Origin of the sequence: Polaribacter sp. Hel1_33_78 (assembly GCF_900106075.1) — a bacterium.
GTDB lineage: Bacteria > Bacteroidota > Bacteroidia > Flavobacteriales > Flavobacteriaceae > Polaribacter.
Genome location: NZ_LT629794.1, coordinates 2665858 through 3127230 on the forward strand (window position 1 = coordinate 2665858; position 461373 = coordinate 3127230).

Annotated in this window: 403 protein-coding genes, 5 tRNA genes, 1 other RNA gene, 2 pseudogenes and 2 riboswitches (2 of these 413 cut by a window edge); of the genes and pseudogenes, 168 read left to right on the forward strand and 243 right to left on the reverse strand. The window is 30.7% G+C overall.

The window, feature by feature from the left end; translation table 11 throughout:
• The 5 genes from BLT88_RS11570 to rlmB all read left to right on the forward strand — a co-directional run.
• Positions 1-400 carry the 3' end of a SusD/RagB family nutrient-binding outer membrane lipoprotein gene (locus tag BLT88_RS11570; RefSeq protein WP_091954881.1) on the forward strand. The gene continues 1409 nt to the left of window position 1, outside the view, so 400 of the gene's 1809 nt are visible here — the last part of the coding sequence; the start codon falls outside the window, past its left edge; it ends in the stop codon at positions 398-400.
• Between the two features lie 26 nt (positions 401-426).
• A complete protein-coding gene (locus BLT88_RS11575; protein WP_091954883.1) occupies positions 427-1323 on the forward strand; it encodes a hypothetical protein in 897 nt (298 codons plus the stop codon).
• A gap of 74 nt (positions 1324-1397) precedes the next feature.
• On the forward strand, positions 1398-4736 hold the full coding sequence (locus tag BLT88_RS11580; protein ID WP_091954884.1) for a VCBS repeat-containing protein: 3339 nt from the start codon (positions 1398-1400) through the stop codon (positions 4734-4736).
• A 2-nt stretch (positions 4737-4738) separates the two neighbouring features.
• Complete coding sequence (locus BLT88_RS11585; RefSeq protein WP_091954886.1) at positions 4739-6370, forward strand: aryl-sulfate sulfotransferase; 1632 nt, start codon at positions 4739-4741, stop codon at positions 6368-6370.
• Between the two features lie 45 nt (positions 6371-6415).
• The gene (gene rlmB / locus BLT88_RS11590; protein WP_036783573.1) at positions 6416-7159 is read left to right on the forward strand and encodes a 23S rRNA (guanosine(2251)-2'-O)-methyltransferase RlmB; all 744 of its coding nucleotides are present in this window, start codon (positions 6416-6418) and stop codon (positions 7157-7159) included.
• Between the two features lie 2 nt (positions 7160-7161).
• Here the strand turns inward: rlmB and BLT88_RS11595 are convergent, their stop codons facing one another.
• A complete protein-coding gene (locus tag BLT88_RS11595) occupies positions 7162-7845 on the reverse strand; it encodes a rhomboid family intramembrane serine protease (protein ID WP_091954887.1) in 684 nt (227 codons plus the stop codon).
• 77 nt (positions 7846-7922) lie between these two features.
• On the opposite strand from BLT88_RS11595, the gene BLT88_RS11600 reads away from it, so the two are divergent.
• A complete protein-coding gene (locus BLT88_RS11600) occupies positions 7923-9194 on the forward strand; it encodes a replication-associated recombination protein A (protein ID WP_091954889.1) in 1272 nt (423 codons plus the stop codon).
• Here BLT88_RS11600 and BLT88_RS11605 read toward each other — a convergent pair.
• From BLT88_RS11605 to BLT88_RS11620, 4 genes are read right to left on the reverse strand one after another with little or no spacing between them, the layout of a single operon-like run.
• A complete protein-coding gene (locus BLT88_RS11605; protein ID WP_091954890.1) occupies positions 9191-9994 on the reverse strand; it encodes a hypothetical protein in 804 nt (267 codons plus the stop codon). The genes BLT88_RS11600 and BLT88_RS11605 overlap by 4 nt on opposite strands.
• A 1-nt stretch (position 9995) precedes the next feature.
• Entirely contained in the window at positions 9996-11366 is a 1371-nt protein-coding gene (locus BLT88_RS11610; RefSeq protein ID WP_091954892.1) for a DUF5723 family protein, read from the reverse strand.
• A gap of 1 nt (position 11367) precedes the next feature.
• Positions 11368-11913 (reverse strand): hypothetical protein, encoded by a 546-nt coding sequence (locus BLT88_RS11615; protein WP_091954893.1) that lies wholly within the window; start codon positions 11911-11913, stop codon positions 11368-11370.
• Positions 11914-11945: 32 nt separating this feature from the next.
• The gene (locus tag BLT88_RS11620; RefSeq protein ID WP_091954895.1) at positions 11946-12629 is read right to left on the reverse strand and encodes a YjjG family noncanonical pyrimidine nucleotidase; all 684 of its coding nucleotides are present in this window, start codon (positions 12627-12629) and stop codon (positions 11946-11948) included.
• A gap of 72 nt (positions 12630-12701) precedes the next feature.
• On the opposite strand from BLT88_RS11620, the gene BLT88_RS11625 reads away from it, so the two are divergent.
• Together BLT88_RS11625 and BLT88_RS11630 are read left to right on the forward strand one after the other, a co-directional pair.
• The gene (locus tag BLT88_RS11625; protein WP_091954896.1) at positions 12702-13835 is read left to right on the forward strand and encodes a glycosyltransferase family 4 protein; all 1134 of its coding nucleotides are present in this window, start codon (positions 12702-12704) and stop codon (positions 13833-13835) included.
• The gene (locus BLT88_RS11630) at positions 13832-15097 is read left to right on the forward strand and encodes a polysaccharide biosynthesis C-terminal domain-containing protein (RefSeq protein ID WP_091954898.1); all 1266 of its coding nucleotides are present in this window, start codon (positions 13832-13834) and stop codon (positions 15095-15097) included. Before BLT88_RS11625 ends, BLT88_RS11630 begins: the two co-directional genes overlap by 4 nt.
• 252 nt (positions 15098-15349) lie before the next feature.
• Here BLT88_RS11630 and BLT88_RS11635 read toward each other — a convergent pair whose 3' ends face one another.
• The 3 genes from BLT88_RS11635 to radC all read right to left on the reverse strand — a co-directional run bounded on the left by BLT88_RS11635 (position 15350) and on the right by radC (position 18356).
• Positions 15350-16258, reverse strand: a complete 909-nt coding sequence (locus BLT88_RS11635) for a hypothetical protein (RefSeq protein WP_091954899.1) — start codon at positions 16256-16258, stop codon at positions 15350-15352.
• A gap of 1 nt (position 16259) precedes the next feature.
• Positions 16260-17564: a polysaccharide deacetylase family protein gene (locus tag BLT88_RS11640; RefSeq protein ID WP_091954901.1), complete on the reverse strand. Its 1305-nt coding sequence runs from the start codon at positions 17562-17564 to the stop codon at positions 16260-16262.
• Between the two features lie 105 nt (positions 17565-17669).
• Positions 17670-18356, reverse strand: a complete 687-nt coding sequence (gene radC / locus BLT88_RS11645; protein WP_036783550.1) for a DNA repair protein RadC — start codon at positions 18354-18356, stop codon at positions 17670-17672.
• Between the two features lie 398 nt (positions 18357-18754).
• Here radC and trkA point away from each other — a divergent pair, with 398 nt between their 5' ends.
• The 6 genes from trkA (at position 18755) to BLT88_RS11670 (ending at position 26369) form a co-directional block, all read left to right on the forward strand.
• Complete coding sequence (trkA, locus tag BLT88_RS11650; RefSeq protein WP_036783548.1) at positions 18755-20101, forward strand: Trk system potassium transporter TrkA; 1347 nt, start codon at positions 18755-18757, stop codon at positions 20099-20101.
• A 1-nt stretch (position 20102) separates the two neighbouring features.
• Positions 20103-21602: a TrkH family potassium uptake protein gene (locus BLT88_RS11655; protein WP_091954902.1), complete on the forward strand. Its 1500-nt coding sequence runs from the start codon at positions 20103-20105 to the stop codon at positions 21600-21602.
• Between the two features lie 909 nt (positions 21603-22511).
• On the forward strand, positions 22512-24641 hold the full coding sequence (locus BLT88_RS11660) for a T9SS type A sorting domain-containing protein (RefSeq protein ID WP_091954904.1): 2130 nt from the start codon (positions 22512-22514) through the stop codon (positions 24639-24641).
• Between the two features lie 18 nt (positions 24642-24659).
• Complete coding sequence (locus BLT88_RS14255) at positions 24660-24830, forward strand: hypothetical protein (protein WP_172824312.1); 171 nt, start codon at positions 24660-24662, stop codon at positions 24828-24830.
• 79 nt (positions 24831-24909) lie between these two features.
• The gene (locus tag BLT88_RS11665; RefSeq protein ID WP_091954906.1) at positions 24910-26046 is read left to right on the forward strand and encodes a hypothetical protein; all 1137 of its coding nucleotides are present in this window, start codon (positions 24910-24912) and stop codon (positions 26044-26046) included.
• Between the two features lie 41 nt (positions 26047-26087).
• Entirely contained in the window at positions 26088-26369 is a 282-nt protein-coding gene (locus BLT88_RS11670; protein ID WP_036783539.1) for a hypothetical protein, read from the forward strand.
• Here the strand turns inward: BLT88_RS11670 and BLT88_RS11675 are convergent.
• A complete protein-coding gene (locus tag BLT88_RS11675) occupies positions 26366-27718 on the reverse strand; it encodes a UDP-N-acetylmuramate--L-alanine ligase (protein ID WP_036783531.1) in 1353 nt (450 codons plus the stop codon). The genes BLT88_RS11670 and BLT88_RS11675 overlap by 4 nt on opposite strands.
• Before the next feature lie 170 nt (positions 27719-27888).
• Here BLT88_RS11675 and BLT88_RS11680 point away from each other — a divergent pair, with 170 nt between their 5' ends.
• On the forward strand, positions 27889-33981 hold the full coding sequence (locus tag BLT88_RS11680; protein ID WP_091955788.1) for an alpha-2-macroglobulin: 6093 nt from the start codon (positions 27889-27891) through the stop codon (positions 33979-33981).
• Between the two features lie 91 nt (positions 33982-34072).
• Positions 34073-34516 carry a hypothetical protein gene (locus tag BLT88_RS11685; protein WP_091954907.1) on the forward strand — a complete coding sequence of 148 codons (444 nt, stop codon included), beginning with the start codon at positions 34073-34075 and terminating at the stop codon, positions 34514-34516.
• A gap of 77 nt (positions 34517-34593) precedes the next feature.
• On the opposite strand, the gene BLT88_RS11690 is transcribed toward BLT88_RS11685, so the two are convergent.
• Positions 34594-35598, reverse strand: a complete 1005-nt coding sequence (locus BLT88_RS11690; RefSeq protein WP_091954909.1) for a M28 family peptidase — start codon at positions 35596-35598, stop codon at positions 34594-34596.
• 167 nt (positions 35599-35765) lie between these two features.
• Here BLT88_RS11690 and kdsA point away from each other — a divergent pair, with 167 nt between their 5' ends.
• Both kdsA and BLT88_RS11700 read left to right on the forward strand, forming a co-directional pair.
• A complete protein-coding gene (gene kdsA, locus BLT88_RS11695; RefSeq protein WP_091955790.1) occupies positions 35766-36584 on the forward strand; it encodes a 3-deoxy-8-phosphooctulonate synthase in 819 nt (272 codons plus the stop codon).
• A gap of 203 nt (positions 36585-36787) precedes the next feature.
• Positions 36788-37342: a hypothetical protein gene (locus BLT88_RS11700; protein WP_091954910.1), complete on the forward strand. Its 555-nt coding sequence runs from the start codon at positions 36788-36790 to the stop codon at positions 37340-37342.
• A 5-nt stretch (positions 37343-37347) separates the two neighbouring features.
• Here BLT88_RS11700 and BLT88_RS11705 read toward each other — a convergent pair whose 3' ends face one another.
• Together BLT88_RS11705 and BLT88_RS11710 are read right to left on the reverse strand one after the other, a co-directional pair.
• The gene (locus BLT88_RS11705; RefSeq protein WP_036783500.1) at positions 37348-37569 is read right to left on the reverse strand and encodes a DUF3820 family protein; all 222 of its coding nucleotides are present in this window, start codon (positions 37567-37569) and stop codon (positions 37348-37350) included.
• The gene (locus BLT88_RS11710) at positions 37569-38774 is read right to left on the reverse strand and encodes an NAD(P)-dependent oxidoreductase (RefSeq protein WP_091954911.1); all 1206 of its coding nucleotides are present in this window, start codon (positions 38772-38774) and stop codon (positions 37569-37571) included. Before BLT88_RS11710 ends, BLT88_RS11705 begins: the two co-directional genes overlap by 1 nt.
• A gap of 116 nt (positions 38775-38890) precedes the next feature.
• Here BLT88_RS11710 and ssrA point away from each other — a divergent pair.
• Positions 38891-39283, forward strand: a transfer-messenger RNA (tmRNA) gene (gene ssrA / locus BLT88_RS11715).
• Positions 39284-39364: 81 nt separating this feature from the next.
• Here ssrA and BLT88_RS11720 read toward each other — a convergent pair.
• Complete coding sequence (locus BLT88_RS11720; RefSeq protein ID WP_091954913.1) at positions 39365-39853, reverse strand: hypothetical protein; 489 nt, start codon at positions 39851-39853, stop codon at positions 39365-39367.
• 698 nt (positions 39854-40551) lie between these two features.
• Here BLT88_RS11720 and BLT88_RS11730 point away from each other — a divergent pair.
• The 7 genes from BLT88_RS11730 to BLT88_RS11760 all read left to right on the forward strand — a co-directional run bounded on the left by BLT88_RS11730 (position 40552) and on the right by BLT88_RS11760 (position 48022).
• Positions 40552-41220, forward strand: coding sequence for a BON domain-containing protein (locus BLT88_RS11730; protein ID WP_091954918.1), 669 nt, complete (start codon positions 40552-40554; stop codon positions 41218-41220).
• 618 nt (positions 41221-41838) lie between these two features.
• A complete protein-coding gene (locus tag BLT88_RS11735) occupies positions 41839-42867 on the forward strand; it encodes a S1C family serine protease (protein WP_091954919.1) in 1029 nt (342 codons plus the stop codon).
• A gap of 350 nt (positions 42868-43217) precedes the next feature.
• On the forward strand, positions 43218-44057 hold the full coding sequence (locus BLT88_RS11740; RefSeq protein ID WP_091954921.1) for an AraC family transcriptional regulator: 840 nt from the start codon (positions 43218-43220) through the stop codon (positions 44055-44057).
• 87 nt (positions 44058-44144) lie between these two features.
• On the forward strand, positions 44145-44702 hold the full coding sequence (locus BLT88_RS11745) for a YbhB/YbcL family Raf kinase inhibitor-like protein (protein ID WP_036783478.1): 558 nt from the start codon (positions 44145-44147) through the stop codon (positions 44700-44702).
• A 180-nt stretch (positions 44703-44882) separates the two neighbouring features.
• Complete coding sequence (locus BLT88_RS11750) at positions 44883-45602, forward strand: 3-ketoacyl-ACP reductase (protein ID WP_091954923.1); 720 nt, start codon at positions 44883-44885, stop codon at positions 45600-45602.
• Positions 45603-45846: 244 nt separating this feature from the next.
• Positions 45847-47355, forward strand: coding sequence for an NAD(P)H-hydrate dehydratase (locus BLT88_RS11755; protein WP_091954926.1), 1509 nt, complete (start codon positions 45847-45849; stop codon positions 47353-47355).
• A 235-nt stretch (positions 47356-47590) separates the two neighbouring features.
• Entirely contained in the window at positions 47591-48022 is a 432-nt protein-coding gene (locus BLT88_RS11760; protein WP_091954928.1) for a hypothetical protein, read from the forward strand.
• 220 nt (positions 48023-48242) lie between these two features.
• Here the strand turns inward: BLT88_RS11760 and BLT88_RS11765 are convergent, their stop codons facing one another.
• Together BLT88_RS11765 and BLT88_RS11770 are read right to left on the reverse strand one after the other, a co-directional pair.
• Complete coding sequence (locus BLT88_RS11765) at positions 48243-48629, reverse strand: nucleoside triphosphate pyrophosphohydrolase family protein (protein ID WP_091954931.1); 387 nt, start codon at positions 48627-48629, stop codon at positions 48243-48245.
• A gap of 133 nt (positions 48630-48762) precedes the next feature.
• Positions 48763-49491 (reverse strand): SDR family NAD(P)-dependent oxidoreductase, encoded by a 729-nt coding sequence (locus BLT88_RS11770; protein ID WP_091954932.1) that lies wholly within the window; start codon positions 49489-49491, stop codon positions 48763-48765.
• A 98-nt stretch (positions 49492-49589) separates the two neighbouring features.
• On the opposite strand from BLT88_RS11770, the gene BLT88_RS11775 reads away from it, so the two are divergent.
• Positions 49590-49796 (forward strand): hypothetical protein, encoded by a 207-nt coding sequence (locus BLT88_RS11775; protein WP_091954934.1) that lies wholly within the window; start codon positions 49590-49592, stop codon positions 49794-49796.
• Here BLT88_RS11775 and BLT88_RS11780 read toward each other — a convergent pair.
• The 5 genes from BLT88_RS11780 to BLT88_RS11800 form a co-directional block, all read right to left on the reverse strand.
• Positions 49793-50716 (reverse strand): ion channel, encoded by a 924-nt coding sequence (locus BLT88_RS11780; RefSeq protein ID WP_091954936.1) that lies wholly within the window; start codon positions 50714-50716, stop codon positions 49793-49795. The two genes, BLT88_RS11775 and BLT88_RS11780, sit on opposite strands and share 4 nt — an antisense overlap.
• Before the next feature lie 63 nt (positions 50717-50779).
• The gene (locus BLT88_RS11785; RefSeq protein ID WP_091954938.1) at positions 50780-52810 is read right to left on the reverse strand and encodes a dihydrofolate reductase; all 2031 of its coding nucleotides are present in this window, start codon (positions 52808-52810) and stop codon (positions 50780-50782) included.
• Between the two features lie 38 nt (positions 52811-52848).
• Positions 52849-53610, reverse strand: coding sequence for a hypothetical protein (locus BLT88_RS11790; protein ID WP_091954940.1), 762 nt, complete (start codon positions 53608-53610; stop codon positions 52849-52851).
• Complete coding sequence (locus BLT88_RS11795) at positions 53610-54167, reverse strand: DNA-3-methyladenine glycosylase I (RefSeq protein WP_091954942.1); 558 nt, start codon at positions 54165-54167, stop codon at positions 53610-53612. Before BLT88_RS11795 ends, BLT88_RS11790 begins: the two co-directional genes overlap by 1 nt.
• Positions 54168-55514, reverse strand: a complete 1347-nt coding sequence (locus tag BLT88_RS11800) for a M24 family metallopeptidase (protein ID WP_091954945.1) — start codon at positions 55512-55514, stop codon at positions 54168-54170.
• 100 nt (positions 55515-55614) lie between these two features.
• Between BLT88_RS11800 and BLT88_RS11805 the strand changes: the two genes are divergently transcribed.
• Entirely contained in the window at positions 55615-56049 is a 435-nt protein-coding gene (locus BLT88_RS11805; RefSeq protein ID WP_091954948.1) for a DUF6146 family protein, read from the forward strand.
• On the opposite strand, the gene BLT88_RS11810 is transcribed toward BLT88_RS11805, so the two are convergent.
• On the reverse strand, positions 56042-56536 hold the full coding sequence (locus BLT88_RS11810; RefSeq protein ID WP_091954949.1) for a dihydrofolate reductase: 495 nt from the start codon (positions 56534-56536) through the stop codon (positions 56042-56044). The genes BLT88_RS11805 and BLT88_RS11810 overlap by 8 nt on opposite strands.
• A 302-nt stretch (positions 56537-56838) precedes the next feature.
• On the opposite strand from BLT88_RS11810, the gene BLT88_RS11815 reads away from it, so the two are divergent.
• Positions 56839-57135, forward strand: a complete 297-nt coding sequence (locus BLT88_RS11815) for an isoamylase early set domain-containing protein (protein ID WP_036783441.1) — start codon at positions 56839-56841, stop codon at positions 57133-57135.
• 56 nt (positions 57136-57191) lie between these two features.
• Here BLT88_RS11815 and BLT88_RS11820 read toward each other — a convergent pair whose 3' ends face one another.
• The 5 genes from BLT88_RS11820 to BLT88_RS11840 all read right to left on the reverse strand — a co-directional run bounded on the left by BLT88_RS11820 (position 57192) and on the right by BLT88_RS11840 (position 62111).
• Complete coding sequence (locus BLT88_RS11820; RefSeq protein WP_091954952.1) at positions 57192-58016, reverse strand: thymidylate synthase; 825 nt, start codon at positions 58014-58016, stop codon at positions 57192-57194.
• 67 nt (positions 58017-58083) lie between these two features.
• Entirely contained in the window at positions 58084-59487 is a 1404-nt protein-coding gene (locus tag BLT88_RS11825) for a NupC/NupG family nucleoside CNT transporter (protein WP_091954953.1), read from the reverse strand.
• Between the two features lie 18 nt (positions 59488-59505).
• The gene (locus tag BLT88_RS11830) at positions 59506-60117 is read right to left on the reverse strand and encodes a bifunctional nuclease family protein (protein WP_036783429.1); all 612 of its coding nucleotides are present in this window, start codon (positions 60115-60117) and stop codon (positions 59506-59508) included.
• A gap of 175 nt (positions 60118-60292) precedes the next feature.
• Entirely contained in the window at positions 60293-61255 is a 963-nt protein-coding gene (locus BLT88_RS11835; protein ID WP_036783427.1) for an electron transfer flavoprotein subunit alpha/FixB family protein, read from the reverse strand.
• A gap of 109 nt (positions 61256-61364) precedes the next feature.
• Positions 61365-62111, reverse strand: a complete 747-nt coding sequence (locus BLT88_RS11840) for an electron transfer flavoprotein subunit beta/FixA family protein (RefSeq protein ID WP_036783424.1) — start codon at positions 62109-62111, stop codon at positions 61365-61367.
• Positions 62112-62326: 215 nt separating this feature from the next.
• On the opposite strand from BLT88_RS11840, the gene BLT88_RS11845 reads away from it, so the two are divergent.
• The 4 genes from BLT88_RS11845 to BLT88_RS11860 all read left to right on the forward strand — a co-directional run bounded on the left by BLT88_RS11845 (position 62327) and on the right by BLT88_RS11860 (position 68420).
• A complete protein-coding gene (locus BLT88_RS11845; protein WP_036783421.1) occupies positions 62327-63304 on the forward strand; it encodes a pyruvate dehydrogenase complex E1 component subunit beta in 978 nt (325 codons plus the stop codon).
• Positions 63305-63479: 175 nt separating this feature from the next.
• Positions 63480-64007, forward strand: coding sequence for an inorganic diphosphatase (locus BLT88_RS11850; protein WP_036783414.1), 528 nt, complete (start codon positions 63480-63482; stop codon positions 64005-64007).
• Between the two features lie 118 nt (positions 64008-64125).
• Entirely contained in the window at positions 64126-66561 is a 2436-nt protein-coding gene (locus BLT88_RS11855) for a sodium-translocating pyrophosphatase (protein ID WP_091954955.1), read from the forward strand.
• Positions 66562-66767: 206 nt separating this feature from the next.
• Positions 66768-68420 carry a metallophosphoesterase gene (locus BLT88_RS11860; protein WP_091954956.1) on the forward strand — a complete coding sequence of 551 codons (1653 nt, stop codon included), beginning with the start codon at positions 66768-66770 and terminating at the stop codon, positions 68418-68420.
• 460 nt (positions 68421-68880) lie between these two features.
• Here the strand turns inward: BLT88_RS11860 and BLT88_RS11865 are convergent, their stop codons facing one another.
• The gene (locus BLT88_RS11865) at positions 68881-69519 is read right to left on the reverse strand and encodes a cysteine hydrolase (protein ID WP_036783392.1); all 639 of its coding nucleotides are present in this window, start codon (positions 69517-69519) and stop codon (positions 68881-68883) included.
• 162 nt (positions 69520-69681) lie between these two features.
• Here BLT88_RS11865 and BLT88_RS11870 point away from each other — a divergent pair, with 162 nt between their 5' ends.
• A complete protein-coding gene (locus BLT88_RS11870) occupies positions 69682-70605 on the forward strand; it encodes a helix-turn-helix domain-containing protein (protein WP_091954958.1) in 924 nt (307 codons plus the stop codon).
• A gap of 3 nt (positions 70606-70608) precedes the next feature.
• Here BLT88_RS11870 and BLT88_RS11875 read toward each other — a convergent pair whose 3' ends face one another.
• The 7 genes from BLT88_RS11875 to BLT88_RS11905 form a co-directional block, all read right to left on the reverse strand.
• Complete coding sequence (locus BLT88_RS11875) at positions 70609-71454, reverse strand: biotin-dependent carboxyltransferase family protein (protein ID WP_091954960.1); 846 nt, start codon at positions 71452-71454, stop codon at positions 70609-70611.
• Positions 71447-72193 (reverse strand): 5-oxoprolinase subunit PxpB, encoded by a 747-nt coding sequence (pxpB, locus tag BLT88_RS11880; RefSeq protein ID WP_231959996.1) that lies wholly within the window; start codon positions 72191-72193, stop codon positions 71447-71449. Before pxpB ends, BLT88_RS11875 begins: the two co-directional genes overlap by 8 nt.
• Positions 72171-72902 carry a 5-oxoprolinase subunit PxpA gene (gene pxpA / locus BLT88_RS11885; RefSeq protein ID WP_091954963.1) on the reverse strand — a complete coding sequence of 244 codons (732 nt, stop codon included), beginning with the start codon at positions 72900-72902 and terminating at the stop codon, positions 72171-72173. Before pxpA ends, pxpB begins: the two co-directional genes overlap by 23 nt.
• 1 nt (position 72903) lies before the next feature.
• Positions 72904-74130: an Nramp family divalent metal transporter gene (locus tag BLT88_RS11890; RefSeq protein ID WP_091954966.1), complete on the reverse strand. Its 1227-nt coding sequence runs from the start codon at positions 74128-74130 to the stop codon at positions 72904-72906.
• Positions 74123-75412 (reverse strand): amidohydrolase, encoded by a 1290-nt coding sequence (locus BLT88_RS11895; RefSeq protein ID WP_091954968.1) that lies wholly within the window; start codon positions 75410-75412, stop codon positions 74123-74125. Before BLT88_RS11895 ends, BLT88_RS11890 begins: the two co-directional genes overlap by 8 nt.
• 275 nt (positions 75413-75687) lie before the next feature.
• Positions 75688-77298, reverse strand: coding sequence for a phosphoenolpyruvate carboxykinase (ATP) (gene pckA / locus BLT88_RS11900; RefSeq protein WP_036783378.1), 1611 nt, complete (start codon positions 77296-77298; stop codon positions 75688-75690).
• An 87-nt stretch (positions 77299-77385) separates the two neighbouring features.
• Complete coding sequence (locus BLT88_RS11905; RefSeq protein ID WP_091954971.1) at positions 77386-77766, reverse strand: DUF423 domain-containing protein; 381 nt, start codon at positions 77764-77766, stop codon at positions 77386-77388.
• A gap of 70 nt (positions 77767-77836) precedes the next feature.
• On the opposite strand from BLT88_RS11905, the gene BLT88_RS11910 reads away from it, so the two are divergent.
• Positions 77837-79204, forward strand: coding sequence for a saccharopine dehydrogenase family protein (locus BLT88_RS11910; protein WP_091954972.1), 1368 nt, complete (start codon positions 77837-77839; stop codon positions 79202-79204).
• Between the two features lie 93 nt (positions 79205-79297).
• On the opposite strand, the gene BLT88_RS11915 is transcribed toward BLT88_RS11910, so the two are convergent.
• Positions 79298-80020, reverse strand: coding sequence for a tRNA1(Val) (adenine(37)-N6)-methyltransferase (locus tag BLT88_RS11915; RefSeq protein ID WP_091954974.1), 723 nt, complete (start codon positions 80018-80020; stop codon positions 79298-79300).
• A 408-nt stretch (positions 80021-80428) separates the two neighbouring features.
• Between BLT88_RS11915 and BLT88_RS11920 the strand changes: the two genes are divergently transcribed.
• The 9 genes from BLT88_RS11920 to BLT88_RS11960 all read left to right on the forward strand — a co-directional run bounded on the left by BLT88_RS11920 (position 80429) and on the right by BLT88_RS11960 (position 89578).
• Positions 80429-80842 (forward strand): hypothetical protein, encoded by a 414-nt coding sequence (locus BLT88_RS11920; RefSeq protein WP_091954976.1) that lies wholly within the window; start codon positions 80429-80431, stop codon positions 80840-80842.
• Positions 80843-81233: 391 nt separating this feature from the next.
• Complete coding sequence (locus BLT88_RS11925; RefSeq protein ID WP_091954978.1) at positions 81234-82484, forward strand: tyrosine-type recombinase/integrase; 1251 nt, start codon at positions 81234-81236, stop codon at positions 82482-82484.
• Between the two features lie 64 nt (positions 82485-82548).
• Positions 82549-83568 (forward strand): hypothetical protein, encoded by a 1020-nt coding sequence (locus BLT88_RS11930; RefSeq protein ID WP_091954980.1) that lies wholly within the window; start codon positions 82549-82551, stop codon positions 83566-83568.
• A gap of 78 nt (positions 83569-83646) precedes the next feature.
• Positions 83647-83928 carry a helix-turn-helix domain-containing protein gene (locus BLT88_RS11935; protein WP_091954982.1) on the forward strand — a complete coding sequence of 94 codons (282 nt, stop codon included), beginning with the start codon at positions 83647-83649 and terminating at the stop codon, positions 83926-83928.
• A gap of 7 nt (positions 83929-83935) precedes the next feature.
• Positions 83936-84241: a hypothetical protein gene (locus BLT88_RS11940; protein ID WP_091954983.1), complete on the forward strand. Its 306-nt coding sequence runs from the start codon at positions 83936-83938 to the stop codon at positions 84239-84241.
• A gap of 3 nt (positions 84242-84244) precedes the next feature.
• Positions 84245-85816, forward strand: a complete 1572-nt coding sequence (locus BLT88_RS11945) for a phage/plasmid primase, P4 family (protein ID WP_091954984.1) — start codon at positions 84245-84247, stop codon at positions 85814-85816.
• Positions 85816-86898, forward strand: coding sequence for a DUF6371 domain-containing protein (locus BLT88_RS11950; RefSeq protein ID WP_091954987.1), 1083 nt, complete (start codon positions 85816-85818; stop codon positions 86896-86898). Before BLT88_RS11945 ends, BLT88_RS11950 begins: the two co-directional genes overlap by 1 nt.
• Positions 86899-86910: 12 nt before the next feature.
• Positions 86911-87567 carry a hypothetical protein gene (locus BLT88_RS11955; protein WP_091954989.1) on the forward strand — a complete coding sequence of 219 codons (657 nt, stop codon included), beginning with the start codon at positions 86911-86913 and terminating at the stop codon, positions 87565-87567.
• Positions 87568-87895: 328 nt separating this feature from the next.
• Positions 87896-89578, forward strand: coding sequence for a sialate O-acetylesterase (locus tag BLT88_RS11960; protein WP_091954992.1), 1683 nt, complete (start codon positions 87896-87898; stop codon positions 89576-89578).
• 293 nt (positions 89579-89871) lie between these two features.
• Here the strand turns inward: BLT88_RS11960 and BLT88_RS11965 are convergent.
• The 3 genes from BLT88_RS11965 to BLT88_RS11975 form a co-directional block, all read right to left on the reverse strand.
• Positions 89872-89956: transfer RNA gene (locus tag BLT88_RS11965), tRNA-Ser, on the reverse strand.
• Between the two features lie 33 nt (positions 89957-89989).
• On the reverse strand, positions 89990-90514 hold the full coding sequence (gene rimM, locus BLT88_RS11970; RefSeq protein ID WP_036783365.1) for a ribosome maturation factor RimM: 525 nt from the start codon (positions 90512-90514) through the stop codon (positions 89990-89992).
• Positions 90515-90533: 19 nt separating this feature from the next.
• Positions 90534-91070, reverse strand: coding sequence for a 30S ribosomal protein S16 (locus tag BLT88_RS11975; protein ID WP_036783362.1), 537 nt, complete (start codon positions 91068-91070; stop codon positions 90534-90536).
• 392 nt (positions 91071-91462) lie between these two features.
• On the opposite strand from BLT88_RS11975, the gene dnaE reads away from it, so the two are divergent.
• From dnaE to BLT88_RS11990, 3 genes are all read left to right on the forward strand, one after another.
• Entirely contained in the window at positions 91463-95800 is a 4338-nt protein-coding gene (gene dnaE / locus BLT88_RS11980) for a DNA polymerase III subunit alpha (protein ID WP_091954995.1), read from the forward strand.
• A gap of 81 nt (positions 95801-95881) precedes the next feature.
• Complete coding sequence (locus BLT88_RS11985; RefSeq protein WP_091954997.1) at positions 95882-97195, forward strand: D-arabinono-1,4-lactone oxidase; 1314 nt, start codon at positions 95882-95884, stop codon at positions 97193-97195.
• Entirely contained in the window at positions 97195-97842 is a 648-nt protein-coding gene (locus BLT88_RS11990) for an HAD family phosphatase (protein WP_091955000.1), read from the forward strand. The genes BLT88_RS11985 and BLT88_RS11990 overlap by 1 nt, the downstream gene beginning before the upstream one ends.
• 60 nt (positions 97843-97902) lie before the next feature.
• Here BLT88_RS11990 and gldA read toward each other — a convergent pair whose 3' ends face one another.
• The 6 genes from gldA to BLT88_RS12020 all read right to left on the reverse strand — a co-directional run bounded on the left by gldA (position 97903) and on the right by BLT88_RS12020 (position 104621).
• Positions 97903-98796 carry a gliding motility-associated ABC transporter ATP-binding subunit GldA gene (gene gldA / locus BLT88_RS11995; RefSeq protein WP_091955002.1) on the reverse strand — a complete coding sequence of 298 codons (894 nt, stop codon included), beginning with the start codon at positions 98794-98796 and terminating at the stop codon, positions 97903-97905.
• Between the two features lie 47 nt (positions 98797-98843).
• On the reverse strand, positions 98844-99614 hold the full coding sequence (locus tag BLT88_RS12000; protein WP_091955794.1) for a hypothetical protein: 771 nt from the start codon (positions 99612-99614) through the stop codon (positions 98844-98846).
• 66 nt (positions 99615-99680) lie between these two features.
• Positions 99681-102440: a carboxypeptidase-like regulatory domain-containing protein gene (locus tag BLT88_RS12005; protein WP_091955003.1), complete on the reverse strand. Its 2760-nt coding sequence runs from the start codon at positions 102438-102440 to the stop codon at positions 99681-99683.
• Positions 102441-102479: 39 nt separating this feature from the next.
• Complete coding sequence (locus BLT88_RS12010; RefSeq protein WP_091955005.1) at positions 102480-103310, reverse strand: GLPGLI family protein; 831 nt, start codon at positions 103308-103310, stop codon at positions 102480-102482.
• A gap of 112 nt (positions 103311-103422) precedes the next feature.
• Positions 103423-104256, reverse strand: coding sequence for a GLPGLI family protein (locus tag BLT88_RS12015; RefSeq protein WP_091955008.1), 834 nt, complete (start codon positions 104254-104256; stop codon positions 103423-103425).
• Between the two features lie 8 nt (positions 104257-104264).
• On the reverse strand, positions 104265-104621 hold the full coding sequence (locus BLT88_RS12020) for a hypothetical protein (RefSeq protein ID WP_091955010.1): 357 nt from the start codon (positions 104619-104621) through the stop codon (positions 104265-104267).
• A gap of 120 nt (positions 104622-104741) precedes the next feature.
• Here BLT88_RS12020 and BLT88_RS12025 point away from each other — a divergent pair, with 120 nt between their 5' ends.
• From BLT88_RS12025 to BLT88_RS14440, 4 genes are all read left to right on the forward strand, one after another.
• Entirely contained in the window at positions 104742-106304 is a 1563-nt protein-coding gene (locus BLT88_RS12025; protein ID WP_091955012.1) for a sensor histidine kinase KdpD, read from the forward strand.
• Positions 106297-106974: a response regulator transcription factor gene (locus tag BLT88_RS12030; RefSeq protein WP_091955014.1), complete on the forward strand. Its 678-nt coding sequence runs from the start codon at positions 106297-106299 to the stop codon at positions 106972-106974. The genes BLT88_RS12025 and BLT88_RS12030 overlap by 8 nt, the downstream gene beginning before the upstream one ends.
• A 64-nt stretch (positions 106975-107038) precedes the next feature.
• Entirely contained in the window at positions 107039-107653 is a 615-nt protein-coding gene (locus tag BLT88_RS12035; RefSeq protein WP_036783334.1) for a deoxynucleoside kinase, read from the forward strand.
• Between the two features lie 68 nt (positions 107654-107721).
• Positions 107722-107844, forward strand: a complete 123-nt coding sequence (locus BLT88_RS14440) for a hypothetical protein (RefSeq protein WP_301071999.1) — start codon at positions 107722-107724, stop codon at positions 107842-107844.
• A gap of 472 nt (positions 107845-108316) precedes the next feature.
• Here the strand turns inward: BLT88_RS14440 and BLT88_RS12040 are convergent.
• A pseudogene (locus BLT88_RS12040) lies at positions 108317-108778 on the reverse strand (RNA polymerase sigma factor); the annotation flags it as partial.
• A gap of 321 nt (positions 108779-109099) precedes the next feature.
• Here BLT88_RS12040 and BLT88_RS12045 point away from each other — a divergent pair.
• The 4 genes from BLT88_RS12045 (at position 109100) to BLT88_RS12060 (ending at position 113373) form a co-directional block, all read left to right on the forward strand.
• Positions 109100-109963, forward strand: coding sequence for an RNA polymerase sigma factor RpoD/SigA (locus BLT88_RS12045; RefSeq protein WP_036783327.1), 864 nt, complete (start codon positions 109100-109102; stop codon positions 109961-109963).
• 103 nt (positions 109964-110066) lie between these two features.
• Positions 110067-110723 carry a ribulose-phosphate 3-epimerase gene (rpe, locus tag BLT88_RS12050; RefSeq protein WP_091955016.1) on the forward strand — a complete coding sequence of 219 codons (657 nt, stop codon included), beginning with the start codon at positions 110067-110069 and terminating at the stop codon, positions 110721-110723.
• Positions 110724-112112, forward strand: coding sequence for an exonuclease domain-containing protein (locus tag BLT88_RS12055; RefSeq protein WP_091955019.1), 1389 nt, complete (start codon positions 110724-110726; stop codon positions 112110-112112).
• The gene (locus BLT88_RS12060) at positions 112093-113373 is read left to right on the forward strand and encodes an FAD-dependent oxidoreductase (RefSeq protein ID WP_091955022.1); all 1281 of its coding nucleotides are present in this window, start codon (positions 112093-112095) and stop codon (positions 113371-113373) included. Before BLT88_RS12055 ends, BLT88_RS12060 begins: the two co-directional genes overlap by 20 nt.
• Before the next feature lie 158 nt (positions 113374-113531).
• Here BLT88_RS12060 and BLT88_RS12065 read toward each other — a convergent pair whose 3' ends face one another.
• From BLT88_RS12065 to BLT88_RS12120, 12 genes are all read right to left on the reverse strand, one after another.
• Positions 113532-113948, reverse strand: a complete 417-nt coding sequence (locus tag BLT88_RS12065) for a CBS domain-containing protein (RefSeq protein WP_091955024.1) — start codon at positions 113946-113948, stop codon at positions 113532-113534.
• A gap of 170 nt (positions 113949-114118) precedes the next feature.
• Positions 114119-114195, reverse strand: a tRNA-Arg gene (locus BLT88_RS12070).
• A gap of 36 nt (positions 114196-114231) precedes the next feature.
• Positions 114232-114681 (reverse strand): GatB/YqeY domain-containing protein, encoded by a 450-nt coding sequence (locus BLT88_RS12075; RefSeq protein ID WP_091955026.1) that lies wholly within the window; start codon positions 114679-114681, stop codon positions 114232-114234.
• A 41-nt stretch (positions 114682-114722) separates the two neighbouring features.
• Positions 114723-115172, reverse strand: a complete 450-nt coding sequence (locus BLT88_RS12080; RefSeq protein WP_091955028.1) for a retropepsin-like aspartic protease — start codon at positions 115170-115172, stop codon at positions 114723-114725.
• Positions 115173-115269: 97 nt separating this feature from the next.
• Complete coding sequence (nqrF, locus tag BLT88_RS12085; protein ID WP_036783310.1) at positions 115270-116580, reverse strand: NADH:ubiquinone reductase (Na(+)-transporting) subunit F; 1311 nt, start codon at positions 116578-116580, stop codon at positions 115270-115272.
• Position 116581: 1 nt separating this feature from the next.
• Entirely contained in the window at positions 116582-117307 is a 726-nt protein-coding gene (gene nqrE, locus BLT88_RS12090; protein ID WP_081958134.1) for an NADH:ubiquinone reductase (Na(+)-transporting) subunit E, read from the reverse strand.
• Between the two features lie 80 nt (positions 117308-117387).
• Positions 117388-118041, reverse strand: coding sequence for an NADH:ubiquinone reductase (Na(+)-transporting) subunit D (locus BLT88_RS12095; protein WP_036783304.1), 654 nt, complete (start codon positions 118039-118041; stop codon positions 117388-117390).
• 3 nt (positions 118042-118044) lie between these two features.
• Positions 118045-118794 carry a Na(+)-translocating NADH-quinone reductase subunit C gene (locus BLT88_RS12100; RefSeq protein WP_036783301.1) on the reverse strand — a complete coding sequence of 250 codons (750 nt, stop codon included), beginning with the start codon at positions 118792-118794 and terminating at the stop codon, positions 118045-118047.
• A 2-nt stretch (positions 118795-118796) separates the two neighbouring features.
• Entirely contained in the window at positions 118797-119996 is a 1200-nt protein-coding gene (locus BLT88_RS12105; RefSeq protein WP_036783298.1) for an NADH:ubiquinone reductase (Na(+)-transporting) subunit B, read from the reverse strand.
• 4 nt (positions 119997-120000) lie between these two features.
• Positions 120001-121350 carry a Na(+)-translocating NADH-quinone reductase subunit A gene (locus tag BLT88_RS12110; RefSeq protein ID WP_091955029.1) on the reverse strand — a complete coding sequence of 450 codons (1350 nt, stop codon included), beginning with the start codon at positions 121348-121350 and terminating at the stop codon, positions 120001-120003.
• Between the two features lie 480 nt (positions 121351-121830).
• On the reverse strand, positions 121831-122469 hold the full coding sequence (locus tag BLT88_RS12115) for a response regulator transcription factor (protein ID WP_091955031.1): 639 nt from the start codon (positions 122467-122469) through the stop codon (positions 121831-121833).
• Positions 122459-124351: a sensor histidine kinase gene (locus BLT88_RS12120; RefSeq protein WP_091955033.1), complete on the reverse strand. Its 1893-nt coding sequence runs from the start codon at positions 124349-124351 to the stop codon at positions 122459-122461. The genes BLT88_RS12115 and BLT88_RS12120 overlap by 11 nt, the downstream gene beginning before the upstream one ends.
• Before the next feature lie 161 nt (positions 124352-124512).
• Between BLT88_RS12120 and BLT88_RS12125 the strand changes: the two genes are divergently transcribed.
• The 3 genes from BLT88_RS12125 to BLT88_RS12135 all read left to right on the forward strand — a co-directional run bounded on the left by BLT88_RS12125 (position 124513) and on the right by BLT88_RS12135 (position 127285).
• Positions 124513-125727 carry a DUF5103 domain-containing protein gene (locus BLT88_RS12125; protein ID WP_091955035.1) on the forward strand — a complete coding sequence of 405 codons (1215 nt, stop codon included), beginning with the start codon at positions 124513-124515 and terminating at the stop codon, positions 125725-125727.
• Positions 125728-125777: 50 nt separating this feature from the next.
• A complete protein-coding gene (gene apaG, locus BLT88_RS12130; RefSeq protein ID WP_091955037.1) occupies positions 125778-126164 on the forward strand; it encodes a Co2+/Mg2+ efflux protein ApaG in 387 nt (128 codons plus the stop codon).
• Positions 126165-126301: 137 nt separating this feature from the next.
• Positions 126302-127285 carry a DUF3667 domain-containing protein gene (locus BLT88_RS12135; protein WP_297799635.1) on the forward strand — a complete coding sequence of 328 codons (984 nt, stop codon included), beginning with the start codon at positions 126302-126304 and terminating at the stop codon, positions 127283-127285.
• On the opposite strand, the gene BLT88_RS12140 is transcribed toward BLT88_RS12135, so the two are convergent.
• Positions 127251-127964, reverse strand: coding sequence for an NRDE family protein (locus tag BLT88_RS12140; protein WP_091955040.1), 714 nt, complete (start codon positions 127962-127964; stop codon positions 127251-127253). The two genes, BLT88_RS12135 and BLT88_RS12140, sit on opposite strands and share 35 nt — an antisense overlap.
• A 153-nt stretch (positions 127965-128117) precedes the next feature.
• Here BLT88_RS12140 and pruA point away from each other — a divergent pair, with 153 nt between their 5' ends.
• The 3 genes from pruA (at position 128118) to BLT88_RS12155 (ending at position 135446) form a co-directional block, all read left to right on the forward strand.
• Positions 128118-129743 carry an L-glutamate gamma-semialdehyde dehydrogenase gene (pruA, locus tag BLT88_RS12145; RefSeq protein ID WP_091955042.1) on the forward strand — a complete coding sequence of 542 codons (1626 nt, stop codon included), beginning with the start codon at positions 128118-128120 and terminating at the stop codon, positions 129741-129743.
• Between the two features lie 143 nt (positions 129744-129886).
• On the forward strand, positions 129887-133129 hold the full coding sequence (locus BLT88_RS12150) for a S41 family peptidase (protein ID WP_091955045.1): 3243 nt from the start codon (positions 129887-129889) through the stop codon (positions 133127-133129).
• Positions 133130-133250: 121 nt separating this feature from the next.
• Complete coding sequence (locus BLT88_RS12155) at positions 133251-135446, forward strand: DUF5916 domain-containing protein (protein WP_091955046.1); 2196 nt, start codon at positions 133251-133253, stop codon at positions 135444-135446.
• Positions 135447-135696: 250 nt separating this feature from the next.
• Here the strand turns inward: BLT88_RS12155 and BLT88_RS12160 are convergent, their stop codons facing one another.
• Both BLT88_RS12160 and BLT88_RS12165 read right to left on the reverse strand, forming a co-directional pair.
• Positions 135697-136374 carry a fibronectin type III domain-containing protein gene (locus BLT88_RS12160; RefSeq protein ID WP_036783269.1) on the reverse strand — a complete coding sequence of 226 codons (678 nt, stop codon included), beginning with the start codon at positions 136372-136374 and terminating at the stop codon, positions 135697-135699.
• Positions 136371-140126 (reverse strand): reprolysin-like metallopeptidase, encoded by a 3756-nt coding sequence (locus tag BLT88_RS12165; protein WP_231959997.1) that lies wholly within the window; start codon positions 140124-140126, stop codon positions 136371-136373. The genes BLT88_RS12160 and BLT88_RS12165 overlap by 4 nt, the downstream gene beginning before the upstream one ends.
• Positions 140127-140193: 67 nt before the next feature.
• Here BLT88_RS12165 and lipB point away from each other — a divergent pair, with 67 nt between their 5' ends.
• On the forward strand, positions 140194-140895 hold the full coding sequence (lipB, locus tag BLT88_RS12170) for a lipoyl(octanoyl) transferase LipB (protein WP_091955049.1): 702 nt from the start codon (positions 140194-140196) through the stop codon (positions 140893-140895).
• Between the two features lie 45 nt (positions 140896-140940).
• Here the strand turns inward: lipB and BLT88_RS12175 are convergent, their stop codons facing one another.
• Positions 140941-141993 (reverse strand): nucleoid-associated protein, encoded by a 1053-nt coding sequence (locus BLT88_RS12175; RefSeq protein ID WP_091955050.1) that lies wholly within the window; start codon positions 141991-141993, stop codon positions 140941-140943.
• Between the two features lie 241 nt (positions 141994-142234).
• Entirely contained in the window at positions 142235-142834 is a 600-nt protein-coding gene (locus BLT88_RS12180; protein ID WP_091955052.1) for a ribonuclease HII, read from the reverse strand.
• A 196-nt stretch (positions 142835-143030) separates the two neighbouring features.
• Here BLT88_RS12180 and BLT88_RS12185 point away from each other — a divergent pair, with 196 nt between their 5' ends.
• Together BLT88_RS12185 and BLT88_RS12190 are read left to right on the forward strand one after the other, a co-directional pair.
• Positions 143031-145001, forward strand: coding sequence for a putative porin (locus BLT88_RS12185; protein WP_091955798.1), 1971 nt, complete (start codon positions 143031-143033; stop codon positions 144999-145001).
• Positions 145002-145045: 44 nt separating this feature from the next.
• Positions 145046-145306, forward strand: a complete 261-nt coding sequence (locus BLT88_RS12190; protein ID WP_036788022.1) for a hypothetical protein — start codon at positions 145046-145048, stop codon at positions 145304-145306.
• Positions 145307-145459: 153 nt separating this feature from the next.
• On the opposite strand, the gene nhaC is transcribed toward BLT88_RS12190, so the two are convergent.
• Positions 145460-146944 carry a Na+/H+ antiporter NhaC gene (gene nhaC / locus BLT88_RS12195; protein ID WP_091955053.1) on the reverse strand — a complete coding sequence of 495 codons (1485 nt, stop codon included), beginning with the start codon at positions 146942-146944 and terminating at the stop codon, positions 145460-145462.
• A gap of 79 nt (positions 146945-147023) precedes the next feature.
• Between nhaC and BLT88_RS12200 the strand changes: the two genes are divergently transcribed.
• Positions 147024-148046 (forward strand): metal-dependent hydrolase, encoded by a 1023-nt coding sequence (locus BLT88_RS12200; RefSeq protein ID WP_036783248.1) that lies wholly within the window; start codon positions 147024-147026, stop codon positions 148044-148046.
• Positions 148047-148051: 5 nt separating this feature from the next.
• Here BLT88_RS12200 and BLT88_RS12205 read toward each other — a convergent pair whose 3' ends face one another.
• Positions 148052-149251, reverse strand: coding sequence for an aminotransferase class I/II-fold pyridoxal phosphate-dependent enzyme (locus BLT88_RS12205; protein ID WP_091955056.1), 1200 nt, complete (start codon positions 149249-149251; stop codon positions 148052-148054).
• A gap of 157 nt (positions 149252-149408) precedes the next feature.
• Between BLT88_RS12205 and BLT88_RS12210 the strand changes: the two genes are divergently transcribed.
• Positions 149409-149867 carry an Lrp/AsnC family transcriptional regulator gene (locus BLT88_RS12210; protein ID WP_091955057.1) on the forward strand — a complete coding sequence of 153 codons (459 nt, stop codon included), beginning with the start codon at positions 149409-149411 and terminating at the stop codon, positions 149865-149867.
• Positions 149868-150081: 214 nt separating this feature from the next.
• On the opposite strand, the gene BLT88_RS12215 is transcribed toward BLT88_RS12210, so the two are convergent.
• From BLT88_RS12215 to BLT88_RS12245, 7 genes are all read right to left on the reverse strand, one after another.
• Positions 150082-150720 (reverse strand): YceI family protein, encoded by a 639-nt coding sequence (locus BLT88_RS12215; RefSeq protein WP_036788021.1) that lies wholly within the window; start codon positions 150718-150720, stop codon positions 150082-150084.
• Positions 150721-150834: 114 nt separating this feature from the next.
• Positions 150835-151287, reverse strand: a complete 453-nt coding sequence (gene dtd, locus BLT88_RS12220) for a D-aminoacyl-tRNA deacylase (RefSeq protein ID WP_091955059.1) — start codon at positions 151285-151287, stop codon at positions 150835-150837.
• A gap of 3 nt (positions 151288-151290) precedes the next feature.
• On the reverse strand, positions 151291-152256 hold the full coding sequence (rsgA, locus tag BLT88_RS12225; protein ID WP_091955061.1) for a ribosome small subunit-dependent GTPase A: 966 nt from the start codon (positions 152254-152256) through the stop codon (positions 151291-151293).
• Positions 152257-152553: 297 nt separating this feature from the next.
• Positions 152554-153636 (reverse strand): bifunctional 3-deoxy-7-phosphoheptulonate synthase/chorismate mutase type II, encoded by a 1083-nt coding sequence (locus tag BLT88_RS12230; RefSeq protein ID WP_036783235.1) that lies wholly within the window; start codon positions 153634-153636, stop codon positions 152554-152556.
• 20 nt (positions 153637-153656) lie between these two features.
• Positions 153657-154508 (reverse strand): prephenate dehydrogenase, encoded by an 852-nt coding sequence (locus tag BLT88_RS12235; RefSeq protein ID WP_091955063.1) that lies wholly within the window; start codon positions 154506-154508, stop codon positions 153657-153659.
• The gene (locus BLT88_RS12240; RefSeq protein WP_091955065.1) at positions 154505-155647 is read right to left on the reverse strand and encodes a pyridoxal phosphate-dependent aminotransferase; all 1143 of its coding nucleotides are present in this window, start codon (positions 155645-155647) and stop codon (positions 154505-154507) included. The genes BLT88_RS12235 and BLT88_RS12240 overlap by 4 nt, the downstream gene beginning before the upstream one ends.
• Complete coding sequence (locus tag BLT88_RS12245) at positions 155644-156471, reverse strand: prephenate dehydratase (protein ID WP_091955067.1); 828 nt, start codon at positions 156469-156471, stop codon at positions 155644-155646. Before BLT88_RS12245 ends, BLT88_RS12240 begins: the two co-directional genes overlap by 4 nt.
• A 484-nt stretch (positions 156472-156955) precedes the next feature.
• Between BLT88_RS12245 and BLT88_RS12250 the strand changes: the two genes are divergently transcribed.
• A complete protein-coding gene (locus tag BLT88_RS12250; RefSeq protein ID WP_036783223.1) occupies positions 156956-157321 on the forward strand; it encodes a DUF2237 family protein in 366 nt (121 codons plus the stop codon).
• A 6-nt stretch (positions 157322-157327) separates the two neighbouring features.
• Positions 157328-157756, forward strand: a complete 429-nt coding sequence (locus BLT88_RS12255) for a hypothetical protein (protein ID WP_036788020.1) — start codon at positions 157328-157330, stop codon at positions 157754-157756.
• 63 nt (positions 157757-157819) lie between these two features.
• Here the strand turns inward: BLT88_RS12255 and BLT88_RS12260 are convergent, their stop codons facing one another.
• Positions 157820-158920 carry a serine hydrolase gene (locus tag BLT88_RS12260; RefSeq protein WP_231959999.1) on the reverse strand — a complete coding sequence of 367 codons (1101 nt, stop codon included), beginning with the start codon at positions 158918-158920 and terminating at the stop codon, positions 157820-157822.
• A 369-nt stretch (positions 158921-159289) separates the two neighbouring features.
• Between BLT88_RS12260 and BLT88_RS14550 the strand changes: the two genes are divergently transcribed.
• The 3 genes from BLT88_RS14550 to BLT88_RS12275 all read left to right on the forward strand — a co-directional run bounded on the left by BLT88_RS14550 (position 159290) and on the right by BLT88_RS12275 (position 161088).
• Complete coding sequence (locus tag BLT88_RS14550; RefSeq protein ID WP_368086559.1) at positions 159290-159511, forward strand: T9SS type A sorting domain-containing protein; 222 nt, start codon at positions 159290-159292, stop codon at positions 159509-159511.
• Positions 159512-160277: 766 nt separating this feature from the next.
• On the forward strand, positions 160278-160787 hold the full coding sequence (locus tag BLT88_RS12270; RefSeq protein ID WP_091955072.1) for a lactoylglutathione lyase family protein: 510 nt from the start codon (positions 160278-160280) through the stop codon (positions 160785-160787).
• Between the two features lie 13 nt (positions 160788-160800).
• A complete protein-coding gene (locus tag BLT88_RS12275) occupies positions 160801-161088 on the forward strand; it encodes a hypothetical protein (RefSeq protein ID WP_157691219.1) in 288 nt (95 codons plus the stop codon).
• A 200-nt stretch (positions 161089-161288) separates the two neighbouring features.
• Here BLT88_RS12275 and BLT88_RS14175 read toward each other — a convergent pair whose 3' ends face one another.
• The 5 genes from BLT88_RS14175 to BLT88_RS12295 form a co-directional block, all read right to left on the reverse strand.
• Complete coding sequence (locus tag BLT88_RS14175) at positions 161289-161429, reverse strand: hypothetical protein (protein WP_157691221.1); 141 nt, start codon at positions 161427-161429, stop codon at positions 161289-161291.
• 61 nt (positions 161430-161490) lie between these two features.
• A complete protein-coding gene (locus BLT88_RS12280) occupies positions 161491-161808 on the reverse strand; it encodes a hypothetical protein (RefSeq protein ID WP_091955077.1) in 318 nt (105 codons plus the stop codon).
• Positions 161809-161899: 91 nt separating this feature from the next.
• On the reverse strand, positions 161900-163153 hold the full coding sequence (locus BLT88_RS12285) for an McrC family protein (protein WP_091955078.1): 1254 nt from the start codon (positions 163151-163153) through the stop codon (positions 161900-161902).
• A gap of 3 nt (positions 163154-163156) precedes the next feature.
• Complete coding sequence (locus BLT88_RS14285) at positions 163157-165526, reverse strand: McrB family protein (RefSeq protein ID WP_197675647.1); 2370 nt, start codon at positions 165524-165526, stop codon at positions 163157-163159.
• A gap of 495 nt (positions 165527-166021) precedes the next feature.
• Positions 166022-166732, reverse strand: a complete 711-nt coding sequence (locus BLT88_RS12295) for a hypothetical protein (RefSeq protein ID WP_091955079.1) — start codon at positions 166730-166732, stop codon at positions 166022-166024.
• Between the two features lie 467 nt (positions 166733-167199).
• On the opposite strand from BLT88_RS12295, the gene BLT88_RS12300 reads away from it, so the two are divergent.
• Together BLT88_RS12300 and BLT88_RS12305 are read left to right on the forward strand one after the other, a co-directional pair.
• Positions 167200-167709: a lactoylglutathione lyase family protein gene (locus BLT88_RS12300; protein ID WP_091955072.1), complete on the forward strand. Its 510-nt coding sequence runs from the start codon at positions 167200-167202 to the stop codon at positions 167707-167709.
• 13 nt (positions 167710-167722) lie between these two features.
• Positions 167723-168010: a hypothetical protein gene (locus BLT88_RS12305; protein ID WP_157691223.1), complete on the forward strand. Its 288-nt coding sequence runs from the start codon at positions 167723-167725 to the stop codon at positions 168008-168010.
• Between the two features lie 241 nt (positions 168011-168251).
• Here BLT88_RS12305 and BLT88_RS12310 read toward each other — a convergent pair whose 3' ends face one another.
• Positions 168252-169613 (reverse strand): T9SS type A sorting domain-containing protein, encoded by a 1362-nt coding sequence (locus tag BLT88_RS12310; RefSeq protein WP_091955084.1) that lies wholly within the window; start codon positions 169611-169613, stop codon positions 168252-168254.
• A 250-nt stretch (positions 169614-169863) separates the two neighbouring features.
• Between BLT88_RS12310 and BLT88_RS12315 the strand changes: the two are divergent.
• Together BLT88_RS12315 and BLT88_RS12320 are read left to right on the forward strand one after the other, a co-directional pair.
• A pseudogene (locus BLT88_RS12315) lies at positions 169864-170745 on the forward strand (IS982 family transposase).
• A 566-nt stretch (positions 170746-171311) separates the two neighbouring features.
• Positions 171312-171542, forward strand: a complete 231-nt coding sequence (locus BLT88_RS12320) for a transposase (protein ID WP_197675648.1) — start codon at positions 171312-171314, stop codon at positions 171540-171542.
• 141 nt (positions 171543-171683) lie between these two features.
• Here BLT88_RS12320 and BLT88_RS12325 read toward each other — a convergent pair.
• The 22 genes from BLT88_RS12325 to BLT88_RS12435 all read right to left on the reverse strand — a co-directional run bounded on the left by BLT88_RS12325 (position 171684) and on the right by BLT88_RS12435 (position 195987).
• Positions 171684-171757, reverse strand: a tRNA-Asp gene (locus tag BLT88_RS12325).
• 53 nt (positions 171758-171810) lie between these two features.
• The gene (locus tag BLT88_RS12330) at positions 171811-172734 is read right to left on the reverse strand and encodes a DUF58 domain-containing protein (protein ID WP_036783169.1); all 924 of its coding nucleotides are present in this window, start codon (positions 172732-172734) and stop codon (positions 171811-171813) included.
• 69 nt (positions 172735-172803) lie between these two features.
• On the reverse strand, positions 172804-173121 hold the full coding sequence (gene trxA, locus BLT88_RS12335) for a thioredoxin (protein ID WP_036783166.1): 318 nt from the start codon (positions 173119-173121) through the stop codon (positions 172804-172806).
• 276 nt (positions 173122-173397) lie between these two features.
• On the reverse strand, positions 173398-174351 hold the full coding sequence (gene metF, locus BLT88_RS12340; RefSeq protein ID WP_036783163.1) for a methylenetetrahydrofolate reductase [NAD(P)H]: 954 nt from the start codon (positions 174349-174351) through the stop codon (positions 173398-173400).
• Between the two features lie 119 nt (positions 174352-174470).
• A complete protein-coding gene (gene metH / locus BLT88_RS12345) occupies positions 174471-177146 on the reverse strand; it encodes a methionine synthase (protein WP_091955090.1) in 2676 nt (891 codons plus the stop codon).
• 10 nt (positions 177147-177156) lie between these two features.
• Positions 177157-178173 carry a homocysteine S-methyltransferase family protein gene (locus tag BLT88_RS12350; protein ID WP_091955092.1) on the reverse strand — a complete coding sequence of 339 codons (1017 nt, stop codon included), beginning with the start codon at positions 178171-178173 and terminating at the stop codon, positions 177157-177159.
• 49 nt (positions 178174-178222) lie between these two features.
• Positions 178223-178328: riboswitch (SAM riboswitch) on the reverse strand.
• 78 nt (positions 178329-178406) lie between these two features.
• Positions 178407-179297 (reverse strand): cysteine synthase CysM, encoded by an 891-nt coding sequence (cysM, locus tag BLT88_RS12355; RefSeq protein ID WP_091955093.1) that lies wholly within the window; start codon positions 179295-179297, stop codon positions 178407-178409.
• A 4-nt stretch (positions 179298-179301) separates the two neighbouring features.
• Positions 179302-180057, reverse strand: coding sequence for a serine O-acetyltransferase EpsC (gene epsC / locus BLT88_RS12360; protein WP_091955108.1), 756 nt, complete (start codon positions 180055-180057; stop codon positions 179302-179304).
• A gap of 9 nt (positions 180058-180066) precedes the next feature.
• Positions 180067-180396, reverse strand: a complete 330-nt coding sequence (locus tag BLT88_RS12365) for a 2Fe-2S iron-sulfur cluster-binding protein (protein ID WP_036783150.1) — start codon at positions 180394-180396, stop codon at positions 180067-180069.
• Positions 180397-180453: 57 nt separating this feature from the next.
• A complete protein-coding gene (locus tag BLT88_RS12370) occupies positions 180454-181509 on the reverse strand; it encodes an NAD(P)/FAD-dependent oxidoreductase (protein WP_036783147.1) in 1056 nt (351 codons plus the stop codon).
• Position 181510: 1 nt separating this feature from the next.
• Positions 181511-182095, reverse strand: a complete 585-nt coding sequence (locus tag BLT88_RS12375; protein ID WP_091955802.1) for a bifunctional precorrin-2 dehydrogenase/sirohydrochlorin ferrochelatase — start codon at positions 182093-182095, stop codon at positions 181511-181513.
• Positions 182096-182099: 4 nt separating this feature from the next.
• On the reverse strand, positions 182100-182870 hold the full coding sequence (gene cobA, locus BLT88_RS12380) for a uroporphyrinogen-III C-methyltransferase (protein WP_091955110.1): 771 nt from the start codon (positions 182868-182870) through the stop codon (positions 182100-182102).
• Positions 182871-182875: 5 nt separating this feature from the next.
• Positions 182876-184978 (reverse strand): HEPN domain-containing protein, encoded by a 2103-nt coding sequence (locus BLT88_RS12385; protein ID WP_091955112.1) that lies wholly within the window; start codon positions 184976-184978, stop codon positions 182876-182878.
• Between the two features lie 28 nt (positions 184979-185006).
• Positions 185007-186254, reverse strand: a complete 1248-nt coding sequence (locus BLT88_RS12390; RefSeq protein ID WP_091955114.1) for a sulfate adenylyltransferase subunit 1 — start codon at positions 186252-186254, stop codon at positions 185007-185009.
• An 87-nt stretch (positions 186255-186341) separates the two neighbouring features.
• Positions 186342-187247, reverse strand: a complete 906-nt coding sequence (cysD, locus tag BLT88_RS12395) for a sulfate adenylyltransferase subunit CysD (RefSeq protein WP_036788009.1) — start codon at positions 187245-187247, stop codon at positions 186342-186344.
• An 11-nt stretch (positions 187248-187258) separates the two neighbouring features.
• Positions 187259-187873, reverse strand: a complete 615-nt coding sequence (locus BLT88_RS12400; protein ID WP_172824315.1) for a phosphoadenosine phosphosulfate reductase family protein — start codon at positions 187871-187873, stop codon at positions 187259-187261.
• Entirely contained in the window at positions 187873-188136 is a 264-nt protein-coding gene (locus BLT88_RS12405) for a DUF2061 domain-containing protein (protein ID WP_036783134.1), read from the reverse strand. Before BLT88_RS12405 ends, BLT88_RS12400 begins: the two co-directional genes overlap by 1 nt.
• Positions 188137-188311: 175 nt before the next feature.
• Positions 188312-189532 carry an acyloxyacyl hydrolase gene (locus tag BLT88_RS14410; RefSeq protein WP_231960002.1) on the reverse strand — a complete coding sequence of 407 codons (1221 nt, stop codon included), beginning with the start codon at positions 189530-189532 and terminating at the stop codon, positions 188312-188314.
• Between the two features lie 36 nt (positions 189533-189568).
• Complete coding sequence (locus BLT88_RS12420; RefSeq protein WP_036783131.1) at positions 189569-189988, reverse strand: Rrf2 family transcriptional regulator; 420 nt, start codon at positions 189986-189988, stop codon at positions 189569-189571.
• 18 nt (positions 189989-190006) lie between these two features.
• Positions 190007-191185, reverse strand: coding sequence for an O-succinylhomoserine sulfhydrylase (locus BLT88_RS12425; protein ID WP_036783128.1), 1179 nt, complete (start codon positions 191183-191185; stop codon positions 190007-190009).
• 51 nt (positions 191186-191236) lie between these two features.
• A complete protein-coding gene (gene thrA / locus BLT88_RS12430; RefSeq protein WP_091955115.1) occupies positions 191237-194638 on the reverse strand; it encodes a bifunctional aspartate kinase/homoserine dehydrogenase I in 3402 nt (1133 codons plus the stop codon).
• Positions 194639-194712: 74 nt separating this feature from the next.
• Positions 194713-195987, reverse strand: a complete 1275-nt coding sequence (locus BLT88_RS12435; protein ID WP_091955118.1) for an O-acetylhomoserine aminocarboxypropyltransferase/cysteine synthase family protein — start codon at positions 195985-195987, stop codon at positions 194713-194715.
• 122 nt (positions 195988-196109) lie between these two features.
• Positions 196110-196220, reverse strand: a riboswitch (SAM riboswitch).
• Between the two features lie 430 nt (positions 196221-196650).
• Between BLT88_RS12435 and metK the strand changes: the two genes are divergently transcribed.
• From metK to BLT88_RS12455, 4 genes are all read left to right on the forward strand, one after another.
• Complete coding sequence (gene metK / locus BLT88_RS12440; protein WP_091955120.1) at positions 196651-197907, forward strand: methionine adenosyltransferase; 1257 nt, start codon at positions 196651-196653, stop codon at positions 197905-197907.
• A gap of 214 nt (positions 197908-198121) precedes the next feature.
• Complete coding sequence (locus BLT88_RS12445) at positions 198122-199882, forward strand: LruC domain-containing protein (RefSeq protein WP_091955123.1); 1761 nt, start codon at positions 198122-198124, stop codon at positions 199880-199882.
• A 426-nt stretch (positions 199883-200308) separates the two neighbouring features.
• Positions 200309-202018: an amidohydrolase gene (locus tag BLT88_RS12450; protein ID WP_091955126.1), complete on the forward strand. Its 1710-nt coding sequence runs from the start codon at positions 200309-200311 to the stop codon at positions 202016-202018.
• Positions 202019-202407: 389 nt separating this feature from the next.
• Positions 202408-203361, forward strand: coding sequence for a tRNA-dihydrouridine synthase (locus BLT88_RS12455; RefSeq protein ID WP_091955127.1), 954 nt, complete (start codon positions 202408-202410; stop codon positions 203359-203361).
• A 1-nt stretch (position 203362) separates the two neighbouring features.
• On the opposite strand, the gene BLT88_RS12460 is transcribed toward BLT88_RS12455, so the two are convergent.
• The gene (locus tag BLT88_RS12460) at positions 203363-204340 is read right to left on the reverse strand and encodes an endonuclease/exonuclease/phosphatase family protein (protein ID WP_091955130.1); all 978 of its coding nucleotides are present in this window, start codon (positions 204338-204340) and stop codon (positions 203363-203365) included.
• A gap of 231 nt (positions 204341-204571) precedes the next feature.
• The gene (locus tag BLT88_RS14445; protein WP_297799441.1) at positions 204572-204706 is read right to left on the reverse strand and encodes a hypothetical protein; all 135 of its coding nucleotides are present in this window, start codon (positions 204704-204706) and stop codon (positions 204572-204574) included.
• 119 nt (positions 204707-204825) lie between these two features.
• Between BLT88_RS14445 and BLT88_RS12465 the strand changes: the two genes are divergently transcribed.
• A complete protein-coding gene (locus BLT88_RS12465) occupies positions 204826-205272 on the forward strand; it encodes a hypothetical protein (protein WP_091955133.1) in 447 nt (148 codons plus the stop codon).
• 157 nt (positions 205273-205429) lie between these two features.
• Here the strand turns inward: BLT88_RS12465 and BLT88_RS12470 are convergent, their stop codons facing one another.
• The 4 genes from BLT88_RS12470 to BLT88_RS12485 all read right to left on the reverse strand — a co-directional run bounded on the left by BLT88_RS12470 (position 205430) and on the right by BLT88_RS12485 (position 209872).
• The gene (locus BLT88_RS12470; RefSeq protein ID WP_091955136.1) at positions 205430-205945 is read right to left on the reverse strand and encodes a gamma carbonic anhydrase family protein; all 516 of its coding nucleotides are present in this window, start codon (positions 205943-205945) and stop codon (positions 205430-205432) included.
• A 152-nt stretch (positions 205946-206097) separates the two neighbouring features.
• A complete protein-coding gene (locus BLT88_RS12475) occupies positions 206098-206892 on the reverse strand; it encodes a glucosaminidase domain-containing protein (RefSeq protein WP_366132817.1) in 795 nt (264 codons plus the stop codon).
• A 32-nt stretch (positions 206893-206924) separates the two neighbouring features.
• The gene (locus tag BLT88_RS12480) at positions 206925-207866 is read right to left on the reverse strand and encodes a 1-aminocyclopropane-1-carboxylate deaminase/D-cysteine desulfhydrase (protein ID WP_091955139.1); all 942 of its coding nucleotides are present in this window, start codon (positions 207864-207866) and stop codon (positions 206925-206927) included.
• 89 nt (positions 207867-207955) lie between these two features.
• Positions 207956-209872 carry an ABC-F family ATP-binding cassette domain-containing protein gene (locus BLT88_RS12485; RefSeq protein ID WP_091955141.1) on the reverse strand — a complete coding sequence of 639 codons (1917 nt, stop codon included), beginning with the start codon at positions 209870-209872 and terminating at the stop codon, positions 207956-207958.
• Between the two features lie 54 nt (positions 209873-209926).
• Between BLT88_RS12485 and BLT88_RS12490 the strand changes: the two genes are divergently transcribed.
• A complete protein-coding gene (locus BLT88_RS12490; RefSeq protein ID WP_036783097.1) occupies positions 209927-210295 on the forward strand; it encodes a DUF983 domain-containing protein in 369 nt (122 codons plus the stop codon).
• A gap of 33 nt (positions 210296-210328) precedes the next feature.
• On the opposite strand, the gene BLT88_RS12495 is transcribed toward BLT88_RS12490, so the two are convergent.
• The 7 genes from BLT88_RS12495 to topA all read right to left on the reverse strand — a co-directional run bounded on the left by BLT88_RS12495 (position 210329) and on the right by topA (position 219749).
• Positions 210329-211378 carry an FAD-binding oxidoreductase gene (locus BLT88_RS12495; RefSeq protein ID WP_366132814.1) on the reverse strand — a complete coding sequence of 350 codons (1050 nt, stop codon included), beginning with the start codon at positions 211376-211378 and terminating at the stop codon, positions 210329-210331.
• 73 nt (positions 211379-211451) lie between these two features.
• On the reverse strand, positions 211452-212306 hold the full coding sequence (gene gldN, locus BLT88_RS12500) for a gliding motility protein GldN (RefSeq protein WP_036783092.1): 855 nt from the start codon (positions 212304-212306) through the stop codon (positions 211452-211454).
• 16 nt (positions 212307-212322) lie between these two features.
• The gene (gene gldM / locus BLT88_RS12505; RefSeq protein ID WP_036783089.1) at positions 212323-213858 is read right to left on the reverse strand and encodes a gliding motility protein GldM; all 1536 of its coding nucleotides are present in this window, start codon (positions 213856-213858) and stop codon (positions 212323-212325) included.
• A gap of 43 nt (positions 213859-213901) precedes the next feature.
• Positions 213902-214549, reverse strand: coding sequence for a gliding motility protein GldL (gene gldL / locus BLT88_RS12510; protein WP_036783086.1), 648 nt, complete (start codon positions 214547-214549; stop codon positions 213902-213904).
• 36 nt (positions 214550-214585) lie between these two features.
• On the reverse strand, positions 214586-215947 hold the full coding sequence (gldK, locus tag BLT88_RS12515; RefSeq protein WP_036783082.1) for a gliding motility lipoprotein GldK: 1362 nt from the start codon (positions 215945-215947) through the stop codon (positions 214586-214588).
• Positions 215948-216052: 105 nt separating this feature from the next.
• A complete protein-coding gene (locus tag BLT88_RS12520) occupies positions 216053-217213 on the reverse strand; it encodes a formimidoylglutamase (protein ID WP_091955144.1) in 1161 nt (386 codons plus the stop codon).
• 37 nt (positions 217214-217250) lie between these two features.
• Positions 217251-219749, reverse strand: coding sequence for a type I DNA topoisomerase (gene topA / locus BLT88_RS12525; RefSeq protein WP_091955145.1), 2499 nt, complete (start codon positions 219747-219749; stop codon positions 217251-217253).
• Between the two features lie 201 nt (positions 219750-219950).
• On the opposite strand from topA, the gene miaB reads away from it, so the two are divergent.
• The 7 genes from miaB (at position 219951) to groL (ending at position 226614) form a co-directional block, all read left to right on the forward strand.
• Positions 219951-221405, forward strand: coding sequence for a tRNA (N6-isopentenyl adenosine(37)-C2)-methylthiotransferase MiaB (gene miaB / locus BLT88_RS12530; protein ID WP_091955148.1), 1455 nt, complete (start codon positions 219951-219953; stop codon positions 221403-221405).
• A 102-nt stretch (positions 221406-221507) separates the two neighbouring features.
• On the forward strand, positions 221508-222731 hold the full coding sequence (locus BLT88_RS12535) for a sigma 54-interacting transcriptional regulator (RefSeq protein WP_036783073.1): 1224 nt from the start codon (positions 221508-221510) through the stop codon (positions 222729-222731).
• Between the two features lie 121 nt (positions 222732-222852).
• Positions 222853-223356 carry an LptE family protein gene (locus BLT88_RS12540; RefSeq protein ID WP_091955149.1) on the forward strand — a complete coding sequence of 168 codons (504 nt, stop codon included), beginning with the start codon at positions 222853-222855 and terminating at the stop codon, positions 223354-223356.
• Complete coding sequence (locus BLT88_RS12545; RefSeq protein WP_091955151.1) at positions 223350-224102, forward strand: hypothetical protein; 753 nt, start codon at positions 223350-223352, stop codon at positions 224100-224102. The genes BLT88_RS12540 and BLT88_RS12545 overlap by 7 nt, the downstream gene beginning before the upstream one ends.
• A complete protein-coding gene (gene secG / locus BLT88_RS12550; RefSeq protein ID WP_036783064.1) occupies positions 224099-224431 on the forward strand; it encodes a preprotein translocase subunit SecG in 333 nt (110 codons plus the stop codon). The genes BLT88_RS12545 and secG overlap by 4 nt, the downstream gene beginning before the upstream one ends.
• A 166-nt stretch (positions 224432-224597) precedes the next feature.
• Positions 224598-224873, forward strand: coding sequence for a co-chaperone GroES (gene groES / locus BLT88_RS12555; protein WP_036783061.1), 276 nt, complete (start codon positions 224598-224600; stop codon positions 224871-224873).
• Positions 224874-224979: 106 nt separating this feature from the next.
• The gene (gene groL, locus BLT88_RS12560; protein ID WP_091955152.1) at positions 224980-226614 is read left to right on the forward strand and encodes a chaperonin GroEL; all 1635 of its coding nucleotides are present in this window, start codon (positions 224980-224982) and stop codon (positions 226612-226614) included.
• A gap of 92 nt (positions 226615-226706) precedes the next feature.
• Here groL and BLT88_RS12565 read toward each other — a convergent pair whose 3' ends face one another.
• The 4 genes from BLT88_RS12565 to BLT88_RS12580 form a co-directional block, all read right to left on the reverse strand.
• Positions 226707-227360: a hypothetical protein gene (locus BLT88_RS12565; protein ID WP_157691225.1), complete on the reverse strand. Its 654-nt coding sequence runs from the start codon at positions 227358-227360 to the stop codon at positions 226707-226709.
• A 90-nt stretch (positions 227361-227450) separates the two neighbouring features.
• A complete protein-coding gene (locus BLT88_RS12570; protein WP_036783054.1) occupies positions 227451-227849 on the reverse strand; it encodes a heavy-metal-associated domain-containing protein in 399 nt (132 codons plus the stop codon).
• A gap of 43 nt (positions 227850-227892) precedes the next feature.
• Complete coding sequence (locus tag BLT88_RS12575) at positions 227893-230133, reverse strand: carboxypeptidase-like regulatory domain-containing protein (RefSeq protein ID WP_091955156.1); 2241 nt, start codon at positions 230131-230133, stop codon at positions 227893-227895.
• 71 nt (positions 230134-230204) lie between these two features.
• Complete coding sequence (locus tag BLT88_RS12580) at positions 230205-230609, reverse strand: hypothetical protein (protein WP_036783048.1); 405 nt, start codon at positions 230607-230609, stop codon at positions 230205-230207.
• Between the two features lie 63 nt (positions 230610-230672).
• Here BLT88_RS12580 and BLT88_RS12585 point away from each other — a divergent pair, with 63 nt between their 5' ends.
• The 7 genes from BLT88_RS12585 to rodA all read left to right on the forward strand — a co-directional run bounded on the left by BLT88_RS12585 (position 230673) and on the right by rodA (position 238337).
• Complete coding sequence (locus BLT88_RS12585) at positions 230673-231122, forward strand: GAF domain-containing protein (protein WP_036783045.1); 450 nt, start codon at positions 230673-230675, stop codon at positions 231120-231122.
• Positions 231123-231217: 95 nt separating this feature from the next.
• Positions 231218-232744 carry a bifunctional phosphoribosylaminoimidazolecarboxamide formyltransferase/IMP cyclohydrolase gene (purH, locus tag BLT88_RS12590; protein ID WP_091955159.1) on the forward strand — a complete coding sequence of 509 codons (1527 nt, stop codon included), beginning with the start codon at positions 231218-231220 and terminating at the stop codon, positions 232742-232744.
• A 74-nt stretch (positions 232745-232818) separates the two neighbouring features.
• Entirely contained in the window at positions 232819-233847 is a 1029-nt protein-coding gene (locus tag BLT88_RS12595) for a rod shape-determining protein (RefSeq protein WP_036783039.1), read from the forward strand.
• Positions 233848-233866: 19 nt separating this feature from the next.
• Positions 233867-234691 carry a rod shape-determining protein MreC gene (gene mreC, locus BLT88_RS12600; RefSeq protein ID WP_091955160.1) on the forward strand — a complete coding sequence of 275 codons (825 nt, stop codon included), beginning with the start codon at positions 233867-233869 and terminating at the stop codon, positions 234689-234691.
• A gap of 10 nt (positions 234692-234701) precedes the next feature.
• Positions 234702-235187 (forward strand): rod shape-determining protein MreD, encoded by a 486-nt coding sequence (mreD, locus tag BLT88_RS12605; protein ID WP_231960118.1) that lies wholly within the window; start codon positions 234702-234704, stop codon positions 235185-235187.
• Positions 235187-237076: a penicillin-binding protein 2 gene (gene mrdA, locus BLT88_RS12610; RefSeq protein WP_091955165.1), complete on the forward strand. Its 1890-nt coding sequence runs from the start codon at positions 235187-235189 to the stop codon at positions 237074-237076. Before mreD ends, mrdA begins: the two co-directional genes overlap by 1 nt.
• Positions 237057-238337, forward strand: coding sequence for a rod shape-determining protein RodA (gene rodA, locus BLT88_RS12615; protein WP_036783027.1), 1281 nt, complete (start codon positions 237057-237059; stop codon positions 238335-238337). The genes mrdA and rodA overlap by 20 nt, the downstream gene beginning before the upstream one ends.
• Positions 238338-238471: 134 nt before the next feature.
• Here rodA and rpsT read toward each other — a convergent pair whose 3' ends face one another.
• The 3 genes from rpsT to proS all read right to left on the reverse strand — a co-directional run bounded on the left by rpsT (position 238472) and on the right by proS (position 240409).
• Positions 238472-238723, reverse strand: coding sequence for a 30S ribosomal protein S20 (gene rpsT / locus BLT88_RS12620; protein WP_036783024.1), 252 nt, complete (start codon positions 238721-238723; stop codon positions 238472-238474).
• Positions 238724-238761: 38 nt separating this feature from the next.
• Positions 238762-238833 (reverse strand) — tRNA-Glu (locus BLT88_RS12625).
• A 97-nt stretch (positions 238834-238930) separates the two neighbouring features.
• Complete coding sequence (proS, locus tag BLT88_RS12630) at positions 238931-240409, reverse strand: proline--tRNA ligase (RefSeq protein WP_036783022.1); 1479 nt, start codon at positions 240407-240409, stop codon at positions 238931-238933.
• A gap of 148 nt (positions 240410-240557) precedes the next feature.
• Here proS and BLT88_RS12635 point away from each other — a divergent pair, with 148 nt between their 5' ends.
• The 5 genes from BLT88_RS12635 to BLT88_RS12655 all read left to right on the forward strand — a co-directional run bounded on the left by BLT88_RS12635 (position 240558) and on the right by BLT88_RS12655 (position 245441).
• Entirely contained in the window at positions 240558-241532 is a 975-nt protein-coding gene (locus tag BLT88_RS12635; protein WP_091955168.1) for a hypothetical protein, read from the forward strand.
• Between the two features lie 24 nt (positions 241533-241556).
• Positions 241557-242960 (forward strand): OmpP1/FadL family transporter, encoded by a 1404-nt coding sequence (locus BLT88_RS12640; protein ID WP_091955171.1) that lies wholly within the window; start codon positions 241557-241559, stop codon positions 242958-242960.
• A gap of 105 nt (positions 242961-243065) precedes the next feature.
• The gene (locus tag BLT88_RS12645) at positions 243066-243971 is read left to right on the forward strand and encodes a NifU family protein (protein WP_091955172.1); all 906 of its coding nucleotides are present in this window, start codon (positions 243066-243068) and stop codon (positions 243969-243971) included.
• A 40-nt stretch (positions 243972-244011) separates the two neighbouring features.
• The gene (gene ubiE, locus BLT88_RS12650; protein WP_036783013.1) at positions 244012-244740 is read left to right on the forward strand and encodes a bifunctional demethylmenaquinone methyltransferase/2-methoxy-6-polyprenyl-1,4-benzoquinol methylase UbiE; all 729 of its coding nucleotides are present in this window, start codon (positions 244012-244014) and stop codon (positions 244738-244740) included.
• Positions 244741-244742: 2 nt separating this feature from the next.
• The gene (locus tag BLT88_RS12655; protein WP_036783010.1) at positions 244743-245441 is read left to right on the forward strand and encodes a porin family protein; all 699 of its coding nucleotides are present in this window, start codon (positions 244743-244745) and stop codon (positions 245439-245441) included.
• A gap of 33 nt (positions 245442-245474) precedes the next feature.
• On the opposite strand, the gene BLT88_RS12660 is transcribed toward BLT88_RS12655, so the two are convergent.
• Positions 245475-246209 carry an RNA methyltransferase gene (locus BLT88_RS12660; RefSeq protein ID WP_091955173.1) on the reverse strand — a complete coding sequence of 245 codons (735 nt, stop codon included), beginning with the start codon at positions 246207-246209 and terminating at the stop codon, positions 245475-245477.
• 69 nt (positions 246210-246278) lie between these two features.
• On the opposite strand from BLT88_RS12660, the gene BLT88_RS12665 reads away from it, so the two are divergent.
• The 6 genes from BLT88_RS12665 to folK all read left to right on the forward strand — a co-directional run bounded on the left by BLT88_RS12665 (position 246279) and on the right by folK (position 255101).
• Positions 246279-248792 (forward strand): BamA/TamA family outer membrane protein, encoded by a 2514-nt coding sequence (locus BLT88_RS12665; RefSeq protein WP_091955176.1) that lies wholly within the window; start codon positions 246279-246281, stop codon positions 248790-248792.
• 113 nt (positions 248793-248905) lie between these two features.
• Positions 248906-249973 carry a class II fructose-bisphosphate aldolase gene (gene fbaA / locus BLT88_RS12670; RefSeq protein WP_036783001.1) on the forward strand — a complete coding sequence of 356 codons (1068 nt, stop codon included), beginning with the start codon at positions 248906-248908 and terminating at the stop codon, positions 249971-249973.
• Between the two features lie 172 nt (positions 249974-250145).
• On the forward strand, positions 250146-251003 hold the full coding sequence (gene accD / locus BLT88_RS12675) for an acetyl-CoA carboxylase, carboxyltransferase subunit beta (protein WP_036782998.1): 858 nt from the start codon (positions 250146-250148) through the stop codon (positions 251001-251003).
• Positions 251004-251110: 107 nt separating this feature from the next.
• A complete protein-coding gene (gene rpsO / locus BLT88_RS12680; RefSeq protein ID WP_036782995.1) occupies positions 251111-251380 on the forward strand; it encodes a 30S ribosomal protein S15 in 270 nt (89 codons plus the stop codon).
• Between the two features lie 242 nt (positions 251381-251622).
• Positions 251623-253872: a polyribonucleotide nucleotidyltransferase gene (locus BLT88_RS12685; RefSeq protein ID WP_091955179.1), complete on the forward strand. Its 2250-nt coding sequence runs from the start codon at positions 251623-251625 to the stop codon at positions 253870-253872.
• 104 nt (positions 253873-253976) lie between these two features.
• On the forward strand, positions 253977-255101 hold the full coding sequence (folK, locus tag BLT88_RS12690; protein WP_036782989.1) for a 2-amino-4-hydroxy-6-hydroxymethyldihydropteridine diphosphokinase: 1125 nt from the start codon (positions 253977-253979) through the stop codon (positions 255099-255101).
• A 4-nt stretch (positions 255102-255105) separates the two neighbouring features.
• On the opposite strand, the gene gldC is transcribed toward folK, so the two are convergent.
• Together gldC and gldB are read right to left on the reverse strand one after the other, a co-directional pair.
• The gene (gldC, locus tag BLT88_RS12695; RefSeq protein WP_036782987.1) at positions 255106-255441 is read right to left on the reverse strand and encodes a gliding motility protein GldC; all 336 of its coding nucleotides are present in this window, start codon (positions 255439-255441) and stop codon (positions 255106-255108) included.
• Positions 255441-256400: a gliding motility lipoprotein GldB gene (gene gldB / locus BLT88_RS12700; protein WP_091955181.1), complete on the reverse strand. Its 960-nt coding sequence runs from the start codon at positions 256398-256400 to the stop codon at positions 255441-255443. The genes gldC and gldB overlap by 1 nt, the downstream gene beginning before the upstream one ends.
• A gap of 60 nt (positions 256401-256460) precedes the next feature.
• Between gldB and nadE the strand changes: the two genes are divergently transcribed.
• The gene (nadE, locus tag BLT88_RS12705; protein ID WP_091955184.1) at positions 256461-257249 is read left to right on the forward strand and encodes an NAD(+) synthase; all 789 of its coding nucleotides are present in this window, start codon (positions 256461-256463) and stop codon (positions 257247-257249) included.
• 259 nt (positions 257250-257508) lie between these two features.
• On the opposite strand, the gene BLT88_RS14450 is transcribed toward nadE, so the two are convergent.
• From BLT88_RS14450 to tig, 5 genes are all read right to left on the reverse strand, one after another.
• Positions 257509-257640, reverse strand: a complete 132-nt coding sequence (locus BLT88_RS14450) for a hypothetical protein (RefSeq protein WP_302846593.1) — start codon at positions 257638-257640, stop codon at positions 257509-257511.
• A gap of 432 nt (positions 257641-258072) precedes the next feature.
• On the reverse strand, positions 258073-260085 hold the full coding sequence (dnaG, locus tag BLT88_RS12710; RefSeq protein ID WP_091955186.1) for a DNA primase: 2013 nt from the start codon (positions 260083-260085) through the stop codon (positions 258073-258075).
• 123 nt (positions 260086-260208) lie between these two features.
• Complete coding sequence (clpX, locus tag BLT88_RS12715) at positions 260209-261444, reverse strand: ATP-dependent Clp protease ATP-binding subunit ClpX (RefSeq protein ID WP_036782976.1); 1236 nt, start codon at positions 261442-261444, stop codon at positions 260209-260211.
• 95 nt (positions 261445-261539) lie between these two features.
• Entirely contained in the window at positions 261540-262199 is a 660-nt protein-coding gene (clpP, locus tag BLT88_RS12720; RefSeq protein WP_036782973.1) for an ATP-dependent Clp endopeptidase proteolytic subunit ClpP, read from the reverse strand.
• 148 nt (positions 262200-262347) lie between these two features.
• The gene (tig, locus tag BLT88_RS12725) at positions 262348-263670 is read right to left on the reverse strand and encodes a trigger factor (RefSeq protein ID WP_091955189.1); all 1323 of its coding nucleotides are present in this window, start codon (positions 263668-263670) and stop codon (positions 262348-262350) included.
• Between the two features lie 212 nt (positions 263671-263882).
• Between tig and pyrH the strand changes: the two genes are divergently transcribed.
• The 7 genes from pyrH to BLT88_RS12760 all read left to right on the forward strand — a co-directional run bounded on the left by pyrH (position 263883) and on the right by BLT88_RS12760 (position 272463).
• A complete protein-coding gene (pyrH, locus tag BLT88_RS12730) occupies positions 263883-264590 on the forward strand; it encodes a UMP kinase (RefSeq protein ID WP_091955190.1) in 708 nt (235 codons plus the stop codon).
• A 27-nt stretch (positions 264591-264617) separates the two neighbouring features.
• Positions 264618-265172, forward strand: a complete 555-nt coding sequence (gene frr / locus BLT88_RS12735) for a ribosome recycling factor (protein ID WP_091955192.1) — start codon at positions 264618-264620, stop codon at positions 265170-265172.
• 93 nt (positions 265173-265265) lie between these two features.
• Complete coding sequence (locus BLT88_RS12740) at positions 265266-267641, forward strand: RND family transporter (protein ID WP_036782962.1); 2376 nt, start codon at positions 265266-265268, stop codon at positions 267639-267641.
• Between the two features lie 208 nt (positions 267642-267849).
• Positions 267850-268578 carry a LuxR C-terminal-related transcriptional regulator gene (locus BLT88_RS12745; protein ID WP_091955194.1) on the forward strand — a complete coding sequence of 243 codons (729 nt, stop codon included), beginning with the start codon at positions 267850-267852 and terminating at the stop codon, positions 268576-268578.
• Positions 268579-268972: 394 nt separating this feature from the next.
• The gene (asnS, locus tag BLT88_RS12750; RefSeq protein ID WP_036782957.1) at positions 268973-270406 is read left to right on the forward strand and encodes an asparagine--tRNA ligase; all 1434 of its coding nucleotides are present in this window, start codon (positions 268973-268975) and stop codon (positions 270404-270406) included.
• Positions 270407-271864 carry an RNA polymerase factor sigma-54 gene (gene rpoN, locus BLT88_RS12755; RefSeq protein WP_036782954.1) on the forward strand — a complete coding sequence of 486 codons (1458 nt, stop codon included), beginning with the start codon at positions 270407-270409 and terminating at the stop codon, positions 271862-271864.
• Between the two features lie 245 nt (positions 271865-272109).
• Positions 272110-272463 (forward strand): hypothetical protein, encoded by a 354-nt coding sequence (locus BLT88_RS12760; RefSeq protein WP_231960005.1) that lies wholly within the window; start codon positions 272110-272112, stop codon positions 272461-272463.
• On the opposite strand, the gene BLT88_RS12765 is transcribed toward BLT88_RS12760, so the two are convergent.
• From BLT88_RS12765 to BLT88_RS12790, 6 genes are all read right to left on the reverse strand, one after another.
• Positions 272458-273123, reverse strand: coding sequence for a porin family protein (locus BLT88_RS12765; protein WP_091955196.1), 666 nt, complete (start codon positions 273121-273123; stop codon positions 272458-272460). The genes BLT88_RS12760 and BLT88_RS12765 overlap by 6 nt on opposite strands.
• Before the next feature lie 114 nt (positions 273124-273237).
• Positions 273238-273705: a biopolymer transporter ExbD gene (locus tag BLT88_RS12770; protein WP_091955198.1), complete on the reverse strand. Its 468-nt coding sequence runs from the start codon at positions 273703-273705 to the stop codon at positions 273238-273240.
• Between the two features lie 20 nt (positions 273706-273725).
• On the reverse strand, positions 273726-274349 hold the full coding sequence (locus tag BLT88_RS12775; RefSeq protein ID WP_036782948.1) for a biopolymer transporter ExbD: 624 nt from the start codon (positions 274347-274349) through the stop codon (positions 273726-273728).
• A 3-nt stretch (positions 274350-274352) separates the two neighbouring features.
• The gene (locus tag BLT88_RS12780; RefSeq protein WP_172824317.1) at positions 274353-274817 is read right to left on the reverse strand and encodes a hypothetical protein; all 465 of its coding nucleotides are present in this window, start codon (positions 274815-274817) and stop codon (positions 274353-274355) included.
• A gap of 8 nt (positions 274818-274825) precedes the next feature.
• Positions 274826-275548: a MotA/TolQ/ExbB proton channel family protein gene (locus BLT88_RS12785; protein ID WP_036782942.1), complete on the reverse strand. Its 723-nt coding sequence runs from the start codon at positions 275546-275548 to the stop codon at positions 274826-274828.
• 220 nt (positions 275549-275768) lie between these two features.
• Entirely contained in the window at positions 275769-276800 is a 1032-nt protein-coding gene (locus tag BLT88_RS12790; RefSeq protein WP_091955806.1) for an asparaginase, read from the reverse strand.
• Between the two features lie 95 nt (positions 276801-276895).
• On the opposite strand from BLT88_RS12790, the gene BLT88_RS12795 reads away from it, so the two are divergent.
• Together BLT88_RS12795 and BLT88_RS12800 are read left to right on the forward strand one after the other, a co-directional pair.
• On the forward strand, positions 276896-277594 hold the full coding sequence (locus tag BLT88_RS12795) for a zinc metallopeptidase (RefSeq protein WP_036782938.1): 699 nt from the start codon (positions 276896-276898) through the stop codon (positions 277592-277594).
• A gap of 317 nt (positions 277595-277911) precedes the next feature.
• Positions 277912-278175: a hypothetical protein gene (locus BLT88_RS12800; protein ID WP_091955202.1), complete on the forward strand. Its 264-nt coding sequence runs from the start codon at positions 277912-277914 to the stop codon at positions 278173-278175.
• 586 nt (positions 278176-278761) lie between these two features.
• Here the strand turns inward: BLT88_RS12800 and lepA are convergent.
• From lepA to BLT88_RS12815, 3 genes are all read right to left on the reverse strand, one after another.
• On the reverse strand, positions 278762-280558 hold the full coding sequence (gene lepA, locus BLT88_RS12805) for a translation elongation factor 4 (protein ID WP_036782935.1): 1797 nt from the start codon (positions 280556-280558) through the stop codon (positions 278762-278764).
• 110 nt (positions 280559-280668) lie between these two features.
• A complete protein-coding gene (locus tag BLT88_RS12810; protein WP_036782931.1) occupies positions 280669-280944 on the reverse strand; it encodes an EF-hand domain-containing protein in 276 nt (91 codons plus the stop codon).
• A gap of 280 nt (positions 280945-281224) precedes the next feature.
• On the reverse strand, positions 281225-282322 hold the full coding sequence (locus BLT88_RS12815; protein WP_036782929.1) for a TolB family protein: 1098 nt from the start codon (positions 282320-282322) through the stop codon (positions 281225-281227).
• Between the two features lie 44 nt (positions 282323-282366).
• Between BLT88_RS12815 and BLT88_RS12820 the strand changes: the two genes are divergently transcribed.
• Together BLT88_RS12820 and dusB are read left to right on the forward strand one after the other, a co-directional pair.
• On the forward strand, positions 282367-283590 hold the full coding sequence (locus tag BLT88_RS12820; protein ID WP_091955205.1) for a M28 family peptidase: 1224 nt from the start codon (positions 282367-282369) through the stop codon (positions 283588-283590).
• Positions 283591-283612: 22 nt separating this feature from the next.
• The gene (dusB, locus tag BLT88_RS12825; protein WP_091955207.1) at positions 283613-284614 is read left to right on the forward strand and encodes a tRNA dihydrouridine synthase DusB; all 1002 of its coding nucleotides are present in this window, start codon (positions 283613-283615) and stop codon (positions 284612-284614) included.
• 1 nt (position 284615) lies between these two features.
• Here the strand turns inward: dusB and BLT88_RS12830 are convergent, their stop codons facing one another.
• The 10 genes from BLT88_RS12830 to BLT88_RS12875 form a co-directional block, all read right to left on the reverse strand.
• Positions 284616-285209, reverse strand: a complete 594-nt coding sequence (locus BLT88_RS12830) for a hypothetical protein (RefSeq protein ID WP_091955209.1) — start codon at positions 285207-285209, stop codon at positions 284616-284618.
• A 5-nt stretch (positions 285210-285214) separates the two neighbouring features.
• Positions 285215-286384: an ABC transporter permease gene (locus tag BLT88_RS12835; protein ID WP_368086543.1), complete on the reverse strand. Its 1170-nt coding sequence runs from the start codon at positions 286382-286384 to the stop codon at positions 285215-285217.
• Between the two features lie 48 nt (positions 286385-286432).
• Positions 286433-286828: a 30S ribosome-binding factor RbfA gene (gene rbfA / locus BLT88_RS12840; RefSeq protein ID WP_036782916.1), complete on the reverse strand. Its 396-nt coding sequence runs from the start codon at positions 286826-286828 to the stop codon at positions 286433-286435.
• Positions 286829-287206: 378 nt separating this feature from the next.
• Positions 287207-287500, reverse strand: a complete 294-nt coding sequence (locus BLT88_RS12845; protein WP_036782914.1) for a F0F1 ATP synthase subunit epsilon — start codon at positions 287498-287500, stop codon at positions 287207-287209.
• Between the two features lie 79 nt (positions 287501-287579).
• The gene (gene atpD, locus BLT88_RS12850; protein WP_091955214.1) at positions 287580-289091 is read right to left on the reverse strand and encodes a F0F1 ATP synthase subunit beta; all 1512 of its coding nucleotides are present in this window, start codon (positions 289089-289091) and stop codon (positions 287580-287582) included.
• A 157-nt stretch (positions 289092-289248) separates the two neighbouring features.
• Positions 289249-290607, reverse strand: coding sequence for an OmpA family protein (locus BLT88_RS12855; protein WP_091955216.1), 1359 nt, complete (start codon positions 290605-290607; stop codon positions 289249-289251).
• Positions 290608-290722: 115 nt separating this feature from the next.
• Positions 290723-291916: a glycine C-acetyltransferase gene (gene kbl, locus BLT88_RS12860; protein ID WP_091955217.1), complete on the reverse strand. Its 1194-nt coding sequence runs from the start codon at positions 291914-291916 to the stop codon at positions 290723-290725.
• A gap of 48 nt (positions 291917-291964) precedes the next feature.
• Positions 291965-295093, reverse strand: coding sequence for an exodeoxyribonuclease V subunit beta (locus BLT88_RS12865; RefSeq protein ID WP_091955220.1), 3129 nt, complete (start codon positions 295091-295093; stop codon positions 291965-291967).
• Between the two features lie 76 nt (positions 295094-295169).
• Complete coding sequence (locus tag BLT88_RS12870; RefSeq protein WP_091955222.1) at positions 295170-296006, reverse strand: ZIP family metal transporter; 837 nt, start codon at positions 296004-296006, stop codon at positions 295170-295172.
• Positions 296006-296659, reverse strand: coding sequence for a metal-dependent transcriptional regulator (locus tag BLT88_RS12875; RefSeq protein ID WP_036782897.1), 654 nt, complete (start codon positions 296657-296659; stop codon positions 296006-296008). The genes BLT88_RS12870 and BLT88_RS12875 overlap by 1 nt, the downstream gene beginning before the upstream one ends.
• Before the next feature lie 112 nt (positions 296660-296771).
• Between BLT88_RS12875 and BLT88_RS12880 the strand changes: the two genes are divergently transcribed.
• Positions 296772-299003, forward strand: a complete 2232-nt coding sequence (locus BLT88_RS12880; protein ID WP_172824337.1) for a TonB-dependent receptor — start codon at positions 296772-296774, stop codon at positions 299001-299003.
• A complete protein-coding gene (locus tag BLT88_RS12885; protein ID WP_091955224.1) occupies positions 299004-299492 on the forward strand; it encodes a DUF255 domain-containing protein in 489 nt (162 codons plus the stop codon).
• Here BLT88_RS12885 and BLT88_RS12890 read toward each other — a convergent pair.
• Entirely contained in the window at positions 299489-300079 is a 591-nt protein-coding gene (locus BLT88_RS12890; protein WP_091955226.1) for a hypothetical protein, read from the reverse strand. The two genes, BLT88_RS12885 and BLT88_RS12890, sit on opposite strands and share 4 nt — an antisense overlap.
• A gap of 370 nt (positions 300080-300449) precedes the next feature.
• On the opposite strand from BLT88_RS12890, the gene mfd reads away from it, so the two are divergent.
• Complete coding sequence (gene mfd / locus BLT88_RS12895; protein ID WP_091955228.1) at positions 300450-303782, forward strand: transcription-repair coupling factor; 3333 nt, start codon at positions 300450-300452, stop codon at positions 303780-303782.
• Complete coding sequence (locus tag BLT88_RS12900) at positions 303782-304639, forward strand: DMT family transporter (protein WP_091955230.1); 858 nt, start codon at positions 303782-303784, stop codon at positions 304637-304639. Before mfd ends, BLT88_RS12900 begins: the two co-directional genes overlap by 1 nt.
• Before the next feature lie 14 nt (positions 304640-304653).
• Here the strand turns inward: BLT88_RS12900 and BLT88_RS12905 are convergent, their stop codons facing one another.
• Complete coding sequence (locus BLT88_RS12905; RefSeq protein ID WP_091955232.1) at positions 304654-305712, reverse strand: hypothetical protein; 1059 nt, start codon at positions 305710-305712, stop codon at positions 304654-304656.
• Positions 305713-305747: 35 nt separating this feature from the next.
• A complete protein-coding gene (dprA, locus tag BLT88_RS12910) occupies positions 305748-306848 on the reverse strand; it encodes a DNA-processing protein DprA (RefSeq protein WP_091955233.1) in 1101 nt (366 codons plus the stop codon).
• Between the two features lie 95 nt (positions 306849-306943).
• Between dprA and BLT88_RS12915 the strand changes: the two genes are divergently transcribed.
• The 4 genes from BLT88_RS12915 to BLT88_RS12930 all read left to right on the forward strand — a co-directional run bounded on the left by BLT88_RS12915 (position 306944) and on the right by BLT88_RS12930 (position 310559).
• Complete coding sequence (locus BLT88_RS12915) at positions 306944-307855, forward strand: SPOR domain-containing protein (protein WP_091955236.1); 912 nt, start codon at positions 306944-306946, stop codon at positions 307853-307855.
• Between the two features lie 43 nt (positions 307856-307898).
• Complete coding sequence (locus tag BLT88_RS12920; RefSeq protein WP_091955237.1) at positions 307899-308408, forward strand: acyl-CoA thioesterase; 510 nt, start codon at positions 307899-307901, stop codon at positions 308406-308408.
• Between the two features lie 89 nt (positions 308409-308497).
• On the forward strand, positions 308498-308908 hold the full coding sequence (locus BLT88_RS12925) for a mechanosensitive ion channel domain-containing protein (protein WP_157691227.1): 411 nt from the start codon (positions 308498-308500) through the stop codon (positions 308906-308908).
• 61 nt (positions 308909-308969) lie between these two features.
• Entirely contained in the window at positions 308970-310559 is a 1590-nt protein-coding gene (locus BLT88_RS12930) for an NAD(P)/FAD-dependent oxidoreductase (RefSeq protein WP_091955242.1), read from the forward strand.
• On the opposite strand, the gene BLT88_RS12935 is transcribed toward BLT88_RS12930, so the two are convergent.
• From BLT88_RS12935 to BLT88_RS12950, 4 genes are all read right to left on the reverse strand, one after another.
• Positions 310560-311795, reverse strand: a complete 1236-nt coding sequence (locus BLT88_RS12935; RefSeq protein ID WP_091955244.1) for a murein hydrolase activator EnvC — start codon at positions 311793-311795, stop codon at positions 310560-310562.
• A complete protein-coding gene (locus BLT88_RS12940) occupies positions 311795-312499 on the reverse strand; it encodes a DUF4292 domain-containing protein (protein WP_231960006.1) in 705 nt (234 codons plus the stop codon). The genes BLT88_RS12935 and BLT88_RS12940 overlap by 1 nt, the downstream gene beginning before the upstream one ends.
• Positions 312500-312568: 69 nt before the next feature.
• The gene (locus BLT88_RS12945; protein WP_091955246.1) at positions 312569-313549 is read right to left on the reverse strand and encodes a lipopolysaccharide assembly protein LapB; all 981 of its coding nucleotides are present in this window, start codon (positions 313547-313549) and stop codon (positions 312569-312571) included.
• Positions 313550-314566, reverse strand: a complete 1017-nt coding sequence (locus tag BLT88_RS12950; RefSeq protein ID WP_091955249.1) for a sugar nucleotidyltransferase — start codon at positions 314564-314566, stop codon at positions 313550-313552.
• Positions 314567-314881: 315 nt separating this feature from the next.
• Between BLT88_RS12950 and BLT88_RS12955 the strand changes: the two genes are divergently transcribed.
• Positions 314882-316738, forward strand: coding sequence for an ABC-F family ATP-binding cassette domain-containing protein (locus BLT88_RS12955; protein ID WP_091955810.1), 1857 nt, complete (start codon positions 314882-314884; stop codon positions 316736-316738).
• Here the strand turns inward: BLT88_RS12955 and BLT88_RS12960 are convergent.
• Both BLT88_RS12960 and BLT88_RS12965 read right to left on the reverse strand, forming a co-directional pair.
• Positions 316735-317454: a 3'-5' exonuclease gene (locus BLT88_RS12960; protein ID WP_091955250.1), complete on the reverse strand. Its 720-nt coding sequence runs from the start codon at positions 317452-317454 to the stop codon at positions 316735-316737. The two genes, BLT88_RS12955 and BLT88_RS12960, sit on opposite strands and share 4 nt — an antisense overlap.
• 98 nt (positions 317455-317552) lie before the next feature.
• Positions 317553-318428 carry a T9SS type A sorting domain-containing protein gene (locus tag BLT88_RS12965; protein ID WP_091955252.1) on the reverse strand — a complete coding sequence of 292 codons (876 nt, stop codon included), beginning with the start codon at positions 318426-318428 and terminating at the stop codon, positions 317553-317555.
• A 169-nt stretch (positions 318429-318597) separates the two neighbouring features.
• Between BLT88_RS12965 and BLT88_RS12970 the strand changes: the two genes are divergently transcribed.
• Together BLT88_RS12970 and BLT88_RS12975 are read left to right on the forward strand one after the other, a co-directional pair.
• The gene (locus BLT88_RS12970) at positions 318598-319296 is read left to right on the forward strand and encodes a response regulator (RefSeq protein ID WP_091955254.1); all 699 of its coding nucleotides are present in this window, start codon (positions 318598-318600) and stop codon (positions 319294-319296) included.
• Positions 319297-319340: 44 nt separating this feature from the next.
• Positions 319341-320381, forward strand: a complete 1041-nt coding sequence (locus BLT88_RS12975; protein WP_091955257.1) for a cell wall metabolism sensor histidine kinase WalK — start codon at positions 319341-319343, stop codon at positions 320379-320381.
• 9 nt (positions 320382-320390) lie between these two features.
• Here BLT88_RS12975 and purD read toward each other — a convergent pair whose 3' ends face one another.
• The 5 genes from purD to BLT88_RS13000 form a co-directional block, all read right to left on the reverse strand.
• Complete coding sequence (gene purD, locus BLT88_RS12980; RefSeq protein WP_091955259.1) at positions 320391-321665, reverse strand: phosphoribosylamine--glycine ligase; 1275 nt, start codon at positions 321663-321665, stop codon at positions 320391-320393.
• A gap of 119 nt (positions 321666-321784) precedes the next feature.
• A complete protein-coding gene (locus BLT88_RS12985; RefSeq protein WP_091955262.1) occupies positions 321785-322549 on the reverse strand; it encodes a glycosyltransferase family 2 protein in 765 nt (254 codons plus the stop codon).
• Positions 322550-322554: 5 nt separating this feature from the next.
• Complete coding sequence (locus BLT88_RS12990) at positions 322555-323904, reverse strand: exopolysaccharide biosynthesis polyprenyl glycosylphosphotransferase (RefSeq protein WP_091955264.1); 1350 nt, start codon at positions 323902-323904, stop codon at positions 322555-322557.
• A 31-nt stretch (positions 323905-323935) separates the two neighbouring features.
• Positions 323936-324184 carry a hypothetical protein gene (locus BLT88_RS12995; protein ID WP_091955266.1) on the reverse strand — a complete coding sequence of 83 codons (249 nt, stop codon included), beginning with the start codon at positions 324182-324184 and terminating at the stop codon, positions 323936-323938.
• 138 nt (positions 324185-324322) lie between these two features.
• Positions 324323-325441: a glycosyltransferase gene (locus tag BLT88_RS13000; RefSeq protein WP_091955268.1), complete on the reverse strand. Its 1119-nt coding sequence runs from the start codon at positions 325439-325441 to the stop codon at positions 324323-324325.
• A gap of 226 nt (positions 325442-325667) precedes the next feature.
• On the opposite strand from BLT88_RS13000, the gene BLT88_RS13005 reads away from it, so the two are divergent.
• The gene (locus tag BLT88_RS13005; protein ID WP_157691229.1) at positions 325668-326573 is read left to right on the forward strand and encodes a glycosyltransferase family 1 protein; all 906 of its coding nucleotides are present in this window, start codon (positions 325668-325670) and stop codon (positions 326571-326573) included.
• On the opposite strand, the gene BLT88_RS13010 is transcribed toward BLT88_RS13005, so the two are convergent.
• The 10 genes from BLT88_RS13010 to rnpA all read right to left on the reverse strand — a co-directional run bounded on the left by BLT88_RS13010 (position 326562) and on the right by rnpA (position 338117).
• Positions 326562-327869 (reverse strand): O-antigen ligase, encoded by a 1308-nt coding sequence (locus BLT88_RS13010; protein WP_091955273.1) that lies wholly within the window; start codon positions 327867-327869, stop codon positions 326562-326564. The genes BLT88_RS13005 and BLT88_RS13010 overlap by 12 nt on opposite strands.
• Positions 327870-328778 (reverse strand): hypothetical protein, encoded by a 909-nt coding sequence (locus BLT88_RS13015; protein ID WP_157691231.1) that lies wholly within the window; start codon positions 328776-328778, stop codon positions 327870-327872.
• 243 nt (positions 328779-329021) lie between these two features.
• Positions 329022-330188 carry a glycosyltransferase family 4 protein gene (locus tag BLT88_RS13020; protein ID WP_091955278.1) on the reverse strand — a complete coding sequence of 389 codons (1167 nt, stop codon included), beginning with the start codon at positions 330186-330188 and terminating at the stop codon, positions 329022-329024.
• The gene (locus BLT88_RS13025; RefSeq protein ID WP_091955280.1) at positions 330188-331147 is read right to left on the reverse strand and encodes a glycosyltransferase; all 960 of its coding nucleotides are present in this window, start codon (positions 331145-331147) and stop codon (positions 330188-330190) included. The genes BLT88_RS13020 and BLT88_RS13025 overlap by 1 nt, the downstream gene beginning before the upstream one ends.
• A gap of 31 nt (positions 331148-331178) precedes the next feature.
• Positions 331179-332501: an oligosaccharide flippase family protein gene (locus BLT88_RS13030; RefSeq protein WP_091955281.1), complete on the reverse strand. Its 1323-nt coding sequence runs from the start codon at positions 332499-332501 to the stop codon at positions 331179-331181.
• Between the two features lie 48 nt (positions 332502-332549).
• On the reverse strand, positions 332550-333092 hold the full coding sequence (rfbC, locus tag BLT88_RS13035; RefSeq protein WP_091955284.1) for a dTDP-4-dehydrorhamnose 3,5-epimerase: 543 nt from the start codon (positions 333090-333092) through the stop codon (positions 332550-332552).
• A gap of 231 nt (positions 333093-333323) precedes the next feature.
• On the reverse strand, positions 333324-334361 hold the full coding sequence (locus BLT88_RS13040; RefSeq protein WP_091955287.1) for a hypothetical protein: 1038 nt from the start codon (positions 334359-334361) through the stop codon (positions 333324-333326).
• Between the two features lie 35 nt (positions 334362-334396).
• Positions 334397-336076: a hypothetical protein gene (locus tag BLT88_RS13045; protein WP_091955288.1), complete on the reverse strand. Its 1680-nt coding sequence runs from the start codon at positions 336074-336076 to the stop codon at positions 334397-334399.
• A gap of 27 nt (positions 336077-336103) precedes the next feature.
• The gene (locus BLT88_RS13050; RefSeq protein ID WP_091955291.1) at positions 336104-337738 is read right to left on the reverse strand and encodes a S41 family peptidase; all 1635 of its coding nucleotides are present in this window, start codon (positions 337736-337738) and stop codon (positions 336104-336106) included.
• Entirely contained in the window at positions 337725-338117 is a 393-nt protein-coding gene (gene rnpA, locus BLT88_RS13055; protein WP_091955293.1) for a ribonuclease P protein component, read from the reverse strand. Before rnpA ends, BLT88_RS13050 begins: the two co-directional genes overlap by 14 nt.
• Positions 338118-338320: 203 nt before the next feature.
• Between rnpA and BLT88_RS13060 the strand changes: the two genes are divergently transcribed.
• From BLT88_RS13060 to BLT88_RS13070, 3 genes are all read left to right on the forward strand, one after another.
• Positions 338321-339499 (forward strand): acyl-CoA dehydrogenase family protein, encoded by a 1179-nt coding sequence (locus tag BLT88_RS13060; protein ID WP_091955296.1) that lies wholly within the window; start codon positions 338321-338323, stop codon positions 339497-339499.
• A 20-nt stretch (positions 339500-339519) separates the two neighbouring features.
• The gene (locus BLT88_RS13065; RefSeq protein WP_091955298.1) at positions 339520-340260 is read left to right on the forward strand and encodes an SGNH/GDSL hydrolase family protein; all 741 of its coding nucleotides are present in this window, start codon (positions 339520-339522) and stop codon (positions 340258-340260) included.
• A gap of 136 nt (positions 340261-340396) precedes the next feature.
• Positions 340397-343846, forward strand: a complete 3450-nt coding sequence (locus BLT88_RS13070; RefSeq protein ID WP_091955300.1) for a hypothetical protein — start codon at positions 340397-340399, stop codon at positions 343844-343846.
• A 551-nt stretch (positions 343847-344397) separates the two neighbouring features.
• Here the strand turns inward: BLT88_RS13070 and BLT88_RS13075 are convergent.
• From BLT88_RS13075 to BLT88_RS13150, 16 genes are all read right to left on the reverse strand, one after another.
• Positions 344398-345243, reverse strand: coding sequence for a universal stress protein (locus BLT88_RS13075; protein ID WP_091955301.1), 846 nt, complete (start codon positions 345241-345243; stop codon positions 344398-344400).
• Between the two features lie 168 nt (positions 345244-345411).
• On the reverse strand, positions 345412-345597 hold the full coding sequence (locus BLT88_RS13080) for a DUF2892 domain-containing protein (protein ID WP_091955304.1): 186 nt from the start codon (positions 345595-345597) through the stop codon (positions 345412-345414).
• A gap of 19 nt (positions 345598-345616) precedes the next feature.
• Positions 345617-345922: a hypothetical protein gene (locus BLT88_RS13085; RefSeq protein ID WP_091955306.1), complete on the reverse strand. Its 306-nt coding sequence runs from the start codon at positions 345920-345922 to the stop codon at positions 345617-345619.
• Positions 345922-349116 carry an efflux RND transporter permease subunit gene (locus BLT88_RS13090; protein ID WP_091955309.1) on the reverse strand — a complete coding sequence of 1065 codons (3195 nt, stop codon included), beginning with the start codon at positions 349114-349116 and terminating at the stop codon, positions 345922-345924. Before BLT88_RS13090 ends, BLT88_RS13085 begins: the two co-directional genes overlap by 1 nt.
• Positions 349117-349304: 188 nt before the next feature.
• Positions 349305-350384, reverse strand: coding sequence for an efflux RND transporter periplasmic adaptor subunit (locus BLT88_RS13095; protein WP_091955310.1), 1080 nt, complete (start codon positions 350382-350384; stop codon positions 349305-349307).
• A gap of 8 nt (positions 350385-350392) precedes the next feature.
• On the reverse strand, positions 350393-351697 hold the full coding sequence (locus BLT88_RS13100; protein ID WP_091955312.1) for a TolC family protein: 1305 nt from the start codon (positions 351695-351697) through the stop codon (positions 350393-350395).
• A 385-nt stretch (positions 351698-352082) separates the two neighbouring features.
• On the reverse strand, positions 352083-352973 hold the full coding sequence (locus tag BLT88_RS13105; RefSeq protein WP_091955314.1) for a hypothetical protein: 891 nt from the start codon (positions 352971-352973) through the stop codon (positions 352083-352085).
• Between the two features lie 60 nt (positions 352974-353033).
• The gene (locus BLT88_RS13110) at positions 353034-353714 is read right to left on the reverse strand and encodes a DUF6799 domain-containing protein (RefSeq protein WP_036782786.1); all 681 of its coding nucleotides are present in this window, start codon (positions 353712-353714) and stop codon (positions 353034-353036) included.
• A gap of 542 nt (positions 353715-354256) precedes the next feature.
• A complete protein-coding gene (locus tag BLT88_RS13120) occupies positions 354257-354838 on the reverse strand; it encodes a methyltransferase domain-containing protein (protein ID WP_091955317.1) in 582 nt (193 codons plus the stop codon).
• Positions 354839-355197: 359 nt separating this feature from the next.
• Positions 355198-355494 (reverse strand): thioredoxin, encoded by a 297-nt coding sequence (gene trxA / locus BLT88_RS13125; protein WP_091955319.1) that lies wholly within the window; start codon positions 355492-355494, stop codon positions 355198-355200.
• A 10-nt stretch (positions 355495-355504) separates the two neighbouring features.
• A complete protein-coding gene (locus BLT88_RS13130) occupies positions 355505-355981 on the reverse strand; it encodes a c-type cytochrome (RefSeq protein ID WP_091955321.1) in 477 nt (158 codons plus the stop codon).
• Between the two features lie 53 nt (positions 355982-356034).
• Positions 356035-356676 (reverse strand): Crp/Fnr family transcriptional regulator, encoded by a 642-nt coding sequence (locus BLT88_RS13135; protein ID WP_091955323.1) that lies wholly within the window; start codon positions 356674-356676, stop codon positions 356035-356037.
• A gap of 94 nt (positions 356677-356770) precedes the next feature.
• The gene (locus tag BLT88_RS14455) at positions 356771-356899 is read right to left on the reverse strand and encodes a hypothetical protein (RefSeq protein WP_297799581.1); all 129 of its coding nucleotides are present in this window, start codon (positions 356897-356899) and stop codon (positions 356771-356773) included.
• 65 nt (positions 356900-356964) lie between these two features.
• Complete coding sequence (locus BLT88_RS13140) at positions 356965-358284, reverse strand: TolC family protein (protein ID WP_091955325.1); 1320 nt, start codon at positions 358282-358284, stop codon at positions 356965-356967.
• Positions 358274-361471, reverse strand: a complete 3198-nt coding sequence (locus BLT88_RS13145) for an efflux RND transporter permease subunit (protein WP_091955327.1) — start codon at positions 361469-361471, stop codon at positions 358274-358276. Before BLT88_RS13145 ends, BLT88_RS13140 begins: the two co-directional genes overlap by 11 nt.
• Before the next feature lie 3 nt (positions 361472-361474).
• Positions 361475-362590 (reverse strand): efflux RND transporter periplasmic adaptor subunit, encoded by a 1116-nt coding sequence (locus BLT88_RS13150; protein WP_091955329.1) that lies wholly within the window; start codon positions 362588-362590, stop codon positions 361475-361477.
• A 417-nt stretch (positions 362591-363007) separates the two neighbouring features.
• On the opposite strand from BLT88_RS13150, the gene BLT88_RS13155 reads away from it, so the two are divergent.
• Genes BLT88_RS13155 through BLT88_RS13170 form a run of 4 tightly spaced genes read left to right on the forward strand, consistent with a single transcriptional unit; the run spans position 363008 to position 366213 of the window.
• Positions 363008-364195: a GNAT family N-acetyltransferase gene (locus BLT88_RS13155; RefSeq protein WP_231960007.1), complete on the forward strand. Its 1188-nt coding sequence runs from the start codon at positions 363008-363010 to the stop codon at positions 364193-364195.
• Positions 364185-365051, forward strand: coding sequence for an acyl-CoA thioesterase II (locus tag BLT88_RS13160; protein WP_036782764.1), 867 nt, complete (start codon positions 364185-364187; stop codon positions 365049-365051). The genes BLT88_RS13155 and BLT88_RS13160 overlap by 11 nt, the downstream gene beginning before the upstream one ends.
• Positions 365052-365054: 3 nt before the next feature.
• Entirely contained in the window at positions 365055-365399 is a 345-nt protein-coding gene (locus BLT88_RS13165; protein ID WP_091955332.1) for an SdpI family protein, read from the forward strand.
• A gap of 1 nt (position 365400) precedes the next feature.
• The gene (locus BLT88_RS13170; protein ID WP_036782758.1) at positions 365401-366213 is read left to right on the forward strand and encodes a class I SAM-dependent methyltransferase; all 813 of its coding nucleotides are present in this window, start codon (positions 365401-365403) and stop codon (positions 366211-366213) included.
• Here the strand turns inward: BLT88_RS13170 and BLT88_RS13175 are convergent.
• The 3 genes from BLT88_RS13175 to BLT88_RS13185 are packed head-to-tail and all read right to left on the reverse strand — an operon-like array spanning position 366203 to position 371738.
• On the reverse strand, positions 366203-368686 hold the full coding sequence (locus BLT88_RS13175; protein ID WP_231960008.1) for a TonB-dependent receptor: 2484 nt from the start codon (positions 368684-368686) through the stop codon (positions 366203-366205). The genes BLT88_RS13170 and BLT88_RS13175 overlap by 11 nt on opposite strands.
• The gene (recO, locus tag BLT88_RS13180) at positions 368686-369408 is read right to left on the reverse strand and encodes a DNA repair protein RecO (protein ID WP_091955335.1); all 723 of its coding nucleotides are present in this window, start codon (positions 369406-369408) and stop codon (positions 368686-368688) included. Before recO ends, BLT88_RS13175 begins: the two co-directional genes overlap by 1 nt.
• Positions 369408-371738, reverse strand: coding sequence for a two-component regulator propeller domain-containing protein (locus BLT88_RS13185; protein ID WP_091955336.1), 2331 nt, complete (start codon positions 371736-371738; stop codon positions 369408-369410). Before BLT88_RS13185 ends, recO begins: the two co-directional genes overlap by 1 nt.
• 86 nt (positions 371739-371824) lie before the next feature.
• Here BLT88_RS13185 and BLT88_RS13190 point away from each other — a divergent pair, with 86 nt between their 5' ends.
• Positions 371825-372310 carry a CYTH domain-containing protein gene (locus BLT88_RS13190; RefSeq protein WP_091955339.1) on the forward strand — a complete coding sequence of 162 codons (486 nt, stop codon included), beginning with the start codon at positions 371825-371827 and terminating at the stop codon, positions 372308-372310.
• Here the strand turns inward: BLT88_RS13190 and BLT88_RS13195 are convergent.
• Complete coding sequence (locus BLT88_RS13195) at positions 372301-372939, reverse strand: hemolysin III family protein (RefSeq protein ID WP_091955340.1); 639 nt, start codon at positions 372937-372939, stop codon at positions 372301-372303. The two genes, BLT88_RS13190 and BLT88_RS13195, sit on opposite strands and share 10 nt — an antisense overlap.
• Positions 372936-373700: a 1-acyl-sn-glycerol-3-phosphate acyltransferase gene (locus BLT88_RS13200; RefSeq protein WP_091955343.1), complete on the reverse strand. Its 765-nt coding sequence runs from the start codon at positions 373698-373700 to the stop codon at positions 372936-372938. The genes BLT88_RS13195 and BLT88_RS13200 overlap by 4 nt, the downstream gene beginning before the upstream one ends.
• A gap of 190 nt (positions 373701-373890) precedes the next feature.
• On the opposite strand from BLT88_RS13200, the gene trpS reads away from it, so the two are divergent.
• A complete protein-coding gene (trpS, locus tag BLT88_RS13205) occupies positions 373891-374859 on the forward strand; it encodes a tryptophan--tRNA ligase (protein WP_036782740.1) in 969 nt (322 codons plus the stop codon).
• A 13-nt stretch (positions 374860-374872) separates the two neighbouring features.
• Here trpS and BLT88_RS13210 read toward each other — a convergent pair whose 3' ends face one another.
• From BLT88_RS13210 to BLT88_RS13260, 10 genes are all read right to left on the reverse strand, one after another.
• Positions 374873-375373, reverse strand: a complete 501-nt coding sequence (locus BLT88_RS13210) for a DUF1761 domain-containing protein (protein WP_091955345.1) — start codon at positions 375371-375373, stop codon at positions 374873-374875.
• 118 nt (positions 375374-375491) lie between these two features.
• Positions 375492-376475 carry a DUF4837 family protein gene (locus BLT88_RS13215; RefSeq protein WP_091955347.1) on the reverse strand — a complete coding sequence of 328 codons (984 nt, stop codon included), beginning with the start codon at positions 376473-376475 and terminating at the stop codon, positions 375492-375494.
• Positions 376476-376479: 4 nt separating this feature from the next.
• On the reverse strand, positions 376480-378000 hold the full coding sequence (locus tag BLT88_RS13220) for a lytic transglycosylase domain-containing protein (RefSeq protein WP_091955350.1): 1521 nt from the start codon (positions 377998-378000) through the stop codon (positions 376480-376482).
• A 4-nt stretch (positions 378001-378004) separates the two neighbouring features.
• Positions 378005-378766, reverse strand: a complete 762-nt coding sequence (locus BLT88_RS13225) for an exodeoxyribonuclease III (protein WP_091955352.1) — start codon at positions 378764-378766, stop codon at positions 378005-378007.
• A 271-nt stretch (positions 378767-379037) separates the two neighbouring features.
• Positions 379038-379697, reverse strand: coding sequence for a 3-oxoacid CoA-transferase subunit B (locus tag BLT88_RS13235; RefSeq protein WP_091955356.1), 660 nt, complete (start codon positions 379695-379697; stop codon positions 379038-379040).
• Between the two features lie 2 nt (positions 379698-379699).
• On the reverse strand, positions 379700-380401 hold the full coding sequence (locus tag BLT88_RS13240; protein WP_036782725.1) for a CoA transferase subunit A: 702 nt from the start codon (positions 380399-380401) through the stop codon (positions 379700-379702).
• Positions 380402-380457: 56 nt separating this feature from the next.
• Positions 380458-382728, reverse strand: a complete 2271-nt coding sequence (locus tag BLT88_RS13245; protein ID WP_091955358.1) for a penicillin-binding protein 1A — start codon at positions 382726-382728, stop codon at positions 380458-380460.
• 1 nt (position 382729) lies between these two features.
• Positions 382730-383149: a gliding motility lipoprotein GldH gene (locus tag BLT88_RS13250; protein ID WP_231960009.1), complete on the reverse strand. Its 420-nt coding sequence runs from the start codon at positions 383147-383149 to the stop codon at positions 382730-382732.
• 55 nt (positions 383150-383204) lie between these two features.
• Entirely contained in the window at positions 383205-384578 is a 1374-nt protein-coding gene (locus BLT88_RS13255) for a regulatory iron-sulfur-containing complex subunit RicT (protein WP_091955360.1), read from the reverse strand.
• 246 nt (positions 384579-384824) lie between these two features.
• Positions 384825-385856, reverse strand: coding sequence for a rhodanese-related sulfurtransferase (locus BLT88_RS13260; RefSeq protein ID WP_091955362.1), 1032 nt, complete (start codon positions 385854-385856; stop codon positions 384825-384827).
• A 226-nt stretch (positions 385857-386082) separates the two neighbouring features.
• On the opposite strand from BLT88_RS13260, the gene pflB reads away from it, so the two are divergent.
• From pflB to BLT88_RS13300, 8 genes are all read left to right on the forward strand, one after another.
• Positions 386083-388338, forward strand: coding sequence for a formate C-acetyltransferase (pflB, locus tag BLT88_RS13265; protein ID WP_091955364.1), 2256 nt, complete (start codon positions 386083-386085; stop codon positions 388336-388338).
• A gap of 159 nt (positions 388339-388497) precedes the next feature.
• The gene (gene pflA / locus BLT88_RS13270) at positions 388498-389211 is read left to right on the forward strand and encodes a pyruvate formate-lyase-activating protein (protein ID WP_297799643.1); all 714 of its coding nucleotides are present in this window, start codon (positions 388498-388500) and stop codon (positions 389209-389211) included.
• Positions 389212-389214: 3 nt separating this feature from the next.
• Positions 389215-390474, forward strand: coding sequence for an OFA family MFS transporter (locus tag BLT88_RS13275; RefSeq protein WP_091955365.1), 1260 nt, complete (start codon positions 389215-389217; stop codon positions 390472-390474).
• Between the two features lie 685 nt (positions 390475-391159).
• A complete protein-coding gene (locus BLT88_RS13280) occupies positions 391160-392149 on the forward strand; it encodes an aspartate-semialdehyde dehydrogenase (RefSeq protein ID WP_091955366.1) in 990 nt (329 codons plus the stop codon).
• A 10-nt stretch (positions 392150-392159) separates the two neighbouring features.
• Complete coding sequence (locus tag BLT88_RS13285; RefSeq protein WP_091955368.1) at positions 392160-393206, forward strand: ferredoxin--NADP reductase; 1047 nt, start codon at positions 392160-392162, stop codon at positions 393204-393206.
• Positions 393207-393227: 21 nt separating this feature from the next.
• Positions 393228-393893 carry a LysE family translocator gene (locus BLT88_RS13290; protein ID WP_091955370.1) on the forward strand — a complete coding sequence of 222 codons (666 nt, stop codon included), beginning with the start codon at positions 393228-393230 and terminating at the stop codon, positions 393891-393893.
• Between the two features lie 180 nt (positions 393894-394073).
• The gene (locus BLT88_RS13295) at positions 394074-395933 is read left to right on the forward strand and encodes a hypothetical protein (protein ID WP_091955372.1); all 1860 of its coding nucleotides are present in this window, start codon (positions 394074-394076) and stop codon (positions 395931-395933) included.
• 4 nt (positions 395934-395937) lie between these two features.
• Positions 395938-397761: a T9SS type A sorting domain-containing protein gene (locus tag BLT88_RS13300; protein ID WP_091955373.1), complete on the forward strand. Its 1824-nt coding sequence runs from the start codon at positions 395938-395940 to the stop codon at positions 397759-397761.
• Positions 397762-397824: 63 nt separating this feature from the next.
• Here the strand turns inward: BLT88_RS13300 and BLT88_RS13305 are convergent, their stop codons facing one another.
• The 8 genes from BLT88_RS13305 to BLT88_RS13340 all read right to left on the reverse strand — a co-directional run bounded on the left by BLT88_RS13305 (position 397825) and on the right by BLT88_RS13340 (position 404260).
• Positions 397825-399681, reverse strand: a complete 1857-nt coding sequence (locus BLT88_RS13305; RefSeq protein WP_091955376.1) for a M1 family metallopeptidase — start codon at positions 399679-399681, stop codon at positions 397825-397827.
• A 66-nt stretch (positions 399682-399747) separates the two neighbouring features.
• Positions 399748-401478, reverse strand: coding sequence for a S8 family serine peptidase (locus BLT88_RS13310; RefSeq protein WP_231960011.1), 1731 nt, complete (start codon positions 401476-401478; stop codon positions 399748-399750).
• Positions 401471-402316, reverse strand: a complete 846-nt coding sequence (locus BLT88_RS13315; protein ID WP_091955378.1) for an MBL fold metallo-hydrolase — start codon at positions 402314-402316, stop codon at positions 401471-401473. Before BLT88_RS13315 ends, BLT88_RS13310 begins: the two co-directional genes overlap by 8 nt.
• 245 nt (positions 402317-402561) lie before the next feature.
• Positions 402562-402632 (reverse strand) — tRNA-Cys (locus BLT88_RS13320).
• Between the two features lie 55 nt (positions 402633-402687).
• Positions 402688-403068 carry a VOC family protein gene (locus tag BLT88_RS13325; RefSeq protein ID WP_091955380.1) on the reverse strand — a complete coding sequence of 127 codons (381 nt, stop codon included), beginning with the start codon at positions 403066-403068 and terminating at the stop codon, positions 402688-402690.
• Between the two features lie 11 nt (positions 403069-403079).
• The gene (gene folB, locus BLT88_RS14290) at positions 403080-403436 is read right to left on the reverse strand and encodes a dihydroneopterin aldolase (RefSeq protein ID WP_091955382.1); all 357 of its coding nucleotides are present in this window, start codon (positions 403434-403436) and stop codon (positions 403080-403082) included.
• A complete protein-coding gene (locus BLT88_RS14295) occupies positions 403437-403868 on the reverse strand; it encodes a DUF2452 domain-containing protein (RefSeq protein WP_036782670.1) in 432 nt (143 codons plus the stop codon). It abuts the gene before it with no gap.
• Between the two features lie 176 nt (positions 403869-404044).
• Entirely contained in the window at positions 404045-404260 is a 216-nt protein-coding gene (locus tag BLT88_RS13340; RefSeq protein ID WP_091955385.1) for a zinc ribbon domain-containing protein, read from the reverse strand.
• Between the two features lie 110 nt (positions 404261-404370).
• On the opposite strand from BLT88_RS13340, the gene BLT88_RS13345 reads away from it, so the two are divergent.
• Entirely contained in the window at positions 404371-406056 is a 1686-nt protein-coding gene (locus BLT88_RS13345; RefSeq protein WP_091955387.1) for a glutamine--tRNA ligase/YqeY domain fusion protein, read from the forward strand.
• Between the two features lie 157 nt (positions 406057-406213).
• Entirely contained in the window at positions 406214-406516 is a 303-nt protein-coding gene (locus BLT88_RS13350; protein WP_036787941.1) for a DUF6370 family protein, read from the forward strand.
• Between the two features lie 20 nt (positions 406517-406536).
• Here the strand turns inward: BLT88_RS13350 and BLT88_RS13355 are convergent, their stop codons facing one another.
• On the reverse strand, positions 406537-409161 hold the full coding sequence (locus BLT88_RS13355) for a DUF5916 domain-containing protein (protein ID WP_091955389.1): 2625 nt from the start codon (positions 409159-409161) through the stop codon (positions 406537-406539).
• 215 nt (positions 409162-409376) lie between these two features.
• Here BLT88_RS13355 and rplM point away from each other — a divergent pair, with 215 nt between their 5' ends.
• The 4 genes from rplM (at position 409377) to tsf (ending at position 412196) form a co-directional block, all read left to right on the forward strand.
• Positions 409377-409832, forward strand: a complete 456-nt coding sequence (rplM, locus tag BLT88_RS13360; protein WP_036782661.1) for a 50S ribosomal protein L13 — start codon at positions 409377-409379, stop codon at positions 409830-409832.
• Complete coding sequence (gene rpsI / locus BLT88_RS13365) at positions 409832-410218, forward strand: 30S ribosomal protein S9 (RefSeq protein WP_036782658.1); 387 nt, start codon at positions 409832-409834, stop codon at positions 410216-410218. Before rplM ends, rpsI begins: the two co-directional genes overlap by 1 nt.
• Before the next feature lie 170 nt (positions 410219-410388).
• A complete protein-coding gene (rpsB, locus tag BLT88_RS13370; RefSeq protein ID WP_091955391.1) occupies positions 410389-411198 on the forward strand; it encodes a 30S ribosomal protein S2 in 810 nt (269 codons plus the stop codon).
• A gap of 26 nt (positions 411199-411224) precedes the next feature.
• The gene (gene tsf, locus BLT88_RS13375; RefSeq protein ID WP_036782650.1) at positions 411225-412196 is read left to right on the forward strand and encodes a translation elongation factor Ts; all 972 of its coding nucleotides are present in this window, start codon (positions 411225-411227) and stop codon (positions 412194-412196) included.
• A gap of 153 nt (positions 412197-412349) precedes the next feature.
• Here the strand turns inward: tsf and BLT88_RS13380 are convergent, their stop codons facing one another.
• Together BLT88_RS13380 and BLT88_RS13385 are read right to left on the reverse strand one after the other, a co-directional pair.
• A complete protein-coding gene (locus BLT88_RS13380) occupies positions 412350-413891 on the reverse strand; it encodes a glycine--tRNA ligase (RefSeq protein WP_091955392.1) in 1542 nt (513 codons plus the stop codon).
• Between the two features lie 44 nt (positions 413892-413935).
• Complete coding sequence (locus BLT88_RS13385; RefSeq protein ID WP_091955395.1) at positions 413936-414499, reverse strand: class I SAM-dependent methyltransferase; 564 nt, start codon at positions 414497-414499, stop codon at positions 413936-413938.
• A 50-nt stretch (positions 414500-414549) separates the two neighbouring features.
• Here BLT88_RS13385 and BLT88_RS13390 point away from each other — a divergent pair, with 50 nt between their 5' ends.
• A complete protein-coding gene (locus tag BLT88_RS13390) occupies positions 414550-415236 on the forward strand; it encodes a ComF family protein (protein WP_091955397.1) in 687 nt (228 codons plus the stop codon).
• An 89-nt stretch (positions 415237-415325) separates the two neighbouring features.
• On the forward strand, positions 415326-416909 hold the full coding sequence (locus BLT88_RS13395; RefSeq protein ID WP_231960013.1) for an Ig-like domain-containing protein: 1584 nt from the start codon (positions 415326-415328) through the stop codon (positions 416907-416909).
• A gap of 109 nt (positions 416910-417018) precedes the next feature.
• Here BLT88_RS13395 and BLT88_RS13400 read toward each other — a convergent pair whose 3' ends face one another.
• A complete protein-coding gene (locus BLT88_RS13400; protein WP_091955401.1) occupies positions 417019-418167 on the reverse strand; it encodes a cystathionine gamma-synthase in 1149 nt (382 codons plus the stop codon).
• Positions 418168-418352: 185 nt separating this feature from the next.
• A complete protein-coding gene (locus tag BLT88_RS13405) occupies positions 418353-418808 on the reverse strand; it encodes a DinB family protein (RefSeq protein ID WP_036787939.1) in 456 nt (151 codons plus the stop codon).
• 40 nt (positions 418809-418848) lie between these two features.
• Between BLT88_RS13405 and BLT88_RS13410 the strand changes: the two genes are divergently transcribed.
• Positions 418849-419196, forward strand: a complete 348-nt coding sequence (locus BLT88_RS13410) for an arsenate reductase family protein (protein WP_091955404.1) — start codon at positions 418849-418851, stop codon at positions 419194-419196.
• A 20-nt stretch (positions 419197-419216) separates the two neighbouring features.
• Here BLT88_RS13410 and BLT88_RS13415 read toward each other — a convergent pair whose 3' ends face one another.
• From BLT88_RS13415 to BLT88_RS13430, 4 genes are read right to left on the reverse strand one after another with little or no spacing between them, the layout of a single operon-like run.
• Positions 419217-419693 (reverse strand): DUF4252 domain-containing protein, encoded by a 477-nt coding sequence (locus BLT88_RS13415; protein WP_091955407.1) that lies wholly within the window; start codon positions 419691-419693, stop codon positions 419217-419219.
• Between the two features lie 45 nt (positions 419694-419738).
• Positions 419739-420743, reverse strand: a complete 1005-nt coding sequence (locus BLT88_RS13420) for a DUF3089 domain-containing protein (protein ID WP_091955408.1) — start codon at positions 420741-420743, stop codon at positions 419739-419741.
• Complete coding sequence (locus BLT88_RS13425) at positions 420737-421720, reverse strand: glycosyltransferase family 4 protein (RefSeq protein WP_091955411.1); 984 nt, start codon at positions 421718-421720, stop codon at positions 420737-420739. Before BLT88_RS13425 ends, BLT88_RS13420 begins: the two co-directional genes overlap by 7 nt.
• Positions 421721-421779: 59 nt before the next feature.
• On the reverse strand, positions 421780-422475 hold the full coding sequence (locus tag BLT88_RS13430; protein ID WP_231960015.1) for a hypothetical protein: 696 nt from the start codon (positions 422473-422475) through the stop codon (positions 421780-421782).
• A 155-nt stretch (positions 422476-422630) separates the two neighbouring features.
• Between BLT88_RS13430 and BLT88_RS13435 the strand changes: the two genes are divergently transcribed.
• From BLT88_RS13435 to mscL, 3 genes are read left to right on the forward strand one after another with little or no spacing between them, the layout of a single operon-like run.
• Positions 422631-423254 (forward strand): thymidine kinase, encoded by a 624-nt coding sequence (locus tag BLT88_RS13435; protein ID WP_091955415.1) that lies wholly within the window; start codon positions 422631-422633, stop codon positions 423252-423254.
• Positions 423247-424347, forward strand: a complete 1101-nt coding sequence (alr, locus tag BLT88_RS13440; protein ID WP_091955417.1) for an alanine racemase — start codon at positions 423247-423249, stop codon at positions 424345-424347. Before BLT88_RS13435 ends, alr begins: the two co-directional genes overlap by 8 nt.
• A 52-nt stretch (positions 424348-424399) precedes the next feature.
• Positions 424400-424807 carry a large conductance mechanosensitive channel protein MscL gene (gene mscL, locus BLT88_RS13445; protein ID WP_091955824.1) on the forward strand — a complete coding sequence of 136 codons (408 nt, stop codon included), beginning with the start codon at positions 424400-424402 and terminating at the stop codon, positions 424805-424807.
• A gap of 39 nt (positions 424808-424846) precedes the next feature.
• On the opposite strand, the gene BLT88_RS13450 is transcribed toward mscL, so the two are convergent.
• From BLT88_RS13450 to BLT88_RS13485, 8 genes are all read right to left on the reverse strand, one after another.
• Complete coding sequence (locus tag BLT88_RS13450; protein WP_091955420.1) at positions 424847-425380, reverse strand: hypothetical protein; 534 nt, start codon at positions 425378-425380, stop codon at positions 424847-424849.
• Between the two features lie 34 nt (positions 425381-425414).
• Positions 425415-426107 carry a tRNA pseudouridine(55) synthase TruB gene (gene truB, locus BLT88_RS13455; protein WP_091955422.1) on the reverse strand — a complete coding sequence of 231 codons (693 nt, stop codon included), beginning with the start codon at positions 426105-426107 and terminating at the stop codon, positions 425415-425417.
• Positions 426108-426116: 9 nt separating this feature from the next.
• On the reverse strand, positions 426117-426926 hold the full coding sequence (locus tag BLT88_RS13460) for an undecaprenyl-diphosphate phosphatase (RefSeq protein WP_036782606.1): 810 nt from the start codon (positions 426924-426926) through the stop codon (positions 426117-426119).
• Positions 426927-426928: 2 nt separating this feature from the next.
• Positions 426929-427171 (reverse strand): DUF3098 domain-containing protein, encoded by a 243-nt coding sequence (locus BLT88_RS13465; RefSeq protein WP_091955425.1) that lies wholly within the window; start codon positions 427169-427171, stop codon positions 426929-426931.
• 3 nt (positions 427172-427174) lie between these two features.
• The gene (locus tag BLT88_RS13470; protein ID WP_036782602.1) at positions 427175-428053 is read right to left on the reverse strand and encodes an ABC transporter permease; all 879 of its coding nucleotides are present in this window, start codon (positions 428051-428053) and stop codon (positions 427175-427177) included.
• A 75-nt stretch (positions 428054-428128) separates the two neighbouring features.
• The gene (gene mce, locus BLT88_RS13475; protein WP_036782600.1) at positions 428129-428530 is read right to left on the reverse strand and encodes a methylmalonyl-CoA epimerase; all 402 of its coding nucleotides are present in this window, start codon (positions 428528-428530) and stop codon (positions 428129-428131) included.
• 12 nt (positions 428531-428542) lie between these two features.
• On the reverse strand, positions 428543-429964 hold the full coding sequence (locus BLT88_RS13480; protein WP_091955428.1) for a DUF5689 domain-containing protein: 1422 nt from the start codon (positions 429962-429964) through the stop codon (positions 428543-428545).
• 16 nt (positions 429965-429980) lie between these two features.
• Positions 429981-432731, reverse strand: coding sequence for a carboxypeptidase-like regulatory domain-containing protein (locus BLT88_RS13485; protein ID WP_091955429.1), 2751 nt, complete (start codon positions 432729-432731; stop codon positions 429981-429983).
• Positions 432732-432863: 132 nt separating this feature from the next.
• Here BLT88_RS13485 and BLT88_RS13490 point away from each other — a divergent pair, with 132 nt between their 5' ends.
• Positions 432864-433919 carry an endonuclease/exonuclease/phosphatase family protein gene (locus BLT88_RS13490; RefSeq protein ID WP_091955432.1) on the forward strand — a complete coding sequence of 352 codons (1056 nt, stop codon included), beginning with the start codon at positions 432864-432866 and terminating at the stop codon, positions 433917-433919.
• 88 nt (positions 433920-434007) lie between these two features.
• On the opposite strand, the gene BLT88_RS13495 is transcribed toward BLT88_RS13490, so the two are convergent.
• Both BLT88_RS13495 and BLT88_RS13500 read right to left on the reverse strand, forming a co-directional pair.
• Positions 434008-435537 (reverse strand): ribonuclease E/G, encoded by a 1530-nt coding sequence (locus BLT88_RS13495; RefSeq protein ID WP_091955434.1) that lies wholly within the window; start codon positions 435535-435537, stop codon positions 434008-434010.
• Between the two features lie 309 nt (positions 435538-435846).
• Positions 435847-436137 carry an HU family DNA-binding protein gene (locus BLT88_RS13500; protein ID WP_015481675.1) on the reverse strand — a complete coding sequence of 97 codons (291 nt, stop codon included), beginning with the start codon at positions 436135-436137 and terminating at the stop codon, positions 435847-435849.
• Positions 436138-436278: 141 nt separating this feature from the next.
• Here BLT88_RS13500 and mutY point away from each other — a divergent pair, with 141 nt between their 5' ends.
• Genes mutY through gldD form a run of 4 tightly spaced genes read left to right on the forward strand, consistent with a single transcriptional unit; the run spans position 436279 to position 439686 of the window.
• Entirely contained in the window at positions 436279-437322 is a 1044-nt protein-coding gene (mutY, locus tag BLT88_RS13505; protein ID WP_091955436.1) for an A/G-specific adenine glycosylase, read from the forward strand.
• A 40-nt stretch (positions 437323-437362) separates the two neighbouring features.
• Positions 437363-437794: a single-stranded DNA-binding protein gene (locus BLT88_RS13510; protein ID WP_036782583.1), complete on the forward strand. Its 432-nt coding sequence runs from the start codon at positions 437363-437365 to the stop codon at positions 437792-437794.
• 19 nt (positions 437795-437813) lie between these two features.
• Entirely contained in the window at positions 437814-439142 is a 1329-nt protein-coding gene (gldE, locus tag BLT88_RS13515) for a gliding motility-associated protein GldE (protein ID WP_091955438.1), read from the forward strand.
• Positions 439135-439686 carry a gliding motility lipoprotein GldD gene (gene gldD / locus BLT88_RS13520; RefSeq protein WP_091955441.1) on the forward strand — a complete coding sequence of 184 codons (552 nt, stop codon included), beginning with the start codon at positions 439135-439137 and terminating at the stop codon, positions 439684-439686. Before gldE ends, gldD begins: the two co-directional genes overlap by 8 nt.
• 132 nt (positions 439687-439818) lie before the next feature.
• Here the strand turns inward: gldD and BLT88_RS13525 are convergent, their stop codons facing one another.
• From BLT88_RS13525 to rplU, 11 genes are all read right to left on the reverse strand, one after another.
• Positions 439819-441588: a DNA mismatch repair protein MutS gene (locus BLT88_RS13525; RefSeq protein ID WP_091955444.1), complete on the reverse strand. Its 1770-nt coding sequence runs from the start codon at positions 441586-441588 to the stop codon at positions 439819-439821.
• Positions 441589-441593: 5 nt separating this feature from the next.
• Complete coding sequence (locus BLT88_RS13530; protein WP_231960018.1) at positions 441594-442637, reverse strand: HesA/MoeB/ThiF family protein; 1044 nt, start codon at positions 442635-442637, stop codon at positions 441594-441596.
• A gap of 74 nt (positions 442638-442711) precedes the next feature.
• Positions 442712-443818 carry an NTP transferase domain-containing protein gene (locus BLT88_RS13535; protein WP_091955448.1) on the reverse strand — a complete coding sequence of 369 codons (1107 nt, stop codon included), beginning with the start codon at positions 443816-443818 and terminating at the stop codon, positions 442712-442714.
• Entirely contained in the window at positions 443811-444287 is a 477-nt protein-coding gene (gene moaC, locus BLT88_RS13540) for a cyclic pyranopterin monophosphate synthase MoaC (protein ID WP_091955451.1), read from the reverse strand. The genes BLT88_RS13535 and moaC overlap by 8 nt, the downstream gene beginning before the upstream one ends.
• Entirely contained in the window at positions 444287-445474 is a 1188-nt protein-coding gene (locus tag BLT88_RS13545) for a molybdopterin molybdotransferase MoeA (RefSeq protein ID WP_091955454.1), read from the reverse strand. The genes moaC and BLT88_RS13545 overlap by 1 nt, the downstream gene beginning before the upstream one ends.
• 137 nt (positions 445475-445611) lie before the next feature.
• Positions 445612-446604, reverse strand: a complete 993-nt coding sequence (gene moaA, locus BLT88_RS13550; protein ID WP_091955455.1) for a GTP 3',8-cyclase MoaA — start codon at positions 446602-446604, stop codon at positions 445612-445614.
• Positions 446605-447018: a YeeE/YedE thiosulfate transporter family protein gene (locus BLT88_RS13555; RefSeq protein ID WP_091955458.1), complete on the reverse strand. Its 414-nt coding sequence runs from the start codon at positions 447016-447018 to the stop codon at positions 446605-446607.
• A 3-nt stretch (positions 447019-447021) separates the two neighbouring features.
• Positions 447022-447579: a YeeE/YedE family protein gene (locus BLT88_RS13560; RefSeq protein ID WP_091955460.1), complete on the reverse strand. Its 558-nt coding sequence runs from the start codon at positions 447577-447579 to the stop codon at positions 447022-447024.
• A gap of 2 nt (positions 447580-447581) precedes the next feature.
• A complete protein-coding gene (locus BLT88_RS13565; RefSeq protein ID WP_091955463.1) occupies positions 447582-448814 on the reverse strand; it encodes a 3-deoxy-D-manno-octulosonic acid transferase in 1233 nt (410 codons plus the stop codon).
• 96 nt (positions 448815-448910) lie between these two features.
• A complete protein-coding gene (gene rpmA, locus BLT88_RS13570; protein WP_036782547.1) occupies positions 448911-449171 on the reverse strand; it encodes a 50S ribosomal protein L27 in 261 nt (86 codons plus the stop codon).
• Positions 449172-449198: 27 nt separating this feature from the next.
• Positions 449199-449702, reverse strand: a complete 504-nt coding sequence (gene rplU / locus BLT88_RS13575; RefSeq protein WP_091955466.1) for a 50S ribosomal protein L21 — start codon at positions 449700-449702, stop codon at positions 449199-449201.
• A 265-nt stretch (positions 449703-449967) separates the two neighbouring features.
• On the opposite strand from rplU, the gene BLT88_RS13585 reads away from it, so the two are divergent.
• Positions 449968-451290 (forward strand): pitrilysin family protein, encoded by a 1323-nt coding sequence (locus tag BLT88_RS13585; RefSeq protein ID WP_091955470.1) that lies wholly within the window; start codon positions 449968-449970, stop codon positions 451288-451290.
• 26 nt (positions 451291-451316) lie between these two features.
• On the forward strand, positions 451317-453365 hold the full coding sequence (locus BLT88_RS13590) for a pitrilysin family protein (protein WP_091955472.1): 2049 nt from the start codon (positions 451317-451319) through the stop codon (positions 453363-453365).
• Between the two features lie 113 nt (positions 453366-453478).
• On the opposite strand, the gene BLT88_RS13595 is transcribed toward BLT88_RS13590, so the two are convergent.
• Positions 453479-454354 (reverse strand): DMT family transporter, encoded by an 876-nt coding sequence (locus BLT88_RS13595; protein WP_091955474.1) that lies wholly within the window; start codon positions 454352-454354, stop codon positions 453479-453481.
• A gap of 138 nt (positions 454355-454492) precedes the next feature.
• Here BLT88_RS13595 and BLT88_RS13600 point away from each other — a divergent pair, with 138 nt between their 5' ends.
• The gene (locus BLT88_RS13600) at positions 454493-454909 is read left to right on the forward strand and encodes a cation transporter (RefSeq protein WP_036782534.1); all 417 of its coding nucleotides are present in this window, start codon (positions 454493-454495) and stop codon (positions 454907-454909) included.
• A gap of 67 nt (positions 454910-454976) precedes the next feature.
• Here the strand turns inward: BLT88_RS13600 and BLT88_RS13605 are convergent, their stop codons facing one another.
• Both BLT88_RS13605 and BLT88_RS13610 read right to left on the reverse strand, forming a co-directional pair.
• Positions 454977-456941, reverse strand: a complete 1965-nt coding sequence (locus BLT88_RS13605; RefSeq protein ID WP_091955476.1) for a hypothetical protein — start codon at positions 456939-456941, stop codon at positions 454977-454979.
• Positions 456942-457073: 132 nt separating this feature from the next.
• The gene (locus BLT88_RS13610; RefSeq protein ID WP_091955478.1) at positions 457074-459824 is read right to left on the reverse strand and encodes a TonB-dependent receptor; all 2751 of its coding nucleotides are present in this window, start codon (positions 459822-459824) and stop codon (positions 457074-457076) included.
• 335 nt (positions 459825-460159) lie between these two features.
• On the opposite strand from BLT88_RS13610, the gene BLT88_RS13615 reads away from it, so the two are divergent.
• Positions 460160-461373: the 5' portion of a porin gene (locus tag BLT88_RS13615; RefSeq protein ID WP_091955480.1), read on the forward strand. Its footprint extends 16 nt past the window's final position; the window shows 1214 of its 1230 coding nt (coding positions 1-1214); the start codon lies at positions 460160-460162; the stop codon falls past the right edge of the window.

A 461373-nucleotide genomic window follows, 5' to 3' on the forward strand; every position in this document is an offset into this window, starting at 1 on the left:
ATCTTTTGGTGCATTAGATGGTACTGTTGATAAATCACAAGCTCCAGATGCAACTTATGTAGCTGACTTTATTGCTCTTAAAATGGCTGAATTTAATGCAGCTGCAATGACTACTGCCTTAGATGGAACCGGCTTCCCAACCGCTAAAGACAAAATGGATTTATTGGGAGAGCAGTATTTTGTAGCAATGTATGGTGGTGCAGGAGATGCTTTTAATTTTATTAGAAGAACAGGTTACCCAAGAACATTATCTAGAAGTCTAGATACTAATCCAGGTAGTTTCCCAAGAACTGTTTTATACCCAAGTAGTGAAGTAAGTGCTAACCCAAATATTTTACAAAGACAAGACTTAAGTTCTACTGTTTTTTGGGATAAAGGTGTTGTAAATCCTGCTAACTAACATTAATAATTAAAAATAATAACAACATGAAAAACATATTTAAAATTTTTCTATCAGGTTTATTGGTTTTTTCCTTCAATTCTTGTGAGGACTCAGATACCGTAGTAGATCAGGTAGTAGAAGACACCAAAGCAGGTGCCGTTCTAAGAACAATAGAGGTATTGTCAAATACTCTAAACTCAAGTATTGCGAGTACAACCTTCTCTGTAGAAGTTGAAGAACAAGACAGTGAAGGTGGGGCATTATTAGAAAGTGTAGATGTTTATGTATCTATAAGAGATCTTACGCCAGATAACGGTAATACTGAAGCGGAAGCGTTGGTAAAAACGATCCCTGCATCTGCATTTACAACAGGTCCTGTTGGATTGCCTAGAACAACTGTATCTGCAACTTTTGGTGAAGCTGAAGCTGCAATGGGATTAGATGCATCAAAGCATGCTCCTGGAGATTTATTTGTATTTGAATTACGTCTAAATTTAACCGATGGTAGAACATACGGAGCTAAAGATGCTGCTGGTATCATTACCGGTGGATATTGGTCTTCTCCATATTTATACAACACTTTATTACTATGTTCTCCTAAACCAGGTGATTATTCAATTAGAATGTATGACAACTATGGTGATGGATGGCAAGGTAGTAATGTGACTGTGACTATGGATGGTGTTGATTCAGTATTCGCTATTCCGAGTTACTGGGATGCAGATCCTGCAACTAGAGGAAGCGTTGGAGATACACAATGGATTGATGTAACAGAGACTGTTACTATACCTGCAGGAACTTTAGAGGCAACTTGGGAGTTCGTAGGTGGTTCATACCCTTCAGAAGTAGAATTTGAAATATTTGCACCAGATGGCACATCATTTGGTTATTTTGGACCTACACCTGCACCAGGTTTATTACCAATTACACTTTGTTTATAATAACTAAATATTATTTATAAAAAGAAAAAGAGCTTTATTTATAAAGCTCTTTTTTTTTAACAAAATTTAAAAAAATGAAATCTTATTTAACGCTTTATATATCAATTCTAATTCTATCAAGTTGTTCTAATAAAAGTGAAACTATCTCAGATAGTCAAAACTTGGGAGAAAAAGTAAATATAACGTTATTCAATTTTCAAAAAATAAATAAAAAACAGAGTAATTTAGATTTTCAAAACACTTTAAAGCACGATTTATCCACGAAATCAAATCTTTTTGATTACGATTTTTTTTACAATGGTGCTGGGGTTGGTATTGTAGATGTTAATAATGATGGTTTAAAAGATGTCTTCTTCTGTGGTAACCAAGTAGATAATAAATTATTCTTAAACAAAGGAAACCTCGTCTTTGAAGATATTTCAGAAAAAGCCAACATCAACCAACATAAAAACTGGTCAAATGGAGTAACCTTTGCAGATGTCAATAATGATGGTTGGATGGATATCTATGTTACACAAGGAGGTCCTTACAACTTAGAGGAAAGACAAAACTTACTCTATATAAATCAGAAGGATAATACTTTTACAGAAAAAGCAGTAGAATATGGTTTAGCTGATACCGGTATCAGTACGCAAGCTTCTTTTTTTGATTTTGATAAAGATGGAGACTTAGACTGTATCGTGGCAAATGAAAATGATTATTACGGATTAGACCCGATTACATTTTATAAAATACTTAAAAACAAGAAACGCCTACACCAAAGTTCGAGTCACCTATATAAAAATAATAATGGTAAATTTATAGATATTACAGAAAAATCAGGCTTACTAAAACCTACTTTTGGCCTAGGTTTATGTGTCAGTGATATTAACAATGATGGTTGGCTAGACATCTATATTGCCAACGACTACTACGTGCCAGATGCCTTATACTTAAACAACGGAAACAGCACATTCACAGATCAAATAAAAAAAGCTACCAAACAAGTATCATTTTATGGAATGGGAGTAGATGTTGAAGATATAAATAATGATAATTTAAATGATATTTTTGTTTTAGATATGGCGAGTGCAGACCACATACGTTCTAAAACATTAATGGCTTCTATGAACGTAGAAAAGCATAATCTACTTGTAAAAAAATTAGACCTTCACCATCAATACATGTTTAATTCATTACAACTTAATATTGGCAACAACAAGTTTCATAATGTAGCACAAGTAACCGGCTTATCCAAAACAGATTGGAGTTGGGCAGGTCTTATTTTTGATGGAAATAATGATGAAAATAACGATATTTATGTTACAAATGGCTATCGAAGATATGCCTTAGACAACGATATTCGAATTCAAATTTCAAATATAAAAAAGCAGTATAGAGGTAAAGTACCTCTAAAAATTAAAGAAGAAATTTACAACCAATTGCCTTCAGAAAAACTAACAAACCTATTCTTTTCAAATAATGGAAACTTAAATTTCTTAAATAAAACATCAGATTCTGGTTTAAGTGAACCCTCATTCTCTAACGGAGCAGCTTATGCCGATTTAGATAATGATGGTGACTTAGATATTGTTGTAAACAACATAGATGATGATGCTTTTCTTTTTAAAAACCTATCTACAGAAAATGATGCAGGGAATTATGTAAAAATAGAAACCAAAGGAACAATCTCTGAAGACTTTGCCAAAGTAACCCTTATTTATGATGGTAAAACCAGAACAAAAGAATCGAAAAGAGTTAGAGGCTATTTATCTTCTGTAGACAACACAGTCCATTTTGGTTTGGGTAAACATAAAATTATAGATACGGTAAGAGTCTTATGGGCCTCTGGAAACTTTGAAGAAAAATATAATATAAAAGCAAATTCTAATCTTATTTTTAATGAAAAAGATGCTAAAAACCATAATAAATTAAGACAAAAAACTAACAATACTCTTTTTAAGAAAAATAATACTCTTCTTAATTTTACGCACGTAGAAAATGAATTTAATGACTTTGAAAAAGAAATATTATTACCTCAAAAACAATCTACATTAGGCCCTTATATCGTAAAAGGTGATGTAAATAATGATGGTAAAGAAGATGTGTTTATTAGTGGCGCAAAAAACCAACCAGCAGCCATCTATTTACAAAAAGACAACTTTTTCGAAAAAATCAAAAATAACATTTTCGATAAAGATGCTCATTATGAAGATATGGAGGCTTTATTTATTGATATTGATAATGACAGTGATCTTGATTTATATGTTGTTAGCGGCGGCAATGAGTTTCTTGAAAGATCTGAAAGCTTAAAAGATAGAATATACATCAATGATGGAAAAGGGAATTTCAAAAATAAGGAGACCAACGAGATAAAAGACTATACTATTAGTGGAAAAACAGTAAGTAAAATTGATTTTGACAATGATGGTGATTTTGATATAATTGTAGGGAATAGAATAAAACCTCAAAAATATCCTGTACATGAACCTTCTATTATTTATGAAAATGTAAATGGAATTTTTAAAAATACCACAGCTAAAATTGCACCTACCTTTGAAAATTTCGGCATTATAAATAAGGTAATTACAACCGATTTTAATAATGATGGATGGCAAGATTTTATTGCTGTAGGCGAATGGACTCACGTGGGTGTTTTTTTAAACGATAAAGGCACCTTTAAAGACATCTCTAGTGCTAGCAAGTTAAATACTGAAAAAGGATGGTGGAACAGTATTACGGAAACAGACGTTAACAATGATGGTCTTAAAGATTATGTAATTGGAAACATGGGATTAAATAATAAGCTGAAAGCAAGTAAAGAAAAGCCTTTGCGTATTTATGCCGACGACTTTGATGAAAATGGTACTCACGACATTGTATTAAGTTATCAATACGATGGAAAATATGTTCCATTAAGAGGTAAAGAGTGTTCTACCCAGCAAATGCCCTTTATATCAAAAAGAATTAAATCTTATTACGAATTTGCAAACTCATCATTAGAAGATATTTATGGTCAAAAACTTCAGACATCTTATAACCGAGAGGTCAATGAATTTAAAAGTATTTTACTTTTAAATAAAGGTGAAAACAAATTTAAAAAAATAATATTACCTGCTATGGCTCAAACAATGCCCATTTTGGATGGAGATACTTTTGATTTTAATCAGGATGGTTTTGAAGATCTAATTGTTGTTGGTAATATTTACAACACAGAAGTTGAAACTCCTCGTTTAGATAATCCTTATGGATTGGTATTACTATCAAACAAAAAGGACAATTATACGGTTTTACCTCCAAAAAACACAGGACTGTATCTTAACGGAAACGCAAAATCTGTAGAGTTGATTCATCATAAAAAATTAAATAAAATCTTAGCTATTATTGCCGTTAATAATGGTAAAACTGAATTATTCGAATTAAACGCCAAATAATTATGAAAAAAAAATATAAATTTTTAGTTTTTGTTTATTTTATAACATCACTAACTTTAAGTAGTCAAAATACCATTGGAACAATTATCAATAGCGAAAATTCTTATGATGCCTATACTCTTTTTACCACAGGCAAGGAAACCTTCTTGATTAATAATTGTGGTCAAGTTATAAATCAATGGACAAGTGCTTTCAACTCTGGTAAGTCTGTTTACTTGCTAGAAAACGGAAACTTATTAAGGGCCTCTGCTGGACCAAACCCTGGAAATATAGCTATACCAGGTGTAGGAGGAAGAATTGAGCTTTTTGATTGGGAAGGGAATGTACTCTGGGGATATGTATATTCCGATTTAAATGCAAGTCAACATCATGACATTTATCCAATGCCTAATGGAAATATTTTAGTTTTAGCAGCCTCTATTTTAACAGATACAGAAGCAATTCAATTAGGGAGAAAGCCTTCGAATTTAACATCAAACCAATTATATAATGAACACATACTAGAAATTGAGCCTCAAGGAACAGATGCTGTGAATATTATTTGGAGATGGGATTTTAAAGATCATTTCATTCAAGACTTTGACAACACAAAAGATAATTTTGGAGTTATAAGTGAGAATCATCAATTAATGGACATCAATTTTTTAGGTGAATCTAATGGTAATGCGAATTGGATGCACATTAATTCTGTTCAATATAATGAAGATTTAGATCAAATTATTTTGGGGAGTAAAACCCTTAGTGAGTTTTATATTATAGATCATTCTACAACTACTGAAGAAGCAGCTACTAACTCTGGCGGAAATTACGGTAAAGGGGGCGATCTTTTATATCGATGGGGCAACCCAAGGGCGTATGGTCAAGGAGCACTTGTAGATCAAAAATTATTTGGTCAGCATAACCCGCATTGGATTTCAAATGGATTATTAGGAGAAGGTAAAATAATTTTGTATAATAATGGTATCAATAGAGCTACACTTTATTCAGAAATAAATATTATTACGCCACCTACAAGCGCTCCTGGTGTTTATATAAAAAACTCGAATACTTCTTTTGGCCCTATTAACCCAGACTACATATACCCTTCTGTGGGCAATACCGATTTTTATTCCCCAATATTATCTAGCGCACAAAGATTACCAAATAATAATATCCTAATTTGTGAAGGAACAAGTGGTCGTTTTTTTGAAATAGACAGCAATGATACTATTGTATGGGAATATATAAATCCAATAAGTTCAGGGACAATTTTAACTCAAGGCGATATACCATCAAGCAACAATATATTTAGAGCAAAAAAATATGCCTTAAATTATCCGGCTTTTACAGGAAAAGATTTAACTCCTAATGACCCTATAGAAATAGATTTTAATCTATCAAATTGCAGTGCTTTAAGTACCAATGAAATAGCGTTAAACCAAATAAAGGCATACCCTAATCCTGTAAAAAACGTACTAACGATAGATAGCCCAAATTCAATTCAAAAGATTGAAGTGTACACGATTTTAGGGAAAAAAGTAATTAGCACTTCTAATAAGAATGAAATAGATGTTTCAACTATTGCAAAAGGTCTATATCACGTAAAAATATATCTTACAGATAAAGTTATCACAAAAAAAGTAATGAAATTATAGACCATATTTTTAATTCAAAAAAAATAGATAGCGTACATTTGCATCATGACAGCAGAAACAACAAATATATTTGGTATTAGAGCAATTATTGAAGCGATAGAAAGTGGATCATCAATTAATAAAATATATTTACAAAAAGGATTAAGAGGTGAGTTATTTTATGAGCTTAACAAATTAATTAAAGCTAAAAATCTAACTACCAGTATGGTTCCTGTTGAAAAGTTAGATAGATTATCCAAAAACAGCAATCACCAAGGTGCTGTTGCTCAAATATCACCTGTAGAATTTCATGATTTGGAAGAATTAATTGAAAAAGTGATAGAGAGCGAAAAAACACCTTTGTTTTTACTTCTAGATCAATTATCTGATGTTCGAAATTTCGGTGCAATTATAAGAACTGCAGAATGCACTGGTGTTCACGGAATTATCATACAAAAAAATGGAAGTGCTCCTGTAAATGCTGAAACTATAAAAACTTCTGCTGGTGCCGCTTTTAAAATACCAATTTGTAAAGTTGATCATATTAAAGATGCTTTATTTTTGTTACAAGCTTCCGATATTAAAACAGTTGCCGCAACTGAAAAAACAGAAAGCTCTGTTTATGATATTGATTTAAATCAACCAATGGCTATTGTAATGGGCTCTGAAAATAAAGGTGTAAACCCATCGATCTTAAAAATGGTAGATTATAAAGCAAAGTTGCCGCTTTTAGGCGAAATAGCTTCTTTAAACGTTTCTGTAGCTTGTGGTGCTTTTTTATATGAGACTGTAAGACAACGAATGCTTTAAGTCTACTCTTCTACTCTCTTTTCGTTTTCTTTATTTTCCACTATTTCAGGTGGTGAAAAATTACCGCTATCATCAAATAACAAATCGAATTCTGTTCTTGAAAATTCATGTTCCTTTTTTACAATCCCTTTATTTCTTTTAATAAAAGCAAAAAAGAAACCTGTTACAAAACCGGATAAGTGTCCTTCCCAAGACATACCCTCTTTAATCGGTAAAACATACCAAATCATACTTCCGTATAGAAAAATTATTATTAAAGAAAGTGCCACTAATCTATAATGCTTTTTTATGATTCCACTAAAAAAAACAAAACTAAAAAGTAAATAAACGATTCCGCTAGCGCCAATATGAAAAGATTCTCTAGCAAATAACCAAGTTAAAAAACCGGTCAATAAACCTCCAAAAATTAGAACTTTATAAGCAACATCTTTATAAAAATAAAAAAGACTGCTTAAAAGCACAAATAAAGGAATTGAATTATTAAAAACATGATTAGTATTACTATGGATAAAATGCGTTAGAAAAACACCTCTAAAACCCTCAAGCGTTCTTGGATAAACACCAAACTTATTAAAATTAAACCCATATTGTATTTCAATCCAATAAATGAACCATATTATGACGATATAGAACATTGGAATTAGAAAAATTGACTTTGATATTTTTAGTTGATTCTTATCATTCATGGACAATAAAAATAACAAAAATATAACCAAACACTAATTTTACAAATTCTGTCAGAAATCTTTGCTATTTTTACTAGATGAATGAACCTTTGGCAGAAAGAATTAGACCCAAGATACTTAGTGATTATATTAGCCAGCAACATTTAGTTGGAGAAAATGGTGTTTTAACAAATCTCATTAAAAAAGGAATTATTCCATCTTTAATTTTATGGGGACCTCCAGGAATTGGGAAAACTACTTTAGCAAATATTATTGCGACCGCATCTAACAGACCTTTTTATACCTTGAGTGCAATAAGTTCAGGTGTTAAAGATGTGAGAGAGATTATTGAAAAAGCGAAAAAGAGTGGAGGTTTATTTACTGCAAAAAACCCTATTTTATTTATTGATGAAATTCATAGATTTAGTAAATCTCAGCAAGATTCTTTGTTGGGTGCTGTTGAGAAAGGCTGGGTAACTTTAATTGGTGCAACTACAGAAAATCCAAGTTTTGAGGTGATTCCTGCTTTACTTTCTCGCTGTCAAGTTTATATTTTAAATTCTTTTGATAAAAACGATTTAATTGCGCTTTTGAAAAGAGCTATGGAAAAAGACCCAATTTTATCCACCAAAAAAATTGTACTAAAAGAAACGGATGCCTTATTGCAAGTATCGAGTGGTGATGCAAGAAAACTTTTAAATATTTTTGAATTACTTGTTTCTGCGGATGATGAAATTGAAATTACGAACAAGTTAGTTCTAGAAAAAGTTCAGAAAAATACCGTCAGATACGATAAAACTGGGGAACAACATTATGATATTATTTCTGCTTTTATAAAATCCATAAGAGGTAGTGACCCAAATGGCGCTGTATATTGGTTGGCACGAATGATTGAAGGTGGCGAGGATGTTAAGTTTATTGCACGTAGATTACTAATTTCTGCGTCTGAAGATATTGGAAATGCAAATCCTACAGCTTTAATTTTAGCAAATAATACGTTTCAAGCAGTTTCTGTAATTGGCAATCCTGAATCTCGAATTATTTTAAGTCAATGTGCTGTATATTTAGCGAATTCACCAAAAAGTAACGCTTCTTATTTAGCAATAAACCGCGCATTGGATTTAGTACAAAAAACCGGTGACTTATCTATTCCTTTGCATTTAAGAAATGCACCTACTAAATTAATGAAAGATTTAGATTTTGGAAAGAATTATAAATATTCTCATGATTTTGCTAACAATTTTGTAGAACAAGAGTTTTTACCTGAAGAAATCTCTGGAACAAAATTATATGAACCAGGAAATAATCCACGAGAAAGTCAGTTTAAAGAAGCTTTAAAAAATAGATGGAAAAGTAAGTATAATTATTAGAAGTTTACATGAAACTCTTTTCGTATGAATTGATTATTTTCATAATACTCAGAAACCCAATTCTCCCCTACTTTATAAAAAATTCCATTTCCGTCTTTGATGACAAAAACATCTTTAAGATTCGTTTTTAAAATTACAAAAACGACTTCTGGTTTTGTATTAACTAATTGAAATCCGTTATTTTTCTGCTGAGCGTATAAGACCTCTAAAGAATTAGAAACTAAATTTTCTTCTTTTTCACCTTCTTTATTTATCTCAGAAATTTCAACAACTTGTACTATTTTCTTAGCTTGAACAGCTGCTTCATTAGAACTCGTATTTGAACTAATTACTTCTTGGTTTTCTTTCTTTTTCAACAACAAAGAAGGTTTGTAAGTATATTCAAAATCGGTCATTGAATCAAAAGCTTTTCTAATAGCTTCTCGATACCCCTTTTGGTAAAGTTTTTCTTTACTTTTCCCTATCTTGGAAGTGTATAAAACTTTGTTATAACAATCCTGTATTACTAATTTACTTTTAGTTATAAACATACTTGACTCGTCTTTAACTATTGCACGCAACCCAATACAGCTGTTATTTCGCAAATCTTCTGGTAATTTTTCATTACTTAAAAAAACTTTAAAACCTTTCTTTCTTAATAGAAATTTGGTTAGTGAACTTGTTTGAAATTGATCTGTAGAATTTACAAAATCAAATTTATGTGGTACAATTATATATTGATACTTATCAAATTGAGATTGTTGGCTAAAAAGTGAAGTACTTATCAAAAGCACTAAAAAAAAAATTGTTTCTTTTAACATATTAATTAAATATTACATTAATTCCTAATTGGAAAGATACACTATTTGCAGAAGATAAATTTGTGTACTCTAAAATATTATCCAACATACCATATAAATTAACCTTACCAAATTGTGCCGAAAACCCTGCTCCAATATTTGCGTACGAAAAGTCGTCTATCGTATAAGTTACTTTTGTGTGAATTTTATTTGTTATTGATTTTTGATAAAAAGCAGTTAATGCCAATTGCGGCCTTAAAGGTCTAAATATACTGTATAATTGAATACCTAAAGCATCTGTATAAAAATCTTTGTACCTATCATCATAACAAATTTCAGTTCTTTTTTCGCCAAAACTATACTTTAAAGCAGCATTTAATTTTGTTGGCCTCCACGAAATATAGGACTCTTTATTTTCTTTTACTGGCAATTGTTCTCCCAAATTATTGCCTAATTCGTTCCAAAAATTTTCTGGGTTATCAGGGTCATATTGAAAATTACTTCCTTCAGAAATAAAACTTCCTATTAAAGTTCCATTTTTAATATTTTTTTTATGATGTATAAAACCAAAATCTAAAATACTTCCAGAAAACTCAAATTGGGGTGTTATGTGATACGTTAAGCCAAAATCAACTCCAACTCCAATATTATCTCCAAAAAACGTGTTTTTTAAATATGTAGCTGGGTCATCTATCAACTCATCATCAATATTAAACAACCCAGATGATTTTGTATTAATATTTACATTAGACAAGTAATGTTTATAAATATTATTTGTACCTAAAACTGTAGTAAAAGTTCCGGTGTTCATGGAAGACTCGGTATTTAAAGCTGAAGAGTATATTTTAAATCTTGCCCCTACTGTTAATTTTTCATTTATTTTTTTGCTAATACCTGCATGCAATACACCAATAACATCCGCTTTATATGTTAGTTGAGAAATTCTAAAACTTCTATTTAAGTAAGCAGTATTGCCTTCATTTAAAATAGTTATTAAATCTTTTGGATAATACCCTATTACATCAATTTCTTCGTATAAACCAAAGCTTACATATGAATCATGAATCCTAAACCCTCCATTAAAAATATCAATTTGTAAATTAAGTTTAATAAAATCCCTTGTGGTTAAATTATTCAAAACCTTAGAAATCTTATCATTTATATCTTTATGATCTAACGAAAACACATCTGTTAAAACTACACCTGAAGAAGCAAATTCTGCTGACAAACCGGACAATAAGGGCAGTCCAAAATGAAATTGATAACTGGTTTCTGCTCCTGGGTTTAAAAGTAATGTTTGAGGTAATTCTACAAAATCATATAAAACTTGCTTATTTTGAGCAGTGACTTTATAGAAGAACAAAATTAATAAAAAAAATAAAAATTTTTTCATGCTAAAATCTTGATTCAATATATAAAGTAACTGATGACTTAAACTCAACCTCACTAGTGTCGTTTATGTTCAATGGAATTCCTGTTTCTGCTAATGTTATTGTAATTTTAACTTTACTTGTATCTAAAATATCAGGATTAGATGCAATTTTAATTTCATCTAAAAATATGTAATCTAAAACTTTGGATTCTACGACTAAAGGTGTAAAAGTGTATAAAACATCATTGTTTTTATTAAAAAATTCTACAACAATACTAATCTCTCTATCGAATTCATTTTTTATTTCTGCATTGAAATCGAGCTTTACTACCTCATCTAGAAAATATACATTTTGCAAATCTTTCACATCAAATATATCAGAAATTTCAATTTGCTGATCGCCTGAAGCAGTAAAAAACTGATAAGGAACTAGAGAAAAATAGTTTAATGAAAAAGTGAAAATTGGTTTAGATACAAAATTATCTAATTGATCAAAATCTAACCTTTCGTAACACGAAGTAATTAGGAAAAAGCAAATAATGATACTTGTTGTGGTGGAGGATTTCATAAATAAAATGTTTTAGGGAAACATTTCTCACCTTAAAGATAATCTTTTATATCTAAAAGAGAGGTTATTGAATTAAAATTAACATTATTTACTTTTCCTTTTTCAAAATTTGCATGAATTGCTTTCATTCCAACACTTAAAGCACCTTCTACGTCCGCTTCAATGCTGTCTCCGATCATTATGGAAGCACTATTTATGGCATTGGCTTTTTCAAGAGCAAAATTAAAAACTTTTGGATTTGGCTTTTTAACACCAACAGATTCAGAAGTTACGATTATATCAAAATAATGTAAAATTTTTGAAGTTTCCATTTTTTTTGTTTGAATTTCTTCAAAACCATTTGTGATGATGTGTAATTGGTATTTACCTTTTAAATAATCTAAAATTTCAAAAGTATGTTCAAATAAATGATTAAAATCTGGCAAAAAATTGATGTACTCAATGGCAATAACATCAATTAAATTATCTGAAATACGATAATTTACAGCATCAAAAGTATTCTTTAACCTCTTATATCTTAATTCTTCTTTTGTAACTTTCTCTTCTCTATACAGTTTCCAGTATTGAAGGTTTAAAGGCTTATAAACCTCCAAAAAACTGTTTAAATCTATCGTAATATTTTGTTTATCAAACACTTTTTTAAAAGCTAAGTCGGAATTCTTTTCAAAATCCCACAAAGTATGATCTAAATCAAAAAAGACATGTTGTATTTCCATACGTTAAAAGTATAAATATTAATACTAAAAAAAGCTATTCTTTGTTATATTTGTAAAACTAAACAAATTTTCTTGCGCAATAAACTTAACGTTTTATTTATCTGTGGTTGGTATCCTTCTAGAGTTTTAACAAACAATGGAGACTTTATTCAACGCCATGCAGAGGCTGTTTCTTTAAAACAAAATGTTTCTGTTTTGCATATTATTACAGATAAAAATTGTACAAAAAACATAGAATTCACTTCAAAAAAAACAAATGGAATTCAGACTCATATTGCCTATGTTAAAAAAACAAATAGCAGAGTCGTAAAATTAATTCAATTTTGCAGAGCTTACTTAATTTTACTCAAAAAAGTAAAACCTTTTGATGTTGTTCATCTGCACGAATTATACCCTTTTGGGTTGTTTGCTTTACATTTAAAATGGCTTCAAAAAAAACCTTTTTTAATTTCTGAACATTGGTCTGGATATTTAACGCCAAAATTAAAAAATAGGACTTTTTTTCAAAAAATAATTTTAAATCTAATTACAAAAAATGCTTCCTTTATTTGTCCAGTCACTCAAAACTTAGCAGATTCAATGCAACATTTTGGTTTAAAAGGAAATTACATTCCAGTACCTAACGTTGTTGATACAAAACTTTTTTTGCCAAAAAAAAAGGAAGAAAACGAATTTACCATAATTCATATTTCGAATATGGTCCCTTTAAAAAATGTTCCTCAAATGTTGCAAGTTGCTAAAAAGCTTGAAATTGAAATAGGTGCTTTTACCTGGAAGTTTATTGGTGAAAAAATAGATGGTTTTTCATCACTAATTAAAGACTTGCAATTTAAAACAGCAAACATTCATTTTATAAATCATATTGCTCATAAAGAACTTGTAAAAGAGATACAGAATGCAAATGTTTTAGTGCTTTTTAGTGATTATGAAAGCTTGCCTTGTGTAATTCTTGAGGCTTTTTCTTGCGGAATCCCGGTTATATCCACAGATGTTGGTGGTATTAAAGAGTATTTTCCTCATAACTTTGGTTTCTTAATAGAGACAGGAAATAAGAAAGAATTATTAGAAAAAATAAAACAAACACAACAACAAAAATTAGCTACATCCAAAGAAATGCACGCTTACGCTAAAAGTAATTTTAGTAAAGAAGCCATTGCTACTATTTTTTCTGATCTTTACAACAAAGCACTAAAAATAAAATATTGAATTTATTAATAACATATGTAAAAAATTTTATTAACAGGGCTGGAAGCTATGTTTTTATAGCTACCATATTTGCTAGAATTTTTTCGTTTATAGCCTCTTGGTTAGCCTTAAAATTAATTTCAAATGATGAATTAGGGGTTGTACTTTTTGCTTATAATATTATCGTTTTTTTAATTCCTATTAGTGGTTTTGGATTGAATCAAAGTTTAATAAGATATGGTGCTTTATTAAAAAGTAAAGAAGAGAAAAATAGTTTGTTTTTATATGTTTTAAATAAAGGTGTTTTAGCTTCTTTAGCCATCATAGCACTTATAATTTTCAGTAGTTTTTTTGTGACATTTAAGTTCGAGAACACACAATTCTACATAATAATTTTATCATTTATAATTCTACCCTCTTTTATTTTTGAAATTATAAGAGCTCAATTTAGACTGCAACATAATAACAAAATTTTTGCCTATACTGAGTTTTCGCATAGCATAATACTTTTGTTAAGTGTTTTTATTTTGAGTTATTTCTTTCAAGAAATTGGGTATACAATTGCTCTTATAGCAGCCCCTTTATTAACCTCAATACTATTTATAAATAAGTTAAATATTGATTTTTCATCAAAAATAAAACTAGCAATAACTAATTTTTCATTCTGGAAATATGGTGTTTTTGCCAGCTTGTCTAATGTTCTAACTCAGTTACTTTTTGTTATAGATATTTTATTAATAGGTTATTTGTTAGAGGATACCGAAATGATTACAAATTACAGATATATTTCCTTAATTCCTTTTAGTTTACTCTTTTTACCGAGAGTATTTATTGCAACCGATTTTGTTGCTTTTACAGAAAAGATTTATGATAAAAATTACATTGTTGATTATATGAAAAGTTACATGCTATTTTTTTTAATCATCAGTTGTGTTTTACTTTTATTTAGTTTTCTTTTTGCAGAACAAATTCTAGCTATTTTAGATCGCAACTTTATTCAGTTTGTAGATACTTTTTTAATATTGATGTTTGGAATTGTTGGTATTTATATTTTCAGGGGTCTTTTTGGCAACTTATTATCATCTATTGGAAAAGCCCATATTAACTATTATATAGCGAGTTTTGCATTAATAATTAACATAATAACTAATTACTATCTAATCCCTAAATACGGTATAAAAGGTGCCGCTATCACATCTGCAATTTTAATGTGGTTTACAGGTATCATATCTTTAATTTGGTTCTGGTATCTTTATAGAAAACTTCTTTTAAATAAAAAGTAATTTTTCGCCTGAGTCTCAAAACTGAAAAAAAAGAACCAATACGAATAATACTCCCTACCTTAAAGTATAATATTAGATCATTGTTCTCGTGCTTTTCAATTACCGAATTAATTAAAAAAGAAGCCGCCTATTTATATTTACCTTGACTATAACAAAGGAAAAACAAACAAATAATACTGGTATTTATTTTTATGAAAGAGAAGGAATAGTATTCAGAAAGTTTATCAAAAACGATTGATATTTTTTCAAATACTAACGTTTAAATAACTTCACTAAAAAAGATAAATTATCGTATTTTATTTGCTTGTATGGAATTGTTTTAGCACCGAAACTTAAAAAGTATTTTGCAATAGATTTCATTGAAGAACCTCCAAAATTAAATACACCAAAATTCTTTTCGTATTTATAAATAGCCCTATCAATTAAGAACGTATTTGCACCATTATTTCGATTCTTAAAATCTGTAGATGAAACTAAAATAGTTACTGTATTCTTGTGTTTTAAAAAGAAACCAGATGCAACTAAATTGCTTTCATTATCATAAATAGAAAGAATATCACCGACACTATTTTTAATGCATTCTTTTATCAACCTTAATAAATTCTGATAATCTTTTTCAACTATAAAAGGAGTTCTTTTTCCTACATTATTTTTAAAAAGCGTAATTAAGATTTCTGGATTGTCATTCCATTTTTCCATTAGACCTAACTTGTTTGCTTTTACTAAATCCTTTCTTCTATCTTTTCTATAGTTTTTAAAAACGGAGTCATGATCTTCATTCAAACGTAAAACCTGCATTTCTCTGACTAATGAATTCCCTTTAGGACTATCAAATTTATTATCTGTATTTAATCTTGATTCCACAAATCTAAACTCATCAAATAACCTTTTAAGAAATAGCTGAATATCAAACTTTTCTTCCAATGAGAATATACCTAATTCTAACAACCAGAAAGGTGGATATACATATTTGATTCCATATTTAGACTTCCAAGGAATTGGCATTACAGCTTCATAGTCATCCAAAACCAAAACATCCCAATGATCAGCCACAATATCTAAATACCAAGAAAAACCATAAATTCTACTTTGTACGGAATTCTCTATACAAGAATCATACTTTAAAATATCTAAATCTTTTCTTTTTATATATTGAATCATTCTAAGAAGTGGCAATTTTTAACATCGATTCATACAAACGTTTCCAACCTTTCCATCGCAAATAATTGCTTAAACTTTCATTATGAAACAAAGTAATAAAAGTTCCATTTACAGCTTTTACTTCATTCTTTAAATCTCTAATTCTCCCCAAAGATTGTTTAGGTGTTAATTTCATATAATCGTTTAAAGTAGTATCCATTAAAGCGAAAGGAAATATTTTTAAAGGTGTTTGAATCTCAAAGTCTAAATCATAAAAATAAAAAGGTGTACAAGTACTTGCTCTAAAACCAACATTACTGGCATAACCCATAGAATAATCTTCTTCTACTTCTAAATCTATTAAATGCTGATAGGTTTCTGGCAAAGAAAAACGCAAATAATGCTGTCTAGAACTAGTTACAGGCATATTTGTAATGTTCTCTAGCCGTTCCTTTTCTTTCTTTAAAAGTGCTACATTCTTCATGGTAAAATAAGAAGGATGCAAACCTACTCTTGCGTAGTCTACCATTTCTTTTATCAGAAGTTTATATTTTGTTTTTGACGCAGAAACGTTGGTGTCAAAAGTTGAATAATCACCAATTAAAAAGAAAAAAACAGTTTTTACATTGTACTCCTTTTTAAGCCTTAAAATTTTATCAAAAGTATCAAAAGGATCACTTTTTAATTTCCAAACAACTGCAAATCGATTCCAAGTTTCTAACAATTTAAATTTTAGTAAATCGTTAAAAAAGCCTCCAATAGTTCGCACCAAACTTTTATGCTTGTATGCAAAAGCATTGTCTATATCTATAGTAGAAATGTAATTATATTCTCTGGTTTTGTAACTGTAATCTGGGAATTTTTCCTTTAGAATTCGCAAAAATTTGTACGCCCAAATATCTACTACAGGCTTTTCTAAAAAATTATTTTTAAAGGCCATACTTTCTTCTGCCGTAAAACGTCCATGGATATCTTTTACATGAGGCAAGTATTCCTCATATCTCGAAATTAAATAGAAACTGGCTGCAAAAATATCAAAAGGAATTACTTCTTTCAAGTTGTTTGCAAAAAAACAAGGAACATCTTCCCATTTCTGTATATTGATATCTAAATCGCTTACGCCTTGTTCAAATAATAAATCATTACTTTTTATAAAAAATTCATTTCCTAAAGAGGCTTTTGTATATGATAACTTTGGCCCGTTATGAGCAACAAATTCTTCAATTTTTGAAGTAAAATCAACGGAAATTAATAAAACTCTTGTAAAAATATGCTTAAAAATATAACGTACTCTGGGTGTTATTTTATGTGTGTAAATTAATATCATTTCTTAATTAGAGAGTTTTCATTTGCAATAAAAGTCTCACTTACAGCGCTTAAATTCAATTAACAGAAACTTTTTTTATGGATAATTGTTCCTATATATTGATTACTACAAAAGGCTTTCATCGGTAAAGCTAAAATACGCTTTTTCGGTAATTATTAAATGATCTAAGAGTTTAATATCTAAAGTTGTTCCTGCTTCTTTAATTTTTTGAGTAAGTTGTTTGTCAGCATTGCTTGGCTCTAATTTTCCTGAAGGATGATTATGACAAACAATTATTGCAACCGAGGCTAATTCTAATGCTCTTTTGAACAGCAATCTAACATCAACTATTGTAGCTGTTAAACCACCTTTACTTACTTGTTTTTTTGATAAGACCTTGTTAGAGTTATTCAAAAAAAGTACCCAAAATTCCTCATGTTCTAAATCACCAATAATAGTTTGCATCAAATAAAAAACATCCTTACTACTCGTTATTTTTGGTTTTTCTAAGGCAATTTCTAGTTGGCGTCTTTTTCCTAATTCAAGCGCAGTCATAATAGCAATTGCTTTCGCTTCTCCGATTCCTTTGAAGGTAGTAAGTTTCTCTACGGATAATTTTGCAAGTTCATTTATATTTCCATCTACAGATTGTAGAATTCTTTTTGATAATGCCACAGCACTTTCTTGTCTATTACCGGAGCCTATAAGTATAGCAATCAGTTCTGCATCAGAAAGTGAAGCTTTTCCTTTTGCCAACAACTTTTCTCTAGGCCGGTCGTCTAGCGCCCAAGATTTTATGGTTAACTTTTCCATTTTTCATTTTTTTTATAAAAATACAAAAATCGAAATTAACTACAATTGGTTTAAAGGTGTCCTTAATATTTACTTTAAGTGTATCTTTTTGCACAATCTTAATAACCGATGCATTAAAATTTTTTCTACGTAAACTCTTCTTGATATCCTACAAAAAATATATTTTTAAAATCTACGAGGATCAGCTAATACGCTAAGTTCACACAAAATAATGTTTTCAGAAATTGTGAATATAATTAAAACCACTAGTATCTTAAAAAAGAGAGTATCCGTTTTTTATCCAAAAAAAGGAAATAAAATTATTTTTTTGAATCTTAGCTGAAACTTGAAAACTGCCTTTTATTTTAGTTGGAATCAAAACTAATGATATATTTGTATTTTATTTCTATATTTTAAATATGAAAATCATTATAGCGGGTGCTGGAGATGTAGGGTTTCATTTAGCAAAACTACTATCTTACGAATCTCAAGATACTTATATTATAGATTTTGATGGTGAAAAGTTAAACTACTTAAATAACCATTTAGATGTAATTACAAAAAAAGGAGATGCAACGTCCATAAAACTTTTGAAAGAGATTGGTATTGATTCTGCAGATTTATTAATTGCTGTAACCGATAGTCAAAATACCAATTTTACAATTTCTGTAATTGGTAAATCTTTAGGAGCAAAAAAAACCATTGCAAGAATAGACAATCCAGAGTTTTTAAATGATTGTGAAGTTGACTTCAAAAAATTTGGACTAGATTTTATGATTTCTCCCCAAGAATTAGCTGCTAATGAAATAAAAATGCTCTTGAACCAATCTTCATTTAATGATACTGTTGCGTTCGAGAGAGGTTTGTTTAATGTGATGGGAACTACACTTACCTACAAATCGCCTTTAGTAGATTTAACAGTTAAAGAGGCCGCAGAAAAATTTACGAATGTCGATTTCATAACAATCGCTATCAAAAGAGAAAATGTTTCTCAAACAATTATTCCTAGAGGAGATACTGAATACAAATTAGACGATCAAGTTTATTTTTCTGTGCCCAATTATAGCATGAAAGACTTGTATCCTATAATAGGAAAAAAGCAATTCAATATTAAGAATGTAATGATTCTTGGTGGAAGTAGTATTGGCGAGAAAACAGCAAGAAATCTTTGTGAAGACAATTTTAAAGTAAAGTTAATTGAAAAAAATAGAGAAAAAGCAGAAATGCTTGCTGAAACTTTGACCAATACTTTGGTTATAAATGGTGATGGTAGAGATTTAGAATTATTAGAAGAAGAAAACATTAGAGAAACAGATGCCTTTATTGCCGTTACTGGTAATTCCGAAACCAATATTATGTCTTGCTTGGTGGCAAAATCTAAAGGAGTAAAAAAGACTATTGCTTTGGTAGAAAATATGGATTATATCGATATTTCTCAAACGATAGGAATTCAATCTTTAATAAATAAAAAATTAATTGCAGCCAGTAACATTTTTAAACACATTAGAAAAGGTGAAATTCTAGAATTAGCCAATCTTCATAATATTGATGCTGAAGTTTTTGAATTCGAAGTGCAACGGGATGCAAGAGTTACAAAAAAACCAATCAAAGATTTACGGGTGCCAAAAGAAGCCGTTTTTGGTGGAATTATAAGAGATGGAAAAGCATTAATGACATATGGTGATATGCAAATACAAAATGGAGACAAAGTAATTGTATTCTGTTTACCAGAGGCCATAACAGCCGTAGAGCATTTATTTAATTAAGATGGGAACGCTTAACTTTAAAATAATTTATCGCTTCTTAGGCATTACAGCCATTATTAATGGATTGTTTATGTTTATTGCCTTCCCTTTTAGTTATTTTAATGATGAAAGCCAAGCAAGTGGAATTTTAAATGCAGGGATTATTACGGTATTTATTGGACTAATTCTCTACTTTATAAACAAGCCTACAAGCACAAATATTCAAAAAAAAGAAGGGTATTTAATTGTTACTTTAGGATGGTTAACTCTCTCCTTTACAGGAATGCTACCCTATTTATTATCTGGGGCAATCCCCAATATTTCTGATGCATTTTTCGAAACCATTTCAGGATATTCAACAACTGGGTCCTCTATTTTGACAGATATAGAATCCATGCCAAAAGGAATTCTTTTTTGGAGAAGTGCCACTCATTGGATTGGAGGAATGGGAATTATTGTTCTTACCATAGCCATACTTCCACTTTTGGGAATTGGAGGCATGCAGCTTTTTATGGCGGAAGCTCCTGGACCGTCTGCAGACAAATTACATCCTAGAATTACAGACACCGCAAAACGTTTGTATATAATTTATGTAGTATTAACTTTTGCAGAATTTTTTTTATTAAAAGTAGCAGGCATGACATGGTTTGACGCTATAAACCATGCAATGGCTACGGTTAGTACCGGCGGTTTTTCTACCAAAAACAGTAGTGTTGCTTTTTATAACCATCTGCCATCTGTACAATATATCATTATCTTTTTTATGCTGATTGCAGGGACTAACTTTGTATTAACCTATTTTGCATTAAAAGGAAAAATTCAGAAAGTTTTTCAAAGTGAAGAGTTTAAATATTATTTATTCGGAATTATTACTATTTCGGCGATTGTAACTATTTTAATTTACTTTTTTCAAGATCCAAATTTACAGACCACAATTGCGCATCCAAAAGTTTTTGGGGAAGCAGAAAGTGCTATAAGACATGCATTATTTATGGTAACCTCTGTAGTTACTACCACAGGATTTGTGACGGCAGATTTTACAATGTGGAGCTTTTTTGCTACTAGTATTTTCTTTGCGCTCTTTTTTACGGGAGGCTCCGCAGGATCTACAAGTGGTGGTGTAAAAATAGTAAGACATATTATTATGTTAAAAAACAGTTTTTTAGAGTTTAAAAAAGCGGTACATCCAAATGCCATAATACCTGTAAGATATGATGGTAAACCTATAAATCAGACCATTGTTTTAAACATTATTTCTTTCTTTATCATTTACATGCTTATTTTTATTTTGGCCTCAGTTACACTTACATTATTAGGATTAGATTTTTTATCTGCCCTTGGAGCTGCAGCATCGTCTCTAGGTAATATAGGCCCGGCTATAGGTTCTGTAAGTCCGGTAAATAATTTTGCTCATTTATCCGCTGGTGCCAAATGGTTTTGTTCTTTTTTAATGTTAATCGGACGTTTAGAGTTGTTTACAGTACTCATTTTATTTACACCTTTCTTTTGGCGTAAAAATTAATTGCATCTAGTTCTTTCGGTAACAAAAAAACCAATACATTCTGATAACTCCGAGCATTATTTTGAGTAACCTCTAATAAAATGAACTTCTTTTTTATTTGTTTTCATCCTTTATGTATGAACGGTCATTACTAGTTAAAAAGAGCTTTATAATATGTCACTAATGCCACTCCTCACCTGCTCAGGTATTCGCGAAACTATTATCAAATAGGCACACTGCATAAATTATGTAATCCACAAATCATACTTTACATTTCTCTTAATATTTATTTTTGATATAAATAAATTGCAGATAAAACGAGCTCATATAAACAATACAATTTCTTTTTTGTGTAGCGAGTTATTGATATTCTTAATCTCCCAAACTGACTTATTATTTTTAAAGTTTAACAAGCATAGATATATACTATTTTTGCGGAAATCCGCAGTTTTAAGAGCGGTTTACTGCTAGCTTTTAATTATTTAACAAATTATCTTTGATAAAAAATTTGTTAAGTGAGGTATTCAATTACAGAATACCAAAAATTAGTGAAGGCTAAAAACTTGAAGAATCAGAACTATTTATTGCGTTATAGTAGTCATTAAAAGTTACTTAAAACAATAGCGCAAAGCTGCTCTAGAATTCACTTAAACAAGAATCATACATGACCTAAATCAGGTTTGATATTTATACCAACATATCTGTTTACTTTCAAATTAATTGAAAAAAATACAAACTTTTATGAGCATTGAAAATCACCTATATCCGGAGACATCTGACTATAAATTAGTAGTTGGCTTTATCTGTTATTAGTTAAAGATTATTTTATAAAAATTCAACCTTTCAAAGAGTAGAGGCTAGAAACTACTATAAAAAACGGGGAAAATTCCGAAAATCCAAAGAGTAGGATAATCAAGTATTATAATTATTATGAAAAAAGAAAATTTTTTAAAAATTGCGCTTACCTTAACACTATGTCTACCATTTCACAAAATTTGTGCACAATCTGTTGTTATTACAACCATTGTTGACGGCACATTAGCCGATAGCCCATGCACAAGCGATGATAATGGCTCATTACCAAGATTTATTGAACTGTATGTGAGTGGCACAATTGATTTCCAAGGTTATGATTTAGATGTAGAATTAAATGGGCCTAATTCTAGCTCTGGAGACTGGGTATCAAAAAACATTTCAGATTTAGGTACAATTACAAACCAATTTGTTTATCTGATAAAAAAAACTGACACAACAAGTTTTGAGGCTGTTTTCCCTGATAAAACCAAAATAGGAATTAGCTTAGGCACCATTAATGGCAATGATTCTTTTAGAGTAGAGGACCCTAATGGAAATATTATTGACATATTTGGTAACCCAAGCGAAATTACAGACTCTTCTTTTTTTGGAACTTGGAGTTATAAAGATAGTTATGCAAAAAGAAAAAATGGTAAAATAGCGAATGCAGGTAACTTTAATAAAGACGATTTCTTTTATGCGGGAGAAAATGCCCTGGATGGTGCAGATTGCAATTCTTTAGCAAATGCTGTTAATTTAGGCTCTTATATTGCATGGACTGGAGCAACGAATAATGCATGGACAAACGCTACAAACTGGAATATTGAAACTATTCCAGAAGCGTCTGATGATATTGTTATTCCAAATGGTTTAACTAATTATCCAACAGTATTCAGTGGAACTTCAATAACAGCAAATAGTATTACTATTGAGTCAGGAGGAACTTTAATAGCAGAGGGCACTTCTACAGTTACTGGAGATATTACTTACAATAGAAATTTACCTACTGCAGATTCATGGTATCTTGTTTCGTCTCCTGTTGATGGGGAAACCATTACTGACTTAATATCTAATCATACTTTTATAACTAGTTCTAATAATGTAAGTATAGGAATAGCCCCTTATGACAACTCTCAGACGTCTACGACAAGCGGATGGTCTTATCAAACTAATAATTCTACTGGTAATTTAGAAAATGCTCAAGGATATTCAATACAGTTGGAAGAAGTAGGCAATCTTTCTTTTACAGGTGCGCTGAGAACGGATGATACAAATGCTAGCGTTGCTCTTGTGCAAAATGCCACAAATGGGAATAACTATAATTTGATGGGTAACCCTTATACTTCTTATATAAATAGTTCGACTTTCTTAAATACACAATCTTCAGATTTAGAATCAACTTTTTACATTTGGAACGGAACCTCATATGATACAAAAACGACAGGGACAAGCCCTGATTTTATGATTGCCCCAGGACAAGGCTTTTTTGTTGAAGCTAAAACTAGTAATCCAGTAACTTTTATAGAATCTAATCAAAGTCATAATTCAATAGATACCTTTCAAAAAAGTGATTCAAAACCAGAAATTAAATTAAATCTTACAGATGGTAAAAATAACAGAACTGCAGAAATATATTATATAGCTGAAACGAGTACTGGTTTTGACACCGGTTATGATGGAAAATTATTTGGCGGAGTTTCTAATTCCTTTGCCATTTATTCTCAATTAATTTCAGATAATAATGGTAATAATTACGCAATTCAGTCTTTACCAAATTTTGATTATGAGAACATGATTATCCCTATTGGTGTCAATGCCGCTAAAGGTCTTGAAATTAACTTTACTGCTGAAATTCTTAACTTACCTCCAGACCTAAAAGTATATCTTGAAGATAAAGAAAACAATACATATACAACATTGGGTGGAGATAATAACCACAAAATTTCTTTAACAAAAGATTTAAGCGGAATAGGTAGATTCTATATACATACTTCTAAAAAATCAATTTTAAATGTGCAAGATTTAGCTTTAGAAAATGTAAGTATTTTCCAAGCTAACAGAGCAACTTTAACTATTGTTGGTTTGTATCATGGAAAAATAAATATAAAATTATATAATCTACTTGGTCAGCAAGTTTTAAACAATTCGTTTGAAGGAAATGGTCTGAATAATATTAGATTATCAAATATTAACAGTGGCATTTACCTTGTTCATTTAACAACGCAAACAGGCGCCATTAACAAAAAAATAAGCATCCAATATTAATAAAGACCTGTATGAGACATGAAAAATCAAAAAAACACTAAAAACGAAGAAATTACTCGTAAAGATGCTATTAAAATAATAGGTAATTACAGTAAATATGCAGCTTTAACTGCATTGGGAACATACTTCATCTTAAATCCACAAAAGGCTCAGGCAGCAAGTCTTGGGGATCCAGGAACTGGATTTTAAAAAAATATTTATAAAAATACTTCGAATTTTAAATCATTTTTTTATGCGAATAAGTACAAAATAACTACTTTTATCCTGTATGAAGGAAACGACAGTACTCTATAAATATTTTGACGAAAAAACCATTTCCTGGTTTAAAGATAAAAACGAATATGTAGTTTTAGAAAATACTGCAGCTGCTATTTTAAAGAAAATAAACAGCGGGATACCAGTTAATGAAATTGCTAAAACTCTTTCAAAAGAATTGGAGATTCCTATAGAAAAATCTGTAGATTTTATTTTAGAACTTGAAAAAAAATTCTTTACAGAAAAACAGTCTGAAAACATTGAAATGGCAAATGATTTTAGAAATATTAAAAGACCCAAAAATTTTGAGTTTATAAAGTATTATAAAATCAACAACATTATTTTCAAAATTTCATTTTTAAGCGACAAAGAACTTTCTTTCGTACACCCAAAATTTGCTCATTTAGTGATGGAGGAGGTCACTGAATTTCAAAATGAGTTTGAGGTTTTCATCAATCACAACTATATTTTTCTGTATGTAAATAACACATTTATTGGCTCTTGGAGCCCAGAGAATCTTCATTATTTCCAAGGAAAATTCTCAATGGAATTGATTCAAAAGATTCATCAAAAAGAAGAAAAAGAATGGATGGGGGTTTTTCACGCATCAGCAGTTAGCGATGGTAAGAAGGCAATACTGTTTCTAGGTGATTCTGGTAATGGAAAAAGTACTTCTTTAGCCATCTTGCAAGCAAATGGCTTCACATGCTTAGCAGACGATTTTGTTCCTGTAGATGTAAAAAAACAAAAAGTGTACAGTTTCCCTGCGGCTATTTCCATAAAAAAAAGTAGTTTAGAAACTTTATTACCTATGTATCCTGAATTAGAAAGTTCTGCTGAATATCATTTTAAAAGATTACATAAAATTGTCCGTTATTTGAAACCTAATAATGATGATTTCTTTGCAAACTTACCTTGTAATGATTTGATTTTTATAAAGTACCAAAAAGATGCTACCTTAGTTTGTAATAGAATTTCGAAAATTGATGCATTTCAGCAATTAGTACCCGATTCTTGGCTTTCTCCAATAACAGAAAATGCTCAAATATTTTTAGATTGGTTTGAAAACTTAAATTGCTACCAACTTGTGTATTCTAATAATGCAGAAATGATAGAAACTGTTTCTACAATATTTAAGAATGACCTATAAAGAAGCTTTATTTTTTTATAAGAAAATGTTTAACTATTTCGTTGGAAGCAAAAAATAGAAAAGAAATTGAAAGAGAATTAAAATCAGGAAATATAGATTGGGATGCTGTTGTAAAAGTAAGTACTGCTCAATATGTATTCCCCGCATTATATTGTAATTTAAATAGAGCAGCTTTTCTACATTATTTACCAGAGGAATTAGTAAATTATATGATTCACAAATCTATGTTGAACAGAGAACATAGAAAATGGTTAATTCTAAGAACAACATATAATGACTTGCATAAAGAAAAACTAGTTCAATTAGGTTTTAAAAAAACCTAAACCAAACGCTTAACTTCTTCAAAATCTAGACCTCCATAATTGCCAGAACTCATTAAAACCACAGCAGATTTTTCTAAGTCCTGTTTCAATAAAAACTGTTTGAATTCTTTCGGATTTGTATAAATAATCAAATCATCTCTTTCAAAAGCACTCGCTATTTGTTGTTCCGTAACCTCTTCTAATTGTTTAATTTTTACAGCATCTGGAGAATAAAAAACAACCGCCTTATCCGCAAAATCTAATGCCCCTTTATATTCTGATAAAAATTCAGCATTTAGGCTAGAATAGGTATGTAATTCTAAACAAGCTAAAACTGTTCTTTCAGAATATTGTTCTTTTACCGCCTTTGTCGTTGCTGCTACTTTACTTGGTGAATGTGCAAAATCCTTAAAAATTACAGTTGACTGGCTTTCTACAATCTTTTCCAAACGCTTACTTGCTCCGTTAAAACTTGCAATAGCCTCATAAAAATCATCTTCATCAATTCCCATGTGCTGGCAGACCCATTTCGCACCTGCTAAATTTTGCAAGTTATGTTTACCAAAAATTTCTAGAGGCAAATCTCCTTCTGAAGTTTCTAGATAGGTAATTCCGTTTTCTATAAAATGATCTGGAGTTTTATATGGATATTTTTTAATATGATTTTCTGAAGATTCAACAACCTCTTTTACCTGTTCATCTTCTATATTGTACACCATACTTCCTCCATTGATCATGGAATCTGTAAAGATTCTAAACTGTTCTACATAATTTTCAAACGTAGGAAACACATTGATATGATCCCAAGCAATACCGCTTAACAAAGCAATATTTGGTTTATACAAGTGAAATTTCGGACGCATGTCAATTGGCGAACTCAAGTATTCATCCCCTTCCAAGACAATAAAATCATTTTCTTCTGTTAAATGAACCATGGTTTCAAAACCTTCTAATTGCGCACCAACCATGTAATCAACTTTTTTATCGTGATAATTTAATACATGTAAAATCATTGAAGTAATCGTAGTTTTTCCGTGAGAGCCACCAATTACAACGCGTGTTTTATCTTTCGATTGTTGATATAAAAATTCTGGATATGAATAAATTTTCAATCCTAATGCTTGGGCTTTTAACAATTCTAGATTGTCCTTCTTTGCATGCATGCCTAAAATAATAACATCTAACTCTGATGAAATCTTCTCTGGAAACCATCCAAATTCTTTAGGAAGTAAACCGTATTTCTCTAATCTAGATTTTGATGGATTATGAATTGCGTCATCACTTCCAGAAACTTGGTATCCTTTTTGGTGTAAAGCAATTGCTAAATTGTGCATTGCACTTCCTCCAATAGCAATAAAATGAATGTTCATATAAAAGAATTATAAAAAGTAAAAATACAAAAGCTTTCTGCAATATTAATTATCTTTAGAACGAAACTCGATTAAAAACTAGGTTTAAGAACTCAAAAGATCTATTTACTAAATATAGCCCGTTTTACAAACGGATGAAAGCGCATTTTGGTAATACAAATCTATTAATTATGAAAAAAATTACAGCAACTTTATTAATGATTATCTTCTTTACTTTAATCATGAATGCACAAAATGATTTTAAAGACCTTTGGCTGAAAGTTGAGCAATTTGAGGCAGATGGTTTACCAAAATCCGCATTACAAATTGTGCAAGAAATCTCTATAAAATCAGATAAAGAAAATAATAATCCCCAAATTATAAAATCACTTTTTTATAAAAGTAAATTTTCTTTAAAACTAGAGGAAGATGCTAAGCTAAGAGTTATAAACAACTTTAAAAAACAAATTTCTATAAGTAAATTCCCAACAAAAAATATTTTACAGAATATTTTAGCAAATCTATATTGGCAATACTTTAAAGAGAATTTATACAAATTCTACAATAGAACAAAAGTCGAATACAAGATTGACTCAGCTGATTTTAGAACTTGGGATATAAATACCTTATTTAAAGAAATTCACACTTATTTTGATACTTCTTTGATGCACCCGGAACAACTTCAGCATATTAAAATTGAAGAATTTGCTGATATTTTACAAATCAATAAAGAATCTAGCATTTATAGACCAACACTCTATGATTTTTTAGCGAATAATGCTTTACAATTTTATAAATCTTCAGAAAATTCAATTACAAAACCGTCTTATAAATTTGTGATAAATAATGCTTCATTTTTAAAGGACGCACATACTTATTCTAAATTAAACATAACTTCAAAAGATAGTCTCTCTTTGCAATTAAACGCACTTAAACTATATCAAAACCTTATTGATTTTCACCTCAAAGAAAATAATAAAAATGCACTTTCAGAAATTGATATCCAAAGATTAAACTTTGTATTCAAACATTCAAATTTCAATGAAAAAGAACCCATCCTACTAAATACTTTACAAACTTCTAAGAAAGAAATTACAAACCATAGCGCTAGTGGTTTATATGCTTTTGAAATTGCGAATTTGTTCAAAAAACAAGCGAACTTAAATACATCTGAAACCAAAAAAACTAGATTTAAAAACGAAAAAGCAATTGTTATTTGTAATGAAGTAATCAATAAGTATCCAAGCAGTTTCGGAGCTAAAAAGTGTCGTATTTTAAAATCTCAAATTGAAGAAAAAACGCTTTTTATAAAAGCTGAAGCATATATACCCATCGGAAAAAATTCGAGAGTATTAATTACTTATAAAAATCTTGATACATTATTTTTTTCGAGCTATAAAATCAATCTAAAACAACAATTAACATTTAATAAATTGTACAAATTAGAAGAGAAAAAAGCTTTTCTAAATAAGCTTGAAAAAAGTAAAACTTGGCAACATCAATTAAGAAATGACCACGATTATTTACAACACACAACAGAAGTAATTGTTCCAAAATTTGACAATGGAATTTATTTAATTCTTGCTTCAGATACTCAAGATTTAAAAAAGAATTCTATGTTTGGGGTCTCTTATATTCAAGCAACTAATTTAAGTTTAGTCGAAAATACTTTTGAAGGAAAGTATAATTATCAAATTGTACACAGAAATACAGGAGAACCCATAAAAAATGCAAACATACATCTTAAAAGTGCCTATAAACAAAAAGGTGTATCAATAGATAAAAAATTAATTACAGACAAAAACGGGTTTGCTTATTTTAAAAGTAAAGATTATTACAGAGATGTTTTAATTTCAGTAACAACGAAGGATGATAGTGCCCATTTCGAAAATCATAATTTATACAATCAAAGTAATCAGAAGAAGCATCATACCGAGGAAATTACATTGGTTAAATCTTTTATTTTTACCGATAGAAGCATTTATAGACCTGGGCAAACGATCTATTTTAAAGCAATTGTAATTAAAAAACAAGGTAACAAATCTGAAGTTTTTAAAAATGAATATGTTGAAGTTATTTTAAAAGATGTAAATAATCAAGAAGTCAAAAAAATAGATTTAAAGCTGAACGAATTTGGATCTGTTGCTGGTGAATTTATAATTCCAAATAATGGCTTAACGGGTGAATACTCAATAACCTCAAAACTACAAAATACAAATTCTGAGGAATTAGGCTTTACCTTTGATAAGTATTTCTTTTCTGTCGAAGAATACAAAAGGCCAAAATTTGAAACTAAATTTAATCCTACAGAAAAAAGTTTTAAAATCAACGATATTATTACGATTAAAGGTTTTGCAAAAACTTTTTCAGGTGCTAATATTACAGATGCAAAAGTGGTATATAGGGTTTATAGAAAAGCACAATATCCAAACTGGTATTCTTGGTACAGACCAAATCCTATAAGTGAAACTCAAGAAATTACAAACGGAGAAAGTAGCACAGATACATCAGGAAATTTTGAAATAAAATTTAAAGCCATTCCTGATGAAAATGTTTTAAAAGAAAATCTCCCCGTTTTTAATTACGAAATCACAGCGAATGTTACAGATATTAATGGAGAGACTAGAAGTGCATCAACTATTGTAAAAGTCGGGTATCACACTTTAATCGCAACTATTTATACACAAGATAAGATTGATAAAAACAAAAAAGAGACCGCTTTAAAAATTGATACTAAAAACTTAAATGATGAGTTTGTAACAGCCAAAGGAAGTATCAAAATTTATAAATTAAAATCACCTAAAAACCCTCTTAGAAAAAGACCTTGGCCTACTCCTGATTATCAAGATATTTCAGAAAATACCTTCAGAACTTTATTTCCACATGACGCCTATACAGATAATGAAAGTGATGAAAATAAATGGAAAAAAGTAGAGCTAGTTTTCAGTATAAACTTTGACACATCAATCTCTAAAGAAATTATTCTAAAAAATACTAAAAACTGGATTTCCGGAAAATACATGGTTGTTTTAAATAGCAAAGATAAGTTTGGCCAAGAAGTAAAAGATGAAAAAAGGTTTACCCTCTTCTCATCAAAAGAGAAAAAAATTCCAGATAACAAATTGTTTTTTATCAATACAAATAAAACGTTTTATGAGATTGGAGATGAAGTAGAATTACAAATTGGTTCTGCTTCAAAAAACATGAGTGTTTTTGTTCAAATTGAGAAAGATCATAAAATTGTAGATACACAAATCATCAAACTAAACAATTGTACAACAACAATTAAAGTTTCTGTGCATAAAGAAGATATTGGCGGATTTGCAATTAAATATCACTTTGTAAATTATAATTATTTTGAAAGTGGAAACGTACTAATTAGTGTTCCTGAAAAACAGGAAAGCATCGAAATTGAAACCAACATTTTTAGAGACAAATTACAACCAGGACAAAAAGAAACTTGGAGTTTTACCGTTAAAAACGACAAAAATGATGCACTTACAGCAGAAGTTTTAGCTTCTATGTACGATGCTTCTTTAGATGAATTTAAAGCGCATAATTGGAAATTCAACCCAATAACTCCCAAAACTAATTATTACTCCTACAATGTTTCTAAAGCAAATACTAGTTTTAAAAACACTCGTTTTAATATCCAAAATAATCAAAGAAAGTATTTTGGACTTCCATCAATCGCAAACGAAAACTATAAATGGTTTGGTTTTAGATTTGCACGAAATAGGAATTTTATGATGAAAAGAATGTCTGGTATTTCCGAAAAAGGAAAAACGGATGAAATTGAAATGGCAGATGGACTAGAGGTTGAAGAACTTGAAGAAATAGCTTTCATGAAAATTGAAGATAATACCAAAGAAAAAATTTCTTTAAAAAAGATACAAATACGAAAGAATTTTAAAGAAACTGCTTTCTTTTTCCCTCAATTAAAAACCGATAAAAATGGAAAAGTAAGTTTTTATTTTGTGATGCCAGAGGCGTTAACAAGATGGAAATTACAATTATTAGCGCATACAACTGATTTAAAATCGTCATCAAAAACATTGCAAACAATCACTCAAAAAGAATTAATGGTGGTTCCCAATGTACCAAGATTCTTGCGTGAAAAAGATACAATTACATTGAGTGCTAAAATCACCAATTTAACCAACAATCAATTAAGTGGTATAGCGAAGCTCCTATTAACAGATGCTATTTCTGGGAAAAAAATAGATATGGAATTTCAAAATACAAATTCCACCAAAAGTTTTATTGTTGATAAAGATGGAAACACAAATGTTTCTTGGCAAATCTCAATTCCTGAAACTGTACAAGCAGTTCAATATAAAATTGTTGCAAATTCGGGTGCTTTTTCCGATGGCGAGCAAAATGTATTGCCCATTTTAACAAACAAAATGTTGGTTACAGAAACACTTCCTATTTGGGTTCGCTCAAATCAAACTAAAACATTTACCCTCGATAAGTTGAAAAAAAATACTTCATCAACTTTAAAGAATCATAAGTTGACCTTAGAAATGTCCTCAAATCCTGTTTGGTATGCAGTTCAATCTTTACCCTATTTAATGGAATATCCTTATGCATGCTCAGAACAAATGTTTTCTAAGTATTATGCAAATACGCTAGCGAGTTTTGTAGCAAATTCCAATCCTAAAATTCAAGCAGTTTTTGATGCTTGGAAAACTTCTGACGCTTTACTATCTAACTTAGAAAAAAATGAGGAATTAAAATCAATCATCATTCAAGAAACCCCTTGGGTAAGAGATGCAGCATCAGAAACTGAACAGAAGAAACGAATTGCGATGTTATTCGATCTATCAAAAATGAAAAATGAGCAAGAAAGAACAATTCATAAATTGCAAGATATTCAGATGGATTCTGGCGGGTTTCCTTGGTTTAAAGGCGGACGATATGAAAGTAAGTTTATCACGCAACATATTGTTACAGGTTTTAGCCATTTACAAAAGTTAGGAATTACTGATTTTAACAAAACAACTAAAAACATCATTGAAAAAGCTCTTGAGTATTTAAACAGCGAATTTTTAGCGGTATATACACAACTATTAAAAAGAGCCTCAGAAATTAAAGAAAGTTCAAAAACAAAAAAGAAAGGAGAAATCGCTTACAAAGAGTTTTTATCAAAAAATAATTTAAATTATTTTTTAATTCAATATTTGTACATGCGAAGTTTTTATGCGAATATTTCATTGGATGATAAAACTCAAGCGGCAGTTGATTATTATCAGAATCAAACTACAAAATATTGGAATGAATTTAATTTATACGCCAAAGGTCAAATCGCGTTGTCACTTTTTAGAAATGAACAAAAAGCAGTTGCTCATAAAATTGTAAAATCATTAAAAGAAAATTCTATCACTTCAGATGAATTAGGAATGTACTGGAAAGAAAATACTGCTGGATTTCTCTACTATCAAGCTCCTGTGGAAACGCAAGCTTTGATGATTGAAACTTTTTCTGAAATCGAGAATGATAAAAAAACCATAGATAATCTAAAAATTTGGTTGTTAAAAAATAAGCAAACCAACAACTGGAAAACCACCAAAGCAACTACGGAAGCTATATATGCCATCTTATTGAACGGCAATGATTGGTTTTCCATTACAGAAATGGTAGATATTAAAGTCGGTAATCAGAAAATAAATACTGCAGAAATGCCAGCTGTAAAACTAGAAGCTGGAACAGGTTACTTTAAAACTTCTTGGAATGGAGATCAAATTAAACCCGATATGGCCGAAGTCACCATCAATAAAAAAGGAACCGGAGTTACTTGGGGAGGTTTGTATTGGCAGTACTTTGAAGATTTAGACAAAATTACCTCTGCAAAAACTCCTTTAAAAATCAATAAAAAATTATTCCTAAAAGTAAATTCTGATGCTGGCAAAGAATTAAAAGAAATCGATAAAAATACGAAGTTGAAAGTAGGTGATTTGATTACTGTCCGAATTGAATTAAGAAGTGATAGAAATATGGAATTTATACATATGAAAGATATGAGAGCTTCTGGTGTTGAACCAATACATGTGTTATCAAAATACAAATGGCAAGACAATTTAGGCTATTATCAAAGCACAAAAGATGCTACAACTAATTTCTTTTTTGATCAATTACCAAAAGGTATTTATGTTTTTGAGTATGATGTAAGCGTAAACAATACTGGCGATTTCAGTAACGGAATTACAACTATACAAAGCATGTATGCGCCAGAATTTAGCAGTCATTCTGAAGGTGTTAGAATTAAAGTATTTAATAATTAGAAAAATATTTTAACAAAACTATAAACGTATTGGTTTCTTTTAGAAAAGCTAATTTTTAAATTTGCATTGATTTTAACTTAAAAAATAAATTATGAAAAAAATATTATTAGGATTTGGCTTTATTTTGGCTACAACATTTTCATCAAACGCTCAAGAAATTTTAGACAATGCAATTGGTTTAAGATTTAGTGGCGGAAATGGTTTGGGTGCTGATATTTCTTATCAAAAGAAACTAGATAACTCTAATCGTTTAGAAGTGAACTTAGGTTTAAGAGACGAATTCAGTAGTTTTAAAGGTACAGGTTTGTATCAATGGGTTTGGAATTTAGAAGATAAATTTAACTGGTATGCAGGTTTTGGTGCAGGTTTTGATTCTGGATATTCTTCTTTATTTGGTGCTGGAATAGTTGGAATTGAATATAATTTTGATGCCCCTATTTTAATTTCTTTAGATTATAGACCAGAAGTTGGTATTACAGGAAATTATGATGGTTTAAATTCTTCTTTAGCATTAGCTATTAGATATCAGTTTTAGGAAATTGTATTCTAGAAAAAGAAAGTCCTCAACATTAATTTGTTGAGGACCTTCATTTTTAATATTTGTTTTAAAGCTTATTTTTTCTCGTTTAAAACTACTCTTGTAGGAGTATCTTTTCCGTTAATAATACTTTCCGTTCCTTTTGCAACCGCCTGAATCGTTTGTGTAATCACGGTCATATTTAAAGTTTCTGCTTCATCAGAAGCTTTATGATAATCTTTATCTACATCAATAGGAGTTGTAGAAAAAGTATGAGAAGGCACTCCGAGACGAGCTAAAGAGGCATTGTCTGATCTAAAAAATAAATTAAAATTTTTATAGGGATCAGGAAATAATTGGTAACCTGTTCCTTTTAAATTCCTTTGAATAATCTTACCAAAATCTGAACGTTCAAAACCTGTTAACCACGCCGTATTTGGCCCAAAACTTGGCACTTTCCCAATCATTTCTAAATTAATTCCTGCTACAAATTTGTTAGCATCAATACCTTTCCCGAAATGAGTAGAACCAATTAAACCCATTTCTTCAGCAGTAAAAGCAACAAAAACAATCGTTCTTTCGTTCCCAACTTTCTTAAAATATTCAGCCAATGCTAAAACTCCTGTAACTCCAGAAGCATCATCATTCGCACCATTGTAAATTTTATCTTCTCCTTTTCCTTTCACTCCTAAATGATCATAATGTGCAGAAACAATTACATATTCATCTTTTTTACTTTTGCCTTCTAAAACTCCTATAATATTGGCACTCGTAATTTCTTCTTTACTACTTCTAGGTTTAAAGTTGAAGGTTTGTCTATAGGTTTCTAAACTTTCAAAAGTGGTTAAACCAATTCTCTTAAACTCATTTTCTATATATTTTGCAGCTTTTTCAATACCTGCGGTTCCTGCTTTCCTACCTTCCATATCGTCAGAAGCAAGAGTATATAAATGTTTTTTAACCGTTACTGAATCTATAAAAAATACACTTTCAATTATTTTAGTGTTTACAGAATTTACAATTTGTTCACTGACATTTTTTGAACTGTTACAAGAAATTATAAATGCTAATGCCACTAAAGCGATCGATATTTTTTTCATTTTATTTTCATTTTAAAAATATAAATATAATCAATATAATAGAAAACAATCTTCAAAACACTATTTAGAAAACAACATACCCATCTTCCCGCTCTTAGTTCAGAATCTTAAAACCTATCGCATTATAACACCTAATTTTTATGTATTTTTGTGCAAAATTTTTACAAATGATTTTATCTCAAATTCCAAATATAAAACACACAAACGCTAATAACTTTTTTCTTTTAGCAGGACCCTGCGCAATTGAAGGTGAAGAAATGGCCTTAAGAATTGCTGAAAAAGTAATTACGATTACTGATAAATTAGCCATCCCTTTTATTTTTAAAGGAAGTTTTAAAAAAGCAAACAGAAGCAGAATTGATAGTTTTACAGGAATTGGAGACGAAAAAGCATTAAAAATTTTACGCAAAGTTTCAGAAACTTTTAATGTACCAACGGTAACAGATATTCATGAAGTTTCTGATGCTATTAGAGCAGCGGAATATATAGATGTTTTGCAGATTCCTGCTTTTCTAGTGCGTCAAACGGATTTAGTCGTTGCAGCAGCAAAAACTGGAAAAGTTGTCAATCTAAAGAAAGGACAGTTTATGAGTCCAGGTGCAATGAAACATGCTGTGCAAAAAGTAAAGGATGCGGGTTCTAATAAAGCGTGGATTACAGACAGGGGGACTATGTTTGGCTACCAAGATATGATTGTTGATTTTAGAGGAATTCCTGAAATGCGTGAATTTGCTCCAACAATTTTAGATGTTACACATTCATTGCAACAACCAAATCAAACTGCTGGGGTTACTGGAGGAAGACCAGAAATGATCGAAACGATTGCCAGAGCGGGAATTGTAAATAATGTTGACGGGTTATTTATAGAAACTCATTTCGATCCTGCAAATGCAAAAAGTGATGGTGCAAATATGCTGCATTTAGACAATTTAGAAGGTCTTTTAACTAATTTAGTCGCTATTAGAAAAACGATTAATAATTTATAAATATCGTTTTGTTTATAGAGAAAATAGCATCTATATTTCAGGGTAAAATTAATTTTACCCATCATAATAAAACAACTTCAAAAACATTCCGTTTAGTAAAAATTAATAAAAGCACTAAAATAGATTTAATTTGTTCCGGTTCATTTAGAATGAATTTTTTCGCAGAATTCATTTTTGTATATTAGCCAATAAATACTAGAGATATGCACAATACTTTTCAAATTAATTTCTATTTAAAAGGTTTTACAAGCATTCTTATTGGAGCTTATTTTTTTATTGCAGGATATTTAATAAAAACTATTTTAGTCGGTTTTTTAATTGATGATAATCCCATGGGAACGTTATCTCCAGAAATTATAGAAGCATTAATAATCGCCCTAGTTCTTTTGGTCTTTTTATTTTCGTCCTTAGCCTTGTTTTTTGGCGGAAAAAGAAGTGCTAAAAAATTTCAACACAAGCTTTGGAATAGAGAAACAAAAGTTGCATCTCGAAAATATATCCTCTACATTATAGTTATTTTCACACTATTAATGCTAGTACTGAGTGCTGGTTTAATAGACCACCTCACTCCTATTTTTCTATTTCTTTACGCAGTTTTACTATTTCTATTCAAGAATAAAGAACGAAAAAACCTGTTAATTTTATCTGGTTTAAGTCTGCTTTTAGCAGTTATGTGCATGTTAATACCGGCCTACTGGTATTCCTCTCTTTCTATTCTAGGAATTGCGCATATTGCATATGGTGTTGTTATTAAATAAAAAAATTAAAATTTCCTTCTTATTTCCCTTACAATATCCTCAAGTCCGTTTAATTGGAGCTCATAAACTAAATCCATTTGCTTTCCTAATTTACCCGCAGGAAAACCCTTAGTTTTATACCAAACAATATAATGTTCCGGCAAATCAATCAAAAACCTACCTTTATATTTACCAAAAGGCATTTTCATCTTTGCTAAATCTATGAGAAACTGTTTATCTTGTAACATTATTCTTTTCCATCTACATAATCCTGTAAATATGAAAAACGGTTAGTAAGCTTTCCGTTCTCTGTCATTTTAGCACGTTCTAAAATACCATCTTTGTCATTATTAAAAAAAGCAGGAATTACATTTTCTAAAAATAGTTCGCCAAAACCTTCACTGGCATCTTTGGGTAATTCACAAGGTAAATTATCTACTGCCATTACTACGATAGCGCCTTTATCTTTATAATCTACCTCAGATTCAGTTACGGGGTTGTAACCATAAATAGGTTCTGCAATTGTGGATGCTCTTAATGTTGAAGCCACGGGCCCATCTACATCACAAGAAATATCTGCCACAAATTTTATTTTAAAATCTTTAGATTTTGCATCTTCTCTCGTAAATAGATAGGGTGCTCCATTGCCATAAAAATGACCAGCAATAAAAAAATCAGTTACTTTTGCAAAACCCATAAAATCTGATTCATATTTTTCTGGATGCTTATAAAAATCATAATTATTAATTACTTCCCCGTCCTTGCGTTTGTTATAATCTAAAACATCTACAAGGCAATAAACAGGCTCTTCAAATGAATTATTTAAATAATCATCAACAGAAACTTGTTTAATATGCATTCCATCTAACATTTCTTTAGCACCGTACGCCACTTTTCCGTTTCCTGTTAAAAGAATTTTAATGCTCGGTAAGTTGATTTTATTTAGTGTCGCTATTAGTTCCTTTTGACTGTCTAAAGTTGCTGCTTTTGGCAAATTAAATGTTTCATTTTTTAATCCAAATGCTCTAAAACCATTGTAAGCACCCACGATTCCAGCATAACGTCCAAAACCAATTAAACGCGCACCATTTTCTTTAATGATGGTTTCATGATCAAACAGTTCAATATTTTTCTCTAAAATTGCTGCTAATAACTTTCTATTATAAGGTTGTTTTTTAATCGTATGGCTAAAGAAAAAATATTTTTTATTATCGATTAAAGCCTCAATAGGAACTTCTTTTACCCCAAATAAAACATCACAATCAGAAACATCATTTGTAACTTTCAAGCCCATTTCCTCATAACTTTCATCAGAAAAAACTCGAATATCAGAACTTTCAACATTAATCTCCGAATCTGGAAATTTTTTTTGAAACTCTTTTAACTTTTCTGGAGAAAAAACAACTCTCCTATCTGGTGGATTTTTACGTTCTTTAATAATGCCAAACTTCATAATATATTGTGGTATAATATTTGCTCGAAGATATTAGAATTTAAAGAGATTAGCAACTGATTTTTTTATACTTTTGCAATCTGTATTTTTTTTTATAAGTACATCTTTGACATTTTGGGGACGACTGGTTTTGACAGCAAGGTCAGTGAATTTGTAAGCATATCAAGGAATGAAATTATTCTTGTAAAACTTATTTCAACTTTTTAAACGGCGAAGATAACTACGCTTTAGCTGCTTAATCCGAAATATAGTAGGATTAGCCTCGGCACACAAGGTGTGCAAGCTTTATGTCCATGAAAAGCCTTGGTTTATGGCGCTTCATTTTTGGGCATCGTAAAAATAAACATAGAAAACTTGTAGCTTTGGCAAGTTTTTGAAGCTAAAGAAGATAAGCTAAAAATGGATTGTTCTTAATCAGTTTTTAGACGAAAATTAAATAAGAACTATATATGTAGAAAGCTTTTTGGCTGCTTGTTTGGACCCGAGTTCGATTCTCGGCGTCTCCACCAATAAAAACCCTTAGCTAACTAATTGATATTTAATAAGTTAGTTAAGGGTTTTTAATTTTAATTGAATTTTATTGTGCTCGATTAGTTTTTATCTCTGGACTCCATTAATCCTGGATAAAACTTCTTTAGGAAGGCATTTCGTTCAGCATCCATTCTTTTAATCATTTTCTCCAACTCAGAATGTTGAGTTTGCCATTTTCTGAAGAAATAATCATCTTTAAAAAAATTACTCATAAAAAGGGAATCCTTTTTAGGGAAAAAGGAGAAGTCTTCATTCCATTTAAATGGCACATTTTTATCAAAATACCCTTGAAAAGAATTCATAATACTGTCTAAATTAACTTGAAGAGAGTCGCCCTTAACATTTGAATACGACCAAGAATAAATAGAATCATACTTTATAAGATTTCCAAATTTGTCATATTCTTTATGTACATCCCACTTTTCTTTGGGTGTAACAATCGTTTTATCTTTTTTCTGTTGATTATTGTCCGCTTGCCGTTCTTCTTTTTTTTGGCTACTGCAGCCAATTATAGCTAATACCAATAGCAGGTTTATTATTTTTTTCATTTCGATATGGTTTTCAATTTAACAATTACTTCATTTTCGTTTAAGCTACTTAATTCCTTCTACTTCTTGTATTGCTTTGCGAACTTGATCTTCTTCGATTTGTATTAGTATTTCTGTGATAATTAGAAATATTATCTCCTCTATAATTTTTTATGCGAACAAATCTACTACGATTGAGATTGATAGTTCTATAACGGGAAGGCAATACTTTAACTGATAACCAAACTCCATTATTTAAATAAATATAACTGCGAAGTGATAAATCGTAATAAATCATATGATCAGGGAAATAGACATACCTAACTGCCTCCACCCTATTTGGATAGAACCAAGATGGCGGAGCTGTTTCTAAGCTAGAAGAAAGAACTACAGGTCCACAACTTTCCAATAAAAACATACATGTAAATAACAAAAGTACTAGAAGATATTTTCTCTTTTTCATCTGAATCTATTTGTTATCAAATGGTTAAATGAAATTGTTACATATTCACATAATTGTGACTCTTCATTTTATCATCTAATATATTTATATACAAAGGAAGTATATGAAAAAAGAAAACAAAATGACTTAGGTCATTAAACTAATAAAATTAAAAATGTTAAAAAATACATCAACTGATACAGATCATTTTCAACACCTTACACTAAAGATACATTTGAAAGACATTAATAAATGTTCAATTAAAATTATATAAATCATGAAAACAGATGCAGAGATTAAAGACGATGTACTAGACGAATTAGCGTGGCAACCCAATATCGATGAAACTCAAATTGGAGTTATTGTTGAAGACGGTGTAGTAACCCTAAGTGGTGTGGTTAATAATTACTCCAAAAAACTAGCAGCAGAAGAAGCAGTAAAAAGTGTTGAAGGGGTAAAAGCCGTAGCTGAGGATATCGAAGTTATTTACGGAATTAATTACAAAAAAACAGATAAAGAAATTGCAAAAGCAGTTGTAAGTGCTTTTGAATGGAACTCTTCTGTTCCGGAAGATGATATCGCCATAAAGGTTCAAAATGGCTGGGTTTATTTATCGGGTGAAGTACAATGGATGTTCCAAAAAAATGCTGCAAGAAACGCTATTAAGAACTTATTGGGCGTAAAAGGTGTAAGTAATTCTATTAAATTAGAAAATAATATTGAACCCGTAGAAGTAAAAAATAGAATCAAAAAAGCATTTCATAGAATGGCAACCATTGATTCAAATGCTATTATTCTTGAAACTCATGGTCATACTGTAACATTACGTGGAAAAGTACATTCTATTAAAGAGAAAGAAGAAGCAGAAACAGCTGCATATAATGCCCCAGGAGTTTACAATGTTAAAAACGAACTTCAAATACACTATAGTATAGAATATGCATAGAAGTTATTGTGACTTCTCAAAATTTTATCATAATAACCCTTATTTCATTAATGAAGTTAGGGTTATTGTTTACAATAAAGTTATCCTCAAAAAATATTATAACTAAAACTTAATTTGTTCTTTGAATTTGAATTTGATACTTAAATAAAAAAACACATCAATTGACATCAGTCATTTTATAAACTGAAATGCAATCGTATTTTAGCTGCATAATTAACAACTGAAGCGTTCTTTGAAAAATATAAACATAGATTGTGATAGCGCAAAACCTCTAAAGTATCCTAAGTCTTTTTAGCCATTTTTTTTATGCATACTTCGTAATAAATTTGTAAATAAAAACTATACGTGGCCAAAAAGTGATATCATACTTTTTTTTTAAAAATTGGAACATCCTGGTGCTCTAGCATTGACAATATTGGTTTTAGTTGCTGAAAAGTAAGTAAGATTGTTATGCTGGGATTGACATAAATTTTAGTCAAAATTCATTTGTTTTTTATATTCTAGCAATAGAATTTTTAAAAAATTGAATTAATGATTTAAATTAATCTCAACATAGGAAACAAGAATCTCTGGCTTCCCAATTCTATTTTAAGAAACTTTTCTTAAAAAATAATAAATATGATGAAAGTACTAGTCTCTCTTTTTTATTTTTTTATTACATTTATTGGTATCGCACAAAACTTGGCAGACTGCTATGAAAGCGTTAAATCTTCAGTAGTAGTTATAAATGTATTAAGTGTATCTCCAAAGACAACAAAAAACAAACTAACATTGGTCGCTAAATCTTTACAAGGATCTGGTGTTTTAATTTCTGAAAAAGGAATAATCTGGACCGCATCCCATATCGTACAAGCTGCAGAATTGGTGAAAGTAGAGTTTTTAAATGGAGCTATTTACGAAGCCGAAGTATTAACCAACAATCCTTTAGCTGACATAGCATTAATAAAGATTAAAGGAAATTTTATTTTAAAAGATGTAAAAGTAGCTAAAATTGGAAATTCTGATATGCTTAGAATAGGTGAGGATATTTTTATCCTTGGAGCACCATATGGTCTCAAACAATCTATATCAAAAGGGATATTAAGCGGAAGACATATTCATAAGGGTTTTAGTGATGATTTTTATAACATTGAATTTCTTCAAACCGATGCTGCTATAAACCATGGTAGCTCAGGTGGTCCTATGTTTAATATTAAAGGAGAAGTAGTTGGAATCACTAATAGCATTTACACTTTATCAGGTGGATTTAATGGAATAGGTTTCGCCGTATCATCCAATACAGCGAAAAAATTACTGAAGGAAGAACCTACCATTTGGACAGGTATGGAATCTATAATCATTACTGGAAATATAGCCAAGGTACTCAATGTTCCAAAAGAATCAGGATTATTGATTCTCAACTTATCTTCTAAAGGAATGGCTAATAAAATAGGCCTTCGCGCAGGTACTATAGATGCAACTATTGATGGGTTAGAGATCATAATTGGAGGGGATATTATATTAGATTTTGCAGGAACTGATTTTAGCACATTTGATTTTCGAAGTAAAATAAAGAAAAAGTTAAAAGAGTATGATAAAGGAGATGTGATTCCAATAACCATTTTAAGAAATGGTAAGATTTTAATTATTGAATTTGAGAAGGAATAAACTGTAAAACCAAAATAATATTTTACTTTTAACTTTGTAGCACAAAACAACCTATATTCCATTCAATATACTGAACTTCATAATACTTATAATCTTGCCTTGTATTGATTTAAAAACCTATATAACGTGTCATTCAATAAAAATACACCTAATGATTTAAACTTACTTTGTCTTTCGAAATCACTTTTCTTCTAGAATCCCTATTTATAAATTCCTCTTTTTAAAACTAGAATATATAGTTCTTCGTGTAACCAGAAAATCTTGCGCATTTCTCTCTGGTTCAATTTCTTTTATTAATTTAGTGCTAACCAAAACAGCAATCCAAACACATTAAATATGAACAAAAGGCAATGAAGACAATTACTTTACCCGACGATTTAAATTTGAACTCTACGCTGTCTATTGAGGTTTATGATTATGAAAGTACTCAAGAAATCTCAAAACAAGAAATCGTACTCAATAAAAACACGTTTAGTTTTCTTCAAGAGGGAACAAAGGAAGTGTTTTTTGACAATTCTTCATATGCAATTAATAACTCTCAATTTCTATTGATGAAGTCAGGCCATTGCTTAATGACAGAAAAACTTTCTAATGTTCAAGAATATTATAAAAGTATTCTATTGTTCTTCTCTAATGAAGCCGTATTAAAATTTATACGGAAATTTGAGCTTCGTCCAACAGGCTCAAACGTATTCTATTCTACGTATTCATTCAATTATGACTCATTTATAAAAAGATTTTCAAATAGTCTTTTAGACATCTCTAAACTTTCTAAATCGATTCAAAAACATATTTTAGATGCTAAGTTTGAGGAAATAATGCTCTACCTCATTGAATTTAATGGGGTCGATTTTTTGTATTCCTTAATTAGTGATGGTGATAATCAAAACCAAAAATTTATCCAGACCATTGAGAGTAATCAATTAAATAAACTTACCATAAAAGAACTTTCTTTTTTATCAAATATGAGTGTGTCAACATTCAAAAGAGAGTTTGAAAAACATTTTCACAATTCACCAAGTAAATGGTTTCAAGAGAAAAGACTTGAGCATGCTGCCTTCCTTTTAAAAAATAAATCGAAGCGATCCTCAGATATTTTTGAGGAAATTGGCTATGAAAACTTATCAAATTTCATTCAAGCATTTAAAGTGAAATTTGGAATGACCCCAAAACAATATCAATCAAATTGAACTTTTATCACTACTTTTTGAACTGAATCAAACACAACATCTTCTATGATCCTTCCTATCTTTATCCTATAATTAAAACCAAATATCATGAAGAAATCAAATATTATTTTAGCAGTATTAATTGCCTTTTCAAGTTCAATATTCAGTCAAAGTACATTTACTTTGTCTAGTACTGATTTAGGTGGAGAAGCAACAATCACGGAAGAATTTAACGGCTTTGGCTGTACAGGAAAAAATCAATCTCCACAGTTATCTTGGAAAAATGCTCCAGAAGGAACTAAAAGTTTCGCAGTAACAATGTACGACCCAGATGCTCCTACTGGAAGTGGATGGTGGCATTGGGTAGTATTTGATATTCCGTCAAACACAACCGAATTAGCATCTGGCGCAGGAAATATGGAACTGAACTTAACACCTGAAGGTGTTATTCAAAGTATCACGGATTATGGAATGAATGGATACGGCGGACCTTGTCCTCCTGAAGGCCATGGTTTACACCAATATATCATTACAGTACATGCCTTAAAAACAGATAAACTGGGACTAGACGAAAAAACTAATCCTGCAGTAGTTGGATATTACCTTTGGAATAACACATTAGCAAAAGCAAGTATCGTCTCTTACTATAAAAGAACAAAAAAATAAAAACGGCCTTTAACGACCAATATAAAAATAGCTAATGAAGCGCAAGTAATCAACGCTTGCGCTTTTTTAATATACTTATACTTCAGAAAATAGTACAGCTTCTAAATACTACTTTACTATTTTAAACACGGAACAAATAATTTCATAAATACTGATCCTTAAAAATAATATAAAACGCAAATGAAAGATTTAAAAAGTAGAAAAGCAATAATTACCGGAGGTGGCAGAGGACTTGGAAAGGCGACTGCCATTGCATTTGCAAAAGAAGGAATTGACATCGCTATAACTGGCAGAAATGAAGCCGTTTTGAAAGAAACAGTTTCTGAATTAGAGACGTTTGAAATCCAGGCTATATATACTGTCTTTGATGTAAGTAATTATGAGGAAGTTAAAAGAGGTATTAAAAGTATTTTAGATTCCTTAGGCTCGGTTGATATTTTAGTCAATAACGCAGGAATTGCAGCTTTTGGGACTTTTAACGAAATGGAAGTTAGCGAATGGAGTCAAATTATTCAAACCAACCTTATGGGCATGTATTATGTAACTAAAGAAATTTTACCATACTTAATAAATCAAAATAAAGGTGATATTATTAATGTTTCATCGACAGCAGGATTAAATGGAAATGCAAACACCTCTGCGTATTCAGCATCAAAATTTGCAGTTATTGGAATGTCTGAATCCTTGATGAAAGAGGTTCGTAAAAATAATATTAGAGTTTGTACTTTAACACCAAGCACCATTGTATCGGACATGTCAATTGAACTTGGCATTGCTAATAAAGGTTCTGAAGATAGTGTTTTACAACCTGAAGATTTTGCAGAATTAATAGTTGCTGGTTTAAAACTTCCAAGAAGAGCAATGCTTAAAAGTGCCGCTTTATGGTCTACAAATCCGTAATCCATTCGTAAATCTAAAAAAAGTTTGAAGCCAAACATATAAGAAAGAAAAAGTAAGCACTAAACTAAACATTTAGTACTTTTTTTTATTTTTATTTAAAAATAAAAAATAAAAACCTTTTAATTCTGTTAATAACCTAAGAGTAACTAATTGGTAGTCATAAAATAGTGAGAAAGTATCTGGATAATTATTTTTTATTGACCAGAAAGAAAAACATATTTTCGGAACAAAGCATTTCAAAAAAATGAAAATATTCAGTACAAAACAAATAAAATCTTGGGATACGTTTACGATCGAGCGCGAACGCATTACTTCTTTAGAATTGATGGAACGTGCTTCTAATGTTTTTGTAGGTTGGTTTATCAAACAGTTTCCAAATAAAACGACTCCAATTTATATCTTTTGTGGAAATGGTAATAATGGCGGTGACGGTTTTGTAATCAGTCGACTCCTGCATCAAGAATCATACAAAGTTAATGTCATAGCGCAAGCACTGCCTATTAAAAGATCTAAGGATAATGAAGCAAATCTTAATGCCATCCATAAGATTAGTGATCTTAAAATTTTAACAGTGTCAAATAGTGACGATTTTCCATCCATTGAAAACGATTCTATTGTTGTAGATGCTCTTTTTGGAACTGGTCTCAAAAGCGAACTACGTGGTTTCTTTAAAAATTTAGTCCGTTTTTTAAATAAGTTGAATGTAATCCGAGTAGCCGTTGACATTCCTTCTGGACTCTCTGGAGATGCGTCTTCAACAGGCGTCATCTTCAATGCCAATTACACTTTCTCTTTTGAACAACCCAAATTAGCCTTTATGTTCCCTGAAAATCATAAATATGTTGGGGAATGGTTTGCAAAAACGATTCATCTTTCGGAAGAATACTATTTTAGCGAAAGTTCTGACAGCTATCTTTTAACGCCTCAAGTAGCATTATCGCATTATAAAAAAAGAAAAAAATTTGAGCATAAAGGAAATTTTGGACATGCTCTTTTAATTATGGGCAGTAGAGGGAAGATTGGTGCTGCCGTCCTTTCAACTTTTGCTTGCTTGAAATCAGGATGTGGATTAGCAACCGTTTATACACCATCTTGCGGCTATGAAATTTTACAGACGAGTATTCCCGAAGCCATGGTAATTACAGATAATAACGATTCTTATATTAGCAGTTTTCCTAAAACTGATATATATAACGCTATTGGCATTGGATGTGGACTGGGTTTGGCAACTGAAACTGAAAAGGCCTTTGGTAAATTATTGCAAAATTCAAAGCAACCATTAGTGTTGGATGCAGATGCCTTAAACATTATAGCCATGAATCCAAATATGTTAACTAAAATACCAAAAGACTCAATTTTAACACCTCATCCGAAAGAGTTCGAAAGATTGTTTGGAAAAACTTCTAATGATTTTGAAAGAAATATACTTCAAAAGCAAAAAGCTATGAAGCTAAAATGTTTTATTTTACTGAAAGGCGCACATAGCTGTATCGCTACACCAGAAGGAATATGTTATTACAATTCAACTGGAAATTCTGGAATGGCAACAGCAGGAAGCGGAGATGTGCTTACCGGAATTATTACCGGCTTATTAGCCCAAGGGTACTCATCTAAAGCTGCAGTTTGTTTGGGGGTATATTTACATGGATTGGCTGGTGATTTGGGTGCGCAAGAATTAGGACAAGAATCGCTAATAGCAAGGGATATCATAAAACATTTTCCCAAGGCTTTTATAAAATTAATTCAGCAATAGTTTACACCTTTAAAGCTACTTTAAACTGACCAAAGTCATTATATATTTTAAAGTATCTATTTAAATTTGACTTTCAGTAACTATTGTGTATAATTTGACGCAACCAAATGGAAATTTATGCATCTAATAAGTATTATGATTTTAGTAATAATTGCTTACCGACCTGATGAAAATGATATCCATAATTGGGAAACCATTGAAAGAGGCGAAATAAAAATTTAAAACCTGTATAATAATGTCTATGAAAAATTATTATTTAATTTTAACCAAAAACTTTCTCGGGATTGGATATCTACTATTATTTTTAATTGGATTCTTTATCAATGATTTAAATTTATATCATATTGGAGGTGGTGGAATGTTCATTTTTATGGTTGTGATGACCATCAGTCAATCAAAAAAATTATTTTTATTTCTTTTTATGGCCTCAATTGGATGTATCGTTGCATTTTTTGCTTCAAAGTGGTGGCTTGGACTCTTTTGGGTTAGTTCACTTTATTCAGCTGAACAGTTATTTGGAGTTAGTCCATTATTGAAAAATAAGAAAAAATTAATAGAGGGAATCTCTAAGAAAACAACTATCAGGGATAACATAGAACTCTCCGAAATTCTATTTTTCATAGCACTAATAATTGCACCGTATGTATTCGTAAACCATATACATTAGAAAAGACAAAAACAATAAGAGCATCCATCAAATCGTTTTTTACTGAGTCCTTAGAACCATAGAGAAAAAATATCCGTAAAGGAAATAACTCTCGAATTAAGACTTCAGAAAAACATTAAGCTCTCTTTTAACTATATAACATCGACTAGGATCTGTGAAATATCAACCTAAAAATTAATTTTAAACTGTAACCATATTTTTAGGGCAATATCTCATAGACCTAAGCCTCTAAAATATCCGATATATTTGGTTTAAAGTAATTTGGTCCTTTTAAAACTTTACCATCTTCTCTATAAATTGGTTCACCATCTTCACCCAATTTACTCATATTACTTCTTTGTATTTCATTAAAAACGGCTTCAATTTTTTCTTGCATTCCATGCTCTATTATAGTTCCACATAAAATGTACAACATGTCTCCTAGCGCATCTGCAACTTCAACTAAATCATTGTTATTCGCAGCTTCTAAATATTCTTCATTTTCTTCACGCATTAACTTATAGCGTAATAAGTTTCTATCTTCTCCAATATGGGCAATCGGTGAATTGTTCATATTCAATTTAAAAGCGGTATGAAATTTAGTTACTGCTGTTATTTTGTTTTTCATTTTTAGTTTGTTTTTATATATTTTAGTTATTATTTGGAGAAAAGACAGAATTACTACAACTCAAATTTATTTTATTATTAAATCTCTAAATTTTTCGAAATAATATTTTTACTACAATTTGTTCTCGATAATTTTAGAGTACTTTTTTTAATATCCAAGCGGGCGCTAATTTTAAAATCCAAGCAATTAATTGCCATCGTTTAGATATATAAGCAACTCTTTTTTTGTTTTTAATAGCGACATAAATTTGTTTTACTGCTTTCTCTAAAGGAACCAACCAAAATACACCGTCTTCTAAAGTCACAGCCATATCTGTCGCTACAAATCCTGGTCTAATTTCTGTGATAAAAACCTTCTTCGATTTAATTGACTTCGTTTTGATATACAAACTCTCTAAATATGCTTTTTGATATGCTTTAGATGCAAAATAAACTGGCGCAGAGCGATTTCCTCGAATAGAAGCTATCGATGAAATACCCACTAAGTGTCCAAATTGTTGTTTTTTAAATAGATTATAACTTAAAGTATATACTCTTGTAACTCCTAAAACATTGGTATTTATACTTTGCGCTTCTTTATCCCACTCAAACTTAGGATTTATATGAACAACTCCTGAAGATTGAATAACTAAATCTATTGTTTCGAATTCTTCTACAATCTCATTGAAAATTTTTTCGACCTCTTTTACATTTTGAATGTCATTTTGCTTTACTAAAACTTGATTTGGATATTCATTTTTTAATGCTGTTAACTTCTCTAATCTTCTTCCTGTGATTGCTACGTTATAACCTTCATTTAATAAAATTTTGGCTATAGATTTCCCAATACCAGAAGTTGCTCCAAAAACGATGACGTTCTTCATTTAATTTGTAATTTTGCAACATACAAGATATAGAAACTTTATGAAAAACTGAACCTTCATGAAATCTAATATTTTAAAACTTATAAAGAATTAAAACTATGTTTTTGAGTGCATTTTTTTCTACGGGTAGAATTATTTTTATCATTTTATTTGTGATTGGTTTTGGAGGTGCTATAGCTTGGAGCTATCGAAAAGACATCAAAAATCATGAACGTTATTATAAAAGTGCTGGCAAAAAAGTAGCTATTTATGGGGGATTGATTATTGCTGTTTTTCTTGCGATTAGAATTTTGTTTGGTAATTAAACATCCATTTTCTCTACTTCACTCAATTTATTATGATCTAAAACAGTATAACCTTCATCATCGAAACTAGAGGAAGGAACATATTTTACATCCATCATTAAATCACTAAAATGGTAGTTATAAATTTGATATACTTTTTGCGAAAATGATTCTTCATGATAGTTTATGAGCAAATATAAATGCGCATCTAAGTTTTTAATTTCTTCTTTAGAATATTTAAACAACGGACTTTTATCATCAATTTCATGCACTACCGTCCAAATTGTTGGCAAGTACATAATTTTATTTCGTTCTAAACTTAGTGTATAAAAATTACGTTTAAACTCTCCATTTTTATCTTTTTCAGAAATAGATAAGGTTACCGTAATTTCGGGTTCAATCATTACGGTTTCTCTGCTATTCATTAATCGAAACATTAAAGCTTTATTTTCTTTAAAATCTCTTATAATAAGGTTTTTACTGAATTTTAAAGAAGCTTTAGGTTTTGAAAAACGACCATATAATAACCCCGTAATAAATGAAAAACTTAACAAACCAATCATAGCTTCAAAAGCGGCAATTAAGTTGGCCATAATTCCTTTTGGTGCAATTCCACCATAACCAACAGTCGTTAGTGTTTGTGCACTAAAGAAAAATCCGTTTAAGAAATCTGCAAAAAAAGTACCTCTTGTTTTAGTTATTTCTTCAATACCAATTGCAACATACAGCAATCCAAAAAAGACATTAAAAAGTGTATATGAAAGGATAATTAACAAGAAAAAATGAAACCAAGAAATATCAACAAAGAAGGTATATAAATCGTTTATATTTCTTTTTCTATTCATGTGACTTACATTACTACTGCCGTCATCATTCATAATACTCTGTGCATTCTCCCGAGTGCTGTAACCAATACCTGGGTCTTTTGTTTTTCTTGCCATTCTGTAAAAATACAAAAACCGACTCTTCTCAGAATCGGTTTTTGAAATTGTATGTTTTTTGTTTTAATTCTCCGTTCCTAAAAAATTATAATTTTTAGAGTAGAATAACATCTGCTCCTCAAAAGTCTTTGGTTGCGTTACAACAATATCCAAAATAGATTCGTTTTCATCCAACTTTGTAGCTAAAACAGGATTTACAAAACCACTATATGGTGCCGAAGTAAATTGTTCATTTCTCTTAATTACTTCTTTATGAATCTGCTGATCTACTTTTACTCCGTAACCTTCTACTAATTTTTTAGCGGCTTCAAAATCTCCCTCAGATTTTATACGTTGAGTTTCACGTAATAATTTACCAAAAATTTCTCTTAACTTTTCGTAATTAGTAATATTGAAGTAAGTCTTGTTATTCTCTTTTACGATTTTTTCTATCACATTTTCTTTTTCACCTTGTTCAAACGCCCAAGCAGAGACCCATTGGCGATTCACCATATGATCTTCTTCGATTTCATCACCTAAATTAATTCTTATTAACTGTGTCATTAAACCATTTCTGATGTATCCATCATACGCAGCCATTCCTAGCTCTTTATAATTATCGGTTAAACCTAACTCTTGTAATTTTGGATCCATTAAATAATACAAACCAACTAAATCTGCACGTCCTTCTTCCATGGTAGAAGCATAATTTTGAAGTGTTTCTTTAGGTTGACCGACACCATCATTTATTTGACCAGAGGCATGCCCAACAACCTCATGCAAAGCTGTATGTAGCTTGTCAGAAATTTGACCATATTTTTCTTCTAATCTTATCTCCTCATCATCATGAGCAAATTCTTTTAAACGTCCTGTGCCACCTGCATTGTTGTATGCGCCTATAATGTTACCAAGAGAAACCGATTTAGAACCATGTTGTTGCCTTATCCAATTATTGTTTGGCAAATTCACGCCAATTGGTGTACTTGGAGATGCATCTCCTGCTTCACTTGCAACATTCACAGTTTTATAAGAAACACCTACTACATTTTCTTTTTTATGAGTTGGATCTAATGGGGCATTATCTTCAAACCACTGTGCATTATCCGATAAAACTTTCATTTTACGGGACATATCAAAATCTTTAATTTGAACAACAGTTTCATAAGAACCTCTGTAACCTTTTGGGTCGTTATAGACTTCAATAAAACCGTTAATCCAATCTATATTCCCTTCAATAGATGTTACCCAAGCAATGCAATATTTATCCCAAGTATCTAAACTACCTGTTTTATAATAATCAATTAACAAACTTAGAGCATTTGCTTGTTTATCGTTTTCTGCTACTCCTTTTGCTTTTTCTAACCAAATAATAATATTATCAATCGCAGCTCCATACATTCCTCCAGATTTCCAAACTTTTTCAAGTAACTTTCCGTTCTCTCTCACTAATTTAGAGTTTAAACCTGCTTCAACTGGCATTCCTTTAGGACCTTTGTATGCTGTTTTATAGAAATCAACAACATCTTTATCCGTAATATCTGGTGCATAAAAATTTATTGCTGATGACAAAACGTTGTCATTTCCAGATTTTTTGTTTACTTTTTTCGTATCTGCATCGTTAAATAATACTTCAATAATATCTGCAGATAATTCTGAATTAGAATTTTTCAACAATTCGCTTACAAAATATTCCTTTGTAAATTCTGGCTTAATTTTATCATTAGAATAGTGATGATGAATTCCGTTTGAGAACCAAACTCTTTTTAAATATGTTTTAAAGAATTTAAAATTTTCACTTTCTCTATCTCCTTTATAGTTTTGATTGACACTTTCTAGAGCTTTTCTAATACTTAAATTATAGCGGTAATTTTGATCCCACATAATATCTCTACCTGCTAAACCTGCTTGCGTTAAATAATACACAAGTTTTTTTTCTTTTAAGGTAAGTTCTTCAAAACCGGGTATTTGGTAACGTAATACTTTGATATCTGCAAATTGCTCTACAAAATGATTAAATTCAGTTTCCGCTTTTACAGTTTTCTGGTTATTTTCTGATTTACAAGAAATCAATAAGGCAGCTAGTAAAAACGTGTAAATTATATGTTTTATTTTCATTTTATTAAATTTATAATTGATCCATAAATATACAAAATTTATACGTGATTTCTTTGGATACTTTTTAGCCTTGACCAAGTTATTTTATGTCTTTGGGTGTACATAAAAAAGCATCCAATATCCAATAAAAAGTAAAATAAACTAATACCACTAGGAGGATTATTACTGGGCAAAAAGGTAAAAACATCAAATGCAGTAGAAGGCCATTTCCAACACCCAAATGCAGTTCCTCCAATTTCTAGAGTAGCGACTAAAATATACATTGAAAAGAAGAACAGTTTATCTTTTGGTCTTTTCCAAAGTAGTAAAAACATACAAATAGTCATTACAAAGCCAAAAACATCTGTAAAGAAAATTAAATACACAGTGGCAAAAATTCCAATACAAATTCCAAATAATCTTTCAATTTTTTTATGATACTTTCTTACTATTGGTGCTTTGCTAAACATAAAAATACGTCCGTATAAAGCTGCATGCCCTAAGGGAACGTATAATGGTACATTTTCTAAGCGATAGGTATACATATTTAAACCTCTAGAAAATAAATATTCTCCTCCAAAGCCTAAAATTACAGCATAAATCATTAATTCTTTAGTTCTTGGATTTGCTCTCCAGTACATTACAATAAATCCAAAAATCATTAAAATATTAATAGGTATTTGAGAATCTAAAATGTTTTCTACAAAATAAATACTATCAAAAAAAAGAACGAAAACGAAAATAATAAAGAGTCCGAATCTCCTATTAAAAACATTTATGAATTTCTTTAAATCGTATTTTGGGATTTTTAATACACCCATTACTTTGGATATTTATAACATTCAGTTGTATGATCATTTACCATACCAACTGCTTGCATATATGCATATATTACAGTTGAGCCAACAAATTTAAAACCTCTTTTTTTTAAATCTTTAGAAATTTTATCAGACAATTCTGTAGTAGCAGGAACTTCCTCTCTTTTATGAAATTTATTAATAATAGGTTTGCCTTCTACATAAGACCAAATAAATTTAGAAAATGAGCCAAATTCTTCTTGCACTTGCATAAACAATTGTGCATTTGCAATGACACTTTTTATTTTTAATTTATTTCTGATAATACCTGCATCTTGTAATAAAGACAAGTATTTACTTTCAGTATATTTTGCTATTTTTTCATAATCGAAATTATTAAAAGCTTTTCTAAAATTTTCTCTTTTATTTAAAATGGTAATCCAACTTAAACCTGCTTGAAAAGTTTCTAACACTAAAAATTCGAACAAAGTTTCATCATCATAAACAGGCTGCCCCCATTCATTATCATGATATTCTTGATATAATTTACTATCTGACACCCAAAAACATCGAGACTTCATTTATTTAGTTTCTATTGGTTTAATATTTGTTTGCCTTTCATTAACATATTCAAAAATATCATCACCAAAAAAGCCAGCTTCTTCTAGCATAATTCTAATATCTTTTTGCCATTCTTTTATAGTTACTGAGGTGTTTAGCTCAATTGCATATGCAGTATTTTTTTGCAAAGGATAGTCCCCTTTAAAAGGAACTCCATTTTGAGAATCCCACATACCAATTGTGGTCCCCGCACTATGACCATATTTCCCTAAAGGATGAGTATAAATTGACGGTTTTAATCCTTCTTCTTTTGCTTGAGATAAAGATTCTGATAAAATTTGATTCCCAGTTTTACCAAACTTCATAGAACTTGTTAAAATATCTTGCAGTCTATTTCCTTTCTTAAAAGCATCTTTTAAAAATTGTGGAACCTGCTTTTCATCATCTTTTAAAACATAAGCATGCTGCTGACAATCTGTATTTAACCCAACATAAGTAATCCCAAAATCACAATGTAATAAATCTCCTTTTTGAATAATCTGTTCTTCTTTCCCTTTAGAAAAAGATTCAATATGTGATTTTAAAACTTCTTTATTCCTTTGCGCATCTATTGTTGGATGAAACCAAGTTTCTAAACCTAAACTTGTTACTTTTTGGCGCAAAAACCAAACAACATCATCTGTTGAAGTTACACCAGGAACAATTACTTCCTTAGAAAAAGCTTCATCAATAATATCGTGAGTAATTTTTACTAACTCTCTAAATAATTCTAATTCTTTTTTAGTTCTAGTTTCTATCCAAGCAATCGCTAATTTTTCTGCTGAAACCAATTTTGAACCTAATTCTTCTGGCAAATTCTCCTTTAATTCATCATAATCTGTTTTTACTAAACCATCTGCTAATGGAAAGTGTTTTGAAAAATTAATTCCGATCTTTTTAGGATTTCTCTCTCTTATCATTTCTGCTAAAGCGACCCACTGATTGGGTTCCTTTTCTTTATCCCAGGCAGATTTTATGCTTTTCCCTATATTATATCTTGCTACCGCTAATCTTTCTAAAGTGTTTTTTTCTTTATTTCTATAAAAAACAATAATAGTTCTTCTCCTTGCATTTAACCAAGTTGCGGGTAACATTGTCTTTAAAACTGGATCTTCATTATATTCTCTAGAAATTAATAGCCACATATCAATCTCTGATTTGTCCATTAATTCTGGAAGCAAATTTGTAAATCTATCTTCTAAAAGTTTGTCTTTTAAAGCTGCCCTATCCTTTTCTTCTAAAATTGAATATTGATTCTTTACCAATACTTTTTTCGTGCAAGAAAAGAAAATACAAAAAACAAGAATTACTACTATTTTAAACTTCATTTTTTTTGATTTTAATTTTTAAAATTAATGTTAAAAGAATTAAAAACCAATGGTTTTTAAAGAAAATTTTGCAAATTTACATATCATAAAACTTCTGATTATGAAACTTTTAAAACAAATACTTATCCTATTTACTATTTCGATATTTTTTTCGGCATGCGGTTCGGCTTCCATAAATAGCCAAAAAACAAAAAAAGAAGAACCCGTTATTATTGCTAATGAACGTTTAGAATATGAAATTATAATTATTGATATTGGCTTTACAAGTTTTTTAAATTCTATCGCAAAACCTGAAGGATATTATTCTCAAAATTATTTAGAAGCTAGAAATAGAGTTTGGGTTTTAGAATGGAACAATAGAGCCAGAAACCCTAGCCGATTTAACCCTAATATTTACGAAAACATAGTTGACTATCAACCAACTATAAATTATGGCTATGAGGTAAATTATAAATTATATAATTACTTTTTATTTGCACAGCAAAAATATAAGATGAATTTGGGTGGCGGGTTTAGAGCCAACAGAATTAATTAGTTCTCTTTTGAAATCTTAAAAAACTATAATCGAATTTATTCTTTTCATCGGCTTTAAAATCTTCTCTTGCAACTTCTTTCCAAATTTCGGGGTCTATTTCCGGGAAAAAAACATCTGCTTCAAACTCATGATGCACCAAAGTAATATCTAAAGTATCTCCAATATTATTTTCCATAGCATATTTATACACTTGAGCTCCACCAATAATAAAAATTTGATCGTCTTCTTTTGCTAATTCAACTGCCTCTTCCAGACTGTTTGCAACTAAACACCCATCTTTGAAGTATTTTTCATTTCTAGTAATAATAATAGAAGTTCTATTTGGCAATGGTTTGCCTATAGATTCAAAAGTATTTCTACCCATTAAAATATGATGACCTGTAGTTGTTTTTTTAAAGCGTTTTAAATCTCCTGGCAAATACCATATTAAATCATTATCTTTTCCTAACGCATTATTTTTTGCAATTGCCGCTATAATTATAATCATTTGTGCTCTTTGAATTTATGCGAAATTACAGTAAATGTTTTGAGATTTGATGCTTTTTGCTCATTTTGAACTAAATCTTTAGAAAGCGAATACGTTTTCGATACAAAAATCGCTGATAATCAACTTAAAACAACTGTACATTATTTTAAAAATACAATAATTTAGTTCTACTTTTATTTTGAATTATCAATAATTTGAACACACAATTTATGAAACTGATAATTCTCTAAAATTCTTATAATATTATTTTTGTAGCTATATTCTACTTCAATAAATTTACATTATAATTTAATTTAATAATTATGTCAATTAAAAAACAATTTTTAAAAAGTAAGCCAGTGTGTAAAGTAACTTTTACTGTACCTGCTGAAGAAGCAAATAATGTTGCAGTAGTTGGAAGCTTTAATGAGTGGAATGGAAAAGCAACTCCACTTAAAAAATTAAAAAATGGATCTTTTAAAGGTACTGTTGATTTAGATTGTGGAACTGCGTATGAATTCAGATATCTAGTTGATGGAGAATATATAAATGAACAAGAAGCGGATGGTTCCGTTTGGAGCGATTTTGCTGGAGCTAATAACTGTGTATTAAGTTTATAATACTTATTATGTAGTATAAAAAAAGAACGTTCAAATTAGAATTGAACGCTCTTTTTTTACACTGCCACGATACCTTTTATATGCGGATGCGGATTGTAATCTAACAACTCAAAATCATCAAAAGTAAAATCTTCGATGTTTTTTATAGCTGGATTAATTTTCATTTTTGGCAATGACCTTAAATCCCTAGACAATTGTAATTCTAACTGTTCTAGATGATTGTTATAAATATGTGCATCTCCAAAAGTATGTATAAATTCTCCTGCTTCATAACCACAAACTTGTGCAATCATCATTGTAAATAATGCATAAGAGGCAATGTTAAAAGGAACTCCTAAAAAGATATCTGCACTTCTTTGATATAGCTGACAAGATAATTTTCCGTCAGTAACATAAAATTGAAAAAATGCATGACAAGGAGGCAAAGCTGCTTTTCCATTGGAAACATTTTCTGAAAATGAAATAGAGGTATCTGGCAATACCGAAGGATTCCATGCCGAAACCAACATTCTTCTAGAATTCGGATTCTTTTTTAAAGTTTCAATCACTTCTTTTAATTGATCTACTTCATCGCTATTCCAATTGCGCCATTGATGACCATAAACAGGTCCTAAATCTCCATTTTCATCTGCCCAATCATTCCAAATTCTTACACCCTTTTCTTGCAGATATTTAATATTGGTATCGCCTTTTATAAACCAAAGCAATTCGTAAACAATCGATTTTAAATGCAACTTTTTTGTGGTTACCATTGGAAAACCTTCACTCAAATCAAAACGCATTTGATATCCAAAAACACTTTTTGTTCCTGTGCCTGTTCTATCTCCTTTTTCGTTTCCGTTCTCTAAAACGTGTTTTACTAAATCGTGATATTGACGCATTGTTTAATCATTTAATTATTACACTGTTTAAACGTATACACACACGCTTAAACAATTATACTTTTTTCTAGCCTATAATCATCCCTGCAATCGTTGCAGACATTAAAGAAGCAATTGAACCACCAATTAAAGCTTTCATTCCGAATTCTGATAACGTTTTACGTTGACCAGGAGCTAAAGAACCAATACCACCTATTTGGATCCCAATAGAAGCAAAGTTTGCAAAACCGCACAACATATAGGTTGCCATTATCACAGATTTATTAAAGGTAAGATGTGTTGCATTTGCTACATTTTTTAATTCTGCTAATTGAATATACCCAACAAATTCGCTTGCTGCTAATTTAATTCCTAGTAACTGACCCATCATAGAAATATCTGCACTAGGCACTCCAATTAGCCACATTAATGGCGCAAAAATAGATCCCAAGATAAATTCTAATGATAAGGCTTTATATGCTGAGTTTTCTGCAATAATACTATTCAAAGTTGTTACGTCTCCAACCCAACCTAACATACCATTTAACATGGCAATAACAGCAACAAAAACTAGAAGCATTGCTCCAACATTTACTGCTAAGCGCAAACCTTCAGTAGTCCCATTTGCAATAGCATCTAAAATATTAGATCCTATTTTCTCTTGAGAAACCGTAACATCTGAATTTACCTTTTCAGTTTGGGGATATAATATTTTTGAAACTACAATAGCTCCTGGAGCTGCCATAACTGAAGCTGCTAAAAGGTGTTTCGCAAATACTAACTCCAAAGCTTTGTCTCCACCTCCTAAAAAACCAATGTAAGCTGCCAAAACTGCTCCTGCTACTGTAGCCATGCCGCCAATCATAACCAAAAGCATTTCTGACTTATTCATTTTTTCTAAATAAGCTTTTATTAAAAGTGGTGCTTCTGTTTGCCCTAAAAATATATTACCTGCTACAGAAAGACTTTCCATTCCAGAAATTCCTAAAAACTTAGATAAACCAATTGCTAAAACTTTAACAACTTTTTGAATAATCCCCAAATAAAATAATAATGAAGTTAGCGCTGAAAAGAAAATAATAGTTGGTAATACTTGAAAAGCAAATATGTATCCAAATTTACTCATATCACCCACCATACCTGCAAATAAAAACTCACTACCTGCCTTTGTATACCCTAATATTTCTATAAATACTCCGCCAACCAATTCAAAAATAGATTGAATAAATTCTACCTTTAGAACACCAATTGCAATTATTAATTGAAGAAATAAACCAATAGCTACTTTCTTCCAGTCAATTGCCTTTTTATTAGCGCTAAATAAAAAGGCAATAATAATTAGAGCGAACATTCCTAAAACCCCTCTCCATAAACTACTCAGAGAAAATCCTTGGCTTGGTAAAATTTCAGACACATCAGCGACTGTTTCGGTATTTTGAGAAAAAATTGAAATTGATAATAAACAAAAAATGACTGTAAGTATTTTTTTCATAATCTAGTTGTAATACATTTAAGAACGTTTGCTAATTTCGTCTCTAATTTTTGCAGCTATTTCATAATTTTCATTAACAACTGCATTGTTTAATTGTTTGTGTAATTCTTTTAAAGACAAACGCGAGTAACTATTTTCTTCTTTATCAAGAGCCTCCTCTAATTCAAAAGAGAGTTCAGAAGGTTCTTTTTTCTTTTGAATAGCCATTTCTTCTTCAGCTTTTAAATAAACACCAGCTTTATCTAGGATGTTTTCATAAGTATAAATTGGCGCTTTAAAACGCACTGCGATCGCTATAGCATCAGAAGTTCTGCTGTCGATGACCTCTTGCTTGCCTTCTCTTTCACAAATTAAACTAGAAAAGAAAACTCCGTCTACCAGCTTATGAATAATTACTTCTTTTATGTTAATTTCATACCGATCAGAAAACGTTTTAAATAAATCGTGTGTAAGCGGTCTTGGCGGTCTAATTTCGGTTTCTAGCGCAATAGCAATAGATTGTGCTTCAAATGCTCCAATTATAATAGGTAATGTTCTTGTTCCTTCCATTTCACTCAAAACTAATGCATACGCACCGCTTTGAGTTTGACTGTAAGAAATTCCTTTAATATTTAGTAGTATTAAACTCATATATAATTATATACGATACAAAAGAGTATCTTATATTACATTTTTTCTGAGGGCACAATTTAATAAAAATAATAGATTGAATACTTTTATTTAAAGAGTTTTTATGAAAAGAAAAAACCTACTAGTTATAAAACTAATAGGCCTCCATTTAAACCAACTAATTTAAATATTTGAATTAAGCTTGTTTAAAAGCTTTTAACTTCTCTATTAATTTTGGAACTACCTCAAAAGCATCACCAACAATACCATAATCTGCAGCTTTAAAGAAAGGTGCCTCTGGATCTGTGTTAATAACTACTTTTACTTTGGATGCGTTAATTCCGGCTAAATGCTGGATTGCTCCAGAAATTCCGATAGCTATATATAAATTAGATGCTACAGGTTTTCCTGTTTGCCCAACATGTTCGCCGTGAGGACGCCAACCTAAATCTGAAACTGGTTTAGAACATGCAGTTGCAGCACCTAAAATATCTGCTAACTCCTCAATCATTCCCCAATTTTCTGGCCCTTTTAAACCTCTTCCTGCAGAAACAACTGTATCTGCATCTGCAATGGTTACTTGACCTGTAATTCTTTCTACTTTTTCTGATGTTACTCCTAAATCCGTGTCAGATACTGAAGCTTCAAAATTTTCTACTATTCCAGAAACTAAATTCTCATGAATTCCATAAGAATTTTTAGCGACTCCAATTACTTTTTTCTCCGAAGAAATTACGGTATTTGAAAATGCTTTGTTAGAAAATGCTTTTCTTTTTACTGTAAATGGATGCGTAGCACTTGGCAATGCAACCACATTAGATGCATAACCGGCATCTAACGCCACTGCTATCATTGGTGCAACAAATAATCCATCTATACTAGAATCTAAAATCACTACTGAAGAACCTTGTGCATCTGCCACTTGTTTTATAACCGATGCATATGCTTTGGCATTAAATGTAGCTAAAGAATCGTTAGAAACTGAAACTACTTTTTCTGCTCCATAAGCAAATAACTCTTCATTATTATTGGCATTTATTGCAAGAGCAATTACATTACTTCCTAATTGTTCAGCAACCTTTTTCCCGTAAGAAACTACCTCAAAAGCACTCTTTTTGAATTTTCCTTCTGTTGAATCTGCAAAAACTAAAACTGACATATTTTTATTTTTTTACCCTGAACTTGTTGCAGGATTTAATTATTTTATCTTTCCTCTTTAAACGAGATTCCGAAATAAACTCGGAATGATTTCATCTTTACTAAAAAAGTTAAATCACTTTAGCTTCATTATGCAATAAGTTAATTAACTCATCAATATTATCCGCATCTACTAATTTTACAGCTCCTTTTGGCACTGGCTTTTCAAATGACTCTGCAGAAGTTGCATTTTCTACAGTAATTGGTTCAAGGACATTTAAAGGTTTTTTACGAGCCATCATAATTCCACGCATATTTGGTATACGTAAATCTTTTTCTTCAACAATTCCTTTTTGACCAGCAACAACTAATGGTAAAGATGTACGTAAATGTTCATTTCCACCGTCAATTTCTCTAGATAGAGAAACCGAAGTTCCGTCAACTTCCATTCCAACACAACCATTCACAAAATTGTAATCTATTAAAGAAGCTAACATACCAGGAACCATTCCTCCATTATAATCAATGGATTCTCTACCCGCTAAAACTAAATCATATTCTCCGTTTTTAACAACTTCTGCTAATTGCTTTGCAACAGATAAACCATCAGTAGCCTCCATATTAACACGAACTGCAGCATCTGCTCCAATTGCCAATGCTTTACGTAAAGTTGGCTCAGTAGATGCATTTCCTACGTTCACAACTGTTACACTTGCCCCTTGTTTTTCTTTAAACCACATAGCTCTTGTAAGGCTAAACTCATCATAAGGATTAATTACAAACTGAACTCCATTTGTATCAAACTTAGTGTCGTTTTCTGTAAAATTAATTTTAGAAGTGGTATCAGGAACATGACTAATACATACCAATATTTTCATAAATTTTATTTTTAATCATTTTTTCTGGAGCAAAATTACGTCTTTTTTTTAAAAAATACTATGCACGCATAGTATTTTTTTTATTATTTATTAATTTCCGAAAACGATTGAGTGTTTATTCTCCTATTTCCAATGAGTTTCTATAGTTGAACAAAAAAAATTGACAATTATTTCATTACTTTTGCAACAAGAATAAATAACTATATTAAAAATACATGAAAACAGTTCAATTCAGAGAAGCTATTTGCGAAGCAATGAGTGAAGAAATGCGCCGAGATGAAAGCATTTATTTAATGGGTGAAGAAGTTGCGGAATACAACGGAGCTTACAAAGCTAGTAAAGGAATGTTAGATGAGTTTGGAGCAAAGAGGGTTATAGATACTCCAATTGCTGAACTTGGTTTTGCTGGTATTGCAATTGGTTCTGCTATGAATGGGAATAGACCTATTGTAGAATATATGACGTTTAACTTTTCTTTGGTTGGTATTGATCAAATTATAAACAACGCTGCAAAGATTAGACAGATGTCTGGTGGTCAATTTAACTGTCCAATTGTATTTAGAGGTCCAACAGCATCTGCTGGCCAATTAGGAGCAACACACTCGCAGGCATTTGAAAACTGGTTTGCAAATACACCTGGTTTAAAAGTGATTGTGCCGTCAAATCCTTATGATGCGAAAGGTTTATTAAAAGCAGCTATTAGAGACGATGATCCAGTAATTTTTATGGAATCTGAGCAGATGTATGGTGATAAAATGGAAATTCCAGAAGGAGAATATATAATTCCTATTGGGGTTGCAGATATTAAAAGAGAAGGTACTGATGTAACTTTGGTCTCTTTTGGAAAAATTATCAAGGAAGCTTACAAAGCTGCTGATGAATTAGCGAAAGAAAATATTTCTGTAGAAATTATCGATTTAAGAACTGTGAGACCTATGGATCATGCAGCAATTATTAAATCTGTTAAGAAAACAAATAGATTAGTAGTTTTAGAAGAAGCATGGCCTTTTGGAAGTATTGCAACTGAAATTACCTATAGAATTCAAGACGAAATATTTGACTATTTAGATGCTCCTGTAAAAAGAATTACAACCGCAGATACTCCTGCTCCATATTCTCCCGTTTTATTTGAAAAATGGATCCCAAATTCTAATGATGTAATAAAAGCAGTTAAAGACGTTTTATATATATAGTTTAAACTTTTTTTAAAAGAAATATAGAATCCTTTTTGATGAATTTCAAAAAGGATTTTTTATTGCTTTCTATATTCCTAATCTGTTCGAAAACCATTGCGTAATTTCACTATAAATTTCCTTGAAAAACTTTCTAGATTAATTACTTTTGCCGGAAGTTTAAAAATAAAAATTCATGAGCCTAGAAAATAAGAAAACTTTCGATGTTTTAATCGAGATACCTAAAGGAAGTAGAAATAAATATGAATATGATTTTGATTTGAATAAAATACGTTTCGACAGAATGTTATTCTCTTCTATGATGTATCCTGCAGATTATGGTTTTGTACCAGAAACATTAGCATTAGACGATGATCCATTAGATGTTTTAGTTTTAGGACATGAACCAACTTTTCCTATGTGTGTTATTGAAGTAAAACCTATTGGAGTCTTTCATATGACAGATGAAAAAGGGCCAGATGAAAAAATTATTTGTGTACCTATTTCAGATCCAATTTGGAATAATAAAAATGATATTTCAGACTTAAATCCTCATAGGTTAAAAGAAATAGAACATTTCTTTCAAGTTTATAAAGATTTAGAAAAGAAAAAAGTAGATGTTGGTGGTTGGGGAAATGCTACAGAAGCAATGCAAATCTATAAAGATTGTGTTAGGAGATACGAAAAAAGCGACTACAAAAAGACCGATAATTTCAAGATATAGAAATTATTATATTATAAAATTAAAGACCTCCTAAAATTAAACATTTTAGGAGGTTTTTTAGTTCTGTTGGATTTTATTACTTTTACCACCGTTTTAAACTAATCAAATATAAAAATTTATGGAATCAATGATGATTTGGATGCCAATTGCAATGGCTTTATTAGGCTTAGCATATATGGTAGTAAAGAAATCCTGGGTAATGAAGCAAGATGCAGGTGATGGAAAAATGAAAGAAATTTCGGATCATATTTATGAAGGTGCTTTAGCATTCTTAAAAGCCGAATATCGATTACTAGCAATTTTTGTACTTGGAGCAAGTATTGTTTTAGCTGGTGTTTCTTTTGTGGTTGAATCAACTCACATTCTTATCGTAATCGCCTTTGTTATTGGTGCTATATTTTCTGCTTTTGCAGGAAACATGGGTATGAAAATTGCAACCAAAACAAATGTAAGAACAACGCAAGCTGCAAAAACTAGTTTACCGAATGCATTAAAAGTTTCTTTTGGTGGTGGTACAGTTATGGGCCTTGGAGTTGCCGGTTTAGCGGTATTAGGTTTAACAGCATTCTTTATTATATTCTATCACATGTTTATGGGTGGTGTTTGGACAAACACTAGCGATATGACAATGGTATTAGAAACATTAGCAGGCTTCTCCTTGGGAGCTGAATCTATCGCATTATTTGCTAGAGTTGGTGGAGGTATTTATACTAAAGCTGCCGATGTTGGAGCTGATTTAGCGGGTAAAGTACAAGCAGACATTCCTGAAGATGATCCAAGAAACCCAGCAACTATCGCTGATAATGTTGGAGATAATGTTGGAGATGTTGCAGGTATGGGCGCAGATTTATTTGGTTCTTATGTAGCTACCGTTTTAGCCGCTATGGTTCTAGGAAACTATGTAATTAAGGATATGGGGGGAAGTATTACCGACGCTTTTGGCGGAATTGGACCCATTTTACTACCCATGTCTATTGCCGGTGTAGGAATTATCATTTCTCTTATCGGAACCCTTTTGGTTAAAATTTCATCTAACGATGCAAAAGAAGCGGATGTGCAAAAAGCATTAAATATCGGAAACTGGGCATCAATAATAATGGTAGCCGTGGCCTGTTATGGTTTAGTAACTTGGATGTTACCAGAAACAATGAAAATGGATTTCTTTGGAGAAGGTCCTCAAGATATCTCTTCAATGAGAGTATTCTATGCTTGTTTAGTTGGTTTAGTTGTGGGTGCTGGAATCTCAGCATTTACAGAATACTACACAGGATTGGGTTCAAAACCAATTTTAAAAATTGTACAACAATCTAGCACTGGAGCAGGAACAAATATTATAGCTGGTTTAGCTACGGGTATGATTTCTACATTCTCCTCTGTATTATTATTTGCTGCTGCAATATGGGCATCATATGCTTTGGCTGGATTTTATGGAGTTGCTTTAGCGGCTTCTGCAATGATGGCAACAACGGCTATGCAATTAGCGATTGATGCTTTTGGACCAATTGCCGATAATGCTGGTGGTATTGCTGAAATGAGTGAGCAAGATCCAATTGTTAGAGAAAGAACAGATATTTTAGATGCGGTTGGTAATACAACTGCTGCAACTGGTAAAGGTTTTGCTATTGCATCTGCTGCATTAACATCGTTGGCTTTATTTGCGGCGTATGTAACCTTTACAGGTATAGACGGAATTAATATTTTTAAAGCTCCCGTATTAGCAATGCTATTTGTGGGTGGAATGGTTCCTGTGGTATTCTCTGCTCTAGCAATGAATGCTGTAGGTAAAGCTGCCATGGAAATGGTAAATGAAGTTGTAAGACAGTTTAAAGAAATTCCTGGAATTATGGAAGGAACTGGAAAACCAGAATATGATAAATGTGTAGCTATTTCTACAAAAGCATCTTTAAAGGAAATGATGTTACCAGGCATCTTAACAATTGGTTTCCCAATAGCGGTCGTATTAATAGGTAAATTAGTTTACCAAGAGAACAATATGTTGGTTGCTGAAATGCTAGGTGGTTATATGGCTGGTGTTACTGTTTCTGGTGTACTTTGGGCTATTTTCCAAAATAATGCTGGTGGTGCGTGGGACAATGCTAAAAAATCTTTTGAAGCTGGTGTTGAAATTAATGGAGTAATGACCTATAAAGGTTCTGAAGCGCATAAAGCTGCTGTAACTGGTGATACTGTTGGAGATCCATTTAAAGATACTTCTGGACCATCAATGAATATCTTAATTAAACTTACCTGTTTAATTGGATTGGTAATTGCGCCAATTTTAGGAGGACATGCTGATGCAAAACCTCATGCTGAAGAAATTAAAAAAGAATTAAAAGTTGAAATAAAACAAACTTCTGGAGATTTAGCAATGGCCACAATTACAACGACTAAAACTATCGGTGGTGAAGTAACTGAAGAAATTCAAAAAATTGAAGGAACTGTTGCAGAAATAGAAAAGAAAGCGAATGAAGCTGGAAAAATTACTTCTACTAATATAGAGACTTCAAAGCATAAAATAAAAGAAGTAAAAATGGTTGTAAAATCACAAGAATAACTTCTAATCTTAATTATATAAAAAAGCATCCAGATTTGGATGCTTTTTTTATATTCCAATTTTAAGCTCCGTTAAGAAGTCGTTTACAGTTTATATTAGTGCTCGTTATTATCCTAAAAATATTTTAAAAAAAAATCGGATTGTACTATAATTTGAAACTACATTAAATTAAGCTTATTTTTGTTTTGAATCATTACAATTTATTTATGAATTTATTATTAATTCCCTTGAAAAGAATACCTACATTATTATATTTTCTAGCTTTTCAATGCGCAACTTTTGCCCAAGAAACGATTGTAATTTTTGCTATTAATGATCCACACAGTGAAATAGAAAATTTCGCTAAAATCAAACCACTAATTGATGCTGAAAAAGCAAAAAATCAAAAAGTATATTTTGTAGCAGGCGGCGATCTTTTTTCAGGAAATCCGATTGTAGATTATCATCAAAATAAAGGATATCCAATGATTGACATGCTTAATAAAACTGGACTCGATGTAAGTGTTATTGGTAATCATGAATTTGATTATGGTCAAGCGATACTTAATGATCGTCTTGAGCAAGCAAATTTTCCTTTTATTTGTGATAATGTCTCTGGAGGAACCGGTAAATTAGGCGATATTCAGGGAAGTACAATTATAACAAAAGATGATTTTTCAATTGCATTTGTAGGTGTCGTAGAAACAGGTAGTCCAGGAGGATATCCATTAACGCATCCAAAAAAAATTCAAGGTTTATCTTTCACAGAAGGCTTAGATAGTTTTGAAAATTACAAAGATCTTAAAGTTAGTGATAATGTTGACTTAATCGTTGCTCTTACGCATTACGGAAGCTATAAAGATGAAGAAATTCTTGAAACCTACAATTTTGTAGATTTAGTTATCGGTGGTCATAATAACCAGGAGTATGGTGTTGCACATGCGAACGGTTATAAAGTAATGTCTGGTGTAAATTTAGAAAAAATTTCAAAAACTACTTTAACCGTAACTAATAAACAAATAACAAATTTTGAATTTGAACTCATCAATTTATCAAATTCTAGTTTAGCTTTAGACAATGCTTTAGCAGAAGACATTGATGGGTATTTTAATAACCCGAGCTTTTATACAAATATCGGTTCTTCTGTATCGACATTAACAAAGACCTCAACAGGTTGTTTTTATACAGATGCTCTAAAAGTAATTTCTGATTCAGATATGGTGATACAAAATTTTGGAGGTATTAGAGATAAAATCTATGAGGGTATAATTACACCTTTTTCTATTTACTCGATAGATCCATTTGGTAATGGATTTGACACCTATACAATGAGTGTTACAGCACTTAGAAACTTTTTAAATGAATACCCATCCAGTTTTAGCTATTCATTAGACACAAGTTTTAAAGTTTCAAAGAACCAAAACAATGAATTTATCTTTTTTAAAGATGATATTTTGCTTCAAGACAGTAGTCAAATAACCTTAAGTCTTAATGACTATATATCTAGTGTATATCCAAACTTATTTCCAACAACCCCTAGCTATTCATTTCCCCTAACCACAGCCGATTATTTAATTGAATATTTAACGAATCATACAGACCAGCCAATCGATTACCTAAACTGTAATCAAAAAAATAACACATTAAATATTAATGAAATCGTTCATGAACCTATTATAAAAATATATCCATCATACATTGAAATTAATTCGGAGGAAGATAATTTTAGTGGAGAAATTTATAATATTACAGGTCAGTTAATTTATAGATCTGTAAATTCAAATAAAATTGATATTCAATTTTTAGCAAACGGTATCTATTTATTTAAATTAAACTCGCGAAACGGCACTCAATTTAAAGTTCAAAGATTTCTGAAATGAATTTAAGGCCTTCTCTCCGATCTATAAAACTACAGTTTACAATGCTCCGAAGCGACTTATAAAACATTGGAAACTAAAGATTTTTTTTTGGAAAATTCATTGGCTAAATCTAATGAATGTATAAACTCCCGAAAACGTTACATCTAAAGAGATTAGATCTAGTAATACTCTAACTTGAATAATTGTGCAGAAACCTAAATGTAAAACCTTAATCATTCGAAACAGTTTTAAAAAGTTAAAATGAATTATTAAACATTCGATTTTCAAGTTCAAAAAAATCTTTTTTAGTAATTGTGATAAATTTTAAAAATTGAAAAACTACTTCTATTAACGTTATGAAATCCAAATAAAAAGAGACCATAAATGGTCTCTTTTTATTCCAAAATTTAGAGATAGTAGAAATATTATATAATATTCTATTAATCCTCGTTCATCCGATAATTAATTCAAAAAACAAGTTTTATTCATAGCCTTTTCCCTTTAAAACCAATTCATCTTGACCCTTTACAATTTTCATAAACTCTAAACTTGTCATCGGTTGACTAAACATTGGAAAATCTTTCTCAATAGCATTTTTATGTTCTTCCAAACTTAAACCCGCGCAACAATCTGTAAGTGTAATCACGTTATATCCGTTTTCATAAGCAGTGCGCATTGTAGACTCTACACAACAATTAGTTAAAAATCCTCCAATTGCTATATTTTTTATTCCTTTACTTCTTAAAATAAAACCCAAATTTGTGCTATGGAAACCACACAAACCACGTTTACCTTCTATTATTACTTCATTTTTTTGTGGAGTAAATTTTTCATGAATTTCAATACCCCAAGAGTTTTTTTGAAAAGCATTATTATCTACAATACCTTTTAAAATACCATAAGGATTACTCGTTAATTCACTATAGTTCTCAGTAAATGAAATTGGTATATGAATAACATGTACTCCCTCTTTTCTTGCTTTTTCAACTAGATCAAAAGTATTGGATAACATATTGGTCTCATCCATAACATTTTTTACTGCATCATGAAATATACCACCCTCTGTGGTAAAGTCATTTTGAAATTCAATTAAAATAATTGCTGTTTCGTCTTTCTTCATATTTTTAAAATTTAACTTTTACAAAAAGTATTTTATAATTTTAGATATTCACATTGCTAAACTAAATTTTATATTTAATTAAGAATGTCACAATCATAATGATTAATAGCACAATCTTCCCAATGAGTTTGGATTAATGTTCTTAAATTATTAAATTACACCATGAATAAAATCAAACCGCTTGATCTGACTCCAAATGCCAATGTAAATAAACTCATAGAGCAAAGGCGAGGTTTTAATTTTAACATGTGTGAGTTAAACATTTATGAGACAAGACAAAGAGTTTTAAATTTTCCTTTGAGCTTTAACGGTTTTACCATAACTTCAATGCTAAGAGGATCAAAACGGGTGCGTTTTAATGACCTAATATCTAGAGATTACAACCCGGGTAATACAATTATAGCGCCTGCTCATGAAAAATTAGAAATAGATTTCCCGGAAGCATCTTTTACGAATCCAACACAATGTTCAGCTTTGACGTTAGATGATAATTTCGTCAAGAAACAAATTAATGAATTTAATGAAAGTCTAGACGAAGGTACTTTCATAAAAAACTGGCAATTATTTGATAATGCCTGGTTATGTAATAATAATGAAGACTTTGTAAATATTAAAAAGAAAATAACAAGAATCGCAGCTTCAAAAAATCCTTTAAATAATTTACATCTTAGCATATTATTAAAAGAACTTTTACTTTGTGTGCTCAAAATGCAAAATATAAGTGAACTAAGAAAAGATGCAAAATTCAATACTAACAATAGCCCTTTTTCTGCAGTTATTAATTTTATTCAACAAAATATATATAAAGAAATCAATATAACAGATTTATTGAAAATTTCTACAATGAGTAAATCCTCTTTTTATAGAGCATTTGCTGAGGAGTTAGGTATTTCTCCCTATCAATTGATTATTGATGAAAGACTTAAAATTTCTAAAAAATTACTTCTCGAAGAAAAGTTATCGATAAAAGAAACTGCTTATGCATCTGGCTTCTCAAGCTCCAACTACTTCATTCGATTATTCAAAAAAAACGAGGGATTAACGCCTAAACAATTTTTGACCTCTAAATTAGTCCATCCTAAATAAACTTTAGAGTAATACAAAGTTTATTTTACTTCCGGTAAATTTTTGACTTAGTTTGGACAGAGAACTTTCAGATACTTGTAAAATTCTTGGATAACCACCTGTAACTTGACAATCTCTCATTAAAATAATTAATTTTCCGGAAGGAGTTAACTGCACTGTACCTGGTAAAACTGCTGATGTTAAAATAGATGGTAATTTATTTTCAATAATTTCATATAATTTATACCCCATTCTGTTATTTTCTTTTGAAATACTAAACTGATTTTCTACTATTTTTTTTTGTTGTTGGTCAGATAATAAGTAAAATTCAGGCCCTTTAGAACATTCAATATCGGTAGATTCATAATGACTTTTATTTATTTTAATCATCATATTTGAAGTTTCTGTAGTTATTTTTAGTTTAGAAATGGGTAAGATATCTCCAGACCTCAAAAGAAAAGTATTCGTAATATTTTTAAACGCACTTCTACTCCCCAACTTCCTATCAGATTGGAACCCATTTTTAACAGCCAGATAAGAACGAATGCCAAAATTCACTTTGCCAAAAGATAAAATATCGTTTTCTTGCACAATAATTTTAGAATTTAATAAAATAGGTTTCTTATTAATTTTTGGAGAAAAATTACCTCCAGAAATGCATATAACCGTTTTTGATAAAAACTGAAGTTTACAGCCTCCTAAAGTAATTTCTAAAACAGCACAATCTAAAGAATTGTTTAAAATTCTATTGGCTAAATCTGCTGAATAAGCATCCATTGCCCCTGAAACTGGAACCCCTAAAGAGGCAAAACCCCATCTTCCTCTATCTTGGATAGTTGTGTGGAATCCTGAATTTAAGACTTTAATCATTCAATACTGTTTTAAAAAGTTGAAATGAATTATCGGACACTAGATTTTCAAGTTTGAAAAACTCTTTTTTAGTAATTGAAATAAATTTTATACGATCTCCTGATTTAGCAAAACAAGGTTTTTTTTCTCCCACATCAAAAAAATTAATTGGCGTTTTACCGATAATATTCCAACCACCAGCAGAATTCACAGGATAGACTCCGGTTTGTTCCCCTCCTATTCCAACAGCACCTCGCTCAACATTCAATCGGGGATTTGGTTTTCTGTCAAAAAATAATTTTGAATTTAGGCCTCCTAAATAAAGAAAACCAGGTAAGAATCCAATAAAAAAAACAGTATAAACACTTTCTGAATGCATTTTAATAATTTCGGAAATCTCTAAATTTAAAGATTGTGACATTTCCTTTAAATCAATACCAAATTCCAAATCGTAACAAACGGGAATTTCCCAAAGAAAATTTTGTTTTTGTTCAACCGCTGAATTTACAGCATAAATTGCTTTTAATTTTGCAACTTCTTGCTTAAAGTTTACAAATATATCTCTGAATATGATGGTTAAAGAATTGTAACCAACAATAGAATCTAGATAGGTATCCCCTTTTTGGTCTTTAATTTTATCTTTAAATTCTAATATATCTTGTAAAATTGCTTCATCAATTATAGGTTTCCATTCAATCAGAATTGCTTTAGCTCCAAAAGGTTTATATGTAAGTGTATTATCCAACAATAATTCCTTCATTTTTTATGTTATTCGAAACGTACTCTGCGATTTCAATTGCATTTTTTGCATCTCCATGCAAACAAAAAGTGGTTGCTTTTATTTGCACTTCTTTTCCTGAAATTGTTTTTACTTTATCTTCTTTTATAATTCTCATAACATGTTGAAAAACGTTTTCTTTATCTAGTATCATTGCATTTTCACAAGCTCTAGAAACTAATGTTAAATCATCATTATAGTTTCTATCAGCAAAGGCTTCATACTTGATTTTTATATTATTTTCTAGGGCAACTTTTTCAATAACGGAACTATAAGGCACATACAAATAGGCATCAATAGCATACTTTTTAATGATGTCAATAAATAAAACTGCTACATCTTTATCTATAGCGATGGCATTGTATAAGGCGCCATGTGGCTTTATATGATGCATTTTCACTTTAAAAACAGCAAGCCTATTCAGAAATAAATTCAACTGATTTTGTATACTTTCTTTAAAATCATCGTCGGCCATCTCTATTAATTTTCTGCCAAAATTTTCTTTGTCAGGAAAAGATGGATGTGCACCAATTAAAACCTTGTTTTGAACCGCTAACTCTATCGTTTTGTCTATAGTATTTTTATCACCAAAATGACCACCGCAAGCAATATTACAAGAAGAAATATAGGGCATTAATAAATGCTCATTATCCACTCCTTCACCAACATCACAATTGATATCAATTTTCATTTTATATAAAATTAAAAACTTTTAAAATTCCTTTAGCTCCTAAAAAAATAGAAATTGCTAAAATTATAAAACCTAAAAAATTTTGTGTTTTTGTATTTACAAAAATTCCTAAAACATTTTTCTTGTTCATAATCCACAATAAAACCCCTGCAATAATAGGCAATAACATACCATTTGCAACTTGAGCAAACTTTATAATTTCAATGGGTTTAATTCCTACAGATGAAAATAAAACCCCTAAGAATAGGATAATAATCCAAACCATTCTAAATGATTTTGACTTCATGTTTCCTTTCCAACCTAAACAGCCTTTTGCAACATAAGCAGCAGCCAAAGGAGCTGTAATAGCCGATGTTATGCCAGCAGCAAATAAGCCCAATGCTAAAAAATACTTAGAGAAATCGCCAAATAAAGGTGCTAAACCTTTTGCTAAATCGGCTGCATTTAAAATATCTTTTGATGGAATTGCCGCCGCAGAAATAATAATTGCCAAAGAAACCAATCCTCCAAGAATAATAGAAATTATAGTATCTTTTCTAGCCATAGAGACATCATCTTTATACTTCCATCTTTCCTTAACCAAAGAAGCATGTAAAAACAAATTATAGGGCACTACAGTTGTGCCGATTAAACCAATTACGGTAAGTAAACTTTTCTCTGGAAATTTAGGAATAAACATCCCTTTCATCACCTCTAAAAGATTAGGCCTAGTGATCATTGCCGTTATCACAAAAGACAAACTCATGATTAAAACTAGCGCTATTAATGCTTTTTCTAAAAATTTATAATTACCAATATATAAAAGAATAAATGCAATAATACCAATGACGATACTCATAAAGTTGATGGAGCTCCCATTAAAATTATATCTAAATTCCCCAAAAATAGTTTCTAAACCTAAGATTCCTCCACTTATATTACCTGCTTCATAAGAGGCATTACCAACTACAATTGCAGCTAAAATTAGTATTGTAACTAATTGTTTTAAAAACGGGATTTTAATTTCTTCTCTAATAACCTCAGATAATCCTTTTTGAGAAATAATACCCAACCTAGCTGCCATTTCTTGCAAAATAATGGTCGCAAGTATAGAGAGTACCATTGCCCATAATAAATTGAATCCAAAATTTACACCAGCGAGCGTACAAAGTGTTACGGTTCCTGGGCCAATAAAAGCAGCCGCTATTAATGTACCAGGACCAATATTTTTAAAAATATTTTTAATCATTCAAATAATCGAGTGTTAAAGCAGTCATTGTTTTGACACCTAGTATAAAACCACTTTCATCAATCACAAAATCTGGCGTATGATGTCCAGCGGCATCTTCTGGTTTTACATCTAAGGTCTTTCCGCCTAAAAAGAAAAACATTCCAGGTACTTTTTGTTGATAGAAAGAAAAATCTTCTGCCCCCGTTATAGCACTAATTTTAACCACCTTTTCAGTTCCTGCAATTCGCTGTAACGTAGGCAGCATTTTTTCTGTTAATTTAATATGATTATATGTAATTGGTAGTCCCTTAGAAATTTCTATAGTTGCTTCTGCTCGGTGCACTTTTGCTATAGCAGGCACCATTTCATTCATTCTTTTATTGATAAACTTTTGCATATCATAATCTAAAGTTCTTATTGTACCGATTAATTTTGCGCTTTCCGGAATGATATTAGATCGTATGCCTCCATTCATCACTCCTACAGTAATGACCGCACCTTCTTTCGTCAGTTCTGCTTCTCTACTAATTATGGTCTGCAACCCTTGAATAATACTTGCAGATGTTAATATTGGGTCTACGCTTGTCCATGGTCTTGAACCATGAGCCTGTTTTCCTTTTATATTTATTTCAAAGGTTTGCGCCGCTGCCATAATTCCACCTGTTTTGTATTTTAAAGTTCCTACATCAGTTCCTGAATTGATATGTAATCCAAAAATTGCATCTACATCAGGATTTTTAAGGACATTTTCTTTCACCATTAATTCAGCGCCACCTTCTTCACCCTTTGGTGCGCCTTCTTCTGCTGGTTGAAAAATAAATTTAACAGTTCCTTTAATTTTACTTTTCATTTTAGAGAGCACTTCTGCAGTTCCCATTAAAATAGCAACATGAGAATCGTGACCACACGCATGCATTACCCCTGTTTTTTTTCCATTGTACTCAGAAGTTACAAGAGATTTAAAAGGCAAATCGTTTCTTTCTGTGACTGGTAATGCATCCATATCTGCTCTTAGCGCTACTACTTTTCCTGGCAAATCTCCTTTTAATAAGCCAACCACACCTGTTTTAGCAACACCTTCTTGTACTTCTAATCCTAATTCGTTTAAATGTTTAACAATATATTTTGCCGTATTAAACTCTCTATTCGATAATTCTGGATTTTCATGTAAATGCCTTCTCCACTCAATCACTTTAGACTCTATCTCTTTTGATAATTCGCTTATTTTCAAATCATTTGTCTGTGAAAAAGAACTGAAGGTAACTGCAAATAATAAAAATACTGATACTATAATTTTCATAATTTTATAGGTTTTAGTTTTTGTAAATAAGGCGTACCATTTTACGATTAATATTTTATTTTTTAAATATATGATTTTAAATCTAAAGTAGTATTCACAATTTATAACTGCTTTCGAATTACAATTCAGAATAATCAATATAAATAAACTTAAATACAAGTATTATTTTCAATAAAATGATCAACGATTTAAAGCTCTCTTAGGATGGCGCCTTTCTTAAACAAAAAAACACCTCTTAAAAGAGATGTTTTTTTTAGCCAATAAGTATTAAATAGTTAAAAGTTATATCTCTGCGGACCTCCTCTGCGTATTTCTTCACTTGCATATTCTTCAAATTGCTTAAAATTTACTCTAAAAGCATTCGATAATTGAAAAGCAGTTTTATAATAAGCGTCATCATTATTCCAAGTTGTTCTTGGGCTTAATAATTCTGCCGGAACTCCTGGGCAAGTTCTTGGTTGTGCAACTCCAAATACTGAATGAATGTGGTAATTTTCATAAGTATAATCACTCAAATCACCATTTAAAACAGCAGTAATCATAGCACGTGTATACTTCAAGGGCATTCTTCTGCCAACTCCATATTTACCGCCAGACCAACCTGTATTCACCAACCAAACATTAACTCCGGCATCCTTCATTTTTTTACTTAACATTTCTGCATATCTTGTGGGATGTAATGGCATAAAAGGTGCTCCAAAACAAGCTGAAAAACTTGGCATAGGCTCTGTTACTCCTGCTTCTGTACCCGCAACTTTTGCGGTATAACCAGATATAAAATGATATGCTGCTTGACTTGGCGTTAATTTAGAGATTGGAGGCAAAACACCAAAAGCATCTGCCGTTAAAAAGAAAATATTTTTTGGATTTTCACCTATGGAGGGTTTCTGAATATTATCTATATGATAAATTGGATAACTAACTCTCGTATTCTGAGTTATAGAAGTGTCAGTAAAATCGATCGCTCCTTGGTCATCCATGACTACATTCTCTAAAATTGCTCCTTTTTTAATGGCTGCAAAAATCTCTGGTTCTTGTTCTTTTGATAAATTGATCACTTTTGCATAACAGCCTCCTTCAAAGTTAAATACCTTATTTTCTTCTGTCCAACCATGTTCATCATCACCAATTAAACTTCTATTTGGGTCTGTAGATAAGGTTGTTTTTCCTGTTCCAGAAAGTCCAAAGAAAATAGCCGTATCTCCTTCTTTACCAATATTTGCAGAGCAATGCATTGGTAACGTATTTTTAAAAACAGGAAGTATAAAGTTTAGCGCAGAAAAAATTCCTTTTTTAATTTCACCTGTGTAGCCTGTGCCGCCAATCAATGCAATTTTTTTTGTGAAATTTAAAATGGCAAAATTGTGCTGTCTTGTTCCATCTATTGCTGCATCAGCCATAAAACCTGGTGCATTGATTACGGTCCATTCAGGAGCAAAATTTTCTAATTCTTTTTCTGTTGGTCGTAAAAACATATTGTAGGCAAACATATTACTCCACGGATACTCATTAACAACTCTGATGCTTAGTTTATAATTTTCATCTGCACAAGCAAAACTATCTCTTACAAAAATTTCTTTTTCAGATAAATAATCCACAACTTTGTTGTAAAGCTTGTCAAATTTATCCTCTTCAAAAGGTAAATTAATTTTACTCCACCAAACTTCATCCTTCGTAACGTTGTCTTTTACAATAAAACGATCCATCGGTGAGCGTCCCGTAAATTCTCCTGTATTCACAGCAAGTGCTCCTAAAGAAGAAACAACACCTTGTCCTTTTTTTATTGTTGCATCATGTAAATCATTAGAATTTAGCTGATAACGAATTGTTGCATTTTTGATTCCTAGATTATTTAACGAAATCGATTTCGTATTTGTATCTACCATATCAATATAATTTGTTGTTTTTAGTATCCTACAAAATTAAACAATAATTTAAAACAGGACTCTTTTTGCTCAAAAATTATTAATATTTTATTTGTTAAAGTATTTTTTTATAAATATTACCATCATTGAAACCCAACCTATTATAAAGAAAAAACCTCCTAAAGGTGTTACAAACCAAATAGATTTTGACGTAATTGAGGTAAGCTGAATTAGGTAAATTGATCCAGAAAAGAATAAAACCCCCATGAAGAACATAATACTAATTACATTTTTTTGTTTCGCTGAAAAACCTTCAAAAATATTTACAAATAATAATACAATAGCATGATACATTTGATAACGCACTGCGGTTTCAAAACTCAATAATTGCTCTGCAGTCAGTATTTCTTTTAAGGTATGTGCTCCAAAAGCCCCTAAAATAACTGCTGATAATCCTAAAAAACAAGTAATTATAATATTTTTAAACATTTTTATGTGTTTTTGTTAAATTTTAAACAAATAGAGTATCTTCGTTTTTGTAAAAATACATCTTTCTTTTATGAAAAATATTCTAATTATTGGTGCCGGAAAATCAAGTTCTTATCTCATTAAATATTTATTAGATAAATCTAATGAAGAAGACCTACGGCTCACCATTGCCGATATTTCAACAAAAAACGCACTGAAATTAATCAATCATCATAAAAATGCCAAAGCTATCATTCTAGATGTTTTTAATGCATTTGAGCGCGAAAAAGAAATTAAAAAAACAGACCTAGTTATTTCAATGTTGCCTGCTCGCTTTCATACAGAAGTCGCAAAAGATTGCATCAGATTTCAAAAACATATGGTAACTGCATCTTACATCTCTGAAGAAATGAAAGCTCTTGATGACGCAGCAAAAGAAAAAGGTTTGGTTTTTATGAATGAAATTGGCTTAGATCCTGGTTTAGATCACATGAGTGCCATGCAAATAATTGATAGAATTAGAGAAAATGATGCTAAAATGTTATTGTTTGAATCTTTTTGTGGTGGACTGGTTGCACCTGAAAGTGATAATAACTTATGGAACTATAAGTTTACTTGGAACCCAAGAAACGTAGTTTTAGCAGGGCAAGGAGGCGCTGCCATGTTTATCCAAGAAGGCACCTATAAATACATACCGTATCATAAATTATTTAGGAGAACAGAATTCTTAAAAATAAATAATGCCAATTATGAAGCCTATGCAAATAGAGATTCTCTCGCATACAGAAGTATTTACGGTTTAGATACAATCGCTACAATGTATAGAGGAACCATAAGAAAAGTAGGTTTTTCTAGAGCTTGGAATATTTTTGTGCAATTAGGCATGACAGATGATTCTTATACCATTGAAGATTCAGAAAACATGAGTTACCGAGATTTTGTAAACTTATTTTTAGCCTACTCTCCATCGGACTCTGTAGAACTAAAATTACGATCTTATCTAAAAATTGATCAAGATGATGTAATGTGGGAAAAATTAATAGAACTCGATATTTTTAATCCGAAGAAAAAAATTGGACTTAAAAATGCCACGCCTGCTCAAATATTACAGAAAATTTTATTGGATTCTTGGACCTTGCAAGAAGAAGAAAAAGATATGATTGTAATGCAGCATCTATTTGGTTATGAAATTAATGAAAAAAAATATCAAATTGAAAGCAGTTTAGTTGTTACCGGAGAAAATCAAACCTATACCGCTATGGCCAAAACAGTAGGCTTGCCAGTTGCCATTGCTGCTTTAAAAATTTTAAAAGGAGAAATTACAAGCCCTGGTGTTCAAAGACCAATTACAAAAGAGGTTTATGAACCTATCTTAAAAGAATTAGAGGAACATGGAATAAAATTCACAGAAAAAAAAGTGCCTTATTTAGGATATAATCCTAATCATGTAATGGGATAGAAGCTTGTTTATTCCTGTGATTTTTGAAAAATAAAAATTTGTATCGAGAGTTTTTAACAAAATATCTCGATACAAATTTGATAAAAAATCAAATTACATCTTTACATAAAAATCTTTGGTCAGGTTTATATACGCTTGGGTATATTGATGACGACCAGTTTCTATCACTAAATGCTCTTCTCTAATTTTTGATGGCTGAAAAGAAAACTCAAATAAGCATCTTTTTATTGCTGAAGATGCATTGCCTTGAACTCTACAAACCCTATTTAAAAATAAATTATGTTGCTTGGCTAAATTAACAAAAGAATCTTCTTCTTTAAAAGGGAGAATTACTGAAAACTTACCGTTTTCTGATAAAATTTTAGAAACACCAATAATCAATTCTTCAAAAGATAAAGACGATGTAAAACGCGCTTTATTTCTTGCCTCATCTGCAGATTCAAACGTCTCCGTATAAAATGGTGGATTCGAAACAATTAAATCATAGGTTTCTTCTTCCTCAGTAATTTCAACAGCAAATTCTTGAAAAGTAGTATTGTAGCAATACAAACGATCTCCCCAATCTGAATGCTCAAAATTTTCTACCGTTTGTTCATATGCATTTTCATCAACCTCAACAGCATCTATGGTCATGGCATCAGAACGTTGCGCAAGCATTAAAGCAATAACACCCGTACCTGCACCAATATCTAAAATTGAATCTGAATACTCAGTCAAAGCGCACCAAGCACCTAGTAAAACACCATCAGTACCAACTTTCATAGCTGTTTTAGCTTGGTGAATAGTAAATTCTTTAAATTTAAAAGGTTGACTCATTTAAAAACTAAAAATTATTTCAATGCTTTTTAAAACACACAAAAATTAAATGTGCACTTGTTTTGTATAAGTACAAATTTATAACAAAATCAGCCAATAGCAATCTTGTAGAGAACTAACTATTTTAAAAATGAAACCTCATCATTTAGCAACTTCATTTTTTACTTCATTCGTTCCTAATGCTTCGTAATAATACTTTTTTTCATGAGATTATATCACACAGTGGGTTTGTCCTTACTAGGAGAAACGACGTGGCAATCTGTTTGTTTTTATTTTCAATCATGAGATTACCTAGTTATTCGTACCTCTTTCCTTATCCTGACGATCGGTTAGCATTAAAAAAGACAAACTATTAAAAGTAACTAGAGATTTAATATATTTGACTATTAATTATTTTACTTTTATTTAATGAAGAAGTTTACGGCAATGCTCATCCTTTTGGCCCTACTCGCTTGTGAAAAAAATAATCTATTAACACCTCAGGAATTAGAAGAACTTATTACAAAAGATATTGAAATTATTTTTACAACCAACGAACCCAATTATGATGAAGTGATGATAACTTATTACGATTTTAGTATTGGCACTGATATTGCCAAAGCCTATCCTTTCGAATATGATATTGATGGAAATTCACTTCCTTTAAAAATCATTTTTGAAAATTATAAATATAAAACAATCAGAGGAGAAGGCTTTAGAAACAACTTTAGTGAAGCAGAATTAAAAGTTCAACTTTATATTGATTCAAAATTAGTTAAAGAACGAAAAAGTAATGGCACTAGTACTATTTTTGCTAGAGTTAATTTTAACTACGATATTTAAAATTATTTTTATTTTATTGAACTCAAGATACGTACCCTAAAAAGAAGTATAATTTCGTAAACGTTCAAAGTTGTTTTTTATCCGAGCTATTGGATTTTTCCATGCTGTTCAAGTTCAACTTAATGCACTAGGTAATTCCTAAATTAGCACTAATTAAATGTAACTAGTGGACTACCAGTGTAATTGTAGAGAGGAAGGGACTACAAATAACTAAAATCTACACCTCTACAAAAACCCTAAAAAACTTGAAAAAATATTGATTAATCAAACAAACAAAGGCTTTACAAAGATATTCTTTTTTTGTTTAGTTTGATGTAGTTTGATTTAATTTTAGTTTTATCGTACAAATACCGTACAATATTTTATATTTGTATTATTAAAATATATCTGTATGGCTTCAATTAATTTCTTATACCGTTCAACTAAAGACAAAGCAAACTTAAATTTAAGGCTTTTATACAGGTATAATTCTAAAGACTATGTTTTCGGAGCAAAAACAAAAGTTGAGGTTTCAAAAATTTACTGGAGCAAACAACACAATAAGAAATCTAAAGATATTAAGATTACAAACCTACAAACTGAAATTAACAACGAACTCAATAAAATAGAAAATCACGTTTTAAAGTCTTTCAATTCTGTAAACCCTGAAAGCATAACAAAAGACTGGTTAACCTCGCAAATAGATTATTATTACAACCCACCGACTGAAGACAAAGCAATTCCTAAAGATTTAGTCAATTATATTGATTTTTATATTGAGTACCGTAAACACGAAATCAAAAAAAGAACCAAAAGCAAGTTTACAGTTATCAAACACAAATTGCAAAGACTTGAAAGCTTCAGAAAAAAACAAATACTTATTGCAGATGTAAACGATAGTTTTAAAAATGAGTTTGTTTCTTATTGCAAAGGCGAATCATACGCACAAAACACAATACAAAGAGAATTAGCAATCATAAAAACGTTTTGTAAACACGCTCGATTTGTAGGTATTGAAACGCATCCGCAGTTAGACAGTTTAATGTTAGAAAAAGAAAAAGTATCTAAAATATACCTATCATTTGAAGACTTATCTAAAATTGAAAACATCAGTAAAGAACAGTTAACTGATAGTTTAGAAAATGCAAAAGACTGGTTAATTATTAGCGTTTATACAGGACAAAGAATTTCAGATTTTATGAGATTTACCAAAGAGCAAATAAGAATTGAAAACGGTAAACATTTAATCGAATTTACTCAACAAAAAACTGGTAAAAATATGACAGTACCATTACACCCAAAGGTTTTAGAAATACTCAATAAAAGAAACGGAAATTTCCCTTATAAAATATCAGACCAAAAGTATAATGACTTTATAAAAATAGTTTGTGAACTGGCAGAAATTAACGAACCCACCACAGGCAGTAAAATGATTGAAACCAAAAAAGGTAGTAAGATTTACAGAAAACAATCAGGCATTTATAAAAAATACGAACTGGTTACCTCTCATATTGGTAGACGTAGTTTTGCTACTAATTTTTATGGTAAAATACCAACCACTTATTTAATATACATTACTGGGCATAGTTCAGAGATTATGTTTTTAAACTACATAGGCAAAAGCAATAAAGATTTGGCACTCGAAATAACTAAATACTTTTAATCAAAAAAATAAAGTTGTTTTTTAATGTACATTTGGTACATTTCGTACATAAAAAGAAATTGCAATGAAACCAATAGAAAAGTTTTTAAAAAATTTTGATGAGCAATTTAAAAAGGCAAAATTCAAAAACATTAAAGCTGATAAATCAAATATCAATGAAATATACGAGAATAATATTTCAATTTGGTATTATTTCAATAGTGATAAAGTAGAAAAAAAAGACGGCACAAAAGAAATTAATTCAAAACTGGATACAATTAATCACGTTATTTTAAAAAATCCTGAAAATTTTATTTTTTGTAAAACAAAAGACGGCTTCAGTTTAACAGAATCAGATTTTATAAATTCTGAACTATCTATTATTAATACAATTGAAAACTTTAGTATATCAGAAAAAAAACAATTTGACTTTTACAAAAATTATCTTTTAAATAAATTAGAGCAACATCAAAAAACAGAAAATAAAAACCAACTTTTTATAAAAAAATATCAAAGTGATAATTGGTATAAATATGAAAATGAAAGTATTTTATTTAAAACCTCTACTGAAAAAATAAACTACTGGAGCAATAAGCTTTTAGAATATCAAAAAGATAAAATAAATTTAGATTATTTAGGAACTGCAATGTTAACCTTAGATGTTAACCTTAAAGAACCAAAACATCTAAACGGTTTTCTATTTGATGAATTTTGCCAAAAAAATATTGATTTATTAAAACTTGAAAATCAAATTTATAAACCTCAACAAACAGAAAATAAAAAACCTGATGAGGTTAAAAAGGAATTACATCCTGAAATTTTTAAAGATAATTACTTTGAAGTTTGGCAAAAAATGTATGATGCATTTGAAATAAAAGAAAGTAGTTATAATAAAAATCTTGACTTTATGTATAATGTTATGTTTGATAAAGGGTTTATCAATAAAAACATAGGAAAAAAAGATATGGTTAATTGGATAAATGATATTTATCAAATTACTTTCACAAAAATAAGATACACGAACTATAAAGAAAATTCTAATAAGGCACGATTAATCATATTCAATGAAATATTAGAAAACTCAAAAGGTACAAAACACACCTAAAAAGGTACAAAGCATAGTCTTTTAGGATACAAAGTCAAACCAATATTTGCAGTGTTATTAATCATAAACATTGTAAAAATGGTAAACAGTATTTTATTAGAAAATTTAAACACGCAAACTCTTAAAGAGTTAATCAAAGACGGCGTTAAAAGTCAATTAAATGACTTTAAAGAAACTTTACAAACTCACAATCCTGATGAGTTATTAACAAGGGAGCAAACTTGTAACTTCTTACAAATTGATAGTTCAACCTTATGGGCGTGGACTAACAAAGGCAAAGTTATTGCTTATGGTATTGGAAACCGCAGATACTACAAAAAAGCGGAATTATTAAACAGCTTACAACAACTTAAAAAATAAAGGCTTTATGAGTAACACGAATACACAAAGCCTTAATTTAAAAAGTTTAGAACAAGGCAAAAATAAGCAATTCAGGAATCAATCTAAAATCATATTTAATTATTTATTGAAGCATACCGCTACAAATACAATGATTAGCAAAGCTACTGGCGTACCGCAAAAAAATATTTGCAGAATAAAACGCAATTTAGAAAAACAAGGTTTACTCTATGAGGTTGAAAAAAAGATATGCAAAATAACTGGTTTTAGTGCTTACTATTTAACTACTGATTATGATGTATTTGCAATGTTTAATCAAACTAAAAACGATTAAGCTATGCAGAACAAAGAAAACATAAATAAGCTTGTTAAAAGTAATATTAACGAACTTTCAGACAGTTTGCAATCCGTAGAAAAAACAACTGATGACATTTTACAGGAACTATCAAACAGCATCAGTAAAATAGATTTTCAAATACTGGCGTTTCCTGATATTGATACCGTTAAAAAGCAAATTGAAGACTTACAGCCTTTTATTTATAATGAAGACGGCAGTTTCAATACTAAAAATAAAGCCGAGCAAAAAGAATACAGAAAACTCGTTAAAAAGTTAGACAGTTTTAAGCTTACTAAAAATCATTTTTTAATACTTTGTATTGAGCAACTTCTTAAAATTGCAAAACTTAACAACTGGGGTTTATGTAAAAAGAACGGTTTTATTTATTTGTACAATGGCAGTTACTGGAATGAAATCAACAAAGAAAGCTTTCAATCCTTTTTAGGAAACGTCGCTTTAAAAATGGGCGTTAATAAATTCAAAGGTAAAATTCACACGTTTAAAGATGAGTTATTTAAACAGTTTATGGCAGATGCTTATTTACCAACGCCAAAAGCCAATAAACGAAATGTATTAATCAATCTACAAAACGGAACGTATCAAATAACACCAACAAAAAGAGAGTTAAGAGCGTTTGACAAAAAAGATTTTTTAACGCATCAACTACCTTTTGAATACGAACCTGAAGCAACCGCACCACTATTTAAAAAGTATTTAGATGAGGTTTTACCTGATGCAGACAAACAAAGAATATTTGCAGAATATTGTGGGTATATTTTTATAAAACCAAGTGTTTTAAAACTTGAAAAAATGCTTATTCTTTATGGTACTGGTGCAAATGGTAAAAGCGTATTCTTTGAGATACTCAATGCACTTTTAGGAACTGAAAACTTTAGTAGTTATTCTTTACAAGATTTAACAAACGAAAACGGTTATTACAGGGCAAAAATAGGCAGTAAGTTAGTCAATTACGCATCAGAAATAAATGGCAAATTGGAAACTGATATTTTTAAACAAATGGCATCAGGCGAACCGTTAAGCGTTCGTTTACCTTATGGCGAACCGTTTATTTTAAATGATTACGCAAAGCTAATTTTCAACTGTAATGAATTGCCAAAAGATGTAGAGCATACAAACGCTTTTTTCAGACGTTTTTTAATCATAGGTTTTGATGTTACAATACCTGAAGACAAACAAGATAAGGAACTCGCAAACAAGATAATTAACAACGAATTATCAGGCGTTTTTAACTGGATATTGCAAGGACTTGACAGGGTATTGAAACAAAAGAAATTCAGTAAATGTGAAGCCGTTGAAATGGCTCGTAGTAATTACGAAAAACAAAGCGACAGCGTTAAAATGTTTATTGAAGACTATGAGTATAAAACGGCTACTGATTACACTACAATAAGCGAACTGTATCAAAAATATAAAATGTACTGTATTGAAGACGGTTTTAGACCAGTAAACAAGTCTAATTTTATGAAACGTTTACGACATTTTAAAATTTTAGTGGAGCGTAAAAGTATCGGAAATGTAGCTTTCATAACATCAACAAAACATCATTTTTAATGGCTACTTTTAAATTTTCATTAGATAAAAGTAGTAAGAAATTTATTTGCCCTAACTGTAATAAAAAGACGTTTGTTTATTACGTTGATACAGAAAAGGGCAAATACTTGTCTACTGATTTTGGCAGATGCGACAGGGAGCAAAACTGCCAATACCATAAAGCACCACCAAAAGGCAAAAGAGCCTTTTTAATTGATTTTCACACTATAAAAAAGATAAGTGATAAGGCTTATAAATTAGTAGATTTAAACGGTGTAATTTCAATAGTCCCAAAATCACAAATTCTAGAGCAAACAGAAAATAATTGTTGGCTAACAGAATGGTATTTAAAAACCTCTACTATTCTTTATTTAAACAATGAAAGCAAGTATTTCAATACAGAAAACGAGCCTTTTAAAAATAAATTTTCAAATAGTTTTCTTACACTAAAAAAAGAACCAACTTATCACAGTTTAGAAATATTAGATACTTTGTATAATGATAAACCTACAAAGGATAACTTAACAGAATATTTAAGTACAATTTTTACACCTGATGAGGTTTTTGAAGCTACACAAAAATATTTTTTAACTGGTGCAAATTACTTTTGGAATAATGCAACTTTATTTTGGCAGATTGATACTAAAGAGCAAATACACGCTTGCAAAATAATGTTATACAATAAGCTTACAGGCACAAGAATAAAAGAACCTTACAATCATATCAACTGGTTGCATAACGCTTTAAAAGAGCCCGAATTTAACCTTAATCAATGCTTATTTGGTTTGCATCTTATAAATACAGATTATCAAAAAGAAATTGCAATTGTAGAGAGTGAAAAAACAGCAATTATGATGAGTATATTTTTACCTCAATACATTTGGATTGCCACAGGAAGCAAATCAAATTTTAAAATACAATTATTAGAACCACTAAAAAAAAGAAAATGTATTGCGTTTCCTGATAAAGGCGAATTTGATGCTTGGAATACTAAAGCGAATGAATTAAACCAGCAAGGTTTTAAAATTGCAGTTAGTAATTTATTAGAAAAAACAGCCTTTAAAAATGGTTTTGATTTAGCAGATTATTATTTAATTAATTAAACTTTTATTAAAATGAAACAAAATAAAACTTTACAAAAGTTGACAGATTACGAAAACTTAAATTCAGTTTCTGAACTAAAAAAGTATTTAGAATTAAACCCTAAAAACAAATATGACGTTGATAAAAGTTTAAGAAAAAGAGTTGAACAAGCTTACAATGATACAGAAAGTGATGAGTTTGATTTAATTGAAATGCTTCTTTACATTACTGAAGATGAAGATATAAAAACAGATATTAGAAATACAACCTATGAAACTAATCATTCTATAATTACAAGTTATATTCATAATTTCATATTAGAAAACAGACATTTTCCCTCGTTAGGAAACATAGGCAAAAACACCAATTTATCAAGGCAAACAATATACAATCACTTAAATAATGGTTTTTTAGATACGAACAATAAACTTGTAAAAGGTCAAATTGAAATAATGAGCACAAACGCTTTGCAGAAATTATATTTAATAGGTGTTCAAGACAACAACCCCACAGCATTAAAACATTTTATACAGCTTTCAGGATTGGTTTCTAATAACAAGACAATGCAAGTGAATAATTATATTCAGATTAATAATTTAAAACTATCAAATGAAGACATAAGAAAGTTACCTCAAGAAGATGTTTTACAGATTGAAAAAATTGTTTCAAAAACTTTATTAATAAAATAGTTTGTGACTAATGCATAATTTAAAAATGAGCTTTATGATTTAAGTCATAAAATACTTTCATCATAGTAATTACTTTTGAAGCTTAATTATCAGAAAAAAAATGCTATGAAAAAATTATTTTATTTACTTATTCCATTTATTCCATTATGGATAACCGCTCAATCTATACCTAAAAAAAGTTTTAACCTCATTAGGCGCTAATCTCCCGAACAGCAAAATAAATTTCAAAAAAATGCGGAAATCCACACTTTAAATTGCGGTTTACCGCATATTAAATATTGTAAATCTATTTAATATTGAATATTAAATTTCAAAAAAAAATATTGCTATGAAAAAATTAAGAAACAAAAAGAGTATTACAACAGCCGTGTTAATGTTATTATTTACCCTCTGCTATGGGCAAGTTACATTTAATAAAATCCCATTAGATAAACAATTAGTAGGAAGGGACTTAACCACCAATATTGGTAACATTATTATAGAAGGAGTAGTTAGTAACTCAACAGTTGATTACAGCTCTATTGAGGTAGAGCTTTATAGAAATGATGAGATTCAGAACACCACTACAAAAACATTAGATTACAATTCTGACAGTGCATCATTTGATTTTAGTATCCCTATTTTAGCAGAACTAGCCAACTATTCAATAAAGATTTATAGCTTATCAGAGGGCACTAGAACCCTAGAAAAAGAAGTAATAGATATTGTTGCGGGTGATGTTTACATTATTCAAGGACAATCTAATGCAAGAGCCAATAAATATAACGGAAGTGCTAATGGCAATCGAAACAATTTCATTCGTGTTTTTGCAAGTGGAACGCCTAGTGCGACAAATTTAGAAAATAGTTCTCAGTGGTTTATTGGACAAGGTGATGGAGGGACTGAGGGCAATGGAAATACAGGGCAATGGGGCTTAAAACTTGCGAATAGCATAATTAGTGAGACTAACACACCTATTGCAATATTTAATGGAGCCCATGGTGGAGAGAGGATTGATTTTTTTCAAGCACCTGAAGATTACAAAACATCATTGAGTTCGAATTACGGAAGGCTTTATTATAGACTTCAAAATACGAGACTTAAAAATCATGTAAGAGCTATTTTTTGGTCTCAGGGAGAATCTAATGGAAATAATACAACAATAACTCAATATAAAAATGCATTTGTTAATTTAAAAAAATCGTGGCTGACAGATTACACAAATATTGAGCAAACTTATATTTTTCAATCAAAAAAAGGTTGCGGAGTTGAGTTAATGGAAGTTAAAGAAGCACAACGACAGCTTGCTTATGAAAATTCAGATATACAAATTATGGTTACAGCGGGCATTACCCACCATACAGATGGGTGTCATTTTCCTTTTAAAGATGGCTACGAAAAATTTGCTGATAGAATATTTCCTTTAGTAATGAGAGATTTATACAATGAATCTACTTTATTAGAAATAAACCCCCCGATGATAACAAATGCTTACTTATCAAATGAAACTACCTTAATCGTTGAAACAGATGCTAACGAATTAATAATACCAACAATTGCAGAAGATTTCGAGTTATCAAATGCAGGTTCTGCAACTATAACCAATATCGAGGTTTCTAAAAGTGATATTATTTTTACGCTTTCAGAATACCCTGGAACTAATCCAGAAATTTCATATTTAGCGCAAAATACAGGTACTGGAAACTTTATAGTTAATACAAATAATTTAGAATTAGTTTGTTTTTATAAATACCCTATAAATACAAGTATTCTCTCCATTAATCATTTAAACTTAGATAAGGCATTATTAGTATATCCAAATCCAACAGATAAAGTATTTTTTATTAAGTTGCCCGTTTCTGAAAATAGGGTAACAGTTAAAATAATAGATTTATTAGGTAAAAAAATATTTGACAAAAAGTATTATTCCAATAAATTTAAAATTGAACTGCCAGACGTTAAAAGCGGTATCTATTTGTTGAGGTTTGAAGTAAATAAAAAAATTATACATAAAAAAATTATGATTAACTAATGTCTTGGTAATGCACGAAATGTAAGAAATGAAGCTTTAAAAAGAACTTTATTTTTTTTTAATTAAAAAATTATTATACTAGAATGTTTTTTAGAGATTTTCTTAACTTTCTTTTTCATAGCAATTGCCCACCTCTCAACGATGTGGGTTTTTTATGAATTTTAAAAGTATTTTTAAATACCAATTAAAGGGTTAAAACCAATAAAAAAAGCCTAACAATACAAAAATCGTACAAATAAAGAAACTAAAAAACCTCAAATACTTGAAAATCAAATAGATGAAGTTTTTAAATGCAGAGAGGAAGGGATTCGAACCCTCGATACGTTGCCGTATACACGCTTTCCAAGCGTGCGCCTTCGACCACTCGGCCACCTCTCTTTCTTATACTGAACTAGGTTCAGAATATGTAAACTATAAATAAAGTTCTATTAAACCACCAGGAGTTTCTACCTGAATCGTTTTGTTTTCTCTGTCTACTTTTTTTATGAAATCGTCAATCATTGGAATAAAAATTTCTTTTCCTTCTCTATCAATTTCAAAAAGTGGCTGCGCAGCTTTGTCGTTTATATGAACAATTGTCCCTACTTCTCCAAAATTAGCATCCACAACTGTAAAACCAATTACTTCATGAAAGTAAAATTTATTTCCAGATAATTTTGGCAATAAATCCATAGGTAAATAAATTCCGCATTTTAAAATTGAATCTGCTTCTTCTTCAGAATATACATCTTCAAATTGTACACGTAATTGATTCCCTTTATGTAGTGAACTTTTTTCAATAAAAAATGGAACCAGATTACTGCCAAATTCGACATAAACTGATTCCATTTCCTTATACAACTCAGGCTCGTCTGTATCTAATTTGATAACAACTTCGCCTTTAAAACTATATTTTGTTACGATTTTGCCTAAATAAAAACAATCTTCTTTACGCATTATCGTAATTCTTTATAATTTATTCTGCTGCTTTTGATGCTGCTTCATCAATTGTTTCTGGAGCTGCTTCAACTTCAGCAACTGCCTCTTCAACAACCTCTTCAACAACTGGTTTAGCTGCTTCAATTCTTGCTTCGTTCACAGCTTTTTCTGCTGCCAATGCTGCTGCTTTCGCTTCAGATTGTGCTTTAGATAATCCTGCTTCTTTATCAGAAACTTTAGCTGCTTTTTCTTCTAACCAAACTGCAAATTTTGCATCTGCTTGCTCTTGAGTTAAAGCACCCTTACGAATACCACCAACTAAATGATTTTTTAACATCGCACCTTTATAAGATAAAATGTTTTTTGCAGTATCGGTTGGCTGTGCACCATTTTGTAACCATTCTACAGCTTTATCAACATTTAAATCAATAATTGCAGGGTTAACGTTTGGATTGTAAGTACCTATTTTCTCTAAGTATTTACCATCTCTTTTTGCACGAGCATCAGCGGCAACGATCCAATAGAATGGTTTCCCTTTTTTACCGTGTCTTTGTAATCTAATCTTTACAGACATAATTTGTTAATTTTTTAAGGTTCTCGACCTTGATTATTAAAAATCTTACCATCTCGTAGTAAGTGGGCGCAAAAATACAAAACCTTTTTAAACTAAAATGAGATTTGTTAATATTTTTTTATGGCGTTCGAGCAGGCTTTCACCACTACCTTTTTATGATGCTGAATTTAATTCGGTATCTACCCAATTCAAGAAAAAATTAAATTTTCATAAACGATCCTGAAACGATTTCAGTATAAAAAAAAGAGCTCAAACAGGCTATTCAATCCCTAATGCCCTTGCAGATAAACAATCAACAATAGTTAATAACTTCCAAGTAAAATCTCTTCAAAAAAATGTAAATTTACAGTTACTTTTAAACGAACAAAATCATCCATAAATAAACTTTTTTCATGTATTTAATTTTCGATACCGAAACTACAGGTTTACCAAAAAGTTGGAACGCCCCTATTACAGATACAGATAACTGGCCAAGATGCGTTCAAATTGCCTGGCAATTGCATGATGAAATGGGGATTGTATTAGAACACAACGATTTTCTAATAAAACCAGATAATTTCAACATTCCTTATGACGCAGAGAGAATTCATGGAATTTCTACGGAATTAGCTGAAGAACAAGGAATTTCTTTAGACGAAGGTTTACAATTATTTAACGAAGCTTTAGAAAAAACAACCTTTATTGTTGGTCAGAATTTAAATTTCGATTTGAATATTATGGGATGTGAGTTCCATAGATTAGGTGTTGAAAACAAACTTACATCACTTCCAATTTTGGACACTTGTACAGAAAAAACAGCATTCATGTGTCAGATTCCTGGAGGTCGTGGAGGAAAATTTAAATTACCAACATTAACAGAATTACATACCCATTTATTTGGTGCTGGTTTTGGTGAAGCGCACAATGCAACTGCCGATGTTGAAGCAACAACTCGCTGTTTTTTAGAATTAATTCGTTTAAGAGAATTCACAAAAGAACAATTAGATGTTGATGCATCGTATTTCAAAAATTTCTCTGAAGCCAATCCTAAACCAATTCAGGTTATTGGATTAAAACACATCAACCTTAAAAAAGAAAGCGATAAAATTCGCAAACGTCTTGAAAAATTAAAAAATACAGCAACTACAAAATCTACTTCTGATGGTTTAGCTGCATTAGAAAATGTACAGTTTTCACATTTACACAATCATACGCAATTTTCGGTTTTGCAATCTACCATGCAAATTGGCAATATTGTAAAGGCTGCTGCAAAAGACAATATGCCAGCAGTTGCTATGACAGATACTGCAAACATGATGGCTTCTTTTCATTTTGTAAGCGCTATTTTAAATCATAACAAAACAGCAGAGACTCCAATGAAACCTATTGTTGGTTGCGAGTTTAATGTTTGTGAAGATCATAAAAATAAATCGCAGAAGGACAATGGCTATCAAGTTGTTTTATTAGCAAAAAACAAAAAAGGATATCACAATTTAGCAAAAATGTCTTCTATTGCTTTTGTAGATGGTTTTTACTATGTTCCGAGAATTGATAGAGAAATTATCAAAAAATACAAAGAGGATATTATTGTTTTAACTGGAAATTTATTCGGTGAGGTGCCGAGTAAAATTTTAAATCTTGGAGAAAAACAAGCTGAAGACGCACTACTTTGGTGGAAAGAGGAATTTAAAGACGATTTTTATATTGAGTTGATGCGTCATAACCAACAAGATGAAAAAATTGTAAATGAAACCTTATTAAAGTTTTCTAAAAATCATGATATTAAAATCGTTGCCACAAATAACACCTTTTATTTAGAGCAAAAAGACTCTAATGCACACGATATTTTATTATGTGTAAAAGACGGTGAAAAACAAGCTACACCTAAAGGAAAAGGTCGTGGTTACAGATACGGTTTGCCAAACGATGAGTATTACTTTAAGTCTACAGCAGAGATGAAAACACTCTTTGCAGATCTACCTGAAGCCATTATAAATATTCAAGAAATTGTAGATAAGATTGAAATTTTCACATTGGCCCGTGATGTTTTATTACCTGCCTTTGATATTCCGGACGAATTTAAAGACGCAAAAGATGAAGAAGATGAAGGAAAACGTGGAGAGAATAATTTTTTAAAACACTTAACTTTTGTAGGTGCTAAAAAACGGTATGGTGAAATCACAGATTCTATCAAAGAACGATTAGATTTTGAGCTTTCCGTAATTGAAAAAACAGGATACCCTGGTTATTTTTTAATTGTGGAAGATTTTATACGAGAGGCAAGAAATATGGATGTGGCTGTTGGCCCAGGACGTGGATCAGCTGCAGGTTCTGTAGTTGCTTTTTGTCTGTGGATAACCAATATTGATCCCATTAAATATGACTTACTTTTTGAGCGTTTCTTAAATCCAGAACGTGTTTCCATGCCAGATATTGATATTGATTTTGATGACGAAGGCCGCGGAAGAGTCATGGATTATGTAATTAATAAATATGGTGCCAATCAGGTTGCTCAAATTATTACCTACGGAACCATGGCTGCAAAATCATCTATTAGAGATACCGCCAGAGTTTTAGATTTACCACTTTTTGAAGCCGATAAAATTGCAAAGCTAATTCCGCTTATCAAACTAAAAAATATTTTTGGTGAGGATGCAAAAAGTAAAGGAAAAGTTGCAGGTCTTAGAGCTGAAGAAAAACAACTTGTGGAAGAATTAAAGAACATTTCTTACGGAAGCGATTTAGCGGCAGAAACCATAAATAAAGCTACTATTTTAGAGGGTTCTGTGAGAAATACGGGAATTCATGCCTGTGGTGTTATTATCACGCCTAGTGATATTACCAACTATGTACCGGTTGCTTTGGCAAAGGATTCTGACATGTATGTTACTCAATTTGATAACTCTGTGGTAGAGTCTGCAGGTTTGTTGAAAATGGATTTCTTAGGATTAAAAACATTGACTTTAATTAAGGATACGGTAAAAATTGTAAAAGCAAAGCATAATGTTGATTTAGATCCCGAAAATTTTCCTCTAGATGACGAAAAAACCTATGAACTTTTTCAAAAAGGAGAAACTGTTGGTATTTTTCAATATGAATCTCCCGGAATGCAAAAACACATGCGTTCTTTAAAACCAACAGTTTTTGCAGATTTAATTGCAATGAATGCATTGTACAGACCAGGGCCAATGGAATATATTCCGTCTTTTATCAACAGAAAACACGGAACAGAAGATATCGAATATGACTTACCTGCCATGGAAGAATATCTAGCAGAAACCTACGGAATTACAGTCTATCAGGAGCAAGTAATGTTACTCTCGCAAAAATTAGCAGATTTCACAAAAGGTGAAGCCGATGTTCTGCGTAAAGCAATGGGTAAAAAACAAATTGCGGTTCTAGACAAAATGAAGCCTAAATTTGTAGAACAAGCTGCTGCAAATGGTCATGATGCAGAAAAATTAGAGAAAATCTGGAAAGATTGGGAAGCCTTTGCCAGTTATGCTTTTAACAAATCGCACTCTACTTGTTATGCATGGATTGCCTACCAAACAGCTTATTTAAAAGCACATTACCCTGCTGAATATATGGCTTCTGTACTTTCTAATAATATGAACGATATTAAATCCGTTTCGTTTTTCATGGAAGAATGTAAACGCATGGGCTTAGCTGTTTTAGGTCCAGATTTAAATGAATCATACTTAAAATTTTCTGTAAATAATGAAGGCGCTGTTCGTTTTGGAATGGCAGCGGTAAAAGGAGTTGGTGCATCTGCCGTGAGAGCCATTATCAAAGAAAGAAAAGAAAATGGAAATTATACTTCTATTTTTGATTTGGCAAAACGAGTAGATTTAAGAGCTGCCAATAAAAAATCTTTTGATAGTTTAATAAAAGCAGGTGCTTTTGATTCTTTTTCAGATACACATAGAGCGCAATATTTTGCCGTAGACGAAAAAGGCATGACCTTTTTAGAACGGTCTATGAAATTTGGAAGTAAATACCAAGAAAACGAAAATTCTGCTCAAGTATCTATGTTTGGAGAAGCCTCTAACATTCAATTTCCAGAACCAGACATTCCAGCATGTGAAACCTGGGGAAATATGGAGCTTTTATCTCAAGAAAAAGAAGTAATTGGTATTTATATTTCCGCACATCCTTTAGATGATTTTAAGAATGAAATGATTTTTTGTAATGCAACCTTAAAACATTTTAAAGAAGATCTTAGCAAATATGAAGGCGTAAACTTAACTTTTGCAGCTATCATTACAGATGTTCAACATCGAGTATCTAAGGCAGGTAAAGGTTGGGCTATGTTTACAATGGAAGATTACGGAGATAGTAACGAATTCAGAATTTTTGGTGAAGATTATTTAAGAATGAAACACTTTTTGACCCCGAATTCGTTCTTATTTGTCCGTTGTACAATTCAACCAGGATGGACGAATAAAGAGGGTATTAAAGGAGAACCTCGTTTAAAATTTACAGATTTCAAACTGTTACATGATATTATGGATGAACTCTGTAAAAAAGTAACTATAAGAATTCAACTACAAGAAATTAAGGAAGATACCATCCTAAATCTTGAAACTATTCTAAAAAATAATCCTGGTAAACAATCTTTAAATTTCACAATTTGGGATGCTAAAGAAAAAATTGAAGTCAGTTTACCTAGCCGAAACACCAAAGTTAAAATTTCGAATGAATTGCTAGCAACTCTAAAAAGCCAACAAATTAATTTTAAATTAAATTGATTCTAATTAACAAGGTAAAGTAAAACTAGTTGTTTTTAAGAAAGAGGTTTATTTATTTTTGCATCCAATTTTAGAAATTAAATGAAACAAGAAAAAAGTGGTGTCTGGCAGAGCTGGAACGAAAATATAAGTTACAAATACAAATCTCTTTATAAAATTACCTCTGAAGATGAATTGCAGCAAATCATAAAAAAATCAGAAAAAATTCGTTTTTTTGGAACCAAGCAATCTTCGGCTGATATTGCGTCTGGTACTGAGACTTTAGTGGACATTACTACCTATAATAAAATTTTATCCTATAACGATTCAGAACGCACCATTACTGTGCAGTCTGGACTCATCTTAGGCGATTTACTGGAAGCTATAGAAGCAAAAGGTTGGTGTATTCCATGTTTACCTGACATTAATACAATTACTATTGGTGGCGCTTTGGCAACAGGAACCCATGGTACAAGTGGAAAATTATTGTGTGAATACATGACTGAATGTAGTCTTGTTTTAGCAGATGGTACTGTTAAAAAGATTAATGAGGAAGATGAACTAACAGATGCCGTTAGAGTTTCTCTGGGCGTTTTAGGCGTGATGTCTGAAATTACTTTTAAATGCGAATCTCTTTACACATTGCATATAAAAGAAGGTCCAGAAGACGATAGCGAATGGTTACCTAAAATTAAAGAGCGTTTAAAACAGCATGATTTCTTAAGAATTCTATGGCTTCCTCACACAGATAAAGGCTACGTAATTACGGGTGATAAAATTGATTCCAATACAGAAATTATAGAAGATCTGGGGCCTAAATACCTAAAGCACCGAAGAAAAGCTTCTAAAATATTATATAAATACACACATATTTTTCCTTGGATAACAGCCATTGCCAATAAACTTCTATATAGAGGTTTTTTTAGCGCAACGAAAGAACATAAAGGCTCATTATACCAAGCTACGGTTACTAAATCTAGAGGTTCTACTTTAGAATTAGCAGAATGGACCATTGGTTTGGATACATTTCCAAAAGTGTTTGAAGAATTAAAAACTGAAATTAATAAATGGAGTAATAAATCCTTTATTCATATTCCTATGGATATCCGTTTTGTGTATAAAGACAAATCTTGGTTAAGCTATGCTTATGGAAAAGATACGGTTACAATGGGATGTGTTTCAAGAAATGCAGCTACCGCAGACACGTATGAAGCTTTTAAAAGTATTGAGAACATTTTTCTAAAATATGGCGGAAAACCTCATTGGGGAAAACGTTTTGTAGCCAAAGATGCTGAATTGTCTAAAATTTATTACAAATGGCAAGATTTTAAACTTTTAAGAAAAAAATTAGATCCAACTAATAAATTTTTAAACCCATATTTAACGAAATTATTCAACGAAAAAACAAATAACTAATGAACCCAAAAGGATTTTTATTTGATTTTGATGGTGTAATCGTAGATAGTTTTGAGAGTCATTATTCGGCTTGGACTTCTGCTTTTAAAGAATTATTTGGTAAGGAAATAGCCACATTCCCAAAAAGTTGTGCGGGAAAATCTCCTATGATCATTTCAGAATATTTTTGCAGTGTTATTGGCAAAAAACAACATACTGAAGAATTATTTTTTCTCAAGGATAAACATTTAGATGTGCACTTTACTTTACCAAAATTACTGCCTGGAGTTCATGAATTTACGCAGTTTCTAGCAAAAGAAAACATTCCTTACGGAATTGCGAGTAATGCTACAAAGCAGTTTTTAAAGAATAGTGTTCATCATTTGAAGTTGAACTTTACGACCGTTTTTGGTGTGGAAGATTATGAAAAACCAAAACCTTCTCCAGAAGCATATATTACGTTAGCGAAAGCATTAGGATTTCATACAAATAATTTTAAAGATATCTGGGTTTTTGAAGATAGCTTAACAGGAACAGAAGCTGCAAAATTAGCAGGCATGATTCCTATTGGAATTTTAACACAATATTCGAAAGAAGAACTTACAAAAGCTGGAAGTGTTTTAGTTTTCCCCACGTTGTTAGAAGCGTATGAATATTTAATAAATTAAATATTCACTACAGATTTTTTTTTAGCCCCCAGCTTCTTGCGAAAAAAATTGAAAAAAAACCTATGCAGTAATTTCTCTAAACAAGGTTTCTAAAGTCTTATTTTGTGTATTTAAACCAAGAATTTTAAGTCCGTTTTCTTGCGAAAAATCAAATACTTTTGGACGCATATCTTCTTCACTCTCAAAAGTAATACACCAATTATTGTCGTAGTTATTTTTATAAGAAACTACATTTGGTAATTTATTAATCCACTGTTCTTGAATTTTATTATCAAAGGTAACATCTATGGTTTGTTGCTTATTTTCTTGGAGCTCTGAGAGCTTCTTATCAATCATAATCTTACCTTTTTTAATGATGAGAACTCTATCGCAAACGGATTCTACTTCTTGCATAATATGTGTAGAAAACAAGACCGTTTTATCTTTTCCCAATTCTTTTATTAATGCTCTAATTTCAACTAGTTGATTAGGATCTAAACCTGTTGTTGGTTCATCTAAAATTAATACTTTTGGATTGTGTAAAATAGCAGCAGCCAAACCAACTCTTTGCTGATATCCTTTTGATAATTGATTTATTTTCTTGTGAGCTTCTGAAGTTAAACCGACCCTCTCTATACAGCTTGCAATTTGGCTTTTATCAACTTTAAAAATAGTAGCCAAAAATTGCAAATATTCTCGCACATACATATCTCTATATAAAGGATTGTGTTCTGGTAAATACCCTATTATTTTTTGGGCTTCTAAAGGGTTTTGCAGCACATCAATTTCATCAACAAATACTTCCCCAGCATTTGGTTTTATAAAACCAGTAAGAATTTTCATCATGGTCGATTTCCCTGCTCCATTTGGACCTAAAAAACCAATAACTTCTCCTTTATTCGCCGAAAAGGACACATTATCTAATGCTTTTTGTGTTTTATAAATTTTAGAAACTGAAGTTACTTTAATAGACATTTAATAAGTGTAGTTTAAATTATATTGATAACGAATCTATGCTGCTTTTAGTCTATAGAATTTGAATCATTTAATCTTATTTTTCTAATAATCTTCATTCTAGACCAAGCAATTTTATGACGTTGTTTATATAACCACAAAGTTCCTAAATCTAATAAAAAATAGAAAAAACTAATGCCACTTGGTGGATTATGACTTGGTAAAAAATCAAAAACTCCCCAAGCTGTGGCTGGCCATTCCCAACACAAATAATGAGTACCAATAATTTCTAAATAAGCAACTGAAATATACATGGTTAAATAAAATAAACGCTCTCTTGGTTTTTTTCTTAGAATAAAAAGAGTTGCTATTGTCATTACAAAACCAAACACATCATTTTTAAAAACCAGGAAAACAGTCGCATAGATAAAAATGAAAATTGCCAAAAACCGCTCTATTTTTATTCTATTTTTTATAATTGATTTTGCTTTGGAGAAATATAAAACAGCTACATAGACTAAAGCATGACCTGGAGGTACATAGTGTGGCACATTTTCTAATCTATAGGTGTACATTCCTAAAACTATTGAAAACAAATACTCCCCTATAATTGCGATAATTACAGCAGAAATCATTTGCTCTTTTACCCTTCTATTTACTTTCCAAAAAGTAATTAAAAAGCCAATAAACATACTAATATTAGCATAAATTTGAGCATCCTCAGTAATTTCTAGCATATAGAAACTATCTAAAAATAATCCAAAAAGTATGAACAAATAAAGAGCTCCTAAACTCTTAGAAGTTGCGTAAAAAGAAGATTTTGATGCTAATAAACTCATGCTGCTAAAGTAAATAAAAAATGGCTCAATTTCTTGAGCCATTTTAAAAAACTAAGTTCTATTATGTTATAATTGATATCTCACTCTAAGACTAACATATCTTGGCAAAATAAATCTTTCGTTTACGTTAAACGAAATAATACTTTGATTTACAGAAGCTTGAGAACCTGTTGCTAATAAATTACTTCCAACCAATTCATATTCCCATTTTGCATCTTTATTTTTTCTATAGGCTAGCTTCGCATTCCAAATTTTAAATAAATTAAGCACATTTCCTTCTTGCCTCGTTTCGTTATAAGAAAAATCTGAACGAACTGTTAAAGAATTCCAGATATATGCATCAAAATTTATAGATGGCACATGCGTTATAGATTTTACATCTGCAGATCTAGCACTATTACTTTGGTCTGCAAAATTAACTCTGTATCTAAATGTTACATTTGGAGCTTTTGTAAAATTTGTACCAATACTCGCATTCAAACCTTTTGATATATTTTCGTTCGTATTTTCTCTAGAGTTAATAAATTGATAGCTTTTGTTATAGGAGAAATTACCTCCTAATCTCATTCTAACCTTTTTAATGGTTTTACCAAGACCAAAGAAAGCGGTTAAACTTTCATTATCCAAAGGTGAATTGATACTCGTACTACTTGAAACTACGGAACCTGGTGCAAAAATGGTATTTCTATTTACTTGATCAGCAGTTTTTCTATAATTTATTCTTGCAAAAACATTACTTGCATTAAATAGATTAAAACTCGAATATCTTAATGTCAAATTATGAAAACTAGCATTTATTAAATCAGCGTTTCCAGCAAAGAAAGAGTTGTAACTATTGGCAACAATACCTCTTGCTATTTGGTTTACATCTGTAAAATTAACCTCTTGTTTATAGCTAAAATTTAAACTTTCGCTTCTTTTAAACTGGGCAATAACTTCAAATTCTGGCAAAAATTTAGCAAATTTATCTTGAAAAAATTCTGTCCCATATTGTGTGTTTTTTGAATTATAAGAATGGATTGTAAAACCAGGTGTAATCGTAAAAATACCAGCTTTTAAACGATATCTCAATCCAGCATAGATATCTGTAAAGTTATATTCTGTATCGTTTGTAGATTGTGCATCATTGATTCCAGGAATTGTAGGGTTTGGATCTAACTCAATACCATTATCTAAAATTTGAAAAAATCTAGAATTAAAATTTTGTGTACTCAAAATAGTACCAGCTACAAAGTTTAAATTACTTTTTGTATTTAAAATATAATAATAATCTAATTTTGCATCTAATTGATTTGATTTTACACGTCTATCTTGTTCTAAATTATAAAACATATTAGACCTATCTAAGCCTAAAGTTGAGGCTGCATCATCAAAACCATCTCTATCTTCAGGATTTATGGCATCATTATTATTTGGATCATTTTCTAATGAAGCTACATAAAACGGATCTTCATCTTGCAGTAAATGTTTCACTTCTAAAGCGAAGATACTTTTTTCACTTGCCGTATAAAAATAGCTTAAATTTTGATTTATTTTAAATGGCGTCGCTCTTTCAGTTTCTGTTATGTCACTTAAAACGCGAGAATTTATATCTTCAGTTTTAAATTCATTTGAAAAACGACCGGTAATATCATAATTTAATTGATTGTTAAAGTCTTTTTTATAAATTGAACTAAAACGAAATAAACCCGTATTACTTGTTTGATCTGTTGTATTATCAACTAGATCATCTGGAGTATTGGGATCTATATAATCTATAGAATTAATATTTCTTTGTCCGCTACTATTACCAGACCAAATTAAGAAACCACTTAAATCTAATTTTTTATTGGGAGAATAACTGAAATTTAGTGCAGATAATTTAGTTTCAATTCTATTTGCGTTTCTGGCGCTGGCATTTAAAAAACCAATACCCGCATCTGCAATATTAATGTTTGTTCCATTCGATGGACTTTGACTTTGAAAGCCTCCTCCAAAACTTCTTACATCTCTTCTGCTTAAAACAACATCTCCAATATTATTTACATCTCCAATAACATTGATCGTATATTTAGGAGTGTAGTAGAACAATTTCGGTTGAAAAAGATATAAGCCATCATCGGAAGAATTTCCTGCACCTAAAGTTACATCTCCAAACCAAAAATTCTTTTTACCTTCTTTTAATTTGATATTAATAGCAACCCTATCTTGATTGTTTTGAACACCACTAAGTTGATTTACATTTGAATAATTTCTTAATACCTGAATTTTGTCTACTGCATTAGAAGGAATATTCTTAGAGGCTAATTTAGTATCACCACTAAAAAATTCTTTTCCATCCACCATTATTTTTTCAACAACTTTTCCTTCAACTTCAATTTCACCAGCATCATTTACTTCTACTCCCGGTAATTTTTTTAATACATCTTCCAACTTTCGTTCAGAACCATTTTTAAAGGAATCCGCATTATAAATTATCGTATCTCCTTTAACAGTAACTGGCATTTTAGAAACAATAGTAATACCGTCTAACATTTTATCTTCGACCATGTTAAAACTCTGAGAAATGTTAGTTTCTTTGGTCGTAATAAATGTGCTAACTTCCTTATAACCTATGTAACTAATTTTAATGTTATAAACTGTATTATTTCTCAAATCCAATTTAAAATTTCCCTTGGCACCTGTAAAACCGAAGGAAGCAATTCTTTTCGCAACTGTATCTAGTGCAATTACATTTGCCATTTCTAAAGGACTTCCAATAGAATCTTTCACAACACCCCTTAAATTAATTTGAGCAGTTGAAACCCAAGACACCATAAAAATGGTAATAAGTATAATTTTTTTCATATGATAATGATTAAGTTTAGTCAGATTAATTTAGAGTTACTAGAATCTTCTTCCACCTCTTCCTCTACTTTTAAATTGTTCTCTAATTTCTTCCGATTTCTTTTTTACAATTTTGTTGTATTCTTCTCTGTTAACTTCCTTACCCTTGGTTGGTTTCTTAATCTCTATTGTTTCTGCTGGATTCATTACAATTTCTGTGCACAACATCGTTGTTCTTCCCTCATTTATTTCTAAAATTAAACCTGGTAAACCAAAATAAGTTCCTGGTCCTGAGCTTACAGGAATTTGAGGAGTGTACCATGCCGTTACTGCTAACATTTTTACATCTTCTTTTTTATCAACTGTTTCTGTAGAATCTTTCTTTTTACTGTTTCCTCTTCTACTAAACATTTTTCCCCAATCTACTTTGTTATCTACTTTTACCATCGTTGCTTTATAGCAAGTATATTGGCCAATTTTCTTTGTTTCCATTCCCATTTCCCATTTTGGTTGATCCATCTTCTCAACCACCAAAAATCGTTTACTAAATTGCTCTACATCTTCAATCATTTCGCGATCTTTAAGGTTTTTGTAAATAGACCCTTGACCATTATTATTACCCCATCTACGTCCAGCGGTTCCAGGAGCATCTAATTTCACATCCTCTTTAAAAGAAGATTCTGTTTTATTGAAACTTAATGTATAGTTTTTTTCTAAAAAATTCTTAAAACGAGCCATCATTTGTTTCTTCTGCTGCTCGCTCATTTTTTCGCCAAATCGATTCATGTCCATGGTAGTTTTAGACATATATGTAGCTTTTCCTTGAAAGTCTTTTTGAGCAAATGTTGTAACAGTAACCATTGCTAATAGGAATGTAAATAGTAATTTCATATTCTTTTATTTTATTTTTCTTCAAAAGTAATCTTAAAAACTAACCCTAAGACTTAAAAAAAACTTAAAAGTTTAATGAATTTGCATAAAAATTAAACATTTCACAAAAATATTACCCTCCAATTTTTATTTCGATTCCTTTTCCATCTCTACTTCTATAACGTTCCATCATTTCTTTTGTTTTTTCTTTTTGAATTTCATCATATTTTTTTTGTGAAACAACCTTGCCTTTTTCCGGTTCTTGAAGCTTAATTTTATCTGCAGGGTTCAAAATAATTTCTGTACATACAATTGTTTTCTTACCATCATTTATCTCTAAAATTAAACCGGGTAAGCCTTGGTAATTTCCAGGGCCGTTGCTAATAGGCACTTGTAATGTATACCAAGCAGTTGTAATTATCTTTTCTTTCTTTTTTTCTTCTTTACTTTCACCATTATCAAAAGTCATTCTAACATTTTCTACTTCTTCTGTAAACGTCGCTTTGTAACAAGTATAATTTCCAATATTTTTTGTTTCTGATGACAATTCCCATTCGTACTCCGTAAGTTTGTCTTTCACTAAAAAACGTTTTCCCATAATTTCTGTTTGATTCGAAAAACGTTTCTCCTTAATATTTTTGAAATAGACACTACCATTTCCAGCACCACCAAAAGACATCAACATAACCCCGGCTCCGCCCACTTGAGGTTTTGGAGCATCTAACCTTATGTCTTCTTTGTAGGTTGACGTTTTTTGATCAAAATTTAAAATAAAAGTTTTCTGATTCATTTTTTGTAATCTCGCCTGAATTTGTTTTTTCATGTCATCAGACATCGTTGATTTTTCATCTTCACCAAACGAAAAAGAAGATTTAATGCTTGTTTTATAAATGGCTTTTCCCTCAAAATTTTGAGCATTTGCTGCAAGAGAAATTAAAACGATTAAAACGGATAATTTTACTTTCATAAGATATATTATTTATTGTTTGATACTAATTTAGAAATTGCTTTTGCTCCTTTTTTCATCTTATGAATCAAAGAATCAATATTTTTTGTTTCCCCACTTACTTTCATAGAAGATTTGAATTTATTTTTAGATTCCGGTAAATCAACCTCAAAAACAAACTCAATTAAATCTTCTGGTTTATTTTCTTTAAAAATTTCTTTCATGTCATTCCAATTAATAGCTTTTAACTCTTCCTGAGAACTGACAGCATATTTAATAGTATGTATTGTAAATTTACTTCCCTCTTTATCTGCTTTAAAAGTAGTCTCTTGAGAAGAAATAGAAAAACAAGCTAGTAAAAATGTAATTGTAAAAAATTGTTTCATAACTATAGTGTTTAAATTATACACTGCAAATATCTTACATAAAGAACCTTTTCTTAGTTAACGAACGTTAACGATTGTTAACGCCTTCTATTTATTAAAAAAAGAAATTACCTTTGAAGTATGAATACGCAAAAACATAGATGGATTCTCTATTTAATTGTAATTACAATTATTACTACAATTACAGTACAAGCTTATTGGAATTACAAGAATTACAAAGAAAACAAGCGTTTAGTCACCAATGAAATTCAATTAAGTTTAGATAATGCAATTGAAGAATATTATGCTAAAATTGCTAAAAATAAATTTACCACAATTATAGGTTTACAACCAGAATCAGGCGATAGCTTCCTCACCGACAATATTAATTTGGAGATGTTTTCAAAAGACACCAATTTAGCTAAAATGAAAGACTCTGTAAAATCTCATGAAATTAAACCTAGTTTTACTATAGAAAATATTTCTATTAATTTGGATGAAAATTTCACAAAAGTCCAGAAAGACTCGATGGTAACACACTTTAAAGAACTCTTTAATGACAAACCTAAAATAAAAGCACAAACAGAGGAGAAAGCTTCAAAAATTGCAACCAAAATAAAAAATTTTACAAGTAAAAAAAATGCTGATAGTTTACAATTAATTAAGAAATTAAAACCTATTTTTTTCTCCATAACATCGAATGCAATCATTTATAAAGAATTAGATTCTTTGATTAAAAATCAGCTTTTAGAAAAGAAAATTCCGATAGATTATAAAATTAATCATTTAAAAAATGACACGCTCTTTTATGCCTCTAACGATTCTTTACCTATTAAAAAATTCACAAAAAGTGTCTCCTCAAAATCCACCTATGTAAAGAAAAATGAAGAAATTAAATTACGCTATAACCATATAAAATCAGAGGTTTTAAAAAGAAGTTTTTTTGGTATTACTCTATCACTTTTATTGTCTTTAGCTGTAATTTCTTCTTTGTTTTATTTACTAAAAATTATCAATCAACAAAAAGAATTAGCTACCATTAAAAACGACTTGATAAGCAATATCACGCATGAGTTTAAAACTCCTATTGCTACTATTTCTGCAGCTATTGAAGCAATTAAAAATTTTAATGTTTTAGAAGATAGAGAAAAGACGCATAAATATCTTTCCTTGTCCTCTATTCAGATAAATAAACTACATCAAATGGTTGAAAAATTATTAGAAACAGCCATGTTAGACAGTGAACAATTAGCACTCAAAAAAGAAAGTATTGATCTAATTGATCTGGCAGAAAGATTGGTTTCTAAACATCAAATATTAACCCATAAAAAGGAACTTTCATTTTCTACAAACTTGCAACCTTGTTATGCAAATGTTGATGTTTTTCATTTCGAAAATGTGATTTCTAATTTGATTGATAATGCTGTAAAGTATGGAGGTGATAAAATTGAAATAAATATAAACTCAACTTTAAACTCGATAGAAATTACAGTAGCTGATAACGGAGTTGGCATTGAAAAAAATCAACAAGAAAAAATATTTGATAAATTTTACAGAGTTCCTAAAGGAAACACGCATGATATTAAAGGTTTCGGAATTGGTCTGTATTATTGCAAAAAAATCATTGAAAAACATGAAGGTAGTATTTCTATTTCTTCGGATAAGAAACAAACTATTTTTAAAATAACGATTTCTAATGAATAAAATAAAAGTGCTTTTAGCAGAAGATGAGGCTAGTTTAGGAATGATTGTAAAAGAGAGTTTAGAATCAAGAGACTTTATTGTCTTTCATGGAGAAAATGGCGAAATAGCTTCAGAAATATATCAAAAAGAAAAACCAGATATTTTGGTTTTAGATGTAATGATGCCTTTAAAAGATGGTTTTACATTAGCAAAAGAAATTAGATTAGAAAACAAAAAAATTCCTATTATCTTTTTAACAGCAAAATCGCAAACTTCAGATGTATTGGAAGGTTTTAATCATGGAGGAAATGATTATTTAAAAAAGCCTTTTTCTATGGAAGAATTAATTGTGAGAATCAAATCTTTATTAAATAGAATTGAAATTAAAACGAATGTTGATGCCATTAAAATAGGTAATTATTCCTTTAACCTAACCAAGCAAACACTTCAAAATTCTTTAGAAATTGAGCAACTTACGCATAGAGAAGCACAACTACTTTTTTATCTTTTTGAAAAGAAAAATGAAGTTTTAGATAGAACTTTTATTCTAAACAAACTTTGGGGAAATGATGATTTCTTTAACGCAAGAAGTATGGATGTTTTTATTAGTAAACTTAGAAAAAAGTTAAAGAAAGATACAAATATTCAAATTATAAATATTAGAGGTTTTGGATATAAATTAATTTGTTAGTCTTTCTGCGCACTATATTTTTCACTACCTTTATAGCTCGTTTTAATTTTAGAATATTTAAAATATGCACGTTGCAATTGCAGGAAATATTGGTGCCGGTAAAACCACACTAACTAGACTTTTAGCCAAACATTATAAATGGAATCCACATTTTGAATCTGTAGATGAAAATCCTTATTTAGACGACTTTTATTCAGAAATGGAGCGTTGGTCTTTTAACTTACAAGTTTATTTCTTGAACAGTCGTTTTCGTCAAATATTAGAATTAAGAGAATCTGGCAAAAATATTATACAAGACAGAACCATTTATGAAGATGCTCATATTTTTGCTCCCAATCTGCATGCAATGGGTCTAATGACCAATAGAGATTACAATAATTATAGTTCTTTGTTCGATTTAATGGAAAACTTGGTTTCTCCTCCAGATTTATTAATCTACTTAAGAGCAGATATTTCTACTTTAGTTGGGCAAATTCATAAACGAGGTAGAGATTATGAAAACTCAATTAGTATTGACTATTTAAGCAGATTAAATGAGCGCTATGAAGCTTGGATTTCTACTTACAAAAAAGGAAAGTTACTAGTAATTGATGTTGATAATTTAGATTTTGTTACAAATCAAGAAGATCTAGGTTATATAATCGATAGAATTGATTCGCAAATTCATGGTTTATTTTAATAAATCAATAGTATAAAAAAGTAAAGAGACCGTGTTTAACGGTCTCTTTTTTTGTGATAAAATCACTCATGATAGTTAGTCCCCCAACTTCCTATCAAATTTTGATAGAGTATAAACTTCATACTTCTATTTTAGATCCTGTAAATGCCTTACTAGGAACTATTATTATCTTATTTAGTGATGATGCCTAAAAACCATCACGATTCATTTCATTTTTTACCTGCTGTTGATGTCTAAAACAATAACGTTTTAATACTATTTATTTAACAAAAAGCAAATACTACCGCGCTAAGATTTTGCAAATATAGTAGATTAATTACTATTCATCTAATATAAAGCACCTTTAGACATAACTTATAGGTTGTCCAAAAAATATTTGGTCAATTCTAAAGAAAAAAGCATACTCCAAACTGCCTTCTTTTCATTGTTTTTCTTCATAAAAAATCTATCATCAGAATAACTACTTTATTTTTTAATTTTGACAAAAAATCAATTTAATAATTCAAATACTTCTACTTAAAAGGTAGCTTTGATATTTGGGTTTTTTATAAGAAACAATTCAGCTTGTTATTTAAGGAACTTGATTAAATTAAATACGCCCTGGCTCAATAACTTCTGACACCTCATATTGAGGTATAATCTCTTTAAAATAATTACTCTTATTTAAAATTCTTTATATAAGCAAATAACTTTTTGCTTAGCTCTCTTTACACGCATTTTCACAGCACTTTCACCAATTTCTAACTTTTCAGAAATTTCTTTAATACTCAAATCATCTTGATACTTCATTAACAGAATCATTCGCTCTTTTGCCGCTATTAAAGCCAATACTCTTTCTGATTTTTCTGACTTTAACTGAAACAATTTTGTATCATCTGTATCTTCAGAAGCATCCTCTTCTTTTATTTGACTTGTAACTAGTGTCACTTTTTCTTTCTTCTTATATTCATTTCTTTGCACATAATTTATACAAAAATTATAAGTAAACGAATACAACCAAGTAGAAAACTTTGAATTTCCTTTAAATGTTTTAAGTTTTGTAAATAAACGAATAAAAACATCGTGTGTTAAATCTTCTGCTTCCTCTTTATTTTTAGAAAAACCATAACATCTATTATAAATTGCTTTATAAAACCTACCCTACAATAAGGCGAGTAATTGACAACTATTTGTTTCAACTATTTTAAAAACCAATTCTTCGTCTGTAAAGTTATAAGCACTAATAGATTTCACAATTCGTTCTACTTTATACACAAAAGAAAGAAATAAGCCACGTGCGTATTAAAAAATAAGATAAACTGTAGTTTTGAATCGATGGAAAGGCTATTTGTCACTTTTAAGAAAAAAAATAAAAAAGTTTACAACTTTTGTAACATTTATAAAAGTTCTTACGTATAATGAATTGTAGCAATTACATTAATCCTTTAAAAAGTAATAGAGAATTAGATGAGACAACTTAAAATCACCAAGCAGGTTACCAATAGAGAAACTGCATCATTAGACAAGTATTTACAAGAAATTGGTAAAGTAGATTTAATTACTGCTGATGAAGAAGTAGAATTAGCACAGCTTATTAAAGCTGGTGATCAAAGAGCGTTAGAAAAATTAACGAAAGCCAATTTAAGATTTGTTGTATCTGTTGCTAAACAGTATCAAAATCAAGGATTAACACTACCCGATTTAATAAACGAAGGAAATTTAGGTTTAATTAAAGCAGCAAAACGTTTTGATGAAACGAGAGGTTTTAAATTTATATCCTATGCTGTTTGGTGGATTCGTCAATCTATCTTACAAGCATTAGCAGAACAATCTAGAATTGTACGTTTACCGTTAAATAAAATTGGTTCTATCAATAAAATTAACAAAATGTATGCTTTCTTAGAGCAAGAAAATGAGCGCCCACCAAGTGCTGAAGAAATTGCTAAGAAATTAGACATGACTGTTAATGATGTAAAAGAATCTATGAAGAATTCTGGACGTCACGTATCTATGGATGCACCATTGATTGAAGGAGAAGATTCTAATTTGTATGATGTATTGAATTCTGGAGAATCTCCAAATCCTGATAAAGTTTTATTACATGAATCTTTACGAATTGAGATTAACAGAGCACTAGAAACATTAACGCCGCGTGAAGCAGATGTTGTAAAACTATACTTTGGTTTAGGAGAACACCAACCAATGACATTAGAAGAAATTGGTGAAACGTTTGATTTAACTCGAGAACGTGTCCGTCAAATTAAAGAAAAAGCAATTAGAAGATTAAAACATACGTCTAGAAGTAAAATTTTAATGACGTACCTTGGGTAGTCATTATTGTAAATAAAACTTGTAAAACTCTCGAATTTAATTCGGGAGTTTTTTATTTTATATCCCTATTTTTACAACAACAATAAAACACAACAACAAACTAATGAGTAATTTAATTGCACCTTCAATTTTAGCGGCAGATTTTGCCAATTTACAGAGAGACATCGAAATGATCAATAACAGTGAAGCAGATTGGTTTCATATTGATATTATGGACGGTGTTTTTGTGCCTAATATTTCATTTGGAATGCCTGTTTTAAAAGCAATTACCAAACACGCTAAAAAAACAATTGACGTACATTTAATGATTGTAAATCCTGATCAATACATTCAAACATTTGCAGATTTAGGAGCTACTATTTTAACCGTACATTATGAAGCGTGTACGCATTTACACAGAACGATACAAGCCATAAAAGCTGCAGGAATGAAAGCAGGTGTTGCTTTAAACCCTCACACACCGATTGCAGTTTTAGAAGATGTAATTTCTGAATTAGACTTGGTTTGCATCATGAGTGTAAATCCGGGTTTTGGAGGACAATCTTTTATTGAAAACACGTACAAAAAAGTAAGTCAATTAAGACACTTAATAGATTTTACGAAATCTGATTGTCAAATAGAAATTGACGGCGGAGTTACAGATAAAAACGCAAATGCTTTAATTGAAGCTGGGGCGAATGTTCTGGTTGCTGGAAGTTATGTTTTTGGTGCAGAAAACCCTACTGAAACTATTGCTGACTTAAAAAACTTAATTGCCTAATTGTTATACGCTGTAGTAGATATAGAAACCACCGGAAACGGCTATAAAGGTCAGAAAATAACTGAAATCTCTGCTTTAATTTTCGATGGAAAAAAGATTGTTGATGAATTTACTTCCTTGGTAAATCCTGAACAAAATATTCCAACATTTATTACCAATCTCACAGGCATTACAAATGCCATGGTGAGAAATGCACCCAAGTTTTATGAAGTTGCAAAAAAGATTGAAGAAATTACAAAAGGTACTATTTTTGTTGCCCATAATGTTAACTTTGACTACAATATAATTCAAGCAGAGTTTAAAAGTCTAGGATACGATTTTAAACGAAAAAAGCTTTGCACTGTTCGCTTAACAAGAAAAATAATTCCGGGATTACCTTCCTATAGTTTAGGTAATATTTGCAGTGGTGAGAATATTCCCATAAATGGAAGACACCGGGCAAAAGGAGATGCTGAAGCTACGGTTGAATTGTTTAGAAGATTACTTGAAAGAGATGATAATTTCACCATCAATTCTTTTTTAAATCCAAGATCTAGACAAGCAACCTTACCCCCTCTTTTAGATAAAATAGTAGTTGATAAATTACCTGAAACATTTGGCGTTTATTACTTTAAAAATTTAGCAAAGGAAGTTATTTATGTTGGGAAAGCCAATAATATAAAGCAAAGGGTAATCAGTCATTTTTATGATAAAAAGAAAAAAGAACAAACCATGTGTTTAGAAACCGCTGATGTCTCTTTTACAAAAACAGGTAGCGAATTACTGGCATTATTACTAGAGTCCTCAGAGATAAAACATATATATCCAAAATTTAACAGAGCTCAAAGAAGAGCAGGAGAAGCCGTTGGTCTATTTTCTTATGAAGATCAAAAAGGAATCATTCATTTGGCGTATAATCGATTAAAATTAGCTCCAAATGCAATCATGAAATACTATTCTGTGGCCGAATGTAGAACTCATTTGGAATCTTTGTGTGCTGAGTTTGAATTGTGTCCCAAATACTGTCATTTACAAACCAATGTTTCTAGCTGCTTTCATTATCAATTAAAAGAATGTAAAGGTATTTGCTGTGATAAGGAAACTGTAGAAAATTATAATGTAAGAGTAAGAGAAGCCATAAAATCGGTTGGCATTGGTGCCGAAAATTTAGTCATCAAAGAAAAAGGTAGAATTAAAAATGAAGTTGGTTTTGCTTTAATTTTAGATGGAATTTACAAAGGAATTGGTTATTTAGATGCATCTCAAGATGAAGTCTTAAAAACTCCAGAAGAGTATCAATTTTTTGTAGCACCCAAAAAAGACAATAGAGATGTGCAAAGAATTATCGCTTCTTACCTGAAGAAAAAAGAAAAATTAAAAGCCCTCGAAAATGGAGAAATCAGCATATAAAATACATATCATTGGTGCAGGAATTAGTGGTTTAATAGCAGCACAAGTTTTAGAAAATTATGGTTATCATCCAATAATTATTGAGGCTTCTAGTTCTGTTGGCGGACGTGTAAAATCTGATATTATTGATGGGTACACGTTAGATCATGGTTTTCAAGTATTATTGACTTCTTATCCTGCAGCAAACAAATATTTAGATTTTGATGCGCTAGAAGTACAAAAATTACTGCCAGGTGCTACCATTTTTAAAAATGGAAAGTCACAAACTATTGGAGATCCTTTGCGTTCTTTTTCTTTATTGTTTCCCACACTATTTTCTTCTATTGGATCTTTTTCTGATAAAATAAAAATCCTTAAACTAAATATTCTTTTAAAGAAAAAGAAAATTGATACGATCTTTAAAGAAGATGAAAAAACTACACTTCAATATTTAAAAGATGTTGGCTTTTCAGAAGAACTGATTCAATCCTTTTTTACACCTTTTTTTAGCGGCATATTTTTAGAACCCAATTTAGAAACTTCAAGCAGAATGTTTGAGTTTGTATATAAAATGTTTGGTGAAGGATTCGCTGTTATTCCAAAAAATGGCATGCAAGCCATCTCAAATCAACTAAAAGAAAACTTAAAAAAAACAACCTTTTTATTCAACTCAAAAGTTCAAGAAGTTCAAGATAATCAAATTACTTTAGTTGATACTACAGCAATTAAAAGCCATATTACTATCATTGCCACAGATGCAAGTCATTTTATTTCTAATCTTAAAAATCAAGAAACAGCTTGGAAAAGTTGTGATACTTTATATTTTGAAACTCCCGTAAAATCGATTAAAAAACCTTTAATTGGTTTAATTGCAGATAAAAATGCTTTCATTAACAATATCTTTTACCCAACGAGTATCAACACAGCAACAAAAGGAAACAAAGAATTACTTTCTGTAACCATAGTAAAAAAGCACCACTTAAAAGAAGAGGAATTGATTAAAAAAGTTGAAGAAGAATTATTAAAATACTGTAATATTTTCGAAGCAAAATTTTTAAAAAGATATCAAATAAAAAAAGCATTACCCAATATTAAAAATCTAGAATATGAAATTTCTAGTACTGAAACCAAATTAAAATCTACAATATTTTTAGCTGGAGATCAATTACTAAATGGTTCTTTAAATGCGGCAATGATATCAGGAGAAAGAGCGGCAATGGGTGTTATACAAACTTTAGAAGACGGCCTCATTATAGATGAATTAACCTCTGAATATTCTTAAAATTAAAAGAAATCATTTTTATTTTTTTTGATTCTAGAAGCGTTTCATTTATTTTGTAAATCAAAAAAGACCCTAGATCTTTCTATAATTATTACGAACTAATACAAGAAAAAAAAGATTTTAAAAAAACCTCTCCTCAAGAACTCAATATTTACAAGCTACAATTGCGCTATTAAATAGTTAATTAAATCTGTAGTGGTAACAATACCAACCAACTCGTTATCTTCAACAACTGGTAAGGCATGAAATTCTTTTTTAGATAACAATTCCGCCACTTCTTTAATCGTGGAATTCGGTGCCACCATGAATAAATTTCTAGCCATAACTTGTTGAATAGAAAACATATCATATACAAAAGTATCTATGCTATTTTCATCATCAGAAACGTCGGCAAAACTAATTCTTAATAAATCCGAGTAACTTAACATTCCCAGTATTTCTTTTTCTTTGACTACAGGAATATGTCTTATTTTATGTTTTTTAAATAATTTTTCGGCAGTTTCTAGTCTATCAGCAACATTTAAAGTAACTACCTCTGTTGTCATAATTTCTGATATTGGAGTTGTTCTCTTCATAATATTAGTTTTAATGTTGAACCAAATTTCATAAAAAAGCAGGTATTTAAAGCTGATTTATATCATTTAAGAAAAACTATTTTGGTAGTATCTTACTAAGGATTATTTTTTTCTGCAAATTCTTTAAAACAAAAAAAAGCCTCAAAACATAACGTTTTAAGGCAATTATATGGTGACCCAGAAGGGATTCGAACCCCCAACCATCAGAGCCGAAATCTGACATTCTATCCAGTTGAACTACTGGGCCTAATTTAATTCCTGGAAAAACAGGAATTAATTATATTTAAATCAAATTCTTTTTTACCAATGCAGAAATCGTTTTACCATCTGCTTGACCGGCTAATTGTTTTGAAACCATTCCCATTACTTTACCCATGTCTTTCATTCCTGCTGCACCCATACTTGTAATAGTTTCTAAAACAACTTTTTCAATTGCTTCTTCAGATAATGCTTCTGGTAAAAACTCTTCTAAAATTGCTAATTCAGCCAATTCTGGATCTGCTAAATCTTGTCTATTTTGTTTTATAAAAATAGCTGCACTATCTTTTCTTTGTTTCACTTGTTTCTGGATAATTCTAATTTCCTGCTCATCCGTCAATTCCGCTTGCACACCAGTTTCCGTTTTTGCCAATAGAAAAGCAGATTTTACAGCTCTTAAAGCTTGTAAAGCAATTGTATCTTTTGCTTTCATTGCTTCCTTCATTTTATCCATTACTTGTTTTTGCAAACTCATATTTTCGTTTTTTTAAGATACCAAAGATACACTTCTCCCGTTTATTTTTTTGACTTTTTTAAATACAAAATTTTTTGTTTATAATCTATGAATGCTTTACCACTCTCTAAAATATCAGCGCCTATAATACCGTGAACTTCATTTGCATTATGCTGTGTTAAAGCCTTATTTACGTGTGATAAATTAAACAAAACTAAATGACATTTACTTATTTTCCAATCCCCAATTTTAAGTGAATTGTTTTCTGACTGCAGCGTCTCCATATCCGTAGCACCTGCACCCGCAGCTTTGGTTTCACTTTCTTGAGCATCCAAATTAAAATATTCAATTCTATCTATACCTACGCAAGAATTTGAAGCACCGGTGTCTAAAATAAAGCGTCCTTTTACACCATTTATTTTCGCTTTTAGCTCTAAATGATTAGTAGCAATTCTTTTTAATTTTACTTTAAAATACTTCTTTTTTTTTAATATTTTTTGGATACTTTTCATTCTAAAATTTCAATTACACTCAAAAATACGATATAAAAAATTCACAAAAAAACCGATACAAAATTGCATCGGTTTTAATATTATAACATGAGATTTTCTAACCTCCAAAGTCATCAAAACGAATGTTCTCATCTGCTAAACCAAAATCTTCACCCATTTTTTGAACTGCATTGTTCATTAATGGTGGTCCACAGAAATATAATTCCATATCTTCTGGAGATTCATGATGATTCAAATAGTTTTCGATTACACAATTGTGTATAAACCCAACAAAACCATCTCCTTCAGTGTCATTAATATCTTTCTTCACTTTCCAATTGTCAACATCTAAAGGATCAGACAATGCGATAAAGAATTTAAAATTAGGGAAATCTTTTTCTAAAGCCCTAAAATGCTCGATATAAAACAACTCTGCCTTCGATCTACCTCCGTACCAATAAGTTACTTTTCTTCCTGTTTTCAAAGTTCTGAATAAATGATATAAGTGAGAACGCATTGGTGCCATTCCTGCTCCACCACCTACGTATAACATTTCTGCTTCAGATTCGTTAATGAAAAATTCTCCATAAGGACCAGAGATTACACATTTATCTCCTTTCTTTAAGTTAAAAATATAAGAAGAAGCTACTCCTGGATTTACATCCATCCATCCGCCTTTTGCTCTATCAAAAGGTGGTGTAGCAATACGTACATTTAACATAATTTCTCTTCCTTCTGCTGGATATGAAGCCATAGAGTATGCTCTTTCTACAGTTTCTGCATTTTTCATTACCAATGGTCTCAGTTTAAACTTATCCCATTCTGCTTTAAATTTATCTGGTGTATCGTGCTCTTCTGGATGTGCTGTAATATCCATATCAGCAAACTTTACTTCACAAGGAGGAATTTCAATTTGAATATACCCACCTGCTTTATACCCCATATCTTCTGGGATTTCCACAACAAATTCTTTAATAAATGATGCAACATTATAATTTCTTACTACAGTTGCATCCCATTTCTTAATTCCAAAAATTTCTTCTGGAATAGAAATATCCATATCTTGCTTCACTTTTACTTGACAGGCTAAACGAACTCCTTCTTTTAATTCTTTTCTAGAAAAGTGAGGCGTTTCTGTAGGTAAAGCTTCACCTCCACCAGAGTTTACATGACATTCACATTGAACACAAGAACCTCCACCACCACAAGCTGATGGCAAGAATATTTTTTCTGCACCTAATGTTGTTAAAAGTGTGCTTCCTGAAGCCACTTCAATTTTTCTTTCTCCATTAATAGTCAATGTTACTGGACCTGATGGAGATAATTTTTGTTTTACAAATAATAATAATGTTACTAATAATAACACAATAGCTAAAAACGCTGCTACTGTTGCTATAATAGTTCCTGTAGTACCTGCTGCTAATATCATATTACTGATTGTTTGTATTTGTGTTTTCGGCTATAATTTCTTTAGCGTCTTCTTTTTTTACTTCTTTTACTTTAGCTTCTACTTTTGGCGTTTCTTTCTTTTCTTCATCTCCACCGGTTAACATTCCACCAAAACTCATAAAACCAATGGCCATTAAACCTGTAATGATAAATGTAATTCCTAAACCTCTTAAGGCTGGAGGCACACTTGAATACCGAATTTTTTCACGAATTGCTGCAATTGCTAAAATTGCTAAAAACCATCCAATTCCAGATCCTACACCATACGTTAATGATAAGGCTAATGTTGGTATTTCTCGCGATTGCATAAATAAACTACCACCTAAAATAGCACAGTTCACTGCAATTAATGGTAAAAATATACCTAATGAATTATACAATGATGGTGAAAATTTCTCAACAATAATTTCTACCAATTGAACCATCGTTGCAATGGTTGCAATAAACATAATAAATGATAAGAAACTTAAATCATAAGCTGCATATTCTTCGCCTAACCAAACCAAAGCGCCTTCTTGCAAAATATATTGATCTAATAACCAGTTTAAAGGCACCGTAACTGCCAATACAAAAATTACAGCAGCACCTAAACCAACAGCAGTTGCTACTTTTTTAGACACGGCCAAGTAAGAACACATCCCTAAAAAGGTTGCGAAAACCATGTTATCTATAAATATCGATTTGAAAAATAATTCTATATGTTCCATATTTTTAAGTTTTCAGTTCCAGATTTTATTTTTTATTTAGCTTTTTACCGCCAATTGTTAACACCTACTGGAAACTAATTCTAGTTTTCTTCTATTAATGCTTTATTTCTACTTCGTTGAATCCAAATAATTAGTCCTACCACAATTAAGGCCATTGGTGATAATAACATGAATCCGTTATTTTCATATCCATATGCATATAGTCCTGATAATTCCCCTGGAATAGGATTCCCTAACACAGGATAACCTAATAAAGTTCCTGCTCCTAAAAGTTCTCTAAAGAAACCTACAATAACTAATATAACTCCGTATCCTAGAGCGTTTCCAATTCCGTCTAAGAAAGATTTCCATGGTCCGTTTCCTAGAGCAAAAGCTTCAAAACGCCCCATAATAATACAGTTCGTTATGATTAACCCCACGAATACAGACAATGTTTTACTTAATTCGTATGCGAATGCTTTTAGCACTAAATCAACAATAATTACTAAAGTTGCAACTACAATTAGCTGTACAATAATTCTAATTTTTGATGGAATAATATTTCTCATTAAAGAAATAACAACATTCCCTAAACCTAGCACAAATAATACAGAAATAGACATTACAATAGAAGCTTCTAGCTCTGCCGTAATTGCCAATGCAGAACAAATACCTAATACTTGAATAGTAATTGGGTTGTTATCTGCTAATGGATCTGTAATTAATTTTGCGTCTTTTTTTGATAAAAGTCCCATAAATTATTTTTTTAATGTTTTAAAATATGGCACATACATTGCCAAGTCTTTCTTTATCATTGCAGAAACACCATCACCAGTAATTGTAGCACCAGCAATTGCATCTACTTCGTAATCTGTTTTATCTTCATTCTTTGGATCATTGTTACCTTTGGCAACTCTAATTCCTTTAAAATCTCCAGATGCTGACAACAAGTGCTCACCAATAAAATCGTCCATGAAATAACGTTGTTTTATGTTTGCACCTAAACCAGGGGTTTCTCCTTTATGATCAAAATAGGCGCCTTGTACAATCATATTTTCATCTAAAGCAACATACCCCCAAATGGCATCCCAAAGTCCTTTTCCTCTTATTGGTGCAACATAAAGAACATCTCCATTTTTATTTTTACCAACAAACAAAGGCAATCTTCTTTGTTTTCCTTGTTTGGCTAAAGTTTGCTGTTTTTTAATATCAATTAAGTAAGCATCTGAATTCTCAACTTCTTTACCTCCTTGAACTTCAATTTGCTTTGTAATGTATTCTGAAAATGCTGCTCCTGCAACGTCTGTAGAAATAAAGTTTGCACTTGTCCCTTCATTCTCATTTACGCCCAACGCGTAAAGGATGTTTTGTTGCTTTTCTATTCTTTTATTCTCGTCAATATTTGGTTTTAATGACGAAGCCATAAAAGCCAACAAAGAACCTACGACCAACACCATAATTATGGCGAAAATCATTGTATAACTGTTACTATCTGTTCTCTTACTCATAATTAGGCAGTTTTAACTTTAGTACGTTTTAATCTTTTCTTTACATTTCCTTGAACCACATAATGGTCTATTGTTGGCGCAAATACATTCATTAGTAAAATTGCTAAAAACACACCTTCAGGATATGCAGGATTAAATACACGAATCATAATAGATATAAAACCTATTAAGAAACCATACATCCATTTTCCTTTATTTGTTTGCGAACCTGTTACTGGATCAGTAGCCATAAATACGGCTCCAAAAGCCAAACCACCAATCATTAAATGTTCGTACCAAACAGTATTCATTAATCCGTAAAACTTACTAGATTCTGTAATAATATCAGCAGCTACAATTTGATTAAAAATCATTCCCATTACCGCAGCTCCTATGAATGTTGAAAGAATAATTCTCCAACTTCCAATTTTTGTAAAAACTAAGATCGCAGCTCCTAATAAGATTAACAAGGTTGAAGTTTCTCCAATAGAACCTGGTATAAAACCTGCAAATTTATCCCAATTAGAATAAATTACTTCTTGGTTTTGAGCATAACTTCCTAAAATTGTTTCTCCAGAAATAGCATCTGCTGTTCCCGTTCTGTTTACTGCATCATATACCCATACTTTATCTCCAGACATCCAAGTTGGATACGCAAAGAATAAAAATGCTCTAATTGTTAAAGCAGGATTTAAGATATTCATTCCTGTTCCTCCAAATACTTCTTTACCAATAACAACACCAAATACCACTGCAACTGATAACATCCATAACGGTGTGTCTATAGGTACAATTAATGGCACTAACATTCCCGTTACTAAGTATCCTTCTTCTACTTCGTGTCCTTTTATAACTGCGAAAATAAATTCAACTAAAAGTCCCACTCCATAAGAAACAATCACCAATGGTAGTACTTTTATAATTCCAATCCAGAAATTATCAAACGTAAAAAAATTTGCTAATACATTCGTTCTTAAAGAACCATCTATTGCTGCATAGTGTTGATATCCTGCATTGAACATTCCGAACAACAAACAAGGAACCAAAGCCATAATTACAATATTCATTGTACGCTTTAAATCATCTGCTGCCTTGATATGAGTTCCTCCGTGAGTCACTTCATTTGGTAAATATAAAAAGGTATGGATTGCATTAAATGCAGGCGCCATTTTAGTTCCTTTATATTTCTCTTTTAAAATATGTAAGTTTTGTTTTAAGCTCATAACCTTATCCTAATTCTTCTCTCATTAAATCTAAACCTTCACGAATTATTTGCTGGTGAGGTTGTTTAGATACGCAAATAAATTCTGTTAGTGCAAAATCTTCTGGAGCTATTTCATAGCCTCCCAAAGCTTCCATTTCGTCTAAATCTTTATACATAAATGCTTTTAATAATTGCATTGGATAGATATCTAGAGGAAATACATTTTCGTAGGAACCAGTTACTACAAATGCTCTGTGTTCTCCATTTGTATTGGTATTTAAATCGTACTTTTTATTTGGTGTTAACCAAGAAAAAGTTAATGCTCTTGAAGTAGATATTTTATTGAAAATCGGCTTATTCCATCCAAAAAACTCATAATCATCTCCTTCAGGGATTGCTGTAATTTGATTATCATAATAACCAATAAAACCATCTTCTTTAACTTGCACGCCAGACAAAACGTTTCCGCTAATAATTCTTGTGTTGTCATTCTCTAAATTATCAGCTACTAAATCAGCAATATTTGCTCCTGCAATCGCAGTAACATATTGTGGTTTGCTAAATTTAGAACCAGTTAATGCAACAGTTCTTGAAGCATTAAACTTGCCCGTTAATAACAACTCTCCAATAATTACTAGATCTTGTGGTGCTATAACCCAAACGACTTCACCTTTATTAATAGGATCTAATTGAGAAATTTGAGTTCCAACATTTCCGACAGGATGTGGACCAGAAACCGCATGAATTTCTATTCCTTTTAAATCTGCAAAAGGAGAAACCGATTTATTAACTACAGATACATGTATTTTACCTTCTGTTAACTTTCCTATTGCAGAAAGTGCAGCTTGTAATTCTACTTCTTTACCTTTTAAGGTATAATCTAAATCTGGAGCTAATGGTGCACTTGCATAACCAGAAACAAAAATTGCTTTTGGTGCTTGATTTGGATTTGCAATAACATCATAAGGACGTTGTTTTACAAATGGCCAGCATCCTGAATTAAATAATTGATTTTTTACATCTTCTGCAGACATTGTATCTACATTAGAAATTCCAAAATCTTTATGTTCCTGTGTTTTATTTGCCGCAATTTTTATTGCTAAAACTTTTCTTCTTGCTCCACGTGTTACCTCTATTACCTTACCACTTACTGGACTTGGAAATAAAATACGCTCATCACTTTTTGAATGAAAAAGTGCTTCACCTGCTTTTACTTCTGCTCCTTCTTTGGCAATTAATTTTGGAATAATTCCGTGAAAGTCTTCTGGATTAATAGCATAAACACTACTTATAGGAATATTAGTAGTAATTTGTTCTGCTTCACCAACCAGCTTAATATCTAAGCCTTTTTTGATACGAATATCTTTTGACATGGTCAATTTGAAATTTAGTTATCTAAAAAAATCATGCAAATTTAACCATTTTGAGACTTATTTTTGATATAAATTCTCTTATAAATTAGTAATCAATATTATTTATAATAATTCTAAATAAAATGAAATGCTTTAACTAATTCATAAAAAAAACCCCATACTTGTTTGGTATGAGGTATAGATATAAAGTTGTTGGGGGAATCTTATTACAGAGAAACTAAAGTTTGGTTTTGACAAAGTTTGGTTGTTGCTTATAAAATATAGTTAACAAATTATATTTTAAAACTTTAAACTCTAAAATAAAAAACAACTCATAATTTAAAATCTTTACTATCTAATAAAGACTATTGCACTCTTTTCTTTTCTTTATTTTAATCACAGATTTTCCCTCTTTTAATACGGTAAATATATTTCTAAAACCTGAATTGTAAAATAGGTAGTAATTACAAATAATACGTACCTATACGTATTGTAGGTTTATTAAACGTTTTCTAATAAATCTTTATTATCTTTTACCCACACAGAAAGGGAGTCTGAAGGTAAATCTAATTTTGAAATAATATTAGATCGATGTTTATCTACGGTTCTTGTAGATATTGAAAGAATTTCTGCTATTTCTTTTGTAGAATTCTCACCAGCTATTAATCTTACAATTGTTCTTTCTGAAGGTGATAAAAACTTTATTTTTTGAATTTGAGGAGAGATTTCATTATTAAAAACATCATCAAAAACCTTACTTGCGTAAAATCTTCCATTTGAAACTTCTTTAATACATTTCTTAATCTCTGAAAATGGTTCATCTTTTAATAGATAGCCAGATATTTTCATTTTTTTTGCTTTCAACACAAAACCTTTTTCTTTATAAGAAGTAAGGATAATAAATTTTGTCTTTAATGACTCTAATTGACATTTTTTTATCACCTCAAAACCAGTTAGAAAAGGCATATTAATATCTAAAATAGCTATTGTTGGCTTTTTAGATACTATTAACTCTAATGCTTGAGCACCATTGGTTGCGCCTTCTAGAACATTAAATTCTAAATTTAATAATTCATCTCTTAATCCTTTTAATAATACAGGATGATCATCTGCAACAAGAATACTAGTATTATGATTCATTTTTAATAGGTATAGAAAAGATAAAATTAGTTCCGTTATTTATTTTACTATTAATAGACAGATTTCCGTTCATAATTTTAATTCTTTCAAAAATAGTCTTTAAACCTAAACTATTTTTCTTTTTATTTTTGTCTACATCAAAACCTTTTCCGTTATCAGAAATTAATGTAATAATACTTTTATCTTCTTTTTTAATATTTACAGTTACAGATTTTGCTTTTGCATGCTTAACAATATTGGTTAAACATTCTTGAACAAGTCTGTAAAAATTTAAACTTGTATTTTCTGTAAAATACTCATCAATTAAATCAATATCCATAGAAAAAAACAACTCTGTTTGCTCATCATATTCATTTATTAATTGCTCTATACTTTCTTTTAAACCTAATTGTTTTAGTAAAGCTGGGTATAAATTTCTAGAAATACTTCTTACTTCTTCTAGCGCTTTATTTGTCATTTTGGTTATTTCTTGCTGCTCTATATTTTGCGATTTCCTTTTTATTAATGTTAATTGTTGCCCAACACTATCATGTAATTCTCTTGCAATTCTTGTTCTTTCTTCTTCTTGCGAAATAAGTAAATCTTGTGAAAATTTTTCTTGAAGTAATTTTTCTTTTTTTGCTGTATTTTTTGATTTTTGTAACGTAATAAAAGCAAATATGGATAATAGTCCTAAACCACCAAATAACAACCATTGGTTTTTAATACTGTTTTTAGAATCCAACAGAGCTATGTTACTTTCCTGTGCTTCAATTGTTAAGTTCTTTTTTTCTGTTTCGTATTGAATTTGTAAATCATTAATTTTAGCCATTTTCTGTAATGAAAACAAACTATCATGTATTTGGTGGTATCTTTTTAAATGTCCGTGAGAACTTTTAAAGTTCCCTGTTTTATATTCAATTTTTGACAATAAATAGTAACCAAAACGTTCTTGATGAATGTTAAATCCTTTAGAATATTCGATTGCTTTTAAAGCAAATTCTTTAGCCTTAACTAAATTATTCATCGCCGAATACGTTTCAGAAATGTCGTTACAAGAATGCGCTGCACTTCCGTAATTTTTTAACTTAACCTTAATCTTTAAAGCTCTAAAAAGGAATTCTAAAGACTCATCATATTTATCTAAAGACCTATAAGATGAACCAATATTGCCTAAAAAAATCGATTCATTTCGTTGAAGATTTGCTTTTTTAGCTCTTACAAGACCTTGCTTAAAATAATCGATTGCTTTTATAATTAACTCTTTTTTGTTAGGACCTCCTTGTTTTTGATAACTTGCTCCTAAATTAGTGAAACAACCAACAATACCTTGCTCGTCACCTAATCTTTCATAAATTTTTAAAGCTTTTTTAAAATTAATTTGGGCTTTTCTTAAATCTGGTGTTAACAAATAAACTTCTCCTATTCTTCCAAGATTCTCTGCAATTTCTTTTTCATTGTTAATGCGTTCTGCAATTTCTAATGCTTTAAAATGATTTACTAAAGAAGCATCAAATTCAGAAATTCTATAATAAGATCTTCCTAGTTTAAAATAACAGTTATAAGTTTCTTTTTCATTCTTCAAATAAATAAAAATGGCTAAAGATTTTTTTAAATTCTCAATAGCTATTTGATAATTTTTCTTTTGATAAAAATAACCTCCTAAATGCAAGTAGCCAAAAGCCATTAAATCTTTTTGATTTGTTTTTTTTGAAGCTTCTAAACCTGAAGAAATACTTTTAAAGGCTTCATCGAAATTATTTTTTGAGAGAAAATCTAAACCTTTAAAGTAATAATTTTTAACTAACGAGTTACTTTGCGATTCTAAAGACTTTTTTTCTTCTTGAGCGCAAGAAGTATTTAAGAATAGAAAAAATAATAAATACACTAAAACTTTATTCATTTTTAATTTTAAAATAGATTTTTATTTTTTCTAGTTGATAAATATACAACTTATGCAATAAGAATTCAGATTTTAACATAAACTCAAAAGTGGAATAGTATTTGTAATAAAAACTAAAAGCTTTAATTTTATTACATTTGACCAATATCTTATATAAAAAAATGCATCAAAAAATAATCTGGATTTTATTAATTTTTATTACATCTGTAAATGCACAGCAGATAAAATCAATTCAGTTAAGACCACTTCAAGCAAATAATTTTACCGCAATAGTTCCTTTAGGAACAGTTTTAGAATTGTCTTTTGATGATTTAGATGCAGATAGTAAAGATTACCAATACAAAATAGAACACATGACGCATGACTGGCAAAAAAGCAGATTGCTTTCTAGTCAGTTTATAGATGGTTTTGATCAGAATTCAATTATAAATGTGACCAATTCTTTTAACACCTTTCAGAATTACACACATTATGAGGTGAAAATTCCGAATGTAAATTCTATTATCACCAAAAGCGGAAATTATTTAGTTTCTATTTTAAATGATGACGATGAAGTTGTTTTTTCTAGAAAACTTGTTCTCTATGAAAATGCAGCAACCATTGGAGTTGCAGTTTCTAGGAGCAGAAACACGAAAACAAGAGACACGCAACAAACCGTTGAATTTACAGTAAATCATCCAAACCTTAGAATCAACAACCCTTCTCAAGAAGTGCATGTTGCTCTGCTAAAAAATGAAAATTGGAATGAAAAAATTACCAATTTACAGCCAACTTTTTTTCAACAAAATCAGTTAAAATACACCTACGCAAACAAAACTAATTTTTGGGGAGGAAATGAATATTTAAATTTTGACAGTAAACTCATTAGAAATAAAAGTTTAAATGTGGTTAAAATAGACATGAAGAATGTTTTTCATCATTACTTATACCCTTCTACCTACAAGCCGAATAGAAGTTACACATACAACCCAGATATTAATGGCCAATTTGTGATAAGAACTTTAGATGCAAATGACACAAACACAGAGGCAGATTATGCCATGATGCATTTTACTTTATATGCAGACACACCAATTGCCAATAAAGACGTTTATATCTATGGCGCTTTTAATAATTTTAAAATTGAAGATGAAAATAAACTTTTTTACAATTTTGAAACCTCTAGCTATCAAGGACAAATTTTACTAAAACAAGGTTTTTACAATTATACCTTTGCCACGGTTGACGATAATCAACTGGTAGATACGAACCAAATTAATGGTACTTTTTTTCAAACTGAAAACCAATATACAGTAATCGTATATTACAAACCTTTTGGTGGTTTGTACGATAGAGTGATTGGTATTGGCGCTGGTTTTTACAATCAAAATAGGTAACTAAAAATTTTGATTTGCAGTCTTTAATCTAAAAAGCTATATTTACTGCAATGGTTCAACAAATTACAAAAGGAATTAAAATTTCTGTAAAAACAAAATATAATGGCACAAGCTATAGAAATAATAGGTTGTATTATACTTTTGTTTACTTTATAACCATTGAAAATAAATCATCAGAAACGTTGCAATTAACAGATCGTTTTTGGAAAATTTTTGATTCGTTGAATACTACCGAACTTGTAAAAGGAGAAGGAGTTGTTGGGCAAACTCCTATATTAAAACCCAATGATAATTACACTTACAGTTCTGGGTGTTTTTTAGAATCTACAATGGGCGCCATGAAAGGGTATTATACCATGAAAAACATAGAAACTTTAGAAGAGTTTAAAGTATACATACCAACTTTTCAACTTGCAACACCAGTATTATCAAACTAAAAAAAATAAAAAATAAAGTAGCAAAAATTAAAGATCCTGCATGTTTAAATTGTGGGCATCCATTTTATGGCCAAGAAAAATTCTGCCCAGAGTGCGGCCAAGCAAATAAAGGAAACAACATTACTTTTAAAAGTTTTATTCATGAAGTTTTTAATGGATTTTTCAATTTTGATGCAAAATTCTGGAATACAATAATTCCGCTTTTAATAAAACCTGGTAAAGTTTCTAAAGAGTATGTGGATGGCAAAAGACAGCGCTACTCCAATCCTTTTCAGTTTTATTTAACCGTTTCTATCCTTTTCTTTTTAATCTTAGGACTTTCTAAAAACATTGATAAATTTAAAGAACTTAAAAACGGCACTGAACAAAAGCAATCGAAAATTATTTCTTTTGATACTGATCAAGCAGTAAAGAATGTAGATATAGACTCCTTAAAAAACGCTGTTAATACCGAACTTAAAAACTCTTGGATTCCTATAGATTCTGTAAAAAGAAAAAAAATTATAGACCAAGTAGCAGAAAAAGCAAAAGACTCTACAAAATCGATCAGTACAACCGGAAATAAAATTGACTTTGCAGGGCTTCCAATTGCTGATTATTTAGAATTTCAAAAAAAACACCCTAAAACAAGTATCGATGCTGCTTTAGATAGCCTTCAAAAAGAAAAAACATTTTTCAATAGGTTTTTATACAACAGAGCAAAAGTGATCAATTCTTTGACTACTGAAGGAGAAAGTCAAGAACAATTTAGCAACCAATTGCTATCCTATATTTCCATAGCACTATTTGTATTTTTACCCTTTTTTACCTTATTTTTAAAGTTGTTTTACATTAGAAGAAAATACACGTATGTAGACCATTTAGTCCTGGTATTTCATACGCAAACCGTATTTTTTATGCTTTTATCTATTTACTTTTTATTAGAACTCTTTGGGGCTACACCTCAATTATGGATTTTTGCAGTCCTCTTTTTAATGTATCTTTTGATCGCCATGCGCAAGTTTTACCAACAAGGTTATTTTAAAACTTTTATAAAATTTACACTCCTAAACTTTACCTATATTTTTATTTCTATTTTCGGGGTTGTTATTGTTGGCTTAATTTCTTTTGCACTCTTTTAGTTGTTCTTACATCTAAATAAGTCATTTCTATGTTGGATGCTATTTTTTTTACCGAAGTTATACTCACCGTTTCTACAAAAGCTCTTTTCATTTTAAGCGAAATTTCTGTATTTCCTAAGTTTTCATTTTGATGAAAGTCAACAATTTTTTCTTGCTGAAAGACATCATTTTTTGCTAACCAATCAGAAAACCATTCTTTTCTTAAGACTTTCATTTCTTCGGTATATAAAGAAGATGAAGACCAAATTTTAGGCTCCTCTGCTAGTTTTTTAAAATGTTTTTTAATGCCGTCCCAAACCAATTCATAAGCTTCTAATTGCAAATGATAATCAATCAAAATCAATGTAAACGGTTCTATATCTGTAAAATCAAAATTGTTAATATAAGCAACCCCATTATCTGTAGAAAGGATTTTTTTTACAATAACACCTCTACTTATCTTGTAATAACGATTTCTTGTATGGTTTTTAAATCCGCCATTTAGCAAACAAACCAATCTATTTTTTGTACTTGCACCAATCCAAGTTCCTCCTGCTAAAGCATCTTTCGGGTATGTTAATTCTACACCATTTTCTTTATAGATCTCTAGTGGTATTGTTTTTCTTAGTGGCGTTTCATCACGATTAGAGGTTAAAATAAAATTATTATTGCCTAAAGGAAGATAGGTTACCGTGCACATATATCATTTAATTATTTATTAAAAATAGTGTTTTTTAATATAATTATTGAATTTACTTTAACAAAAGACATCAAAAATCAACTAAATTTATTGAAACAAAAATTGTAACTTTGACACTCAAAATTAGTAGATTAAAACTTAAAAACACATAAAATGGCAAGAGGATTTTTTAATGTTCCAGAAGCAGTTAATGAACCAGTAAAAGGGTATGCTCCAGGTTCTCCTGAAAGAACAGAATTATTAGCTACTTACAAAGAAATGTTTAACAGCAATATTGATGTGCCAATGCATATTAATGGCGAAGAAGTTAGAACAGGAAATACAAAGAATATTACACCTCCTCATGACCATAAACATGTTGTAGGACAATATCATACTGCAGACAAATCTCATGTAGATACTGCAATTGCTACTGCTTTAGCCGCAAGAGAAGCATGGTCTAGCGTAAGTTGGATGGAAAGAGCTTCTATTTTCTTAAAAGCGGCTGAATTATTAGCAGGACCTTACAGAGCGAGAATGAATGCGGCTACAATGATTGCACAATCTAAAAACGTTCATCAAGCAGAAATTGATGCGGCTTGTGAAATGATTGATTTCTTCCGTTTCAATGTACAATATTTAACAGATATATTTAAAGATCAACCAGCATCTGCTCCAGGAATTTGGAACCGAGTTGAGTATAGACCGCTAGAAGGATTTGTATATGCCATTACACCTTTTAACTTTACCTCTATTGCTGCAAATTTAGTTGCTGCCCCAGCTTTAATGGGAAATGTTGTGGTATGGAAACCCTCTGATCATCAAGCATATTCTGCTCAAGTAATTGTAGATTTGTTTAAAGAAGCTGGTTTGCCTGATGGCGTAATAAATGTAGTTTACGGAGATCCTGTGATGATTACCGATACTGTATTTGCTTCTCCAGATTTCTCTGGATTACACTTTACAGGATCTACGCATGTATTTAAAAACTTATGGAAACAAATAGGAAATAATATCCACAACTATAAAACATATCCAAGAATTGTTGGAGAAACTGGTGGTAAAGACTTTATCTGGGCGCATAATTCTGCCAACCCTCTGCAAGTTGCAACAGGAATTACAAGAGGTGCTTTTGAATTTCAAGGTCAAAAATGTTCTGCTGCATCACGTGCATTTATTCCTGCATCCATGTGGGAAGAAGTAAAAGGGCATTTAATTGCACAAGCAAATGAAATAAAAATGGGTTCTCCAGAAGATCCATCAAACTACGTAAATGCAGTTATACACGAAGGTTCTTTTGATAAAATTGCAAGCTTTTTAGACGCTGCTAAAACGGATCCTGATGCAGATATTATCATTGGGGGGGGTCACGATAAATCTGTTGGATACTTCATAGAACCAACCGTTATTGTAGCTAAAGATCCAATGTACAAAACAATGTGTACAGAATTGTTCGGCCCTGTTATGACAATCTATGTATACGAAGATGCTGCATGGGAAGCTTCTTTAAAATTAGTAGATGAATCTACTGAATATGCTTTAACAGGAGCAATCTTTTCTACAGATAGATATATTGTTGAAAAAGCATCTAAAGCATTAGAGAATGCAGCTGGAAATTTCTACATCAACGACAAACCAACAGGAGCAGTTGTTGGTCAGCAACCATTTGGAGGCGCAAGAGCTTCTGGAACAAATGATAAAGCTGGTTCTGCACAAAATTTATTACGCTGGACTTCTGTTCGTTTAATTAAAGAAACTTTTGTAACACCAACAGATTATAAATATCCCTTTTTAGGATAATACTATTGTTCATGCATACAAAAAGCCTCATCTTCATAAGATGAGGCTTTTTTTTTATCCTTAACCCTATCATTTCTCTCGCAAGATTAAATACCAAGATTTTGTATCTTTAACGTAATCCTTTAAAATCAATCACTAATCCTATGAAATCAATTTTCAAAAGTATTCTTGTTATCATGTTGTTCTTATCAACAGCACGTATAGCAGGGCAAGAAACACGGCTATTAAGACAACCAACAATTAATGGAAACCAAATAGCATATACCTATGGATCTGATGTTTGGACAACAAATTTAACTACAAATCTTACAACTAGATTAACAAGCACAGCAGCACTTGAAAGCAATCCACACATTTCTCCAAACGGAAAATGGATTGCGTTTACATCAAACAGGTCTGGCTCTTCAGCAGTTTATATTGTTTCGATTGCTGGTGGAGAAGCCAAAAGATTAACATGGCACACAAGTGCCGATGTTGCTAAAGGTTGGACAAATGATGGTAAACGAGTTTTATTTACCTCAAATAGAGACACAGCACCAAGTAGGTATAATAGATTGTATACTGTTTCTATAGATGGCGGTCCAGTCACTAAATTATTTGAACAATGGGCAACTGCAGGATCGTATTCTCCAAATGGAAAACAATTGGTGATTGATAAAATGAGACGTTGGGATGAAGAATGGAGAGATTATCGTGGTGGACAAAACACTCCGTTAATTATTATCGATTTAAAAACCTTAAACGAAACCTTATTACCAAACAATAAAACTACTGATAAATACCCCGTTTGGAATGGAAGTATAGTATATTTCTTATCCGACAGAACACATACCTCTAACGTTTGGTCATACAACACAAAAACAAAAGCAGTAAAACAAGTCACTCGTTTTAAAGGAACTGCTGTAAAATATTTAAGTGGATCTAAAAGTCACTTAATCTTTGAACAAGATGGTTATTTGCACACGTTAGATATAAAAAACAATAAAACAAAACGTTTAAAAATTTCTATTAAAGGAGATTTTCCTTGGACAGATACTAAATGGGTAAATGTCAATAAAAGAGTAGATTATGCAAATATTTCTCCTAATGGAAAAAGAGTTGTAATGGCTTCACGTGGCGATATTTTTACGGCTCCTGTAGAATTTGGAGATGCAAGAAATATCACGAAAAGTTCTGGAGCTGCTGATAGAGCGCCAATTTGGTCCCCAGAAGGAGATAAAATCGCATGGTTTTCTGATTCAAATGGAAAAGGATATGCTTTGCATGTAAATAATCAAGACGGAACCACTAAAACAACCACTATTTCTATTGGGGTTTCTAAAATGGCTTGGGAACCAACTTGGTCTCCAGACGGAAAGAATATTGCGTTTGTAGATGATGATACACGCATTAGAATTGTTAATTTAAAAGCAGCAACCATCAGAACGATTGACAATGCTGGCAACAACTTAGAACGTGGTAGAATGGGAATCACATGGTCTCCAGACTCTAATTGGTTAGCGTATGCTAAATCTGGCGACAATAGTTTAAAACAAATAAAAGTATGGTCTTTAGCGTCTAATAAGGTTACAGCAATTACAGATCCATTTGCAGATTCATTTTCTCCTACCTGGGATTTAGACCACAAACATTTATACTTTTTAGCAAGTACAGATGTTGCATTGCGCTCTGGTTGGGCAAATACAAGTTCTATGACGGCCAAACCAAATTATGCTGCTTATGTAATTAATTTGGCTAAAAAAGATGCTTCTCCTTTTAAACCGAAAAGCGATGAAGAAGTTGTGGAAAAAGAAAAGTTGAAAGACGATAAAAGCAAGAAAGGTGATGAAAATGAAGATTCTAAGAAAAAATCTGAAGAAAAAAAAGACAAAAAAGTAGTTATTGATTTTAACGGAATTTCTCGTAGAATTTTGGCTTTGCCTCTAAAAGAAAGTTTCAGAAGTATTGCTGCTGGACCTGCCGGATTTGTATTTATTTCTAATGAAAAAGCAATTCAAAAATTTGATTTAAAAAAATTAAAGGCAACAGAATTTGGAAAAAAGCTAAGCATATATGGTATTTCTCCAAACGGAAAACACATGATTGTGAAAGCCGGCAGAGAATGGAAAGTAGCAAAAACTACTGGGACAAATATAAAAGGTGCCAAAACTTTAAAGTTAGATTTTAACATGAAGCTAAACAGAATTAGTGAATGGAATCAAATTTTTGAAGAAGCTTGGCGCTACGAGCGCGATTATTTTTATGATCCAGGAATGCACGGTAGAGACTGGAACAAAGTTTATAAAAGGTATGCACCGCTAGTGCCTTTTGTAAAACACAGAGCAGATTTAAATTATATTTTAGATCAAGTAAATGGAGAATTATCGGTTGGACATAGTTTTGTTCGTGGTGGAGATTTCCCTACTATTGATGCAGCTAAAGGAGGCTTGTTAGGTGCAGATTTTTCAGCCAGACAAGGGAAATGGCAATTCAAAAGAATTTACACTTCAGAGGCTTGGAACCCAGGATTAAATGGCCCTTTAGATCAGCCTGGCATGAAAATTAAAGCAGGACATTATTTAGTTGGCATCAATAATGAAGAAATTACTGACAAAGACAACATCTATAAATATCTCGATGGCACTGCTACTAAACAAACTACGTTACATATCAATACAAAACCATCTTTTGAAGGTGCTTGGAAAGAAATTGTAAAACCAATTAAAAGCGAAAATTCATTGCGCCAAAGAACTTGGGTAGAAGATAACCGAAGAATGGTAGACAAACTTTCTGGAGGAAAGCTAGGTTATATTTGGGTACCAAATACTGGTGGACCAGGATTTGTTTCTTTTAATAGATATTATTTTGCTCAGCAAAATAAAGAAGGGGCTGTCATTGATGAACGTTTTAATGGCGGTGGATTATTAGATGATTATATGGTAGACTTAATGACGCGTAAACCAAGAGCAGCATTAACAAATGAAGTTCCGAATGGAAAAGCGATGCGTTTACCTGCTGGAATTATGGGGCCCAAAGTATTATTGATAAATGAACTTGCAGGATCTGGAGGGGATTTTTTCCCTTGGGTTTTTAGACAACAAAAAGCAGGATTATTAATAGGAGCTACGACTTGGGGTGGATTGGTGAAATCATCTACTCATTATAGAATGATAGATGGTGGTTCTTTAACAGCACCAGACAATGCTGTTTTTGATCCAGCAACAAATGCCTGGATTGCAGAAAACAAAGGAGTTGCACCAGATATAGCTGTAAGGCAAAATGCAAAATCTTTAGAAAAAGGTTCAGATCCTCAGTTGGAAAGAGCCGTTACAGAATTATTATCTCAGTTAAAAGGTAAAAAGAAAATAACCCCTCCTAAATTTCCAAAACCAACAAAAGAGAACTAAATAAATAATTTATAAATATCCTTTTTTAAGGTAATACTATTGTTCATTTTTACAAAAAACTTCATCTTCATCAGATGAGGTTTTTTTGTACTATCTTTGATACATATCAAAATAAATCCTATTGAAAAATATTTTAGTTTTTATTACTTTCCTTTTTGTAATACATAGTTTTTCCCAAACAACTAATAAATCCGTATTTGTTAATTTTATTGAGAATCCAATCGTTTTAGATGCAAATCTTAACGAAAATGAATGGAAAGACAGCAAAGGAGCTTCCGGATTCTGGCAATATTTCCCTTCAGATTCTACGCAAGCAAAACAACAAGCAAGTATTAAGTTTTTATTTGATGATAAAAATTTATACATAGGTGCCAAAGTAAATGCTCCTGATAATAAATTTATTACACCTTCTCTTAGAAGAGACTTTAGAGCCGGCGGTAGCGATAATATTACCTTTTTATTTGATACATTTAATGATGGAACTAATGCATTCATTTTTGGAACCAATCCTTATGGAGTAAAAAGAGAAATGCTTCTATCTGGTGGAGGTTCTGAACTAAGAGGGTTTACGATGGCTTGGGACACCAAATGGCAATGTAAAACGGAAATTAAAGACGATCATTACATTATAGAAATGATCATTCCATTGTCGGCTTTTAAATACAGAGAGGGTGAAACCAAATGGCGCTTTAACAGTTATCATTTTGACACACAATATAATGAAAGAAATACCTGGGTAAATATTCCTCAAAATCAATTTATATTTAACTTGGCTTATATGGGAGAAATGATTTTTGAAAAGCCTCTAGGAAAATCAAAATCTCCAATTTCTATTATACCTTATGTAAATGCAATAACCGCAAAAGACTTTGAAAACAAAACCTCTATTACAGATTTAAAATTTGGTGGAGATGCAAAATTCACTATTGGTAATAGTATGAATTTAGATATTACTTTAAATCCTGATTTTTCTCAAGTAGAAGTAGACCAACAAATCACAAATCTTACTCGCTTTGAAGTTTCATTGCCGGAAAGAAGACTATTCTTTATTGAAAATAGTGATTTGTTTGCAGATTTTGGTAACAATAGAGATTCTAATCCTTTTTTCTCCAGAAGAATAGGTATTGCAAAAGACGCCAATGATAATACTATAGAAAATGATATTATTGCTGGAGTGAGATTAAGTGGCAAAGTAAATAACAACTTAAGGGTTGGTTTGTTAACAATGCAAACTGCAGAAGACATTGAAAATGAAATCCCTACTGTTAATAGTGCTGTTATTACACTTCAACAAAAACTGTTTAGCCGATCAAATATTAGCTTTATGATTATTAATAAAGAAGCTACAAAGGAGTATGATTTTCTTGCAGAGGAAGATACATATAATAGAATTATTGGGATGGATTATCGCTTAGCTTCAGAAGACAATTCTTGGGTTGGGAAATATTTCATTCATAAGTCTTTTTCTCCAGGTATAAAGAACAAAGATTATTCTGCTGGGTTTTCTACGCAATATTTTAATAGAAATTTTAGTGCAAGAATAAATGGGGTTTATGTTGGAGAGAATTATCAGTCAGATTTGGGGTTTCTTAGAAGAACCGATATTTTTAAAATTTCGCCTCAAATAGAACGTACTTTTTGGCCAAATGAAAGTAAAATTCAAAAACATAGCTTCTCGATTACTCCTATTTTTATTTGGAAACCTGAGTTAAACTTTAAAAATTCAGATTATGCAATCATCAGCAGATGGCGAGCAAATTTTATAAACACTGCAGAATTGACTGCAGAAATGAAGAATCGTTTTACTTATCTTTTTAGTGAGTTTGATCCTACAGGAACGGATGGAGCAATTCCTTTACCTGCGAATAAAGGTTATGCATACACCAATTTTAACCTTAGTTATAGATCCGATCAAAGAAAAAATTTTTCTTATCGAATAGAACCTTCAGTAGGTACTTTTTTTAATGGTAAAAAATATTCTTTAACAACTAATTTAGCATGGAGAATTCAACCCTATTTTTCCGGTTCTATGCAAATTAATTATGATAAAGTAATACTCCCTAATCCTTTCCCAAATGCTTCTATTTGGTTAATTGGTCCAAAAATAGACATCACTTTTAATAAAAGCTTATTTTGGTCTACTTTTATTCAATATAGCAGTCAGCAAGAAAATTTTGGAATCAACACAAAATTACAGTGGCGTTTTGCTCCGCTTTCAGATCTTTTTATTGTCTACAACGACAATTATTATTCTAATAATTTTGCACCTAGATTTAAATCTTTAAATTTAAAATTGACGTATTGGTTAAATATTTAGCTTCTTTATTTATTAAATTTCTTGTAACCATTTGTTACTTTTAACAAATAAAATCATGAAGAAGCTTTCTCAAAAAAAGATTCTTTAAGAGAAGTTTGCAGTGGCATTGTAACGTGTGTTTTTTATCAATCAATCTTCCTTTAACTTAAGCTTTATAACAGTAAAAAATTTAAAATAAATACTTCATTTGTTGAGTTTTAAAATAAATTAAACAATTCTAAAACCTCACATGTAAGAGTAAATATGGCTTTTAATTCACTGTAAAAGTCCAAGTTTGACCAATGGATTTTGCTTCATATTGATCTTTTACATTTACTTTCCAAGAATAGGTTTTACCTGATTCTACAGAGACTGTATAAGATTTTTCGGTAAGTGTATCGTCCATTAAATTTAAGTCAGAATTTTCTCCAAAATAAAGTTCATAACTTAAAATATCATCCGTATCAGCATCAGCAGCTTCCCAGGTTAAACTTACAGAAGTTGCATTTACTTGACCATTATTTTCAGGAGAAACTAATTCTGATGCAAATGGAGCATAATTTAAAACTCCTTCTCCTTTGGTATAAAAAGCAAATATTTCTGACTCCGTACCTTGATTGTTCTTTACATCTAAGGCATCAACTTTCCAATAATAAGCAGTTTGTTTTTCTAATATAAATGTTAATTCTGAAGAAGTAGTCGTTTCGTTTTCAATAATATTTGTCATCGCCCTGTCTGTAGCAATGATAATATTATATTCTAATGCATCGTTTTCAGGATCTATAGCTTCACTCCAATTAAAGGTAATTGTATTTTCTATACACAATAAATTCTGGGATGGATAAATTAAATTAACTGCACTTGGTGCTCGATTTTTAGGATCTTTTGAACATTGAATACTCACAAAAGAAGCAAAAACTAAAACAATACTTATTAATATCTTTTTCATTGCTTTATAATTTTAATTGGTTTTGAATTTTCAATGGATAATTTTAAGATATAAATACCTAAAGCATAGTCTTTAAAAGGAATTGATAAGGTATTCTCCTCTCTTTTTATACTCTGGCTGTAAATCATTTTTCCATTCAGATCAAAAATTAGGGCATTGATATTAGGCTCACTAATACCTATCGGCAATAACAAATCAATAGAATCTGAAATAGGGTTTTGCTTTAATAAAATTTCACCAATACTAGTCTTGTAAAATCCTTCACAATCTTTTGCAGTTTTAACCTCTAATTTTCCACTTCCAAAAATTTCTATTTCAAATTCTTTGGTATCAGAAACGCTTAATAACTTCTCGTTCAGATACACCTTATAAGGAGCTGTTCCGCTATCAATATTAAAAGAGTATGTATTCGATTGATTTTTGCTTGCTACTTTTAATGCTATTTGTTCAGATGCCTCTATATTTACCTCAAAACACTGTGTGTAATTTGATTCTACAACAAAGAAACAAACTTCATAATCTCCAGGGGCCAAACCTTGACGCGTATAAGAAGTACCGGGTAAGTTTTCAGTTATATTAATTGAAGGTCCAGAAACTGTGACTTGATAAGTATATTCACTTTGATCCATAACTGCATTGATAACTCCATCATTTTCATCTACACAAGATTCTGAAGTTGTTAACACAGAAAAATTATCAGGATTATTTACCAGTTCAACAACAGTTACTGAGTAATCCTCAGTTTCTCCCCATTCTGTGAAATGATCTACATCACAAGCTCCATCTCCATAACCATTTGTAGGATCAGCGTACTCAATAATGACTCTCATTCTTGTTTCCCCAAACTTTGCACTCACCGGTACTGAAATATTAAAAGTAACGGTGCCGATATCCGCTGTCACAGTTCCTAAATCATACCTTTCTGTCTCCTTATCAAAAGTAAAATCTTGATTCCAATCGATAAAAACAAAACAATGATCCTGAAAACCGGCAGTATCTAGAGTTACACTTATCTGTTTTGTTTGCCCTCTCAGAAGGTTTGTATTTATGGATCTAAAATCTTCATAACCATCAGAGGTATCATTTCCTGAGGTATTGTTAATTCCACTAAAGGTAACATTTGTAATATGCTCTCCACCTCCTGATTCATCTGTAAAAGTTGATGGGCAGTAAAGTGGAATTTCTGTTGTAAAACTAAAAACATCCGAAAAGCTTCCCTCTCCACAATCATTTTTAGGTTTTACCCTCCAAAAATATACTGTTTCTGAAACTAAACCATCAACTTGAAAGGAGTTTTCTAAAACATTTACGCTAGAAACTATGGTCTGAAAACCACTATCTAATGCTATTTCCACATCATAAGATGCTGCATTTTGATCTTCAACCCAACTTAAAACTTCCGTTATGGAAATATTTGTAGCCCCATTTGTTGGCGAGGATAAGCTTAAAACATCAAATATTGAACTTTGTAATTTTAAAACCAAACGTACGCTTTGTGTTACTGTTGCAGATGTTCCTACAATAGTAATTTCATAATTTTTAGCTTCTTTATCTTCTAGATTTGAAACCGTTACAAGCACATTCCCATCTGAATTTATTGTCGTTGGATTAAATGTTACAGAAGAACCTACTGGGTATCCTGTAGCACTTAAAGTGGCTGTTTCTGTAAAACCATTTATAAAATCGAAATTTAAAGTATAACTGATACTTTCATCACCCGTATTACAAACTGATTGCTCACCAGTCTCGTCTATAATCAAAAAGGTTGGTGTTGATGAAACAATGCTCAACTTAGAGGTGTTTACATTATAAAAAATATTGTCAACAGCTTCTACTAGAATTCTTGCATTAGCTGTTGCATTATCTGGCACAATTATATCCTCTGCACCATCATTTGGGGTATTTGTTTTTAAGAAAATAGGAAAAGTAACACCTCCATCAGTAGATAATTTAATATTGACATTTTCACAATCTATTGGAGCGAGATCGGTAGTTCCTTTATTCCAAGCAACTGAGATTGTTTGTCCAGAACTAAAAGTTTCTTCCGCATTTTGCGAAGTTACTATGAAAGCTTCTGCGTCTACAACTTGAACTTTCATATCATCTCGAGCTGAACTTCCTCCTCCAATATGATTGTCTCTTACTAAAAAAGAAAAATTCAATTCTCTCGCTACAGAAGGCACTACCTCCCAAGTTGTAGAAGTACTGCCTAACATCACCGTAGCTATATCTGGCATAAATCGAACAGGTGCTGTTTTGGAAGGCAACGATCTAAACATTGGTCCTGAAGTATTTGTGCTTAACGGCGGCATGGTTGCAATTTCAGTATCTAATTGCTCCCAATTATAGGTTAAACTAGACAAACCGTCTTCATCTGTTGCAATGCCTTCTAATTTAAAAGGTGTAGACTTAGGAATAAAATAATCTAAACCTGCATTTGAGGTTGGCGCAGTATTATTTGTGTTCGTTAAAGCACCACAATCACCAGAACTTTGAATAGTATTCCACATTTGGGCTATGCTAACAGCATGAAAATAGTCATCACTATTTCCGTTAGGATCTCCTGCTTGAACATTTGGTGAACAAATACCAGCATATCCCATAATTGTTGATCCGCTTCCAGGTTCTACTGCTGTAGAATTTGTTCTGTTACCATTACAACTATTATTAAATGTATGGGTTGCGCCAAATTGATGGCCCATTTCATGTGCTACAAAATCTATATCATAGGGATCACCAACTGGTTGAGATCTTCCTGTTACACCTCTGGCTTTTTGACCTGATATACACACAACTCCTAAACCAGCTAAGCCATCACCACCGATGCTAAAAATGTGTCCAATATCATAATTTGAATCTCCTATAGAATTATCACAAATCGTCTGTACTTCATTAATCATCGTAGACGGTGAGCCATCTGAAATACCATCTGTAGCCGCATCTAAAAAAATTATTTTATTATTATCATTTACAATAACGAGCTTTATTGACAAATCTTTTTCAAAGATTCCGTTAATTCTTGTCATGGATGTATTCATTGCAGATAACACAGCTTCTTTTTTAACTTCATCTGTAGCAGTATCTGGAATATTTTGTTGACTTACCCCTAAATGAAATTCGGAATACTCTGCACTACAAACCAATGCCAATCTATAAGTTCTTAATTTTCCATCATTAGCATTTTTACTAAAATCGGAAACAGAAAATTCCTTTTTTGCAGAGGCTTCTACTTGACATTTAAAATCTTCGTCAAGCTTACTTAAACTACTTCTTTTGTAAATAATATAATCTTTATTATCTCTTGAATAAGGATCTATATAAACCGTTTCTTGATTACCAGAAAAAATTACTGCATGAAAACCATCGGTGCCAATGCTAATTTTTGCCAAGGCAGTTGGATCATCTATTCCTTGGGCTGAATAGGATTTAATATTGGGAAATTTAGCTTGTAATTTAGCTTCAAAATTGGAGCTTTCTTTACATCTAAATCTTGACAAACTTCCATCAGCATTCGGCAATTCAATAGTACGCTCTTCTGAGCTAGATTTACTTTTTAGCCTAGTTGTAAAACTCTCAATATCTAAACTTAGTATTTCATAAGTAGACGGAAAATTTTTCTTCTGATAAATATCTTTCTTTCCTAAAAGGGAATTCATTTTTTCTTGTTTACTCCAAATATTTTGAGAGTAAGAAAAATCAACTTTTACAAGCACTACTATTAAAAAAAGAAATAGAGAAAATTTAATTTTCATAAAAGTATATTTTGGATGCAATTTTAGTCTCAAATATAATCAATTATTTACCTTTGTCATTGAACTTATGAACAAAAACATACTTTTAAAGGACCTCCTTGTTAAGGATTATAAAGAAACTTGGGAGTTTCAATCTGAATTATTGCAAGAAATTGTTGATGTTAAAATTAAGAACAGAAGAAATAATCTACAAGAAAGTACGAAAAACCACTTTTTATTTGTGGAACATCCGCATGTCTATACATTGGGTAAAAGTGGAGATCTAAGCAATCTATTGTTAAATGAAAAACAATTAGAAGCAAAAGGTGCTACTTTTTACAAAATTAATAGAGGTGGTGACATTACCTATCACGGACCAGGACAGATTGTGGGTTATCCTATTTTAGACTTAGAAAATTTCTTTACAGATATCCATAAATACTTACGACTACTAGAAGAATCTATCATTTTAACCATTGCAGAATATGACCTAAAGGGCGTTAGAAGTGAGGGAGAAACAGGTGTGTGGCTAGATGTTGGAACACCTTTTGCTCGTAAAATTTGTGCTTTAGGAATTCGTTCTTCTAGATGGGTAACTATGCACGGTTTTGCATTGAATGTAAATACTAATCTAGGTTATTTTGACAATATAATTCCTTGTGGAATTAAAGGAAAAGCAGTGGCTTCTATGGAATCTGAATTGGGTAGAAAAATAGATACAAATGAAGTGAAACAAAAGATTTTAAAACATTTTAAAACATTGTTTGAAGTTGATGAATTTATCCTTTAGAAAACAAGAAATACCTACAAGGTTTTTAAAACCATGCGGCATAAATTATTTTTCTTCGTTAAAATAAACTTTATAAAACTTCATTTTTTTCTCTTCGTCATAACCTCTTTCTAAATACTCTGAAGCTGCCTCTGGGGCATCTACGTCTAATTTTATGCTGATATGGGTATCTAACTTAATCTCTGTTTTTAACTTGTTTTTTTCTTTCTTTAAAACAACTCCAGAAACATCAAAATTATTTCTAATTAAAACGTCATTTAAAGTTTCATAATGCTTTTTATAATCATCAAATAGCTCTTTATGCTTGTCTCCCTCAAAAACCTCATCTTTAAAAGTAGCATAATCCACAGACTCATTTTCTTTAAAGTAATCTACTGTATTTGCTAAAAAGTTGCCTTGCTCTTTCATTCCTAATTCAGGCTTAATAACCTCTTCAGAAAATTCTTTACAAAGCTCTAAATAGTTTTGGGTATGCGAATTGTAATCATCTGCCAATTTTACACTCAAGAAATTTTTAATCCAATATTGAGCATCATAGTTATTATTATCCACAGAAAGAACAACCGTTCCTTCAGTATCTGAAGTATTTAAAATTAAACAACCTTTATCTATTCTTTTGGTCGATATTCCTTTCTGAATAACAACATCAAAACTTTCATTATCGTCTAAATAGGTTTGAAAAAAATCTACTTTATTTTCAATTTTAAAAATACCTACAGCCTCCGTTAAAACATCTTTATACTCGATACCTTCAATAAAAACGATGAGCACATCTCCTGTTTTTATCTGAGCAGAATTAGATTGTTCATATAAATGATTCACGATGTTTTTGGAATATTCTACAAACGAACTCTCTTCTTTAAAAACCTCTGAAGCATAATTATTCAATTCATTTAAACGCACATCTGCATGATGTGAAAAACGATAACTCTGCGTTAAACCACCAAAAGGTTTTAATAAGAAGTTCTTCATTAAATCGTAACTTTCTTGATCGAAGCGAATTAGATCTTCAGAGAATACATTATGCCCGCTATTAAATTTATTTGCTACTTTATGAAGAATGCATTTGGTAATTTCTGCGCGTGTTTTTTTAATCATCTTGTAAAATTGAGAACGTAAAAATAGTTGAAGTTTTTAAATAAACCCTAAATAACTTAATCTGTTTCTGAAATTATAATTCTAAAAATTCGCAGCAGTGTTTTGGATTATTTGAAAAATTTGTTTGTACTATTTAAGGTTTCCTAAAGGAAAATATATTTTTATTGTTCGTTGCTTATCAAGTGAAAGAATGAAAGTCAAAAGAGTAAGAAATAACAGCAGAAAAAATATGAATTGAAGTTTACAAGTCTAACTTTATTTGTTCTGGTAATAACCGAAATGTTTTTCTGTGGTATTGTGTTATCCCAAATTCACGAATTCCATTGCGATGTTCTTTGGTAGGATATCCTTTGTTTTTTTGCCAATTATACATTGGAAATTCTTGGTGAATCTTTTCCATATATTCATCTCTATATGTTTTTGCCAATACTGAAGCTGCTGCAATACTCACATATTTTGCATCTCCCTTTACAATCGTTTCATGAGGTATTTCTTTATAATTCTTGAATTTATTTCCATCTACAATTATAAATTCTGGCAGAATTTCAAGTTCTGTAATCGCTCGATGCATACCAGTAATGGATGCCTGCAAAACATTAATTTCATCAACCTCATCTTGCCAAACAAATGAAACCCCAAATGCAATGGCATTTTCTTCAATAAATGGTCTTAATTCTTCTCTCTTTTTTTTCGATAATTGCTTCGAATCGTTTAAAAAAGGGTGTGTAAAATCCTTACGAAGAATTACGGCTGCAGCAACAACAGGTCCGCATAAACAACCTCTTCCTGCTTCATCCGTGCCAGCTTCCAAAGAAAAACCACTAAAATTTGACTTCAACATATTACAAAGAAAAGAAAACTTTTTCTTTTAGATTCTTATTATCCCCCATTAGTTGGAGACAAATTCTATAGAAATTACAATTTTAAGAAGCTTTAAAGAAACTTAATGAAGAATTTTTAAAGAATCGGATTTCATCATAATTATTACTGATTCATTTCGTTTAATTATTTTACATTTGTCTTTGTTAAAATTTGGAATGAAAAAAACAATTTTTTTAACCTTTTTATTATTTGGCTTTGTACTGAATAGTATTTACTGTCAGACAAAATTAAATTTTGATGGAAAGAGAGGAGACAAATTTGAAGCTTTAAATGGCAGCATTGATTCCCTAACAAATAACGGATCTACCAAGATTATTTTATCCGGAAAAACAAAATATACAGACTATAAAATATTTTCTCACAAAAGAGATACTTCATACATCGACACTACCTTAACTTTAAAAAAGGAATACAAATTCAACTATTTAAGAACAGATAACTTTGAATTACTTCCTTTTCATAACCAGGGTCAAACTTTTAATAATTTAGCATACAGTTTTAACAATTTAAATAATCTGCCAGATATTGGTTTTACTGCAAAACAATTTAGCTATTTAGACATTGATGAAATAAAATATTATGAAGTTCCTACACCAACTACAGAAATTTCATACCGCACAGGCTTGCAACAAGGGCAATTTGTAGATGCTCTTTTTACACTAAATTTTTCGAGACGATTAAATGTTTCTGTTTCCTACAAAGGTCTTCGTTCTTTGGGTGCCTATAGACAATCTTTAGCCAGTAATGGAAATTTTCGCGGAACTTTTCAATACAGAACCAAAGAAAATCAATATCAAATTAGAGGCCATTTAACAAGTCAAGATTTTTTTAATGAAGAAAGTGGTGGTTTAACAACAGCCGCTTTAGAAAGTTTTATTTCTGAAGATCCAGATTTTGACAAAAGGGCAAGATTAGATGTAAATTTAACCGATTCAGAAAATCAATTCGATAGTAATCGCATATATTTAGAACAAAGTTTCAAACTACTATCTAACAAAGACACCATCACTAAAAAAGATTTCAGCAATTTAAAAATTGGTCATATTTTTATAAATGAAAGTAAAAATTATAATTTTACACAAAAATCCGCAACATCAGCAATATTTGGAGAAGTAACTGCAACTGATGCCAATAAAAATGATGCAGAAAGTAAAATTACAAGTAATGAAGTACATTTAGAATTTAATTCAAAATATGTTTTAGGTAAATTTAAAGCGAAAGTGAATTACACAAATTATTCTTATGGCTATGATACTATTTTAAACAGTAAGAATATTGTAAAGAAATTAAAATTAGCAGGAAGTGCAATTTCTATTGGAGCAGATTGGAATGCAAAAATTAAAAATTTTCAACTAAATGCTGATGCTTCTCTCACACCAGGCTCTGGAAGGTTGTCGGGCACTTATTTAAAAGGAGAGGCTATTTATGAAAAAGACAGTCTTTTCGCTGTAAAAGGAAGTTTATTAATAAATTCTAAATCGGCAAATTTCAACACATTATTACATCAAAGCTCATATGATGCTTACAATTGGCAAAACGATTTTAGCAACGTAAATACGAGAGATCTAGGTTTTACCTTTCATTCTAAATGGATCAATGCCGCACTAAATTTTACTAATATTGACAACTATACTTATTTTGATGAAAACAATACACCACGGCAATTTGAAAATCAGATTACCTATTTAAAAGTAAAAGCAAATAGAGAGTTTAAATACTGGAAACTAGCTCTAGAAAATACGGTTATGTATCAAAACGTAACGAGTGGAAGTTCGGTTTTTAGAGTTCCTGAGTTTGTAACGAGAAATACTTTTTACTACACCGATTATTGGTTTAAAGGAAAACCCATGTTGGTAAATATTGGCGTTACTTTTAAATATTTCACCAAGTACAAAGCAAATGCTTATAATCCTTTATTAGCAGAATTTACTTTACAAAATGATGAAGAAATAGGTTTTCCAACTTTTGATGTTTTTATAAATGCTCAAGTCCGTAGAACCCGCTTGTATCTAAAAGTAGATAATGTAACTTCTGGTTTTACTGAAAAGAATTATTTTTCTGCACCGAATTACCCTTACAGAGATTTAACCATTCGTTTTGGATTGGTGTGGAACTGGTTTATTTAGCAAGTTACCCGCAATATATAAAGAAAAAGTTCCTTTCAAAAGTGATGAACATACTGAAACAAAATTGGAAGCTGTTTTTAATAGCAAGTTTAACTTTAGGTTTAGCACCTTTTAATCCGCCACATATTTGGGGTAAATTACAATGGATTTTGGGAGGTAATGCTTTTTCTGCAGAAAACGGAATGGAATCTCAAGATTGGTTTGACGTTTTACTTCATGGAACTCCGTGGATTTTATTACTGATTTCTATTTTTCTAAATCTTTTTGCAGCCAAGTCGAAAGTTACATCATCAAAGAAGACTTAATAATTGAGCATTTCTTGAGTTAACCCAAGAGATAGAGTTACATCTTAAACCCAACTCCGTTAGTATTTCGTTGTAATAACCCTAAAAATTTTGGCTTGTAATGGCATTTTTCCTAGTTTTTAAGCTTCAATAATAATTACATAAACCATCATTTTACTTAGTTGCCAACTGCTTAATTTTTATTTTGAAAGCGGCAAAAATCAATGTCATAAAAGGACTAAGCCAATTAAAAATTGCATAGATGGCGTAATCAAAAACAGAAACTCCTAAAACTCCAGAGTGATACGCTCCACAAGTATTCCATGGGATTAATACAGAGGTTACGGTACCAGAATCTTCTAAAGTTCTACTTAAATTTTCTGGTGCTAACCCCTTATCTGCATATACTTTGGCGTACATTTTACCAGGCACCAAAATGGCCAAATATTGATCTGATGCTGTAAAGTTTAATCCGATACAAGTAAAAACTGTACTTGCAAACAACCCAAAAATAGAATCAAATAGCGTTAACATAAATGCACTAATTCTTGCCAAGGCACCAATTGCATCCATAATACCACCAAAAACCATAGCACATAAAATAAGCCAGATTGTTCCTAGCATTTTAGCCATTCCGCCCGCAGTAAATAAATCTGCTAAAGCTGCATTTTCTGTAGCAACTGATGTTTTAACAGTTATGGCTTGCATAATTCCTTTATACGCAGTCGTAAAAGTTAGTTCTTCAGCACCCGTAATTTGTGCAACAACTTCTGGTTGAAAAATTAAGGCAAAAATACCTCCTAAAATAGTTCCGGCTAATAATGCTGCTAATGGCGGAGTTTTCTTAATGATTAATAAAACGACAATTATTGGCACTAAAAACAACCAAGGTGTAATATTGAACGCCTTATTAATATCTGCTAATAAAACAGCCGTATCTGCCTCTCCAGTGGAATTCTGTGTAAATCCTAAAATGATAAAAATAATTAAAGTAATTACTATGGTTGGCACTGTGGTATATGCCATGTATTTTATGTGCGTAAAAAGATCTGTACCTGCCATCGCTGGGGCTAAATTTGTAGTATCTGACATTGGTGACATTTTATCCCCGAAATAAGCACCCGATAAAACGGCACCTGCAGTCATTCCTAGAGAAATTCCGAGGGCCTCTCCAATACCTATTAATGCAATACCAACTGTTGCTGAAGTTGTCCAAGAACTACCCGTTGCAATAGAAATGATTGCACAAATTATTAAACAAGCTGCTAAAAAGATAGTTGGATTTAAGACCTGTAATCCGTAGTATATCATAGATGGAATAATACCACTTATTAACCAAGTTCCTGCCAAAGCACCTACCATTAAAAGAATTAAGATTGCTCCCGCTGTAGATTTTATATTTTCTGCAACTTCCTCAATCATAAATTTATAAGAAATTTTATTTCTAAAACCTACAAATGCTGCAACTGCGCCACCCAGAAGTAAAACAAACTGATTACTGCCACTCAAAGCATCATCACCAAACACAAAAACGTTGTAAGCCAACATTGCAACTAAAGCTAAAACAGGAAATAGAGCTTCCCAAATATTTAACTCTTTGTTGACAATAATTTTTTCATCTTTAATTGTGGTTTTTGACCCATTTTTATTGTGTTGCATTCTCTATTTTTTTGTTCTGTAATGTTACGATTTTACATAATGTTATGCAAATCAAATTGGTTGGCTTATTTTTGTGATTATGGATTCATTAACTCAGATTGTTTTAGGTGCTGCTTGTGGAGAAGCTATTCTAGGAAAAAAGATTGGAAACAAAGCACTTTTATTCGGCGCAATTGGAGGTACAATTCCAGATTTAGATGTTTTTGTTGGGCGGCTGTTATACAGCAATGAGATTCAAGCAATGGCGTTTCATAGAGGTTTTATGCACTCCATATTGTTTGCAGTTTTAGCTTGTTTTACTTTTGGATGGCTTACTTATAAACTTTATAATTCAAATAAAAGAAAAGGCACAACAACTCAGAAAGATTGGATTTTGCTATTCTTTTGGTCCATTTTTACGCATCCAATCTTAGATTGCTTTACACCATATGGCACGCAATTATTTGCACCATTTTCCAATTATAGAATTGCCTTTAATAATATTTCTGTTGCTGATCCTTTTTATACCATTCCGTTTTTACTGTGCATGATAATATTGATGTTTTTCAATAGAAACAGAGCAAGAAGAACTTGGTGGTTAAAAGCAGGAATTTACATCAGCTCTGCCTATATGATATTTACAATCTTCAATAAGTTTTATATCGATGACGTATTTAAAAAATCTTTTAAAAAAGGAGGAATTGCCTATAATCGATTTTCTGCACAACCTACGATTCTGAATAATATTTTGTGGTATGCAGTGGCTGAAACTGATAAAAATTATCATTTTACTTTTTATTCTCTTTTAGATACGAGCTCAATCTCTGAAAAAATTATAACTATTAAAAAGCAGCATGATTTAATTGATATGGATACTGGTAATCTAAAAACATTAACTTGGTTTAGCAATAATTATTTCAATATCTCTAAAAAGGAAAAAGTTGGCACCTATAAATATGTAGATTTACGGTATCCAATGTTAAATCCTGAAGATGCCAATACTTCCGTTTTTAATTTTACAATTTATAATGAAGGTGTAAATTGGGATATTTTACCCTTTGACGGAGTTAGGCCAAACAAAGAAGATTTTAGCAAATTTATGGATAGGTTAACAGGAATATAATGTTGTTATAAAACACCCACTTCTTTCATACAGGATTTCATCATTTCATACGTTCTTTCAATATCATTATCTAAACCTATTGAAAATCTGATTAATCCATCTGAAAGACCCATTTCTTTTTGTTCTTCTTCTGATATTTCTGAAGATGTAGAGGATCCAGGAGCAGAAAACAATGTTTTATAAAACCCTAAACTTACTGCTAAGTAACCCAAGTTTTTCTGCTGCATTAATTCCATTAATTCATTTGCTTTTTCTAAAGAACCTGCATCAATCGTTAACATGCCACCAAAACCAAATTCAACATTCATCATACTTTTAAAAAGTTGGTGAGAAGGATGAGATGTTAAACCCGGATATACCGTTTTCAATCCATCAGTTTCAAATTTATCCGCTAAAAAAGCAGCATTCAAACTATGTTGTTTCATTCTAATATGCAAAGTTCTCATGTTTTTTAAGACGGATGAAGCTCTTAAACTATCCATTGTAGATCCTAATAACATGCTTGCACCATCATTTACATTTCGCAAATCGTTGATAAATTCTTGTGTTCCACAAACCACTCCTCCAACGGTATCTGAAGAACCATTTATAAACTTTGTTAAACTATGGCAAACTACATCTGCACCTAACTTTGCTGGTGAAATTGACAAAGGAGAAAACGTATTATCCACTACTAATTTTAAATTATATTTTTTAGCTAAGGCAGACAAAGCTTTAATGTCTGCAACTTCTAACAAAGGATTACTCACAGATTCACAATACAAAACTTTCGTTTTCTCAGTAATAGCAGCTTCTACAATATCTAATTTTGTGATGTCTACAAAAGTAGTTTCAATTCCTAGTCTTGGTGTGAAGTTTTTTAAGAATGCATACGTTCCGCCATAAATAGTTCGGCTAGAAACAATATGTTCTCCTGCAGCAACTAACTGCAATAAAACAGGTGTAATTGCGCCCATTCCGGAAGCAGCAACATTTGCCGTTTCTGTACCCTCCATAGCAGCTAAAGCTTCTCCTAAATATAAATTACTGGGAGTAGAATGACGTGAATACAAATAACAACCATCAGTATTTCCTTCAAAAGTATCTACCATTGTTTTTGCCGATAAGAAAGTATAGGTAGATGAATCTGAAATAGATGGATTTACACCACCGAATTCGCCAAAATACTGTAAATCTTGAATGTTATCTGCTGGATTGAATTTCATAATTGATCGTTTTATTTTACAACAAAATAACAACTAAATAGAAATAAAGTCAACTTAAAGAATTATATATAAATTATTTATCTAAATTTGAACTAGTAATTAGTTTTAAAAACTATATATACACAAGTGAATATCTTTTTTTAGAAAATTTTTAATTATGCATTTAGATTTTATAGATAAAAAACTTATCAATTTGCTGCAAAATGATAGTAAGCAAACCACCAAAAAACTCTCTTTACAATTAAACCTATCGGTTACTGCTGTTTATGAACGTATTAAAAAACTTGAAAAAGGAGAAGTCATTCAAAAGTATGTCGCCATTATTAATAAACATAAAATTGATAAATCTTTTTTAGTGTTTTGTCACATTAAACTGATTCAACATTCTAAAGAATTTGTTACTACTTTCGAAAGGGAAATCTTGAAGTTAGAGGAAGTTTCTGAGTGTTTTCATGTGAGTGGTGAGTATGATTATATCTTAAAAGTGTATGTAAAAGATATGGACGAATACCGGGAATTTATGGTTACAAAACTAACTGCTATTAAACATATTGGCAGTACACATAGTACTTTTGCCATTGAAGAAGTAAAAAACACTACACTGATTAATCTATAAAAAAAAACCCAAAACTTTCGTTCTGGGTCTTTAAATCATTCTTCTTCAAATAAACTATCTACTATTTACTTGAATGTGATCCGTCACAATATCCATTTGGGTCTTGAGTGTTTCCACATCCACAAGGTCTGTCTGCTTTATTAAGTTTCATATTTTTAGTAATTTTTAAAGTTAAACTATTTGGGTTGATACTTAGTTCGTATAAATATATTGATTATGCTTTTGTTTTTACTTCAAAAGACATCTCCATTAAATCATTTATAAATTTATCTTTTAATCCTTCTATCCATCTTTTAGAACCATATTTTACATTAAAATCTGCTCTATCTACATTAAAAACATCACTTTTAAAAGTAGTTACTCCACCTTCTGTAGAAATCATTGCAGGAATTGTAATACTCTTTGTAACATCTTTAATTTGTAAGTTACCTGTTACAGCTAACTTTCCTTCAACGTCTTCTACCTTGGTAATTACAAATTTAGAAGTAGGATATACAGCGATATCAAAAAAGTCTGGTGCTTTTAAATGACCTTCTATTTTTCCTGCACCATCACTTCCAGCCATGTCTACATTTGTAATCGTATTCATATCTATTACAAACTCACCTCCTTTTAAAGTCCCTTCTTCAACTAATAAACCTCCGCTCTTTATTGCTACTGTTCCGTTATGAGAACCAGTTGGTTTAGTTCCTATCCAAGTTAAAACAGAAGCTGTAGTATCTACATTATCTAACGCTGCAATACTTACCTCTACTTTTACAGCCTCCTTTACTTCCACTTTTTCTTTTTTCTCACCTTTACATGCCGTTAAAAGTGATGCTACTACTACTAATGATAAAACTATTTTTCTCATTTTTTTATTGATTTTAAATTTATTTTCCATGGCAAATATATGTTATTTATTTTCCTTGGAATATAGTAATGATTTTTTTTTGATAAAATTAACAGTTGGGGTAATTCAGAAAATTTATGCCTTTACTTTAGAATCTATAATAATGGTTACTGGTCCATCATTTAACAACTCAACTTTCATATCTGCACCAAATTCTCCTGTTTGCACTTTCTTATTTAATTCTTTTTCTAAGGATGCCACAAATTGCTGATATAAGGGAATTGCCAATGCTGGTTTTGCCGCTTTCATATAACTTGGTCTGCTTCCTTTTTTGGTAGATGCATGTAATGTAAATTGACTCACTACAATTACATTTCCATCAATATCAATTAGAGATTTATTCATAACATCGTTCTCATCATTAAAAACACGAAGACTCGACACTTTTCTTACCAACCAATTAATATCTGCTTCAGTATCTTCTTCCACAATTCCCAAAAGAATAAGCAATCCTTCTTGTATGTCTGCAACTTTATGTTGGTTAATCGTTACACTCGCTTTTGATACTCTTTGAACAACAATTTTCATACTTTACTCATTATCCTCTTCGTTCCAAATATCTGTTCTAAAATGCTCTTTTTCTTCTTCGCCATCTAAAATTTGAAGATAGCTTTTATAACGAGACCAAGAAATTTTTTCTTCTTCTAAAGCTTGTTTTACAGCACAGTTAGGTTCTTTTGTATGAATACAATTATTAAATTTACAATCTTGTTTTAAGGCAAAGAACTCTGGAAAATAATCTCCTAATTCGTATTTATCAATATCTACAATTCCAAAACCTTTAATTCCTGGTGTATCTATAATTCTTGCATCAAAACTTAAATCGAACATTTCTGCAAAAGTTGTTGTGTGTTTTCCTTGGTTGTGTTGATCTGAAATTTCTTTGGTTTTCAAATTTAAAGAGGGCTCTATTGCATTGACTAAGGTAGATTTACCAACTCCTGAATGACCTACAAACATGGATGTTTTACCTGTCATTATTTCCTTAATTTGATCTATATTTATATTTTGAGTAGAAGAAACTTCTATACATCTGTAACCAATTGCTTCGTATATATCTTTCAGGTATAAAATTTCTGCACGCTCTTCAATTTCATAAGAATCAATTTTATTAAAAACCAAAATAGTATCTATCCTGTATGCTCTTGTTGAGACTAAAAAACGATCTATAAATGCCGCAAATGTTGGCGGATTGTTAATCGTTATCAGCAAAAAAACTTGATCAATATTTGCTGCAATAATATGTATTTGTTTAGAAAGGTTTACAGATTTTCTGACGATGAAATTATCTCTATCCAAAATCTTTTGAATGACACCGGTTTCTTCATCTCCTTTTTTTTCTAAATTGAAAACAACCTTATCACCAACCGCGATTGGATTGGTGCTTTTTATATCTTTAATTCTAAATTTTCCTTTAATTCTACATTGATGAAACTCACCATCTTCAGATTTTACTTGATACCAGCTTCCTGTAGATTTATATACGATTCCTGTCATTGGTACAAAGATGCAGAATTTTAAATAAAAAGGAGAATGTCAGTTCGAGTGATTTTCAATTTTATGAGAAAATTATAGCATCATAAAAAGTATAAAAAAAATCCTTCAGGCTTTAAAAACCTAAAGGATCTATAAATTCTATTGATAATTTTAAAGCACTTACTTTTAAGGTTTCCCTTTGCGTTAAGGATTAAGTGGTTTGTTTGAGCTCTTTTTGTTTTTTTTTAAAACAAAAAAGCGAGTAACGAAAGCCTGACTTGGTCCTGAACGCCTTCAGGATAAAGCAACGCTCAAAAATTATCCGTTAATAATCTTTTCTTGATGATTGATCGATTCCTGGTGAATTGCTTTAAACATTTTTAAAACAAACTCTTCACTTAGACCTCTACTATCCCCTTCTAAAACCATGTTACCTAAAATTTCGTTCCAACGTCTAGACTGTAAAACAGCCACGTTTTGATCTTTCTTTAAAGCTCCAATTTTATCGGCAACTTGCATTCTTTTGCCTAACATCTCAATTAACTGATCATCTACAACGTTAATTTGTGCTCTCAAATTCTCTAAAGGCTCTCTGTAACTAGAAGCCGTTTCAGTAGTTTTTTTGATTTTTAATTCATCCATAATAGACTTTAGCTTTGTTGGCGTAACTTGCTGAGCAGCATCACTCCAAGCATTTTCAGGATCGTAATGTGTTTCAATCATTAAACCATCAAAATTTAAATCTAAAGCAACCTGAGAAATATCTTGAATCATTTCTCTATTCCCAGTAATGTGAGAGGGATCGTTGATTAAAGGTAAATCTGGAAATTTATTTTGAAACTCAATAGCCAATTGCCAGTTAGGATTATTTCTGTACTTCGTTTTTTCATAAGTAGAAAAACCTCTATGAATTGCTCCTAAATTTTTAATACCTGCTGTATATAATCTTTCAATACCCCCTAGCCATAAAGCTAAATCTGGATTTACTGGATTTTTAACCAACACAATTTTGTCTGTTCCTGCCAAAGCATCTGCAATTTCTTGCATAATAAAAGGTGAAACTGTAGAACGAGCACCAATCCATAATAAATCTACATCATTTTCGATCGCTAGTTTTACATGCGCTGCATTGGCAACTTCTGTACAGGTTTTCATCCCTGTTTCTTCTTTTACTTTCTTTAACCATCTTAGACCAATTTCACCAACACCTTCAAACATTCCTGGTCTTGTTCTTGGTTTCCAAATTCCCGCTCTAAAATAGTTTACATCAGAATCTTTTAATTCGTGTGCGATTTTTAAAACCTGTTCTTCGGTTTCTGCACTACAAGGCCCTGCTATTACTAGTGGATGCGCTAAATTCATATCATCCAACCATGTTCTTAATTCTTTTGTATTCTTCATTTTTCTACTTGTTTTGGCTCTTAGTTTATGCCGTTTAAAATTTGTTTTATATAATTTGTGTTCTCCATTTCTTTAAAAATTTCAGAGAAATTATCTTGTTCCATCAACTCTTTAAATTGTTGCAAATTATGGATGTATTCTTCTAACGTTTCTATTACGTTTTCTTTATTTTGTTTAAAAATTGGCGTCCACATTGCTGGCGAACTTTTTGCCAAACGCACAGTTGATTCAAAACCTGAACCTGCCATATCAAAAATATCGCGTTCATTTTTTTCTTTATCAATTACTGTTTTACCTAACATAAATGCACTAATGTGTGATAAGTGCGAAACATACGCAATATGTTTATCATGAGAAACAGGATCCATATAACGAATACGCATTCCAATTGCTGTAAATAACTGCAATGCTTTTTCTTGAAGCTTAAAAGTTGTTTTTTCTACTTCACAAATAATATTGGTTTTTCCAATGTATAAGCCAGAAATTGCCGCTGTGGGCCCAGACTTTTCTGTCCCTGCAATTGGGTGACATGCTAAAAAATTTCTTCTTTTTGGATGATGTTCAACTGCTTTACAGATTGCCTCTTTTGTTGATCCTGCATCTACTACCAAACCTGTCTCAGAAATTTTATCTAAAATCGTTGGTAATAATTTTACCGTGGCATCTACCGGAATTGAAACAATTACTAAATCTGCATTCTTTATATCATCTAAAGTTGCTTTCTTATCTATTAAATTTAATGTTAAAGCCTTATTTAAGGTTTCATCTTTTCTGCTAATTCCGTGAATAATAGCATTTGGATTGTTTTTTTTAATATCAATAGCAAAACTACCACCAATTAAACCAATACCAATCATGTATATATTTTTCATATTCTTGCTATTGCTTCTTTAATTATTTCTGAAGTTACACATAACGAAAAACGTATATACCCTTCTCCTTGGCTGCCAAAAACAGTTCCTGGAGTTATAAAAATATCTTTATCGTATAAAATTGCATCTGTAACTACTGTAGATTTTTGCCCTTCTGGGATTTTTGCCCAAACAAATAACCCTGTTGAATTTGTATCGTAAGTAGCGTTTAATTTATCTGCTAATTGCCAAACTAAATTTCTACGTTCTTCATATATTCTATTTTGAGCTAAAAACCAATCATCAGATAATTGAAGGGCTTCTATGGCTCCTTTTTGAATTCCGTAAAACATCCCAGAATCCATATTACTTTTTACTTTTAAAATCTCATTAATGAAAGTTACATTTCCTAAAACCATACCAACTCTCCAGCCAGCCATATTAAAAGTTTTGCTTAACGAATTTAATTCTAAAGCAATATCTTTTGCGCCTTCAACTTCTAAAATACTAATAGGATTGTCATTTAAAATAAAACTATAGGGATTATCATTTATAATTAAAATCTGATGTTTTTTACCAAAAGCGACTAACTTTTCAAAGGTCTCTATCGTTGCATTTGTTCCTGTTGGCATATGGGGATAATTCACCCACATAATTTTCACCTCTGTTAAATCTTGACTTTCTAATTCCTCAAAATTTGGCTGCCAATTATTTTCGTCACATAAATTATAAAAAAGAGGCTCTGCACCTACTAATTTTGTAACAGAAGTGTAGGTAGGGTATCCAGGATTGGGAATTAACACTTTATCTCCTTCATTTAAAAAAGCCATAGAAATATGCATGATTCCTTCTTTGCTTCCCATTAAAGGCAACACCTCATTTTCTGGATTAACAGCTACACTAAACTTATTTTTATAAAACTCAGCAATTGCATTTCTTAATTCTGGTAAACCCTGATATGATTGATATTTATGCGCACTCACATCATTCAAGCTTCCTTGAATAGCCTCTAAAACTTGCACCGGTGGTTGTAAATCGGGTGAACCAATTCCCATATTTATAATTGGTTTTCCAGCAGCGACTAACCCCCTAACTTCTCTCAATTTTTTAGAGAAATAGTATTCTTGCACTGTTTCTAATCTTTTAGCTGGTTTAATCATTTTCTACCATTTTTATAGGCTCCTAAAATTTTGAATTCTTCTGCCATTATTTCAATAATTTTTACTGCTTTTTGATATTCTTCGTATTCATCAAAAGTTACATCTACAAAAAATGAATATTTCCAAGGCTTCTCTATCACCGGCAGTGACTGTATTTTCGTTAAGTTCATTTTACAATCGCTCAAAACGTTTAAAATTGCTGCTAAACCTCCTCTTTTATGGTTTAATTGAAATTTTAATGAAGATTTATTAATTTGATCAATTCCATTACTTGGCTCATGTGTTTGCACGATGACGAATCTTGTAGCATTATCTTTTATGGTTTGAATTTCATCCTCTATTATTTCTAAGTCAAAAATTTCTGCGGCAATTTTTGGCGCAATTGCTGCAATACCCTCTAAAGTTCCTTTTGCAATTCTTTTCGCAACTTCTGCCGTATCTACATCTTCTACTAGCTTAATATGAGGATGTTTTTTAAAAAACTCCTTACATTGTAACAATGCCATTGGATGCGACCAAACTTCTTTAATATCTTTTATCTGCTGACCTGGTAATGCCATTAAATGATGGTGAATATTTAAATACTCTTCACCTACAATATGCAAATTATTACTATCTATTAGCGCATAATTTGGTATAATCGAACCTGCAATTGTATTCTCTAAAGCCATTACTCCATACGTTGCAGAACCATCTAATAAACTATCTACCAATACATCAAAAGACATGCATTCTTTTAATTGAACTGCTGTTCCGTAAAAGTCGCGTGCAACTTTATGGTGATTTGAGCCTTCTGCTCCTTGTATTGCAATAATTTTGTTCATTTATATCAAAAAAAAAGTCTCGAATTAAATTCGAGACTTTATATTATGTGAATGTTTCTTAACAACATGATACAAAGTCTCTTCTTTTATTGTAAAAATAAAAGTATACATAGAAACGAGTAAAATTGTTGTTTAACATTTTGTTCTCTAATGATTGAAAGAACAAATCTAGAGATTATATTGGGATATACAAATATTATTAAAAAAGTTTACAAATTTTTATGAAATTTTCAAAATGAGTTCATTATTTTTATCAAAATTCAACTTATATTGGTTTATATTTAAATAAATGTAATACTATTTAAAGAAAAAAAAGTATCAAATAACGGTAACTTTAAAGTAGATATAAGTTGCATTGCATCTTTCTTAGCAGCTGAATACTCTTGAAACTACTTTACAATCTATAAAGAATGAGTGTGGATCGAAAGAATCTTAGAAAATTAGTTTTTGTATCTTTATCTACTTAAATTTTAAAGCGACTGAATTGGAATTAAACGTATTTAATAAACCTTTAGAGAGCTGTTGCCAAAAACCAGCAACGGGTTATTTTAGAGATGGCTTTTGCAGAACAGTTTCTCATGATGTGGGCACACACACGGTTTGCGCAATTGTTACTCAAGAGTTTTTAGACTATTCTGCATCTAAAGGAAATGATTTAATGACGCCAATTCCGTATTGGAATTTTCCTGGTTTACAACCTGGTGATCAATGGTGTTTATGTATTTCTAGATGGTTACAAGCAGAAAAAGTTGGAAAAGCACCTTTGATAAAGTTAGCTGCTACACATATAAAATCGTTACAATACACAAGTTTAGAAGTTCTTGAAAAATATGCTTTCATTAAACAGTAATTGACATTGGACTATTCGAAAACTATATTACAGATTTCTCTTTTAATTGATGCCGGATTAGTTGTTCTTATTTGGATGGTACAACTTATTATTTATCCAAGTTTTACATATTACAAAATTGAAAATCTAATAAAATGGCATCAAAAATATACAACAGGAATTGCAGTCATTGTTATTCCGTTAATGCTTAGTCAGTTAATAATAGCCGTTATAGATGTTTTTCTGAATTTTAGTTGGCTATCCGCAGCTACACTATCGATTGTACTATTTCTGTGGGTTTTTACTTTTTTAAACTTTGCTCCTCTTCATTTAAAAATCACTACTGGTGAAGTTACTAGAGAATTACTACTCCGTTTAATTCGCTTGAATTGGATTCGAACTTTTTTTTGGTCATTACTTTTCATTTTTCATATCATGATATACATCTCTTTTTAAATCAAAAAGATACTTGGCGTTCGAAAGGAAAAATAAAGTGTACGACCTAGTATGTTAGATAAATTACAAAACGAAGTTTTCAGTAACAATTTTTTTTATTTTTTTTGTAAGTGATTTCGTAGCGTTATAACTGGTGTGTTCTAGCACAATTACAACCAAGTCATCTTCCAAATATTTTGTAAGCCCTGTGCTAAAACCGTTCCATTTACCATGATGATAAATGCTTTTTTCTCGTTTAGTATCAATTCTAAAACCGAAGCCATAGGGTACTTCTCTTCCGTAAATTGTTTCTCCTTTTGAATACATAAGCGCTAACGACTCTTTAGTTAGAAGTCTTCCTGTATTTAATCCATGAGTCCATTTAAACAAATCCTCTGCAGTAGTATACACATTTTTGTCACCAACAATCGCGTCATTTACGGTACCTTTTATTTTTAAATGTCTCCATCCTCTATGCAGTCGGTAGCCATCTAATTGATCTTCTTTGATACTATCATTTTCAAAACTGTATACATATGAATGTTTCATTTGTAACGGTTCAAAAATATTGCTTTTTAAAAAAGAACTAAAGGAAGTACCAGAAACTTTTTCAACAATAGAAGCTAGCACAAAATAGCCTGTATTCGAATAATCAAAATTACGGCCTGATTTAAAATATCGTTGCACATCGCTTGACTCTAAAAACGTCATCATTTCACTATTTGTAGGAGCCTTTTCTTTCAACCATTTATGCTCTGCTACCCAAAAATATTTAGGCAATCCTGCAGTATGATTTAAAAGGTTTTTAATCGTCACATTCTTAAAAGGAAAATCTGGAAAATACCTATTGACAGTATCGGTCAGTCTCACTTTTTTACGCTCATTTAAAAGCATAATGGCGGCTGCAGTAAATTGCTTACTTACAGAAGCTAATTGAAATACGGATTCTTTTTTTAAGGGAGCTTTCTTTTTAAAATCTGCAATACCTATTTGATTGCTGTACAATATTTTTTCATTCTTTGCCACTAATACTGCTCCATTAAAATCGTGCCTTTTATTGATGCGTTTTAATAATAAATCTAATTTATGGCGTACATTTTTTGTAAGATTTTCAGAATAGTGTTCTATGGAAAGAGGGGGTTCCTCTTTTATTAGCGATGATAAAGGCGGTTTAGCTACTGTCAATACATTCTTCGGTGCTGTATTCTTGGCTAAGAGGAAAAACACACATGTCAAAAGCAGGAGTAATAGGGCTATTTCTTTACTATATTTTTTTAGATACAATTGGAGGAATTAATATTTTAACAGCAAGTTAGCAATCATTTTTGTATTTCTGAGATGCTTGCCTTAAATTTTCACCTAAAAAGTAAATTTTATGATTTTATTTAACTTTTCATAGATAAAAAATACTGGTATTTATGTTTGTTAAGATGTACACTTATTCATAAACTCTTTCAGTTTTTTGATTTGATCCTTGAGACTTTAAACATTCTTTGAAATATTTTAAATTGTAAAAACATTGCAAATAATGATTTTATTTTAGAAAACGAATCCATAACACTTTATCCAAATCCAACTTCTAGAAACTTCTCTCTCTCTAATGAAGTTTTAGAGGTAAGTATTTATAATATTACAGGGAAACAAGTAAAAAAATACACTAAGAAAGTAGTGCAAAGCAACTCCTATTTGGTGTCCGATTTAACTACAGGTATTTATTTTGTGCGTATTAGAAAAACGAATAACCAACTATTTACAAAAAAGTTAAGTATCAATTAGTCTAAATTTAAACACCTAAAAAACAAAGATGATAAACAGAGGCTGGTTAGACCTTGGAGTTTATCAATTTTTAAAAATGTTAGCCCTATGCGGATTGAATGACACCATAACAAAAAAAATCTCTTTTTATAGAAATTAAGCATTTTGCTTATTCCTATAATTCAATTATGACCGTACATTTATACTTTCTTTTTCATAGCAATTTCCCACCTCTCAACGATGTGGGTTTTTTTTGTTACATACCGAAATGAAACAAACAAAAATCTGAGATAAGGAGTTTACGAACTTAGTGATGGCTTTGTGCAGCTTAAATGAATACAGGAGTAAAAGAATAATTAAAGTAAGTAGTGGGCCTGGCAGCAGCGAGCATAAGAACAAAGACTTTTTATTTTTATTATCTTATTTTTTAGGTTTCCATAGTACATCTCAAAAAGTAAATTGCAAGTACCTTCATACTACTTTCACAACACACTTCACTCTTGAAAGATAGTTTGCTTCTGAATTATTATCTTGTAGTACACTGCAAGTTAAAATGTAGATTATCGCAAAACTAATATGCACCTATGCTTTGTAAATTTTTAAAAGTTGGATGACATAAATCATATTTTACAGCTATAATTCCTATTATTTTTGGTTCGAAATAAATTGCACCAATTACGAATTTTTATAAATGATAAAACTTCCACTTATCCAAATAATAAATAACGATAAGCGGAAAAAATTTTGGCATACAATCAAGTTGTATACAATTTAAAAATCAAATCAAATGACAGAAATAAAATACCCTAAATCATTTTCACACATAGGAATAACTGTTCCCGATATACACAAAGCTGTAGCGTTTTATCAGGATATAATGGGATGGTATGTGATAATGCCACCCTCTGCGGTAAAAAAAGAAAATGATACAGCCATTGGACAAATGTGTATTGATGTTTTTGGAGAGAATTGGGAAGAATTCGAAATCGCGCATATGTCAACGTCTGAGGGAATTGGCATTGAGCTTTTTTCGTTCCCACATGGCAAAAAAGAAGCCCCAGAATTCAACCCTTTCAACACAGGGCTTTTCCACTTCTGTGTGCAAGACCCAGACATCGAAAATTTGACTAAAAGAATAGTAGCAGCAGGCGGCAAACAGAGAATGCCCATACGGGAATATTATCCTAATGAAAAGCCCTATAAAATGGTTTATGTGGAAGATCCATTTGGTATCGTATTTGAAATTTATACACATAGCTACGAATTGACATATTCATCAGGTGCATACCAGAAATAAAAAACTAAAGATTATGACAAAGGTTAAAGTAGATAATTACACGAAAGCAGTTCTTACAATCATCGCTATATGTTTGACTGTTTTAACACTTAAGCAGTTTGATATAATTCCAAAAGCATATGCTAATGAGACAAAAAATAATGCAATGCCATTCAACACAAATTATGGGTTGGTACCTATAAATGAAGATGGATCAATAACTGTTAAACTATCATCTTCAAGCGTTATAGATGTTAATATAAAAAAAGTTGACCAATTTGCATTTAGATTTTGCACAGTTCCTGTAGAAATTGAAGACTAAATACTGCAACCAACAAAGAACTAAACTAAAAAACACTTTTTTTTTATTAAAGTCGTATTTAGTAACACCAAAAAAAAATGGCCTCAGCACACTAAAAAAATCTTACATTTCTATAAAAGCTTTCATCTTAACAACGGCCTCCTGCATTTTAAAATGACTGGACGGTGACGCATCCACACCTCCCTGAAATATATCTTGGGTTAATTCCCTTGATTAAAAATGGCTTGTAATTGCGGTGAAATAGCATCTTTTAAATTAGAGTGATGCTTGCAGAGGTATAAAGCCTTTGCACATTGCAGATCTCTAATGAAAGTTGATTTTGATAAAATAGCCTTTGCCATAACCAACCTAATTTAAGTTACCTATGTATAAATAACATTTGTTAAAAATATTTCCTAATGTTTATTCAAATATCATTATCATCTTGGCACTCGACAATTTGTACTTTTGCTTTACTGCATCAATTGCATCTTGGTAGCCTTTTGGTCCAGGACCATAACCTTCTGTTGCGCCACTTAAATATGATACAATATGTTTGTAGCCCATTTTTATTGAACTAGCAGTTGTAGGATTATTATCCTCACTCATATTCTTATTTACATGGTCAGCTGCTTCTTGACAAATACTATTCCAGTCTCTGTATTTGTAATGTTTGATCGCATATTCGATACAGAATAATTGTTCTTGGTAATTCCATTTGTGATCTGTTTTTTTTGTCATAAAAATATTGTTTTATTAGGTATAAGGACTTTTCGCATTGCAGACCTCTGATGAAGGTTGATTTTGAAAGGATTGGTTTTGTAAGTTCTATTTAATTATTACTAAGCCCAATGAGTTCTAAAACTTTCTTGCCAATAAATTTGTCCAGCTGCTCATTTTCATCCAACACAGAAACAAACCCCATTTTACATTGGTGGTCTATTTTAGTGTGGTTAGAATCATCATCTTTTGTATAATCATCTGTTTCATAGGATTTAAATTTATTTTCACTTTGATCACCAGGATATAACAACAAAGCTTTCTCTGCATCCCAAAAACGACAATAGGCATACATCTGTCTTAAGTCATTAACAGAAGCTGAGCTTCTATTAGGGCGCTTCCATTTAGTATCAATAATAAACGTCTGTGTGCCTTTTCTTAAAACCACATCTGGTTTTAAACTATTACTGCCCCAAAAGGACATAGATTCTTGTCCTGAGACTGCTATATCGCTTCCATAACATGCTTTTTGCAATTGTTTTAGAATGTATTCCTCCCATAGTACATTCATATCAAATAGAAGTGATAACATTTTTTCTTTGCCACTAGAAATATCTGGTGAATAATTAAGAATGATTAAACGTGCTAATTCTAGTGCGTCACTATAGCTGCTCGTTTTTCTATTTAATGTAATACTGTTTAATTGTTGTGCCGTAATCGTTTTACTATCGACTTTCGGGAAATTTAATAACACTCTATTACTCAAATCATTTAAGCGCGTGCCCATGGTAAACTGATCTACAATGGTTAATGCTTTATACAAAACCTGATGTAATAAATGATTACTATCATAGACTTGATGGGTCGTATAAAAACGCTCTTTATGTACTGCATTATGTCTTATATGACCAGCAAATTCTAACTTGCCTTTTAACGCTTTTGTATTATGAGTTTGCTTTCTATACTTTTTAATGACCCCTTTCCGAACTAAAGCCTCTACTTCTGCCAAATACAGTTCAAAATAGACTTCTAATAAATTAAGATGCTGTCGTTTTACATGAGCCGTTCCAGAAGATTCTGCTTTTAGTCTACCACAAGCTTTCAACATTTTAATTAAAACGCCTTTCCACTTATTATCGTCATCATCTTTATCTGCTTTGGGATGTATTTCTATAGTTAATCCATCTACCTGTATAACACCAACATATTGATTGAATTTAATCCCTTTTGCAATAGGCTCAAAGTAATTACCATCATGGTATTCGTTGAGCTTTAAAAGCGCATCTAAATGTGCTTGTTTAAAAATTTTCCCATCCACTAGTAATCGTTGATGTTCAAAAACAGATATGGATTTATGCGCTTTCAAGACTTACTTTTCTTTGGTTTCAAGTAATTGTTTTAAAGCTTCGATAATATTTGACTCATCAATTGTTTTCATTAAAAAAGTTGGTGTTACAAATTCGTCTTTTCCTTCGTACTTAAAACTTGAAAATTTTAATCCTTCATTCTTTCTTCTTTTAACAAAACCTTTGCCTAAGACCAAACCTATTTTACCATAATCTCCATAGAAATACTCTTGCAATAATGGTGCAATCTTATTCTTAAATGCGCTTACAAGTTTTTGCTGCGTATTTACATTTACAAAATATGAATGCCCAATCGTATGATCTCTATCTATTAGTAATTCTATCCTTTGATTTATTGTTTCTAACACATCCGAAAGATTATAATCTCCTACTTTTTCGTTTTTAATGACAGTATAATCTGGCATCATCTCCTTAAACTCAAAACGACGACGTAAAGCAGTATCTAGAGCTTCTACACTTCTATCTGCTGTATTCATAGTTCCAACAATATATAAGTTAGAAGGAACAGAAAACTGACCTTTAGAATAAGGCAAGGTTATTACTAATTCATTTGCTTCTCCTAATCGTTTATCTTCTTCCAATAATGTTATTAATTCACCAAAAATTGCGGAAACGTTTCCTCTGTTAATTTCATCAACTACTAGAACAACTCTAGAAGATTCAGATCCGAATTTTCTTGACATCTCAGTAAAAACACCAGAGTCAAATTGTAATAATATCTCTTCATCAGTAAGATCTATTTCCTTTAGTTCTTCATTCTCATTATTTGATTCAAAATCATTTTTTTCAAAATTTAGAAGTGCTTTAAAAACGGCATAAAACTCTGTTGTTCTTGGCGTAACACCAACCACATCTCTGACTTCTTGAAGATGATTGATCTCATTTACGGACTTATAAGTATCATATAATTTTTGTATGTTTTCTTTTGTTAATGGTGCCACATGTGTCACAAGAGAACCTTCTGCTCTGGCATGTATAGAATCGTTTTTATTTACTCTAAATATTTCCACAAAACTACCTGTTTTCGTCTCGCATGTAAAAAAGGCTTCTTTAGCTATTTTTTCTCTAGCCATTTCTATGAAAGCCTCATACAATTGACTATAGGTATAACCCGAATTACTTTCAATATGGAATTCTTTATAAGAATAATAGGCTGCTCTTGCTGCTGCCTGCTTAAAAATACCACCTTGAATTTCATAAGAAATGTCTTGATTATCTTTTTCAGTATCATCTACAATTACTGGTTTTATACCTTCTACAAAATCCTCATAACTCATCGATTGATGAAATGTAGTAAACATGACTTGTTTACGCTTTGATAAAGTATCAAAGTCTTTTTTTACAATTTGCCTATCAACTGCTTTTACTTCATCAAAAGTTTTATTCTGAATAATTGCAACTGCTTCTGTAACCGTGTTGTAAGTTTTACCTGTACCTGGTGGACCGTAAAAGATTTGATTCTTAGATTGATTGCTAAAATTATTTACAGACTTAGTCTTAGCTTTTATACCATGTCCTTCTTTTAAAAACTCTATAAAAGCTTTTACCGAAGCAGAATAAAAACCATTGTTACCATATGATGGCGCAGAAGCATAAAAATATTTGCCCTTTTTATCTCTTTGGTTTTCTATTAAATCTTGATATAATAATGTCAGTATCGCAATATTTTTCTCTAAATAAATATCTTTCCCTAAGGTTTCATTCAGAATATCTATGGCACATAAATAAGAATTAATTTTATTACTATTTTCAATTCCTCTTAACCAATTTGAGAATTTTTCTCTTATTGTTTCTGATTTTATATTATCGGAAGACTTAACCTCTTTAGATGCTTCCTTTAATTTGTTCTTTAAATTTAATTGTAATTCATCGAACTTATCATCACTAGGAATTAAATCATCAATGCCAGACTCTAAAACTGTTTGTTGAATTATTGGATAGTTAATATTTAACCAATTATAAATTAACTCTGGATTATCTATTTTGAACTCTCCAATATTTTTATAAGCTCGAATACCTTTAGGATCCCACTTTACATCATTAAATTTACTTGCCAAATTCTTATAAAAACGAATCAACTCTTGATTAGTTTCACCAGGGAAAACAATCTCTAAAAGCACTCTAAATTTGTTTTCTGTAGGTTTAAAAACCAAACCAACACTTCTAGTAGCGTTAGCACCACCACTCCTGTTAACTATACCTACAAAACAATAATTATTGTTACCTTGAAATACTAAACCATGTGCAAATTTACCACCAAGGAAATTCTTATCTTTTTTAGATGCACGTTGTCGCACCATAAAATTAAAACTTGGATCAATAGTATTTCTATAATTAAGTAAATACTCATGTATTTTTTGATGAAAGTGCATATCTCTTTATTTTATAACATTGTGTGTTTTACCTTCATCAAAATTTTCTATGAAAGTTATTCTTTTTTTTTTCAACTCGTCTAGATTATTTGAACACGATTTTTTATTTGTTATGAGGCAATGCCCTACAAATTCGGTTTAAGAATTATATGGTAAAACTTTTTTGTTTGCTTTTTTAGTTTTCAAATAAGGTAAAAACTAAAGGTATGCAATCTGCTTAAATACTGCAATAGGAAACAAATTAAATGACATTTTCAAATAATTGCGTGCCACTTGTAAATGAAGTTATAAAAGTAATCACCATCCTGCACCTATTTTATGATATCGGTCATAGTCGTAATTCTTTAGGTGTTTCAGTTACAACTATTTATATCATTTGTGGTTTTATCTAGTGTATTTGTATATACAAAATTGGATTGTATAAGTAATTAGGTTTGTATTTGCTATTAATTGCATATAGTGTTGCAAACAGTAATTTTTAAACTCAAAATTTTATTATTTTTTCCCTCTAATTATTGGTCCAAATTTCTTTTTTAAATTTTCAAATTCTTCTTTTGTAATCATATCAATTTCCAGTAACTCTTTAGCTTCTTTTAATTTGGAAATAGCTTCTTCTCTCGTCATTTTTCTGTTTTTGAGTAAAACCTCACCAGACTCAATAGCCAATTCAGTGTCCATTACACTCAAATATTTGTTTATACCAAATGCTCTTCCATTCATTTCTCCAAGCACCATAATTAGGTATAAAGGTTTGTTTTTACTACCTCTATGGTATGCTTTTATTTCCTTTACTATAGCTTTGGAGTTTTTGATACTATTACTAGCCATTGCTTGGGCATCTCCATTCATAGATGCCATAATACTTCCAAAACCAGCAGGCCTTCCCATTTTCACGAATTCGTAAGTTTTTTTTATTGTACTTCTAGATTTAGAAATTCCTCCTCGAGCTTTATTACCATAGCTCCCTGTGTATGTTTTTGAACTAAATTCTTGAGATGTCGGATTTCCTAGAATAACAGTATCCCCAACTTTAATAATATTTTTGTTCACTGTTTGATATCTGGTAATAGATGTTCTGTTTTTAATTTTTTTAAAAAAATTTATATCTTGAGTGTTCTCATAAGACAAAGAATCTAATTCTCTTTGTGCACTGATACTCGTAATTGTTACTAAAGTTACTGCAAATAATGTTATGATTTTTTTCATGGTTTTTGTTATTAAAGTTTAATTTGGTTTATTTTTTAAAATATGCGGTAAAGGTAGTTTGCCAAAGCAGCTCTCTGTTGCGGTAAACCGCAATTAGAAATGTGGATTTCCGCAAAACTAGTATGTGTCTATGCTTTGTGAATTTTTAAAAATCGATGCTAAGTCCTTGAGATAATTATACCTGCACTGCTTTATAAAAAGTAAATTGCATTTTCAACTGATTAAAGTTTACTGGTTATTTGAAGCTATCTTATTGGAGGCTTAGAATTCTCTAACCATCTGCAAGCTGGATGACATAAATCATATTTTATAGCTATAATTCCTATTATTTTTGGTTCGAAATAAATTGCACCAATTACGAATTTTTATAAATGATAAAACTTCCACTTATCCAAATAATAAATAACGATAAGCGGAAAAAATTTTGGCATACAATCAAGTTGTGTACAATTTAAAAATCAAATCAAATGACAGAAATAAAATACCCTAAATCATTTTCACACATAGGAATCACTGTTCCCGATATACACAAAGCTGTAGCGTTTTATCAGGATATAATGGGATGGTATGTGATAATGCCACCCTCTGCGGTAAAAAAAGAAAATGATACAGCCATTGGACAAATGTGTATTGATGTTTTTGGAGAGAATTGGGAAGAATTCGAAATCGCGCATATGTCAACGTCTGAGGGAATTGGCATTGAGCTTTTTTCGTTCCCACATGGCAAAAAAGAAGCCCCAGAATTCAACCCTTTCAACACAGGGCTTTTCCACTTCTGTGTGCAAGACCCAGACATCGAAAATTTGACTAAAAGAATAGTAGCAGCAGGTGGCAAACAGAGAATGCCCATACGGGAATATTATCCTAATGAAAAGCCCTATAAAATGGTTTATGTGGAAGATCCATTTGGTATCGTATTTGAAATTTATACACATAGCTACGAATTGACATATTCATCAGGTGCCTACCAGAAATAAAAAACTAAAGATTATGACAAAGGTTAAAGTAGATAATTACACGAAGGCAGTTCTTACAATCATCGCTATATGTTTGACTGTTTTAACACTTAAGCAGTTTGATATAATTCCAAAAGCATATGCTAATGAGGCAAAAAATAATGCAATGCCATTCAACACAAATTATGGGTTGGTACCTATAAATGAAGATGGATCAATAACTGTTAAACTATCATCTTCAAGCGTTATAGATGTTAATATAAAAAAAGTTGACCAATTTGCATTTAGATTTTGTAAAGTTCCTGTAGAAATTGAAGACTAAAAACTGCAACCAACAAAGAACTAAACTAAAAAACACTTTTTTTTATTAAAGTCGTATTTAGTAACACCAAAAAAAAATGGCCTCAGCACACAAAAAAAGTCATATGTTACTTTATTTTAATAATGGCTTGAGTAGGTGATAAAGCAGCTCTATAGTGGTTATAAAGCTACAAGTAAATTTAGCTTTATAACCAGTGTTTCATATTGAAGCAGAGCATCTCGAACCCATCAAAATAACTGATTTAGTTTTTAATAAACTTCTTTCTTACTTCCTGTAAACCATCTTTAATACGAATTACATAAACTCCATTTGGTAATGATTTTACATCTATTTTATTAGATGTACTTGCAGACAATATTTCTTTCCCTAACACATTATAGATAGCAATATTTACTGGGTTTTGGTTACTATTTATAGATAAAAAATCTTTTGTTGGGTTTGGATAGATACTAAATTCAGAAAGGCTAAAACTATTTGAAGATAAAACAGCACTTAAATCATAAACTTTTACATATCCTGAATAGAGTCCGTTTGTTGTATTAGCAGCGCCAGCACCAACAGCGATTATACTGCCATCACCAGATATACTAACAGATTTCCCTAGTTGATCATCCACCGTTCCATTAAGATCTTGTCCAATACGTTCCCAATTTTCATTGATATTCTGATAAACTCGAACTTGACCAGAATCCGATCCATTCTCTGCACTACTAATAGCTCCAATAACTACAATACCACCATCATTAGAAATACTTAATGAATATCCTGAACCATCTCCAGCTGATTCTCCATCAATATCTTGTCCAATCTGTTCCCAATTCCCGTTAACATTCTTAAAAAGTCTAACATGACCTGAAGAACTTCCATTTCCTGAGTTACCAACAGCGCCAATAGCAATAATACTGCCATCACTTGATAGCCCTATTGAAAACCCTGAATTATCAAATTCAGCTTCCCCATTAATATCTTCCCCAATCTGTTCCCAATTTCCATTCGTATTCTTGTAAATTCTTGTATATCCTGAATGAAATCCATTTCCACCACTACTATTATCTGTAGTTCCGATAGCAACGATACTACCATCACCTGAAAGGCTTACAGATTTACCAGAACTATCAATACCTTGTCCAACTTGAACCCAATTCCCATTCGTATTCTTATAAATTCTTCCACCAACAGCAACGATACTGCCATCACTCGAAAGACTTACTGATTTCCCAGAACCATCAATATCTTGCCCAATTTGATCCCAATTTCCATTCGTATTCTTATAAACTCTTCCACCAACAGCAACTATATTTCCATCACCCGAAAGACTTACAGATGCTCCTGAAGAATCTCCAGATGCTTTTCCATTAATATCCTGTCCTATCTGAACCCAATTTCCATTCGTATTCATATAAATTCTTACATGACCTGAATTACTTCCATTTCCGTCATTACCAGGTGCACCAATAGCAACGATATTACCATCATTAGAGATACTTATTGATCTACCTGATTGATCAAGAAATGATTCTCCATTAATATCAGAACCTATTTGGGTTTGTGAAAAAGAAAATGTTGCAGTGATAATAAATACGAAGCGTAATAATTGTTTCATAGTCCTAAAAATTAATTGAATTAATACGAGATAAAAGTGTTTTTTTTTAGACGAATATACATCATAAACTAAACTAAAATTGGTTTCTTTTGAGTTTTAAGCATAAAAAGGAGTTTTAAGAAAAATATCAGCTTTCATAATTCCTGATACAATATTGCTACTTTTACCCGTTGTGCATTATGATTTAAAGAATAAAAGTTGTCCATCTTACTGAAAATCAGTAAATTGTTTTAGCCATAAAACATTAATGATGAACAACTTAAATGCAAATTACGAAAGAATATTGGAAGTTTTAAGAAAAATATCAAAAGAACAACTTTTAACTTATCAAAGAAGGAAACCAGAGATGAGTGATTTAGAACTGATTAGCTTGAGTTTAACTGCTGAATTTATGAGTATTGATAGTGAAAATGATTTATTTAGAAATCTTCCAAAACTGCTTTTATCAAAAATTGAAAGATTCGTTTACAACAGAAGAAGGAGAAATCTATTTACTCATATCGATGTAATTCGTTTAAATTTGTCCTCATTTTTTATTGATTTCGAAAACTATTTTGTAGTTGATAGTATGCCTTTGGAAGTTTGTAAATTATCAAGAAATGCAGCACGTTCTACCGTTTGTAAAGAAAACATTAGTATGATTCCAAACAAAGGTTATTGTGCTTCATAAGGTTTAAGATATTATGGCTATAAATTGCATGTTATTTGTTCTGTTAGTGGTGTGTTTCAAAGTATAGATTTGAGTGCAGCCTTTGTTCACGACATTAATTATTTAAAAGATATTAAGCATCAAATTAGTGACTGTACTTTAATTGGAGATCGTGGTTATTTATCCGCAGAAATTCAACTTAACTTATTTGAAACCTGTAATATAAAATTGAATACTCCGATGAGAAATAATCAAAATAATTACAAAAAACAGCCCTATATTTTTAGAAAAAAAAGAAAAAGGATTGAAACTTTATTCTCTCAACTTTGTGACCAATTTATGATTAGAAGAAATTACGCAAAATCTTTTGATGGATTTAAAACTAGAATATTATCCAAAATAACAGCCTTAACAACAATACAATACATCAATAAGTTTATTTTTAATAAAAATATAAACAATATTAAAATTAGTATAATTTAAAATGCACAACGGGTTTGTCTTCAAATATTTTAGGCATTTTAATAGGTATTTGATAGTATCATATCACTTTTTATAGATAGTGGCTTGACGGCGCTCTACGCAGCTGTGTGGCACAGTGAAAGCTCCAAACTAAGAAGTATTAACTATATTAAAAACAGACTACTATACTCGGTAAATTCTTTATTTTTAATTCAATAATAATTTTTATAATTTTCTAAAAAAAAACGAGGGATCAGGGTCTATGCTTCGATATACCGTCCCTAAGTTGAAAAGGAAAGTCCTTTTTATATTAGACATTAGGTTTAGTCTTTTCATTTTTAGATGCAAAAAAGGCAAACTCTAAGCGGAAAACCTAATCTCTTTAGATTATAACTGCTAATTCTTGATCCTAATATATATACTAAAGTCATTTATGCCTGACAATTAATTCAAGGAAAATTAAATTGAAGCTATACAAGCACCAATTCTGTTGATGTGTTAATCTTTATTATGCTTGACAGTTTATTAAATGTAAGAAACTAAAAGAATGATAAATTATTTTCATTAATTCCTTTTGTCAAATTGTCTTGCCAATAATATTATTTGAAAAAGTAAGACAAGCAGAATTTAAAAGTTTTAACACTATTGCTAGAACAATGTCAATACACTATCAAAATATTCTCAATTATTTTGATAATAAAAGTACAAATGCTTCAGCAGAATCTTTTAATGCGAAAATCAAAGCATTTAGAATGCAGTTTAGAGGGGTTAGAAATATAGAATTCTTCCTGTTTAGACTAACTAATATTTTTGCCTAAAACTAAAATCCCACAACTTTTAAACTTGATCCATTTAAACTTGATCCACTTGATCCCAGAACAATCGTACAGATACCGTACAATATTGAAAACAAAAAATCCTTAACTCTCTATTAAATAGATTGTTAAGGACTCTTTAAGCGGTCTGGACGGGACTCGAACCCGCGACCTCCTGCGTGACAGGCAGGCATTCTAACCAACTGAACTACCAAACCGTTGCTTATAGCGGGTGCAAATATACATCTGTTTTTTAATCTTCCAAAGAAAATTATAAGAAAATTTTTCTTTTTATTAAATAATTTGTGAGCACCTGATTAAAGCCTAAATGTATATCTACAGGAACGTAATCTATTTTGTATTGTAAGCATTTATTTTTCAATTCTTTAAAGTAATTTTCTACAGAATTTCTATACTTTTCTTGCACATTTTCGATGTAAATATTTATTTCTTCTCCTGTCTCAACATCCACAAATTTTTTGGGAGAATTATCAAAATTGAAGTTTAATTCCGTTTTTCCGTCATACGTATGAAACAAAACAACTTCATGCTTATTATATTTCAAGTGCCTTAAAGCTTCAAACAATGCCTCATCATCTTTTGAAGTTTGAAACATGTCTGTAAAAAGAAAAATTAAAGAACGCCTGTGCATCTTTTCTGCAATCTCATGCAAATATTGATAGGTTTCTGTGGTTGCTTTTGAATTAGAAGACAACAATTGCTCCAATTGATGCAGTAACATTTTTCTGTGGCGCTCACTTCCTTTTTCTGGCGCATAATATTCATACGAATCTGAATATATACTTAACCCAACTGCATCTCGCTGCCTTTTTAAGATTTCCATCAAAGATGCGGCTGCAACTGCAGAGAAACCAACTTTATTTAAACTGTCTAAATTTTGATTTTTTACACTAGGATAATGCATTGAAGCAGAATTATCTATAATAATATGACACCGTAAATTGGTTTCTTCTTCATATTTTTTAGTATATAATTTTTCTGTTTTTGCAAATAATTTCCAATCTATATGACGTGTACTTTCTCCGTTATTATATAGCTTGTGCTCAGAAAACTCAACCGAAAAACCATGGAATGGACTTTTATGGATACCTGTTATAAACCCTTCTACCACTTGTTTTGCAAGTAGGTCTAAATTTTTTATTTCTGATGAATTTACTTCTGAAAGGTTTCTCATGGAGTAACGAAAATAAAAAAAGGTTTGACGTTAGCCAAACCTTTATCTTATTTAAAATATGAATACTCCTTATATAGCAGCATCAATTTTTCCTGTATATACATTTTTAGGCGCAACACCTACCTGCTTGTCAACAACTTCTCCGTTTTTAAAGATTAAGACAGTTGGTATATTACGTACTCCGTATTTGGCTGCAAATTCCTGATTCGCATCAACATCTACCTTACCAACAACCGCTTTACCATCATATTCTGTATGAATTTCATCTACAATTGGCCCTACCATTCTACAAGGTCCACACCAAGCTGCCCAAAAATCTACTAATACGGGTTTATCTGATTTTAATACTACTTCTTCAAAGTTTGCATCTGTAATTTCTAAAGCCATTTTATATCTATTTTAAATTGTTATTTCTTTTTTACACTACAAAAGTAATCATTTTATTTAGGTTGTACTTTTCAAAAAAATTACTTTTTCTTATCTCTGCATCAATACTGCTTATGCTGACCAATACAGAATTCACTAGAAAAACCGATTGTAGCGCTTCTAAAATTAAGAAATTCTTAATTTAACTCCCAATTTTAGAATAAAATTTAAATTAAAAATTTAATACTACACCGTTCTTACAGAATATTAATTTTAAAAATTGACACTATTTTTAACTTAAAATAAGGCTGAGGCTATCGTTTGAATATTATCGCTTTTACCCATTGAGTAGTAATGTAAAACAGGCACTCCTGCGGCTAATAACTCTCTAGATTGTTGAATTGCCCATTCAATTCCAACATTACGTACATCTTTACTTGTTTTGCAACTTTCTACGGCAGCAATTAACGCTTCTGGCAAATCAATTCTAAAAACCTGCGGTAATAATTGCAAATGACGTTGCACTGCAATAGGCTTAATTCCTGGAATAATAGGTATATCTATGCCTGCATTTTTTGCAGCCGCTACAAACTCAAAATACTTCTTATTATCAAAAAACATTTGTGTAACCACATAATCTGCACCGGCATCTACTTTTTCTTTTAGACGCTTTAGATCTGTTTGTAAAGAGGGTGACTCTAAATGTTTTTCAGGATAACCCGCCACTCCAATGCAAAAATCGGCTTTGTTAGAAACTTCAATAACTTCGTGTAAATAGTTGCCCGAATTTAAATTCTGAATTTGTGTAACCAATTCTTTAGCATATTTATGACCGCCTTTTGAAGCTTCAAAATACTTTTGATGACTCATCGCATCTCCTCTTAAAGCCATCACATTTTGGATTCCTAAATAATGACAATCTACCAGTAAGTATTCTGTTTCTTCCTTGGTAAAACCTCCACACAATACATGCGGCACCGTATCTACATCGTATTTATGCTTTATTGCTGCGCAAATCCCCACAGTTCCGGGCCTCATTCTTGTTACTTTCCGGTCTAACAAGCCTCCTTTTTCTACATAAACATATTCTTCTCTTGATGTTGTAACATCTATAAAAGGCGGTTTAAATTCCATTAAGGGCTCTATATTATCGTATAATTCCTGAATACTTTTTCCTTTTTTTGGCGGAATAATTTCAAATGAAAATAATGTTTTTCCGTTCGCTTTTTTAATGTGTTCTGTAATTTTCATGTATGCTGAATTTATTTCAGTTTTTTTGCGTTTCCTTTCAGGTCGTGCTTTTTACTATATCTTTTTGTGCTGCTTTCCCTCAGCAGAAAAAGGATGCCGTTGCCATCACTAACGCTTGCTTACTCTTCCGCTAAAGTTGGATGTAACCACTTTCTTGCTTTCTCTTTTGTAATCCCTTTTCTAACTGAATAGTCTGTAACTTGGTCATCTGTAATTTTTCCTAAACCAAAATATTTTGCTTCTTTATTTGCAAAATAATATCCTGATACAGCCGCAGCTGGCCACATAGCCATACTTTCAGTCAGCTGAACTCCTATTTGATTCTCAACATCTAATAAACGCCAAATAGTTTCTTTTTCTAAATGATCTGGACACGCAGGATACCCAGGTGCAGGTCGAATTCCTTTATAACTTTCTTTAATTAATTCGTCATTGGTTAATGTTTCACCAGAAGCATACCCCCAATGTTTTGTTCTAATTTGTTTGTGTAAATATTCTGCAAAGGCCTCCGCAAATCTGTCTGCAATTGCCTGCGCCATGATACCATTGTAATCATCTTCTTTTGCCCTATACTTATCTGCTAATTCTTGTGCACCAAAAATGGCAACACAAAAAACTCCTATATAATCTGTTTTCTGACTTTCTTTTGGCGCAATAAAATCGGCTAATGCAATATTCGGAACTCCTTCTCGTTTTTTTAATTGCTGACGTAAGGTTCTAAAAACAGCAATTTCCTCTCCTTTTTTTTGCACAGAAATATCATCTTCATGAATTGAATTTGCCTCGAATAATCCAAAAATTGCTTTTGGCTTTAAAAGTTGTTTGGCAATGATTTCTTTTATCATCACCTGCGCTTCTTCATACATGATAGAAGCTTGCACTCCTACAACCTTATCTGTTAAAATTTCTGGAAATTTACCATGCAAATCCCAACTTCTAAAAAAAGGACTCCAATCGATAAACGGCAGTAATTCTTTTAAACTTAACTGTTCTAAAGTCTGAATTCCTACTTCTTTTGGTTTTATAATTTCTGAAGAATTCCAATCAATCTTATACTTTTTCTTACGGGCTTGTTCAATAGAAATGTATGCTTTTTCTTTTCCTCGTTTTAAAAACTTGTTTCGAAATTCGTCATAATCTTTCTTCAATTTAGCCACATACGCATTCGACGACTTTTTGTTTAATAAATCACCTACGACTGTGACTGCCCTAGAAGCGTCATTGACATGAACCACCGCATTTTTATATTGAGGATCAATTTTTACCGCAGTATGCGCTTTCGAGGTAGTAGCGCCACCAATCAATAAAGGCACTTTAAACTCTTGACGCTCCATTTCCTTCGCCAAATAAACCATTTCATCCAAAGAAGGGGTGATCAATCCGCTTAGCCCAATAATATCTACGTTCTCTTTTTTTGCAGCTTCAATGATTTTTTCTGGAGGAACCATAACCCCTAAATCTACAATTTCATAATTATTACATCCTAAAACGACACTCACAATATTTTTTCCAATATCGTGCACATCGCCTTTTACTGTAGCCATTAAAACTTTACCCAAAGCTTGTTGCTTTTCTCCTTTTTCGGCTTCAATAAAAGGGTTTAAATAAGTTACGGCTTTTTTCATTACACGAGCCGATTTCACTACTTGCGGTAAAAACATTTTTCCTGCGCCAAATAAATCTCCCACCACATTCATACCAATCATTAAATGCCCTTCTATCACTTCAATTGGCTTATCAGCTAGTTGCCTTGCAACTTCTACATCGTCAATTATAAAGGCATCTATTCCTTTCACTAAAGCGTGCGTGATTCTTTCTTGTAACGTATTTTCTCTCCAAGACAAATCCAATCCTTTTTCAACTTTCGACCCTTTTACGGTTTCAGCAAAATCTAATAATCGTTCAGTAGCATCTTCTCTTCTGTCTAAAATAACATCTTCAACATGTTCTAATAAATCCTTAGGTATATCATCGTAAATTTCTAAAAGTGCCGGATTTACAATTCCGATATTCATACCAGCTTGAATCGCATGAAATAAAAATACGGAGTGCATGGCTTCGCGAACTCCATTATTTCCGCGAAACGAAAAAGAAACATTACTAACTCCTCCGCTTACAGAAACATTTTCAAGATTTTGCCGAACCCATCTTGTTGCCTCAATAAAATCGAGTGCATTTCTGCGATGTTCATCCATACCCGTAGCTACCGGAAATATGTTTAAATCGAAAATAATATCTTCTGACGGAAAGCCAACTTTATGAACTAACACATCATAAGAGCGTTGTGCAATTTCTATTCTTCTGGCATAGTTATCTGCTTGGCCTACCTCATCAAAAGCCATTACGATAACTGCTGCTCCGTACCGCTTTATTTGTTTTGCTTCCCAAATAAATTTTTCTTCACCTTCTTTTAAGGAGATAGAGTTTACAATACATTTACCCTGAACTACTTGTAAACCAGCATTTATAATTTCCCATTTAGAACTATCAATCATAATTGGAACTCTGCAAATATCTGGTTCAGCAGCAATCAAATTCAAAAAACGAATCATGGCTTCTTTTCCATCGATCAATCCATCATCAAAATTAATGTCTATAATTTGTGCACCTCCATCTACCTGATGACGAGCAATAGCTAATGCTTCATCAAATTTTTCTTCTTTAATTAATCGTAAAAACTTGCGAGACCCAGCTACATTCGTTCTTTCTCCTACATTTATAAAATTGCTGTTCTCATTTAAAACCAAAGGTTCTAAACCAGACAGTCTCATGTATTTTGTTTGCTTTATCTTCATTTTCTTTTTCTTACTGGCGAGATTCTAAAACAATTCTTGCCTGAATTCTCGGTTTGTATTTTGCAGCTAAATTTGCAATAACACGGATATGTTCTGGACCTGTGCCACAGCATCCACCAATAATATTTATTAAATCCTTTTTTAAATATTCTTCAATTTGTGCTCCCATTTCTTCCGGAGTTTCATCGTATTCACCAAACGCATTTGGCAAACCTGCATTTGGATGTGCAGAGATTGCAAAGTCGGTTTTTGATGCAATTGCTTCTAAATGTGGTTGCAATAAATTGGCTCCTAAAGCACAATTAAATCCAATAGATAATAACGGAATATGAGAAACAGAAATTAAAAATGCTTCCGCAGTTTGTCCTGATAATGTTCTTCCAGAAGCATCTGTAATGGTGCCACTTAACATAATAGGAATCTCTATATCGCGTTCTTCTTTCACTTCTTCAATTGCAAATAAAGCTGCTTTTGCATTTAAAGTATCAAATACAGTTTCTACTAATAATAAATCAACGCCACCATCAATTAGAGCCTCTACTTGTTGTTTATATGCAATACGTAAATCATTAAAAGTTACAGCCCTATAACCCGGGTCATTGACATCTGGAGACATGCTAGCCGTTCTATTTGTAGGACCTATAGAACCTGCTACAAAACGAGGTTTATGAGGCTCTCTTGCCGAAAATTCTTCTGCGACTTCTTTGGCAATTTTTGCAGATTGATAATTTAGTTCATACACCAAATCTTCCATTTGGTAGTCGGCCATGGCGATTGTAGTTCCAGAAAAAGTATTGGTTTCTATAATATCGGCTCCAGCTTCAAAATACTTCGCATGAATTGTCTTAATAGCCTCTGGCTGCGTAATAGATAACAAGTCATTATTACCCTGCAATGGCGTTGGGTATTCTCTAAAACGATCTCCTCTAAAATCTTCTTCTGTAAATTTATAGGCTTGAAGCATCGTTCCCATCGCGCCATCTAGCACAAGGATTCTATTTTTTATTTCTTCTGTAATTTTTGACATTCTTTGATATTTTTATCAATATATGTCATCAGGAAAGGTGTTTTTTTCGCTGTTATCTGTCAAGTAAAAACTTGTAGAATGTAGCACCTTTCTCAAAAAATGAGAGGTTGCCAAGGCTTCATCGGGTCTAATCCCTCTGCCTTTCGTGATAACGTAATCAATAAGTTTATGAACTAAGCTACAAATAAACACATTATTTTTTTATTTGTAAAATTATTAAGTTTAATAATCTATTATTTTTCGAATAATGTTGAAGATAAATATCGATCTCCTCGATCGCAAACAATAGCAACAACAACACCTTTTTCTAATCTCTCTGCCACTTTTATGGCTGTTGCTACAGAACCTCCGCTACTCATTCCTGCAAAAATGCCTTCTTCGGAAGCTAATCTTTGTGTCATCGCTTTTGATTCTTCTTCACTAACTTCTATAACCTCATCTATTTTAGAAGCGTTAAAAATCGCTGGCAAATATTCTTGAGGCCATTTTCTAATTCCAGGTATTTTTGCACCTTCTTTTGGCTGTGCACCAATTATTCTAATCTCTTTATGCTGCTCTTTTAAAAAATCTGAAACTCCCATAATCGTTCCTGTAGTTCCCATGGCAGCAATAAAATGCGTTACTTCTCCTGCTGTATCTCGCCAAATTTCTGGTCCAGTAGTTTTATAGTGTGCTTTAAAATTGTCTGTATTATCAAACTGATTTAATCTATAATATCCTTTTTTATATTTCAGTTTTAAGGCATAATCTCTGGAGCCTTCCATACCTAATGCTTGTGGTGTTAAAATTACTCTTGCACCATAAGCACGCATTGTTTTAATTCTTTCTACGGTTGAATTCTCTGGTAAAACTAGCACCATATTTACACCTAAAACCTTAGCCATCAAAGCCAATGCAATTCCGGTATTTCCACTAGTTGCTTCGACTAAAGTATCTCCTTTTTTAATATTATTTCTTCTTAATGCTTCAGAAATCATATTATAAGCAGCCCTATCTTTTACGCTTCCTCCAGGATTATTACCTTCTAATTTTAGTAATAACGTAACGCCTTCTTTTTTAAAGATATTTTGTACTTCGACCAAAGGTGTATTCCCCACAAAATCAATAATACTTTTTGTTTTCATCTGACTAATTTCTTTGAAAAATTTTATTTTTTGATTCTACTGTTACCACTGAATTTTTAGAAATTGATTCTGTGATACAAACATTAGCGCCAATTACAGCATTCTCTCCAATTAAAACATGACCTCCTAAAATGGTTGCATTTGCATAAATAATAACACCACTTTCTATCGTTGGGTGCCTTTTTGTAGCTGCTAAACGTTTATCTACCTGAATTCCTCCCAAAGTAACTCCTTGAAAAATTTGCACATTATCTTTGATTATGGTCGTTTCTCCAATAACAATTCCGGTTGCGTGATCTATAAAAAATGAGTCTCCAATTTCTGCTCCTGGATGAATATCTGTACCCGTTGTGCTGTGTGCAAACTCACTCATCATTCTTGGTAAAATAGGGACTTTTAGTTTTAATAATTGATGACTTAAACGATGCACAGCAATTGCATAAAAACCGGGATACGCTAAATAAACTTCCTCTAAACTTTTTGCGGCAGGATCGTTTTTTTCAGCAGCAGCAGCGTCTAAATCTAGCTTTTGTCTAATTGTAACAAAATAATTTTCAAAATTATCCCACAAATCTTCTCCATTTTCAATAGATAATCTCTCTAAAATATTTAAAAAACTGCGTCTAGTTCGCTCACCACTTTCCGACAAATGATTCACATCAAACAAGTTATTAATCAATTGTTTCGTAAAATCACCGACAGCATCTCTTAGACACAAACGGTAGTTTGTAAACAAAACTTTTTCTTCTATTTCTTTCATTTTTAGCCCTTAAGTTTCTGGCGCTAACTCTACTTCCAAACCATCCATAGCTGGGATCATTTGTATTTGACATCCTAATCTACTATTGTCTTCAACATAGAAAGCTTCCGCTAGCATCGCATCTTCATCATCTGACATTTCTGGTAATGTATGATCAGATTTTATATAACATTGACAAGAAGCACACATTGCCATACCACCACAAACTCCAATCGTTCCTTCTTCTGCTAACTCATAAGACCGAACAACCTCCATTAGGTTCATAGCCATATCTGTAGGTGCTACCACATCATGAGTTACGCCTTTTCTATCTGTTATTTTAATATTGATGTCTTGCATCTAATTTTCTTTGATTAATATTGGCTGCAAAGTTACGTAAACCTGACAAAAAACTTACTATTGTATCGCTTTTACGACTGCTTTTGGCGCTTCTTTTCTTGTTCCATCAAAGCCATCTACACCGCCCACTGTTGTATATTTCATTACATATTTTTTATCAGGAAAAATTCTTTTATATGCGCTTTGACACATTAAAGTCGCCTCGTGAAAACCACATAAAATTAATTTCAATTTTCCTGGATAGGTATTTACATCGCCAATAGCATAGACCCCTGGAATGTTAGTTTGATAATCCAAAGCATTATTTACTTTGATGGCATTCTTTTCAATTTCTAATCCCCAATTACCAATTGGACCTAATTTTGGTGACAATCCAAATAAAGGAATAAAATGATCTGTATCCACAATAAACGCATCTTCGCCTTTTTGCTCAACAGCGACACCAGTTACTTTATCGGTTCCTAAAATTCCTTTCACCTCTGCAGGTGTAATCAGTCTAATTTTACCTAAATTTTTTAATTCCTGCACTTTTTCTACAGAATCTAAAGCACCTCTAAATTCATTTCTTCTATGAATTAAGGTTACCTCTGAAGCTATATTTGATAAGAAAATAGCCCAATCTAATGCAGAATCTCCGCCACCAGAAATGACTACTTTTTTATTGCGATACAATTCTGGTTCTTTAATAATGTACTCAACACCTTTATCTTCAAAATCTGCAAGATTAGGAATTAATGGTTTTCTTGGTTCAAAAGAACCTAAACCCCCTGCAATTGCCACTATCTTAGCATGGTGTTTTGTTCCTTTATTCGTAGTTACTATAAAAGTATTATCATCCTGTTTATCGATTGTTTCTGCTCTTTCTCCCAAGGTAAATCCAGGTTCAAATTGTTTACTTTGCTCTATTAATTTATGTGTTAAATCGCCTGCTAAAATTTCTGGATATGCAGGAATATCATAAATTGGTTTCTTTGGGTAGATCTCTGAACATTGTCCACCAGGTTGCGCTAATGCATCAATCAAATGACATTTTAATTTTAGCAAACCTGCTTCAAAAACCGTGAATAAACCTGTTGGTCCTGCTCCAATAATAAGTATATCTGTAGTAATCATTTTAAGACTCTTTTTTTTCAATTAATCCTTTGGTGAATTCGTTTAATGTTTCCACCTTTTCTTCGAAATCTCCTTTTATTGTCTTTCTATATTCGTTTAAATTCTTAACCAAATCATCAATGTTTTCTGGAAGTACATCCTCAAAAAATTGACGCAATCTTTTGGCTGTTGTTGGCGATTTTCCGTTGGTAGAAATGGCAATTTTCACATTTCCTTTGGTTACAATCCCGCCCATATAAAAATCGCAATACGGCGGATTATCAGCAACATTTACCAATTTTGCTTCTGCTCTACAATCTTTCCAAACTTGTACATTTACTTCTGGAATATCTGTAGTTGCAACCACAATATGTCTTCCTTGTAAATGTTTTTTCTTGTAGACATCTTCTACTAAAGTAACACACCCTTTTTTTGCCAATTCAATAGTTCCTTCTCTAAACAAAGGTGAAACCATTAAAACTTTAGCATCTGGACTTGATTTTAACAAGAAAGTTAATTTTTCTTCAGCAACAAAACCTCCTCCAACTATTAAAACATTTAGATTTTTGGTTTTTAAAAAAATAGGATATAAATTATTTCTTTCCATAAAATTATCTTTTTGGCCCATTTTCATATTGCAGTTGAACCTCTAAAATTGCTTGGCGATGTTTTACAACGTCTCCCAAAACTATAATTGCAGGGTTTCTTAATTCATTTTCAATAACAATTTTTTCAATGGTATCAACTGTACCAATTCCAACTTTTTCGTTAACTCTTGTTCCATTTTGAATGATAGCAACTGGCAAATTACGTTTCCCTTCGGCTTGAAACAACTGCACTATTTGAGGTAATTTACGCATCCCCATTAAAACAACAACTGTTGCATTAGACTTTGCTGCCAACTCTATATCTGAAGATATTTTATGTTCTTTTGTTGTTCCTGTAATTACCCAAAAACTTTCTGAACTTCCACGTTTGGTTAAAGGTATATTTTGAAATGCTGCGACTGCTAAAGAAGATGAAATACCAGGAACAACCGCCGTTTCTAGACCAAAACTTGCTGCATATTCCATCTCTTCTGCACCTCTGCCAAAAACAAAAGGATCTCCTCCTTTTAAACGAACTACATGTCCGTGTGTTTTTGCTCTCGCTACAATCAATTCATTAATTTGTTCTTGCTGATAAATATAACAACCCCTGCGTTTTCCAACAAAAATTAATTCTGCTTTTAGATTTACAAAGCCTAACAATTCTTCATTTACCAGAGCATCATACAAAACAACATCTGCTGTTTTTAAAACTTTAATCGCTTTTACAGTAATTAAATCTATATCGCCAGGACCCGCACCAACCACTGTTAATTTTGGAGTTTTGAATTTCATGATTTTTAGATTACACTTTTAACAAAAGTATTAGATAGCGCTCTAAATCTTTGCGCTTTTTGCAATAAATTTTCAGAATCGTTGATATATTGTGAACAAAACTCTTTGTTAGGTGTGTTTTTATTAATCTGATAAATTAACTCACTAAAAGTTGTGTTTAACTCAATTTTGCCTGAAGCAACAAAAAACTCATCAAATTGAGCAATGATACTTGCGTGTGTATTGGTCTTTTTATTTTCTGCTAAAAGCATCGCTTTAGATGTATTTACCAAAGATTGATAGGCATAATATATGGCTCCTGAATACACCTCGTTTTCAAAAGCTTCTCTTGCATTCTCAATTTTCTCTTCGCTTTCTAAAAATAAAGTTGCAATTAAATCGATCACAACGCCCGCACACTCGCCAATTCCTATTTCTTTTACATACTTACCTTCTTCTCCCCAATCAATGAAATCTACTTGCGTTAAATTAGAAACGTCTTGCAAATCATTTAAGAAATTATAAAAATACTTTTCTCCTTTTTCTTTGTAGTATGCAACAAACGGTTTTCCATTAGCATTTGCTTCAAAATCATTTAAAACTCTCCGTAAAGCTTCAGGACCTCTTTTACTGGGTACTTTTACAACTTTATCTGCAAATGCACCATTTCCATTTCCTAAATTACCACCACCTAATAAAACTTGTAATGCCGGTGCTACTAATTTTTCTGGTGTTCTTACCGTCATTCCCTGAAAACCAATATTTGCCATATTGTGTTGGCCGCAGGCATTCATACAACCACTGATTTTAATAACTAAATCTGAGTTTTCTAGATACTGAGGATATTCTGCAGCAATCACTCTTTCCAACTCTGCTGCTATCCCTGTACTACTTGCAATTCCTAAATTACAGGTATCAGTTCCTGGACATGCTGTGATATCTACTGCCTTATTATAACCTGGCTCTACAAAGCCTAACTTATCTAATTCAGTATAAAAAAATGGCACAATATCTTCTTTTACAAAAGGAATTACGATATTCTGACGCAATGTTAAACGAATTTCTCCAGCAGCGTATGTTTCTACTAAATCTGCTAATAATCGCGCTTTATCTGTATAAAAATCGCCTAATAAAACTTTAATTCCGATTGCGACAAACCCTTTTTGTTTTTGAGGAATTAAGTTTGTGGATTTCCACAAATCAAAGGCTGCTACTTCTTTTATTTCAACTTTTGGTGCTTTTACGATAACCGGTTCTGAGGGCACATAAGATGCTGCATCAATAGTAACCGTTTTAAATTCAATTGCTTTTTGCTCTTCTTCAATTAAATTTCTAAAAGCTTCTAAACCGATCTCTTTTAATAAGAATTTCATTCTTGCTTTCGCCCTACTTTTACGTTCACCAAAACGATCAAAAACTCTTAAAACGCCTTCCATTACTGGAATAATTTTATCTGCTGGCAAGAAATCATATAATACTTCTGCATGTCTTGGCTGAGAACCCAATCCTCCCGCAACCATCACTTTAAAACCGCTAACTCCGTTCCGAATTTTAGCAATATATCCTAAATCATGCAAATAAGACAAGCCTGTATCTTCATCGGTCGCGGAAAAAGAGACTTTAAATTTACGTCCCATTTCTTGACAAATTGGGTTTCGTAAAAAAAATTTAAATAACGCATCTGCATAAGGAGAAACATCAAAAGGCTCATTTATATCGATACCAGCAGTTTCTGATGCCGTTACATTTCTTACAACATTTCCACAAGCTTCTCTTAAAGTAACGTCATCGCGTTCTAATTCTGCCCATAATTCTGGTGTTCTTTGTAAATCTACATAATGAATTTGAATATCTTGACGTGTGGTAATGTGCAATTTTCCTCTTGAATATTCATCTGAAACTTCAGAAATTCTGCGTAATTGATTGCTCATTACTTTACCATAAGGTAATTTAATTCGAATCATCTGTACGCCTGACTGGCGCTGCCCATAAACACCTCTTGCTAAACGTAGGCTTCTAAATTTTTCTTCGTCTATTTGTAGATTATTGAATGCTGCAATTTTATCTGCTAATTCAATAATATCTTTTTCTACAACTGGATTTTCTATTTCGGTTCTAAAACTTTGCATTTTATAATTTTATTTGAATTAAGTAGAATTATTTTATAAAACCTACACCCACTGTATTGTTTGTTTTCGGGTTAATTAAAATAAAAGATCCATTAGATTTATTATCTGCATACACATCAAATAACAATGACTTACTTAATTTTAAGCACACATCACCAATTTGATTTAAAGTTAATTTAGTGGGATTTACTTCAATACCAGAAAAATCTGTTTTAATGATACTCTTTAACTGTGTAACTTTTGCTTGCGCGTCATTTACACCGTGTTTTATATAATATTTTTGTGACGCCTCTAAAGGCACATTGTCCATCCAACAGATTGTTGCCTCTACTTGTTTCGAAATTATTGGCTCTTCGCTTACTTTTACCAACATATCACCTCTACTCACATTCACATTATCTTCTAAAGTAATGGTCACAGAACTTCCTTTTTTTGCAAGCACATACTCTTTATCGAAGAAATTAATGCTTTTAATTTTAGATGTTGTTTGAGACGGTAATACTGCAACTTCATCTCCAACTGCTAAATCTCCACCATAAATTTTACCTGCATACCCTCTAAAATCGTGATATGCTGACGTTTTTGGTCTAATTACTGTTTGCACTGGAAAACGAACTTGTGACGCATCACTAATATCATCAGAATCTAAACGCTCTAAATGATGCATTAACGTTACCCCTTTATACCAAGGCATATTTTCTGATGGAGAAACCACATTATCACCTTGCAAAGCAGATAAAGGAATAAAGGTTAAATTTTGACTCTTATAAGCACTTTTACTTGCTAAATATTCAATTTCTCCTTTAATGACATTGTATTTTTCCTCAGAGAAATCAACTAAATCCATTTTATTTATCGCGATTACAACATCTTTAATTCGTAATAAATTATTGATAAAAAAGTGACGATACGTTTGTTCTACAACGCCATTTCTAGCATCAATTAAAACTATGGAAGCTTGTGCTGTTGATGCACCTGTGACCATGTTTCTAGTGTATTCGATATGACCTGGAGTATCTGCAATAATGAAACTTTTAGAGGGTGTAGAAAAATAAATATGTGCTACATCAATCGTAATTCCTTGCTCCCGCTCTGCAACTAAACCATCAGTCGCTAAAGAAAAATCTAAATAATCGAATCCTCTTTGCTTACTTTTTTCTTCAATCGCTTCTAATTTATCCGCTGTCAACGATTTTGTATCGTATAAAATACGACCAATTAAGGTACTCTTGCCATCATCTACGCTTCCTGCTGTTGCTATTTTTAATACTTTCATTCTTTATGCTATTGGCTTTTGCTACTCAACTTCTGACTAATTTTTACTGCTAATTATGGATAACTACAAAAACATTCTTTGCAATTTTTAAAAATATCCTTGTTGTTTTCTTTTCTCCATAGCAGCCTCAGATCTTTTATCATCAATCCTTGCTCCTCTTTCTGAAATAGAAGAGTCTCTAATTTCTTCAACTACTTTTGCAATATCTACTGCATCAGATAAAACTGCTGCTGTACAACTCATATCTCCGACCGTTCTAAAACGAACCATTCTTTCTACAACTTGTTCTTCTTCATCTCTGTAAACCACGGCATCATCTGCCGACCAAATGAATCCATCTCTAAAAAATGTTTTTCTTTTATGTGCAAAATAAATAGAAGGAATTTCAATATTTTCATTTTTGATATAGGACCAAACGTCTAATTCTGTCCAATTTGAAATCGGAAAAACACGCACATTTTGTCCTAAATCAATTCTACCGTTTAACATATCAAATACTTCTGGACGTTGATTTTTTTCATCCCATTGACCAAAATCATCTCTTACAGAAAAAATTCTTTCTTTTGCTCTTGCTTTTTCTTCATCTCTTCTGGCTCCTCCAATACATGCATCAAAACTGAATTCTTCAATGGCATCTAATAACGTTTCCGTCTGTAACATATTTCTACTCGCATACCTGCCTGTCTCCTCTTTTACACGACCACTATCGATATTGTCTTGTACATCTCTGACAATCAATTCAACACCTAACTCTTCAACTAATTTATCTCTAAATTCAATCGTTTCAGGAAAATTATGCCCCGTATCTATATGCATTAAGGGGAAAGGGATTTTTGCAGGAAAAAAGGCTTTTTGAGCCAAACGAACTAACGTTATACTATCTTTTCCACCCGAGAATAACAACACAGGCTTTTCAAACTGCGCAACTACTTCTCTAAATATATATATGGCCTCACTCTCTAAAGCATCTACTTGTATTGTTCTTTGATTCATAATCATGTCTTTCAAATATGCAAACCACATTCTCTGTTACTTTCTACTTTTGTTGGATCGAAATACACAAACTCATTTGGTAAATTTTTCTCCCCTAAATAAGTGTCTAATGCTTCGTCTGACCAATTGTAAAATGGACTTACCTTTATAATTCCATCTTTGCTCTGAGAAACAATATCGATACTATTTCTAAAGGCCGTCTGACCTTTTCTTAAATTCGTAAACCAAATATCTGGCTGATGCGCTTGCATCGCTCTTGAAAACGGTTCTAATTTTACTTGTTGTGTAAAAATTGCATGTTTAGGGTCTTCAATAGATGGAACTCCCAACACAACATTTCTATGCGCTACAGTTTGTTTTGGTGTGTATAAATGAATATTTAAACGCAACTTTTTAATAATTTCTTCCGCATGCTTATAAGTCTCTATCGTATTATAACCAGTATCACACCAAATTACTTTAATATCTTTTTGCACATCAGTAACTGCTTTTAATATTGCCACTTCATAAGGTCTGAAGTTAGTTGTAATGACTGCGTTTTTACTTAAAGAAATAGCCCAAGTAATAATTTCTACTGGACTTTTATCTTTTAATTCCTCGTTGATCTGCTCTAAGTTCAAATTCATTATTTTCCCCATTTTATTTTATTCCAAGCTCTTTCATGAAAGAAATACAGCCCTAACTTTGTTAAAAAATCTACGGAAGCAATTGACGCCGCTAATGTTATTTCACCAGATAAAAGGTATGAAACTACTAACGTATCAATCGTTCCAACAACTCTCCAGCTTAATGCTTTGGCCATACTTCTTATCGGTTTCTCAGAATTTTTGTCTTCCTCAAAACGTTGACCTGCTATTTTTTTACTAAAAATAATTTGATCTGTAATCATAATAATTAAGCATTTTTTAAATACCCTATTTAATCAATAGGGTATGCAAACATAAAGGTTTTATATACAAAAAGACATCTTGAAACCTGGAAAAAAGAATAAACCCTATCGATTTAGTAGATTAATAAAATAACAACATAAAAATTATTGATATTTCAATATTTTAGGAGGAAAATTAGAAGGTTTTGCCTAAAGTTATTTGAAGAGGAACTGCAACGCCATCATTGCCCGTGAAAATATTTCCATTTGAGTAATGCATGATTCGTAATTCGAAATTATATTTTCTATCTTTTCCGAAGAACACACCAAAACCCATAGTATCTTGATATGTTATTTTTGGTCCACTTTCGAAACCATCAATATTACTTTTTGTAATGTATGTTGGACCTATTAAAGAGTAATTAGCATAGAAGTCAAACTCTTTTTTTCTTAAGAGATAAAAACGTAAAACAGGAAATATTGAGAAAGCCATTACATTTTCACTTGTTAGTTCTGATTGAAAAGCGGTTACGCTTGCCCCCCAATCTAAAGAGAAAACTTTTTCTGACCTGTATATTAATCTTTGGTAAGTAATTGAAAAAGCATGTTTTGCCTTTACTTGACCAACCCAAAAAACCGGAATTCCAAAACTCTCAAAATTACCTACTTTTAAACTCATTCCAAAAAAACGGTTTACACCAAAACCTAATGCGCTTGTGCCGTAACTAAATTGCAAAATATTGTTTGGAAAAAAATAATCATTCCCTGTATATTCTTCAGCTATTGCATCATCAACTTGCTGCAAATGGTACTCAAAACCTAACGATACTTGTGAAATCGCAGGTTGATTATGCTTTGTAGATTTTGGTAAAAATGTTCCATTTAAGGACAATCTCCATTTATCATTTAAACGGTGTTGCACTCCAAAACCATAAAGTAAACTTGCGTAATGGGCATCTTCATAAATTTCTTTATCTTCTATGAAAAAACCAAATCTGGTTAAATTTGCTACTCCTGCTTCAGCATAAAAAGAGGTGTTTTTATGAAGCTTAAAATCTTTTTTTAATGATAAAGACCAAGCATTTATCCAAACACTTCTGTCATAACCAATGTTGTTCACATTATCGTATTTAAACCAAGAAGCTGGCCTCATTGTTCCAAACTGAACTGCTAAATCTTCCGTTAATTTATGGCCTAATAACAATCTTCCTGAAAACCAGTTTCTACTAAAAGTTGCTGTTTTGTAGCCATCAATTAAATTATCATTTGAAAACGGATAAAAAATACCTCCTAGATTTATACTGTAATAAGATTTGGATAGAAAATTAGTAAATTTTGTCTTTAGTTTTTTTTCTTGTTGACTAAAGATACCTAAAGAAAAGAACAACATTAAAAATAGAAGTACAGTATTTTTCATATTAGGTAACGCAAGTTTTTTTTTATTATAAATATTCTATGATTTCTTCCTGGTTAAATCTGCCAAGGTTGTATTTCTAAAAATTTGAAGCGCACTATCTCTAACCTGAAGCATTAAATTATGAACAGCACAAGTATCTTCATGTGGGCAATCAGCACACTTTTCATAAAATTTTAAGCTTACACACGGCAACATTGCAATTGGTCCTTCTAGAATCCTCATTACAGAAGTCATTTGAATATCCTCGGGCTCTTTTAATAAATAATAACCACCACCTTTTCCTTTTTTGGAACCTAAGAATCCGTTTTTACGAAGCGTTAATAAAATGCTTTCTAAAAACTTTAAAGAAATATTTTCACTTTTAGAAATTGTAGCAATTGATACAGGAGCGCTATCTTCCCGTTTTGCCAAATATGTAAGTGCTTTAATTCCGTACTTTGTTTTCTTTGAGAGCATAAAACAAAACTACATAATTTAATGTGATTTTTTAGCATTCAATGCGTGCTCAATATCTGTAATAATATCCTTTACATTTTCTAAACCAACAGAAACACGAACCAAGCCGTCTGTAATACCTACTTCTAATCTATCTTCTTCAGATAAACGCCCATGAGTTGTTGATGATGGATGGGTAACAATCGTTCTGGTATCGCCTAAATTTGCAGACAATGAACACATTTTTATGTTATCTAAAAAGTTTCTTCCTGCATTAATTCCGCCTTTAATTTCGAAAGCAACAATATTACCTCCAAGTTTCATTTGATTTTTTGCCACTTTATACTGTGGATGCGATTTTAAAAATGGATATTTTACCAATTCAACATTCGTATTTCCTTCCAAAAATTCGGCTACTTTTAATGCATTTTCGCAATGCTTTTCGACTCTTATTGACAGTGTTTCTAAACTTTTAGACAATACCCAAGCATTAAAAGGTGACATTGCTGGCCCAGTATTTCTTGCAAATAAATAAATCTCTCTCATTAACTCTTCGTTTCCAACGGTAACACCCCCTAAAACTCTTCCTTGCCCATCGATTAATTTAGTCGCTGAATGAATGACCAAATCTGCTCCGAATTTAATTGGTTGTTGAATGTAAGGGGTTGCAAAACAATTATCTACAATAAAAATAAGGTTGTGTTTTTTGGCAATCTTACCAATCAATGCTAAGTCTAAAATATCTACCGCAGGGTTTGTTGGTGTTTCTATATAAAGAATCTTTGTATTCTCTTTTATTAAGTTTTCTACTAAATCTACTTCATTTACCTTAAAATAAGAAGTTTCGATATTCCATTTTGGTAAATATTTGGTAAACATACTATGCGTAGAGCCAAATACAGATCTGCAAGAAACAACATGGTCTCCTGCATTTAACAAAGCAGCAAATGTTGAAAAAATAGCGGACATTCCTGTTGCAAAAGCATAACCCGCTTCTGCACCTTCCATAGCTACAATTTTATCTACAAATTCAGTTGTATTTGGGTTTGAAAACCGACTATATAAATTACGTTCTTTTTCTTCAGCAAAAGAAGCTCTCATTTCTTCTGCGTCTTCAAAAACAAAACTAGACGTTAAATATAACGGCGTAGAATGTTCAGAAAACTGAGACCTTTCAGTCTGACTTCTAATCGCTTGTGTTTCGAAATGTTTGCTCATTGTTTTTTTATAAGATCCTGAAACAAGTTCAGAATGACGCAGAAAAATCTGCTAATTATTGTGTTTTGCTAATCTTAAGATATCTCCAAAAACGCCTCTTGCGGTTACACTTGCTCCTGCCCCTGCCCCCTGAATTACGATGGGTTGTGCTCCGTAAGATTCCGTATAAATTTCAAAAATAGCATCAGAACCTTTTAACGAACCCAAAGGAGTACTTTCTGGGGTAGAAACTAATTTTACTTCTAAATTGCCTTTATTTTGAGATAAATCTCCACTTAATTCACCAATATATCTTAGAACGTGATTTGGTTTTTGGTCCTCTTTTAAAGTTTGATATTCGTCGTCTAATAACTCTAAATTATCTAAAAAAGCACTAACAGAATTGCCTCTTAGTTTTCCCGGAATTAGATTTTTAATTTCCACTTCTGGTAATTCATTTTCAAGATCTAGCTCTCTTGCTAAAATTAATAATTTTCTAGCAACATCATTTCCTCCTAAATCTTCACGAGGATCTGGCTCTGTAAAGCCTTTATCAATAGCTTCCTGTAATATGCTTGAAAAGGGAACATTTTTTGTAGAAAAATTGTTAAATAAATAACTTAAAGACCCCGAAAAAACACCTCTAATTTTGGTAATATTCTCTCCTGACTCATGTAATAAACGAATGGTATCAATCAAAGGTAACCCTGCACCAACATTTGTCTCATACAAATATTGTTTTTTGAATTCTTTTAACTTCGCTCTTACTTCTTTGTAAAAATCAAAAGATAATGTATTTGCAATTTTGTTACAAGAAACCAAATCAAAACCAGCTTCAATAAAAGGAATATAATTCTTAACAAAATTTATGTTCGAGGTATTATCAACTGCAATTAAATTTTCAAAATGATGTGCTTTTGCGAATGCAATAATATCTTCAACTTTTAGATTCTCTTCTCCATTGGCTAGAAGATTCTCTTTCCAATTTTTAGAAACTCCGTTTTTACTCAGTAATACTTTTTTAGAGTTTGCTATCGCAAAAACATTCAACTGAATTTTTCTTCTTTCTAAAACTGATGGTGTATTATCAATGATTTGGTCTATTAAAGTTCCACCAACTAACCCCTTCCCAAAAACTGCAATGTTTATTTTTTTGGTTACTCCAAAAACTTGACCGTGAATTACATTAACCGCTTTATGCAATTCCTCCTTTCTCACCACCAAACTCACATTTTTACCAGACACTGTGTTATTAAATAAAACAGGTACAATTTGATTTTTAATTAAGGCATTATAAGGATGATGAAACTCACTTAAATCTTGACCAATAATTGAGATTACGGCAACATCATCTACAATTGAAATTTGATTGACATCTTGCGAATAAAAATCATTTTCAAACTCTTTTTCCAAAGAAAAAACTGCTTCGTGTGCTCTTTCAGCTTCAATAATTAAACCAATTCCTCTTTCTGAAGAACCTTGAGAAATTATACTAACATTAATATTCTTATCACTCAAAGCTTTAAAAATTCGAGCGTCCACTCCTACTTTCCCTAATAAACCTCTACCTTCAAAATTTAACAAGGCAACATTATTAATTGTAGAAATAGATTTAATTCCTTTTGTAGTTGACTCTGAAGTAATTAAGGTTCCTTTATCTTCTTTGTTAAACGTATTTAAAATACGGAGATTTATATTCTTTTCTAACAAAGGAATAATCGACTTTGCATGTAAAATAGTTGCTCCAAAATTTGCTAATTCATTGGCTTCGGAAAAAGATAATTCTTCAATTTTTTTTGCATCAGCCACCAAATCTGGATTAGCAGTATAAATACCACTAACATGTGTGTAATTTTGCAACTCGTCAGCATCTAAAAAATTTGCCAATAAAGCTGCCGTATAATTACTTCCATTTCTACCTAAAGTTGTCGTTTCTCCTTTTTTATTTGAAGAAATAAAACCTGTTACAATATTTATTGTCTCCTTATTTTGTTTGTAATATGCAATGACATTTTCTTTAGAAAGAGATGAAATTGGTTGTGCGTTGCCAAAGTTTTCATCGGTAATAATTAAAGTTCTAGCATCTGTTGCATTTGCGGAAATATTTTCTTTTTCTAATAAACTAGCCAAAAGTTTAACAGATAATAATTCACCTTGAGCCAATACCTCGTCTTTTATTTTTTGACTGTAATCACCTAAGAGAGAAACCCCTTCAAAAATGGTTTCTAGTCTTGAAAATTCTTTCGAAAAATCTACAGAACTATTCGGGATTTGTTGATATTCTTTAAACGCTTCAAATTTTTTCTTATAGGCTGTTTTTTCTGCAGCTTTCATTAAAATCGATTCTAAATCGTTTGTAGAATTTCCTCTTGCAGAAGCAACTACTGTAATTTTTTCGTTATTTTTATATTTCTTTCGAATGATTTCTAGTACATTCTCTATCCCTTTCCCATTGGCTAAAGATTTTCCTCCAAACTTAACTACCTTCATTTTTTTCTTTCTATAATCTTTATTGAAGATTGGTTCGATAATTGTCTGTAATTGCTCATATTCGATTAAAAATGCGTCATGGCCATGTACAGAATTTATTTCATTATAGGTAACATTCTCTTTTGTTAATGCTAACTTTTTATGAGTTTCTCTATTTTCTTCCGCTGTAAAAAATAGATCTGAATCAACACCGATAATATGGATATCAGCTGCAATTGAATCTAAAATTTCGATTTTTTTCTCACCATTATTTGTTACATCAATTGTTTTTAATAATTGATTCATTAATTTATAGGATGACAATTGATATCTTTCTTGCAATTTATTTCCATGATGTAACAACCAACTTTCTACATTAAATATTTTTAATGCGTCATTTTTCGTTCGCTGAAAACGCTCTTTAAAAGATGCCGGAGTTCTGTAACAAAGCATGGCATGCATACGGGCATCATGTACTGGATTTTTTGAATTTACCAAAAATTGCTCTTGAATTTGACAATTAGCAATTAACCAATCTGTAGATTTCCAATCTGTTGCGACAGGGATAAAGTGTTTTGTCAATTTTGTGCTTAAAACCAACATTTCCCAGCCTATTCCTCCTCCTAAAGAACCTCCTATTAAAGCAAAAAGAGACTCAATTTTTAATTTTTGTAATCCTTTTAAAAAGAGGCGTGCAACATCTCTTGCAATAAAACTTTTATAAGCATCGATTACAAAACTATCAAAACCATTTCCAGGAATGTTAAATGCTAAAATTGTGTAAAAATTAGTATCGATTGTTTTTTCAAATCCTACAACATCTTTCCACCAACCGTTTTCACCTGCAACATCACTATTACCTGTTAATGCATGATTTACCAAAACAATGGGTGCAGTGCCTAATTTTTTACCAAACAATTGATAACTTAATTGAAGGTTATTAAATCGCGTTCCGCTTTCTGTGCTAAAATCACTAATCTTGATATGTTGCAATCGGTGTTTCAAATACTTTTTTTGTTTATTAGATTGAGCTTATTAAAATCTATTTAACTCTAATAAGCCCAATTTGATATATTATTTTATATTTCTGAAAATGCAGCTTTCAAATCCGCTTTTAAATCTTCTAAATCTTCAATACCAACAGACAATCTAATTAGGTCTTGAGAAACTCCTGCACTTTGTTGAGCTTCTGTATCTAATTGTTGATGTGTTGTGCTAGCAGGATGAATAATTAGCGATTTTGTATCACCAATATTTGCTAATAAAGAGAATACTTTTGTTTTATCTGCAATTGCCTTTGCTGCTTCAAAACCTTTTTTAGGTCCAAAAGTTACAATTCCACTTTGTCCTTTTGGTAAATATTTGTTTGCTAAAGATTTATATTTGCTACTTTCTAACCCAGGATAATTTACCCAAGCGACAGCATCTTGCTCTTCTAACCATTTTGCCAATGCCAATGCATTTGTAGAGTGTTGTTTTATTCTAACAGGTAAAGTTTCTAAACCTTGAATAATATTAAAAGCATTTGTTGGACTCAAAGCTCCTCCAAAATCACGTAATCCTTCTAAAATTAATTTAAAAGTATATGACGCAGCACCTAAAACTTCGTAGTATTTTAAACCATGGTAACCTGCAGAAGGTTCTGTAAATTCAGGAAATTTTCCATTTGCCCAATTAAAAGTTCCTGCATCTACAATGGCACCTCCTAGAGACGTTCCTTGTCCACCAATATATTTTGTAAGCGAATGAATTACAATATCAGCTCCGTGTTTTATCGGATTTAATAAAACAGGAGTTGCAACGGTATTATCAACGATAAAAGGAACTTCTGCTTTTTTTGCATGCAAAGAAATTGCATCTAAATCTAACACATCTAACTTCGGGTTCCCTAAAGATTCCACAAAAAATGCTCTTGTATTATCCTGGACTGCCGCTTCAAAATTATCAGGATTTGAGGCATCTACAAACGTAGTAGTAATACCGAATCTTGGTAATGTTACGCTCAATAAATTATAGGTCCCTCCATACAAACTACTTGAAGCAACAATATGATCTCCAGCTTTTAAAAGCGTTAATAGACCTGTAGCAATTGCAGCCGTTCCAGAAGCAAAAACAACAGCTCCAATTCCGCCTTCTAATGTCGCCAAACGCTCTTGTAAAATTTGATTTGTTGGGTTGTTTAAACGAGTATAAATAAATCCTAATTCTTTTAAAGAAAAAAGATTTGCTGCATGTTCTGAATTGTTAAAAACATACGATGTCGTTTGATAAATAGGCACTGCTCTTGTACCTCCGTTTGCAGTCACGTCATGTCCTGCGTGCAACGCGTTAGTTGCTAATTTTAATGTACTCATTTTTCTATTTTTTTGAGTTAATAAATAAACAAAAAAGTCAAATGCACCAATTTTTAATTGATGTACTTACTAGAAAAATGTTATTAAGAAAATAGGATTTTCCAGAACAGGAAAATTCTTTTTTGTTATCTATCCAATTATAAAATAATTGAGTAGAATTTAGCACCTTCTTTATTTCTAAAGGGTTGCTAAGGCTTCATTGGGTCTAATCCCTACACCTTTCTTGATAACATTTCAATAAGTTATTGAACTTTGTGAGTGCAAATATAATGGCAGAAAAATTTAATATCCAAATAAAAACTAGTTTCTTTTTATTAAAATATTGATTTCTCAGTTTAAGCATGTTTGTTTTATTTATTCTTTAAAAACATCAATTTTAAAACCTTTAAATTGATTTATTGATGATGCTATCACAAATAATTATCATAAAAAAAGGATCCATTTTAATTTTATAGTGTACTTTTGTAATCCAATTGAGAGGAAAAATTTGAACTGATTGCAACCTCATAAAAAAAATGCTAAAGCAGTAATTATATACTTCTTTTAGCAACGACGCAATCAATTTTTATTTTTCACAGTTTTCTGTTTTTACAGAGATAGCAGTTTAAAGAAACCTCTATGTTTTGCATCTAGGAATCATTTTTTAATAAAAAAAAGAATATTATGTCATATTTATTTACCTCAGAAAGTGTTTCTGAAGGACATCCAGATAAAGTTGCAGACCAAATTTCTGATGCTTTAATTGATAACTTTTTAGCATTCGACAAAAATAGTAAAGTTGCTTGTGAGACTTTAGTTACAACGGGTCAGGTGATTTTAGCAGGTGAAGTAAAATCTAAGACGTATTTAGACGTTCAGCAAATTGCAAGAGACGTAATTAATAAAATTGGTTATACTAAAAGTGCCTACATGTTCGATGGTAATTCTTGTGGCGTTTTATCTGCAATTCACGAACAATCACCAGATATTAATCAAGGTGTAGATAAGATGAACCCAGAAGAACAAGGCGCTGGAGATCAAGGAATGATGTTTGGTTATGCTACTGATGAGACTGAAAACTATATGCCTTTGGCCTTAGAATTATCTCATCGTTTATTAAAAGAACTAGCTGAATTACGGAGAGAAAATAAAGATATTACCTATTTACGACCAGATGCAAAATCTCAAGTAACAATAGAGTATTCTGATGATAACATTCCGCAAAGAATTGATGCAATTGTAATCTCTACGCAGCATGATGATTTTGACAAATCTGAAGAAGTAATGCTAACTAAAATCAAAAAAGAAATTGTTGAAATTTTGATTCCTAGAGTTGTTGCAAAGTTGCCTACTCATATTCAAAAATTATTTACGGATCATATTACGTATCACATAAACCCGACTGGTGTTTTTGTCATCGGAGGACCTCATGGAGATACTGGTTTAACTGGAAGAAAAATTATTGTTGATACATACGGTGGAAAAGGAGCTCATGGTGGTGGTGCTTTTTCTGGAAAAGATCCAAGTAAAGTAGATCGCTCCGGAGCTTATGCAACAAGACATATTGCTAAAAACTTAGTAGCTGCAGGACTTTGTAAAGAAGTTTTAGTGCAAGTTTCTTATGCCATTGGCGTTGCAGAACCAACAAGTATAAATGTAGATACGTATCAAACATCTACCATAGATTTAACGGATGGAGAAATTAGTAAAATTGTAGAAACTATTTTTGATATGCGCCCCTATTTTATTGAACAACGTTTAAAATTAAGAACACCTATTTACTCTGATACTGCTGCTTATGGACACATGGGAAGAACTTCAGAAATAAAAATAGTTACTTTTTCTAACCCAATGGGAGAGACTGTTTCTGAAGAAGTAGAAACCTTTACTTGGGAAAAATTAGATTATGTTGACAAAGTGAAAGAAGCCTTTAAATTATAAAAACTGACTGGGAAACAATCAAGGAAAATAAAGTCTTCTGAAAATGCAGTTTTTCATTGAGTTTTATTTCGTTTTTACCAATACCGTTCATCGACACTTAATGGTTATTGAATTCTCAAAAAGCCTCAACAGTCCAATGGCATAAGCAAAAGAAAAATTCTGTTCATACCTTGCGTAACTAGGATAAGAAATAACTCCTTAACCAAGATGCTGTATGAAAAAATTTAATATTTACTTTTTAATTTCTTTTTTAATAATTTTTAGTTCTTGTATACCAAATGATGTTGATATGCAAGAACCTGAAACAGTAGAGGTTTCAGAAAATGCAATACAAGTCTTAGAAAACTTAGACATTCCAAATGGATTTAATTTTGAAACTGAAAGAGATGTAATATTAACTATTATTGATGCAACACCTTTTGTAAAATATGAAGTTTTTGCCTATTCAAGCGATTATGACTCTGAAGCTGAAAATATTTCTGAAGCACTCAAAAGTTTGTTATATGCTGGTAAACCATATAATGGCATCGTTAATCATGTGCTTAGTTTGTCTAGTGTTTATGATAAAGTATATATTTCTAGAAAAGATGGACTGGAGTATTCTTACGAAATTATAGACGTTTTAAATAATAAAATTGATTTTACGATAACGGCCAGTAAGACTGCGAATAAAACTGCTAGAGCTTATAAAGTAAGCAGCACGGGTTGTGTAGAATGTACCGAAAACGTTTTTATAAATGGTGATTTTGAAGATGGGCCTGCGCTTCCTAGAAGTTATATCCAACCCCAGGAAAGTTTTGTTGATGGCTGGTCTACGACAGCAACTGATAATAGGATTGAGTTGTGGAAATCTGGATTTCTTGGAGTACCTGCTCTAAATGGAAGATATTTTGCAGAACTAAATGCAACACAAAACTCAGCACTGTATCAACGTATTTGTACTAGCCCTGGAGCAGAAATAAGCTGGTCGGTATGGCATCGCGGTCGGGCAGGAACCGATACCGCCGTGGTAAGAATTGGAGAAAATTTAGCTACGGCGACTATTGAAACTACAATGACCACCGGTAATACTGCCTGGGTAAAGTATTCTGGAACCTACACCGTACCCTTTGGACAAGATGACACTTATTTTATTTTTGAAGCTGTAAATACAGCTGGCAGTATAAGTGTTGGTAATTTTATTGACAATGTTGTTATTACAGAAACGCTTGCTGGTGATTGTGCAGAAGTCACTAATAAAATGTTTTATCCAAATGAATTTACAAATGCAACCATAGCGTTCGAAGACTTATGGCCATACTCCGGCGATTATGATTTTAATGATTTAGTTATTAGTTACAACATAAAAACCATTTTAAATGCAGAAAATAATGTAACGCAAGTAGATTATAATTATATCGTTGAATCTATTGGAGCAGGTTATAAGAACGGCTTTGGTTTAGAATTAGAAGGTGTTTCGCCTTCAGCAATCTCAAGTGTTACCGGATCAAATTTAACGGAAGGCATTATAACGAATAATGCGAATGGAACAGAGCAAGCACAACCAAATGCGGTGATTATATTCTTTGATAACGCCCACCTGAATGTAGGGTTACCCAATACCATATCTATTGTATTCGAGAACCCTATAACTACTGCTGCTCTAGGTAATGCTCCTTTTAATCCTTTTCTAATCGCAAACATGAATAGACTTAAAGAAGTACACTTACCTAATAAACCAACAACTTATTATCCAACAACGGTATCTATTGAAGAGGGACCAACAGTTCGAGATAGTGATGGTAATTTTAAAACACCTGAAGGTTTCCCTTGGGCTATGAATATAAATGGAAAATACAAAGCGCCAAAAGAAAAAGTTATTATTACGGAGGCTTATAACTTCTTTGCTAATTGGGCAACCTCTGGAGGTACATCCTATCCAGATTGGTATCAAAATAAACGTGGATATAGGAACAATGCTAACTTAAAAAATTAAAATTCCACTTCCATAAGTTTAAAAATCTTAGATTATAATTTAATCTCAGGTTTTGTTTTAACTAATTTTTAGCATAAGGACTATTTATAACCAGAAATATTTTATCCTACTTTTCTTGATATTTATATATAAGAATAAATGTAAAAAAAATACAACTGACTATTAATCCGTATTTTCAGGAACTTACTCTAAATACATAACAGATATCTTTCCAGAATATACTCTAAATTTGACTTTAGATAAATCGATGCTATTGAATCGCCTTGTAAACTTTTAGAGAGTGATTTTTTATTTACTTTGCAACTGGATAGAAACACACAAAAAGAAATTAATAATTATAACTGAAAAAACTGCTCTTTAAACATATTAACCTATTTCTAATTATAAAACACTAAATTCGTTTAACGCTACCTTAAAAATAAACATATGAAACAGCTTTTAACATTTTTACTTCTAGCAATACTATTTTCCAGTTGTACTAATCATTCTAATAAATTGCTTGAAAGTCAATTTTTATATTTTGGAGGAGATATTATCACTATGAGCGGAGACGAACCCACTTACGCTGAAGCCATAGTTACGAGCGGAGATTCTATCGCATTTGTTGGTCCTCTTTCTGAAGCAAAAAAACGCTTTCCTTCTTCAAAAAAAAATAATCTGAACGGAAAAACATTACTCCCTGGCTTTATAGATGCGCATGCACATTTTGCAGGATTTCCGAGTCAATCTATTGGAGCGCAAATACTTCCACCACCGGATGCTGGGGCAAACAATATCGAATCATTAATTCAGATCTTAAAAGATTGGTCAACTCCAGAAAACATTAAATTAACAGGTTGGATTTTCGGAATGGGTTTTGACGACTCCGTATTAGAGGATAAAAGGTTTCCAACAAAAAGTGATTTAGATAAAGTTTCAACCGAATACCCTATTATGATTGTTCATATTTCCGGACATTTTTGTGTGGTAAATAGCAAAGGACTAGAATTACTAAATATCAACTCAGAGACACCCAATCCAGAAGGCGGAATTATCAGACGCATTGGGGATACCCAAGAACCCAATGGCGTATTAGAAGAATTAGCTGCAATTCCATATATGCCGGCTGTTCTCGGACCTAAAAGTGAAGAAGCATTAAAAGTATTTCTAACGGCGGGACAAAACATGGCGTTGTCTTATGGCTATACAACTGTTCAAGAAGGACGCGCAATGAAGAATTCGCATCTTTTTTTAGAGCATGCTGCCAATACTGATTTCTTGAAGCTCGACGTTGTAAGTTATATCGATTACTCAATTTCAGACTCCTTATTAACATCTGATTGGTATAGCTCTTCCTATAAAAATCATTACAGAATTGCTGGGGTTAAGCTCACTTTAGATGGATCTCCGCAAGGAAGAACAGCTTGGAGAACTAAACCTTACTTGGTGCCTCCAAAGGGTGCAAAAAAAGGATATTTAGGATATCCTGCTATTCCCTCTGACGAAGAAGTTGAAAAAATTTATGAAAAAGCTTTTCAAAATAATTGGCAAATACATACGCATGCAAATGGAGATGCTGCGATGGATCAAATGATTAGAAGCTTAAAAAAAGTGACCGATACTTACGGAAATAAAGGTAGACGAGATGTTCTTATTCATGGCCAGTATGTTCGAGAGGATCAGCTAGATGATTTTAAAGATTTAAATATCATAGCATCCCTTTTTCCATTGCATACTTTTTATTGGGGAGATTGGCATAAAGAAATTATTGGTGATAGTTTAGGTAATAAAATTAGTCCCACCAGAACAGCATTAAATAAAGGGCTCAAAATAACAATACATACGGATGCTCCTGTGGCTTTACCAAACTTGATGCGCGTTATATGGACAGCTACAAATCGCGTTTCAAGATCAGGGAAAATTATAGGTGAAAAAGAAAGATTAACACCTTATGAAGCTCTGAAATGCATCACTGAATGGTCAGCTTACCAACATTTTGAAGAAGACCGAAAAGGTACGATCGAAGTTGGTAAACTTGCTGATTTAGTAATTCTAAATGAAAATCCTTTGAAATCTGAGCTCGATGACATCAAAGACATTTTAGTTATGGAAACCATTAAAGAAGGTGTAACCGTTTACAAAAAAGAAGAGTTCTAATTAAAAGCTTTTTTTGTTTGTAAAAACTAAAAATCAAAAAGGATTATTATTGGCAAAATATAGGTTGTGGAACTAGCACAAAAACATTGAATGTATTTCAACTTAAACTCCAAATAACAGTATTGAATACATATAAAACCTCTCACATTTGGGAGGTTTTTCATTTTAAACAATTCATCTTTAAAAAATAAATTACTTCAACGTAAACTGCATAGAAACAAGGAAGTGGTTCAACTATTTTTTAGATTTATTTAGAGCAATTTGTTTATCAAATGCTTTGGAAAGTGTGTTATATTTGCACATCGAATATGATTTTTAATATAAAATATTGCATCTCAAATTGATCTTTTTAAGATTTCATTTTATACTTGAATTGATATAAATTTTTCATGAATCAAACACTTCTATCTTCTCCGCTTCAAGGATTTACAGATTATAAATTTAGAAATGCCTTCAATCATTTTTTTGGTGGAATAGACACATTTTATTCCCCGTATATTAGACTAAATGGAAAATTAATTATTAAGAACTCTTATAAAAATGATATTCTTCCGGAAAATAATACGGAATTAGAAGTAATTCCTCAAATTATTACGAATGATGTTGATGAATTTTTATTCGTTTCTAAATATGTTCAAGAATTAGGCTACAAAGAATTGAATTGGAATTTAGGTTGCCCATACCCTATGGTTACAAAACGAGGAATGGGATCTGGTTTAATTGCTGATACTAAAAAGATAAATACCATTCTTCATAAAATTCATAACGAATCTGACATCCTGGTCTCCATGAAAATGAGAATGGGTTATGATACTCCCGAAGAAATTTTAGATGTTTTACCAATTTTAGATACTTATCCTTTAAAAAATATTGCAATTCACGCAAGAATTGGCAAGCAATTGTATAAAGGAGGCACTAATTTAGAAGCGTTTCAAAAATGTTTAGACAATAGTAAACATAAAATGTACTATAATGGGGATATTACTTCTGTTACTGCTTTTAAAAAACTAAAAGAACGCTTTAATTCTATAGATCACTGGATGATTGGAAGAGGTTTAATTGCAGATCCATTTTTGCCGAACATGATTAAGAATGATACAACTGAATATCCAAGAAATAGATTTGAAATATTTCATGAATTTCACGATCGTATTTTTGAAGAATATGATGCTGCGCTTTCTGGACCGACACCCATTAAAATGAAAATGCTTGGTTTTTGGGAATACTTTTCTAGAAGTTTTTCAAATCCGCAGAAAACTTATAAAAAGATTAAAAAAGCAAGTAATGCCAAAGCATACTCAATCGCTGTAAAAGAAATTATTAAAGAAGCTAAAAATAATTAATTTACTTCAATTTAAATTGCATTTCTACCGGTAAATGATCTGATGCTTGTTCAAACTGATTTAGTACTTTTCCTGAAATATATTCAATAGAATTTTTTGTGTAGAAAATATAATCTATTCTTTCAAAAGGATTTTTTGTATCGAAAGTATTCCCGAGATTATTCATATCAAAAGCAGCATTTCCAATGCCTTTCATTGCAAACATTTTTTGAATAACAGCATCTTTATCTCTGGCTCTAGAATTAAAATCCCCTAATAAAATTGTTGGGTAATCATTTTTATATTTATTAAATATCGCCAAAACTTCTTCAAATTGGTTCACTCTAGTCGCTTTGTCAAAAGCCTCTAAATGAATGTTGATTAAAACCACTTCTTGGCCGTTTAAAACTACTTTTACAACTTGCGCTAAACGCTCTAGATAGAATGCATCTCTATAAAAAGGTTCACTTTCTACTCTTTGTAAAACAATTCTCTGATGTTCTTTTAAAGGATATTTACTGATAATCGATTGCCCAGAAACGACTTTGCCAAAATGCATCTTTATGGGCCAATAAGGAAAAGGTAAATAACGCTCATCCCAATTAACAGCTTTTGCAGCATAATTAAATCCTAAAGCTGCTATTTCAGTTTCTTGGTTTACATTATAAGAACGACTAGCATTATAATCTATTTCTTGAAAAGCGATAATATCTGGATTTACGTTTTTAGTTTCTAGTAGAACCTTATTCATATTATTATCAAATAACTGCTTTGGTTTTTCGATAGCTCTGTTATTAGTCATTCCACTTAAATACCCAATATTGTATGTTACAATACTAAAAATAGTGTCGTTTTCTGGTTTTACTTTATTTTCTAATTCAGAAACCACTTTGTATTCTGTACTATTTAAAGTGGAAGATGAAGCCCAAAAAAAGAACGCAATAAAGGCTATTATAATTATTACTAAAAAGCGGAGAAAATATTTTACAAATTGTTTCATAGGTTCATTTTTGGATTACTTTGAAGTTTCTCGTGCTCCTTTTCGCACTGCAGCCGCATTTTTGATCTACTTCATACTATGGTTTAAATTTAATCATTTTTTCTCAGAAAATACTCTATTTTAAAAGTTGTTGATGGAAATCTAAAATCCAGATATCCCTGTCAGGTAATTTAATAATTTATATGTGCAATCTATGTTTAAAGGATTGCACAATCACCCCAAACTGTACTTTTAAAATAAACGTTTACCAAACGTAAGTAAAACAAAATCTCCACAACCAATGATTACGGTATTATTAGCATCAGATAACATTTTAGCTAAACCTGATAAAAAGCTTTCATTAATTGCAGAGTTACATGCTATCAAGCCTTAAGATCAAAATTATAAAGTGTTAAATACTTCTTAATTTGGATTATAAGCTTAAACCTTTTAAAAATTTCAAGGTCAAAGAAATATACCTAAAAAGTTAATTAAACATTTATATCATGAGAAAAATAGCAAGCATTTTAATTTTAGCAATCGCTTTTACTTTAACAGTAGAAGCGCAAAAAAAAAGAGGAAAGCACCAGCAAAAATTAACCATTGAGCAGCATACAGATTTAGCTCTTAAAAGAATGACATTGTCTTTGGATTTATCCGAAAAGCAACAAAACCAAATAAAACCTTTAATACATAAACAAGCGGAAAATAAAAAAGCGGAAATGTTAAAAAGAAAGGAACTTAGAACTGCCAAAAAGAGACCTTCTTCAGATGAAGTTTACACTATGAAAAGTAAGCTATTAGACAATCAAATTGCCTTTAAAAACAAAATGAAAGACATCTTAAATAAAAACCAATTTGAGAAGTTTGAGGAAACGAAAAAAGAAAAAAAAATGAAAGGAATGAAAATGATGAAAAAAAGAAGGATGGCCAAAAAAGATTTTAATGACTAGTTTGGATTGATACGTTTTAACAAAAATCCGGTTTCTTAATTTGAAATCGGATTTTTATTTTATGTTTAATTTTGCGTTAGCGATTGCAATGACATCCTTTTATGAAGGTTGAATAAAAGATATAATGAAAAGCGCGACCTTGTGTAACGCCCAAATATTATTCTTTAAACCAACCAGAGTATTTTACATAATTATTGGCAATTCTATCTATTTCACCAGAAATTAATTCTTGGGAAATATCTTTCACTTTTTTAGCAGGAACACCTGCATAAATACTACCACTCTCTACTCTTGTATTCTTGGTAACTACTGCTCCCGCCGCAATTATTGAGTTAGACTCTATGACACAATCGTCCATAATAATTGAACCCATGCCTATTAGAACATTATCGTGAATTGTACAACCATGCACAATTGCATTGTGCCCGATTGAAACATTATTACCAATAGTTGTAGGCGATTTCTGATAAGTTGCATGGATTACTGCACCATCTTGAATGTTAACCTTATTTCCGATTTTTATATAGTGTACATCTCCTCTAAGAACTGCATTAAACCAAATGCTACACTCTTTTCCAAGAGAAACTTCACCCACAATAGTCGCATTTTCTGCAACATAACAATCTTCTGGTATTTGGGGATGTTTTCCGTTTACAGATTTAACAATAAGCATATTTTTATAATTTAAAAATGATTTTTTTGAAAAAAATTTGAAAGCGCTACGTTAAGATATTCATAAAAAAATATCTCGACACAAATTTGATAAAAAAGTAAATAAAGCTTGCTACAAAAAAAATTTATTTAAAAGAATTCTCAAGTAATACTTTAGTTCGTCTTTAAAACCTGATTTATAGAAATTATATTAGTTTTTAAATTGTTAACCTGCTTTAGTTCAGAAACAGAAAGACTGAATTTTCTGGCAATAGAATATAAAGTGTCTCCTTTTTTTACCTTGTAGTATTTCGTAGCAGAAACTTTTGTTTCCTCTTTATTTCTTTTAGGCTCTTTATATTTAAAACCCTTTCTTTTCTGCTGATCAAACTCATGTAGTTTATAATCTTCGATAATTTTTATCAGTTTGTTTGGGTATTTTTTATCTGTAGCATAACCCGCTTTTTTTAATCCCTTTGCCCACTTCTTATAATCCTTAGCTCCATAATTAAATAAAAAAGCGTATCGTTTTCTTTTCGTTAAAAATGCAGAATGATCATCGTAAGAAGTCTCTACATATTGGTATTTCCTAAAACATTCTCCTTTTTCATCATCATCATGATACACACGTTCTCCGTTCCATCCAGTATGACATTTAATTCCAAAATGATTGTTAGATTTTAATGCTAGTTCACTTCTTCCTCTACCAGATTCTAAAATTCCTTGTGCTAAGGTTATGCTTGCCGGAATTTTATTTTTATGCATTTCCTTTACGGCGATTGGCGCATATTTTCCAATATAAGCTAGCGTATGTTTATTTAATTTTGGGTTTTTCTTAACTAACTTTTTAATCAATTCTTTTTGATTTACAGAAGGCGCCTTTTTAGGCTTGGATTCTTGTAAAACTACACCAGCATTCTTCTTTTTATGAGTCGTTTTTTTGCTAGCTCCGCAACTTGATAAAATCACTATACATACGCAGTAAAATAGAACCTTTAATCTCATAAAACGTTAATTAATTCCTGATTTTTATTTTCTAATTGATGATTAATTCCCTGAATTCCTTGAATTCCTCCTGTATGAATTGCTAAAATTTTAGTCCCTTCGCTAAACGTATCTTTTTTAACTAAGTCTAAAATTCCAAATAACATTTTACCTGTATAAATAGGATCTAGTAAAATACCTGTTTCTGCTGTAAAGTTATTAATAAAAGTTATTAATTCCTCATCATATTTTGCATACCCCCCAAAATGGTAGGCTTTCTGTAAACTCCAGTTTTTCTTTCTGCCTACATATTTTTTGATTTCTTCTGATAAAAAATTACCTTTTAAAGCAGGGAATCCTATTATTTTTTGATTTTTTTTAGATGCATTTATCAAACCAGAAATCGTTCCTCCTGTTCCTACAGCTGAACAAATATAATTAAATTCTGAATCTTCTTTATTTAAAATTTCTTCACAACCATCAACTGCCAAACAATTTGTTCCACCTTCAGGAATTACGTAAAAGTCGCCCCATTTATTTTTCATCTTTTCAACAAAGCCAAATGATAATTTTTGTCTGTATTGTTCTCTAGAGACAAACTGAAATTTCATTCCATTCTTATGAGCTTCTCTTAAGGTAGCATTTTCTTCTAAAGTTTGTTCAAGTTTTTTCCCTAATTCATCACCTCTAATAATTCCAAAAGTTTTAAACCCTGCTATTTTACCTGCCACTGCTGTTGCTACGATATGATTAGAAAACGCACCACCATAAGTAAATAGTGCTTTCTTCTTAAGTTTCTTCGCTTCTTGTAAGTTGTATTTTAATTTTCTAAATTTATTCCCTGAAACATAAGGGTGAATTAAATCTTCTCGTTTTATAAAGAGTTCTACCTTCTTTTCTTCCAAAACTGGGAGAAAAACTTGTTGATTTTTGGATTCTACTGCTGAGTTGAAATTCATTGTTTATCATTCCTGTTTAGACAGAAATTTATAATTTAATTATTTTAGTTGACTCCCCTAAAAATTCTGTAAAGAAGAATTTACGCAAGTTATGAGAAATTAGAAACTTCCGCTTCCACCTTTTCCCAATCTTTCATTAAAGAGTCTAATTTTGTTTTTTTTGCTTTGTATTTTTCAAAGAAGTTGGGTCTAGAGGAAACTTCATCATAATTCTGGGCTAATTCTAAATCTATCTTTTCAATTTCTCCTTCTAAATTTGCAATTTCCGTTTCTATTTTAGAGATTTTGTTTTTTAATTTTTTCAACTCTTTTTCTTGCTCTCTAGACATTTGATAATCTTCTTTTTTAGTTGAAGTTTTATCTACTTTTACGACCGTCCTTTTTTCTGCTTCTCTAAGATTTTCAATTTTATGTTGTTCTAAGAAATAATCAATATCTCCTAAATATTCTTTAATCACTTTATCCTTAAAACCATAAACACTTGATGTTAATCCTTGTAAGAAATCTCTATCGTGAGAAACCAATATTAACGTTCCATTAAAACTTTTTAAAGCTTCTTTTAAAACAGTTTTTGAGGCTATATCTAAATGGTTTGTTGGCTCATCCATGATTAACACATTAAAAGGTGCTAATAATAGCTTACACAATGCTAACCTATTTCTCTCTCCTCCGGAAAGTACTTTTGCCTTTTTATCAACTGCATCACCTCCAAATAAGAAAGAACCTAGCATATCTCTAACGCGCATTCTGTTTCCATCCGTTGCAGCGTCTTCCATTATTTCTAAAACTGTTTTTTCTGGTGGTAAATGTTCAGATTGATTTTGAGCAAAATAGCCAACTTCTACGTTATGGCCGAGTTTAAGAACCCCTCCAAACGGAATTTCACCAACCATCATTTTTGCTAATGTTGATTTTCCTTGTCCGTTTTGACCGACAAAAGCAATTTTACTATTTCGTTCTATTAATAAATCTACATCTTCTAAAACGTGTTTATCACCATAACTTTTGCTTAAATTTTCTGCTTCAACAATAATTTTTCCTGGCTCTTTAGAAATTGCAAAACGAACATTCATTGCCTGATTATCGTCTTGATCTACTTCAATTAATTCAACCTTATCTAGTTGCTTCATTAAAGATTGTGCCATTGAAGCTTTACTCGCTTTTGCTTTAAACTTATTTATTAAGTGTTGTTTTTGCTTTATTTCTTTCTCTTGATTTTTTTGAGCTTGTAACTGCTTTTCTTTAATTTCTCCTCTTAATAATAAAAACTGAGAATAGGGTTTTTTATAATCGTAAATTTGACCTAGAGAGATTTCTATTGTTCTATTGGTTACATTATCTAAAAACATTTTATCATGAGAAACCAAAACAATAGCGCCTGAATATCCTTTTAAAAAGTTTTCTAACCAAATAATAGATTCAATATCTAAATGGTTTGTTGGCTCATCTAATAATAAAATATCATTATTCTGTAACAGTAGTTTTGCCAATTCAATACGCATTCTCCATCCACCTGAAAAAGTATCAGTCAACTTATCAAAATCTTCTCTTTGAAAACCTAAACCTTGTAGAATTTTTTCGGTATCTCCTTGATAATTATAACCTCCAAGAAGTTCATAACGCTCGGTTAAATCTGTTAAATCATGAATTAGCTGCGTATAACCTTCACTTTCGTAATCTGTTCTAATCGCTAATTGTTCATTAATTTCATCAAGTTTTGATTCGATTTCTTTGATTTCTTCGAAGGCTTGGTATGCTTCTTCTAAAATTGTTCTTCCTTCCACAAAATCGATGTCTTGTCGTAAGAAACCAATTTGCACATCTTTATCAAAGGCCATAGTACCACTACTTTCTATATCTTTAGAAAGTACTTTTAAAAGGGTAGATTTTCCTGCTCCATTTTTTCCAATAAGACCAATTCTATCCCCTTTATTTAATTTGAAAGTAATTCCTGAAAATAATTCAGTTCCCATAAAGGAAACTGTTAAGTTGTGTACGTTTAACATTAATTTTACCTAAATTTATAGTTTGCAAAACTAACTAAAAAAATACAGTTTTTCATGTTTAAAAAAGGGACAAAATTTTATAGTATTTTAAAAGGAAAATGCCCTAAATGTCAGGAAGGTTACTTCTTTAAAAATCGTTGTACTTTTAACTTAACAAAGGTTACTGAATTATATGAGAATTGCCCTAAATGTAATTTAAAATACATGTTAGAACCTTCTTTTTATTATGGAGCGATGTATGTAAATTATGGTATTACAGTAGCAGTTTCTATTGTTACTTTTTTAATTGCTAAACTAGGTTTTAATTTAAATTTGCTGCAATCTTTATTTACAGTTTTTGGATCTCTTTTTATTTTAGCACCTATAAATTTAAGATTGGCCCGAATTATTTGGATAAATATGTTTGTCAATTATGAAAAATAAAGTTTGTAACTTTTAAATAATTTTAAACTACATTTATTTTTTTTCAAATCGTTTGATATCAGTTTCTGGATCTAATTTCCCTTCATTTTCTAGGTGATTAAACAATTGTTTGGCTACTGTTGGCGATATGATAACCCCACGCGTTCCCAAACCGTTTAAAACCGCTAAATTGTTAAACTGTGGATGTACCCCAACCATAGGTCTTCTGTCTTTTACTGCAGGACGAATCCCCGCGGCTTGGTCTACAATTGTATAAGGCACGGAAAGTACCTTTTTAAGTTTTGCAACCAATTCTTCCTTTCCTTCTATTGAAGGGATGGAGGTTTTATCTGCGTGGTTAAAGGTAGCACCAACTTTATACTGGTGATGACCTATTGGCATAACAAACAAGGTTGATTTTACAAGAAAATCAATTTCTAATTCTGGCGCATGGATTGTAATAGTTTCTCCTTTTACTTCCTCTAATGGTAAATGATTAAAGTAGGGATTCTCTTTCAACCCAAACCCCTCTGCAAATACAATTTTATGCACTTCTATGTCTTGATATTGAATAGTCTGATCCTTAAATTTTATGTTATTATGATTGAAATTCTCAAATCGAATCCAATTATTTTCTTTTAAATATTCCCTATAGGTTTCGACTAATTTTTGGGTATCTATTCTACCTCCTTCCTTAACATTTCCAAATTGATGATTTCCTAAAACTCCATTATATGTTTGATTGTCTAATTTCGAGTCTAAATACGGAGCTACTTTAGGTTTGTCAAATGCCGAAAACCAATTATTCTGATCTTCAATAGATTTAAAAGCTTTTTTAATAACAAATTTTTGATCGAATTCTTGATCGAATTTTTTTTCTAATCGTTCATAAAAAGGAAGTGCTAAGGCTAATTGTTCTTTTACATTCCAAACTGGTGAGTATCTTTTTAAAATAACAGGATTATATACTCCTCCAGCCACTAAAGAAGAGGTTTGTGAATTGTCTTCGAAAACCAAAAAACTCTTGTTTGCCTCAATTAACTCCTCAATAAATGCCAAACCTGCTAGCCCTAAGCCAACAACTATATAATCTAACTTCATCATTCAAAAATACTTCTTTTAAATAAAAAAAACGTTCCAAAATTTGGAACGCTTTTCAATACTTATTGAAACCAAATTAATAATTCCACATATCAATTTCTCTGTTTCTAATATCTTCTTTAATCTTATTTGCTTCTAAAAGTTGGAATAAAGAATTTCCACGAACATAATCTTCAATAGCTCTATTTCCGTAGATATTCTCTTCTCTTACAATTACAGCACTAAACCTTCTTGCATTTAATAAATGATCATAAGAAATAGGATGAGTTGCGTTTTTTGGATTAAAGACCTTTGCATCATGTAAAATTCCTCTCGCATTTGGAAAGAAAATCCAAAATAACTCATATAAATTTTCATCTTCTATATTTTCGACACCCAAAGTCTGAACATCTTTTCCCATTGGTGCCAGAGCCAGCAATCTATATTTCATTTCTCCTTGACGTTTATCAAAATACCACATCCCTTTTAACATGTATCCTTCTACATCTTGAGTTTGAATTCTAAATGTATCTTTATATCCATTTTCATCACGAATATTTACTAAACGTGTATCTATTTCATCTTGGGTAATTTTAGAGGTAAAAAAAGAATCTGTATATGCCTCCTTAATTTTACCTTGTTTAATCCCTTTAATGAGTGTATCAAACAAAGATCTTCTATCTGAAGAAATATTGGTGGTATCAATTGGAAAATAATAAGGTAAATTTATTTTTTGATTTAAATCTACAAATTCCCAAACAACTTTAGACCACATGATATCTCTATCGTCCACATATCCATAAGGGATTGGGCCATCATTATCAGCAACTAATTGTTGTTCATTTTTCTTTCCTATTTGACTTACAGATTTAGAATTTAATAAATTGGCTTGAGCCTTTACTAAACCGGAAGTAATCAAAATGAAAACTAGTATTAAAAAATTTCTAACCATAATCTAATTTTTTATTCTAATTAGTTAATTCTATATTAACTGGTAAAACTTGTTTGAGCTTGTATGAGTTACCAATAATAGAAGCTTTAATATCATAAATATTAATAATATCTCCTCTTTTAGCTTTTGATAATTTTTGTTTGGCAGCTGCACTTAATCTTGATCCATTAACAATGATCGTTAGTTGACCTGGTACTTTTATTTTAAAACTATTCACTTTTAATTTTAAATCGAACATAAAGTCTGGTAAACCAGCACTTATGGGAGCATTAGCTAAACCTGATTTTGGCATTCTTACAGTTCCAAATTGATTACGAACAGAACCCATTGCTGCTGGTATGTCTTTAATTCTAAATGTTGCTTTAGAATTTACAGTTTTACCACTACTTAATTTTGCACTCACATTAACCACAGCCGTGCTTGATGGTCCAGGCCTCATCATATAAGCTGATCCATTTTTAGATAATTTACCACCCGTTGCAGAAACTGAAATATTATTAGCTCCAACTCCTGGTAAAGAAACTGAGATTGGGTTATCTAAACCTCTATAAACAACATTCATCTTATCAGCAGAAACTACGGCACTACTAGGCTCAGCTATTACGCTATATTTGCTTTCAAAATCAACAGGAACTTCTACTCCGTTTTCTGTAAAATAAATCGTCCCTTTAATTGATTTCTCTCCAACATTACCAGCAGGAAAGTCCAAAATTACTTGACCATCCTTAACATTCTTTGTAGCATCTTTACCATTAAGCAAGACTTTATTAGGAACTAACGTGGCATCGTAACGTCCTAAAACGACTTCACCTGTAACTCTTTCACCTGCAAAATAAGCTGTTTTCTTTAAACTAACAATACCTTCATAATTCGTCAATGATAGAGCTTCCTCCATTTTACCTCCTAATAAATCTGTAACGATATCAGCTTCTGAATTTTTAATATCAGCTTGCATTTGCGTAAGATTTGTTAAGGAAGCTACTAAAGGAAATCCTTCATATCTTGCCTTTAACCATTTTTGTGTTTTCTTTCCACCCCTATTAACATCATCTGTGTTAAATCTTTTATTAATTACTGGAGTAAACTTACTATCAGAACCTAATGTATTTACTAAGCTTGTTCTAAAACCATTAATTTTATCCAAAAAATCTTGACCTTCAGATGTATAACCATCTCCCTTAAAGAAATAAGCATCTAAAAAATCAGTTTTATCCATCGCTTCATAATCCGATTTGTTCTCAATATCAGCTGCCATTTTTAATTTTAATTCATCTAAATATGAATAAAAGTCAGCTGAAAATTTCTTTATTTCATTCGCTTGCTCGTTAAGCTTCCCAAATTTTTCTTTTTGTTCTTTCGCTTTTGTTGCTAAATTAGCATATGCTTCATTATTTTTATCTGTTGTTGAAGCGTTATTTACAGTTAGTTTTTCATTCATAAAACCAAAAGCTGATAATACTTCTTTACTCATATTCATTGCTAACATCGCAATAAATACAAGATACATTAAATTAATCATCTTTTGTCTTGCAGACAATTTTCCTCCAGCCATTTTTTAATTAGTTTTTAATAAGTTATACATTTCTTTGAACTAATTATTTGCTAGACATTGCAGAAAGCATTCCTCCATAAACACCGTTAAGAGAAGAAAGGTTATTTGCTAAAGACTCCATTTGCTCTTTTAATCTCTCTGTATTTTCCACAACAGCAGTATTTAACTCTGCTTGTTTATTAGAGTTTTCCAACTGTACTGCATACAAACCGTTTAACGATTCCATTTGAACAGCGGCTAATGACACTTGTTCATTATACTTATTTGTTGATGAGATAGATTCTGCAGCAGCAGATAATCCTTCTGCAGCTCCTTGAAAGTTCTTCATACTAGTTCCTAAGCTTTCCATTAAAGCCCCATCAATTTTTGCCTCTTGCAATAAATTATCTAATTTTTGAGATAGAATACCATCAGCCCCTAATTTATCCTCTGAAGAAAAACCCTCAGCGCCTAATTCTGGATATACTTTTGTCCAATCAAAATCATCCTCAGGGGTATCAAAAGCAGAAACTGCAAAAACACCAGCTTCCACTAACAAACCAATAGTTAACATTAATCCTCCTGAAATTTCAAATATACCAAGGTCTAAACTAATATGCTGAATTTTAAACAAAGCTCCAACTATTACTACTGCTGCTCCCATTCCGTATACGAAATTCATTACTTTTTTATAAGATCTTGATTGTGCCATTTTTTTTTAAAATTATATTGTTGTTTTTATTTTAACTTATTTATTTGAAGTCCCCAAGTAGTTTTGAACCGTTCTAAAACCAATGTAACTTCTTGCTGTGTCTGCATATTCATAATCTCTAGAAGCCACTTCTAGATAATATGCTACATCTTTCCAAGATCCTCCTCTAATAATTTTTCTCTTGTTTTTTCTATCTTCTACATTAGGGTTCATTGTTGAGGCCATATAGTAAGATGATAAATTATACGCCGTATTTGTCCATTCAGAAACATTCCCAGCCATATTATACAAACCGTAATCATTCGCATTAAATGACTTTGCTTCCATAGTATATAAAGCTCCGTCTACAGAATAATTACCCCTTACAGGTTTAAAGTTCGCCAAGAAACACCCTCTATCACTCGTTGCGCTCCCTGTCCCCCAAGGATAGGTAGCAAATTCTAACCCCCCTCTTGCCGCATACTCCCATTCTGCTTCTGTAGGTAATCTAAAATCTGGCACTTTTGTTGTATTTTTTCTTCCTCTTAAATAATCATTTTTCTTTTTGGTCCTCCAATTACAGAAAGCATTTGCTTGGCCCCAAGAAACACCCACTACTGGATAATCTCCATAAGATTGATGATAAAAATAATCTTGATGCATTGGATCATTATAAGAATAATTAAAATCTTTTACCCAAACAGTTGTATCAGGATAAATATTTAAAACTTCAGATTCAACAAAATCTTTTCTTTTACCACCTTTTCTAGCAGCATTATCTCTATCAAACCACGAATATTTATAGTTTAATAATTTTGTTTTAAAAGTTCTTAGACCGTCTACAGCGTCCTCTTTGCTTATGTATACAGAATCCATCACTTCAACATAATCTACATCAGGAAAATCTTCTTTTTTCCAAATAAGTTCTTCATCCCAATTTAAAGGTTGAATTGTATCAAAGCTATAGTAATTGTCATACATGTACTTTTGATAAGCAGATGCATCTGCCGTATCTGCCGCCTTAAATGCGTAATTTTGAATACCTCCTGAAGGTCCATCACCGTTGGCATCTGGCGTTGCGCCTAAAGCGGCAAATTCTGCTTGAACTGCTAGTTTAGTTCTTACCACTGAATCTCTTACCCACCTTACAAACTCTTTGTACTCATTATTGGTTACTTCAGTTTCATCCATATAGTAAGGCCGAACAGTAACTGTCTTTGTTGGAGTATTTAAAGTACCTAAAATATCTTGATCTTGCTTCCCCATTGTAAAAGAGCCTCCCGGAATTTTAGCCATTCCGTAAGGTTTTTCTGAAAACCATTTTTTCTTAGATTTCACACCTACTAATTCTCCTCTATCATTAGAACCACAACTGTAAAAAACGGTTATTAAAAGTGCAAATATTGCTGCTTTCTTCATATTATATTTTGTCTTTACTAAAAGTTCGTAAACCTATTATTTTTTTTGCTAAAATACAATCTTGAAACCACATTTTAACGTATTGTTTTTTATTATATGATCACACTACAACATCTTTCTCATTGCTTTATACCATCTTTCAGGTATAATTTGCTTTGTAGCTTCTGTGTAATCTTTGAATGTACATGGTATTAACGCATGCCTTTTATATTTATTATCTGATAAAATATTTATCTCTATCCACCAACGTCCAGTTTTGTTGCTTTTGTAAAAAATTAGTGGGTCATCGTTTTCCATTAAAACCGTAAACTTTTGATAATTTTCTTTTCCAGAAAAAGGATAGTCTTTTACCCTGAAATTAACACCTTCAATAAAATACCAAATCATCTGAGCGATTAAATTAGCCGTTTGATGATTGTTATCGTATTTAGAATTGTACTCATAAATTCCGAAAGAAGTAACTTTATCACTAATTCCTGCATACCTAGAGATAGCACAAATTTCTTCACCGTAAAAACCATTCGGAGAAGCGTTATTGTTTGCAGGAGCTTCACTTTGTCTTATCGCGCCAATATCTATAGATACAATATCAGCATTCCTAAAAGCAGGTTCGATATTTTCTAATTCTTTTGCCTTTCCAAGTCTATAAGAGTCAAAAAATAAATTATCTAACAATTCAATTTCTTCTTGGGCATTGAAATACGTTTGATAACCAACATTACTGTAATTAAACAAGTTACTTGGTTCTTGCATAATTACTTTACTTAAATAAGATTGTGATGTTAAATCATCCTCTAAATTACCCAAATCAAAACGACTATCTACGGCAGTAATATTAACAGTTTGCTCTAAAGAATCATAAGCTCTATAATTCACATAGGTAATATCTTGACCTCCACCAATTATAATTGGTATGATATTTTTTTTTAATAAGTATGTTATTAATTCAGAAACCGCAAAATAAGTATCCGTAACAGAATTTCCTTTTGGGACATTTCCTAGGTCTGCAATTTCTGTTTGCCAATTTCCCGGAAATAATTGGTATAATTTGTTTCGAATAAACTGCAAGTCTTCTCCACAACCAAAATTATTTTCTGAGTTTCTGTCTTCTTCAACCCCAAAAATGGCTAGTTGTACATTCTTTAAATCAGGAAAACCTTCTTGCTTAGAATGAATTCTAATTTTCTTACCCAAACACGAAAATGACTGCGTTACTAGATGCGCTAAAACAGCTTCTTTTACAGGGGATAAAAAATGTTGGTTCATCAATTTTTTTTAATAGATGCTGCAATATATAAAATACTTACTTCTTTTTTGTTGTTTTTTTAGCAGGTGTTTTTCTTTTTGCTACTTTTTTCTTTGGAGTTTTAGCCTCAATCATTTTAATAGCCTCAGCCTTAGAAAGTTTTTCTATTTTTGTTGTTTTCGGTAACTCTATTTTGATTTTTCCTTTTAAAACATTAAACCTACCCCACCTTGCTTTTTCTACACGAATACCAACATCTTCCCAATTATGAATAACTTTATCTATTTCTTTCTGTTTTTTAACTTCAATTAACTCAATAATATCGTCATCAGACAGCGCATCAAAATCGTACTTTTTACTTACGTTAATAAATATAGAATTCCATTTTATGAAGGGTCCAAAACGTCCAACGCCTTTTTGCACAGGTAATTCTTCATAAAAATAAATTGGTGCATCTGCTTTTTGTTTTGCCACAATTAATTCTTCAGCCCTTGGCAAATCAACCTCCATTGGGTTTTCTCCTTTCTCTAGAGAAACAAACATAGCTCCAAACCTAATATAGGGTCCAAAACGTCCGTTAGAGACAATTACTTCTTCACCTTCATAAGTTCCTAAAGTCTTTGGAAGCAAAAATAATTCTAATGCTTCTTCCATAGAAATTGTTCCTAAATTCTGATCTTTGTTTAGACTTGCAAATTGCTTTTCTTCGTCTTCCGGTGCACCAATTTGCGCAATTGGCCCAAATTTACCTAAACGCACTAAAACGGTTTTTCCAGATTCTGGGTGTTTTCCTAAAATACGCTCTCCACTTTCTCTCTCAGCATTTTCTTTAACGTCTTCTACATTATCATGGAATTTGGTATAAAAACCCTTAATCATTTCTATCCAATCTTCATCCCCTTCTGAAATATCATCAAAAGAAGATTCTACTTTCGCAGTAAACCCGAAATCTAAAATATTAGAAAAATTTGCTACTAAAAAGTCATTTACAATATTCCCAATATCTGTAGGAATTAATTTGTTTTTATTTGAACCTGTTTTTTCTGTCAAAGTTTGACTCTTAACAGTTCCGGCAGATAAAATCATCTGCTCATAATTTCTTTCTATGCCTTCATTATCACCTTTTTCAACATAACCTCTTCTTTGAACAGTAGAAATTGTTGGCGCATACGTAGAAGGTCTTCCAATACCTAACTCTTCCAATTGTTTTACTAAAGATGCTTCTGTAAAACGGTAAGGCGGACTCGTAAATCTTTGTGTTGCATTTATAAAAGTATACTCTAAATTTTCACCAACTTTTAACGTTGGCAGCATTCCCGCTTGTTCTTCATCTTCATTATCATTTCCTTCTAAGTATACCTTTAAGAAACCTTCAAACTTTATCATTTCACCATTTGCAGTGAAAATTTTAGAGTTTTCAGAATTCTCAATTTTCATATTAGTTCTCTCTAACAAAGCATCACTCATTTGAGAAGCTAACGTTCTTTTCCAAATTAAATCATACAATCTATTTTGGTCATATTCAGTATCTATGGTATGCATTTTCATATTCGTAGGACGAATTGCCTCATGCGCTTCTTGGGCACCTTTAGACTTCGTCTTAAAAACACGCTGTTTACTGTACTCTTTACCGTAATAATTAGTAATTTCTTCTTCAGCAGCATTTCTTGCATCCACAGATAAATTTAAACTATCTGTTCTCATATAGGTAATTAAACCCGCTTCGTATAAACGTTGTGCAACTTGCATTGTTTTTGCAACAGGAAAACCTAATTTTCTAGATGCTTCTTGCTGTAACGTTGAAGTTGTAAATGGCGCTGCTGGTGATTTCTTTGCTGGTTTTTTAGTTAAATCTGCTATTGAAAAGTCAGCATTTGAACATGATTTCAAGAAATTTTCAGCATCTTTTTTAGATTCAAAATTCTTTGGAATCGTTGCTTTAAAAGTTTTTCCTTCTTTATTAGAAAATTCTGCAACTACTTTGTAATGAGTTTCGGATGAAAATTCTTGAATACTTCTTTCTTTTTCCACAATTAAACGAACAGCAACAGATTGGACTCTTCCTGCAGATAACCCCCCTTTTACTTTACGCCATAAAACTGGTGATAGTTCATACCCAACAAGTCTGTCTAAAACTCTACGAGCCTGCTGTGCATTTACCATATTGTAGTCTATCTCCCTTGGATTATCGACTGCTTTTAGAATAGCTTTCTTCGTTATTTCGTGAAAAACAATTCGTTTTGTATTTTCATTTTTTAAATCTAATTGCTCCTTTAAATGCCAAGCAATAGCCTCTCCTTCTCGATCTTCATCACTGGCTAACCAAACGGTATCTGCTTTTTTTGCTAAATCTTTAAGCTTTTTTACAACTGGTTTTTTATCATCAGAAATTATATATTTTGGGCTAAAATCTCCTTCTACATCTATTCCTAATTCTTTGGATGGTAAGTCCGCAATATGACCATAACTCGATTCTACTTGAAAATCTTTTCCAAGAAATTTTTCGATGGTTTTTGCTTTTGCTGGTGACTCTACAATTACTAAATTCTTTGCCATTTATCTTTATTTTATAGCTGAAACGCTCTAAAAACGCATTAATTTCGATTGCAAAAGTAGACAGTTTTTTGTAAAAAAAAATTATTTTGTCAATATATAGCAAACAATTAACAGAATTATGAATTTATTTTTTCTGCCAATTTGTCACAAAAATTCAAATTTGGTTGTATCTTTGCTCCGCTTTAACTACTTAATTGATAGATGGAAAACGTAGAAAAAATTATAGACGAAAAAATACAAGGAAAGGCACTTGTAACCGAAAATAAAAAACAAAACACTAAGAAACTATTTATAGAAAGCTATGGCTGCCAGATGAATATGAATGATAGTGAAATTGTCGCTGCTATTTTAGACAAAGAAGGCTACAACACAACTCAAATTCTTGAAGAAGCAGATTTAGTTTTAGTTAATACTTGCTCAATTAGGGAAAAAGCAGAAACCACAGTTCGCAAAAGATTACAAAAATATAATGCTGTAAAAAAAATAAACAAAAATATGAAGGTGGGCGTTTTAGGCTGTATGGCTGAACGTTTAAAAGAAAAGTTTTTAGAGGAAGAAAAAATAGTTGACTTAGTTATTGGCCCAGATGCATACAAGGATTTACCAAACTTACTATCAGAAGTGTATGAAGGCAGAGATGCTGTAAATGTAATTCTATCTAAAGAAGAAACGTACGGAGATATTTCTCCTGTAAGACTAAATTCTAACGGAGTTACAGCATTTGTTTCTATTACAAGAGGTTGTGACAATATGTGTACTTTTTGTGTGGTTCCATTTACGCGCGGTCGTGAAAGAAGTAGAGATCCAAAAAGTATTTTAGAAGAAATTAAATCAATGGTGGATCAAAACTATAAAGAAATTACTCTTTTAGGTCAGAATGTGGATAGCTTTTTATGGTTTGGCGGTGGATTGAAAAAAGATTTTAAGAAAGCAACTGAAATGGCACAAGCAACTGCAGTTGATTTTGCACAATTATTAGACATGTGTGCTACTAAATTCCCAAAAACACGTTTTCGTTTTTCTACTTCCAATCCTCAAGACATGAGTTTAGATGTAATTTACACGATGGCAAAACACAAAAACATTTGCAAATACCTTCACTTACCTGTTCAGAGCGGAAGTAACGCTATGTTAAAGGCAATGAACAGACAACATACCCGTGAAGAATACAAAACTTTGGTTGACAATATTTTTAAAATTATTCCAGAAATGTCTTTATCACAGGATATGATTGTTGGTTTCTGTGGAGAAACTGAAGAGGACCATAAAGACACTTTAGAATTAATGGAATATGTTAAGTATGACTTCGGTTTTATGTTTGCTTATTCGGAAAGACCAGGAACTTTAGCTGGTAATAAAATGGATGATAATGTACCTCATGTTGTAAAAAAACGTCGTTTACAAGAAATAATCGACTTACAGCAAGAACATGCTTTATATAGAACACAACAACATTTAGGAAAAACAGAAGAGTTTTTAATTGAAGGAACTTCAAAGAAAAACCCAAATGAGTGGAAAGGAAGAAACACACAAAACACTGTTGCAGTTTTTGAAAAAGGAAACTATAAACTCGGTGATTTTGTGATGGTAAAAGTAGAAGATTGCACATCTGCAACCTTAAAAGGAACTGCTATTGGATATTCTGACAATAATTAAAGTCCATATCTAACTCTTCTCAAAAGAAAGAAAGCTGTTGTGACTTAAAAAAAAATAAACCAAGAATGTTTTCCTCTTTCAGGAAACTAAAAGGGGCTAATTATGGAAAACTTACAAGTATTAAAACAACGTTTTGGAATCATCGGAAACGACATTCACCTCAACAGAGCTTTAGAAAAGGCTGTACGAGTTGCTCCGACTGATATTTCTGTATTGGTTACTGGTGAAAGTGGTGTTGGTAAAGAGAATATCCCTAAAATAATACACTCTCTATCACATAGAAAACATGCAAAATATATTGCTGTAAACTGTGGCGCAATTCCTGAAGGAACGATTGATAGTGAATTGTTTGGACACGAAAAAGGCTCTTTTACCGGCGCAATTCAAGACCGAAAGGGATATTTTGAAGTTGCTGATGGAGGAACTATTTTTTTAGATGAAGTTGGTGAATTGCCTTTAACCACACAAGTACGTTTGTTGCGTGTTTTGGAAAATGGTGAATTCATAAAAGTAGGTTCATCGAAAGTGTTAAAAACAGATGTGAGAATTGTAGCAGCTACTAATATGCATATGCAGTCCGCGATTCAAAAAGAAAAATTTAGAGAAGATTTATATTACCGATTAAGCACTGTAGAAATCCATTTACCTCCCCTAAGAGAGCGTAATGATGATATCCATTTACTGTTTAGAAAATTTGCTTCAGATTTTGCTCAAAAATACAGAATGCCTTCTATTAGATTGGATGAAAATGCTATTAGTATTTTGCTCAACTATCGTTTTCCTGGAAATATTCGACAGTTAAAAAATTTAGCCGAACAAATCTCTGTAATTGAAGAAGAAAGAATGGTTACTGCTTCTAAACTTCAGCAATACTTGCCTAATAACCATGGTAACTTGCCAGCCATTATTGACGGTAAAAAAGAAAATGATTTTTCAACTGAACGTGATATTATGTATAAAATCTTATTTGATATGCGTAATGATATCAACGATTTAAAGAAATTGACCTTAGACCTAATAAAGAATGGAAATGTAGAGGAAGTTCAAGAAGAACATCATCAATTAATTGAAAAGATGTATGAAAACAAGGACACACCGAATAACAATGTTGAAGTATTAAATATTCCTCAAAATTCACCTGCAGAAAAAGATTATGATTTTATTGAGACTATTGAAGAAGATGAATCTTTATCTTTACAAGAGAAAGAGATAGAAATGATTAAAAAATCTTTAGAAAAAAATAGCAATAAACGTAAATTAGCAGCTAAAGAATTGGGTATTTCTGAAAGAACTTTATATAGAAAAATTAAACAATACGATTTATAGAAAGAAAATGAAAACTTTGGAAATAAAAAATATTAGAAAAGGTTCAGGTTACTAACATCTTCTTATTTTTTGAAAGTTAATTATCTTTACCTCCCATTTCAATGAAAAATACATATTAATAATGAATTTGAAGAAAATTATTTTATCATTACTAATAACTCTAACCTTAATTAGTTGCGGGGCATACTCTTTTACAGGAGGAAATACAGGAGATGCAAAAACCATTCAAATCGATTTTTTCCCAAATCAAGCACCTTTAGTAGAACCTGTTTTAACACAACGTTTTACTAATGATTTGCAGGATTTATTTACACGTCAAACAAATTTAACCCTTACAAACTCTAACGGTGACTTACATTTTAGTGGAGAAATTACGGGCTACAGAGTTACACCTATGAGTGGAACATCAGCTCAAACGGCAGCTCAAAACAGATTAACTGTTACCATAAATGTTCGTTTTATAAATAAATTAGAAGAAAAGGATGACTTTGAAAAATCATTTTCTTTTTACTCAGACTTTGAGGCGAATTCTCAACTTACAGGAAGTGTTTTAGAAAATGCTTTAGATGAAATTGTAGAACGTATTACACAAGATGTATTTAATGCTTCTGTTGCAAAATGGTAGATTCTAAAAAGAAAGATTTAATTGAAAAGATACATTCTATTGAGCAACTAGAAACTGCTGAATTAAAAACTGTTATTGATACGTTTCCTTATTTTCAATATGCAAGAGCTTGGTATTTAAAAGGATTAAAAAATCAAGATAGTTTTAAATATAATAATGAATTAAAACTAACAGCAGCATTTACAACAGACAGAACTGTATTATTTGATTACATAACGTCAAAAAAGTTTAATACTCAAAAAGAAGACATTCACCAACAAATAAAAGAAATAACCTCTCGGGAAAAACCACACAAAACATCAATAAAAGAAATAACTAAACAAATTTCAAAACCAACCGCAAAAAATGAAGAAAAACTAGAAATTGGAAAGCCTATTTCTTTTACTAATTCAGAAAATTATTCTTTTAATCAATGGCTACAACTATCTACTAAAAAACCTATTACAAGAAAAAAAGATTTAAAAAATGAATCACAAAAAAAAGTTGAACTCATAGAGAAGTTTATTCAAAAAAATCCAAAAATACAACCTATTTCAAAAGACAGAAATATTTCTATTCTTACCACGCAAGAGAAACAAGATTCTTCTTTAATGACAGAAACTTTGGCTAAAGTTTATTTAGAGCAAAATAAATATGAAAACGCAATACAAGCTTACAGAATTTTAAGTTTGAAATATCCAGAAAAAAGTGGTTTCTTTGCAAACCAAATTAAAAGAATACAAATTTTACAAAATTATAAATCATGAGTTATACAGCCTTTTTAATACTAATTCTAGTTGTAGCTATTGCTTTAATCCTAATAGTGATGGTACAAAACCCTAAAGGTGGAGGATTATCCTCTTCTTTTGGAGGCGGTGGAGCACAATCTTTAGGAGGTGTGCAAAACACAAATAATTTCTTAGACAGAACAACTTGGACATTGGCAATTGCAATGTTTGCTTTAATTTTATTAGCAAATTTCGCAATCCCGAGAGCAGGTGATAATAATGTTAATTTAAATAATACTTTAGAAGGAATTGAAACAACTACGCCAGTAGAAAACACAGTTCCTACTTCAAATGACAGTATTAAGTAATCTTATCTATAAAATATAAAAATGCCAACGAAAATGACACGTTGGCATTTTTTTTTGCATAATTTTTGGCAATAAAATCAATCAAGGAAAAATTGTCAGTTATAATTTGTTGGCATAATTTCTGACCATAGTAAAAAATAATTTAATCAATCAAAAATCATAAAAAATGGGATTAAACATTAAACCTTTAGCAGATAGAGTTCTTGTGGAGCCTATGCCTGCAGAAACAAAAACAGCATCTGGATTAATTATACCAGACAACGCAAAAGAAAAGCCTCAAAAAGGAACTGTTGTTGCGATAGGAAATGGTAAAGTTGATGAGCCTTTAACTGTAAAAATTGGCGATACTGTTTTATATGGTAAATATGGTGGAACTGATTTAAAATTAGAAGGTGTAGATTATTTAATGATGCGAGAATCTGATATTTTAGCAATCATCTAAATAGCTATTCGCTTTTAGTCTGAGCGAAATTATATTTTAAAATTAATAATAAAATATTTTAGCTAAACACAAGTTGTCAGAAGCTAAAAATTAAAAATTAAAAACAATGGCAAAAGATATAAAATTTGATATTGAAGCAAGAGACGGATTAAAACGAGGAGTCGATGCTTTAGCGAATGCAGTAAAAGTAACATTAGGACCTAAAGGAAGAAACGTAATTATTTCTAAATCTTTTGGTGCACCAACAGTAACAAAAGATGGAGTTTCGGTTGCAAAAGAAGTTGAGTTAGAAAACGAGCTTGAAAACATGGGGGCGCAAATGGTAAAAGAAGTTGCTTCTAAAACAAATGATTTAGCTGGTGATGGAACAACAACTGCAACTATACTTGCACAAGCAATTGTAAAAGAAGGATTAAAAAATGTTGCTGCCGGTGCAAATCCTATGGATTTAAAGCGTGGTATTGACAAAGCAGTTTTAGCAATTGTTTTAGACTTGGAAAAACAAGCTAAAAAAGTTGGTAATTCATCAGAAAAAATAAAACAAGTTGCTGCTATCTCTGCAAATAATGATAACACTATTGGCGAACTAATCGCTACTGCTTTTACCAAAGTAGGTAAAGAAGGTGTTATTACAGTAGAAGAAGCTAAAGGAATGGAAACTTATGTAGATGTTGTTGAAGGAATGCAATTTGATAGAGGTTATTTATCTCCTTATTTTGTTACTGATGCAGATAAAATGATTGCTGATTTAGAAAACCCATATATCTTATTATTTGATAAAAAGATTTCTAATTTACAAGAGATTCTTCCAATTTTAGAACCTGTTTCGCAATCTGGAAGACCTTTATTAATTATCGCTGAAGATGTAGATGGACAAGCATTAGCAACTTTAGTCGTAAATAAATTACGTGGTGGATTAAAAATTGCTGCTGTTAAAGCCCCTGGTTTTGGAGACAGAAGAAAAGCAATGTTAGAGGATATAGCTATTTTAACTGGAGGAACTGTTATTTCTGAGGAAAGAGGATTTTCATTAGAAAACGCAACCTTAGATCTTTTAGGAACGGCAGAAACTATCACCGTTGATAAAGACAATACAACAATTGTAAATGGTTCTGGAAATGCTGATAATATTCAAGTACGAGTTAGTCAAATTAAAGCTCAAATAGAAACTACCACTTCCGATTATGACAAAGAAAAACTACAAGAACGTTTAGCTAAATTAGCTGGAGGAGTTGCAGTTTTATATGTTGGTGCTGCTTCTGAAGTAGAAATGAAAGAAAAGAAATATAGAGTTGATGATGCTTTAAATGCAACCAGAGCGGCTGTTGAAGAAGGTATTGTTGCTGGTGGTGGTGTTGCTTTAGTGCGTGCTAAAAAAGTATTAGAAAAAATTATTACTGAAAACTTAGACGAAACCACAGGTGTTCAAATTATTAATAAAGCTATCGAAGCTCCATTAAGAACTATTATTGAAAATGCTGGAGGCGAGGGATCGGTAGTCTTAAATAAAGTTTTAGAAGGCAAAAAAGACTTTGGTTACGATGCAAAATCTGACAAATATGTAGATATGTTAGAGGTTGGAATTATAGACCCTAAAAAAGTAACACGTGTTGCACTAGAAAATGCTGCTTCTGTTGCCGGTATGATTTTAACTACTGAATGTGCTTTAGTTAATATTAAAGAAGAATCTGCTGCTGGTGGAATGCCTCCAATGGGTGGTGGAATGCCAGGAATGATGTAATGGTGAAATTAATATTGATAACTGTTTGTTCTCTTTGTGTGAACTGATAGCAATGTAAAAAAATCCGTTGGAATTAATTTCTAACGGATTTTTTATTGATATTCTGTTTTAAAATTATCGTAGAAATAAGTTGCTCTGACATAGGTTTTATCACCATTATCATTTAGTCTATAACTTTTTCTACTTTGATTAAAAATAAAATCAGTAGTTGTATCGAATGTAATATTTTCCACAAAACTAGTATGGTCTTGAAGTATCACTTTATTCGCAATCATTTGGAAAGTTTTTACATCAAAATAATAAAACCATTTATCTGATTTTTCTGTATCATTTGCATACGCAACTTTGATTTCATAAACTTTTTTATTTTCTAAATTGGCAATCCCTAAATAGGTTAGTTTTGTTTTTTCTTTTAAAAAATTAAAGGGTTGGCTAATTACATAAAGAGCAGCGTTAAAACTATTTTTAGATTTATATAATTCTTCTGGATTCGTAATCAAAGAATCATTTACAAATTTTACAACTTCCTCTTTTTCATAGAATATTGAGTTCTTTTTATACGCTGATTCCCAAGTTATTTTTCCTTTTAAATCTGGATAGAACCTAAATTCTTGATGTTGTTTTATAACAGACTCTATTGAACCGTCTTTTAAAAACAAAGAGACCTTTTTATCAAAACTTAATGTTTTGAGAGAATTCCAATTTTTGAGACCCCCATGTTTCTCGATTGAATTCGCTACAATCATTTCAGCAGAAAGTTGCTTTTTTTGACAATTCACAAAAACAAAAACAGTAAAAAGACAAACAATCAGTGTTTTCAGACGGAAATTGATCATTTATTCAGTTTTCTTTTTCTGTTTTTTGATACTCCCTTCATGATCTAATATAATTTCTTCATCTCTGTATTTACAACAGGGATGCACAGAACTATATGCTTCTTCACTAGCCACAAACCCTTTAGAATCATGGCCTACCGCAGCAATATTTTTTTGAATTTTTTTCACATCCGTTTTGCGTTCATCCAAGATTACACTTAATTGATGCGTTTTTACACTCCAAATTGCAAATTTTACTCCTTTAGATTTTAAAGCTGCAGTTTCAATTCTCTTTTTACACATTCCACAAATACCATCAACCTCAAAAGAAACTTTAGCATTTTTTTTCTTTTTCACTTCTTGTGATTGCCCTGAGAAACCAATCATTAGAAAACTAAATATGAATATTATATTTTTCATTCTATTATTATTTTTAATGCTTTACTTAAAATTACTGTATCCATTACTCTATTTTAAATCTTAAACCCGCATAGAATGTACGGCCAAAAATAGGTGCATATACAATTGTAGTATCGAAATTTGAACCAAAAGGATCATCACTTGCTAAAATAGGATTTTTTTGCTGAACATTCGACAAGTTTTCTCCCCCTAGATACAATTCAAACCTATTTGAAAACACTCTTGTAATTTGTGAGTTCAACAATTGATAAGAGTCAGTAGATTCAGGTAATTGGTATTGAACGGGGTTTATTGATGTATTAGGTAAACGTTGTTTCCCTATAATATTAAATGTCGCATCAAATCGCCATTGTTTCTCATTCTCCAATTCAGTTTCGTAAGATAGATTTGCGAAAAATCTATTTTGAGGTTGCATAGGTTTTTGCAAATTACCACGTCTGTAATCCGTGGTAATATCAAAATATTTGTAGGCTGTTCTTAAATTGAAGTTTTTAGCTAAATTATAACTTGCCTCAACTTGAAAACTATTTGCAATACTTCTTCCATCTAAATCATAAAATGCTATTTCCTGCGGATTTTCCCAATCTACAATTACTTGATTTTGAAAATTGGTCTGATAAAAATCAAATGTAATATCTCCTTTTTTTCCAAATAAATTGAACTTTTGCATGTAAGAAACTCCATAATTCCAAGCAATTTCAGGATTTAATCCATAGATATTTCCACCAACATCATCAATATTTATTTGTCTTGAACTTGCAAATAATTGCTGATTTTCCGCAAAAATATTCGCACTTCGTTTCCCTCTTCCTACAGATGCTCTAAACACACCTTTTTCCCAAGGAACATATCTTACATGCAAACGAGGTGTTAAAAAGATCCCCAATAAATTATGCGTGTCAATTCGTAAGCCTCCAGTAACACTAAAGTTGTCTAAATTATCAAAAGCATATTCAAAAAATGCGCCTAAAGAATTTTCATTTCTATTGAAGTTTGATGTGTTTACCAATTCATCAAATTTATCATACGTAAAAGACAAACCTGTTTTAAATTTGTTTCTAGTATCCCCAATAATAGAGTTAAAAATCAAGTTAGAATATACACTCTGATGCTGAATATCATAGGCATTCAAACCAAAATAAGAATCTTGTTGATGATTGCTATACGCCATTTGAAAACCAATACTTTGAAAAGGTAATTCAGGAAAAACATACCCTAATTTTGCAGATGTATCAAAACGCCTTGTATCTATCTCACTCCCCCAATTATTCGCAGTTCCTTTATCTATTAACGGATTAAATTCAATCTCTCCCGTTTGTTTCTCATCATTTAAAAAACGAACATTTATAAAACTAACCCAACCTTTTTCTGCATCTGTAAATTGCCACCTATTCATTACATTAATTTGGTTCGCTAAGGGCATATCGATAAAGTTATCATCGTTTTTATCAAATTTTTGCCCTCTATAGTTTCCATGAATGTATAAACCTGTCTGCCATTTCTTAGAAACTCTTTGGTTAAAGTGCGTATTCAATTCCAATCTTCCGTTTAGAGAAGAATAGGTATTTAAAAAGAATTTATTATCAGAAAAAGGTTTTACCAATTCTGCGTTTATTTGTCCAGAAATACTTTCAAATCCATTCACTACAGAACCTGCGCCTTTACTAATTTGAATACTTTCGACCCAAGTACCTGGTGTAAATGTCATCCCAAAAACTTGACTCGCTCCTCTTACCGAAGGAATATTTTCTTGCGTAATTAATAAATATGGACTTGTTAAACCTAACATCTGAATTTGTCTAGTTCCAGTTAAAGCATCCGAAAAACTGACATCTATCGAAGGGTTTGTTTCAAAACTTTCGGCCAAGTTGCAGCAAGCAGCTTTTAATAATTCCTCGCTATTCACTGTAAACATATTTACCGTTGAAAATGTAGATTTTTGAACTGCATTTCTTTTACTCTTTATTGTAATTTCTTCTAACTCACTTTGGGGTGTTATAAAATGATGAAGTGGCTCTAAATTTCTAATTGTAACAGTATCTGTTTTATACCCTAAATAACTAATCACTAATTTTTTATATTCAGTTTTATAAGAAATTGCAAACCAACCTTTTGCATTCGTTACTGCTCCCACATTTGTATTTAACCAATGAACGCTTGCTCCGTCTACTCCTAAATTAGCTTTTGAGTTATTCCTATCCATAATCATACCTCTAAAGGTCACTTGAGAAAAGAGTATGCATGGTATAAATAGTATTAAACTATTTAAAATATATTTTTTCATTTGGTATTGATTTTAATTAATAACAAGACTTTTAATCACTTTGAAGAGTGATATTTAAATGTTAATAAAAATCAGATTAAAAATGTTTGATAAGATACCTGATGATTTTCATAAATCTCTGGAGGAGGAAAGTCTTTTAAAACTATTTTTTCTGATTGAGATTCAGAAAAATTATCTTTGTGAGAAAACAGAAAAGTTGTTAAGAATTGTTGATTTTTAAAAGAAATTTCATCAAAATTAGTTAATTTAAGTTCGTCTTGACCTTCAATTTTTTGAACTTCATCTTTGCAACAATTTTTCTTCTTGATTTTTGATGTTGTGTCCATTTTCATTCCACAACATTCGGTTTCACCAGTAAAAGAAACTTCAATTAAAAAATCTCCACAATAATGAGAATCCACCGTAAAAGAAAAAGTAGAGATTAGCACCAAAAATGCCAATAAAAAAGATGATATTTTAACTAGAAATTCTTTCATTTAATAACCACAAAATTACAATAAGATATTCTAACTTTGTGTTAAATATTTTATTTCAATCTTATGCTCATGAATTCGCAAAGAAAAATAGATTCCATTATGGCTAAGACCTCGTCTAAAGAAGAAAAACTACAAGGTATTTGTGATTTTTTGGAAAGTGAGGTTTCATATTATGATTGGGTTGGTTTTTATTTTAAAAACGGAAATAAAAACGAATTAAAATTAGCACAATTTACTGGAGAAGAAACAGAACACACCATTATCCCTTTTGGAAAAGGAATTTGTGGGCAAGTTGCTCTTAGCAATGAAAATTTTGTAGTTCAAGATGTTTCTCAACAAGACAATTATATTTCTTGTGGCTGGAAGGTGAAATCAGAAATTGTTATTCCTATTTTTGTAGATGGAGAAAATATTGGCCAAATTGATATTGATTCTCATACAGCAAATACATTTACAAAAGAAGATGAACAGCTTTTAGAATATGTTTGTAAAAAGGTAGCTGCTATTTTGTAAACTATTGTTAATTACTCTGCTTATTTGTTACTATCTTTTTATTGTGATTCTTTCGATGTTTATGTAGTTTTGTGTGCTTAACAACACAACAAAAAATGAGCACTTCAAAAACAATTAAATCGGCATTAATTTCTGTATTCAACAAAGATGGCTTAGCACCTATTGTACAAAAATTAAATGAGCTAAATGTAACTATTTATTCAACTGGTGGAACTGAAAAATTTATAAAAGAATTAGGTATAAATGTAGTTCCTGTAGAAGAGATAACGTCTTATCCTTCAATTTTAGGAGGAAGAGTAAAAACATTACATCCAAAAGTTTTCGGAGGAATTTTAAACAGACAAGATCATCAAGGAGATGTTGCTGAAATGCAGGAATATAACATTCCTCAATTAGATTTAGTTATTGTTGATTTATATCCTTTTGAAAAGACAGTTGCCTCTGGAGCTCCTGAAAAGGACATTGTAGAGAAAATTGACATTGGAGGGATTTCCTTAATTAGAGCCTCTGCAAAGAATTTCAAAGACACTTTTACTGTTTCTTCTATGGATCAGTATGAAGAGTTTTTGTCAATTCTCTCCGAAAATAAAGGAGAAACATCTATTGAGCAGAGAAAGAAATTTGCTGCAAAATCTTTCAATATTTCTTCACATTATGATACTGCAATCTTCAATTATTTTAATGAAGATGAAGTTGTTTTTAAAGCAAGTCAACAAAATTCTAAAACATTACGTTATGGAGAAAACCCTCATCAAAAAGGATATTTCTTTGGAGATTTAGACGCAATATTTGATCAAGTACATGGGAAAGAGTTAAGTTATAATAATTTACTAGATGTAGATGCAGCCGTAAACTTAATGGACGAGTTTAAAGATGAAGCTCCATCTTTTGCAATTTTAAAACATAATAACGCTTGTGGTTTTGCGCAAAGAGAAAATATGAAACAAGCATATGTAGATGCTTTAGCTGGAGATCCTGTTTCTGCTTTTGGTGGTGTATTAATTGCCAACTCAGAAATTGATGCCGAAACTGCAAAAGAAATTCACAAATTATTTTGTGAAGTTGTTATTGCACCTAGTTATTCTGATGAAGCTTTACCTATCCTCAAAGGAAAAAAGAATAGAATTATTTTAATTCAGAAAGAAGTTGAATTACCAAATCAAATTGTAAGAACCTCTTTAAATGGATTATTGGTCCAAGACAAAGATAATATTACAGATAAATTAACGGATTTGAGTTATGCAACTAACAATAAACCAACTGAAAGTGAATTAGGAGACTTACTATTTGCCTCTAAACTATGTAAAAACACAAAATCTAATACAATTGTTTTGGTGAAAAATAAACAATTATTAGCAAGTGGAGCGGGACAAACAAGCAGAGTTGATGCATTAAACCAAGCCATTGAAAAAGCTATTAATTTTGGTTTCGATTTAAATGGTGCTGCAATGGCTAGTGATGCCTTTTTCCCTTTTCCCGATTGTGTAGAAATTGCAGATAAGGCTGGTATTAAAAGTGTAATTCAACCTGGAGGATCTATCAAAGATCAATTAAGTATAGACTATTGTAATGACAATAAATTATCTATGGTTATGACTGGAACAAGACATTTTAAACATTAATTAATTTAATCTTAATTACAGATTAAATTTACTAAATTTGTGAGAGTAGTTTAAACCAACAAGAAAAATATTTTATGGGTTTTTTTGATTTTATGACTGAAGATATTGCGATCGATTTAGGGACTGCAAATACATTAATAATTCACAATGGAAAAGTGGTTATTGATAGCCCTTCTATTGTTGCTAGAAACAGAATTACAGGTAAAATTATTGCCATCGGTCAAGAAGCAAATTTAATGCAAGGAAAAACTCATGAAAATATTAAAACAATCCGTCCATTAAAAGACGGAGTTATTGCAGATTTTCAGGCATCAGAAGAAATGATTAAGGAGTTTGTAAAGCAAATTCCATCCATTAAAAAGAAATTATTTCCACCAGCATTAAGAATGGTTATTTGTATTCCATCAGGAATTACAGAAGTTGAAAAACGAGCTGTTAGAGATTCTGCAAAGCACATGAATGCTAAAGAGATTTATTTAATTTATGAGCCAATGGCTGCTGCAATTGGTGTTGGTATTGATATTATGGAACCAAAAGGAAACATGATTATTGATATAGGTGGTGGAACAACAGAAATTGCTGTAATTGCTTTAGGTGGTATTGTTTGTGATCAATCTGTAAAAGTTGCTGGAGATTTATTTACTAATGACATTATGTATTACATGCGCACTCAACACAATTTACATGTCGGTGAAACAACTGCAGAAAGAATTAAAATTACAATTGGTGCTGCTACTGAAGATTTAGATACACCTCCAGATGAAATGCTAGTTCAGGGTAGAGATTTATTAAGCGGTAAGCCAAAACAGGTGCAAGTTTCTTATCGCGAAATTGCCAAAGCCTTAGATAAATCTATCTTACGAATTGAAGATGCCGTTATGGAAACATTATCCAAAACCCCGCCAGAATTAGCCGCAGACATTTACAATACAGGAATTTATTTAGCCGGTGGTGGATCTATGTTAAGAGGCTTAGACAAACGTCTATCTCGTAAAACTGATTTACCCGTATATGTTACTGAAGACCCTTTAAGGGCTGTTGTTCGTGGTACAGGAGTGGCTTTAAAAGAACTAAACAAATATAAAAACGTACTAATGAATTAGTTTTTTTGAAGTTCTAACAATGCAACAACTTATCTATTTTTTTCAGAAGTTTAAGTATTTTCTGTTTTTTTTATTGTTAGAATTTATTGCGTTATTATTTATATTTAATAATCTTAATTTCCATAAAAGCAAATTTGTAAATTCTGCAAATGCTATAACAGGAGGTTTGTATTCACAAACTAAAAACATCTCAGAATATTGGAGTTTAAAGCCTAAAAACAAACTTCTCGCTCAAGAAAATGCAAGATTAAAAAATCTATTAGAGAAAACCGTTTCTATAAATTTAATAAAAGATTCCACCATAATAGATTCTATAAGATATCAGCAAAAATTTACATTTACTACAGCCAAAATAATAAACAATAATTACTCTAAAACATTTAATTTCTTAACCCTTAACAAGGGCAAAAACTCGGGGATTAAAAGAGAGATGGCCGTTATTAATAGTAAAGGTATTATTGGTATTACTGACAATAGTTCTAGTCGTTATTCAAGAGTTCAATCTATTCTAAATAGAAACAGTAAAATTAATGCACGCTTAAAAAACAGCAATTATTTTGGTACTTTAAGTTGGAACGGAAAAGATTATAACATTGTTCAACTTTCTGATTTGCCAAGACAGGCACCTTTAAAAATTGGAGACACCATTGAAACTGGCGGAAAATCAACTATTTTTCCTGAAGGGATTTTTATTGGCACTATTTCAAAAATTGATGAAGGAAATTCAGCAGATAATAAAGTAGATGTTGCTCTCTTTAATGATATGAGTAATTTGGAATATGTATATGTTATTAAAAATTATCATAAAGAAGAAATTAAATCATTAGAAGAACAAAATGAATAAACCATTGAATATGGTAACGTTATTTATATTCCTGCTTTTTTTGCAGGTTTTTGTGCTGAATAATATTTTGTTTTTAGATTCTATAAACCCATATTTATACATAGTTTTTGTATTTCTATATCCGCTAAAAACGAATAGAATTCCTTTTCTTTTTTATAGTTTTTTGTTAGGCCTTTTAGTTGATTTTTTTTCTGACTCCGGCGGAATTCATGCTTTTTCAATTTTATATATAGCCTATATTCGTTTATTTTTCATTAGAATTTATTTCAGAAAAGTAGCAACAGACTTTGCTTTTTTTAAATTAAAATCAGAATCTTTTGGAAAAGTTTTCAACTACGTTGTAACTTTAACAGTAATCCACCATCTTATCTACTTTACTTTTGCTAATTTTAGTTTTCAAAATTTATCTAATGTAATTTTAAACACACTTTTTTCATGTGTTTTTACGTTAACTTTATACTTTTTAGGGACCTATCTTTTTACCAAAAACGAATAATGCATAGAAGTTTTTTACTATATTTTTTAATAACCCTAATTGGCTTTGTCTTTATTGGACGCTTATTTCAGCTTCAAATTATAAAAAGCGAAACCTACGACCCCATCCATAATGCAGCTGTAAAAATAGAATACGACTATCCAGAACGCGGTTATATTTATGACAGAAATGGAAAGCTATTGGTCGCAAACCAACTTTCATATGATGTTATGGTGCAGCCAAATCAAGTAAAATTATTAGATACTATAGAGTTTTGTAATCTCTTAAAAATAAATAGAACAGAATTTTTAAAAAGATATAAAAAAGCAGAAAAGTTCGCATCTTATTTACCATCTGTTTTTTTAAAACAACTAGCAAAAGAAGATTTTGCTTTCCTTCAAGAAAAGATGCACAAATACACAGGTTTTTATATTCAGAAAAGAATTATTAGAGATTACCCCATAAAAGCTGCTGCAAACGTTCTAGGTTATATTGGAGAAGTAAATGAAGAAAAAACCAAGAAAAATGACTACTATCAACCAGGAGAATTAGAGGGTAAAGATGGTGTAGAAAAACAATATGAAGACGTATTAAGAGGTAAGAAAGGGAAAAAATATTCACACAAAAATCGTTTTAACCGAGTTACAGGCTCTTACAAAAACGGAATTTATGACACCCTTTCTGAAAATGGAAAAGATTTAATACTAACCTTAGATATAGATCTTCAGCTCTATGCACAGCAATTAATGAAAGGAAAACGTGGAGGAATTGTAGCTATAGAACCTTATACAGGCGAAATTTTAACCTTAGCTACTGCTCCTTCATACGACCCTAACATGTTGGTAGGTAGAAAACGTTCTAAAAATTCAGTATTATTATTTAATGACAAAGTCAGCAAACCAAGTTATGACAGAGGGTTACTAGCAGCATATCCTCCTGGATCTCCTTTTAAAATGATGAATGCCTTAATTGGTCTGCAGGAAAAAGTTATCTCTGAACAATCTTTTTTTAAATGTTATGGCGGCTACAGATATGGTAATAGACCCAATGAATTTATGAAATGTCATTGTGATATTTATGATAAACCAATTAGATTAAAAACGGCCCTTGCAAGATCTTGCAATAGTTATTTTTCAAATACATATAAGAGAATTGTTGAAAAAACGAATAATCCTTCTGAAGGATTAGATAACTGGAACGAACATATAACTAGTTTTGGATTAGGAAATTATTTAGGATATGATTTACCTGCAGGTCAAAAAGGATTGATTCCTAACGGAAAATATTATGACAATCGTTATAGATATACTTGGAATGCTTCTACTAATATTTCTAATTCAATTGGTCAAGGAGAAGTTTTAACAACACCTATTCAATTAGCTAATTTTACAGCAGCTATCGCTAATAAAGGTTATTTTTATACACCACACATTGTAAAAAAAATTGATTCAAAAATAATTGATAATCCTAAATATACCGTCAAAAAACAAACTACAATTAATAAAGAATATTTTACACCCGTTATTGAGGCTATGCATGAAGTTTTTAAAACAGGTACAGGAAGATGGAGTCAAGTAAAAGGCATCGAAATTTGTGGAAAAACAGGTACTTCAGAAAACTCAATAAAAATGGTAGATGGCATTAAAATTCAAGCAGAAGATCATTCTATTTTAGTCGCATTTGCACCAAAAGACAATCCAAAAATAGCATTGGCTGTTTTTGTAGAGAACGGAGGGTATGGATCTACGATCGCAGCTCCAATAGCAAGCTTACTCGTAGAAAAATATCTAAATGGAAGTATTTCTAAAGCAAACAAATACAGAGAATTGAATATATTGAATATGAGTTTACAAGAAATTTACAACAAGCAAACACCAAAATCTCAAGAAATTGCGTCAAGAACAAAATAATATTTTTGCAGGTATTGACTGGATTTTAGTGATTATATACATTACCTTGGTAAGCTTTGGATGGCTAAATATTTTTGCTGCATCGAAAACTGAAGAAAATATTGAATTATTGAGTTTTTCAACCAAATACGGAAAACAACTTATTTTCATCATCCTGAGTATACCTTTAATTATAATTATTCTATTCTTCAATGCAAAATTCTATGAAAAGTTCGCAAGTATCTTGTACTTTATTTCCATATTCTCATTAATCTTATTATTCCCCTTTGGCAAAGAAATTAACGGTGCCAAATCTTGGTTTAACTTTGGAGTTATGGGCTTACAACCCTCAGAATTTGCAAAAGCTTTTACGGCTTTAGCCGTTGCTAAATTATTAAGTGATAGACAATACAATTTAAAGCTAATTAAAAATCAAATAAAAGCTTTTATCATTGTCTTTTTCCCTGCATTTTTAATCATTTTGCAGCCAGATGCCGGCTCAGCACTTATCTATTTATCTTTCTTTTTTGTTTTAAATAGAGAGGGGCTAACGCTTAATTATCTTTTATTTGGGATTACCGTAATTACCTTATTTATATTAACAATATTTTTTGGAGCAAGTAAAATGTTTATTTCATTTCTCATACTAATCTCATTAATTGCAACCTATTTAACCTATAAAGGCGGAAAACTATTCTTTCGATTTAATTGGCATAAAATTCTTACCCTTTACCTTTTAGTTGCATTGATTATTTTTGGAACTGGGTATACATACAATAATATCTTCAAACAACATCATAGAGATCGTTTTGAGGTTTTATTAGGCCTGAAGGTGGATAATAAAAATATTGGATACAATTCTTATCAATCAGAATTAACTATAAGCTCAGGAGGTCTATCAGGGAAAGGTTTTTTAAAAGGTGATATAACTCAAGGAGATTTTGTTCCAGAACAACACACAGATTATATTTTTAGCACGGTGGGCGAAGAATGGGGTTTTATTGGTAGTAGTTTTGTAATTATTCTCTTTATGTTACTGATGTTCAGAATTATTTATTTATCAGAAACACATTCAAATAAATTCGGAAGAATCTATGGTTATAGCTTAGCTTCTATCTTGTTCTTTCATGTTATTGTAAATATTGGTATGGTTATAGGCTTATTGCCCACAGTTGGAATCCCATTGCCGTTTTTCAGTTACGGAGGATCCTCTCTTTGGGGGTTTACAATCTTACTTTTTATATTTATTAGGTTAGATGCTCATAAAAACTACGATTGGTAATGAAAAATATTTTAGTTTTTAAAACTACTTATGAATCAATATAAATAAACCTAGAATCAATACTTTTTCTTCTAAAAACAAAAAAACTCTGAATTTTCATTCAGAGTTTTATATTTTGTATAAAATACAGGTTATTACATCGCCGATACCAACTTTGTTAATTTAGACTTCAAATTAGCAGCCTTGTTTTTATGTATTATATTATTCTTTGCTAACTTATCTAACATAGAAACAACATTTACTAATTTCCCTTCTGCTTCTGCCTTGTCTTCTATTGCACGTAAATCTCTAACAGCATTTCTTGTTGTTTTGTGCTGATACTTGTTACGTAACCTTTTAGCTTCGTTACTTCTGATTCTTTTTAAAGCTGACTTATGATTTGCCATAATTCTTGATTTTATTAGTTTTTTATATTAAAACTTTGTAGTCCGTACGGGAATCGAACCCGTGTTACATGGATGAAAACCATGCGTCCTAACCCCTAGACGAACGGACCATAACAACTAAAATATCCCTTAATTGCGGGTGCAAATATACAATGTTTTTTAAATTCTGCAACAATTTTATAAAAAAATTACTTTTTTTTTTATAAATTAATATGCCTTTGCAAAAAGCACTCTTTTAGATGAAGATTTGCCCGTTAAAACACAAACTCCTGCCTCCTCTTTGGCATCATTAGGTATACACCTAATTGTTGCCTTTGTTAACTCTTTTATCTTGTCTTCTGTTTCCTCTGTGCCATCCCAATGAGCAGAAACAAAACCTCCTTTATTTTTTATAATACTTTTAAATTCATCAAAATTAGAGACTTCTGTAGTATGCTCCTCTCTATAATTTATTGCTTTTTTAAATAAATTTTCCTGAATTTCTTCCAATAAATTAGCTACAAAATCAACAACGTTATCTTGCGAAACAGTTTGTTTCTCTAGCGTGTCTCTTCTTGCAATTTCTACTGTATTATTTTCTAAATCACGATTTCCAATGGCTATTCTCACGGGTACTCCTTTTAGCTCATATTCAGCAAATTTTGCTCCCGGTCTATAGGTATCTCTGTCATCAAATTTAACTGAAATTCCTTTTTTACGCAATTGTTTTACAAATACATGAACTCTATTGGAAATAGCTTCTAATTGTTCTTCGCCTTTATAAATAGGCACTATCGCAACTTGAATTGGCGCTAACTTAGGTGGTAACACTAAACCAAAATCATCTGAATGCGTCATTATTAACCCTCCAATTAAACGAGTAGAAACTCCCCAAGAAGTGGCCCATACATATTCCTTCTTCCCTTCTTTAGAAGTAAACTTTACATCAAACGCCTTAGCAAAATTTTGCCCTAAAAAATGACTCGTTCCTGCCTGTAAAGCTTTTCCATCTTGCATTAAAGCCTCTATTGTATAAGTATCTTCCGCACCAGCAAAACGCTCACTATCAGACTTTACACCCTTAATTACTGGCATTGCCATAAAATTTTCTGCAAATTCAGCGTACACTTCCTGCATTTGTTTTGCCTCTGTAATTGCTTCATTTTTTGTTGCATGAGCGGTATGCCCTTCTTGCCATAGAAATTCCGCAGTACGTAAAAATAAACGAGTACGCATTTCCCATCTAACAACATTTGCCCATTGATTTATTAATAAAGGTAAATCTCTGTAAGATTGAATCCATCCTTTATACGTGCTCCAAATTATCGCTTCAGAAGTAGGTCTTACAACTAATTCTTCCTCTAATTTTGCTTCTGGATCTACTCTTAACTTGCCTGGGTTATCTGGATCATTTTGCAAACGATAATGCGTTACAACTGCACATTCTTTTGCAAATCCTTCTGCATTTTTTTCTTCAGCTTCAAACAAACTTTTAGGGACAAAAAGCGGAAAATAAGCATTTTGATGCCCTGTTTCTTTAAACATTCTATCTAACTCCGCTTGCATTTTTTCCCAAATCGCAAATCCATATGGTTTTATTACCATACAACCTCTTACAGCAGAATTTTCTGCTAAATCGGCTTTTACTACTAATTCATTATACCATTTAGAATAATCTTCTGATCTTTTGGTTAACTTTTTACTCATAATTTAAACTTTGGCACAAATATTGGTCTATATAAAAAGATTGTTTATTAAAAAAACATCACCTTTTTTAAAGTTACTACAAAACTACTATATTTTAGAGTTTTTAAAGCAACAATTCATTAATAAAAGAGCATAAAAACAAATCATTATGAAACAACTCTATAAAAACTTAAAGCTTCATCAACTAATCTTATTTGTAGTTGCTAATTTATTATTAGTTTCTTGTGGAACGTATCAAAGTGCTTATAATAATGATGGTATTTATAATGACGAAAACGGTAAAAATGAAGAACAAAAAGTTATCGTTGTAGATGAAAAGGAGTACAACGATTATGAAAAAAACTATTTTACAAAAAAGTTAGAAGTCTTAGAAAGCATCGATGGAAATGAAATTTTTACAGATGTAGATTCTTACAACTCTAACAATATTTATATAGAGGATGAGGTTTTAGATGAAGCTCTAAATTATAATACCAATCAACCGTGGGGATATGAAGAAAATGATCTTGTTGTACAAATAAATTTAATTAACAATCCTTATTGGTCTCGATTTAATAATTGGGGTTGGGGATTTAATGATCTTTGGGGATACAGAAGAGGTTTTAGAAATTGGGGATTTAATGATATATGGAATCCATTTTATGGGGGTATGGCCTGGAACATAGGTTTCTTATATAACCCATATGTCTATAATCCTTATTATTTTAACAGACCTTGGAATAATAATAGTTATTACAGAAATCATACTTATGGGCGAAGATTAACAAACAATAGTTACGCTAGAAGGAATTCTACTGCAAACTCGAGATACAGCAAGTACTCCAATAGAAGACAAAGCTCTAATAGTAGTAAATATTCAAAAAGAATTAAAAACACATCGAAGCCAACAAGAAGAAATACTTCTGTCTCCCGTAATTCTTCCACCTACAAAAGAAAGGCGAAACCTACAAGTAAAAAATATAATCGTTCGAACACAATTAGAAGAAGAAATAATCCATCAAATTTCAGTAATAATGGTTCTTCAGCAAGAAGATCATCTTCTTCTAACGGACGAAGTAGCAGCAATAATTCTAGAAGTTCAAGCTCAAAAAAAAGGTCTTCATACAAAAGAAGAGGAAACTAAGAAGAATTCTTAAATAGATACGAAATGAAAAGATTTATTATAACAGTAATACTGTTCACAACAACCTTTCTGTCTTTTTCACAATCTCTAGAATATCAAGATTTAGCAATCCTATTTTCTCAAAATGATAATAATGGCTCTGCGCGTTTTACAGCTATGAGTGCTGCTTTTGGAGCATTAGGAGGTGATATATCTTCAATAAACGTTAATCCAGCAGGCCTCTCTGTATTTAAAAACAGCACATTTTCAGGGACTTTTAACTCGAGAAATTCAGAGATCACCTCAAATTATTATGGAAACTCAAACACAAATCAAGATCAATTTATAAACATTTCCCATGCAGGAGCTGTTTTAGTTTTTGATAGCGCTTACAGCAAAGATTGGTCAAAATTTGCAATTGGATTTAGTTATAGAATTAAGAAAGATTTTAATGATCTTTTTTTATCTGAAGGTAATAGCAATAGGGCTACTTTCACTGAGTATCCCTTAGACACTAATGACCCTACTTTTGTTTATGATATTGCAGATAAACAACGCTATGTAAACACTAATTCAGGTGAATTAAGCGAATTAAATATAGGATTTTCTTCAATACATCAAAATAAACTACATGTAGGTTTAAGTTTAAATTTTTATGATTTAAATTTCACTCAAAGGTCTACTCTAACAGAGTTTAATAGTGATACTAATGGAAATCAATTGGACGCTAACTTTTACCAAGAAAACTTCACTACAGGCGCAGGTTTTTCTCTAAATGCTGGTTTTATATATAAAGCACATCAAAATTTTAGATTTGGTTTGGCATATCAAACACCTACTTGGTATACAGAAATCGCAGAGGAAAGTAATATTATTAATAATGATGGCTTTTTTGGGGATACCGAAATTATTGTAAGTAATGATAATTTGATTTACGACAATACATCTGGAGGTTTTTTCCCATCACAAGGACTAATTTATAGACTTAAAACACCTAGTCAATTAACTGCGAGTGCAGCACTTATTTTTGGTAAAAACGGATTATTAAGTATTGATTATGTAAGTAAAAATTACAAAAACATAAAATTATCTGGTGATGATTTTTCAGTTGAAAATCAATTTTTTCAAAATGGTATAAAAAATACTCATAATGTTAGACTGGGAACAGAGTGGCGTTTTGACAGGCTCAGTATTAGAGGTGGTTTATCTAAAAAGCAAACACCAAATGTTAATAATATTTTAAATGAAGACAGTATTGTAAACTATAGTGACGCAGAAGGATATTCTTTTGGTGCTGGTTACAACTTTGGGAATTTCAAATTAGATTTTGCATACAGTGATAATAACAGAACAGCTACCTATAATATGTACCCTGGTTTTAATGTAAATCCATCGAATTTAACCATAGATAACAAAATTTTTACAGCTACAGTTACTTTAGATTTATAAGCTAAAACATATTTTAAAGAAAGACCTTGTATTTTAAAAACATACAAGGTCTTTTTTACTGAAATTCAGTTTTTTGCCGTAATTTTGCAACTTATTTTTAAGATTATGCAAGAGACTAAGATTACCGTTCAGGAAACTACCAACCAAACTATAATAAAATTTAATAGTAATAAGATTTTAATAAATGGTGGTAGTTATGAATTTTCTAATATAGACGAAGCTAAAAACTCACCTTTGGCGCAACAATTATTTTACTTACCATTTGTAAAAAAGGTTTTTATTACCGCTAATTTTATTGCAATTCAACGCTTCGATATTGTTGAATGGATCGATGTACAAGAAGAAGTTCGCGAACAAATTGAGGCATATATTACTGATGGTAACATCGTTGTAAACGAACAAACCTCATCAACAAAAAAAGAAGCAATTGAAGTTTATGCAGAAGTAACTCCAAACCCCTCAGTAATGAAATTTGGAACGAATAAAGCATTAACGCAAACAGATGTAGAGTATAAAAATATTGATGAGGCTAACCAATCTTCACCTTTAGCGCAAGCAATCTTCACATTTCCTTTTGTAAAACAAGTCTTTATTTCTGATAATTACATTTCTATCACAAAATATGAAATGGTTGAATGGAATGAAGTTTTTACTGAAGTAAGAACTTTTATTCGTGAATACCTTGTGGAAGGAAAAACAATTATCAAAGAAATTCCAGATCAAGAAATTACGAGTGAAACTACAATTAAAACTCCAACTATTGCCTTAGAAGGGGTTTCTGCACAAATTGTAGAAATCTTGGATGAATATATAAAGCCTGCAGTTGCTGGTGATGGAGGAAACATTGCTTTTAGATCTTATGATGAAGAACATAAAATAGTTAGCGTAGTTTTGCAAGGCGCTTGCAGCGGATGTCCATCTTCTACTGCAACTTTAAAAAATGGAATTGAAACCTTGTTAAAAGAAATGCTACCGAATCAAATTAATGAGGTTATAGCAATCAATGGTTAGTAAATAACTGAGCTAAAAGTAAACATCCAAAAGAAAAAAAATGTCAAAAATAATTAAACCTTACAAAGATTCTGAACTTGGAAAGAAAGAACAAGTCACAAAAATGTTTGACAATATTTCTGAAAATTACGATGACTTAAATAGAGTTATTTCTTTAGGAATTGATGTGAAATGGCGTAAAAAAGTGGTTGAAATTGTTGGTAAAAACAATCCAAAACAAATACTAGATATTGCCACAGGAACAGGAGATTTAGTGTTAATGATGGCTTCTTTAAACCCTGATAAAATTGTAGGTTTGGATATTTCTTCTGGCATGTTAGAGGTTGGAAAACAAAAAATTGCAAAAGCAAAACTATCAGACAAAATAGAAATGATTGTTGGGGATTCTGAAGAAATGCCTTTTAGTGATAATACTTTTGATGCAATTACAGTTTCTTTTGGTGTGCGTAATTTTGCTCATTTAAACAAAGGAATTCAAGAAATTGCGAGAGTTTTAAAGCCTACAGGAGTTTTGGTGATTTTAGAAACTTCAAATCCCACTAAATTTCCTTTTAAACAAGGCTATAAATTTTATACTAATTTTATACTTCCTATTATCGGTAAATTATTTTCGAAAGACAAAGTTGCCTATTCCTATTTATCAGAATCTGCAAATTCTTTTCCTTTTGGAGAAGCTTTCAACAATATTTTACAAAAAAACGGGTTTACTAATACAAAATATACTCCTGTAACTTTTGGAGTTGCTACAATTTATACTGCAAGCAAATAACGATGAATAAAAAAGTGCTGCTTTTTGGTTTTTTCATGATGATTTCTGCCGCTTTTTACGCACAAAGAGAACGTGTAGAAAACTTACCAACTTTTGATAAAAGAAAATTACATTATGGTTTTTATTTAGGTTTAAATCAAAATGATTTTAAATTAAATTTAAGGAACAGCTCCATAGATAATGCTGATATCTCTGCTACTGCTGCTGCTGGCTTTAATGTTGGTTTAATTGCAGATTTTCGTTTACATAAAAACCTGAGCTTACGTTTAGAACCGGGTTTAGTAAGTAATTCTAAAAATATTTATTTCAATCATTTAGTGACAAAACAAGATAGTTTAAGAGAAATTGGCTCTACGTACTTGCATGTGCCTGTAATTTTTAAATTTAGCACAGATAGATATAAAAATATCCGTCCGTATTTATTAGGGGGAGTCTCTTACAATTATAATTTCTCTAGCAATGAAGCCAATCAAGACGACAATTCTTCAGGACAATTTAGGATGAAAACTCATAATTTTATGTACGAAGTTGGAATGGGAATTGATATTTATTTATATTACTTTAAGTTTTCTCCATCGATTCGTGGAATTTTTGCTTTTAACAACGAAATTAAATACGATGATGACCCAAATAGCCAATGGACAGCTCCCATAAATTTTATGGGAACTCGCGGCGTATTTTTAACCTTTGCTTTTGAATAAAGTTGAATCACAAAATTTCTGACGAAAAACTACTTACAAAATATTTCTCTTAAACTCACTAAGTAAAATAGCGGTTGCAGTTGCAACATTCAGGCTTTCAGTTTCTTGGGTCTCTCCAAATCTTGGAATTGAAATTTTGTTTGTTATCAATGCTTTTATCCCATCAGAAACCCCATTAGCTTCATTACCCATAATAAGAATACCTTCCTTTGGTAGTGAAGTTTCATAAACGTTTGAACCATGCATATCAGCAACGAAAGTTGGTGAAATTGATTCTTTTAAATACGTTTCTAAATCCATATAAATAATAGAAACTCTAGTCAAAGAACCCATACTTGCTTGCACAACTTTTTGATTATAACAATCTACAGTATCTTTAGAACAAACCAATTGAGATATACCAAACCAATCACACAATCTAATAATTGTACCTAAATTCCCTGGATCATTTATAGCATCTAAAGCAATTGTGATTCCGTTAGTTTGAACTGGTTTTTCATCCGGAATTTTAAATATCCCTATAACTTTATTGGGCGTTTTTAAATTACTTATTTTTTGTAAATTCGTTTCCGATATCCTTATAATCCTATCTGAAGAAATATCAGTTTGAAAATCATCAACTGCAAATAACGTATCCATTTCAAAAGAAGAATTCAGTAATTCATTTACTACCTTTATACCTTCAGCAATAAATAATTTATGCTTTTGTCTATACTTTTTCTGAGATAAGCTTGTTATAATTTTAAGTTGACTTTTTGAGATGCTCATTAATTGTATGTAAATAAAAATAAACCGTTGAAAAATACTATTTTTGAATTTCTTTGCAGTGCTAAAATAATGAAAAAACTTTCGTTTTATTTTTTATTGATTGTATTTCTGGTTTCATGTAATTCTACAAAACATGTTGCTGATGAAGAATACATGTTAAAAGAAAATTATTTTTTTATAGATAGTGCAAAAACAAAGGCTACCGAACTGCAAAAATACGTTTTACAAAAACCAAATCCACGTTTTTTAGGTTTGCCTTTAGGTTTATATTTTCATAATCTTGGAAATCACAATAAACCCAAAACACCATCTGAATGGGCCAAGCAAAATAAACGCTCTTACAATTTTGTTAGAACTATTTTTTCAGAAAAACAAAGTATTGCTTATGCCAACTCTCTTATCAACTTAAATAAATCGTTTTTAAAATATCAGGGGCCCGAAATAATTAAAGACATAAAAGTAAAAAGAACCGCAGAAAATTTATGGGCATATTACAAAACACAAGGTTATTTTAAATCGACAGTAGCTTCTAAAATAAATAGAAGTTCTACCAATAAAAAAGCGACTGTAGAATATCGTATTTCAAAAGGTAAACCAACTATTTTAGACTCTGTAAAAATTAAAATTGCGTCTCCAATTTTAGACTCAATTTATAAAAAATCTGCTTTAGAAACACTTTTAAAAACAGGAAATCAATACAAAGATCAAACTTTTAGAAATGAAGCAGATAATGTTGTAAAACTTTTTAGAAATAACGGAATTTATCATTTTTCAGAATCTGCTATCGGTTTTTATGTCGATTCAACAAGAACAGATTACAAAACAAATATTGATTTTTTAATTTCTTCGAATAGATTAATTGAATCGAATGGAAACTACATAGAAAAACCTTTTAATGTTCACACCATAAAAGAAGTAAATGTATTCACAGATTATTCTTTTGCAAAAAGGAGCAATTCGATAAAAGACTCTATCTCTTATAACGGAATTAATTTTCTAGCTCATGATAAGATAAAATACAATCTTAAATATTTATCACAATCTATTTTCTTAAAACCAAATGGGATTTACAAAGACACTTTAAGAAACCTAACAAGAACGCACTTAAAATCTTTAAAGAATTTTAAATCAACAAATATTAAATTTACACCAATCCCTGGATTTGAAAATGAACTAAAAATGGACATTTTCTTAGCTCCTTTAGAGAAATACACTTTAGGTTTTGAGACAGAACTAACACATTCTAACATTAGAAATATCGGCGCTTCAGCAAAATTCTCAATCATAGATAGAAATGCTTTTAGAGGTGCAGAATTACTAAAAATGTCTCTTTTAGGCTCTTGGTTTAATTCTAATAATGGTCCAGGATGGGAAATTGGTGCAGATATATCTTTAGAAGTGCCAAGGTTTGTTGCTCCTTTTGGGTTAAGTAAATTTGTCCCAAAAGAAATGTCTCCAAGAACGTTGTTTTCGTTTGGCTCAAGTTTTCAAAAAAACATTGGTTTAGACAGACAAACATTTACAATTCTTACAGATTATAAATGGCAATTTAATTCAAAAAAAACGGTACAATTAGAACTTTTAAACACGCAATATGTAAAAAACCTAAACGTTAGTAGCTTCTTTACTATTTACAATTCTGAATTCGAAAGCTTAAATTCAGTTGCACAAGTTTATGACAATGTAAATAATACCACTAACAATTACCCTATTCCAACAGATGAAAATCAAGCTTCCAAAGCTGTTTCATTTATGAATCTTGTTGCAGATAATAATAGAAATAATAACTTTCGAAATACAAACCCTGAAGAATACAACCTAGCGACAAATATACTAAATAGATACAATATTATTACTTCAGACTTTTTAATCCCAATAGTTGGATATTCATTTACTTATAATAATCAGTCAAGTTTTAAAGACAATAATTTTTCTTTCTTTAAAATTAGATTAGCTAACTCTGGAAATATTTTAGGCTTTTTGTCTAATAAGAGAAACACAAACAACAAAAAGACTCTTTTAAATATTCCTTTAGCGCAATATTTTAAATCGGATATAGAATACAAAAAGTTCTGGAATATTGGTAACAATTCTGTTTTTGCTCTTAGAACATTTTTAGGCGCAATTGTTACCTATAATAATTCAGATATTCCTTTTACGAAAAGTTATTTTGCTGGAGGTTCTAACGACATTAGAGCTTGGCAAACTTATGAATTAGGGCCTGGAAGTAGAAATTCTGGATTAGAGTTTAATATTGGTAGTTTCAAATTTTTAACTAGTGCTGAATACCGATTTGATATTATAAGTAAATTAAAAGGCGCACTATTTGTTGATGCTGGAAATATATGGGATATCTCTGGGTCTAGTTTTGTAGAAGATAATGCTAAATTTAATAGTTTATCTTCCTTGAAAAATATTGCTATTGGCTCTGGTCTTGGAGCAAGATGGGATTTCAATTTTTTAATCTTACGTATTGATGTAGGTTTTAAAACTTATGAACCATACTTAAAGAATCGTAAATGGTTTCAAAATTACAATTTATCCCATGCTGTTTACAATATAGGAATCAACTATCCTTTCTAATTAAATCTTATAAAAACCCTATAACGTTTTCGTTATTTTATAAGGAATCAAGATTCTTAAACTACTATTTTTTAGTACTTTTGACAAGTAAACATCAATAAAAAAAATATAAAATGAGTCATAATATTAAACCTGGAGTAGCAACAGGAAAAGAAGTTCAAGAAATTTTTAAACTAGCAAAAGAAAAAGGATTTGCTTTACCAGCAGTAAATGTTATCGGTTCTAATACTATTAATGGTGTTTTAGAAACTGCTAGAGATTTAAATGCACCTGTAATTATTCAGTTCTCAAACGGAGGAGCACAATTTAATGCGGGTAAAGGTTTATCTAACAAAAATGAAAAAGCTGCTATTGCAGGCGCCATTGCAGGTGCAAAACACATTCATGAATTATCCATTGCATATGGAGTTCCTGTAATTTTGCATACAGACCACGCAGCAAAAAAACTATTACCTTGGATTGATGGTTTATTAGACGCATCAGAAAAACACTTTGAAGAAACTGGTAAATCTTTATACAGCTCTCACATGATTGATCTATCAGAAGAGCCTTTAGAAGAAAATATCGAAATTTGTAAAACTTATTTAGCTAGAATGAGCAAAATGGGTATGACTTTAGAAATTGAATTAGGTATTACTGGTGGAGAAGAAGATGGAGTTGATAATTCTGACGTAGATGTTTCTAAATTATACACACAACCAGAAGAGGTTGCTTACGCTTATGAAGAGTTATTAAAAGTTTCTCCTCAATTCACAATTGCTGCAGCTTTTGGAAATGTTCACGGAGTTTACAAACCAGGAAATGTAAAGTTAACTCCAAAAATCTTAAAGAACTCTCAAGAGTTTATTACAAAGAAATATGGCGTTGAAGAAAATCATATCGATTTTGTATTTCATGGAGGTTCAGGTTCTACTTTAGAAGAAATTAGAGAGGCTATTGGTTATGGAGTTATTAAAATGAATATTGACACTGACTTACAATTCGCTTTTACTGAAGGAATTAGAGATTATATGCAAGGAAAATCAGCTTATTTAGCAACTCAAATTGGTAATCCTGATGGAGCAGAGCAACCGAACAAAAAATATTACGACCCAAGAAAATGGTTGCGTGAAGGTGAAGAAACTTTTAAAGCGAGATTAAAACAAGCTTTTGCTGATTTAAACAATGTTGATACTTTATAAAAATATTTTTTAATAAATGAAAAGCACTTTGATTAAATCAAAGTGCTTTTTTTTATGACTTTAAGCATCAAAAATGACACTTTAAAGAAAAATCTTTTACATTTGTACTTCTAATTTAGAATCTATTTTTTAATTTATAAATATAGCAACAACCTAAAACACAATAACAAGTATGGCTTGGTTTAAAAGAACAGATAAAGGAATACAAACTTCTACAGAAGATAAAAAAGATACTCCTAAAGGTTTATGGTATAAAACCCCTAGTGGAAAAATAATAGATACAGAAGAATTAAAAAGGAATTTATATGTAAGTCCAGAAGATGGTTACCATGTAAGAATAGGAAGTAAAGAATATTTTGAACTGTTTTTTGATGACAATAAATTTGAAGAATTAAATAAGAATTTAACTTCTAAAGATCCCTTGAAGTTCGAAGACACAAAAAAATATCCAGATCGATTAAAAGCGGCTCAAGAAAAAACAAAATTAAATGATGCTGTAAGAACCGCTGTAGGTAAATCATTAGGAAAAGATTTAGTTATTGCTGCTATGGATTTTGCTTTTATTGGTGGTTCTATGGGTTCTGTTGTGGGTGAAAAAATCGCAAGAGCCATTAATTATTCGATAGAACATAAAATTCCATTTTTAATGGTTTCAAAATCTGGAGGAGCAAGAATGATGGAGGCATCACTTTCTTTGATGCAATTAGTAAAAACATCTGCAAAATTAGCACAACTTGCGGAAGTTAAAATACCTTATATTTCTTTATGTACAGATCCCACAACTGGAGGTACGACAGCTTCTTATGCAATGTTAGGTGACATTAATATTGCAGAACCAAATGCCTTAATTGCATTTGCAGGGCCAAGAGTTGTAAAAGATACTACAGGTAAAGATTTACCAGAAGGGTTTCAGAAATCTGAATTTGTATTAGAGCATGGTTTCCTAGACGGAATTTATGAGAGAAAACAATTAAAAAAACAAATTAATTTATACATTGATTTAATTCAGAATCTACCAATTAGAGCATAAGTAAAAAGCACGCACTGTTGGGTTTCTATTCAAAAAAATAATTATATATTTGCAGCTTCAATGAAAACATCATTGATGTACATAAAAATCATTTAAATAATATTGGAATGTATTTAACTAAAGAAGTAAAAGAAAGCATCTTCGAAAAACACGGTAAAGGAAAAAACGATACAGGTTCTTCAGAAGGTCAAATCGCGTTATTTACGCACAGAATTAACCATTTAACTGGGCATTTAAAGAAGAATCGTAAAGATTTTAACACTGAGCGCTCATTAGTAATGATGGTAGGTAAACGTAGAAGTTTATTAGATTATTTAAAGAAAACCGAAATCAATAGATATCGTGCAATCATTAAAGAATTAGGAATTAGAAAATAATTCGCACAAAAAAGAGGCTCTATAAACGTGCCTCTTTTTTTATTAAAACTAATCCAATTGTAGCTTATTACAAAAGAAGTATACATCTTTGCTACAAAGGCCGAAATCAAAAAAATATTTAGTTCTGATTAACAAACAGAATCTATATAAAAAAATCAAAAATAGTAACAGCATTTTTGAATTTCCATTGCAACAGACGACAGCACAACAACAAACAAATTAAAAATTTAGAATTAAAATTTATGATTCCAAAAGTATTTAAAGAGGTTATAGACCTTGGTGATGGTAGAGAGATTTCTATCGAAACTGGAAAATTAGCAAAACAAGCTCATGGTAGTGTTGTTGTGCAATCAGGAAAATGTATGATGTTGTGTACAGTTGTTTCCAATTATGAACAAAAAGATCTTGGTTTTCTTCCATTAACGGTAGACTACAGAGAAAAATTTGCTGCCGCAGGACGTTATCCAGGTGGTTTCTTTAAAAGAGAAGCAAGACCAAGTGACGGCGAAGTATTAACAATGCGTTTAGTAGACCGTGTTTTACGTCCGTTATTCCCAAAGGATTATACTGCAGAAACTCAAGTAATGATTCAGTTAATGTCTCATGACGAAAACGTTATGCCAGATGCGATGGCTGGTTTAGCAGCATCAGCAGCGATTCAATTATCAGATTTTCCATTTGAATGCGCAATCTCTGAAGCAAGAGTTGGTCGTATAAACGGAGAATTTGTTATCAACCCAACAAGAGCTCAATTAGCTGAATCTGACATCGATATGATGATTGGAGCTTCTGCTGATTCTGTAATGATGGTTGAAGGTGAAATGGATGAAATTTCTGAAGAAGAAATGGCTGAAGCTATTAAGTTTGCGCATGAAGCTATAAAAGTGCAATGTGCTGCTCAATTAAGATTAGCAGAAGCATTTGGAAAAAAAGAAGTTCGTGAATATGAAGGTGCAAGAGAAGATAAAGATTTAGAGAAAAAGGTTCATGACATGGCATACGATAAAGTATATGCTATCGCAGAAGCTGGATCTGCTAAACATGAAAGAACTGCTGCATTTAAAGAAATAAAAGCAGATATTAAAGCTACTTTTTCTGAAGAAGAATTAGAAGATTATGGTGGTTTAGTTTCTGATTATTATCGCAAAGCAGAAAAAGCTGCAATTAGAGATTTAACCTTAAATGTAGGATTACGTTTAGATGGTCGTAAAACAGATGAAATTAGACCAATTTGGTCAGAAGTAGATTATTTACCATCAGTACATGGCTCTTCAATCTTTACTCGTGGTGAAACTCAAGCTTTAGCTACAGTTACTTTAGGAACTTCTAGAGATGCTAATAAAATAGATATGCCATCTTACGAAGGTGAAGAAAATTTCTATTTACATTATAACTTCCCTCCTTTTTGTACAGGTGAAGCTAGACCAATTCGTGGAACATCTCGTAGAGAAGTTGGACATGGTAATTTAGCGCAACGTGGCTTAAAAGGAATGATTCCTGATAGTTGTCCTTACACAGTAAGAGTAGTTTCTGAAGTTTTAGAGTCTAATGGTTCTTCTTCTATGGCAACTGTTTGTGCTGGAACAATGGCATTGATGGATGCTGGTGTACAAATGATAAGACCAGTTTCTGGAATTGCGATGGGATTGATTTCTGATGCCGAATCTGGAAATTATGCTGTATTATCTGATATTTTAGGGGATGAAGATCACTTAGGAGATATGGATTTTAAAGTAACAGGTACTTCTGAAGGTATTACTGCTTGTCAAATGGATATTAAAGTAAAAGGGTTATCATATGAGATTTTAGTAAATGCTTTACAACAAGCACGTGCTGGTCGTTTACATATTTTAGGAAAAATAACTGACACCATTTCTTCTGCGAACGAAGAAGTTAAGGAACATGCTCCTAAAATGATTAACAGACGTATTCCTAATGATATGATTGGTGCATTTATTGGGCCAGGAGGTAAACATATTCAAGAACTACAGAAAGAAACAGGAACTACAATTGTAATTACTGAAGATGCTGTAACTGAAGAAGGAATTATTGAAATATTAGGAACAGATCCTGCAGGAATTGAAAAAGTGATTGCTCGCATAGAGTCAATGCTGTTTAAACCTGTTGTTGGAAGTGCATACGAAGTAAAGGTAATTAAAATGTTAGATTTTGGTGCTGTTGTAGAATATGTAGAGGCTCCAGGAAACGAAGTTTTATTGCATGTAAGTGAATTAGCTTGGGAACGCACAGATAATGTCTCTGACGTTGTTAAAATGGGAGATATTTTAGATGTAAAATACTTTGGTTTAGATCCAAGAACTCGTAAAGAGAAAGTTTCTAGAAAAGCTTTGTTAGAAAAACCAGAAGGTTATGTAGCAAGACCACCAAGAGATGATAAACGTTCTGGTGGACGTGATAATAGAGGTAGAGATAATCGTGGACGTGATAACAGACGTGATGACAGAAAACCAAGAGAACCAAAAAAAGATTAATAACCTATTTTTTTTTAAACATATAAAATCGTCAGAATATTTTGGCGATTTTTTTTGTTTATAGCTATTTTCTAAAATGCTTTTATTTTCTTTGTAAACGATTAATGAAAATTCAAAGAATTACATATCTCTCTCTAGGAACAAATCAAGGAAATAAGCTTGAAAACCTGCAAAATGCAATTAATTTAATTGCTGATAAAGCAGGTGCTATTCAGAAAATATCTTCAGTTTATAAAACTGCATCTTGGGGGTTTGAAAGTAATGATTTTTACAATATATGCATAAAAGTTACGACCTATCATGCGCCTGAAAGGTTAATGAGTATTCTCTTAAAAATTGAGAATGAGCTAGGAAGAAGAAGAGAAGACTTATCAGGTTATACTGATAGAAATATCGATATAGATATTTTACTTTTTGATGATGAAATTATATTCTCAAGAAAGCTTATCGTGCCACATTCAAAAATGTTAGAACGTAAATTTGTTTTAATTCCTTTGGCAGAAATTGCTGATACCATTATGCATCCAATAGAAAAGAAAACACTTTCTATTTGTCTGAAAAACTGTAATGATACATCTGAAGTTTTTAAAATTGATGGAACTTTACTTCGTCCAATTCCTTTATCGGAAAAATACAATTACATCGCTATTGAAGGTAATATTGGGGCAGGAAAAACATCCTTGTCTAAAATGATGTCTGATGAATTTAATGCAAAAATTGTTTTAGAGCGTTTTGCGGACAATCCATTTTTACCAAAGTTTTATGAAGATAAAGAACGTTTTGCTTTTCCTTTAGAAATGAGTTTTTTGGCCGATAGGTACCAACAATTATCTGATGATTTAGCGCAATTAGATTTATTTAAAAACCTAATTGTCTCTGATTATTATATTTTTAAATCTTTAATATTTGCTCAAATTACTTTGCAAAAAGATGAATATTTATTGTACCGAAAAATGTTTGATTTAATGTATAAAGAAATTAGAAAACCAGATTTATATGTTTATTTATATCAAAATACCGATAGACTTTTACAGAATATAAAGAAAAGAGGGAGAGAATATGAGCAGAATATCGAGGCTGCATATTTACAAAAAATTCATGATGGTTATAAAAATTTCATAAGCACACAACAAGAATTAAATATTTTAATTATTGATGTGTCAGAAATTGATTTTGTAAATAATACTGAAGACTACAGTTACATCCTCAATAAAATAAAAAACACATAAATACTTACTTTTTAAGCTCCAATTTTTCCGCAAAATACTCACAAAAATCACGCATGGTAGCACTCATTTTTTGATCATCCGTGGCTCTCTCAAAAGTATCTGCCATGGACACTAAAGTTTGATGATAAAATTGTTTCATTTCATCTACCGGCATATCTTTCGTCCACAAATCCATTTTTAAAGTATCTTTTGTCTTATGATCCCAAACAGAGATCATAATTGCTTTTGAAGCTTCATTGTCAATTCCACCATCTTTTGCCGTCCAAGAAATATCTTCAGGAACTTTATTTTCATCTAAACCAACTTTAAATTTTATTTCAGAATTGTGTTTAACAGCCATTATTTTTTGGGTTTGTATTTAGATTTATTGAATAAATCAGATTCATTTATTTCTAATAATTCTTGCAAAGATACATCATTATGTTTCATATATGATTTTACAATTTGCCATCCAATCCAAACTCCAATTTTACCTGGAGTAGCATTATCTTGCTCGGTATAAAACTTAGAAAAGGGTGCATTTTCAAGAAATCTTTTGTTCAGTTTTGTATCTGTACTAAACAATAATTTTTTATCAATAAAATACATCCAAACTTGTTCTTCATTTGAAGTTGCCCAATTAAATTTATTTTGAGAATACCCCATTTTCACATTGTCAGAAATTAATGGTAAATATAAATCTAATAAGTACATTCTTTTCCCTTCCTGAATCATTTTACTAATAAAGTCCCTGTTAATAGACGGATAAACTTGTTGGTCTATAATAGCTTTTGCAGCATCTACAACAATATGATCTTTTGAATTATTTTCCTTAATATATTTTGGATAATCTCCATAAAATGGATGATTTTTCCCAAGGTAAACATCCAAAGAAATTAACAATAAACTATCCGAATAAATAACTCTATTCTCATAATCTATGTTTGTTATCATGGTAATAATATTAGGTGGATTAAAGGTTGGATTGTAATATTTTATGTGTTTAAAAAGCGATGAAATTTGTTTTTCTACAAATGAAAAGTTCTCGTAAATATTCTGAGTTTCAGCAAATAATTCTTGCTCTTGCTTATCATTAACTTTAATAATCGCTAGACTATCGGTAAATTCTTTTGGAAATAAATAAGGATATTTTTCTTTAACTTTTGGAAGTGTTTCTTTTGTAGACTCATAGAAATCAACCTCATATCTTTTTATTAAAAAATCAACATTTATTTTAGAAACATCAATTCTAATATCATTTTTATCAGAACATGAAAAAAACAAGCACAAAACCATTAAAAATGCAAATAAAAATCTCATAAAATTTGTATCTTAGTATCTTAATTTAAAGAACGCTAAAAGTACTAAAATAGTTTATTAATGAACACTGAAAAAGTAGCAGAATACATTATTAATTGGTTAAAAGAATATGCAACAAATGCAAAAACAAATGGTTTTGTTGTTGGTGTTTCTGGAGGAGTAGATTCTGCGTTAACATCCACTTTATGTGCAAAAACAGGTTTACCAACTTTATGTGTAGAGATGCCCATTCACCAAGCAGAAAGTCAAGTTTCCAGAGCAGAAGAACATATACTACAATTAAAAAAACGTTTTGAGAATGTTTCTGAAGTAAGAGTGAATCTAACCTCTACTTTTGAAGATTTTAAAAATGTAGTTCCTGGCATAGAGGATTCTACAAAATTAAATTTATCTCTAGCAAATACTAGAGCCCGTTTAAGAATGACTACTTTGTATTATTTTTCAGGTTTACAAGGGTTATTGGTTGCCGGAACAGGAAATAAAGTAGAAGATTTTGGTGTTGGTTTTTACACTAAATATGGTGATGGAGGCGTAGATTTAAGTCCAATTGCAGATTTGATGAAATCTGAAGTTTATGAATTAGCTGCGTATTTAGGTGTGCCAAATTCCATACAAAAAGCACAGCCAACAGACGGTTTGTTTGGCGATAGTAGAACAGATGAAGACCAAATAGGTGCTTCTTACGATGAATTAGAATGGGCTATGAATATGCAAGATAAAGGTAAAATTTTTGAAGATTTCTCTGGAAGAGAAAAAGAAGTCTTTAAAATATACACAAGACTAAATACAATTAACCAACACAAAATGATGCCAATACCTGTTTGTGAAATACCAACTAATTTAAAGTAAGTTGACCGCAGTCATTAATTTCTTAATTATTAAAAAAACCTTTTTTTTCTAGAATTTTACCAAATTCAGAATGTAAATAACAGAAATAATATTTTTATTATTTACAGGGTCTACTTCATTTAAACATTTCACTTTTTTCTCAAGATAAAGGCCTAATTTAAGCTAAATAAAGAAACTATTTAAAAAAATCATTTATTAGAAAATGCCTTAAACATCAATTATTAAGGCATTTTCTTTAAATTTTATATTTTACTAATTATTATAATAAGTTCGCAGAAATCATCATTTTTTTAATTCTCATATAAGCCCTTCTTTTAGACCCTTTTGAAATTTCAAATGGTAAAAAAATAAATAATTGAATGATTTTTAAGATCTGTAATGTTCTTTTCATCACTGTAAATTTTAATTCCTAGCGACAACAAGATAACAATTTAAAACAGTTTTTTACATCTTTCTTGAATAAAAAAAATATTTAACTATATGATTGGCAAATATATACTTGTATTTTTCCTTGGATAATAATTTATAAAAAAATAAAAAGTTATAGTAAACAAGCAGAAATCACCATACTTTTTATTCGAATTATAGCTTTATTTTTTTGAACTTTTAAATATGTTAAACGGGAGTTTAAATGGAAATTAAGTTCTCTGTATAATTTGAAAAATTATTTTCATAAGTTCGAATTCTTTCTAAGCAACAAAAGCATCTTTTACCCTCATATAAAATAGAAAACAATAAAATAAACTTTTAAATGAATTTCAATTATTAGTTTAAGAAAATACTAGGTTGCAATATCTTTCAATAAAATTCGTAGAATATAATATTATATAACTCTATTTAATTTTTCAAAAAGTCTCATTTTTAATTGCGTGTAGCTTTTTATCATTTCTAAATCGATATTTTTAGATTGACTTTCCATAGCTTCTTTCATCAATTCTTCAATTTTTTGGCCAATTAAAATTCTACGTAAATTAAAAACAGCATCATTAACTGCTTTATTTAAAACTTCTAAAGCACCCGTAACATTGATGTTTTGCCCCTCCCAATCACTCAATTTCATATTTGGATTTTCTTCATCCATTAAAATAGCAGTAACGATAGTTCTTATATCTGGATTTTCATGGTTGATTAAACCATCCATTTCAAGTTTTTCAAATTGATTTAATTGATGAATCATTTCTGCATAAATTTCTTGGAAAGTTGAATTCGAAAACTCAATTTCGTCATCATGCAAATGAACGTATATTTCTGCAGAAACTAAGTTTTGGTATTTTCTTGTATCAATTTTCTCTTTACCATCTTCATTCGTATGAATAACTTCCTCAATGAATTCCACCTCCTCATTGCCATACAAAAGTAAAATTCTTATAATTTCATTCTCAAGTATTGATAGTTGATCAATTTTTTGAGAAGAAACTTGCCCACCTTTCACCAATCCCATTTGAGCTTGCTCTTGATCCATAAAATATTCTGGAGGTGGCTGATTTGGGTCTACATTGTTATAATTTGAACTCGTTTTAGTTTTTTGAAAAGATTCTTTTTTTAATAATTGCGCCAATTCACTAAATAAAACTCGTTCAGAAATATCCATAATTCTTGAACATTCTTGCACATAAACTTCCCTTTGAATTCCGTCAGGAATTTTAGAAATACTAGTTACTATATCTCTAATTACACTTGCTTTTTTTATGGGATCATTATCTGAATCCTTTAGCAAAAGTGAGACTTTAAAGTTGATAAAATCTTGTGCAGAATTTTCTAAATATTCCTTTAAATCACTATCTGAATGTGATTTCGCAAAACTATCTGGATCTTCTCCGTCAGGAAATTGAACAACTTTTACATTCATTCCTTGTTCTAGAATTAAATCTATTCCACGAATAGAGGCTCTAATTCCCGCTGCATCTCCATCAAAAAGAACAGTAATATTTTTTGTTAATCTGTTTATTAACCTAATTTGATCTGAAGTTAATGCCGTACCAGATGAAGCTACTACATTTTCAATTCCTGATTGATGAAAAGAAATTACATCCGTATATCCTTCAACCAAAAAACAATTGTCTTGTTTCGCGATTTCTTTTTTAGCTTGATAAATTCCATAAAGGATTTTGCTTTTATGATAAATGTCGCTTTCAGGTGAATTTAAATATTTGGCTGCTTTTTTATCCGCTGTTAAAATACGCCCACCAAAACCTAAGATTCGCCCAGACATCGAGTGAATAGGAAATAGTACACGTCCTTTAAATCGATCAAATTGTTTATTTTCTTTTACAATGGTCAAGCCTGTTGAGGCTAAGTATTTTAAATCATAACCTTTTGCTAAAGCCGATTTTGTAAAATTATCCCACTCATCAATACAATAGCCTAATTCAAACTTTTTAATGGTTTCGTCTCTAAAACCACGTTCTTTAAAATATGATAATCCTATTGCTTTACCTTTATTTGAATTAAGCATTAAATCATGAAAATAATCTTTAGCAAAATTAGACACCAAAAACATACTTTCGCGTTCATTCATTTGCTCTTTCTGCTCATCGGTTTGCTCAGTTTCTTCAATTTCTATATTGTACTTTTTAGCTAACCATTTTAAAGCTTCTGGATATGAATAATGCTCATGTTCCATCAAAAAAGAAACTGCATTTCCTCCTTTACCAGTAGAAAAATCTTTCCAGATTTGCTTTACCGGAGACACCATAAATGACGGTGATTTTTCATCTGTAAAAGGACTTAATCCTTTAAAGTTACTTCCTGCTTTTTTTAGCTGAACAAATTCACCAATAACCTCCTCGACTCTTGCAGATTCAAAAACGCGGTCTATAGTACTTCTAGAAATCATTTATTTGGTATGATAAAAGGTAAACAAATATAAGAATAAGATATTTTTATAAAAGTAATCTTTCTAAAATAAAAAACCTCACTAATTGAATTTAGTGAGGCTTATTTTATTTAATTTTTAAAATTAAGATGCTGCTCTTAATTTCTTTAAAGTCGAATTTGATAATTTAGCCTCAGCATAATTTTTAGTTACTTTAAATTCTTTTTCATCAGAACTTGGTAAATCGAACATTGCATCTGTAAATATCGCTTCACATAAAGAGCGTAAACCTCTTGCTCCTAATTTATATTCTACAGCTTTTCCAACAATATAACCTAAAGCACCTTCTGTAATTGTAAACTCAACATCATCCATTACAAATAATTTTGCGTATTGTTTAATAATCGAATTTTTAGGTTCTGTTAAAATTGCCCGCAACGTTTCTGCATCTAAAGGATTCATATAACTTAATACCGGTAAGCGTCCAATAATCTCAGGAATTAAACCGAAAGCTTTTAAATCTGAAGGAATAATATATTGTAATAAATTTTCATGATCAACTTTATCCTCGTCTAAAGAAGCGCTAAAACCGACAGCTTGCATGTTTAATCGCTTACTTATAATTCTATCTATCCCTGAAAAAGCACCTCCTGCAATAAATAAAATATCTTGCGTATTTACTTCAATAAATTTTTGCTCTGGATGTTTTCTTCCTCCTTTTGGTGCAACATTTACAACTGTTCCTTCTAATAATTTCAATAAGGCTTGCTGAACCCCCTCACCAGAAACATCTCTAGTTATCGAAGGGTTATCTCCTTTTCTCGCAATTTTATCAATTTCATCAATAAAAACGATACCTCTTTCTGCCTTTTCTACATCATAATCTGCAGCTTGCAGCAATCTACTTAAAATACTTTCTACGTCTTCTCCTACATAACCGGCTTGCGTTAATACGGTAGCATCTACAATAGAAAAGGGCACATTTAACATTTTTGCAATTGTTTTTGCGACTAGTGTTTTTCCTGTTCCGGTTTCACCAACTAAAATGATATTCGATTTTTCAATTTCTACTTCATCCTCATCTTCTACTTGCAACAAACGCTTGTAGTGATTATACACTGCAACGGCCATTGCACGTTTAGTCTCTACTTGACCAATAATGTATTGATCTAAAAACTTTTTAATTTCTTGAGGCTTTTTTAGAATTAAATCTTTAGACAAACTGCTAGTTTTTGAATCCGAAACCTCTTCTTCTACAATTCCATGAGCTTGCTCAATACATTTATCGCAAATATGAGCATCCATACCCGCAATAAGCAGGTCTGTTTCTACTTTTTTTCGTCCACAAAATGAACATTCTAAACTTTCTTCTTTTGACATTATATCCTTCTCTCTGTTTAGTCACAACGAATTCATGAATTGATCTCACTTTTAAAAAGAGAGGGCTTCATGCTATTCAAAATAACAAAACTGTTTTATTTTCTTACTAAAACTTCATCAATCATCCCGTAAGCTTTTGCTTCTTCCGCTTTCATCCAGTAATCTCTATCAGAATCGTCATGAACTTTCTCTATAGTTTGTCCTGAATGTTTTGCAATAATTGCATACAATTCATCTTTCAATTTCAAAATTTCTCTTGTGGTAATTTCAATATCAGAGGCCTGCCCTTGTGCACCTCCTAAAGGTTGATGAATCATAACTCTAGAGTGCGGCAATGCAGAACGTTTCCCTGCGGCTCCTGCGCACATTAAAACAGCACCCATAGAAGCTGCCATACCTGTACAAATTGTTGCTACATCTGGCTTTATAAATTGCATAGTGTCATAAATCCCTAAACCTGCATATACTCCTCCACCAGGGGAATTAATATAAATTGAAATATCTTTATTCGCGTCTACACTTTCTAAAAACAATAACTGAGCTTGAATAACATTAGCTACTTGATCATTAATTCCTGTTCCTAAAAAGATAATTCTATCCATCATTAAACGTGAAAAAACATCCATTTGAGTGATGTTCATCTGACGTTCTTCCATAATATATGGTGTTAAACTACTTGTAATTTTACCAAAATGTGTGCTATTTATTCCATGATGTTTGGTCGCATATTTTTCGAACTCTTTTCCGTAATCCATTTTGTGATTCTTTTAAATATTTATACTGTAAAGATAAGAAAGTATTTGTTAGTTTTTTGTTAATGTAACTAGCTAAAAAAACCTAAATTTTTCAATTCAGGTTTCTATTATCGTTAGATTCTGAGTACAAGATCAGAATTTAATTTCACTATTTGTAAACTTCTTTAATAAAGTCTTCATAGGAAACTTCTTTCGTTTTAAAGCTAATCTTCTCTTTGAAAAACCCTAATAGTTTTTGACTAATTAATTGAGATTGCAATTTCTGTGCCTCTTCTTGATTTTGTAAGATTCTGGCTGCAATATCCTCTAATTCTTTTTCTTCTGGATTCATATTCCCGAATTGAGCCATTTGTGTGCGAATAAATCCTTTTGCATACTCTACTAATTCTGCGTACTCTAATTTAATATCATTATCTTTCATAATCTTCCCTTCGATTAATTGATAACGCAATCCTTTTTCAGATTTTTTATATTCTGCTTCCGCCTCATCGGCTGTTAATGGTTTTTCGCCAGCTGTTGCTAACCATTTTTGCAAGAATTCCGACGGTAAATCAAACTTTGTGTTCTCTACTAAATACTCTGTAATTGCATTTAATAACTGTTGATCTCCTTGTTGTTGAAATTGCTTTTCTGCATCTTCCTTTATTTTCTCTCTTAATTCCGTTACAGTAGTTACACTTCCGTCAGCAAATAATTTATCAAATAACTCCTTATCTAAATCTGCTGGTTCGGTTTTTGTAATGTCCTCAACTGTAAAAGTAACCGTAATATCTAAATCATGAATTACATCATGGGCAACACCTAAAATCTGCTCTAATTTATGATCATCTTCAAACAATTTTTTAGTCTCTAATGCAATAACATCTCCCACCTTTGCACCAATAACTTTCTTTTCGTTTTTCTTTCCTTTTAAATCGTTAACTAAAAAAGTAGATTTTTTATTGATTTCTTTTTCCTCATTTATAAAAGTTCCTGTAACATTAGAATGCTCAGTAGCCTCGTCTAACGAACTCATTTTTCCGTAACGGGTTTGAATGTTCTTAACTTCCTCGTCAATTAAAGAATCAGTGGCAACTATATTATACTGCTTTATTTTATTTTTTTGGCTTAAATCGATTTCAAATTCCGGAACCAAACCTAATTCAAATTCAAAAGAAAAAGTCTCTGCATCCCAATCAAAATTTTCTTTTATTCTTGGAATAGGGTTTCCTAAAATATCTAATTTCTCTTCTGCTAAAAATTTATTTAAAGATTCTTGTAAAAGCTTGTTAACTTCATCTATCATTATCGATTTCCCATATTGCTTTTTTATCATCCCCATTGGCACATGCCCTTTTCTGAAACCTGGAATATCCGCTTTTTTACGATAATCTGTTAATAACTCTGTCACTTTTTCTTGGTAATCTCCAGCAACTATATCAACTTTTACAACTGCATTTAATGCATCTATGTTTTCTTTTGTAATATTCATTTCTTATTATGTCTAGTTCTTAAAAAATCGACTGCAAAATTAATCAATTTAATTAACCTTACAAAAGTTTAAATACTTCAATTTCAGCAAATTCGTTTTATTTAAAAAAATAAAACAAAACTGTAAGACGTATTTAAAAAAAATAAAAAATTTATGTAATTTTGCATAACATTAATCCCAAATTATAAAGGGAATTATCAAAAAAATACTAAATGCAATATAAAAGAATTCTTTTAAAATTAAGTGGTGAAGCGTTAATGGGGGATAGACAATATGGTATAGATCCTAAACGTATTTCAGAATATGCAAAAGAAATTAAAGAAGTTGTAGCGAAAGGAATTGAAGTAGCTATTGTGATTGGTGGTGGAAATATTTTTAGAGGGGTTGCTGGTGCAAGTAATGGTATGGATCGTGTTCAAGGAGATCACATGGGTATGCTAGCAACATGCATAAATGGCTTAGCACTGCAGAGTGCTCTTGAAGATGAAGACGTTAAAACGCGTTTGCAAACGGCTTTAGAAATAAAAGAAGTTGCGGAGCCTTATATTAAAAGAAAAGCAATTAGACATTTAGAAAAAGGACGTGTAGTAATATTTGGTGCTGGCACAGGAAACCCTTATTTTACTACGGATACAGCTGCAGTTTTAAGAGCTATTGAAATTAATGCTGATGCCATTTTAAAAGGAACTAGAGTAGATGGCGTTTATAATGTAGATCCTGAAAAGGATAAGAATGCAATTAAATTTGAAACGATAACTTTTAAAGATGTTATTTCCAAAGGTTTAAAAGTTATGGATATGACTGCCTTTACTTTAAGTGAAGAAAATAAATTACCAATAATCATCTTTGACATGAACAAAAACGGAAACTTAATGAAATTAGTTTCTGGAGAAAAAATTGGCACCATAGTTAACAATTAAGAATCAAAATCTTTAAATTTTAAAAAGATGAACGAAGAAATTGAATTTATTCTAGATACTGCTAAAGAAGCAATGAGTAATGCAATTGAGCATTTAGAAAAGGAATTACGCTCAATTAGAGCAGGAAAAGCGACACCTGCAATGTTAGGAACAGTAATGGTTGATTACTATGGATCTCAAACCCCTCTTGCACAAGTTGCCAATGTAAACACGCCAGATCCAAGAACATTAAGTATTCAGCCTTGGGAAAAAAGCATGTTACAAGCAATTGAAAAAGCAATTCAAATAGCAAATCTTGGTTTAAACCCTATGAATAATGGTGATATAATTATGATTAATGTACCACCTCTTACAGAAGAACGTAGAATTGGTTTAGCTAAGCAATCTAAAGCTGAGGCAGAACACGCTAAAGTGGGTGTTAGAAATGCACGTAAAGATGCAAATAACGATATCAAAAAAACAGATATTTCTGATGATATGAAAAAAATTGCAGAAGATGATGTTCAGAAAATGACAGACGCTTTTGTAAAAAATATTGAAGGCATCCTTTCTTTGAAAGAGAAAGAAATAATGACTGTATAAATGAATAGAAATTAAAAAAAAGGAGTGTCTTAAAACACTCTTTTTTACTTTCAAGACTTACTGCCATTTAATTAACTTTGCAAAAATAAAAAAATGAATTTCTGGACAAAAGTTGCGGGTATAATTTTAAGAAACCGCTACTTGGTATTATTGGTCATTGCGATCATTACTGGTTTATTAGCAACACAGATGAAGTATATGAAATTTTCATATACAGAGGCAAACTTATTACCAAAAAATCATAAAGCTAATTTAGAATACAATAAGTTTCTAGAGATTTTTGGAGAAGAAGGAAACCTAGTAATTCTTGGTGTTCAAGATTCTACAGTTTTTACACCACAAAAATTTAATGCTTGGAATAACTTAGTAACAAAATTTAAAGATTTAAAAGAAATAGATTTTACACTTTCTATTGCTGATGTTCAAAAACTGAAAGCAGATAGAAAAAAAAGAAAATTTATTTTAGAATCTTTGTATGAGAAAGATCCAATTACAAAAAAAGAAGTTTTAGAGATTAAAAAGCAGCTTTTTGAGAAGCTACCTTTTTATGATAATTTACTTTTTAATAAAAAAACAGGAACTCTACAAACTGCTATTTATATTAATAAAGAAATTGTAAACACTCCGAAACGTCGAGATTTTATTTTTGAAACACTAATTCCGACTATTGAAAAGTTTGAAAAAGAGAACAATTTAGATGTTCGTATTTCTGGAATGCCATACATAAGAACAATAAACGCTCAAAATATACAAAATGAAATTGTCCTATTCGTCGGAGGTGCATTAGGAATTACGGCTATCATTTTCTTCTTCTTTTTTAGATCTTTTAGAGCTACTTTTATTACACTTTTAGTAGTATCAATTGGTGTAATTTGGGCGCTCGGTTTTATCGGTTTATTTCGATATGAAATTACAGTTTTATCGGCATTAATACCCCCTTTAATCATAGTTATTGGAGTGCCAAATGCTGTTTTTCTTATCAACAAATATCAGCAAGAAATTAAAAAACATGGACAACAAGCGAAGGCTTTGCAACGTGTAATTTCTAAAATTGGTAACGCCACTTTAATGACCAATATTACAACGGCATCTGGTTTTGCAACTTTTGTTTTTGTAAAAAGTGATTTATTACGTGAATTCGGAATTTTAGCTTCTGTAAATATCATTAGCATCTTTATTTTGGCTTTATTGATTATTCCAATTATCTACAGTTTTATGCCGCTTCCAAAAAAGAAGCATTTAAATCATCTTGAAAGAAGATGGATTGAAAATGTTGTTAATTGGATGGAAAGAGCCGTAAAGGAGCAACGAATTACTATCTATATCGCAACCGTAGCGATTATAATACTGGGAATTATTGGAGTTTATAAAATTAAAGTTTCCGGAAGCTTAATTGAAGACATGCCAAAAAGCATGGATTTTTATAAGGATATTAAATTCTTTGAAAAAGAGTTTGGTGGAATTATGCCTTTAGAAATTTTAATTGACACGAAAAAAGATAAAGGGGTTATGAAATTATCCACCTTAAAAAAGATGGATAAAATTAATGAGACGATAGAAACTTTTCCTGAATTATCTAAACCTATTTCTGTTGTAAATTTGATAAAATACACAAAACAGGCTTATTATAATGGAAATCCTAAATATTATCAATTACCTACAAGTCAAGAACAAAATTATATTTTCTCTTACACTAAAAACTCAAATAGTGATGCAGGAATGTTAAAGAATTTTGTTGATTCTACAGGGCGTTACGCAAGAATAACAACCTTTATGAAAGATATTGGTACTGATAAAATGGATGTTATTCAAGAGCGGCTAAAAGCGGTCATCAACAAAGAATTTCCTTCCGATAAATACTCAGTATCTATTACAGGAAAAGCATTAGTTTTTATAAAAGGAACTAATTATTTGATCAAAAATTTAGTTTTCTCCCTATCCTTGGCCATTATTTTAATTGCAATTTTCATGGCCTGGATGTTTAGATCACCACAAATGATTTTGATTTCTTTGCTACCAAATATTCTTCCTCTATTAATAACAGCAGGATTAATGGGCTTTTTTGACATCCCAATTAAACCATCAACAATTTTAGTTTTTAGTATTGCTTTTGGCATATCAGTGGATGATACTATACATTTTTTAGCAAAATATAGGCAAGAATTAATTGCGAATAAATGGCGAATAAAACCTTCAGTTTATGCCGCTTTGCGCGAAACTGGAGTGAGTATGTTTTATACCTCTATTGTTTTGTTTTTTGGTTTTTTAGTGTTTACACTCTCAAGTTTTGGAGGCACAATCGCTTTAGGAGGCTTAGTTTCTATAACTCTATTATTAGCGATGGTATCTAACTTACTGTTATTACCTTCTTTGCTGTTAACTTTCGAAAAGAAAATTGCTAACAAAAAAGTATTTAAGGAGCCTTCATTGAAAATCATTCCTCCAAAAGAAGATAAAATTGAGAAATAAAAAAACCTTTACTATTGCAGATAGTAAAGGTTTTTTGCTATTTAGATTCTAAGAATATTTTATCTTAATCTAAGAGCAACAATTTTAAAAATTCTTTTTCAAAGCAATTTTTGTAATTTTCCTTGTTCAATATAATTTTTACAAATGTAGCGCACTAATAGTTACTAATCAACTGTGTTTTTACACAGTTTTTTTTCTATATTGTAACATGAAAAATGATTTTGGAAAATATACTAGAGAAATAGTTTCAGATATACCATTTGATTCCAATGACCCTGAATACCAAAAATGTAAAGAAAAAGTACCACAATTTACTGGACAAGCCATTTATGTATACTCTTTTGTAAAAAATAGAATGTTATATGCTCATGGTTGGGATGAAATATTAGGTTATAAAGATGAAGAAATTACGCTTTTAAAACTTATTCGTCTAACTTCCGAAAGACATTCTAATTTTTCTAACGAATTTACAGACAAGGCATTACAATATATAAAAAATATTAAAGTAGATTTAGACAAATATAGTTTTACAATTGAACTTGAAAAAATTCATAAAAACGGAGAAATTATACCGTTATTTTCTAGAGCGGGCATTCATAAATCTAAAAATGGCACTATTTTAGAAATAATTGGAATTTCAGAAAGAATTCACTCTAGAAAATTGGGTAACATCATGCAATATGCAGCCTTTGGTCCAATAACATCTTTATTCGAAGAGTCTCTTAATGAGCAATTATTCAATGAATTGGGAATTTCAAGAAAAGAAAAGGAAGCTTTAGAATTAGCAGCTAAAGGATACGCCTTTAAAGAAATTGCCAATAAATTAAAGGTTAGTCAATCCGCTATCGAAAAAAGAATTATTCCGCTATACAAGAGATTTAATGTAAAGAGCTTACCACACCTTATAAGTTTTGCTCATGACAACCATATTTTATAAAAATATTTTTTTCCAACTTTAGAATTGAATCCTTGAGTTCTTGCCTATAAATATATAGCAAATTGTTTTTATTGGGTACAAAAACACTTCAGAATTTGATTATCTTCTAATAAGTAAAGGTCCCAAAAAATCTTAATTGAATAGCCCTAAATTGGCCACCAGCTAAACATATATCAAGACTGCACTTCCTGTTGAATCTTTTCCCAATAAAACAAACCCCTAGTCCCTGAAATATCCATTTAAAAGTAATGTTCTTGCTATTTTCCTTCCGTGCAAATAGACAATTTATAAAGTTATAATTTTATTGGCATTTCTTCATTGCTCATTTTACCTTAAAAAAGTATCTTTACATTTGAGTACAAATATTTAGAATCAAATCAAACAATAGACAGAGATGAAAGAGAAAAACGTTGCCGAAATTTTAAACTCGGATTTAGTTTTACAAGAAGTAGAGTTAAAAGGTTGGGTAAGAACCTTTAGAAGCAACCGTTTCATTGCTCTAAATGATGGTTCTACAATAAAAAACATACAATGTGTTATCGACTTTGAAAACACCTCAGAAGAAACTTTAAAAAGAATAACAACTGGCGCGGCAATATGTGTAAAAGGAACTTTAGTTGAAAGTCAAGGAAGAGGCCAAACTTTTGAAGTTCAAGTTTCTGAAATTAAAATACTTGGAGACTCTAATCCTGACGAATATCCAATACAACCTAAAAAACATAGCTTCGAATTTTTAAGAGAAAATGCTCATTTAAGAGTTAGAACAAACACATTTAGTGCCGTAATGCGTGTGCGATCTAAATTATCTTTTGCTGTCCATAAATATTTTCAAGAAAATGGTTTTAACTACGTAAACACACCAATAGTAACTGGTTCTGATGCTGAAGGTGCAGGAGAAATGTTTAGGGTTACTACTTTTGAAGACAACAAAGCACCATTAACTGAAGATGGCAAAATTGATTATTCAAAAGACTTTTTTGGCAAGGAAACAAATTTAACAGTTTCCGGACAGTTAGAAGCAGAAACTTTTGCAATGTCTTTAGGGAAAGCTTATACCTTTGGTCCAACATTTAGGGCAGAAAACTCGAATACAACTCGTCATTTAGCAGAATTTTGGATGATTGAGCCAGAAGTTGCTTTCATGGATTTAGATGGGAATATGGATTTGGCTGAAGATTTCATTAAATATGTAATTAATGATATTTTAGAAAACTGTAAAGATGATTTGGCTTTTTTAGACCAGCGTTTAACACAAGAAGAAAAAAGTAAACCTCAAGCTGAAAGAAGTGAATTAAATCTATTAGAAAAATTACGTTTTGTAGCAGACAATAATTTTAAACGTGTTTCTTACACGGAAGCTATCGATATTTTAAGAAATTGTAAACCCAATAAAAAGAAAAAATTTCAGTTTCCAATTAATGAGTGGGGCGCAGATCTACAATCAGAACACGAGCGTTTTTTAGTTGAAAAACACTTTAAATGTCCTGTAATTTTATTTGATTATCCAGCAGATATCAAAGCCTTTTATATGCGCTTAAATGATGATGGAAAAACGGTTAGAGCTATGGATGTTTTGTTTCCCGGAATTGGAGAAATTGTAGGCGGAAGTCAAAGAGAAGAACGTTACGATGTTTTAATTGAAAAAATGAAAGCTCTTAATATTGAAGAGGATGAACTTTGGTGGTATTTAGATTTACGTAAATTCGGATCTGCTGTGCATTCTGGTTTTGGTTTAGGTTTTGAGCGTTTGGTTCAATTTGTTACAGGAATGAGTAATATTAGGGATGTAATTCCTTTTCCAAGGACACCTCAAAATGCGGATTTTTAAATGCTAAAGCAGAGCTTACAATACAAACTATTACAAAAATTATCTCCTCAACAAATTCAGTTGATGAAACTAATTCAGTTGCCTACGCAAGCTTTTGAAGAACGTTTAAAACAAGAAATTGAAGAAAACCCAGCTTTAGATACTGGTAAAGAAGAATCAGATGCTATAGATGATGATCTATCGAATGAATATGAGGACGCTGGAAATGAAAAAATTGAAGCCGACGACATAAACATTGATGAGTATTTAAGTGATGATGACATACCTAGTTACAAAACACAAGCTAACAATTATTCAGCAGATGATGAAGAAAAAAACGTTCCTTATGCAGCAGGAACAACTTTTCATCAATCTTTAAAAAATCAATTAAATACCTTTAGGTTAGATGAAGAAGAACGTGTAATTGCAGAATTTCTTGTAGGTAGCATTGATGATAGTGGTTATATTAGAAGAGAAATTATTGACTTAGTGGATGACTTAGCTTTTACGGCGAATGTATTTACAACTGAAGAAAAAGTAATTACAATATTAACCAAAGTAGTTCACAGTTTAGATCCTGTTGGTGTTGGAGCCAGGGATCTCAAAGAGTGTTTGATAATTCAATTAAAAGCGAAAGAAAAAAATAAAATTAGAAGTTTATCAATCGGCATTTTAGAAGATGCTTTTGATCACTTTGTAAAAAAGCACTATCAAAAGCTCCAAGAAAAATTCAATATTTCAGAAGAAATCCTGAAAGAGGTAAATACTGAAATTTCAAAATTAAACCCAAAACCTGGAAGTTCTTATGCAGGTAATAACAAAATAGCAGAGCAAATTGTTCCTGATTTTTCTATTAAAATTTTAGAAGGTGAATTAGATTTAACATTAAACTCAAGAAACGCTCCAGAACTGCATATCTCTAGAGAATATAATAACATGCTAAAAGGGTATCAAGAATCTACTGTCAAAAGTAAATCTCAAAAAGATGCTGTCTTTTTTATCAAACAAAAACTAGATTCTGCAAAGTGGTTTATAGATGCCATCAAACAGCGTCAGCAGACCTTATTAATCACTATGAATACGATTATGCAGTATCAACATGATTATTTTTTAACTGGTGATGAACGCAAATTAAAACCTATGATTTTAAAAGATATTGCTGATAAAATTAACATGGATGTGTCAACGGTGTCTAGAGTCGCTAACAGCAAATTTGTATCTACTCCTTATGGAACAAAATTAATTAAAGAGTTCTTTTCTGAATCAATGAAAAATGATCAAGGGGAAGATGTTTCAACAAAAGAAATTAAAAAAATATTAGAAACTGTTATACACGAAGAAGATAAAAGAAAACCTTTAACAGATGAGAAATTATCTGTAATTTTAAAAGAAAAAGGATATCCAATTGCAAGAAGAACTATTGCTAAATATCGTGAGCAATTAGAGCTGCCTGTGGCTCGACTACGTAAAGAAATATAGTGCGATTTTATAAACTCATATCCACTCTTTTGCATCCAATTGTAATACCCACTATCGTGGTAATATTATATTTTTTATTGATTAAGAACAACCTTTCACATAGTCATAAAGTAACAGTATTGAGCTTAGTCTTTGTAGCTAGTTATTTAATCCCTTTATTAGGTTTAATCATTTTAAAAAAAATTAGATTTATAAAGAGCTTCCAAACAGAGAGCATAAAAGAAAGGAAGTTACCAATCGCTTTAATGACAATAGTTTTTTATTTCTTAGGAAATTCATTAATCACCATTCCTAACTTAAGAGATTTAGGGTTTCTTTTTTACACAACTTCTTTAGGATTATTTTTAATTTATATACTTTATAATTTCAAAATAAAAGCAAGTGTACATTTACTTTCATTTGGTATCTGCGTTGGTTTTTTTATGGTTTTAAGTAGATATTATGCGCAATCCTTTACGATTACCATCATCGTTACAATACTACTTTCAGGTCTATTAGCAAGCGCAAGATTGAATTTAAAGAAGCATACTACCAGAGAAATCTATATTGGTTTTTTTATCGGTGTATTCTCAAGTTTTAGTTTGAATTATTTCTTATAAGATATAAAATATCAAACCAAACTTTAAAACACTCGTATCCATGGCCGGTTCTGCGCTATCAAAAATAGGTGTTAACCCATAAAATATATTAATATTGAATACATCATAACCCGCAGAAAGGGTTAATCCATACTGAAGTTTACTGAATGCACTCAAATTTTTATAACTAAAACTTTTATTGTCTTCAATAAAACCGAACTTATGAGACATGTTATATAAAAACTTAACACCTGCATAAATTCGCCAAAAATCATACTTTATTGCGTTTGATGTGCGCCATCTCAACTCAAATGGGAACTCTAAATTGTGAGATTTGAATGTATTAGAACTAGTTCCAACAGCAGTAGCAAAAATAGTTTCATCATTAATTTCTCGAACTTCGATGTTGTGATTAAAAAAATCAAAGCCATACCCAACACCTACTGCAAAAGAAAAGCTTCCTTTTTGATTCAAAATAACATCCTTCATAAAACCAGTGGAGATGCTATAAGAGAAACCACTTTTAGAGACTCCTAAGGGCTGTTTAAAGAATTGAGCATACGATATAGAGGCGTAAATCTGGTCTTCAGCATAGTTATCTCCTAATTGCAAAGAGTCTTTTTGCGCATATATCTGAGAAGCGCTCAGCACACAAAATATTAAGTAAACTAATCTATTCATACTAATTGAGCTAAAGATAAATATACAATATTTCAAAATGAAAAAATTAAATTTTTTTCATAAAAAAAAGGGTAATTCGAAATGAATTACCCTTTTTTTTATGACATTATATGATTAATTACCCGCACCCTTCGAAGCTGAATAACTAATTTTAAGTGCATTTACATCTCTTAATTTCAATCTAATATCTGTAATTGTACCTACATTGGATTCTTTATCCGCTTTGATTGAAGTTGTCATAAATGGAACCTCCGCTTCAGAAACTTTCGATCTTGCATTAATAATGAAAGCAGGAACCTGATCAGCCGAAGCAATCTTGTCATTTAACTGAATTTTATTATAACCAACCCCATGCTTGCTAGCATCTTTTGATTTCCCAACATAAATAGTACAAACTAAACTCTTATGCTCTAATTTTTTAACTTCAGATGCACTCGGTAATCTAGGATTTTCAATTCTTAAGTCTGTCTCTCTCATAGTAGTAGTTACCATGAAGAAGAATAACAACATAAAAACGATATCTGGCAAGGCTGCTGTATTTACAGCTGGCATTCCCTTTTTCTTCTTTCTAAATTTAGACATGTGTTAAATTTTAAAATTAATTACGATGTTGGTTCCGCATCAGAAATAATTTGAGGATATGATTTCTTAATATCTTCAACTTTTTTCTTTAAATCTTCGTTACTTTTATTGTCCTTGTAAGTTTCTTCTAGTTCATCAAACGACATCTTATAACGCTTTGTACACAATCTATTTCTAAGAACTGTATAGGCTCTTAAAAGCTCATTCTGTACTTTAATATAAGTACCATATTCAGTACCCCTATCACTTTGAACAGATATAATTGCTTTATTTGGATGATCTGAGGAAGAGTCACTTCTATCTCCTTCACAATAGTCACAAGGTTCACCAGGAGAACCATCTTCACCAGGTTTTCCTAGACCACCTCCGTTATCTATAAATTTTATAGCAGCTTCTTTGATATCTTTCACATCCATACGCTCTCCTTCAACAAGAAGTTCATTATTTCTGTTAATATTAACCTCAAAAATATTCTTCTCTTTAATTACAGGTGGAACGTAATCTGCTGGTGGCTTTTCTGACAGCTTCTTAGACACACCTGAATCTACATTCATAGTAGTTGTTACTAAGAAGAAAATTAATAACAGAAAGGCTATATCTGCCATAGAACCTGCATTAATTTCTGGATTTTCTCTTCTTGCCATAGTTTATGATTTAACTAATCCTTTTAACAAATCCCAAACAAAAAATATGCCCGCTATACCTCCTAAGATAATACTATACCATATTCCTGTGCCAACCCAATGGTTAATAGAAGAACCTTCTTCTCCTCCTGGCTCAATATTTCCGGCAGCATTATATACTGCATTGCTATCAGACAGGAAGTAAGCAACGGCTAGTAAAACGCCTAATACCGCTAATCCTCCTAGAGTTTTCTTTAAATTTTCTGGGTTTCTAATCAAACTCCATAAAGAAAGTCCAATTGTAATTACAACAGCCGCAATAAATAACCAATACGAATAAGAGATTAATGGGCTGACTACTGTGTTTTGCAAATTATCTACATTATCTACAATATCCTCAGCGTCTTCCATAAAAATTCTTATGAAAAGAATACCACCAATAATAGCTATTGCAGCAATTACAAAATTTAAAATTTTATTACTTTTCATATTGAGTATTATTTTTTATACTTTACTAATAAATCTACCAAAGAGATAGACGCGTCTTCCATATTATTTACAATACTATCGATTTTTGCAACGATATAGTTATAAAAAATCTGAAGAATAATAGCCACAATAAGACCAAATACAGTTGTTAATAAAGCTATTTTAATACCTCCTGCAACTACTGCTGGAGAAATATCATTTGCGACAGCAATGTCATTAAAGGCTCCAATCATACCAATTACAGTACCCATAAAACCAAGCATTGGTGCTAATGCAATAAATAAAGAAATCCATGAAACGTTTTTCTCTAATTGACCCATTTGAACACCACCGTAAGAAACAACTGCTTTTTCAGCTTCTTCTACGCCTTCATCTACTCTATCAAGACCTTGATAAAAAATTGAAGCAACTGGTCCTTTTGTATTTCTACAAACTTCTTTAGCAGCTTCTACTCCACCAGAGCTTAAAGCATCATCTACATTTGCTAACAACTTTTTAGTATTTGTCGTTGCCATGTTTAAATAAATAATTCTTTCAATGGAAATAGCTAATCCTAAAATTAATGCTACTAATACAATTCCCATAAATCCTGGACCACCATCGATAAAGTTTTGCTTTAAAACTTGGTGAAAAGTTTGCGCTTCTGTTGCTGCTTCTTGAGCGAAAGTTGATTGAATAGCTCCAAAAAACATAAATCCTGTTACAGATAAGACATTTACTACTTTTTTCATCTTTGTTATAATTAATTTTAATAGTTAACGGGTTAAAGATATAAATTTTCAACTCAAATAAAGATACTTTCTTTTTTTTTTCAAAGAATCTTTGCTATCTTATTTAAGAGACCGCCAAGTAACAAAAAAAGTTATGCATAAAAAAATTTTTTTTCTCCTATTTATAATATTTTGGCAGTTTCCTTTTGCAAGTCTTTACTTTTTTCTTTCTTTTTAAGATCTAAGAAATTTCTCCTCTTAATGATTTTTCAAAGTAAGACTTAAATTCTTCCTCGGATAAATCTTCACTTAATAAGTACATTAATTTTGCAATCGCCGATTCAGTTGTTATATCTTTTCCATTGACAACACCTATTTGTTTTAAAGCTACACTCGTTTCATAATGACCTTGATTTACATGTCCTCCATTACATTGTGTAACATTAATAATTCTAATATCTTTAAATATTGCCTCTTTCAGCAAGGTAACAAACCAAGTTTCATCGGGCGCATTCCCTGATCCATAAGTTTCTAAGACCACACCTTTTAGACCATCTATGCTCAACATACTTTTTACAACTTTCTCTGTTATTCCCGGAAAAAGTTTCAATATTAAAACATCTGTTATTAGTTTTTTTCTTATTATCAATTCCTTTTTGTCTTTTAAAGGTTTGTAAATATAATGTTCACTAAAACTAAGATGAACTCCACTTTCTGCTAGAGGAGGATAATTCATAGAGGCAAAGGCTTCAAACTGTTCTGCATTAATCTTGGTAGTTCTGTTTGCTCTATATAACTTATACTCAAAATACAAGCATACTTCAGAAATTATTGGCTTGTCTTGTTTTCTAGCACAAGCTATTTCTATTGAAGTAATTAAGTTTTCTTTCGCATCTGTTCGTAAATCACCAATTGGCAATTGAGAACCTGTGAATATGATTGGTTTTTGTAAATTTTCAATCATAAAACTAATGGCAGAAGACGTATATGACATAGTATCTGAACCTGTTAATATTACAAAACCATCAAAATTTTTATAATTCTCTTCAATAATCTCAACAATATCTATATAAAACCTTGTATTCATGTTTGATGAATCTATGGGTTCATCAAAAGAAATGGTTTTTATATTACAGCTTAATTGCTCCAATTCAGGAATATTTTCTACAATCTGACTAAAATCAAAAGCCTTTAAAGCGTTTGTTTGATAGTCTTTGATCATGCCGATAGTACCGCCAGTGTATACAAGTAATATATTAGGTTTGTTTGTCATTTTGTCATTTTTATACCCCAAACAATACATTGGAATACTTTATGTTGTAAATTTATCAAACAAAAATGATATAAAAATTTAAAACAATATAAATTATGATGGGATTCTATATTTTAATTGGTGCTATTTCTTTAGTAAGCTGGTTGGTTAGTAATAAATTGAAAAGTAAATTTAAAAAATATTCCAAAGTTCAGTTAAGAAATGGAATGAGTGGAGCAGAAATTGCAGAAAAAATGCTTTCTGACAATGGAATTTATGATGTAAAAGTAATTTCTACTCCTGGTAGATTAACAGATCATTACAACCCAAAAGATAAAACAGTTAATTTAAGTGAGTCTGTTTACAACCAAAGAAACGCAGCAGCAGCAGCAGTTGCTGCTCATGAATGCGGCCATGCAGTGCAACACGCAAAAGCATACAGTTATTTAACAATGCGTTCTCAATTAGTACCAATCGTGAGTATTACCTCTAAATTTTCGCAATGGTTAGTAATCGGAGGAATCATTTTAGGTGCCGCTTCTGGTGCAACAGGAATTGGGTTTTATATCGCCATTTTAGGTTTAATTTTTATGGGCTTTGCAACATTGTTTAGTTTCATAACACTTCCTGTAGAATATGATGCCAGTAATAGAGCTTTAGCTTGGTTACAAAACAAAAACATGGTTTCTCAACAGGAATTAGCAGGTGCAACCGATGCTTTAAAATGGGCTGCAAGAACTTATTTAGTTGCTGCCCTTGGGTCTTTAGCAATGTTATTATATTGGGCGATGCAAATTTTAGGAGGGAGAGATTAATGTCATTTACATTTTTTCATATCACCCTGATATAAATTTCTTTCTTAAAAAAATAGTATAAATACTTTTGATGAAAAATTGAGAGTATTTTTTTATGCTGAAAGTTTCAGACTAGACTAAGCCTTATTGAACATTTTGTTTGAGCTCTTTTGAGATTACTATCAATGAAATTGCAATTTCATTGATAGTAACTTACAGGGTAAAAGATAACGAGTAGAGAAAACAGGAAACATCTTCAAAGAAAAAAATTATTTTGAATTTATGGCGCGATTCATGATAAATAATTTTTCATAAAGAATAATAAAAACTTTAAAACTATGAAAAAAATCATTTTATCTATTGCTATTTTAGCTTCAGTATCTTTTGTTTCTTGTTCATCTGATGACGAAACACAAAACGTTTGTGAAACTTGTGATATGGGAGCTCTAGTGGGTATTCCTGCAGTTACTGAATTTTGTGACAATGGAGATGGCACAATTACATCGACTGTTTTTGGAGAGTCAACTACCGAAAGTTTAGATGGCCTAACCTTCGAAGCCTATGTTGCAAATCTAAAATTATTAGGAATTACTTGTAATTAAATTATTTATTTACTCAGTCAATCTTAAATGCTCTCAATTTCATTGAGGGCATTTTTTGTTTTAATCAACGAACTTTAAAAAAATAATAAATGGTTCTTACGGATTTTCCACACTCCCTATTCGAGGCATTCATTTTTTTTCTTTTTTTCTACATTTCTAAAAGCCCATGTTTTCCAGAACAAACTTATAACAAACTCTTTTACAAAATTTAGCTAATGCATTTGAGGTTTGTAGAGGAAAAATAGAAAGTCATTTTAAAAATCGCTTATTAATTTCTATAAAAATAAAAAGTGATAATGTATTTTTTTATAACTGCTAATTTTAGAAAGTGACTGGAAAACAAAACAAAAAGCTGGTAGATAAGTTTTACCTGTTTGAAATGGCATCTATTTTATGCTGAACTTGCTATATTATATTTTGGATTGTTAAATTGTTTTTGACTTAAACTGAAGATGCTGAAATAAATTCAGCAATAAAAGATTTTGTAAAAAGCAGTAAATAGCTTCAAATAAAAAAACCTTCTTGATTTCTCAAAAAGGAGTTTTTGTCTTTATTCTTTTATTTTGTTTCTCTATTCTCAAAGAGATTAATCATTCAACTTTAAAACAGCCATAAATGCTTCTTGCGGAATTTCTACATTACCAACTTGACGCATTCTTTTCTTACCTTTTTTCTGTTTTTCTAATAATTTACGCTTACGAGAAATATCTCCACCATAACACTTTGCAGTAACATCTTTACGCAAGGCTTTTGTAGTTTCTCTTGCAATAATTTTTGCTCCAATTGCGGCCTGAATAGGAATATCGAACTGTTGTCTTGGTATTAACTGCTTTAATTTCTCAACAATTTTTTTACCAATTGTATAGGCATTATCTGCATGTAATAGGGCAGAAAGTGCATCTACTGGCGAACCATTTAATAGAATATCTACTCTTACCAATTTAGATTCTTTCATACCTATTGGATGATAATCAAAAGATGCATATCCTTTAGAAACCGTTTTTAAACGATCGTAAAAGTCAAAAACAATTTCTGCTAATGGCATTTCAAAAATTAATTCTACTCTTTGGGTTGTTAAATAAGTTTGATTTGTAATTTGACCACGTTTTTCTATACACAAACTCATTACTTGACCAACAAAATCTGACTTTGTAATAATTGATGCTTTAATAAAAGGTTCTTCCACCCTATCTAATCTTGATGGATCTGGCAAATCTGTAGGGTTATTAAGCAATATTAACTCATCTGGATTTTTCTTTGTGTACGCATGATAAGAAACGTTTGGCACAGTTGTAATTACTGTCATGTTAAACTCACGCTCTAAACGTTCTTGAATAATTTCCATGTGTAACATTCCTAAGAATCCACATCTAAAACCAAAACCTAAGGCTGCAGAACTTTCTGGTTGAAATACTAAAGAGGCGTCATTTAATTGCAATTTTTCCATAGAATAACGCAACTCTTCATAATCTTCGGTGTCTACAGGATAAATACCTGCAAAAACCATTGGTTTTACATCTTCAAAACCATCAATTGTCTCGGTTGTCGGATTTGCTGCATCTGTAATTGTATCTCCCACTTTTACTTCTTTTGCCGTTTTGATACCCGTAATTAAATAACCTACATCGCCAGTTTTAACAGATTTTTTCACAACCTGTTCCAGTTTTAAAGTTCCAACTTCATCAGCAAAATAATTTTTGCCCGTTGCCAAAAACTTTATCTCTTGTCCTTTCTTTATTTCACCGTTTAAAACTCTAAAATACGTTTCAATCCCTCTATAAGAATTGTAAACTGAATCGAAAATTAAGGCTTGTAATGGTCCATCCGGATCTCCTTGAGGTGCTGGTATTCTATCAATGATAGCCTCTAAAATATTATCTACTCCAAAACCTGTTTTACCGCTTGCGTGAATTACTTCTTCTGCATCACAGCCTAATAAATCTACAATATCATCAGTTACCTCTTCTGGATTCGCAGAAGGTAAATCTACTTTATTTAAAATAGGGATAATTTCTAAATCATTCTCTAAAGCTAAATATAAGTTAGAAATTGTTTGCGCCTGTATGCTTTGTGCAGCATCTACTATAAGTAAAGCACCTTCACAAGCTGCTATGGAACGAGAAACTTCGTAAGAGAAATCGACGTGACCTGGCGTATCTATTAAATTTAAAATGAATTTTTCTCCTTTATGTTCAAAATCCATTTGAATAGCATGTGATTTTATGGTAATCCCACGTTCACGTTCCAAATCCATATTATCTAATAGCTGATCTTTCTTTTCACGATCTGATACAGAACCAGTATATTCTAACAATCTATCTGCTAATGTACTTTTACCATGATCTATATGCGCGATAATGCAAAAGTTCCTAATGTTCTTCATACTTTGTTTTCTAACTACTTTCAACTGTCAAAGATATGTTATTTACAAACCTTGTCAAATAAAAAAAGTACAATGAAATTCATTGTACTTTAATCTTAACGTATTTAAAATTATAAATCTCTTTCTAGCTCTGAAATAGCTATTTTAAACTCTTCCCAATTAATAGTATCATCACCAGAATTATCATATCCTTTTAATAACTCGCTGGCAACTATACCTCTTAAAAAGCCATTTACTTCAGCATCTTTTAACAACCTTTTTATTTCAGAAACTTTTAATCTACCATCTTTATCTGAATCAAAAAAACTAAAAGCTTCTTCTGGTGTATCAAATTGATTTGTAATTAAAATTCTAATTTTTCTTAAAATACTCTCTTTTGCTCCCATAGTTTATTCTTTAATTAACAATGCCTTAAGATAATTAATAAAATTGAATTATTTACTTGATTTATGCTGTAATCATAGATTTTTAAGGTATTCTCATCTCACCAAAAATCACTCAAGGAGAAAATGAAAACTAAAAAACTATATCGCTAGTCCAGTCATTCTGTAATAAACAAGTTGGTATCTCTTTTTATTTATTTCAGAATTTCAATCCTTTTAGTCTTGCCATTCTGCAATAAATAAGTTGGTATCTCTTTTTATTTATTTCAGAATTTCAATCCTTTTAGTCTTGCCATTCTGCAATAAATAAGTTGGTATCTCTACCACCTCCATTATTTCTATTGGAAGAAAAAGCTAGTTTTTTACCATCATTGGAAAATACAGGAAAAGCGTCGAATGTTTCTCCATGAGTAACTCTTTCTAAATTTTTTCCATCTAAATCTATTAAATATAAATTAAAAGGGAACCCTCTTTCTGCTTCAAAGTTTGAAGAAAATAAAATCTTTTTTCCTGAAGGATGAAAAAACGGACTCCAATTGGCATTTCCTAAGTCGGTTAATTGACGTAATTCAGAACCGTCTGCATTACAAATATATAGTTCCATTTCTGTAGGTTCTACCATACCCTCTGCCAACAAGTCTTTATAAGCTTTTATCGCTGCTTTTGTTTTTGGCCTAGAAGAGCGAAAGATTATTTTTGTTCCATCTGGCGAAAAAAATGCACCGCCATCATAACCTAATTCATTTGTAATTTGCTTCACATCGGAACCATCAATATTCATTGTATATAACTCTAAATCACCACTTCTAGTTGATGTAAATACAATTTTATCCCCTTTTGGCGAAACCGTTGGTTCTGCATCATAGCCTTTTTCATTGGTTAATTGCTTAACAATATTACCTTGTAAGTCCGCTACAAATATGTCGAAACTATCATATACAGGCCAAATATATTTTCCGTTTTTACGCAAAGGAACATCAGGACATTGATCATCAACTAAATGCGTTGAAGCATAAATAATATGTTTATTATCTGGCAAAAAATATGCACAAGTTGTTCTTCCTTTTCCTGTAGAAATCATTGGCGGCATCTTATCTCTAAAAGAAGCATCTGCATCCATTAAAAACATTTGATCGCAACTAACATTCCAATTGGTATTGTTAGACTGAAAAACAATTTGCTTATCATCAAAACTCCAATAGGCTTCTGCATTATCACCACCAAAAGTTACTTGTCTTAAACTTTTAAAATGAATTTCTTCTGGGTAAATTAATGAGTCGTTTACTACAGTTTTTTCTGTTGATTTTGTTTCTGTGTCTTTTTTATTATTTTTACAAGACATCAATATAATAGCAAATACAAATAGATAAACAACTCTCATTTTCTCAATTATTAATTAACTTTGCAAAAATAATATTTATCGTCATGAGAAACATCCTATTTTTAATCTTTTTATGTTTTTTAATTTCTTGCAAACAACCTATTAATCAAGAAACTAGAATTAAAGAAGATGTTACCTTTTTAGCTTCTGATAAATTAGAAGGAAGACAAACTGGAACAAAAGGTGAAAAGGAAGCTGCCAGTTATATAGAAAAAAGGTTTCAAGAACTTGAATTAACTCCAAAAGGAACAAAGGGCTTTCTGCAGCCTTTTACTTTTAAGCCAAAGACAAATCCGCACGAAGCAATAAAATTTGACGTGAATGGTGACGGAACTATTACAGGAAATAACGTGCTTGGTTTTATTGACAATAAGGCAGAAAATATGGTAATTATTGGGGCTCATTTTGATCATTTAGGTTTTGGCGGTGAAGGTTCTTTATACAGAGATTCTATTAAAGAAATCCATAATGGTGCAGATGATAATGCCTCTGGAGTGGCTATTTTATTAAATTTAGCAGCAAAGCTGAAAGCAAAAAATACAAAAAACAATTACCTTTTTATGGCTTTTTCTGGAGAAGAAATGGGTTTATTAGGTTCTAATTATTTTGTAAAAAACCCAACAGTAGATACTCAAAAAGTTTCTTATATGATAAATATGGATATGGTGGGTCGTTTAAAGAAGGATTCAGCTTTAGCAGTTTACGGCACAGGAACTTCACCAATATTTAAACAAACTTTAAAAGCCCATAACAATCGATTTAAATTAATACAGCAAGAATCTGGTGTTGGACCAAGTGATCATACAAGTTTTTATTTAGCTGATATCCCTGTATTGCATTTTTTTACTGGTCAGCATGAAGACTATCATAAGCCAAGTGATGATTCAGAAAAATTAAATTACGAAGGAATGAAAACCATAAGCAATTACATCTTTAATATTATTTCAGATTTAGATGACAATGGAAAACTAACTTTCAGAAAAACAAAAAACGAGAGTGAAGAAACACCAAGATTTAAAGTTGGTTTAGGTGTAATTCCAGATTACATGTTTGACGGAATAGGAATGAGAATTGATGGTATTTCTGAAGAAAAGCCAGCACAAAAAGCAGGTTTACAAAAAGGCGATATTGTTATTCAGTTAGGCGATAGTATTGTTGTGGATATGATGAGCTATATGAGAGCTTTATCTGTTTTTGAAAAAGGAAATTCTACAAAAGTAGTAATAAAAAGAGGTGATGAAGAAGTTGAAAAAAAGATTCAATTTTAAGTAGAATATAGAAATTTACAATATGATTAAAATTGGCAATATAGAATTACCAGACTTTCCTTTATTACTTGCACCAATGGAGGATGTCTCTGATCCACCATTTAGAGCTTTGTGCAAAGAGAACGGTGCAGATGTTGTTTATACTGAATTTATTTCTTCTGAAGGATTGATTAGAGATGCTGCAAAAAGTGTTATGAAACTGGATATTTATGAAAAAGAACGACCGGTAGGAATTCAGATTTTTGGTGCTAATTTAGAATCAATGCTTAAAACAGTGGAGATTGTAGAAAAATCAAATCCAGATATTATTGATATCAATTTTGGTTGTCCTGTAAAAAAAGTAGTTTCTAAAGGCGCTGGAGCTGGAATTTTAAAAGATATTGATTTAATGGTTTCTCTAACGAAAGCCATGGTTAAACACACAAACTTGCCTGTAACCGTAAAAACACGCTTGGGTTGGGATCATGATTCCATTAGAATTGTTGAAGTTGCAGAACGTTTGCAAGATGTAGGTTGCGCCGCGATCTCTATTCATGGAAGAACACGGGCGCAAATGTATAAAGGAGATGCTGATTGGAAACCCATTGCTGCAGTAAAGAACAATCAAAGAATGCACATTCCTGTTTTTGGAAATGGAGATATTACTTCGCCAGAAAAAGCGATGGAGATGAGAGATCAGTTTGGTTTAGATGGCGCGATGATTGGAAGAGCTGCTATCGGTTATCCATGGTTTTTTAATGAGGTAAAACACTATTTTAAAACTGGTGAATATTTAAGAAAACCTACAATTGCTCAAAGAACAGGAATGGCAAGAAGGCATTTACAAATGGCAATTGATTGGAAAGGGCCTATTTTAGGTGTTTTTGAGACAAGAAGACATTATACCAATTACTTTAAAGGAATTCCACATTTCAAGGAGTATAGAATGAAAATGGTAACTTCCGATGATGCAAAAGATGTTTTTGCTGCTTTTGACGAAGTTGAGGCTAAATTTGGTAATAAATTAATTCCTGATTTCCTATAATTCACTTTATCACCAGGGAACTAAGAATTGTATCTATTTCTCTTTGCTGTAAAATTTTGGAATCTATTGGATAAGCTTTACTTAAAAATAAATACTTGCCTCCCTCTAAATTATAAAAAAAAACTATTTTCTTAAACCTAACTTTATTAATAGTGTGAAAAAACACTATTTTATAATAGTGGCCTATTGAATCTTTACCTTCTGATTTTAATATTGTAGACAATTCTTTATAGTCTGATCTAAAGTTATTCTTCAATCTGATTCTAAATCTCTCTGCTGTTTTTCTAACCTTTTTATTTGACCTTTTAATGTATAAAAATAAATTTATGTCAGATTCAACTTTATTTTTTTTAAATGGAGAATGCCAAACTTGTTCTCTACCAGTTGGCTCCAAATAACTTCTCCAATTGTAAGGCAGTGTTAATGAAAAATCTTTAGTTTCATATATATAATGATTTTCTTTCTCCGTAATTAAAGCTCTTATGTTCTCAATATGATTTTTGTTATTATTAGGATATAATTTATTCGCTTTATTATCCTTTGAAGAAGAACAAGAGAAGAGTATAAAAAGAGCAACGAATAGGCAATTTTTCATAAACTTTACTTTTCTATAAACTCTTCAGAAATTCGGCTAATTGCAATTTTTGAAGCAATAAAGCCTAGAATAGTGATTGTAACGATCACAATAATTAAATTAGAATATCTAAATTCTACCGGATACGCCAAATTTTCCGTAATCATAAACAACCCAAATTGTTTTTGAAAAAAGACTAAAATGACACCAATCGATAAACCTATCAGCATCCCAAAAAAGGTGAGTAAAAATCCTTGAAATTCAAATATTGTTTTTATTTCTTTTACTGTTGCCCCGAAACTAAATAAGGTTTTTAAATTATCTTTTTTATCAATAATCATCATAATAATTGCACCAATTACATTAAACAATGCAATAATAACAATTAATGTAAAAATGAGGTAAGACACAATGTTTTCCGTATTTATAACCTTATAAAAGACCTCATTTAATTGCTCCTTTGTTTGCACTTTAAAATCATTTCCAAGTTCTTTTTGCATCTCTTCAGCAAAAGTATGGGCGTTTACGTCTTCTTTCAATTTCATCTCAAAAGCTGTTACTTGATTGTCCTTAAACCTTAATAATTTTTTTGCTTGAGCTAACGTCACAAAGACAAATTTACTTTCAAATTCTTCTGTTCCCGAATATAAACCAACAATTTGAACATTAGTTTTATAAAATGCGTTGTTCGGATTAATGAAACCGACACCTGGTTTTGGAACCATAATTTGCAAAGGTGCTTCAAAACTTCCCATTCCTAAAGATAATTTATAAGCAATTGACCGTCCAATAACGGCCGTATTTACAAAAGTAGTATCTAACCAATTACCTTGCACTAGTGCAGCGTCTATTTGCGTAATCTTCGTGTAGTTATGCTCCACTCCTTTAATGTAAGCAATCTCACTTTTATCCTTAACTTCTAAAAAAACACGTTCTTCGATTACTTTAGAACTTGATTTTATAGTACTATTACTATCTAAAATTTGTTGAATGTGATCTGTAATTATGAACGATTTTCCTTTTATCGAAGATACTTTAATATCGGGATCGGAGACATCTAATAAACTATAACTAAAAGTACGAAGACCTGAAAACCCAGAAAGGATAATAAACAATGCCAAAGAGCCGACTATAACACCAAATGAAGCAATAATTGTAATAATATTAATAGTATTATTACCTGTCTTTGAAAACAAATATCTTTTGGCTATGTATAGAGAAAAATTCAAATAAGTTGGTTAAATTTATCTTTTTACGCGTCTTGGTAATACTTCAGGATTTTTAATAGGGTTCTCATCTTCCCCCTTTAAAGACTTATCAATTTCTTCTATATAATCTAAAGTATCATCACCAAAAAAGAGTAACTCTGGCATTCTACGTAATTGATTTTTCGTCCTTTTAGCCATTTCGTGACGAATTAACACTGTATTAGACTGTACACCTTTAATTAACTCATCTCTATTTACTGACGGAAAAACACTTAAATATACTTTCGCAACACCTAAATCTGAAGTTACATGAACTTTAGAAACAGAAATAATAACCCCTTTCATTCCATCTTGCGCTGCTTTTTGCAATACATCTACCAAATCCTTTTGCAGAACTCCTGCAATCTTTCTTTGTCTGTTTGTTTCTTCCATATTGCAAATTTACGACATTTTTATAGAGTGTAAATTTTAATTTTAATCCCATATTTAATCATTATAATCCTACATTAAATACAGAAAAGATATTATTTTCTTAATTTAATCTTCAACAAAAGCAGTTAGTCATAAATTTAAAACATTTTTTTATGAATAAAATTCCAGATAACCGAAAGTTCTAATTTTTAAAATAGCATAATAACTGACATCTATGGAAAACAAAATCACATCTTAATAAGTTTTAAAAGTGTATTCTGTAAATACGCCTAGATTGTTAGCAAAAGATGTTATCAGAAGTTTGAAGAAAAACTTGAAATAAAAAATCTCAAAACAGCAGGCTGTTTTGAGATTTTTTAAATATTATTAAGACTAATCTTAGTCAGCTAAAATAATAGCTTTGTTATCATTTAATTCTAAAGTTCCTGAAGTGATTGATAATAATAGAATTTTATCATCTTCCGTATCAGTCTCCAAATGACCACTTCTTATATCAGTCTCTGAAAGTTCTTGCGAATGAACATGAACCTTAACAGTGCCTTCTCTTAAAATAGAAACTACTGGTGCATGATTATTCAACATTTGGAACTCTCCATTAATGCCAGGAACCGAAAATGAATCAACTTCTGATGAAAATAAGATTGCCTCTGGTGTTACTATTTCTAAAAACATGTTTATATCGTTTTTAATTTTCAGCCTTTAGCTTTTGGTTAATGAATAATAACCTTAAACTCAAAACTCAAAACTTAGTTTATGCTTCAGCTAACATTTTTTCTCCAGCATCGATTGCATCCTGAATTGACCCTCTTAAGTTAAATGCTGCTTCTGGATATTTATCTAACTCACCATCCATAATCATATTAAATCCTTTAATAGTGTCTTTAATATCTACTAAAACTCCTGGTATACCCGTAAATTGTTCAGCAACATGAAAAGGCTGAGACAAGAAACGTTGAACACGTCTTGCTCTATGCACAACTAATTTATCTTCTTCAGATAATTCTTCCATACCTAAAATTGCGATAATATCCTGCAATTCCTTATAACGTTGTAAAATTTCTTTTACAGCTGTGGCTGTATTATAATGTTCTGCACCTAAAATTTCAGCAGATAAGATTCTTGAAGTTGAATCTAAAGGATCTACAGCTGGATATATCCCTAATTCTGCAATTTTACGCGACAATACTGTAGTTGCATCTAAGTGAGCAAATGTAGTTGCTGGCGCAGGATCTGTTAAATCATCTGCAGGAACATAAACTGCTTGTACAGATGTAATAGAACCTTTTTTAGTTGAGGTAATACGTTCTTGCATTGCACCCATTTCTGTAGCCAATGTTGGTTGATATCCAACTGCAGAAGGCATACGACCTAATAAAGCAGAAACCTCAGAACCAGCTTGTGTAAATCTAAAAATATTATCAACAAAGAAAAGTACATCTTTTCCTTGAGCATCTCCAGCTCCATCTCTAAAATATTCAGCAATTGTTAAACCTGACAAAGCTACTCTTGCACGCGCTCCTGGTGGCTCATTCATTTGTCCAAAAACAAAAGTCGCTTTAGATTCTCTCATTCCTGGCTTATCAACTTTAGATAAATCCCATCCGCCTTCTTCCATAGAATGCATAAAGTCATCACCATATTTAATAATTCCAGATTCTAACATTTCACGAAGTAAATCATTCCCTTCACGAGTTCTTTCTCCAACACCTGCAAAAACTGATAATCCACCATGTCCTTTTGCAATATTATTGATTAATTCCTGAATCAATACAGTCTTACCAACTCCAGCTCCTCCAAATAAACCAATTTTACCCCCTTTTGCATAAGGCTCAATTAAGTCAATTACTTTAATTCCTGTAAACAAAACCTCAGTAGATACAGATAAATCTTCGAATCTAGGTGCAGACCTATGAATAGGTAATCCGTCTTCTCCTTCTTTCTTTAGATTTCCTAATCCATCAATTGCATCTCCAGTAACATTGAATAAACGACCATATATATCATTACCAATTGGCATTTGTATTGGATTACCTGTAGCTATAACTTCTACTCCTCTACTTAATCCATCAGTAGCATCCATAGAGATGGTTCTAACGGTATCTTCTCCAATATGTTGTTGTACTTCTAATACTAGAATAGAACCATCAGCTTTTTTAATTTCTAATGAATCATAAATTCTAGGAAGTTCGTTGTTTTCAGTATTGAACTCAACATCAATAACTGGCCCAATTATTTGAGAAACTTTACCTGTTGTTGTAGACATTTTGTATCTAATTAAATTATTATTTTTTTATATGGGATATACCCTCTCAATTTCAAGGGGCAAAGGTACTTTTTTTTGTTTGAATTTAAAAAAGTTTTTAACTAAAAAAAGCCTCATCAAATTGATGAGGCTTTTAACTTTTTTTTAAGTTCAGGGATTAATTAGATACTTTAACCTCAACTCTTCTATTGTTTGATCTACCAGCTCTAGTTTTATTAGAGTCTATTGGAGCGTCTTCGCCATAACCTTTTGCAATTAATCTTGAAGCAGCAATACCTTTTGAAATCAAATAATTTCTAACTGCATTAGCTCTTTTCTCAGATAATTTTAAATTATTTGAAGCACTACCTGTAGAGTCAGTATATCCTTTAATGTCAAACTCTGCTTTTGGAAATTCATTCATAATAGCTAACATTCCATCTATTTGTTTAGAAACTCCAGATTTGAAACTAGCTCTACCCGTGTTAAATAAAATAGCTTTTGCAAATGTATCTACTCCCATTTTTGCAGCTTCAGTAATCACTGGTTCTGGGCATCCATTATTGGAAGCAGGACCTACTTCAGTCTTACAATTATCATCTTTATCTAAAACACCATCACCATCTGTATCTGGCCAAGGACATCCACCGTTCGCCGAAGGACCTGCAATAGTTGCACATTTATCATCTTTATCAACTAAACCATCACCATCAGAATCTGGGCAACCTTTGTTCGCTTTTGTTCCTTTAGCATTAGGACACATATCGTCTTTATCAGCAACTCCATCACCATCAGCATCAGGACAACCATTCATTGCTGCTAAACCTGCAACATTTGGACAAGCATCATCAGAATCTTTGATTCCATCGCCATCAGCATCAGGACAACCATTGAATTCTATTAAACCTGCAACCTCTGGACAAGCATCTTTTTTATCATATACGCCATCTCCATCTGTATCTTTTCCTCCAAATTTAACAACTAAACCTAAAGAAGTTTGATAATGAGTTTTTACGTTATCTGAAAAACCTTTTTTAGTACCTGTTTGGAAATTTAACCCTAAGTTATCACTAAACCAAGTGTTAAAACCAACACCCAAATTAATCATTCCTTCTTGCGTAGAATTAGCTGAAACGTAATCTCCACCTAAATAAACATAAGGGTCAAACCATTGAGAAGTTTCACCTACTAAATTGTTTAAATCATATTTTACAGCTGCTCCAATTGAATAATAGAAAAAATCTGAATCATCTCTAACTTGGTCAAAAGTAATTCTATTTAAAGTCCCTGCGATTTGTAAAGTAAACCCTTTTTCTAAATATTTCTCTACAGAAACTCTAGAAATTGAAGAAACATAATTCCAATCACAACTACCAAAAAGATCATTAACATGGTCACCAAAATCATCACCACCATAAAAATCTACAATATTCATTCCAAACCCTACTACCCAAGGATTGTTTTCATCTTGAGCGTTTACATTGCTGGTAGCAATTAACGCAAACAAAGCTATCACAGCTATTTTTAATCGTTTCATTATCAAATTTTTAAATTAAAAGTTCGTTATTTTAATACGCAAAAGTAAAGTCTTCTACTGAATTAACAAAGACAAAAGTACAAAATATTCCTATAACTGTAAGTTTTTATCAATTTTAAATAACTTTTAGTTCTTTTCCTACTTTTATAAAAGCGCTAATAGCTCTGTCTAAATGCTCTTTTTCATGGGCTGCTGATAACTGAACCCTAATTCTTGCTTTTTCATGGGGAACTACAGGAAAAAAGAAGCCCACAACGTAAATACCCTCTTCTAATAATTTATTAGCCATGATTTGAGACAGTTTGGCATCATATAGCATCACAGGTACAATTGCAGCATCTGCGCCAACCAAATCAAAACCAGCATTTTCCATTTTAGTTCTAAAATAATTTGTATTCCATTCTAATTTATCTCGTAGCGATGTATCTTTAGAAATTAATTCAAATACTTTTATTGAAGCCCCAACAATAGCTGGTGCTAATGAATTTGAAAATAAATATGGCCTTGAACGTTGACGTAAAATTTCTATAATTTCTTTTTTACCCGAAGTATAACCACCCATGGCACCACCTAAAGCTTTCCCTAAAGTTCCTGTAACAATATCAACTCTATCCATTACATTTTTTAACTCAACAGTACCTCTACCTGTTTTACCAATAAAACCTGTAGCATGGCATTCATCAACCATCACCAAAGCATCGTATTTATCTGCCAAATCACAAATTTCATCGAGTTTAGCGACAATCCCATCCATAGAAAAAACACCATCAGTAACAATAATTTTAAATCTATGACTTTGTTTATTCGCTTCTATTAACTGCTCTTCTAGAGAAGACATGTCGTTGTTATTATATCGATAACGGGCAGCTTTACATAAACGAACTCCGTCTATAATTGAAGCATGGTTTAAACTATCAGAAATAATAGCATCTTCTTTTGTTAACAGTGGTTCAAAAACACCACCATTTGCATCAAAACAAGCTGCATATAAAATAGTATCTTCTGTTGAATAAAACTCCGCTATCTTTTCTTCAAGACGTTTATGAATATCTTGGGTTCCGCAAATAAAACGAACTGAAGACATTCCAAAACCATGGGTATCCATGGTGTCCTTTGCAGCTTGAATAACTGCTGGATGGTTTGACAATCCTAAATAATTATTTCCACAGAAGTTAATGACTTCTTCCCCAGTAGAAATTTTCACAACTGCATCTTGTGAAGATGTTATAACTCTTTCAGACTTATATAAACCAGCATCTTTTATTTCCTGAATCTCTTTTTTTAAAGTATCCTTAATTTTACCGTACATTTTTTATTAATTTAATGAGGACAAAGTTACAAAGTTTATTGTTTTTGATTATACTTCAACAACATCAATTTTATCATTAATATATATAAGTAGTTTTTTATCTACTTTAAAATGCATCGTTTTTAAAACTCGCTCGTATTTTAACAATTGTTGGTGATGTTCTGCTGACGGGTTTCCTGTTTTGTAATCTATAATTACAACTTCATTCTCACCCAAAAAAACCAATCTATCTGGTATAATAATTTGATTATCTGTATCTACAATTTCCCTCTCATTATATACCGTGACTTCTTTCGAAAAATACGACGCCAGTTTTGGGTGGTTTACAACAGAAATAATTGTGCTATTGATTATTAATAATTGATTTTTATCTATGATTCCTTCTTGATGATATGCCGCTATAATTTTACTAACATCTTTTTCCGTGATAATTTTTGACAAGATTTCATGAAATAAGTTTCCAAAATTGATCGCTTCTCCTTGATTTGTATCCCATAATTTTGAAGCACCCGCTAATAGAACAACATTATGCTCTTGCCAAGGAGTAGAAATAAATTTCTGATGAATTTCAGCAACCGAACTTTGTAGTTCATTATTACTTACTCTAATTTCATCACCAAAATAATATTCTAAAACACCCTCTTTCCAAAGCTTATTTTGGATTAAGTAGTTGATAAAAACACCAGAATAAAAGTTTGTATTTTCTTCTCCTTTTGCTGAAATTTTCATTTCCGTAATTACGTACAATTGCTCAACTGCTCTTGTTAAAGAAACATATAACAAATTAAAATTATCTAATTCTAATTCCTCTCTTTGCTGATTGTAAATTTCCAAGCCCGTATCATTTACATAACTTAATTCTTTATTATAAGGAATTAATAATTCTTCGAAATTATCGTAATTTTCTGGTAATTCATTTAACCAAACTTTCGGATTTATTTGCCTGTAAATATCTACATCACAAGGAAAAATAACTACAGGAAATTCTAATCCCTTAGCCTTATGGATGGTCATAATTTGAACTGCATTTGAGCTTCCCGGAGCAACAATACTTAATTTATCTTTTTTGAGTTCCCAAAACTCGAGAAAATCAGCAACATCTGTAGATTTTCTTTGCTGCTCTATAACAACATCTAAAAAAAACTGTAAATACGCGTCAGAAGTATGAATTAAATTAAAGCCTCGAATAATTTCTTCGATCTTTTCGTAAAATGGCAGCTGATAAAAAGTAGAAATTTCAAAAGAAATTCCATACAATTTTAAAGATTCAAAAATAGTTTGATTATCAACTTTTGAGAACTCTTTAAAAAAAATATGTTTTGGATTCTTAATTTGCAAATGTTGATGCAAAAAATACAAGACTTCAAAACGTGTTTCTTCATCATTAGCATTTTGCAAAACCTTTAAAACATCGATAATAAAGCATACTTTAGGACTGTTCTGTATTAACAGCGTTTCTGAAGAAATAATATCGACTCCATTTTCAGACAAATAATTTGCAACCGCAACTCCATCTTTTTTTGTCCGAGTTAAAACACAAATTTCATTTAAAGAAAAACTATCTTTTACTTTATTAATTTTTTCTAAAACTTTCTTTGGATATTTTAATTTTTCTAAGTCTTTATCTTCCTCTTTTTCGAGAAATGTTAATGAAACAAATCCACCTTTTTTAGAATTTTCAAATTGCTTATTTCCTTCTATAAAAAGATTCTTATATGAGTCATTTTGAATAAAATTTGCGGTGTGCTGAAAAAATGAATTATTAAAATTAATGACTTCTGAATAACTTCTGAAATTGGTTTCTAAACTCTTGATTTCTTTTTTAACATGAAAAGGGTTTTTTAAAGGAGAACCCAACTCAATAAACTGTTCTGCTTTGCCACCTCTCCATCTATATATGGCTTGTTTTCCGTCTCCTACCAGTAACAGATTACTATTTTCTTGCGCTAGTGCATTGTCTATTAAAGGAATCAAATTTTGCCATTGCAACTCAGACGTATCTTGCATTTCATCAATAAAATAATGCTGAAAACGCTGTCCAATTCTTTCATAAATAAAAGGTGCAGGTTGCTCTTTAATATTATCTGAAATAAGTTGATTAAACTCTGCATTTAATCTTATATTATTCTCTTCTTTTATTTGCTCTAACTCTATGTTGATATTATTTAAAACTGCTAAGGGAATGATGTTTTTTAAGGCCAATTTATTCATCAAAAACTGATTGTACAAATCTTTCGACTGTGCATACAAATTGATTACTTCTGGAACAATATTTTCAATTAGTGAAGCGACAGCAGTTGTTGTTGTTTTCGAATAATATTGATGATTTTCAATCGCTTTTTCAATAGTTTCACTTCGTTTTAGAAAATCAATATTTACTGACTTCGCGCTCAAATCTAAAAAGAATTTCGGAATTGTCGCCCGCATAAAATCCTTGTGCGCTATACCATGATTTTCAATTAAATCTAAAAACGCTGCGCCAACATTTTTTATAGCTTCTTTTAATTCCTTTTGATGGCTATATAGTTTGGTTTTTAGATTTGTAAAATCCTCTAATTTTTTGTTAGCAAGCGCTCTAAAGTGTTTAATATCATCTTCATTTAAAAGCACTTTTGCAAACTCGTTTAAATCCTTAGAAATATCCCAAGATTTATCATCGTCTGTTTTATCTAAAGAATAATCAATCAAAAGTTTTGTTAGTTTTTTATCGGATCCTATTTTAGAAATTAAGACATCCACTGCTTGATTTAGCAAAGAAACTGCATCCATTTCAACCTCAAAATTTTGAGGTAAACCTAAATCATAGGCAAAACTTTTAATAATTTTATGTGTAAAACTATCAATCGTAGTTATCGAAAAAGCAGCATAATTTTGCAAAATTGCTTCCAATATTTTCTTACTTCTCTGCTGAATTATTGGTTTATCAGCATCTATTTCTGTTATTATAATGTTGCATAAATCGTTTTCTTTTCCCGCAGCAAAATCTTCTAAACTAGACAACACCCGCTCTTTCATTTCTCCAGCAGCCTTGTTGGTAAATGTAATTGCTAAAATTTTCTGAAAAGAAAAAATATCTTCAGAGTTTAATAAAACTTTCAAGTATTCTTTTACAAGTGTAAATGTTTTTCCACTTCCTGCAGAAGCATTGTAAACTTGAAAGATTGATGGTTGTTGCACAGAACTATTTTTACTGCAAAATACAAAAAGCCAAACAGTTATTGTTTGGCTTTCTAAAAATATTTTTTATTAAATTTTAACCTAAACCAACGTCTAAAGACATCATTACTATAAATCCACCAATAAAACCAAGAGTAGCAATATCTGTGTATTTATCTCTTTGGGTTTCCGGAATCACCTCTTCTACTACCACAAAAATCATTGCCCCTGCTGCAAACGCCAAAGCATAGGGTAAAATTGGTGTAAAAAAAGATACTGCTAAAGCACCTAAAACTGCTGCAACTGGTTCTACAACTGCAGATAACTGTCCGTACCAAAAACTTTTTAATCGACTAACACCTTGCCTTCTTAAAGGCATTGCAACGGCAAAACCTTCGGGAAAATTCTGAATTCCAATTCCGATTGCTAAAGAAATAGCTGCAACGATCATTTCTGTTTGTTCTACCCCCACAAGTGTCGATGCTGCCCCAAACAAAACACCAACTGCCAAACCTTCTGGAATATTATGCAATGTTATCGCCAAAACTAATAACGTTGTTTTATGCCATTCAGTTTTTACTCCTTCTGCCTCATTTTCTTTAAAATTGATATGTAAATGTGGTAAAATTTTATCCATTCCAAAAAGAGACAAAGCTCCTAATCCAAACCCAATGGCCGCCGGTAAAACTTTTAAAAAACCCTCTCCAGGACTGTTATCAATTGCTGGAGCTAGTAAACTCCAAAAACTTGCGGCCACCATTACGCCTCCCGTAAAACCAAGCATACCGTCTAAAACTGCTCTGTTTAATTTTTTAAAAAAGAAGACTAAAGATGCTCCCAGAGCTGTTAAACCCCAGGTAAAAAGAGAAGCATATAATGCTGCCAATATTGGGTGTTCTTTTCCAAATACTACTAGTTGATCGAATGTACTCATTATTTTTTCATATATAAATTGTTCGCAATTTTATTTGAAATTGAAAATTTCTTATTGTCCATTTCAATGGATAAAGAATCATCAAAATCTTCTTTTTCTAATACTGTAATTTGTTTTCCTAAAGTGATTCCCTTTTTATCTAAATAACGTAAAAATTCTGATGACGAATCGTCTACACCCACACAAACACCGCTTTCATTTTTATAAAAAGTAGATAATAAGCTTTTTTCAATAATTTTTAAATTTCCTTCTTTATCCGGAATTGGATCTCCATGAGGATCATTGCTTGGAAATCCTAAAAAAGAATCTAACTGATTGATTAATTTTGGAGATTTTATATGTTCTAATTGTTCTGCTACATCATGCACTTCGTCCCAAGAAAAATTTAATTTTTCAACCAAAAAAACCTCCCATAACCGGTGTTTTCTTACAATATTTGCTGCGGTCTTTTTTCCATAATTAGTTAATTTTACCCCTTGATATTTTTTATAAACTACCACCTCCTTTTCAGATAGTTTCTTAACCATATCTGTTACTGAAGAAGCTTTTGTTTCTAATTTTTTAGCAATAGAATTTGTACTAATTCCTTTATCGGCATCTATTTCTAAATGATAAATTGCTTTTAAATAATTTTCTTCAGAAAGTGTAAACATTTTATTTAATAATTGTAAAACAAAGATATACTTTTTATTTTAATATAAATATATTTTTAGACAAGTCTAAAAATATATTTATATTTGCGTAAATTTAAAATGAAAAGTGAACATATTTATCAAACTTATTTTGTTTTTAGGAATTACCAGTTCTTGCGGACAAACAAATACTATTTCAGGAAAGATTAAGTCAGGAAGTGGAGTTTTACCTTATGCAAATATTTATTTGAAAAAGACAAAAATTGGCACAACGTCTAATGAAAATGGGTTTTATGAATTACGCAACATCCCGAAAGGGAACTATACGCTTATTGTAAGCAGTATTGGATATCAAACAAAAACAATAAAAATATCCTTTAATAGCAATCAAAAACTGACTAAAAATTTTTCTTTATCCGAAAATAATTCTTTAGATGAAATTGTTATCTCAGGAACTTTACGTCCTGTAACAAAATCGAACAGCCCTGTACCTGTTGAAGTATATAGTACATCTTTTTTTAAGAAAAACCCAACGCCTTCTATTTTTGAATCTATGCAAAATGTAAATGGTGTTAGGCCACAATTAAATTGCAATGTTTGTAATACGGGAGATATCCATATTAATGGTTTAGAAGGACCTTATACATTCGTTTTAATTGATGGAATGCCAATTGTTAGCGGGCTTTCTACAGTTTATGGTTTAACAGGAATACCACAAGCATTAATAGAACGTGTTGAAGTTGTTAAAGGATCAGCATCTACATTATATGGTTCTGAAGCTGTTGGAGGTATTATAAACATCATCACAAAAAGACCCTCAAATTCCCCTAAATTAACTACTGATACTTTTACAAGTTCTTGGGGAGAAATAAATACTGATGTTGGTTTACGTTATAAATTATCAGAAAAAATTGAAAGTCTATTAGGAGTAAATTATTTCAATTATCAAAATAAAATAGATAATAATGAAGATGGGTTTACAGATTTAACTTTACAGCATCGAATTTCATTTTTTAATAAAATAAATATCGAAAGAAAGAATAACAAAGTATTTACAATCGCTGGAAGATACGTCTATGAAGATAGATGGGGAGGTGAAATGGATTGGGAAAAAAAATACAGAGGAACCAACATTAAATATGGTGAAAGCATCTACACAAATAGATGGGAAACTTTTGGAACATACCAATTACCAACCACTGAAAATATTAATTTTCAATTTAGTGCAAATGGCCATTATCAAGATTCTTTTTATGGCACAGATAAATATGAGGCAGCACAACTGATTGGCTTTGGACAATTTGTGTACAATAAAAGAATTAAAGAAAATCATGACTTTTTATTAGGTATTGCATACAGATATACCTTTTATGATGATAATACTTTTGCCACAATTGATGAAAATGGGATTAAAAATAAACCCTCAAAAACTCATTTACCTGGTATTTTTCTGCAGGACGAAATTAGCCTTAACAAACAAAATAAATTATTATTAGGCGCAAGATGGGATTATAATAGTATACATGGAAATATTTTTTCGCCAAGGATAAATTACAAGTGGAATTCAAAAGATAAATCAGATATTTTTAGAGTAAGTATTGGAAATGGATTTAGAGTCGCAAATGTTTTCACAGAAGATCATGCCGCTTTAACAGGAGCTAGGGAAGTAGAGTTTAGGGGACAATTAAAACCTGAAACTTCTTGGAATACAAACATCAACTATGTAAAAAAAATAAATACAGAAAATATATTTATCACCTTTGATACAAGTATATTTTATACATATTTTAATAATAGAATTTTACCTGATTATGAATCTGATCCTAACAAAATTATTTATGCCAACTTAAATGGATACTCAATATCTAAAGGAATTTCTTTTACTTCCGACATTTTGTTTACAAATGGTTTTACCATGAATATAGGTGCTACTTTTATGGATGTTTCTGTTACAGAAAACAACATTAAAACAAGGCAATTATTAACTGAAACATTTAGTGGTGTTTGGTCTATTTCTTATAAGTTTGATACTAACTTTACTTTAGATTACACTGGTAATTTATATGGCCCAATGCGTTTACCCTTGCTTGGAGTAAACGACAATAGGACTGAATTTTCCCCATGGTTTAGCATTCAAAACATTCAGTTAACAAAAAAATTTAGCAATAGTTGGGAAGTTTATGGAGGGATAAAAAACCTATTAAACTTTACACCACCTGCAAATAGTATTAACAATGCAAACAACCCTTTTGACATTGGAATTGACACAGTAAAAAATCCTGAATTAGCTTTTGACCCAAGTTATGTTTATGCTTCGAATCAAGGCATTAGAGCATTTGTAGGTATACGATTTACACTTTTTTAAATGAATAAAATATTTCTTTATATTTTGTTATGTGGATATTTTACAACGAATGCACAGACAAAAAAAACAACATTAAAAGTGTATACTTTTCCTGAAATAGAAAAACTGCATCAACAAAATCCAAAACCAATTGTAGCTTTTGTTTATACTGATTGGTGTAAAATTTGTTTTGCAATGAAGAAAACTACTTTTACAAATGATAAAATAATACATCTTTTAAATAATCAATTCTATTTCGTAAAACTAAATGCCGAACAAAAAGAAGATATTGTTTTTTTAAAAAAAACATTCATTTATAAACCTTCAGGAAATAAAACAGGGATAAACGAATTAACAAAAGAATTAGCATCAATAAATGGAAAAATTAGTTATCCAACAACAACTATTTTGAATTCCAATATTGAAATTGATTTACAAATAGATAATTATATAGGTAGTAAAAATATGCAAACAATTCTAATGAAGTTTTTAACCTTGAATGAGAATTAATGTTTCTCGTCCCAAATTCGCTTGCGCCCCTCTCCTCCTGCAGCCGAATTAATATTAAAGTTATAGACAATACCCCCAATTCCCTGAAAATGAGAAGCCATTGATTCAGAGCTAGAAGATACATTTTTATACATTATTCTTCCCGTAAGACCTACTCTTTCAGAAACCCAAATAGTAGCACCACCCATGATATTTAAACTTAAGGATCCCTGAGGGTTCGGTGTGGTAGTAGCCCCTTTAATGTAACCAAATCCAATACCTCCAAAAGGAACTATATTTAAAAAAAGTTCTGGCAATTCGTACCTTAAATAAGTGTCAAAAGAGGAATATTTAAATGCGTTTACCCCTTTCCTAGATTGCAAAAATTCAACAGTGTATATAAAGTCTACTGATAAGTTTTGTCCTAATTTTCGACTAATTTCGATACTTGGGAATTGCATATTAAAATTTTCTTTAACCTTTTTAGAAGCCTCATCCCCAAACATTACTGTAGACAAATTAACCCCAACTCTCCATTTGTTTTGGTCATTTTGAGAACTTAGTGAACAAGACAAAAACAGCATAAATATTATAATTAAATTTTTCATAAAAGAACGATATCTTACTACTTATAAAAGTAAGTAAAAATTAGGAACCATTTATTCAATATATACTTTTTCTTTTAAAAAAATCCCCAAGTTTAAAATTGCATAAAACATCCACCATAAACTTAAAACAGGTCTTAATAATCTCTAATCCTTTTTCTGAAAATTTATAAATTATCTGGTAAACTGTGCCAAATCTTTAGCAGCTTTTGCCCAGGAAAAAGCTACTAAAAAACCATCACACTCTTCCTACTTGAAAAAATTATCAAACCATTACTTTTACATACACCTAGTCCATGAAAAAATAAAAAGTTTGAAAAACATTTTCAATAAGCCTATTTCAAATTAATATATTTGCATAAAATATATTACGTTGAGTACCCAAAACATTGTAAATAAATATCAAAATTCTACGAATGTTTCGCAGATAATCACAGCACTTCAACAAGACCAAAACCATTTTCAAATTACGAATTTGGTGGGCTCATCATTGTCTTTTGTTATCTCAGAAAGCTTTAAAAAAACAGACAAACCTTATCTTTTAATCTTTAATGACAAAGAAGAAGCAGCTTATTATTTAAACGATTTAGAACAACTTTTAGGTGATAAAAATGTGCTTTTTTACCCTGGATCCTACAGAAGACCTTATCAAATTGAAGAAACCGACAATGCAAATGTTTTATTGCGTTCTGAGGTTTTAAATAGGATTAATTCTCGTAAAAAACCCGCTGTAATTGTAACGTATCCTGCGGCATTATTTGAGAAAGTAGTTACTAAAAAAGAATTAGAAAAAAATACTTTAAAAGTTGCAGTTGGTGAAAGCTTATCGCTCGATTTTGTAAATGAAGTTTTATTTGAATATAAATTTAAACGAGTTGACTTTGTTACTGAGCCTGGCGATTTTTCTGTAAGAGGCGGAATCATTGATGTCTTCTCATTCTCTAACGATGAGCCTTATAGAATTGAATTTTTCGGAGATGAAATTGACAGTATCAGAACTTTTGATGTAGAAACTCAACTTTCGAAGGAAAAAATGAAGAAAGTTTCTATCATGCCAAATGTAGAAAACAAAACTTTTGAGGAAAATAGAGAAAGTTTCTTAAAGTATATTTCGTCTAAAACGGTCGTTTTCATCAAAAATATTGACTTATTAGTAGGTAATTTGGATAAATTCTTTCAAAAATCAGAAGAAGCTTTCAAAGATGTATCCAAAGAAATTAAACATACAAAACCATCAGAATTATTTTGTGATGGTAATTTTATTAAAAACCAATTACAAGATTTTACTTTAGTAAATTTTGGGAGATCAACAGCTAAGGACCAATTAGAAATTGTTTTTAATGTAAAACCACAGCCTTCCTTTAACAAACAATTCAATTTACTAATTGATGATTTAAATGAACATCATTTAGCGGGCTTTACCAACTATATCTTTTGTGCAAATGAACAACAAGCTAAACGGTTCCATGATATTTTTGATGATGCGGAACAAGAAGTTCATTATGAAACAGTAGTTTTTCCTCTATATCAGGGTTTTGTAGACATACACAACAAATTAGTTTGCTATACAGATCATGAAATATTTGAACGTTATCATAAATTTAGATTAAAAAATGGGTATGCAAAAAAACAGGCTATCACACTTCAAGAATTAAACAAACTTGAAATTGGAGATTATGTAACCCATATGGATCACGGAATTGGAAAATTTGGTGGTTTACAAAAAATCGATGTTCAAGGAAAAAAGCAAGAAGCTATTAAATTAGTCTATGGAGAAAGAGATATTTTATATGTAAGTATTCATTCACTTCATAAGATTTCTAAATTCAATGGAAAAGACGGAAAAGCACCAAAAATATATAAATTAGGTTCCGGTGCTTGGAAAAAAATAAAACAAAAAACCAAAGCGAGAGTTAAACATATTGCCTTTAATTTAATTCAGTTGTATGCAAAAAGAAAATTGCAAAAAGGTTTTGCATTTGGACCAGATACGCATATTCAACATGAATTAGAAGGAAGTTTTATGTATGAAGATACGCCAGATCAATTTACAGCCACTCAAGATGTAAAAAATGATATGGAAAAAGAACAACCGATGGATAGATTGGTTTGTGGTGATGTTGGTTTTGGGAAAACTGAAGTTGCCGTAAGAGCTGCTTTTAAAGCAGTTGACAATGGTAAACAAGTGGCTATTTTAGTGCCAACAACTATCTTAGCTTTTCAACATTATAAGACATTTACAGAACGTTTAAAAGATTTTCCCATTAAAATAGATTACTTAAATAGGTTTAGAACTGCAAAACAAAAAACGGCTGCAATTGAGGGCGTAAATAAAGGTGAAGTTGATATTATTATTGGAACGCATCAATTAACCAATCAACGTTTAAAATTTAAAGATTTAGGCTTATTAATTATTGATGAAGAACAGAAGTTTGGTGTTGCTGTAAAAGATAAATTAAAAACGCTCAAGGAAAATGTTGACACTTTAACGCTAACTGCAACCCCTATTCCAAGAACCCTGCAATTTAGTTTAATGGCGGCAAGAGATTTATCAGTTATAAAAACTCCTCCACCAAACAGACATCCTATAGAAAGTAGTGTTATTCGTTTTTCTGAGGAAACCATTAGAGATGCTATTTCTTATGAAATTTCTAGAGGAGGACAAGTTTTTTTCATTCATAACAGAATTGAAAACATTAAAGAAGTTGCTGGTTTGTTGCAAAGATTAGTGCCATCTGCAAAAATTAGTATTGGCCACGGACAAATGGAAGGTAAAAAACTGGAAGCTTTAATGCTCGGTTTCATGAATAATGAATTTGATGTCCTAGTATCTACAACTATTGTAGAAAGTGGTTTAGACGTGCCAAATGCAAACACAATTTTTATAAATAATGCTAATAATTTTGGCTTGTCCGATTTGCATCAAATGCGAGGTCGAGTTGGGCGTTCTAACAAAAAAGCATTCTGTTATTTTATAACACCTCCTTATCACATGATGACCGATGATGCCAGAAAAAGAATAGAAGCGCTGGTTTTATTTTCTGATTTAGGAAGCGGAATTAATATTGCAATGAAAGATTTAGAAATTAGGGGTGCTGGAGATTTATTAGGCGGCGAACAAAGTGGCTTCATCAATGATATTGGCTTTGACACCTATCAAAAAATATTACAGGAAGCTATTGAGGAACTAAAAGAAAATGAATTTAAAGAATTGTATCCAGCAGACAACTCTAAACCTAAAGAGTTTGTAAAAGAGGTGCAAATTGATACAGATTTTGAAATTTTATTTCCTGATGACTATGTAAATTCAATTACGGAAAGATTGAGTTTATATAACAAATTAGGCAGCTTAAAAACAGCAGAAGAATTACAAGTTTTTGAAACAGAAATTGTAGATAGATTTGGAGAAGTGCCAAATGAAGTCTTGGATCTCTTAGATTCTGTTAGAATAAAATGGTTAGCAAAAGAATTAGGTTTAGAGAAAATCATTTTAAAACAAAAAAGAATGATTGGGTATTTTGTTTCTAATCAGCAAAGTGAATTTTATCAAACAGCAGCATTTTCAAAAATGCTAAAATATGTTCAACAGAATTCTAAAAATTGTGTAATGAAAGAGAAAGAAACTAAAAACGGATTACGTTTATTAATTACCTTTATTAAAATAGATTCTGTAAAAACAGCTTTACAAATATTAACCAGAATCTAATGGAAAACTCGCATAATAAAAACTTATCTCTATTACTGTTAGCAACTCTTTTTATAAGTACTTCTGGTGTTTTAGGAAAATATATTGCGCTACCTAGTGAAGTAATTATTTTATGCAGAGCCAGTTTTGCTTCTGTATTTATGTATCTATTTTGTCGATTTAAAAAGGTGAATTTAAAAATAAAATCGAGAAAGGATTTTTTCTCTTTTACCATAAGCGGTTTTTTTATGGGTGCTCATTGGGTCACTTATTTTATAGCTTTAAAACTTTCTAACGTAGCCTTAGGTATGCTTTCTTTGTACACTTTCCCTGTAATTACAGCTTTTTTAGAACCTTTTTTTTCAAAACAGAAATTAAATCCGATTCATATTTTTTTCGCAATTTTAGTCTTAATTGGAGTTTACATACTAGTTCCAGATTTTTCTTTAAACAACGATCAGTTAAAAGGAATTTTATTCGGAATTCTTTCTGCCTTCTGCTACGCTTTGAGAAACCTTACTTTAAAAAAACATATTAAAAATTACAATGGAAGTGCGTTAATGCTGCACCAAATGGTTATTGTTTCTGTCCTACTATCTCCTGTGTTATTTCTAAGTGACTTTTCTAATTTTGAAAGTCAACTACCATTTTTAGTTCTAATTGCTTTATTAACGACTGCAATTGGTCATACGATGATGGTAAATTCTTTGAAGCATTTTTCTATTTCTACAGCAAGTATTATAAGCAGTGTTCAACCAATTTTTGGAATAATAATTGCCTTCGTTTTCGTAAATGAGATACCAAGTATTAATACCTTTATTGGAGGGGGTCTAATTTTATTAACAGTTGTTCTTGAAAGTATAAGGATTAGAAAATAAAAATATTAAGACACCTATTTAGCGCTTATATCTAGATAATTACGCTTTACAAATTCTAAAATTGTTTCTAAAATCTCTCCCATATTTTTATTCTCCTTAAACTTTACATCGTGTACATATTCTATTAAATACTTCTTCAATAATTCTACATTTTCAGGAAAAGAAATAGTGTCATTTTTCATACAATTAATTAATTGTGCTGTTCTATCCGGAGAACTAATCATTCTCTTCGCGATGTAAGAACGCTCTTCCACTTTATATTGGTTTATTGAGCTATTTTCCAATTTTCTTCCTACCATTTCTACCATCTTAAAGTTTTCTTTTAAAAACTGTAAGTTGTAAACTTTTAAATTTCCTTCAAAAGATTGCTGGTCAAAATCTATAGCTCTAATTTTATAAATAATCTGATCAAAATCATGGATAGGCGTAATTACATAATTATAAGAACGCATATCTCCCAACAATCGGATGAAACATCGTTCTTTAAATTTAACAAACTCCTTAGCAATTTGAGCCTTTTCCGATTCTGTACACTTTGGCAATATATTATGAATAAAGTCATCTCCTGGAATACCAGAAATATGCTCTTCAATTAGTGTATCTTTATAAACTAAATAGTTTATATTATAAGGAGATAACAAATGTTCTAACTCTAAACCATATACTCTGGAAGCATCTGCTTTTTTTACATAAAAATAAGTAAAGTTATCATTTAAAATGTTTCTTACTTTAATGCGAAAAGGCTTAGAATTGCCAAATGTGCAAAAATCTATAGCATCTACGTTAAGAAAAGGAATTGTATTTTCATTACCATCAGAATGCAATAATGTATAAATCTTTTTAAGGCTTAAATCTATTTCTTTCCTTTCAAATTCATTGTAAAATGTCCTTACCCAAAGAGTATCTTCATCATTTTTATCATAGACAGATACAGAACCTTGAAAACGAAGTAAATCGTTGTAAAAAATAGGAATTACCGTACTCCTATTATGCTTTACTAAAAAATTTTCTAAGGATTTACTTATTGGAAAAGTAGGTTTTTTTTTTGATATTAATTTTTCTTCTAAAGACATTTTCTAGGATTGAGTCACTTCAAAAATAAGGATTATTAAATAAGTTCAAACATCTTTCCTGGTAAAGGTTTTGTAATCCCTTTTAATTCCATTTGTAATAAAATTGCTGACAGTTGATACATAGGAATATTACATTCTAAAGAAATTACATCCAATAATTGTTGCCCTTTTTCGTGCAATAAATCATAGATTTTTTGCTCGTTTTCATTTAACTCAACAAATAATTGTTTCTGAATTATTTTTGATTTTTCATTCAAATCCCAATTTAACATTTTTACAATATCTTTAGCCGACGTCAACAAATTTGCCTGGTTATTTTTAATTAAATTATTACAGCCTTTACTATAAATATCTGTTGTTCTACCAGGAACTGCAAACACATCTTTGTCATAAGAATTGGCAATATCTGCAGTAACCAAAGAGCCTCCTTTTGCAGCAGACTCTACAATAATAGTAGCTTTTGAAATACCCGCAACAATTCTATTTCTCTTTAAAAAATTTTCTCTTAATGGAGCTTCCTCACTCCAAAACTCTGTTAAAAACCCCCCATTTTCATTTACTTCATTAATATGTTTTTTATGAACTTTTGGATAAATTTGCTCAAAACCGTGGGCTAAAACTGCAATTGTTTGTAGCTTGTTTTTTACAGCTGCTTTGTGCGCACAAATATCCACTCCGTAGGCAAAACCACTTATGATTATAGGATTATATTCCGCTAAATCTTCTATTAATTTGTTACAAAAATCTCTTCCATAAGAACTCATATTTCTTGTACCGACAATAGAAATTATCTTATCATTCTTCAAGTTTATATTTCCATCTTTGAATAATAAAATTGGACTATCAATACAATTATGAAGATTGTAAGGGTAATCATCGTCTAAAAAATAAGAATATTGAATTTTATTTTTTTTGATATAGGCCAATTCTTGTTTCGCCTTAAGTATATTCTCGGTATCAAACAAATGTTTGATTGCATGACTCCCAATGCCGTTGATTTTTTGCAAAGTAGCTGATTTTTCTTTAAAAATCTGAGCAACATCTCCCACAGTAACAATAAGTTTTTTAGCTAAAATATCGCCAATAGCTTTACTTTTCTGCAAGCGCAAAACAGCTAATAAATTTTCTTCTTCCAATAGATAACAATTTGAGTACCAATATAAAAAATAATTGTTGATAAAATTTATATGAAATCCCTTTTCAAAACATCTATTTTTTTATATTTGTTTATATGAATTTAGCCAACTACATTAGCGATTTACTTTACAGGTATAATTGTGTAATTATTCCTGATTTTGGTGGTTTTGTGACCAACAAAATTGGCGCAAAAGTGAATGAAACTTCAAATACCTTTTATCCACCAGCAAAACAAATTACGTTTAATAGTCACTTAAAAGTGAATGATGGTTTGTTGACAAACTACATAGCTTCATCAGAAAACATCACATTTGAAAAAGCTTCTGGAATAATTGCTTTGTCCGTTACTGAATGGAAAAACGAAATCAACACAAAACCTATACAAATAGGCGCAGTTGGCGTTTTAACATTAAATGAAAATGATCAGATAATTTTTGAACCCAATACTACCGTTAATTATTTAACCGAATCTTTTGGGTTAACTTCAGTAGCATCTGAATCAATAAAAAGAAACATAACAAAAGTAAAACCTTTAATTCCGATCTTAAAAAAAGAAAACAAAAAAGGAATTCCTACTTTTATAAAATATGCTGCTACTGCTGCGATAATGTTAACACTCAGCTTTGCTGGCAACAATGCATATCAACAAAATAAACAAGAGTCAATAATAGCAAATCAAGAAAAAGCTATTGAGAAAAAAATTCAATCCGCTACTTTTGTAATTACTAATCCTCTGCCAACAATAGCATTAAATGTTTTGAAAGAAGAGGTAGTTTCAAAACCTTATCACGTTGTAGCTGGTGCTTTTCAGTTTCCTGAAAATGCAGAAAAAAAAGTAAATCAACTAAAGAAACAAGGTTACAAAGCAAGTATTCTTGGTGCAAATAAATGGGGATTAATAGAAGTAGCTTTTGATAGTTTTTTAGATAAAAATGAAGCTATTAATAACCTATATAAAATACAAGCAACAGTTTCGGAAGATGCTTGGTTACTGATAAAAAAGTAATATTTATTTAGAGTCTATACTTATATTTGTAGAAATTTTTAAAATGGAAGCAAAGACATCTCGAGAATCTTTAACGATACTTACAGATCTGGTTTTACCAGGAGAAACTAATTACTTAGACAATCTTTTTGGAGGAGAATTATTAGCAAGAATGGATAGAGCTTGCAGCATTGCTGCCAGACGTCATTCTAGAAGAATTGTGGTAACTGCTTCCGTAAATCATGTTGCTTTTAACAAATCTGTTCCTGTCGGGAGTGTAGTTACTGTAGAGGCTAAAGTTTCTAGAGCTTTTAAATCATCCATGGAGATTTATGTTGATGTTTGGATTGAAGACAGACAATCCGGCCAAAGAACAAAAGTTAATGAAGGTATTTATACTTTTGTAGCTGTTGATGAAACTGGAAAACCGGTAAAGATTCCACAAATTATACCAGAAACAACTTTAGAAAAAGAACGTTTTGAAGGGGCTCTTAGGCGCAAACAATTAAGCTTAATTTTAGCAGGAAAGATGAAACCAGATGATGCCACAGAGATTAAAGCTTTATTCAAATAAAAAACATGGAGTTTACAGATTATAAAATATTGTGGTCGATAGCGGTAATTATATTTGTTTTTTTTACTCGTCTTTTTATTGCTAGATCGTTGAAAAAAATTCAAGTTAAATTCAGTTTCCAAAAAGCAAGAATATTAGTAACTAATAAAATAATTACAATACTTATTTATATTTCTTTAATAGTAATTATTTCATTTATTTGGGGGGTTGATGAAAAACAATTACTTATTTATATTTCTTCATTTTTAACTATTTTAGGAATTGCTTTCTTTGCGCAATGGTCTCTCTTATCTAATATTACAGCAGGTATAATTTTATATATTAATTATCCTGTTAAGATAGGTGACACCATTACAGTGCTTGAAAAAGACAACAATATTACTGGTGAAATTAGAGATATTGGGGCATTTTTTATCACTTTAAAAACACAAGAAAATGAATTAATTACAATGCCTAATTCTATTATCCTTCAGAAAAATATTAAATACGATTCTGAATAAAGAATATCATTAAAATTAGATTGTATATTAGCGTATATGCTATTATAAAAAATCTAATCTTATGATCCAATCTTACAAGAAAAACCCAACTTTAGCAGAAAATTACGATTCCATAATTATAGGCTCCGGAATGGGAAGTTTAACTGCGGGAGCTATTCTTGCAAAAGAAGGGCAAAAAGTTTTGGTTTTAGAACGCCATTATATTGCTGGAGGATTTACGCATATTTTTAAACGCAAAGGTTTTGAATGGGATGTTGGCATCCATTATATAGGGGAGGTTCAAAGAAAAACTTCAGTGATTAAAAAATTGTTCGATTACATTTCTGATGCCCAAATACAATGGGCAGATATGGGGGCTGTATATGATAAAATTATAATTGGAGATAAAGAATATGATTTTGTTAAAGGTGTGGAGAACTTTAAAAATAAAATGCTTACTTATTTTCCTGATGAAAAACAGGCTATAGATGCTTATGTGAACTTGGTTTTTAAAGCAATAAAAACAAGTCAGAAATTTTATATGGACAAAGCTTTGCCCCCAATTATGAGCTCACTTATTGGTGGTAAAATGCGCAAACCTTTTTATAATTTCTCTGATAAGACCACTTATGAAGTTTTAAGTTCTATCACTAAAAATGAAGAACTTATAAAAGTACTCTCTGGTCAGTATGGAGATTATGGTTTACCTCCAAAACAAAGCAGTTTTGTTATGCATGCAGCTGTAGCCAAACATTATTTTGCTGGTGGAAGTTTTCCTATTGGAGGCTCGTCTGAAATTGCAAAAACAATTGATAAAGTTATAGAAAAAGCTGGTGGAACTATTTTAATTAGCGCAGAAGTTGATGAAATCATCATTAAAAACAACAAAGCCGTTGGTGTACAAATGAAAGATGGAAAAACCTTTACAGCAAAAAATATTATTTCTGGAGCAGGAATTATGACTACCTATAACAAATTAATTCCGTCAGATATTGCAGAGAAACATCAACTAAAACAACAATTACAAACCGTAAAAAGATCGGTTTCTCATGCTTGTTTATATATTGGCTTAAAAGGCTCTCCTGAAGAACTAAAGCTGCCAAAAACGAATTATTGGATCTATCCTAACAACATAGATCATGATACAGCTATAGATAATTATGTGCATAATTTAAATGCTGATTTTCCAGTAGTTTATATTTCATTTCCTTCAGCAAAAGACCCTGATTGGACTAACAGATACCCAGGAAAAAGTACCATAGATATTATTACATTATTGCCTTATGACGGTTTTAAAAATTGGGATGGCACCAAATGGATGAAACGTGGCGAAGAATATGAAGCATTAAAAGAAAAAATCTCAAAGCGATTATTAGAAGTTTTATTTAAACACATACCACAGGCAAAAGACAAAATTGAACATTATGAACTCTCTACACCTTTAACAACAAAGCATTTTATCAATTATGACGAAGGTGAAATTTATGGTTTAGACCACACACCAAAACGTTTTAGACAAAAATTCTTAAAGCCAAGAACACCTATTAAAAACTTTTATTTAACTGGGCAAGATGTTGTCACTGCAGGAGTCGCAGCAGCTTTATTTTCTGGTGTAATTACAACATCTGCAATGACAGGAAAAAATATTATTAAAAAAGTAATGAAAGGATAATTACCTTTTCAATATCCAAGAAGCCGGATTTAAACGGGTAGTATTTTTAAATAACACAAAAATAAGTTTGGTTTTTTTAGAAATTTTATCTGTAAATATTTTACCAATTTTTTGCCCTGTAACAATTTTATCGCCTTTTTTAACAAAGGAATTTTCAAGGTTATTATATGAAGTAATATAATTTCCATGTCTAATTAAAACGTTTTTTGTGCCTCCAGAACCTAGTAGAATATTCAAAACCTCACCATTATAAATCGCTTCGGCATTACTTCCATTACTGGTAACAATATGCAATCCTGTTCCATTTATTGTTATTCCCGGAAATGTAGGATGCGCTTGTTTACCAAACTTTCTAACAACTAAACCTTCTTTAACGGGCCAAGGCAACAATCCTTTATTCAATTCAAATTTTGCAGCTAATGCTTTTGCTTCTGGACTTAGAATAAATTCATTTTTCTTTCTTGCTACTGATTTCGATTTCAACTTTGCTCTAGCCAATCTGTTAGCTCTTGCAATTTCGTCTCTTATAATTTTATCTATTTTATTAGCAACTCTTTTTTCTGCTTTAATTTGCTTTTGTAAATCCCTTTTGTAGGTTTTTTCTTTTCTTTTTATTTTGGTAATTAAATTTTCTTGCTTCTTTTTATCCGTTTCAATTTGTTGTTTTTCATTCTTCTCTGATAAAATTAACGTGTCTTTTACTCGCTTTTGATAGACTAAAGAATCTTTAATATTTTCAATAAAATCAGTTTGAATAACAATATCTTCTCCTTGCTTTTTTCTGAAGGAGGCATATTGTTTTATATACTCCAAACGTTTATATGCTTGATAAAAATTTTGTGAAGACAACAAAAACATAGCTCTACTTTGTTGTGATTTACTCTTGTAAGATTTGTAAATCATTTCACCATAATCAGCTTTTAAATCAGCAAGATTTTTATGAAGCTTTTCTAATTTAATTTCATTGGTTTTTATCTCTTTTGATAAAAACTTAGCTTCTAAATTTATAGTAGAAATTAGCTTATTTCTAACGTCAATTTTTTGTTTAATATCTCTTAAATCCTCTAAAGCATTTTTCTCTTTTTTCTTTTCATCAAAAAGTAATTTATTCAACTTTATAATTTCTGATTTAAATTTTTTGCGCTGACTTTCTAACTCCTTTTTAGTTTGACTAAAAACAGAGAAACTCATCAGAAAACCTGATAAAAAAAGAATATAAAGCTTTTTATTATTCATTAAAATAGTAACCGTTTGTATCCATAAGGAATATTAAAAGACATTCTTACGTCCGTATCAAAAACAACAGACTTATAATACAAATCTATATTTGTAAAAGATTTTGCATTCTTTGCTTTCACCTTTATTTCTGCAGGAAAAACAACATCATCAACTAAATTATAAGAAGGGTATTTTATATCTAATCGTAAATTCTTAACAGCTTTTACAATCGATTGTTGTTCCAATTTAAAATGTGAAGGGTTTATTGTAAAAAAAATATCAAACAATTCTACTTGTTTTTCTGGTGATAAAATATACCTATTCTTCACAATTTCTACATTTTGTTTTTCTTCCTTTAAATTTAATAAAGATTGCCCTAAAAACAAATTTTGTAATTGTTCGAAATTAATTTCTACCCCTAATAATTTTTTAATCATAGAAAAATCACCTTCAAAATAATTTTTAAACAATGAAGAATAATAGCTTACTGAAGTTGGTGTAATTTTAGCTTTAAAAACGGTTATAAATTTAGTTCCCTTTAGTAAAATAACTTCGTCTTTTATAATTTTCATATTTACAGATAAACTTTGCTTAGTTTTTCCGTTGTTAAAATTTACTTTTAATTTTGCATCAACAGTTTCTTTATCAAAATTTGCTGCGATATGTTTTTTTGCTACTTTTCTTGCCGAAATTTCTTTGGCAATTGCATTGGCATCAATCATATTTTTTTTTGTTTTACAGGAAGTTAAAACAAGGGTAAAAAGGAGAATGTATTTTATGACCTTCATTTTCTAATTCTTCAAATTTTTAGCTTTTTGCTTGAACTTTTTTTCTTGTTTACTATTTCCTAGACCTTTAAATGCCTTGGCTATTTCAGTGTAAAAATCAACCTCCATTTCATCAACAATCACAAAATCAATACCATTTTTTAATGTAGTTAAAGCATTTTGAAAGTTTTTTTGATCATTTAAGATTTTTCCTTTTACTAAATACACAAACGGTTGTGCAGGAAAAAGTGCAATACCTTCTTCACAAAACTTTAATAAAGCAGTATCGTTATTCGTTGAATCTTTCAGGATTTGTTCTAAAATTTGATACGATTTATTGGTTTTAAATTGATGGATTAAAGAACTTAAATCAGATGGATTTATCTTCTTTTCTGAAATTTCTTTTCTCTTTTCTAAACTAGATTTTAATTTTTTTAAATTGGATGTTAATGTGTTTTCTTTTTCTAAAACATTCAATAAAGCACTTGCTTCTTTGTATTGACGGTCATACATCAATAATCTTGCTAATAACTCTCTTTCTTTTGGATGGATCGCTACTATCTGCTGCTGAATCTTAATAGCCTCTTTATAGTTTCTTTCTTTCTGATAAATTTTAACAAAATGCTTTAACATCCAAAGATTATGGATGTCTTTTGCCAACGACCTTTCTATATATTCTTTAGCTAATAAAGTATTGTTAAGTAATAGGTAGTTCTTAGAAAATTCAAAATAAACTGAAACATCGTTTGTTAAAATTTGATTACAGCTCTCTAAATTTTCAATTGCTTTTTGATAGTTTCCTATTGATTTTTCTGATAAAGCTTTAAAGAAAAATTCTTGAAATTTTAATTCTGCCTCTTCTGTTAAATCTTCTTTTGCTGGAATACTGTCTTGTGCAAAAATATTATTTGAGAAAAGAACAAAGAAAAAAGAGAAAAGAACCAACTTAACATAATCAAATTGCTTCTTTTCTCTTTTTTCTTTGTTCTTTCTGATAACGTACATTTATAGTAATTCTGTATAATCTCCGATACTCACAGAAGTGTAATTCCCATTATATTTCGCATGGTTTCCAATCATAGCATTGTCTAAATTTGCATTTGAAATTTGCACATTCGTTTGAATTAAAGAGTTTTCTATAGTAGAATTTTCTACCACACTATGCTCACCAATAGAAACATAAGGTCCTATTTTCGTGTTTTTTAATACAACATTCGCGCCAACATAACAAGGTTGAATAATTTCTGAATTCTCTAAAACAACATCCGAAGAGACTAAATTGTTACCAGCAGCATACTCAAAGCCAAGTGTTTGTTTATTAGTGTCTACAGTTGGGTCTTTTTTGCCACAATCCATCCAATCATTTACTTTACCCGGTATAAACTTTGCTCCTTGTTGTTTTAAAGACTCTAAAACATTTGTTATTTGGTATTCACCATTTTCTTTTAAATCATTATCAATTAAATATTGAATTTCATTTAAAATTTTTTCTCCACTTTTAAAATAATAAATTCCAATAATAGCCAAATCAGAAACAAACTCTTTTGGTTTTTCAATAAAATCTGTAATAAATCCATCTTGCAATTTTACAACACCAAATGCGCTAGGATTTTCAACTTGTTTAACCCAAATTGCGCCATCTACATTAACATCGAGAGTAAAGTCTGCTTTAAATAAAGTGTCTGCATAAGCAACAACACAAGGACCACTCAAAGATTCCTTTGCACAATAAATTGCATGTGCGGTTCCTAATGCTTCTTCTTGCACATATACAGTACCTTTTGCGCCCAATTCGTCTGCAATTTTTAATAAATTTTCTTCTGTATCTGTTGGAAATCCTTTTGCTACAGGGCCGATAATGAATGCTATTTCATCAATTTTTTCATCTATTACAGAAGCTATATCTTCAACCAAACGTTGCACAATTGGCTTTCCTGCTATCACTGTTAATGGCTTTGGAACCGTAAGAGTATGAGGTCTTAAACGAGATCCAATCCCGGCCATTGGTACTATAATTTTCATGTTTTTTTTTCTAAATTTTTCGAATGCAAGATACCATTAATTAAGAGATTCTAAAAATAGTTTTAAGTGAAAAAAGTTCCAAAAAAAATGTAAAATATGCTTCAATTCCTCCTTGTAAATAGGGAGAAACCTCCTCGTAAATAGGGAGGTAAAAATTTCATCATAAATGAGGATTGACAGACACATACCTATCCTTTATCTTTGATAAAAAATGTTATTAAGTATTCTCCAACATAATCATTTTTATAAATGACATTAAAAACCCAAGTTAACGCTTGGGTTTTTTGTTTCTTTGCAAAAATTAAATTTATTTCTGTGAATTATTTATCAGTAGAAAATATCTCAAAATCTTATGGAGAACGTGTTTTATTTGAAGACATCTCTTTCGGAATTAGTAAAGATCAAAAAGTTGCTTTTGTAGCTAAAAATGGAAGTGGTAAAACATCCATCCTAAATATTATTGCAGGTTTAGATGTTCCTGATTCTGGACAAGTAGTCAGTAGAAAAGGAATTTCTATTGCGTATTTAGCTCAAAAAGATGACATTAACCCTGATTTAACTATTGAAGAAACTATTTTTGCCACTGATAATAAAATCCTTTCTATTGTTAATCAATATGAAAAAGCTTTAAAAAACCTTGATGATAGTGACGCTTACCAGGCGGCATTTGATTTAATGGACCAGCACAATGCTTGGGATTTTGAAACACAATACAGACAAATTTTATCAAAATTAAAATTAGACGATTTAACCTTGAAAGTTGGCGCTCTCTCAGGAGGGCAAAGAAAAAGGCTGTCTTTAGCTATTGTTTTAATTAATAAACCAGATTTACTAATTTTAGATGAGCCAACAAATCATTTAGATTTAGAAATGATAGAATGGTTAGAAGCTTTCTTTGCAAAAGAAAAAATTACCTTATTTATGGTGACGCACGATCGTTACTTTCTAGAGCGTGTGTGTAACGAAATTTTAGAATTAGATGAAGGTAAAATCTACAAATACAAAGGAAATTACTCGTACTATTTACAAAATAAAGAAGAACGTTTAGCTTTAGAAGCTACCAATTTAGGAAAAGCTAAAAGTTTATTTAAAAAAGAACTAGAATGGATGCGAAAGCAGCCAAAAGCTAGAACTACAAAATCGAAGTCTAGAACAGATGATTTCTATCAAATTAAAGAAAAAGCACATCAAAGAAGAAAAGATCATCAAGTTCAATTAGAAATAAACATGGAGCGTTTAGGAAGTAAAATTCTTGAACTTCATAAAGTGTCTAAGTCTTATGGAGATAAGAAAATTTTAGATGGTTTTGATTATGTTTTTAAGCGTGGTGAGCGTGTTGGAATAATTGGTAAAAACGGAACTGGAAAATCTTCATTTTTAAATATTATTACAGAAAAGGCTCCTTTAGATTCGGGAAAAGTTATTTTGGGTGAAACTGTAAAATTTGGCTATTACACGCAAGCGGGAATTCATATAAAAGAAGGGCAAAAGGTTATTGATGTTGTAAAAGAATTTGGAGAATTTATTCCCCTTTCTAAAGGACGAAAAATTTCTGCTTCACAATTATTAGAACGCTTTTTATTTGACAAAAAGAAACAGTATGATTTTGTTGAAAAACTTTCTGGAGGTGAGCAAAAACGATTGTATTTATGCGCCGTTTTAATTCAGAATCCTAATTTTTTAATTTTAGATGAACCTACCAATGATTTGGATGTTGTTACGCTAAACGTCCTTGAAAACTTCTTATTAGATTACCCAGGAAACTTATTGGTAGTATCGCATGATCGCTATTTTATGGATAAAATTGTAGATGCTCTTTTTGTTTTTAGAGGTGATGGAGTTGTAGAAAATTTTCCTGGAAATTATTCTGATTTTAGAGCCTATGATGTTTCTGCTCCAAAAGAAACCAAGAAAGTAAAAACGATAGAAAAAACCGAGAAAAAGAATCCGAAAAACGCTTTAAGTTTTAATGAAAAAAGAGAATTTGGTTCGTTAGAAGGAGATATTGAAAAACTTCAAAAAAGAAAAGCAACCATTGAAGCTCAGTTTTTAAATGTAGAAATTGAAGCTGATGATATTGCTAAAAAATCTGAAGAACTACAAAAAACAATTGCTAGCTTAGAACAAAAAGAGGAACGTTGGTTAGAGCTTTCTATGAAACTAGAAGATTAATTTACACTTATAATATCTTTGTCTTTTAACAATTCTTGATTGTTAAAACGCAATAAAATTTGTGCTACGGCAATGGTATCTTTTTCGCAATAGCTTACAATGCGTTGTATGTTTTTTTCCTTATAATAAACGTTTGCAACTTCACTGCCATCTATATCATCTTTTGGTGATGGAACTCCTAGAATTGACGTTAATAGTTTTAAGGATGTATAATGTTTGTAGTCTCCAAACTTCCACAACTCTAGTGTATCTATATGAGGAACTTCCCAGGGTTTTTTACCAAATAGATTTAGCTTATTAGGCAGTTCTATCTGATGCACAATCATTCTTCTAGCTATAAAGGGAAAATCGAATTCCTTACCATTATGTGCACATAAAACATGACTCTTTTTTGTGAAATGCGTGTCTAATAATCCTTTAAAATCTGTTAGAATCTTATGCTCATCATCCCCAAAAAAAGAAGTAAGTCTTAATTGTTTTTCAGCTTCCTTATCAATAAAGTAACCCACCGAAATACAGATTATTTTTCCGAATTCTGCCCAAATCCCTGCACGGTCATAAAAAGCTGCTGCAGTAAATTCTTCTTTGCGCTGATAGTGTGTTTTTTTCTCAAAAAGTTCTTGGGTTTCTTTTGAAATATCTTTCCAATTTTCAAATTCAGGGACTGTTTCTATATCTAAAAACAAGATATTATTTAAGTTATAGGTAAGATTCATAGCACTATTTTTTTCTTTTTCTAGACGAAAGATAGTGAAAATAAAAAAGCTCCAAAAATTAATTTGGAGCTTTTCTAGTACAAAAACTTTATACTGTTTTATCTAATTACTAATTTCTTAGTAGCCGTTTTACCATCTTCAGTTACTTTTAAGATGTAAACTCCCGCAGAAATAGCAGAAACGTTAACATTAGATTTTACACCAGAAAAATTTGATGAAAGTACTTTTTTACCTAAAACATTAAAAATAGCAAACTCTTTTTTACTACTGCTATTGCTAGTAATAGTAAATGTATTGTTTGTAATTGGATTTGGATACGTTGCAAATCCTGCAATAGCATTGTTTTTTACAGAAGCAGTGCCAGATCCTGTATAAGAACCTAAACTATCCCATCCACTGTTCGAATCTGTAACAATCCATTCAGATGAAGCTTCGTCTGTCCCAGCAGAATTTGCCCAATCTGTATTTGGTCCTGAAATAGTGTTTTTTCTAGTTAAAGTATGATTTGCTGTTGCATTGGTCGTTCCAGCAACATCCCAACCAGAACCTGGATCTACAGTAGGCACACCAATAATGTCTAGAACATCAAATGTACCACCAGAATTTTTTTTAAGTAGTGCAATAGCATCATCACCGTTATAATGGATAGCACTCTCATATGCTAAAGAAAGATCTGCAGCAGCCAATATTATTGCATCAGCCTGATCTGTAGAGATAACGTACACATCACCATCAACAATTGTACCCGTTAATGCTAAATCTCTTGTAGCTTTCCAATCACCTCCATTATTAGATCCTTTGATCATGTAATCAGAAAGGTCCACATCACTGCCTGTTCCATTAAAAATTTCAATAAATTTATTATTACTAGAACCTTCAGCATACATGCTAATAAATAAATCAGAATATTGCCCAAAAGAGGCAGCGCTAAAAATTAAAGATAAGCATACTGTTAAAATGTAATTTTTTTTCATACTGTATATGTTTTATATTATTGAGTAAATATAATAATAATTAAACAGTATAACAAAATCTTGTAGATTATTTCAATGTTAAGAAACCTTGTAAAGATTAAATGATTGTTAAGTAGTTATTTTTGTTATATATTATCAGTATTTTTGATACTTATCTTATAGAGAGGTTATGAATAAAAACGATATAAAAATTTTATTAGTTGATGATGAGCCAGATATTTTAGAAATTGTTGGATACAATTTAAAGAATGAAGGGTATCAAGTATTTACAGCTTCCAATGGGCAAGAAGCCATAAAATCTGCTAAAAAAAATATTCCGCATTTAATTTTATTAGATATTATGATGCCCGAAATGGATGGAATAGAAGCGTGTGAAAAAATCAGAAAAATAAAATCACTCGAAAACGTTATTATCTCTTTTTTAACTGCCAGAGGTGAAGACTATTCGCAAGTTGCAGGCTTTGAAGCGGGTGCTGATGATTATATTACAAAACCTATTAAACCAAAAGTACTGGTAAGTAAAATAAAATCGTTGTTAAGAAGATTAAAAAATGAAAAAGATACTGAAGAATCTTATAAAATAGGAGATATTGTTATTGATAGAGATGCCTATGTTGTTTATAAAGCCGAGAAAAAGATTTCTCTTCCTAGAAAAGAATTTGAACTCTTTTCTTTGCTAACTTCAAAACCAGGAAAAGTATTTAAAAGAGAAGTTATTTTGGATACCGTTTGGGGAAATGAAGTTGTTGTTGGCGGCAGAACGATAGATGTACATATTAGAAAACTGCGCGAAAAAATAGGTGATGATCATTTTAAAACGGTAAAAGGCGTTGGTTATAAATTTGTACTAGAAACATCTGAAACATAAATTTTTTCTAAATTCTAGATTTAGATATTAAATACCTACTTTTTTTGAAACTAAAAAAAACTTACTCGTATGCCCTTTGGTCGGCTATTTATTTAACGCTACTTTCTGTGGCTATAGGCGGCATATCATATATTATGTATAGCAAACAATTTGGTATTAATAGTATTGTAATTGCTATACTCGTACTTTTTTTAATTTCTTTTTTCATTATTCAATATAGAGCTGAACACTTTATTTACAGACGTTTAAAAAAAATATATGAAGATGTTTCTATTTTAGATGTAAATGATCTTAAAAGAGAATCTACAACCACAGATATAGAAAAACTCTCTAAAAGCATGCAAAAGTTTGTAGAAGGGAAACGTTTAGAAATTAAAAATTTAACAGAAAGAGATTCTTTTAGGCGCGATTTTTTAGGAAATGTTGCTCATGAATTAAAAACTCCTCTTTTTACAGTCCAAGGCTACATTCTTACCTTAATGGAAGGCGCTGTAAATGATAAGGAAATACGGATGAAGTATTTAGAAAGAGCGAATAAAGGTGCAGAAAGGCTGGTTGCTGTTATCAAAGATTTAGATATGATTGCCAAATTGGAAAATGATGGCCTAAAGCTAAATATTGATATATTTAATATGCTTGAACTGATTCAAAATGTATTTGATTTGCTTGAAATGAAAGCAAAAAAGAGAAACCTTACCCTACAATTTGATAAAATTTATGAGTTTCCAGTTTTTGTAAAAGGTGATATCGAAAAAATTGAACAAGTTCTTATAAATCTCATTGTAAACTCTATTAAATATGGAAAACCCAATGGCACGACCATTGTAGGCGTTGAAAATTACAATGACACAAAATTTATTATTAAAATTATTGATAATGGAGAAGGAATCGAAAAAGAACACATTTCACGTTTATTTGAACGCTTCTACAGAGTAGACCAAAGTAGGTCTCGTGAACAAGGGGGCTCTGGTTTAGGGCTTTCTATTGTGAAGCACATTGTTGAAGCACATGATGAAAACATCTTGCTAAAAAGCACGTATGGCGAAGGTTCGGAATTTTCTTTTACTCTTGAAAAAGCAAGGTAATCTTTAAGACTACACTAAATCAAAACCAATATCTTTTCTATAATTCATTTTATCAAAATGAATCGCATCAATACTTTTGTACGATTTTTCTAAAGCTTCTTCTATTGTGTCTCCAAAAGAAGTAACCGCCATTACTCTACCTCCATTAGAAACTACTTTGTTTTCTTTAAATGCTGTTCCTGCATGAAAAACAATGGATTCTTCTACAGCATCAAAACCAGTAATTTCTTTATTTTTTTCATAATATTCAGGGTATCCTCCAGAAACTAACATCACGGTTGCCGCAGTTTTTTCTATTACTGAAAACGATTTTTTATCTAAAGTCTGATTGGCAACACCTTCGAATAAATCAAATAAATCTGAGGCTATTCTTGGCAAAACAACTTCTGTTTCAGGGTCTCCCATTCTCACATTATATTCAACCACAGAAGGATTTCCATTGTCATTCATCAATCCAATAAAAATAAAACCTCTATAATCAATTCCGTCTTTTTGCAGCCCCTTAATTGTCGGTTTCACTACCAATTCTTCTACTTTATTTAAAAAAGCTTCATCTGCAAAGGGTACTGGAGAAATTGCCCCCATGCCGCCTGTATTTAAACCTGTATCTCCTTCACCAATTCTTTTGTAATCTTTTGCTGAGGGTAAAATTTTATAGTTTTTACCATCTGTTAAAACGAAAACTGACAATTCTATTCCTTTTAAAAACTCCTCAATAACAACAGTAGATGATGCTTCTCCAAATTTTTGGTTGGCAACCATTTCTTCAAGCTCTTTTTTAGCTTCTTCTAAAGCGTTTAAAATTAATACTCCTTTCCCTGCTGCTAAACCATCTGCTTTTAGAACAAAAGGAGGTTCTAAAGTTTCTAAGAAAGCAAAACCTTCTTCTAAATTTTCTTTGGTAAATGATTGATATTTGGCAGTAGGAACGCCATGCTTTTGCATAAATTGTTTAGAAAAATCTTTACTTCCCTCTAATAACGCTCCATCTTTTTTAGGGCCAATAACTGGTATCTTCTTCAAATCAGCATCCGCTAGAAAGAAATCATGAATTCCCTCTACCAAAGGTGCTTCTGGGCCTACAACAACCATTTGAATATTATTCTCTAAAACTGTATTTTTTACTGCTTGAAAATCTGTTGGATTTATGCTAATATTGGCTGCTATTTTATGTGTCCCTGCATTTCCAGGAGCGACAAAAAGTTGCTTGATTTTATTACTTTGAGATAACTTTAATGCAAAAGCGTGTTCTCTACCTCCAGAACCTAAAATAAGTACATTCATGATTGTTGTGTTGTTGTGATTGCAAATATATTTTAAAATCTTTGGATTTTCATTTTTTTAAGAATGACATCTCTATAAACTCTTCATTTTTACAATATAAAGCTAATTTTAAGCTAGAATTACCATTTTAAAAAATATTTAATAGCAGATAAGGTATGCCTAAAAAATAATTTCATACTTTTTGATGATCCTTTTTTTAATACATGCGTTATTTCTTCTTTTGGATAATATATTTTCTTTTTTCCTAAATTATCTATTTTTCTACAAATATCAACATCTTCCATGTATAAAAAATAACGCTCATCAAAACCTTCTAATTTTAAAAAATCATTGGTTTTATATAAATGAAAACAGCCAGTAATAAATTCTGCAAAAAAAGAATTATTTAAGTCTTTATCTTTGTACTGACCTTTATAAACTGTTGATTTAAAAATTGGCTTCATAAAGGTAAATCTTCTAGCAAATAACTCTGAAAGAAGTGGATATCTTCGGCAAGAATATTGGTGATCTCCGTTTGGAAACAATACTTTTGGAGCTATCATTGAAACATTTTCATCTTTCTTTAATTCTATAATCAAATTGGGTATAACTCCTTCCTGAAAATTAACATCTGGATTTAATATTAAATGAAAGTTAGAGTTATTACTAATTCTATCTTTAACCATATTATGACCTGCTCCAAAACCAATATTCTTACCAACTGCTATATACTCTATTTCTTGTTTTTTAAAAATATTTTGAAAAAGCTTATTTTGGGTGTTATCTATTAAGAAAAGTCTCTTTTTCAAAGGCACTCTTAAGAAACAGTTTACAGTTTTTGTAAGTTCCTCTAAATTTTCATTATATAGCACGATAGATGCTGTAATATCTAATTTCTCTTTCATTCTACTTAATATGCTTTTTCATCTCCTTTAAAAACATTTAAAACGGTTTTAATAATAATCTTAAGATCTAACAAAAAAGACCAGTTTTCTATATAAAAAATATCTAAACGCACTCGGTTTTTAATATCCGACTTCTTTTTTACTTCTCCTCTATAACCACTTATTTGTGCTAAACCAGTAATCCCTGGTTTTACAATATGTCTTTTTAGATAATCCTTAACATCTTTTTGATATTCTAAAGACAGGCTTTCTAAATGAGGTCTGGGACCAACTACACTCATGTCTCCTAATAAAACATTTATAAATTGTGGTAATTCATCCATGCTTGTTTTTCTTAAAAAAGAACCTATTTTAGTTACTCTATTATCATTTTTTGTAGCATGAACTTTATGAGAAAGGTTATTCATTCTCATTGATCTAAATTTGTAACAAACAAACTTTTCTACATTTATTCCTTCTCTTTTTTGTTTAAAAAGTAAAGGCCCTTTTGATTCTAACTTAACCACTATCCATAGAAGTGGCCATAACCAAGAAAGCAAAAAAACACATACGAATAAAGAAAATACAATATCAAAAATTCTCTTGACATAAAAATTTTCTGCAAACTCAAATGGTAATTTCTTGACATTTAAAACCAGTAAAGCATCATCATAATACTCTATAATTTGATTTTTGCTGTATAACTCATTCGAATTTGGAATTAACTTTACAATAATCTCTTTTTCAATTGCAAACTTTTTTATTTTATTTATTTGATCTTTACTTAGAGAGGTTAATGAACAATAAATTTCATCAACCAAATTATTTGTAGCATATGCGAAAACAGTTTCTATATATCCTAAATAATCATTGTCCTTATAAATTTTACTCGAAAAAAAACCCAAGAACTTATATCCTAAATTAGATTTACTTTTAAAAAGTTTAATAATATTTTTTGAAGAGCCATCGAAGCCAACAACAACTGTAGTTCTAGCGTTATTGCCCAATGACCTGTATCTTTTTAATAAGAAAAGCCATGAAAACTTTATTAAAGAAATACCTGTAATAATAAAAATTAAAATTGAGAACTGATTATGAACTGCGATCCCTTCTCTAAAAACACCGAAATACGCAAAATATCCAAGAATAAAAATTAAGAATTGTTTAACTAAAATACTCAATAACCTCAGAGGTCTTGTATATCTATATACATTATAGAAACCAAAGAAATAACTTTCAAAAAGCCAAAATAAAGTAATATATAATCCAAAATATAAATACTCTTTATCATATAATATATAAGTAATAAAATTAAGAATAAAAACATCCAAAAAAATCTGTAATGGTTTTATTAAATATGAGTATCTTTTATTCAATATTATTTTTTTACGGCAAATATAGGTTGTTTTAATTTAAAATTTTATAAATCATTTTATCAATAGTGAATAATTCTTTTGCTATTTCTTTTTGAAAAACAACATCTATATCTTTAGATAAAATACTTTGAATAGTTTTTAAAATGATTGTAAAATTCCAAGAATTTATTACTGTTCCAATATTTTGTAAATTAAACAATAACTCTATTTCACTATCTTTATCTGTAATGACTAAAGTTTTACATCCTGAAGCTAATAAGTTCGGTAACTTAGACGACAAAGACCCTTTGGATTTAATTCACCGAAAGAGCATAATGCACATATTAACAAATTATATCTCAAAAACTAAATAAGTAAATATTATGATATTTAAAATAATTTATAACGGAAGTCTTAAAAATAATCTATTTTCTTGAAGTTATTTTATTTTTTGAAAATATAAGTTTTCTAATGTTTTTATATTTTTTTTAATATCATATAAATTTTCAAATTCTATTCTTGAATTTTTCGCCATTCTTTTTCTTAAAACAATGTCATCTAAAATTTTACTTATACTTTCTGCCATTTGATTTGCATCTTGTTTAACCAAAAAGCCATTATAGTTATTTTTTATCAAATCTTTATTACCATCTACATTAGTTAAAACACATGGTTTACTTAAAGACAAAGCTTCTATAACCGAATATGGCAACCCCTCATATCTTGACGAAGAAACATATACTAAACTTTTATTGAGTATTGCTAAACTCTCGTCTCTTTTTAGCCAAGGTATTAGTGTAATATTTTCAGAAAGATTATTATCTAAAATACTCTTTTCAATTTTTTCTAATGTTGGAGAATAAAAACCAACTCCTAAAATTACCAAATGTATATTGTTGTGTGTATTTTTTATTTTAGTTACAGCTTCAACTAATAATTCTGTATTTTTTTGAAAAGATGGCCTTCCAATAGAACAAATATATTCTTTTGGAAGTTTAGTTAAAAAATTACTCGTAGATAATAAAATTTTATTCTCAATTGAGTTGTTCCAAAGAGCTATTTTTTCTTTTGGTATTTTTAAATCAACTAAAGCTCTTTTGTATTCAGAAGCTGAACAAGCTATAGTCGTTGAAGGCAAAAGACTAAAAAATCTTTCGATGTTTTTTAAAATAAATTGTTGTTTTTTAGATTCTGCGCTTAAATATGAATAAGCATGTGGTGTATAAATAGTCTTAGTTTTAGTTAAAAACCCAACTAATCTTCCTAAAATACCACTTTTTGCACTATGACAATGGATAATGTTTGGTTTTAGTTGTTTAACTATTTTATATATTTTAATTAAACATTTTAGATCGTTAACAAGACGAATCTCTCTTTTAATATTACAATGAAAATGATCTATTTTTAGATCTAAATCATTGTTAATTGCAATAATTTTTTCATTAGTATTGCATATTATTGCATTAGAAAATTGGTTACTATTAATGTACTTGGATAGTAAAGAAATATAAACACCCACGCCAGCTACCGGTCTAGAAATATGAAGAATTTTTACCATACTATCAATATTTTTTCTTTGTATCTTTCTTTCTTAAAATTAGTTAAGCTATTTTTGAACAAAAAAAAAATTAATATCAAATAAATTAATAATGATTGTTATAAACGCGCGTTTTCTTACTCAAAATACAACTGGAGTTCAAAGATATGCTATTGAAATTTGTAATCGTTTTCCGAAAGAAATAAAAAATAAAAAAATAGTATTTGTTGCTCCAAAAGGTCATTTAATGAATAAAAACAAGCTAAATACTTACGATGTAAAACAATTTGGAAGCTTTAAAGGTCATTTATGGGAACAAATAGATCTAATTAATTTTTTAAAAAAGAACAATAACCCAATTCTTCTTAATTTTGGTGGTATTGGTCCTGTATATTATAAAAATAAAATCACCTATGTTCATGACTTAGCTTTTAAATATTATCCTGAAACTTTCTCATACCTATTTCAAAAGGCATATAATATTTTTGTGCCTATATCAGCAAGAAATGCGCTAAGAGTTATAACCGTTAGTAATTATGTGAAAAAAGATATCGAGACGCATTTTAAGATAAATAATACTGAGGTTGTCTACTGTGCTCAAAGCAATCATTTTAAAAATTTAAGCTTAAAACGAGAAAAAATAATTTTAGCAGTTTCTTCACTTGATCCAAGAAAAAATTTTAATCGCATAATTAACGCTTATCAACAATTAGACACCGATTATAAACTATATTTTGTGGGAGCAAAATCAAAGTCTTTTTCCGAAATAAATATAAACAAAGAATCAGCTAATGAAAATATTATATTTACTGGTTATTTAAACGATAATGATTTAATAAAGCTTTATAATCGTGCATCTATTTTTATATATGCTTCTTTATTTGAAGGTTTTGGAATGCCTCCTCTTGAGGCTCAAGCTTGTGGATGTCCGTGTATCGTTTCTAATAAAACTTCTTTACCAGAAGTATACCTTGATTCTGTCGAATATTGCGAACCAGAGTCTATTGAGAGCATTAAAGATAAACTTGAATTCCTTATAAATAATAAAGAAAGAAGAGATGAACTAGTAAAAAAAGGCCACAAAAACACCTCTAGATTTAGTTGGGATATGTCCGCAAAAAAACTAACATCAATTATAGAGTTAGAAGTTTAATCTACTTTTTTTTAGTTTATTAAAGAATAACAAACTTATAAAAAAACTATAAAAAAATAGGCCATCTGATCTTTGTAAAAGGTTTTCTGTAAAAAACACTAAAGTCGTAATACTTGTTATATAAAATAATAAAACATTTTTATTCTTATAAGAATTAAAAAAGTTGATCAATATCAATGATAAAAACGACATTAACCCTAGAACACCAGAAGCAATGCAAAAAAAGGCATATTGGTTATGGGAATTATATATATGCCATGTATATACTTTTGCACCAAGACTAAATTTATAACACTTATCTAATTCATCTTGAATATCCCCTAAACCAACTCCTAAAAAAGGAGCTTCTTTTATTAATTTTACATCACAATAGTACACTCCATTTCTTACATTAGATGAATTAAAATCACGTGCTCGAGATGTTTCACCAAGAACAGAAAAACCAGTATTATAATACTCTTTAACTCTCGTAGAAAACGGATTCTTAAATGATAATAAACCTACTAAAACAAAAAACGGAATTAGTGATACCTGTACTTTTTTCTTTAATGGTAGTTTAGAGAAAATTACAATGAATAAAACTAAAGAAACAATAAGTGCTATAAAAGGCATTCTTGCAGAAATTAGATAAAGCCATAGAATAAAAATTGCAATTAAAACTATGCTAATAATTTTTACAACTTTTTTTTCTGAAACAAACGACTTTACACCAAGATAAAAGATTGTTAAACAAATCCAAAGGCCTTGATATGTAGTATGAGTATTTGAGATTTTTATTATAAAATTCCGGAATCTTCTTAACTTTATTTGATCTATTTTATCTGAGGCTATTTCATTTATATGACCATATCCATTTGATTTTATTTCTTGTAGAGTTATAGTTGATGATATAAAGTCAAAATTAATTAGAACCTGTGTTACCTGGAATATTATTAGAATTAGAACAGAAACAGAAAAGAAATCTAAAATTTTATGAACCTTTTTTTCAGAAAAATAATCTTTATTTAAATAAAAAATTATTGGGAAAATTAAAAAAGAAAGCATTTTTAATAATACTCCTCCCCCATATTCTATATTTGTTGAATATAAAAGAGATAATGAAATTAATACATAAGGAAATATAAATATTAAAATATCTAGACTTAGCTTAAGTTTCTTTTTAGATAAAAAAAACATGTATATCCCTAAAACACTCCATACTATGGTTAATATACTTCTCATTCCAAAAGTAAGAATAGGAAAGCATCCCAGTATAAAAGTTAGATAAATAAAAGTTTTATTTAATTTCCCTTTCATCTAATTAATATTTTTTAACCTCACAAAAAGTAATGGAAATAATGCAAGAAAGACTAAACTCTGTGTAAGGCTCACAAACAGACCTGCGAATAAAAACGAAATTAGAATGAATAAAAATTTATTTGTTTTTATACTTTTCTCATATACAAACAAAATAGTTAAACCTATCCCCATTAAACCTGATGAAAATAACAAAAACAACCAGTAACTATCAATTGTAGCTATAAATCCTTGTCCTCTTGCTCCTCCACCAACATTACCAATTGCACCACCAAAAAGAGAATTGTATTCTATTTCTGTCTCATTTCCCCAAAGATAAAATCTTTCTTGCAGAGACTCTAGAGACAAAACATCATATTTAGACAGAAAAAATCCAAATATTAATAAAAGTGGCATCCCAATTTTAAAAATTAATACTAAAATTTTAAGGTTTTTCTTTTTTGTGAAAAATTTTAAAAATTCATATATAAAAAATACGATATAAGCACTTCTAACAAAAGAAAAGACTAGAGGAAATAATGCTATATATTTTTTATTCTTAAACTTTTCGTTTTGATCCATTAAAAGATACCCTATAACACTAAAATACCCTACTGAAGCTGCATCTCCTATTAAGGCTGGAGACCTCCAAAATTTATAAAAATTAGAAATTTTAAATTTATACTCTGGATCTATTCCCCATTGATATTTTCCAGTAATCATCATCATATACTTTTCTGGGCCTAAATAGTTGGTAAGTAATATAAATATTGAATTTAAAATCAATAAATAAAAAATTAAATTCAAAACATTATTCCATTGCTCTTGTCGAATTTCAATCTGACTAAAAATAAATATTAATATAAACACAAAATATACTTCTCTAAAAACAATATAAGCACTTTCTAAACTGTCAATATTAAAGAGCATTACTAAAAATAAAATTATAAAATAACCAAAAAAGAGAATATCAAGAATCGTTATTTTTATTATTTTTGAAGATTTTACTATAAAAACTAATACTACTAAAAAAAAGGAGATCGGGTGGAGAATTTTTTTAATTTCCCAATTACCCAAATATTTAAATATGATAAAAGACAATACACCTTGTGTTGCCATAATTTGAAACAAAATAGACCAATAGAAAAATTTATTTAATTTCACCTTCATAAACTAATCTCTTATTATTTTATTAAAAACTTCTAAATATTTTTGAACGGTATTTTTAATAGTAAATTTCTCTAAATATTTGTTTTCAAATTTAAATTCATCTAAAAAATTTGAATTCGCTATAATTTTTTCTAATAAAACTGTCAATTCATTTACTTTCGGAGAAAAAATAAATTGCTTATTATTTGATAAAATCTCTGGAATACCTCCTTTATCACTTGCTATTACAGGCTTTTTATTTATTATTGACTCTAGAACTACTCTTCCAAATGGCTCATTCCACAATGATGGTACAATTAAAACATCTATCATTTCGAAAAACTTAGAACTATCCATGTATCCTAAATATTCAATTTGAACACTACTATTTATTTTATTTAATTGTTTTAAATATTTTTCATCAACGGCTCCTGCAATTAAAAATCTCCAAGAAGAACTAGATATCTTAGAAAAACTTTCAAGAATTAATTCAATTCCTTTTGATTCATTTACTTGTCCAATAAATCCAAATGTATTAGTATTTTTTTTTTCAGGAATTTTTTTTTCAGGAATTTCAAAGCCATTAAAGATTACTTCATTTTCGACTCCATTAAAATATCCTTTATCAATATGATCATTCAATATATAATTACTAATCCCAATTAAATAATTAATTTTAGAAGAATCTTTTTTCTTTGGTAAAGACAGTAATTTACAATCATTACAAAGGGTTAAACAATTTAAATTACCCTTGAATTTTGTTGTTTTAGGGCACTGTAAATAATAATCTCTTAGAGTATGAACTATTTTTATATTCAGATTAGATGCAGTTCTCCAAACTTTAGTAGAAAAACCACTAATATTATTAGTAAATAAAACATCAGGTTTATAACTTAAAAATAGATTGTGTAAAAAATCATTATATTTATTATTACTTGCGTCTTTTAAATGCCATTTCAATTTTTCAAAAGAACTTTTATTAGCAGTATCAAATGGCCAATAGTCATTTTTAATTTTAACAGTATAAATGGTTACCCCATTTAACTTATAACTAACATCTTCTTTGCCAAGGCATATTACAATAATATCATTACCTAAAGCAGAAAAATTTTCTGCTAATGCTTGTACAGATTTTTCTGCTCCACCAACTTTATTTGGTGCATATAATGTATTTATAATTGCGATCTTCATTAAAACTTTACGAGGTTATTATTATTAGCATGATTAACAGCCTTCTTAAAAACTTTAAAATTCTTACTCCTAAAACAAAAACAGAATAGAAGTAAAGTAAAAGTAAACTTGTTAATATTATAACTTAGTTTATTACTTATAAGATAGTTCTTTTCGAATAACATTCGGTTTCTAACATTGTAATATACCCTTAGAGAAGGAGCGTTTTTTATTTTTGTAAAAGTGGTGCTTTTTTTATCTATTAACCCCCAAGATGTATCTATATCGTCAATGATGCTATTTAAGACTAAATAAATCTTTTTATTTGCCTTGGTTATTCGATAACTCCAATCATGATCATCTGAATATAAAAAATAATCTTCATTAGGATATCCTATTTCATCAATAATAGATTTATGAAAAAACATCCCACCATATGGAGCATAAGCAATTTCACCAACTATTCTCTTATTATCAGTGGTTGCTTTTTTAGAAAAAATTTTAGTGATTTTTTGTTTAAAATGAAAACCAGAAAAGCTATTCTTCTTTCCTAAAACTAAATTAGGATTATTTTCTATAACAGCTTGTTTATATTGTTCTCGATCTGGTCTAAATGATAATAAAGCAGCCACATCTTTTGGTTTTTTTTTCCAATATTTTTTTAAAGTTTCTAAAGCTTTTTCTTTCGGTTTATTATCATCATCTAACAACCAAATATAATCACAACTATTTGCTCTATTAGCTTCTTGCAGACCTTGTTTATATGCCTTTGCAGAACCTAAGTTAGATGTATTCCATAACACTGTTATTGTATCTTTATGGTTTTCTAACAAATTTCTAAGCTGACTCTTACTATTTTCATGAGAATCATTATCCACCACTACAATATTAGAAACACTACTTTTAAAACAAGAATCAATAACTTGATTAAGTAAATTAAATCTATCCGCATAAGTAACAATTATCGCTGTTATTTGCATTTTTTATCAATTTTTAAATTATGAGAAATCATTATTTTCTCAATAAACCTATTGGTGTAGTTAAAACACCTGTTTTTTGTTTTGCAACAATAACTCGAGTAATATTTTCTCCAACCATTGTTATAGTTGTTGCTATAGCTGCACCAACTTCATGATATCTAATTATTAAGAAGTAATTTAAAACAATATTTAGCATTAAAAAAAAGCCCGATATATAACTAAAAACTTTTTCATGACCACACATAATTAATAAGACCCCTGAACACCCAGTAGAAATATTCATAAACTGACCAAAACATAAAATTATTAAACAAATATAAGCTCCAGAAAATTCGCTACCCCAAAACCCTAAAATAGATTTACCAAATATCAAGAAAAATAATGTAGAAATTAAACCAATAATGATAAGCCAAAATGTTACTTGCTTTACCATTATATTCATTTCCTTTAATTGATTATTAGCAAAGAAAGTTGCGATTTTGGGTGAAATTGCAGCATTTGTAATTTGTAAAAAAAAGGCAACAAACAAAACTAATCTTGTGGCTACAGTATATAAACCAACTTTAGAAGTATCACTCAACCAACCTAACATTAATATATCAACAGAGGAAGCAAGCAATGTCGTAGCAGAAACAAAAAGTAAAGGAACAGCCATTTTAAGCATTGTTCTATCAATAAATCCCCTCGTAAAAACCGGTCTATAGAGGTGCTTCCAATAAATAGTTGCAACTATAAAAGTAATTATACGACCAATTGCATAAATTAAAATTATAGAGATTAAAGTTATTTCAATATTAAAAAGAAGATACAAACCAACACCTAATAACACAATTAATGAAGTTAAAAAGTCTTTGAATAACCTACTTTGCCAGATCTTTCTATATCCATTAATACCAGAAACAAATACACTCCCAATCGTTTGAGGAACAATAACAATAAACCCAATAATTAATGGAATTTGAAGTTTTGTATTATTAAAAAAAGAAGCAATATATCCTGAACCAAAAACTCCTAAAACTGTTAATATAATTGCAATGGAAACGTTAACTAATAATGCCGTAAAGATTGTATTTCCAATAGTATTAGAACTATTATTAGAATATCCTATAGCTATCTTTTTCACCAAAACATGATCCATACCAAACATGGATATGACCATAACAATTGTGATGACTTGGTTAATTAAATTCACTTCTCCCAAACCAGCTGCTCCAAGAATTCTTCCAAGAATAATACTTGTAATTAATCTTGCTAAAACACCTATAATCTGAATAATAATCGTTGTAGAAGATTTTAAAAAAACCTCTTTCGTATGACTGTCTAAGTTAGTTAATTTATTAAAAAAATTGATCATAAAAAAATCTTACAGAAAGTATAATATTAATTTAAATGTCTAATGACTCTATGTAAGCTCTTTAAAGGGCATTAATTTATTGTCTTTTAAAGATAACAAAACCTCCTCCTTATTTAATACCCAATCTATATTAAGGTCTTCGTCATTAAATACAATACCTCCTTCGTGATTAGGACAATAATAATTGTCACATTTATAAGAAAACACAGTATTGTCTTCTAAAACAGAATATCCATGAGCAAATCCTCTTGGAACAAATAGTTGTTTTTTATTTTTTTCTGACAAAATAATTGAGACGTGTTCACCATATGTTTTTGACCCAGGCCTTATATCAACAGCAACATCTAAAACCCTACCTTTAATAACTCGCACTAATTTTGCCTGAGCAAACTCCCCTTTTTGTAAATGCAAACCCTGTAATGCACCTCTTTGAGAAATTGATTGATTATCTTGTATAAAGTTGACTTTTAGTCCTGTTTTTTCTTCAAAAATTTTTTGATTAAAACTTTCAAAAAAAGATTCTCTTCCATAATTAAAAATTGCGGGTTCAATTATAAAACACCCTTCTAAATTAGTTTCTCTAATTACCATTATATCTTTCTCAATTTTTTTTCATGGCCAATTTTTTAGCAGAAGCCTTGCTAATTTCTTTAACTCTTCTTTTGTAATAAAACTACTTCTATGTTCAATGTATTTTATAGAACCTAGCTTTAACCTTATATCCCTTCTAAAACTTATTCACATTGAAATACTTGCATTAAAGATGGCAAAATCTCTTTATAAAACATAATTCTCCTGCTCTAAGAAGAGACCTTTCGGTTCTTATTTTTTATAATTATTTAAATAATTATTTAATTGCTTTAATAATAAAAATAAGACCATAAGCATTGCCCCAAAAGCGGCTAATAAAAACACATAATTCTTAGTTACTCCCTTTATTTGATAACCTATCGGTTGGAAGTTTGAAATAACATTAATTACTTCATATTTTTCTGATCTCTCGATAACTACACCTTCTAAATCAGCATTTATTTTTCTATTGGTTTCAAATAATTCCAATTCTTTCGTCGTTCTTTTTGTTCCTCCTAAATCAATATTGGTTCCTGAACTTTGCTTTTTGGCTTCTTCAATCATCACTTGCATATAGACTTTTCTTAAGGAGTCTATTTGCCCTAGGTTTTGTCTTAAAAGAGAATCTGTTCTGTTTAGATTTTCGTTTGTTAAATATTTTAGTCTATTAAAATATTTGTTTTTTACAACTGACGAAATAATTACATCATCTAAACTTTTAAAAACATCATTTTTTTCGGCAATTACATTAATTTGATGAATTTTATAATCTAGATCTTTAAAAGAGGCCTTAAACTCCTCAAATGTGTAGCTTTTTACTGTGGTAGTATCTACCTTTAATATAAAATCATTGTAAGAATTTATAATGTCATTCTCCTTTCTTACTGGTTCTATCGTGAATTCCTTAAGAGAAGCAGCCGTTTCTTTATCTAGCTTAAAAGTTTGTGCTAAACTGGCAGTATCTTTTTGCTTCACTAAATCATTATAATAATTTACATTGTTATATAATTGTCTTGCACTTTTAAAATTAGGCTCTACCAATAAGTCTGAACCAAATCTTTCAGGTGTTTTAACTTCTAGATAGATTCCTAAAACTCCTCCCAAGATTGCAGCAATTCCAATTTTTACAATATGTAGCTTTAAAAAGACTAAAGTTACAATTAAGGCATGAAAAATCTCTTTAAAAATATTTCCAATAAAATTGAAAAAATTAGAAAAACCTCTACCTATAATGACAAATAGAGATCCTAAATCTACCTCTTCTTCGTTGTTCTTTTGATCTGTTGACATTGTTTTCGTTTTGTTGTAAAATTAGTCTTTGACTATTAAAAAATTTGTTCTAATATTTTTTGAGTGATGGCATATGTAGGCGTAACACCTGTCATCCCTAAACCTCCAGAAGCTAATGTTGCTCCGGTTTCTAAAGGGTTGTCTGAAGCATAATAGGCATATCTTACTTTTACATTTTCAGAAATATTCCCTCTAATTTTTGATGCAGATTGAATGGCTTTTTGATAATGTGCTCCTTCCATTTCTAAACCAATTACATTCCAGGTAGAATCATGAAAAAACTTTAACAAATCTTTATTTTGTAATGATGTTCCTAAAACTGAAATCATAGAACCATCAAAAACTTGCACTCCAAAACCCTCTAAATCTTCTTTAGATAACTCATTTTTAAAAGGGTAATTGTCTGCGGTTCCTTCAAAAATATGGGCAGAGGGTATCATAACATCTCCTTTCCCTCCTTCTAAAATTCCTGCTTTTCCCATAATGGAAACCGACTTTACATCTAAATGAATTTTATTCTTTTTATCACCATAAGGTTTTAGCAACTCATCCATGGTTTCAAAAGCTTGTTCTCCAAAAGCATAGTCCATTACAATAATAACAGCATTTTCTTCTATAGAATTTACTTTTCTAAACGGTGAAACATCAAAATTTATTTTATCCGTATCAATTATTTGTACGTTAATATTGGTTCCAGATGAATCTTTCACATAGAGCAGTCCGTTCTGTGAAGCATAATCTTTCACTTTTTTCTGCAAAGGTTTACTATCAGCATTACTTAGCAATTGATATAATTCAAATCCTTCATACTTTTTTGCTTCTTCTGGTAAAGCACCTTTTGCATAAATTGCATTTAAAACACTATGCATGTTCGCACTAATAATATGTATTGGTCTTTGTAGAAGTACATTTTCTTTCAGCACTTTTTTAATATTATTAGCCCAAATTTCACCGTATATATGATGACCAATTTCTTCAATTAAAACTGAGCTAAAAGTAACTGTCCGTTTTTTATTTTCAAAGACTTCATTTATTGCTAACTTGCCTAACCAATAAATTAGATTGAAAAATTTAAGTGGATTTTTCTCTGATGAAAATACTTGATAAAGTCCTGAAACTTCGTCATAAGTCCGTCCTAAAATACTTCCTAAATGGGCTATTAAAACCTCTTTCTCTTTTTCTGAAATTGATTTATGATATAAAACAACGTCTTCTAAATATTTCCATTCTCTAATGAAATCTTCTCCATCATTAAGAGAAACCCTTTCTTGAATCTTATGAGATTCAACGAATAAAAAAGTTAAATGGGTTAAAATATCATAGATTTCAGATCTTCCTCTCGTAATCTCAATATTCATTTGATCTTTATCAATTCTGTAACAATTCCTTCTTCTTTTTGCCGGAATAATTGCTTCAAAATGAGAGTTTTTATAACCTTCGTCTGCCGTTAAATTAATAAATTGACATTCTTCAATTCCTTCTGGAAGTCTTTCTATAACATAAACTAAACCATCTAGCTCTGTTCTTTCTTCTGCAATAGAACCATAAATTTCTGGTCGTAAAAGCAACAATGATTTACGCAGAGTTTCCCCTGAAATTCCCATTGGCTTATAAAAACCTCTACTAAATAAATGACGCATAGAAATATATAATTTTTCTATGGCATTTGTAGATTCTTGAGCTCTTGTTCTCTCTATATTTTTGGCTTTTGACATATTAATTTTTGAGGTGCAAATATAAAATTATTTCCCTGATAAAATATTATTATAAGCATCTTCATTTTTAAGCAATTGAACGGCTTCAGAAATGGTTTCATCATTTTTTAAATGATGCCTATAAACTCCTTCTTTATAATAGTATTTTTCTAAAACCTCTTCTTCTAATAATACTTTAATAATATCTTGATTTTTAGTTATTTCATTAATTTTAGCCACTAATAATTTCTGCTTTATTTTTTCATATTCTCTGGAAATATTACTATTTTCAGAAAGCATATATGCCGCCTTAAACAAACGCTCTTGTTCTGTTACAAAAGTTGTATCCGTTTCTAAAAAAGCAGTAAAACTCTTAAAATCTGTCTTTGAAAATTTATAATTTTCAGCAGCTACAATTTTTGGGTTTTTATAATAATAATCAGCAGCAAAGTTAAAAATTGCTTTAGAGTTTATTAGTTTCTTAGTAACATCAGTTCTTTTAGATGTTTTTATTTCTACATCAGGCATTACCCCTCCTCCATCAAAAACGGTTCTTCCATTTTCTGTTTTAAATTCATTAATTTGGTTATCAGAAAACTTAGGAACCTTGCCAGTTTTAGCATTTCTATTGGTGTAATCTAATTCTTGAATACATCTTCCACTTGGGGTGTAATATTTAGAGATTGTCAATTTTAATTGATTTCCATACGTTAAAGTTCTGTACCGTTGTACTAACCCTTTTCCAAAAGAACGTTCTCCCATAATTACAGCTCTATCATAATCTTGCAAAGAACCACTTACTATTTCTGATGCCGATGCAGAACGTCCATTAACCAAAACTACGATCGGAATTTTTAAATCTAAAGGTTCATTTGTTCCTTTATACGTATTACTCCATTTTTTAATTTTGGCTTTTGTGGTAACAATTACTTTTCCTTTTGGAATAAAAAAGTTTGAAATATTAATTGCTTCTAGAAGGGATCCTCCAGGGTTATATCTTAAATCAAACACCAATCTTTTCATCCCCTCCTTCTTTAAGGATCTGTATGCTTTTTTCACTTCTGACGAGGCTTTGTTGTTAAAGCGAGTTAAGGTAATATAACCTATTTCATCATCTATCATTTTATAAAAAGGAACAGGATTAACAACAACTTTCTCTCTTATTAATTCTTTTTTAATAATTTTATCTTGACGCTCAATTTCTACAAATACTTTACTATCCGGAACTCCTTTTAACAACATAGAAAGTTGCTCTCTTTCCATGTTTTTAAGTGACTGACCATCAATAGAAATAATAACATCTCCTGCTTTTAAGCCTGCTTTATCGGCAGAAAACCCTTTGTAAATCTCCTTTAGTTGAATTCCTTTTTTTATATAATAAACAGCAGTACCAATTCCAGAATACTCACCTACTCTTCTCATTTTGGCGTCTTCCACATCTTGTTCATTGTAAAAATTTGTATAAGGATCTAAATCTTTTAAAGTATTTTTTATGGCTTTATTTGTAAATTCTGCAGGATTTATTTCGTCAATATAATACATATTTAATTCCTTAAATAGTGTATTGTAGATTTCTATCTGTTTTGCAACTTCAAAGAATTTTGATTTAAATGAAAACGTTAAAAAAAGCGTTCCAACTAATAAAAATAAAATCGTATTCTTTTTTAATTTAAAGTTTTTCATGTGAATTATTTTTTACTTCCTCCACAAATAAATTCAATAATTTATCCATTTTAGAAAAAATTTCTTCGTAGGCTTTTTCTTCTTTCCCAATATACGAAATCATAAATACATAAGGTTTCTCAACATGATTGTACACAATTTCTTTTTGCAAACGATAAGTTTCACGCATCAATCTTTTTAAACGATTTCTATCGGGAGCCTTTTTAAAATTTCTTTTGGCAACAGAAACACCAACTTGCGCAGGAAAACTTGACGTATGGTCTATTTGTAAATACACCATCCTTAATGGAAAAGCTTTTACAGACTTGCCTTCTTTGTACAGTCTTTCTATCAATTTTCTACTTTTTAATCGTTCTTTTTTTCCTAAAGTAAACTTCATCAATACAAACTTAAACGAAATCAATAACTTTTTAAAGGTTTGGCAACATGAACTTCAAAAATTATGTATTTTTATTTAAATATTTACATGTTCATTTTTAACTAAAAATATTATAAAATTAAACAATATTTGATAAATTTGTTGGAAATTAGACATTTATAAAAATTCTAGTTTTAACAAACTATACATTTAAGACAAACTATATGAAACCTGATTTATTTCAAGCACCAGATTATTATAATTTAGACGATTTACTGACCGAGGAACACAAATTGATTCGTGAAGCAGCTCGTGATTGGGTAAAACGTGATGTCTCTCCAATTATTGAAGAATACGCTCAAAGAGCAGAGTTTCCAACTCAAATTATTGGTGGTTTGGCAGAAATTGGTGCCTTCGGACCTTATATTCCTGAAGAATATGGCGGTGCAGGTTTAGATCAAATTTCTTACGGGTTAATTATGCAAGAAATTGAACGTGGGGATTCTGGTGTTCGTTCTACCGCTTCTGTACAATCTTCATTAGTAATGTATCCTATTTATGCTTATGGGAATGAAGAACAACGTAAAAAATATTTACCAAAATTAGCTTCGGGTGAATGGATGGGCTGTTTTGGTTTAACAGAACCTAATCACGGCTCTAATCCGTCAGGAATGGAAACAAAATTTAAAGATATGGGAGATCATTATCTTTTAAATGGCGCAAAAATGTGGATTTCAAATGCACCTTTTGCACAAATTGCTGTTGTTTGGGCAAAAAATGAAGAAGGTAGAATTCATGGATTGATTGTAGAGCGCGGAATGGAAGGTTTTTCTACTCCTGAAACTCATAATAAATGGTCTTTACGAGCATCATCAACTGGTGAGCTTATTTTTGATAACGTAAAAGTGCCAAAAGAAAACCTATTGCCAAACAAATCTGGACTTGGAGGTCCTTTAGGATGCTTAGACTCTGCGCGTTATGGAATTGCTTGGGGGGCAATTGGTGCTGCCATGGATTGTTATGATACTGCTTTACGCTATTGTAAACAACGTGAGCAATTTGGTAAACCAATTGGTCAATTTCAACTGCAGCAAAAGAAATTAGCTGAAATGATTACAGAAATCACCAAAGCGCAATTATTAGCTTGGAGGTTAGGCACTTTAAAAAATGAAGGAAAAGCTACTTCTGCTCAAATTTCTATGGCGAAAAGAAATAATGTTGATATGGCGATAAAAATTGCCAGAGAAGCAAGACAAATGTTAGGCGGAATGGGAATTACAGGTGAATATTCTATTATGCGTCATATGATGAATTTAGAAAGTGTTATTACATATGAAGGAACTCATGATATCCATTTATTAATTACAGGTTTAGATGTCACTGGTTTAAATGCTTTTAAATAATTAAAATCACATTACAGAAGATGAAGAAACTGTTCTATAGTAGTATCCTCAGTGTTTTTTTTCTGATGGTTTTTTCTTGCAGTAGCTCTAAGGACGAAATACTAGAAATTGAAGAGGATATAATTATAAAGGATGAAAATGTTTCTCAACACGGAACTTTTAAAATACTTTCCTTAGGAGATAGTTATACTATAGGACAAAGTGTCTGTGCAAAATGTAGATTTCCAGTACAATTGGTAGACTCTCTTTTAATCAGGGTAGACAATAAAAGTTCTTTCCCTTTAGAGATAATTGCTAGAACAGGATGGACAACTTCTAATTTAATTAGTGCCATCAACTCAGAAAATCTAACTTCAAATTATAGTTTTGCAACGTTATTAATTGGGGTTAATAATCAATATCAAAATAAAGCTTTTTCAATTTTTGAAGAAGAATTTCCTGAATTGGTAAAAATAGCTATTCAATCTGTTGGAGGAGATTCTAAAAAATTAGTCGTTTTATCAATTCCAGATTATGCTTTTACTCCTTTTGGAAATGGAAATTCAACAATTTCAGCTGAAATTAAAAAATATAATGATTTTACTCAATCATACTGCATTCAAAATAATATTACTTTTTTAAATATTACTGATATTACTGAACAAGGATTAACAAATCCTGCATTAGTTGCAAGTGATGGTCTCCATCCTTCTAAAGAGGCCTATGCAGAATTTGTGGAAAGACTTGTTCCGATAGTTTTAGAAAAACTAGGCTTAAAATAAATCTTTTATTTAGTCTTATTCCACTCAATCGTATTCGTTAAAATATACTTGAAACATGATATTTAACAGTTTTTACAAATAATTCTTGTTTTAGTTTTGCTCTAGAAATTATACTAATAATATCAAGTGAAACACCATGCAAGAAACTAGAAAAGACATTGTTCAGTTTATTAACTTACAATTAGCTTCATTAGGCCAACCAACATTTAAAGATAAAACAGATAGCTCTGATACCTTTTTAGATCCTAAATTTGAAGCATTAACGAGTGGACTTATAAAAAGTTTACAAGAAAAATCGAGATTATTATCTAATCATCATTCTCCTGTAGATAAAAGAATACAACAGTTTATAGATGACTATTTAAAAGATGTATCTATTGACAAACCAATTATTTTACCAAATAACACCTTAATTTTATCAAAAAAAGGACAAGCCAGAGAGGTAAGTTTACCACCAGATGGAGATTCTTTTAAAAGTGATTTAGTTACTTCTAGCAGGGTAAAACAAGGAATTTTAAATAATCCTTTGCATGATAAAAGAACCACAAAAGGCACTTTTCATATTGTTGAGGGAAATTTACCCGTTCCTTTAGATAAAAAAGAAGTGCCAAAAGTAGTATTTGCCCATTTTTTGAATGCCGCTTTTAATCCATCGGAAGATTTAAAAACATTACCATTTACATCAAGTCAAAAAGAGCAAGCTAGAGTAATGGCTTCAATGCTATTAAGACCTATAGTTTGTCCAGAGGTAAAAGGTGTCATCACAAAAAAATCTTTAGAAGTTCGATTTTTTGTCCCAGGAAATTTGGTAAGTAATTTAGATTTTGTAGAATCTATTTTCGGGAATGCAGGAGATCCTAATTTAGCTCAAAATGATGCTGCATTGGACACGGAGCATTGGACAGGCCACACTGGGTGTATTATTTTAGCACCCCAATTAAAAGAATTAAAAAAGAAAGATGTTGGCTTACCTCATTTTAATGATGCTACTGATCGTCAGAAAAAAGAGGGTATGTGTTGGAAAGATGAAAATGAAATTTATAACGAAGGTGGTGCTTTTAAAATTACCTGCAGGGATGACAGAGGTGTTGTAATTACCTTAATTGCAGACAACTACTATGGCTATTCTAAAAAAGAAATTAAAACTCAAATTAGCTACTCCGCTAACTTATTTGGCTTAGTAGAAGAAGAACACGCTGGAGGTGCAATTGCATTTGCAAGAAGAGTTATGGGAGATACTTTAGATGGTAGAGACTATTCTGAGTTTCATAATTTCGAACATACTTTTGAAGGTGTAAAAAAACTTCTAGGAGATACCATTGAAGTTAAGCCAGAAAACTACGCTGTGGATAAAAAATACCCAAACATCATCTATATTCCTGAGTTTTCTTATGTAAACATCAATACAAATAGTATTACTTGGATGCACAACAGTAGAGAGCAAAAACTTACATTGTCTCCTTATAAGATATATGTTCACCCAACCGGAAATAAGTTTAGATTAGACAAACATGAGTCTGTAGATTTATGGAGAATTGTAGATACATTCGCAGAAGGAGTTTTCTGCCATAAACCCTGCACCGTTTCTGGTGGTGGAAAATCTGAGATTTCTAAATCGATGCAAAATGCGATTACCTATAGTAATTTTAACATTCAAAATATCGAAGAAGATTTTAAAAAAGCAGATGAAATTATAGAGTTTGAATATTCCACTCGTTGGAAAATAAAAGATCCAGAAAGACCAAAATCTAGAACCTTTTTAAGCGAAAAAAGAACGCTAAGTTCTGCCGTTAAATTATTAATTCCTTCTGAAGAAAATTCAGATGAATTTAATGAATTCTTAAAAGGTATTCCTGTTCATATTCGCTCTTTAGTTTTATTTGTAAAACGTTTATACAGACAAGCGCATGGTGAGTTAAACTGGAAAGACTATATGTCTGTAGAAATTATCAACGGACAAAAAGGTACTGGTTTATTACATAACAATACACCTGTTGTTGGTAGTTATGTTCGTGTTGGCTTCAATGAAAAAGGAAATTGGATGCTAAATAAATTGCGTTCAGACTTTTCTCCTTCTGAAAAAATTCAAACAGAAGATGATATTACGGCATCTATTACTTTGCCTAGAGAACAATTATCAAATTTAAATCCAGAATTCACAAATAAAAGTTTAAAATTATTAACCAATTGTGAAGCTCATTTATTTCAAAGACCAGATGAAGCTATAGTAAGAGGTTATGATAAACATGCAGAAAAAGATTTAGTTGCTGATGGCCGTTTCTTAACCAATTATGAATTGCTAAAAAAAGCAGATGCCATTGCTTTATATGAAGACACTATCAACTTTGATAAATATACACAACCTGTAAAGGATTTTGTAGAGAGTATTGTTAAAAGTGATAAAAAGGAACAGTATTTTGTAGTACCTTCTCATACTAGAATTGTACAAGGAGAACCTACAAAAAATCCTCGCTATTTAGAACCAAGTTTAAATATTACAGAAACTGAAGAAACTTATTTAGCTGATATTGGAGTTCGTTTGGTAAGAAAAATCAACTTAGATGAACCCGTAAATCATGTCGTAAATGCGGTTTTACCAGGAAGAAGAAATAACCCGGTAGACAAAGCGGCTGGTATAAGACCTTTAGCAGTTTACAATCCTATCCACTATCAAGAAGCTCCAGAATTATTTATGGATTTCATTTGTAGTTTAACAGGCAAGTCACCATCAACAACAGGTGCAGGTTCTGAAGGAGCTTTAACAAAAGCACCTTTTAATATGCTCACGCCAACAACCGATTTAAACAATGCTTTATTATCGCATATCTTAACAGAATCTAATGGATTTAGTACTGCTGCAGGTTATGTAGGTTCAGAAAATAAAATTGATCATGATGTCAGTTTATTAATTCCTGAAATTTGGGCAAGATTAGAACCAATTGATAGAGACCCCAAAGCTTTAATCGCAAATGGTTCTTTAGAAAAAATTGAAGATTTTGAATATGAAGGAGAAACCATCTTAGCAAGCAGATTAGGCTATAGAATTACTAAAACTTTCTCTTACAGATGTATGAATCGAATTTTTGACGAACCTACTGCTGTCTTTAGTGACAGAATGCTACAACCTGAACTGCAAGGATTAGAAGATTATGCAGATGGAATTAAAAACATAACTGAGGCTCAACAGAAAGTTGCATTAAACTATTTTGAAGATGGAAGTATTGCTGCTGCCATTCCTCCCTTAAAAATTCTACTGCACATAATGGCCTATGGAAACTATGAAGGAAAAGATATTAGTGATTTAGAATTACGTAAATATTTCGATAGAGATTATGTTGTAAATAGCGATTGGTATAAAGCAAGATTGAAAATAAAACAACAAAGAGATATTGTCTTTTATGGAAATCAAATAAAATACTTAGAAGATTTCCTAGCGAATCCAAACAACCAATTTTTAGTTTCTGAAATGGACATAATGAATCGTTTAGAAAAAGTAACACAATTATTTAAGACTGTAAAATCTGAGACTTATTTGGAAACTTTAACAGGAACAATTGGAGCAGATCCTCTATATAAAAAAGTTTAGTATTTAATAATTAACAAGCCGATTTTGGCAGTTTATTAGGGCATCTCTTATAGTTGATGCCCTTTTTTTTGTACTTATTAAAGCACTTATTTTTTGGCAGTATACAACCCAAAAAAATACGAATGAGCTACTTTAAAATAAATCACATGAACATATTTTCAATAAAAAAATCATTTCAAATAAATATTTAAAATGATTTAAAAAGACGAATTAAGAAAATAAACTTACAACTTATAAAGAAAGTCTGGGCAAAATATAGGCAGGACAAAAAAGATTAAAATCATTAATAGAAAAACCCAAAATAAGGCCATTATCAGTGGGTATGCAATGGTATATCTCTTTAGTTTTGGGTTTATTGAATGCGCTAACAATCCATGAATACCTCCGCTGAAAAGAAAAAAAATTAAACCTAAAGTTATTGCTAAAAAAAGTACAGAATGAGAATCTTTTATTGTAAAAAGATAAAACCCTAGCAATAGTGAAATAACAATTAATATTCTATATATCCTTCTTTCCATTTTATTTATTTTTAAAGTTTTTACCTAACATTATTATAATTGATCTTCATTAAAACTCATTAATGGAATATTACCCAAGGTTTCCATTTTTTTAACTAAATCTGTGTGGAAAAGCATTTTCATTATTCCTTTTGAGCTTCTTTCTAACATTGTAACCATGTCTGCTTTTTTTTCATTTAAATAAGATTTTAATGCCTCAAAAACATCTTCAGAATAGATTATTTCTGTATCAATTTTATCATATTTAATTTTTTCATTTAATAGTTCTTTAAACCAATCCATTTTATTTCTGTCCGTATCATCTTCTTTTAATGAAATATGAACAATTTTTATAGTAGCATTATATGGTTCCGCTATTTTAACTAAATCATAAATTGCGCTTATATCATTTTCTTCAAAATCTGAAGCATAAACTATTGTATCAATCTCAAGAGAATTTTGTTCTTTTGGAACTGTCAATATAGGGCATGGTGCTTTTTCAATAAGTTGTTTTGCTGTATTTCCTAAAAGTAATTCTTTCAATACTTTCTCACTTTTAGTACCAGTAATTATCAAATCTGCATTTAGGTTATTTGCTTTTTTTATAATTCCTTTTACGATGGATTTATCTTCAATTGCATCAAAACTTAGATCTAATTTATCTATGTCACCTTCATAATTTTTTGTGCAAAAATCAACTAGTTTCTGGTAATGTATTTTGTACGATTTTTCTTCAAGATTTTGATAAGGTTCTGCAAGCTCTTTGCTGAAAACTGTTGGATAATCAAAAACATGAATTACAAATAAACTTGCATTTAATTTTTCACTTAAACTAAAAGCATATTTTAACGCAGGTATTGCGTTTTCTGAATAATCTGTAGCGTGTAATATTCTTTTCATCTTATGAAATTTTAATACATTAATAGCTCAAATTTAAGAATCTAAAACAACCTATAAAATGACAAATATCAACTTATTAAACATAAAATTTATAACATAAATAAATGAACCTTGCCTGAAAATATTTTTTTTAGAATTTATTTGTGCTCTGATTTAGCGTCTAAAGAATCATTTTTTTACTCCTAATTTCATTAAAATTGTTTCCAATAAGCACCATTTAGTAAAGGCAGATTGCAACATATTTATTCCTATAAACACAGTAAACCAAATCCAATTTTGGTTAACATACACTGTAAGCACAACACTTAACAAAACCATTACACCAACGATAGCTCTAAAATATTTATTTAACATTTCTATTTATTTTTTAAGTTTATATAAATTTTTCTATTGGAACAACAATCGCTTTTATTGGATTATTTGTTTCAACATGATTATTGAATTCTTCAATGATTTTGAATAAATCATCAATTTTATCTTTATTGGTAAAAGAGAAAAACATAATTGACTCATTCCCAATTTTTCCCGCTGAAAACCAATTAGAATCCATTAACAATGAGGGTGCATTTTTATACCCAGCAATATCTGCACTACTAAAATTTTTAATATCTGCTTTTGTAAAGATTTTTAAAACATCTTTTTGAAATTCTTCAACCGCGGTAACTAATACTAATTTCATTATTTATAGTTTTTACGTTCAATCATATAATATACTAGTGGCACAACCAACAAAGTCAAAACAGTTGAAACAATTGTTCCACCCATTAAAGAGATTGCTAATCCTTGAAAAATTGGATCAAATAAGATGACAAATGCTCCTATGACCACAGTTCCTGCAGTTAATAAAATAGGGGTAGTTCTCACTGCTCCTGCTTCAATTGCAGCTTGTTTTAAAGGAACACCATCTGCCAATCTTAAGTTGATGAAATCAATCAATAAGACGGAGTTTCTTACCATAATTCCGGCCAAAGCAATCATTCCAATAAATGAAGTAGCTGTAAAAAATGCACCCATAATCCAGTGACCTAAAATAATTCCTATAAGTGATAACGGTATGGCAACCATCATAACTATCGGAGCTTTAAAATTTTGAAACCACCCAACAATTAAAATATAAATTAAGATAATAGCTCCTAAAAATGCGATTCCTAAATCTCTAAAAACTTCTAATGTAATCTGCCATTCTCCGTCCCATTTTACGGTATAATTATCTTCAAAATCTGGCTGACCCAAATACATTTCATTTAAAGTATAGCCTTCTTGCAATTTTATTTTACGCAACTTTTCTTCCATTCCTAAAATGGCATAAGCAGGACTTTCTAACTCTCCAGCCATATCCGCCATTACATAAACTACACGTTTTTGGTTTTTACGATAAATACTTTTCGCAGCAATTGTTTCTTTAATTTCAACCAAATCTGCAATAGGAATCATGTTTCCTTGTTTAGATTTCACTTTCAATTGAGAAATATCAGAAATTGTTGATTTTTCTTTTTCATCTAAACTCAAAACCAATCCAACTTGATTTACAGCATTTTCATCATATAAATTTGTAATAGGACTGTTAGATAAAGCCCTGTGCATTGTATATGCAATTTGCTGAGGAGCAACCCCATACAACATTGCCTTTTCTTTATTTATTTCAAATTGATATTCTTTTTGATTCGCTTCAACCATCCAATCTACATCGACTACATCCACTGTGTTTTTTAATATATCCTGAACACTATTTGCAATGTTCATTTGCTCATCGTAATCAGGTCCATAAATTTCAGCAACTATCGTTGACATTACTGGTGGGCCCGGAGGAACTTCAACCAACTTTACATTTGCATCATATTTAGAGGCTATTTTCTGAATTTCTGGTCTTAATAATTTTGCAATTCCATGACTTTGAATATCTCGTTCACCTTTATCAACCAAGTTCACTTGAATATCTGCCATATTACTTCCTCCACGTAAATCGTAATGACGCACCAGACCATTAAAAGTAATTGGCGCAGAAGTACCAATATAATTTTGGTAATTCACCACTTCTGGCCTTGTCGATAAATATTGAGCAATCTCTTGGGTAACAACTCCTGTTCTTTCTAAAGTTGTACCTTCTGGCATATCTATTACAATCTGAAATTCGTTTTTATTATCAAAAGGTAACATTTTTACCGCAACAGATTTTGTAAAAAATAAGACCATTGTTCCCATTAACAAGACAAAAGTTCCTCCTAAAAATAGCCAACGTTTTGCTTTACTCTCTAATAGAGGTCTTTCAAATTTGTTATAAATTTTATAAATAAAAGTTTCTTCTAATGGTTTTTGTACTTTCTCTACTCCTCCTTTTTTATCTTTTTCTCTTAAGAAAATATATCCTAAATAAGGTGTAATTGTTAAGGCTACAAATAATGATAAAATCATTGCTATTGAAGCTCCAATTGGCATTGGCGCCATATAAGGCCCCATTAAACCAGAAACAAAAGCCATTGGTAAAACAGAGGCTATTACAGTAAACGTAGCTAGAATTGTTGGGTTGCCAACTTCGTTAATGGCGTATAAAGCAGCTTGCTTAAAAGGCAATCGTTTCATCTTAAAATGCCTATGCATATTTTCGGCAATAATAATTGAATCATCAACTACGATACCCGTAACAAATACCAATGCAAAAAGCGTAATTCTATTTAATGTATAATCTAACATGTAATAACTCAACAGCGTCAAAGCAAAGGTAATTGGCACTGATAAAAACACGACCAATCCACCACGCCAGCCCATGGCTAGCATTACAACCAAAGTAACAGCAAAAATAGACCCTATAAGGTGTAATAATAATTCTGATACTTTATGAGAAGCTGTTTCACCATAATTTCTGGTAATTTCTACATGTACATCATCAGGAATTAAAGTTGTTCTTAAATGACTTACTCTATCTAATATTACTTCTGCAATCTTCATTGCATCTGCACCTTTTCTTTTTGCAATAGAAATAGTAACTGCAGGATATTCAGATTTGTACGTTTGAGACTTCTCACTCGCTTGTCCAAAACCTAAAGACACATAATTTTGTGGCACTTCTGGCCCATCGATAATTGTAGCAATCTGTTTTAAATAAATGGGTTGATGCTGTTGAACGCCAACAACTAAATTTTCTACATCTGCAACAGATGCTAAAAACGTACCGGTATTGACTAGAAATTCAGTATCATTTTTATCAAAACTCCCTGATCTTAATTGAGTGTTATTGGCTTTTATCATTTGAGAAACTGATAAAAAATCTAATCCGCTTGACGCCAATTTATCTTTGTCTAAAACCACTCTTAATTGACGATTTCTTCCACCAATTTTATGTGTAATAGAAACATCATTTACTTTCTTTATCTCCGTTTCTAGTTCTTGTGCCATTTGGCTTAATTGATAATCACTATAGCTTTCACTCCATAGCGTTAATCCCAACATTGGTACATCATCAATCGCACGTGTTTTAACCAATGGAAATGTAACACCTTCTGGCATTTGATCCATGTGCTTATTAATTTCATTGTATAATTTAACAAATGAGCGCTCAATATCTTCGCCCACATAAAACTGCACAATCACCATTGCTTTTTCATTCATTGAAGTAGAATAAACATATTCTACACCTTTAATATTAGAAATTAATTTCTCTAAAGGCTTTACAACTCTCGTTTCTACTTCTTTTGGACTCGCGCCGGGATAACCAACAAAAATATCCGCCATTGGCACATCAATTTGTGGTTCTTCTTCTCTAGGAATTAAAAACGAACTATACACACCAACAACCATAAAGACAATCATTAGAAGCACTGTCAGTTTTGAACCAATAAAGACTTTTGCAATTTTTCCAGCTAAACCTTCTTTCATAATATGCATATTTTGGGCGTTTTAATAGGCTATTCGTTTCAATCTTTTTTTACCATTTATAAAAGCAAAAAAAGTATTTTCACTGCTATCCTTAACGCGATAACTCTTGACTAATTTTTTATTTTATTGATACCTGCAAAGTTTTTTAAACTGAGCGAGATTATAATAAATACAATAACTATTTATTACTACTGAATACTAACTTTCGCTCCGTTAAATAGTTTTGTTTCAGAAGAAACTATATACGACTCATCAGAATTTAAACCTGATAACACTTCCACTTGATTTCCATAAATTCTTCCCAAACGCAACCAACGTAGCATTGCTGTATTGCTCTGACTTACGGTATATACTCCAGATAATTGACCGTTTTTTACAATTGCATCTAAAGAAATTAAAACTAATGACGATTTTACTTTTCTTTCTACAGGAAATTGCACTGTAGAAAACATTCCCGATAATATAGTTATAGCTGTTTTTTCTAAATCTATTTTCACTAAATACTGTCCTCCAGTATTTTTAGCAGAAGTGCTTACTTCGCTAACTTTTCCTTTAAGTGTTTCTTGCATAGATTTGATTAGAACATTAACAGTTGTTCCTTTTTTAATTTGTAATATTTCAGTTTCAGGAACCATCGCTATTACTTCAAAATCTTTAGGAGACTCTATGCTCATTAAAGTGATTCCAGGGCTTGCCAAATCTCCATTTTCTATATTTTTACTAGTGATTACACCACTAAAAGGAGCTATAATATTTGCATACACAAATTGTGCATTAATTTCGTTTTTCATTTGCTTTGCAGATTCTAAACCTGCTTTGGTCATTTCATAATTAGCAGTCATATCATCCATTTCTTTCTGGGTAATACTATTACTCCCAAATAAATTTTTAAAACGGTTGTGATTTTTTTCAGCATTCTTAAAAACAGTATTAGCTTTTATAATTCCTGCATTTACTTGTGCTTTTTTAGCTTGGAGATCAGTATTATTAATAGATACTAACAACTGTCCTTTTTTAACTTTATCTCCAACATTTACGTATACCTTTTTTACGTACCCCATCATTCTTGTACTTACATCGGTCCTATTAGACGCTTGTATTTTTCCACTTACCGACAAAAACTGATTATTACTATTTGTGGCAACTTTACGAACTGTAATTTTAATTACAGGCGAATTATCTGTTACTACTTTTTTATCTTCACTACTGCAGCTAATAATGAATAAGGAGGCAACTATTAACGAGATGATGTGTATATTTTTTTTCATTTTGACGCTTATTCTTTGGTTATAAATTCTAAATAAATTTGTGTAAAATTGTGTTCAAAAATTGTTTGGAAATGTTCTAATTGCTTTTGTGCAAATTGCGTTTCTGCCATTAATAAATCTGAAGTCTTTTCTAATCCTTCTCGAAATCTATTCTTGCGAATTCTTAATGATTCTTTAGATTGTTGAACAGATAAAACTGTTAAATTTAATCTGTTTTTTGCATCTAATAATTGGCGCTTTACTTTGTTTAACTCTAAGTTACTTTTAGAAACATATTGAGTATATGCTAACTTAGATTTTTCAAATTCAGCTTTACTTTTTTGCGCTTTTCCAAAACGTTTTGAACCTTGAAAAAGATCCCAACTTATCTGTGCGCCAATTAAATAACCATTTGCATTTCCTTGAAAAACTTTGCTATCGTAAATTTCATAACTCCCAAATGCATTTAAACGCGGTAAAAAAGCCATTTTATCTGCTTTATTCAATGCTTCATATCCGTTTGAAGCTAGCTGCATCGCTTTTATATCTGGCCTATTTTCAGAAATAATCTTTTTACCAACCTTAAAACTTAAAACCGTTAAACTTTCTGTTGGTTTATAAACAACATAGTTTTCATCATTCATTAAAAATGATATATAATTTGAAGCATTTTGTACATTACTTTTTGCTGTTTGTAACTGATTTTTAACTTCTGTAACTCGTACTTCAACATTTAAAACATCTGTCCGTTGCAAAAGCCCCTGTTTAAAGTTATTATCTGCAATTTTTTTATTTGCATTTGCAGCTTCTAAAGCTTTTTCCAAAACTTCAACGGCTGTATATGCCAACTGCAATTGCATATAAGATTTTTCAACTTCAAAAAGTAAATAATCTTGAATACGTTCCGTTTTTAAAGACACTGCATTCATTTTAGATTTTGCAGCTTTTCGCTTATAAAAACCATCTAAATTGATTAAAGGTTGCTGAATTTCTAACTTTGTTGCAAAATTTTGAGTTTTTGTTGGATTGTTTAACAAAGAAGGATTAAAATCGTTTTGTGTTAATATTTCCTGATTCAATTTAGAACCAAAAGCCATTAAAGGATTTGTTGTTGAAAATCCGGTATGACTTGCTGTAATGTTTGGTAAAAATACTGCATTGGTTTGCTGGAAATCTCCTTTTGCAGCCAAAACATCTTGTTGAGATATTTTAAGAGTGTTGCTGTTTTCTTTTACTTTAGAAACAACTTCACTTTTAGTCAACATAATTACTTCTTGACCCCTTATAAAGGAAGAGAGTAAAATTAATGTTACTATTAATAATTTAGTTTTCATAATTGTATTCAATTAATTTTAGACAAAATTAAGGCAGGTTAAAACACTAGTTTGTAACATTTGTTACTAATAATCTTAAACAATATCTCTCTAAACAGATTGCGATATTTTTAGATAATTTTATAGTTAAGTCATTTTGGGAATCAAAGAACTTGAGGATAATAGTGTATCTATCCTTTTTTGAATTTTAAACTTTATAAGTAAGAAATCTAGTATGAGTACTCAATTAAAAATAACAATACTGCTACTTTTTTCACTAAAAGCTATTTAATGTATGTTGATAAAAACAAATACTAATTTCTCCATAATTTGAAATCATACTTTCAGGGAAGCTGCTAAAAAAAAAGCGATCAACTACATAGTAAAGATTATAAATTTATAGAGTTTAAAATCTATAACTTACACCTATAACAGCATAAAAAGTAGTGTCTAAATTTTCCTTTGTAACTATACCGTCAATTATCAAAGTAGTTGAGTTTTGAGGTAATACGATTGCTGGTAGAAACATAAATGTAAATGAATCATATACATACCACATTGGCAAACTAAACTCTAGAGCCATCATATTAAATTTTTCACTTTCTTGAATTACTACTTCAGTTGTTGTTTGTGTGCTACCGTCTCCTTCTCCTTCTCCTTCTCCTTCTCCTTCTCCTTCACCCACTGCTTTAGAACTAAAACGATTATTAATATAGTATTCTTCATAAAAATTTTGAGTTCCGAAATAAATTCCTATCGTTGGAGAAATTTGAAATTCTGTTTTTTCTGAAACAAAATCATGACTAACTTCTGATGACAAAAAGAAATCTGAATCATTATTTTTATTAAAATACGTATTGGCTGTTACACCTAAATTAATGATATCCAAATCATAGATAATACTAGCAGTTAAATCTGCTTCAACTTCTGAAATAACGTTATAACTATCATCATTAAAAAAGTATTTTGTAAATGAAATATCTCCAGTAAGTTTCTTAATACTAAAATCATATCCGGCAGTAATTAAAAACAAATCTATTCTAGATTCACTAGATTTCGTTAGATATGAAAAAGAACCACTTGCGTATAAACCAGATTTATTGTGATAAAGGATTGAAGGATACAAATATGGAGTCGCTATAGAATCTTTTCTTCCCATAAAAACGGCATCATTAATAAAATTCACATTTAAAGAAACATAGGATGCTTCTTTCTCCGTAATGTTTTGTCCCAGTGTTATATCGCTGAATAAAACAATGAGTATAATTAGTATACTATTTAGTTTTAAATTTTTCATCACATCATATTTTATATTAAAAAAGGGTTTATAAAACTATAAACCCTTTTTATTACTGATTTATGACTTTCTCTTTTTACTCGTTACTTTTTTAATAGTAGTCTTTTTTTGAGCTTTCTTTTTTAATAAGTTCTTGTTTGCATTTATCTTTTTCTGAATGATCATTTTTCTGTGTGTATATGTATTTCGATACATTTTACCATCTAAATTTAAACACTCACCGTCCTTTAAACGCAACTGTTTTCTCTCTCTTGTTAAAAGTGCTCCATCTGGACTTAATTGAGACCCGTCACTTAATTGTAATTGCTGTTGTAATCTTGTTTGTTCTCGATTTCTAATCTGTACAACATCACCATCAACTAACATATAATGAACTCTATTTTGATTTCGTTCTTGAACTTGACTCTGTGAAAGCCCTTTATTCTCTTGCTGAATTTTATATCTATATTGATATTCATTACGATATTTAACGCCATCTTTATCTAAACATTCACCATCTTTTAAACGAAGTCTTTTCTGGTCTCTAGTTCTATATTTCCCATCTGGGCTAATAACAGTTCCATCATTTAATGTCTGGTTAATTCTTAATCTAGTTTGAAGTTGATCTCTAATTTGTAAAACATCTCCATCTACTAACATTAAATGTACCTGGTCTTGATCTTGAACTTGATCTTTGTCTTGTGCTTGTATAGCCGCTGTTCCTAGAACAACCAAAGCTATTAGTAATATAATTTTTTTCATAAGTACTATATTTATAGTTAAATTCTTTAGCTAAATTAGGAACAAAACTTACATTACAAAATGACCCAGGTCATTGAAAAAACTTAATGTTTAGTGCTTTCATCTTATCAAATTTCAGCGATAAAAAGAAATTTTTCAATCTAAAATATTATATAGTAAAATAAAAAAAGACAGATTTAAATTCTCTTTTCTATAGAATTAAAATCGACCTTAAGCTTTAAAAAAATAATTATAATTTAATTGTTTTTCTTGCACAATTAGAATCGTTTTTAAAAACTAAAACATTCTTTCCCTTTGTTTTGGAATAAATATGATAATTGAAAAAAAAAATGAAGCGCTTGTTTTTAAGAAGGAATATTTTACTTTCTACCGTAAAAAAAGATTTAAATAATTTATATCTAAAAATCCTTTGGTTACCAAAAAGTGCAATGCATTATTTGAAAAGTAAAAATGGTATTGATCTCAAAACTAATATGCCTTTAAAAAATAAAATCTCCAAAAACCTCAAATAAAATCAGCTACCTTTGATTTCTCTATTCTTTTTAATTCTTCGTTAGTTTAATAAATAACTCCATTCCTTGCCTATTATGAAATGAATTATAACATTTTGTAAAAACATCCATTTTAAAATATGATTCGAAATAAGCTGTGTATTCTTTTCTATTTCCACCAAAAGGTGGGTGATCAGTATTCAGTTTTGCATCAAAAAGCAACCCAACTAATTTGCCTTTTGACTTCAACAAATCTTTCATTTTGTATGCATATTTTTCTCTTAAATTCGGGTCTATAGCACAAAAAAAGGTCTGTTCTATTGCCAAATCAAAAGTATCATTCAAATCAAAAAAATTACCCAAAATTAATTGTGAATTTGGAAAATTTGGAACTCTTTTTTTTATATTTTCTAAAGCTGTTTTAGAAAGATCTACAACATATACATTTTTAAAACCATTATTAAAAAGGTATTCTGCTTCGTAGGAATTCCCCCCTCCAGGAATTAATATTTTTAAATCTTTATTTATCAGTTGGTCAAAATAGGTTTTTAAAGGTGCCGATACTTCTCCTAAATCCCAACCAATTTTATTAGTTTTATACTTATTTTCCCAAAATTTTTCAGATAAAATCATTTATTAATCGAATAAAATTGCAATTTAATGGAATACTATCCATCAACTCTCTCTTCACAAAATAAACCCTTTTTAGGGAGATTTTAGTTAACGTAAAGAAAAATATTGGCTAAAAAGCTTTTTTAGATTCTTGATATTAATCTCGTTTAAAAAATTTTAAGGAAAAAAAACTCTTCTTTTAAATTATTGGTATCCTCTAAATAAATTCAAGAAATTGAAAACTTTGTTAGAGATCATCCCTTAGCTCGTGATGAAAGAAGATTTTATCTCCTTTATTAGAAAACCAAACTTTAGAACTGTAGACAAAAAAGAGCATCTGAAATTAATCAGATGCTCTTCAACCAATACTATTATTATAATCAACCAAAATTATTAATAATAGAAACTAACTCATTTTTTTGTACCGCTCCAGATTGCCTCCAAACTTGTTTACCTGATTTATATAAAATTAAAGTAGGTACACCTCTAACTTGATACTTAGTTGCTAAAGGTTGATTTTTATCAATATCAATTTTAATAATAGAAACTTTATCTCCTAAAGCATCTTTTACTTGTTTTAAAATTGGACTCATCATTTTACACGGCCCGCACCACTCCGCAAAAAAGTCTACTAAAACTAATTTATCTTGATTTATAATTTGGGAAAAATTGCTCATTTTTAAAAAATTAATTACTCATTTTTTTTATCCTATTTTGCATTCCTATGCCTCTGCGTCTATTATAATGATCATCAAACCACTCTGGCTTCTCAATTTCATTATCAAACATATAATCTGAAATTAGTTTTATAGCTTCTTCTGGGAAGGCTTGTTTTTGCATCAACCCAAAACGTTTTACAGCTCCATACATTTTTGCGTTTTCTATTGTTGGGTTTTTAATCCAACTTTGCATTGATTTTATAAACGCTGCTTTCGTGGTGTTCTTATTTATATAATGCTTTTTAATGGCAATCATTGGAGGAGCAATTCTGTTAGATTCTGCTGCTGTTGGACTGTGACAAACGTAACAGTTCGTTTGCATTAAACTTTTACCAGGATATTCTTGATTTTTTGAAACTGACTTCTTAGTTTCGTAAGATGGCTTTTGAGAATTTTTACAACTAAATAAAAAAGCAAATAGTATAAAAAGCGTAAGTGACTTCATCTTTTTTTTATTACAAAAATAAGTAGTATCAAATTTCTATTCTGTAACTAATGTTACAATTCTAAAACTTTTATACTATTTCTAAACAACTTTATTTTTCCTTCATTTTCTAGTTTTTTTAATAGCCTAGATATAACAACTCTAGATGTATGTAAATCCTCAGAAATTTCTTTATGAGTTACATGTAAAACATCATTATGCACAACCATTGCTTTGTCTTTTAAGTATTTAAAAAGACGTTCATCCATTTTTAAAAAAGCAATTGTATCAACTGCTTCTAGTAGTTCATCCATTCTACTATGATAACTCTGTAAAATATATGTTTGCCAAGTTTTATATTTCCCTAACCATTCTAACATTTTTTCTTTTGGAAGCATAATTAGTTCTACGTTTGTTTCTGCAACCGCTCTAATTTTACTTTTTGTTTGTCCCATGCAACAAGAAAGCGTCATGGCACAGGTATCTCCTTTTTCTAAATAATATAGAACTAACTCTTCTCCATGCTCATCTTCTCTCAGAATTTTAATCGCTCCAGAAATTAATAGTGGCATCGACCTTATATAATCTCCAACTTCTATAATCTTGGAATCTTCTATAAATGCCTTAGAAATTCCTAATTCACTTATTTCTGAAATTAAATCTTCTTCAAAAAGGTAACCAAAATTGGTTGTTAACTTATTTATAGCTTCTAACATTTAAAATATATTTACTTTAATTTTATAAATTTAGTGAAATAAAAATTAGGTGAAAACTTAGGTTCTAACACATGTTTTACGCACTAAACTATTACTATTTAGGTTTCTCGCTATTGATTAAAAGGAATACTGCAGCTACTAAGGCTAAAGACACAAAAGCAAATACACCAATCATAATGGTGCCATTTGTCCAAGAAACTTGTGGTAAGGTTAATAAACTCATATATTAATATTTGAGCATAAAAGTAAATCGAAACTTACATTTAATATATGAGCAAAATCAGTTTCTTAAAAACTTATATTTAAAATATCTCCACTTAGTTGTAAAAGTTGTAATTCTATCAACTTTGCATCAAATTTTGCATTGTTAGAGGCTGTTTTAGAATTGATTAAATTAATCTGTGCTTGCCTAAATTCTACAGAAGTAATTTGACCTAATTTATAACGTTCTTTGCTTCTCTCAAAATTATTTTGGGTAGTTAAAACGTTTTTTTCCTGCGCTTTGAGAATGAACAATTGGTTTTGATAATTTTGCCAAGTATTTTTTAGATTATTTTCTATAGTTACTTTTTGTTGTTCCAACAAAATTTGTTGATTTTCCAAAGCAATTTTTGAGTTCGCTACTCTTGTTTTTGTACTTCCTCCATCGAACACATTCCAAGATAAACTTAAGCCAGCATTTAATCCGTTTGCTGTTGATCCAGCTAAAAAAGAAGTTGCTGGATTTTCACTTTTATTCCAACCATAAGAAGTGTTTAACCCTAAAGATGGGAGATAATTAGCTTTGTTTACCTTAATATTAAACTCGCTAATAGCAATATTTTTTTTATTTTGTTTTAAAAGCGAATTATTCACCAAAACCTTCTTATTTAGATCTTTAAAATTCATTATTTCAATAAAATCTACTTTCGTTTCTACTGTATAACTTACTTCTTTCTCAACACCTAAAATTATATTTAAACCTCGCTTTGCACTGCTTAATAGTTGATGAGCATTTATTGACGTAATGCTATCATTATTTACATCTACTTCTGCATTTAGCAAATCTAATTTGGTAGATTGTCCATATTCGTATTGATATTTTGCACGCTGTAATCTTTGTTTAGAAATAGATAAAGCTTCATTTAAATTTTTTTTATTTTCTGACAGTCTTGCAATTTGAAAATAGGCTGTAAATAACTGTAAATAAGTATTTTCAATCGTTTCTTTTGCTTGTAATTCTGTTAAATTATAAGTTTCTTTTAATTGCTGATAATTATATTTTCTACCCAATCCATCAAAAATTGTATAATTTAAGTTTAGGGATGCATTATAAGATTTTGTTACAGCGCCATCTATACTTATAGATGTGCCATCTTGTCGATTAATTGTTTGATTATCTCTTCTATAATTTGCACCTGAAGAAACAGCTACTGTTGGCAAAAAACCAGTATTATAAATACTTGTATTGTTTTTTGCAACTTCTAAATTATTATTTGCAATTTTAATTCCGAAGTTATTTTCTAAAGTAATTTTTAATGCATCTTTCTTGGTAAGAATATCTTGAGAAAACCCCGGTAAAGTCGATAAAACAACGACAATTATTATTTTAATTTTATTAAATTTCATCTTCATCAAATTTAGATTCAATAATAGCTCTTTCTACTTCTTCTTTAGTAATTTCATTACCAGTTTTTAACCATTTAACGCCCACTTTAATGGTGTTAGAAACAGACAATAATAACGGCAACATTACCAATGTTAAAACGGTAGCAATAGCAATACCATAAGCAATTGAAATAGCCATAGGTATTAAAAATTGTGCCTGTCTACTTTTTTCAAAAATTAAAGGTGCTAAACCAGCTACCGTAGTTAATGAAGTTAAAAAAATAGCTCTAAAACGAGATTGACCTGCTCTTACCAAAGCATCGTCAAATTTTATTCCTTCTTTTAGATAATTATTAAATTTTCCTATTAGCACCAAACCATCATTTACCATAATTCCTATCAAGGCAATAATTCCTAAAAAGGATAAAATTCCAATCGCAAAATTGTGAAAATAATGCCCCCAAATAACACCAATCATACTAAAAGGAATCATAACAATCAGTAAAACTGGTTGACTATAAGAACGGAATGTAAAAGCAATTACAATATAAATTAACAGTAAAATGATTGGGCCAACCAGGTTTAAAGAATCCGTAGTTTTTTTGGCTTCTCTATTTTGCCCTTCATACATAGGAGTAACTGTTGGGTACTTCGACAGAATTTCTGGCATAATATTCGTTTTAATATTATCTAAAATTTCGGTCTCACTTGCACTTAAATCTTTTAAGTCTGCCGTAATTTGAATTTCCCTTTTTCCTTCTAAGTGGTTTATTGCAATATCTCCTCTTTCTATAACGTAGTCTGCAATTTCAGAAAATGGTATTCTTGCTCCTGCTGGTGTTATAATGCGCATATCATCTAAATTTTTAATAGAAGATCTGTCTTTTTTATCATAACGCACCCAAACTTTTATTTCGTCTTGCCCCCTTTGAAACCGTTGTGCTTGAAAACCAAAAAAGCCACTTCGAACCTGCGCCATAACTGTTTGAAGGTTTAGACCTAACACATATGCATTGTCTTTTAAGGTAATTTTAACTTCTTTTATTCCTGCAGGGTCATTGTCTGTAACATCTTTTAACAAAGGATTGTTTTCTAATTCTTCCTTTAGTTCGTCTTTAACAGCTTTTAATTCTTTAATATTATTTCCTAATAAAGAAACTGCAACTGGGCTCCCACCAAAGTTACCCCCAGAGCCAAAAATCAAACTTTCTACCCCGTATACTTTGCCTACTTTTTGCTGAATAGCATTTGTAATTTCCGGCGATGAAAAATCTCTAGTTTCGCCAGGCAAAAGGTTTACACTTAATGTTGCATTTGCGCTTCCCGGACCTACTCTTTTAATTATATTTTCAACAACTTGTAAATTGCCAGTTTGTTTTTCTGTATATTCTTTATTCACCAACCAAACTCTCTCCTCAATATAGGAAATCAAAGAATCTGTGATTTTCTCATTCGTTCCTTGTGGCATATTTAGAGTAATTTGCACTCTATCACTAGCGATTCTTGGGAAAAAGGAACTCTTAATTACACCTCCTGTTAACGCAGAAAAGCTTATTAAAAGTGAGGCTACAAAAACACAAAAAATAAAAAATTTATTATGTAAAGAAAACTTTAAAAACGGCACATAATAAGTATCTCTAAATTTTCCTAAAAGAGTATCTGCACTTTTATTTATTTTCTTAAAAAATCTATCAATTTTATTTGTTTTTTTCTCTTCTCCGTTTTCTAATTTTTTTCTATCCAATGCTTTAGAATGTGCAATATGAGCAGGAAGAATTATCAATGCCTCAATTAAAGAAACACTTAAAGTAAGTATAACAATTGTAGAAACTTCACCAAAGAAACTTCCTATTCTCCCATCAACAAAAAAGAAGGTAGAAAATGCAATTATTGTGGTTAAAATCGCTGAGACTATTGGAGGAATTACTTCCATTGTTCCGTCTATAGCCGCTCTAATTTTAGATTTTCCTAAATCGTAATAATGGTGATAAATGTTTTCTCCGATTACAATTCCGTCATCAACCAAAATACCAATCACAATAATCATCCCAAATAAGGATAAAACATTAATAGTAACACCTAATTGTGCAGCAAATACGAACATCCCTAAAAAAGATATTGGCAAACCAAAAGCCACCCAAAATGCCAAACGTAAGTTTAAAAATAATGCCAAGAAAAAAAGTACTAAAAGTATTCCTGAAATTGCATTTTTAGCCAACAACCAAGTTCTGTCATTTAAGGTAGTACTTCTATCACTTGTAACACTTAACTGGACATTTTGCTGTACTTGATTATATTTTTCTATATATACTTTAATTTTATCTGCTGATGAAATTAAGTCTTCGTTATTGGTGTTACTAACGGTAATATCTATTGCTAAATTTCCATTATAATAAAGTCTATCTGGGTTCTCAGACCAGGTATCTCTTAATTCTGCAACGTCTTTTAAACGAATAATATTTCCATTAATTTCAGTTCTTACAATCAGATTTTGTAGTTCAATTCCATAATAAGAACGATTACTTGCACGAATTAAATAATCTTCATCTTCAGTCTTTATGTTTCCACCTGTGATTAAAATATTAGAATTTCTAACAGCGTTTGATACTTCTGTTATTGATAAATTATATGCCCTTAAATCATTTTCACGAACGGCTATTTCAATTTCTTCGTCTGGATACCCAGAAACTGCAACTTGAGAAATTCCTTCAATACCTCGGATATCATTTTCTACATTTCTTGCATATTGTTTTAAAGCTTTTAAAGAAACCTTTTCTCCACTTATGGTAAAACTAATTGTTGGACGATTATTTTCAACTTTTGCAATTACAGGTGGTTCCATCCCTGAAGGGAAAGAAGCAACTCTATCTACTGCATTTTTTACATCAGATAAAACGACATCTATATTTTTTCCTTTTTCTACTTCAACATTTACACTTGCTGAATTTTCTCTTGATACTGAAGTTACTCTTTCAACACCAACAATACCCTTTAAATTATCTTCAATTTTAAGCACAACACCTTCTTCCATTTCTGCAGGAGATGCCCCTGGATATGCCAAAGAAATTCTAATTAATTGTGAATCTACTAATGGAAAAAAGGAAGATTTCATGCTAATAGCACCTAAAATACCAAAAACAAAAAATGCAAGTATAATTACATTTACAGCAACCGGGTATTTTATAAAGTAAGTAATGATTTTTTTCATGCGTTACTTCTTTTTATTAATTTTCACAATCATTCCATCAAAAGCTCCGGGCAAAGTTTGTGTCAAAATTTTTTCGTTATTTTTCAGTCCTCTAATAACTACATTTTCTGCTCCAAAATAAACTGTCTGAATATTTACTAGCCTTAAAATGGTGTCATTTTCTACCGTATAAACAGCACTATTATCCACCAACAATTTTCTTGAAATCTTTACAGCTTCACTTTCAGATTTAGCCACTAAATTTACTTCTAAAAACATTCCTTCTTTTAAGTCTGGATGTTTAACATCTATAAACACCTTTATAGTTTGAGAGGCTTGATCTACTCTGCCATTTACACGTACTACTTTTCCAGCATATTTTTTTGATTTTCCTAAATTAGATAGTACTACGGAATTGCCTATTTTTAGTAAATCTGAGAATTCAGCATTAATTGAAACTTCCATTTCATAAACAGTTGGATCTATGAATTCTCCTAACTTCTGGCCAATTCTCACCAAAGTTCCTGGATTTACTGAAGCTTCAGTTAACACTCCAGAAAAAGGAGCTTTAATTTGATGCTTTGCAAAACGAACTTCTAAATTCTTAACATTATAATAAGCCGTTAAAATTCCTTTACCAGAAATGAAATATTTTTCTTTATCTGATGTAAATACTGGTAATTCAGGAGTTATTTCATTAATGTTGAAATTTTCTAAATAGTTTTCCCACTTCTTAAAATTATTCGGATAATCTAATCTTAAATCTGGCATTACAGCCGTAATTAGATTGTATAGGTTACTTTTTTGAGATTGTAAACTGGCATAAAACTCATCGCTATTTAAACTTAATAACGTTTCTCCTTTATAAAAACTTGTTCCAGCTTTAAACGCTTTTTTTGAAGGCTTTAAAATCCCTTGAACCTCAGAAAATAAATCAATTTTATTTTTTGCCAAAAGACTTCCACTTGCAGATAGAATAATAGGAATTTCTTTGTTCTCTACATTTTCTACAAAAACAGTTTTTACTTGCCTTTTAAACTTTGGTTTAGGCTTTTTATTTTTTTCTACTAAATAGTTTCCTAAAAGGATGGCACCTGTAATCGCTAAAATTCCTAGAATAGCTAGAATTATTTTTCTCATAATTAGTTAATTGGCCTTTCTTTAGATGAGTTATGAAAGATTTTGATTACGCAAAGATACTTTTAAGACATAAGCTATCCTTTATAGTTTAAAAGGAAGTTTGTTAAAAAAACGTTATAATTATGATTTTTAAACTAAATTTTTTAGAATCGATTTTTTTTATCAACTTTATCATATGTTTTAAAATCTAACTTCAGAATTTTTAAAGATTTCAAAGAAGCATATTTACATTTAGCTACAAAAAAATTTCATTGTTATAAAAAATTGCATTTTATTTGAAGTAATAATTATTTAAAATTGAAAACAATTCAATTAATTTGGTGAAATAGTAAATTATTGCCAATAAAAACAGCACAATGCAAATTAAAAAGGCCACTTTAAAGGGCTCTATAAAATTAAAACAATCTATTCATTAATTTGATTTGCTACTCTAACTCAAATACCGCATTATTTTTCTCTTCTGTAGATGAAATTCCTACCAAAATTTGGGATGAATTAAAATGTACAGCAAATATTTATTTTCATCCAAATTTTATAAATGCCTTAGAAAAAAATCATCCAGATATCATTTTTTCTTACATTGTCTTAGTTGATCAAAATAACCAACCAATCGCATTTGCAAGTATAAAAATTATTGATTTTTATATAGATTCCATTAAAAATGATTTAGAGTTCTTGAAAAATATTGGCCGAAAATTACATGTTTTTCCAGATAAAAAACCCCTAAAATTATTGATCTGTGGTAATACTTTTGTGAGTGGAGAACATGGTGTTTTTATTAAAAAAAATCAAGATAAAAAAGTAGTTATAAAAGAACTCGCAGAAAGTATTAATCATTTTGTAAATTCAAATAAAAAGTTAAAAAAACAGATTGATGCTTTTCTAATAAAAGACTTCGCTAAAGAGTCTCTTTTTATTACAGATGAATTAAAAGATTTTAGTTACCATACATTTTCAGTGGAACCAAACATGCAACTTCAACTGCACAACGATTGGCAAAATTTTGAGGATTATTTGGCATCAATGAAAACGAAGTTTAGAGTAAAAGCAAGAAAAGCCTTTAAACAAAGTGCAGTAATTCGTATTGAAGAAGTTACCTTACAAAATATTGACAAAAAATTGCCAAAGATGACGGCTTTATATGAAAAGGTTGCTTCGAATGCAAATTTTAATTTGGGAAGTTTTAATTTAGAAACATACAAAGATTTAAAAGAAAAATTCGCTGATGATTATATCTTAAAAACCTACTGGCTAGACGATAAGATTGTTGGTTTTATTTCAGGAGTTATCAACCAAAAATCTTTAGATGCCCACTTTGTAGGCATTGATTATAATTTAAATAGAGCATATGCTATCTACCAAAGAATGTTGTACGATTATATAGAAATTGCCATCAATAAAAAATTAAAAACCGTTAATTTTGGCAGAACCGCTAGCGAAATCAAAAGTTCTGTTGGGGCAGAACCACAAGGCTTAACTATGTATCTTCGTCATAAAAAAAGTATTAAAAATAGAATTTTAAAGCTACTTTTGCAACGAGTACAGCCAACAGCATTTCAACAAAAACTTCCATTTAAAACTGTAAAAAATCCTGATGAAAAATAGCAAAGAACTAATCGCACTTTTAAATTTAAAAGAAATTAAAAACAATGTTTTTTCTGGAAAAAGTATAACTATTGGAAGTCCTCATGTTTTTGGAGGTCAAGTGCTAGCTCAAGCAGTAAATGCTGCTTATAGAACCATTAAAGAAAATAGATTCATAAATTCTTTACATGCTTATTTTTTAGAAGCAGGAGATTTAACGATACCTATTAATTATCATGTTGAAGAAGTGAGGGATGGCGGCAGTTTTTCTACAAGAAGAGTTACTGCGAAACAAAATGATAAAACCATTTTTATTTTAGCGGCTTCTTTTCATAAAGTTGAAGAAGGTTTTGAGCATCAATTAGCAATTGACTCTGATATAAAACAACCAGAAGAATTATTAAGCTGGGAAGACTTGGTTTCTCAGTTTGGAGATTTTTTACCAAAATCTTTAAAATATTTTTTAAGTATAGAACGTCCAATTGATTTTAAACCTGTTCGAATTCCTAATCCTTTAGAACCAGAAAATTTGCCTGCTAAAGAAGAAATTTGGTTTAAATTAAAAGGGGATGTTTCAAAAATGGATTTACCTTTAAAGCATCAAATTTTAACCTATATATCTGATTATAATGTGCTAAATGCTGCTTTTAATCCTAATGCGAAAGAATATAATTTTAACAATACACAAACTGCTAGTTTAGATCATTCTATGTGGTTTTTTAGAGATTTTGACTTTAACGATTGGATGTTGTTCTCTGCTGAATCTCCGAATGCATATGGTGCAAGAGGTTTATCAAAAGGAAATATTTACACAAGAGATGGTAAGTTAATCGCTTCTTTTGCGCAAGAAGGCTTATTAAGACCTAAAAAGAAATAAGATATGAGTTCAATTACATATGTTTTAACCACAAATGGTGTATTGTTTTTATTAGCTGTTATTTTTTGGAAATTTCCACCAAAAAAAATCAACGGTTTATATGGCTACAGAACACATAAAGCAATGCTAAATGAGAAAATTTGGAATTTTGCAAATACTACTTTTAATAAAACTTTTTTAATGTATAGTGGCTTTTCTTTTCTTGGAGGTTTGCTTTTAGCTAGCTTTTCATTCAAAGAATTAACATGGGAACCTATGGTTTTAGTGATGCTTTCTATTTTAGTTTCAATTATTAAAACTGAAAGAGCCTTATCCGATAATTTTACAGAGCAAGGAAAAAGCAAATAAGATGAAAAAAATTACATTAAAAAAAATATTATCCAAATTTAACTTGCTTCCTGTTATTGAGCAAATAAATTTTCAGCGACAAAAGTGGAAAAACAGAAAAAGTAATCAGAATTTTAAAAAAAATAACCCAACCGTAAAGCTACCGCCAGACTTTTACTTGTATGAAACTTTCAATATGAATTATGATAAGTTTTATACTAATGGAAAACCAACTGCAGCATGGTTAGTAAATCATATAAATGAATTTAAAAATTTTACAAATCTCTCTATTTTAGATTGGGGTTGCGGAACTGGAAGAATTTTAAGACATTTGCCAACTATTTTAGATACCTCTAATTCTTTTTATGGCACAGATTATAATAAAAAGTATGTCACATGGTGTTCCGAAAATTTAGAAGGCATTCAATTTAAAAATAATTTCCTGAAGCCTAATCTAGATTTTAAGGATGATTTTATGGATATTATTTATGGAATATCAATTTTTACGCACCTTTCTGAAGAGTTACATTTTTCTTGGATAATTGAATTAACGAGAGTTCTGAAAAATGATGGAATTTTGTTTTTAACAACGCATGGAGATGCTCATAAGTTTAAACTTTTGCCAAAAGAACAAGTAATTTATGAGAATGGGAACCTAGTTGTCCATGGATATAAAAAAGAAGGGAATAGATTGTATGCCTCTTACCAATCTCCTAAATTCATGAAAAAACTTTGTTCTAAAAACAATTTAAAAGTTCTAAAACATATTCCTGGAGAAACCCGAAATAGCCAACCGCAGCAGGATGTCTGGATTTTAAGACTTATTAAAAATTAGCTACAAAAGAAACAGATAGATTTCTTCCAGGGGAAGAAACCCCAGAGGCAAACTCTATATAATGTTCATCCAAAAGATTATCTAATCTTGCTTGTACTGAAAAATTTTCAGTTACTGAATACCGTCCATTTACACCAACAGTCACCCAACTTGGAGAGCCAAAGTATATATCTGTATTATTAACGGCATTTGCATCCACGATAGGCGTTAAATCATGATTATCAATTCCTTCAGAAAAATTAAAATCTGCAATATCCTTTTTACTATTAAACCTTAAAGCTGCACCAACTTCTATTTTTTCTTTTTTGTAATTTACCTCAAACTGACCAAATAAAGGCGGAATTGAGGACATAGGTTCTTCTGTATCATAAGTTCTGCCCTTTGTATATGTTATAAAGCCAGATGTATTCCAAGTATTAGAAAGTTTCCCTAAATAACTAAATGTATACCCTGTAATAAATGCATTTCCCCTATTCTGATTGGCAACTACATTTCCATACTCACCATCAAATAAAACTTGATTACTTCCATTTATTGTAAAACTGTCTCTAATTATATAGTCCTTTAACAAGGTGTAAAATACATTTGCACTTAAACCAAATTTTCTATTATTGAAATACTTTTGAATTCCTACTTCTGCATTATAAGCGAACTCTGGTTTCACATTAGTATTTGGGACAGTTACATCTCCACTTTTTTCTCGAACTCGACCAACATCGTCTATATTAGGCGAACGAAAACCAGAAGAAAGAACACTATTTAATTGCCAATTTTTATTTGGCTTATAGACATATCCTAAAGTTGCTGTGATTGCAGAATTATTTGCACTAATATCATTTTCTGGAAGCTGAATAAATGTTTCGTCTATCCATGTTGCATGTAAATTTGTAGTTGTAAATCTAATACCAGAATTTAAAGTTGATTTACTATTGAGATCTTGTCTGTAATTAATGTAAAGAGCAGAACTAAAATAATCACTTCCACCATCAGGATAACGTGATTGCACTTTAAAATCCTCAGTAAAATCATTGATTTCTCCATTAGAAACATTTAACGTTTTACCATAAGAGTTAGAGGAAACATCATTATAAGCAAATTCAAAACCATAAGATAAAGCCCTTGTTTTATCTTCTGTTAAAGTCAAAGAAAAATCACCATTGACACTAAATACATCTACATTTTCTTCTCTGTAAGAACGATCTAAATTTCCAAATTTTCTCTGAATCCTGCTTTCTTGAAGGCTTTGGTAAGCCGCAGTTAAAGTTCCGCTTTCTAACCAATTTTTATTAGGATTGATCAATAATTGCGAAGAAATTAACAATCTTTTTTGGGGACCATAAGACCACTCTGCAAACTTTAGAGAAGAAGTGTCAGATAGATCTCTTAACTCTGTTAATCTATCAAATCTGAGAATATTAGATGACGTGGAATATTGCAGATTTACTTTTAAATCTGTATTTTTTGATAGTGGAACAAAGAATTTCTGCAACACATCTGTTTGATTATATCCCGTGTTTCTTAATAAATTTGGATCGGAATTTATCGTTGGATTTTCAGAGTAATTTCCATTAACATTTGTAGAGTAATAGAAAACTTTTCCCCAATTAGAAAAGCCATGATTTCTGTTTTTACCAGCTTTTAATTCTCCAAAATCTGAATAAGAAATACTCGTAAAAGAAGCCCAATTTTCATAACTTAATTCAGCAGAAACATTGGTGGTAATTTCTTGATTTACACTTGAAAACCGAGAAAAAAATTGACTCTTCACCTCATTTTCTTCTGATAATTTAGGTGTTTTTGTATAATAATGAATGACACCCCCTAAAGCATCTGAACCATAAATTACAGAAGATGGTCCAAAAACTACTTCTGTTTTATCTAATAAGTTTGGTGCAATCGTAATGGAGCTTTGCAAGTGTCCTTTTCTATAAATAGCATTGTTCATTCTAACCCCATCAATTACTAATAATACCCTATTCGATTCCATTCCGCGAATTACAGGACTTCCTCCACCAAATTGTGATTTTTGAACTTTAATTCCAGGAATTATGGCCAATAGATCTGCAGAAGTTTGAGGCGAAAAATTTTGAATATCTTTAGATGAAAGTACTGCTATTTGTTCAGCGATTCTTTTTGTTTTTTCTTCTCTTTTAAAAACTGAAATTACTATTTCATCTAATTCCTCTGATTGCTTATTGAGATAAATAATAAATTTTTGTTTTCTTAAAGTAGCTTTTTTAATTCTACGATTTGCATAAGACAAATGAGAAAAAATAATTACTTCATCATTCTTAAAAGTAGAAATATCTGCTATACCTAAATTATTCGTCGTTAGACTAATCGTTTTAGACTTGTTATAAATAGTAACATTTCTTATTATTTTGCCTGTTTTTTTATCTAAGATTTTTACTTCTTGCCCAAAGGCTGCACTACTAAATAAAACTACAAATACTAAAAGAATATACTTCATCATCAACTAAATACTGTTTCTAAAACTTGTAAGGATTTAGGGTCTCTAAAATTGCCCAAATGTAGCTTAAAATACTGAATAATAACTTGCAAAACCAATTGCCTTTCATCTTTACTGTAAGCTACGTTTTCTAAGGTATCAAAAATGATGCCCAAGAGCTTTTTAAATTGATAAAAATCGTTATTTGAAATCACATTTTTTTCATGAATGCTATCTGAAAAAGTACCCTCTAATAAATCAAAACCTTTTTTATGTATTTCTAAGGTGTCAGGATAAAACCCTAAAAACCCAGTTAAGTTTAAAAGAAATAATAAATGGAAATTTGCAACTTTATCATGCAAATCCAGCCAAATAAAGGCGGTTTCTAAATACTCATAAAGTGCTAAATTTTGCTCTTCTTCTTGAATAGAATTTGCTAAAACCTCTGACAAAAACAGCACAACAGATTGCTTTACGATATTTGTATGAATACTTTTATAAGGGTGAATTACATGTACTTCTTTTATAGAATTTAAAGTGTTTTTTGTGTTGTGATTCGCAATAATTTTTAATTGCGTTAAAGGTTGAAAATGCGCTGCTTTTATTCCTTTTTTTTTCGGTTTTAAAACACCTCTAATTAAATACGATTTAACGCCTTCTTCTTGTGTGTAGCACTTTATAATTAAGCTTGTTTCACCATATTTTATTGAACTTAAAACAATTGCTTTTGTATTCAGAAGAGCCATTAATTTACAATTGCAAGTTTAGCTGTAGCTGTTTCTGAGCCATCATCATTAGATAATAAAATAATATAAACACCAGATGCAACTTTATTGCCTGCTAAGTTTTTTTTATTCCAAACTACTTTACCTCCCTGTAATTCTTGTCCTTCTATAACATTAGTTTCATAAACTAAGTTGCCAGCAACATCCAAAATTTTTACATTAGTTCCTTTAGGCAAATGCGTTCCTTTTCTGCCATCAATAGTAATGGTTTCATGATTTTTTAAAGCAGGATTTGGGTATGCATATACATCGCCCAAAACTTCACCAAAAGTTGCCACCCCGCTTTTGTAAACAACAATGCCCTTATCCGTTGCAAAATATACTTTACCATTACTTTTATCAACTCTAATTTTTAAAATTTTATTAGTTGGTAAAGGTGAATTCTCTTTACTAAAATTAGCTAATGTAGTTTGCCCTGAAGGATTTGTATAAACTGCGCCTCCCTTATCTGTTCCAAACCATTTATTATCTGCACCGTCAATAACGATTGTATTAATTCGTTGATCACCTAATAATCTCTCCCCAATGCCATTTTCTTCAATAACTACAGGTTGAGCATTTAAAATATCCGCATCAAAAACTCCAGATGCATTTCTATAAACCACCATACCAATCCTTGTACCTAACCATACTCTATTACTTTTATCTACAGCAATAGAAAGCACATCTGCATCCGGTAAATTGCCAAGATTTGGTGTTGCTATTAAAGCTCTTTTTCTATTACCATTTTCGTTAAAAACAAACACTCCATTTCTTCTAGTTCCAATCCAAATGCTATTGCTATTATCAATAGCAATTTCACTTAAACCTAACTTATCGCTTACTGTTTTTACAGAACTTAAATCGAAACTGCTCCATTGGCCTGAAGGTGATAATTTTTTTAATTCTTCACCAAAGCTTATACTCGAAACCCATAGATTTCCTTGACTATCAAAACCAGTTCCGCTTACCCTTATAGTAACTCTGCTTGGATCATTAAAAACAATATCTTCTAAAGGGCTATTGAGATGATTATAAAACGTTTTTACACCATCATTCTCTACAACTAATAAACCTCCGGTAGAAACAGAATTAATAGCTCCAGTATCTCCAAAAGAACTGATATAAACTCTATTGTCTACTATTGGGTCTATGGAAACATAATTTAAATCTATGACAGGAAAATCAGGATTAAACCTAGTGTTTATCCAATTTTCTGAGTTAAAATGACTAAATCCTTGTTTATTTTGAATCGGTGTATAGGTACCTTCATAACCTCCATAAACTACCCAAAGATTATCGTCTTTAACAGCAATAGAAAAAATATCATTGGACAAAGGTCCTTCTGGATGGATTTCGTTATAAGTGGTTATTTCATCTAAACTTGTCTTTAAAACACCAAATTCATTTGTAGCTAAATACATTGTATTCTCTTGAATGAAAGCTGTATTTAGTGTAAAATCAAAATCTGTAGTAGTGTTAAAGATATTTACTTGATTATTTGCTGAATTTAAAATAATAGCACTTTTACTTAAGGAAACTACTAAATTAGCACCTGATGATTTTAATCCTATAATTTTTTCAGAATAGTCTTTAATTTCAATTAATAGACCTGCATTAAACTGAAATAACTTATTATCTTCACTAACATAAATTTGATTATTAAAAAATGTAATTTTGCTAAAATTACGACCACCAAATAATTGTTGCCAACTATTAAAATCGATTAGAAGTTTACTCGTAACATCTGCTGTGAAAATTCCATCTTCGGTTACTGCATAAATTTTTCCATCAGAAATTAAAGTTTTGTGTATCTCTAGAGAAGTAGAGCTATCTCCAATAAAAAAAGTATCTCCAAACTCTAACTTTTCTATATCATATTCCACAATTGCAAATGGTGTAGATAAATATAATGTATTGCCAAATTCAGAAATATGATTGATACTTTTTGCGCCTGATTGATTAAAGTTTACAATATCTGCTGAAATGGTAATTGCTCCATTTTCGTCAATTACCTCAACCAATCCATTCTGATAACCAATAACGACTCTTTTAAAAGTAGCATTGTAGTGAATTGAAGATGCAGTTTCTCCTGATAAACCTTGAATAGATGAAAATTTTTTAATTTCAGAATTAGTTTCATTATAAGTAAAAAAAGCATTATCTACTAGTGCATAAATAATGTTATCAACTTTTACAAAATCCTTAACGTTATTGTAAGAATAAAAATCTTCCCAAGAATCACTATAATCATTCTGAGAAAAAATTGGTAAATAGATTAAAGATAGAAAGAGAAAAAATAACTTTTTCATATGTTTGTTTATAGATTCAAAGATATTTAATAATTCTAAACTAACGATAAAAACGGGTATATTCGTACAAAAATGGATAGATATTTATGAGTTTAGAAATTGAAAGAAAATTTTTAGTCAAAAATGAAGATTTTAAAAAGGTGTTTTATCAAAAAAAACAGCTAAAGCAAGGGTATTTAAATTCTGATAAAAACAGAACTGTAAGAGTTAGAATTTCTAATGACAGTGCTTTTTTAACCATTAAAGGGAAGTCTAATTCTACAGGAACAACTCGTTTTGAATGGGAAAAAGAGATTAATAGTGTGGAGGCAGAACAATTACTTCTCTTGTGTGAACCTTCAATTATTACTAAAACAAGATTTTATATAAAAGCCGAAAACCATATTTTTGAAGTTGATGAGTTTTATGGCGATAATGAAGGTTTAATTATTGCCGAAATTGAGTTAAATACTGAAAATGAATTATTTAAAAAACCTCTTTGGTTAGGTACAGAAGTTACAGGAGATAAAAGATATTACAATTCAAGTTTAAGTAAAATTCCTTTTAAAATTTGGGCTAAAATTTATAAATAATATATCGCAATAAAATGGCTTATACTTCCTAATAAAACAAAGACATGAAAAGTAGCATGGTTGTAAGGCATTTTTTTAATTGAATATAAAATGGCTCCAATTGAATAAAAAACGCCACCAGCTATTAAAAACTGGAACCCTTCTGCGCTTAAACTTTGCATTAAAGGTTTTATAAAAATAATTACTTGCCACCCCATTAAGAGATACATCGCAGTTGATATTTTATCAAACCTACCAGTAAAAAATAATTTAAGAATAATCCCAGTTAAGGCAAAAACCCATACAGCAATAAACATATACCAACCTAAATTAGAATCTAAGGCTACTAAGCAAAAAGGAGTATAACTGCCAGCAATTAAAGCATAAATAGCCGCATGATCAAAAATATTTAACTTTCTTCTGGTCTTTGGATTTTTAGCTGCGTGATAAAAAGTTGAAGCAGCATATAAGATGACTAAACTGAATCCGTAAATTATAAAACTACTTATATCCCAAAAATCTGAATAGGAAAATGCTTTTGAAATTAAAAAAGGTACGGCAATAAGACTGGTAATGAGACCTAAACCGTGAGACCAAACATTTAATTGTTCTTCAGAATCTGAATATCTATGATTTAATTTCTCACTCATCTCTTTCTGTTTGTATCGTTCATGTACTTTTTATCAGTTGCTAAATCATTATAAATAACATCAAATGTTTTTTCTTTTAAATACTCCATTTTATCAATAGATAATTCCTTAGTTGAAATAAATTGATGTTGGCGAACTCTAAAGACTCCGAAACCTCCTTTTAAAACATCCCAAGAAAACAGACGTTTACAATCAAAATAAACATGAGCAACAATTGGTATATTAAATTCTATTGCCAAATTAAAAGCACCTTTTTTAAATGGAGCTAAAACCACATCTTCCGTTGGCACTAATCCTTCCGGAAAAATAGCCATACTCACTCCGTTCTGTAATCTTTTTTTAGCTATTTCATACACTTTTTTCCTACTTTCAGGATTACTTCTATCCACCATAATAACAATTCTCTTGTAGAAAAATCCAAAAATTGGAATTTTAGCCAACTCTTGTTTTCCTACAAAAACAATTGGGTTTTTACTTAATACAATCAACACAAAAGGATCCATTAAAGAAGCATGATTTGGGCAAAACATATAACTTTTATTCGGTTCAATTTCTTCATCTAATTGAATATTTAAACGAAAACCCATACCATAAATAAGAACTTTAGACCAGATTCTAACCAGTCTCCATAATAAATGATAGTATTCTTCTTTAAAAGTAAAAACTAACAAAAACGGGGTCATTAAAATGACTGTAGTGAACATTAAAATGTAAAACCACAAGCGCCAAATTAACAAAAAAGGAATTTTTAAAAATTTCATTAACTTCAAAAATACTAATAATCTTTTTGTTTTTCATTTTTATAGCATAAAACCTTATTTTTGTGCTGGTAGCGAAATTTATATTTCATGTAAACAGAATTTATTTGTTATGAGATACGAGTATCTTTCCTAACCATAAATTGTAAGATTATTATTTCATTTTATAATGATTTAAAAAAAACATCATTCAATGTCTAGAATTTTAACTGGAGTACAAAGCACAGGAACACCGCATTTGGGCAATTTATTAGGGGCAATTTTACCTGCTATAGAAATGTCAAATAATCCAAAAAACGAAGCTTTTTTATTTATTGCAGACATGCATTCTTTAACACAAATTAAGGATGGAAAAGAATTAAGAGAAAACACATATAGTACCGCAGCCACATGGTTAGCTTGTGGTTTAGATATTAATAAAACAATTTTTTATAGACAGAGCGACATTCCTCAAGTTACAGAATTATCTTGGTACTTGAGCTGCTTTTTTCCTTATCAAAGATTAACATTAGCGCATAGTTTTAAAGATAAAGCTGATAGACTAGGTGATGTAAATTCAGGTTTGTTCTCTTATCCAATGTTAATGGCCGCAGATATTTTATTATATGATGCAGAGATTGTACCTGTTGGAAAAGATCAATTACAGCATTTAGAGATGACCCGAGACGTAGCCAACAGATTTAACAATATTGTTGGCAAAACATTGGTTGCACCAGAAGCTAAAATACAAGAGCACACAAAATTAGTTCCAGGAACGGATGGTGAGAAAATGAGTAAATCGAGAAATAACATTATCAATATTTTCTTACCAGACAAGAAACTGAGAAAACAAATAATGTCTATTAAAACGGATAGTAAAGGCTTAGAAGAAGCTAAAGACCCAGATACTGATAACGTTTTTGGTTTATATAAATTATTGGCTTCAGATGCTCAGATTGCAGAAATGAGATCAAATTACGAAGGTGGAAATTATGGTTATGGCCATGCCAAACAAGCCTTGTATGAATTGATTATTGGGCAATTTTCAACTATTAGAGAGCGCTACAATCATTTTATGGAAAACAAACATGAAATTGATGAAGCATTAGAGGTTGGGGCAGCAAAAGCAACAATTGTCGCTAATGAAGTTTTGAAAAGAGTTAGAGACAAAATAGGGTACTAATAAAAATCATACGTTACATACCGAACTGACAAATCAAGCCTGCCATAATAGCTAATGTTATTATCCAGTATCCTGCATTAATGGCAACATATCTTATTGATTTCCTCTCAAACATTGCTATAATTGCTATAAGTGGTAATGCCAACAGTACACCTGATAAAACACCATGTAAAGCACCGTGTTTAAAAGTTCTAAAACGATCTCCATAATTTGCTAAAAAATCCTGAAAATAGGTAAATGATTCTCCTGTTTGTTCCGCAAAACCAGGTTCGCCTGCCAATGACGAATACACTCCCATTTGATGAATTGTTGCAGGCAATAAAAACACTGCAATGAACAAGCTAAAAACATAGCTTAAAAGAAAAGTTATAGCCGTATTTTGGTCTTGCAAAGATTCTTTTGTAAACCCCATTTCTTTCATCCAAGCATTTCCAAATAAAGGACCATACCAGAAAAAACCAATAACTAAGGGTATAATAGCTGCAACAAAAAAAATGTAAAAATTCATTTCCATAATAAAAATTAGTTTTGGTTAAGTATCAAAGATAGAAAATAAGATTTTGAATTAGTTATATAAAAAAAGTCTAAACCATTAAGCTTTAGACTTTAAATATTTTGAATTTAAAAAATAACTAGTTTATTTTCATAGACTTAGCAATAGCTTCTAATTCAAAAACAAAAGCTCTTTTACTTACTGATGGTGCGTAGGTAAATCCTTCAAAAATAATTAGTCTATTATTTTTTTTATCTATTACTGTATAATTTAAAAATGGCCCTGCCATAAAATCATTTTTCACCTCCCATTTTCCACGAGTTTCATATGCTTTTTTCCCATCGATAATGGCATCAAAAGTAAAAGGAGTATAAGCTTCTTCTGTAATCATATGCATGGTTTCCGGATCTGAACCAGGGATGAATTTTTTACCTATACTATCTCTTACGGCTACAATATTATCCGAAATTTGAGTTTCATCACTCAAAGGAATTGAGTACACTAAAATATTATTACTTCCTGTTTTTGCAATTCCGCTCATCAAATGATTTCTTAACCAAAGAAATTCTCCTGTATCATCAACAGTTTTAAACTTTTTAGGTATTGTAAAAGTAACCCCTAAATTGCTTAGTGTTTTGTATTGTGAGTTGTCAATTTTATCCTTACTGAAAATTCTTTGTGTAAATTGAATATCAGAATCTATAAAAATATTTTTAATTTCATTTTTATGCTTTTGAAAAAGTTTAATAATACTTTCATCGTCTTTTGCTTGCACATAAACAATAGTTTGAGGTTGTGCAAAAACATTTTTCTTTACAGTAAAAGCCTCATTTTTAGCTTCCGTAATAATTAAAATATTCCTACTCGCTTTCATCATAGAACTAAACCCATTTGGTGCCACTTGAGAAACCGATAAAAAATGTTCTGGCTGTGGTAAACCCACCATTAGTTCTCCAAAAGAATTACGAACTTCTTGACCAACATCTCCTGTCCAATCGCTAATTTTAGCCACTACCATTACTTTATTGATCTTGCCTATAGATTGTTTTAAAATCACTGTATCATTACCAACGCAAGAGGATAATAAAAATGCAATTGTTAAAATTAAAAATATGTTTCTCATGAGTTTAGCTTTTAAAAATTTTAAGTTTAGTTCCAGGTTTTAAACTTTTAACACTCCAAATATTATTCCACTTTTTAATTTCATCAACAGAAACGTTCTGGAATTTTTTAGAAATGTTCCAAAGCGAATCTCCATTTTTCACAACATAAATATCATACTTACCTGATTTAGATGATATTGTTGCTTTCTTTTTTGAAACTTTACTGACAGAAAAAGGAATTTTCTTTGGAAAAACAGACAACCTTTGTCCAATTTTTAAGCGACTCGTTTTTAGGCCATTCCAGCGCTTAAGACTGCTTACTCTTACGCCAAATTTATTGGCAATTTTCCCTAAATAATCTCCATTTTGAACCCGGTAACGAATGCGTTTATCCATTTCAAAATACTTAGGCAAAGGCTTTTCTCTTTTACTTTCATCTTCAGAAGCTAAAGCATACAATTCTTTTTCTTTATCTAAAAATTCAACCAATTTATTACTTGGCAATCTAACAGCATAGTTTCTTTCTTTTACAAACGGGATAATATCTAACTTGTAAGCAGGATTTAAAAAAGAAATCACCTCTTCGCCAACATTCATAATTTCAGAAATTTGATCAAAACTTATCGTTCTTTTAACTCGAACTGTATCTGTTTGAAAGTTAAAAAACTTCGGAATCTCGGCATAAATTCCATGCTCTTCGGCATATTCGAAAATATACATTGTTGCATAAAATGCAGGAACGTAACCTGCTGTCTCTTTTGGTAAATAAGGTCTTATATTCCAATAATTTCTATAACCTCCCGAACGTTTTATAGCCTTCCTTACATTTCCTGGCCCAGAATTGTAAGCAGCTAAGGCTAAATCCCAATCTCCAAAAATGGTAAATAACTGACTTAAATATTTACAAGCTGCAATAGTTGATTTAACAGGATCTTGACGTTCATCAACATAAGAACTCACTTTCAAATCAAATTGTTTTCCTGTACCGTACATAAATTGCCACAAACCTGTAGCACCAACTCTCGATTTCACTTGTGGTCTTAACGCGGACTCTACGATCGCTAGATACTTCATTTCTAAAGGTATATCGTACTGATCTAAATATTGCTCGAACATTGGAAAATAGTACTTTGCCTTTGCCATTAACTTTGGATAATACTTACTACGAGACAACAAATAACTATTGATTACTTTTTCTAAAGCAGGATTAAAAGCTAAATTAAAGGGGGTTTGTTCATCTAAATCAGAAAGTCGTTTTTTTAATAAAGCTGTGGTTAAAACAATATTCTGGCTTCCAATGATATCCTTATCACCAATTACATACTCTAAAGTATCTACTAAGGACGAATTAAACTTTTCATCAATCAATAAGCTATCAATAGTTTTTAAATCTGAATCAGAAAATAAGTCAAATCTTATATTTTTTTTAATAGAATCTTTAACTATGAATAAAGTATCAATTTTAGCAGCTGTAATACTGTCTTTTTCTTTTTGAGAAAAAAGTGAAATACTGATAAAAAATAAAAGAAATAAAAATTTATTCATACTACTATATATCTAATTCTAGAGCTATTGGACAATGGTCTGAATGCTTAGCCTCTGTTAAAATATAAGCTCTTGATATTTTATCTTTTAAAGATTTTGAAACCATCGCATAATCTAATCGCCAACCTTTATTATTTGCTCTAGAATTTGCTCTATAACTCCACCAAGAATATTCTTGTTTCTCTTGATTTAGGAAACGAAAACTATCTATAAATCCGCTATTAATAAACTCGCCAATCCAAGTTCTTTCTTCCGGTAAAAATCCAGAAACTCCTTTCATTTTTGGATTGTGAATATCTATTGCTTCGTGACAAATATTATAATCGCCACAGATCACTAAATTAGGAATTTCTTTTTTTAAATTATTGATGTATTCTTGGAATTGCTCCATATAATTGAACTTAAAGTTGAGCCTTTCTGAATTTGTTCCCGAAGGCAAATACAAGCTCATAACAGATACCTCATCAAAATCTACTCGTAAATTTCTACCTTCGAAATCCATAGAATCAACTCCTGTTCCGTATTCTATATGATTTGGTTTTTCTTTACAAAAAACAGCCACTGAAGAGTAGCCTTTTTTCTGGGCAGAAAACCAATAATGGTAAGGATACCCTGCATTTTCAAATTCAGAAAGATCTAATTGTTCTTTGTGTGCTTTCGTTTCTTGGAGGCAAATTACATCTGGATTTGCAGCTTGTAACCAATCTAAAAAACCTTTTTTTAAAGCCGCTCTGATTCCGTTTACGTTATATGATATTATTTTCATCTAGTTTAAAAAGATTGGTTCTTTTAAAAAAAACCAAGTTATTTGAGTTTTTTCTCCTGTTTGTATTTTTATTTTCTTCTTTTTTGGCGATAAGAAAAAAGCGATAGCACTAGTTGTAAAAGTTCTCATAAAAAAATTCTCAATATTTAATACTACATCAAGAATAAATAGAATCAATGGAAAAATTATCCAATATATATATTTTAATAATTTCATTTTATAAGTACTTTATACTTCTTAAGTAATGCTATCAATTTAATTCAGAAAGGACTTAGGATAGGTTCATTTCTGGAATTTCTCCATCAATAATCAAAGTTCCTTCTGTAGCATTTTGAATCTCTTCAATAGAAACTCCAGGAGCTCTTTCTAATAAATTAAATGCATTATTTTTCACTTCTAAAACAGCCAAATTAGTAACTACTTTTGTTACACAACCGACTCCTGTTAAAGGCAAAGAACATTGTTTCAAAATTTTAGATTCACCCCGTTTGTTAGTGTGCATCATGGCTACAATAATGTTCTCTGCAGATGCAACTAAATCCATTGCACCACCCATACCTTTTACCATTTTTCCTGGAATTTTCCAGTTGGCAATATTTCCATTCTCAGAAACTTCCATCGCTCCTAAAATCGTAAGATCAACATGTTTCCCACGAATCATAGCAAAGCTCATTGAAGAATCAAAAAAGCTTGCACCTGGCATGGTAGTTATAGTTTGTTTTCCTGCGTTTATAACATCGGCATCTTCTTCGCCTTCAAATGGGAAAGGCCCCATTCCCAAAACACCATTTTCACTCTGAAATTCTACTTCTATGTCATTACGAACATAGTTAGCGACAAGCGTTGGAATACCAATTCCTAGATTTACATAAAACCCGTCTTGAACTTCTTGTGCAATTCGTTTTGCAATACCAATTTTATCTAAAGCCATATCTAATTTCTTTGTCTTACTGTTCGTTGCTCAATTCTTTTCTCATATTTTTCACCTTGAAAAATACGTTGTACAAATATTCCTGGAATATGAACATTATTTGGATCTAACTCGCCAACTTCGACCATTTCCTCTACTTCTGCAACGGTAATTGTTGCTGCTCCACACATATTTGGATTAAAATTTCTTGAAGTTCCTTTAAAAATTAAATTCCCTGCAGCATCACCTTTCCAAGCTTTTACGAAAGCAAAATCCGCTTTAAACGCATCTTCTAACACATACATTTTTCCATCAAACTCTCTAGTTTCTTTACCTTCGGCAACTTCAGTTCCATAGCCTGCTGGTGTGTAAAATGCTGGAAACCCTGCTTGTGCTGCTCTGCATTTTTCGGCTAAAGTTCCTTGAGGCGTTAACTCTACTTCTAATTCTCCTGATAACATTTGACGCTCAAACTCATCATTTTCACCAACATAAGAAGAAATCATTTTCTTAATTTGTTTATTTTGAAGTAATAAACCCAAACCAAAATCGTCAACACCTGCATTATTAGAAATACAAATAACATCTCTAATATCTCTTTTTACCAATTCAGAAATTGCATTTTCAGGAATACCACACAAACCAAAACCTCCTAACATAAAAGTCATTCCGTTTTTTACACCTTTTAAAGCTTCTTGAACATTATTTACTTTTTTGTTTATCATGTAATCTATCTTTTATGATGGGTTTGTAAGTTATTAAAATATTAAATCAATATCTATTAAAAATTAGTGTCTTCATCAGGAATTTCATTTTTATCCTCTTCTGGTTTTTCTTCACATTTAATATTGATTGATAAATTTTCAGGCTTTTCAAAATCTTCTTTACTGATATTTAACGTTTTATCAGCATAACATTTTTTCATGAATAAAGCCCAGGAAGGCAGAGACATAGTTGCTCCCTGACCTTTTGTGATACCTGCAAAATGTGTTGCTCGATCTTCACCACCTGTCCAAACACCTGTGGCTAGATTTGGCACAATCCCCATAAACCAGCCATCAGATTGATTTTGAGTAGTTCCTGTTTTTCCGGCAATTGGGTTTTCAAATTTATAAGGAAAACCAGTAACTACTTTCCCTCCTGAAGTCCAGTTTGAACGCAATCTAATTCCCGAACCAGACTCTGTTACACCTTTTAATAAATCCAAAATTACATAGGCAGATTCTTCACTTAAAACTTCCTGCATTTCTGGAATAAAATCTTTTAAAACAGTTCCGTTTTTATCTTCAATTCTTGTAATAATCATCGGACTAACTCGCAAACCTTTATTTGCAAATGTACTGTAAGCACTAACCATTTCTAGTAATGATAAATCCACTGCACCAAGCGCAATTGATGGATTTGCTTGAATTTTAGTTTTAATCCCTGCAGCTTCTGCCAAACGGACAACATTTACTGGAGCTACCTTATCTATTAACCTGGCAGACATTGTATTCACAGAACCAGCTAAAGCATCCTTTAGAGTTAACATTCCTCCATATTTATCGTTCGAATTTTTTGGGCTCCAATCTTCTGGAATTCCATATTTTCCTTGAGGAATTGTATAAGGTGTATTTGGTAATTTATCACAAGGAGACATTCTTAACTGATTAATTGCAGTGGCATATACAAATGGTTTAAATGTTGAACCTACTTGCCTTTTTTGTTGAGCAACCGCATCATACTTAAAGTGTTTATTATCTATACCACCAACCCAAGCTTTTATATGCCCTGTTTGTGGCTCTATGGATAATAATCCTGAACGTAGAAAATGTTTGTAATATCTAATAGAGTCTATAGGAGACATAATTGTATCAATATCACCTTTCCAAGAAAAAATTTTCATTGCTGTTTTTTTCTTAAATATTTCATCAATTTCTTTTGATGATTTTCCTACTTTTTTTAAACGTTTATATCTTTCAGAATTCTTTTTTGCTCGCCTATAAATTCCTCTAATTTGACTTTTTTCAATATCGTAAAATGGCGCTATTCTATTTCTTTTCTGTTCTTTAAAAAAGGCCGATTGTAAATTCGCCATATGTTCTTTTACAGATTCTTCCGCATATTGTTGCATTCTTGAATCTATAGTTACATAAATTTTTAATCCATCACTAAAAATATCATATTCTTCACCATTTGGTTTTGGGTTGTTTTGCACCCAAATACGCATCATTTTTTGCAAATGTGTTCTAAAATAAGTTGCAGAACCGTCACTATGGCTCTCTGGCTTATAATTTAGGGTTAATGGTAATTGTTGAAGATTAATTTTATCACCTTCTGTAATAAAGTTGTTTTTTGTCATTTGTAATAAAACAACATTTCGTCTTTGTTTTACTTTCTCTTCTCTTCTTAAAGGATTAAAATAAGAGGAATTTTTTAGCATCCCAACTAACATTGCAGATTCTTCTATTGCTAAATCTTTTGGTTCTTTACCAAAGTAAATTCTTGCTGCTGAACGTATACCAACTGCTTGATTAAGAAAGTCGTATTTATTTAAATACATAGCAATAATTTCTTGCTTTGTATATTGTGTTTCTAGCTTAGTTGCTACAACATACTCCTTCATTTTTTGTCCAATTCTTTTAAAAATGTTTCTAGATGGTTTTCCAGTAAATAACATTTTTGCTAACTGTTGAGTAATCGTGCTTGCACCACCACTTCCTGGTTTTAAAATAGCTCTTCCTAAACCTTTAAAATCAATTCCTGTATGATCGTAAAAACGCTCATCCTCTGTTGCTACTAAAGCATTTATCAAATTTTCTGGCAACTCTTTAAACTTAACAGGTGTTCTATTCTCTTTAGCGTATTTACCAATAGTAACGCCATCTGCAGAAATAACTTCTGTTGCTAAATTTGTTTGTGGATTTTCTAATTCTTCAAAAGTTGGTAATGCTCCAAAACCACCTTTTGAGGTTGTAAAAAAAAGCAGAAATATTATCAGGAATCCTACTGCAGCTATTCCCCAAAACCAGATTAGGTATTTTTTAAAATTTAGTGTTTCTTTCTTTGCCATTTTATTCTATTTTTTCAATGCTGAGGCCCACATCTTGCACGCCTTGTAAAAACGGAATTACTTTTACTTCTCCATTTTTTCTCATTGCGTGCCGTATACTGAATATATATTTACCCGATTCTGGAAATACTTTTGCTTCCTTATAAAATAATTTATTTTCTTTAATATCTGTGAATCCTTTTCCTAAAAAATGACCAAATTTATCTGACATTTGGTATTGTAATGTATCCACAATTTTATTCCCATTTGGAAAATTCAGCTCTGTAATTACATACAAATTACTATACGGATACTTTTTATTATTTCTAATATTGATAAACAAATCTTTAGGTGTAATTGTATCTTCGACATCAAACTCAATAGAAATATTTTTGTTAGCCTCCCAGGAAGCATTTTGTAATGATTTATATTTAGTAAACACTATTCTATCATTACATGAAAAAAGAAAAAGAAGCCCAATCAAAAAAGTGAAAATTCTATTTTTCTTGAGAATCATTTCCATTTTTAGATCTGTTATTGTTTCTATTTCTATTATTCCTTCTTGGCTTGTTCGCCTTAACTCCCTCAGCTTTTGGCTGATTTGGTTTTGTGTTAGCTCCCGGTTTTGCAACAGGTTTTTGCTTCTGATTTGGATTTTGTTTCGATTTTCTGTTCTGTTGTTGTTTTTGAGAACTACCATTTGATAGTTTTACACCCGCAGCAACTGGTTTCTTTTTTCTATTATTTCTTCTGCGTTTACTTGTCTTTGGAGCATCAAAACGGGTTAGACTGTCCTGCCCAACAGCATCTTCAAAATTCACTTTTTCAGGAATTTCTATATCAGATTCATACTCTTCTAACGAAACAGATTTTTCGTCATTTTTGTTCAATTCAATTATTTCTTGAACCTGTTCTAATGTCAACCTAAACCATTTAAAACGTTCCTGTTTATAAGTATACCAGAGATGTTTTTTAAAGATATCCATCTTGATAAAAACAGCTTCACCTTTTTCAGTTTTTAAAACTACATCTTGTTTTGGGAACGACTTTAAAGCATCTAAATACGTGTCTAACTCAAAATTTAAGCAACATTTCAACTTGCCACATTGACCTGATAGTTTTAACGGATTCAAAGACAACTGCTGATAACGAGCGGCAGATGTACTTACTTTTCTAAAATCTGTTAGCCAAGTAGAACAACATAATTCTCTACCACAAGAACCGACTCCTCCTAATCTCGCGGCTTCTTGCCTTGCTCCTACTTGTTTCATTTCTACACGAATAGAAAATGCACTCGCTAAATCTCTAATCAGTTGTCTAAAATCTACTCTTGCTTCTGCAGTATAATAAAAAGTTGCTTTATTTCCATCTCCTTGATATTCAACATCAGAAAGCTTCATTTGCAAACCTAATCTTCCTAAAATTTCTCTTCCTCTTCTTTGGGTTTCTACTTCTTTAGCCCTTGTAGCTTGCCAAATATCTATATCTTTTTGAGAAGCCTTTCTGTAAATTTTCTTAATTTCTTCACTATCATGAGAAATTTTACGTTTTTTCATTTGCACTTTAACCAACTCGCCTGCTAAAGAAACTGTACCTACATCATGTCCTGGAGAACTTTCTACAGCCACAACATCTCCCATAGAAATAGTTAGATTTTCTGTGTTTTTAAAAAAATGTTTTCGTCCGTTTTTAAAACGAATTTCAAAAATATTAAAGCGCTCTTCGCCGCTTGGTAAAGTCATGTTAGAAAGCCAATCAAAAACGGCTAGTTTCTCACTACCACTTCCACAAGTTCCTGTCCCACAATTACCATTACTCTTGCAACCTTTTGGTACTCCATTTTCTGTTGTACCACAACTTCCACATGCCATGTAAGTAAATATATTTTTATAGTTAATATTCTCTACGGCTTATTTTCAGCAGCAAATCTGCTAAAAACCCAACCCTAGAGTTTAAAAACCTCTTGGTTCGTAAATTGATTATCAAGCTGATAACAAAACACAACTTAACAATGACTAATCAGTAAATATACGGAATCTGAGGGAATCTTAAAAGCTAAATTTTCAACAAAGAAAAAGGCTTCTAAATTGAGTGGTTTAAGTCTTATTTTAAAGAAATCACTTCTTAAACCTCAACACTTCACTACGCCCTTTTTTAAAGATTTTATTGCTATTTCCCTTGCCTTTTCTCAATTCTTTTTGTGCTGAAAAAGACAATTGAATTACCTCTTGACAATCTATAGAACAAGTATTTTCCATACTTTCTGAGCATTCATCACACTGTATAAAGAGTAAATGGCAGGCTTCGTTGGCACAATTTGTATGTGTATCACAAGATTTTCCACATTGGTGACAATTAGAGACTACATCATCGGTAATTTTTTCTGCTCTTCTATGGTCGAATACAAAGTTTTTACCTATAAATTTATTTTCTATGCCCTCAGATTTTACTTGACGTGTGTATTCTATAATTCCACCCTCAAGCTGAAAAACATTTTTGAATCCTTTGTGTTTGTAATATGCAGATGCTTTTTCGCAACGAATTCCGCCAGTACAATACATCAATAAATTTTTATCTTCTTTATTATCTTTCAAATCTTCTTCAATAATATCTAAAGAATCTCTAAATGTATCTACATCTGGTGTAATTGCTCCATCAAAATGACCAATTTCACTCTCATAATGATTGCGCATATCCACACAAACTGTATCAGGATTTGCCAACATCTCATTAAATTCCTTCGCATTTAAATGAACACCCTTAGCGGTTACATCAAAAGTTTCATCATTTAAACCATCGGCAACAATTTTGTTTCTAACTTTTACCTTTAACTTTAAAAAAGACTTATTATCGTGTTCAATAGCTACATTTAACCGAATATTTTCTAAAAAAGAAATACTATCTAATTGGTCTTTTAAAGCATAAAATTTTTCGGAAGGAACAGATAATTGAGCATTGATACCTTCGTAAGAAACGTAAATTCTACCAAGCACATCTAAAGCGTTCCATTCTAAGAATAACTTATCTCTAAATAATTGTGGATTTTCTATCTTATAATATTGATAGAATGATATCGTGAGGCGGTCTTTACCAGCTTCATCAATTAATGCAGCGCGTTCTATAGCGCTTAACTTATTGTACAGTTGCATGCTATACTAATTAGGTTAAACAAAATATTTTTGCAAATGTAGTTAATTTTTAAAATTGAATTCTTCAAAAACGGAACCATTTATATCCTTAATTTTCAATTCACAAATACTACAAGGATTTCTTAAATAATTCTAAAACCTAACTTTTATCATATTTTAGGAAATACTTACCCATTAAATTTGTAGTTCATAAAAAGAATACATAAAATTTTAAATACATAAAGTGATGGAAATAGAAGAATTAATCTTAGAAAAACCAAAAAGTGAAGGGTTTAAAAAAGGAGTTTGGAATACCTCTATTAACGTTAGAGATTTTGTTGTAAAAAACATTATCTCTTACTTTGGAGATGCCCAATTTTTAGTCGGCGCAAGTGAAAAAACTCAGAAACTATGGGAAGTTTGTAAAAAAGCAACTGAAATAGAAAGAAAAAAAGGTGGAGTTCACTCTGTTGATACAGAAACTATTTCTAGAATCTCAAATTTTGAAGCAGGTTATATAGACAAAGAAAATGAAGTGATTGTTGGTTTACAAACTGATACTCTTTTAAAAAGAGCTATGAAACCTTTTGGGGGTTATAAAGTAGTTCAAAAAGCACTAAAAGAACAAGGTTTAAAACCAAGTGAAAATATTAATACATTATTCACTAAATACGTAAAAACACACAATGATGGTGTTTTTGCTGCCTATAATGCTGAAATCAAAAAATTTAGATCCTTAGGTTTTTTAACAGGGTTACCAGATAATTATGCACGTGGCAGAATTATTGGTGATTATAGACGTGTTGCTTTATACGGAATTGACAAATTAATTGAAGTTAAAAAACATGATTTAGCAAATATTGAAGGGCCAATGACAGATGCCGTAATTCGTTTAAGAGAAGAGGTTTCTGAACAAATTAAAGCATTAAAAGAGATGATCGTAATGGGTAATCATTACAATTTAGATTTAAATCGTCCTGCAGAAAGTGCACAAGAAGCGGTTCAATGGACATATATGGCATACTTGGCTGCTGTAAAAGAGCAAGATGGCGCTGCCATGTCATTGGGTAATGTTTCTACTTTTTTAGATATTTTTATTGAACAAGATTTACAAAACGGTATTATAACTGAAGTGGAGGCACAAGAATATATAGACCAATTTGTAATGAAACTAAGAATGGTGCGTCACTTAAGAATGGCTGCTTATGATGAAATTTTTGCTGGAGACCCAACTTGGGTAACTGAAGCAATTGGTGGTATATTAAATGATGGACGTTCTAAAGTAACAAAAACTGCTTTCCGTTTCTTACATACTTTATACAACTTAGGCCCATCACCAGAACCGAATATTACTGTTTTATGGTCTCCTTTATTACCATCAAACTTTAAAAAATTCTGTGCAAAAGTTGCTATTGATACTTCATCTATACAGTTTGAAAATGATGATTTAATGAGAACTTTAAGAGGTTCTGATGATTATGGAATTGCTTGTTGTGTTTCTTATCAAGAAATTGGAAAACAAATTCAATTTTTCGGAGCAAGAACAAACTTAGCTAAAACATTATTACTAGCTGTAAATGGGGGAAAATGTGAAATTACAGGAACTCAAATGGTTGATGGAATTGAAGCTGATGATAATGAATATTTAGACTTCGATAAAGTAATGGTTAACTTTAAAGTAGCTATGAAACAAGTAGCTCGTGTTTACAATGATGCCATGAACATTATTCATTATATGCATGATAAATACTACTACGAAAAAGCTCAAATGGCTTTAATTGATACAAACCCACAAATTAATATCGCTTATGGTATTGCAGGTTTATCAATTGTAGCAGATTCTTTATCAGCAATTAAATATGCAAAAGTAAAACCTATTAGAAATGAAGAAGGTTTAACTGTAGATTTCAAGATTGAAGGAGAATTTCCTAAATATGGAAATGATGATGATAGAGTCGATATTTTTGCTCACAATAGTGTTGAAGACTTCAATAATGAATTAAAAAAATTAAAAGTTTATAAAGACGCAGATCCTACAATGTCTGTATTAACAATTACATCTAATGTAGTGTATGGTAAGAAAACCGGAGCAACACCAGATGGTAGAGCTTCAGGTATCCCTTTTGCTCCTGGCGCAAACCCAATGCATGGGCGTGACACAAATGGCGCAATTGCTTCTTTAAATTCTGTTGCTAAAATAGATTATAAAGATTCCCTTGACGGAATTTCTAACACATTCTCTATTGTTCCAAAATCTTTAGGAGCTACTGAAGAAGAGAGAATAGACAATTTAGCAGCTACCTTGACAGGATACTTCGAACACGGCGCACAACACCTTAATGTAAATGTATTAGATAGAAAAACTTTAATAGATGCCATGGAGCACCCAGAAAATCATCCGCAATTAACGATTAGAGTTTCTGGATACGCTGTTAATTTTATAAGATTAACCAAAGAACAACAAATGGAAGTTATTTCGCGTTCGTTCCACGAATCTATGTAGTGCTTTTTATTTATTCATAAGGGGTTCAAAAAAACAATTGACTCTTAAAAGAGCTTACTTTTTTAGAAAAGTACTATCAATTTTTTTTGAATCCCTTTTTTTATTCACTTAAATATCAGAAAAATTAAAACTTCAGAAAACATATTAAACGTTCATTCTATAGAGTCATTTGGAACTCATGATGGACCAGGAATTAGAATGGTTGTTTTTTTACAAGGATGTAAATTAAAATGCCAATACTGCCACAACCCAGATACAATTGATACGCATGGAGGAGAAGAACATCATATTGAAGATTTGGTGCAAAGAGCTATAAAAATGAAATCATATTTTGGTGAAAAAGGTGGCGTAACCGTATCTGGAGGAGAACCTTTATTACAAGCTCATAATCTTATTTCTTTCTTCAAAAGATTAAAAGAAGAGGGAATTCATACTAATATTGATACCAATGGTCGAATGTTAAATCACCCTGTTATTGAGTTATTAGATGATTATGCAGATTTGGTAATGTTAGACATTAAACACATGACTGAGGAAGGGTTTCAAAAAATCACCGGTAAAAAAAATAAAGAAACTACCTTCAATTTTGCTAAACACAGAGAAGCTTCTGGCAAAAAAATGTGGTTGCGGTATGTCTTAATACCAGAAATTACAAATACTCCTGAATTATTGCATCAATTAGGTAACTATTTTAAAGATTACACCACAATAGAGCAAATAGAATTGCAACCTTATCACAAATTAGGCATCCATAAATGGGAAGCTTTAGGTTGGGATTACGAATTGAAAGATGCAAGAGAAAACACTCAAAAAGAATTAAAAGAAGCGTCCACTATTTTAAGCAACTATTTTGATAAAGTTAAAATTAATTAAATAATGAACACACCAAAACTAAAAAATAGATGGTTAATTGCAGCATCTGCTGTGGGTATTCATATTTCCATAGGATCTGTGTATGCATATTCTGTAATGACAAATCCAGTAAAAGAAATATTTGATGTTGAAGGAAGTGTAATTAAATGGGCGTTTAAAATTGCCATTTTATTATTAGGGTTGTCAGCAGCACTTTTGGGTCGCTGGGTAGAAAAAGTAGGTCCGAAAATTAGCGGAACCACAGCAGGAATTTTATATGGAATTGGTATTTTAGGTTCAGGTTTAGCAGTTGAAATAGAATCTCTAACCTTATTTTACTTATTTTATGGAGTTATCGGTGGAATCGGTTTAGGAATAGGATATATAACACCAGTAAGTACATTAGTAAAATGGTTTCCAGATAAAAGAGGATTAGCAACAGGAATGGCAATAATGGGGTTTGGTTTTGCCGCATTAATTTTTGGTCCAGCAATGGCGAAATTATTTGAAATCGTTGGAGTTTCAAATGCATTTTACATTTTAGGAGTAATCTACATGATTTTAATATTGACATCTTCAAGATATATTGAAAGACCTCCTGAAGGTTATCTTCCTGCTGGCTTTAAAGAAGGTGAAGGAAAAATAATTGAAGAAGATATTTCTAATATTACCGCAAATGAAGCGCTAAAGTCTACTCGTTTTTATTACATATGGATTATGATGTTTATTAATATTGCCTGTGGCATTGCAATTATTTCTGCAGCTAGTCCAATGATGCAAGAAAAATTAAATTATTCACCCATGGAAGCGGCAGCAATTGTTGGTTTTATTGGGGTTTTCAATGGTTTAGGTAGAATTATTTGGTCTTCATTGTCAGATTATTTAGGAAGAGCAAATACTTTTATTATTTTCTTTGCTTTCCAAATTTTAGCATTTTATTTCTTACCAAAAATTGGAGTTGAAAGTATTTTCTTAATTGTACTTTTTACCGTAATTACTATGTATGGAGGTGGTTTTGCAACATTACCCGCATTCTTAGGTGACTTATTCGGAACCAAACAACTGGGAGCAATTCACGGAATGGTATTGGCTGCTTGGGCATTAGCAGGTGTTATTGGACCTACAGTTTACGATATGGTGAAGGAACAAACTGGTTCTTTAGATACAACTCTGGTCATTTTTGCAGGATTATTTATAATTGCGCTAATTGTTTCTATTATGATGAAGATTTCAATTACAAAATACAAGGGTTTAAAAGTTCAAAAATTAAGTGCGGTAGCATAATTCATTTTATTTAAACTAAATAATAGAGAAACACTCACATATGGGTGTTTCTCTATTTTAAAAAAGGATTTTGTGTATTAATAATTAATGTATATCTCGCCATAAAGAATTTAACCAAAACAATTGTTATGAAGTATTTATTAGTTGCTATAGCCTTATTTTTATGTGTTAATATTAAATCCTAAGAGCTGCCAAAAAAATCTAAAATATTCGTTGGAGTAATTAACTAATATGGTAAAAAAATTGCAAAAGGAAGAATTGTTAAAATTACAGACTCTACCCTTGTTCTAAAAAAAAGAAATGAATCAATGATAATTCCTTCCAATGAAATCACTTATTTGAAAACAAAAAAATCTAATAAGTACAACGCTATAGTCCGTGCTAGTTATTTTTTATTATCACCTATTATCCTTAACTCTGGAGCTAGTATTGGTTATATAACTACTCTTTTTAACCAATCTAAGCAATATTTATTTACCGGAGACATTGCGAATAGAAAAGGCTTAAAGAAGGTATGTATAGTCCTCAAAAATATTAATTTTCAATCAAATCGTTTAATTTTAAACATCAGGATTTTATTTGCTAAATTTTTAAACTTTCTATGATTTATTGGGGTTTGTGTAATTTGTTTCACCCTTTTTTTTAAGATATTTGCAGCTCTATTTAAATAATTAAATTTAGGGCAATGAAAATAGCTGTAGTTGGTGCAACCGGAATGGTTGGCACAGTAATGTTAAAAGTATTAGAAGAGCGTAACTTGCCGATAACAGAATTTATTCCTGTTGCATCAGAAAGATCGGCTGGAAAAAAATTATCTTACAAAGGAAAAGAATATACCATTGTAACTTTAGCCGATGCTTTGAAGATGAAACCAGATATTGCGCTATTTTCGGCTGGCGGAGATACTTCTATGGAATGGGCTCCAAAGTTTGCTGAAGTTGGGACAACTGTAGTAGATAATTCTTCTGCTTGGAGAATGGATCCTACCAAGAAATTGGTTGTTCCAGAAATTAATGGTGATGTTTTAACGAAGAATGATAAAATTATTGCAAACCCAAATTGTTCTACAATTCAGTTAGTAGCTGCTTTATCTCCTTTACATTTAAAATATAAAATGAAACGTTTAGTAATTTCTACCTACCAATCTGTTTCTGGTTCTGGTGTTAAAGCTGTTCAGCAATTAGATAATGAAGAAGCTGGTATTGAAGGTGAAATGGCGTATCCTCATAAAATTGGAAGAAACGCAATACCTCATTGTGATGTTTTCTTAGAAAACGGATACACAAAAGAGGAAATGAAATTGGTTAAAGAACCAAAGAAAATTTTACGTGATGATTCTTTTTCTGTAACGGCAACTGCTGTTAGAATACCGACTTCCGGTGGGCATTCTGAAGCTGTAAATGTTCAGTTTGAATATGATTTTAATTTAGCTGAAGTTCGTCAAATATTAACAGATACTCCAGGCATTATTGTTGAAGATGATTTAGCAAACAACGTGTATCCGATGGCAATAAATGCTCATGATAAAGATGAAGTATTTGTTGGTAGAATTAGAAGGGATGAATCTCAAGAAAATACCTTAAATTTGTGGATTGTTGCAGATAACCTAAGAAAGGGTGCAGCTACAAATACAGTTCAAATTGCCGAATATTTAGTAGCAAATAATTTGGTATAAAATATATGTAATGTCAGCATTTTACAAAGTAAACATACAAGAAATACAACAAGAAACCGCAAATGCGGTTTCTGTCTCATTTAACATACCTGAGAATCTAAAATCTAATTTCAACTTTAAATCTGGGCAATATATTACGTTGCAAAAAGAAATTAATGGTTCAGCAATTAGAAGAGCTTATTCAATTTGTTCTGCTCCACAAAGCGGAGATATCAGGGTCGCAATAAAAGCAGTAGAAAACGGAAAGTTTTCTACCTATGCAACCTCTCTTCTAAAAGTTGGTGATGAAATTGAAATTACTGCACCAGAAGGACGTTTTTTACTAAACCCTGAGGCAAACAAAAATTATATTGGTTTTGCTGCTGGTAGTGGAATTACACCAATTTTATCCATGATTAAAACAGTTTTAGAAACTGAAGCATCTGCAACATTTACTCTAGTTTATGGAAATAAATCTGAGGCAGACACCATGTTTCATTCTGAATTAAATACGCTTAAAGCATCTTTTTCAGATAGATTTAATTTACATTATATTTTTAGCAGAGAGAACGTAAAAAATGAATTAAGAGGCAGAATTGATGAAAATGTTACCAACTATTTTGTAAAGAACATGTACAAAGAAACTTCTTTTGATCAAGCTTTTCTGTGCGGGCCAGAAGAAATGATTCATGAAGTTTCAAAAACTTTAGAGAATAATAAAATTACTAAAGAAAATATTCATTTTGAATTATTTACAGCTACTGTTGATGAAGAAGCTGCTTCTGAAGTTAAAGAAGGAACCACAGAAATTACTGTTTTGTTAGATGACGAGAAAACTACGTTTACCATGGAACAAACAGATAATATTTTAGCTGCAAGTTTGCGCAAAAACATAGATGCTCCATATTCTTGTCAAGGTGGTGTTTGTAGTTCTTGTTTAGGGAAAATTACAGAGGGAAAAGCGGTTATGGTTAAAAACTCAATTTTAACAGATAGTGAAATTGAAGAAGGTTTAGTTTTAACCTGCCAAGCGTATCCAACAACGCCAAAAGTTACCATAGACTTTGATGATGTATAAAATTCCGTATTTTTGTTAAATATGGATATTTACGACTTTAAAAATGCTTTAATAATAGGTTTTTTTATGGCTTTCATGATTGGCCCTGTTTTTTTTATGCTGATTCAAACTAGTATTTTAAAAGGAGCTAGAGCCGCCATTGTCTTTGATCTAGGAGTAATTATTGGTGACCTTACTTTTATTTTAATTGCGTATTACGGAAGTAGACCTTTATTAGAAAAAATAAAGGACGATCCACGATTATTTTTTATTGGTGGCTTGGTTTTAGTCATTTATGGGTTAATAACATACTTCAACAAAGAAAATAAAAAAGAAGCACTAGAATCTGCTAAAATTATAGAAGTCCCTATTAAAAATAATTATTTAAAACTCTTTTTAAAAGGCTACTTTTTAAACTTTATAAATATTGGTGTGCTAGCTTTTTGGTTAGGAACCGTTTTAGTAATTGGTCCTGCTTTAAAAATGGATCAAACTGCAATTTTTTGGTACTTTGGTACGATACTAATTAGCTATTTTGTTACAGATTTAGGGAAAATAGTTTTAGCTAAAAAACTGAAAAATAAAATGACTCCACGTGTAATTTATAGAGTAAAGAAAATTATGGGAATTATTTTAATTGTTTGTGGTGTATTTTTAATGCTCAAAGGATTTATCCCAAGTGAAAAAATAGATAAATTAATTCAATAACCTTCAACTACTAATTAAGACCCTATTCTTAACAAAATTTTATTTGCTCTTTTGTTTCAAAATACTAGACAATTTTCGGCAAAATATATTAAACACTATCATGTTCATACTTTTTATTAAAAATAAACACACCTATTTTGCATAAAATACAATATATTTAGTTTTTTTAAAATAAAAATTATGCAAAAACTAACTTTTATTATTGTATTCTTTTTTACAATTCAACTTACTTTAGCACAAAAAGGAAATTACAATGCAGGTTCTTTATCTTTACAGAATGTAACCTCTGGAGAGTATAATATAGCCGTTGGCGATTCTACACTTTACAATACTACTTCAAGTTCATATAATACCGCATTGGGTTTTGCTGCTGGTAAAAATATAACTACTAGCACTCAAACTCAAACAGTATTTTTAGGCTATAAAGCAGGGTACCATAACACTAGCGGTTTTGATAATACTTTTATAGGTTTTTTAGCAGGATATTTCAATACAACGCGAGGTGATAATACTTTTATAGGAAATGCTGCAGGTTTTAATAATACAGAAGGAGATAATAATACCTTTTTAGGTGAGTCTGCAGGTTTAAATAGTACAATAGGAGATGACAATACTTTTATAGGGCACAAAGCAGGAGGTGCTTATTTTTCTTCTGTTTCAGCAAGTAATGGTGTTGTTAGTTCTGCTACAACAAATCCAGCAACTGGTTCCGATAATACAGCAGTTGGCTCTTATGCACTAAACCGTTTAACCTCTGGATATCGAAATACAGCTATTGGTAATTATGCTGGCATCGATTTAACTACGGGTTACTACAATACTTTTGTAGGAGATTCTACAGGTACAGATGTAGGTATAGGGAAATACAATACTTTTATTGGGCAAGCAGCAGGAGCATCAACAGAACATACTTCTGGCAACACTTTTGTAGGTTATAGATCTGGCTGGGACAATAACAGAACAAACACCACTGATAATAGGGCAACAGAGAATACTTATTTTGGTTACAGAGCAGGGCACACGAACAGAGAAGGAAGTTACAATTTAATATTAGGTGCAAGAGCAGATTTTAATGGTGTAGGTTATAATAATTTTAATCGTTATAATGTAGGTTTAGGGTATGGAGTTATCATTGGTGGTAACAAGACCATTGCCATAGGTGCATCTTCTAAAGTAACTGCCAACAATGCCATTGCAATTGGCTTTGAGTCAGAGGCAACTATTGCAAATACTATGGTTTTGGGTGGAGACTTAGTTACAAACAGGGTTAGTGTTGGTATAGGCACAAAAACACCAAATATAAAAGCCAGTTTAGATTTAGCAGATACTGATAAAGGTTTTCTGGTAAACAGAGTTACCAATGCACAAAGGACAACACTTGGAGAAAGCCTAATTGCAGATGACATTGGAATGCTAGTTTATGACACTGAAGATAAAGTATTATATACATGGAAAGGAGATGCTTGGTCTTCTTCTACAATAGATGGTTTAGATGCAAGAGTCACTGCTTTAGAAACTAGAGCGAATAATTCAAGTACAGATAAAACACCGTTGTTCTTTAATTATCAAACTGCTATTTTAAATGTTAATAATGAACCCTTATTAAATACAACTGTATCTTTTAGAATTAGTATTTTAAAAGACACCAGTTCTGGCACAAGTGTATACCAAGAAACCCATAGTGCAACCACAAATAGCAAGGGTTTAGCAGGCTTTAAAATTGGAAATGGAGCTGTTGTAAGTGGTACTTTTAGCACTATTGAATGGTCCGATGCTATTTACTTTTTAAAAGTAGAAGCAGATGTTGCAGGAGCCACTAGTTATCAAGATTTCGGGACTACTCAATTAGTAAGTGTACCTTATGCTTTACACGCAAAAACAGCTGATAGACTTACAGGTGGGGCTTCTGCTAAAATAGCAAGTAAAGTTTCGAATGAGATAAAAAAAGATAGCAAAGATGATATTGAAAATCTTAAAAATGAAGTAAAAGCATTAAAAGCTATTGTAGATAAATTAGAAAAAATGATCAAAAACAAGTAATTAAATGGTAAGAAATTTTATCTTTTTATTATTGTTTTTAACCAGTTTACAAACAATTTCTCAAAGTTTACAAAATCAAGTAATTGGCGGTGCTGGTCAATTTACATCGCAAAGTAATAATTCTATGGTTTATGCTTTGGGTGAGGTTAGTACAGATATCTTAAATAATGGAACAAATACTTTATCTCAAGGGTTTTTGCAAGGGGCAACATTATCGGGTATTTATTGGAATGGTTCCGTAAACACAAACTGGTTTAATTCTGCAAATTGGGATGGAGGTATATTGCCCTCATCTACAAATAATGTAATTATTACAAATTTATCTAATTCACCTATTTTAGAAACTTTAGAATCTGTAATTCAAAATTTGGAATTAAGAGCCAATGCATCTTTAATTATTAAAAAAGACGGTGCTTTAACTGTAAATAATGATTTAACAAACTTAGGAAACTTAACTATAAATGCTGATATAAACACCAGTGGTGTTTTATTTGTCAAAGGTACGTCAAATGGCAATGTTACTTACAATAGAGGAGGCTTGTTAGCTAATAAATGGAGTCTATTAACGACTCCGGTAAACAATCAAAAGATATTAGAGTTTGCCCAAAATTTGAGCAACGAGATTCGAGTAAACACTTCTGTTACTCCAAATAGATATGCTATTGCGTATTACAATGATTCTAATGTTATTAATCCCAAATGGGAATATTTTGACACCAATACAAATTCATCATTCACTTTTGATATTGGTACTGGTTTTTCTCTTTCTAGAAATTTTGATGGTAATGTAAGTTTTTCAGGAGATTTAACAACTACCAGTATAAATAAAACTGTTATCGCTAATCAATGGAATGCAGTAGGAAATTCTTACACAACCTACTATCCTCTTAATAAAAATGGTGATAATAATTTTTTAGAAGATAATTCTACAAATATAGCTATACCAGCTGCTTATATTTGGGATAAATCTCAAGAAAAATATACACCAATAACTAATTTAGTAACATCTACAGAACAATTTATAACACCTGCTCAAGGTTTCTTTATAAAATCGAATACAGCAACAGCTTTAAGTTTTGATTCTAATAAAAGAAACATAAAACCATCTACTGGCTCACATACTTTTAATAAAAATTCTTCTGAAATTCCATTTATAAAATTATTTACGGTTCAAGGAGAAGTGAAAATAAATACAGATATTATATATTCTACAACAGCAACAAAAGGATTTGATTCTGCAGAAGACATAGAAAACTTTGAAGGTGCTAACTTTGACGTTAATACTCATTTATTAGAAAATTCTGAAAGTAAGAATTTTACAATTCAATCTTTACCTGTATCAGAAATAGAGAGTTTAGTTGTACCCATAAGTTTAAAAGGACAAGCAAATAATGCATTTGTATTTTCTTTGAATGCTGTAGATTTTCCAGACGCTATAAAAATTTATTTGGAAGATAGGCTGCTAAATTCTTTTATAAGGTTAGATGAAGATAATTCCGAATATAAAATAACTTTGACCGAAAATATAAATGGTATAGGAAGATTTTATTTACATACTACTTCCCAATCACTCTCTACTCCAAATTTAGAAGCTTTAGAAAAAATTACTATTTACAAGTCTGACAATAAAACGCTGGTTGTTAAAGGCTTAAAAAATGAAATAGCAAAAATTAAAATATTTGATATATTAGGAAAACAGGTTTTTGATACAAAATTTAATGGCATGCCTCAGAACAACATAAAAATTCCTAATTTGAAATCAGCAGTTTATTTAGTAGAATTAATTACTACAAATGGGAGAAAAAATAAAAAGATAATTATAGACTAAGATTAATAAGTATAAAAAAAGTGAGGCTTTTACCTCACTTAAATCACTAATTTTTTTATCTTTTTATTCTATTGTAAACCTATTATTTTCTAAATTCATATCTGCCATCAAACCACTTTTATCAATCGTAACCGATTTCACTTTTTTAGAAACCTCAAAAGTATACGTTGGATATGCCCAACCCCAATCTTCAATAACAGTTGCAGATGTTGGTTTTGCTCCTCTCATCATTCTTAAGGGAATGTTATAGTTTTGTTTTGTACCATCTGTATAAGTAACTTCTACATCAATTGGCATTGGCATTTGACCTATTCTTTCTAAAGTAATTTCATTGCCTTCAACAGATTTTATACCATAATCTATTGTATGTAAAGTCTGAGTCCATTCGTTTAAATACCAGTCTAAATGAATACCAGAAACTTTTTCCATAGAACGTTTTACGTCGTTTGGCGTTGGATGTTTAAAACTAAAATCAGTAAAGTATTTTTTGATTCCTTTTGCTGTATTTTCTGCACCAATAATATATTCTAATTGCGCTAAAAATATATTTCCTTTTGAATAACTTGCGGTTCCATACCCCCAATTTGTATCATATCTATCTGCGTGAGTGGACAAAGACTCTTCAAAACCTCTAGAAACAATTGCCCTATAACCTCTATAAGAACCAGCATGTGGATTTTCTTTATTCTCTTTTAAAATTTCATTTTCAGCTTTGTTAGAGATATAAGATGTAAAACCTTCATCCATCCAAGGGTGCAAACTTTCATTGGTTGCTAGTAAAAACTGAAACCAAGTATGTGCCATTTCATGCGCTGTAACTCCAAAAAGACTTCCAAATTTACGCTGTCCAGTAATTAATGTAGACATGGCATATTCCATTCCTCCATCTCCACCTTGAATTACAGAATATTGTTTATAAGGATATTCACCAACATGTTCAGAAAAATAGGTCATCAATTCTGCAGTTTTTGGCTGTAAATCTTTCCAATTTTTTAAATACTTTTCTTCCAAAGTTTTCTTATAGTAAAAATGTAAATCGATTCCGTTTTCCATTTTTAAAACATCGTGAATATATGCTGGATCTGCAGCCCACATAAAATCATGAACTCTTGGCGCTTTAAAATGCCAGGTTAACTTATCGCCCTTTGGCAACTTTAATTCTTTGCTTGCATCTTCATAACCATGACCAACTTCTTGCGGATTTTGCATATATCCGGTTCCACCAACAACGTAATTTTTATCAATATGAAGTGTTACATCAAAATTTCCCCAAACTCCATGAAATTCTCTCGCAATATAGGGTGGTGTATGCCATCCTTCAAAATCATATTCTGCCATTTTAGGATACCATTGAGCCATAGAAAGCGCAACATTTTCCTTACTATTTCTTCCTGATCTTCGGACTTGTATAGGAACTTGAGCATCAAAAACCATATCAAAAGTCACACTTTCTCCAGATTTAATTGGGGTATTTAAAGTAACTTCTAAAATGGTTCCTACCGTATTAAAATTAACTGCTGCTCCATCCTGTTTTAAGGTACTTACTTTAATATAACCAATTTCATTTGGCATTAATTTGCTAATTCTATCTTTTACTCTTCTGTCTGGATCTTTAATATTTAAAGAACGAACATCCATTTGAGAACCTGGTTGAAAGGCATTAAAATACAAATGATAAAACACTTTATTTAATTCATCTGGGGAGTTATTTGTATACACTAACTTTTGTTTTCCTTTGTACTGATAGTTGTTCACATCTACATCAATATCCATAGTGTAATCTACATGTTGTTGCCAATAAGGATTGCCAAAATTTATGTCAGCTTTTATATTTTTTTCTGATGAAGTATGAACTTCTTTTATTTGAGCGCAAGAAATTATTATTACAGCTAATAGTAATAGAGAGTGTATTTTTTTCATTTTAAATTGGATTTAATTTGTTATAAAAATATATAAAGTAGTAAGATTCATTGACGTTTTGAAACGTTATTTTTTCCTCGATAAAAAATCTGCTAATAGCAAGGCATTGTATGCATTTATAATTCTACCAGACACTGATAATTCTGAGAAAGAAATTAATTCTCCTTTTTGATTTTCCTCCGTTTGTGAACCTGGTTTTATAACATCAAAAGTTATTTTCACACCAGAGTTCATCAAAATATATTTTACATTTTTTGCTGACAAACCAGGGTAGTAAGAACGAATTAATGCCGCTACTCCTGAAGTTGAAGGTGCCGCCATTGATGTTCCACTTAAGGGTTCGTATTCGTCTTTTGGAATTGTAGAATATACATCTACTCCAGGCGCAAAAATATCTACATTTGTTTGACCGTAATTAGAAAAACTGGCAGGTAAATTTTCATTAAAATACAAACTACTCGCTCCAATTGTAATTACATTATCTGTAAATTCGGTAACTAAATCTTTAGAATCTGTTGGATATGATTTTCTTACATCCATGTTTTTACCATCATTACCGGCAGCATTTACAATTAAAACATCTTTACTTGCTGCATATTTTAAAGCATCATAGACCCATTCTTTGTTTGGTGAAAAACGTTTTCCAAAACTTGTGTTGATAATTTTTGCTCCATTATCTACTGCATATTTAATTCCTAAAGCAACATCTTTATCGTGCTCATCTCCATCAGGAACAACTCTAACGGTCATAATTTTTACATTATTTGCAACACCAATTGCTCCCAAATTATTATCTCTTGAAGCCGCAACAATACCTGCAACATGTGTTCCGTGTTTTTCTAAATCTTTAGAACCAATTACATTGTTATTCCCATAAAATTTATCATTTATATTGTACAAATCATCTCCTAAAGATTGGCGAAAATTCATTTCTAAATCATACCCTTTTATCGCTTTTTCTAATTCATTTCTATAAGCAACTACTTGCTTAGTATAGTCTTTTAAATCAAACTCAGTCATTCCTTGTTTTAGAATATTAACCACATTTTTAACTTGCATAATAAGCGTTAAGCTTGTTGGCTCTAGACTATCCAAAATGGTTTCTGTTAAAATCTCTTTTTTAGAAAATTTCTTAACAGCATCAAAGTTCTCTTGAACTTGTTTCAAATTTTCTAAAGTTTGATTCATTTCTAGAATTTCATACTTCTTTTCAGAAATTGTTACGCGAAATTCATTTTCTAATTTTAAATACTGCTGATATTCTTCTTGATCATTTTCAGCAATTTCTATAGCTTTTTTATCTCCAAATTTCTCTTTTCCTTTTTTAACAATTCTAGTAATTTCTAATTGATCTGTATTTACAATCTTTCCTTCTTTATTTCCTAAGAAGTTCCATCCAAAAACATCATCAACATAACCATTATTGTCATCATCTTTATTGTTGTTTGCTATTTCATCAACATTAATCCAAAGTACTTCTTTTAAATCTTCATGCTCAATATCTACTCCAGAATCAGCAATAGCTACAATAACTTGTTTTCCTTTTTTACCTTCTAAAAATTGATATGCTTTTTCCAAACTCATACCTGCAATGGAATCTTTTAAGATATCTGCATGAGACCAAGTTTTCATTTCTTCATCAGATAAAATTCCTTTTTTAGCAGGTATGGTTATTACGGCATCAAAATTCGGCAATTTAATAACCGATTGAGTTGATTTACAACTCACAAATACAAGTGCAATTATTGCACTAAAAAGGATTGATTTTAAACGCTTTATTTCTCTTTTTCTATTCATTAAAAATTTCTTTAAATGTATGTGTAGTATTTAATCGAACCCCTTTTTCTGTATGTTTTACTGTACAGATTTCATTATGTGCATCGTGTTCTAAAAAAAGGTAATAATTATTGTCTGCCGCTTCCTTTAAAAAAGCAGCTTTTTCCTTGATTGTAAGCAAAGGCCTCGTATCATACCCCATTACATACGGCAAGGGAATATGCCCAACGGTTGGTAACAAATCTGCCATAAAAACCAACGTTTTATCTTGATATTCTATTTTTGGAAGCATTTGTTTTTCTGTGTGCCCATCCATAAACAAAACATCAAAACTTACTTGCTCTTTTGCATTTAAATCAATAAAATTTAATTGTCCACTTTCTTTAATGGGGTTTATATTCTCTTTTAAAAAGGAAGCTTTCTCTCTTGGATTTGGTTCTGTTGCCCATTTCCAATGATTTTTATTAGACCAAACTTTTGCGTTTTTAAACGCAGGAATTAACAGCTGGTTTTTATCTCTTTGGATAACACCTCCACAATGATCAAAGTGTAAATGTGTTAAAAAAACATCCGTAATATCATCTCTGTGAAAACCATATTTTGCCAATGAAGCATCCAAAGAAAAATCTCCAAATAAAAAATAATAGCTATAAAATTTTTCTGATTGTTTTGCCCCTAAACCTGTATCCACCAGAGTTAAACGATTTCCATCTTCCACAAGCAAACAACGCATACTCATGTCTATTAAGTTATTTGAATCTGCCGGATTCGTTTTTTGCCAAATTGATTTTGGCACAACGCCAAACATTGCTCCTCCATCTAATTTAAAATTACCAGTTTCTATAGGATATATCTTCATTGTAAAAAATTAAAACCATTAAATTATGTATAAAAATAATCATTTAATGATTTATAATCTCATCAAATTTAATTTGATTTTGATGTTTACAAAGATTCATAAAAAAAGATATTTTTGTGTTAAGAAAAATCCAAATATTTTAGGAATCACATACGTAAATTGTACGAATTTTTTTAAAAGAAAAAAAATGATAAATAGTATAGTTTTAATGAAAAAAAACGCCTCAATTTCTTGAAGCGTTTTTGAGGTGTCTAGCGGATTCGAACCGCTGTACATGGTTTTGCAAACCATTGCCTAGCCACTCGGCCAAGACACCTTTTTATCTTAGAGTGTGCAAATTTAATCAAATTTACTAGTACTACAAGTATTTTTTATGTTTTGATTTTCCAAGGTGGATTTATTCTGTTTTCTCCACCATAAAATAAAATTAATTGATTACCATCTGTATCTTTTAATCTAGCCTCACGCCATAGCCAAAACTTATCATTTGGTTTTTCGTCAAACTGAATTCCTTTTTCAATTAAATCAGCTACTTTTTTATCTAGGTCTTCGCATTCAAAATAAACATGAATCCCTTCTCCTTTTTGTAATTCTTCTACTTTATGAATAGAAAAAGTTGAGTTACCGTCTGGACAACTAAACCTTGCATAATGCGGTAAAGCCTCAACGACAAGTTCTAGCCCTAACTTTTGATAAAAAGGGATAGCTTTGGTTACATCTAATGAAGGAGCAGTAACTTGATTTAGATTCATAATACAAAGACTTATCTTTTTTTTGTGAGAATAATAACTACTTCCTCCACATTTCCTCCAATTGGTGGATTTAGTTTAGCTACAGAAATTTTTGCTCTTCGTATCATTCTCAACTCTTTAAAGGAACGATCTAAAATACGTTGCGCAACTTCTTCTAATAACTTAGAACGAATTGCCATTTCTTCTTTTACAATATGATTCAAATGCACATAATCTACGGTATCTGAAAGTTCATCTGTTTTTGCAGATTTCTTTAAATCAACTTTTACCTCAACATCTACCCTATAATCAGACCCAATTTTTGATTCTTCTTCTAAACATCCGTGAAATGCATAGAGTTTAATATTATTTACTTGTATAATTCCCATTTATTCTTCATTCTTTGAAATCACCTCAACTTTTTCCCACATTTTATCAGAATTTAATCTAAAAGATCCTTTGAACTCAAGGTCCCATTGATTAGGTTCAATAATGGATAAAAACAATTCCTCTTTTTTATTATTGTAGAGATGATACGTTTCACCTATAATAGGTTCAAAGCCAAATTTAGCATTATAAAGCATGTCATTATATTGAAATTTTTCCATCAATAATTCATACTCTTTTTTGACTTCATCAAATTTTCCTTTAAGTATTTTGTTTACGCGCCTTACACCATCTGCTGTCCAAGTAGCCGTATTCGTAGGTTTGATTACCGGCGAACTTGCGGATGTTCCGTAAGGTTTTAAAGCAGCATCGTATTTTTGTGTTTCTTCATTAAAAACAACCAAATCTGGTTTTTTTTCACCGTCTTTATTCATACTGCCAAATTACGACAAAAAACAAATACTAAATTGGCTTTTTAGAAAATTTTAACGTAGAACAAGGCTCGTGTTAGTGATTAAAATGACATCCTTTTTTGAAGAATGAAAAAAAGATATAATGGAAAGCACGACTTTAATTCTGAATGCTTTCAGAATAAAGTAACACCCAAAAATTAACTCGTAAAAAAGTCGAAAACATTGCTAATTGCGCTCGTTTTGGTTTTGTAAAATTCCGTATACGTGCATCTTTCGCAAGTTACACTAGTATATTTCTGATTTTGAATATCAAAAATTTTTGAGAGTGTTCCTCCAGTTGCTCGTAATTCCCCAATTTTATATGTTTTACTCTCGCATTTTGGGCATGTATAGTTCCTTATTTGATCGCTCATAATTTATTGTATTTACTTATTAGATGATCAATTTACGAATTTGTTACAAAGACTCAATTGCTATAAAGTATTTTATGTAATTTTGTAACCTAATTTTTTCCTATAAATTTATGTCTGAAGAGAAAAAATCGCTCAATTTTTTAGAGCAAATTATTGAAGAAGATTTAACAAGTGGAATGTTAAAAGAAAATTTACGTTTTCGTTTCCCCCCAGAACCTAATGGATACTTGCATATTGGTCACACGAAGGCAATTGGAATTAGTTTTGGTTTGGGTGAAAAATACAGTGCACCTGTAAACTTGCGTTTTGATGATACAAACCCAGCAAAAGAAGAACAAGAATATGTAGATGCAATTAAGAAAGATATTTCTTGGTTGGGATATTCTTGGGCAAATGAATGTTATTCCTCAGATTATTTTCAACAGTTGTACGATTGGGCAATTTTATTGATTAAAGACGGAAAAGCTTTTGTAGATTCTCAATCTTCAGAAGAAATGAGAGTGCAGAAAGGCACGCCAACTTCTGTTGGAACAAATAGTCCTTTTAGAAATAGGTCTGTGGAAGAAAACTTGGAACTATTTCAAGGAATGAAAGACGGAAAATTTAAGGAAGGCGAACATACTTTGCGGGCAAAGATTGATATGGAAAGCCCGAATATGTTGATGCGGGATCCGATGATGTACAGAATTATGTTTAAATCTCACCACAGAACTGGCAGTGATTGGTGCATTTACCCAATGTATGATTGGACGCATGGCGAAAGCGATTATATTGAACAAATTTCACATTCTTTGTGTTCTTTAGAATTTAAGCCTCATAGAGAGTTGTACAATTGGTTCAGAGATAATGTCTATAACTTTAGCAAATCTGAATATCCTAATCCACCAAAACAACGTGAATTTTCTCGTTTGAATTTGAGTTACACAATTATGAGTAAACGTAAATTGTTAACTTTAGTTGAAAATGGAAATGTTACCGGTTGGGATGATCCTAGAATGCCAACAATATCTGGCTTAAGAAGACGTGGTTACACGCCAAATTCAATAAAAAGTTTTATAGAAACTGTTGGAGTCTCTAAACGTGAAAATGTAATTGATGTGGCGCTTTTAGAATTTAAGATTCGTGAAGACTTAAATAAGACTGCCAAAAGGGTGATGGCCGTTTTAGATCCTGTAAAAGTAATTATTGATAACTATCCTGAAGGTAAAGAGGAAATGTTAGATGCTAATTATAATGATTACGAAGAAGGTTTTGGAAGTAGAGAAGTTCCTTTTTCTAGAGAAATTTATATAGAACGTGAAGATTTCAGAGAAGAAGCAAATAAAAAATTCTTTCGATTAAAATTAGGTAAAGAAGTTCGTTTAAAAAACGCCTACTTTATTACAGCTACCAGTTGCGAAAAAGATGAAAATGGAGAAATTACAGTGATACACTGTACGTATGATCCGTTAACAAAATCTGGAATGGATACTGAAGAAAGCAAACGTAAAGTAAAAGGTACTTTACACTGGGTTTCTGTAAAACATGCTGTAAAAGCTGAAGTGAGAGCATATGATAGATTATTTTTAGATGAAGCGCCAGACTCTCATAAAGACAAGGACTATATGGAGTTTGTAAATCCGAATTCTTTAGAAGTAATTACTGCTTTTATAGAACCAAGTTTACAAACTGCTACAATTGGAGAACGTTTTCAGTTTCAACGTTTAGGTTATTTTAATGTAGATGATGATTCTACTGCAGAAAACCTAGTATTTAACAAAATTGTTGGCTTACGAGATTCTTGGGGAGGAAAATAAGATTTAATTGACAGTTAAAATTGGCAACTTTTAGCCTTACAATATTTTAAGTTTTAAGAACGTTAAAAAACCATCAAATTGAGCTTTCGTGAAGTCAAAATATTTTCGAAAGCAATTGATAAATGAATTGATAAAAAACTATTTAAAATTAGAAATTATGAAAAAATTAATCGTTTTAAGTTTATTGATTTTAGCTTCTTGTTCAAACAAAAAAGAAATAAAACAGGTAGCAGAGATTTCTTGTGGACAATGTCAGTTTGACCTAGATAGTAAAAACGGATGTGATTTAGCAATCAGAATAGATAACAAAGCATACTTTGTGGAAGGTTTTGAAATTGATGATTTCGGTGACGCTCACGATGAAAAAACTGGCTTTTGTGAAGTTATTAGAAGAGGAGAAATAACTGGACAAATAGAGAATAACAAATTTGTTGCATCATCTTTAAAGTTAATCGATTGATATAATTAATCAACTGATTTTTATCTTACAAATCTATACGTTGCCTTTATTAAAAAGGTATCTTGCAATTTATTATTTGTAATTTGATCTCGTAAACTTCTTGTTAAAGAATTTCTGGGATCATCAAAAGTTACCCCACCTCTTGCCCAAACAAAAAACAATTCAGAACCAGGTATATATTCCCATCTAGCCACTAAGTTTGTGCGAAATTGCACAAAAGAAAAATCAGGTTTATTAAAAGTATAATCTGTATTTCCGTCTAAGCTTTCATCAATATTATAGACATCGTTCATGAATGAAATTTGAGTTTGGCTATACATAGAAATTCTATCTTCTAGACGCGCAGCAGTGGATTGATTTACAAAATTAAAATTAGAATATCTTCCTCTGGAAATATAAGGTTGACCATAAAACTGAATAGACATATTTGGGTTAATACTATAATTTAAACGTAAAGTTGTTGATAAACTTTGATTATCAATTTCGCCCAAAATATATCTTTTTTGATTCCCAAAATCTGTTGTTGTTATATACTGAGTTTTATCAATAATTTTTTCAAACTCCGTGTTTAAGGAAATGCTTAAAGCATCAAAAGGTTGATAGTCTAATTTAAAAATATATTTTTTTAAATCATTTACAGTTTCTTCTGTTTTGCGATCTATATAACCCGCAGTAAAACTCATCTTTTTACTTTTATCTGATCCAAAGAAAAAATACAGAAAATTCTTATCAGCATAACGCCAGCGGGGACCACCTCTTAAATATGCATTTTCATAACTCAAAGGTTTATGTCCAAGACCTAATTCAGTTGACCAATTATTAATCCAGTTAACATTTACTTCCGCTTTATATTGCATATTATTTTGATTTCCTTGAAAATCAAATGTTGCATATTGTTCTAATTGAAAGTTAATATCTCTGTATGTTTTTGTAGGAATTTGCCATAAATATTGAATTTCTGAAAATTGAATTATTTCATCTGTTTGGCGCAAAAAACCAACATCATTTAATTCTAATTCTGGAGAACGCCAAACAACACCCATATTATATCGCCAATTTCCACCACCTTGTTTTCCTACTTCAATTCTACCTCCCGAGCCCGTTAAAGAAGTTCGAGTAGGATCTAATTCTACATGAGTAGCATCTACTCTCTGAAACAATCTAGCCATAGAAAGCTGGGTCTTTTCTATCGCTTCTTCACTTCCTAAAACATGACTCATTATTGCATTTCCTTCAATGTAGTAGCCTCTATTTCGCCATGTATGCCTAAAATCAATACCTCCAGAATAAGCCGCTTTATGCAATTCTGAAAAATTACCATCTAAATTTCTGTTTGTTGCTGTAAAAATTCCTCCAATAAAAGAGTTTCTTTCATTAAAATCCTTCTGAGCTCTCGCTACAAAAAAATTCGTTAAAGGCTCTACAATCTCCTCTCTTTTAGTCCCATTTACTCCTCTAATCTCTGCATATTCATTTGCAGTAACACTCTCTAGAACACCTATAGACCATCCATTTTGGGTTTTTCCTGAAAATTTTGCAGCGCCTAAAATCGCCGAATTAATTGGTTCTTTAGCATATTCTCCAATTGCTAAATTGGAGTTTCTGTGCGGATTTCGACCAATTCTTCTGCTGTAAAAAAGATTGTCTTGCCCGTTTGCGAACTCAAAATCAAAGATGTTTTTATTCTCTACAAAAAAAGGTCTTTGTTCATTAAAAAAAATCTGAAAGCCATCTAAAGCAATAGCTCCAGGGTCTGCTTCTACTTGGCCAAAGTCTGGATTGATAGTTAAATCTAAAGTCAAATCGTTTGTAATTCCAATTTTAGCGTCTAAACCGCCATTTATTTTGAAATCGCTTCCGTCTCTATAAGGGTTTCCTATTTCTGCAGGGTAAGAATCATATTGTACAACTGTAAAAGGCTGAATTTCCAATTGCTTTTGAGGAACTAAATCAATTAAACCATGTAACTCACCTGCTTCACTAATAAAACCTGCCTGATCATTTGGAATTCTTTGCCATAGAGACCTTTCGTTTTTCCTAAAAATAGTTCGATTTACATTGAACCCCCAAATCTGCTCTTTCATTTTCCCAAAGCGCAATTGACTAAAAGGAATTTTCATTTCTGCAGTCCACCCTCTCTCATCGACTTTTGCATCTGTATACCAAATTGGGTTCCAACTATCGTCCCAATTACTTCCGTTACCCGTAGCTATTTCCTCACCTTTTACCCCTGCAGCAGTGGTGGTAAATACAAAAGCAGTTCTTTTATCATGATAACTATCGATAATAACATTTACCCTATCTCCTGCAAAACCATCTCTTCTCGATAATCGTTGTTGAATTAATTCTGGATTGTCATCAAAAGCTCGAATAGCAATGTATAAATACTTTGCATCATGCATAACTTTAAATTGAGTTTGATGTGTTGGTTCAGTTCCTTCATCTGGAGTTTTTTCTATAAAATCTGAAGACCACTCCACAATATCCCAAGCTTCTTCGGAAATACCTCCATCAATAATTGGTGTTTTTACCAATTTTTTAGTAGTGTAAATTCTCTTCTGAATTTTATTCAACCTAATTTCTTGTGCAGTTGCATTAACCCCACAAAAAATAATAAATACTAGTATTGAAGTAAAAAATTTCATTGATTTTTAACTGATTTTATCATTGAGAATAACCTATTTATTTGCGCATCAAAAATAGCTTTCTATTTTCTTAAGAATATGTTAATTATTCCTAATAAAAACGTTCAATAAAAAAACTAAACACCTATTTGCCAAACAAATAAATAGTACTATATTTGCACTCCTTTTTTAAGGAAAATGAAATTATTAATTAAACAAAAACTAATAGTGTAATTATGAACACATTAAGTTACAAAACAGTATCAGCAAACAGCGCTACCGTAAACAAGGAGTGGGTTTTAGTTGATGCGGACGGGCAAACGTTGGGTCGTCTAGCTTCTAAAGTAGCAAAGCTAATTAGAGGTAAATATAAACCAAACTTTACTCCTCACGTAGATTGTGGAGACAACGTGGTTATTATCAACGCAGAAAAAATTGTTTTAACTGGTAACAAATGGAGAGACAAATCTTACATTCGTCACACAGGGTATCCAGGAGGACAAAGATCGTTAACTGCAACAGAAATGTTCGAGAAAGATCCTACAAGATTGATCGAGAAAGCAGTTAAAGGAATGTTACCAAAAAACATTTTGGGAGCAGCACTATACAGAAACTTATATGTATATGCAGGAACTGAGCACAAACACGCGGGTCAAGCACCTAAAGCTATTAATCTTAACGATCTTAAATAATGGATACAGTTCACAAAATAGGTAGAAGAAAAACGGCTGTTGCTCGTATTTATCTTACAGACGGTAAAGGGAACATTACTGTAAATAAAAAAGACTATAAGGATTACTTTACAACAGGTACTCTGCAGTATAAAGTACAACAACCTTTAATGTTAACAGAAAACTTAGAATCTTATGATATCAAAGTTAATGTTTACGGTGGTGGAGTTACAGGACAAGCAGAAGCAATTCGTTTAGCAATTACACGAGCATTAGTTTCTATTGATGCAGATCACAGAATTATTTTGAAACCAGAAGGTTTATTAACACGTGATCCAAGAATGGTTGAACGTAAGAAATTCGGTCAGAAAAAAGCACGTAAAAAATTCCAATTCTCGAAACGTTAATAGTTTTTACGATCACCTTAAGCTTCGTCGAAAGGTGGGTAAATTATTATATCGAGAACTGTTATTATTACATACAATTAATATTAAACAGTTTAGTATCTAAATATATAAGACTCCTAAAAGACTACTTATATATTGATTTCAAAACAGAAAGTAAACACATTTAAAAAATGGCAAACGTAAACATACAAGAATTATTAGATAATGGTGTGCATTTTGGACACCTTACTAGAAAGTGGAATCCAAACATGGCTCCTTATATTTATACAGAAAGAAATGGTGTACACATCATTGATTTGTATAAAACTGCGGCTAAAATAGAAGAAACTTCAGAAGCTTTAAAAAAGATTGCAAACTCTGGACGTAAAATTTTATTTGTTGCTACTAAAAAACAAGCAAAAGATATTGTTGCAGAAAAAGCAAAAGCAGTAAACATGCCTTACATCACAGAAAGATGGCCAGGTGGTATGTTAACGAACTTTGTAACTATTAGAAAAGCTGTTAAAAAAATGGCTCATATTGATAGAATGAAGCAAGATGGTTCTTTTGATGCTTTATCTAAAAGAGAGAAATTACAAATTAATCGTCAGAGAGAAAAGTTAGAAAAGAATTTAGGTTCAATTTCTGACATGACTCGTTTACCTGGTGCATTATTTATAGTTGACATCAAGAAAGAGCACATTGCTGTGGCAGAAGCTCAAAAATTAAACATTCCAATTTTTGCAATGGTAGATACAAACTCTGATCCAAGATTAGTTGATTTTGTAATTCCTGCAAATGATGATGCTTCTAAGTCTATAGACAAAGTATTATCTTTTGTTACCGATGCAGTTGCAGAAGGTTTATCAGATAGAAAAGCAGACAAAGAAAAAGTAAAAGTAGCGAAAGAAGTTGCAGCTCCTAAAGCGGAAAAAGCATCTCCTAAAGTTGAAGAATCAAAAGCTGAAGTTACTGAAACTCCTGCTAAAGAAACAAAATAATTATAACTTTTAAAATATAAAATAACATGGAAACAGTAAAAGTAAGTGCTGCTGATGTTAAAAAATTAAGAGAAGCTACTGGAGCTGGAATGATGGACTGTAAAAAGGCATTAGTTGAAGCTGGTGGTGATTTTGATAAAGCAATTGATATTTTGCGTAAAAAAGGTCAAAAAATTGCTGCTAAAAGAGCGGATAGAGAATCTACCGAAGGTGTTGCTGTAACAAGAATTAATGATGCTAAAACTTCAGGTGTAGCAATCGTTTTGGCTTGTGAAACTGATTTTGTTGGGAAAAATGATTCTTTTGTAGCCTTAGGTGGTCAATTCGCAGATATCGCTTTAGATTATGACAGTAAAGAATCTTTCTTAGCTGCTGACTTTGGTGGAATGACAGTTGCCGATAAATTAGTTGAACAAACTGGTGTTATTGGAGAAAAGTTAGAAATCACTGCCTTTGAAAAAATCGAAGCTGCTTATGTTGGTGCGTATACTCATATTGGTAAAATTGCTGCTTTAGTTGGTTTATCTGCTGTTGTAGATAATGCTGAAAACTTAGCAAAAGATTTAGCAATGCAGGTAGCATCTATGGGAGCAACTACGTTGTCTTACAAAGATTTTGACCCTGCTTTTGTAGCTGCAGAAACTGAAGCTAGAATAGCAGTGATTGAAAAAGATAATATTGAATTAGGAAGATTGGGTAAAACATTGAAAAATGTACCTCAATATATCTCTATGTCGCAATTATCTGATGAGATTTTAGCAAAAGCTGAAGAAGCTGCTAAAGCTGAATTAGCTGCTGAAGGAAAACCAGAAAAAATCTGGGATAGAATTTTACCAGGAAAAATGGAAAGATTCATTTCTGACAATACGACTTTGGATATGGAACAATGTCTTTTAGATCAATCTTTTATTAAGGATGAAAAGAAAAACGTTGCACAGTATGTTAAAACATATGGAGATGTTTCTGTAAGTGCTTTTAAAAGAGTTACTTTAGGATAATAATTTATCTTTTAACACACTAAAAACTGTTAAAAGCAAATAATAAAAAAGGTAGTAATTTAAAAATTACTACCTTTTTTTATGTCTAAAATTCTGACTGAATATTTCGTTTAGAAGTTATTGTGAACGCAAAACAACCTTCAAAGAATTGAATTACATTTTTTGCAACCAAGTCTTTACGGCCACTTCAGCTTGTATTATTTCTTTTAAGTCCACAATTGCAACTCTTTTTTGATCCATTGTATCTCTATGTCTTATCGTAACACAGTGATCTACCAAAGTGTCATGATCTACTGTAATGCAAAATGGTGTTCCAGCGGCATCTTGACGCCTATAACGCTTACCAACAGCATCTTTTTCGTCATAATATACGTTGTAGTCCCACTTTAAATCCTCCATAATTTTACGCGCAACTTCGGGCAAACCATCTTTTTTCACCAATGGTAAAATCGCTGCCTTAAAAGGAGCCAAAACTGCTGGTAATTTTAAAACTGTCCTTGTTGTTCCGTTTTCTAATTCTTCTTCAATTAAAGAATTTGAGAAGACTGCTAAAAACATTCTATCTAAACCAATAGAAGTTTCTACTACATAAGGTGTATAACTTTTATTTTCCTCATGATCAAAATACTGTAATTTCTTACCTGAATGTTTCTCATGGGCTTTTAAATCGAAATCTGTACGTGAATGAATTCCTTCTAACTCTTTGAATCCGAAAGGAAAATTAAACTCAATATCGGCAGCTGCATCGGCATAATGTGCTAATTTATCATGATCATGAAAACGATAATTCTCTGCTCCCATCCCTAAAGATAAATGCCATTTTAAACGCGTTTCCTTCCATTGCTCATACCAAACTTTTTGAGTACCTGGTTTTACAAAAAATTGCATTTCCATTTGCTCAAACTCACGCATTCTAAAAATAAATTGCCTAGCAACAATCTCATTTCTAAATGCTTTACCTGTTTGTGCAATTCCAAAAGGAATTTTCATTCTTCCTGTTTTCTGAACATTTAAGAAATTAACAAAAATTCCTTGTGCTGTTTCTGGACGTAAATACAAATCCATAGCAGTCTCAGCAGATGCGCCAAGTTTTGTACCAAACATTAAATTAAACTGCTTAACATCTGTCCAATTTCTAGAGCCTGTTAAAGGGTCTGCAATCTCTAACTCTTCAATTAATAGCTTAACATCTGCTAAATCTTCGTTTTCTAAAGACGCACCCATTCTTGCTAAAATTGCCTTTATTTTTTCCTGGTATCCAACAACTCTTCCACTTGTAGCAAGAAACTCTTCTTTATTAAAAGCATTACCAAAACGTTTTGATGCTTTAGCCACTTCCTTATTTATTTTGCCTTCAATTTTAGCACAATAATCTTCAATTAAAACATCTGCTCTATAACGTTTTTTAGAATCTTTATTATCTATTAAAGGATCATTAAATGCGTCTACGTGACCAGAAGCTTTCCAAGTAGTAGGATGCATTAAAATTGAGGCATCGATCCCCACAATATTCTCATGCATTTGCACCATTGCTTTCCACCAATAATCTCTAATATTTTTCTTTAGTTCAACTCCATTTTGAGCATAATCGTAAACCGCGCTTAATCCATCATAAATTTCAGAAGACTGAAATACATAACCATATTCTTTTGCATGCGATAAAACTTTTTTAAACTGATCTTCTTGTTTTGCCATAATGAGGGCAAAGATACGTGTTTGCTAAAGTTTTTCAAGAAAATTTATTGGACTTTTTTACATCGATAAATAAATGCTGGAGGAATATTTAAAGGTTCAAATTCTACTGAAATAGACTCTCGAAATACTTTTTTCACTTTTTTAAAGTAACTTAAACTATATTGATATTGAATAAATGAGCCGTTATCCTCTAAAACCTCAAAAGCCTTCAACAAAATTTCCTCTGACACTTCTTTAGGAAGTATGGTTAATGGTAAACTAGAAATAATATAATCTACTTTCTTAATATTTAACTTTTTCAATTCATCTGCAATTTTTCCTGCAGAAACATTTAATACAATTAATTGTGGATGTTTTTGCTCTTTTAATTGACTGTAAAAATTATTATTAATTTCGAAACAAATTAATCTTGCTATAGGTGATAATTGTTCTATAATATACTTTGTAATCGCACCATTTCCAGGCCCCAACTCAACAATAACCTCTGCTTGAGAAAAATCAATCTCTCTTAACATTCTTTTTGACAAAAAACTTGAACTTGGCATAACAGTGCCTAATGTTTTTAAGTTTTTTAATGCTTCTTTGAAAAATTTTATTTTGCTAGACAAAGGTAATCTCTTATTTATTAAGTATATTACTTAAAAATTGTTACGTAAAGATGAGACTTTTAAAAGACTTATTCTATATTTTTTATCCAAAACTATGTGCTGTTTGTGAACAAAAACTAGTAGAAAATGAAACTACTATTTGTACACTTTGCAGACACGACTTACCACTAACTAATTTTCAGGATTTTAAACAAAACAAAATTTCAGAAAATTTTTATGGCCGGTTTTTAACAGAAAATGTATTTTCTTTATTTTTTTTTAGAAAAAAAGGAATCACAAAAAAAATAATTCATGATTTAAAATACAAAGGTAATGAAGAGATTGGCGTTTTCTTTGGTAATTGGTTGGGGGAAATTTTGAGTGAAAATAAAGGATTTAAAGAGGTAGATTATATAATTCCTGTGCCTTTACATCCAAAAAAATTAAAAGAAAGAGGCTATAATCAAGTAACAAAATTTGGTGAAACTTTGAGTAAACAACTAAATACACAATTTCTAGAAAATTATTTAATCAGAATCTCATCGACCAAAACCCAAACTTTTAAAGCTCGTTTTGAGCGTTTCAATAATATTGGCACAAAATTTCTTTTAAAAAATCCTGAATTTTTTAATCATAAACATATTTTATTAATTGATGACGTGATCACAACCGGTGCAACTTTAGAAGCATGTGCAAAAGAATTTTTAAAATCTAAGGACTGCAAAATAAGTATTTTAACCATGGCGTATACAGAATAGATTTTATGAATTTATATTCAAAAATTAATTGTTAATTTGTATCTAAATTATTTTTTGTGAGAATAGTGTATAGATTTCTTTTTTTATCCGTGTTACTTATTTTTGTTACGAACTGTGCCAGAACGGGTAGACCAGAAGGTGGGCCAAAAGATGAAGACGCTCCTTTGTTTATTACTGCAAAACCACCTTATGAAAGTGTAAATTTTAATAAGAAAGAAATTAAAATAGACTTTAATGAATACATTACATTAAAAAATTTAAATACAGAATTGGTAGTTTCACCTCCAATGAAAAATCCTCCATTAATTTCTCCCCAAGGTGCGCCTAGCGAATTTATAAAGATTGAAATTATTGATACTTTAAAACTAAATACAACTTATACTTTTAATTTTGGAAATGCAGTAGAGGATCATAATGAGGGTAATAAATTAGAGAATTTTAAATATATATTTTCTACTGGAACTTACATAGACTCTTTAACTACCTCCGGAAATATAAAAGATGCAAAACTTTTTGAAACGCCTAAAAATATAAACGTTTTATTATACAGAATAGACAGCTCTTTTAATGATTCTATTGTATATAAAAAGAAACCCGACTATATCACAAACACACTTGATACAATAAATTTTAAATTTACAAACCTTAGAAAGGGAAGGTATTTAATGTTGGCTTTGCAAGAATCTTTGAACGATTATATTTTTAATCCAAAAACTGATAAAATTGGTTTTCTTACGGACACCATTCAATTACCCAAAGATAGTATTATTACAAAACCCATCATTTTATTTAAAGAAGAACAACCTTATCAATTTAAAAGGGGAAAAGAAATTACCAAAGGAAAAATAGAATTTGGTTTTGAAGGTCCTGGTAAAAATATGCAAATAAAAATACTTTCTAAAGTTCCGGATGATTTTAAAAGTGTTTCTAAATTCGAAGTTGATAAAGACACCTTAAACTTTTGGTTCACTCCTTTCGAGGCAGATTCCTTAAATTTTGTAATTGCCAATAATAAATTTTCAGATACGTTAACGGTGAAATTGAGAAAGAAAAAATTAGATTCTTTAGTAATGAAATCGTCGACAAAAAGTATTCTTCATTTTAGAGATACTTTCTTTTTAACCAGTAATAACCCTATTGTAAAAATAGACACAAGTAAAGTAAGTTTTTTTAACAAAGATACAATTGCTATAAACTACAACACTATACCTTCTAAAAAAGAGAATAAAGTTGGATTTATTTTTGATAAAAAACCAAAAGAGAAATACCTTTTTACAGCTTTACCCGGTGCCTTCAATGATGTTTTCTCTGTTAAAAATGATACATTAAAATATAGTTTTAGCACCAAAGAAATTGATGACTACGGAAGAATCACTTTAAAAGTAAACAACGTAAATTCTAAAAATTTAATTATTGAATTACTTTCTGGAAAAAAGCAAGATAAAGTTATAGAACGTCAATTTACTGCAACTTCAAAAGGTGTCGTTTTCGATTTATTACAACCTAAAAAATATACTATACGAGTTATTATTGACGAAAATAAAAATAATAAGTGGGACACAGGAAATTATCTAAAAAAGCAACTCCCTGAAATTATTTTGTATCATAAACAAATTAATAATGCTGAATTAAGAGCCAACTATTTTCTAGAAGAAAGTTTTATTATTGATTGATTATAGACATTTAAGAAAAAAAATGTTCTACGAGCTATTAAATAAAATATAAAATAACCTGAAAAATTAATATTCCTAAGTCTTTTTAGACGACACTATTTTTTCGTTTTTAATGATTTAACGCTTGTTCTAAATCTGCTAATAAATCTTCTACATCTTCAATACCAACACTTAGTCGTATTAAAGAATCCGTAATCCCTATTTTTAAGCGTGCTTCTTCTGGCATGGATGCATGCGACATTGTTGCCGAATGATTTACCATACTTTCTACACCTCCTAAAGATTCCGCTAACGTAAAGAATTTAATGCTTTCTAAAAATTTAAAAGTAGCTTCTCTACTGCCGTCTTTTAAACGGAAAGAAACGACTCCACCAAAATCCTTCATCTGTTTTTTAGCCACTTCATGATTTGGATGATCTTCTAAGCCAGGATAATAGACGGCCCCAATCTTAGGGTTTTTCTTTAAAAAACTAGCTACTGCGCTAGCGTTTTCACAATGTCTTTGCATTCTAACATGTAAAGTTTTTATACCTCTTAATGCTAAGAAAGAATCCATAGGTCCTGCAATAGCCCCAGCGGCAAATTGAATAAAATTTAATTCATCAGCTAATTTTGCTTCTTTTACAATTAAAGCACCCATTAACAAATCTGAATGTCCTCCTAAATATTTTGTTACAGAATGCATTACAATGTCTGCCCCTAAATCTAAAGGCCTTTGTAAATATGGTGTTGCAAATGTATTATCTACAGCAATTAAAATGTCTACATTGACTTCTTTTACTGCAGAACAAATTGCTTCGATATCAGCAATTTTCATTAATGGATTTGTTGGTGTTTCCAACCAAACTAATTTTGTTCTTTCTGTAATTTCTTTTAATATATTTTCTCCAGAATCTATATCTACATAGGTAAACTCTAGTCCGTATTTTTGGAATAGTTGTGTAAACATTCTGTAAGTTCCTCCATACAAATCGTTTCCTGCAATAACTTCATCGCCAGGATTTAGTGTTCGGAGAACACAATCTATTGCTGCCAAACCAGAAGAAAATGCAAAACCATGTGTTCCATTTTCAATAGAAGCAAAACTATCTTCTAAAGCAGTTCTCGTTGGGTTTGCCCCTCTTGAATAATTGTATTCTTGTGCTACCCCAAAACTAGATTGTTTATAAGTAGATGTTTGAAAAATTGGTGGAATTACTGAGCCTGTAGCTTCTTCGTGTTTTTGTCCTCCTTGGATAGTTTTTGTATTGAATTTCATTTTTTAAGTCTTACAAATTACAAACTATCAAAAAATAGTTTTCAAATTATTTTGTGAATTTTTTCATAATACCTAGAACAGCTATTTTATCTTTTGGCCAGATCAATGTTTCAAAAAGTAAACAATAAATAAAATCTATGTAAATATTTATAATTCTAAGTGCATAAAAAAGTAATCCATATAAATTATATGAATTTTTTGATAGCTCTAATAATTCCATAGTGAATGCCCTCATGAAAATTATTAAATGCGATTGCCGTTTCTATCGAGCTTAAAACGAAACCCGTACTTGTTGGATAGTCATTATAATTCTCAAAAATACCTGCTTCGAAATCTTCTTCTAAAGTATCTGGCAAACCCATCAATAGTTCTTTCACTTCGTCAAATTCTTCTACCGTGAAAATTTTAGTTGGTGCAGTTCCTTTTTTATAATCGTCAATTAAATTATCCGGACACAAACAATTTAAATCTGAAAATTTGTAATGCAACAATTGTTGTGTAACTACTAAATGCGCTACATTCCAAGCTATATTATTCTTAAATCCTTCAGGAATCTCATGAATTTGATCTAGGGTTAACCCTTCTAGTTCTTTTAAAATAAGCTCTCTAGATTTTCGTAAAATATCAAATTGTATTTTCATTTTTATGTGTAATTTTGAAGTGTAAATATAATCCATAAAAATGAAGAAAGTATATTTTTTACAAACTTGTGATACTTGCAGAAGAATTCTTAAAGAGGTAAATACTGATGGTTTTGAGCGTCAAGAAATAAAGGCAAATAACGTTTCAGTTTCTCAACTAGATGAAATGCACCAACTTTCTGGAAGTTACGAAGCGTTGTTTAACAAACGGGCAAAACTCTATAAAGCTATGGATTTAAAAAATCAAATATTGTCTGAAACTGATTATAAACAATATATTTTAGATGAATATACGTTTTTAAAACGCCCTGTTTTTATTTTAAATAATGAAATTTTTATTGGAAATAGTAAAAAAGTTGTTCAAGACTTAAAAGAGAAAATCGGCTAAACCTTCTCTTTCTTTAAGTTTTATTTTGATGAAATTTTTACATCGGAAGAAGAAAATACTGCCGCCAACTCATCTTTAGTGATTTTTGTTTTTAAACCGAATAAAACAAGTTTATCATTATTACTATTGGCTCTTATAATAATTTCTGTTATAAATTTATTTTTTTCAATAAAAAAGAATTCTGCTTTACCTTCCTTATCTTTAACGCGAGCCAAAGTTTTTAATCTGTTTTTTCTTGTAAACTTTTTAAAATTCTTCGATACGGTATCATCTTCATTATCAAAAACCATTAACTTGAAGTTGCTCGATTTTTTAATTAAACTTGTCAAACTCTCTTCATCTTCATCGTCTAAAAAGGAACCTGCCAATGAAGTTGATAAATTGATTGAAAAAGCTGATTTGTCCTTATTTACTTTATAGAATTTTTTAAAAGCTTCTTCTTGAGCAGATACAGTTATTATAAAAAAAGCAGAGATAATTACAGTAAGTCGTTTCATTTTATTCGTTTTATTTTTAGACGATTACAAAAAGACTTTGTTACATTATTTATTTTCCGCTAACCAGGTTTTAGTTCTTAATTCTGCATTTTCTCTAATATCCTGCCAAAAAAGATTAATATCACCAACATGATAATTTTTCATAAAAGACATAAAAAATCGCATTGGAAATTTAGGGTTTGTACTCCAAACCAATCCATCTGTAATTTCTATTTTTAATACATTTTTATATATCTTTTTATTAGAATATAAAAACCCCTTGTGTTCATATAATTCTGTAGTTTTTGCATCGTCCCAAGTTATAGGATTTGTTGTAACACTACCTTTATAAACATCTCTTTTCTTCGGATAATTGCCTTTCTTAAATGTATTCCAACCAACAAAACCTCCTATTTCATTTGGTTTTGTCATTGGCTTTAAAGTTGAAAACAAATCTGATTTTAGGACTGTACCAACAATATATGCCGCTATCAATTTTTCTTGCAAAGGTTTGTTATCAAAAAAATCTCTTAATAAAAATTTGGCATGTGTAGAACCTTGACTGTGACTTGCAATGATAATTGGTCTACCTTTATTGTAGTTTTTTAAATAAACTTCAAAAGCTTTTTTAACATCAGAATAGGCTAAAAGCAACGCCTTATCTCCTCCGTTTTCTAACATCTTATAAGAACGTAAATGTGCTTGTCTATAATAAGGAACGTACAATTTACCTGAAGTTGCAAATGCAGAAGCTTGAAATAATACCGCTTTGTTTAAAACTTTATTCTGCTGCTCAATATCCTCTACAGGAACATTCCAACGTAAATCATCATCCTCTGTATTTAAAGTTGGATACACATAAAAAACATCTGCTTGTAAAGTATCTATTTCTTTAGAAGTAAATTCTTTTAATTCTCCAAAAGAAGAATTTGGTAAAACTGCCCAATTTTTCTCATTATTATAATTAGGTTTTAAAGGAATGTCCTTTTTCGAAAATCCCTGAATTTTGTGGGTTGATTTACATCCCACTAAAACTATAAAAAACGCCAAAAAGAATATTTTTTTTACCATAATTTATAAAGTTCTATTAAATTTTGTGCTTCTTTTTTTGCACTCCAATTTTGTGCAATTTCTTCTCTTCCTTGTTTCCCCAAATGTGAAATTTGATTTTTCATCAATTTAAATAAAAGTAGCTCTAACGCCGGAGAATTTCCTGCTTCAAACAAATACCCATTTTTACCATTTGTAATTAATTGGGAATGAACTCCTACATTTTTTGTGGCAATTACTGTGCATTCACAAGACATAGCTTCGGCAGTTACTAAAGAAAATCCTTCAGAAAAACTTGGAGCGACAACAATTTTTGCTGCTTGATAATAAGAAATAATATCTCTAGTTTCATCAGCAAAATAAACTTGATTTTCTATTTCATGTTTTTTTGTAATCGTTTTTAATTCTTCTAAAAATAGAGGCTTATCAACTTTACCAACAATAACTAATGCCCAATTTTTTTGCTCTTTTAGAACCTTGGCAGCTTCGAGCAAAACAAGTTGACCTTTTGCTTTTCTTACTCTTCCTGCATTTAAAATAACATTGTCTTGTTTAATCTTTTCTAGCCTTTTTTCTGGATTTGGCACAAACTCTTCAACTCTAACCCCATGAGCAATAAGAGTATTATCAATCCCTAAATTAGTGCTCATACTTTTAATGAGCGTAATTACTTTATCCGCTTTTTTAAGCAAATATTTTGTGAGCCCTGAAGGCACAGTTTCTGCGTGCCTAGTTGCAATCAATTTGAATTTTGCACCTAAAAAACGATACCATAGCATTCCTATAATTTCATTATTTCTATGACAATGTACGACTGTTTTTAAATCAGAAAATAGTATTGATTTTAATTTTGAAGTGGTAATTTTATTTCCATCAATATTTGAACCATAAACATATGTTTCAAAATCATCATCAAAAAAAGGAAGTACATTTTCTATACTTCTGGTTACTCCAGTTTTACGGCGATGAAAATGTGTATGGATTAAAACGGGTTTCAAAATTAGAAATTAATTATTATCAATTAAATTTTTGTACGTAACCTAAATAGCAAATAGAATTAAGCAAATTTACGTTCTATAATTTCTAAAAAACGGTTTTCTAATTCTTCATGTTCAGACCAATTATAGTCTGGCTTTATCATCTTATTGATAAATTGTTTTGCTTCTTTTTCTGACTTAAAAGTGTTTAATTGAGAAATTACTCTGTTATAATCTTCTTGCTGATTATTAAAAAGATTTTTTACAAAAATAATTCGGTCATTTAAACCAATTTGAATATTATTAACCAATTTATCATTTAAAGATTTTGGTTGGGCATTTTCAAATAAATCTGCCATTACATCAACCGAAATTATGTCTTGTAATTCTTCCTCTAAGCTTTTTGTTTTATTTACTTCAATATTTATAACCTCATTTATATGCTCTGTTTCATTTTCAGAGAATATAATTTCTTCTAATTCATCAAAAGGTTGCTCTAAAATTTCTTCAATTTCAGATTCTTCTTTAGGCGTATCAGCAAGATCATAGACTATCTTTTCTCCATCTTCAACAACCTCGTTAGAAGTAACTTCTTCAAAAATAGAAATATCTTTTGACACAAAACCTTGTGCCACTTTTTCTATTAATTCTTCTTTTGATTCTTTTAAATTTGGTGTTGTATTTACATATTCTTCAACAAAAGCAAGCATAGATAGTTTCTCATAAATCTCTTTAGATTTTTGTTTTAAGGCAAACACATCTTTTTTATTTTTCATTTTTAAAATACTGTGCGCCAAACTCATTAAGTCTGATTCTAATTTTTTGTGCATAAGTTGTTAATTGAAGTTATTTTTTACAGCTAAATATTGCTAAATTTGTTGACAATCAAACTAAAACAAAATTATAAAACTAAAACGCCTAAAATTACAAAATGTTTCTTGAAAATACAGTAAATCATACAGAACAATTTGGCTGGATAGAAGTTATTTGTGGCTCTATGTTTTCTGGTAAAACAGAAGAATTAATTAGACGTTTAAAGCGTGCACAATTTGCAAAACAAAGTGTAGAAATTTTTAAACCTGCTCTTGATACGCGTTATGATGAAGAGCAAGTTGTTTCGCATAATGATAATAGAATCAGATCAACACCTGTACCGGTTTCTTCAAATATTAGGCTGTTAGCCAATGATGTAGATGTTATTGGTATTGATGAAGCTCAGTTTTTTGATGATGAAATTGTTGCTGTTTGTAATGATTTAGCAAACCGAGGAATACGAGTAATTGTCGCCGGTTTAGATATGGACTTTCAAGGAAATCCTTTTGGCCCAATGCCTGCTTTAATGGCAACTGCGGAATATGTGACTAAAGTACATGCGGTTTGCACACACACAGGTAACTTAGCACATTACAGTTTTAGAAAAGCACAAAATGACAAATTGGTAATGTTAGGTGAGACTCAGGAATATGAACCTTTAAGCAGAGCTGCATATTTTAAAGCTGTCAAAAATAAAGAGAAAGGAATTACTGATAAAAAAGAAAGTTCTACTGATGAATAATCATGTAACTGTTTTAGAAATTGATGGAAATGCTTTAGAACATAACCTAAATTATTTTAAACAAAAACTACAACCAAAAACCAAAATTTTAGCAGTTGTTAAAGCTTTTGGCTACGGAAGTGATGGCATTAAAGTTGCTCAATTTTTAGAAGATAAAGTAGATTATTTTGCAGTTGCTTATGCTTCTGAAGGTATTGCTTTGCGTGAAGCAGAAATAAAAGCTCCGATTTTAGTTTTACACCCTCAAGTACAAAATTTACAGTCTATTGTAGATTATAGATTAGAACCAAATCTATACAGTTTTAAAATTTTTAATGCTTTCTTAAATTTAGCGGATACAGCTCCTTTAATGAATTACCCTATTCATTTAAAGTTTAACACAGGTTTAAATAGATTAGGATTTTGGCATGCAGATATTTCTAAAATTTTAACGAGTTTAAAAGAAACAAATCACGTAAAAGTGCAATCTTTATTTTCGCATTTAGCGGCGAGTGAAGATTTAGAAGAAAAAGATTTTACAACAAATCAAATCAATAATTTTGCATACATAGCACAACAATTTTACACGCATTTAGGTTACAAACCTATGCTTCATATTTTAAATACATCTGGTGTTGTAAATTATGTAAAAGCCCAATTTGATATGGTTAGGATTGGCATTGGTTTATATGGGTTTGGAAATAATACCGAAGAAACATCTCAATTAAAGAACACACATAATTTAACCTCTATTATTTCTCAAATTCACTTCATTGAGCCCGGAGAAACGGTAGGCTACAATAGAGCTTTTGTTGCAAAAAGACCAAGTAAATCAGCAACAATACCGATTGGTCATGCAGATGGAATATCTAGAAGATTAGGTAATAAAAAAGGACATGTACTCATCAACAATAAAAAAGCACCTATTATTGGTAATGTCTGTATGGATATGATTATGGTTGATGTTACAAAGATTGAGTGTAAAGAAGGTGATAAAGTTATCATTTTTAATAATCAAGAAATGATACAAAATATTGCTAATATTTCTGAAACTATTGTTTATGAAACCTTAACTGCAATTTCACAGCGTGTTAAAAAAACGTTAAAATATTAATAAATTTCACTAATTTAGCATTCTAACATATTAAAAATCAAAACAAATGGGAATGCTTAAAGAATTTAAAGATTTTGCAATGAAGGGTAACCTTATCGATATTGCGGTAGGTTTTGTTATGGGGGCAGCTTTTAAACAAGTTGTAACTTCTTTTACAGGAGGAATTGTTTCTCCTTTAATTGGCCTGATATTTAACACTGATTTCAAAGATTTAAAATGGATTGTTAAAGAAGGTATTATTGAAGATACAGGAAAAGTTGTTGGAGAAGTTGCAGTTTTATATGGAGATTTCTTAACAAACGTAATCGACTTTATTATTGTAGCTTTTGTAATGTTCATAATTGTAAAAGGTGTAAATGCAACTAAAAAGAAAGAAGAGCCAGCACCAGTTGCTCCAAAAGGACCGAGTCAAGAAGATTTATTAGCTGAAATAAGAGATTTATTAGCTAAAAAGAAATAATCTTTTAAGAAGTAAACTTATATATAAATCCTTTTTATTTTAAAAGAAAGAAAAGCCTATCCCGAAGGAAACACTATCCAACCTATTGTTTTCAAAACCATAAATACTTTTTCTGTGAAAATCTAATCTTAAAATTGTATTCCATCTATCACCACCTGCTACTTGAGATCCAATTCCAAAACTATAATACTTTCCATCTGGATAATTAGATGAGGGGCGCCACATTTTACCATAACTCCCTTCAATAAAAAAAGTATCCCCTTCATCTTCAGTAATATTGTACTTTATAGTCCCATAAGTTGGAAAAGCACTTACAGCATAATTCCAATGATAATCAAATCCAGCATTAAAACTAATAGCAACCCTTTTTTTAAATTCATAGCCAAAACCTGTTCTTAAAAAAATTGCAGCTGGTTCAATAAGATATTCACCTTCCTCATTATTTATGGTGTAATTTTCATTGATACCAAGCGTAAAATTAAAAGTACCTGTAATAAAAGATTTCCCAAATTTTTCTTGAGATGAAGATAGTAATGTGATAAATAAGAAGATTAAAGATAGATTTTTTTTCATAAAATAGCTTTTGTCACAACCTTGGGGACAAAAACTATTCCACTTTTAGACTTTTAATAAAACCCTCAATAGAATTTGATTTATCAACAGAAAAATCACCGATTTTTGTTCTTCTTAATGCTGATAAATGCGCACCAGAATTTAATGCATTTCCAAAATCGGAAGCTAAAGAACGAATGTAGGTTCCTTTACTACAAACTACTTTAAAGTCTACTTTTGGCAGATTAATAGTAGTAATTTCGAATTCTAAAACCTTAACAATCCTGGCCTTAATTTCTGTAGTTTCGCCTTTTCTTGCCAATTCGTATAAACGTTTTCCATCTTTTTTAATTGCAGAAAAAATAGGTGGTTTTTGTTGAATATCACCAATAAATTGTTTTGTAGTTTCTTTTAATAAATCTTCAGTAATATGTTCTGTCGGAAATTTTTTATCGATTTCTGTTTCTAAATCGTAACTTGGAGTGGTTGCACCTAGAGTAAATGTACCTGTATACTCTTTTACTTGATTTTGATAGGTATGAATTTCTTTCGTTTGTTTTCCTGTGCAAATAATTAACAGACCTGTTGCTAAAGGATCTAAAGTCCCTGCGTGACCCACTTTAATTTTCTTAATATTAAAGCGCTGTTTTATTTCCCACCGTAGTTTGTTCACGACCTGAAAAGAGGTCCAAGTAAGTGGTTTGTCAATCAATAAAACCTGACCTTTTTGATACTCTTCAATATTCATCAAAAAAAATTAAATGGTTAATCTATAAATGAAAAAATGAATGATTAACAATGTAATTCCTAAAATAATTCTATAGTAACCAAAAATTTTAAACCCTTTTCTACTTAAATAATCAATGAAAGATTTAATCGCGATTAAAGCAACTATAAAAGCTACAATATTACCAATAATTAGATAATTAATTTGATCTGAAGAAAGTTCGAAACCTGCTTTATAATAGTCGTAACTTTTTTTTGCAGTAGCTCCCAACATTGTTGGAACTGCCAAAAAGAAAGAAAATTCTGCTGCAGTTTTTCTATTAATTTTTTGCGTCATTCCTCCTACAATGCTTGCTCCACTTCTCGAGGTACCAGGAATCATCGCTAAACATTGAAAAAAACCAATTTTTAAAGCATTCGCATAACTTATTTCTGTGTGTTCATTTGGATTTTTCTCATCAAATTCTTCATTTCCCTTAAACCATTCATCAACTTTTAATAGAATGAAACCTCCTATTATTAGAGAAATTGCCACAGTAATTGGGCTTTCTAATAAACTATCTATTACATCATTTAATAATAAGCCTAAAACAACTGCGGGTATAAATGCCACTAATAGTTTAAAATAAAAATCAAAACTTTGAAAAAAACGTTTCCAATATAAAACGACCACGGATAAAATGGCCCCTAATTGAATAACAATAGTAAAAAGTTTGGTAAAATCATCCGTTGCAATTCGCATAAAAGATGATGCTATAATCATGTGACCTGTTGATGATACCGGTAAAAACTCTGTGATTCCTTCAATTACAGCTAGAATGATCGTCTCTAATAAATTCATATTTATTTTTTTGGTTTGGCAAAAATAGCATAAATTTCTATTACCAATCCAATAATTACCAAAGTTGGGGCTAATCGTATACGCTGCCAGTTATATATTTCTTCATTAAAAACCTCTGGATTATCACTTCCACCTCCGGACATGAAAATAAATCCTAAAGCAATAAAAACGATGCCAACAAGCATGATTCTATAGTTCTTTTGACCAAAGAGAAATTCTTTTTTTTGATTATTTTCTTTTTGCATATTTTAATAATAAAGTTCGTCTGTTTTTAAATTTAAAAAGCGCTGTGTGGCAAAGAATGTGCTTACCCACGTAATTATAAAGGCTGATAAAAGTACACCACCAACTAAATATCCTAACGAAAAGTAATCTTTTAAAAGTTCTAAACCTGGTATGTATTTATCTACATAATAAATTACAAATGCCAGCCCTATCAAAGCGAATAAAGCGCCAATCATTCCTAATTTTATACTTCTCCAAATAAATGGCTTTCTGATAAATCGTTTTGTTGCGCCAACCATTTGCATAGTTTTTATATTAAATCGTTTTGAGTAAATAGACAATCTTATGGAACTATTAATTAAAATCATTGCAACTAGACTAAAAAAACCACTGAAGACGAATAGCCAAAAACTGATTCTTTTAATATTTTTAGTTAATAAATTAATTAAAGGTTTATCATATGAAACATCTGCTACAAATGCATTTTTTAAAAAGCGATTTTCTAATTCTTGTATTTTTTCTGGTGTAACAAAATCTGCTTTTAGATAAATATCTATCCCATTTTTCAAAGGATTACTCCCTAAAAATTCAAGGAAATCTTCACCAATTTCTTTGCTATATTTTTTTGCTGCTTGTGTTTTACTTGTATAAATAGCTTTTTTTGTAAAAATTTCTTCTAAAAGAGATTCTCTAAACGATTTTATTTGTTTTTGAGTTACCTTGTCTTTTATAAAAAGTGTAATGGCCACTTTTTCTTTGACATGATTTGCAACTTTAGTAGACTTTAATAAAATCAACCCTAAAACACCCACCATAAAAAGCACCAAAGCAATACTAACTACAACTGAAATGTAAGAAGATTGCAGGCGTCTTTTTTGATAAGAATCAAACTTAGATGACATGGTGTATTTGCTTTTAAAATCATTGCAAGATAATAATTAGTATGCAGTTGACAGTAACAGTTAGCAGTATTTTAACTATTCTATTTCTTGGCACAACTCGATTAAAACTCCGTTTGTAGTTTTGGGATGTAAAAAAGCAACCAATTTATTATCTGCCCCTTTTTTAGGTATTTCATTTAAGACAACAAAACCTTCTTTTTTCAGTCTTTCAATTTCCGTTTTTATGTTTGAAACTGCAAATGCAATATGATGAATTCCTTCTCCTTTTTTATTGATAAATTTTGCAATGGGACTTTCTGGGTTTGTTGCTTGCAGTAATTCAATTTTATTAGGCCCACTTTTAAAAAAAGAGGTTTTAACTCCCTCTGAAATCACTTCCTCTTCTTTGTAATGTTCTTCCCCAAATAATGAAGCAAATAATTTATTTGATACCTTAAGATCTTTTACAGCAATACCAATGTGTTCTATTTTTTTCATATGATAAGAATATTATTCTGCAATAATAGTGATATTATCTAATTCATACGTCCCATCAAAATAAACATTTCCGCTACCTGCATATCTAAAAGCAATAAAAGCAGTACCAGTATAATTTGATAAATTTACAAAAGTAGAATGCACCCAATTTTTAAAGCCTTCTCCATTAGAAACTATTTTTGCTGGTAAAACACTCCAAGTTGCAGAGGATATATTTGATTCAGTTCCATCCCAATCTGTAGAGATTAAGACTTCTAAATTACTTCCGTTTGCAAAACTATTAGAGGTTTCAAAGGATAAAAATTCTGCTGTAGTTGTGTCTAAATCTATCCCTTTTGTAAGCAACCAAGTAATTGTACTTGCATCTCCTGAGCTTTTAGAACCCACTCTTGCTGCTTTACTTTGAGCATACGTATCTGAATAAGATCTCCAAGATTTTGTGCCTTTTTCTCTATAATTCAACCAATCTGTAATTCTTATTTCTCCAGATAAATTATCAAAATTTTCTTCTAATAAAATGATTGGAAAATCGCTTTCAGAACGCGTTACACATCTATCTTCGGACATTACAACATCTTCTGTAGAATTTAAAACTAACACCAAAAAATGACCATTATAATCTTGAGAAACAACTGCATTTATGGTACCGCCTCCAACAGGTAATGCCTTATTTGCAAAACTTGCAAACGAACTAGTCTCTAACAATAAATCTGCATAACCCACTGTTTGACAAGTTTGTATTTTACGCTGTGTATCAAAATCTTCTGTTGGATCTACATACGTTTTCCCTTCTAAATTAGATGGAAAGAAGACGCCTTTTACGGTTATAAATGTACCAATATCTGAAGCGCTTAAACCTGCTAAAGAAACTTCTTTTGGAATAATTATTGCTGTTTCCTTAGAACGAAAAAAATGAGTATTCATTTGATTTAAAGCAACACTTTGTATTTCTTTTACATCCGTTGTACTAACTTTTCCACCAATTGTAATTATGCCATCACCGGAATTAACTTCACCGATATACAAGCCTTTTAAACGAATATAAACTTCTCTTCCGAAGTTGAATTTATTATAACTATTAGTTAAATTAATGGCTATTTTAATTCCTGCTGTCGGGTTTTCAGCTGCATCCTGCATATAAAATTCTCTAAAATAATTACCTTTAGCATCCGAAGAGATAACATATCCTTTTACGATAATATCGGAAACTATTTTTATAGGATCATTACCTGAATTATATAAACTTTTTAAATCTTTTATCGATTTTAATTCTAATTGATTGTTTTGAATACTGTCTATAATTGTCTCTAATTTTAGATTCTCTTCAGCTCCTAAATTTTGGGGTACTGTAAAATCATTATCTTCTACACAGGCAATAAAAAACATACTTGTTATAAAAATAATGAATAAGATGCTTGCTTTATTTTTTTCCATTTCAATTTATTTTTTTTTAAAAACTAATATTCACATTCATAAAGTAGGTTGTGCCTCTTCCATACCAATATTTATTACCAAAAACAGGTTTGTTTAGCGCTTTATCAGCTCTTAATTCATTATAATTTGCATTTCTACCTTGCTCAAATCCTCCAGATTTATACTCCGTATTTAGTAGGTTATTTACCGTTGCGAATGCACTAATGTAATACCTCTCTATCTTCCAAGATTTTCCTCCAACAAGGTTTACAACTTTATAATTATTAAATTTTTCTTGCTGCAAAAGCTCTCTAGCAACCTCTATATCATAATCCGGAAATGTTAAACCATCTGCATCTGTATAAAAATTACTGGATCTTGTTAATGGTGCAATATCTACAAAAGTGTTGCTAAAGAAATTTGCCGTTGCACCAATCCACCAATAATTTGGGTCTCTATATTCAAAACCAACAGAATGTGCAGTGTGAGGTCCTGCTGCAATTTTATAGTTTTTTAAATTTGATATGTAATTTCCTGAACGACCGTTTTCATCAAAAATTCCTTCATTTGTAACGTCTGAAGTAAGATGCAAATCAGGATTATTAGCATAGGTAAAACTACCAATAGAAGCTGCTCCTTTTAATTTTATGGTTGGCGTAACTTGTGCTTCTAAACCAAATTCTAGTCCAAGCTGTTTCTTTTCAATCCCTGATAAAATTTCTTGAACAAAAGCAGTGTTATCTCCTCCAACTCCATCAGCAAAATAAAAAGAAATTTCAGTTGCATCCTCTATCTCGGTATAGTAAGTGGTTACTCTAGAAGTAATTATCGGACCTCTTCTAATATAACTTACATCCAAAGAAAATACTTTTTCACTCTGTAAATCATTAACTATATTGTTATTCTCTCTAGCATTAGAAAAAGAGTTTCTAATGGTTGGCGCTTGCGTTAAATAAGCAAAATTTGCATCTATTAAATTACGCCCATTAATTTTATACGTTGCGCCTGTTTTTATACCATAGTTAATGAAATTTAATTTCTCTGATTTCCCAAAAGAACTATTTTCAAAACGACCATTTTGATACAAACCTTCTCTTTGATTTGTTATTTTAGAAATCTTTGCAGCTGCATAAAAATCTATTTTATTGTATTTAAACTGTACCTGTGCAAAAGCATTAATTAGAACTGAACTTAAATTAAAATTATATCTAAATTTATCACCAACACCAACAACTCTGTTTGGATTTAATACATCATTTTGCATTTGCACTTCTGTATCTGCAAAATTATTGATGTCTAAATAGCCGACTCCTCCTAATAAGTCGAGAACTTCTGCAAAATTTTTAGAACGTAAACCTTTGTATTCTAATTTTCCGTTTATAGAAATATTATTATTAATCTCTGCATTGTAAATGGTATTTATGGTAAATTGTTTGTCATCATTTCTATCCTCATACAAAACATACGCATTGTTTAAGGCAACACTTGCATTGGTGGTATTTGCATCAAAAATACGATCCCAGTTTAATTGCCCGTTATTTACAAAGTTTTCTTGGGCATTATAGGCACCGGATAAATCATTATATCTCAGAAAGTAACTTGGTAATATTTGGTAATACGAAGGACTAGGATTTGAGCCTCCGTTAAAATCTAAACGACTATTTCCTATTTTCCCAAACTGATAAGATCCATTTGTTTGTAATGTTGCATTTTCTGAAACATTCCAATAATGACTGAACATTAAAATGGGTTCTACAACTTCTTTTATTCTGGAATTACGTTTTTTTCCATTGAGATTCCCCCAATACTCATTATACTTAATTCCTTTTAAATCGAAAACTTCTTGGGTGTTAGGCGAAGATTTACCTCTTCTATTTGGGGTAAAAATTCCTGTAAAATTTAGACTGTGATTCTCGTTAATTTTCTTCTCTATAGATGCGAAAACAGCATATGCATTGTAAGAAGTTCCTTCATTAAAACCTTCGTTTCCTAATCTCCTACTTGCGGAAAAAGTCATCGCCCAACCTTTTTCAGAAATACCTGTAGAATGCGTTGCCATAACTCTATGCTCATAACTTCTATTGGATGAAGAATAAGAGATTCTTGTTCCAGGTCTTTGCTGCGAAGCTCTCGTATCCATGTTTGTAGATCCTAAAACACCTCCAAAAGTAAAATTAGACGGGGATAAACCATTACTAAATTCTTGATTCCTTAAAACATCATTGAGTCCGCCCCAATTGCTCCATTGCGCCCTGCCATCATAAACCTTGTTCATTTCAATTCCGTTAATTAAAACTTTACCGTTTCCAGAATCCAATCCTTTTATTCTAAAAAAAGAAGAACTAAACTCAAAAGCAGCAGTTCTTAAAAAAACATCTTTTGAAGCATGCAAAAGTCCAGAGATATTATCGGCAGCACTTGCATCATTATTTAATTCATCATCTGTAATTGTAATAATACTTAAATCTTGTTCCTCTGTAATATCTTTGTATAAAATGATTGAACCTAAATCCAAGGTCTTTCCAGAGAGTTCTATAGGAAAATTCTGAGTTTCAAATCCATTAAATTTAATTTCTAAAACGCAGCTTCCGTTGGAAAGATCTTTTAACTGAAAGAATCCATTTATATCTGATTTAGTAATAACATTTGTGTTTTTAACACGCACAAAGACATTCGATAATGGGCTTTCAGAATTATTATCTACGACAATTCCTATTATAATATTTTGGGAATATATTGTTGTAAAGCACAACAGAAACAGAACTATTAATATAATAGTTTTATTCATAATTTTTTCTTTTTCAATTTTATAGCAAAGTAAAACTACTGATTTTTAGTTAAAAAAAGACAGCCAAAAGAATTTTTTATTTTTAATGATGCTTTTTGTTCTGTAAGTTTGTGGTTAATAAAAACTAAAAAAATGAAGAAGAAAACCTATTTACTATTTCTCTTAATGTTCACTATATGTGTCACTTTTTCACAGAAAAATCAAAATAAATACTCGATTAGAACCATTGCTTTTTACAATTTAGAAAACCTTTTTGACACTATAAATGATACTTCTATTAATGATGAAGCTAGCCCGATGATGGAGTTAAAATCAAACAGGTCCAAAGTTTATTGGGACAAGATTGATAAGCTAGCAAGTACGATTGCACAAATAGGATTAGATAAAGCAAATACGAGTCCTGCAATTATCGGGGTTTCCGAAGTAGAGAACCTAGGTGTTATAGAAGATTTGGTTAAAAATAAGCATTTAGTAAAAAATAATTACGGAATAATACATTACGATTCGCCTGACAAACGCGGAATTGATGTAGCCTTATTATATCAAAAAAAGTATTTTAAACCTATATATCATGAAGCTTTTAATCCTAATATTTATAAAAATAATTTTAAAGTATATACCAGAGATCAGTTATTAGTTTCTGGTTATTTAGACGATGAATTAATTCATGTTATTGTAAATCATTGGCCATCTAGAAGTGGTGGTGAAGCAAAGAGCAGGCCTTTACGCGAGAAAGCCGCATATCAAAACACAAAAATTATTGATCAAATTAGGGAAAACGACCCAAACGCTAAAATTCTTATTTTAGGTGATTTTAATGATGACCCTATAAACTCTAGTTTTAAAAACATTTTAAAAACAAAAAGAAAAAAGAAAAATGTAGGGAAAAACGATATTTACAATCCGTATGAGGATCTTTTTACAAGAGGCTTTAACACCCTAGTTTACAGAGATAATTTGAATCTTTTTGATATGATTTTAATTTCATCACCATTATTAGATAGAGGCGTAAAAGATTTTTCTAATTACAAAATGTTTCAAGCGATGATTTTTAATAAACGCTTTTTAAGTGATAAAAAGGGGAAATTTAAAGGTTATCCCTTTAGAAGTTTTTCTAATGGTGGGTATACTGGTGGTTATTCAGATCATTACCCTGTTTATATGTATTTAATTAAAGAGAAAAAGTAAACATAACTTTATAAAATAGAAAAACCCGTAACTTTAAAAGTTACGGGTTTTTTTGATAAAAAATTATTGCCTTTTACGAGTATAAAAATTAATCTCTAGGAGATTTAAATCTATAATGTAAGTATGTGTAAGCATCTCTAGGTATAATAGTAATCCACTTTTTGTGTTTTAAATACCATTTAAAACGAATAGAATTTACGCCTTTTAATAAATAAGCAGCGATAAAAGGATGCAAGTGTAATTGTATCTTTTTATTTTTTGGATTAGAAATAAATTTTTCTAAATCTGCTTGAATTTTGTCTAATAAGACAATTGGCGCTTCTACATCTCCATTTTTATTTGGGTTGGCTTCGGTAGTTTTTATACTTAACTCTGGTCTAACCCTTTGTCTTGTAATTTGCACCAAACCAAATTTACTTGGAGGTAATATTTTATGTTTTGTTCTATCTAAAGCCATTTGCTCTTTTAAGTGCTGATACAGTTTGTTTCTGTTTTCAGCCTTATGCATATCAATAAAATCAACAACTATAATCCCGCCCATATCACGCAATTGCAATTGACGTGCTATTTCTGTAGCTGAAATTAAATTTACTTCTAATGCTGTATCTTCTTGAGAGCCTGCTTTATTAGAACGGTTTCCGCTATTAACATCAATAACGTGTAAAGCTTCTGTGTGCTCTATTACTAGATACGCACCTCTGCTCATAGAAACTGTTTTACCAAACGATGTTTTTATTTGTCTTTCTATTCCATATTTTTCAAAAATTGGAGTTTCAGACTTGTGCAACTTTACTATTTTTTCTTTTTCAGGATAAATCTCTTGTAGATATTCTTTAATTTCTACTTTCAAAGTTTCATCATTTGTTACAATACTTGTAAAAGTTTCATTCATAACGTCTCTTAAAATAGAAGACGCCCTGTTTAATTCGCTCAAAATTTTTGTTGGTGTATTTGTGTTAGCTATGCTTTTACACATTTTTTTCCAACGTTCTAATGAGTTTTGCAAATCTTTATCTAATTCCGCCACCTTTTTTCCTTCGGCAACAGTTCTTAAAATAACGCCAAAACCTTTTGGTTTTATGCTTTTTGCTAATCTTTTTAATCGTTCTTTTTCTTTTGGGTCTTCAATTTTTTGAGAAACTGAAACTCTGTTAGAAAAAGGAACTAATACCAAAAATCTACCAGCTATTGAAAGCTCTGAACTTAATCTTGGGCCTTTTGTAGAAATTGGCTCTTTTACAATTTGTACTAAAAGGTTTTGACCTGTTTTTAGTACCTTATTTATACTACCGTCTTTGTTAATTTCTTCCTCAAATCGGAAGTTTTTTAAAGTGAATTCTTTATACCTACCTGTGCTTACTTTCTTAATGAACGTATTTAATGAGTTTACTTGCGCACCTAAATCATGATAATGTAAAAACCCGTCTTTTGGGTATCCTACATTTACAAAGGCTGCATTTAAACCTGTTAATACCTTTCCTATTTTGGCTAAAAAAATATCGCCAACAGAAAATTTATTACCAGTTGTTTCATTATTTAATTCAATAAGTTTTCCATCTCTTAATAAGGCAAAATCAATATCAGATGAATTTGAACGAATTATTAATTCTGTTTTCATACTGAAATGGTTTTAATCTACACTTCATTGTGCAGATGGATTAATATTGTCAGGTATTTGTAATACCGTGAGAAGATTTACTGCTTTACACAGCGTGTAAATCTTCGGATGTCAATGAACTTTTTTTAATTGATTTTTTCGTTAAACAATAAACGAAAAAGTAAGCATTTGCTTACTTTTTCTTGTGTCTATTTGCTCTAGCTCTTTTCTTTCTTTTGTGTGTAGAGATTTTTGCTCTCTTTCTTTTTTTACCACTTGGCATAATGTTCTTTTGTTTTTTAAACCTATTCGGCTTAGATTAATATTGTGTTACTTAACAGCTACTTTATTTTTTACTCCTTCAGTAAAAGTTTTCGCTGGTTTAAAAGCTGGAATGTTGTGTGCTGGAATTTTAATAGTCGTATTTTTTGAAATATTTCTACCTGTTTTCTCTGCTCTAGTTTTAATAATAAAACTACCAAAACCTCTTAAATAAACGTTATCCCCATTTTCCAATGCATCTTTAACTTCAGTCATAAACGCCTCAACTGTTGCTAAAACATCTGTCTTTTCTATACCAGATTTGTCTGAAATTTTCGATACGATATCTGCTTTCGTCATGTTTCTATTTTTACTATATTTTTATTAATTTACTTTCAAAAATGCGGATGCAAATATATGATAATTAATCAATTCCGAAAAGATAAAGACTTAAATTTATATGAATTTTAAAATGTAATATTGTAAATCTATTTTTTATCGATGAAATTTTCTAATACATTAATTTACTGGTACTTACAAAACAACAGAGAATTGCCTTGGCGTAAAGTCAATAATCCATACTTTATTTGGCTATCAGAGATTATGTTACAGCAAACAAGAGTTGCACAAGGAATGGCCTATTATTTAAAATTTACTGAAAATTTTCCAACTGTTTTTGATCTCGCTAAAGCGGATGAAAGCACTGTTTTAAAAATGTGGCAAGGTTTAGGATATTACTCCCGTGCAAGAAATTTACATCACTCAGCAAAACAAATAGCCATCGAATTTAATGGTGAATTTCCGTCTACCTACAAAGAAATAATTAAACTAAAAGGTATAGGAGATTATACCGCTTCTGCAATTGCATCGATTTGTTTTAATGAACCAACTGCTGTAGTAGACGGAAATGTTTACAGAGTTTTGTCTCGTTATTTTGGCATTAAAACACCTATAAATTCATCAACGGGAATTAAAGAATTTAAAGCTTTAGCTCAAACTTTAATAAATAAATCTCAACCAGGAACTCACAATCAAGCAATTATGGATTTTGGCGCACTTCTTTGCAAGCCTCAAAATCCTTTATGCGAAACTTGCCCTTTGGCGGATAGCTGTGTGGCTTTGGCAAAGAAATTGATAAAAGAACTTCCCGTAAAAGAAAAAAAAATAAAAGTGAGAAATAGATATTTTAACTTTCTAGTTGTTAAAACTGATGATGGAAAAACAATTTTATCAGAAAGAAAAGGAAAAGGAATTTGGCAAGGGTTATATCAATTCCCTTTAATTGAAAGTGATAAGAGCATCAACAAAAACGAACTTGTTTCTTTAGAGGAATTTATAAATTTATTTCCACATATAACAACTTTATCACTCTTCAATAAAAAAGAAATAGTGCATAAATTATCTCATCAGCACTTATACACACAATTCTGGGTTGTAGAGGTGTTAGCGTCATCAGCAGCAAAAATAAAATGGAACGTTGTTCATAAATATCCTGTTCCTGTTTTAATTGCTAATTTCTTAGAGACCTTTCAAATTAAAAAGTAATTGAATTTTTTAGTATATTTGATATGAAAACACAAATGCTATGGCAGGTACAATAAATAAGGTAATTTTAATCGGTAATTTAGGTGATGATGTGAAAATGCATTATTTCGAAGGAGGTAATTCTATTGGAAGATTCCCTATTGCAACAAGCGAAAGTTATACAAATAAACAAACTGGAGAAAAAGTATCAACTACCGATTGGCATAATATTGTTGTTAGAAATAAGCTGGCAGAAATTTGCGAAAAATATTTATCAAAAGGGGATAAAGTGTATGTTGAAGGAAAATTAAAAAACCGTCAATGGGAACAAGACGGAGTGAAACGTTATTCGACCGAAATTCATGTAAATGAAATGACTTTTTTAACGACTAAAAAGAGTCTTGAAAACACGAACAATGCTCCTCAAAACCAAAACTCTTCTGCAAGTCCAAAGTCAGTTGTAAAAGAAGAAAATGATGATTTACCTTTTTAATTTGCTAAACTTTTAGAATTTGGACCCAGATCCCGAACCTTTATTTCTATTATCTACTTCAATTGATTTTTTAAATGTAATTAATGCCTTTGTTTTAATTGCTTTGCTTTTAAGTTCTGCATTAATTTCCGGAACAGAAGTTGCCTTTTTTTCGCTTTCCCAAACAGATTTAAACAAACTTTCAAATGGTGGAAAAGGAGGAGATATTATTGTAAAACTACTCGAAAAACCTAGAAAATTATTGGCTACGATTTTAATCACGAATAATTTCATCAATATTTTAATTGTGTTGTTATTTGCTTCTTTAGCAGAAAGTTTATTTAATAATTTTACGTATCAGCTAAATCTTTATTTTTTTATAATTCCAGTTCGTTTTTTAGTTGAAATAATACTAGTGACTTTTTTAATTCTTTTATTTGGAGAGGTTTTACCAAAAGTCTATGCTTCTAGAAATGCGCTTCGCTTTTCAATAAAAATGTCTAAATTTATTCATCTCATAAATATTTTCTTAACGCCTTTTAGCATGCCTTTAATTGCGTTAACAAAGTTTATTGAAAAGAAGCTAGGGAACAAAAACACTAATTTCTCTGTTGAAACCTTATCGCAAGCCTTAGAGCTAACCTCTGAAGGAGCGACCACAAAAGAAGAACAAAAAATTTTAGAAGGTATTGTGAATTTTGGAAACACAGAAACTGTGCAAATCATGAAACCTAGAATAGATATTTTCGCGCTTTCTAGCGATGACAGTTATGAAGAGGTTTTAGATAAAATTCTTAAAAACGGATATTCTAGAAACCCTGTTTATAATGAAAACATAGACACTATTATTGGCGTTTTATATGCCAAAGATTTATTAGCACATTTAGATAAGAAAACTTTTAATTGGCAAAATTTAATTAGGGAAGCTTTTTTTGTTCCTGAAAATAAAAAATTAGATGACTTGTTGAGCGATTTTAAAGAGCGTAAAAATCACTTGGCAATTGTAGTTGATGAATATGGAGGTACAAGCGGATTGGTAACTTTAGAAGACGTTATTGAAGAGATTGTAGGGGATATAAATGATGAGTTTGATGATGATGATTTAGCTTATTCTAAAATTGATGAAAATACATACGTTTTTGAAGGCAAAACAAGCATCAAAGATTTCTGCAGAGTTTTAGATGATGAAGATGAAGAAATTTTTGAAGAAGAAAAAGGCGAGAGTGAGACAATTGCTGGTTTTATTTTAGAAATTTCGGGTAAATTCCCAAAAAAAGGAGAGAAAATAAACTTCAAAAATTATACGTTTACAATTGAAGCTTTAGATAAAAAACGTATAAGGCAAGTAAAAGCAACCAAAAATGCGTAATATTTTTATACTGATAATTTCACTTATTTTTATTTCTTGCAATGAAATTGTTTTACCAAAACCAAAAGCATATTTGAGTTTAGAGTACCCTAAAAAAGAATATAAAAAATTAGAAATTTCGGGGCCTTATACTTTTGAAATTTTAAAGGCTGCAAAGGTTATAGATGCTAAAAATTATTGGTTAAAAATACGGTATCCAAAATTAAAAGCATCCCTAGACATCACCTACAGACCTGTGGAAAACAATATAAAAGAACTCTTAACTGAGGCTGAAAAACTCGTTTTTAAACATGCGCTTAAAGCTGAACAAATTACACCTAAAGACTTTATAGACACGAATAAAAGAGTTTTTGGAAGTTTATATGAAATTACCGGAAATGCCGCTTCTCAAATACAATTTCACATCACGGATAGTACTACTAATTTTATAAAAGGATCATTGTCTTTTTATGCAAAACCAAACTACGATTCCATTCTACCTGCGGTTGCCTATATCAAGGAAGATATTCTGCGTTTAATAGAAACATTAGAGTGGAAAAATTAAAAAATTAACCGTATTGTTATGTATAGTCCAAGGGCAAATAAACGATTATTTTATCCCAAAGAATTTATTTGGTAGAAAAATATTTCTAATACAATCAAGCTAAGTAGAAGTCTTACTGCAATGACATGAAAATTAAATAATGTTCATCTTCTTCAACAAAAAGGAAGCATTCATGTTTTTACAAATTCCATTTTTTAAAGTATAGTCAAAATGTAGTTCATTATTAATTATTTCTGCATCAAAATAATAATTTTTAACTTCTAAAAATTGATTTTCTAAGTCACACAAGCTAACATCATGCGTTGCAATAATACCTGTTGATTTAGATTTGGTAAGCTTTTCTAAAAATTTTTTAGACCCAATTGCTTTGTCTTTACTGTTTGTTCCTTTTAAAATTTCATCTAAAATAATAAAGTATTTTTCTTCTTTAATTTCATCAACAATAAATTTTAAACGCTTTAATTCTGAATAAAAATAAGATTCATCTTCTGTTAAAGAATCTGAAGTCCTCATGCTTGTTATCAATTTTATAGGCGAATACTGAAAGCTTTCTGCACAAACTGGCAAACCACAATTTGCCATAACAATAGACAAAGAAACCGTTCTTAAAAACGTGCTTTTTCCTGCCATATTTGAACCTGTAACAATAAAAAACTGCTCATCATCAATTATAAAATTGTTATCAATTCTTTTATTCGAATCTAATAAAGGGTGACCTAAATTTGTAGATTTTATAATTCCTTTTTCTGCTTTAATCTCAGGTAAAACAAAGTCTGGATGATTAAATTTAAAGTTTGCTAAAGAGTTTTGCGCATCAAAATAAGCAACTACTTCAAACCATTTTTTCACAGTATGTTTATAATTCTCAACCCATTTTTCTACTTTGCAAGCATTTGCAATTTCCCAAAGAAATAATCCACTTCCTACAACTGCAATAACGATGTTGTTTCTATTATCAAAAGCGTCTAAAATTCTAGCAAATTTTTTAAAAATTATGGATGCTTTTTTATTTTCAGATTTTATAATATCTTGCTTTACGAGCAATGTTTTTGATGTAAACTTTTCTTTTTCAATTTCATTTAATAAAAAATGATACTGCTTAAACGTTTCTCTAATTTTATCAGTTTGAGTATATAAATTATTTGTTTTTTTCAAGAATCTTCCCGTAATAAAAAGCCCAATAAAAAACCAAATTATTAAACCTGTAAATGAAATAATTCCAAAAGAAATTAGCCCAATTAAAGCCAAAGAAATTATTGAAAAACCAATTTGAACTTTTCTTAAATAATTTGGGAAAACTGTTTTGTAATTTAAAATCCAATTTGCAATAAAACCAGTTTTATGTTTTACTGAAACCAAGCTTGCTAAAGCAGAAAAATGTTGACGCCATTTTACTTTTCTAGAAAGCTCATTCACTGCACCTTGTTTTTCTATAATTGCATCATTTTTATTTTCAGTAAGTGAATTTGCTAATGCTATTTTTCCATCATATGTAGCAGTTCTATTTATATATTGAAAAAACGAACCTTTGCCAAACAAATCAATATCATTGCTATAAAAATGAGTAGGATTTACAAATTCACTTCCCGTATCTAAATGAGAAAAATCGCGTTTTAAAACTTTAATTTCTGTCGAATTTATAGCTATTTTAGTATCTATAATATCTTTTTCTCTTTTTACATTGATGTATTTTATCACTAAAAAAGAAAATAGAAAAACACCTAAAAAAGCAATGATTAATCCGTCTGGAATCTTACCAAAAGTAAGGTAGATTAAAAAGCAAGTAGTTAAAAAAACTGTAAATCTGAATATCCCTAAATTAATGAGGTTCTTTTTTAATTTTGAAGCTTGTTTTTCTAGTTCTAATTTTTCTTGAGTATAAAACTCTAAAGGTTTTTTCATTAATCTTATTTGTATCTAGAAAGTCCACCAGTTAAATTAAGAACTTCTAAATTTGGATATTTAGCCTTCATTTTCTCGGTGGCTTTGTAACTATTAAACCCTCTTTGACAAACCATTACATATGTTTTATCAAAATCAATATCTATTTTTTCCGGATCAAAATTATTGATATGAATTGTTTGATGAACTTCAAAAGGCAATTCTAAATTATTTAAAACTGCGATTAATTCTAAATTTTCATCTTCTAACTTTTCTTTTAAGTCTTTTGGTGCTATTTGCCACTCAGGATTTTGAACTGAACAGGCAGCATCTAAATAGGTATGAATTTTAAAAATTTTTGCAATTTTATCTTTTAAAACTGTTGGTTTTAATTTCATTTTTAACTGTGTATTTTGTAACGAGTTGTAAATTAACAGTTCATTCAGCAAGGGTTTTCCTATTCCTGTAATAAGTTTTAAAATTTCATTTACTTGCTGAGTGGCAATCGTTCCTACTATAGAATTTAACGTTCCTGCTTCTTCACAATTCGGGATATCTGTTGCCATTTCCGGAAAAGCATCTCTTAAATTTGAAGAGTAACTTCCGTCTTTTTGTAACACATTAAATGTCGCCACATAACCATCAAACTTGTACAAAGAGCCATACACCAATGGTTTCTTTTTAATAACGCAAGCATCGTTTAGTAAGTATTTTATTGTTAACGAATCAGTGCCATCAACCACAATGTCAACTTCAGAAATCAACTCAAAAACGTTCTTTTTTGTGATCGGTTTATTTGTAAAACTGACCTCGGTAAAAGGCGCTCTTTTTCTTATAAAATCGGCTAAAACCTCAACTTTTGGTTTCCCAACATCCTCTAAAGCATAAAAAATCTGTCTGTGTAAATTCGTGACGTCAACAGTATCAAAATCGATTAAGTGAATTTTTCCAATACCACTTGACGCCAAATAAACTGCAATAGGACTTCCTAAACCTCCACAACCAACTACCAAGACTGAGGCATTTTGTAATTTCTGCTGCCCTACCTCACCAATTTCTGATAAGGTCATCTGCCGTTTGAAAAAATTTTGTTTAGTGACTTTCATTACTTCTATTTCCTGCAATAGCGAACCTATTCTATTCGTTAATTACGTATTTCCTTTTTTGCAGATTTATATTCTTCAGGTGTGTTTATATTTCTGATAAAGTCATTATCCACTTCTACAATTTCTACATCAGAATTAATAAGCATTTTACGCGGACAAGAGTAACCTTGTGCTAAATATTGCATCAGAATAGGATACGCTTTAGGTTCATAAATAGTAACTAAAGGCTCCACAAATTGGTTGCTTTCCCCCTTAATAGCAGTGGCAACTTTACTAGAATTTCTATGTTTTAATAATAATTGAATAATTTTAGCATCGATAAAAGGGACATCTGTTGCTAAAACAAACCAAGCCGCATTTGGATCTTTTTGAAATGCAGAACAGATTCCGCCAAAAGGACCTAAATTATAAAATTTGTCAGAAATTTCTTGATTATTTTCTGACGAATCCTGGACAGAATAAAAGGTTTCCAAATTATTATTTTCTAACAATTCTTTCGCAAACACTTTTTGAGGTTTACCAAAATAATCCAATTCAGATTTATCTTGACCCATTCTGGTGCTTTTTCCTCCAGCTAAAACCAACCCTTTTACTGGGGCAATTTTTCCTTCAATAAGATTGTTAATATGCTGTGAAATCATATCAACGTCATCTATTGTGTAGCAAATAAGATCTTTTATTTGTGGATATTTTTCTTCTAAAAAACTAAAATATTTGGTTTCTTTTGTCAACTTTACAACAAACTGAATACTGTCTAATTGGTCTAATCTTTTTAAAACAGAAGCCTCTTTAGCTTCATCTAAGATTAAAATTTGTTTTGCCCCTTGATAATGATTTCCGTTTATAAAAACGTAATCATACTGCGCAAATTGCAGACGCTGTTCAAACTTATTTAGGTTTCCAGAAGTTGTTATTTGTACATTTCCTTCGTGATGAAAAACGAATTCTGATAAGCTATTTTCTTCAACATCTTTTGCGTGAGAAGCATCGAAATATGCTAATTTATACTTCGATAATTTCCGTGAAATTTTAGTAACTAAATCAGAAATATTACCACAATTTGTTCCCAAAAATGAAATTTCATTTGGAGCAAAATTATCATTATATCTCCTTGCTAAGTTTGTATGCTTCTTGTGTTTAATCATTTTTAATATCAGATTTTCCACCTTTTTTCTCTAATAATCTTACTTCTTTTATTACCATTTCTTGATGGATGCTTTTACACATATCATAAATAGTTAAACAAGTAATATTCACGCCTGTTAAGGCTTCCATTTCTACACCGGTTTTTCCTTCAATAGTAACCACACAGATCACTTCAATGTTTTCAGAATCTATAATTTTTATATCAATATCTACTCCATTAATTAATAATGGATGGCACATAGGAATCAATTCTGATGTCTTTTTTACACCCTGAATTCCAGCAATAATTGCTGTCTGAAAAACGGGGCCTTTTTTTGTGATTAATTCATCATTTGTAAAATGAGAAATCACTTCTTTTCCTAAAAACATGGTTGCTTTCGCCATGGCTGTTCGCTTGGTGATTTTCTTGTCGGAAACATTGACCATTTTAGGGTTATTCTTCTTATTTAAATGACTAAAATCACTCATTATCTATATTTTAATATCGGAAAAACCTCTCCTTTTTTAAACTCAACTCTATCATTTGGTAACTGAATAAACGCATCTGTTTTTATCAAACTTGCTAAATCTCCAGAACCATTTCCTGTAATTGGAAAGGCAACTAAATGGCCAAATTTATTTTCTAATTTTACTTGTAAAAAATAGGTTAAACTTGGTTTAAAAGAGACGTCTTCTCCTAAAATAGTCATTTCTTCCTTGACTTTTATTCCTACAGATTTATAATACCAAGGATAAAAATACGCTAAACAATTTACAAAAGTCGAAATTGGATTTCCTGGAAAAGCAAAAACAGGTTTATTGTTTTTAACGCCATACCAAAAAGGCTTACCTGGTCTTTGCGTGATTCTATGAAATAATTTTTCTACTTTGAGTTCTGCTAAAACTGCTGGCAAAAAATCAAATTTTCCTTTGCTTACTGCTCCGCTAAAGATGAGAACATCATACTTCTTTAAATAGTTTGCAATTTTTTGTTGAAGTACTTCTTTATCGTCAGCAATATGAGAAGTCTTAGCTTTAATCCCTAATTTTTTCAACAAAGAAACTAGGGTAAATGCATTACTTCTTCTGATTTGATGTGACAATGGATTTTCATTGACCTCGACCAATTCATCGCCAGTAGAAACAATTATTACTTTAGGAGTTTTAGCAACTTTTACAGTCGCTTTTCCAACGGTTGCAATAACGCCAATTTCAGCAGCAGAAATTATTGTATTCTTTTCAATTAGGAGATCTCCTTGAATTCTATCTTTCCCTTTGGAGTGAATATTTTTTCCTAACTCCAAAATATTAAGGTTAATTGAAGCAATTCCGTTCTTAATTTGGACATCTTCATAACGAATTACAGTATCTGTGTTAATGGGCAACACGGCTCCGGTCATAACTTCCATACAATTACTGTCAATTGTCATTGTTTTCTGCTCAGCACCTGCGGCCTGAATTCCTTCAACGTTAAAATCTATAATTCCATGTTCAAAAAAACGATGGTTAATAGCAATGCCATCCATAGAGACTCTATTGAATGGAGGGAAATCTCTATCTGCAACAATATCTTCTTTTAATACTTTACCCACTGACTTTAAGAAAGGAACTTCCTCTACGCCAAAACCTTGAGTAGAATTTAAAACGGTTTGTAAAGCTTGTGCTACTGAAATCATATCAAATATTTAATCATAAATATTACCTAAACTATAAACTCTTATACTTCATTATTATCGACCTCATAGCGGTCTAAATTTTTAAAATACAATATTAAAATAAAAATCTTATGCAATTTAAGTAATTAAAACGGCTACTACCCTCCAATTGTACTCATGCTCTCAGAAACACCACCTTTTTTTCGGTTTGCCTCTGCAATGAAACCGTTTTTTGGTTTCTGTTTTACTAATGATAAAAAAAGTTCTTTTAAATCGTCATTCGATGCGCCTTTTCTTATAAAATCACGAAGGTTAAAAACACCATCATCAAACAAACAATTTTTAAATGTTCCTGTGGAAGTAATTCTAATTCGATTACAATCGTTACAAATTGTTCTTGTAAAAGCAGGAATGATTCCGACCGATCCTAAATGATTGTCAATTGCATAATTTCTTGAAGTTGATGACTTTTCTGATTGAACTTCAGAAACATCAAACTCAGTTTTAATCTCGTTTAGAATTCTCTGAAAGGTCCAATTTTCTTTCATTTCTCGCTGTCCTTTGCCGTTAAATGGCATTTCTTCAATAAAGCGGACTGCAACATTTTTGTCTTTCGTTAACCTTACAAAATCCACAATCTCCTCGGTATTAAAACCCGATTGCACAACGATGTTTAGCTTTAAACTTAAACTACTCTTTTCGAGCATCTCAAACGTCTTATAGACTTCTGGAAAAACATCTCTTCTTGTAATTTTAGCGAACTTATCTCGCTTTAAACTATCTATGCTTAAATTGATGTTTTTTACTTTTTCTAACTTTTCAATTCTATCTATATGATGAGAAATTAACGCGCCATTGGTTGTAATGTTAATTGCGTCTAACAAATCATTATAAGAGAGCATTTCTAGGAAGTCTACAAAATCTTTACGCACAAAAGGCTCCCCTCCTGTTAAACGTACCTTATTAACTCCTAATTCTGTTAATACACGTATTAAACGATACATCTCCTTAAAAGTTAATAATTCTTGTCTTGGAACAATATCAATTCCATGAGCAGGCATACAATATTGGCAACGTAAATTACAGCGATCAGTAACTGCTAATCGCACATATTCCATTTGTCGGCCAAAATTATCTATTAATTTACTCATTTAATTTGGTAATTTTTTACTTAATAATCCATATATGAATGCTCCTAAAAGTGTCCCGAAGAATAAAATTAAAGCAGGAATTAATTTAAACCCCAAAATAATAAAAATTGGCGCAGCACAAGCTCCTGAAATACCCCATCCTAAACCAAAAAAAGTTCCTCCAACAAGAGTCCTTATAAAACCTTTTTTCTTCTGCTCTGGCTCAATTCTATTTCCATTAATATCTTTTATTTTTCCGTATTTAAATAACTGCATAAAAATCATAGAAATTAAAACTGCTCCTCCAATTACACCAAACATGTGAAAAGACTGAAATTTAAACATCTCATAAAATCGATACCAAGAAATAGCTTGAGTTTTACTTAAAACGATTGCAAAGAAAATTCCTAAAATTAAAAATTTAATATTTTTCATAACTTAAAATAACATAGGAATTATAAACCAAGTGGCAACGATGCCCCCAATAAAAAAACCAATTACTGCCAATAAAGACGGTAATTGCAAACTGCTTAAACCTGTAATTGCATGACCAGAAGTACAGCCCCCTGCATAACGTGTTCCAAAACCAATAAAAAGGCCTGAAATTAAAAGAATTAAAAATCCTTTTAAAGAAAAGAAGACCTCTTCTCCAAAAATTTCATCGGGAAAATATTGTCTCCCGACATTTGAAAATCCTAAATCTATTAACTCTTGAACTGTTGTTGGATTTAAATCTATATCTTGGTTTGGAATTAAATATACTGCAGAAATAAATCCACCAATAATTAATCCAATAACAAATAGCAATGCAAAATCTCGTTCCTTCCAATCTTTTTTAAAGTAGTCAGAAACTTTCCCTGCACCAGCAATTGTACATAGAGTTTCAAAGTTTTTTGAAGCTCCAAAATTTTGACCAAAATAAAAATATAATAACAACGAAATAGCAATCAAAGGCCCTCCAACATACCAAGGCCAAGGTTGTAATATAATATCCATTTTTACAAGTGAGTATTTAAATAATCCATAATTAATTTTGTTGCTCCCAAATTTTCTTGAATATATTTCTGATTAATTTTACCAGTTGATTTTCTATATTCTTCATCCGATTTTAACTTCATTAAAACCCTTAAAAACTCACCTTGATTGCGGATAGAAATACATCCTTTTAAACCAACCAAATCGACAGCTTCCTTAAATTTATTGTATTTATTTCCAATCACCACAGGAATTCCGAAAGTTGCTGGCTCTAAAATATTATGCAAACCGGTTCTTAAACCTCCACCAACATAAGCAACATCTCCAGCTGCGTAAATTTTGGTTAAAACACCAATGGTATCAATGATAAAAACACTGTATTCTGATAAATTCTTATAAGCTTTGGTTGAATATAAAACAGTTCTTTTATTGATAGATTTTTGCAATTCTAAAATAGCTTCTTGCTTCATATTATGAGGCGCAATAATAAATTTCTCCTTTTCTGATGCCTTATTATTAATATAATTTACTAATAACTCTTCATCTTCTTGCCAAGTACTACCTGCTATAAATGTGTATTGATTATCTTTAAATTCATCAATAAAATCAATTGTATTATCTTGTTTTAAAATTTTTGAGACTCTATCAAAACGCGTGTCTCCAGCGATTGTAACATTCTCAAAGTTGATAGAGTTCAGTAATTCTTTAGAATTTTTATCTTGTACAAAGAAATGACAAAAGGCGTTCAACGATTTTCGCATAAAACCACCATAATTTTTAAAGAAAATCTGATTTTCCCTTAAAATACCTGAAACTAAAATGGTTGGAATTTCTTTTAATTTTAACTCATTTAAAAGATTTGGCCAAAATTCATACTTTATAAAAATTGCAAATTTTGGATTTACACTTTTTATAAACTTTCTTGCATTAGCTTTACTATCTAACGGCAAATAACAAATAACATCCGCTAAAGTATAATTTTTACGAACTTCATATCCTGAAGGAGAAAAAAAAGTAACTAATATCTTATACCGGTCGTGTGTTTTTTTTAATTCCTCCATAATGGGTCTTGCTTGTTCAAACTCCCCAAGAGAAGCTACATGAAACCAAATAACATTTTCGTTTTTTATTTCCCTAATTTTTGAAAAACTCTCTTTTCTTCCTTCAACAAAAAGTTTTAGTTTTTTATTAAATAAAGCTACTATTGGCAATAGCTGAGAGGTAGCAAAAACAAAAAAGTTATATAAAACTTTCATAGCTGTAAAAATACAAAACGGATTTGTTTTAAAAGCAAAAAAAGTTCAAGCAAATAAATGCTTGAACTTTTTTAATTTTATAAAAAGCTAAGTTTCTTAAGCTTCAAAAGGCGTAATAGATACATACGATCTATTATCCTTTTTCTTTCTGAACTCAACAACTCCATCAACTTTTGCATGTAAAGTATGATCTTTACCCATGTAAACGTTTTCTCCTGGATTGTGTGTTGTTCCTCTTTGACGAACAATAATATTTCCTGCAATTGCAGCTTGTCCTCCAAATATTTTAACTCCTAGACGTTTCGATTCTGATTCTCTACCATTCTTCGAACTACCTACTCCTTTTTTATGTGCCATGATGTTATGGTTTTAAAATTGAAATTCTTATTTAGTTAAAGCATCAATTAATTCAGCTTTCTTTAAAGAAGTATATCCAGAGATACCTTGCTCTTTCGCAGCTGCTTTTAATTCCGCAACAGTCATAGAACTATAATCTGTTGAGGCTTTTTTTACTTCAGCTTTAGGAGCAGCTTCCTTTTTAGGAGCAGCTACTTTTTTTGCTGATTTTTTAGCACCAGTAACAGCGATAGATTCAATTTGAATCTCGCTTAAATACTGTCTGTGTCCATTTTTCTTTTGGTAACCTTTTCTTCTTTTCTTTTTGAAAACGATTACTTTATCACCTTTTAAGTGACTTAGAATTTGAGCTGTTACTGAAGCTCCTTCTATAGCTGGGGCGCCAATCACTACACTTCCTTCATTATCAAGTAAAAGAACATTATCAAAAGTTACTTTTGATCCTGCCTCTCCTTGCAAACGGTGAACGTATACTTTCTGGTCTTTTGCTAATTTAAATTGCTGCCCTGCTATCTCTACGATTGCGTACATACTATTAGTTTTGCGTATTTATACTTATTTTTTGCTCTTTCTAAATGAAATTGCGGGTGCAAATATACGTCTTTTTTACAATCTTGCAATAGCACTATGAAAATAGTTGCATGAAAATCAATATAATAAATTAACATTAAAATTTTTTTAAAAAAGTTTAATCTTGTTATTTTTGGGTTAATCAAAAATTTTACGCTCTTATTAGTAACAAATTAAATTTATTGCGTCAAATAAGAATCTTATTATTAACTTAAAAAAAAAGTCAATGAAAAAAAGTATTTTATCTCTTGCTTCAGCTATGTTGTTTGTGTTTTCTACAAATGCTCAAAAAGTTGAATTTGAAGAGTACAATTTAGACAATGGAATGCATGTTATTCTGCATCAAGATGATTCTGCACCAGTAGTTACTGTTGCTGTAATGTACCATGTTGGTGCTAAAGATGAAGTTGATGGAAAAACAGGAATGGCTCATTTTTATGAACACTTATTGTTTACTGGTACTAAGAATATAGACAGAGGAAAATGGAGTGAAATTACTTCTGCAAGAGGTGGAACAGGAAACGCAAATACTAATTGGGATAGAACTTATTATTATCAAACATTCCCTTCAAATGAATTAAAACTAGCTTTATGGATGGAAGCTGAGAGATTATCTCATCCTATTATAGACCAAAAAGCAGTTGACACACAAAATGAAGTTGTAAAAGAAGAAAAGCGACAAAGAATGGATAATGCTCCTTATGGAAAAGTTATTTATGGAGATGTTTACAGTCATATTTTTGATAATCATAATTATGGCAGACCCATGATTGGTTATATAAAAGATTTAGATGCAGCCAAACTAGAAGAATTTCAGGCTTTCTATAATAAATGGTATATGCCTAATAATGCCGTTTTAGTAGTTGCTGGAGATTTTGAAAAAGGAGATGCAAAATCTATCATTAACGATTATTTTGCTTCAATACCTGCAAGAACAAAACCTGAAAGAAATAAAGTTATAGAGCCTGAAAGAACTTCGGAAAAAAGAGTCGTAGAATATGACGCTAACATTCAGTTACCTTTATTAGGTTTAGCATACAAAACTCCTGCTATGAGCGAAAGGGATGCGAAAGTTTTAGACGTTATTTCTACAGTTTTAAGTAACGGTAAAAGTTCTAGATTATATAAAAAATTAGTTGATGACAAGAAAATGGCGCTTCAAGCTTTTTCTTTTTCTAGACCTCTAGAAGATTATAGTGTTTACATTATTGGGTCTATTGTAGCTGGCGGAACATCTAATGACGACATCATAAAAGAAATGGATGAAGAAATTTTAAAACTTCAAACAGAGTTAATTTCTGATAAAGACTTACAAAAAGTTAGAAACAAGTTTGAGAATCAATTTGTAGCATCTAACTCTAGTGTTACAGGAATTGCTAATTCTTTAGCAAGAAACTACATGTTAGTTGGTGATACTGATAGAATTAATAAAGAATTAGAAATTATTAATTCTATTACTAAAGAAGAAGTTAGAGACGTAGCTATTAAATATTTAGCTAAAAACAGACGTGTAATAATGGATTATTTACCAGAATCGCAAAAGAAATAATAAAACTAAACTAAGAATTAAGAATAATGAAAACAAAAATATATTCAATAATTACACTTTTATTTCTATCATTAAGTATTTCTGCTCAAGTAGATAGATCTAAAATGCCAGAACCAGGACCAGCTCCTAAAATTAATATTGGAACTCCAGAAAAATTTACACTACCAAATGGCTTACAAGTTTTGGTTGTAGAAAACCATAAATTACCTAGAGTTTCTTTAACCTTAGATATCGACAATCCTCCAATGGCTAAAGGAGATAAAAAAGGAGTAGAAGGTTTTGTAGGAGGAATGTTAGGAACAGGAAGTACAACTATTTCAAAAGAAAAATTTGATCAAGAAGTAGATTATTTAGGTGCAAACATTTCTTTTGGGTCACAAAGTGGTTTTGCAAGTTCTTTATCTAAGTATTTTCCTAGAGTTTTAGAACTAATGGCAGATGCAGCTTTTAATCCCGTATTTAATCAAGAAGAGTTTGACAAGCAAATGAAGCAATCTTTAGACGGAATTAAAAACAGCGAAAATAGTGTAACTGCAATTGCTGGTAGAGTAGATAATCTGCTTACTTATGGTAAAAACCATCCTTATGGTGAATTTACTTCAGAAACTACTTTAAAAAACATCACTTTACAAGACGTAAAAGATTTATACAATAAAAGTTTTAAACCTAATAATGCCTACTTGGTTATTATGGGAGATGTAGATTTTAAAACTGTAAAGAAACAGGTAACTAAATTATTTGGCAACTGGCAAAAAGGAGAGATAGCAACCTCAACTTTACCAGAAATTAAAAATCCTAAAACAACAGAAATCAACTTTATTAATATGCCAAATGCAGTGCAATCAGAACTTGCAATTATTAATGTTGTTGATTTAAAAATGGGAGATAAAGATTATTATGCTGCTCTTTTAGCTAACCAAATTCTTGGTGGTGGTGGAACAGGTAGGCTTTACAAAAACTTACGTGAAGACAAAGGTTATACTTACGGAGCGTATTCTGGAATTGGAGCAAGCAGGTATGCAAGTCGTTTTAAAGCTTCTTCTTCAGTACGAAACATAGTTACAGATAGTGCTGTAGTAGAAACAATGAAAGAAATTAATAAAGTACGTTACCAAATATCAACCCAAGAAGAATTAGATATTGCAAAGGCTAAATATGTAGGTAGTTTTGTTAGAAATGTAGAAAAACCATCTACGATAGCTAATTATGCCTTAAACATATTACAAAACAATTTACCTTCAGATTATTACGAAAAATATTTAGCAAACATAAATGCTGTTACTTTAGAAGATGTGCAAAATGCTGCTTTAAAATATTTTAGAGGAGATAAAGCAAGAATAGTTATCACCGGAAAAGGAATAGATGTTCTTAAAAATCTTGAAAAAACAGATTATGTAATTAAATATTTTGATAAAAAAGGAAACCCTTCGGTTAAACCGGAAATGACATTACCAATTCCTGAGGGAATGACAGCCGCCAACGTAGTTGACAAATATTTTGAAGCTATTGGAGACAAAGAGAAAGTGATGGCAGTAAAAACTGTAATGACCGTTTCAAGCGCAACTATTCAAGGAACTCCTCTAGTAATGACTGTAAAAAATGCTGCACCAAATAAAACTTCTCAAATAATTACTGTAATGGGTAATGTTGCTCAAAAAGCTGTTTTTGATGGTGCAAAGGGATATCAAGAAGCAAGAGGTCAAAAAATGGATATGCAACCAGCACAGATAGAAGAAGCTAAATTAAGTATGGCTCCTTTTGCTGATATGGCTTACAAAAAAGGAAAATTAAATAGGATTGAACCTATTGATGGTAAAAATTATTTTGTTATCACATTCAATGAAACTGAAGTTTTCTACGATATGAAATCGGGTTTAAAGTTTCAAGAAGTGAAAACGGTAAAAACTCCTGATGGCAGAGAAGTAAAAGTACCTACTACTTTTAGTGATTATAAAGAAGTTGATGGAATTTTATTTCCTCATTCCATGGGTTCTAAAATGGGACCAATGGATTTAAACTTTATAACAAAAGAAATTAAAATAAATGAGGGTGTCTCTGATGCTGATTTTGAATAATATTGTTTAATATACTACGTTTAAAAGAGTCTAAACTTATCGTTTTGGCTCTTTTTTTTTGTAAAAAAATATTTTACTAAAAATCGAGGAACTCACTTTTTTAAAGCTTTAAATCATTTCTTTTTATTAACCAAATACACGCCTAATAAAATAATAATCCCTGCAAAAACTTGAAGTACACTTAATTTTTCATCATCTAAAATTCCCCAAAATATTGCCACCAAAGGAATTAAATATGTTACAGACGATGAAAAAACAGGATCTGAAATATGCACCAATTTATTATAAATAGTTTTTGCAATTCCAGTTCCTAAAATTGATAAAACTGCTAAATACCCTAAAGATTGCATTAAAACCTCATCATTAAAGTCAAACGTTACAAAGAAATCTGTAAAAACTAAAACTATAATTGCAGGAACAAGTAGTAATAAAAAATTACCAGTTGTAATTGCCAATGCATCTAAATCACTCAAATACTTCTTTATCATGTTAGCATTTAATGCATACCCAACAGAGCCGATAATGATTAAAAAAGCATACCAATAATTCTGATTTGGATTTAAAGAAGCCCCATTTAATATTAGAATTAAAGTTCCTATCAACCCAATTACAATTCCATAAAATTGTGTTCTTTTAAAAACGAAACCAAACAAGGTTGCTCCAAAAATTAAGGTGTTAAAAGGAGTTAAAGAGTTTAAAATAGCCACAATAGAACTGTCTATTGTTGTAATTGCAAACGCGAATAAAAACCCAGGAATAAAAGTTCCTGCCAAAGATGTGTACACAATATATTTATAATGTTTCTTTTGGATTTTTTTTAATGAGGGAAAAGCAACCGAAAGTAAAAAAATGGCAGTAAAAATCATTCTTAAGGCACCTAATTGAATAGGAGTTACGCCTAGCAAGGCTTTCTTCATTAAGATAAAAGAACTTCCCCAAACCAAAGAAAGTAAAATTAAGTACAACCATTTTAGTTGTTGATTATTCATAAGTCTGGTTAATTTTATGCTAAAGTCTGAAAATTATTTAAATACATGTCTAAATATTAATAAATTTGTATCATAATCTATTAACAAATTACAATAATCCTTTAAAGTGATTTCTATAAACTTCTAAAATTTAGTCTTATGAAAATTCAAAAAATAATATTCTCTATAATAATTGTATGTTGCTTTTTAACGAGTTGTAAAACAGCGGTAAAAAAAGAAAATATTTCTTTAGCCATTTCTGGAATGACTTGCGAAATTGGTTGTGCAAAAACCATTCAATCTAAATTATCTAAAAAGGAAGGTGTTTTAAATGCCAAAGTTATTTTTAATGATAGCACCGCTAACATTGAATTTGATGCAAATACAACTTCTAAAAAAGATTTAATTTCTTTTGTAAGTGGTATTGCAGGAGGTGATTTATACACGGCTTCTGAAACCTCTAAAAAAATGCATGATTGTTCTGAGACTTGTAAAGAAAGTTGTGAAATGAAAACTGATAAAACAGCATGTAAGAAAGATTGTAAAATGGCGTGTTGTGCAAACAAGAAGGGTTAAATAAATTTATTTTACAAAAAAAAGGCAGACTTTTCAGAGTCTGCCTTTTTTTTGTAAAATCTAATTCTTATAGACCTGCATTTTTCCATGACCAAGCGCTAACATCAACTTTAGTTCCTGTTTTATAATCCGCAGAAGTAGATGCAGCAACTCCGTCAATAATAACATTTGTTAATGGACCATCATCTTTCATATCTATATTTTTATCATAGCCTTCTAGCCAGATATTTGTAATAGTTCCTCCAGAAGTTTTCTTAAACTGTAAAGCTGTACCACCTTGTGAAGAAATTGCAGTTAGGTTTACAAATTTAGGGTTTCCATTATCTTTATCTCCTTCAAAAGCGGTAGAAAAACCAGCTATTGTATGCGAAATATAGGTGTCTGTTAAAGTACCATTCCAACCTTCTGTCCAATCTACAGAATCATCTTCATTGTTTTCTAAATAAATATTGGATGCCGAAACTGTTCCTCCAAAAAATTCAACACCATCGTCTGCTCCATCTATTACGGAAATATTTTCTAATGTAGTTCCAGAGCCTACTGCGTAAAAAGAAATTCCATTGTATTGAGAGTCTGCATTAATTTGAGCTCCTGTTCCTTTAATTACTAAATATGTAATAGAACCTGAACTATCTGCATCATTTGTTCCTCCATAAATAAAACCACCAACTTCTGCTTCTGCATTTACCCCCGCAGATGTTGTTGCATCTCCACAAATTGTTAAACCTCCCCAATCTCCCGGGTTTCCTTCAGAGGAGGAAAATACAACTGGATTATCAGCTGTGCCTTGTATGTCAATTTTACCTCCTTTTAAAACAGCAATATAAACTCCCGTTCCGCCATCTCTAGCCTCAATTTTTGTGCCTGCCGGAATTATTAATTCGCCACCAGATTGAACGATATAGGATGAGTTTAATTGGTAACTCACAGAAGCATCTAGTGTTACGGTGTCATTTACGGCTCCTTGTAAAACAGAAGTTGGGATCGATACATTTGAATTTACCCAAGTAAAATCTGACGCTGTTACATTTGGTGTATTTGTATAAGACAATAAAGGATTTGCAACTTCACCATCAATAATTACGTTTGTTAATGACCCTCCATCTTTCATATCTATTGAAACATCATAGCCCGTTAAAGATAAACCTGTAATCGTTCCTCCAGATTCTTTTTTGAATTGCAAAGCTGTTCCACCAACACTAGACACGGCAGTTATATTATTAAACTTAGGGTTTTTGTTATCTTTATCCCCCTCAAAAACGGTAGAAAAACCTGAAATTGTATGAGAAATGTAAGCATTTTCTATAGTACCATTCCAACCTTCTGTCCAATCTATAGAATCATCCTCGTTATTTTCTAAATATAAATTACTTGCAGAAACTGTCCCTCCAAAAAACTCAAATCCATCATCTGAACCGTTTAACACAGCAACATTGCTAATAGTTGTGCCCGAACCAACTGCATATAGAGAGACTCCATTATATTGAGAGTCTGCATTAATTTGAGCTCCAGTTCCCTTTATAATTAAATAGTTAATAGCACCTGAATTGTCTTCATCATTTGATCCTCCGTAAACAAAACCTCCAACTTCTGCTTCTGCATTTGAACCTGCTGTTGTCGTTGCGTCTCCGCAAATTGTTAAACCTCCCCAATCTCCAGGATTTCCTGAAGCAGACGTCATAAATACAGGATTTGAAGAAGTCCCTTGCACATCAATTTTACCTCCTTTTAATATGGCAATATAAACACTTGTTCCTCCATTTGCTGCTTGAATTCTTGTGCCTGCTGGAATTGTTAATGTTGCTCCAGATTCTACAATAAAAGAAGCATTTAAATTATAAATTGTATTCGAATTTAAAGTAAAACTTTCTTCTAAATTTCCGTTCATAATTCCAGATTGTAGGTTTTCTATAACTGGAGATGTTGGCTGCGAAATTATAATATCGGGTTCATCACTGCCACAATTTGTTAATGCCAAAGTAACGATTGAAAAAGCTACTAAATTTAAAATTTTAAAAACTGATTTTTTCATTTTTGTTTAAATAAGGTTATTAATTTTTTACAAAGTTCTTCTCTTATTCTTTAATTTTCTTTACCTAAATATTATTAGTATGTTAGGTTTTAATTTTTTTTTATACTTCTTTGTAAAGTTTTTGTTAATTGCCTAAAAACTATATTTAAAACTTACTGTTAATTGACTTCCTTTTTTGTAGGATAGTAAAGTTTCATTGGTTTCTATGGCAGAAATTAAGTTTCTAACTTTTTGAGTCTGCTTAATTTCTGGGTTCAATAAATTACGACCCACTAACTTTACTTGTAAGTTTTTAGTTACGTCTTTGCTCATTACTAAGTCTAATGTTACAAATCCTTTTTCTATAATTTCATCATTGTATAAAGCGGCACTGTTTGCAAAATCTTCTGGAGACCCTAGTGCAAATATTCTATCTGAAGAATAGTTTCCTGTTAAAGTTGCTATAAACTCTTTTTCTTTTTTATCTCCATAACTTATCGATCCATTTGCAATAAAGTCTGACGCTCCTTGCAAACTAGATTCTGTAATATTTTTGTACTGAAAGTTTTTTAATAAATCTTGTTTTAGCCACATTTTTGTAAGATTGGCAGTCATATTTAAAACACTTTCATCATCTTCATTCTTTAGTAAAGCTGTTCTAGCTTCTAATTCAACACCATAAATATTTACTTTTTCTCCCGTATTAGAATAGATAAAATATCCTGATGACCCTCTTGTTTGAGATAAGTTGATTGGGTTCTTAATTTGTTTCTGAAAAACTGTTGCAGAAAACAATTGTCCTCTTTGTGGAAAAAATTCATACTTCAAATCAAAATTATAAATTTCTGATTTTTCTAAATTAGGATTCCCCTTGGTTACACGGCCTGTTGGAGAGACATATTCAAAAGGAGACAATTCTTTAAACTCTGGTAACGTTTGTGTTATACTTGATGCAAAACGTAAGAACTGATTTTCATTTAACTCATATTTTAAGTTTACACTTGGATATAAACTTTCGTACACTCTATTTAAGGTTCCTACTCTTCCAACAAAATTGGCAACATCCCAAATAACATCAATTTCATCTCTTTCAAAACGCAAACCTAAATTACCAGATAATTTATTCTCTAGTTGAAAATCGAAGTTGACAAAACCTGCCATTATATCCAAATCTGCTTGATATCTATCTGCATCTCTTAACCTTAAGGTTAATCCGTTATTAAAACCTACAGAAGTAAATGTCGATGATAAATCATCTACTGAAGGCGCAGTAAATTCTTTTGAACGAACACCTACGAACTGAGATTTAAAATATCTTTCTTTATGCCTAAAATTTAAACCATAGTTTAAAGAATAAGGTCTTTTATCATCTTCATCTTTTAAACCTAAAGCCCATCTGTTTTCTATAAGACCATTGTACTCTGTATCTTCAATTTTTTGAGTAGATTTTCTTTGTTGAAAGTCGCCAACGTGCGCATATTGTATTGTTGGCGAAGAAGTAATATCTAAAATATTCACTTCATTTCTAATTCTATTTGGTTCTTCTGCCAACACAAAATTATAACCTCCAGCCCAATTTAAAGTATTGTTTTCATTCCAATTATGGGTCCCTAATAACTGATTGATAAAAAGTGTAGTTTGCTTAAAGTTTTGATCTCTTACAAAAGCTCCAGTTTCTTGAGGGTCTTGATCAAAAACATATCCTAAACCATTTCGACCTTGTTCGTATAAATTATCAACACCGGTATTTACAAAGAGTGTATTATATTTAATTTTATTATTTTCATTTAATTTTAGACTAACATTTACATAGCCTGTAGTGTTCGAATTAGACACATATTGTTCTGCATCCGTAAATTCTCTATCTAAGATATTAGATCTGTAGGCTCTAAAAATTCCTTTATTATGTTCAAAAGATTTAGAATGAGAACCGGTAACAAAAATAGCTACCTCTTTTCCGAACATTTCAAATTTTCTGCCAGCAGAAAAAGAGCCATTAAAGTTGATTGGAGTAGCTATACTTTCTGTGTCCCAACCCTGGAAAGTGATTAAATTCTGAAGGGCATACTGCTTTTTGTGAAACCCCAAAGTAACGTCCTTATTAATAATAGTAGTTCTAAAATCATCAGAAAGATCAACAACATTGGTATTAGTACCTCCTGCCAATGAAATGGAGAATCCTTTTTTCGAATATTCTTTAGAGCTTACATCTACATTTCCAGAACCTTGATCTGCATAACTTGAAGTTGTATAGGTTTTACTAATCCCAACATTTTTAATGATATTTGTAGAAAATAAATTAAGATTTATGTTTTTATTGTTAACATCGTCAGAAGGAATTGGCAATCCATTCATTGTCGTAGACAAGTATCGATCCCCTAAACCTCTTATATAAATATCTCCAGAACTTTCACTTTTAGTAACTCCAGATATTTTAGTTGTTGCATTTGCAGCATTCGAAATACCAATTTTAGCTAAAGTTTGGGCTCCAATACTTTCTTTAATTACAATGGCTTTCTTTTGATCTATTAAAAGAGCGCTTGCAGATTCTTTACTTGAACTTGTTTTTATAATAATATCATCTAAAGCAACCCCTTCTTCTGCAGATAATAATTGATTGATTGTAATGGTTTCTCCTTCTTTTAAAGAAAATGATTTTTCGACTTCTTTGTATCCTAAAAAACTAAAAATCACAGTATGATTTCCTGCTGGCACTTTTAAAAAATAGTTACCATCAAAATCTGAAGTAGTTCCTATAGCAGTGCCCTTAATAATTATGTTTGCAAACGGCAAAGGTTCATTGCTTGTTTCTTTGTCTGTTAACAACCCTTTTAATATCCCTGTATTTTGAGCATTTGTAAACTGACTGAAAGCTATTAAAGTAATAAATAAAATTTTCTTCATTTTAGTATATAATTTCATGCTGCAAAAGTCTACTTGAATTGTAAAATTTGTGTTACATGTAAATTATGGTTCTATTACGGAACCATTAACTAAATGTTAAATTGAAAAAATAGTTAACCTTTTTTTAATTTACAGAAAACATTGATTTAAACTATAATTTGGATTTTTGAGTAAATCTTTAGAGATTAAATGTCATCATAAATCTATTAGTTTTTGTCAACTATTTTATATGACTTACTGCCTTTGGCCAAGGCAGTTTTTTTTATTTTTTAATGTTCCTTTAACATTAACTTAACACAGTTGTTAGTTATTTGCACCGACAAAAACTAAAAATGATGAAAATTTCAATACTACATAAAGTAGTAACATTAATCTGTATCTGTGCTTTCTTAAGTATAAATGCACAAGAAACCAATGCTCCAAAATTTGGAAAAGGTTTATTTAACTTAGTAGGAAAAGACAGTACTTTTACTATGAAAGTAGGATTAAGATTCCAAACTTTAGCAACTTCTCAATGGGATGCTGATAATGGTTTATCTAACCCAGAATCTTCTATGTTAATTAGAAGGTCTCGTTTAAAATTTGATGGTTGGGCTTTTTCACCAAAATTAAAATATAAACTAGAACTAGGTTTATCTAACAGAGATCAATCTGGAGCTTCATACTTTACACACAATTCATCTAGACAAATTTTAGATGCTGTATTAAAATGGAATTTTAGTGGAAATTTTGTTTTATGGGCTGGTCAAACCAAACTCCCAGGAAACAGAGAACGTGTAATTTCATCTGCAAACTTGCAACAAGTAGATCGTTCTTTATTAAATAGTAGATTCAATATAGATCGTGATATAGGTATTCAATTAAGACATAAATTTAACCTTACTGATACTTTCTTGGTGAAAGAAATTTTTTCTATTGCTCAAGGTGAAGGAAGAAACATTACGAGAGGAAATGTTGGAGGACATCAATATACAACTAGAGTTGAGTTATTTCCTTTTGGAGATTTTACGAGTAAAGGAGATTATAAAGGAAGTGATTTAAAATTTGAACAAGACCCAAAATTATCTATTGGTGTTGCATATGATTTTAACAATAATGCATCTAAAACAAGAAGCAATCAAGGTTCCTATATGTTTATAAATGGCACCTCAGCAAGTTCAAGTGCTGAGTTTTATCAGACTAATATTTCTACTGTATTTATTGATGCCATGTACAAACATAAAGGCTTTTCTTTTATGGCTGAATATGCAAATAGAACTGCAGAAGATGCTCTTGCTAAAAATTCCGATGGAACTTTAACAGGAGATGAAGTACAAGTTGGGAACGGTTTAAATATACAAACTGGATATTTACTTTCTAAAACGGTAGAGGTTTCTGGACGTTATACTAATATCTCTTTAGATAAAAATATTACTGGAAAAGGTGCTGAAAATCAATATACATTGGGTTTATCTAAATATATTGCTGGTCATAAATTAAAAGTTCAAACAGATATAAGCTATACAGATATTGGTTTTAAAACAAATCAATTATTATATAGATTACAGGT

Coding starts and splice junctions, on each gene's coding strand:
- BLT88_RS11575 (WP_091954883.1), top strand. CDS start 427: ATGAAAAACATATTTAAAATTTTTCTATCAGGTTTATTGGTTTTTTCC.
- BLT88_RS11580 (WP_091954884.1), top strand. CDS start 1,398: ATGAAATCTTATTTAACGCTTTATATATCAATTCTAATTCTATCAAGT.
- BLT88_RS11585 (WP_091954886.1), top strand. CDS start 4,739: ATGAAAAAAAAATATAAATTTTTAGTTTTTGTTTATTTTATAACATCA.
- rlmB (WP_036783573.1), top strand. CDS start 6,416: ATGACAGCAGAAACAACAAATATATTTGGTATTAGAGCAATTATTGAA.
- BLT88_RS11595 (WP_091954887.1), bottom strand. CDS start 7,845: ATGAATGATAAGAATCAACTAAAAATATCAAAGTCAATTTTTCTAATT.
- BLT88_RS11600 (WP_091954889.1), top strand. CDS start 7,923: ATGAATGAACCTTTGGCAGAAAGAATTAGACCCAAGATACTTAGTGAT.
- BLT88_RS11605 (WP_091954890.1), bottom strand. CDS start 9,994: ATGTTAAAAGAAACAATTTTTTTTTTAGTGCTTTTGATAAGTACTTCA.
- BLT88_RS11610 (WP_091954892.1), bottom strand. CDS start 11,366: ATGAAAAAATTTTTATTTTTTTTATTAATTTTGTTCTTCTATAAAGTC.
- BLT88_RS11615 (WP_091954893.1), bottom strand. CDS start 11,913: ATGAAATCCTCCACCACAACAAGTATCATTATTTGCTTTTTCCTAATT.
- BLT88_RS11620 (WP_091954895.1), bottom strand. CDS start 12,629: ATGGAAATACAACATGTCTTTTTTGATTTAGATCATACTTTGTGGGAT.
- BLT88_RS11635 (WP_091954899.1), bottom strand. CDS start 16,258: ATGATTCAATATATAAAAAGAAAAGATTTAGATATTTTAAAGTATGAT.
- BLT88_RS11640 (WP_091954901.1), bottom strand. CDS start 17,564: ATGATATTAATTTACACACATAAAATAACACCCAGAGTACGTTATATT.
- radC (WP_036783550.1), bottom strand. CDS start 18,356: ATGGAAAAGTTAACCATAAAATCTTGGGCGCTAGACGACCGGCCTAGA.
- trkA (WP_036783548.1), top strand. CDS start 18,755: ATGAAAATCATTATAGCGGGTGCTGGAGATGTAGGGTTTCATTTAGCA.
- BLT88_RS11655 (WP_091954902.1), top strand. CDS start 20,103: ATGGGAACGCTTAACTTTAAAATAATTTATCGCTTCTTAGGCATTACA.
- BLT88_RS11660 (WP_091954904.1), top strand. CDS start 22,512: ATGAAAAAAGAAAATTTTTTAAAAATTGCGCTTACCTTAACACTATGT.
- BLT88_RS14255 (WP_172824312.1), top strand. CDS start 24,660: ATGAAAAATCAAAAAAACACTAAAAACGAAGAAATTACTCGTAAAGAT.
- BLT88_RS11665 (WP_091954906.1), top strand. CDS start 24,910: ATGAAGGAAACGACAGTACTCTATAAATATTTTGACGAAAAAACCATT.
- BLT88_RS11675 (WP_036783531.1), bottom strand. CDS start 27,718: ATGAACATTCATTTTATTGCTATTGGAGGAAGTGCAATGCACAATTTA.
- BLT88_RS11680 (WP_091955788.1), top strand. CDS start 27,889: ATGAAAAAAATTACAGCAACTTTATTAATGATTATCTTCTTTACTTTA.
- BLT88_RS11685 (WP_091954907.1), top strand. CDS start 34,073: ATGAAAAAAATATTATTAGGATTTGGCTTTATTTTGGCTACAACATTT.
- BLT88_RS11690 (WP_091954909.1), bottom strand. CDS start 35,598: ATGAAAAAAATATCGATCGCTTTAGTGGCATTAGCATTTATAATTTCT.
- kdsA (WP_091955790.1), top strand. CDS start 35,766: ATGATTTTATCTCAAATTCCAAATATAAAACACACAAACGCTAATAAC.
- BLT88_RS11700 (WP_091954910.1), top strand. CDS start 36,788: ATGCACAATACTTTTCAAATTAATTTCTATTTAAAAGGTTTTACAAGC.
- BLT88_RS11705 (WP_036783500.1), bottom strand. CDS start 37,569: ATGTTACAAGATAAACAGTTTCTCATAGATTTAGCAAAGATGAAAATG.
- BLT88_RS11710 (WP_091954911.1), bottom strand. CDS start 38,774: ATGAAGTTTGGCATTATTAAAGAACGTAAAAATCCACCAGATAGGAGA.
- BLT88_RS11720 (WP_091954913.1), bottom strand. CDS start 39,853: ATGAAAAAAATAATAAACCTGCTATTGGTATTAGCTATAATTGGCTGC.
- BLT88_RS11730 (WP_091954918.1), top strand. CDS start 40,552: ATGAAAACAGATGCAGAGATTAAAGACGATGTACTAGACGAATTAGCG.
- BLT88_RS11735 (WP_091954919.1), top strand. CDS start 41,839: ATGATGAAAGTACTAGTCTCTCTTTTTTATTTTTTTATTACATTTATT.
- BLT88_RS11740 (WP_091954921.1), top strand. CDS start 43,218: ATGAAGACAATTACTTTACCCGACGATTTAAATTTGAACTCTACGCTG.
- BLT88_RS11745 (WP_036783478.1), top strand. CDS start 44,145: ATGAAGAAATCAAATATTATTTTAGCAGTATTAATTGCCTTTTCAAGT.
- BLT88_RS11750 (WP_091954923.1), top strand. CDS start 44,883: ATGAAAGATTTAAAAAGTAGAAAAGCAATAATTACCGGAGGTGGCAGA.
- BLT88_RS11755 (WP_091954926.1), top strand. CDS start 45,847: ATGAAAATATTCAGTACAAAACAAATAAAATCTTGGGATACGTTTACG.
- BLT88_RS11760 (WP_091954928.1), top strand. CDS start 47,591: ATGTCTATGAAAAATTATTATTTAATTTTAACCAAAAACTTTCTCGGG.
- BLT88_RS11765 (WP_091954931.1), bottom strand. CDS start 48,629: ATGAAAAACAAAATAACAGCAGTAACTAAATTTCATACCGCTTTTAAA.
- BLT88_RS11770 (WP_091954932.1), bottom strand. CDS start 49,491: ATGAAGAACGTCATCGTTTTTGGAGCAACTTCTGGTATTGGGAAATCT.
- BLT88_RS11775 (WP_091954934.1), top strand. CDS start 49,590: ATGTTTTTGAGTGCATTTTTTTCTACGGGTAGAATTATTTTTATCATT.
- BLT88_RS11780 (WP_091954936.1), bottom strand. CDS start 50,716: ATGGCAAGAAAAACAAAAGACCCAGGTATTGGTTACAGCACTCGGGAG.
- BLT88_RS11785 (WP_091954938.1), bottom strand. CDS start 52,810: ATGAAAATAAAACATATAATTTACACGTTTTTACTAGCTGCCTTATTG.
- BLT88_RS11790 (WP_091954940.1), bottom strand. CDS start 53,610: ATGGGTGTATTAAAAATCCCAAAATACGATTTAAAGAAATTCATAAAT.
- BLT88_RS11795 (WP_091954942.1), bottom strand. CDS start 54,167: ATGAAGTCTCGATGTTTTTGGGTGTCAGATAGTAAATTATATCAAGAA.
- BLT88_RS11800 (WP_091954945.1), bottom strand. CDS start 55,514: ATGAAGTTTAAAATAGTAGTAATTCTTGTTTTTTGTATTTTCTTTTCT.
- BLT88_RS11805 (WP_091954948.1), top strand. CDS start 55,615: ATGAAACTTTTAAAACAAATACTTATCCTATTTACTATTTCGATATTT.
- BLT88_RS11810 (WP_091954949.1), bottom strand. CDS start 56,536: ATGATTATAATTATAGCGGCAATTGCAAAAAATAATGCGTTAGGAAAA.
- BLT88_RS11815 (WP_036783441.1), top strand. CDS start 56,839: ATGTCAATTAAAAAACAATTTTTAAAAAGTAAGCCAGTGTGTAAAGTA.
- BLT88_RS11820 (WP_091954952.1), bottom strand. CDS start 58,016: ATGCGTCAATATCACGATTTAGTAAAACACGTTTTAGAGAACGGAAAC.
- BLT88_RS11825 (WP_091954953.1), bottom strand. CDS start 59,487: ATGAAAAAAATACTTACAGTCATTTTTTGTTTATTATCAATTTCAATT.
- BLT88_RS11830 (WP_036783429.1), bottom strand. CDS start 60,117: ATGAGTTTAATACTACTAAATATTAAAGGAATTTCTTACAGTCAAACT.
- BLT88_RS11835 (WP_036783427.1), bottom strand. CDS start 61,255: ATGTCAGTTTTAGTTTTTGCAGATTCAACAGAAGGAAAATTCAAAAAG.
- BLT88_RS11840 (WP_036783424.1), bottom strand. CDS start 62,111: ATGAAAATATTGGTATGTATTAGTCATGTTCCTGATACCACTTCTAAA.
- BLT88_RS11845 (WP_036783421.1), top strand. CDS start 62,327: ATGAAAACAGTTCAATTCAGAGAAGCTATTTGCGAAGCAATGAGTGAA.
- BLT88_RS11850 (WP_036783414.1), top strand. CDS start 63,480: ATGAGCCTAGAAAATAAGAAAACTTTCGATGTTTTAATCGAGATACCT.
- BLT88_RS11855 (WP_091954955.1), top strand. CDS start 64,126: ATGGAATCAATGATGATTTGGATGCCAATTGCAATGGCTTTATTAGGC.
- BLT88_RS11860 (WP_091954956.1), top strand. CDS start 66,768: ATGAATTTATTATTAATTCCCTTGAAAAGAATACCTACATTATTATAT.
- BLT88_RS11865 (WP_036783392.1), bottom strand. CDS start 69,519: ATGAAGAAAGACGAAACAGCAATTATTTTAATTGAATTTCAAAATGAC.
- BLT88_RS11870 (WP_091954958.1), top strand. CDS start 69,682: ATGAATAAAATCAAACCGCTTGATCTGACTCCAAATGCCAATGTAAAT.
- BLT88_RS11875 (WP_091954960.1), bottom strand. CDS start 71,454: ATGATTAAAGTCTTAAATTCAGGATTCCACACAACTATCCAAGATAGA.
- pxpB (WP_231959996.1), bottom strand. CDS start 72,193: ATGAAGGAATTATTGTTGGATAATACACTTACATATAAACCTTTTGGA.
- pxpA (WP_091954963.1), bottom strand. CDS start 72,902: ATGAAAATTGATATCAATTGTGATGTTGGTGAAGGAGTGGATAATGAG.
- BLT88_RS11890 (WP_091954966.1), bottom strand. CDS start 74,130: ATGATTAAAAATATTTTTAAAAATATTGGTCCTGGTACATTAATAGCG.
- BLT88_RS11895 (WP_091954968.1), bottom strand. CDS start 75,412: ATGAAAATTATAGTATCAGTATTTTTATTATTTGCAGTTACCTTCAGT.
- pckA (WP_036783378.1), bottom strand. CDS start 77,298: ATGGTAGATACAAATACGAAATCGATTTCGTTAAATAATCTAGGAATC.
- BLT88_RS11905 (WP_091954971.1), bottom strand. CDS start 77,766: ATGTTTAAAAATATTATAATTACTTGTTTTTTAGGATTATCAGCAGTT.
- BLT88_RS11910 (WP_091954972.1), top strand. CDS start 77,837: ATGAAAAATATTCTAATTATTGGTGCCGGAAAATCAAGTTCTTATCTC.
- BLT88_RS11915 (WP_091954974.1), bottom strand. CDS start 80,020: ATGAGTCAACCTTTTAAATTTAAAGAATTTACTATTCACCAAGCTAAA.
- BLT88_RS11920 (WP_091954976.1), top strand. CDS start 80,429: ATGAAGAAGTTTACGGCAATGCTCATCCTTTTGGCCCTACTCGCTTGT.
- BLT88_RS11925 (WP_091954978.1), top strand. CDS start 81,234: ATGGCTTCAATTAATTTCTTATACCGTTCAACTAAAGACAAAGCAAAC.
- BLT88_RS11930 (WP_091954980.1), top strand. CDS start 82,549: ATGAAACCAATAGAAAAGTTTTTAAAAAATTTTGATGAGCAATTTAAA.
- BLT88_RS11935 (WP_091954982.1), top strand. CDS start 83,647: ATGGTAAACAGTATTTTATTAGAAAATTTAAACACGCAAACTCTTAAA.
- BLT88_RS11940 (WP_091954983.1), top strand. CDS start 83,936: ATGAGTAACACGAATACACAAAGCCTTAATTTAAAAAGTTTAGAACAA.
- BLT88_RS11945 (WP_091954984.1), top strand. CDS start 84,245: ATGCAGAACAAAGAAAACATAAATAAGCTTGTTAAAAGTAATATTAAC.
- BLT88_RS11950 (WP_091954987.1), top strand. CDS start 85,816: ATGGCTACTTTTAAATTTTCATTAGATAAAAGTAGTAAGAAATTTATT.
- BLT88_RS11955 (WP_091954989.1), top strand. CDS start 86,911: ATGAAACAAAATAAAACTTTACAAAAGTTGACAGATTACGAAAACTTA.
- BLT88_RS11960 (WP_091954992.1), top strand. CDS start 87,896: ATGAAAAAATTAAGAAACAAAAAGAGTATTACAACAGCCGTGTTAATG.
- rimM (WP_036783365.1), bottom strand. CDS start 90,514: ATGCGTAAAGAAGATTGTTTTTATTTAGGCAAAATCGTAACAAAATAT.
- BLT88_RS11975 (WP_036783362.1), bottom strand. CDS start 91,070: ATGTCTGTAAAGATTAGATTACAAAGACACGGTAAAAAAGGGAAACCA.
- dnaE (WP_091954995.1), top strand. CDS start 91,463: ATGTATTTAATTTTCGATACCGAAACTACAGGTTTACCAAAAAGTTGG.
- BLT88_RS11985 (WP_091954997.1), top strand. CDS start 95,882: ATGAAACAAGAAAAAAGTGGTGTCTGGCAGAGCTGGAACGAAAATATA.
- BLT88_RS11990 (WP_091955000.1), top strand. CDS start 97,195: ATGAACCCAAAAGGATTTTTATTTGATTTTGATGGTGTAATCGTAGAT.
- gldA (WP_091955002.1), bottom strand. CDS start 98,796: ATGTCTATTAAAGTAACTTCAGTTTCTAAAATTTATAAAACACAAAAA.
- BLT88_RS12000 (WP_091955794.1), bottom strand. CDS start 99,614: ATGAGTTTATTAGCATCAAAATCTTCTTTTTACGCAACTTCTAAGAGT.
- BLT88_RS12005 (WP_091955003.1), bottom strand. CDS start 102,440: ATGAAAAAAATTATACTTATTACCATTTTTATGGTGTCTTGGGTTTCA.
- BLT88_RS12010 (WP_091955005.1), bottom strand. CDS start 103,310: ATGAAATTACTATTTACATTCCTATTAGCAATGGTTACTGTTACAACA.
- BLT88_RS12015 (WP_091955008.1), bottom strand. CDS start 104,256: ATGAAAGTAAAATTATCCGTTTTAATCGTTTTAATTTCTCTTGCAGCA.
- BLT88_RS12020 (WP_091955010.1), bottom strand. CDS start 104,621: ATGAAACAATTTTTTACAATTACATTTTTACTAGCTTGTTTTTCTATT.
- BLT88_RS12025 (WP_091955012.1), top strand. CDS start 104,742: ATGAATACGCAAAAACATAGATGGATTCTCTATTTAATTGTAATTACA.
- BLT88_RS12030 (WP_091955014.1), top strand. CDS start 106,297: ATGAATAAAATAAAAGTGCTTTTAGCAGAAGATGAGGCTAGTTTAGGA.
- BLT88_RS12035 (WP_036783334.1), top strand. CDS start 107,039: ATGCACGTTGCAATTGCAGGAAATATTGGTGCCGGTAAAACCACACTA.
- BLT88_RS14440 (WP_301071999.1), top strand. CDS start 107,722: ATGATAGTTAGTCCCCCAACTTCCTATCAAATTTTGATAGAGTATAAA.
- BLT88_RS12045 (WP_036783327.1), top strand. CDS start 109,100: ATGAGACAACTTAAAATCACCAAGCAGGTTACCAATAGAGAAACTGCA.
- rpe (WP_091955016.1), top strand. CDS start 110,067: ATGAGTAATTTAATTGCACCTTCAATTTTAGCGGCAGATTTTGCCAAT.
- BLT88_RS12060 (WP_091955022.1), top strand. CDS start 112,093: ATGGAGAAATCAGCATATAAAATACATATCATTGGTGCAGGAATTAGT.
- BLT88_RS12065 (WP_091955024.1), bottom strand. CDS start 113,948: ATGAAGAGAACAACTCCAATATCAGAAATTATGACAACAGAGGTAGTT.
- BLT88_RS12075 (WP_091955026.1), bottom strand. CDS start 114,681: ATGAGTTTGCAAAAACAAGTAATGGATAAAATGAAGGAAGCAATGAAA.
- BLT88_RS12080 (WP_091955028.1), bottom strand. CDS start 115,172: ATGAAAAGTATCCAAAAAATATTAAAAAAAAAGAAGTATTTTAAAGTA.
- nqrF (WP_036783310.1), bottom strand. CDS start 116,580: ATGATATTAGCAGCAGGTACTACAGGAACTATTATAGCAACAGTAGCA.
- nqrE (WP_081958134.1), bottom strand. CDS start 117,307: ATGGAACATATAGAATTATTTTTCAAATCGATATTTATAGATAACATG.
- BLT88_RS12095 (WP_036783304.1), bottom strand. CDS start 118,041: ATGGGACTTTTATCAAAAAAAGACGCAAAATTAATTACAGATCCATTA.
- BLT88_RS12100 (WP_036783301.1), bottom strand. CDS start 118,794: ATGAGTAAGAGAACAGATAGTAACAGTTATACAATGATTTTCGCCATA.
- BLT88_RS12105 (WP_036783298.1), bottom strand. CDS start 119,996: ATGAGCTTAAAACAAAACTTACATATTTTAAAAGAGAAATATAAAGGA.
- BLT88_RS12110 (WP_091955029.1), bottom strand. CDS start 121,350: ATGTCAAAAGATATTCGTATCAAAAAAGGCTTAGATATTAAGCTGGTT.
- BLT88_RS12115 (WP_091955031.1), bottom strand. CDS start 122,469: ATGAATCATAATACTAGTATTCTTGTTGCAGATGATCATCCTGTATTA.
- BLT88_RS12120 (WP_091955033.1), bottom strand. CDS start 124,351: ATGAATAAAGTTTTAGTGTATTTATTATTTTTTCTATTCTTAAATACT.
- BLT88_RS12125 (WP_091955035.1), top strand. CDS start 124,513: ATGCATCAAAAAATAATCTGGATTTTATTAATTTTTATTACATCTGTA.
- apaG (WP_091955037.1), top strand. CDS start 125,778: ATGGTTCAACAAATTACAAAAGGAATTAAAATTTCTGTAAAAACAAAA.
- BLT88_RS12140 (WP_091955040.1), bottom strand. CDS start 127,964: ATGTGCACGGTAACCTATCTTCCTTTAGGCAATAATAATTTTATTTTA.
- pruA (WP_091955042.1), top strand. CDS start 128,118: ATGGCAAGAGGATTTTTTAATGTTCCAGAAGCAGTTAATGAACCAGTA.
- BLT88_RS12150 (WP_091955045.1), top strand. CDS start 129,887: ATGAAATCAATTTTCAAAAGTATTCTTGTTATCATGTTGTTCTTATCA.
- BLT88_RS12160 (WP_036783269.1), bottom strand. CDS start 136,374: ATGAAAAAGATATTAATAAGTATTGTTTTAGTTTTTGCTTCTTTTGTG.
- BLT88_RS12165 (WP_231959997.1), bottom strand. CDS start 140,126: ATGAAAATTAAATTTTCTCTATTTCTTTTTTTAATAGTAGTGCTTGTA.
- lipB (WP_091955049.1), top strand. CDS start 140,194: ATGAACAAAAACATACTTTTAAAGGACCTCCTTGTTAAGGATTATAAA.
- BLT88_RS12175 (WP_091955050.1), bottom strand. CDS start 141,993: ATGATTAAAAAAACACGCGCAGAAATTACCAAATGCATTCTTCATAAA.
- BLT88_RS12180 (WP_091955052.1), bottom strand. CDS start 142,834: ATGTTGAAGTCAAATTTTAGTGGTTTTTCTTTGGAAGCTGGCACGGAT.
- BLT88_RS12185 (WP_091955798.1), top strand. CDS start 143,031: ATGAAAAAAACAATTTTTTTAACCTTTTTATTATTTGGCTTTGTACTG.
- BLT88_RS12190 (WP_036788022.1), top strand. CDS start 145,046: ATGAACATACTGAAACAAAATTGGAAGCTGTTTTTAATAGCAAGTTTA.
- nhaC (WP_091955053.1), bottom strand. CDS start 146,944: ATGCAACACAATAAAAATGGGTCAAAAACCACAATTAAAGATGAAAAA.
- BLT88_RS12200 (WP_036783248.1), top strand. CDS start 147,024: ATGGATTCATTAACTCAGATTGTTTTAGGTGCTGCTTGTGGAGAAGCT.
- BLT88_RS12205 (WP_091955056.1), bottom strand. CDS start 149,251: ATGAAATTCAATCCAGCAGATAACATTCAAGATTTACAGTATTTTGGC.
- BLT88_RS12210 (WP_091955057.1), top strand. CDS start 149,409: ATGCATTTAGATTTTATAGATAAAAAACTTATCAATTTGCTGCAAAAT.
- BLT88_RS12215 (WP_036788021.1), bottom strand. CDS start 150,720: ATGAGAAAAATAGTTTTATCATTAGTAGTAGTAGCATCACTTTTAACG.
- dtd (WP_091955059.1), bottom strand. CDS start 151,287: ATGAAAATTGTTGTTCAAAGAGTATCAAAAGCGAGTGTAACGATTAAC.
- rsgA (WP_091955061.1), bottom strand. CDS start 152,256: ATGACAGGAATCGTATATAAATCTACAGGAAGCTGGTATCAAGTAAAA.
- BLT88_RS12230 (WP_036783235.1), bottom strand. CDS start 153,636: ATGAAGAATACAAAAGAATTAAGAACATGGTTGGATGATATGAATTTA.
- BLT88_RS12235 (WP_091955063.1), bottom strand. CDS start 154,508: ATGAAAAATATATACATGATTGGTATTGGTTTAATTGGTGGTAGTTTT.
- BLT88_RS12240 (WP_091955065.1), bottom strand. CDS start 155,647: ATGATTAAACCAGCTAAAAGATTAGAAACAGTGCAAGAATACTATTTC.
- BLT88_RS12245 (WP_091955067.1), bottom strand. CDS start 156,471: ATGAACAAAATTATTGCAATACAAGGAGCAGAAGGCTCAAATCACCAT.
- BLT88_RS12270 (WP_091955072.1), top strand. CDS start 160,278: ATGACAGAAATAAAATACCCTAAATCATTTTCACACATAGGAATAACT.
- BLT88_RS12275 (WP_157691219.1), top strand. CDS start 160,801: ATGACAAAGGTTAAAGTAGATAATTACACGAAAGCAGTTCTTACAATC.
- BLT88_RS14175 (WP_157691221.1), bottom strand. CDS start 161,429: ATGGCAAAGGCTATTTTATCAAAATCAACTTTCATTAGAGATCTGCAA.
- BLT88_RS12280 (WP_091955077.1), bottom strand. CDS start 161,808: ATGACAAAAAAAACAGATCACAAATGGAATTACCAAGAACAATTATTC.
- BLT88_RS14285 (WP_197675647.1), bottom strand. CDS start 165,526: ATGCACTTTCATCAAAAAATACATGAGTATTTACTTAATTATAGAAAT.
- BLT88_RS12295 (WP_091955079.1), bottom strand. CDS start 166,732: ATGAAAAAAATCATAACATTATTTGCAGTAACTTTAGTAACAATTACG.
- BLT88_RS12300 (WP_091955072.1), top strand. CDS start 167,200: ATGACAGAAATAAAATACCCTAAATCATTTTCACACATAGGAATCACT.
- BLT88_RS12305 (WP_157691223.1), top strand. CDS start 167,723: ATGACAAAGGTTAAAGTAGATAATTACACGAAGGCAGTTCTTACAATC.
- BLT88_RS12310 (WP_091955084.1), bottom strand. CDS start 169,613: ATGAAACAATTATTACGCTTCGTATTTATTATCACTGCAACATTTTCT.
- BLT88_RS12330 (WP_036783169.1), bottom strand. CDS start 172,734: ATGAGAAACCTTTCAGAAGTAAATTCATCAGAAATAAAAAATTTAGAC.
- trxA (WP_036783166.1), bottom strand. CDS start 173,121: ATGGCTTTAGAAATTACAGATGCAAACTTTGAAGAAGTAGTATTAAAA.
- metF (WP_036783163.1), bottom strand. CDS start 174,351: ATGAAAATTACAGAACACATTAAAAAAGCGAACGGAAAAACATTATTT.
- metH (WP_091955090.1), bottom strand. CDS start 177,146: ATGAAGATAAAGCAAACAAAATACATGAGACTGTCTGGTTTAGAACCT.
- BLT88_RS12350 (WP_091955092.1), bottom strand. CDS start 178,173: ATGTCAAAAATTACAGAAGAAATAAAAAATAGAATCCTTGTGCTAGAT.
- cysM (WP_091955093.1), bottom strand. CDS start 179,297: ATGAAAACAAAAAGTATTATTGATTTTGTGGGGAATACACCTTTGGTC.
- epsC (WP_091955108.1), bottom strand. CDS start 180,057: ATGAAAGAAATAGAAGAAAAAGTTTTGTTTACAAACTACCGTTTGTGT.
- BLT88_RS12365 (WP_036783150.1), bottom strand. CDS start 180,396: ATGCAAGACATCAATATTAAAATAACAGATAGAAAAGGCGTAACTCAT.
- BLT88_RS12370 (WP_036783147.1), bottom strand. CDS start 181,509: ATGATTACTACAGATATACTTATTATTGGAGCAGGACCAACAGGTTTA.
- BLT88_RS12375 (WP_091955802.1), bottom strand. CDS start 182,095: ATGGAAAGAAATAATTTATATCCTATTTTTTTAAAAACCAAAAATCTA.
- cobA (WP_091955110.1), bottom strand. CDS start 182,870: ATGAAATTCAAAACTCCAAAATTAACAGTGGTTGGTGCGGGTCCTGGC.
- BLT88_RS12385 (WP_091955112.1), bottom strand. CDS start 184,978: ATGCAAAGTTTTAGAACCGAAATAGAAAATCCAGTTGTAGAAAAAGAT.
- BLT88_RS12390 (WP_091955114.1), bottom strand. CDS start 186,254: ATGAAAGTATTAAAAATAGCAACAGCAGGAAGCGTAGATGATGGCAAG.
- cysD (WP_036788009.1), bottom strand. CDS start 187,247: ATGAATCAAAGAACAATACAAGTAGATGCTTTAGAGAGTGAGGCCATA.
- BLT88_RS12400 (WP_172824315.1), bottom strand. CDS start 187,873: ATGAATTTGAACTTAGAGCAGATCAACGAGGAATTAAAAGATAAAAGT.
- BLT88_RS12405 (WP_036783134.1), bottom strand. CDS start 188,136: ATGATTACAGATCAAATTATTTTTAGTAAAAAAATAGCAGGTCAACGT.
- BLT88_RS14410 (WP_231960002.1), bottom strand. CDS start 189,532: ATGAAAAATACTGTACTTCTATTTTTAATGTTGTTCTTTTCTTTAGGT.
- BLT88_RS12420 (WP_036783131.1), bottom strand. CDS start 189,988: ATGCTCTCAAAGAAAACAAAGTACGGAATTAAAGCACTTACATATTTG.
- BLT88_RS12425 (WP_036783128.1), bottom strand. CDS start 191,185: ATGAGCAAACATTTCGAAACACAAGCGATTAGAAGTCAGACTGAAAGG.
- BLT88_RS12435 (WP_091955118.1), bottom strand. CDS start 195,987: ATGAGTACATTAAAATTAGCAACTAACGCGTTGCACGCAGGACATGAC.
- metK (WP_091955120.1), top strand. CDS start 196,651: ATGTCATATTTATTTACCTCAGAAAGTGTTTCTGAAGGACATCCAGAT.
- BLT88_RS12445 (WP_091955123.1), top strand. CDS start 198,122: ATGAAAAAATTTAATATTTACTTTTTAATTTCTTTTTTAATAATTTTT.
- BLT88_RS12450 (WP_091955126.1), top strand. CDS start 200,309: ATGAAACAGCTTTTAACATTTTTACTTCTAGCAATACTATTTTCCAGT.
- BLT88_RS12455 (WP_091955127.1), top strand. CDS start 202,408: ATGAATCAAACACTTCTATCTTCTCCGCTTCAAGGATTTACAGATTAT.
- BLT88_RS12460 (WP_091955130.1), bottom strand. CDS start 204,340: ATGAAACAATTTGTAAAATATTTTCTCCGCTTTTTAGTAATAATTATA.
- BLT88_RS12465 (WP_091955133.1), top strand. CDS start 204,826: ATGAGAAAAATAGCAAGCATTTTAATTTTAGCAATCGCTTTTACTTTA.
- BLT88_RS12470 (WP_091955136.1), bottom strand. CDS start 205,945: ATGCTTATTGTTAAATCTGTAAACGGAAAACATCCCCAAATACCAGAA.
- BLT88_RS12480 (WP_091955139.1), bottom strand. CDS start 207,866: ATGAATTTCAACTCAGCAGTAGAATCCAAAAATCAACAAGTTTTTCTC.
- BLT88_RS12485 (WP_091955141.1), bottom strand. CDS start 209,872: ATGTTAAACGTACACAACTTAACAGTTTCCTTTATGGGAACTGAATTA.
- BLT88_RS12490 (WP_036783097.1), top strand. CDS start 209,927: ATGTTTAAAAAAGGGACAAAATTTTATAGTATTTTAAAAGGAAAATGC.
- BLT88_RS12495 (WP_366132814.1), bottom strand. CDS start 211,378: ATGATGAAGTTAGATTATATAGTTGTTGGCTTAGGGCTAGCAGGTTTG.
- gldN (WP_036783092.1), bottom strand. CDS start 212,306: ATGGTTAGAAATTTTTTAATACTAGTTTTCATTTTGATTACTTCCGGT.
- gldM (WP_036783089.1), bottom strand. CDS start 213,858: ATGGCTGGAGGAAAATTGTCTGCAAGACAAAAGATGATTAATTTAATG.
- gldL (WP_036783086.1), bottom strand. CDS start 214,549: ATGGCACAATCAAGATCTTATAAAAAAGTAATGAATTTCGTATACGGA.
- gldK (WP_036783082.1), bottom strand. CDS start 215,947: ATGAAGAAAGCAGCAATATTTGCACTTTTAATAACCGTTTTTTACAGT.
- BLT88_RS12520 (WP_091955144.1), bottom strand. CDS start 217,213: ATGAACCAACATTTTTTATCCCCTGTAAAAGAAGCTGTTTTAGCGCAT.
- topA (WP_091955145.1), bottom strand. CDS start 219,749: ATGGCAAAGAATTTAGTAATTGTAGAGTCACCAGCAAAAGCAAAAACC.
- miaB (WP_091955148.1), top strand. CDS start 219,951: ATGGAAAACGTAGAAAAAATTATAGACGAAAAAATACAAGGAAAGGCA.
- BLT88_RS12535 (WP_036783073.1), top strand. CDS start 221,508: ATGGAAAACTTACAAGTATTAAAACAACGTTTTGGAATCATCGGAAAC.
- BLT88_RS12540 (WP_091955149.1), top strand. CDS start 222,853: ATGAATTTGAAGAAAATTATTTTATCATTACTAATAACTCTAACCTTA.
- BLT88_RS12545 (WP_091955151.1), top strand. CDS start 223,350: ATGGTAGATTCTAAAAAGAAAGATTTAATTGAAAAGATACATTCTATT.
- secG (WP_036783064.1), top strand. CDS start 224,099: ATGAGTTATACAGCCTTTTTAATACTAATTCTAGTTGTAGCTATTGCT.
- groES (WP_036783061.1), top strand. CDS start 224,598: ATGGGATTAAACATTAAACCTTTAGCAGATAGAGTTCTTGTGGAGCCT.
- groL (WP_091955152.1), top strand. CDS start 224,980: ATGGCAAAAGATATAAAATTTGATATTGAAGCAAGAGACGGATTAAAA.
- BLT88_RS12565 (WP_157691225.1), bottom strand. CDS start 227,360: ATGATTGTAGCGAATTCAATCGAGAAACATGGGGGTCTCAAAAATTGG.
- BLT88_RS12570 (WP_036783054.1), bottom strand. CDS start 227,849: ATGAAAAATATAATATTCATATTTAGTTTTCTAATGATTGGTTTCTCA.
- BLT88_RS12575 (WP_091955156.1), bottom strand. CDS start 230,133: ATGAAAAAATATATTTTAAATAGTTTAATACTATTTATACCATGCATA.
- BLT88_RS12580 (WP_036783048.1), bottom strand. CDS start 230,609: ATGAAAGAATTTCTAGTTAAAATATCATCTTTTTTATTGGCATTTTTG.
- BLT88_RS12585 (WP_036783045.1), top strand. CDS start 230,673: ATGCTCATGAATTCGCAAAGAAAAATAGATTCCATTATGGCTAAGACC.
- purH (WP_091955159.1), top strand. CDS start 231,218: ATGAGCACTTCAAAAACAATTAAATCGGCATTAATTTCTGTATTCAAC.
- BLT88_RS12595 (WP_036783039.1), top strand. CDS start 232,819: ATGGGTTTTTTTGATTTTATGACTGAAGATATTGCGATCGATTTAGGG.
- mreC (WP_091955160.1), top strand. CDS start 233,867: ATGCAACAACTTATCTATTTTTTTCAGAAGTTTAAGTATTTTCTGTTT.
- mreD (WP_231960118.1), top strand. CDS start 234,702: ATGGTAACGTTATTTATATTCCTGCTTTTTTTGCAGGTTTTTGTGCTG.
- mrdA (WP_091955165.1), top strand. CDS start 235,187: ATGCATAGAAGTTTTTTACTATATTTTTTAATAACCCTAATTGGCTTT.
- rpsT (WP_036783024.1), bottom strand. CDS start 238,723: ATGGCAAATCATAAGTCAGCTTTAAAAAGAATCAGAAGTAACGAAGCT.
- proS (WP_036783022.1), bottom strand. CDS start 240,409: ATGAGTAAAAAGTTAACCAAAAGATCAGAAGATTATTCTAAATGGTAT.
- BLT88_RS12635 (WP_091955168.1), top strand. CDS start 240,558: ATGAAACAACTCTATAAAAACTTAAAGCTTCATCAACTAATCTTATTT.
- BLT88_RS12640 (WP_091955171.1), top strand. CDS start 241,557: ATGAAAAGATTTATTATAACAGTAATACTGTTCACAACAACCTTTCTG.
- BLT88_RS12645 (WP_091955172.1), top strand. CDS start 243,066: ATGCAAGAGACTAAGATTACCGTTCAGGAAACTACCAACCAAACTATA.
- ubiE (WP_036783013.1), top strand. CDS start 244,012: ATGTCAAAAATAATTAAACCTTACAAAGATTCTGAACTTGGAAAGAAA.
- BLT88_RS12655 (WP_036783010.1), top strand. CDS start 244,743: ATGAATAAAAAAGTGCTGCTTTTTGGTTTTTTCATGATGATTTCTGCC.
- BLT88_RS12660 (WP_091955173.1), bottom strand. CDS start 246,209: ATGAGCATCTCAAAAAGTCAACTTAAAATTATAACAAGCTTATCTCAG.
- BLT88_RS12665 (WP_091955176.1), top strand. CDS start 246,279: ATGAAAAAACTTTCGTTTTATTTTTTATTGATTGTATTTCTGGTTTCA.
- fbaA (WP_036783001.1), top strand. CDS start 248,906: ATGAGTCATAATATTAAACCTGGAGTAGCAACAGGAAAAGAAGTTCAA.
- accD (WP_036782998.1), top strand. CDS start 250,146: ATGGCTTGGTTTAAAAGAACAGATAAAGGAATACAAACTTCTACAGAA.
- rpsO (WP_036782995.1), top strand. CDS start 251,111: ATGTATTTAACTAAAGAAGTAAAAGAAAGCATCTTCGAAAAACACGGT.
- BLT88_RS12685 (WP_091955179.1), top strand. CDS start 251,623: ATGATTCCAAAAGTATTTAAAGAGGTTATAGACCTTGGTGATGGTAGA.
- folK (WP_036782989.1), top strand. CDS start 253,977: ATGAAAATTCAAAGAATTACATATCTCTCTCTAGGAACAAATCAAGGA.
- gldC (WP_036782987.1), bottom strand. CDS start 255,441: ATGGCTGTTAAACACAATTCTGAAATAAAATTTAAAGTTGGTTTAGAT.
- gldB (WP_091955181.1), bottom strand. CDS start 256,400: ATGAGATTTTTATTTGCATTTTTAATGGTTTTGTGCTTGTTTTTTTCA.
- nadE (WP_091955184.1), top strand. CDS start 256,461: ATGAACACTGAAAAAGTAGCAGAATACATTATTAATTGGTTAAAAGAA.
- BLT88_RS14450 (WP_302846593.1), bottom strand. CDS start 257,640: ATGAAAAGAACATTACAGATCTTAAAAATCATTCAATTATTTATTTTT.
- dnaG (WP_091955186.1), bottom strand. CDS start 260,085: ATGATTTCTAGAAGTACTATAGACCGCGTTTTTGAATCTGCAAGAGTC.
- clpX (WP_036782976.1), bottom strand. CDS start 261,444: ATGTCAAAAGAAGAAAGTTTAGAATGTTCATTTTGTGGACGAAAAAAA.
- clpP (WP_036782973.1), bottom strand. CDS start 262,199: ATGGATTACGGAAAAGAGTTCGAAAAATATGCGACCAAACATCATGGA.
- tig (WP_091955189.1), bottom strand. CDS start 263,670: ATGAATATTACAAAAGAAAACATAGATGCATTAAATGCAGTTGTAAAA.
- pyrH (WP_091955190.1), top strand. CDS start 263,883: ATGCAATATAAAAGAATTCTTTTAAAATTAAGTGGTGAAGCGTTAATG.
- frr (WP_091955192.1), top strand. CDS start 264,618: ATGAACGAAGAAATTGAATTTATTCTAGATACTGCTAAAGAAGCAATG.
- BLT88_RS12740 (WP_036782962.1), top strand. CDS start 265,266: ATGAATTTCTGGACAAAAGTTGCGGGTATAATTTTAAGAAACCGCTAC.
- BLT88_RS12745 (WP_091955194.1), top strand. CDS start 267,850: ATGAAAAATGATTTTGGAAAATATACTAGAGAAATAGTTTCAGATATA.
- asnS (WP_036782957.1), top strand. CDS start 268,973: ATGAAAGAGAAAAACGTTGCCGAAATTTTAAACTCGGATTTAGTTTTA.
- rpoN (WP_036782954.1), top strand. CDS start 270,407: ATGCTAAAGCAGAGCTTACAATACAAACTATTACAAAAATTATCTCCT.
- BLT88_RS12760 (WP_231960005.1), top strand. CDS start 272,110: ATGACAATAGTTTTTTATTTCTTAGGAAATTCATTAATCACCATTCCT.
- BLT88_RS12765 (WP_091955196.1), bottom strand. CDS start 273,123: ATGAATAGATTAGTTTACTTAATATTTTGTGTGCTGAGCGCTTCTCAG.
- BLT88_RS12770 (WP_091955198.1), bottom strand. CDS start 273,705: ATGTCTAAATTTAGAAAGAAGAAAAAGGGAATGCCAGCTGTAAATACA.
- BLT88_RS12775 (WP_036782948.1), bottom strand. CDS start 274,349: ATGGCAAGAAGAGAAAATCCAGAAATTAATGCAGGTTCTATGGCAGAT.
- BLT88_RS12780 (WP_172824317.1), bottom strand. CDS start 274,817: ATGAAAAGTAATAAAATTTTAAATTTTGTAATTGCTGCAATAGCTATT.
- BLT88_RS12785 (WP_036782942.1), bottom strand. CDS start 275,548: ATGAAAAAAGTAGTAAATGTCTTATCTGTAACAGGATTTATGTTTTTT.
- BLT88_RS12790 (WP_091955806.1), bottom strand. CDS start 276,800: ATGACAAACAAACCTAATATATTACTTGTATACACTGGCGGTACTATC.
- BLT88_RS12795 (WP_036782938.1), top strand. CDS start 276,896: ATGATGGGATTCTATATTTTAATTGGTGCTATTTCTTTAGTAAGCTGG.
- BLT88_RS12800 (WP_091955202.1), top strand. CDS start 277,912: ATGAAAAAAATCATTTTATCTATTGCTATTTTAGCTTCAGTATCTTTT.
- lepA (WP_036782935.1), bottom strand. CDS start 280,558: ATGAAGAACATTAGGAACTTTTGCATTATCGCGCATATAGATCATGGT.
- BLT88_RS12810 (WP_036782931.1), bottom strand. CDS start 280,944: ATGGGAGCAAAAGAGAGTATTTTAAGAAAAATTAGAATTTTAATTACA.
- BLT88_RS12815 (WP_036782929.1), bottom strand. CDS start 282,322: ATGAGAGTTGTTTATCTATTTGTATTTGCTATTATATTGATGTCTTGT.
- BLT88_RS12820 (WP_091955205.1), top strand. CDS start 282,367: ATGAGAAACATCCTATTTTTAATCTTTTTATGTTTTTTAATTTCTTGC.
- dusB (WP_091955207.1), top strand. CDS start 283,613: ATGATTAAAATTGGCAATATAGAATTACCAGACTTTCCTTTATTACTT.
- BLT88_RS12830 (WP_091955209.1), bottom strand. CDS start 285,209: ATGAAAAATTGCCTATTCGTTGCTCTTTTTATACTCTTCTCTTGTTCT.
- rbfA (WP_036782916.1), bottom strand. CDS start 286,828: ATGGAAGAAACAAACAGACAAAGAAAGATTGCAGGAGTTCTGCAAAAG.
- BLT88_RS12845 (WP_036782914.1), bottom strand. CDS start 287,500: ATGTTTTTAGAAATAGTAACACCAGAGGCAATCTTATTTTCATCAGAA.
- atpD (WP_091955214.1), bottom strand. CDS start 289,091: ATGTCTACAACAACAGGTAAAGTTTCTCAAATAATTGGGCCAGTTATT.
- BLT88_RS12855 (WP_091955216.1), bottom strand. CDS start 290,607: ATGAAACGATTAAAAATAGCTGTGATAGCTTTGTTTGCGTTAATTGCT.
- kbl (WP_091955217.1), bottom strand. CDS start 291,916: ATGTACGGTAAAATTAAGGATACTTTAAAAAAAGAGATTCAGGAAATA.
- BLT88_RS12870 (WP_091955222.1), bottom strand. CDS start 296,006: ATGAGTACATTCGATCAACTAGTAGTATTTGGAAAAGAACACCCAATA.
- BLT88_RS12875 (WP_036782897.1), bottom strand. CDS start 296,659: ATGTTTACACTTTCTGAAGAAAATTATTTAAAAGCAATTTATCATTTA.
- BLT88_RS12885 (WP_091955224.1), top strand. CDS start 299,004: ATGAATAAAATATTTCTTTATATTTTGTTATGTGGATATTTTACAACG.
- BLT88_RS12890 (WP_091955226.1), bottom strand. CDS start 300,079: ATGAAAAATTTAATTATAATATTTATGCTGTTTTTGTCTTGTTCACTA.
- BLT88_RS12900 (WP_091955230.1), top strand. CDS start 303,782: ATGGAAAACTCGCATAATAAAAACTTATCTCTATTACTGTTAGCAACT.
- BLT88_RS12905 (WP_091955232.1), bottom strand. CDS start 305,712: ATGTCTTTAGAAGAAAAATTAATATCAAAAAAAAAACCTACTTTTCCA.
- BLT88_RS12915 (WP_091955236.1), top strand. CDS start 306,944: ATGAATTTAGCCAACTACATTAGCGATTTACTTTACAGGTATAATTGT.
- BLT88_RS12920 (WP_091955237.1), top strand. CDS start 307,899: ATGGAAGCAAAGACATCTCGAGAATCTTTAACGATACTTACAGATCTG.
- BLT88_RS12930 (WP_091955242.1), top strand. CDS start 308,970: ATGATCCAATCTTACAAGAAAAACCCAACTTTAGCAGAAAATTACGAT.
- BLT88_RS12935 (WP_091955244.1), bottom strand. CDS start 311,795: ATGAATAATAAAAAGCTTTATATTCTTTTTTTATCAGGTTTTCTGATG.
- BLT88_RS12940 (WP_231960006.1), bottom strand. CDS start 312,499: ATGATTGATGCCAATGCAATTGCCAAAGAAATTTCGGCAAGAAAAGTA.
- BLT88_RS12945 (WP_091955246.1), bottom strand. CDS start 313,549: ATGTACGTTATCAGAAAGAACAAAGAAAAAAGAGAAAAGAAGCAATTT.
- BLT88_RS12950 (WP_091955249.1), bottom strand. CDS start 314,566: ATGAAAATTATAGTACCAATGGCCGGGATTGGATCTCGTTTAAGACCT.
- BLT88_RS12960 (WP_091955250.1), bottom strand. CDS start 317,454: ATGAATCTTACCTATAACTTAAATAATATCTTGTTTTTAGATATAGAA.
- BLT88_RS12965 (WP_091955252.1), bottom strand. CDS start 318,428: ATGAAAAAAAATTACATTTTAACAGTATGCTTATCTTTAATTTTTAGC.
- BLT88_RS12970 (WP_091955254.1), top strand. CDS start 318,598: ATGAATAAAAACGATATAAAAATTTTATTAGTTGATGATGAGCCAGAT.
- purD (WP_091955259.1), bottom strand. CDS start 321,665: ATGAATGTACTTATTTTAGGTTCTGGAGGTAGAGAACACGCTTTTGCA.
- BLT88_RS12985 (WP_091955262.1), bottom strand. CDS start 322,549: ATGAAAGAGAAATTAGATATTACAGCATCTATCGTGCTATATAATGAA.
- BLT88_RS13000 (WP_091955268.1), bottom strand. CDS start 325,441: ATGGTAAAAATTCTTCATATTTCTAGACCGGTAGCTGGCGTGGGTGTT.
- BLT88_RS13005 (WP_157691229.1), top strand. CDS start 325,668: ATGAATAAAAACAAGCTAAATACTTACGATGTAAAACAATTTGGAAGC.
- BLT88_RS13010 (WP_091955273.1), bottom strand. CDS start 327,869: ATGAAAGGGAAATTAAATAAAACTTTTATTTATCTAACTTTTATACTG.
- BLT88_RS13015 (WP_157691231.1), bottom strand. CDS start 328,778: ATGCTCTTTAATATTGACAGTTTAGAAAGTGCTTATATTGTTTTTAGA.
- BLT88_RS13020 (WP_091955278.1), bottom strand. CDS start 330,188: ATGAAGATCGCAATTATAAATACATTATATGCACCAAATAAAGTTGGT.
- BLT88_RS13025 (WP_091955280.1), bottom strand. CDS start 331,147: ATGCAAATAACAGCGATAATTGTTACTTATGCGGATAGATTTAATTTA.
- BLT88_RS13030 (WP_091955281.1), bottom strand. CDS start 332,501: ATGATCAATTTTTTTAATAAATTAACTAACTTAGACAGTCATACGAAA.
- rfbC (WP_091955284.1), bottom strand. CDS start 333,092: ATGGTAATTAGAGAAACTAATTTAGAAGGGTGTTTTATAATTGAACCC.
- BLT88_RS13040 (WP_091955287.1), bottom strand. CDS start 334,361: ATGTCAACAGATCAAAAGAACAACGAAGAAGAGGTAGATTTAGGATCT.
- BLT88_RS13045 (WP_091955288.1), bottom strand. CDS start 336,076: ATGTCAAAAGCCAAAAATATAGAGAGAACAAGAGCTCAAGAATCTACA.
- BLT88_RS13050 (WP_091955291.1), bottom strand. CDS start 337,738: ATGAAAAACTTTAAATTAAAAAAGAATACGATTTTATTTTTATTAGTT.
- rnpA (WP_091955293.1), bottom strand. CDS start 338,117: ATGAAGTTTACTTTAGGAAAAAAAGAACGATTAAAAAGTAGAAAATTG.
- BLT88_RS13060 (WP_091955296.1), top strand. CDS start 338,321: ATGAAACCTGATTTATTTCAAGCACCAGATTATTATAATTTAGACGAT.
- BLT88_RS13065 (WP_091955298.1), top strand. CDS start 339,520: ATGAAGAAACTGTTCTATAGTAGTATCCTCAGTGTTTTTTTTCTGATG.
- BLT88_RS13070 (WP_091955300.1), top strand. CDS start 340,397: ATGCAAGAAACTAGAAAAGACATTGTTCAGTTTATTAACTTACAATTA.
- BLT88_RS13075 (WP_091955301.1), bottom strand. CDS start 345,243: ATGAAAAGAATATTACACGCTACAGATTATTCAGAAAACGCAATACCT.
- BLT88_RS13080 (WP_091955304.1), bottom strand. CDS start 345,597: ATGTTAAATAAATATTTTAGAGCTATCGTTGGTGTAATGGTTTTGTTA.
- BLT88_RS13085 (WP_091955306.1), bottom strand. CDS start 345,922: ATGAAATTAGTATTAGTTACCGCGGTTGAAGAATTTCAAAAAGATGTT.
- BLT88_RS13090 (WP_091955309.1), bottom strand. CDS start 349,116: ATGAAAGAAGGTTTAGCTGGAAAAATTGCAAAAGTCTTTATTGGTTCA.
- BLT88_RS13095 (WP_091955310.1), bottom strand. CDS start 350,384: ATGAAAAAAAATATACACATCATCTCGTTAATAGTTGCCTCCTTATTC.
- BLT88_RS13100 (WP_091955312.1), bottom strand. CDS start 351,697: ATGAAAACTAAATTATTAATAGTAACATTAATTTTACTCTCTTCCTTT.
- BLT88_RS13105 (WP_091955314.1), bottom strand. CDS start 352,973: ATGAAAAATTTAAAACTAAATAGTATACTAATTATACTCATTGTTTTA.
- BLT88_RS13110 (WP_036782786.1), bottom strand. CDS start 353,714: ATGAAAAAAATTATATTACTAATAGCTTTGGTTGTTCTAGGAACAGCG.
- BLT88_RS13120 (WP_091955317.1), bottom strand. CDS start 354,838: ATGATTTTATCTGAAAAATTTTGGGAAAATAAGTATAAAACTAATAAA.
- trxA (WP_091955319.1), bottom strand. CDS start 355,494: ATGAGCAATTTTTCCCAAATTATAAATCAAGATAAATTAGTTTTAGTA.
- BLT88_RS13130 (WP_091955321.1), bottom strand. CDS start 355,981: ATGAAGTCACTTACGCTTTTTATACTATTTGCTTTTTTATTTAGTTGT.
- BLT88_RS13135 (WP_091955323.1), bottom strand. CDS start 356,676: ATGTTAGAAGCTATAAATAAGTTAACAACCAATTTTGGTTACCTTTTT.
- BLT88_RS14455 (WP_297799581.1), bottom strand. CDS start 356,899: ATGAGTTTATTAACCTTACCACAAGTTTCTTGGACAAATGGCACCATT.
- BLT88_RS13140 (WP_091955325.1), bottom strand. CDS start 358,284: ATGAAATTTAATAAAATTAAAATAATAATTGTCGTTGTTTTATCGACT.
- BLT88_RS13145 (WP_091955327.1), bottom strand. CDS start 361,471: ATGAAAAAAATCATTACTTACTTTATAAAATACCCGGTTGCTGTAAAT.
- BLT88_RS13150 (WP_091955329.1), bottom strand. CDS start 362,590: ATGAGAAAAATAATTCTAGCTATTCTAGGAATTTTAGCGATTACAGGT.
- BLT88_RS13160 (WP_036782764.1), top strand. CDS start 364,185: ATGAAAAATAGCAAAGAACTAATCGCACTTTTAAATTTAAAAGAAATT.
- BLT88_RS13165 (WP_091955332.1), top strand. CDS start 365,055: ATGAGTTCAATTACATATGTTTTAACCACAAATGGTGTATTGTTTTTA.
- BLT88_RS13170 (WP_036782758.1), top strand. CDS start 365,401: ATGAAAAAAATTACATTAAAAAAAATATTATCCAAATTTAACTTGCTT.
- BLT88_RS13175 (WP_231960008.1), bottom strand. CDS start 368,686: ATGATGAAGTATATTCTTTTAGTATTTGTAGTTTTATTTAGTAGTGCA.
- recO (WP_091955335.1), bottom strand. CDS start 369,408: ATGGCTCTTCTGAATACAAAAGCAATTGTTTTAAGTTCAATAAAATAT.
- BLT88_RS13185 (WP_091955336.1), bottom strand. CDS start 371,738: ATGAAAAAGTTATTTTTTCTCTTTCTATCTTTAATCTATTTACCAATT.
- BLT88_RS13190 (WP_091955339.1), top strand. CDS start 371,825: ATGAGTTTAGAAATTGAAAGAAAATTTTTAGTCAAAAATGAAGATTTT.
- BLT88_RS13195 (WP_091955340.1), bottom strand. CDS start 372,939: ATGAGTGAGAAATTAAATCATAGATATTCAGATTCTGAAGAACAATTA.
- BLT88_RS13200 (WP_091955343.1), bottom strand. CDS start 373,700: ATGAAATTTTTAAAAATTCCTTTTTTGTTAATTTGGCGCTTGTGGTTT.
- trpS (WP_036782740.1), top strand. CDS start 373,891: ATGTCTAGAATTTTAACTGGAGTACAAAGCACAGGAACACCGCATTTG.
- BLT88_RS13210 (WP_091955345.1), bottom strand. CDS start 375,373: ATGGAAATGAATTTTTACATTTTTTTTGTTGCAGCTATTATACCCTTA.
- BLT88_RS13215 (WP_091955347.1), bottom strand. CDS start 376,475: ATGAGAAACATATTTTTAATTTTAACAATTGCATTTTTATTATCCTCT.
- BLT88_RS13220 (WP_091955350.1), bottom strand. CDS start 378,000: ATGAATAAATTTTTATTTCTTTTATTTTTTATCAGTATTTCACTTTTT.
- BLT88_RS13225 (WP_091955352.1), bottom strand. CDS start 378,766: ATGAAAATAATATCATATAACGTAAACGGAATCAGAGCGGCTTTAAAA.
- BLT88_RS13235 (WP_091955356.1), bottom strand. CDS start 379,697: ATGGCTTTAGATAAAATTGGTATTGCAAAACGAATTGCACAAGAAGTT.
- BLT88_RS13240 (WP_036782725.1), bottom strand. CDS start 380,401: ATGATAAACAAAAAAGTAAATAATGTTCAAGAAGCTTTAAAAGGTGTA.
- BLT88_RS13245 (WP_091955358.1), bottom strand. CDS start 382,728: ATGGCAAAGAAAGAAACACTAAATTTTAAAAAATACCTAATCTGGTTT.
- BLT88_RS13255 (WP_091955360.1), bottom strand. CDS start 384,578: ATGGCATGTGGAAGTTGTGGTACAACAGAAAATGGAGTACCAAAAGGT.
- BLT88_RS13260 (WP_091955362.1), bottom strand. CDS start 385,856: ATGCAACTGTACAATAAGTTAAGCGCTATAGAACGCGCTGCATTAATT.
- pflB (WP_091955364.1), top strand. CDS start 386,083: ATGGAAATAGAAGAATTAATCTTAGAAAAACCAAAAAGTGAAGGGTTT.
- BLT88_RS13275 (WP_091955365.1), top strand. CDS start 389,215: ATGAACACACCAAAACTAAAAAATAGATGGTTAATTGCAGCATCTGCT.
- BLT88_RS13280 (WP_091955366.1), top strand. CDS start 391,160: ATGAAAATAGCTGTAGTTGGTGCAACCGGAATGGTTGGCACAGTAATG.
- BLT88_RS13285 (WP_091955368.1), top strand. CDS start 392,160: ATGTCAGCATTTTACAAAGTAAACATACAAGAAATACAACAAGAAACC.
- BLT88_RS13290 (WP_091955370.1), top strand. CDS start 393,228: ATGGATATTTACGACTTTAAAAATGCTTTAATAATAGGTTTTTTTATG.
- BLT88_RS13295 (WP_091955372.1), top strand. CDS start 394,074: ATGCAAAAACTAACTTTTATTATTGTATTCTTTTTTACAATTCAACTT.
- BLT88_RS13300 (WP_091955373.1), top strand. CDS start 395,938: ATGGTAAGAAATTTTATCTTTTTATTATTGTTTTTAACCAGTTTACAA.
- BLT88_RS13305 (WP_091955376.1), bottom strand. CDS start 399,681: ATGAAAAAAATACACTCTCTATTACTATTAGCTGTAATAATAATTTCT.
- BLT88_RS13310 (WP_231960011.1), bottom strand. CDS start 401,478: ATGAATAGAAAAAGAGAAATAAAGCGTTTAAAATCAATCCTTTTTAGT.
- BLT88_RS13315 (WP_091955378.1), bottom strand. CDS start 402,316: ATGAAGATATATCCTATAGAAACTGGTAATTTTAAATTAGATGGAGGA.
- BLT88_RS13325 (WP_091955380.1), bottom strand. CDS start 403,068: ATGAATCTAAATCAAGTTACTGCTCCTTCATTAGATGTAACCAAAGCT.
- folB (WP_091955382.1), bottom strand. CDS start 403,436: ATGGGAATTATACAAGTAAATAATATTAAACTCTATGCATTTCACGGA.
- BLT88_RS14295 (WP_036782670.1), bottom strand. CDS start 403,868: ATGAATAAAGACGGTGAAAAAAAACCAGATTTGGTTGTTTTTAATGAA.
- BLT88_RS13340 (WP_091955385.1), bottom strand. CDS start 404,260: ATGAGCGATCAAATAAGGAACTATACATGCCCAAAATGCGAGAGTAAA.
- BLT88_RS13345 (WP_091955387.1), top strand. CDS start 404,371: ATGTCTGAAGAGAAAAAATCGCTCAATTTTTTAGAGCAAATTATTGAA.
- BLT88_RS13350 (WP_036787941.1), top strand. CDS start 406,214: ATGAAAAAATTAATCGTTTTAAGTTTATTGATTTTAGCTTCTTGTTCA.
- BLT88_RS13355 (WP_091955389.1), bottom strand. CDS start 409,161: ATGAAATTTTTTACTTCAATACTAGTATTTATTATTTTTTGTGGGGTT.
- rplM (WP_036782661.1), top strand. CDS start 409,377: ATGAACACATTAAGTTACAAAACAGTATCAGCAAACAGCGCTACCGTA.
- rpsI (WP_036782658.1), top strand. CDS start 409,832: ATGGATACAGTTCACAAAATAGGTAGAAGAAAAACGGCTGTTGCTCGT.
- rpsB (WP_091955391.1), top strand. CDS start 410,389: ATGGCAAACGTAAACATACAAGAATTATTAGATAATGGTGTGCATTTT.
- tsf (WP_036782650.1), top strand. CDS start 411,225: ATGGAAACAGTAAAAGTAAGTGCTGCTGATGTTAAAAAATTAAGAGAA.
- BLT88_RS13380 (WP_091955392.1), bottom strand. CDS start 413,891: ATGGCAAAACAAGAAGATCAGTTTAAAAAAGTTTTATCGCATGCAAAA.
- BLT88_RS13390 (WP_091955397.1), top strand. CDS start 414,550: ATGAGACTTTTAAAAGACTTATTCTATATTTTTTATCCAAAACTATGT.
- BLT88_RS13400 (WP_091955401.1), bottom strand. CDS start 418,167: ATGAAATTCAATACAAAAACTATCCAAGGAGGACAAAAACACGAAGAA.
- BLT88_RS13405 (WP_036787939.1), bottom strand. CDS start 418,808: ATGAAAATACAATTTGATATTTTACGAAAATCTAGAGAGCTTATTTTA.
- BLT88_RS13410 (WP_091955404.1), top strand. CDS start 418,849: ATGAAGAAAGTATATTTTTTACAAACTTGTGATACTTGCAGAAGAATT.
- BLT88_RS13415 (WP_091955407.1), bottom strand. CDS start 419,693: ATGAAACGACTTACTGTAATTATCTCTGCTTTTTTTATAATAACTGTA.
- BLT88_RS13420 (WP_091955408.1), bottom strand. CDS start 420,743: ATGGTAAAAAAAATATTCTTTTTGGCGTTTTTTATAGTTTTAGTGGGA.
- BLT88_RS13430 (WP_231960015.1), bottom strand. CDS start 422,475: ATGAAAAATAAAAAAGATGTGTTTGCCTTAAAACAAAAATCTAAAGAG.
- BLT88_RS13435 (WP_091955415.1), top strand. CDS start 422,631: ATGTTTCTTGAAAATACAGTAAATCATACAGAACAATTTGGCTGGATA.
- alr (WP_091955417.1), top strand. CDS start 423,247: ATGAATAATCATGTAACTGTTTTAGAAATTGATGGAAATGCTTTAGAA.
- mscL (WP_091955824.1), top strand. CDS start 424,400: ATGCTTAAAGAATTTAAAGATTTTGCAATGAAGGGTAACCTTATCGAT.
- BLT88_RS13450 (WP_091955420.1), bottom strand. CDS start 425,380: ATGAAAAAAAATCTATCTTTAATCTTCTTATTTATCACATTACTATCT.
- truB (WP_091955422.1), bottom strand. CDS start 426,107: ATGAATATTGAAGAGTATCAAAAAGGTCAGGTTTTATTGATTGACAAA.
- BLT88_RS13460 (WP_036782606.1), bottom strand. CDS start 426,926: ATGAATTTATTAGAGACGATCATTCTAGCTGTAATTGAAGGAATCACA.
- BLT88_RS13465 (WP_091955425.1), bottom strand. CDS start 427,171: ATGCAAAAAGAAAATAATCAAAAAAAAGAATTTCTCTTTGGTCAAAAG.
- BLT88_RS13470 (WP_036782602.1), bottom strand. CDS start 428,053: ATGTCATCTAAGTTTGATTCTTATCAAAAAAGACGCCTGCAATCTTCT.
- mce (WP_036782600.1), bottom strand. CDS start 428,530: ATGAAAAAAATAGAACACATTGGTATTGCTGTAAAAGATCTTAAGGTA.
- BLT88_RS13480 (WP_091955428.1), bottom strand. CDS start 429,964: ATGGAAAAAAATAAAGCAAGCATCTTATTCATTATTTTTATAACAAGT.
- BLT88_RS13485 (WP_091955429.1), bottom strand. CDS start 432,731: ATGAATAAAACTATTATATTAATAGTTCTGTTTCTGTTGTGCTTTACA.
- BLT88_RS13490 (WP_091955432.1), top strand. CDS start 432,864: ATGAAGAAGAAAACCTATTTACTATTTCTCTTAATGTTCACTATATGT.
- BLT88_RS13495 (WP_091955434.1), bottom strand. CDS start 435,537: ATGAAAACAGAATTAATAATTCGTTCAAATTCATCTGATATTGATTTT.
- BLT88_RS13500 (WP_015481675.1), bottom strand. CDS start 436,137: ATGACGAAAGCAGATATCGTATCGAAAATTTCAGACAAATCTGGTATA.
- mutY (WP_091955436.1), top strand. CDS start 436,279: ATGAAATTTTCTAATACATTAATTTACTGGTACTTACAAAACAACAGA.
- BLT88_RS13510 (WP_036782583.1), top strand. CDS start 437,363: ATGGCAGGTACAATAAATAAGGTAATTTTAATCGGTAATTTAGGTGAT.
- gldD (WP_091955441.1), top strand. CDS start 439,135: ATGCGTAATATTTTTATACTGATAATTTCACTTATTTTTATTTCTTGC.
- BLT88_RS13525 (WP_091955444.1), bottom strand. CDS start 441,588: ATGAAAAAACCTTTAGAGTTTTATACTCAAGAAAAATTAGAACTAGAA.
- BLT88_RS13530 (WP_231960018.1), bottom strand. CDS start 442,637: ATGACCTTATCAGAAATTGGTGAGGTAGGGCAGCAGAAATTACAAAAT.
- BLT88_RS13535 (WP_091955448.1), bottom strand. CDS start 443,818: ATGATTAAACACAAGAAGCATACAAACTTAGCAAGGAGATATAATGAT.
- moaC (WP_091955451.1), bottom strand. CDS start 444,287: ATGAGTGATTTTAGTCATTTAAATAAGAAGAATAACCCTAAAATGGTC.
- BLT88_RS13545 (WP_091955454.1), bottom strand. CDS start 445,474: ATGATTTCAGTAGCACAAGCTTTACAAACCGTTTTAAATTCTACTCAA.
- moaA (WP_091955455.1), bottom strand. CDS start 446,604: ATGAGTAAATTAATAGATAATTTTGGCCGACAAATGGAATATGTGCGA.
- BLT88_RS13555 (WP_091955458.1), bottom strand. CDS start 447,018: ATGAAAAATATTAAATTTTTAATTTTAGGAATTTTCTTTGCAATCGTT.
- BLT88_RS13560 (WP_091955460.1), bottom strand. CDS start 447,579: ATGGATATTATATTACAACCTTGGCCTTGGTATGTTGGAGGGCCTTTG.
- BLT88_RS13565 (WP_091955463.1), bottom strand. CDS start 448,814: ATGAAAGTTTTATATAACTTTTTTGTTTTTGCTACCTCTCAGCTATTG.
- rpmA (WP_036782547.1), bottom strand. CDS start 449,171: ATGGCACATAAAAAAGGAGTAGGTAGTTCGAAGAATGGTAGAGAATCA.
- rplU (WP_091955466.1), bottom strand. CDS start 449,702: ATGTACGCAATCGTAGAGATAGCAGGGCAGCAATTTAAATTAGCAAAA.
- BLT88_RS13585 (WP_091955470.1), top strand. CDS start 449,968: ATGAAAAAAAGTATTTTATCTCTTGCTTCAGCTATGTTGTTTGTGTTT.
- BLT88_RS13590 (WP_091955472.1), top strand. CDS start 451,317: ATGAAAACAAAAATATATTCAATAATTACACTTTTATTTCTATCATTA.
- BLT88_RS13595 (WP_091955474.1), bottom strand. CDS start 454,354: ATGAATAATCAACAACTAAAATGGTTGTACTTAATTTTACTTTCTTTG.
- BLT88_RS13600 (WP_036782534.1), top strand. CDS start 454,493: ATGAAAATTCAAAAAATAATATTCTCTATAATAATTGTATGTTGCTTT.
- BLT88_RS13605 (WP_091955476.1), bottom strand. CDS start 456,941: ATGAAAAAATCAGTTTTTAAAATTTTAAATTTAGTAGCTTTTTCAATC.
- BLT88_RS13610 (WP_091955478.1), bottom strand. CDS start 459,824: ATGAAGAAAATTTTATTTATTACTTTAATAGCTTTCAGTCAGTTTACA.